Here is a 461373-nt window from a genome sequence, read left to right on the forward strand (position 1 = left end):
CTGCGGATGGAGTCATCAATTCAGGCAAGCCAGACATTTTCTCCCACGCTCTCCGGAAACGGAACGATCGGAAGCTATGGCGCGAAAGTGTCCATCGAAGATGGCACGATTTCGCCGGGCAACATCACCACTGGCGTTGCGCCCTTCTTCGGGACGCTGAATATCAAAGGCGATCTCGTTCTCACCGAGAAGTCGACTCTGACGCTGTCGCTTTCGACGCCCGATACAACGCAGAACGATATGATATCTGTGACCGGAAGCGTGAGGCAACTCCCAGGCACGATCAGGGTGCCGGGCATGCCCAGCCGTGGCATTTACAAGGTCATGGTCTTTCAGAATGAGGATTTCGTGCCCCTCGGCGCCACGAAGTTCATTCCGGATGAGGGAGACCCCAACGAGTATACGCTCCTTCCCGGAAAGGAAGAGCTCTATATCTGGGCGCACTGACCGCAGAGCGTCTTGATCTGGAGCGATGCCGATCAATGACAACAGCCCCACAACCGGCGCCTTGGCCGATCGTGGGGCTGGCTGGCATCTTAACGCGCTCTCAGTTCCCCGCCGCCATCTTCGCCTGCTTTGCCGCAAGCCGGGCCCGGATGTGGTCAACATCGGCGCGGGGGGTCGCCTTGAACAGGGTCTGCGTATAGTCGTGCTGCGGGTCGGTGAACACCTGATCGCGGCTGCCGCGTTCGACGACCTCGCCGAAATACATCACCATGATCTCGTCGCAGATATAGCGCACTACCGAAAGGTCGTGGGAGACGAAGATATAGGTGAGGTTGAATTCGTCCTGCAGGTCGGCGAGCAGGTTCAGGATCTGCGCCTGCACCGAGAGATCGAGCGCTGAGACCGGTTCATCGAGAACCAGCAGGCTCGGATTGAGGATCAGCGCGCGGGCGATCGCGATGCGCTGGCGCTGGCCGCCGGAGAACATGTGCGGGTAGCGCTCGAAATGCTCCGGCCCGAGACCCACCTTCTTCAACAGGTCATGCGCCTTGGCGCGCCGGTCCTCGGCGGTGTCGTCGGTATTGAGCAGCAGCGGCTCCATCAGCACGTCGCCGATCTTCTGGCGCGGGTTCAGCGAACCGTACGGGTTCTGGAACACGATCTGCACCTTGCGGCGCATCTCGGGCGTCGGGCGATGCTTCGAGATGTCGATCGCCTTGCCGCCGATCTGCAGTTCGCCCTCGGTCTGCGCGTCGATCATGGTGATGATGCGGGCAAGGGTGGACTTGCCGCAGCCCGATTCACCGACCAGCGCCAGCGTCTTGCCGCGCTCGACGGCAAAGTCGACGCCCTTCAGCGCCCTGACTGTGCGGGGCTTGCCGAACATGCCGCCCGGCACGATGTAGTCGCGGACGATGTTCTTTCCCTCAGCGACGATCTCGCTCATGCGGCACCTCCCGTAAAGTCGGCCGAATAGTCGATGGTCGGCAGCCGGTCGCCGGTGGCGTTTTCCGGCAGGGCCGAAAGCAGCGCCCTGGTATAGGCATGCTTCGGGTTTTCGAAGAGGGTCAGGACGTCGGATTCTTCCATCTTGCGGCCCTTGTACTGCACCACCACACGGTCGGCTGTCTCGGCGACCACGCCCATGTCGTGGGTGATCATGATCATCGCCATGCCGGTCTCTTCCTGGAGCTTGGCCAGCAGTTCGAGGATCTGTTTCTGGATCGTCACGTCGAGCGCCGTGGTCGGCTCGTCGGCGATCAGCAGCTTCGGCGAGCAGGCCATGGCGATCGCGATCATGATGCGCTGGCACTGGCCGCCCGACATCTGGTGCGGATAGGCCTTCAGTCGGTCTTCCGGATTCGGCAGGCCGACGGCCTGAAGCAGTTCGACGGCGCGGGCGTGGCGGGCCTTGCGGTCGAGGTTGGTGTGCTGCTTCAGCACTTCCTCGATCTGGAAGCCGGCGGTGAAGCACGGATTGAGGCTGGCGATCGGCTCCTGGAAGATCATCGAGATGTCCTTGCCGATGATCCTGCGGCGCGCCTTCGGCGAGAGGCTGGCGATATCGCGGCCCTCGAAGGTGATGCTGTCGGCGGTCACCGTTGCCGTTGGCGGCAGAAGCCCCATCACGGCGAGCATGGCGACCGACTTGCCCGAACCGCTCTCGCCGACAATGGCGAGCACCTCACCGCGGTGAATGCGGTAGGAGGCGTTGTAGAGCACGGTCGACTGGCCGGCGGCGGTCGGAAACGAGACCGAAAGGTTCTGGACGTCGAGGAGCGGTTCCATCTGCTTTTCCATGGGCTCAGCTCCGCTTCAGCTTGGGATCGAGCGCATCGCGCAACCCGTCGCCGACGAGATTGATCGCCAGCACGGTGATCAGGATGGCAAGACCGGGGAAGGTGACGACCCACCAGGCCGACAGGATGAACTCGCGGGCCTCCGCCAGCATCGTGCCCCATTCCGGTGTCGGCGGCTGGGCGCCCATGCCGAGGAAGCCGAGCGCCGCGGCGTTCAGGATCGCATCCGAGAAGGACAGCGTACCCTGAACGATCAGCGGCGACAGGCAGTTCGGCAGGATGGTCTTGAACATCAGCCGTCCGTTGCGCGCACCGGCGACGCGGGCCGAAATCACATATTCGCGGCGGGATTCGCCCATCACCGCGGCACGGGTCAGCCGCGCGAAATGCGGCTGCAGCACCAGTGCGATGGCGAGCATGGCGTTGACGAGGCCGGGACCGAGCACGGCCACCAGCACCAGCGCCAGAAGCAGCGGCGGGAAGGCGAGGATGACGTCCATGACGCGCATGATCGCGACATCCACCCAGCCGCGGAAGTAGCCGGCGAGCAGGCCGAGCACGATGCCGAAGACCAGTGCGATGGTGACGACGACGAGGCCGATCAGCAGCGAATAGCGCGAGCCGTAGATCAACCGCGAGAGCATGTCGCGGCCGACGGCATCGGTGCCGAGCAGATAGGTGGCCGTGCCTTTCGCCTCCCAGACCGGCGGGGTGAGCCGCATGGCGACGTTCTGGGCATTGGGGTCATGCGGCGCGAGGAAGGGCGCGAAAATCGCGATCAGCACGAGCACGACGATGATAGCAAGGCCGATGACGGCGCCCTTGCTCCGGCTGAAATAGTGCCAGAACTCGGCGATCATCTGCAGGCGGACCCGTTTGCGCTGGGCCGCGGCGACGGAGACTTGGTCGGTCATGGCGGTCCTCCTATTGGTGGCGAATGCGCGGGTTGATGAGGCCATAGGCCAGGTCGACCAGAAGGTTGACCAGCATGACGAGGCCGGCGATCAGCACCAGACCGCCCTGGACCACGGGATAGTCGCGGCGCGAGATCGAATCGATCATCCACTTGCCGATGCCCGGCCAGGAAAAGATCGTCTCCGTCAGGATCGCGCCCGCCATCAGCATGCCGACCTGAAGGCCGATCGTGGTAATGACCGGGATCAGCGCATTGCGGAGCGCATGAAGCCCGATAACCCGGCCGCCGGAAAGCCCCTTGGCACGGGCAGTGCGGACATAGTCCTCGCCCATCACCTCGAGCATCGCCGAGCGCGTCTGCCGCGCGATCACGGCAAGCGGAATGGTGGCGAGCACGACCGATGGCAGGATGAGATGCGACAGCGCCGAGGAGAACGCGCCCTTCTGCCCCGACAGCAGCGAATCGATGGTCATGAAGCCGGTGACGGAGGGGAAATAATAGAGCAGCGAGATGCGGCCCGAGACCGGCGTCCAACCAAGAATGCCGGAAAACAGGATGATGAGCAGCAGGCCCCACCAGAAGATCGGCATCGAATAGCCGGTCAGCGCCACGCCCATGGCGGCCTGATCGAACCACGAGCCACGTTTGACGGCGGCGAGCACGCCCGCGGGCAGGCCGATGACGATCGCGATGATCATCGCGCAGATCGACAGTTCCGCCGTCGCGGGGAACCGCGCCAGGAACTCGGTCAGAACGGGCTGCTTGGTGGAGAGCGAAATGCCGAAATCGCCGTGCAGCAGATCCCAGACATAGGAGAGATACTGGACGACGAGCGGCTTGTCGTAGCCGAACTGGTGCACCAGTTCCTGATATCGCTCGGGGCTGATGCCGTGTTCGCCGGCCATGAGGAGGATCGGATCACCCGGCAGCACGCGGACAAAGCCGAAGGCGACGATGGTGATACCGATAAAGGTCGGCACGATCAGCAGGAGCTTGCCGAGAACAAATTTGATCATGAAGATGTCCTGGAATGGAAGAGGGCCGCATTTCCGGCCCTCTTCTCTGTCTCAAGCCTTATTCGGCGATGTCGACACCGTCGAAGCGGTGGTAGCCGAGCGGGTCGATGACGAAGTTCTCGACCTTGGTCGACATCGGCACGAATACCGTCGAGTGGGCGATGGTGGCCCACGGCGCCTGTTCCTTGAAGATGACCTGGGCCTCTTCGTAGAGCTTGGTGCGCTCCGCCTGATCGGAGGTGATCTTTGCCTTCTGGATCAGGTCCTCATAGGGCTGATAGCAGAATTCCGCGACGTTGGAAGAGGTGCCGACGGCATCGCAGCCAAGCAGCGTGGCAAGGAAGTTGTCCGGATCGCCGTTGTCGCCGGTCCAGCCAAGCAGGACGGCGCCGTCGTGGTCCTTTTCACCCGAACGGGCAAGATATTCGCCCCATTCGTAGGAGACGATCTCGACCTTGACGCCGATCTTGGCGAGGTCGGACTGCATCAGCTCGGCCATGCGGCGGGCGTTCGGGTTATACGGACGCTGCACCGGCATTGCCCAGATCTTCATCGAAAGATCGGTGACGCCAGCGTCTTCCAGCATCTTCTTGGCCGCTTCCGGATCGTAGGGGTCGTCCTGGACCGCGTCGTTATACGACCACATCGTCGGCGGGATCGGGTTCTTGGCGACCTGGCCGGTGCCCTGGAACACGGCGTCGATGATGGCCTGCTTGTCGATCGCCATGTTGAGGGCCTTGCGGACCTCGACCTTGTCGAAGGGCGGCTGGATCGTGTTGTAGGCGAGATAGCCGATGTTCAGGCCGGCGCTTTCCTCGACCTTCAGGCTGTCGTTGGCCTTCAGCGATTCGACATCAGCCGGCGACGGGTACGGCATGATCTGGCATTCGCCGGCCTGCAGCTTCTGCACGCGCACCGAGGCATCGGTGGTGATGGCGAAGACGAGGTCGTCGATCGGCTGCTTGCCGTTCCAGTAGTCGGCGAAGGCCTTGTAGCGGATCACGGCGTCCTGCTGGTAGGCGACGAACTGGAACGGGCCGGTGCCGACGGGCTTCTGGTTGAACTGTTCCTTGGTGCCGGCTTCGGCGAGCTGGTCGGCATATTCCTTGGAAACGATCGAGGCGAAGTCCATGGCGAGGTCGGCGATGAACGGCGCTTCCGGATGGGTCAGGGTGAACTTGACGGTCATGTCGTCCACCTTCTCGACGCTCGAGATGAGGCTCGGGAAGCTCATCGCGTCGAAATATTCCCAGGAAATGCCGGGCGCGTAGGCGTACCACTCATTGTCCTTGTCGAGCTGGCGCTCGAACGAGAACACGACGTCGTCAGCGTTCAGTTCACGCGTCGGCGTGAAGAAATCGGTGGTCTGGAACTTGACGCCCGGACGCAGATGGAAGGTGTATTCCAGGCCGTCATCGGAAACGTCGTAGCTCTCGGCAAGGCCGGGCTCGGTTTCGGTCGAGCCGTGCTTGAATTCGACCAGGCGGTTGAAGACGGTACGCGAAGATGCGTCGAAGGTGGTGCCGCTGGTATAGGCGGACGGATCGAAGCCTTCCGGCGAACCTTCGGAGCAGTAAACCAGCGTCTTGGCGCTGGCCGCACCGCCAAGCGCGACGAAGAAGCTCGTGGCAAGAGCCAAAGCCTTCAGTTTTTTCATCATTTTCCCCTTGTTGAAAATCCGGGCCGGCCGGCACTCGCTCCGACCGATGACTTACCCGGGTGTTGCGGCGGCAGCCCGGCCTCGAAGCACGGATCACCGTCGCGTAACAACCATGCCATGACGCGCGCGATCCTCTTCGAGTTCGCAGAACGTCGATTGGTACCTTTCATGCACGCCTGCTCCCAACCGCAGGTGCCACACTTTGGGCGAGACTATCGTTTTTTTTTGACCGCGCAATCAAAAAGCGCTTGTGCGACCAAATTGAACAGGCAGCAAGACCCTGAATTATCAGCCTAAATCTACCAAACATATGAAATTGCAAAAAAACTGACCGACGTCACGCAATTCTGTTTCGAAAACCATGGGCCGGGCTTTAGGATGATTGCTTTCCACAGCTGCGACGCGGTCGGCCTCAGGATACCGCAAACATGCGTTGCATCAATTCAAGAGGGCAGGCGCATGCAGCGTTCAACCGATATCAAGACGCTGATTGTAACCTATGACGCCCGATATGGAACCCGCTACGCCGATTTCGTCGCATCGCCGCGAGACTACACCAGCCGCCACACCTATCCCGTTCATGTGACGGCTTCGCTGTTTCCGTTTTCGGCGGATCTCCTCGAGACGGTCTTCATCCATCACCGGGCAACCGGCAGGTGGTTCCAGCCGGGCGGCCATGTCGATGCCGGCGAGACGTTGCAGCAGGCCGCCCGCCGCGAATGTCTGGAGGAGACGGGGCTCGTTGCAGCCCTTGCCGATGACGCGGCGCCCGTCAGCATCGATCTTCATCGTATTCCGGAAAACCCGCGGAAGGGTGAGCCGGAGCATTACCATCTCGACATCCGTTTCGCAGCGGTGGTTTCCGGCGCGCTGTCGCCCGATCTTGCCGAGGTGCATGCGGCGCGCTGGTTGCCGGCGGCAGAGGTCGACATGATTGACGAGCGGGTGCGGCCGCGGCTGGCCTCGGTGCTCGGCTGAACTTGGCGATCCGCGCAATTGATGCTACCGCGCTTGTCAGTGACCACGCGGGACAACATTCTTGGCCGAGTCTCTCGCCCATGCCGAACTGATTGCCGTGCTGACGGCGCTGACCGATGACGCGCCGCGGGTGATGACCGTGCGCATGGGGGCAGCGCTGCCTTCCGGCCCGTTCGAAAGCGGCCATCCGACCTTGCAGACTGGGCTGCGCTCCTGGGTCGAGAGCCAGACCGGCCATCCGGTCGGCTATCTCGAGCAGCTCTATACCTTTGCCGACCGCGATCGCGGCATCGACACCCGCACCATCTCGATCAGCTATCTCGGTCTTGTGCGCGAGCAGTCGCCGCCGGGATCGGGCGGGCCGCTCTGGAAGGACTGGTACACCTATTTCCCATGGGAGGATCTGCGCGCCGGACGGCCGGAAATCCTCGATCAGGTCACCGACATGCTGACCCAATGGGCGATGAGCGAGCGTCCCGGCCGGGCCGAGCGCCGCCACCGTCTCGACTTCGCCTTCGGGCTCAATGGGATGGTGTGGAACGAGGAGCTTGTGCTGCAGCGCTTCGAGCTGATGCACGAAGCGGGGCTGATTGCCGAGGCAGGGCTGGCGCCGGCCTTCTGGTTCGGTCGGCCGATGGCGGCGGACCATCGCCGCATCCTTGCGACCGGCATTGCCAGGCTGCGGTCCAAGATCAAGTATCGTCCGGTGCTCTTCGAGCTGATGCCCGAAAGCTTCACGCTGCTGCAGCTGCAAAAGGGTGTCGAGGCGCTGGCCGGGCTGAGGCTGCACAAGCCCAACTTCCGCCGCCAGATCGACCAGCAGCAACTGATCGAGGAGACCGGCGAGACCTCCGCCAAGGCCGGCGGCCGCCCGGCCAAGCTGTTCCGCTATCGCCACGCGATTGTCGAAGAGCGGGCGTTGTCGGGGTCACGGTTCCCGGTGGCGCGGACTTAGGGGCGCGCGACCTAGGCATCGGTGGATGTGGGTGGGCCAGCGCCTTTGGCCCGCCGCAAGGCCTCCACCTTCTCGCCCCGGAGGGGAGAGATGCCCCGAAAGGGGCAGTGAGGGGCGAGTCTTTCCAGGCGAGCGCCCTCGACAAAGGAAATAATGCATCACTGTCACTGTCACTGTGGCTGTCGCGGCCTCTTTCCCGCTATTGGGTCGGAGTAGATAGAGCACTTCGCGATGTCGCATGCGACCTCTCCGCTGTGCCATTTGACATCGGGCAAGAACGGGAATAAGACTCGCCTCCGAAATATACTCGTTTTGAGTATTACATTGCGACGGTCGGTCGACCGTTGCCAGGAGGTCCCGCCGATGAACGCGCCGCTTTCCGCAGACGCCCTTTACGACCGCGTTGCCCATGTGATCCCGAAGGCCGAATGGCTGAGTTTCGAGGATGACATCGAAGCCATTCTCCGCCTGAAGCGGGAGCGCAATGCCGTCATTCTCGCGCATAACTATCAGACGCCGGAAATCTTCCATGGCGTTGCCGATATCGTCGGCGACAGCCTGGCTCTGGCGCGTGAGGCGACCAAGGTCGATGCCGATGTGATCGTGCTTGCCGGCGTTCATTTCATGGCCGAGACGGCCAAGCTGCTCAATCCGCAGAAAACCGTTCTGATCCCCGATATGGGCGCCGGTTGCTCGCTGGCGGATTCGATTACGCCGGAAGACATCGCGCTGATGCGTCAGGCCCATCCCGGCGTGCCGGTGGTCACCTACGTGAACACCTCGGCCGCGGTGAAGGCGGCCTCCGACATCTGCTGCACCTCGGGCAATGCGAAGAAGGTGGTGGAATCGCTGGGCGTGCCGAAGGTTCTGATGCTGCCCGACGAATATCTCGCCAGGAACATCGCCCGCGAGACCGATGTCGAGCTGATCGCCTGGCATGGCCATTGCGAGGTCCACGAACTGTTCACGGCAGAAGATGTGCGCGAGATGCGCGAGGCCTTTCCGGGTGTCACCATCATCGCCCATCCGGAATGTCCGCCGGATGTCGTGGCGGAGGCCGATTTCTCCGGCTCGACCGCCGGCATGTCCGACTATGTCGGCAACACCAAACCCGGTCGTGTCGTGCTTCTGACCGAATGTTCGATGAGCGACAATGTCGCCGTCAACCATCCGGATGTGAACTTCGTCCGCCCCTGCAACCTCTGCCCGCACATGAAGCGCATCACGCTTGGCAATATCCGCGAGGCACTGGAAGGCATGCGCCATGAGGTGACGGTCGATCCGGCGATCGCCGATGATGCCCGCCGCGCCGTCGAACGGATGCTGCTCGTATGAGCGCGCCGGTCGTCGTTGTCGGATCGGGCATTGGCGGGCTGGTGACGGCGCTGTCGCTTTCGCCGATGCCGATCGTGCTGGTGACGAAGGCGGCGCTTGGCGACGAAAGCTCCACCGGCTGGGCGCAGGGTGGCATTGCCGCAGCCCTCGGCGATGACGACAGCGCCGCTCTTCACCTTGCCGATACGCTCGCGGCCGGTGCCGGCCTTTGCGATCCGGTCGCTGCCGAACGCATTCTTTCCGCCGCACCGCAGGCGATCGCCTTTCTCGAACGCCAGGGCGTCGTCTTCGATCGCGATGCGGAGGGCCGACTTGCCTTCGGGCTTGAGGCGGCCCATGCCCGCCGCCGCATTCTCCATGCCGGCGGCGATGCCTCGGGCGCGGCGGTTGTTGCCGCGCTCAAGAGGGCCGTTTTGAACACGCCCTCCATCGAGGTCTTTACCGGCGTCGAGGTTCGCCGCCTGCTGGTGGAAGACAATGCGGTGCGGGGTCTTCTCTGCATCAAGGACGGCCACCCGCTGCGGCTTGCCGCATCCCGTGTGGTGCTGGCCACCGGCGGCATTGGCGGGCTTTACGATACGTCTACAAATCCGGCCGGCAATTTCGGCCAGGGGGTCATGCTCGCCGCCCGCGCCGGTGCGGTGCTCGCCGATATGGAATTCGTGCAGTTCCACCCGACCGCGCTTGCGACCGATCTCCGGCCGCTGCCGCTGATCAGCGAGGCCGTGCGCGGCGAGGGCGCGCTGCTTCTCAACGAGAGGGGCGAGCGCTTCATGGCCTCGACGCCCGGCGCAGAGCTTGCGCCGCGCGATGTCGTTGCCCGCGCCATTGCCGGAGAGATCGCGCGGGGCGGCCGGGTGTTTCTCGACGCCCGCTCGGCGCTTGGCAGCCGGTTTGCGACACGTTTTCCGGAGATTTTTGCGATCTGCGCCCGCGCCGGCATCGACCCCGCGACCGATCTCGTTCCGGTGCGCCCGGCCGAGCACTACCATATGGGCGGCATCGAGACCGATGAGGACAGCCTGACCTCGGTGAACGGACTTTATGCCGTCGGCGAGTGCGCTGCGACGGGCCTCCACGGCGCCAACCGGCTTGCCAGCAATTCGCTGCTCGAAGGTGCCGTCACCGGCCTTGCCGCCGCTTCCGCCATCGCGGCTTCGCCGTTGCCGCGCACGCGCAACATGCCGACTGCCGCGCTGCTGCCCGCTCCCCGGCTCGAGACCGTGCGCACCATCGTCTCGCGCGCGCTTGGCGTCACCCGCGACGGGCCGCGCCTTGTGGAGGCAATCGCCGCCCTGTTGCCGCTTGCCGAGCATGGTGGCGCGGATGCCGATCCGGCCGTGGTCGCGCTTTCCATCGCGGTCTTTGCGGCCATGCGGCAGGAATCGCGCGGCGGTCACGCCCGTATCGATTTTCCCGAAACGCTTTCCGACGGCCAGCGCCGGTCGATGACGCTCGACGCCGTCGTCGCCATGGCCCGTGAACTTTCCGCATCGGGGCAGGCACGCCCCGTTCTCGCCTGGAGTGCCTGACATGATACTGCCCCGCCTGATCATCGAACCCGCCGTGCGCCGTGCGCTTGAGGAAGACCTCGGCCTTGCCGGCGATATCACCGCCAATGCCGTCATTCCGGCCGGCCATCGCTCCACCGTGGTGATGGCGGTGCGCAAGCCGGGTGTCATTGCCGGGCTCGACGCCGCCGAACTCGCCTTCACCCTGGTCGACCCGACCATCGTGATGACGCGGCATGTGGAGGATGGCGCGGCGGTGAAGGCTGGCGATGTGGTCGCCACCGTCACCGGCCCGTCGCGCGGGCTTCTGACCGGCGAACGCACTGCGCTCAACTTTCTCAGTCACCTCTCCGGCATCGCCACGGTAACGGCGGGCGTGGTGGACGCTGTCTCAGGCACGGGCGCCGCCATCGTCTGCACCCGCAAGACCACGCCCGGCATCCGCGCACTGGAGAAATACGCGGTCAAGGCCGGCGGCGGCGGCAATCACCGCTTCTCGCTCGCCGATGCGGTGCTGATCAAGGACAACCACATCGCCATTGCCGGCGGCATCAAACCGGCGCTTCAGGCGGCCAGGAAGAATGCCGGTCATATGGTGAAGATCGAGATTGAGGTCGACACGCTCGACCAGCTCCGCGCGGTGATGGAGGAGGGCGCCGACGCTGTGCTGCTCGACAACATGTCGCCGGAGACGCTGCGTGAGGCCGTCGCGATCGTCGCCGGCCGTGCCGTCACCGAGGCCTCGGGTGGCATTACCCCCGAAACGGCTGGCGTAGTGGCTGCGGCCGGCGTCGATCTGATCTCGATCGGCTGGCTCACCCATTCCGCCCCAGTGCTCGATATCGGCCTCGATTACCAATCCGCCGCGGCCTGACTGCACGACATTTTCGATCCGATTGCCCGTCTTCCACGTTCTTCAGGAAAAGAGCGAGGGAAATGACATGACAAAATCCTGGATTGCATTGGCCTGCGCGGCCTTCGCCGTCACGGCCCCTGCCGTCGATGCCGCGGAACTGACGGGGCTCTGGGCACGGGGCGACGGCAAGGCGCAGGTGAAGGTAGAGCGCTGTGGCGACAGCTTTTGCGCCACCAATGTCTGGATCCGTCCAGGCACCGCCCATGAGCGCGTCGGCGACCAGCTGATCATGGACGTGGCTCCGGTCGAGCCGGGGCGCTACGAGGGCGAGGCCGAGGACGTGCGCCGGGGTATGACCTACAGCATGACGATCACGCTCGGCGACAACGCCATGCGCACGCGCGGCTGCGTGCTGGGGCAGCTGCTCTGCAAATCGGCGCGCTGGACCAGCGTCCAGTGAGAACGCGCTACGATGCGATCGGCGCAAAAGCGTAGTGCAGCCTGACACAGCCCTTATCGAGCGGCTTCGCTGAGATCAGGCGCGGGCTTGCGGCGAAACCTGTTACCGGGAAGAGCGGTGTTCCGCCGCCAATCAGCTCGGGAATCACATAGATCTCGATCTCATCGAGGGCGGAGCGTTCGAGGAAGGCCATCTGCAGCTGTCCGCCTCCCAGCATCCACACGTCGCCGTCATCGAGAGCCCGGAGCTCCGCGATCAGCGCGTCGACATCGGTTCGCGTCTCGATTGGCCCCTTGGGGTTGGCGATCGGGCGGGAGGTGACGACGATTACCCGCTTGCCGTCATAGGGCCATGGCCCCTGGTCCGCTTCCAGGAAATCGTAGGTGCCCCGGCCCATTACCAGCGTACCGATCGTCTCCAGAAAACGGTCATAACCATGTTCGCCGAGATCCATGTCGTCATACCGAAACAGCCAGGCGAGATCGTCATTCCTGGCCGCGATGAAGCCATCGAGGCTGGTCGCTATATAACCCAGTATCCTGGCCATGATTTTCCTCTTGTTTATAAATGAACATTCATTTATAAATTACGGATGCCAAGACGCAAGTCAATCTCCGAGCCGGACCTGCTTGCCCTTCTTCTCGATGCCATGATGGCGGTCGGGCCGGACAACCTCACCTTTGCCAGAGCGGCAGCGTCCACCGGGCTTTCCGCTCCGACGCTCGTGCAACGCTTCGGCGCGCGCGACAGGATGATCGAGGCTGTGCTTCTCTATTCATGGGACCGGCTTGATGAAGCCACGGAGGCCGCCGATGTCGGCTACCCGGTCTCGCCGCGGGGAGCGATCGACCTGCTCCTGCATCTCACGCACGACCCGGGCCAGGGCCTTGATGGCGGTTTGCGCTTGCTCCAGGAAGATATGAGAAACCCGGCACTGAGGGCGCGCGGCAGCGCCTGGGGCGACAGGCTTTCGGTTGCACTGAACCGCAGGTTGGCGAAGAAGGGTGCCACGGATCTCGGCTGGCAGATGGCGCAGGTCTGGCAGGGCGCCATCATCTGGTGGGGCTTCTGCCGCAATGGCGACCCGGCGCAGGCCATCCGGTCTGCGCTCGAAGCCTGGTGCGAGACGGCAGGGCTCGACTACAGCCCGTAATACCAAGGCGCCAGCACCGCGAAGGCGATGGTCAGCAGGATGATCAGCGGAATGCCGGCGCGCATGAAATCCTGGAAGCCGTAGTGTCCGGGCCCCATCACCATCAGATTGGTCTGGTAGGCGATCGGCGTGGCGAAGGAGCAGTTGGCGGCGTAGATCACGGCGGCGACGAATACCGCCGGCGGCGCATCGATCTGGTTCGCCATGTCGATCGCGATCGGGACGAACAGCGCGGCGGCGGCGTTGTTGGAAAGCACATTGGTCAGCAGTGCCACGCTGACGAAGAGCAGCGCGATGATCACCGGCGCCGATGAGCCGCCGCCAAGCCCGACAATGGTCTCGGCGATCAGCCTTGCCCCACCTGTCGCCTGAAGGGCAGTCGACATCGCGATCGAGGCGCCGACAAGGAGAAAGATCTGCCGGTCGAAGGCGCGTGCGGCCTGCTGCATCGTCAGGCAGCCGAACAGCAGCATCAGCACCACGCCCGCCACCGAATTCACCGCGATCGGGGAAAGCCCGCTGGCCGAAAACAGCACGATACCGGCAAAGATCACGCTTGCGATCAGCGCCTTGTCGCGCGGCGGCACGCTTTCGGCGGAATGCTCCAGCAGCAGGATATCGTGATTGCCGCGCATCGACAGGATGTCATCTTCGTCACCGCCGACCAGCAGCGTGTCGCCAGCTTCAAGGCGAAGCTGCGCCAGCGGCGAGCGTGCCATCCGGTTCTTGCGGCGCACGCCGAAGATGGTGACGTTGAAGCGATGCTGGATACCGCTGAAACGCACCGTGCGGCCCTCGAACAGGGAGCCGGGCGCGATCACCGCCTCGGCAAGGTGATAATGCGGGCCCGGCTTGCGCTCGCCGGCTGGTGCCGAGCCATCCGGCGGGGCGGCAAGGTCGATCTCGCCGGCGGCGATCAGGTCCATGAATGCCTTGCGGGTTCCTGTGAGCTGCAGCCGGTCGCCGGGCGCCAGCGTCAGCTCGTCGTCATAGGGCGGCAGGGTGACGGCGCCGTTGCGGATCATGGCATGCAGCGAGAGCGGCGCCAGATTGGGAAAGAAACCGGAACGCGCCGTATCGCCGGCAAACCGGCTCGTCGGCAGGACCACGACTTCGCCCAGAAACTGGGTGCCGGCGCGCGCGATGTTTTCGAGCCCAGCCGAACGCTTCGGCGAGAGGATGCGCGGCAACACCAGAACCACATAGAGAAAGCCGATCACGGCGAGGATGGTGCCCATGCCGGTGATGTCGAAGAAACCGACCTCGATGCCCTGTTCGGCGGCGACGCCGGCCGCGATCATATTGGTCGAGGAGCCGATCAGCGTCGTCATGCCGCCGAGAATGGAGACGAAGGAGAGCGGCATGAAGATACGGTAGGCCCTGAGCCGAAAGCGAGCGGCAAGCGCGATCAGCACTGGGATGAAGATCACCACCACGGGCGTATTGTTGAGGAAGGCGGAGGTAACGCCCGCCACCACCAGGATGACGGTGATGGCGCGGCGCGGATTGCTGCCACGGCCGATCCAGTTGATGATACCTTCCAGCGCATCCGTGGCGAACAGCCCCTTGCCGACGATCAGCAGCGCCAGCACCGTGACGAGTGCGGGAGAGGAGAAGCCGGCGAGAAGGGCCGCGACTGTCACCTCTTCGCCTTCCGCCGGCTGATAGGGAAAGGCCCCGAACAGTACCAGGAGCAGCGTCAGCGATGTGAGCGCAACCGCTTCGACGGGATAGCGGTCGAGCGTGTAGAGGACGATCGACCCGGCAATGATTGCCAGCGTGGCAATGAGGTGGACGTGTTCCAGCAAGCTTGAGGCCTCATCAGGGGCTTGGGCGACAGGCGGGGGCCGCCCGGGCGCGAACCAGCATACTGGCAGACGCTGCCGCGTTTCGGCAAGCCTCTGCTAACATCTTGTGCGTAAATCTTTTTCTCGGCTGCGGACGAGCCTTTCGCACCCGCCCGCAACGGTATCGGCAAAGCCCTAGAGGCCGAAGGTCACATGGCCGGCATCGTCTATCGTCCAGGCCGGATTGTAGGCAATCTCCCAGGCATGGCCGTCCGGATCGGCGACATAGCCCCGATAGCCGCCATGGGGTGGTGCATCGGCCGGGCGCAGCAGCGTTCCGCCGGCGGCGACCAGTTTCGCGATCAGCGTCTCGACGGCGTCAGGGCTCTCGACATTGTGGGCCAGTGCATAGGCGCCATTGCCGGGCTGCTGGGCGCGCCCGGCATCCTCCGCCAGCTGATTGGCCAGCCAGAGGCCGAGCACCAGCCCGTTCATCTGGTAGAAGGCGATGTCGGCATTTTCGAAAACCGGCGTCCAGCCGAAGCCGTCCGCGTAGAACCGTCTGGCGCGCTCCGGGTCCTTAATGCCGAGGGTGATAACTGAGATCTGCTGTTGCATGACGCACTCCTTCCGTTCGCGACCGCACCATGCGGTGGCGTGACGTCAGGGGACGAGGCGCAATGCCAGTCGGAATTTCCCGATGGGGAAACGGGCGGGCAAACCAAACCACCCTAACCATTTTAGACCGGCAAAAGATATCATGCGCGCACATAGGTGAACAAGAGAGCCGCCGCCGCCGATTTTTTTTCGCGCGGGGCGCGTCAAGCCGGCTTCCGGAATTTCGCCTTGAAAAAGAGAAATTTAGTTAACGTGGCATGGATGGCCCCGCAGCCGACGCGGGTTTCTCGTGCCCGAGACGGCGCGATTCTCCATATCTTGGCCCCATTTTGCCCGTTTTAGAAAATCACAACTGGTGTTCCACGCCGCGGCGTGGCGGGCATTGCATGAAATTGCCATCACTGCTGTCGCCTGCCGGCTGGCACGACGAAAGAAACCGACGTTTACGTCAAGGCTCCATTCAGGAAGGAAACGACAATCGCATGAAAGCGGTCGCCCTTGATCTCGGCACTGATTTGTCGAAAAATGAAACGCGCAGTTTAAGCGCATTGTTCCTTAAAAAAATCGAGGGCCCTTTCGCCCGCTTCTTCAGGGTGTTTGCGTCATCGGATCTGGGGGGCGCCATTTGGCGTAAGGAAAAATTTACCCTGTTCCTCATATTCTTCTCCTCGGCAACAACCACACCGTCTTTGAGTAATGCGTAGGAAGTGTGCGCCGTGACGTTGAAGAAAGTTCAGAATCCACGCCGCAAGCGTGAAGGCAGAGGCGTGCTCCTTCGCCTCATCGCCGCCGCGACCGTCTGTGTCGCAGCAGGTGGTGCCATCGTGTCGATTGCGGCCTCGCCGATCATCTCGACCTCGGTGACACGGCCATCGCTGTCAGCGACATCGGGGCTCAGCCTGAGCGTCAATCCCGCCTTCAGGCAACCGCAGCGCGCCCAGAGCGCCAAGGGCGAACGCCTTCTGGCGGCAAGCGCCGGCACCGGCCGTGCGCTGCCGATGGAACCCGACGAAATCCGTCTTTCCTACCTGAAGCCGAAGCTTGAAAAGGCCGGGGCCCAGGTGCTTGCCGTGTGGCAGCGCGGCCTCGTCCACAAGCAGATCGAGGAGAATGCCGCAGCGGAGATCGCGCTTGCCGGTCCGCCGCCTGCGCTGGCCGAGAAGCCGGCCAAGCCCGCGGCCTCTCCGTCGATCCCGGCCGCGACGGCGCTCGCGGCCGTCGCTCCCGGCAAGGATACGACCCAGGATGCCGGCAATGCCTTCGAACTGGTGCTGCAGGGGGCGGATTCGTCCCGTCTGGCCGATGGCGAGGTCCCGGTTCCCGAGCAACGGCCGGGCGGCAGCAAGATGCTTGCCTATGCCGCACCTGGTCATGATGACTACGACCAGCTCTTTGGCGAGGTGCCGGAGCGGACCAAGAAGGTCGCCGTCTATGACATTTCGGCCGGCAAGGTCTACATGCCCGATGGCGAGGTCATGGAAGCCCATTCCGGCATCGGCAAGTATCGCGACAATCCCAAATACACGCATGTGAAGATGGCAGGCGCCGTTCCGGCGGCAACCTACAAGCTGACACCGCGCGAAGCGCTGTTCCACGGCGTGCCCGCCTTGCGCATGACCTCCGTCGACGGCACCAATCCGCTCGGCCGTACGGGCCTGCTCGCGCACACCTACATGCTGCGCACGCCGGGTGATTCGCACGGCTGCCTGGTGTTCAAGGACTACTACAAGTTCCTGAAGGCCTATCGGGCGGGGAGGGTCGATTACATCGTCGCGGTCTCAAGTCTCGGCGCTGGCGCAACCTTGGCGCTGGCGAACCGGACAAGCTGATGCAAGAAAAGGCGGCCCATGGCCGCCTTTTTCGTCGGTGGCGTCCGCAAACCGTGTTGGTGCGCTTCGGCTGGCATGAAGCAACCCGATCCGTCAGGCATTCTCTCCGGCCTTCAGACGCGCAATAATCTTGTCCAGATTTGCGGCGGCCTCTTCGCGGGTGACGGCATAGCCGTAGGGTTCGCCGACTTCCACGCCCCATGGCACGAGCACGTCGAAATCAACCGCCTTCAGCAGCGCGAGACTGTCGAGATATGCCGCGCGATCGCTGTCGCCGAGGAGAACGGCCTTCCATTCGCTGCCCTGCACCCAGAGGCTGTCGCCGGAAAAGAGGAAGCGGTGCGCGCCGTTGTCCCAGAGGAACATCGTTGCACCGGGCGTATGGCCGGGTGTCGGGATGACCTCCAGATCATCGTCGATCATATGGCGCTCGGAAAACGTCCCGGCGATCGGAAGATCGACCCCCGCCCGATCCGCCTCGTGGATGAAGACGGGCACATCGAGGCTCGGGGCCCCATACATCGCTTCATGATGGTGGTTCAGCAACAGCCGCTCGGGCCGACCCAACCCGCGGATTTCATCCGCAGCTTCGCTGATCCCCGGAGCGTTGTAGACGATCGTGTTGCCCTGCGGCCGTTGCAACACGAACGCGCGCACCACCACCCCGCCGAGAAACGGCAGCGGGGCGGTCGGCGTTCCTGACAAGCCGCTGACAGTGGATTGCAGTCCTTTGGTATCGTCCGTGAAGGTGAGATCATCCGGCATCGGCTGGTTTCCTTTTCATGGATCGTCGTGGAAATGAGGCGCGTTGGTGCTGCGGGCATCCACTGTCGACGGATGCGCGAGATGCGCCTCGATGCGGCGAAGCGCCTGCGTCACCGTTGCGATCGTATCGGGGTCCAATGCAGCGCCGCCCAGCGCCGCGCTCCAGGCATCTCGCATGCGAAGACTGTTCTTCATCGCGCGCTCGGTCGGGTGGAGATGGGCGATGCGCGCGTCCTTGGGATCGGCCAGCCGCTCCAGCAGGCCCTTTGCCACCAGCCCCTTCAGCACCCGGCTGAAATTGCTGGTCGGCAGTCCGCAGGCATCGGCGGCGCGGCGCGCGGACACACCCGGGTTTCGCCCCACGAACCGCATCACGCTGATTTCGATCGGCGTGCACGGCCCCGGTTCGAGGTTGGACGGAGCGGGAAGCTGCCGGGCCACCGCGTGGACGAGGTCGGCCAGTTCATAAAGCGCAGCGTCATGCTCCTTGCCCATGTGTCGGCCCTTTTGCTATCGTCTGATAGCTATCATGTAATAGTATTTTATGAAACGTCAAGGGAGTCCGCTATGCGAAAGGCTGAAGGAGATAGTCGTTCCGAAAAGCGAACGGGGCCCGAAGAGGCCCCGTTGCAGATTGGTCAGGAAGGAACAGGCTTCCTTAAAAATCCCAGTCGTCGTCTTCCGTCGCGACTGCCTTGCCGATGACGTAGGAGGAGCCGGAGCCGGAGAAGAAGTCGTGGTTCTCGTCGGCGTTCGGCGACAGCGCCGAAAGGATCGCCGGGTTGACCTTGCAGGCCTCCGCCGGGAACAGCGCCTCGTAGCCGAGGTTCATCAGCGCCTTGTTGGCGTTGTAATGCAGGAAGGCCTTGACGTCTTCGGTCAGACCGACGGCGTCATAAAGCGACTCGGTGTACTTCGCCTCGATCTCGTAGAGTTCGAACAGCAGGCCGAATGCAAAATCCTTGATCGCCTCGCGCTCGGCTTCGGAAACCTTCTTCAGACCTTGCTGGAACTTGTAGCCGATGTAGTAACCGTGCACCGCCTCGTCGCGGATGATCAGGCGGATCAGGTCGGCGGTGTTGGTGAGCTTGGCGCGGCTCGACCAGTACATCGGCAGATAGAAGCCCGAATAGAACAGGAAGCTTTCGAGGAAGACGCTGGCGACCTTCTTCCGAAGCGGATCGGTGGCGCGGTACTCCTGCAGCACGAGCTGCGACTTCTCCTGCAGGAAGGCGTTTTCCTCCGACCAGCGATAGGCGTCGTCGACTTCCGCCATCGAGCAGAGGGTGGAGAAGATCGAGGAATAGGAGCGGGCGTGAACGGCTTCCATGAAGGAGATGTTCGACAGCACGGCTTCCTCATGCGGGGTGACGGCATCCGGCATCAGCGTCACGGCGCCGATGGTGTTCTGGATGGTATCGAGCAGCGTCAGCCCGGTGAAGACGCGGATGGTGAGCTGCTGCTCGCTTTCCTTCAGCGTCGACCAGGACGGGATATCGTTCGACAGCGGCACTTTCTCGGGCAGCCAGAAATTGCCGGTCAGACGGTTCCAGACCTCGAGGTCCTTGTCGTCGACAATGCGGTTCCAGTTGACCGCACGCGGCACGGTGATAGCGGGCTTCTTTGTCTGAATGTTCATGGTTTTTCCCCCGCGCATTACAGGCTGCACGAAACGCAGCCTTCGACCTCGGTGCCCGAAAGCGCCATCTGCCGAAGACGGATGTAATAGATGGTCTTGATGCCCTTCTTCCAGGCGTAGATCTGCGCCTTGTTGACATCGCGGGTGGTGGCGGTGTCGCGGAAGAACAGCGTCAGCGAAAGGCCCTGGTCGACGTGCTGGGTCGCCGCCGCATAGGTGTCGATGATCTTGTCCGGCCCGATTTCATAGGCATCCTGGTAGTATTCCAGGTTGTCGTTGTTCATGAACGGCGCCGGATAGTAGACGCGGCCGATCTTGCCTTCCTTGCGGATCTCGATCTTGGAGACGATCGGATGGATCGAGGCCGTGGCATTGTTGATGTAGGAGATCGAGCCGGTCGGCGGCACGGCCTGCAGGTTGCGGTTATAAAGACCGCCCTTCATCACCGCTTCCTTCAGCGCCAGCCAGTCTTCGCGCGTCGGCAGCTCGATGCCGGCCTTTTCGAACAGGTCGCGCACGCGTTCGGTCGCCGGAACCCAGTCCTTCTCGGTGTACTTGTCGAAATATTCACCGCTTGCGTATTTCGACTTCTCGAAGTCGGCGAAGGTGACGCCGCGCTCGACGGCGATACGGTTCGAGGCCTTCAGCGCGTGATAGGTCACGGCGTAGAAATACATGTTGGTGAAGTCGACGCCCTCTTCCGAGCCGTAGAAGATGTGCTCGCGGGCGAGATAGCCGTGCAGGTTCATCTGGCCAAGGCCGATGGCGTGGCTCTCGTCATTGCCCTTCTCGACGGAGGGAACCGACGAGATGTGGCTCATGTCGGAAACGGCCGTCAGCGCGCGGATCGCGGTATCGACGGTGCGGCCGAAATCGGCCGAATCCATCGCCATGGCGATATTCATCGAGCCGAGATTGCAGGAAATGTCCTTGCCCATGTGCTTGTAGGACAGATCCTCGTCGAATTCGCTGGCTTCCGAGACCTGCAGGATTTCCGAGCAGAGATTGCTCATGGAAATGCGGCCGGCCACCGGGTTGGCGCGGTTCGCCGTGTCCTCGAACAGGATATAGGGGTAGCCGCTCTCGAACTGAAGCTCGGCCAGCGTCTGGAAGAAGGCGCGGGCGTTGATCTTCTTCTTGCGGATTTCCGGGTTGTCGACCATGTCGCGATAGTGCTCGGTGATCGACACCTCGGTCATCGCCTTGCCGTAGACGCGTTCCACGTCATAGGGCGAGAACAGGTACATGTCCTCGTTGTTGCGGGCGAGTTCGAAGGTGATGTCCGGGATCACCACGCCGAGCGACAGCGTCTTGATGCGGATCTTTTCATCCGCATTTTCGCGCTTGGTGTCGAGGAAGCGCATGATGTCGGGGTGGTGGGCGTTGAGATAGACAGCACCTGCGCCCTGGCGTGCGCCGAGCTGGTTGGCATAGGAGAAGCTGTCCTCGAGCAGCTTCATCACCGGGATGACGCCGGAGGACTGGTTCTCGATCTTTTTGATCGGCGCGCCGGATTCACGGATGTTGGTCAGCGACAGGGCCACGCCGCCGCCGCGCTTGGAAAGCTGCAGCGCCGAATTGATCGAACGTCCGATGCTTTCCATGTTGTCTTCGATGCGCAGCAGGAAGCAGGAGACCAGCTCGCCGCGGCTCTTCTTGCCGGCATTGAGGAAGGTGGGCGTCGCGGGCTGGAAACGGCCGGCGATGATCTCGTCGACGAGCGCGGTCGCAAGCTCTTCATTGCCGTTGGCAAGCGCCAGCGCCACCATGCAGACACGGTCCTCGTAACGCTCCAGATAGCGTTTGCCGTCAAACGTCTTCAGCGTATAGGCAGTGTAGTACTTGAAGGCGCCGAGGAAGGTCTGGAAACGGAACTTCTTGTCGAAGGCATGGTCCCAGAGGTCGCGCACGAAATTGAACGAATACTGGTCGAGCACTTCCTGCTCGTAATAGCCTTCGTCGACCAGATAATCGAGCTTCTCCCGCAGGTTATGGAAGAACACGGTGTTCTGGTTGACGTGCTGCAGGAAATACTGCTTCGCCGCCATCCGGTCCTTGTCGAACTGGATGTGCCCGTTCTCGTCGTAGAGATTGAGCATCGCGTTCAGCGCATGATAGTCGAGCGTCGCCGGCTTGGCCTTGGCGGCACCCTTTTCCACGCTCTTGTCAGCACCCGTTTCGGCGCTCAGAACGGTTTCGTCCTCGGCGCTTGTGGCCATCCTCAATTCTGCCGTTTCCAAAACTCTTCCAGCCCTTGTTTGACGTTGTTGACATCCTCTGCCGTGCCGAGAAGTTCGAAACGGTAGAGGTACGGTACCTTGCACTTCGCCGATATGATGTCGCCGGCGATGCCGTATGTACTGCCGAAATTGGTGTTTCCGGAGGCAATCACGCCACGGATGAGGGCGCGGTTGTCCGGATTGTTGAGAAACTTGATCACAGGCTTGGGGACAGCGCCGCTACCGTCGCCGCCGGCATAGGTCGGCACCACCAGCACATAAGGCTCCTCCACCGTTTCGGTATCACCCTGCGGGCCGAGGCGCTTTGCCGGGAGGCCCGTCTTGGAGACGAAACGATGGGTGTTGCCTGTCGCACTGGAATAATAGACGAGCATGCCCCTTGCCCTTCACAAAAGCGGCGCGCCAGCAGCGCGCCGTCACATCTTCAAGGCGTTATGTCGCCTTGTCTTGCCCCCGCGCCTGCTGATTTCGCGCAGGCGTCTTTATCTCAGGCGAGGGCGCCGATCATGTCCGGGCGGAAGCCGGACCAGTGCTGCTCACCGGCGACCACGACCGGAACCTGGCGATAACCCATGCCGACGACATGGTCATAGGCCGCGTTGTCGACCGAGACATCGACAATCTCGTAGTCGAGGCCCTTGCGCTCAAGCGCGCGGGTCGTGGCATTGCACTGCACGCAGGCCGGTTTGGAATAGACGGTGATCTTCATTTCTTCCTCGCATGATCATTCTTGTCAAAAAGCGCCGCCGACACTCGCCGCCGGCCTCTTTTTCGTTCCGCAGACCGGCTCTTCGCTTGCCACTGCGCCATCCGGCGCGGACCCGTTCACGAAAAAGACCGGCACGAACCGGTTGCAGCCGATGCGTTGCGGTCCGTTCTCAGCGACGCCGCCGAACTCGCTGATCCGGCTTCGTTTCCGGCTTTCCGGCGGCGAGAAAATCCGTCTTCGCCAAGCGAAGCACCGAACCCATATCCGCACCAGAGAACCGACTCAGAAACCGGACCCGACCGAGCGTTTCAGGGCGAATCGCCCCTGCCGTCGAGAACACTATATATGCTACCTGAAACACTCAGACCGTCAATATATAGTTTGCCGGGGGCGGCATTTCCACATCCATTATGGTCAATGATTGGTGAAGAAACGGCCTTGACATCGAGGCCCGGAGCAGGCGCGCCGCCGGAAAAAAATGCCGCTGCGCAACAGCGTGGAAAAGTGATTCCCGTCTTGAGGTGAGGATGCGGGTTTCGGGGGGTATTGTGCCACCAACCGCAGGTAGAAGTTGCCCGGCAGGCTTCATTCGTCCTCGCTTTCCACAGATGCGTCAAAGACACAAGGGTGAGCGCGCGAGATGACGTAATGACAATAACGTAAAAGTAATCTTGACAGGCGAAAGTCGCCGCTATTCATTCAAGGAGATACTAAATTAATGCATTCGCCCGGGACATTTCCCCGGAGCAATGGCGTCCGCTGCCGATTTGGGCCGGGCGAGGGAGGAAACGGCGGACCCGAACCCGCTCAGCACAGGCGCCGCGCCGTATTGACCCGGCTCCAGCCTGCCGGCGGGAGGACTGAATGCCTTTCAAACAAAAAAATTGAGCAATTTATGATTAATCACAGCAGCCCTCCCGTGTTTGACGGACACAACGACCTGCTCTTCAGGCTTCATCACCAGCAGATCGCGATCGAAGACGTGGTCAGCGGTCTGGCGAGCGGTCATCTCGATCTGCCGCGGGCGAAAGCTGCCGGTTTCGCCGGTGGATTCTTCGCGCTCTGGGTGCCGTCCACCCGCACCGGCTCAGCCGCCGAAGACAGCGATGACGCGCTGATGGCCGACATCCGTTACAACGTGCCGTTGCCCGGCATGGTGACCTGGGAAGAGGCGATCAGGGTGGTGGTCGAAGAGGTTGCCATCTTTCGCAAGCTCGCCGGATGCGGCGTTCTGACCCCCTGCACAAGCGTTGCCGAGATCGAGGCGGCCATGACCGGAGAGACGCTCGCCGCCGTCCTGCACATGGAGGGCGCGGAAGCCATCGATCCCGAATTTGCGGCGCTCGAGGTGCTCTATGCCGCGGGGCTCCGGTCGCTCGGGCCGGTGTGGAGCCGGCCGACGATCTTCGGCCACGGCGTGCCCTTCCGCTTTCCCTCGACCGGCGACATCGGGCCCGGCCTCACCGATCTCGGCAAGGCGCTGGTGCGCGAGTGCAACCGGCTGAAGATCATGCTCGACGTCTCGCATCTCAACGAAAAGGGCTTTGACGACGTCGCGGCGGTCACGGATGCGCCGATCGTTGCCACGCATTCCAATGCCCATGCGCTGAGCTCGCATGCTCGCAATCTCACCGATCGCCAGCTTGCCGTGATCGCCGAGAGCGACGGAATGGTGGGCCTCAACTTCGCCACCGCCTTCCTGCGGGCCGACGGACGAATGGCGCCGAACATGTCGATCGCGGTGATGATCCGCCATCTCGACCACCTTATTTCCGTGCTCGGCGAAGACCGGGTCGGGCTCGGTTCCGATTTCGACGGTGCCATCGTGGCGGACGGCATCGCCGACGTGACAGGGCTGATAGCGCTAAGGCAGGCGATGCGCGATCACGGTTTTGGCGAGCCGCTGATTGCAAAGCTTTGCAACGGCAACTGGATGCGCGTGCTGAGGCGGACCTGGGGCGAATAGAGCGCGCGTGGTGCTCACTCGTCCTCGTCGATACGAAGCGGCTTGCCCCAGACGCCCTCGACCCGCAGCATGAAGGCGTAGAGCGCCAGCGTCCCGAGCGCCATCGCAAACCAGGTCAGGGCATAGGAGAGATGGGCATTGCGGAACTTGACCACGGTCAGCCCGCCGATCGGATAGCCGCCGGGATTGGGCGTGCTGTCGGCGTCGATGAAATAGGGCGCCGACGGTTCGAGCCCCTTGGTCTCCATGATCGACTGGACATCGCGGCGATACCATTGCCCGTCCTCGGGATCGTTGGCGCGGGAAAACAGCCAGCCTCTTTCTTCCGACATCCTGAGCAGGCCGGTGATCGTCACCTCGCCCTCGGGCGCCGTGCGGGTCGCCGGGTCGCGCTGCTTTTCCGGCACGAAGCCGCGGTTGATCAGCACATAGCTGCCGTCCTGCCGCTTGAGCGGCGTCATCACGAAATAGCCGGGCCCGAGCTCGGTCGGGTAGTAGATCTGCACTTCCTCGTCGTTGAGGAGTTCGCCCGTCACGGTCACGTGGCGATAGGCGTCCTTGTCGCGGGTGATGTCCGGCCATTCGGCCGGCCCCGGCGCCGGCACGGCGGGCGCCTCGACGCGGGCATCGACCGCGGCAATCAGATCGAGCTTCCACTGCAGCCTGTAGACCTGCCATATGCCGAGCGCCATGAACCCTGCAAACAGCACCGCCGCAATGGCGGTGATCACAACGAGACGTTTCCGGGAAACTGCGGCCATGTCGGATACCCTTTTGCAGCCGGCATCGGGCCGGCGGTGGCGCGCCTTGCGCCGCCACTGGATATAGACTGTGCGCGTCTGTCGCAACGGGGAAGGCGAGGCTGTGACGGAAGGACGCGTCTGACCATCGCCCGGTCAGGACACGCATCCCGACCGATTGCCGGGATGCGGGGAGGGCTTTACGGGCCTTACTTCGCAGCCTTCAGCAGGACGGAAACCAGGCCTGCCGTCGAAGAATCATGGCCATCCGCGCTCTCCTTGCCGGAGACGACCGGCAGCAGGCCGGTGGCGAGTTCCTTGCCAAGCTCGACGCCCCACTGGTCGAAGGAGTTGATGCCGAACAGCACGCCCTCGACGAAGACGCGGTGCTCATAGAGCGCGATCATGCGGCCGAGCGCGTAGGGCGTCAGGCTGTCATAGACGAAGGTGATCGACGGGCGGTTGCCGGAAAACACCCGGTGCGGGCCGATCTTGGCGGCGGTCGCCTCGTCGGCACCCTTGGCCAGAAGCTGGGCCTTCGCCTCGTCGAGCGTGCGGCCTTTCATCAGCGCTTCGGACTGGGCGAGGCAGTTTGCCATCAGCAGCTGGTGCTGGTGGCGCAGCTCCGGCTCGAAGCCATTGGCGGCGATCATGAACTCGATCGGAATGATGTTGGTGCCCTGGTGCAGGAGCTGGAAGAAGGCATGCTGGCCGTTGGTGCCGGGCTCGCCCCACACGATCGGGCCGGTCGGCGTGGTGACGTCTTCGGATTCGATCGTCACCGACTTGCCGTTGCTCTCCATGTCGAGCTGCTGCAGGTAGGCGGCAAAGCGCGACATGCGCTGGTCATAGGGAATGACCGCGCGGGAGGGATAACCCAGTACCACCCGCTGGTAATAGCCGAGAAGGCCGAGCATGAAGGGCAGGTTCCCGGTCACCGGCGCCTCGCGGAAATGATTGTCCATCGCATGGGCGCCGTCGAGGAAGCGGCCGAAGTCGTCGGCGCCGATGGCGATCATCAGCGGCAGGCCGATCGCCGACCAGATCGAGTAGCGTCCGCCGACCCAGTCCCAGAAGCCAAAGACGCGCTCTTCCTCGATGCCGAAGGCGGCGACCTTGTCGAGCGCCGTCGAAACCGCGCAGAAATGGTGGCCGACGGCCTCCTCGCCAAGCGCATCTGCAATGAACGTGCGTGCGGTCTTGGCGTTGGTCATCGTCTCGATGGTGGTGAAGGTCTTCGAGGCGACGATGAACAGCGTCGTCGCCGGATCGAGGTCCTTGATGGTGTCGGCGATATGGGCGCCGTCAACATTGGAGACATAATGAAGCTTCGGGCCGTCATGGAAGGGGGCCAGCGCCAGCGTCGTCATCGCCGGACCGAGATCCGAGCCGCCGATACCGATATTGACGACGTCGGTGAAGGCCTTGCCGGTCGCGCCCTTGATGGTGCCCGAGCGGATGCCTTCGGCAAAGGTGCCCATGGCGGCAAGCACGGCATTGACGTCCGGCATCACATCGGCGCCATCGACCATCACCGGTGTGTTCGACCGGTTGCGCAGTGCCGTGTGCAGCACGGCGCGGTCTTCGGTGATGTTGATCTTCTCGCCGGAGAACATGGCCGCGCGCTTGTCCTCGACGCCGGTCTCGGCTGCAAGTTTCACCAGCAACGAAAGGATCTCGTCATTGATCGCGGTCTTCGAGAAATCCATCAGCAGATCTTCGAAGCTGATGCTGAACTTCGCAAACCGGTCGGGATCGGCGGCAAAGGCGGCGCGCAGATCGGTGGCGGCGGAATTCTTGGCCGCCTCGGTCAGGCTTTTGAGAAGGGCGTTCATGTGGGGGCTCCCTGCAATGTCATGGATGGCGCGATCATAACCGCTTCTTAAAACGATTGAATGCGATTCGGTAACTGGTTGCCGGAAACGTATTCCGTTTTCATGTCATTCAAAGCGTCGCGGGCGCGAAAATCAACCGCCGAAAGCAGGGCGGCAAGGGAAACCACGGTCGGGACAAACGAAAGCCGCGTGCCCTGAAGCACGCGGCCCCGCCTCCTCGTTCATTTGGCTCAGGCGTGGGTCGGCCTGGCCGGCGTGTTGTGGTGCTTGTGCGCCACCAGCATGAAATACAGGAACACGAAGGGGATGGCGCTCCAGTAGGCGACCGACTTGTCGTGGCCCATGTTGCGGGCGCGGAAGGCGGTGAACCGGCCGAAGGCGAGGCCCGGCACGACCGCATAGATCGAAAGGCCCATGTAATAGGCCGTCGACAGCGCAATGCCGGTTCCGGCCTCGCGCGGGAAGGCGAATTCGAGCAGATAGGAAATCACCAGATTGATCACGAAAATGAAGCAGGCGCGCAGGAAATAGTCCATGCGGTCGTATTCACGCTTTTCGCGAGTGAGGTAGACCCCGAGCAGAACGCCGATGGCGCTTGTCGCATACGGGAAAAAGAAAAGGCCTGTCATATCGTTTCCTCCTCGAAACGGACGCTGCGCGAAACGGTGCGCATTTTGTCGCATGTGGCAGATTGTCGCATAGAAGGGAGGCCGCTTGCAACTGCCAATCGTGAAACGGTGTCCCATAGGAATGATGACGACGCCGATAAGGTTCCGACGCGACGGCCGAACTTGCGTTTTGGAAGTTTTTCGAGAAGGGGCAGCGGCGTCACGGAAACGTCGGCGAAGACCGACGGATTGGCGAAAAAGTGGCAATTTTCACGCAGCGCCGGCGAAAAAGTCGTCGGTGAGGTGACGGAATTGAGGCCTTGTGCCAAAATGCCACAGGTCGGAGGCAGTTTATTTTTGGCAATTTTGCGATATTAGACCCGCCATGTGCGAGCCGCGCCCTTGGTCCGGCCGCGCGATTCCGGCGTATCTAGAGACCGGCATCGTTCCGGAACCTTCCGGAATTGACCGGAAAGCCGAAGCCTGGCACCTGCCGGCTTCTGCAAAACGGCGAACACATTTCGCCGGTACAACCGGAATACCAGCGTCTACAGACGGCCGCCGCGGGCCCGAAGGCGCCGGACAGTCATCGACAAACCAGTCCCGGTTCATCCGCGCGGTCCGGGCGTCACGGCAGAGAATGAAAACGATAGTGAACCTTCTCAAGCTCTTGAAACCGGCGCTTCTGCTGCCGTTCGTGCTGATGCTTTCGGGCTGTCAGCTCATCCTTCTCGACCCGGCAGGCTGGGTTGCCAATCAGGAACGTGACCTTCTGGTCATCTCCACCCTGCTGATGCTGATCATCATCGTTCCGGTGCTGGTCATGGCGGTCTACATCCCCTGGCGCTACCGCGATTCGCGCAAGGCCACGGATGATTACGATCCCGAATTCGAGCATTCCTCGCTGTTCGAGGCGTTCATCTGGGGCGTACCGGTGATGATCGTCATCGCGCTCGGCGCGGTCACGGCAATCTACACCCACAAGCTCGATCCCTATAAGCCGCTCGACCATATCGCCGCCGAGCCGCTTGAGATCGATGTGGTGTCGATGGACTGGAAATGGCTGTTCATCTATCCCGAACAGAACATTGCGGTCGTCAACGAGCTGGTGCTGCCGACCGATCGTCCGGTCAACCTGCGGTTGACCTCGAGCTCGGTGATGAACACCTTCTCGGTGCCCGCGCTCGCCGGCATGATCTACACCATGGCCGGCATGGAGACGAAGCTGCATCTGGTGGCCGATGACGCCGGCAAATACTACGGTCGCTCCGCCAATTATTCCGGCCCCGGCTACGCCCACATGGACTTCGAGACCTACGCGGTGTCGGAAGACGAGTTCACCAAATGGGTCGATAACGCCAAGTCGTCCGGTACCGAACTGTCCGTCGATGCCTATCAGACGCTCGACAAGCCGTCGGCCGCCGATGGCGTGTACTATTACAACGGCGTTGCCGAAAACCTGTTCGACAAGGTCGTCGGTCTCTGCGTCGAGCCTGGCAAGGTCTGCATCGGCGACATGATGATGCAGGACATGATGGGCGGCGGCGGCCTGAAGGGCATCGAGACCAAGAAGAACTACGTCTATGACGAATTCGCCCCTGGCGAAGGTTTCGACCAGCATGAATTCGAAGGCGAGATTCACGCCAATCCCGACGAACCCCGCAAGGGCCCGGTCAACGTCAAGAATCCCGACCAGACCGTGATGAACCTTGATGGCGGTGTGTCGACCGCTTCCGAAACGGCGAGGCAGTAATGAGATCTGATTTCTGGAACTTCATCTTCGGACGGCTAACATGGTCCGACATCCCCTATGATGTGCTGATCCTTGACGTCACCTTCGCCGCGGTTGTGCTCGCCGGCCTGACCGTGTTCGGCCTGATCACCTACCATCGCAAGTGGGCCTATCTCTGGAACGAGTGGTTCACCTCGGTCGACCACAAGAAGATCGGCGTGATGTACATCGTGCTGGCGCTTGTCATGCTGTTCCGCGGCTTTACCGATGCCTTCATGATGCGCACCCAGCAGGCGCTTGCCGCCGGTGGCGCCCAGGGCTATCTGCCGCCGCACCACTTCGACCAGATCTTCACCGCCCACGGCACGGTCATGATCTTCTTCTTCGCCATGGCCTTCCTGGTCGGCGTGATGAATATCGCGATGCCGCTGCAGATCGGCGCGCGTGACGTTGCCTTCCCGTGGTTGAACAACTTCTCGTTCTGGATGACCGTCTCGGGCGCCATCCTGCTCAACGTGTCGCTGTTCATCGGCCTTCTGGGCCGCACCGGCTGGCTTGCCATGCCGCCGCTTTCGGGAATCGCATACTCGCCCGATGTGGGCGTCGACTATTACATATGGTCATTGCAGATCGCGGGTATCGGGACGACGCTGTCCGGCGTCAACATGATCGCCACGATCCTGAAGATGCGCGCGCCGGGCATGACCATGATGCGCATGCCCGTGTTCACCTGGACGACGCTCTGCGCCAACGTGCTGATCGTCGCAGCCTTCCCGGTGCTGACGGCAACGCTCGCCATGCTGGCGCTTGACCGCTATTTCGGCATGCACTTCTTCACCAACGACATGGGCGGCAACCCCATGATGTATGTGAACCTGATCTGGATCTGGGGTCACCCGGAAGTCTACATCCTGATCCTGCCCTGCTTCGGCATCTTCTCGGAAGTCGTGTCGACCTTCTCCGGCAAGCCGCTGTTCGGCTATCGCTCGATGGTCTACGCCACGGCCTGCATCATGGTGCTGTCCTTCATCGTGTGGCTGCACCACTTCTTCACCATGGGCTCCGGCGCCAGCGTGAACACCTTCTTCGGCATCTCGACGATGATCATCGCGATCCCGACGGGTGCGAAGATCTTCAACTGGCTGTTCACGATGTATCGCGGCCGTATTCGCTTCGAAACGCCGATGTACTGGACGGTGGGCTTCCTGATCACCTTCACCATCGGCGGCATGACCGGTGTCATGCTCGCGGTTCCGCCGGCGGACTTCCAGCTGCACAACTCGCTGTTCCTGGTCGCCCACTTCCACAACGTCATCATTGGCGGCGTGGTGTTCGGCCTGATGGCGGGCTACCAGTACTGGTGGCCTAAGGTGTTCGGCTTCAAGCTCGATGATACCTGGGGCCGCCGTTCGTTCTGGTTCTGGTGCATCGGCTTCTACTTTGCCTTCATGCCGCTCTACGTGCTTGGCCTGATGGGCGTGACCCGTCGCCTGCAGAGCTACACCGACACCGGCTGGCAGATCTACTTCGTCATCGCCTGCTTCGGCATGCTGCTGATCGGCGCCGGCATCGCCTGCACCGTCATCCAGCTCGTCGTCACCATCAAGAACCGCGACAAGCTGAAATGCGGTCCCGATCCGTGGAATGCCCGCACGCTGGAATGGGCCACGACCTCGCCGGTGGCGCCCTACAACTTCCCGCAGGACATCGTCGTAACCGGTCGTGACGCGTGGTGGCGGATGAAGAAGGAAGGCTTCAAGTGGTCGACCGACTATCAGCCGATCCACATGCCGAAGAACACCTGGGCCGGTATCGTCCCAGCCTTCCTGGCGCTTGTGCTCGGTTTCGCGCTGGTCTGGCACATGTGGTGGCTGGTGGTTCTGAGCTTCGTCCTCGCGGTCGGCTCGATCATCTACCACACCTTCGATATGGACCGTGACTACTACATCCCGGCTGAACAGGTCGCCAGCGACCAGGAAAAGGCCAAGGAGGCTTATGCATGACGACCGCTGATATGACGGGCGAAACGCATCACGAAGAACACGCCCATCACGACAGCCCGACGCCGCTTGGCTTCTGGATCTATCTGATGAGCGACTGCCTGATCTTCGGCACGCTGTTCGCAACCTATGCCGTGCTCGGCCGCTCCTATGCGGGCGGGCCGGCCCCGGCCAACCTGTTCGAGCTCGACTTCGCGCTGATCGAAACCGCGCTGCTGCTGTTTTCCTCGGTCACCTTCGGCATGGGCATGCTGCGGATGGACAAGGGCGACAAGGCAGGCGTGATGAAGTGGCTGGTGGTTGCCGGTCTCTTCGCCATCGGCTTCCTGGCGATGGAACTCTACGAATTTCATCACTTCATCGAGATCGGCGCGACGCCGGACCGTTCGGCCTTCCTGTCGGCCTATTTCACACTGGTCGGCACCCACGGCCTGCACGTCACCTTCGGCACGATCTGGCTGATCGTCCTGCTCGTGCAGATCTCCAAGTACGGCCTCAACGAAGCCATGCGCCGCCGGACAACGACGCTGTCGATGTTCTGGCACTTCCTTGACCTGGTCTGGATCGGCGTGTTCTCGCTTGTCTATCTCACGGGAGTTGTTCTATGAGCACAGCCCACGAACATACCGCCCATGCCGAAAGCCACGGTCACGGCAGCTTCAAGTCGCTAATGACGGGCTTCGTGCTCGCCATCATCCTCACCATCATCCCGTTCGGGCTGGTGATGGCGGATGTGATTTCCAGCAAGATCTTCGTGCTGGCCGTGGTGATGATCTGTGCCGCGGCGCAGATCCTCGTGCACCTGAAATATTTCCTGCTGCTTTCGAGCCACCAGGAACAGGGTTGGACGATGGCCTCCGCGCTGCTCGCCCTCATCCTGCTGCTGATCGTGCTCGCCGGCTCGCTCTGGGTCATGCACAACATGAACGAGTACATGATGCCCCTGCCGGAAAGCGGCTACACCATCATGGACGACGGCACCATCGTCTGCGCCACGCCGGAGATCGCCCAGCAGCTCCGCGACGCCGGCGTCACCGGCGAGATCATCGTGCAGGGCCAGCAATAGGCTCTGACAGAACGGCCCGCCCAGCGCGGGCCGTTTGCTTTTCAGGGGGCGCTATTTGTCCGCGCGCCTTCCCTCCGCCAGCATGCCCTTTGCGTTGCGGCGAGCCGGTCGATCCAAGGTTCGGCTAATTACTTGCAGCCCCATCGCCAGGCTTTCCAGCTTCGCCAGCGCCAGCGACCACGACATCGGTCTTCCAGGTTCGGCATTTGGCCGAAAGCGCCGGAGCCAGCGGTGCGTCGGTGAAAAAGCTGTCGATGTCGGCGAGCGAGGCGATGCGGGCGGGGGCCGAGCGGGCGAATTTCGAGTGGTCGGCCACGAGCAGCGTCTTGCGGGTGCGGGTCAGCGCCGTCTGGCTGACGCCCACCTCCATGATGTCGAAATCGAGCAGGTCGCCATCGGCATCGATCGCCGAGCAGCCGATCACGGCGAAATCGAACTTGAACTGTTCGACGATCCTGTTTGCCAGCGCGCCGACGAGCCCGCCATCGGTGCGCCGCAGTTGGCCGCCGGCGACGACGATCTCGCAATCCGGATTGGCGACCAGGATATTGGCGACGTTCATGTTGTTGGTGACGACGAGAATGTTCTTGTGGCCGAGCAGTGCCCGGGCCACGGCTTCGGTCGTCGTGCCGATATTCATGAAGATCGCCGCATTGTCGGGGATTGCCGCGGCGCAGGCAGCGGCGATGGCCGCCTTCTCCGCCGACAGCAGGCCGCGGCGGTCGTCATAGCCGATATTGGCGGTGCCGGACGGCAGCACCGCGCCGCCATGAACGCGCGTCAGCCGGCCTGTCTCGGCAAGCTTCAGAAGGTCGCGCCGGATCGTCTGCACCGTGACGCCAAGCCGGGCGGCCGCGTCCTCAGCCACAATCCGGCCCTCTTCGCGGGCCATCTGCATCAGATCATCAAGGCGGAATCTTTGCGCCAACTCGGTTTTCCCGTTTGCTTCGGTTGTCGTCAAGGGAGGCATTTTTTGCAGGTCTTTGCAATGGCCTCGCCGCCCTGCGAGCACCTGCGCTGGGTAAGGCCAAACAACTATTTTGCCTTGATATGGAGACTGAAACCCTTCAATAGCGTTATGCCTCGGTAAAAAATGTATCAGGACGGGACGAGATCGTGAGCGGATTGGAACAGGCCATCAGAAAGGCGCTTGAGAACGCCGACCGCGAGGACGCCAATCAGCGCGCGCGCATCTATCAGTCGGCACGCCAGGCGCTGGAAGGCGGGCTTGCCAAGCAGAACGTCACCGATCCGAAGGTGATCGCCCGCCAGCGCCGCCGCCTCGACGACATCATCACCACGATCGAGCGTGAAGAGGCCGAGGCTGTCCGCCAGGCGCGCGAGGCCCGCAAGCCGCGCCCACCGGTCTTCGATGATCCCTTCGCCGTCGGACGGGTTCCGGATAAGCCCACCCCGAATGGACCGACCATCGATACGCCGACCATTGATGGCCCGACGCTCGACGAGCCGGTTCTTGACGATGACGACGGCCTCATCGCCACCGGCCCCGGCGCCGATTTCGTGGTCCTGCCGGAACTTTCCAGCGCCGATCCAGACATGCGCGGTTTCACCGAGACCGGCTTCGCTCCGGAGCCGGAGCGGCAGTCGCCGGGCCTTGCCGATGACGCCTTTGCCGCTGACGCGATCGAGACCGGCCACCTTTCCTCCCGGCGCGGTGCTTTCGACGACATCACGGTTGACGACGATGCCCGCGCCCCGGCCGGCCATGCCATACGCTCGGAGCCCCGCAAGGCGAAGAAACCGAAGAAGGGCAGGAAGGCGAAGGCTGCGCCCGGCGAGAAGCCGAAACGGCGCGGTGTGTTCGCCACGCTGTTCATGATCCTGATCCTGATGGCCTTCCTGCTGTTCGGCGTGTGGTGGGTGCTGCGGTCCGATTTCACGCTCGATCCGGAATCGCGCGATACCGCCGTTCCGAACCCGCCGGTGCGGATCGAGGCCGAGGATTTCGAAGGCTCGTCGACCTGGACGCCGATCTTCACGCCCGGCTCGGCGGCCGGCCTGACCGCGGGCAGCGCCGCAAACCTTCAGAATGTCACGCTCGACGGCGTTCCGGCCGTCACCCTGACCTCGACCGCCACGGGCGATGCCGGCGCGGCAACGGTCACTCTGCCGCCTGCGGTCATCGAGCTTTTGCAGAGCGGGCCGGTGCTGATCGAGGCGACGGTGCTCGCGCCCGAGGGCGGCGGCCAGCCCGTCGGCATCTATTGCGCCGACGGAACCATCGACGGCTGTCAGCGCCATCGCTTCACCGCGCCGGCGCACCGGGAGGATTTCGTGATCCGGCTGACGCCGAACGGCGGCGATCTGCCAACGCGGCTGATGATTTCCGGTGACCTCAATGGTGGCGGCGAACCGCTCGATATCTTCGCCATCCGTGCCAGCGCTGCGAATTGAGTGCACGATATCGGGGGATTTGCCATCAGGCGAATATGGCTGTCATAAAACCGGTGTATCGAGCAGATTCCAGGGCATAAGGAGCAGCGGTTGAACCGGTTCGGACAGGTGGCAGGCAATCTGGCGGCGCGCGCGGCGGCGGCGCGCATCGTGCTGTTTGCCGCGACGCTGGTGGCGCTCTTTGCCACCCTTTTCGAAATCGCCGAACCCTCCGTGATCGCTCTTGGCTGGGCGGTGATCGTGCTGGCCGCGCTTGCCGGTGCCGGGCCTGTGGTCGAGCGACCGGCCGATGCCGGGCCGGCGGCGGAGGAGGGCGACAGCGTTCAGAGTTTCGGCGAGCTGACCCGGTTTCTCGACGAAATCGATCTCGGCATCTATCTGCTCGGACCGGATGGGGCGGTGCTGTTTCAGAACAGATCGGCCGGCGTGACCTTTGGCGCCTTTCCGGTCGGCTCGCATATCTCGGCGCGGATGCGGGCCCCCGGCGTGCTTGACATCGTCCGCGACACGCTTTCGAGCGGACGCGCCAACCAGATCGAATATTCCGAGCGGCTGCCGTCGGAGCGCGTCTATCACGTGCGCTCCGCGCCGGTCGCGACCGCCGAAGGTGAACGGCCGGTGTTCATGCTGGTCTTCCGCGATGTTTCGGAAGGCCGGCGCATCGATCGCATGCGTTCCGATTTCGTGGCCAATGCCAGCCACGAGCTGCGCACGCCGCTCGCCTCGTTGCGCGGCTATATCGAGACGCTGCAGGGGCCGGCGAAGAACGACACCAAGGCGCAGGAGCGTTTCCTGCCGATCATGCTCGATCAGGCGACGCGGATGAGCCGGCTTGTCGACGACCTGATGTCGCTGTCCAGGCTGGAGGTGCGCGCCCATCTGCCGCCCGACCAGACCGTGTCGCTCGGCCCGCTTCTCGAGCATGTTCGCGACAGCCTGCTGCCGCTCGCCGGCGATCTCGACGTTTCAATCGAACTGCACCTGCCGCAGGAACCGGTGGACGTGATCGGCGATCATGACGAGCTCGTCGAGGTCTTCGAGAACCTTATCGAGAATGCCTGCAAATATGGCGCCGAGGGCAAGGTCGTCGATGTCTGGCTGAAGCCGGTCGCGCCAAGGGGCGCGGAAGTTTCCGTCGTTGACCACGGTCCGGGCATTCCGGCGGAGCATGTGCCGCGCCTGACCGAACGCTTCTACCGCGTCTCCGTCGCCGACAGCCGCTCGAAAAAGGGCACCGGCCTTGGCCTTGCCATCGTCAAGCATATCCTGACCCGCCACCGGGCCCGGCTGATCGTCAAATCCGAGGTGGGAAAGGGCACGACCTTTACCGTCCGGTTCTAGGCCATTTCCGAGAGGATCTCGGAGGCCTGACTTTAATGCTTTTTGAATCAAGGGTTTAGTCTGTCATAAAACCTTTGCAAAAATGACATAAAACCGGGGCGACCGCGGCACCCGGCTCCACGGTCCAAATGCAAACCCGAGGCAATGCGCCATGAAGCTCTTCAGCCTTTCAGCAGCGACCCTTCTCACCGTCCTCCTCGGTGCGGTGCCGTCGCTTGCGCGCGACCAGATCCAGATTGCCGGTTCCTCCACCGTGCTGCCCTATGCCAAGATCGTCGCCGAGACCTTCGGAGAAATCTATCCGAACTACAAGACGCCGGTGGTCGAATCGGGCGGCTCCTCGGCGGGCCTGAAGGAATTCTGCCGCGGTGTCGGGCCGCGCACGATCGACATTGCCAATGCCTCGCGTCCGATCCGTGGAGGCGAGATCGAGAACTGCGTCGAAAACGGCGTCAGCGGCATTTTCGAAATCCCGTTCGGCTACGATGGCATCGTCTTCGCCACCGACGCCTCCATGCCCGAGATCGACCTGACCCCGCTTGAGCTCTACAAGGCGCTCGCCGCCGAACTGGTGATGGACGGCGTTGTCGTGGCCAATCCCTACCGACGCTGGTCGGAAGTCGACCCCTCCCTGCCGGACGTCGAGATCACCGCCTATATCCCCGGCGAAAAGCACGGGACCCGCGAAGTATTCGAGGAAAAGGTGCTCAAGGTCGGCTGCGAGGCCGCCGGTGCCGCCGAATTCCTGGTGTCGAACTTCGGCAAGGTCGAGGGCGGCCAGAAATGCATTGCTGTGCGCAAGGACGGCCGCGCCCCGGCGATCGACGGCGACTATTCGGAAACGCTGGCCCGCGTCATCGCAAGCCGCACCGGCATCGGCGTCTTCGGCCTATCCTTCTACGAAAACAATGCCGACAAGCTGAATGTCGCGACGATTTCGGACGTTGTGCCCTCGGCTGAAACGGTTGCCTCCGGCGAATATCCGGTATCGCGACCGCTCTATTTCTACGTCAAGAAGCCGCATGTCGGTGTCATCGCCGGGCTGAAGGAATATGTCGATTTCTTCCTGTCCGACGACATGGCTGGCCCCGACGGGCCGCTTGCCGAATATGGCCTCGTGCCGTCGTCAAGCGCCGAGCGGGCAAAGATCCGCGCCGATTTCGACGCCGGCGTGACGATGACGCAGTGAATTCCAACGGGCGGCGCGCCGCCCGGGCAAATGAAACCCGGTGCCGCAATTGGCGTCGCCGGAACATGGCCGGCTCAAACCGGCGGTCTGGAACGGACATATGCATGTCTTTTTGATCATCGTGGCTCTGGTCGCCCTTTTCGGCGCAGGCGGTTTCTTCGCGGCAAGGGCCCGGGCGCTGGCACTGGCGCGACAGGGCTCGACCCGGCTCAATTCGCGGCCTGTCCATCATGCAAGCTTCGTGGCGATTGTAACGGTCGTGCCGGCCGCGCTGGTGATGGCGGTCTGGATGATTGCGAGCCCGCTCCTCATCGGTGCGGAAATCCGCAAGGATTTTCCCGAGAGCGTGCGCCTGGAGCCGGTGTCGCAGCAGAGCCTCACCTTCAACACCGTCACCTCGGTTGCCTATGGCCTGCGCCAGCTGTCGCCGGAAGCTAGGGCGCAGGTCAGCGCCGATACCGATCAGCTCCGTCAGGTGCTGGCGAGAAACGGCATACCGCTCGCCGCCAATCCACCGGCCTTCGTGCTGCAATCGGCCGAGCGCATGAACGCGCTTTCGGCGAAGAGCAGCTATGCCATGGCGGCGATCGTGCTTGCCGTCTCTCTGGTCTCGCTTGCGCTTGCCTATCGCGCTGTCCGTCCCGCCTTCAAGGCGCGCAACAGCGTCGAGCGGGTGGTGCTGGCCACGCTTCTGATCGCCTCGTCGATCGCGATCATCACCACGGTCGGCATCGTGCTATCGATGCTGTCGGAGACCCTGCGCTTCTTCTCACAGGTCTCGCCGATCGATTTCTTCTTCGGCACGGTCTGGGATCCGCGTTTCGCCGCAGCGGGCGAGGCGGGCTCTGCCGGCCAGTTCGGCCTGATCCCGCTGCTCGCCGGCACCATCTACATCTCGCTGGTGGCGATGGCCGTGGCGGTGCCGATCGGGCTCTACGCGGCAATCTACATGTCCGAATATGCAAGCTCGCGGCTGAGGGCCATCGCCAAGCCGCTGCTCGAAGTGCTGGCCGGCATCCCGACCATCGTCTACGGCTTCTTCGCGCTGGTGACCGTCGGTCCGCTTCTGCGTGATCTCTCCGCCGAGCTGAACAATCTTCTGACGGGCAATTATCGCAACTTCATCGAGGCGCAGTCAGTGCTGACGGCGGGCATCGTCATGGGCATCATGCTCATCCCCTTCGTTTCGTCGCTGTCGGATGATATCATCAACGCCGTGCCGGACAGTCTGCGCAAGGGCTCGCTCGGCCTCGGTGCCACGCAGTCGGAAACGATCAAGCGGGTGGTGATGCCGGCCGCCCTTCCGGGCATTGTCGGGGCGCTGCTCTTGACGGCCTCGCGCGCCATCGGTGAGACCATGATCGTCGTGCTCGCCGCCGGTGTGGCCGCCAATCTGCAGCTCAACCCGTTCGAGCCGATGACGACGGTGACGGTCAAGATCGTCAATCAGCTGACCGGCGACCTCGAGTTCAACACGCCGCAGACGCTGGTGGCCTTCGCGCTCGGTCTGACGCTGTTCGTCATCACGCTCTGCCTTAACGTTTACGCGCTCTACGTCGTGCGCAAGTACCGGGAGCAGTATCAATGAGTTTGCCGACCGGAAACGATGCCGCGGAAGTCCGTGCCAAGCTCGCCGAGCGCCGCCGCAGCGGGCTGAAGCGCCGCCATGCCGCTGAAAGACGCTTTCGCGTCTTCGGCAGGCTTGCGATTGCGATCGGCCTGTTCTTCCTCGTCGCACTGCTCTATTCGGTCGCGGGCAAGGGCTTCACGGCCTTCCAGCAGACCACGATCACGCTGCCGATCACCTTCAGCGCCGATGTCATCGATCCGGACAATCAGCGCCGGTCGGATCAGAACCTGCTTCTGACCGCCAACTATCCGCTGCTGGTGCAGGACGCGCTGGCGAAGACGCTCGGCATCGACCTCGCCAACAAGGCGGAGATGCGGGAAGCGATGCGGATGATTTCCCGCAGCTCCCGCGTCGAACTGCGCGATGTCGTGCTGAAGGATCCGGGCGTGATCGGCAAGACGCAGGATGTGCGGCTGCTGGCCGCTGCCGATATCGACTCGGCCAACAAGGGACAGATCGATCTTTCGGTTCCGGAAACCAGCCGCAGGGTATCCGATCAGCAGCTCGCCTGGATGAACGAACTGAAGGCCGATGGCCGGCTGAAGACGAGCTTCAACACCGGCTTCTTCACCCATGGCGCTTCCTCCCGTCCGGAATCGGCCGGCATCGGCGTCGCCTTCGTCGGCACGCTCTACATGATGGGCATCGTGCTCGTCCTGTCGCTGCCGCTCGGCGTCGCCTCGGCCATCTATCTGGAGGAATTCGCGCCGAAGAATCGGTTGACGGATGTCATCGAGGTCAACATCAACAATCTGGCGGCGGTGCCCTCCATTGTCTTCGGCCTACTCGGCCTTGCCGTCTTCATCGGCTTCCTCGGCCTGCCACGCTCGGCCTCGCTGGTCGGTGGGCTGGTGCTGACGCTGATGACGCTGCCGACGATCATCATCGCCACCCGCGCGGCGCTGAAGGCGGTACCGCCCTCGATCCGTTCGGCGGCACTCGGCGTCGGCGCCTCGAAGATGCAGGCGGTGTTCCACCACGTGCTGCCGCTTGCCATGCCCGGCATCCTCACCGGCACGATCATCGGCCTTGCCCGCGCGCTCGGCGAGACCGCGCCGCTGCTCTTGATCGGCATGGTCGCCTTCGTTGCCGACTATCCGGCAACCCCGCTCGATCCGGCAACCGCGCTGCCGGTGCAGATCTACATGTGGGCCGGCGAGGCGGAACGCGCCTTCGTCGAGCGCACCTCCGCCGCCATCATCGTGCTGCTGGTGTTCCTGATCCTGATGAACCTGACGGCCGTGATCCTTCGGCGTCGCTTCGAGCGACGGTGGTAGGAGAAAACCATGAATGCGATGACCGGACCCGACGCGAAAAAGGCTTTGAACGACAAAATGAACGCTAATACCCACAAGATGGCCGGCAGCAAGGTCTCCGTTTACTACGGCGAGAAGCGCGCCCTGTTCGATGTCGACCTCAATATCCGCGAAAACGCCGTCACCGCGCTGATCGGCCCGTCCGGCTGCGGCAAGTCGACCTTCCTGCGCACGCTGAACCGGATGAACGACACCATCGACAACTGCCGCGTCACCGGCGAGATCACGCTCGATGGCGAGGACATCTACAAGTCCGGCATCGACGTCGTGGAGCTGCGCGCCCGTGTCGGCATGGTGTTCCAGAACCCGAACCCGTTTCCGAAGTCGATCTACGAGAACGTCGCTTACGGCCCGCGCATCCACGGACTGGCTCGCCACCGCGCCGATTTCGACCAGATCGTCGAGACCAGCCTGCAGAAGGCGGGGCTCTTCAACGAGGTCAAGGATCGCTTGCACGAGCCCGGCACCAGCCTCTCCGGCGGTCAACAGCAGCGGCTCTGCATCGCCCGCGCCATCGCCGTCAGCCCGGAGGTGATCCTGATGGACGAACCCTGCTCGGCGCTCGACCCGATCGCCACGGCGCGCGTCGAGGAGCTGATCAGCGAGTTGAAGCAGAACTACACGATCGTGATGGTGACCCACTCGATGCAGCAGGCCGCCCGCGTTTCCGAGCGCACGGCCATGTTCCATCTCGGCCATATGGTCGAGGAAAACGACACCGACACGATCTTCACCAATCCGGCCGACAGCCGCACCCAGGATTACATCATGGGACGCTTCGGTTGAGCGCCTGCATTTACTGAGGGAAGGAACGACAATGGCCCCTTCGCATATTCTGACAGCCTTTGATGAAGAGCTGAAATACCTGCAGCGCCGCATTTCGGAAATGGGCGGACTTGCCGAGGAGATGGTGAGCGAATCGGTCGAGGCGCTGGTCAACACCGACAGCGCCCTTGCCCAGAAGGTGATTTCCGACGACCTGGTTCTCGACGAGGCCGAGCGCGAGATCGGCGACAAGGCGGTGGTGATCATCGCAAGACGCCAGCCGGTCGCCTCGGACCTGCGCGAAATCATGGGCGCGATCCGCATCGCCGCCGATCTCGAGCGCGTCGGCGACATGGCCAAGAACACCGCCAAGCGGGTGATCTCGGTGCAGGGCACCGGCGTGCCGCGCAAGCTCGCCCACGGCATCGAGCATCTGTCCGAACTGGCGCTGCTGCAGCTCAAGGAAGTGCTCGACGCCTACAATTCGCGCCAGGCCGACAAGGCCAATTCGATCCGCGAGCGCGACGAGGAGATCGACGCGATCTACACCTCGCTGTTCCGCGAGCTTCTGACCTACATGATGGAAGATCCGCGCAACATCACCACCTGCACGCATCTTCTGTTCTGCGCCAAGAACATCGAGCGTATCGGCGACCATGCGACCAACATTGCCGAGATGATCTACTACATCGCCACCGGCGCCCAGCCGCAGGGAGAGCGTCCGAAGGACGACAATACCGCGGCCGTCGGCTCCAGTGATACCTGAACGACAAGCCACGATAACGGAGTTTGAGATCCATGGTGCCGAAGATTGCCGTCGTTGAAGACGAAGAGGCCCTGAGCGTTCTGCTGCGATACAATCTGGAAGCCGAAGGCTATGAGGTCGAGACCATCCTGCGCGGGGACGAGGCCGAAATCCGCCTGCAGGAATGGGTGCCCGACCTGCTGCTGCTCGACTGGATGCTGCCCGGCGTCTCCGGCATCGAGCTCTGCCGGCGCCTGAGGATGCGTCCCGAGACCGAACGTCTGCCGATCATCATGCTGACCGCGCGCGGCGAGGAAAGCGAGCGGGTGAGGGGCCTTGCCATCGGCGCCGACGATTATGTGGTGAAACCGTTCTCGACACCGGAACTGATGGCCCGTGTCAGGGCGATCCTGCGCAGGGCCCGGCCGGAAGTGCTTTCCACCGTGCTCAAATGCGGCGATATCGAGCTCGACCGGGAGACCCACCGCGTCCACCGCAAGAGCCGTGAGGTCCGCCTCGGCCCGACCGAGTTCCGCCTGCTCGAATTCCTGATGAGTTCGCCCGGCCGCGTCTTCTCCCGCGCTCAGCTTCTCGATGGCGTCTGGGGCCACGACATCTATGTCGACGAACGCACGGTCGACGTCCATGTCGGCCGGCTGCGCAAGGCGCTGAACTTCTCCCAGATGCCCGACGTCATCCGCACCGTGCGCGGCGCGGGTTATGCGATGGAAGTCTGAGGGCTAGCGCATCGCCCCCAACCGATCTTCGCCCCTCAAGGGAGGGCTATCTCAGATGGCCTTGGATCTCGCTCCATATACTCTCTCCCGCTTGCGGGAGAGATGCCCCGAAAGGGGCAGTGAGGGTGAAGCAGCATGTCCGTTCTTGAGGACGTCAGCTTGGATAACGTCCCCCCTCACTGTCGCTGTCGCGACATCTCTCCCCTCCGGGGCGAGAAGACTTGAGGCTTTGCGGTGAAGCCATATGCGATAGCACCTCCTCAAGGAGGAGGGCAATGAAACGCAATTCCTTCTGCGAAGATGGTTTCCGTCATTGCGGCGGCCCAATGTTTCGTTATCTTCGGGGCGCCGGAGCGGGCGGTTGACCGCTCTTTCCGTATCGGGCGATTGATTTTTCCGCCTGAAAAGGGCACGGACAGAACCGAAGCCGCCGCGCGGCGCCACCCGAAGCCTTCCCCGGTTGCTCCTCCCGCAGCCGGCGCGCGAAGCCGGGCGAGATGAAAGGGACCGAAATGACAAGAGCGAGTTTTGCCGACCCGGCGGTGATGGGTGAATTGATGGCCCGGATGCTGTGGGAAATCGAGGCGGTGCATTTCGCCCCCGACGAGCCCTACAAGCTCTCCTCCGGTCTCGTCAGCCCAGTCTATATCGATTGCCGCAAGCTGCTCTCCTATCCGCGCGTGCGCTCCACGCTGATGGATTTCGCGGCGGCAACCGTGCTGAAGCAAGCCGGTTTCGAGCGCTTCGATTGCGTTGCCGGTGGCGAGACGGCGGGTATTCCCTTCGCCGCCCTTCTGGCCGACCGGCTGGAACTACCGATGATCTACGTGCGCAAGAAGCCGAAGGGCTACGGCCGCAACGCCCAGATCGAGGGCACGCTGCCCAAGGGCGCCCGGGTGCTGATGGTCGAGGATCTGACGACGGCCGGCGGCTCGATGTTCCACTTCATCAACGCCGTGCGCGAGGCCGGCGGCGTCGTCGAGCATGGGCTGGCGCTGTTCTACTACGATATCTTCGAACAGGCCGAGAAGCGCTTCACCGAAGGCGGCGTCGACCTCCATTACATCGCCACCTGGAAAGAGGTTCTGGCGGTTGCGCGCGAGGAGCAGCGCTCTGACCCGAAGACGCTCGACAGCGTCGCCGAATTCCTCGACAGGCCGATGGAATGGTCGCGGGCCCGTGGCGGCCTGGAAGAACTGCTCGTATAACAGCAACAGACAAAAGACCGGGAGAGAAGAATGATTGTGTGCTGCGGCGAATCGCTGATCGACATGTTGCCCCGCGAAAGCAAGGCCGGGGAGCCTGCCTTTGCCCCCTATGCCGGTGGCGCCGTCTGCAACACGGCGGTCGCGCTTGCCCGGCTCGGGCGGCCGACCGGCTTCTTCTCCGGCATCTCCTCCGACCTGATGGGCGACATCATCCGCGAGAAGCTCGATGCCTCCAAGGTCGACTACAGCTATGCGGCAGTCTCCGACCGTCCGACGACGCTTGCCTTCGTCAAGCTCGTCAACGGTTCGGCGAGCTATGCCTTCTATGACGAAAACACCGCCGGCCGGATGATCACCGAGGCCGACCTGCCGACGCTCGGCGACGACTGCAAGGCCATGCATTTCGGCGCGATCAGCCTCATTCCCGAGCCCTGCGGCTCCACCTACGAGGCGCTTTTGATGCGCGAGGCGGATCACCGGGTGATCTCGCTCGACCCGAACATCCGCCCGACCTTCATCACCGACGCCGACAAGCATCGCGCCCGCATCGAGCGGATGGCGGCAAAGTCCGACATCATCAAGTTCTCCGACGAGGATCTCGACTGGTTCGGCCTTGAAGGCTCGCTCGACGACAAGGCCCGCCACTGGATTGCGGCCGGCGCCAGCCTCGTCGTCATCACCCGCGGTGGCGAAAGCGCGATCGGGTATACCGCGACGGAAAAGGTGGAAGTGCCGAGCGAAAAGGTCGAGGTGGTCGACACGGTCGGTGCCGGCGACACCTTCGATGCCGGCATTCTCGCCTCGCTCGACATGGCGGGGCTCCTGACCAAGGCGAAGGTGAAGGCGCTTTCGGCCGATGCCATCCGCGACGCGCTGGCGCTCGGCGCCAAGGCAGCTGCCGTCACCGTGTCGCGCGCAGGCGCCAATCCGCCCTTTGCGCATGAGATCGGCCTCTGAGCGGCCTTTACTTCACCTTAAGCATAACCGCGTAAGGTCCCGGGCACTTTGAACGGCATATTGGTTGGTCGTCCCCATGCGCGCATCTGGTGAAATTCCCATGCATAGAGAATATGGCCGCAGCCGCGCCAAATGGCGGGGCATCGGCCTTGCCGCGGCGCTGATGCTGCTGTCGGCCTGCTCGATCCTGCCCGGCCGGTCGGACCCGATCCCGACGCCGATTGCCGCCAATCCGGCCTCGCTCCGCATCGCGCTGCTTGCCCCCGAGCCCTTCCATATGCTGAAGGACGAGGTGAAGCTCACCGTCTATCAGCGCGGTGGCGGAAACGATATCTCGCGGGACTACATGCTGGTTGCCGCCGACAATGAGGCCGCCGAGGCCGCGGTCGCCAGGCTGCGCAAGCCCGGCCAGGTGCTGCAGGTCTATCGGCTGACGCCCGCCGATGCGCTGGCGCTTCACGATCAGCAGCAGGAGATGGCCGCAGCCCGCACGGGCAGTGCCAAACCCGGATTCTCGGTCGATCTCGATACCTCCTGCTGGAATGCGGCGATGATCGATCCGGCGGTGCCGCTCGATGTTCTGATCGAGGCCGGCGACGGAACCGGGTTCCACCCGCTGCTGTCCGACATCAACATCTTTTCGCTGATGAACCGGCCGGAAGGTTCGCGGCTGAAGAGCTGCTCCGAGAAATAGCGTCTGGTGCGACGCGGCTTGCCGGGTCGTGCTCTGTGCGCTTTGACAGGGTTTACCCCTCTCCGCCCTATAGGGGCATCTCCCCCTTTGAGGGGGAGATCGTCTATCGAGCGGCTTTTTCTACAGGATATACCGCGACAGGTCCGTATCCTGCGCCATGTCGCCGACATGCTTGCGGACGTATTCGCTGTCGATCAGCAGTTCCTGACCGGACTGGTCCGGGGCGGTGAAGGAGACTTCGTCCAGCACCCGTTCCATCACCGTCTGCAGTCGCCGTGCGCCGATGTTTTCGACGGAGGCATTGAGGTGCACCGCGACATCGGCAAGCGCGTCGATCGCATCCTCGGTGAAGTCGAGCGAGACTTCCTCGGTATTGAGCAGCGCCTTGTACTGGCGGATCAGGCTCGCCTCGGTTTCCGTCAGGATGCGGCGGAAGTCTTCCTTGGTCAGCGCCTGCAGTTCGACGCGGATCGGCAGGCGGCCCTGAAGCTCCGGCAGCAGGTCCGAGGGCTTGGAGACGTGGAATGCGCCGGACGCGATGAACAGGATGTGGTCGGTCTTGATCGGGCCGTACTTGGTGGCAACCGTCGTGCCTTCGACCAGCGGCAGCAGGTCGCGCTGCACGCCCTCGCGGGAAACGCCAGCCCCCATGCGGCCGTCGCCGGCGGCGATCTTGTCGATCTCGTCGAGGAACACGATGCCATCTTCCTGCACCAGGCGCACGGCCTCGCGCTGGATCACCTCGTCGTCGAGCAGCTTGTCGCTTTCGTCACGGATCAGATCCTCATAAGAGGCCTTGACGGTGGTGCGGACCTTCTTGGTCTTCTGGCCCATGCCCTTGCCGAACATTTCCGATAGGTTCAGAACGCCGATATTGGCCCCCGGCATGCCCGGAATTTCAAGGCCCGGCATGCCGGAGCTGTTATCGTTGATCTCGATGTCGATTTCCTTGTCATCGAGTTCGCCGGAGCGAAGCTTCTTGCGGAAACTGTCGCGGGTCGCCGGCGAGGCCGTCTTGCCGACCAGCGCGTCGAGAACGCGTTCCTCGGCATTGGCATGCGCCTTTGCCTGGACTTCCTGGCGCTTCTTCTCGCGCACCAGCACGAGGCCGATCTCGACCAGGTCGCGGATGATCTGCTCGACATCGCGACCGACATAGCCGACCTCGGTGAACTTGGTGGCTTCGACCTTGATGAAGGGCGCGCCGGCAAGCTTGGCGAGGCGCCGCGAAATCTCGGTCTTGCCGACGCCGGTCGGGCCGATCATCAGGATGTTCTTCGGCATCACCTCGTCGCGCAGATCGTCGGGAAGCTGCTGGCGGCGCCAGCGGTTTCTGAGCGCAATCGCGACGGCGCGTTTGGCGTCGTGCTGGCCGATGATGTGGCGGTCGAGCTCGGAAACGATCTCGCGGGGGGAAAAATTGGTCATCTGTTACTGCTCCTCAAGCGTCGCGGGCCATCAGAAGTGCCGGACCGCCTGTCATGCTGAATGTACCGAGCCGGACGAAACCGGCCTTCTCATAGGCGCGGATCGCAGCCGCGTTTTCGGGATGCGGGTCTACGAGGACGCGCATCGCGCCGTTATTCAGTGCCCGCTCCGCCATGGCGGAGACGAGCCTTGTACCGAGCCCCTTGCCGATCATGTCGGCCGGCCCGATGAACTGGTCGATGCCGAAGGTGCCGGCGGGCTGGCTCGCGAGCGCGGATTCCCTGTCGCGCTCGCCATCGAGATCGCAGAGCTGGATATAGCCGAACGGCACCTCATCCAGCGTTACGACGAAGGGCGATACCGTCGGATCGTTGAGGTGAGCGCGCATTTGCTCCACCTGCTTTTCCGCCCGGTCCCACCATGCCGCGACATGGGGCGCCCGGAGCCAGCGGGCCATCAGTTCCAGATCGCTTTCTTCAAGCGGCCTGAAATCTATGGTCCCGTCATGCGGCATCCAGCGTTTCCACGATGACATTGTCGTTGGTGTAGACGCAGATCTCGGCAGCGATCGCCATTGCCTTGCGGGCAACATCCTCGGCGGACCTGTCGCTGTCCATCAGCGCCCGCGCCGCCGAATAGGCGAAGTTGCCGCCCGAGCCGATCGCCATGACGCCGTGTTCTGGTTCCAGAACGTCGCCATTGCCGGTGATCGCCAATGTAATGTCCTTGTCGGCGACGAGCATCATCGCTTCCAGATTGCGCAGATACTTGTCGGTGCGCCAGTCCTTGGCAAGCTCGACGGCGGCGCGCATCAGCTGGTCGGGATATTGCTCCAGCTTGCGTTCCAGCCGCTCCAGCAGGGTGAAGGCATCGGCGGTCGCGCCGGCGAAGCCGGCAATGACATTGCCCTTGCCGATGCGGCGAACCTTGCGGGCATTGCCCTTCATCACCGTCTGGCCGAGCGAGACCTGGCCATCGCCGGCCATTACCACCATGCCGTCCTTGCGCACGGTGATGATGGTCGTTGCGTGCATGGTGCCGAAGGGATTGTGTTCGCTCATAGTCCAATACTCCTCGGCAATTCCGCTTTCGGAATTGCTTGTACAAAGATTTGGCCCTTCAGATCAGGGCCTTTCCGGCTTCCTATGTAGGCAGCCTTGCCACAATTGCAATCCGTTCACGCCCGCCGACCCTGTGCCAGCAGCATGCCGACCAGAATGAGCGCGAGGCCGCTGAAACGCAGCAGGGGTGCGGCGGTGACGCCTTCGGCAAGATCCATCGCCGCGCCGGTGATCATCTGGCCGCCGATGATCAGCACCGCGGTGTTGACTGCGCCGATCCGGGTGATGGCGAGCGAACCGGCTGCGACGAAGATCACGCCGAACGGCCCCGCCAGATAGGCATAATAGGGAATGTCCCTGATGGTCGGCGGAATGAGCCCGCCGACAATGACCGCGACCACGCACATCACCGCGAAACCGACAATGTGGTTGAAGAAGGACGACACCATCGGCGAGGTGGAGAGGCTCAGCCGCCCGTTGACCTGGCGGCTGATGCCGACGAGAACGCCGGCGGTGACGGCAAAGAGGATCGCCTGGATCATGCCTGCGCTCCCGCGAGAATGACCAGAAGACTGCCCGCCAGAATGAAGGCGACCGTCAATAGATCCCGGCGGTCGAGCTTCCTTGCGGCAAGGCCGAAGAAGCCCCACTGGTCGGCGGCAAGCGAAAACAGCACCTGGCCGCCGAGGCCAAGCGCGATCGCGCCGGAGAGCGCCAGGGGCGAATTGACCGCGAGCGAGGCGGTGATCACGGTGGCCGCACCCGAAACGCCACCGAGATAGGCCCACCAGGGCGCCCGCGGCTTGGGCTCGGACGCCGTGTCCTTCGGCCTTATTAGATAGAGCACGGCCAGAATGATGATCGCCGCGATCGTCCCGGCGCCGTGTCCCACCCAGGAGGCGAACATCGGGCTGCCATAGAACGCCGTCACGGCATTGAGATGGGTCATGACCGCCATCAGGCAGCCGGCAGCAAAGGCAACGAAGAAATAGGGAAGCGAGCGGGACATGCGGAGGACTTTCGGACGAGACTTCTCGCTTTTCCTTAAAGGAGAAATGACCACCGGGAAAGCGGCGGCTCCTCCGAAGCTGCGTCCCGTCAATTCCGGGTATCAGGTTTTCGCGATCCAGCAGACGGCGAACGCTGGATGCGGGACGCTGGAAGGAGAACTATCGCGCCCGCTTTTCTTTTGCGCTTCACCGGCCTGCCTGTTAAAGACACGGGGCATCATCCATGGAGGCATCAGGCATATGGCCGCTGAGAACGAAGCCCGCCGCGCGGAGATTGCGCGCGAGACCAAGGAAACCGCGATTTCCGTGTCCGTCAATGTCGACGGAACCGGCGAGGCGCGGATTTCGACCGGTGTCGGCTTCTTCGACCATATGCTCGACCAGCTCTCCCGCCATTCCCTGATCGACATGACGATCGAGGCGAAGGGCGACCTGCATATCGATGATCACCATACGGTGGAAGACGTCGGCATCGCGATCGGCCAGGCGCTGGCCAAGGCGCTCGGCAACCGCGCCGGCGTGACCCGCTATGCCTCGATCGACCTCGCCATGGACGAGACCATGACGAAAGCGGCGCTCGACCTTTCCGGCCGGCCCTATCTCGTCTGGAACGTCACCTTCCCGACCGAGAAGATCGGCACGTTCGATACCGAGCTGGTGCGCGAGTTCTTCAATGCCTTTGCCCAGAATGCCGGCATCACGCTGCATGTGCTCAATCATTACGGCGCCAACAGTCACCATATCGCCGAGACCTGCTTCAAGGCGGTGGCCCGCGCGTTGCGCACCGCTGCCGAGATCGATCCGCGTCAGCAGGGTCGCGTTCCCTCGACCAAGGGCATGCTCGCCTGAGGAGGCAGAATGGCAAGCTTTCTCGTGCTGGAGCCTGCAGGCGACGACGCCCCGGAAAGGGTCCGCTTCATCCGCGACGGGTTTTCCTGGGCCGGGCTGATCTTCGGGCCGTTCTACCTTCTGGCAAGCCGGGCATGGATTGCCGGATTTTCGACGCTCGTCATCTCGATCCTGTTGTCCGTTGCCGGGTTCTACGAGGGCCTTTCCTTTGCCGCAGGCGCGGCCTCGCTGGCGCTCAACCTGTTCATTGCGCTCGAAGGGCGCGAGTGGAAGGCTGCGGCGATGGAACGGCGCGGTTTCAGGCTCAGGGATGTCATTGTCGCAAGCGACATCGAGACGGCGGAAGAGATTTATTTCAGCGGGCGTGAGAGCGTCTCGCCGTTTTCAGCCATTCGCGCGACCGATCCCTGGCCGGCTGGCGGCATCGGGTTGATGGACGCCTATTCGAAGAAGTGAAGACCATGAAAGTTGCGATTATCGATTACGGCTCGGGAAACCTGCGCTCGGCGACCAAGGCCTTCGAGCGGGCCGCCCGCGAAAGCGGCAGCGATGCCGAGATCATCCTGACCGACAAGGCCGATATCGTCGCCGGTGCCGACCGCATCGTGCTGCCGGGCGTCGGCGCCTATGCCGATTGCCGCGCCGGCCTTGCCACCGTTGACGGCATGGTGGAGGCGGTGCGCGAGGCGGTCGAGGCGAAGGCGCGCCCTTTCCTCGGCATCTGCGTCGGCATGCAGCTGATGTCGGAGCGCGGCCTGGAAAAGACCGTGTCCGAAGGGTTCGGTTGGATTGCCGGCGATGTCACCGAGATCACGCCGTCCGATCCGACGCTGAAGATCCCGCAGATCGGCTGGAACACGCTGACCCTCAACACGCCGCACCCGCTGTTCGATGGCATCCCGACGGGCGATACCGGTCTGCACGCCTATTTCGTGCACTCCTATCACCTCGCCGCGAAGAAACCGGAACAGGTGATCGCCACCACCGATTACGGCGGCCCGGTTACCGCCTTCGTCGCCGACGGTAACAAGGCCGGCAGCCAGTTCCACCCGGAAAAGAGCCAGACGCTCGGCCTGAAGCTGATCGCCAATTTTCTGACGTGGGCGCCCTGAGGCTGCCCTCCATTTCGAAAGACTGAATCCAGATGATACTCTTCCCCGCAATCGACCTGAAAGACGGCCAGTGCGTTCGCCTGAAGCTTGGCGACATGGAGCAGGCGACGATCTACAATCCCGATCCGGGCGCCCAGGCAAAGGCCTTCGAGGATCAGGGGTTTTCGTGGCTGCATGTGGTCGATCTCAACGGCGCCTTTGCCGGCAAGACGGTGAACGGCGACGCTGTCGACGCGATCCTGAAGGCGACGAAGAACCCGGTTCAGCTCGGTGGCGGCATCCGCTCGCTCGCGCATATCGAGAACTGGCTGTCGCGCGGTCTTGCCCGCGTCATCCTCGGCACGGTCGCGGTGCGTGATCCCGAGCTGGTGAAGGCGGCCTGCAAGGCGTTTCCAGGCAAGGTTGCCGTCGGCATCGATGCGCGCGGCGGCAAGGTGGCTGTCGAGGGCTGGGCGGAAGCCTCGGAGCTCGAGGTCGTCGAGCTGGCGAAACGCTTCGAAGGCGCCGGCGTTGCCGCGATCATCTACACCGACATCGACCGCGACGGCATCCTTTCCGGCATCAACTGGGATGCGACGCTGGGCCTCGCCCGCGCCGTCAATATCCCGGTGATCGCCTCGGGCGGTCTCGCCTCGATGGACGACATCGCCCGGATGACAAAGCCGGACGCGCAAATCCTCGAAGGTGCAATCTCCGGCCGCGCGCTCTATGATGGCCGGATCGATCCGGCCGAAGCGCTGGCGCTGCTGAAAGGCTGAACCCATGACCCTGAAAGCCCGTGTCATTCCCTGCCTCGACGTCAAGGACGGCCGTGTCGTCAAGGGCGTCAATTTCGTCGACCTGATCGACGCCGGCGACCCGGTGGAGGCTGCAAAGGCCTATGATGCGGCGGGTGCCGACGAACTCTGCTTCCTCGACATCACCGCCACCTCCGACAATCGCGAGACGATCTTCGACGTCATCACCCGCACCGCCGAGCACTGCTTCATGCCGCTCACCGTCGGCGGCGGCGTGCGCACCGTGGCCGATATCCGCAAGCTTCTGCTCTGCGGCGCCGACAAGGTGTCGATCAACTCGGCTGCGGTGAAGAATTCCGATTTCGTCGCAGAAGCCGCCGACAAGTTCGGCAATCAGTGCATCGTCGTCGCAATAGACGCCAAGCGTCGCCCCGAAGGCCCCCATGGCGGCGAAAGCGACTGGGAGATCTACACCCATGGCGGCCGTCAGTCGACCGGCATTGACGCGGTGGAATTTGCCCGCACCGTGGTGGAGCGCGGCGCCGGTGAAATCCTGCTGACCTCGATGGATCGTGATGGCACCAAGGCTGGCTTCGATATCGAGCTGACGCGGGCGATTGCGGATGCCGTTTCCGTGCCGGTGATTGCCTCCGGCGGCGTCGGCACGCTCGATCATCTGGTCGATGGCATCCGCGAGGGCCATGCCACCGCCGTGCTCGCCGCCTCGATCTTCCATTTCGGGATCTATTCCATCGGCGAGGCGAAACATTATATGGCGGATGCGGGCATCGCCATGCGGCTCGACTGAGGGGGAACACAATGTCTGACTTCACGCTTGCCGATCTGGAACAGATCGTCGCGACGCGGGCCAAGGCCTCGCCGGATGAAAGCTGGACCGCAAAGCTGGTTTCGAAGGGCCAGGAGCGCGCAGCCAAGAAGCTGGGCGAAGAGGCCGTCGAAACCGTGATTGCCGCGATCGCCGACCAGCGCACGGAACTTGTCGCCGAAAGCGCCGATCTGCTCTACCACCTTCTCGTGGTGCTGAAGATTGCCGATATTCCGCTTGTCGAGGTGATGGACGAACTCGCCCGGCGCACCGGCCAGTCCGGCCTTGCGGAAAAGGCGGGGCGCGCGTCTTCATGATTGCAGAGTTCCGGGAAGCCCTCGCCAGCGATGGTGTCGCGGCCGACGGCACGCGGCTCGATCAGGTCTCGCCATATCGCTTCTTCTCCGCGGAGGAATGGTCGCATTTCCGCGCCGACACGCCGCTGACGCTGACGGCCGAGGAAGTGCGCCAGCTCCGCTCGCTGAACGACCCGATCGAACTCGAAGAGGTGCGGCGCATCTACCTGTCGTTGTCGCGGCTCCTGTCGAGCCATGTCGAAAGCTCGCAGATGCTGTTCCGCCAGCGCGCCGAGTTCCTGAATTTTGGCGAGGAAGACGCCAAGACGCCGTTCATCATTGGCGTTGCGGGGCCGGTCGCGGTCGGCAAGTCGACCACGGCGCGCCTCTTGAAACAGCTCCTCGCCCGCTGGCCCTCAAGCCCCAAGGTCGATCTCGTCACCTCGGACGGATTTCTATATCCGAATGCTGTCCTCGAGATGGAAGGGCTGATGCGGCGCAAGGGCTTCCCCGAGAGTTTCGATACCGGGGCGATCCTGCGCTTTCTCTCGGCCATCAAGGCCGGCATGCCGAATGTGAAGGCACCGGTCTACTCGCATCTGAGCTATGACGTGCAGCCGGACCAGTTCGTCACCGTCGACCGCCCGGACATCCTGATCTTCGAGGGCATCAATGTGCTGCAGGCGCGCGATCTGCCGAAGGCCGGGCAGATGGTGCCGATGGTCTCGGACTTCTTCGATTTCTCCGTCTATATCGACGCCGATCTCGACCTCATCCATCACTGGTATATCGAACGCTTCAAGAAGCTGCGCCAGACCGCCTTCCGCGACCCTGCTTCCTATTTCCATCGCTATGCTCAGCTGACGGAGAAGGACGCCCTGTCGACGGCGGAAGATCTCTGGAACAATATCAACATGAAAAACTTCGTCGAAAACATCCTGCCCACCCGCCCCCGCGCCGATCTCATCCTCCGCAAGGGACGCGATCACCTGGTGGAAACGGTGGCGCTTCGGAAGCTTTGAGGCGAGTTCTCTGGACTGGCCGGGAATTGAGCAAAAAGCTATGCCATAGCATTCTCCCGCTAGAGGGCAGGACAATTGCATATGGCACACCGCACAGCCCCCAACCGTCTCGCCCCGGAGGGGAGAGATCCCCCGAAAGGGGGAGTGAGGGGCGAGTGTTTCCACGCGGGCGCCCTTAATAGCGGAAATGCTGCATCCCCTCACTGTCGCTATCGCGACATCTCTCCCGCAAGCGGGAGAGAGGAATGGGAGCAAGCGGCGAGACTCATGCGATAGCACCCAAGGTGTAGCTTGGTATGTGCCGCGCCGTCCTCAGGCGGCGTCCTTTGCCTTGCGCTCCAGCCGGCGGGCATGCAGCACCGGTTCGGTGTAGCCGTTCGGTTGTTCGCGGCCCTTCAGCACGAGGTCTAGGGCGGCCTGGAAGGCAACGGAGGTGTCGAAATGGCCGGCCATCGGGTGATAGAGCGGATCGCCCTCGTTCTGGCGGTCAACGACGGCGGCCATCTTCCTCATCGTCGCGACGATCTGCTCTTCGCCGACAACGCCGTGATGGAGCCAGTTCGCCATGTGCTGTGAGGAGATACGCAGCGTCGCGCGGTCTTCCATCAGACCGACATCGTTGATGTCCGGCACCTTGGAGCAGCCGACACCCTGATCGATCCAGCGCACGACGTAGCCGAGAATGCCCTGGGCGTTGTTGTCGAGTTCGGCCTGGATTTCTTCCGGGCTCCAGTTCGGCCGCACCGCGACCGGCACGGAGAGGATGTTGGTGAGGCTCGCGCGCGGACGGCTCTTCAGGCTCTCCTGAACCCTGGCGACGTTGACAGCGTGATAATGCGTCGCATGCAGCGTGGCGGCCGTCGGCGAGGGCACCCAGGCGGTGTTGGCGCCGGCCTTCGGCTGGCCGATCTTGGCCTCCAGCATGGCCGCCATCAGGTCCGGCATCGCCCACATGCCCTTGCCGATCTGGGCATGGCCGGAAAGGCCGCATTCGAGACCGATATCGACGTTCCAGTCCTCATAGGCGGAAATCCACGGCGCGGCCTTCATGTCGCCCTTGCGGATCATCGGGCCGGCTTCCATCGAGGTGTGGATCTCGTCGCCGGTGCGATCGAGGAAGCCGGTGTTGATGAACACCACGCGGTCCTTCGCCGCGCGGATGCATTCCTTGAGGTTGACCGTGGTGCGGCGCTCCTCGTCCATGATACCCATCTTCATCGTGTTCGACGCCATGCCGGTGATCTGCTCGACGCGGCCGAAGAGTTCGGTGGCAAAGGCGACCTCTTCCGGTCCGTGCATCTTCGGCTTGACCACATACATCGAGCCGGCGCGCGAATTCATGTGGCGCCCGTCCTTGCCGATGTCATAGAGCGCGATCAGCGCGGTGATGGCGGCATCCATGATGCCTTCGGGAACCTCGCGGCCGTCACGGTCGAGGATCGCCGGATTGGTCATCAGGTGGCCGACATTGCGGACCAGCATCAGCGAGCGGCCGGGCAGGCTCTTTGCCTCGCCTTCGGGGCTGACGAATTCCACGTCGCCGGCGAGCTTGCGGGTGAAGGTCCTGCCGCCCTTGTTGACCTCTTCCGTCAGGTCGCCCTTCATCAGGCCGAGCCAGTTGGAATAGGCCAGCACCTTGTCCTCGGCGTCGACGGCCGCGACGGAATCCTCGCAGTCCATGATCGTGGTGATCGCCGATTCGAGCGCGACATCGTTGATCCCGGCGGGATCCGTCTTGCCGATCATGCCGTCGGGGTTCACCGAGACAATGGCGTGCAGACCGTTATTGGAAAGCACGAGGCGGAAGGCGGTGTCGCTTTCGCGGCTGAAACCGGAATATTGGGCCGGATCGGCAAGGCCGGTCTCACCGGATGCCGTCTTCACGATCAGCGCGCCGCCGTCATAGCCAAAGCCGGTGACATCGGCCCATTTGCCGCCGGCCAGCGGAAAGTTCTGGTCGAGAAAACTCTTGGCCCAGGCGATGACCTTCGCGCCGCGCTTCGGATTGTAGCCCTTGCCCTTTTCGGCGCCGTCATCCTCGGAGATCGCATCCGTGCCGTAAAGCGCATCATAAAGCGAACCCCAGCGGGCATTGGCTGCGTTCAGCGCGTAGCGGGCGTTCATCACCGGGACGACGAGCTGCGGGCCGGCGATGATGGCAATTTCCGGGTCGACATTGTCGGTGGCAACGGAGAAATCCTCGCCTTCGGGCAGGATGTAGCCGATCTCGCGGAGGAATGCCTCATAGGCGGCCATATCGGCAGGCGCGCCGTTTTCCTTGTACCATGCGTCAAGCTTCTCCTGCATCGCGTCACGCGTCTTCAGAAGAGCCCGGTTCTTCGGCGCAAGCGTATGGACGATCTCGGCAAAGCCCGCAAACCAGGCCTCCGCATCGACATCGGTACCGGGCAGGACGGCCTCGGTCAGGAAATCGTAAAGCGCCTTGTCGAAGGCAAGGCCGTGTTTTTCGATGCGGGCCATGAAGCGGTCATCCCTGTGGCTGGAATCTGTTTGTCATCAATCTAGCGGCAAAGCCGCTGCGGTCAATTCGGCATGAATTTGAAATATTGTTGCCAAACTGGAATAAGTTGTGTTCTTGCGAACTGGAGGCAGCGGCGTTTTCGGTGCTAGCGCCGAAAGCGCTGTTTTCTCAATTGCGTCATGCTCGGGCTTGACCCGAGCATCCATCAACGGCTTCCGCCGCCGGGTTTGCCTGGATCCTCGGGTCAAGCCCGAGGATGACGCCGGACGTGGTGGCTGAAGTGTGGACGCGACGCGGGGGCGATGGATACCAGCGAGCGTGGCCGGGATGCGGTTGCCCGTCATGGCGGGCCACGCCCCAAGCCCCGCTTACGTCTCCAAATACGGTCCCAGCAGGCTGAGGTCGGCTTCGGTCAGGCGGTCGCTGGCGGTGTTGCGCTGGTGCCAGTAGGGGTACTGCAGCCAGGGCTGGCTGACGGCGTCGAGCTTGCTGCGTTCCTCATCCGAAAGCTTCAGATCGGCGGCGGCGAGGTTGTCGCGGAACTGTTCTTCCGTGCGGCCGCCGGCGATGACCGAGGTGATTCCCTTGCGGCCGATGGTCCAGGCGAGCGCTACCTGGGCGGCGGAGGCGCCGCGGCCGTCGGCGATCTCGACCAGCGTGTCGATGATGGACCAGAGCCGCTCCTCGTCGCGGATCGGCGGTTCGGTCCAGCCCGAAAACTGGCGCGTACCTTCCGGGGCCTTCTGGTTGCGGCGGTGTTTGCCCGAAAGCAGCCCACCGGCGATCGGACTCCAGACCAGCACGCCGAGGCCCTGGTCGATGCTGATCGGCAGCAGTTCGTTCTCGGCATCGCGGCTTTCCAGCGTGTAGTGGATCTGCTGGCTGACGAAGCGCTGGTAATGCTCGCGCTCGGAAACACCGAGCGCCTTCATGATGTGCCAGCCGGAAAAGTTCGAGCAGCCGATATAGCGGACCTTGCCCTGGCGCACGAGCGTGTCGAGCGCCTCCATGGTTTCCTCCAGCGGCGTCAGCCCGTCCCATTCGTGCACCTGGTAGAGATCGATGACGTCGGTCTTCAGACGTTTCAGGCTGGCTTCGCAGGCGGAAATCAGGTGGTGGCGGGAGAGGCCGCTGTCGTTCGGCCCGTCGCCCATGGCAAACCGCGCCTTGGTGGCGATCAGCATGTTTTTGCGACGGGGCCCATCGAGCACCTCACCGATGATCTCCTCGCACACGCCCTGCGAATAGGCGTTGGCGGTATCGAGAATGTTGACGCCGGCATCGATGCAGATGTCGACGAGATGGGCGGCCTCCTTGACGCCGAGATCGCCGACCATCTTCGCCCAGCCGACCCCGCCGAACGTCATCGTACCCATGGTGATGGTCGAGATCTTCAGGCCCGAGCGGCCGAGCGTGCGGTATTCCATTGTGTTCCTCCGGGAAAGTTCGGCGCAGCCAGTGCCGCGCCTTCAGAAATCTGTGCCGTGAGCAAATGGTAGGCAGCAGGGTAGCCGAAATCAATCGCCCGAGGTGCAACAATGTCGCCGATTTCCATTCGGAGATGCCGTCTGGGCCGCGCACCGTTGCAAAAGAGCATCCCGCGCACAGTTTTGCGGGCATTGTTAAGCGGCGGGACTCGACAAGCGGACAGAAATTCTGCAGGGTTGCTTAAACGATTAATCAGGCCCCTTGATGAAGCAGCGCCCGCCAAAACTGACGGAAATTGCTGACCGGCTGGATATTTCCGCCGCCACGGTCTCCAACGCGCTCTCCGGCAAGGGGCGGGTGTCGGCAGAGCTTGCCGAACGGATCCGCCAGGTGGCCGAGGAACTTGGCTATGTGCCGAGCGTTTCGGCGCGCGCGCTCAGAACCGGGCTTTCCGGCGTCATCGGTCTGGTCCTGCCCGATATCGGCAATCCGTTGTTTCCGCAGATCGCGCAGGCCATCGAGAATGCGGCGACCGATGCCGGGCTCGGCGTGCTGATCGCGGATTCGCGCGGCAGCATCCAGGCCCAGACGGAGGCGATCCAGCATCTGCGCGACCATGGCGTCGACGGCATGATCGTGGTGCCCCGCCGTGGCTCGCGGGTGGCGGATGTCGGCTGCCCGGTGGCAATGATCGATTCCCCCTCGACCCCCGGCAACACGGTTTCGGCGGATCACTGGTGCGGCGGCTTTCTTCTCGGCGAGCATCTGCGATCGCTTGGCCATCGTAAGGTACTGCTGATCGGCAATCACCGCGATTCCATCGTCCAGACAGATCGTCTTGGCGGCGTGCGTGCGGCGCTTCAGGGCACCGAGGTCGAGCGTGTCTGGCTCGACAGCCTGCCCGGCGACCAGCCGATCGGCGCGCTCGATCCGGTGCGCTGGTATAGCGAGGGCTTCACCGCCTTCGTTACCGTTTCCGATCTGCAGGCGCTCCGGGTTCTGACGGCGCTGCAGAGTGCCGGCATTGCGGTGCCATCCATGGCGTCCGTAACCGGCTTCGACGATCTCGTCTTCGCCAGCAGCGTCATTCCGGCGCTGACGACGGTGCGCATGGATATGCCGAAGGTCGCGGAAATCGCGATTTCGGCTCTGAAGCGGGCCATCGAGGCGAAGTCCGGCGATGGTGCCGAAACCGTCAGGGCAGATCCCGACAGGGTGCCCATGACCCTTGTCATCCGCCGGTCCACCGGACCGGTCCATGAAGAAGCGGGGGCCAAACCCCGCTTGCCCCACCCCCAGCAGGAGAACTGAAACCGTGAAGACCCTTCTCTCATCGGTGGCTCTCGCCACGTTTGCACTTTCCGCCGGCGCCGCGTCGGCAGCCGACAAGACGCTGACGATTTCCGTCTATGCCTTCGCGCAGGACGAGTTCAAGGAGATCGTCTACGATCCCTTCAAGGAAATCTGCGGCTGCGACATCGTGGTCGAGACCGGCAACAGCGTCGAGCGCCTCGCCAAGATGGAAGCCAACAAGGCAAGCCCGGTCATCGCCATGGCCGTGATGTCGATGGCGGATGCGCTGCAGGCCTCGCGCCAGGACCTGATCGACGACATCGATTTCTCCAAGCTTACGAACTACGACAAGCTTTACGACATCGCCAAGGACCCGAACAAGGACGGCAAGAGCGTCGGCTACACCTTCTACGCCACGTCGATCGCCTATCGTCCGGACAAGGTCACGATCGAGTCCTGGGCCGACCTCCTGAAGCCGGAGCTTGCCGGCCGCGTCGCCTTCCCGAACGTCACCACCAATCAGGGCCCACCGGCTCTCTACATGCTTGGCAAGGCGCTCGGTGATGACGGCGCCGACCTGACGACGCCGATCGATGCCGTTGCCGAACACCGCGACGACTTCGTCACCTTCTACGTCCGCTCCTCGCAGCTGACCCAGCTGATGCAGCAGGAAGAAATCTGGGCCGCGCCGATCGGCCGCTTCGCCTGGGCCGGCTTCACCGACATGGGCTTCCCGGTCGAGTGGGCGACGCCGAAGGAAGGCCAGACCGGCGGCCTCAATGTCATGGTGCTGACCAAGGGCAGCGAGAACCAGGAACTGGCCATGCAGTTCATGGATTTCTGGCTCTCGACCGATGTTCAGACCAAGCTCGCAGAGGCACTGGTGGACAGCCCCGCCAACAAGGATGTCGTCGTCTCCGACGAGGTCGCCAACAACCTCACCTATGGCGCGGAAACCGCCGACAGCCTCAGCCTGATCCCCTCCGATGTGATGCTCGACAAGCGTGATGCCTGGCTCGAGCAGTGGAACGAGAAGGTCGGGCAGTAATCAGGGCCGGCAGGCGGGCTCCTTCAATCTCCCCCTCAAGGGGGGAGATTGATTGGGGGCTTTGCGGCAAAAAGAGTGGTTCGGGCGGTAGCCTTCTGACCGCCTGAACTTCAAACCCAAAGACCTGCGGCGGCTTCGGTCGCCGCGGCCTGAACAACAGAAAGCAAACTCAATGTTTCAAAGCCGCGTCGAGGCCATGGCGCTGGTGCTGCCGGCGGCCCTGTTTGCGGGGCTGGTGTTCCTGCTGCCGGTGGTCGTGCTGCTCGCTCAGGGCATTCATATCGACGGCCAATGGACGCTTTCGGCCTATGTCGATTTCTTTGCCAAACCGCTGAACCGCACCGTGTTCCTGCGCACGCTGAAGCTCGCCGCGCTGGTGACCCTGATTGCCGCGATCATCGGCTATGCCGCCGCCTATGCCACGGTCAGCCTGCCGCCGCGCAGCAAGGGCCGGATCATCGGCCTCATCGTTCTGCCGCTGATGATCTCGCCGGTGGCGCGCACCTATGCGTGGATTGTGCTGCTTGGCCGCACCGGCATCATCAACGAGGCGCTGGTCGCGATCGGCCTGACGGACGAACCGTTCCGCTTTCTGTTCACCGAGACGGCCGTGACCATCGGCCTGTTGCAGCTGTTCCTGCCGCTGATGATCATTGCTCTGATCTCCGCGCTGGAGAACATGCCGCGCGATGCCGTGACGGCCGCCCGCGTGCTCGGCGCCAACTGGTTCCAGGTATTCTGGAAGGTGATCCTGCCGCTGACGCGCGAAGGCCTGATCATCGGCGGCACGCTGGTGTTCACCGGCTCGATGACCGCTTACATCACCCCCGCCATCCTCGGCGGTTCCAAGGTTCTGATGCTCGAGACCCTGCTTTACCAGCGGGTGACGGTCGCAAACGACCTCGTCTCTGCAAGCGTCATCGCCTTCATCCTGATGGCCATGGCCTTTTCCGCCAATTTCCTGCTGAAGAAGATCGCATCCGCGCGAGGTGGCAAATGAAAACCCGCGTCCTCACCTTCCTGCCGCTGGCGCTCACGCTGATCTTCCTCATCGGTCCCTTCATCGTCATCGTCATGGCGGGGCTTTCGTCAGGCAACAATCTTGCCTTCCCGCCGCCCGGACTGTCGCTGAAATGGGTCATCAAGGTCTTCAGCATCGAAAGCTTCCGAGCAAGCTTCGCGATGTCGATGTTCCTCGCGATCTTCGGCACGCTAGCGGCGCTGATCCTCGGCATTCCGGCCTCCTATGCCATGTCGCGCTACAAGGTGCCGGGCTCGGAGACGGTGCGGCTCATCGTGTCCTCGCCGATCATCGTACCGGGCATCATCGTCGGCCTGGCGCTACTGCGCTATTTCGTCGTGCCGCTGTCGCTGTCGATCACGCTGGCGCTGTTTGCCGCCCATACGGCGCTGATCCTGCCCTATGCGGTCCGTGTCGTCTCGGCGAGCCTCAACAATCTGCGCTCGGATATCGAAGAAGCGGCCGTGCTGCTCGGCGCAAGCCGGTCGGGCGCCTTCTTCCGCGTGATCCTGCCGAATATCCGCGGCGGCGTGCTGTCGGCCTTCATTCTTGGCTTCGTCACCAGTTTCAATCAGGTGCCGGTGTCGCTGTTTCTGTCGGGGCCGGGTGTCAGAACGCTGCCCATCGACATGATCGGCTACATGGAGACCACCTACGATCCTTCCGTCGCGGCGCTCGCGGCACTTCTCGCTTTCCTGTCGATCGGCATTGTCTTCATCGCCGAACGCTTCCTGGGCTTTACCCGCTATGTCTGATTTCCTCGTCCTCGATAACCTCTCGCTCTCCTATGGTCGTACCACGGTCGTCGACCAGCTCAATCTTGGCGTCAGAAAGGGCGAGCTGATCGCGCTGCTCGGCCCCTCGGGCTGCGGCAAGACCACCACCATGCGCGCCGTCGCCGGCCTGCTGACGCCGTCTGCCGGAAAGATCGTGCTCGATGGCAAGGATGTCACCCGCGTACCGCCGAACAAGCGGCAGGTCGGGCTGATGTTCCAGTCCTATGCGCTGTTCCCGCATCTCTCGGTGTTCGAGAACGTCGCCTTCGGACTGCGGCTGAAGGGCATGCGCGGCGACGCCCTGTCGTCAAAGGTCAATGAGGGGCTCGCATCGGTCGGTCTTGCCCAATATGGCGACCGCCGTCCCGCCGATCTTTCCGGCGGTCAGCAGCAGCGCGTGGCACTTGCCCGCTCGCTGGTGATGGATCCGAAGATCCTGCTGCTCGACGAGCCGCTTTCCAATCTCGATGCCCGTCTGCGCCTCGAGATGCGCACCGAGCTGCAGCGGGTTCAGAAGGAAAGCGGGCTGACGATGATCTTCGTCACCCACGACCAGTCGGAAGCCCTGTCGCTCGCCGATCGCATCGTCGTCATGCGCGATGGCGAGATCGAACAGCTTGGCACGCCGGAGGATATCTACAATCGTCCGGTTTCCGCCTTCGTCGCCGATTTTGTCGGCTTCGAAAACATCTTCGCCATCGAAGGCGGCGAGTTGAAGGGCAAGGGAGAGGCCTTCACCCTTGCCTCTCCGCTGCCGGAAGGCGCAACCGGGCTTGCCTGGCGGCCTGAGGCCGTGTGGCTTGGCGAAGGCGCTTTCGAGGGCACCGTCATCGGTGCCGCCTTTGTCGGCCAGATGCGCGAATATGTTCTCGAAAGCGCGATCGGCCGCATCAAGGTCAATGTTGACGCCAATCTGCCGGCCCATCCGCTCGACACAAGGCTCGCCTTCGACCTGCGCGTTGAAGACGCCGTCGTGCTGAGGCGATAGGTGACGGGCATGGGTATCTGGATCGACACCGACATGGGCTTCGATGATATCGCGGCCATTCTCACCGTTGCGGCGGCCGGGTTCGAGATTGACGGCATGTCGCTGGTCTTCGGCAACGCCGTCCTGGCGCAGGTGGAGCGCAATGCCGCCGGTGCGGCAAAGGCCTTTTGCTGGTCGATGCCGATCCACTCCGGCGCCGACCGCGCCGTGATCGGTACGACGGAGACGGCCTCATCCATCCTCAGCGAGGCTGGCATGCCGACGGCGGGGCTCTCGCTTCCCGAAGCGGGCCTGCCGCCGACCGCCCCGGCGCTTGAAGCTCTGTGTGGATGGCTCGGTGATGGCGCTGGCGAAAAACGGATCCTTGCGCTTGGGCCGCTCACCAATATCGCGATCCTCTGCCTTGCCCGCCCGGACCTTGCGAAAAACATCACCGAGATCGTCTGGATGGGTGGCGGCGTTTCGCTCGGCAACCACACGGCGTCCGCCGAGTTCAACGCGCTTGCCGATCCGGAGGCGGCGGCGATCGTTCTCTCCCGAGCCGTGCCGCTGACCATGGCTGACCTCGACTTCTGCCGCAAGGTGAGGCTCAGGGCCGATGACATCCGAACACTCCGGCTAAGGGCCGGCCGCAATGCGGCTCTGCTTGCCGATCTGACCGAGGGCTTCCTGTCGATCGCGCTGAAGCGTGGTGCCAGCGAAATGCCTTTCTTCGATCCGGCGGCTGCAATTGCCTTCTGCCATCCGACCCTCGTCAGCCTTCAGCCGGTGCGCATCGACATCGAGACAGCCGGCACGCTGACGCGCGGCCGCACAGTGGTCGAGACGCGGCCGCACAAGGCTAAGTTCAATGCCCGCATCATCAGCGATGTCGACGCCGATACCGCTCATGACCTGATCATGATCGCACTTGCCAGCGAGGCTGCCCGATGACCGCGTCTCTTAACGATCCGGATCTTCGCGCCCGCGCCGTCGCCGCTGCGCGGGGGGATGAGCCGTTCGACATGCTGATTGCGGGAGGCACTCTGGTCGATGTGGTGACGGGCGAGTTGCGCAAGGCCGATATCGGTCTTGTCGGGCCGTTGATTGCCGCAGTCCTGGCGCCCGGCAGCCGCCGGGATGCCGCCAGAATGGTCGATGCCTCCGGTGCCTTCGTGGCACCGGGCCTGATCGACATGCACATGCATGTCGAGAGCTCAATGGTAACGCCGGCGACCTATGCCGGTGCGGTGCTGAAGCGCGGTGTGACCACGGTCGTCTGGGATCCGCACGAATTCGCCAATGTGGCAGGCCGCGGCGCTGTGGACTGGGCGGTTGCCGCCACGCGCGACCTGCCGCTTGAAGCCATCGTGCTGGCGCCGTCCTGCGTGCCCTCGGCCCCCGGCCTCGAGCGGGCCGGCGCGGACTTTGGCCCGGTCGCCGTTCAGGACATGCTCGCAGCATCCGAAATCGGCGGCATCGGCGAAGTGATGAACATGGAAGGCGTGATCGCCGGCGACGAACGCATGAGCGGCATCGTCCAGGCCGGGCTTGCCGCCGGCAAGCCGGTGTTCGGCCATGCCCGCGGCCTTTCGGGCGAACGGCTGCAGGCCTTCATGGCCGCCGGCGTATCCTCCGATCACGAACTGACGTCGGGAGACGATCTCATCGAGAAGCTGCGCGCCGGGCTGACGGTCGAACTGCGCGGCTCTCATCCCTATCTCTTCGCGGAATTCGTCCGGGCTCTGAAGGCGCTTCCGATCTGGCCGCAGACGCTGACGCTTTGCACCGACGACGTTTTCCCGGATGATCTGGATGAAAAGGGCGGGCTTGACGCGCTGGTTCGGGCGCTGGTCGGGCTCGGTGTGCCGCCGGTGCAGGTGCTGCAGGCGGCAACGCTGAACGCGGCCATGCGGCTCGAACGCCCCGATCTCGGCCTCGTTGCCGCCGGTCGGCGCGCCAACCTGGTGGTTTTCGAGGATCTGGCGCAGTTTGCAACGCGCCGGGTGATCGTCGATGGCGCGATCGTTGCGGCCGACGGCGGCATGACCGTCGCTCTTCCGGCGCATCCTTCGGGCGCGCTGAAGAACACGATGAAGGTGAAGCCGCTCTCCGCCGAGGACTTCCGGGTGAGAGCCGAAGGCCGCAAGGTCGAGGTGGCCACGATCGACCAGCCACGCTTCACCCGCTGGGGAAAGACCGTCGCCGACGTTCAGGACGGTTTCGTCGTGCCGCCTGCCGGGACCACGCTGATCAGCGTGGTGCACCGCCACGGCCACGCGCCGGCCGTGCCGCAAATGGGGTTTCTCACCGGCTGGGGTAACTGGCGCGGGGCGATCGCCACCACTGTCTCGCATGACAGCCACAATCTGACGGTGTTCGGCGGCAATGCGGAGGATATGGCGTTGGCAGCGAATGCGCTGATTGCGGCCGGCGGCGGCATGGCCGTCGCTTCAGGTGGCAAGGTCGAGGCGCTCTTGGCGCTGCCGCTGCTCGGGCTGGTCAGCGACCGATCGCTTGCGGAGATCGCCGCCGAATTCGAGAGGCTGAAGGAGGCAGCCGGCGCCATCGTCGATTGGCAGCCGCCCTACCTCACCTTCAAGGCGCTCGTCGGCGCAACGCTTGCCTGCAATGCCGGCCCGCACCAGACCGACATGGGCATTGCCGATGTCGAGACCGGCAGCGTTCTGAAAAGCCCGGTTCTGAGCGTCATTGACTGACGGCGCTCAGGCGTCCGTGCCGGGCAGTTCGGTTTCCACGACGCGCGCCCACCAGGCCGCGCCATAGCCGATGGCGTCATCGTTGAAATCATAGGCGGTGTTGTGATGCAGGGCGCCGTCGCGTGCGGGGCCGTTGCCGAGCCAGACATAGCAGCCCGGGACCTCGTTTCCGAGGTAGGAAAAATCGTCTCCGGCGGTCGAGGGCGGGAAGCTTGTGCGGGCCTTTTCGCCGAACACGCCTGTCGCGGCCGCAAGCGCCTGTGCCGTCGGTTCCGGTGCGTTGACCACCGGCGGAATGCGGCGGATGAAGCGGTATTCGGCGGCGATACCGAAGGAGGCCGCCATGCCATGCGCCAGCCGTCCGATCTCCTCTTCAAGCTGGTCGCGGGTCTCGGGCGAATAGGCCCGCGCGGTGCCGCCGATCTCCACGTGATCCGGGATGACATTCAGTGCCTTCGGATCGCCCGCCTGCAGCGAGCAGGCGCTGACGACGGCGGGCTGTAACGGATCGACCACACGGCCGACAATCGTCTGCAGCGCCGCAATGAAATGGCCGGCGGCGGTCACCGGATCGCGTCCGAGATGCGGCTTGGCGCCGTGGGTGCCGGTGCCCCTGAAGGTCACCATCCAGCTGTCGGACGAAGCAAGCTGCGGACCTTCGACCACGGCCATCTCGTCAACGGCAAGCCCCGGCATGTTGTGCAGGCCGTAGACCGCATCACACGGGAAAAGCCGGAAAAGCCCGTCCTCGACCATCTTCTTCGCGCCGCCGCGGCCTTCCTCGGCGGGCTGGAAGATGAAGTGGACCGTCCCGGAAAAGCCGCCGTTGCGGGCGAGATGACGGGCGGCAGCAAGCAGCATCACGGTATGTCCGTCATGGCCGCAGGCATGCATCTTTCCGGGCACCGTGCTCTTGTAGGGTCTCTCCGCCGTTTCCGGCATGGCGAGCGCGTCCATATCGGCGCGAAGGCCGATGGCGCGGTTTCCGTCGCCGCGCTTCAGCGTGCCGACCACGCCGGTGCCACCCAGCCCGCGATGGACAGCGATGCCCTCGGCTTCCAGCAATTGCGCGACAATGGCGCTGGTCCGTGTCTCCTCGAAGCCCAGTTCCGGATGGGCATGCAGATCGCGGCGAAGCTCCGTCCAGAACGGGAGATCGCCGGCGATCGCATCCGGTATCGGGTTTCGGGAAACGTCATCCATGGTGCGGGCCTTCTCTTGGGATCGTCGATGCTCCGGCTATAAAGCAAAGCCGACCCGCGCCCAAGCCCTGCGCTCAGATGGCGTTGGCGCGCCGGTCAGCGATATAGAGCTCGCGCAGCTTCATCGTCAGCGCGCCGGGCTTGCCATCGCCGATCGCCTTGCCGTCAATGGAAACCACCGGCGTGATGAAATTGCTGGCGGAGGTATAGAAGGCTTCCTTGGCGGCAAGCGCCTCTTCGACGGTAAAGGCCCGCTCTTCCACCTTCATGCCGTTGCGCGCGGCAATCTGCAGCGCACTGGCGCGGGTGATGCCGGGCAGGACGACATGGCTCAGCGGCCGGGTGATGACGACATCGTCGGCGGTGACGATATAGGCGGTGGCGGACGTCTGCTCGGTGATCTCGCCGTCGCGCACCAGCCAGGCATCGTCGGCGCCCTTGTCATGGGCTTCCATCTTGGCGAGGCTCGGGTAGAGAAGCTGCACGGTCTTGATATCGCAGCGGCCCCAGCGGAGGTCTTCCATGGTGACCACGGCGATGCCGTTCTTCGCAGACTTGGTTTCGGTGACCTGCTTCTTCTGGGTGAACATGGAGAAGGTCGGCGTCATGTCCTTTTCGAACATGAAGTCGCGATCGCCGGGATTGCCGCGCGAGACCTGCAGGTAGATCAGGCCCTCGGTCATGTCGTTGCGGGCGGCAATTTCGCGGTGGAGCGAAAGCAGCGTCTCGTCATCGACGGGCATGTTGATGCCGATCGCGCCGGTGGAGCGTTTCAGCCGCGCCGCGTGGCCATCATAATCGAGCAGCTTGCCGTCGAGAACGCAGGTCACTTCATAGATGGCATCGGCAAAGACATAGCCGCGATCGAAGATCGAGACCTTCGCCTCTTCCTCAGCCAGCCATTCCCCGTTCAGATAGACAATCCGGCTCATTCCCGCTCTCCGTCTCTGGTCGTTTCGCCTGTGTTTCGGTGATAATGGCAAGTAGTCTTCGATACAAGATGTAATCAGTCGATGTTTGTTGCGTATTTCTGCTCTTTTGTCGCATCAATCTGAGCGGAAGGGGTCAGCCGCTTGAGCAGGTGCAGCATGAATGCGGTGGCGAACAGCGGCGTTGCCAGATTGACGATCGGGATGGCCACGAAACCGGCAATCACCAGGCCACCGAGGAACACCGTCAGCGCACGCTTTCGCCGCATCGCCCGCGCCGCTTCAGGAGACATGAAGCGCATGGCCGCGAATTCGAAGAACTCCCGGCCGAGAAGATAGCCATTGACGAGGAAGAAGGCGATCAGGTTGACGCCGGGTACGAGCAATAGCAGCAGGGCGAAGATGTTGCCGATGATCACCACGCCGAGAAACTTGAGCGAGGCCAGGAGGGCGGCAAGGGCCGGCATGGCCGTGCCCGGCGGATCGTCCGGATAGTGAAGCGCCTCGATATGGTCTGCCGCGTCATCAAGAAAGATGCCGGCGACGAGGGCGGAGACGGGCGCCATCAGGAGGGCAAGGCCGAGCGCCAGCCCAACGGCTGCGAGCAGGAGCAGCACGAAGGAAATCCATCCGGCCCAATCCGGCATGGTTGGAAACAGGCTCTCGATCCAGGGGAAGGCGAGCCAGAGGAAAACGGCCCGCACCGCAAACCAGAGGCCGATGAGGCATAGCAGCGAAAGCCCGAGGACCTTCCACAGGATGCCGCGCATCTTGGGGTCGAGGATGTCGTAAATTGCCCGGCGGGCGGCATCGATCAGCATGTCGTCCTTGGCCCCACATCACGAAAAGGGTGTCATCGCGATGTAGGGCCGATAGGGGCTGTCTGCAAGCAGCCGTCAGTCATGGGTGTCCAGCCAGTCGAGGCTCTGGCGGAAGCCGCTGAGATCGGCCTCGGCAAATTCGCTCACCTCCGGTCCGTCATAGGCGACGGTGATCTTCGTCTTGCCTGCCTTCGCGGCATCGAGCACCGGGTCAACGACCGACGGATCGGCCGTGACATAGCCGCCCTCGGCGGTATCACGCTTCAGCTCGGCAACGGTGACCGCGGCGACGACCTTGTCATCGACGCTGATCGTGTAGGTGCCGTCGGGGCTTAGCAAATCGTAACCCTCGGGCGAGGGCAGCACCATGGAAAACGGGCTCCCGGCCTTGGCGTCGCGGATGAAGGCGGGGATGGCGAGGCCGCCGTCCTCGGGCGGCAAGCGATCGCTGGTGAGCCGGCAGGACATCGCGCTCGTGCAGGCCGCCATCCAGGTGTCGCCGACACTTTTCGCGCCGGCGTCGGCGGCATTCGCCTGGAGGGCAAGAAGGCCGATCGTCGATATCAGGGCACCAGTATAGAAGAGTGAACGCAGTTTCATGAACATCTTCCTTTCTGTCCATCACGCGCTGCGCGCGGACCTCGCCGGGGCACAGCGGGTCGTGAGGAAGCGCTCCGAAACGGCCGAAACTGTGACCTGACGGGCATCGGATGATGGCCGTTGTGAGGGATTTTTCGGACGCCAAACGAGAAAAAAATAAAATTTTCCGTACGGAAATTGCTCACAACCGGGACGATAAGCCATCAAAATCAGCGCCGCAGCTGCCAATGCGGCCCGATTTGCGAGGAGCGATTTAAGCCTCTGTTTTCAGGATGATTTCGCCCCCAAAATGCGGCGATCGCCATGCCGAATAGGCGTTTGCGCAGAATCTTCAAGGGCAATTGCCGTCAACGTTTTGAAGACAGAGCGGTACTCAAAAAGGTCTCTTGTTGGTCGGGTGATTAAACTTATATCCCGGCTCATCAAACGCAACACTGAACGTTTTCAGGAGAGACTAACATGAACAAGATTTTCGCATCCGCAGCCCTCGTAACCGTCCTGGCCGCCCCTGCCGCTTTTGCGGTTCAGCCGACCGCCATTCCGGACACCGGCAAGCTGACCAAGGCTCCCGTCGGTTCCGCCGTCGAAATCCGCGCCAAGGACCAGTTCGGTAACGAATACCAGAACATCTTCCAGGTTGCCGAAGACGGCTCGCTGGAATTTGTCCATCAGCTGCCAGAAAGCAACTGATGACGAACCGGAGTTAATGGGGTCCGCTGCACGACCTGATGGTCATCAAAAAAATTGCATCAGACCCCTTTTCTCCTCTTGTTAATCATCTGATTAAACCTATATCTGTCTTACCAGAGCAAAGAGCGCTCCGACCCATTCACGAGCCGGCACCCGAAGCTCTGAGGATTGAAATCGCGCATGATTGGCATGACTGTCCCTTCCTCCCGGGACGACGGCCAGATGCGCAGTTTATTTCTCTGAAGGAGAGAGTGTCATGAACAAGATTTTTGCATCCGCAGCCCTCGTAACCGTCCTGGCCGCCCCTGCCGCATTTGCGATCCAGCCGTCTGCCATTCCGGATACCGGCAAGCTCACCAATGCGCCCGTTGGCTCCGCGGTCGAAATCCGCGCCAAGGACCAGTTCGGTAACGAATACCAGAACATTTTCCAGGTGAAGGAAGACGGCTCGCTGAAGCTCGTCGACCAGGTTCGCCAGAGCGACTAATCGCGAAATCATAACAGATCATGGGACGGGGCCGTTCGCGGCCTCCGATCCCGAATGACATCAAAGGAAGAAACACCATGAAGAAGATTCTTGCATCCGCAGCCCTGCTGTCCGTCCTCGCCGCCCCGGCCGCCTTTGCCCTGCAGCCGACCGCTGTTCCGGACACCGGCAAGCTGACCAAGTCGCCGGCCGGCAGCACCGTGCAGATCCGCGCGAATGATCAGTTCGGCACCGAATACAACAACTATTACGTTGTGCAGCAGGACGGTACGCTGAAGCTGGTAGACCAGGTTCGCCAGAGCGACGACTGAACTGCGTTCCCTCGGGACAGTCGAAAGAAGGGCGACCGCCAAGGCGGTCGCCCTTAATTTTTGTCCGGATTTCCGGAAGGCCTGAACGACGAGCTATTTGCTCAGATAATACTTGTCATCGTAATGGGCGGCATAGCCATACCCGTAGCCATAGCTGTAGCCGTAGCGCTTGAAGCCATTGGGGTCGATCTGGTTGAGCACGACGCCGCCGATGACCTTGTCCTCGAACAGCCGGATCGCTTCTTCAACCTGCTGCTGATGGGTCGAATCCCACTTCACCACGAACAGCACCATGTCGACGAACTGGCTGACGACGCGGGCATCGGGCACGATCAAGGCGGGCGGCGTGTCGATGACGATGACATCGTAGCGTGCGCGAGCCTCGTCAAGCAGGGTGCGCATTCGCTCCGACGAAAGCACGTCGGCCGCGTTGGCTTCGGACTTCTCGCCGAACAGGACATCGAGGCCGTGTTCCTCGCTGTGCCAGACCGCCTCTTCCAGCGCTACGCGCCCGGTGAGCACCGATATCACGCCGGCGAGGGTCTTCGGACGCGAGAAATACTGATCGAGCGAAAGGCGACGGAGGTCGCCCTCGATCAGCAGCACCTTCTTGCCCATGCCGACGAAATTGAGCGCCAGCGCCGCGCCGGTCGTCGTCTTGCCCTCGCCGGGGATGGCCGAGGTGGTGACGAGCACCTGCGGCGGCTTGTCGATATTGCCGAGCAGGACGGAGGTTCTGAGATTGCGGACGGATTCGGTGACCGGCGACGTCGGATTGTCGCGAATGAAGGTCAGCACGTCGCGGCGCCCCTTGCCGGCTATCAGCGGGATCTGTCCGAGCACCGGCAGTCCGGTGGCCTCTTCGATCTCCTGCGATGAACGGAAGGTCTTGTGGCGCATCTCCATCAGCAGAACCAGGCCGCTGCCGGCGCCGAAGCCGAGCATGGCGGAAAGCAGCACGATCAGCTTCTTGTTCGGCTTGGCCGGAAAGACCGGCTGCACCGAATAGGAAATGATCCGGCTGTCGGCCTGCTGAATGCCCTGCTGGGCGGAAGTTTCCTTCAGCCGCGCCAGGAAATATTCGTAAAGCGTGCGGTTGGCCTCGGCTTCGCGGGTCAGCTGTTCAAGCTCGACGGAGGCGTCGCTTTCGGTCTTGATGCGCGTTTCAAGCGCCTGTTCCGAGGTTTCGAGCACATTCAGCTGTTCCTGGCTGCGCTGCACCGTGCTGCGGGCGTCGGTAAGGATGGTCTGGAACCGCGTTTCGAACTGCGCAGCCGCCGCCGGATCGCGCGGGGCGCGGCGGGCGAGGTCGGAAAGGAGGGCATCGCCTGCGGCCTCGGCCCTGCCGTCATAGCCCTCGGCCGAAGCGAGCCTCTCCAGGAGGGCGGTTGATTCCGCGAGGTTCCGCTTGTTTTCCGCAACCCTGTCGCGGACCGACTTCAACTGGCGCTCGAGCCCGGTCAGGACCTCGGGCGAGATCATCGGCGTTTCGGTCTTGAAGTTCTTGACCGCGTTTTCGGAGTTCTCGAGGCTGATTTTCAGCTCGCTGACCTGATCGGTGAGCCAGTTGATCGCCTGCACTGTCGCATCGCGCTTCACATCGATCTGGCTCTGCACATATTGCTTGGCAATCGTATCGGCGATCTCGGCTGCCTTTGCGGCATCCTCGGACAGCACCGTGATCCTGAAGGCGGTGGTATTGGGTACGACGGAAACACTGTAGGCGTTCAGGAGCGAATCGACGACGCGGTCGTGTGTTGCCGCGTCAGAGGGCACTGGCGCATCCGACTGCGGTCGGGCTCCGATAGAGCCCAGTATCGCGGCCTTCATCCTCGAAATGAGGCTGACCTCGCGAAGAGAGGAGTTGAACTCAGGGTCGGCTGTCAGGTCGAGGGTATCGACGACGTTGCCGGCGAGGATGCGCGAGCGCATCACCTGGATCTCGGTCTGGATGACGGTGTCATCGCTTGTCAGCTGGCTGATCACGCTCGGCAGGTCGATCACCTGCTCGGCCTGACTGTTCAGCATGACCACGGAAGACGCGCTGTAGATCGGTTTCGTGACGAAGAACGCGTAGTAGAAGCCGACAGCCGCGAAACACAAGGTCACGGCAAGGATGATGAATTTTCCCCGCCAGAACAGCGAGAACAGCTTCCCGAGGTCGATTTCGTCATTTTCGATGTATTCTTGACGGTCTCTCATCTCACCCAGATTCTAAAATTGAAGTAAGTCGCTGAAAATAAATTAAAAAATCACAACCGCCCTGACGCACGCCGTTTCGCAATTCGCGTTGCCAATCGCCTCCTCCGTCCGTTGTGTTGGCAACATAGCGGAACAGAGACGCGGAGGCATCAGATTTATCGAGAATAATTCAGAAAATTAGCAGATTCCGAATTTCAGGGGGAAGCGCGTTCCGGCCACTAGGGGCCGAGGGCGAGCCCCAAAGGCCCTTGTCGCATTGTGTGCAGACAAAAGAAAACGCCCACCGGGGGAGGAGGATCCGGTGGGCGTCATCGGTTCGGCCGGCGACTGGGAGGAGGAGTATCGCTGGCCGAGATCGGAGGCGCCGGGAGGAGGAGAGCGCAACTCCGATATTCATGTTGATCCGGGCAAACCCGGATCAGAAATCTTTGTTAGAACGAGGCCTTGCGGGCGACGCGACGGATGTCCTGACGGTCGATGCCGAGGTCATGCAGTTCGCGGTTGCTCATGCGGCCAAGTTCGGTAACCGTTTCGCGGTACTTGAGCCAGTTGCTGAAGGAACGGGTCATGCTCATTGTCCGGTCTCCTGTGTTGGTCATTGCTTCGCTCTTGTTGACCTACATATACGCGGACGATCCGGAGTGAGGCAGTGGGGCAAGAGCAATGCCCCTATGCAAAAAACGCAGAGCTCGAAAATCCGGCCGCTCAGAAAATGAGCATAGCCGTGCACCTCATCCGTTCTGCTTCAGCCAGCCGATGACGGCTTCGGTGGCGCGGCGGGCGTGGGCATTCAGCCCTTCCTCGGAGGTATCGAAACCGAAAACCTCTGCAAGCGTAAAACGGTTGGACACCGGGAAATAGCAGAGCGAGGCGATCAGCAGATAGACATCGACGGGCCGCGCCTCGCGCAGGAAAACCCCGTCACGGCGACCGCGTTCGAGAACGTCGGCGAGTTTGACCAGCAGTTTGGACTGGATTTCGCGGCGGTCGCCAATGCTGCCGACCGAGGACCCCTTCCTCAGGTTCTCGGTGTTGAGCATGGTGATGAACCAGGGCCGGGTGCGGAAATGAGTCATGGTGAACATCACCAGTGCCGCCACCGCGTCTTCCGGCGTCAGTTCGTCGAGGTGAAGTTTTTCCTCGCCGGCGCGGATCTGCACATAGGCTTCGCGCAGCGCGGCCTTGTAGAGCTCGTCCTTGTCGCCGAAATAATCGTAGAGCAGCGGCTTCGACAGGCCGGCTTCGGCGGCGATGCGGTCGACGCGGGCGCCGTCGTAGCCGACGGAGGAGAACTCGTCGAGCGCCGCCTGCAGGATCGCCGCGCGCGAAGCCTCCGCATCGCGCGTGCCCCGTTTCGTCTTTACCGCTGTCCGCCTTGCCACGCCGATCTCTCCTTAATTCGCACTCATATCTTCCCCGTTAGCATCGCCACGCCGCCGTTTGAAGCTTGCAAACCGGCGAACGGCCGGAATCGAGAACAGGATGGTGAGTGTGATCAGCACCGCGAAGCCGGCGGAAACCGGCCTTGTGAAGAAGGCGGTGATGTCGCCATTGGAGAGGATCAGCCCGCGCCGGAGGCTCTTGTCGAGCAGGCTGCCGAGGATGATGCCGAGCACCAGCGGCGCCATCGGGTAGTTGAGACGCCTGAGGACATAGCCGCCGACACCGAAGGCGAACATCACCCAGATATCGAAGATCCGCTGGGAGAGCGCATAGGGGCCGATGACGCAGAGCGTGAACACCATCGGCATCAGGATCGTGCGCGGCACCTGCAGCACCTTGACGAAAAGCGGCGTCAGCGCCATGCCGAACAGACCCATGGCGATGGTCGCGAAGATCAGCATGACGGCGATGAGATAGATCATGTCCGGCTGGTCGAACATGATCATCGGGCCGGGGCGGACGCCATGCAGGAACAGCGCCGCAATCAGCACCGCAGCCGAAGCCGAACCCGGCACGCCGAGCGTCAGCGTCGGGATCAGCGAGCCGGGAACGACGGCGGAATTGCCGGTCTCGGCCGCGATCAGCCCTTCCTGGCTGCCCTTGCCGAACTCTTCACGCTCCTTCGAGTGGCGCTTGGCGGCGGCATAGGATCCCCAGGCGCCGATATCCTCGCCGACACCCGGAATGATGCCGACCAGCGTGCCGATGATGCCGGATTCGAGCACAGTGCGCTTGTAGCGCCAGACGCTCCCGAAAAGCTCCTTCAACGGCGCGGGCACCGATTTTGCCCTGGCCATCTCCGCGGCCGGAAGCGTCATCGCGAACAGCACCTCGGCAAAACCGAAAGCGCCGACCATGGCCGGGATCAGCTCGATACCGCCATTCATCTGCTGGACGCCGAAATTGAAGCGGACGAAGGAGTGAATGCCTTCCGAGCCGATCATCGCCACTGACAGGCCGATCAGTCCGGCCATATAGCCCTTCAGCGGTTCGCCGGAATGGGTGAGCTGACCGGAAATGATGATGCCGAACAGCGCCAGCCAGAAGAATTCGTAGGAGCCGAAGCCGAATGCGGCTTCCGCCAGCGGCGGCGCGATCATCACCAGCATGGCGATGCCGACCAGCGTGCCGAGCATGGAACCGAGGGTGGCGATCGCCATGGCGAGGCTACCCTTGCCCTTGCGCACCAGCGGGAAGCCGTCGAGCGCGGTGGCGGCACTCGCCGGCGTGCCGGGAATATTGAGCAGGATGGCGCTGCGCGAGCCGCCATAGATTGCCCCGACATACATGCAGATCAGCACCATGATCGCGGTGTTGCGGTCAAGCGAATAGGTCAGCGTCGTCAGAAGCGCGACGCCCATCGTCGCCGTCAGGCCGGGCAGCGCGCCGACGAAGATGCCGAGCAGCGTCGCCCAGGCGACGTTGAACAGCATCATCGGCGTTGTAAGTTCGGCAAAGGCGCTTGAGAGCGCGTCGATGACAGGGGTCATGGCAGGCGCACCAGAAACAGATCTTCAAAAAGGTATGACACCGCGCCGCCGAAGAGGATCGCAATCACCAGCGCGCGAACGATGGTGATGATCATGGCGCGTCGCGGCATGCCGGGCGAGAGCTCGAAGACGAGCATGAAGGTGGCGACGAAGAGGCTGCTGGCCACCCAGAAATGGATGCGACCGACAAGCACAATGGCATAGAGCGCACAAAGCGCGATCAGGCCGGAAAGCCGCAAAAGCTCCTCGCGGGTCACTAAGCCGCTTGCCCGGCGCTCGTCTTCACCATCGCGGCTGCGCAGGATGCCGACAAGCTGAAGGCTCGCGACGATGGTCATGGCGATGCCGAGCACGATCGGCAGCAGGCCCGGGAAGCTTGCCGGCGGGATATGACGCACTTCCAGCCGGTCCATGGTGTAACCGCCAATAAGCTGCGCGATCCCGACAGCCAGCAGGATGGTCGCGACGGCAATGTCGACGGAGCGGATTTTCAGCATGAAGCCTCCGAGGAAATTGGATGAGACGGCAGCGAAGCCGCCCCGGTTTTGTGGTGCTGGAAGACGGCCTCGACGTCTTCCGCAGGCCCCTCCACCAGAGATCTCCCCCTCAAGGGGGGAGATCGAGTGGAGCAAGCGGCCGACGTTACTCCGGGCAGGTGAGACCGACTTCCGACGGGTCCTTCACCGCTTCGCCACGGGCCTTCATGGCGCAGGCCTCGTTGGTGGCCACCGGAATGGCGCGGGCGCGAGCCTCGTCGCCATAGCTCGGCGCGAAGCTTGCGCCGCGCTGATTGGCATAGTGCTTGAGCTCTTCCGAGTTCATCACCTTGTCGGCCCAGATCTGGTCGACCGTGTCGTAGACTTCCTGCGGCGCGCCCTTCGGGATGAAGACGCCGAAGTAATCCGGTGCGACATCGAGATCGAGCCATTCGGTGACCGGCGGGATCGGGTCAATGCCTTCGATCTCGAGCGGCGTGTCGGAAAGCACGGCGAGCGGACGCAGGCGTCCGGCCTTGATCATTTCCGTCTGCTCGACGGCAAGCTGCGTGGTCATGTCGACTTCGCCGGAAGCGGCCGCGATGACGGCCGGATTGCCGCCGTCATAGGCGACCATGCGCGCGGTCATGTTGCCGCCTGCGGCATCGTTGAGCGTGGCATAGGCGGTACCGCCCGACGAGGTAACGCCGGCGGTGCCGACCGTGACGTCGCCGGTCTTCATGGCTTCCAGCAATTCGCCGAAATCCTTGTAGGGGGCGTCGGCGTTGACCGATATCAGCGGCGCGTTGGCGACGTGCAGATAGATCCGGTAATCGTCGATGTTGGAGTCTTCGAGCAGGCCGGAAACCGCATAGGTGGCGTTGTTGGCGATCGCGTTCGCGGTCCAGGTGTAGCCGTCATGCGGGGCGTCCATCGCCGCCTTGGTGCCGATCGAGCCGGATGCGCCGGGCTGGTTGACGACGACCACCTCGGTGCCGAGCGCCTCGGCCAGGATCGGGGCCACGACACGGGTCACCTGGTCGGTGGAGCCGCCAGCGGACCACGGCACGATGATGTTGATCGGCCGGTCTGGCTGCCAGGTTTCGGCAGAAGCCGCGCCGGCGGCGAATACAGCAAAAAGCGCCGCGGAAGCGGCCAGTTTCGTGAATGTCATAGTCATGTCTCCTCCCTTGACTACTAGCTGGTAGGTTACGGTCACATGACGACCTGTCAAGTCACCGCAAGCGCAGTGTCCGGCCCGATGCTCCTCCCGTGGAGCCCGTATGGGCCGCCTGCCTGCGCGGCAGGCAATGTGGTCAGCAGCAGGTGGCGGCGCGTTCGATGATGATTTCCATCACCTCGTCGGCATCGCGCTTCCACCAGTTCCCCGCCGAAAAGATCTCCACCTCGTTCAGTCCCGAAAAGCCCTCAGCCTCCACGGCGGCGCGAAGGCCCGGAATGTCGATGACGCCATCGCCCATCATGCCGCGGTCGTTCAGCATGTCGGTGGTCGGCACCAGCCAATCGCAGAGATGGAAGGCATAAAGCCGCTCCTTGCCGGCACGGGCGATTTCGGCCTTCACCGCCGGATCCCACCAGATGTGGTAGACGTCGGCGGCAACGCCGATGCCGTCACCAAGTCGGTCGCAGATATCAAGTGCCTGCGCCAACGTGTTCACCGCCGCACGGTCGGCCGCATACATCGGATGCAGCGGCTCGATAGCGATCTTCACGCCGACGGTGAGGGCATATTCAAGCGTCTTCGCCAGGCCGTCCTCGATCATGGCACGGGCGCCGTCGATATCGCGGCTCCCCTTCGGAAGGCCACCGACCACCATGACGAGGCATGCCGCCCCGATGGTCGCGGCCTCATCGACGGCAAGGCGATTGTCGGCGAGCACGGCATCGGTCAGCGCGCCCTCCTCCGTGAACCAGCCGCCACGGCAAAGTCCGGAGACGGCAAGGCCCGCATCGCGGATCTGGCGGGCGGCCTTCTCGGCACCAAGCGCCTGCAACTGGTCACGCCATGGCGACAGACCGCCAAAGCCATGGCGGGCACAGCCTTCGATCGCCTGATCGAGCTTCCACTGTGCCCGCGTGGTGGCGGTGTTGAGAGACAGCCTTTCGGGTGTGATCACAGCCATGCCATCAGACCCCGATGCCGTGGGTGGCCATCACCAGCGCGGTGCGGGTTGCGGCCATCTCGGTATCCGCGATCAGCCCGGCGGCATCGGCAAGGCGCACGATATCGGCCAGATGCTGCGCCGAGCGGGCGCTCTGCTGGCCACCGAGCATGGTGAAGTGGTCCTGATGGCCCATCAGATAGGCTAGGAACACGACGCCGGTCTTGTAGTAGCGGGTCGGCGCCTTGAAGATGTGGCGCGACAGCGGCACGGTCGGCTCCATCACCGCGCCCCAGCGCTGCATGTCGCCTTTCGCCAACGCCGCAAGCCCGGTCGCGGCAACCGGCGCGATCGGATCGAAGATGCCGAGAAGCGCGTGGCTATAGCCGTGATCGTCGCCGGCGATGAGTTCGGGATAGTTGAAATCGTCGCCGGTATACATCTTCACGCCATCCGGCAGCCGGCGGCGCATGGCGATTTCCTTTTCCGCCGAAAGCAGCGAGATCTTGATGCCGTCGACCTTCGCGGCATTATCCTCGATCACCTTCAGGCAGGTGTCCATTGCCACCATATGATCGGTGCTCGCCCAGTAGCCCTCAAGCGCCGGGTCGAACATCTCGCCGAGCCAGTGCAGCACGGCCGGTTGCTTCAGGCCGGAAAGAATGCGGCCATAGACGAGGGCATAGTCGTCGGCGCTTTTGGCAACCTTGCAGAGCGCGCGCGAGGCCATCAGGATCACCTGACCGCCGGTCGCCTCGACCGCTTCGCACTGCATTTCATAGGCCGCGATCACATCGTCGATGGTCTTGGCATCGGCCGGGTCGAGGTGGTCGGTGCCTGCGCCGCAGGCGATCGAATGACCGCCGGCCTTCGCCTCCTTGACGGAGCGCTGGATCAGCTCGAGCGAGGTCGGCCAGTCTATGCCCATGCCGCGCTGGGCGGTGTCCATGGCTTCCGCAACGCCGAAGCCGAGTGACCAGAGATGGCGGCGGAATGCCATCGTCTTCTCCCAGTCGACATTGCAGTCGGACCAGGGATTGTTATCGGCGAGGGGGTCGACCACGACATGCGCGGCGGCAAACACCTTGCGGTTCCAGTCGCCGCCATCGGGCGCTACGCTCGTGCCGGAAAAGGCGAATTTCTCGATGCCGCCGGCGGCGGTCGGAAGGCTGACGGTGCTCATATGCCGAGATCCTCCAGATCGACCCAGCGGCGTTCGCGGGCGCTCTTGTAGCCAGCTTCGGCAAGTTGCACGCCCTTGGCGCCTTCGGTCAGCGTGTAGGCCCAGGGACCGTCTTCCAGTACATGGCGCAGGAACTGTTCCCACTGCACCTTGAAGCCGTTGTCGAACACGGTGTTGTCCGGCACTTCCTGCCAGTCTTCGAAGAAGTTCATCTTCTGCGGTTCGTCCGGGTTCCATACCGGCTTCGGCGTGTTGGCGCGGTGCTGGCTCACGCACTTGTGCAGGCCGGCAACGGCGGAACCATGGGTGCCGTCGATCTGGAAGGTCACGAGATCATCACGGCGGACACGGGTGCACCAGCTCGAATTGATGTGGGCGACGATATCGCCTTCGAGCTGGAAGGTGGCATAGGCCGCGTCATCGGCGGTCGCCTTGTATTCCTTGCCCTCTTCGTCGAAACGGGTCGGGATATGGGTTGCAGTGGTGCAGGAGACCGATTTCACCGGGGCGACGACATTGTCGAGCACATAGCGCCAGTGGCAGAGCATGTCGGACACCATGCCGCCGCCATCTGCGGCGCGGTAGTTCCAGCTCGGGCGTTGCGCCGGCTGGTCCTCGCCGGTGAAAACCCAGTAGCCGAACTCGCCCTTCACGGACAGGATCTTGCCGAAGAAGCCGTTATCGCGCAGCCGCTTCAGCTTGACGAGGCCGGGAAGGTCGAGCTTGTCGTGGACGATGCCGTTCTTGACGCCCTTCGCCTTGGCATAGCGGGCGATCTCAACGGCCTCTTCGAGACCCTCGGAAACTGGCTTCTCGGAATAGACATGCTTGCCGGCATCGATCGCCTTCTTCAGAAGCGTCGGGCGCAGCTTGGTGGAGGCGGCATCGAAGAAGATAACATTGTAGGGGTCGGCAAGAGCCGCATCGAGATCGGTGGTGACGCGCTCGACACCGTGGCGCTTCGCCAGTTCCTCGATCTTGGCGGCATTGCGGCCGACGATGATCGGGTCCGGCATCACCTTGCGGCCGTCCTTCAGCCTGATGCCGCCTTCAGCGCGAATGGCAAGCACCGAGCGGATAAGGTGCTGGTTCATCCCCATGCGGCCGGTGACGCCGTGCATGATGATCCCGATCGTATCTGTCATGAAGTCCTCCCTTTAGTGGTTGTTACCTACCAGTTAGTAATAAATGCGTCAAGCAGCCGCGCTAAGGGAATATTATGACGGCTGGACGGCTTGGGTAACTCTTGAAGTGGTGTCAGCCTGAGTCGGACGAAGATGCGCTGGCGGGCCTCAGATCGGCGTCACGCGCCGTAGCGTCAGATTGATGCGGCCGCCGTTCTTCAGAAGCGTTGACGTGCCGGGATAGGTGCGGGTGACACCGTGATAGGCGAGGCGGCTCTTGCCGGCCAAAAGCACGATATCGCCGCTGGCAAGCTTCAGCGACTGCGCCTTGTCGCTGCGCTCGGTCCCGCCGATGCGGAACAGGCACGTGTCGCCGAGCGAGATCGAGAGCACGGGGGCGGCGAATTCGGCCTCGTCGCTGTCCTGATGCATGCCCATCTTGGCCGTATCGTCGTAGAAATTGACGAGGCAGGCCTCGGGCGGGGCTTCGAAGCCGGCAAGCTCCTGCCAGAGTGCCAGCAGGCGTTCGGGGATCGGCGGCCAGGGCTTTCCGGTGGCCGGATGGGTCTCCTGATAGCGGTAGCCGCGCGCCTTGTCCGTCACCCAGCCGAGCCTGCCGCAATTGGTCATCCTGACCGACATCGGTTTGCCGGTGCGCGGCATGGTCGGCACATAGAGCGGGGCTGCGGCCACGACGGCGCGGATCTCGCCGACGAGGACCTCCTGCGCGGCGCGATCGAGATGGTCGGGTAGATACCGGAAGCCGTCCGGCAATGCCTGTTTCTCGGTTGCCATCGCCTCAATCCTCCCGGGTCGGCTTGGCGCGGGCCTTCTTGATGTTGGCACGGCCGGCCTTTGCCTTCAGGCGCCGTTCGATGGAGCCCTTTGTCGGCCGCGTCTTGCGCCTTGCCGGCGGCGGCGGGGCCGCTGCCTCCAGAACCATTTCCTTCAGCCGCTCGCGTGCATCCTCGCGGTTGCGCTCCTGGCTGCGGAAGCGATTGGCCTCGACCAGCAGCACGCCGTCCTTTGACACCTTGCGGCCACCGATGCGCAGGAGATTGCGCTTTACCCGCTCGGGCAGCGAGGGCGACGACAGCACCGGAAAGAACAGCTGAACGGCGGTTGCGACCTTGTTGACATTCTGCCCGCCCGGTCCGCCGGCGAGCACGAACTGCTCGGTCAGCTCCCAGCCGAAAATGGTGATGTTGTCATTGATGAAGAGATCGCTTGAGGCCATGGCGCGTTATCACATGGCCGCACCCCGCCCCGCAAGACGGAAATGGCCCGGCGCCTTGCGGCGGCCGGGCCTGCTCCTCCTCAGGAACGCTTGGTTCAGGCGGCCACCAGCATATGCGGGGCTGCCGCGGCAACACCGGCATCCACATGCGCCTCGAACTTGGCGAAGTTCGCCACGAACATGTCGACCAGCTTCGCCGCCTGCGCATCATAGGCGGCCGCATCGGCCCAGGTGCCACGCGGGTTCAGGATCGCGGTATCGACACCGGGGACCGCCACGGGTACGGCAAAGCCGAAATATGGGTCGGCGCGGAATTCGGCATCATTCAGGCGGCCGGAGAGGGCCTCGGCAAGCATCGCTCTTGTCTGGCGGATCGGCATGCGTTTGCCAACGCCATAGGCGCCGCCGGTCCAGCCGGTGTTGACCAACCAGCAGGTGACGCCGTGGCGGGCTATCAACGCCTTCAGCAGATTGCCGTATTCCGCCGGATGACGCGGCATGAAGGGGGCGCCGAAACAGGTGGAGAAGGTCGCCTCAGGCTCGGTCACGCCCTTTTCGGTGCCGGCCACTTTCGCGGTGTAGCCCGACAGGAAGTGGTACATCGCCTGGTCCGGTGTCAGCCGCGCGATCGGCGGCAGCACGCCGAAAGCGTCCGCCGTCAGCATGATGATCGTCTTCGGATGCGGCGCGAGGCCGGTGGCCGAGGCATTCGGAATGAAATCCAGCGGATAGGCGCAGCGCGTGTTCTCGGTGAGCGAACCGTCATCGAAATCCGGAACGCGATCTCCGTCGAGAACAACGTTTTCGAGCACGGTCCCGAAGCGCTTCGTGGTGGCGAAGATTTCCGGTTCAGCCTCGGCCGAGAGGCGGATGGTCTTGGCGTAGCAGCCGCCCTCGAAATTGAAGAGGCCGTTTTCGCCCCAGCCGTGCTCGTCGTCGCCGATGAGCGTGCGGGCCGGGTCGGCGGACAGCGTCGTCTTGCCGGTGCCCGACAGACCGAAGAACACGGCCGCGTCGCCATCTGGCCCGACATTGGCCGAGCAGTGCATCGGCATCACGCCTGCCGGCGGCAGCGCGTAGTTGAGCGCAGTGAACACCGACTTCTTCATCTCGCCGGCATAGGAGGTGCCGGCAATCAGCACCAGCCCGGCCTCGAGATCGCAGGCAATCACCGTCTCCGTGCGGCAGCCATGGCGGCGCGGATCGGCGGCAAAGCTCGGCAGGTTGATGATGGTGAGCTTCGGAATGAAGCTCTCGAGCGCCGGGCGTTCGGGCCGCAGCAGCAGGTTGCGGATGAACAGCGCATGCCAGGCGTATTCGGTGATCACGCGCACCGGCAGCCGGCTCTCTGCATCTGCGCCGCCGGCGAGATCCTGCACGTAGAGTTCGCGGCCATCGGCGTGGGCCAGCATGTCGGCCCTCAGCAGGGCGAAATGCTCGGGCGTCATCGCCTTGTTGTTGTCCCACCAGATATCGTCGCGCGTGGCATCGTCGATCACGATGAACTTGTCCTTGGCGGAGCGGCCGGTGTGCTGGCCGGTCAGCGCCCTGAGCGCCCCGTCGGCGGTCAGCACCGCCTCGCCGCGGGCAAGCGATGCCTCGCACAGTGCCGCCGGCAGAAGGTTGTAGAACACCGAAGCCGGGGCGTTGAGGCCCTGGGCTGCGACTGGACATGCGAGATTGTAGATGCCGTGCTCCGCCACGCTTTCACTCCTCTTGACGAATTCAATATTTTAAATTGGTATTAAATTATTTCGCATGAGGCAAGAGTAAAATTAAAAATATGTAATAGTATCAGTTATTTAATCGTTTTAACGAGTTGTATTTTGATCACCTAAAAAGCGAAATCCACTGCCGATACAGCGCCTTAAGTGCCTCTTGAAGATTTTGCATTCCGAACGATTTGAAGGGGAGAACCGCCCGTGCCGGTTGGCTTTGCCACAATTTGTTCCAGTTTCTTTCCAAGAAATGCTAGAAACGAAGAGACGGGTCTTTCGAAAGAAACACACGCAAGGAGTTCTCAAGCATGCAGACGATTGCTCTGGTGGATGACGACCGGAACATTCTGACCTCGGTTTCGATTGCACTCGAATCCGAAGGTTACCGGGTCGACACCTATACGGACGGCGCCACGGCGCTGACCGGGCTTCAGGCCAATCCGCCGCAGCTCGCCATTTTCGACATCAAGATGCCGCGCATGGACGGGATGGAACTTCTGCGGCGTTTGCGCCAGAAATCCGACATTCCGGTGATCTTCCTCACCTCCAAGGACGAGGAGATCGACGAATTGTTCGGGCTGAAGATGGGCGCGGACGACTTCATCACCAAGCCGTTCTCACAGCGGCTTCTGGTCGAGCGCGTGCGCGCCGTGCTGCGCCGCTCCGCCGCCCGCGAGGCGGCCGCCGTCGGCGGTGCCAAGCCGAGCGAGAACGAGGCCAACCGGCCGCTGGAGCGTGGACCTCTGGTCATGGACCGCGAGCGCCACACCTGCACCTGGAAGGGTGACGCCGTGACGCTGACGGTGACCGAGTTCCTGATCCTCCAGTCGCTTGCCCAGCGTCCCGGCGTGGTCAAGAGCCGCGATGCCCTGATGGATGCGGCCTATGACGACCAGGTCTATGTCGACGACCGCACCATCGACAGCCACATCAAGCGGCTGCGCAAGAAGTTCAAGCTGGTTGACACCGATTTCGACATGATCGAAACCCTCTACGGCGTTGGCTATCGCTTCCGCGAAGCGGCCTAGCTTAGGAAAGGCGCGGACTCAGGTCCGGCCGCCACCATGGTCAGACAGGGTCAGGCTTGACAGAGACGAGCGAAAAACCGGCGGCAGCCAAACCGGCACGGCGCTGGCGCAAACCCTTTTCGGTGATGCGCTGGCTTCTGGCCTCGACGGTTTTTTCGAGCCTCAACTGGCGCATCCTGTTCTTCAACCTGCTGGCGCTGTTCTTCCTCGTCGGCGGCATTCTCTACCTCAACCAGTTCCGCGAGGGCCTGATCGATGCCCGCGTTGAAAGCCTGTTGACGCAGGGCGAGATCATTGCCGGCGCCATCGCCTCCTCCGCCTCCGTCGAAACCGATACGATGACGATCGACCCGCAGAAGCTTCTCGAGCTGCAGGCGGGCGAAAGCGCGCGGCCGACCTCCAGCGACGAGGACCTCAGGTTTCCGCTCAATCCGGAAAAGGTGGCGCCGATCCTCAGACGGCTGATCTCGCCGACGCGTACCCGCGCCCGCATCTTCGACCCCGATGCCAACCTGATCCTCGATTCGCGATTCCTCTATTCGCGCGGCCAGGTGTTGCGCTACGACCTGCCGCCGTCTTCGGAATCGACCGCCGAGACGATCGGCGATCGGCTCGGCAACCTGATGAACCGGCTGCTGCAGCCGGGCAACCTGCCGCGTTATGAGGAGGCGCCCGGCGGTGACGGCTCGATCTATCCGGAAGTGGAAAAGGCGCTCGATGCGCAGCGCTCCGCCGTCGTGCGCGTCACCGACAAGGGCAAGCTGATCGTCTCCGTCGCCGTGCCGATCCAGCGTTTCCGCGCCGTGCTCGGCGTGCTGCTGCTCTCCACCCAGGCCGGTGACATCGACAAGATCGTCCACGCCGAACGCATTGCCATCATCCGCGTGTTCGGCGTGACGGCGCTGGTCACCATGATCCTTTCCTTCATGCTGTCCTCGACGATTGCGAGCCCGCTCCGCCGGCTCTCCGAGGCCGCCGTCAGGGTGCGTCGCGGCGGTCCGCGCGAGCGTGAGGAGATCCCGGACTTTTCGGCGCGTCAGGATGAGATCGGCCATCTGTCGACGGCGCTTCGGGAAATGACCACTGCGCTTTACGACCGGATCGACGCGATCGACAGCTTCGCCGCCGACGTCGCCCACGAGCTGAAAAACCCGCTGACTTCGCTTCGAAGCGCGGTCGAGACCCTGCCGCTTGCCAAGACGGAAGAGAGCAAGGCGCGCCTCACCGATATCATCCAGCATGACGTGCGCCGCCTCGACAGGCTGATCAGCGACATTTCCGATGCCTCGCGCCTCGATGCCGAACTCGCCCGTGAGGACGCCAAGCGCTTTGACGCGCAGGTCCTTCTGAACGACCTGATCACCATTTCGCGCGAGACAGGGCGCCGGCACAAGAAGGTGAAGATCGGATTCACCGTCCAGGCCGGCCATCACGGCAAGGGCGCCTTCGATGTCTTCGGCCACGATCTGAGGATCGGCCAGATCGTCACCAACCTGATCGAGAACGCCCGTTCCTTCGTTCCGGAGACCGGCGGCGAGATCAATGTGACGCTCACCCGCACCCGCAACCACATTGTCGTCACCGTCGATGACAATGGTCCCGGCATCCGCGCCGATGCGATCGAGCGGATCTTCGAGCGCTTCTACACCGACCGGCCGGACAGCGAGGCCTTCGGCCAGAATTCCGGCCTCGGCCTTTCGATCTCGCGCCAGATCGCCGAAGCCCATGGCGGCACGCTGACGGCGGGCAATGTCACCGACGAGGAAACCGGCGAGGTCAAGGGCGCCCGCTTCACGCTGCGCCTGCCGGCGGCCAGCGGCAAGAGCGCATGAGCACCCGCCTCAACATGCACGGCACGGCGATCGTCCTCGGCGCGACCGGCATCCTCATCGCCGGCGCCTCCGGTGCGGGCAAGAGCGCGCTGGCGCTATCGCTGATTTCGGCGGCTCGCCTCAGGGGGCTCTTTGCCGCGCTCGTCGCCGATGACCAGGTCTTCGTCACCGCGGCAAATGGCCGCCTCGTTGCCGAGGCCCCGCCTGCGATCGCCGGTCTCATCGAGTTGCGCGGCACGGGTCTCGCCCGGCTGGAACGTTGCAATCAGCTGGATGCCGCCTGCCTCGATTTCGCGGTCTACCCGCTTGCGCCGGGCGCGGGGGAAAGGCTGCCGGAAGCCGCTGCAACGCTTGCGCTTGCGCCGGGCCTGGCCCTGCCGGCGATCAATCTTTCCTGGCCTTCGCCCGATCCGTTTTCGTTTCTCGCGGCGGCCTGTCCGGGGCTGGAATCCGGGCTTGTTGCCCGCCCGCGGCTGGTGGAGGGCTGAGTGGCAACGGTGTGCCCACCCTGCATCAGGGCCGGTCCGGCGGGCGGAATTGTCGACACAATTTTGCCGTTTTGGCTTGCACTTCGCGCGCGCTTCGACAAGATGTCCGGCAGTATGCCCTGCTTTGTGGGCGAGCCTTCCGGCGCTGCGCCGGAAGGTTGGAATGAAACCGCTTTCCGGCCATGCCGCCGGGTGAAGGGAGCGTGGCGATCATGATCGGACTGGTGCTTGTGACTCATGGTGGGCTTGCCGAGCAGTTTCGGCTGGCTGTCGAACATGTCGTCGGGCCTCAGGAAGCGATCGAGACGATTTCCATCGGTCCCGAGGACGATATGGATCGGCGCCGCGACGACATTCTCGCCGCCGTCGGAAAGGTCGACAGCGGCAACGGCGTCATCATCCTCACCGACATGTTCGGCGGAACGCCCTCCAATCTCGCGATCTCGGTGATGAATAGCGGCACCACCGAAGTGATTGCCGGCGTGAACCTGCCGATGCTGATCAAGCTTGTGGCGGTGCGCACCGAGAACGACATGACCAAGGCGTTGGCCGAGGCGGAGGATGCCGGCCGCCGCTATATCAACGTCGCAAGCCGCGTCCTCTCGGGCAAATAGCAGGACCGGATGGATAAAGTTTCCCGTGACCTCGTCATCGTCAACCGTCGGGGCTTGCACGCGCGGGCATCCGCGAAATTCGTCCAGACCGTCGAGCGCTTCTCCGCGACCGTCACCGTCACCAAGGATGGCATGAGCGTCGGCGGCACGTCGATCATGGGTCTCATGATGCTCGCCGCCGGGATCAACAGCACGATCAACGTCTGCGCCACCGGCGCCGAGGCGGAGGCAGCGCTTTCGGCGATCGAGGCACTGGTTGCCGACAGGTTCGGCGAAGAGATCTAGGCGCCGATCAAGATATAAAGATTTCTTTATGTCTTTCTTGTCAGCGGCGGGGCTTGCTGATAGTAAGGCTCGCAGAGCTGCGGGCCGAGGCTGCCCGTCATTTCAAGTTCCAGTTTCCGGAGTGATTGATGAGCACCTACGACTATCATGTCGCCGATATCGCGCTTGCCGATTTCGGCCGCAAGGAAATCGACATCGCCGAAACCGAAATGCCGGGCCTGATGGCGTCGCGCGCCGAGTTCGGCGAGAGCCAGCCGCTGAAGGGCGCGCGCATTTCCGGCTCGCTGCACATGACCATCCAGACGGCGGTGCTGATCGAGACGCTGAAGGCGCTTGGCGCCGATGTTCGCTGGGCATCGTGCAATATCTTCTCGACCCAGGACCATGCCGCAGCAGCGATCGCTGCCGCCGGCATCCCGGTCTATGCGGTGAAGGGCGAGAGCCTCGAGGAATATTGGACCTATACCGACCAGATCTTCCAGTGGACCGATGGCGGTCAGTCGAACATGATCCTCGATGATGGCGGCGATGCCACCATGTACATCCTGATCGGCGCCCGTGCCGAGGCCGGCGAGGACGTTCTCTCCAAGCCCGGCTCGGAAGAAGAGGAAGTGCTGTTCGCGCAGATCAGGAAGCGCATGGCGGCAACGCCCGGCTTCTTCACCAAGCAGCGCGCCGCCCTCCTCGGCGTGACGGAAGAAACCACCACCGGCGTCAACCGTCTCTACCAGCTTGCCCGTGCCGGCCAGCTTCCCTTCCCGGCGATCAACGTCAACGACTCGGTCACCAAGTCGAAGTTCGACAACAAGTATGGCTGCAAGGAATCGCTGGTCGACGGCATCCGCCGCGCCACCGACGTGATGATGGCCGGCAAGGTCGCCGTCGTCTGCGGTTACGGCGATGTCGGCAAGGGCTCGGCCGCCTCGCTTTCCGGCGCCGGCGCCCGCGTCAAGGTCACCGAAGCCGATCCGATCTGCGCACTGCAGGCCGCGATGGATGGCTACGAGGTCGTGGTTCTGGAAGACGTCGTCGACAGTGCCGACATCTTCGTCACCACCACCGGCAACAAGGACATCATCCGCATCGAGCACATGCGCGCGATGAAGGACATGGCGATCGTCGGCAATATCGGCCACTTCGACAACGAGATCCAGGTCTCGTCGCTTCGCAATTACAAGTGGACCAACATCAAGCCGCAGGTCGACATGATCGGCTTCCCCGATGGCAAGCGGATCATCCTCTTGTCCGAAGGCCGTCTGCTGAACCTCGGCAATGCGACTGGCCACCCGTCCTTCGTGATGTCGGCATCGTTCACCAACCAGGTGCTGGCGCAGATGGAAATCTTCCAGCATCACGACAAGTACGAGAACGCCGTCCACGTTCTGCCGAAGCATCTCGACGAAAAGGTTGCCCGCCTGCATCTCGAAAAGCTCGGCGCCAAGCTGACCGTGCTGTCGGAAGAACAGGCCGCCTATATCGGCGTCACGCCTGAGGGCCCGTTCAAGCCGGAACATTACCGCTACTGACGGGTTTCTTCCGCCCGAAACCGGGCGGTATTAACCCCACGGTAAACATGACCGCATTAATCTGGCCGCGTCCTTCACAAAGGGCGCGGCCGCTTTATTTCCGCCGGACTCTTTTCGCGGATTCGCCAAGCGTCTATGTTTTGGGAAGGGCGATTCGGCGGAAATCGACCGGATCTTCATCGACATGACAAGCCCGAAAACCGGCAGACGGGCGCTTATGCGGCGATTTTTGAGCGCAGCCTGCCAGATGATTGAATGCGGAAGACCGATATGGAGCTTTGCCGGGGCGGCAAGAACAACGAGGGCCTGAACACGAAGCGTCTGCTGGGCGGTGCCACGCGCCTGCTCGCGACCTCGACGGCGCTGACGCTTTCGGCCGGCTATGCCATGGCCCAGAGCCTGGATGTGGCAGCGCCGACGCTGTCCTCGCGCGAGGTCATGGTGCTCTCCGCCTTCGGTGGCATCCTGGCTGCCACCGTGCTCTCGACGCTCTGGTTCATGCGCCTGCGCGGCCGCACCGAGATCGAGAACCAGACGCTGAAGGCAGAGCTTGATGAACAGCGCGAGCGCATCTCCAATCTCAAGGCGCTGAATGCGGAAAAGAACCGCCGCATCATCTTCTGGGACGGCCCGGACAGTGCGCCGGAATTCCTCGGCGCGCTTCCGGAAGAAGCCGGTGCCCCCGAGGACGAGCACGCTTTCCTCGCCTTCTCCGACTGGCTTTCGCCCGGCAGCACCAAACAGCTGCAGACCGCGGTTTCATCGCTGCGCGCCAAGGCCAAGGCCTTCGAAATGCTCGCGGAGACGAAGAACGGCTATGTTCTGGAAGTGATCGGCAGCACCACCGGCGGGCGCGCCCATGTGCGCTTCGGCGCGCTGGAATCGATCCGCGCCGAGCTTGCCGAGCTGAAGGTCCAGCACAAGCGGCGCAACGCCGTGCTCGCCCGCTTCGAGGCCTTGTTTGAGACTACCGACATGCCCTGCTGGCAGCGCGATGGCGAAGGCCGGCTGATCTGGGCGAACCGTGCCTATCTGAAGGCGGTCGAGGCCGACAGCCTTGAAGACGCGATTGCCGAAAACCGCATGCTGCTCGCGCCAGCCAACCGCCAGAAGCTCGACGAGGCGATCAAGGCCGGCAAGCCGTTCTCGGGCCGCCAGCCGGTGGTGACGGCTGGAAGCCGCACCTTCTTCGATATCCGCGAAGTGCCGAACGGCGAGGGTTCAGCCGGTATCGCGGCCGACGTTTCCGCGCTCGAGACGATCGAGAACACGCTGGAACAGACGCTCGAAAGCCATGCCGAGACGCTGAACCATCTGAATACGGCCGTCGCCATCTTCGACGAGAACCGGCGGATGAAATTCTACAACGAGGCCTTCGAGAAACTCTGGAAGCTCGACATGGGCTTCCTCGAAAGCCATCCGGACAATGGCGAGCTGTTCGAGCGCCTGCGCGCCGATGGCAAGCTGCCGGAACCGCATCAGTGGCGCGAATGGAAGGACAAGGCTCTGTCCGTCTATCGCGCCGTCGAGCCCTATTCCGACCTCTGGTATCTGCCGAGCGGCGAGACGCTTTCGGTCTATGCCTCGGCCCATCCGGGCGGTGGCACGACCTGGGTTTTCGAGAACCATACCGAGCAGGTGGCGCTGAAGACCCGCTACAATACGCTGGTGAAGGTGCAGGGCGAAACCATCGACCACCTTTCCGAAGGTGTCGCCGTGTTCGGGCCGGATGGCCGGCTGAAGCTTTCCAACCCCGCCTTTGCCAATCTCTGGCGCATCAAGGATGCCGAGACCGGCACCCATATCCGCACGCTGATGCAGGCCTGCGAGGCCGATCCCGGCGCGCGCGACGGCTGGCGCCTGTTTGCGCGGATGATCACCTCCTTCGACGATGAGCGGGTCTCGCGTCAGGGCCGGCTCGAGCTCTCCGCGGGCCTCGTGCTCGACTATGCGGTGACGCCGCTGCCGAATGCCCAAACGATGCTGACCTTCGTCAACAAGACGGATTCGGTGCAGGTCGAGCGCGCGCTGACGGAAAAGAACGATGCGCTGCGCAAGGCGGAAGAGTTGAAGAACGCCTTCCTCGAACATGTCAGCCACGAACTGCGCACGCCGCTCACCTCGATCATGGGCTTCGCCGAACTGCTGAAATCACCGGAAATCGGACCGCTTTCGGCGCGGCAGAGCAATTACGTCGATCACATCGCCAATTCCTCGTCGGTTCTGATGACCATCGTCAACGACATGATCGATCTGAAATCGGCCGATGCCGGTATCCTGCAGCTCGAACTCGATGCAATGTCGCTCGATGACCTGATCGACAGCGTCGCTGACGATATTTCGAGCCGCCTGCAGGAAATGGGTGTGACCCTCGAAATCACCGCGCCGCCGGCGCTCGGGCCGATCACCGCGGACTTCCAGCGGCTGAAGCAGGTTCTGCTGAAGATCCTCGGCAACGCCATCAAATATGCGCCGCGCGGCTCGATCGTCGCGCTGTCCTGCTGGCGCGAGAATGGCGATTTCGTCTTCACCGTCACCGACAATGGCCCCGGCATCGCGGAGGATGCACTGGAAAGCGTGTTCTCGCGCTTCGAATCCGGTGGCCGTCAGGCCCAGTATGCAGGCGCGGGTCTCGGCCTTGCGATCGTCGAGAGCTTCGTCGGCCTGCATCACGGCAAGGTGTTCATCGACAGCGAACCCGGCGCCGGCACCACCGTTTCCTGCCGCATTCCCGATGCTGCGGAAGCCAAGGGCGGGCCGGAAATCATCGCCGCCGAATGACGGAGCGTTTCCTTCCAGACGAGGCCGCCACCATCGCCTTTGCCGGTGTGCTCGCACCGCTGATGCGCAAGGGCGATTGCCTGCTTCTGGAAGGCGATCTCGGCATGGGAAAATCGACGCTTGCCCGCGCCCTGATCCGGGCCCGGCTGTCTGACCCCGACATGGAAGTGCCAAGCCCGACCTTCACCCTGGTGCAGGTCTATGACGGCGCCCCGCCGCTCTACCACTTCGACCTCTACCGCCTCGGCGATCCCGGCGAACTGATCGAACTCGGTCTCGACGAGGCTCTGGAAGAGGGCATCAGCCTGATCGAATGGCCGGAGCGGGGCGAAGGCTATCTTCCCGAGGATGCGCTGTGGCTCATCTTTGCGGAAGAAGGCGCCGGCCGCAGGGTGAGGCTTTCAGGACCTGCGGCGCGGGTTGCGGCGCTGAACGCAGCATTCTGATCCGAAGCTCCGGCAGCCTTTTCCTTTTTTGTTTCGGTAGAGATGTCGCGACAGCGACAGAGGTGTAATCCGCGGCCGGCCCCTTTGTCGCCGGGATCAGCGATCGGCATCCACGACCGAATCGAGTTGCCGCTCCAGGCCCGGGCGGATGGCGACGGCGAGGGTGGCGCGGCCTTCCTCGGTCGGCCAGAAGCGCTCGGCAAGGGCCGCGGGCGCTGCGGCGTCGGCGCGGGTAACGGTAATGTTCGGGTCGGCGAGGTTCCACTCCGTCAGCCGCACGAGCAGCTGTTCGCCGATCGCGTGATCGGCCATGTCCGGCCTTTCGAAGATCTGCCAGATCGTTGCCTCGCCGCGGAAGACAGGCTGGATCGCCGCGGCAAGCAGGCGGTCGTTCTGGCGCAGCGAGTGAATGCGCAGCCAGTCGCGCCGGGCCAGCATGCGGGCGGCCGGCACGGTCGCCGCCAGCCGGCTTTCATGTTCGGCAAGGTCGGAAAGCTGGTGCAGCCGCTCCAGCGCGGTGCTGATCTCGGCCGGGTTGCGGGCGACGGAATAGCTGAGCCGCCCCTTGGTTTGCAGGGCCTGCCATTTGCCGAGATAATCCTGCCAGGCGGCGCGTTCGGCCTCCGAAAGCGCGGTGGTCGGATCGATACGGCCGGTCAGCGCCCGGCGTCGGCCGGTCGCCTTCACCCGGAAGGGCAGGCCGCGTGCGGCGGCGACGGCACGTGCGGCGCGCATGAAAGGGCCGTCGGCGAGCAACTGCGGAAACACCACCACGCCCGGCAGGTTGACGAGCGAGCCGGCGAGCGCCTCGAAGAGCTGGTCCAGTGTGGCCATCGGCCGGTGGCGGGAAACCAGCGGCGCGTGATAGCCGCCGCCGTCTCGGGTGAGCGCGCGTGCCACGACATGCGAACCCTGCTGGTTGCCATGGCCTTCGACGCTGAACGCCATCAGCGCCGCAAGGTTGTCCTCCGAAGCCGCGTTGGTCGCATCCTCGATGACGGCAAGCCGCAGCTGGCCGCCGCTATGGCGCAGCGCCGGCAGGAAGAAGGGCGCGGTCTGAAACACATTGGTTTCGATCGCCTGGAAGGCGAGCCGGTCCATGGCCTTTTCGAGTTCGTCTGGCGCATGAGAGTAAATGGAGAATTCGCCGCCGCTCTTCAGCTCCAGCCGCACATCGGGCACGGCATGGCCGGGACGGACGACGGAGAGCTTCGACTTCAGGCGGGCGGGAGGGCGGACACCCAGATCCTTGCGGATGATGCTCATCGCCGACCCCCGGCCAAAGACGGACCGCGGGGCGGTACCGGCAGGGACGGCGTGCCGGACGCAAGCGGTTGTGGGGAGCCTGAAGTCATCAAAACGCACTACTGACTTGGGGTAAAACGCACCTGAAAACCACTACCCGACCAAGGTTAACAAAGCGTTGGCCCCTGCCATTGTGTGGCCGCAAAAAGGCAGAGCCCGGCCTTGCAATTTTGGTCGATCCGGGCAGACTGTCTTGTAATTGTCATCTTGATGCGAGGAAGCGATGGCCCGGAAGTCGGAATCGCAACGCGATGGAAATGCCTCTGGCGAGAATGTGGTGGAACTCGCGCAGTTCCGCTCCGGCCAGAAAGCCGAACCTCTCCCGATCACCTTTCACCGCCGCGAACTCGATGCCATCCTGTGGATCTACGGACGCATGGTGGGGGAGGGCGAGTGGCGCGACTATGCCCTCGACCACATGAAGGACAGAGCGGTGTTCTCGGTGTTCAAGCGGGCGGGCGAGATGCCGCTCTACCGGATCGAGAAAAACCCGAAACTTGCCGCAAAGCAGGGCGCCTTCTCCGTCACCAATACCGCCGGCTTGGTGCTGAAGCGCGGCCATGACCTGCGCCAAGTGCTGAAGGTTTTCGACCGCAACCTCAAGCTGGTCGAGAAGTAGCGGCATTCGTTGGGTAGGCTGCTGAGCGCGCCTCGAACGCGCGCGACCTCACGGTGGGTCGTCCTTTCCAAGGGCGTCATCCTCGGGTTTGACCCGAGGATGTGATCATCGCAATCCCGCTTGGCGTCAGCCGAACATCTGCTGTCCGATATAGTGGCCTTCTTCCGGAGCCGGCGGTACGAAGAAGATCGCCGAGCCGATGTGGGAGATGTATTCGTTGAGCCGGTCGGCCGCGCCAAGGCGCTGCTGCAGGCGCTCGAAATGGGCCGGGTCGTTCTGATAGCTGATGAACAGCAGGCCGGCACTCAACAGCCCCACCTCGTTGATGCCCTCGGTATAGTTATAGGATCGGCGCAGGATCTTGATGCCGTCGTTGTTCTCGTGGGCTGCAAGGCTGATATGGGATGTACGCGGGATGACGTGATTGCCCTCGGCGTCCGTCTTCCCGAAATCCGGCGTGTCGAATTCATCGGTGCCCGTCAACGGCGCGCCGGAAACCTTGAACCGGCCGAAAACATTGTTCTGGTCGCTGACCCGGTCGACGTCCCAGTTCTCGATATGCATCTTGATCTTGCGGGCAACCTGATAGCTGCCCATGCCGCCCCAGACGGGATCGTCACGGGTCCACACGAACCTGTCGAAATCCTCTGGCTCGGCGATGTTGCGGGTGCCGTCCTTGTAGCCGAGCAGATTGCGCGGCGTCGCCTGGTTCCTGCCGGCGGAAGCGCGGCCGAAACCCATCACCGTCCAGCGGGTGGAGGCGGCTCCGGTATCCTTGGCAATGCGGGCGAGATCGCGGATCGCGTGATAGGCGACCTGCGGATCGTCGGCGCAGGCCTGCAGCGAAAGATCGCCGCCGGTAAACTGCGGCAGGAAGGCATCGCTGGGCAGATGCTCGAGCTCCCTCAGAAACTGCGGCTTCATCGCGGCAAGGCCGAGACGCTCGGAAAACACTTCCGGGCCGAGGCCAACTGTCACCGTCAGCGAGGCCGGCCCGAGGTCCAGCGCCTCGCCTGTGTCGAAGCCGATGCCGTGTTCGCGGGCGGGTTCCACCTGGCCGATGGTCTCGCCCTTCGCCATCTGCGCGATCGCCGCCGACCAGCGCGCCAGCAGCACCTGCAGGTCGCGCGGATTGACGGTGGTGAGGTCGAAGGTCATGAAATGGATGTAGCGCTGCGGCGGCGTCTCCACGCCAGCCTGGCCTCCCGAACCGTAAAACGGCACTTCCATGTTGAGATTGACATGGTCGACCGGCTCGCTCGGCCTGGTCTCGGCGGCCGCCGGCAGGGCGATCGCGGCGAGCGGGCTTGCCGCAGCACCGACCAGCAGGCCGCGACGCGACAGTTTCGCTGACGTGGAGGCTCTATCCTTGCTCATCTTCATGTCCTTCGAGCAGTTGCCTGCATGACGGCAGGCGCGAAGGTCCCGGCGGAAAACCGCCGGGATCACGGTTCATGCGCTTACTGCGCGGTCGCCACCTTTTCGGCGATCGTCGACAGCGGCTCTTGCAGCGACTGGATCGCACGCGAAAGCTTGGCGGCATCGCTGGCCCGCAGTTCGGCGGTGTAGATCACATAGCCGCCGGGTGCGTTCGGGTCCCGGTAGTCTTCCAGCAGAACCTTGACCTTGGCAAACTGGTCGTTGACCTGCTTGGTCAGCTCCGGATCGATTTCTTCCATGCCGGGCTGAAGGAAGGCGAAGGCCTGCTCGGCGCCTTCGACATTGCCGGCGAAGTCAACAAGGTCGTAATGGCTGAAGGCTTCTTCCTCGCCGGAAATCTTGCCGCTCTGCACTTCTTCCAGAAGCGATGCCGCGCCGTTGGCGAGGTCTTCCGGCATGAAGTCGAGGCCCTTGGCGACTTCGGCGAGATGGGTGACGTTGGTCTGCAGCTCGGCCGCCATGTCCTTTGTCTCGTCGGTGATTTCGCCCTTGCCGAACAGATCGCGCTCGATGGCGTGGAAACCGTGCCAGCCGACCGCCGGGTCGAGGTTCGATTCACGCATGTCGATCAGGTAGTCGAGATTGCCTTCGTTCGAGGTGACGTCGAAGCCGGGCATGATGAAGCCCTCGACATCGGATTCGATGCGCTCGTAGAACGGGCGGGCGGCGGCGTAGTCTTCCTTGGCCTTGTCGAGGTCGCCGGCATCGATGTCGGCCTTCAGGCGATCAACAGCGGTGACCATGGCGTCGACCATGCCGTCGACATAGTTGCCGTAGCCTTCGGTGCCTTCCGCGAGAATGGCCGTGACGCCACCGGTCGGCTTCGGCGCCGGCGCGCCGGTCACGGCGAAGGCAACCTGTTCGGTGCCGGCACCCGGGCAATAGACCTGATAGTCTCCGCCGCCGAGCGTGACCGTGAAGGAGACCGTCGGAAGACCCGGTGCGAGGTTTTCCTTCTCGCCGAGAATGCGGTTTTCGTTGAGCAGCTCGACCTCGGTGAGTGCGGTTGCCGTTTCGTTGGTAACGCTGAAGGTTACCGGGCCGGCCTTGGCGCTGTCGTAGTCGAGGACGCAGCTACCGCCGTCATCGCCGGTCAGCGTGATGGCGACCTGCGAGGCGCCGTTTTCAACCGGGGCTTCTTCGGCAAGGGCTGCACCCGCGCCAAGAAAGCCGGCAAGGGCGACTGCCAGCGGAAGCGGCATTTTCGAAGTGAGCGTGCGTGTCATAAAGCGGTTCCTTTCGCGCTCTGGATTGATGGGGCGCCGCGCCCGGCCGGATTTCGCGAGGTGCCGGCGGACGCGGGGCGACAGAGGGAGACAAGGGCGAAAATCGCGGCGACAAGCAGCAGCGCGGGCACCAGCCGCGCCCAGAAATGCTGCTCATGCGTCGCCGCCTCGTAGCGATAGATCGCCGATTTGACGGTGTTGCGATAATCGGGCTGCACCTGCCATTCGCCGCCCGCATCGTCGCGCACGGTGATCGAACGCGGCGTCTGCAGGCCGCCACCGGAAAGAGTGAGGATGGTCGCGTCGCGGCCGCTGCCGTCGAGCAGCAGGCCGTCGGCCGTCCAGATCTTTACGGCGCTGTGCACGGACCATTCCGCGTCGAACGGGCCCGGATTGCGGGCCGGCGAGACCCCGGTCGGCAGCCGGCCGCCGGCAAGCGTGACGAGGTCGTTGAGCGACAATTCGGCCGGGCGGTCGCTATCGGCATCCGACCGGCTGATGTCGTAGCTCACCGTCTGAAGACCGTCATAGGCCTCGCTGGTCGCTGTCGCTGCGTCGATCGGCAGGGTTGTCGTGTTCCCACCGATGGTGAGCTGGAGCGTCTCCGGCTTGTCGGCCGTGTCCGTTTCGAGCGCAATATGACCGATGGGCGCGCTGTCACCACTTGCGGTGATGTCGGCGGTTGCTGGGGTGAAAAGCTCGGGCTTCGGATAGAGCGCGGCGAGCAGCACGGCGGCGAGCGCCAGACCCGATGCTGCCGCAAGTTTGAGCCGGCGTGCGGCCTGCGGGCCCGGACGATGGCTGCGCGGCCAGTAGACCAGAAGCGAGACCGGAACGAGATAGGCGAACCAGCCGACGACCTCGACAAGCCGCGGGTCTGCCGGAATGCCGAGAACGCCGGTGATCAGCGCCGAGCGGATGGTGCCGGGCGCGACCAGCCAGGCGAGGCTCACCGTTGTTTCCTGACCGGCATTGAGCCAGCCGGCCTCATGCGCGGTGCGCAGTGACGTTACCACGAGACCGGCGGCGACGAGGATGAGGAAGGCGCCGGTGAACTGGAAGAATTTCGACAGGTTGAAGCGGATGCCGCCGGCATAGATGCCCCAGCCGACGATGACGGAGGCGGCAAGGCCGATCACCGCGCCGGCAGCGGCATAGCCCGCAGACTGGGCGGCCGAGAAGGTCGCGAGCAGGAACACGCTGGTCTCGAAACCTTCCTTCAGCACGGCAAGGAAGGCCATGCCGGCGAGCGCGAATGTGCCGGAGCGGCCGAGCGCTTCTTCGGTTTCCGCCTCGATCTGCCGCTTCATGTCGCGGGCATGGGCGTTCATCCAGAAGATCATGCCGGTGACGAAGATGATGGCGATGGCGCCGATCACGGCCTCCATGCCCTCCTGCGCCGCCTGCGGCAGGGCGCGCTCCACCAGGCTGAGCCCGACGCCGACCGCGATCGACAGCAGCACGGCCAGAACGACGCCGATCCACATGCCGGCCAGGCTCTTGCCATTGTTCTTCAGGAATGCGGCGATGATGCCGACGATGAGTGCGGCTTCCAGACCCTCGCGCAGACCGATGATGAATGTTGCAAGCATTGCCGACGACCTCGCGAGCGACCCTGGGTTTCAGTCCGGGCTCCATGCGAAAGTCCTGTGGCAGGTCGGCCGCCAGAGGCGACGAGCGTCGTCTGGGGCGGGAGAAGAGCAAGGGCTTTGAGCACCGGATGATGGCCCGCCAAGGCGGACCGTGATGATCAAGCTTATGGGCCGAGCTTTAGAAAAAAGACAAATCCCGCGCAATACCAATGAATTAGAGTAATTCTAGACTGGAGCCCGCAGGTCTTCAAAGTGGTGTGTGAAAATCAAGTTTAGTCATTGTTTTCATTATTGAAGCCCACCCGATTGGAAGCGGTGCGACAAATTCGCACGCGCGCTCGTTTTTCTTCGCGCCTCAGCGGAATGTCAAAAACCGTTGTCGCATGAAGCGTCTCTCTCGGGCACGAGCGATGCGAACGATGATAGATGAATCTCCAAGACTCTCGGCAAGACTTGAATTACCATTCGTGAGCATGGGGCTGGGCACGCAGCGGGCCGGCCGTTTGGCGAGGGGATCATGGTGGCGATGAGGGGTGTGATGGCCTGGGGCATGGCTCTGGGCCTGTCGCTGATGGGTTTTCAGGCGGCGGCGGACGAGGGCTGGCCGGATTATGCGGACGGAGCGGCATCTTACACGATCAAACCGTCAAACCTCAGCACCGATAGTGTGCTGAAATTCGACCTCCGGATCGCGGCACTTCAGGGCACGTCCAACGCCTTTACCAGCAACCCGATCGATTTTCAGATGGATACCGGCTCGACCGGCATCGTCGTCGAGTGGAGCCTTTTGACCGACAACCAGGACCTGCTCGTCTCCGATCAGCGCGGCTGGGCCTTCTACAATTCGACGGGTCTTCTTGCCACCGGCTATGTCGTCAATGCCAGCGTCACCTATGTGGAGACGCTGTCGGGCGCGCCGGTGGTCGCCAATGTTCCGATCCTGGTGGTGATGGAGAAGTTCTGTCTCGGGACCGGCGCCAATTCGGCGAATTGCGAGAACGACAGGCAGAACAACATCACCATGATGGGCGTCGGTTTCGGTCGCAATACGTTGGGCGAGGATACCGCCGCCTTACCGGTCTATACGATGGCGACGAATGATGCCGGCAATTACGGCTCGCTGATCAGCGGGCTCGACAATGCCGGCCAGACATCGCTCAGCTTCAATCCCTTCCTGCATATCGCCGCTTCTGACGGCAATCTCCATCAGGGCTATATCATCCAGTGGGACGAGAAGGCCGGTTCGACGGTGAAGGATCAGGTTTCGGTCGTCGTCGGTTTGACGGCGGGCAACACCTCCGGCTTTGCCTACAGCCAGCTTCAGCCGGCAACCGATGCTCTGGGGGCTTCCAGCTGGTCGCAGGCGATCATGGGTGTCGAACTCACCAATCCGGCCGGCAAACCGACCGGCGTGATGACCGGCATCTTCCTGCCGGACACCGGCGTGACGGATTCCTTCGTCCATATCGATGGCGCCGACTACAAGGCCTATTCCTTCGTCAATTCGGAGGGCGGCAACCAGATCTACGAGGGCTCGACGCTGCTCGTGCAGGTGATCGATGCCGGCGACCTCGTGACACTGACCTATCCGGTCGACAATGCCTGCAAGGTCGATCCGCCGCCGGCGGGCTGCGTCAGGGCGACGCCGAGCAACCTGCTCTGGGTCTCGAATGTCAACGGCCAGTCCTATCTCAACACCGGCCTGAATTTCTATCGCAATTTCCACTACATGTTCGATCCGCAGAACGGTTTCGTCGGCGTTGTGCCGGCTGACGGACTGAACAGCGACGGCATCGTATTCACGCCGGTGGTCGCCGCCTCCGGGCAGATCAGCTTTTCCGATGACATGACGACGGCAATGCCGGTCTGGTTGCGGGCGAGCGCTGCAAGCACGCCGGCGATTGCCGCGGCAAGCGGAACGACGGCAACCTTCAACGGGCCGCTTTCGGGGCCGGGCGGACTGGTCCTGAACGGGGCGGGCACAGTCGTGCTCAATGGCATCAACACCTATAGCGGCGCGACGACGGTGCAATCTGGCAGCTTCTCGGTGACCCAGGCGCTGGCAAGCCCGGTGACGGTCGATGCCGGCGGCACCTTCAGCCTCTCCGGCACGTTGACGGGCAATGTCACCAATGCCGGCATGACGACGGTGACCGGCACGGTTGACGGCGACGCCACCAATAGCGGCACCTTCGTGCAGAACGGCACGGTGACCGGAACGCTCACCACCAGCGGCCGGCTTTCCGGCTCCGGCAGCATCGGCAATCTCGTGGTCGCGGCCGGCGGCACGGTTGCGACCGGCAATTCGGTCGGCACGATGACGGTTTCCGGCGACTATCTTTTCGGGCCGGGCGCAAGCCGCGAGGTCGAAGTCGGGGCCGACGGCACGGTCGATCTGCTGACGGTCGGCGGCGTCGCGATGCTGGCCGGCGGAACGGTCGTGGTCATTCCGGAGGCCGATTATGTCCCTGTTCTTGGCAATTCCTACGTCTTCCTGCAGGCCGATGGCGGCATTGCCGGCAGGCATGACACGCTGGTCGGCGGGCTTGCCGAAGACTATCCGTTCCTCGCCACCGACATTGCCTATGGCCGCAATGATGCGTTGCTGGTGGTGATCCGCAGCGGACTTTCCTTCGAGGATGCCGGCATGACGCCGAATGCGCGCGCTGTCGGGGCGGCGCTCGACACCTTCGTTCCCGGCAGCGCGCTGGACCTGCCGCTCACCCATCTGACCACGGCGGGCTATGCCAGCGCCGCGGGCCAGCTCTCCGGTGAAATCTACGCCTCGGCGCTGACGGCGCTGCAGAATGAGGCGGACGGCGTGCGCGATGCGATCCATGCCCGGCTCGGCGCTTCGTTTGACGATGGCGCACCGGCCGCAAACGGCGTCGGCGGCGCGCCGGTTGCCGGCATGACGGCGTGGATCTCCGGCTACGGCAACTGGGGCAACACCTTCTCGACATCGAACACGGCGAGCATGTCGACGAGCCTCGGCGGCACGATCGGCGGCCTCGACGCACCGATCGGCGACAGCGGTCGGCTCGGCCTTGCCGTCGGTTTCGGTTCGCAGCGGTTCAAGTCATCGGCGCTCAACGCCTCCGGCCAGGCGGGATCGACGTCGGTTGCCCTTTATGGCGGTGGTGCGTTCGGTGCGTTCAAGGCAATAATGGGCGGAAGCTGGACCTGGCACGATCTCGATGTGGACCGCTCTGTGAGCCTGCCGGGCTATGCCGAAAGCCACAGCGTCGATTATTCGGCAACCACCGGCCAGGTTTTTGGCGAAATCGCCTATGATCTCGGTTTCGCGCCGCTCGAAGCCTTCGGCGGTCTCGCCTATGTCGAGAGCGCGACGGACGGGTTTTCGGAAGGCACCGGCCTTGCCGCCCTTTCCGGCGGCAGCGGCAGCCAGGCGAACACGCTGACGACGCTCGGCTTTCGTTTCGCCAAGGATTTCGCCGTTGGTGGCGGTGTCTTGAGGCCGCATGCGACGCTTGGCTGGCAGCATGCCTTCGGCGAGGTCGATCCGACGCTCGGCCTTGCCTTCACGAGCAATGGCGCTGCCTTCACCATCACCGGTGCGCCGGTTGCCGAAGACGTGGCCGTCATCGGCGCCGGCATCGATTTCGCGATCACCGACCGGGCCAGCGTTTCGCTCGGCTATAATGGCCGCATCGGCAGCGCCGCTGCGAGCCACGCCGCCTATGGCGCACTCTCGCTCCGCTTCTGACGATCACGGGCTCTATTGGGCCGCAGCCTTGCGGGCGGCGCGGCGCTGCAGCACTTCGAGCCGCTCCGAGGGGATCGAGGCTGCCGGTTTGTTGGTGATCTCGTAGAGCTTTTCGAGCGGCAGCTTCGGCTCGCGCGCGGCCGTCAGCAGGCCGTTGGTCTCCTGCTCGGTATCGGTCACCTGGGTGTAGCAGTAGCCGGCGATCAGAGGGCTTTCAGCGATTGCCTCGAACAGGTCATCGAGGCGCGCGGCATATTCTTCAGGGCTTTCGACCGTCGAATAGCCGAACCAGTGATCGCCGGCCTTCGGCGTATAGCTGAGGCCGCCGAACTCGGTCAGCATCACCGGCCGTCCGCCGATATCGCCGTCATCGAGCAGGATGCGCCGGCGCGACGGGCCGCGGCCGTAGAGCATGGCCTCGAGCGCCTCGCCGTCGCCGAAGCTCATCGCGATGCCCTCGCCGTCCGGCGAATAGTCGTGGACGGAGATGATATCCGTCTCGGCGAGCTCCCAGCCGTCGTTGGAAATCGCCGGCCGGCTCGGATCGAGCGCCTTGGTGAGGTGGTAGAGCGCGTTGGCGAAATGCTTCTCGTCGGCCTTGTCGGCAATATATTGCACGCCCCAGCTTTCATTGAGCGGCACCCAGGCGACGATGCAGGGATGGCTCTTGTCGCGGCGGATCGCCTCCGACCATTCGGCCGTCAGCCGGCGGGCCATGGAATTGGAGAAGATGTAGGCGGAGGGCATTTCCTCCCAGACGAGCAGGCCCAGCACGTCGCACCAGTAGAGAAAGCGCGGATCCTCGATCTTCTGGTGGATGCGCACGCCGTTGAAGCCCATCGCCTTGATCAGCTCGACTTCCTTCTTCAGCGTCTCGGCGCTGGCGGCGAGATGGCTCTCCGGCCAGTAGTTCTGGCCGAGCGCGAAGCGCAGGAAATAGGGCAGGTCGTTCAGCAGGAAATGGCCGTCGGAAACGCCCACGGTCCTGAGGCCGAGATAGCTTGTGACCCTGTCCGGCGTCTCGCCTTCAAGCGTGATCTCGGCATCGACGAGGGTGGGCCGCTCCGGCGACCACAGCAGATGATCGCGGTGGACGCCGTGTTCGAGCTGTGGCAGGGCGACATCGAAGCGCATTTCCTGACCGGTCATCGTGACGCTCTGCTCGGCGAGGAATTCGCCCTTGCAGGAGAGCCCGATCGTCAGCCGCACTGGCTTCTCCGGCGCCGCGCTCAGCCGCGTCTCGCAACGCACCCGGGCATGGGTGAGGTCGGCCACGAAATGGCATTCCTCGATTGAAAGCGCCGGCACCACGGTGAGCCAGACCGGCTGCCAGATGCCGCTGGTGCGGTAGTACCATATGACGTGCGGCTCCTCGAGCCAGTCCTGCTTGCCGCGCGGAATGCCGGCATCCTTCGGCGGGTCCTCGGCGCGCACGACCACGACCTGTTCACCGCTATCGACAAGCGCATCGGTGATGTCGGCGGAAAACGGCACATGGCCGCCCTCGTGGGTCGCGACCCTTTCGCCGTTGACCCAGACACTTGCGGCATAGTCGACGGCGCCGAAGGTGATGGTCAGTCGTTCGCCTTCGGAAAGCGAAGGCTTCTCGAAGGTCCGGCGATACCAGATGACGGGGTGGTAGCCGGTTTCGTGAACCCCGGAAGCCTTCGATTCCGGCGGATAGGGCACGGTGATCTCGCGACCGAAGGCATCGGCGCTTTTCCACCATTTTGCGGCAAGCCCGACCTTGGCATCGTCATGGGCAAAGCCCCACGTGCCGCAAAGGTCGATGGTCTTCTCGCGGGCAAATTGCGGATTGGGGGCGATTTCTGCGGCTGAACTGGCTGTCATGTTTTCCTCCCTGTTCCCGATGCGGCAAGGATCGGCGATCCAAACCGCGATTGGGCGCCCGCTGACCGGGCTGCTAAACTTGTTTATCATATTGGCGTGCGCCGTGAAAACTGTCAAGCGGACGAGGGCGCTCGCGCCGTGACGGAGGTGGCAGGCTTCAAATGGCCCAAAACCGCGACAAAACAGAATTCATTTTCTGCAGTGCCGCCGTTGCGGGGAATTGTTTTCTTGGGTGTCGCGCTCCGGTTTTATATCTTGCCGCAAGATTACAAAACCGAAAGAAATGGTTCCTTCATGCGAAAGATACTCGCCGCCGCGCTTTCCGCTGCCCTGCTCTTTGCCGCCGGCGCTCCCGCCCGCGCCCAGGAGCCGGTGGAAATCCTCAATGTTTCCTATGATATCGCGCGCGAACTCTACGCGACGATCAACCCGGCCTTTGCCGAATACTGGAAGGACCAGACCGGCCAGGATGTGACCATCAAGCAGTCGCATGCCGGTTCCTCCAAACAGGCCCGCGCCATCATGCAGGGGCTGAAGGCCGACCTCGTCACCTTCAATCAGGTGCTCGACGTGCAGGTGCTTGCCGATAACGGTTTCGTTGCCGAGGACTGGCAGCAGGCGCTGCCGAACAATGCCTCGCCCTACTATTCGCTGCCGGCCTTCCTTGTGCGCGAGGGCAATCCGAAGGGCATCAAGGACTGGAACGATCTTGTCCGTGACGACGTCCAGCTTGTCTTCCCGAACCCCAAGACCTCTGGCAATGCGCGCTACACCTATCTGGCCGCCTATGCCTATGCGCTGGAACAGAACGGTGGCGATGAGGCAAAGGCCCAGGAATTCGTGGGCAAGCTGCTCAAGAACGTCGCCGTCTTCGATACCGGCGGCCGTGGCGCCACCACCACCTTTGTCGAGCGTGGCATCGGCGATGTGCTGATCACCTTCGAGGCGGAAGTCGAGAACATCCGCAAGGAATATGGCGAAGACGAGTATTCGCGCGTCGTGCCGTCGATGTCGCTGCTCGCCGAATTCCCGGTCGCGGTGGTCGACAAGGTCGCCGAGGAGCGCGGCACGGAAGAAATTTCCAAGGCCTATCTCGAATATCTCTACAGCGAGCCCGGCCAGGAAATCATCGCCTCGTTCAACAACCGCGTTCATAACCCGGAAGTCGTCGCCAAATACGCCGACAAGTTCCCGGAAGTTAAGCTCGTGACCGTCGAGGATGTGTTCGGCGGCTGGGAACAGGCCAACGAGACCCACTTCGCCGATGGCGGCGTGCTCGATCAGCTGCTGGCGCGGTAACCAGGCCGCTTGCGCCCACCGATCTCCCCCGTGAGGGGGAGATGCCCCGACAGGGGCAGAGAAGGGGGCCGCGACAACCGCGAATTCTGAACTGGCTGGAGAGGGTTCAACCCTCTCTGTCGCTGTCGCGACATCTCTCCCTCAAGGGGAGAGATTGAAGGGAGCAAGCGTCATCGCTTCGCTCCTCTTGCCGTTTCCGCCCCGATGTGGTCTTGCTCAGCGCGCGGACGCATCAACACCAAGGGTCTTCATGAGTTTCATCACGCCGACAGTTTCGCGACGCGCGAGCCGCAGCGTCATGCCGGGTTTCGGGCTGACGCTCGGGATCACGCTGCTGTTTGTCGCGCTGATCATCCTGCTGCCGCTGAGCGCCCTGTTCTTCCAGCTCGGCCAGCTCGGCTTTGCCGATTACTGGCGGATCATTTCCAACGACCGCACGCTTGCGGCGTTTCGGGTGACGATTTCGGCGGCGGCGGTGGCGACGGTGTTCAATGCCTGCTTTGGCCTGCTGCTTGCCTATGTCCTGGTGCGCTACAGGTTTCCCGGCAAGCGGCTGCTCGACGCGCTGATCGACCTGCCCTTCGCCCTGCCGACGGCCGTCGCCGGCATCGCGCTGGTGGCGCTCTACGATCGCAATGGCTGGATGGGCATGCTGCTGTCGGAATTCGGCCTGAAGGTTGCCTACACATGGTGGGGGATTGTTATCGCGATGACCTTCACCTCCGTTCCATTTGGTGTGCGCACCGTGCAGCCGGTGCTCGAAAGCCTCAACGCCGACCGCGAGGAGGCCGCGCGCACCCTCGGCGCAACGGACCTCCAGGTGTTCCGCAACATCATCTTTCCGCAGGTGTTCCCGAGCTTCATCATGGGTGCCTCGCTGGCCTTTGCCCGTTCGCTCGGCGAGTTCGGTGCGGTGATCTTCATCGCCGGCAACATGCCCTACAAGACCGAGATTGCCTCGCTTCTGATCATGATCCGCCTCGATGAATATGATTTCCCTGCCGCAAGCGCGATTGCCGGTACGATCCTCGCATTGGCGCTTGTCGTGCTGATCCTCGCCAACATCGCCCAGAGCCGTGCCGCACGGCACCTGAACCGGGGGGCATGATCATGAGCGTCGAAACCACCATGCATCCCCAGGTGAAAGCGCTGATGCGGCGACGCAGGATGAAGCGTCTGGCGCTCGTCCTTGTCGCCGTGCTGTTTGCGTCCCTGGTCATGGGGCTGCCGAGCCTGGCGATCTTCGTGCGTGCCTTTTCCGAAGGCGTTGCGGCCTATGCCGCCAATATCTCCGAGCCCGAGACGCTGCACGCGATCAAGCTGACCGTGATCACGGCGCTCATCGCGCTGCCGGTTAACATCGTCTTCGGCATTTGCGCCGCCTGGGCCGTGACCCGCTTCCGTTTTCCGGGGCGGCGGGTGCTGATCACCATCATCGAACTGCCGTTCTCGATCTCGCCGATCGTCGCCGGCCTTTGCTATCTGCTGGTCTATGGCGCGACCGGGCTCGTCGGCAGCTATGCCGATCAGTACGGCATCCAGCTGATGTTCAACCTGACCGGCATCGTGCTGGTGTCGCTGTTCGTCACCTGCCCCTTCGTCGCCCGTGAGGTCATCCCGCTGATGGAGATCACCGGTCAGGAACAGGAAGAGGCGGCCCTCACGCTCGGTGCCACCGGCTGGCAGACCTTCTTCTTCGTCACCCTGCCGAATATCCGTTGGGCACTGCTTTATGGCGCGATCCTGGCGAACGCCCGCGTCATCGGCGAGTTCGGCGCCGTCAGCGTCGTTTCCGGCAATATCCGCGGCGAGACGATGACGCTGCCGCTGCAGGTGCAGCTTCTCTATGATGATTACAATGTCACCGGCGCCTTTGCGGCCGCGACGATCCTGACGGTGATTGCCGTCATCACCCTTATCCTGCGTTCGGTGATCGAATCGCGGCATCCGCAGACCCACTGACGCACTGGAGACCGATATGGCCCTGCAGATCGAAAACATCTCGAAGTCCTATGGCGGCAGTCTGGTGCTGAACGGGGTCGACCTCGAAATCGCACCGGGCGAGTTCGTGGCGCTTCTCGGGCCCTCGGGCTCCGGCAAGACGACGCTGCTCAGGATCATCGCCGGCCTGCAGTTTGCAGAACAGGGGCGGCTGGTGTTTGACGGCGAGGACATTACCGGGCTCGATGCCCGTCTCAGGCGCTTCGGCATGGTGTTCCAGAGCTATGCCCTGTTCGAGCACATGACGGTGGAGGCCAATGTCGCCTTCGGCCTGCGCATGCGGCCGCGCTCGACAAGGCCGCCGCGCGACGAGATCGCCAAGAAGGTCCGCGAACTGCTGGAGCTTGCCGAAATAGGCCATCTCGCCAAACGCTATCCTTCTCAGCTTTCCGGCGGTCAGCGCCAGCGCGTGGCGCTGACGCGGGCGCTCGCCATCGAGCCGCGCATGCTGCTGCTCGACGAGCCCTTCAGCGCCCTCGACACCCAGATCCGCAAGGGCCTGCGTTCGGCACTGCGCGATCTCCAGCGTCGCGTCGGCATTTCCGCCATCCTCGTCACCCACGATCAGGAGGAAGCCTTCGAGATTGCCGACCGGGTGGCGGTGATGTCGGAGGGCCGCATCGAACAGTTCGGCACGGCGGAAGAACTGGTGCGCCGGCCCGCGACCCCCTTCGTCGCCTCGTTCCTCGAGGGCATGGAGAACTATCTCAACCAGGGTGCGGGGATTTAGCGCGCCGGCTGCAGCATCACCGATTTCAGCCTGTCGCCCGCATGGTGGAAGAAGGCCATGTTGGATTCGCAGAAATAGTTGTGTCCCGGCTCGCCGTCGCGCGAGACGAGGAAGCGGTGCTTCGGACAGCCGCCATTGCAGGCGAAGCGATAGCTGCAGGCGCGGCACTGGGCGGTGAGGCCATCGCGCTTGTCGAGGCCGAACTGCTCCATGCGTTCGCTCGCGGCCATCTCGGCCATCGGCGTTTCCATGATGTTGCCGAGGCGGTATTCCGGGTAGACGTAGTGGTCGCAGGTGTAAAGGTCGCCATTGTGCTCCAGCGCCAGTCCCGTGCCGCAGGTCTCGGAGAAGATGCAGAGCGAAGCCGGGTAGCCGTACCACATGGCGACCTGGTTCTCGATGAACTGCACGAAGATGCGGCCGACATCGCGGCGGTACCAGCTGTCGAACACCTCGCACAGGAACTTGCCGTAGACGCGCGGCGTCACGCTCCATTCGGTGACGACATTGTCCGGGTTGTCGTCGACCTGCGGGGCCGACGCCAGCGGCCCGTTGCCGGCGCGGCGCTCGACAATGGGGATGAACTGCAGGTGTTGGGTGCCAAGACCGCTCAGGAACCGGTAGATCTCCTTGCCGTGGATGGCGTTTTCGCGATGCACGGTGGTCAGGATGTTGAACTCGACCTTGTGGCGCTTCAGCACCTCCAGCCCGGCCATCACCTTGTCGAAAGTCGGTCGGCCGGCGCGATCGCGGCGATAGGCATTGTGAATGCGCGCGGGACCGTCGATGCTGATGCCGATGAGGAAGCGCTCGCGGGCGAGGAATGCGCCCCAGTCGTCATCGAGTAGCATGCCGTTGGTCTGGAACGCGTTCTCGATCGTGACACCCTTCGGACAGTGCTTCTTCTGCAGCGCCACAGCCTTTTCAAAGAAGTCCAGTCCCAGCATGGTCGGTTCGCCGCCCTGCCAGGCAAACAGCACATTGCGCATGCCGGTCGCGGTCTGCGAGCCGATGTAATCCCGAACGTAGCGTTCCAGCACCGCGTCGGACATGCGAAACCGTTTCTCGTCCGGATAAAGCGTCTCCTTCTCGAGATAATAGCAATAGCTGCAGTTGATGTTGCAGCGGGGCCCGATGGGCTTTGTCATCACATGAAATGGGTGCGCACTCATGCACATCATTCTGTTGCCGGAAGTGACGGCATGCAACAGCGCCAAATGCCGCAGACAGCAATCAAAACGGGTTATCGGAGCGGGTGCTTTTCCTATTGGCTGGCGGCTTGATAAAGAGCAGGAGCGGGGTGTAACACAGGGCTTCAGATGGGAGTGGACCGGATGAGCGAACAGGACAAACCCGGCGGCGGATGCTGCTCTGCATCGCGCAATGCTGAAACGCCGTTGCCGGTGGCCGATGTCGCGATTGCCGCGGGCGTGGGCGCGCGCGCCTTTCCGATCGCCATTCCCGGCGGGCGCTCGCATGTCGGCGCAAACCGGCCGGATATCCCGCTCGATGGCGAGGGACCGCTGCGCGAGGTGAAGCTCAAGCCCTATGCGCTCGAAGCCCAGACGGTGACGATCGCCCGGTTCCGGGAGTTCGTCGAGACCACCGGCTATGTGACCGAGGCCGAGCGTTTCGGCTGGTCGGCGGTGTTCGCCGGCCTTCTGCCCGAGGGGGCCGAGGTTTCCGGCAACGCCTCCGGCACGCCCTGGTGGGTGCGCATCGACGGCGCTGACTGGCGCCATCCGGAAGGGCCGCTTTCCTCGATCGCGGACCGCCTCGACCATCCGGTCACACAGGTCTCCCTCGCCGATGCCAAGGCGTTTGCGGCCTATGTCGGCGGGCGGCTGCCGAACGAGGCGGAGTGGGAGCGCGCCGCCCATGGTGGTCACCGCGATCGCAAGTTTCCTTGGGGCAATGAGGAGCCGACCGACGAGAAGATCTTCTGCAATATCTGGCAGGGCCGGTTTCCGACGCAGAATACCGTGGTCGACGGCTATTTCGGCACGGCGCCGGCGCGCGCCTTCACCCCCAATGATGGCGGCTTCTACAACATGTCCGGCAATGTCTGGGAGTGGACGAGCGACAGCTATCGCATCCGTTCGCTGTCGAAACACGCCAAGCAGCGCAACGCCCAGGCGGTCGAGCAGAACGAACAGCTCCTCAAGGGCGGTTCCTTCCTCTGCCACATCTCCTATTGCTACCGTTACCGCATCGTCGCGCGCATGGCGCTGACCCCGGACAGCGCCGCCAGCAATGTCGGCTTTCGCATTGCCTACAACGCGGCATGAATCCATATCTTGACTTCTGATGCAGACCGGAAAAAATGGTTTGAACTTTCGGGAGGAAAGACATGGCACAAATCAGTCTCGACAGCGTGTCGAAGAGCTTCGGCAGCGTGAATGTCATCAACGATATCTCGCTGACGGTGAATTCGGGGGAATTCGTCGTCTTTCTCGGACCGTCCGGGTCCGGCAAGTCGACGCTGCTGAGGATGATCGCGGGCCTGGAGACCATCGACACCGGCGGTCTGACGATCGGTGAGGTGCGCAGCGAACGGCTGGCGCCCGGCCAGCGCAATGTCGCCATGGTGTTTCAGAACTACGCGCTCTATCCGCACATGACGGTCAAGGAAAACATGGCCTTCGGCCTGCGCAATATCGGCATGTCCGCCGCCGATGTCGATCAGCGGGTCAAGGAGGCGGCGCGCATGCTGGAGATGGAGGAGCTGCTCGACCGGCGGCCCGCGCAGCTTTCCGGCGGCCAGCGCCAGCGTGTCGCGATCGGGCGCGCCATCGTCAAGGAGCCGAAGGCCTTCCTGTTCGACGAGCCCTTGTCGAACCTTGATGCCGCGCTCAGGGTGCGCACCCGCGTCGAGCTTGCCGAGCTCCACAATCGCATGAAATCGACGATGATCTATGTGACTCACGACCAGACGGAGGCGATGACGCTTGCCGACCGGATCGTGGTGCTCAACAATTGCCGGATCGAGCAGATCGGCACACCGATGGATGTCTATCTGAAGCCGGCCAGCCGCTTCGTCGCCGGTTTCGTCGGTTCGCCGGGAATGAACTTCATCAAGGTCGCTGTGGCCGATGGCGAGGCGACGCTGTCCGACGGCGCGAAGGTCCCGGTCAATATCGCCGGTATTGAAGCCGGTTCCTACGAACTTGGCATCCGCCCGGAATCGGTACATGTCGCCGCCGGCGGCGATACCGCGACCACGCGCGCGACAGTCGGCGTTGTCGAACGCCTCGGCGAGCGCACGCTGGTTTATTGCACGCTGTCCGATGGCACCGAACTCATCGCCCAGGATAGCGGCCGCTCCGAGGCCCGCTCCGGCGACACGGTGTCGCTGGTCTTCGACCCGACGGCGGTGCATCTCTTCGACGAGAAGGGCACGGCCTGGCACGCCGGGTGAGGGCCGCCCTGCGTGGCTTCGATGGGATGAGAAAGCCTCTCAGCCTATAATCTCCCCCCTCGAGGGGGGAGATCGAAGGGGGCGCTGTGTCGGTGCTACCCCTTGATCCCCGCCGACAGCGTGATCGCCTCGGTGACGCGGCGCTGGAAGATCAGGTAGGCGACGGCGACGGGCAGGCCGGCGAGGACTGCGGCGGAGAGCTGGCGGGCGTAGTAGACGCCGAAGGCGTCGTTGACCTGGGTGATGCCGACGGTGATCGTCATCATCTCTGTCTTGGTCACCGCCAGGAACGGCCACAGGAACGAATTCCACGACCAGATGAAGGTGACGATCGCAAGCGCCGTTGTCACGCCCCAGTTCATCGGCATGTAGATGCGGGTCAGGATCCGCCATTCCGAGGCATTGTCCATCACCGCCGCCTCGCGGAAATCCTTCGGCACATTGTCGAAGAACTGCTTGTAGACGATGACGACGACCGGCTGGATGAGCTGCGGCAGGATGATGCCCGCCCAGGTGTTGATCAGCCCGAAACCCGCCATCAGCTGGAAGTGGTTGATGATCAGCACCTGCATCGGCACCATGAAGCTCGCCAGGATCATCCACCACAGCGGTCGGCGCAGCGGAAAATCGAGCTGCGAGATCGCATAGCCGCAGAACATCGACGATGCCACCGTCAGAAAGGTGATGGCGATGGCGGTGACGATCGAGTTCAGGTACCAGATGCCGATCTGTGTCTGCGTCAGGGCGAAGACGTAGTGGCCGAAGGTCAGGTGCTCGGGCCACAATTCGATATTGGTCCGGATCACCTCGTCCTCTGGCTTCAGCGACGAGACCACGCCCCAGTAGAGCGGAAAGGCCCAGATGACGGCGATGATGACCGTGAACAGGGTGACGATGAGACCGGCGACATTCAGCCGGCGTGCGGTCGTGGCCTGCATCATCCGCGTCCTTTCGAAAGCCGTGTAAGCTGGAAGTTCAACACCGAGACGATGATGACGATGAGGAACAGCACGACGGCCGCAGCACCCGCCCGTCCACCCTGGTCATACTGGAAGGCGCGCTGGAAGACGTAGTAGACGAGCACGAGATTGTCGTTCGGCCGGCCGCCGATCGAAAACAGGTAGACCTGATCGAAAATCTTGAGCTGCAGGATGAGCTGGATCATCAGAACCAGCGCGGTGATCGGCCACATCAGCGGCCAGGTGAGCTTGCGGAAGGTCGTCCAGACCGAAGAATTGTCGAGTGCGGCGGCCTCGTAGATCTCGGCGGGGATCGCTCTCAACCCGGCAAGAAATAGCAGGATCGAAAACCCGCATGTCCACCAGATGGTGACGAAGGCGACGGCGGGCATGAACCAGGTGGTGTTCTTGAAGATCGACACACGTTCGAGGCCGAGCAGGTCGAACAGATGCATGGCGATGCCGAACTGGAAGTTCAGCGTCCAGTCCCAGATGAGATAGACCACCGAAACCGGCAGGATATAAGGCAGGAAGAACAGCGCCAGCACCAGAGCCTGCAGCCGGCCCTTCAGCCGGTTGATGCCGAGCGCGATCGCGAAGGCGACCAGCGTGCCCGGGATGACGGTGAGCGCGACGAAATAGGCGGTGTTCCAGAAGGCCGTGTTGAAGCGGCGATCGCCCCAGAGCCGTGTATAGTTCTCGAAGCCGACAAACGGCCCGTTGCCGATGATCGGCGCGTCCTGGAACGAGACGATGAACAGCTTGATCGTCGGATAGATGAAGATCAACCCGTAAATGGCAACGAACGGAGCGACCAGCAGCAGGGCGACGAGCGCTTCATTGCTTTTGTTGCGGAGCATAACGGTTCCCCGGGATCAGGTGCGACTGAGGGAAAAGGCCGCCGGTTGCCCGGCGGCCTTCGCGGCGATCACTGCAGATCGTTCAGTTCGTACTTGATTTCCTCGACCGCCTCGGCCGGCTCCATCTCGCCGTTCAGTGTCGGCACGAAATAGGTCGACATCACGTCGTAGATCGGACCGGCGACGCCGGCGAGCGTCGACTTCGGGTCAAAAACCAGATTGTCGGTCACCGAAGCATAGGCGGCATTCGGTTCCATCTGCTTGAACTCATCCGACTGGGTGACCGGGCCATAGGCCGGGATGTGGCCGGCGGTTGCCCAGAACAGCGAATTCTTCGCCATCCAGGAGATGACTTCCAGCACGGCGGCGTGCTTCTCGGGCGTCATTTCCTTGCCGGCATTGGCCGGGATAGCGAAGGTGTGGCTGTCGGCATAGGTGGCCGGATGATCGAAGATCACCGGGATCTCGACAGCGCCCCATTCGAAGAGCTTGCCCTGGTCCTTGAGGTCGATCATCGTCGGCACTTCCCAGACACCGTTGATCAGCAGCGGCGACTTGCCGGAGGTGAACAGCGCAACCGCGGCCGGATAGTCGGTATAGGTCGTCTGCAGGCCGTCATTGGTCCAGCCGGCAAGAACCTCGAGCGAGTTCTGCAGCTTTTCGGCATTGTCGCCGGCGAGGAACTCGTCGCCGGTCATCAGCTCGCCATCCTGCTGGGCCATGAACGAGTAGATGGTGCGGAACATGAAGGTGCCGTCGGCCGTGGTGGAGGCCAGCGGATAGTCCACGCCCGCATCCTTCAGGCCCTTGAGCGTTGCCTCGAAGCCCTCGCGGCTGTCGAGCCCCTTCGGCTTGCCATCCTCGGTCAGGAGATCATTCGCGGCAAGCACGTCCTTGTTGTAGTAAAGCACGATCGGGTGGGTGTCGAACGGCACGGCATACTGCTTGTCGTCGATCGTCACCGCGTCCCAGGTGGCCGGGGCGTAATCGTCCTGCGAAAGCCCCATCGCCTGCCAGTCGTCCGGCGTGATCTCGCTCAGAATGCCCTGGCTGACGGCGAGCGGAATGCGGCTCGCGTGGTAGGTCATCATGTCGGGCGCCTCGCCGATGGCGGCGGAGGTGCGGACCTTCGAATAGAAGGGCGTGCCCCATTCCAGCGTGGTGGCGTCGATCGTGATCTCGCCGGCATGCTGTTCGTTGAAGTCGGAAATCAGCTGCTTCATGCGCACGCCGTCGCCGCCGCTGAGGAAGTCCCACCAGATGACGGTTTCCTCGGCATGGGCCGCGTTCGAAACTGCCCCGGCGGCGATCATGGCCCCCATGGCGATGCCCAGTATCTTTCGCATTTCCATTCTCCTCTCCATTGAATGCGGCCTCCCGCCGCATCGTCAAAGTGCAGTTTTGGTCCGGACGTGGCCGGAAACGGGATCATGCAACCCTTTGCGCAACGGATCGGGCCCGTGGCCGCATCCGGTGCGCAACGTCATCGCGTGAGAGCTAGAGCGTTACGCGGATCATCGAATAGGAGTAGGGCGGGACCGTCACGGTAATCTTGCCTCCAGCAAGGTTCGCCCCTTCCTTCCGCTCCGGCTTCACGTTGTCCGGGTTGTCCCGACTGTTCACCGCTTCCAGATCGTCATGCTTGATCAGCGTATGTTCGACCGATTTTGCCTCGCCGAAGCGCTCCAACGCAAGGTCGATCGTGATTGCTTCGCTCTCGTGACGGTTGACGGCGAAGAAGGTCACGGTTCCGGCATCGCCGTCGTGAACACCCGCGACGTCGAGATAGGAGACGTTCGCGGCGATATCGGCATTGTAGCTCGGGCAATCGACGTCGAGCTGCAGCGCGGTGCCGCGGCCGTAACGCGAGGCGAACTGGAAGGGATAGTAGATCGTCTGCTTCCAGGATGCGCCGCCGGGCTCGGTCATGATCGGGGCGATGACGTTGACGAGCTGGGCAATGCAGGCGATGCCGACGACGTCGGAGCGGCGGATGAAGGTATTGAGGATGCAGCCGACCTGCAGCACGTCCTCGAAATTGTAGATGTCCTCCAGAAGAACCGGCGCATGCGGCCAGTCCCATTCCTTGACGCGCTTCTCGTCCTGCTTGCGCTCGTGATACCAGACGTTCCACTCGTCGAAGGAAATCTTGACGTCGTGCTTGGCGCGCTTCTTCGCCTTCACATAGTCGATGACGCCGCTGACGGTGCCGATATAGCGGTCGAGCTTTTCGGGAAGCGCAAGATATTCGCGCGTGTTCTTCTCGTAGTTCATGAAATACATGTGCAGCGAGATGAAATCGACCTGTTCGTAGGTCTCTTCCAGCACTGTCGCCTCCCACTGCGGATAGGTCGGCATTTCGGCGGAGGAGGAGCCGCAGACGATGAGCTGCAGCTTGTCGTCGAAGGCGCGCAACGCCTTGGCTGTCTCATTGGCGAGATGCCCGTATTCATGGGCGGACTTGTGGCCGACCTGCCAGGGCCCGTCCATCTCGTTACCGAGGCACCAGACCTTGACGTCCCAGGGATCGGCGCGGCCGTTCTTCTTCCTGAGGTCCGACCAGTAGCTGCCGCCCGGATGATTGACGTATTCGACGAAGTTGCGGGCATCATCGAGCCCGCGCGAGCCGAGATTGACGGCCAGCATCATCTCGGTATTGGCCGATTTTGCCCATTCCGCGAATTCGTGGATGCCGACCTGATTCGATTCCGAGGTGCGCCAGGCGAGATCGAGGCGCGTCGGGCGATCTTCCTTCGGGCCGATGCCGTCTTCCCAGTTATAGGCGGAGACGAAATTGCCGCCGGGATAGCGGCAGATCGGCGTATCGAGCTCGCGTACGAGGTCGATGACATCACGGCGCATGCCGTGCTCGTCTGCCGTCGGATGACCCGGTTCGTAGATGCCGGTGTAGACCGCACGCCCGAGATGCTCGAGGAATGAACCGTATACCCGCTTGTCGATGTCCGCGATGGTGAAGCGCGCGTGCGCTGTAACCTTAGCTTCCATGGTCCTCCCCCGTGAAGCACTAAATCCATTTTTTCGGTTTAAATCCGATTGGCTGAATAATAAGCCCTTCCTGACGCCATCCGTCAAGTGGTCTTGGGCGGCATTTTCCGACGGCGGACCTAAAGGCCGACGACCTCATAGTCCGGCGTGCCCCGCCAGACGAGGTCCCAGTTGGCGCCGGGGCGGACATTCTGGACGGCGGCGGGCTGGAAGGCGACGAGGCAGCGCCCGCCCCGATGGCGCACGGAGGGATAGATCAGCCCGCGATGGCCGCGCCCCATCAGTTGGCGGGCAAGCGCCTGCCCTTCCGGATAGCCTTCGGCCGGCTCCGGCGTTAGCGCCGGATGGTCGGGCTCGTCGGTGATATCGGGAAAATCGCCGATGAAATCGCTCAGGATTTCGACATAGCGGGCGCTGTCCTCGAACCTTCCGATATAGGAGAGCTCGCGGGTCCGGTGGAAGGCGACCTCCTCGACCGAGGTGAGGAATTCCCAGCTGCAATACCAGGCGCCGCGGCTCTCGTCGTTGAAGCGGTTGCCGCCCGCGCGCGTATAGGAAAAGGCGGCGTTGACGTGGCCCTCGCCATAAAGCCTCAGATCGTTCTCGCGGCGCGCCCAGGCCAGTTCGCGGCGATCGAGATGCAGGTTGCGGCCGCGCTCGCTCGTCAGGCGGGCGCTCGTCAGCCCCTCGATTTCGGCGAGTGCCGCCATCTCGGCGTCGCTGTCGACCAGTCCGCCGAGCGCCGGCGGCTTGTGATAGGTCGCGGGGATGAGCCGGACCAGCGCGCGATCGGTCAGAGTGGTAATCTTCACGCGCCGCCCCTCAGCGCATCGAGATAGTTGCGCACGCGCAGGAATTGCGGCAGGCCGTCCTCGATCATCGTGTCGATTGGCCGGGCGCCGTGAAACAGCGGCCCCTGATTGGCAAGCCTGATCCAGTCGCGGGAAATCTCCGGGCCGAAATAGAGTTCGAGCGCCTTGTAGATACCGATGACCGCGGATAGGCGCAGCATCTGATCGCGGGTCAGTTCGCCGCGGAAATCGGGCTTCTTCGCCCGCTTCCAGGTGCTCTCCGACATGTCGGCAAGGGCGGCGGCTTCGGCCTGCGGGATACGCCAGGCCTCGATGATGCGCGAGAAGGCCTTCAGCGCGACAATCGCGCGTGCGGGGTTCGATTGGCTTTCGGCAAGTTGCGCCATGGTTAATCCTCGAGCTCAACCCAAAATAAGACCATATGAACTTTAAATCAAGGCTAAATGAACCTGAAAGCCGCCATCACGGTCGACGGACGCGGCCAAACCTGGCTGACCGACGAAAAGAAGCCTTACAGGTCCGGAATTGGCGCCGAATTGGCGTCGCTCGGGCTGTTTCCCGCCTTGCAGAGCCATTTCGTGCTTATTATATAGCCATCACAACGGCGTTATCGCCGCCTGCGAAATCAAAGAAAGACCATAGCTCAAGGGGCCGTCATGGAATGCCTGAAGGGTTCGGATGGCCTGCTTAAAAGGAGAGAATCGAAAATGGCAAAAGTAATTGGTATTGACCTCGGTACGACGAACTCCTGCATCGCCATCATGGATGGCAAGGATGCCAAGGTGATCGAAAACGCCGAAGGCGCACGCACGACTCCGTCGATGGTGGCCTTCACCGACGATGGCGAGCGCCTTGTCGGTCAGCCAGCCAAGCGTCAGGCTGTCACCAACCCGACGAATACCCTGTTTGCCGTCAAGCGCCTGATCGGCCGCCGCTACGAAGACCCGACCGTCACCAAGGACAAGGGCCTCGTCCCCTTCGAAATCGTCAAGGGCGACAATGGCGATGCCTGGGTAAAGGCAAGCGGCAAGTCCTATTCCCCGTCGCAGGTCTCGGCGATGGTTCTTCAGAAGATGAAGGAAACCGCCGAAGCCTATCTCGGCGAAAAGGTCGAGCAGGCCGTCATCACGGTTCCCGCCTACTTCAACGACGCCCAGCGTCAGGCAACCAAGGACGCCGGCAAGATCGCTGGCCTCGAAGTCCTGCGCATCATCAACGAGCCGACGGCTGCCGCGCTCGCTTATGGTCTCGACAAGAACGAAGGCAAGACCATTGCCGTCTACGACCTTGGCGGTGGTACCTTTGACGTCTCGATCCTCGAAATCGGCGACGGCGTCTTCGAAGTGAAGTCGACGAACGGCGATACCTTCCTCGGTGGTGAAGACTTCGACATGCGTCTCGTCGAATACCTCGCCGACGAGTTCAAGAAGGAAAACGGCATCGACCTGAAGGCCGACAAGCTCGCCCTGCAGCGCCTGAAGGAAGCCGCTGAAAAGGCCAAGATCGAGCTGTCGTCCTCGCAGCAGACCGAAATCAACCTGCCGTTCATCACGGCCGATGCTTCCGGTCCGAAGCACCTGACGCTGAAGCTGACGCGTGCCAAGTTCGAAAGCCTGGTCGATGACCTGGTCAAGCGTACGGTTGGTCCGTGCAAGGCTGCGCTGAAGGATGCCGGCGTTTCGGCCAGCGAGATCGATGAAGTCGTTCTCGTCGGCGGCATGAGCCGCATGCCGAAGGTTCAGGAAACCGTCAAGCAGCTGTTCGGCAAGGACCCGCACAAGGGCGTCAACCCGGATGAAGTCGTGGCCCTTGGCGCGGCGATCCAGGGCGGCGTTCTGCAGGGCGACGTCAAGGACGTTCTGCTGCTCGACGTGACCCCGCTGTCGCTCGGCATTGAAACGCTCGGCGGCGTGTTCACCCGCCTGATCGACCGCAACACCACGATCCCGACGAAGAAGAGCCAGACCTTCTCGACGGCTGAGGACAACCAGTCTGCCGTGACCATCCGCGTTGCCCAGGGCGAGCGCGAAATGGCGGCCGACAACAAGATGCTCGGCCAGTTCGACCTCGTCGGCATTCCGCCGGCCCCGCGCGGCGTACCGCAGATCGAAGTCACCTTCGACATCGACGCCAATGGTATCGTCAACGTGTCGGCCAAGGACAAGGGTACCGGCAAGGAGCACCAGATCCGCATCCAGGCATCGGGTGGTCTGTCCGACGCCGACATCGATCAGATGGTCAAGGACGCCGAAAGCCATGCCGAGGAAGACAAGAAGCGCCGTGCGGCCGTCGAGGCCAGGAACCAGGCCGAAAGCCTGATCCACTCCTCCGAGCAGTCGCTCAAGGAGCATGGTGACAAGGTCTCCGAGGACGATCGCAACGCCATCCAGACGGCGATCGACGAACTGAAGACCGCCGTGGCGGCCGAAGAGCCGAATGCCGAGGATATCCAGGCGAAGACCCAGACGCTGATGGAAACCTCGATGAAGCTCGGCCAGGCGATCTATGAAGCCCAGCAGGCTGAAGAAGGCGCACAGGCCTCTGCAGACGCTGCGAAGGATGCCGGCCAGGACGATGTTGTTGATGCCGATTTCGAAGACGTCAGCGATGACGACGACAAGAAGAAATCCGCTTGATTTAGTCATCAGGCAGCATCAACACTAACGAAAATCCGGCCGTCGCAAACGACGGCCGGACAACTCTTTTGAAGAGGTTGGCAAAACTCCATGGCAAAAGCGGACTATTACGAGACACTCGGCGTCGGCCGTTCGGCGGACGAGAAGGAGCTCAAGAGCGCTTTCCGCAAGCTTGCGATGAAGTATCACCCGGACAGAAATCCGGACAATGCCGAGTCGGAAAAGAAGTTCAAGGAAATCAACGAAGCCTACGAGACGCTGAAGGACCCGCAGAAGCGGGCGGCCTATGACCGCTTCGGCCATGCCGCCTTCGAAAACGGTGGTCCGGGCGCTGGCGGCTTCGGCGGCGGCGCGGCTGGCTTCGGCGGTGCCGGCGGTTTCTCCGATATCTTCGAGGATATCTTCGGCGAGATGATGGGCGGCGCCCGTGGCCGCCGTTCCTCCGGCGGGCGCGAACGCGGCGCGGATCTGCGTTACAACATGGAAATCACCCTCGAGGAAGCCTTTGAAGGCAAGACGGCGCAGATCCGCGTGCCGACCTCGATCGTGTGCGACGAGTGCTCCGGCTCGGGCGCCAAGCCCGGTTCCTCGCCGACGAGCTGCCCCACCTGTCACGGTGCCGGCCGCGTGCGCGCTGCCCAGGGCTTCTTCTCCGTCGAACGCACCTGCCCGACCTGTCACGGCCGCGGCGAGATCATATCTGATCCCTGCCCCAAGTGCCACGGCGATGGCCGCGTGGTGCAGGAGCGCTCGCTTTCGGTCAACATTCCCGCCGGCATCGAGGATGGCACCCGCATCCGCCTTCAGGGCGAGGGCGAGGCCGGTCTGCGCGGCGGACCTTCGGGCGATCTCTACATCTTCCTGTCGGTCAAGCCGCACCCGTTCTTCCAGCGCGATGGCGCCGACCTGCATTGCTCGGTACCGATCTCGATGACCCAGGCAACGCTGGGCGGCAAGTTCGAGGTCACCACGCTCGACGGCGCCAAATCCCGCGTCGCCGTGCCGGAAGGCACCCAGACCGGCAAGCAGTTCCGCCTGAAGGGCAAGGGCATGCCGGTGCTGCGGTCCTCGCACAAGGGCGACCTCTATATCCAGGTCCGCGTCGAAACCCCGCAGAAACTCACCAAGCGCCAGCGCGAACTGCTGCAGGAATTCGAGGAGCTGTCGTCCAACGAAAACAACCCGGAATCGAACGGCTTCTTTGCCAAGATGAAGGACTTCTTCGGGACGGAATAATGTCCGCTTGATGATCAAAAGAAAGAGCCGGGCCATTGCCCGGCTTTTTCATGTCCGGACGGGCCTGAGGATAAACCGGGCAAAAACGCGGTGAACGGCTGGCATCACGAAATAGACCATCAGCAGTACCATGATCGGAGTGACGATCAGCGTGCGCTGCCAGAGCGGCCAGCTCCTGGTGAAGGTCGCCACGCCGTATAGGAGTGCGGTGATGACGGGATAGACCGCCAGAATGAGAAACAGGGCGAGCCGTGCTTTTGAGGGAAGATGCGTGTGCTGATGCGCTGGATGCGTCTTGGCCAACATGGAAACTCTATAGAAACGATACGTTTCGTTTATATATGTCTGCGAGGTTTCTTGCAAGTCCGAATTGTGTTAGGTCTCCCAGGCAAATCGACGTCCTGTGAAAGGGGTTGGCGCCAGGCCTGCCATGTCCCAAGCGACAAAAGAGAAAAAGAGACGCGCTTCCATTGGTGCGAGCAGAAACCCGGAAAGCCAGGAAGCAATCCTTCAGGCTGCCGAAGCGATCCTGCTCGAGGCCGGTCTGCACGGATTCTCGATCGAGGCGGTGGCGCGCCGCGCCCATGCAGGCAAGCCAACGATCTATCGCTGGTGGCCGAACAAGACGGCACTGCTGCTGGACGTCTATCTCCGTCAGAAATCGGATAATATCTTCGCGGATACAGGCGATGTAGAAGAGGACGTCTTCCTGTTTTTGAAGCGGCTTATCGGATACTGGCGCGAGACGCCGGGCGGGGCGTTGTTCCGCAGCGTTATTGCAGCCATTCAGGGCGACCCTGATATGGCGTCGACCCTTCGTGCCTTTGCGCATGAGCGTCACCAGCGGACAGCGGAGATCTTCCGCAGGGGGCAGGAACGCGGAGAAATTGCAGCTTGGGTCGATCCCAAACTTTCGGCAGAGATTACCTCCTACTATGCCTGGGGCCGGCTGTTGCGCGACGAGCTTGATGTTGCCGACGAAATCTTGCGGCAGGTGGCGCGCCAGATTGTCGAGGGGTTGCGTTCGCGCTGAAGCGGGCTTGCTCGAACATCCGTTTCGTCGTAGCCAGCTTGCATGCTGCCCTCGATCTTTCTCACCGCGCTGAAGCTCACGGATTTCCGCAATTACGGAAAGGCCGCGCTTGCCTTTGACGGGCGGCATGTGGTGCTGACCGGCGACAATGGCTCGGGCAAGACCAATCTGATGGAGGCGGTATCCTTTCTGTCGCCGGGGCGTGGCATGCGTCGGGCGGCCTATGGGCAGGTGGTGCGCAAGGAGGCCGATGCCGGCTTCACCGTGTTCGCCGAGCTTGAGGGCATGGAGGGGGCCGTGTCGATCGGGACCGGCACGGATGGTGCCGAGGGCACGGGGCGCAGGGTGCGCATCAACGGCACCCAGGCCCAGACCGGCGATGAGCTTCTCGACCATGCCCGCGTGATCTGGCTGACACCGTCGATGGACGGGCTATTCACCGGCTCGGCTTCGGATCGTCGCCGCTTTCTCGACCGCATGGTGCTCTCCATCGACCCGGCGCATGGTCGCCGCGTGGCCGATTTCGAGCGCGCCATGCGTTCGCGCAACCGCCTCTTGTCGGAACGCCGGCTGGAGCCGGTCTGGCTTTCGGGCCTCGAAGAGCAGATGGCGGGGCTTGGCGTCGCCATGGCGTTGGCGCGGCGCGAGCTGATTTCGCTGCTCGTGGCGCTGATCGCCGAGACCGCTGGCGGCTCGCCCTTTCCCGCCCCCGAAATCGCGCTTACCGGTTTTTTCGCCGATCACGCCGAAGCGCCGGCCATCGATCTTGAGGATCGCTACCGCGCCATGCTGGAAGAGGAGCGCTACCGCGATGCCGGGGCAGGGCGCACGCTGGAGGGGCCGCATCGCAGCGACATGGAGGTGCGCCACGCAGCGAAGGCAATGGATGCCGCACTCTGTTCCACCGGCGAGCAGAAGGCGCTGCTGATCGGACTGGTGCTCGCCCATGCGCGGCTGACACGCCGCATCAGCGGCCATCCGCCGATCATGCTGTTCGATGAGGTGGCCGCCCATCTCGATGCCGGCCGCCGCGCCGCTCTCTTCGAGCGCATCGACGATATCGGTGGCCAGGCCTTCATGACCGGCACGGACCGGGCGCTGTTCGAAGCGCTTGGCGAGCGTGGGCAGTTCTTCACCGTCGCCGCCGGCACGGTCACGCCGGAATGATCGGCTCAGTAATGCGGAGGCTTGGTGATGGCGGGGCGTTCGCCGGCGCTTTCCTCAAGTTCCAGAAACCGGTCGGCAAGGACCTCGAACTGCTTCTTCAGCCGGTCGATTTCCTTCCACTGTGCCGCCAGCTGCTCCGACAATTCGTCGATCGTCTTCGCCTGATAGGCGACGGTTTCTTCCAGCTGCACGATACGGTCTTCACTCATGCTCGGTTTCCCATCACGTTTTCAGGAACGGCCGTTTCCGTCGGTTTCCTCCCTGCTATAGTGCGCCCATGACAGACAGTGAACCCTTTTCTGCCGAAGAAATCGAACGTTATGCCCGCCACATCGTGTTGCCCGAGATCGGCGGCGCGGGGCAGCAGGCGCTGAAACGGGCGCGGGTGCTGGTGATCGGCGCAGGCGGGCTCGGCAGTCCGGTGCTTGCCTATCTGGCCGCCGCCGGTATCGGTACGCTCGGCATTGCCGATGATGATGGCGTCAGCCTGTCGAACCTGCAGCGGCAGGTGATCCACGACAGCGAGACGCTGGGTGCGGCCAAGACGGAAAGTGCCGCTCGCGCCATCGCCCGCATCAATCCGCATGTCGTCAGCCGGCGATATAATGAGCGGCTGAAAGCTGATAATATCGGCGACATTCTCGCAAGCTTCGATCTGCTGATCGATGGCTCCGACAATTTCGACACGCGCTATCTGGCCGCCGATGCGGCCGAACATGCCGAAATCCCGCTGGTTACCGGTGCGGTCGGCCGCTTCGATGGTTCGCTGACGGTGCTGAAACCCTATGCCATGGATGACAGCGGCAAACCCAATCCACGCTACCGCGATCTTTATCCCAAGGCGCCGCCGGCAGGCCTTGTGCCCTCCTGCGCCGAAGCCGGGGTCATCGGCCCCGTCACCGGTGTCATCGGCACGCTGATGGCAATGGAGGCGGTAAAACTCATCACCGGCGCCGGCGCGCCGCTCATCGGCCGCCTGTTGCTCTATGACGGGCTTGGAGCCCGCTTCGACACAATCGCCTACGCCCGCAAGGTCTGAGCCTCGGCTTGCTGGAAAACCCGGCCCCCACCGGTGTCATCCTCGGGCTTGACCCGAGGATCCAGGCTGCCGTGACGTGCGTGTGAACAAGGTTATGCCTGATCAACGGCTTAAGCAGCATAGCCCCAGCGTCTTCGGCTTTGTGAGCAGGCTGGGGCTGATCGATCATCCGGCCTGGAGTGCGAGCTGGTAGAGGTTGGCGCAGCGTCCGCCCGATGCGCAGAAGGCGAGCACCGGCCCTTCCGTTTCCTTCAGGATCTGCTTCAGTTTCGGCGCCTGGGTGATCGGCGAATGATTGCCGCCAACGGGCAGGTAGTGACACCCCAACCCCGCAGCCTTCGCGGCTTGCTCGATATCGCCGAACTTCGGCTGGAAGAAGCCTTCGCCGTCAGGCCGCATGCAGATCACGGCCTTGTAGCCGGCGCTGGCGACCTCCGCCATATCCTGCGGCTTGAGCTGGCCGGTCACATGATAGTGCTCGGTAACGGGGCGTGCGTGCATGACATTTCCTCTTGTCAGAGTGCGTTGAGCGGGACCTTGAGCACCGGGCGGCCATCCTTGTCCTTGGGGATGTCGCCGGCGCGCATGTTGACCTGAAGCGATGGCAGGATCAGGCGCGGCATCGAAAGCGTCGCGTCACGCGCCTCGCGCATGGCGACGAACTCACCTTCGCTGATGCCGTCCCTGAGGTGGATATTGTGCTTGCGCTCGTCGCCGACGGTCGTCTCGAACCGGATCTCGCGGCCGTTCGGCCCATAGTCGTGGCACATGAACAGCCGGGTATCGTCTGGCAGCTGCAGCACGCGTTTCGTCGAGCGGTAGAGCGTGCGGGCATCGCCGCCGGGAAAGTCCGCCCGCGCCGAGCCGCCGTCCGGCATGAACAGCGTATCGCCGACAAAGGCGGCATCGCCGATGACATGGGTCATGCAGGCGGGCGTATGGCCGGGCGTGTGCATCACATGGGCCGTCAGTCCGCCGATCGTGTAGCTGTCGCCATCGGCAAACAACCGGTCGAACTGCGAGCCGTCGCGTTGGAACTCGGTGCCCTCATTGAACACCTTGCCGAAGGTGTCCTGCACGATGGTGATGTTTTCGCCGATGCCCAGCCGACCGCCAAGCGCATCCTGGATATAGGGCGCAGCGGAGAGATGGTCGGCGTGAACATGGGTCTCGATGATCCACTCGAGCTGCCAGTCCTTCGCGCGGATGATGTCGATCATCCGGTCGGCGCTCTCGTGGGAAAGCCGGCCGGCCGCATAGTCGATGTCCATGACGCTGTCGATGACGGCGCAGGAGGGCGAGGCCGGATCGCGCACGATGTAGGAAATCGTGTTGGTTTGCGGATCGAAGAAGCCCAGCACCTCGGGCTTGACGCCGGGTTCGGGTGTGAAGGGCAGGGATGGAACCATGGTCTTTCTCCTCGCAGACTGCAAAGCTCATAGCGTACAATACGTATATACGTAAATATGAAATTAGTATGACCTGCGGTTTGCCGCTGTTTCAATCGGCCATACACGGGATTTTGGGGAAAAGAACGCCTGAACCGGGGTCAGGGCCTGCGGCCCTGTCTCCGGTCTGATCAGCAATCGCGGGCGAGGTCGGCGGCGGCGGCCGCAATCGCATCCCGCATGGTGGCCGTACCCGCATTGTGGCCGGCGCCGCCAATGGTCGCAAGCCGGCTTTCCGGCCAGGCCCGGTGCAACGCATGGGCGGTTTCAAGCGGGGCGGAGATATCCAGCGCACCATGGATCAGCCGGGCCGGGATCGCGCCGTTCATCCGGGCCGCCGCAAGCAGCGCGCCATCAGGCAGAAAACCGTGATGGCCGAAATAATGGGTCACCAGCCGGGCAAAGCCAAGGCGGAACGCCGGATCGTCATAGCGTGGATCCGGCTTGCCGCCGCTCTCGCCGCTGACCAGCGCCATCTCCCAATCGCACCATCGTCGCGCCGTCGCATCCGCAGTTGTCGGGTCCATCAGCAGCCGATGATAGCCACGGACCCGTGCGGTCGCGTCCGTCGCCTCCGGCACGGCTTCGGCAAAGCGGATAAAGGCATCCGGAAAGAAGCGGCCAGCGCCTTCGGCAAACCACGCGATCTCGCGCCGCGTCGTCATCGTCACCAGGTAGAGCAGGGCGGCCGTCACCTGCGGGCGGTGTCGGGCAATATAGGCCTGCGCCAGCGTCGCGCCCCATGATCCGCCGGCGACGGTCCACCGCTCGATGCCGAGCGCGCGCCGCAGGCTCTCGATATCGCCGATCAGATGATCGGTCGTGTTGACCGAGAGATCGATCTCCGGTGCGCTGGCATGCGGCGTGCTTTGGCCGGCGCCGCGCTGGTCAAACTGGACGATCAGCCAGTCGGAAGCATCAAAGCAGTCACGGATCGACCGCGACATGCCCGAGCCTGGCCCGCCGTGAAGAACGACCACCGGCCGCCCCTTCGGATTGCCGGAGAGCGCAAAGAAAAGCCGCTGACCATCACCGACATCCAGCATGCCGGTTTCGAACGGTTCCACACTCACGCCCGGTTCGAGATCCAGCGGCACTGATAGGGTGCGAAGGTGATCTTGTTGCCGCCGGCGACAACCGGTTCGCCGGTGATCAGGTCGGTCCAGCTCTCGCCGCCGATCAGATTGAGCGACATGGCCGGGATTTCGAGCGTCTCGTCGGTGACATTGTTGATCGCGAAGATGCTTTGCGAGCGGTCGACGCTCTGGCGCCAGAAGCCGAACAGCTTTTCACCAAGATGCAGCGTGAACTGTGTCGCGTTCGGATGGAAGGCCGGCTGAGCCGTGCGGGTGGTGATCCGCTCACACATGGCGTTGAACACCTGCGCATGCTGGCTGGTCTCGTCGGCCAGCGCCTGCTGCAGCTTATCATAGTTCCAGCGGTGGCGGTTGATGGCGCGGTTATGGCCGGACTTCTCGACGCCTTCGGCATCGTTGCTCGTGGCCAGCAGCGAATGGATGTAGAAGGCCGGAATGCCCTCCAGCGCCATGGCGATCGTCTGGCTGCAGAGAAAGCGGGCGATGTTGTGCTCGTCTTCGCCCTTCACCGTGCCCTTCAGCGCATCGAACAGCGACACGTTCATCTCGTAGGGCCGCATCGAGCCATCGGAAAGCTGGCGCATCGAAACCCGACCGCCGAACTGCTGGATGGTCTCGACCATGCCGGTGATCGCGTCCTCCGACAGCAGGCTTTCGGCCGGGCGAAGCCCAATGCCGTCATGGGAGGCGGTGAAGTTGAAATAGGCGCAGCCCATCTGCGCCGGCGGCATCGCCATCTGCCAGGCGTTGAGGAATTGCGAGGTCCCGTTCAAAAGCGCATGCACGATCAGCGGCGGCAACGAAAAATTGTAGATCATGTGCGCTTCGTTGCGATTGCCGAAATAGCTGAGGTTCTCGATGTTCGGCACGTTGGTCTCGGTGATGAGAACGACGCTTTCCTCGCTGAAATCGGCCAGCACCCGCATCAGCCGGATGATCTCGTGGGTCTCGGGCAGGTGGATGCAGGAGGTGCCGACCTCCTTCCAGATGAAGGCGCAGGCATCGAGCCTTATCGTGCGCACACCGCGATTGATGTGGAAGCGCATGATCCTCAGGAATTCCATCAGCACTTCAGGGTTGGAAAAGTCGAAATCCACCTGATCGTGGCTGAAGGTGCACCAGACATATTTGTCGCCGTCGGCGGTCTCGACCTTGCGCAACAGGGGATGTGCGCGCGGGCGCACGACATCGGAGAGATCGTCTTCCGGCGACGCCGTAAAGAAAAAATCCTTGTAGGGCTCGTGGCCCATGCGGAATTCGTTGAACCAGCTGCTCTGGCTCGAACAGTGGTTGAGAACGAGGTCCGACATCAGCCGGAATTCGCGGCCGATCCGTTCGATATCCTCCCAGCCGCCGAGGCCGCTGTCGACGGCGCGATAGTCGGTGATCGCGAATCCGTCATCGGATGTGTAGGGGAAATAGGGCAGGATGTGCACGCCCTTGATCACGCCCTTCAGGTTCTCGGTCAGGAAATCCTGCAACAGCGAAAGCGGCTTGTGCTCGCCGTCGATGATCGAATTGCCGTAGGTGATCACATAGGCGTTGTCCGAACTCCACATGCTGTTGCCGGCAATCCTGCCGCGCTTGCGGGGCACCGTGCCGTCGCCCCAGTAGGATTCGAGAACCTGCCGCGTCAACGCGCGTGAATCACGGTCCGGATAGATGTTTTCGAGATGGAGGCGAATGCTTTCGCGTAACCGCCTGGAAACGACCATGGCTTTCTGAGGCGGTTCCGGTGTCTCTGCAAGTGTCGTCATTCTTGTCCTTCTTTCCCCTGATGCCAAGGTTATCATGTCACTACCAATTGGCAATTGCCTATCGGAGATTGCATCGGGTAGAGGCTGTTTTTGTTGCGCTGCCGCATCGGCTGTTGGCTCTTTTCATCGCGTCCGATCGGCGATATTGTTGGCGCCGGCTGGAAGCGCCGGCCGTCCGCACCCGAAAGGGCATGGTGAAGCTTCCATTGTTGCCATTGGCTTGTTTCCCATGACGCCAGGGCTCAGGGCAATGCGGAAACCCCGATGGCAGACCGGCGTCGACGGAAAGAACGTCGCCATGACAACAACGAACCTTCCCACCCTCGATCTTCTGAAGGGCCAGGCGCGGCGCCTGCGCGAAAGCCTTTCTGCAACCGGACGCCCCGTCACCCACGGCAAGGCGCTGGAGCTGATCGCGGGTCAATACGGCTTCAGGGACTGGAACACGCTCTGCGCCCGCGCGGCCGCCCAAGCATCGGCGGCCCGGCCGGAGCTCAGGCTCGATATGCAAGTGAGCGGCCATTATCTCGGCGTGCCCTTCACAGGCCGCATCGCTGCGCTCGGCCGCAGGGGTGGCCGCTTCCTGCGGCTTACCGTGGTTTTCGATGCGCCTGTCGATGTCTCCCGGTTTTCGAGCTTTGCCGTGAAACGCCGCCGTATCAGCGCGACGATCGACCTTGAAACCGGTGAGACCGTCGAGAAGACGTCGGACGGCAGGCCGCAACTGGTCGTTCATTTGGCCGCGTAGGATACGCAAAGGATCTGCCGCAACGCGCGCGAGTCGCAGCTCGTGCGCGTTGCAATTTAAAGGCGTCCGAGTTATAATATTTCCAGACTTTTTCTGGTAAACCCGACTGTCCGGTCATGATCCGGCTTCGCGCTTCATGTTTCCGCATGCACAATATGCGTATTGCCCGGAACTGCAATATTTTGTCCATTTTCACTGACGCTTTCGACAGGCGGATTTCCGATGACGATCTCGAAGGTGACGCACGGCTGCGGCGTAGCGGCTGACGCGGCGCGACTTGCCTATATATCCGATATGCTGGCCGCGCTCGCAAGCGGCCACTGCCTTGTCGTCGCCGCCGCGCTCGCCGCTCGGCCGCAGACCGTTCAGCAGCTCCGCCTCTCCACCGGCCTGTCGCTGATGCTGATCGCCGCAAGTCTCGCCCGCCTCACAGGCGCCGGTATCGTCGCCGTCCGTCGCGACGGCGATGGCCTCACCTATGCACTGTCAGATGAGCGCTTTGCGGACGTGATCGCTCTCGCTGAACACCTTCATGAAGATGTCTCGCTCTGCGTGGTGTTTTGAGGCTTGCCGTGCGGTCGCGGAGGAGGCGAATGCCGCCCGGCGGAAGGACGGGAGCCCTCTTTGCCGGACCTGATTTTTCTCCGCAATTCGGCAATTTGACGCTGGACTTGAAAAAACAAGATGCTATAAACGCGCTCACTTGAGGGGCTGAGCCCTTCAAGACTGCCGCCCCGGCGGTATGCCCAGATAGCTCAGTTGGTAGAGCAGCGGATTGAAAATCCGCGTGTCCGTGGTTCGAATCCGCGTCTGGGCACCATTTTTCTATAAAAGTGTATATTTTTCAGACGATTAAACCTTGGTTTTGTCCCACCTTAATTGTCTTTGCGAAAAAGTGGGACACTTTTGTCCTTGCTGTGTTCTCCCGAAATGCGCTTGAGGGCGCTCTCAGCCCGCGTTTTCTGACTCGCTGCCCGGGTGTATCTCGTCACCTCTTTGGAGGTCGTATGGCCTGTAATGGCCATGATTTCGAATTCCGTGCAACCGAGTTGTCAATCAGCGTTGTAATGGGACCCCATTTAGGCGTCCAAAAGGAACCCCTCCCTTGGGTTGCACTCGGCGATCAGCGCGCGCAGGCCCGGAGCCATCAATTTAGCGTAGAGGCTTGCGGGCGCGGGTTGTTTGGCTTCTTCGGCTTTAGCTTTGAGAACGGTTTCTGAAGCGCCAGGATTCGTTTCCGGTTTCGATGATCTCGCAGTGGTGCGTGAGCCGGTCGAGGAGCGCAGCGGTCATCTTTGCGTCGCCAAACACGGCTGGCCACTCGCCGAATGCAAGATTGGTGGTGACGGATGATTGATGTGCGCTCGTAGAGCCTGCTGACCAGATGGAAGAGAAGCTGGCCACCAGCCTGGGCAAACGGAAGATACCCCAGTTCATCCATGATAACGAAGTCGAGTCTGGTGATGAAGTCGGCGAGCCGCCCTTGTTTGCCATTTCGTGCTTCTGTCTCGAGCTGATTGACGAGGTCGACAACATTGAAGAACCGTCCTCTTGCCCCGTTGCGGATCAGGGCGCGGGCAAGTGCGATCGACAAATGCGACTTTCCTGTTCCCGTTCCGCCGACCAGAACCAGGTTATGTTGCGGAGAGAGGAAGTCGCCTGTGGCGAGCTGGCGGACCAATCCTTCGTTGACCGGCGTATCCGAGAAGTCGAAGTCATCAATGTCCTTAGCCAGCGGCAACTTGGCGACGGTGAGCTGGTATTTGATGGAGCGCGCCTGCTTCTCGGCGATCTCAGACTGCAGCAGGTTACCCACGATGCGCGGCGGCTCATGCTGCCGCTTGATACCGGAGGCCATGATCTCGTCGTAGGCGCCACGCATACCGAACAGCTTCAGCGCACCCATCATGTCGAGGATTTGGGATCGTTCCATATCAGCTTGCCCTCCGGAGGCTATCGTAACGTGCGCAATCTGCCAGAGGCTCATGGGTCAGACGAAGGGCGTCGGGAATGGAGAGAATGGCGGGTGGCTGCGGATCACGATTGCGAGCCAGGATATTGATGATGATGGCGGCCGAGAACACGCCTTGATCGAGCGCTTCCTGGCAGGCCGCCTCGACAGCGGGAAGTCCGTCCAGCCCTACACATTCCAGGATCGACACCATCTGACGATCACCGTCAGCCATGGCCTTTAGCCGACGGCGCACCTTCTCCATGGCAGCCGGCAGAACCCAGTCATGGAAGGGCGCGCCGTTTCTGAGTGCTCCCGGCTTGCGGGTCAGGACCGGTACATAATGCCAGGGATTATAGATCGTCTCGCCGCGGCCGAAGCAGCGCTCATGCTGACCGATCTCGACGCCATCCTGGCGAATGACGATGTGCTCAGCGTATGCGTGGATCTCGGCCGGACGGCCCACAGCGGTCGACAGTACGGAATACTTGTTGTTGTCGAAGCGGACGAGGCAAGTCTTGCCGATCGCGGCCTGAACAGCATGGAAGCCATCGAACTTGCCCGGGTATCCGATCAGATTGGATCGCTCTTCCTCGAAGACGTCCCAGACCGTGCGCTGTGGCTGATCGACATGTTTGTGGGCACGGGCGTAATTGATGCATTTGTCCAGCAGCCACCCGTTCAGCTCCCCATAGGACTTGAAGCGTAGTCTTGGTGTGAAGAAGCGCTCCCTGACCAGGTTAACCTGGTTCTCGACCTGTCCCTTCTCCCAGCCGGACGCCGGCGTACAGGCCACTGGCTCGACAAGGAAATGACTGCACATCTGTGAGACAAACGGCGGTTGTATTGCCTTTCCTTGCCGACAAAGACCGTCTCCACCGCGGTCTTCATGTTGTCATAGATCCCGCGCGTACAAGCCCCGCCGAAGAAGGCGAATGCCCGGTCATGGGCGTCGAAGACCATCTCCTGTGTCTCTCGCGGATAGGCCCTTACATACATCATCCGGCTGTGGCAGAGCCGGACATGCGCCACCTTGATGGTTGTCGTCACGCCGTTCAGCACGACAATCTCGTGGCTCCAGTCGAACTGGTAGGCCTCACCGGGTGCGTAATAGAGCGGCACATAGGCTTCTGTCGAAACAGAACCGCGCTCCTTAGACCATTTGCGGGCATAACGCCGGACGGCATCGTAGCCGCCTTCGTAACCTTGATCGCGCAGATCTTCATATATCCGGATGAGCGTCAGCCGTTCGCGCGACGGCTTGGCATCATTGGCGAGCAGTATTCCATCGAGCTGGTCCTGCCACGGTCCAAGCTTCGGGCGAGGCTGCGTCGTGCGCTCATAGGAGAACGCTGTYWYASSACSKMRYARMMYCKTMYRKMMYACWTTAYRCGAAATGCCCAATTCCCGGCAGATCGCTTTGATCGGCATGCCTTGCGTCAGGGCAAGCCGGCGTATCTTCGCAATTGTTTCCACAACAAGCATCCAAATAAAAAGCCTCCGAGATAAACCGGAGGCTGTTGTAACCCCTGTGCCAGAAGGGGTCCCTTTTGGAAGCCGATCACCCCTCTAACGGGGTCCTTATTCCACGCCTAATCACAGACGACAAGGTGAAGGCCTTCCTCGATCGGCCCATCGAGGGCGAGTGGCCCTATTTGTGGATCGATGCCACCTATCTGAAGGTTCGGCGCGGTGGCCGCATTGTCTCCGTCGCCGTCATCATCGCCGTCGGCGTCAACACCGACGGCCGGCGTGAAGTGCTCGGCATGGAGATCGGCACGTCCGAGGCCGAGGCGATCTGGACCGAGTTTCTTCGAAAGCTGACCAGGCGAGGCTTCAGCGGCGTCAAGCTCGTCGTCTCCGATGGCCATGAGGGCATCAAGGCCGCAGTATCGAAGGTGCTTTCCGCGACCTGGCAGCGCTGCAGGGTGCACTTCATGCGCAATGCGCTCGCCCATGCCGGGAAAAGCGGACGCCGTGTCGTCTCAGCCTTCATCGCCACGGCCTTTGCCCAGGACACGCCGGAGGCGGCGAGCGCCCAGTGGCGCAATGTCGCCGACCAGATCAGGCCGAAGGTCCCGAAGCTTGCCAATCTCATGGACAGCGCCGAGCAAGACGTACTCGCCTACATGACCTTTCCCAAGCAGCATTGGGCGAAACTTCACTCGACCAACCCGATCGAACGATTGAACGGCGAGATCAAGCGGCGGACAGAGGTCGTCGGCATCTTCCCCAACGACGACGCCATCGTGCGCCTCGTCGGTGCGCTCCTGCTCGAACAGAATGATGAATGGGCCGTTCAGCGATCTCGCTCTATGACCCTTGAGACAATCGCCAAGATGAGCGAGATCCGCTCATCAGCCTGCCAGCAGCAAGCTGACACTCATCCGCCCCTCTGGGATGAGCCGTGGCCGTCTAAGATACACCACGTCTCGGGACACGATCCTCCGCGATAAACGCCATCTTCTACCTGCTGCAATCGGGTTGCCAATGGGCTTTGCTGCCGCACGACTTTCCGCCGAAAAGCACGGTCCATCACTATTTCAAAAGGTTCTGCCGGGACTGGACATGGCGACGTATTCATGACGCGCTCTATTGCCGGACCCGGCGGTTGGAGGGGCGCGAGGAACAGCCGTCGTTTGCCATCATTGACAGCCAGTCGGTGAAGTCTGGCCCGGATGTACACCGCGATGTCGGCTATGATGCAGGCAAGAAGGTCAAGGGCCGCAAACGGCACATTCTGGTCGACACGCTCGGCATGCATTCAGGATCGCGACGGAGCAGCGCTCGTGTTCAACAAAATCGCCGATCGTTTTCCTTTCATTGAAAAAATCTGCGGTGACGGCGGCTATCAAGACCAAAGGGTCGAAGAGGCAAGCCCGAGACCGATGGAGATCGTCAAGCGCAATCAAGCAGGCTTTCAGGTTCTGCCGAAGCGCTGGATTGTCGAACGAACATTGGCGTGGCTCGGGATAAACCGCCGTTTGGCAAAGGATTTCGAGCGGTTCTCAGCAACAAGCCTCGCCTTCATTCAGACCGCTATGATCAAGCTCATGACAAAGCGGCTCGCTCGATATCCGCTTTCTTGAACAGACTCTGAGAGTCGGACTCGAAAAGCTCTCAATAGTGGGCTTGATTTTGCAGAGTACAAGAGGATGCACACCAGTGTTCCCGACGATCATGGTTTCCGCCATTTGCCAGCCTCGTGTATCAAAAGCTGTTTGCAAGCCAAGTTGGAGCCTTTTATTTACCTGCGTATTCCATTAACCGCTCATTGAAAATGGCTCTCAAGTCATCAAGTTTTTCTTGGGCCGCCAACCCACTTTTCTGGTCTGTGACTAGAAAAAGCGATTCATGGACCGCCATGGCAATATCAAACAACTCTCCGGAGGGAGCGGCGCCGTCACCTGCATGATGGCGTAATTTGCGATCGAGAAATGCGTCCACCTTTTCCGATCGCTCCTGCGTCTTAGAAAGAACGATATCGAGACTTCCGCTTATATCACTGACGGTTCTGCGCCAGTCGGAGAGCAAATTGTCGTAGGAAACAAAAGCCCGGCGACGACGTCGCGTTGCTTTTTCGGCGTCTAATTGATTTCTGATATAATACATAAGACCTTGCTCCAGCGAAGAGCCGTCTCTGGCTCTTAGTGACCCGGCAATTTCAGCCGGATTTCTAGAAATGAAGCAGAACACCGGGTCGGCATCCAGCTTTTGGAATATGATATCCCATAGGTCGAGCATACGGCACATGCGCGGCTCCTTGAGTACGCAGAGCGCGGCGTCGCCGTAATTCTGCTGGAAGGCGCACGCAATTCGCTGCGTGTAATCCTCGACCTGACTCGCGTCTAGCCTCTCGAAAGGGAAGGGACGACAGTCACTCCATTCGCTGTCAACAGCTTCTAGGATTTCATCGTGGAGATTAGCCAGATCCTGAGGCTCAAAATACCCCTTCTCATTTGCCATGTTTGCTGACATCAGGTTCTTGGGAAGCGTGCATCCGAGAATGCCCAATGTCCCGGTAAGGGCCGAAGTGCCGCTGCGCGCTCCGATAACAGTCACCACCGTACGTCGAGTGGTGCGCTTGTAGCGGAAGAATCTACCGATGTCTTTGAACTTGCTGATCATGCTCTATCATTTCCTCAGTGTCTGTCTTGAATGTCGCTGAACCGCTCCGAGTTTGCCGGCGACACCATGCTGATGCAAGCGAACACACGACGAGTCGATCACCTGAATATCGCCGCCGAAGGCCGAACAAATCGCCTTGGCGATCTCAGTCACCAGCCTGCCGCCAGTGGACAAAGTGATTATAACAGAGGGTGTACAGGTCAGACCCATTTCGGTTTGGCGACAGAACTGGATCACAAATCTCTGAAACTGCTCAACTCTTTTCGAGCTGCGCGCTGAGGGACTTCTCGCCGGGCAACAAAACGCCGATCGAAGTGCGGCGAGAAACGGGAATTTTCGATGCCGGCGCCACTCAAACACTTGCCTAGGAATACCAACCGAACTATCAGTCACCCGCGAACTCTCGATTTAAGTGTGTGACGCATGCGTGCAGACCAACAGACAATGCGTTTTTACTGGCGTTGATTTGACGGAGAGTGCTGCGTGTTCCGTAGGCGGCGCATGGAGATGATATGCCAAAGACAAGTCGTTGCGGCTTCTGACATATGGCTATGCTCGCTTCCGACAAGTGTCTGATCTGTACGGTCGATATATTGGGGATCTCGAATGCATTCATTGGGTAGCGATCACACCAAATTTGCTTCAAAATATCTGAACACCACGATTTGCTTTATAATAGTTCAGTTTTTTTTCTGGGTTGGCCATTTGCATGACGCCGCCCTGCCTGGATTGTATATGGATGCTGTCAATCCAGATTACTTAGCCGGCAAAACCTTGAACCCAGAGTTGAGAAACGCAACTTGGTTCCCTCCCACGGAAATTTTTCCACTTTTAGGGAACCTCTATCATGGGGTCCAGAATTACTATGTAGGTTTGCCGGTTTTCGAACTTCTTGGTTTTAACATGCTATCCCTAAGGGTTTCCCAAGGGGTATTTGCTTCAGGTATACTTATATTATATCAGATTATAATTATGAAGGCGACGGGATCGAGGTCGGTTTCTTTAGTCGGTTCTTTGTGCTTGGCAATTGATATGGCTTTTCTCGCCTCATTCCGAACACAGATGTATATTGTTATATCAGGCGTATTCTGGTTGTTTATGTCTCTCTATTTTATATTCAAGATGGACTCCTATAGAATTTCGAAGAACAATCCGAATTCAGGCATAACTCGAGGGTTATTGAGGTCTGATTGGATAATTCCAGGAGTATTCTCAGGCTTATCTATATACAGCTATTTTGTGTTCTCTTTTTTTGTTCCGGCATTGCTTATTATAGTTTATCTGAGCGCAAGGAACATCGCATGCGTGTTCCGGTTTTGTGCCGGCCTTTGTATAGGGGTGCTGCCTTATGTTGTGGGATACATCTCTTTGGCAGCTGCGTTAGGGGGGGTGACGCCCGCCTTGGATTGGCTCAAGAATGCGCTCGGCGGCCTAGACCCCATGTCTGACCATCAAGGCCTGTGGCAGAGATTGGAATACTCTTGGTCTCTAGTTTATCTAGCCTTAAGTAATTATGGAAATAATATTCTTATTTTTGGTTCTGCAGATAAGCCTATTTTTGCTTGTGCGAAAATATATACTATGGCTATCTCATTTATTATCCTGTTTTTGTATTTCATTTTTGACGTTATAAAACGAAAACGCGGAAACGACTATGATATAAGAATGTATTCTTCTGTAGTTCTTCTTCCGATATCCTTCATTGTAATTTCATCCGTTTTTGGATCTCGTCTATGGGCTCATCATTTTTCGGCGCTTATTCCTTTATGTTATCTGATTTTATTTTTAGCTATATCGAGGGTTTTGCACGGGGGACTTGGTGGGGGTAAGGTGTGGCGTGTGTCGTTTTCCGTGGCTCTGTGCCTCCTCTTTTTGATCGGCAACACTTTGCAACAGCGCGCGTTCTTTCTAAAGCTGGAGGAGACCGGCGGGGTCGGGAAGTTCTCAGACGCGATTAACCGAATGGCAGATAATGCTATGAGCCTGCCCGAGCAGGTTGTGCACGTGTTCCCGGAATGGGGCTTTATGATGCCTTTCGCTTTCTTGACTGGGAATCGGCGTTTGTATGAGACGGATTTGTCGGTAGAGATTCTGGGGCGCCTGGCGAGGGAGGGGAAAATCGTCAGGATCTATTATTGGGATGCTGCTGATACCGGAAAATACAAGAAAATCGTGGCTGAATCCGGATTTAAGGTTACAACTGATGGGCAGTATATGCAGCGTGATCACAATGTCGCGTTTAATTGGATGGAGGCCGCCTCAAGTGATCAGAGTGGCAAAGATTGGTGACGCATGCAATTCGAGAAAGATATGACTGAAGATAAAACCATCGCTATCCTTGTGCCATGCTACAATGAGGAGGTTACCATCAGCAAGGTGGTTTCCGATTTCAGGGCGGCTCTGCCGGAGGCGACGATCTTTGTTTATGACAATAATTCCACAGATCGCTCGCGTGAGTTTGCAGCGGAGGCCGGTGCTGTGGTTCGCCTGGAGCGGCGTCAGGGTAAGGGCAATGTCATGCGGCGGATGTTCGCTGACATCGAGGCGGATGTCTATGTCCTGGTCGATGGCGACGATACCTATGACGCAGCCTCTGCGCCGAAGTTGGTTGACGTTCTGTGCGCAGAGGGGCTCGATATGGTCAATGGTCGTCGTGACGGTGGATCGATGGAGGCCTATCGACGTGGTCACCGTTTTGGCAACAGGTTGTTGACCGGGCTTGTCTCGACGATATTCGGGAACGAGTTCAGCGATATGCTTTCCGGGTATCGGGTCTTCTCCCGTCGTTTCGTGAAGAGCTTTCCGGCGCTAGCGACCGGCTTTGAAATCGAGACTGAGCTCACCGTCCATGCCCTGGAACTGCGGATGCCAACTGCCGAGATCGGGACGCCTTACAAGGAAAGGCCGGAGGGATCGACCAGCAAGCTGCGTACGTTCAGTGATGGCTTCAGGATCTTGAGGACGATAATGCTGCTTGTGCGCGACGAGCGCCCATTTCAGTTTTTCTCCGGCGTCGCCCTGCTGCTCCTTCTATTTTCGCTTGCCATCATGATACCGGTATTCCTGACCTATTTCCAAACTGGTCTAGTACCACGCCTGCCGACGGTTCTGATGGCCACCGCCTGTAGTATTCTCGGGGCACTTTCTTTTTTCTGCGGGCTGATTTTGGATACGGTGACGTTGAGCAGGCGTGAGGCCAAGCGTATGTGTTATCTTTCGATTCCGAGCCCCTCCGCCTAGACATGAGTATGTTTGGGAGGTTTGCGATTGTCGGCGTGATTGCGTTCTGTGTTGACTGGGCGATCATCACAGTATTGCTGCATATTGGGATTTTATTTCCGTTGGCACGGGCTGGGAGTTATTTCTGTGCGGCGAGTGCTGCATGGATTTTAAATAGAAAATGGACATTTGAGAACAAAAATAATAGCATTATTCGGCAATGGGGAGCTTACTTAATAGCGAATTTATCGGGCGGCATGGTGAATTACATTGTGTCGATCTTTATATCCTACATGATTTCTGAAAGAAGTGAGTTCTCGACGCTGTTATCGCTTGTGTGCGGTACACTTTGCGGAATGCTTATTAATTTTACACTCTCTAAAAGATATGTCTTTAAGAGCTGAGAGTCTTCTCTGATTGGGGTCGTTGTGGTCAAGGTGAACTGATGCGCTGGATGCCCCCACCCAGCGGCATCGGGTATACCAAGACGTGTGTGGATGCCCCTGTTTGGCAAGCTTGCTCTGCCCCATGAAAACTGGATCGTTTGCTGTTGGAGTGTTCCGCGGTATTTTCCTGGCTGGGAGAAGGAGTGGAAGCGATGAAGGCATCGAAGTTTTCGGACGCCCAGAAGGCGTTTATTCTGAAGCAGGGGGATGACGGTGTGCCTGTGGCGGAGATCTGCCGCAAGGCCGGGATCAGCCAGGCGACCTATTTCAACTGGAAGAAAAAATACGCAGGTCTGCTGCCTGACGAGATGCGCCGGCTGAAGGCTTTGGAAGATGAGAATGCGAAACTGAAGCGGATCGTGGCGGACCTGACGCTGGACCGCGAGATGCTTCAGGATGTCATCCGCCGAAAGCTCTGAGGCCTGCCCGAACGCGCAAGCTATCGCGGTGAGGATGTGGTGCAAACCCTTGAGCGGATCTGCCAGAAAGGCGGCTACCCGAAGACGATACGGGTGGATAATGGCAGCGAATTTATCTCCCGTGACCTCGATCTCTGGGCCTATGTGAACAAGGTTACGCTAGACTTCTCGCGGCCTGGCAAACCGACCGACAACGGCTGTCAATGCCGCGTGAAATTTCCCCAGAAGTGCCGAAGTAAAAATTACCCCACGTTATGCCGCTGTCGACGACATGGCTTGAGGATTTTTCGGGGGTTCGGGCCTCGCGGCTTTTGAGGTGGTGTGAATGCGGGCGGCGCGATCAGCGCTTTCGAGCGGACATGTTCCGGCATGAGTTCAGCGTGCTGCCGCAGCCGGTAGCTGGAGCCTTCGATCTGTATGACGACGGCATGATGGAGGCAATCTGTCGAGCAGTGCCGTTGCGACGACGGGATCGCCGAAGACATCGCCCCATTCTGCAAAGCCGCGGTTTGACGTCAGGATCATGGCGCCGCGTTCATAGCGGGCGTTGACAAGCTGGAAGAACAGATTGCCGCCGCCCTGGACGACCGGCAGATAGCCGATCTCGTCGACGATGAGCAGGCTCGGCCTGCAGAAGAAGCGAATGCGCTCCTGCAGCCTGCCTTCCCGTTCAGATTTGGCAAGCGAAGCGATCAGGTCTGCGAGTGTGGTAAAGTAAACGCTCTTTCCGGCCTTCACGGCTTCGACGCCGAGCGCTGTGGCGAGATGGCTCTTGCCCGTTCCCGGAGGGCCGAGGAAATGCACCGCTTCGTGACGGTCGACGAAGCCGAGCTGGGCCAGGGTCAGAATGCGATCGCGGTCGAGTGAAGGCTGGAATGTGAAATCGAAGCCGGCGAGCGTCTTGATGGTTGCAAGTCTGCCCATGCGCAGAGCCGTCTTGATGCGGCTGTTCTCGCGCAGCGTCAGTTCCTCCGACAAGAGGATATCGATGGCCTCAAGTGCCGACAGCTCGCCGTGTTCGAGGCGACGCACGACATGGTCGAGCGCTTCCAGTGCGCGCGGCATCTTCAGTCCGACGAGATCATGACGGATACGGTCGATCATCGACGGAACAGGATCGAGGGTCGCGCTCATGGCCGGTTCTCCTGTGCCAGCACCTTGCCAACGGCATCATAGAAGGCGAGCGACCGCTGGAGCACGATGTCGCCGGCGGGTTTGACAATATGGGATTCCTGCCGTGCCCCCGGCCGGAGTTGCGGGTGAATGGATCGCCGATGATCCGGATGAACCCGGCGCTGCTTACGGCCCTCCAAGACGGGATGAGCTGCGATCAGGGTGCCGTTCTCGAAGATCCGGACCTCGTCGGCGAACGAATGGACCTCAACCGTCCGACTGCGCGTGGCATCAGGGACGCTATAGGCATTGCCACCAACGCTGACCATGCCTTCCCGCGACACGCGGCGCTCAAGCTTGAGAACGGATTTGAACGGTGCCAGCGGTAACGGCCGCAGGTGCGGCCGCTCTTCGGCAAAGGCTTCGTTGACGACGCGAAGGGTCGTGGCATGCTTTCTCGGATTGGCAACAGTGTCCAGCCAGTGCCGCAACTGGGCATTCAGGTCATCGAGATTGCGAAACGAGCGGGCCAGGAAGAAGTCCTCTCGGATATAACGGAACGGCCGCTCGACCTTGCCCTTCGTCTTGGCACGATAAGGTTTGCATGCCTTGGGATGGAAACCGTAGTGGCGTGCCAGATCGATGAGCGCACGATTGTAGATGATGCCCTCCGTCTGCCCTTCGCCGATAACGGCAGTCTTCATCCGATCATAAAGCACCTCCCTTGGAGCGCCGCCAAGGGCTTCGAACGCAGCGATATGGCAGCGCAGGACGGTCGGCAGGTTCTGATGCATGACGAAGCGCGCCCAGATGAGGCGGCTATGCCCCAGCACCATCGAGAACAGCCACACAATCCTCGGCGTCATTGGTTCGTCGGTGAATATGACATGAAATTGGGCGAAATCGACCTGGGCCTGCTCGCCGGGCGGCGTCTCAAAGCGCACTTCGAAACCCTGGCTGGCCGGAGGCCGCGCATCGCGAAGAAAATCCGTCACGGCGGTGTAGCCGCCCTTATAGCCTCGCTCGCGCAGTTCTCGAAATAACCGGCTCCCGGTCAGGCCGGGGTAGGCCTTCACGCGCTCCCGCAGATAAGAAGCAAACGGATCGATCACCGTTGCCCGAGGCTTTCTGGGGCCATAGGCTGGAGCCTCAAGGCCGCGCTCTATGTATTTGCGCACCGTCTTGCGGTCGATGCCCGTTTCTCTGGAAATGGCCGACACCGTCAGCCCCTGTTGATGCAGATCCAGTATCATAATTGTCTCCCTCAGCTTGATCACCAAAATCCCCCTTCCGACCATCGGAAGAAGTATCGGCGATGACGCGCCGCCGGTCTTCCGGGGCTCGCCCCGGAAGACCGGCGGCAGCAGCGCATGGGGAAGATTCAAACGGCACTATTGGGGAGTATTGCTCCGGCGATGACAACGGCTTCATCGAAGCCTTTAACAGCAAGCTGCGTTCGGAATGCCTGAACGCGAACTGGTTCATGACCCTTGCGGATGCGCGCGAAAAGTTGGAGGATTGGCGTAGACACTACAATGAGGATCGCCCTCATTCAGCGATCGGATACAATGTCCCGATCGCGTTGCACAATCCCGGTGGCGCCGCCAGCCCGCCATCGTGATCAGAGCCGGAAAAATCTAACATCCGGCGGTCCAATAAATGGGCGCACTGCAAAAAAACCAAGACTCTCCGGAAAAATGGAGGGAAGTCGGGTCTCAGGTCACCAGAAGCGTGGTCAACCGGTTCCGAGACAGTGCCCGATTATAAAGAACCGTCTCGTCAGATCCGACCGCACAAACCTGAAAGCTGCCTTTTGCCAAATCGATTGCCAGAATGCTGATCTTCGATGTCATTGATGCGCCCTCCGCTCGGTGAATATAGAACCGTCTTGGTATACCCGATGCCGCTGGGGTGGGGCATCCACCGCATCAGTTCAATTCTGACACATTTCTTTCATGCTTTGCGAAAGTAACTTTCGAACGGCCGAGGTGGAGTACCATTCCTTCATAAAGTTCAAGCCGTTTGAGGCACGCTCTGCAGCAGAATTTCTGTCACAGTAGACCGAGGATATAGCCTCGGCGAATTCCGAAGGCGTGTCAGCAATGAGCGTCATCGCCTGCGGATTTAGTATCCCCTGCACGCCAACAGAAGTTGTCACAACAGGAATGCATTTCGCAAGAGCCTCAATTACCTTGCCTTTGACACCTCCTCCATAACGGAGAGGTACAACTGAAAGATCCGCAATTTGATAAAGCTTTTCCAGCTCGGCATCGCTCACCCAGCCTCGTACGTCAATATCAGCGCCCGCAAGCATATGAATTGAATCCGGTGCGTTAGAGCCAACGATCGTCAGGTGGAATTTGACGCCTGATTGGCGAAGAATCGGCAAAACCTCCCGCGCTAACCAAAGCGCCCCATCTATATTAGGTGTGTGGGTAAATCCGCCGACAAACAGCAACTTAATTTCATCTGCTGAATCCAAAGAACGTTCTCTATTCCCCCATTTTGCGAGGTCTTCGTCTTCATAAACATACACTGGTATTTGTACAGCGTGAACGTGCGGAGCCGTCTGCCTTACATACTCAACTTCTTTGTCACCAGGGTAAAAAACGACGTCACAATTCTTGAATACAGACTCCTCCAGTGTTTTCATCTTCTTAATTTTGGGCAGCATCGAGCTGTCCTTGGTTACTTCATGCTCGAGCTCCATGCGCATGAAATGAAGATCGTGACCATAATAAAGCTTTTTTATATGCTTATACTTTCCAATTGGTTCAAGGTAATTAACGGAAATATGAGGCCGACTTAGAAAAGCATACTTTATTTTCTCTGCTCTTTCCGCAAGAAATTCTTCAAATTTGTTGTTATATAAATTTCCATAGATGACTTCAATTCCAAGCTCCTGCAATTCTTCAGTGTAGATCCGGTCGTAGAAGAGGTTATCAGGCCAGAAAGAAACTTGAAATCCGCTCTCTTTCATGAGTTTCATATACATGAACATCGAACGTGACCCGGCGTCACGATCTCTTTGAGGAACATAATGATCAATAATCAGGACATGGGGCTTTTCAGCACTTCGGTCACGTGCCTCAAACACATTACTGCCATTTGGGAAGTGCTCCGTTTCTAGCTTGCTTCTCCAACGGTTGAAGAGCTTCTCCTGGTTGATCACCTGATAGGCTTTCACGCCGGAGCTTGTATCTCGTCCATGAGATTGCCCCTCATGATGAAAAACTTCTGAAAATGGCTGATAGACGACTCGGAGGCCGCGCTCTCTGATGCGGAATGCAATATCAGCATCTTCACAATATGCGGGCGAAAAAAGTTCATCGAATCCACCAAGCTCCTCCCAAAGGTTGGTTGGGATAGCGATGGATGCACCTGATATGTAGTCTACATCTCTAAGGTAATTAAATTCAGGAAGAGCAGGGTTTTGGTTTCGTCCAAAATTCCATGCGGATCCATCCCTCCAGAAAATACCACCAGCCTCCTGAAGTGTACCATCGCCATTCAGCAATTTAGAACCCACCAGGCCGACCGACGGGTCCGCTTTCAATACGCGCTCAAGGGCGTCAAGCCAGTTCGGCAAAACCAAAGTATCGTTATTCAGGAAAACGACAAAGCGACCCGCGGCTTGAGAGGCTGTCGCATTACAGTTTCGAACAAAACCAAGGTTCTTTTCGTGTTTAACGACGCGTACAACGCTGCCGATTCGCGAAAGTACTTCCGAAGTGCCGTCTGTCGATCGATCATCCCCAACTAGTATCTCATAGCAGCGATCCGCTTGCGTCGCCAAAATCGAAACAATGCAAGTTAATGTCAGATGTAGATTGTTATAGACAGGAATAACAATAGATGCTTCTGGTCGGCCAAGCGACAATGCAGCGGCCAGATCACGGGCTTCATCCAAAAGAGCGGCACAGTCAGAACTTTGACCGAAGCCATCGCGGTTATCTGAATAGCGATCCACGACTTCAAAGAGATTTCTATAAAGCGGCATATGCTCGGGGCCGTATCGACCACTTACGTAGCTGATTGCTGTGCCATCACCCGTCAACAAAACAGGATCATGCTCAGGTCCAATGCCCTTGAACGTATAAAAGCGATCATTTCGATATTTACGGCGCTTTTCTCTCTTAAACGGATGACGCCAAGCAGCGGCGCAGCGAATATTAAACCTCTCTATGCGGCCAGCAATGGAATGACGCTTTAACTCCTTCATCTCGTGGGTGATTTTCAGATGCTGCTTTCTGACATTATCCAGCTCCATTTTACTCTTTTCACGCTCCGCTTGCAGCTCACGTTTCAATTCTTTTATATGTGATTTGTATTCAGATTCTTTGGTTCTAAATTCTTCTGTTTTAGATTCAATTTCTGAATCTTTGGCTCTCAAATCTTCGACTTGCAATTTATTCTGACGTTGCATCTCTTTCAATTCATTAATTTTATGAGCGAAGTTTGATCGAAGTCGAGGCAACTCGACAAAAATATCGTCTAATGATCCTATTTCAAAGTAAAAACTATCGAAACCACTCGGTAGCTCCTCGTTAGATGCGATTGCTATCCAATAAATAACTTGGCTTAAGCCTCTATTTTCTTCAAAAGTATTCTCATGGCGTCGATCAAAGCTGACTGCTTCTTCAGGAGCTTCGTTTCCATCGTGTATGACAACTGATCCCACAGACGGTCGCTGTCCAAAAAGCTTCACATTAGCGAAACGACGCGCAAGAAGGTCAACAAATTCTTCTTTCGTTAATTCTCGAACATGATGCGGGTTTGGCTTCCGCCCTGGAGGGGAATATATGTCCCTGTTCGGAGAACTCATCAGCAAGAACCCGCCTGGCCGCAACACACGCCGGATTTCGCTCACGAACAAATCCTGTTCGTAAAAATGCTCTACAGTCTCGAAGGAGACGACACAATCGACGGATTGATCTGGAAGGGGTATCGCCTGCGCTCGACCGTGTTTAAAGCGCAAATTATCCGCGACATAAGACTGCTGCGCGTGCTCAACAGAAGCGATATCTACCTCGACACCAACTACAGATTTCGCAGACTGCGCTATAAATGCACTACCATACCCTTCGCCTGCGGCGATATCAAGAACATCAAGCCCACGGCACATTTTCCTTGCGATAAAATATCGGTGAAAATGTTCTATTTCTACCTGACCCTGCACTCCTGTAGTCAGGCGCTCGCCGGTCCATTCCAAAGTAGATTTAGGTTCAGGTTTTTGAAACAGCTCACCCACAGACGATACTCCGATATCATTGTCATAACTATTTAGAACGAAAGTTATATTGCATGTATTTCTAATTTATAAATCTCTTATTTTTAGCGGCGTAATCAGAAACACTAGACATAAATAGTCGCATCATATTCCCTTATTTTTCGGCCCCGAAAAATTTCTTCACGGCAACTCTTCCTACCTATATACAGCCTACTCTCTTTGAGAGGCAATGGTATTCCCGTTCTGAACGGTTTGAACCGCACCGGCAGAAGCTGAGGCAGACTTCTACGCAGCACTGGAAACTGAAATCAACAAAGCAATAGCTCTGCAGAGCCAACCCGAAATCAGCCATCAGTGCGTGAAAACAATGATGCGCAGGACGGGCGCGAGTGAACGGACTAAACGCTGGTTCGCCAGCACCAACACTGTACACCGACCAAAGGGATACGCCGCCGATCGGCACGATAAGCGTCTGAAACGTTTAAAGAGTGCGGGCTACCGTGCCGCGTCGAATAGCACCGAAGACACTGGAGTTGATAATCACAGTACCGTGCCATTTCGAGGGCTGGGCAAATGGATAAAGCGGTGGGACATTCATGTCTGAAAGCGCTGAAGCTTGCTGACAGAACGCCGAGTCCCACTACTCTTTAAGTAGCTGTTTTAATAGGAAATATCCACTCCGCGTCTGGGCACCACTTAACTCTCTTGTTTTCCCTAGTCTTTTTAGTCTGTTTTCAGCCCGAAGGCTCGCGGCGGCTGTAGAGGTCGTTTCTGTCAGGTTTCCGTCTACCTCGTTCCAGTCTTTGATCAGAAGACTGTAGCTGGTCGCCGCAGGCCAGGTTCCCCCGGCTTCACGGCAGGCGCCGGGCCATGATGATTGATGGCAGGCGAGCAATCTCCGTGAAGCCGAGCTTGCGGTAGAAGTCTGTTACCGGCTCGTTGAGGTGGTTCACGCCGAGGTGGACGCCTTTGGCTCCCGATTGCGCAAGCAGGGCGAGCAGCTGCTGCAGCAGCAGCGAGCCATTGCCGCCACCTTGTGCCGCAGGAAGCAGGTTGATGTGCAGATGCGCGGGGTAGGGCTCCGTTATCTCCGCTGGAATGGTCTCGGGTCGCCGCGCATAATCGAAGACGTAGCGATCATCAGCTGTCTCCGGCTCGCGGCTCGCCAGAGACCGGCGCACATCCGGCCACCAGTCCTGCTCCAGCCTGCGAGCGAATGCCGGCGTATCCGGCGTTCCCACGGCATACCCCATCGCCTTGTCGTTCCTTGCCAGGACCAGGGCATGCTGGGGTTCCAGTGTGAAATAGGGAAGGGCCCAGAGCAGGGCGGGGTATTCGGGCCGGCTGAAGCAGTGGCGGCCATCCTTGCCCTTGTCTGCGGTCCTGACGCAGATGTCGATGATGGCATCCCGGTCTTCGGGACGCGCCGGCCTGATGCTGAAATCGCTCATGCCGTCAATGTCCGGACGGCGTCATGCGCAGCGCCTCATCGAAGCCGTTCCATATCTCGGCAAGCTCGATGGTTTTGCGTGTGCGTCGAGCCTCGTCGATCTTGATGGCGGTCAGGCCGGCCTCCAGAGCGTCCAGGATACCCACCGGAAGCGGCTCTCCCTCCCGCAGGTTGCGGGTGATGTCGAACGCCATCTGATCGTCGGCACCATAGTGATCGTCCTCGACGCCGGCGTAGCGTTTTTCCACCAGCTTCTCGCCTGACGCGGCATCATGGACCGCGAAGTTGTTCCTGACGAAGTCGCCTTCCGCCATACCCTTCGCGCCGATGACACAGAAGCGGCGAAACTGGTTGGGCACATTGAGATTGGCGTGGAAGGCCATCGTGGCGCCGGTTTCATATTCGATGAGCGCTGTCTGGTAGTCGATGATGTCAGCATCGCTGTCGAACACGTGCTCGGTGGAATTCCAGCCGCTTGGCTTGCGGTAATACTGCTCCCGCTCGACATTCGACATCACCGCGGGGGCATTGTCCGGGACGAACGACTTGCGCCCGCCAAAGCTCGATACCGCGCTCGCCCGCGCGCCCACGACGCTGGCGTAAAGATCAATGTCATGGCAGCATTTTTCCAGGATGTATGGGCCCGCATATTGCTGATAGCGGCGCCAGTCGCGCATAAAGAAGGCACCGTGATAGGGAGCGATATGCTCGGAGGCCTCGATCGAGACCACATTGCCGATCTGTCCCTGCGCCTGGGCGTTGCGCAGGTCGCGGTAGAGATCCGAATAGCGCAGAACCAGGCCGACCAGTACCCGGTCGATACCGAACTCGCCAAGCAGCCTTGCCATTTCGAGCGTCTGCTGCTCATCGATCACCACCGGCTTTTCGGTGAAGACCTTCACGCCGTGTTGCAGGCCGCTTCTGATGTGGTCGAGGTGAAGCGCGTTCGGCGAGCCCACCGTCAGCAGATCGGGTTTCACCTGCTTCAGCATTCCGTCGACGCTCTCGAAGCGCGGACCGACTTTGAGGCCATCCTGTTCGACCTGCTCGAGCCCCGCGGGCACCGGGTCCACAAGGCCGACGATCGTCAGATCGTCATTCGCCTTGTGGAAGGACTTCAATACATTGGCCATCCTGTAGCCAAGGCCGGCAACCGCAACTCTCATGGAAAAAACCTTCGTACTCTCGAATTTGCTTGGAAATTGAAACGGGCCAGCGCCGGCAATCCTGTCGCCCGAGGCCTGCGCTCTAGCCCGCAACCCTGTCAAAACGGGTCTCTGGATCGACCGCATCCTTTCGTCCGCGCATCAGCGACAGGCGGCGGAAATCCGGGCTTCCGTGAGCGATGATCGGCAGCATTGCGGCACCCACCGCGGAAGCACTCGCACCAAGCCCTGCAAGCCTCAGGCGCGCGCCCTCGCGGTTCTTTCGCGCGGCGACGGAAGCGAGCAGCGGGTAGGCCCGGTCGACAAGGGATGACAACAAAACGGCAGGGAAGCTGCCACCGACGAATATCGCTTCGGGATCGAACATGTTCTCGATCATCGCGGCCAGCAGACGAAGCCGCGCGCTGCTCAGCTCCAGCCATCGCATAAGCCCGCTATCGCGACCATGATAAAGGCGCTCGAGCGTGCCTGGCTCTTCCAGCGTCGAGGCGTCGCAGCCGACCATGGCGGCGACCTCGTCCAGGGAGAACGGCGTGGCATTGCCGGTCTCCGCCGGCTTGAGGGCCTCGGGCCAGCTCAGCAGGCCGATCTCACCCGCGTTGTTGAAGGCGCCCTGAAAAGGCAGTCCGTCGATGATGATCCCCGCGCCGAGACCATGCCCTATGAAGACATAGACGAAATGGGAAAGTTCTCCGGCTTCTCCGGCCTGCAGCTCGGCGATGGCGGCCGCCGTCGCGTCATTTTCGACGATCACCGGCAGCGCACAGGCCGCCTCAAGCGCGTCAGCGACATCGACATGGCTCCATTCCTGCCATCCCGGTGAGCCGACATATTGCTCATAATCCTCTTCCTGCAGCGTCGGCATGGCGATGCCGATGCCCCAGGCGGGATTGTCGCCACTTTCGGCGATCAGTCGGGATACCAGTTGAGCCATACCGGCAACGCTCGCATTCGGATCGCGCCAGTTAAGCCGTGTGGAGCTGCGCGTGATTTCGCGTGCGGTCAGGTCGCAGGCAACGCCGAGCAGCAGGTCCCGATCGAGATGCAGGCCTATCGAGCACCCGGCAGCGCCGTTGATCGCAAGAATTTTCTGGGGCGCACCGCGGCTGCCGTCGGGTCGGCTCTCCTCGCGAAGGAGGCCTCGGTCCTGAAGTTCGCGGGTGATGTTGGATATCGTCTGGGGTTGCAGGCCGGTGAGCGCGACAAGCTCGCTGCGGCTCGTTTCGCCCTTCGTGCGAACGAGGTCGAAAACGAGGCGGCGATTATACCGGCCTGAATAGGCATGATTATTCCCCGTGGCTGACAAGGCTGCCCCCCATTTATTCCATCTAATTTAATATATAAGGGTTGAAGATTCATGTCCAGTGCTCGGATAATGACACAAGGGCGAAAAATGCAGCAAAAATGGCGGTTGCCAACCAGATATTTTTGCCATTTAATAGATTTTATCAGCATCCAACAATGGGGAACAATGAATGATCAAACATCTTGCAGCAGTTGCGATGGGCGCGGTGATGCTCACCGCTGCAACGGCGTCGGCCGCCGATCTCGTCGTCTACACCTCTCACGGAGAAACCACTTCCGGCCCGATCCTCGACGCCTTCAAGACGGCGCATCCCGACATCAACGTCACCATCGTCCGTGGCGGTACCGGTGAAGTGGTCGAGCGCCTGCGCGCCGAGGCCGGCAATCCGACGGCTGACATTCTCTGGGGCGGTCCGACCCAGACCTTCGAGGAAAACGCATCGCTTTTCCAGCCGTATGAAAGCGCCTCGGACGCCGATATGGTGACCCTTGATCCCAACCACATCTGGCATCCTTATACCGTCTTGCTGCAGCCGATCATCGTCAGCACAAAGCGCGTCTCCGCAGACGACATGCCGGCGACCCAGGCGGATCTGGTCTCTGCAAAGTGGAAGGATCTCGGCGGGCTGATCATCCCCGATCCGGCCAAGTCGGGCACCGGCTACACGATCCTATCAGCGCTGGCCGGTGAAAATGGCTGGGATTTTATCGGTGATCTCGCCACGGATGCCCGCATCGCCCCCGGCTCCGACGATGCCTTCAACGCCGTTCGCGACGGCGAGGCCGCGGTGGGCTGGATCAACGAAGACCTTGGCGCCAAATGGAAGGCCGAGGGCCTGCCGATCGAGGTGATCTATCCGGAAGATGCCGTCACCGGCCAGGTCGACGCTCAGGCCATCGTCGCCGGCGCACCGCATCTCGATGAAGCCAAGGCGTTCATCGATTTCCTCGGCTCCGAGCAGTCGCACGAGATCGTCCGCGATGCCACCATCCGCCGATCCGCCCGCGTCGATGTGACGCCGCCGGACGTTCTGCCCGATCTCGGCACCCTGAACATCGTGTCGCCCGTTGACCCACGTCCGGTCGTGGTTGCGCGCTTCCAGGAAGCCCTGAATAAATGAGGGTCCTGCGCGATAATTGGCTGGTTTTCACGATTGTCGCGCTGCTCCTCTGCGTAGCGACGATCCTGTTGCCCCAGCTTCGCCTGCTCAGCGCGTCCGTCATCGGAGATGGCGGACGCTTTTCGGTGGTCCACCGCAATGCCGGCCTTGAACCCGTTCCGGAAATGTCGGAGCAGTTCCAGACGGATGTCGTGGATCCGGGCAAAGCTCTGAGCTTCGGCAAGGCTGGAAAAACCGATCTCGAGGTGAGCGTCGCCGGCCCGCTTTCGGTGCGGCTGAGCGCACCTCAGCCGATCGAGCCATCGGTCGATGAGGGTGGCAAGCTCTCCCTGCAAACCGGCAAAGAGAAACTGGTTGTCAGCCAGCAGGCTCCGCGCGGGCTGTTCAACAAGACGGCGCCCGCCCCTCTGACGGCGGAAACGACGTCCGACGGAAGCGTTATCCTCCACCATGCCGCCAATGCCTACATCACCTTCGATGACACCGGCCGCCGGCTGACGCTGTCCAACTATGTCGCCTTCTTCACCGGCAACGAGACGGTCAAGGCAACGATCAACTCGCTCTTCATCTCGATCACGGCGACCGCACTCGCAGCCCTGATCGGCGTGACGCTGGCTTACGTTCTCGCGCGTTTCGAGGTTCCCGCAACCAACGAAATCGTATTCTTCGCGACCATGGCATCTGTCTCGCCGCCCTTCCTTGGCGCCTATTCCTGGCGCCTGCTGCTCGGGCGCAACGGCGTCATCACCAATGCACTGGGTGTCGATTTCTCGATTGTCGGCATCCACGGCGTCATCTGGGTGATTGCATGGCTCGTGTTTCCGGTCATCTTTCTCCTGAGCTACAGCGCCTTCAGGGGGCTTGATGCCTCCCATGTCGAGGCCGCCGAGAGCCTGGGTGCCAATCCGGCAAAGGCGAGGTTTTCCATCGAAATCCCGCTCGCGATGCCCGGCATCATCACCGGGCTTTATCTCGCGACGATGGCGGCACTGTCAGACTTCGGAACGCCGCGGATCATCGGCCTCGATATCAGCGTCCTGCCGGTGCTGATCTACACCTCCTTCCTTAGCGAAGCCGGGCGCAATCCAGCTCTCGCTGCGACCGGCTCCGTCGTTCTGGTCGCGATCTCCAGCCTGTTCCTGATGGCGCAGCAGATCTATCTGGCAAAACGCGGCTTTTCGGTGGTTTCGTCGCGCGCTCTGGGGCGCAGGCCGCTCAGCCGGACAGGCCAGATATGCGCATTGGGATTTGTGGGCCTCGTCCTGTTTTTTGCCTTCGTTCCCCACATGACCGTGCTTGTCACGAGCTTCATGGAATGGCGCGTCGGCTTGCCGCGTTTCGCCTTCACGCTGTCCAACTACACCACCATGCTGGCGAGCGGCCTCGGCCCCGCCTGGGTCACGCTTTCGCTTGGCATCGCCGGTACCGCCGTCGCCTTCGCGGCAGGCCTCGGCATAGCCTTCGTTCTGGTGCGCAAGCGCTACCCGGTGATCGCGCCGGTGCTGAGCATCACCGTGATGATGCCCTATGTCATTCCGGGAACGGTTCTGGGTATCGGGTTGATCATGATGTTCAACAAGGCCCCGCTGCTGCTCACGGGCACATGGTTCATCTTGGCGCTCGCCTACGTGATCCGTAACCTGCCCTTCACGGTCAAGGCCTCCGAGGCGGCACTCAGACAGGTGCATCCGGCACTTGACGAGGCGGCGATCAGCCTCGGCGCAAAGCCGCTGCGCGTATTCGTCACGATTACCGCACCACTGATGCTGGCGGGTGCCGTGACCGGAGCCACGCTGACATTCCTGCACATCGTCACCGAACTGTCTTCGACGATCGTGCTCTATCGTCCGCCGTGGAAGCCGATGACCGCCGTGATTTTCGAGAACACGCTTGTTGATGCCGACTTCGGGGTATCAGCCGCCCAGACAATCCTGCTCATGATGATCATTTACATACCGCTTTACCTGGTCGTCCGTTACGGCCAGTCCAGAAGGATCGAACATGCCTGAGACCCCGACACAATCCGACCAGCATCACGGCTGTGAGGTGAAAATCGACGCGGTGTCGAAGGCCTATGGTCACGTGCCCGTCCTGCGCGACGTCAACATGACAGTTGAGCCCGGTGAGTTTTTCACGCTGCTCGGCCCATCCGGATGCGGCAAGACCACGCTTCTGCGGGCGATCGCCGGCTTTCATCCGATCAATAGCGGCCGCATCACCTTTGATGGCGCGGATGTCTCGCGCCTTGCTCCCTGGGACCGCAATATCGGCTTTGTCTTCCAGAACTACGCACTCTGGCCGAACAAGACCATTTTCGACAACGTCGCCTACGGTCTGAAGCTCAGGAAGATTTCCAGGTCCGAGGTTGCCCGGCGGGTCCAGAACGCGTTGCAGCAGGTGCAGCTCAAGGACGTCGAAAACCGCTATCCCTCCGAAATGAGCGGCGGCATGCAGCAGCGCATTGCCATGGCCCGCGCGCTGGTCATCGACCCACCGCTGCTGCTTCTCGACGAGCCGATGTCCAACCTCGACGCACGGCTCAGAGTGTCGCTTCGTCAGGAACTGCGCGAGCTGCAGAAGCGTATCGGCGTGACGGCGATCTATGTCACCCACGATCAGGAGGAGGCCCTTGAACTCTCCGACCGGATCGCGGTGATGAACGGCGGCGTTGTCGAGCAGCTGTCGCGCCCCGAAGACATCTACGCCCGGCCGCAGACCCGTTTCGTCGCAGAATTCGTCGGCGATGCGAACTTCCTCGAAGGGCATGTGGAAGACGGCAGCTTCCGGCTCGCGGATGGCCGCTTGCTGTCGGTCAAGGACGCTGGCGAGCCGGGACCTGCCACACTGTTCATCCGCCCGGAGCGGGTGCGCCTGACGGAAGCCGGGCAAGGCCAGCTCGACGCGACGGTTTCGGATATCCGTTATGTCGGACGCTCATGGGTTCACAAGCTGACGCTTGCCGAAGACCTCCATGTCTGGGCCGATGCACACACGAGGCTGGACAGGGGCGCAACATTCGGCCTCGACTTCGAAGCCGCGTCTCTTCTGCGAGCCGGATCATGACGGAACTGGTTAGCGAGCCCGATGCGCTGCTGCGCCTCGCCGAAAAGGCAGCGCGGACCGGCGGCGATGCGTTGATGGAGCGCTTCCGCGCTCTTGCTGCTGGCGCCGTGAGCAAGAAGGGGCAGGCTGACTATGTCTCCGAAGCGGATACGGCAGCCGAGGCCGCAATTGCGGCTGTGCTTGGCGAAGATCCGAATAGCTTCGGCTTCCTCGGAGAGGAAACCGGGTTCAGCGCCGGCGCCCGACCGGAGATGTGGGTCGTCGATCCGCTCGACGGTACGAGCAATTTCGTCTGGGGCATCCCCTATTTCGCAGTCAGCATTGCGCTCTGCGATGCCGAAGGTGAAATTCTCGGCGTGGTTTACGATCCCGTTCGCAACGACATGCATTCGGCAATCCGCGGCAAGGGCGCATGGCTGAACGGCGAGCCGGTTTCGAAGCTTGCGCCGAAGTCACCATCCGAAGCGATGATCTCGGTGTCCATGCCCGTGCCGGGCCAGCTCAGAGCCATCAGCCGTGGTCGCTTTCTGGAAGGGCTTCAGGCGTGTCTCGATGGCACTGCCGGCATCCGTCGTCTCGGTTCCGCCGCTCTGGACCTCGCCTATGTCGGATGCGGACGCCTTGATGGCTATTTCGAGGATGGCCTCAGCTATTACGACCTGGCGGCGGGCAAACTGTTTGCCCTTGAAGCCGGTGCACAGGTGACCGACGAAACCGGAGCCCCCGCCCGCGAAGGAGCCGTCTTCGCAGGCGAGGCCGGCATGCACGCCTGGCTGACGCGAACGTTCCTTCAGGAATAAGCCTGCAATAAAATCGTCCGCTATCTGGATTGAAAGGGCTGGTCATCGCGATGACCGGCTTTTTTCTGGGATCTCGGATCGCCGCTCAAAGATCGCTTCGATTACGAGCGTCCCTTTGCCTTCTTCTTGTCCTTTTGGCCGGACCGAAGCCGGCTTTCGAACAGCAGGCCTTGCTCGTCAAGGATCGGATAGGCGACTGATACGGCGTGCGCGTTGATGCGTTTCAGGTCTCTCAGTATGTCGAGATGCAGGGAGGACGTCTGATGACTTTCCTGATCGCCTTCCCATAGCCGCATCAGATGCCGCTGGGATGACTGGCGCTCGAAGCTGCGGATATCGACCTTCAGCTCCACCAGTCGGCGCGCCATGCTGCGGTCGCCGGTCATGAACAGCGACTGGGCCATGCGCAGGTTTTCCTGGGTCATCAGGAACATTCTGTCGAGCTCGTTATAACCCTCATCCGAGAAACGCAGCTTCAGCCCGACCTTCTTGCGCACCTCCGGCCCAAGTCCCTTGTCGATGATGTCGCCGATATGCTCGATGTTGATGACATAATCGAGAATGTTGATCGTGCGCCGCCGTTCGGCCTCCGTCGTCTCATTGCCCAGCCTCGAGAGATAGCTCTTGACGTCGTGCTGGCGCCGGTCGATGCGCTCTTCAAGCTCCGCGACGGCGGCGAGATGGCTGGTGTCGTTGCTGGCAAAGGCAGCGCGGGTCAAATCCAGCATCCGTTCCGCCATGTCCCCGATGGCGAGAACCTCGCGGCTTGCGCCCGGCAGGGCGAGAGCGGGCTGATCCAGAACGGTATCGTCCAGCCAGCCGCCGATATCGAGAAGCGGCGCTTCCTCATCGGGGATCAACCATGCGACGAACCGCGTCACGCTGCCGACGAAGGGCCAGACAAGCGCGGCGAGAACGAGATTGAAGATCACGTGCGTTTCGACGGCGAGCAGGGCGTCGCCGAACGGCAGCAGGGACAGCCGATCGGCTATGAACCCGACAAAGGGAAGCGCGATCACACAGCCTGCGCCGCGCACGATCAGGTTGCCGATCGTCAGGCGACGGGCGGAGACCTCATCTTTTGCCGTGGCGATGACGGCGGGCAGCGCGCCGCCGAGATTTGCGCCCAGAACCATGGCAACCGTCAGCGCCGGCGGCATGGGAAACGACAGGACGAGGAGCACCGCCGCAAGCGATGATGAGCATAGAAGGGCGAGCCCGGCCGCCAGCACGAGCGCCACGGGCAGAGCGCCGCCCAGCATTGCCATGAAGCCGGCCAGAGCCTCGGAGTGGCGTATCGGCGCGGTGGCGCTCTCCAGAATGGTCAACGAGATCAGCAGCAGGCCGATCCCGATCAGCGCGTTGCCGGTGCCAATGCTGACATTGCCTGTCCTGCGGCGCATCACATAGCCGATCAGGACCAGCACCGGCGCGATCACGCCGCTTCCCGTCGAAACGGCAAGCGCGGTCAGCGCGGTGCCGACATTGGCGCCAAGCAGCACGATCTGGGCCCTGCGCCCGTCGATGAGCGATCTGCCGACGAAGGACGCTGTCAGAAGGGCCGTTGCGGTTGATGATTGCAGACCGAGCGTCACCAGAAGTCCGGAAAAGAGAGCCCTCAGCTTCGTCTGCGTCCCAAAGCCGATCATCATCTTCAGGCGCACGCCAAGTGCCTCTTCCATCCCCGCCCGGACCAGCGAGAGACCGAAGAGCAGGAGGGCTATGGAACCGGCAATCTGAAGGGCCACTTCTATCGACGTCAAAGAGCTCAGGCCTTTCTCTCAGGTTTCTGGATGGCAATGGCTGGATTTACAGCATCATGAGTTCGCGATGAAACCGCGACGCCGAAACATCACTGAACAGATGATTGCGAACTCAATGGTCAATTGAGCCAATGTTCCGCCTTTTTGAACGCGCGTGCAAGGGCGCATCGCCCAGAAAACGCAGCAACATGAAAGTCATTGCTTCCATCGGCTGCGGAAATTGCTCTGCAGAAAGAAGGCGCGTCGGAGGTCATGCAATCGTGGGGACGATCGTTTTATGGAGTGTGCATGCTGAACAGCGAACGCTTGCAGGCTGGAAACCGGGGCATAAGGTGCCAGAAGGCCAGATAAGAAGGGACTTTTGCTCCACTAACCTTGTGATCGGGCTGGCATTTTTATAAACAACTGGATATTGACCGCTCCTGAACGGTGTCCCGATGTTCGCAAGGATCTGGAATAGCTATCTCGCCCCCCTTCTTGGCCGGCCTGCGCATGTGCAGATCGCCGCGCTCTGCTATCGACCGACAGAGGCCGGACCGGAGGTCCTGCTGATCACGTCGCGCACGACCAAACGCTGGATCATTCCGAAGGGATGGCCCGTAGCCGGCACGGATGGAACGGGCACGGCGCTGGAAGAGGCATGGGAAGAGGCAGGCGTGCATCGCGGCGCGGAAGCAAAACGCATCGGACGCTATCGCTACAAGAAGATCGTCGACGGAGGATTGCCGATGACCACGGATGTGCATGTCTATGCGATCAAGGTGGTCAAGCTTGCCGACAGTTTTCCGGAGATGGGAGAGCGCGAGCGCAAATGGATGAGCCACGATGACGCGGCCCGGGTGGTGGGAGAGCCGCAACTGAAGGCGATCCTGAAGGATCTCCCGGCTCTTCTCGAACAGGCGCGGTGACATTGAGAGCCGAGCCACAAGCCGGCGGTTTTCAGGACTTCAAGGAATTTCATATTGACCGATGATGCCACCCGGCAGTGGAAGACGCTCGACAAGGACCTGAACCGTCTGTCGCGTCTCGAAGAAGCCTCCATGTACGCATCGCGCCCCTTGGTGGGTGTCGGCGTCAGCCTTGTCTTCGTTTCATTTGCAGCCGTGGCCGCAGCGATTTTCGCCGGCGGCGAGCCGCAGAGCCTGGCACTGATCGTCGCCGCCGCCTTCGGCGCCTATATGGCCCTCAATATCGGCGCGAATGACGTGGCGAACAATATGGGGCCGGCGGTCGGGGCAAAGGCCTTGTCGCTGCTGGGCGCGATCGCCATCGCGGCCGTTTTCGAAAGTGCCGGAGCGCTGCTGGCGGGCGGCGATGTGGTATCCACGATTTCCAAGGGGATCATCGATCCCTCGGCGCTTTCCGACACGGCGGTATTCGTGCGCGCGATGATGGCGGCACTGCTGGCCGCATCGATCTGGGTCAACATTGCGACCTGGATCGGCGCTCCGGTCTCGACCACGCATTCCGTCGTGGGTGGCGTCATGGGCGCGGGCATCGTCGCGGCAGGGCTTGGCGCCGTCAATTGGTCGACGATGGGCGAGATTGCCGCAAGCTGGGTGATCTCGCCGCTGCTCGGCGGCATTTTCGCCGCTGCGATGCTCGCCTTCATCAAATGGCGGGTCATCTATGTCGATGACAAGATCGCCGCCGCCCGAACCTGGGTGCCGGTGCTGATCGGCGTGATGAGCGCGGCCTTCGCCACCTATCTCGCGCTCAAGGGCCTGAAACATGTGATGGTCATCGATCTGCCCGCCGCGCTGCTGATTGGCGCGGTCGTCGGGCTGGCGCTCGGCCTGCTGTCCGTGCCGCTTATCCGGCGCCAGTCGGAGGGGCTTGAAAACCGGAACCGGTCCCTGAAATCGCTGTTCAGCGCGCCGCTCGTCGTTTCTGCGGCGCTGCTTTCCTTCGCCCACGGCGCCAATGACGTTGCCAATGCTGTCGGGCCTCTTGCCGCGATCGCCTATGTGCATCAGTCCTCCAGCGTGGCCGGCGAGGTGTCGATACCGCTCTGGGTCATGCTGATTGGCGCGCTTGGCATTTCGTTTGGCCTGGTGCTGTTCGGCCCCAAGCTGATCGGCATGGTCGGCAGTCAGATCACCAAGCTCAATCCGATGCGGGCCTATTGCGTGGCGCTCTCGGCCGCAGTCACCGTGATCGCCGCATCCTGGCTGGGATTGCCGGTGAGCTCCACCCACATCGCGGTCGGCGGCGTCTTCGGTGTCGGCTTCTTTCGCGAGTGGTACACGGAAAGGCGCGCCCGTCGGCTTTCGCAGGAGCGGCCGGCCCATCGCAGGCTGCCGGGGCAGGAACGCGCCCGTCGCAAGCTCGTCCGCCGCTCCCATTTCATGACGATCATCGCCGCATGGGTGATCACGGTGCCCGCCGCCGCACTTTTATCGGCTGCATGCTTCCTGCTGCTGCGGGCAATCGGGTTCTAATGAAGTCCACGAGGCCCGATTGCGGTTCGATGCAGCAGGAATGTGCTGGTTGAAAGTCAGCTGCCGGGCGACAGTAGGGACTCGCTTTTCGGGCCGATGAAAAGACAACGCATGCGACGCTCTACCTTAACCAGGATGCTGCCTCGCTGCTGGAACGCTGGTTTCGGTAGCGGTGTCTATGGGGTAAAAAGCATGAAGGTGCAGCAAGGCAATGCTGCACCTTCAAGATTGCTGCGCCACCGCCCGACGGGGAGATTGAGCATCGACCCGGAAATGGCGCCTAATAGCGCCAGCGACGTTGCTTTTTCATTGATCAGAAGACCGGGACGACCGCGCCGCCATAGGTGGTTTCGATGAAGCTGCGGATTTCATCGGACTGATAGATCTCGACGAACTGCTTGACCCAGTCGGCGTCGGCATCTTCCGTGCGGGCGACGATCACATTGGCGTAGGGGCTGTCGGGGCTTTCGATGGCGATCGAGTCCTCGATCGGGTTGAAACCGGCATCAAGCGCATAATTGGTGTTGATCGCGGCCACCGAAACATCGTTGAGAACACGCGGCAGCTGGGCTGCATCCAACTCGAGAATGTCGATATTCTTGGGGTTTTCGACGATGTCCAGCGGCGTTGCCTTCAGGCCGATGCCATCGGCAAGCTTGATGACGCCCTTGTCCTGCAGCAATAGCAACGCGCGGCCGCCATTGGTCGGGTCGTTCGGGATCGCCACGCGGGCGTTTTCCGGAATGTCATCGACGCTTTCGACCTTGTTGGAATAGATGCCCATCGGCGTGATGATCGTCTTGCCGACGGCCGTCAGTTCATATCCGCGATCGGCAACCTGGTTGTCGAGGTAGGGGACGTGCTGGAAGCTGTTGAGATCGAGGTCGCCGTCGTTCAGCGCCTGGTTGGGCACGACGTAATCGCTGAAGGTCGCGATCTCGACATCAAACCCCTGCTCCTTGGCCAGCTTCTGGACCTGTTCGAGGATTTCCTCATGCGCGCCGGGCGTGACGCCGACTATGATCTTGTCCTTGGCGAGTGCGGAACCTGCAGCAAGGCCGGCCGCGATGGTGAGAGCGGCGAATATCGATACGCGTTTCATTTCGTGTCCTTAGGGCGCGGTCACTCCGGGTTTGCCGGCCACGCTCGGTTTCCTGTGATGTTTTGATTGTTTAGCGGCCGGACGGGTGTCTCTGAAGAAATCCGGTTTCCAAAGTGCGTCCACTGACGCAATTTCTTGCCAAAGAACTGGCGCGCCCGGCTGACGGTCTGGCAGGCGCGCCAATAGGTCTTACCAGGTCGGCGTGATGGCGCCCTTGAACTGCTCTTCGATGTAGGCCTTGACTTCCGGGCTGTGGTAGCTCTCGACGAAGGTCTTCACCCAGTCGGCATCCTTGTCTTCGGCGCGCACCGCAATGACGCCGACATAGGGAGCCTTGGCGCCTTCGCGGAAGAGCGAATCGTTGACCGGGTTGAGGCCGGCATCGAGCGCGTAATTGGTGGTGATCAGCGCCACGTCAACATCGCCGAGCGCGCGCGGGAGTTGGGCGGCATCGAGCTCAACAAACTTGTAGTCGTGCGGATTGTCGACGACATCTAGCACGGTCGCGCGCACGCCGACCCCTTCGGTCAGGCCGATCATGCCCTGATCTTCAAGCATCAGAAGGGCGCGGGCGCCATTGCTCGGATCGTTGGGAAGCGCAAAGGTCGCTCCGTCCGGAATACCTTCCTTGCTGTCGATCTTGCTGGAATAGCCGGCCATCGGGAAGTTCACCGACTGGGCGACGCTGACGAGATCGAACCCGCGATCGGCGACCTGATTGTCGAGATAGGGCTGATGCTGGAACGAGTTGATATCGAGGTCGCCATCGGCCAGGGCCTGATTGGGCACGACGTAGTCGGAGAATTCGATCACGTCGAGGTCGAGGCCCTTCTCGGCGGCCACTTCCTTGACCTTCTCGACGATCTGGGCATGCGGGCCGGGCGTGACGCCGACCTTCTTGGTCTCGGCGTGCGCCAGACCGGCGGAGAGGAGGGCCGCCAATACCGCGGTGGTCATCAGTTTCTTCATGACAGTTCCTGTTTTCTCGGGAGGGGAATTTGCATCGGGCTTCGCTTTGACGAAGGCCTTACTGGCTCCGGTTTTTCTTGTCAAAGCCGCGCGCCAGCCGGTCGCCGGCACTCTGGATGGCCTGCACCAGCACGATCAGCACGACGACAACCGCCAGCATGACACCGGGCATGAAGCGCTGATAGCCATAGCGGATACCGAGGTCGCCGAGACCGCCGCCGCCGACGGCGCCGACCATGGCGGAATAGCCGATCAGGCTGACGATGGTGAGCGTGAAGGCAAGCGTGATGGCGGGCTTCGATTCCGCCAGCAGCACCTTGATGACGATCTGCATCGGCGTCGCGCCCATGGCGCGCGCGGCCTCGATCAGCCCCTTGTCGACCTCCCGGATCGCGCTTTCCACAAGGCGCGCGAAGAACGGGATGGTGGCAACCGTCAGCGGCACGATCGCGGCCTGGGTGCCGATCGACGTGCCCGCGATCAGCCGCGTGAACGGAATGATCGCGACCACGAGGATGATGAAGGGGGTGGACCGCGTCGCATTGACGATCAGGCCGACAATGCGGTTGAGCATCGGCGCCTGCAGCAGTTCGCCCTTGCCGCTCGTGGCAAGGAAAATGCCGATCGGCAGGCCGAGCGCGGTTCCGATCAGGCCGGAAACGATGACCATCTGCAGCGTCTGCAGCGTTCCCCTGGTCAGAAGAGAGATGAGCATATCAGGCGACATAGCCGACGACCTCCGCGTTCAGACCGGTTTGGGCATAGAATTGATCCGCCTTCTGCATCACCGCCGGATCTGCCGAATAGGCGACATAGAGCGTGCCGTAAGGTTCTCCCGCGATCTCGTCGACAGTGCCGGCGATGATATTGACCGGGCTTTCAAGCACCGTCATCAGCTGAGAGACCAGCGGCTGATCGGCGGTCTCTCCGAAGAAGCGCAGGCGCAGCAGCGCGTTCGATCCGGGTTTCGGCGCGGCGATCACCTGCCGGCCGATCCAGTCCGGGAGACTGCCGCCCGGCAGGGCCGCCAGCATCGAGCGGGTGGTTTCGTGCTCAGGCGCGGTGAAGACATTGAAGGTGCGGCCGCTTTCGACGATCTGGCCCTTGTCCATCACCGCGACCCGCGAGGTGACGGCCTTGACCACTTCCATTTCGTGCGTGATCAGCAGCACGGTCAGGCCGAGATCGCGGTTGATCGTCTTCAGGAGGCCGAGAATCTGCTGGGTCGTTTCCGGGTCGAGCGCCGATGTCGCCTCGTCCGACAGAAGCAGCTTCGGCTCGGAGGCCAGCGCGCGGGCGATGCCGACCCGCTGCTTCTGTCCGCCGGAAAGCTGGGCCGGGTAATGGCGCGTGCGCTCCGACAGGCCGACGAGATCGATCAGCGGCTCGATCCGCTTCTTGATATCCTGCTTTGCCACGCCCGCGATCTCGAGCGGCATGGCGACGTTGTCGTAGACCGTGCGTGATGACAGCAGGTTGAAGTGCTGGAAAATCATGCCGATCGAGCGCCGGACGGAGCGAAGCGCCACCTCGTCAAGCGCCGCGACATCCGTGCCATCAACGATGACGCGGCCTTCGCTCGGACGCTCGAGACCGTTGACCAGGCGCACAAGCGTCGACTTGCCGGCGCCCGAGCGCCCGATAATGCCGGTGATTGCGCCACGCGGGACACTGTAGCTGATATTGTCGAGCGCTCTGAAAGCCTTCCTGCCGGTTTCCCGGCTGTTGAAGGACTTGGTCACATTTTCAAAGCTGACCATCGGCGAGCCGGTTTCAACAACCGACTGCTCGGCCAGGCCGGAGACATGTTCTGCCATCGGATTCTCTTCTGCTGCGCTGGAAACCGGCGAGAAAACCTGCAGGAAACCGCTTGGAAAAGGTTGGCAATCCGTTAGCACTCCGGACCCGATGTTTTCAAATCGAAAATGTCAGCGGGCCGACATGGCGGAGGAATAGGAGGTGTTTTGCGCGAGACGAGACAGTAATGAACAAAAGGCTGCCGCCCGGCGACCGCGTCCGAATGGCGTATCATCTTGAGCGGGAGCGTGCCCGGAGCAGCCATGGTTGGCAGACCGCGCCAATCATAAGCGTCGGCATTGCCACATTTTTACCTTGGTCTGTTTTCGGAACGGCTGGCGGGGACATGCGTTTATCCGGCAGAAGCGAATGCAACTTCGCTATCACGCCTGAGAAAACCAAGGAGGTTAAGATGCCTGCCATCGATAAATCCAAAATTCTCATCATGGCGACCAATGGCTACGAGCGCTCGGAACTGCGCGTTCCGCTCGACGAATTGAAGAAGCGCGGTGCCGCAGTCACCATAGCATCCTTCGAAAAGGGCCCGATCAAGAGCTGGGACGAGAAGGACTGGGGCGACAGCGTCGACGCGGACATCACGCTCGATGACGTTGATGTCAACGACTATGACGCGCTTGTCCTGCCGGGCGGTCAGATCAACCCGGACGTGTTGCGCACCAGCGACGCTGCCGTCGGCATCGTCAAGGCTTTCGCAGCCTCCGGCCGCATCATCGCCGCCATCTGCCACGGCCCGTGGATGCTGGTCGAGGCCGGGATCGTGAAGGGCCGCGACGTGACCTCGTATCACTCGATCCAGACCGACCTGAAGAATGCAGGTGCCAACTGGCACGATCATGAAGTGGTGACCGACAACGGCATCATTACCTCGCGTTCGCCGAAGGACCTCGAAGCCTTCGTCGACAAGATCGTCGAGGAGGTTGAGGAAGGCCGCCACGAACGCCGCGCCGCCTGACGCTACGCGCTGACCGACTGGTTTTGACCGCCGTCTCCCGAAAGGAGGCGGCGGTCTTGCGTTCTGACAACGCTTCGTGCGGAAGTTCCTACCGGATGGTAACAAAGTCGTTGCGCCGCTGCCCCGGACATGTTCATCTCCGGGCGTCGCGTGCCGGTGGCGCGCGTCGAAGGATCAAGCGGGCACGGGCCCGTGCCGGGACAAAGGGTTGGGAGGCTGCGATGGACCCGCTTCTGCGCCGCAGGGAGCATTTCATTTCGCGCGACGATGTCTGCGCGCTGATCGAGAAACTCGCCGACAATCTCATCAACATCAGGGATGAGACCGGGGAATTCCTGCTCCGGCTTGAGGACGGCCGGGTGATCGACACCAAGGGCTGGGCCGGCTGGGAGTGGACCCACGGCATCGGTCTCTACGGGCTGTGGAAATACCGGGAAATGACCGGCAGCGACAAGGCGCTTGCCATCATCGAGCAATGGTTCGCCGACCGTCTTGCCGAGGGGACGCCGACCAGGAACGTCAACACGGTCGCGCCGTTCCTGACGCTTGCCCATCTCTACGAGACGACCCGCAACCCGGTGTGGCGGCCTTATCTTCAGGCCTGGGCGGAATGGGTGATGCATGAGATGCCGCGTACCGAAGAGGGTGGCCTGCAGCATATCGTCTACAATTCGGTCAACCACCAGCAGATGTGGGACGACACGCTGATGATGAGCGTGCTGCCGCTGGCCAAGATCGGGCTCGTGCTTGATCGGCCGGACTATGTCGAGGAGGCGAAATACCAGTTCCTCGTCCACACCCAGTATCTCGCCGATCGCCGGAGCGGGTTGTGGTTCCACGGCTGGACCTTCGACGGCAACCACAATTTCGCCGATGCGCTGTGGGCGCGCGGCAATAGCTGGGTGACGATCGCGATCCCGGAATTCTTTGACATTCTCGGGCTTTCGGAAAAGGACCCGATCGGCCGCCATCTGCTCTCCACCTTCCGCCGACAGGCGAAAACGCTGAAGGAGACGCAGGCGGCATCGGGGCTCTGGCACACGCTGATCGACGATCCGGCAAGCTATGAGGAGGCCTCGGCCACGGCGGGTTTTGCCTATGGCCTGCTGAAGGGCAGCCGGATGCGGCTGCTCGACAGCGACTATCGCGATATGGCGGGGCGGGCGGTGCGTGGCGTCGTCGACAACATCAATGCCGATGGGGAACTCGTCCAGGTCTCCTTCGGCACGGCGATCGGCCACGACCTCGACCACTATCGCAACATCAAGCTGACCTCGATGCCCTATGGCCAGGCAATGGCGATGTTCTGCCTCACCGAATATCTGTGGCAGTATCTCTGAGCGCGCCGCGATAGCCGAGCGCCTCGGAGGCCTCCAGCGTTGCCGCCTTGAGCAGGCCCACATAATCCGGCCTCCGGGTCTCGTCGAAGCGGAACAGCGGAAACGACACGCTGATGGCGGCGACGGCGACACCGATATGGTTGAGAATGGGGGCGGCGAGGCAGCGCACGCCGGCCTCGCTTTCCTCGATCTCCTCGGCAAAGCCCTCGTCGCGCACCCTTTCGATCTGGGCAATCAGGGCGGCCTTGTCGGTTAGCGTCCTCGGCGTCGACACCTCCATGGCCATCGCGGCCACCCGCGCCCGCATCTCCTCCTCGTCGCGAAAGGCAAGCAGCGCCTTGCCGAGCGCGGTCGAATGCAGCGGATTGCGCTTGCCGAGCGTCGAGTTCATCGAGAGGCTGTGGTGTGATGCATATTGGTGGATATAGACGACGCGCTGCTCGCCACCGTCGAGAATGCCGAGATTGATGGATTCGCCGGTTGCCCGCGACAGGCGGCTCATCGCCCGGTCCGCGATCCTCAGCATGTCGCTCTGGCTGTTCAGCGTCTGGGCGGCAAGGCTGAAAAGGCGTGGCGTCAGGGCGTAGCGCTCCGTCTCGGTGTCCTGCGCCGCGTAGCCGAGCTCCACCATGGTCTGCAGCAGGCGATGCGTCGTGCTTTTCGAGGTCATGGCGCTGTGGGCGATGTCGGCAAGGCCGGCACTGCGCTTGTCCGCCAGTGTTTCCAGCACAGCGAACACCTTCATCACCGCCGCCACGTTTTCGGTCTTCGGCCTGCCAGTGTTCATGCCAGTCCCCGTCCTCTGCCGGGCTCCCGACTTATCGCCGGAGCCCGGGACGCGTCCGCATTCGCGGGGACGCGCCGGCGGGCCGGGCCCGCCGCCCGCTTTCGCCTCATGCGCTTGCCTCCTCCCGGGTCTCGATGCGCTTGCCCGCCTCGTCGAAGAAATGCTGGTCGGCGGGGTCGAAGCCGATCTCGACGGTCTCGCCCACCCGGTGACGGGCCTTGTCATGGGTCTGGAAGATCAGCGCGGCGCCGGAGGGAAGATCGAGGTGGACGATGGTTTCCGAGCCCAGATATTCGACAAGCCGCACGCGGCCCGTGGCGCGGATCGCGCCATGGCCGGGGCGGATCGCCTCCGGCCGCACGCAGACCGTCACCCGGCCGCCGCTCTCGGCAAGCTGCGGTTCGGCATAGCTACCGAAATCCGGGATCGTCACCTGCCGGGCACTGCCGCTGCCTTCGACTGTGCCTTCGAACATGTTGATCTTCGGCGAGCCGATGAAGCCGGCGACGAAGAGATTGGCGGGCCTCGTGTAGAGCTCCTCCGGCGTGCCCACCTGCTCGATCTTTCCGGCGCGCAGCACGACGATGCGGCTTGCAAGCGTCATCGCCTCGACCTGGTCGTGGGTCACGTAGATCATCGTCGTCTTGAGGCGTTCGTAGAGGCCGGCGAGTTCGACCCGCATCTGCACGCGCAGTTCGGCATCGAGGTTGGAGAGCGGCTCGTCGAACAGGAAGAGCTGCGGCTCACGCACGATCGAGCGGCCGATCGCCACCCGTTGTTTCTGGCCGCCGGAAAGCTGGCGCGGCTTGCGGTCGAGCAGCGGCTCGATCTGCAGCACGCGCGCGGCCTCGGCCACCCGGCGGTCGATCTCGGCCCGGTCCATCTTCAGGTTCTGCAGGCCGAAGGCGAGGTTCTTGCGCACCGACATATGCGGGTAGAGCGCATAGGACTGGAACACCATGGAGAGCTCGCGCTTGGAGGCGGGCAGGTCGTTGACCACCCTGCCATTGATAGCGATCGTGCCGTCGGTGATTTCCTCGAGCCCGGCGATCATCCTGAGAAGCGTTGATTTCCCGCAGCCGGAAGGCCCGACGAGCACGAGGAATTCGCCGTCATGGATCGCCAGGTTGAGGTGCTCCATGACGGAGAGCGAACCGTAGGATTTGCCGACATCAGTCAGTCTGAGTTCTGCCATTCTCTTGGTCCTATTTCATGCCGGAGGTCGCGATGCCGCGAACGATGAGTTTCTGGAAGGCGACGAAGAAGATCACCACCGGGACGAGCGAGAGCACCGACATGGCGAACATCTGCCCGAAGGCGCTCTCCGCCTCGTGGTCGACGAACAGCCGGAGCGCCAGCGGCACGGTGTAGTTCTTGATGTCGTTCAGATAGATGAGCGGTGCCAGGAAGTCCTCCCAGACCCAGATCATCGAGAAGATCGCCGAGGTCGCGAGCGCCGGCAGCGACAGGGGCAGGATCACCGCCCAGTAGATCTTGAAGGTCGAACAGCCGTCGATCATCGCCGCCTCGTCGAGTTCGCGCGGGATCTGGCGGAAGAACTGGACCATCAGGAAGATGAAGAATCCGTCCGATGCAAGGAAGCGCGGCACCACCAGCGGCAGATAGGTGTCGACCCAGCCGAGCTTCAGGAACATCACATATTGCGGGATGAGCACGACGTGATAGGGGATCATCAGCGTCATCATCATCAGGCCGAAGAACAGCCGCCGTCCGGTGAATTCGAGCCGTGCGAAGGCATAGGCCGCAAACGAGCAGGAAAACAGGTTGCCGAGCACCGACAGGATCGTGACGATCGCCGAATTGCGGTAGAACACGGTGAAGGACACCGGCAGCGCCTCCCAGCCCTTCGTGTAGTTCGACCACTGGAAGTCGGACGGCCAAAGGCCGAGCGTGCCGAAGATCTGGTTCTCCGGCTTCAGCGAAGCCGCCACCAGCCAGAGCAGCGGATAGAGCATGATGAAGGAGAAGATGACCAGGAAGGCGTGCTTGTAGAGCCGCGCCCGCCTATCCCGCTTCTGTCGCGCCAGGCGATATTCATGCGCGACCTTCAGCGCTTCCTGGCGCTCGGTCTCGATATCGGCGAGCGCTGCCTCAGTCGCGTTCATTTTCATAGTGCACCCAATATTTCGAGGTCGCGAAGGCAATCGCGGTGAAGGTTCCGATGATCACCAGCAGCACCCAGGCAAGCCCGGAGGCATAGCCCATGCGGAAGAACTTGAAGGCCTCGTTGAACAGATAGACGGTGTAGACCAGCATGCTGTCGGCCGGCCCGCCGGTGCCGTTGGAGATGATGAAGGCCGGCGAGAACACCTTGAAGGCCTCGATGATCTGCAGCACCAGGTTGAAGAAGATGACGGGCGCCAGCATCGGCAGGGTGATGGCGTAGAACTTGCGGAAGGCCGACGTGCCGTCGATGTCCGCTGCCTCATAGAGGTCGCGCGGAATACCGCGCAGGCCGGCGAGGAAGATCAGCATCGGCGCACCGAACTGCCAGATCGCCAGCACCACCAGCGTGTAGATCGATGTGGAAGGGTTGGTGATCCAGCCTATGCCTTCTATGCCGAAGACGGCGAGCACCTGATTGACGACGCCATCGATTGCGAAGAGCTGCCGCCAGAGGATCGCGATCGCGATCGAAGCACCGAGCAGCGAGGGCAGATAGAAGATGGCACGGTAAAGCCCGATCGTCTTCAGCCCCTTGTCGAGCAGCATCGCCACGCCGAGCGCCATGATCAGCCTCAGCGGCACGGCGAAGATGACGTAGTGGAAGGTGACTTCGAGCGCCTTCCAGAAGCGCCGGTCGCGGGTGAACATGTAGACGTAGTTGTCGAAGCCGACCCAGCGGGGATCACCGACCATGTCGTAGCGGGTGAACGACAGGTAGAGGGAGACCAGGATCGGGCCGATCGCCAGCAGGAAGAAGCCGAGCAGCCATGGCGTCAGGAACATGTAGCCCGAGGCATTGCGCGCGCTAAGTCGTTTCATCGGATTACTCTTTCAGTGTCGGCCGGCGGGAGATGACCGCCTTGTGGCGATCATCTCCGCGTCGTCTCTGGCGCGTCAGCGGGCGCGGTCGATGATCGCTTGGGCGTCGTCGATGAACAGCTCGGCCGCCTGCTGCGGCTCCGCATTGCCGAGGACGACGTCGGTGCCGGCACGGATGAAGGCATCACGGACCTCGCCGGCACCCTTCGGCTCGGGCGGCGGCAGCGGGCCGACCTTGTCCTGGATGGCGTTGAAGTAATCCACCGAGACCTTTTCAGCCGGGGTAAAGTCCGGTGCCAGGGCCTTGCGCACTTCCGGATTGGCCGGGATGCCGCGTTCCAGGCCGAGGATCTTGGTTTCTTCCGGATCGTTGATCCAGTCGTTCATGTACATGATCGCCGCTTCCGGATCCTTGCTGTCGCGGCTGAGACTCATGAACATCGATGGCTTGATGAACTGGCCGGGTTCGCCATCAGGCTTGTGCGGAACCATGGCGGCGCCGACCGTGTCCTGCATCAGCGCCTGCACGCCGACGATCTGGTTCGACCAGAAGTTCGAGATCGCCGTATCGCCGGAAACGACGCCGACATCGGACATCGGCAGGTTGGCGTCGAGCGACTTGTCCTTTTCGCGAAGCGCACCGGCATTGCGCAGGTCGAGCCAGAACTGCCAGTAGCCGGCAATGTCTTCCGGCGTGGCGATCACGTCACCCTCTTCACCGAAGAAGGTGCGGCCGTTCTGGCGGATCCAGCATTCGCAGGTTTCAAGCACGACCGAGCAGTCGTCCGAGCCCTTGATCTTGCCGCCGGTCTTTTCGGTGATCGTCTTGCAGACGTTTGCGAAGTCATCCCACGTCCAGTTGATCACGTCGGTGGTGATGCCGGCGTCCTCGAAGACCTTGGTGTTGTAGACGAAGACCTGGCTGTTGGAGCCGATGTTGAGCGCATAGAGCTTGCCGTCGACCATGCCGCCGGAGAGCGGGCCCTTGTCGAAATTGGACAGGTCGAGGCCATTGCCGATGAAGGGATCGAGTTCCTGCAGTGCGCCGCGACGGACGTATTCGAACAGGAAGCGATAGTCCATCTGCACCAGGTCGGCCATGTTGCGGCCGGCGGTCTGGGTCGCCATCTTGGTCCAGTAGTCGCCCCAGCCGATGGTTTCGCCGGAAACGGAGATGCCCTCGTGGTTCTTCTCGAACACCTCGATGACGTCGAAGGTCCGGCGGTCGCGGTCGGGATTGCCCCACCAGAAATGGCGAATGGAGCGGTCCTGCGCCAAAGCGGGCAGTGACGGCAGGCCAGCGGCCAGCGCCACGCCACCCGTTGTGGCCAAGAATTTTCTGCGTGAAATAGCCATAGAATTCCTCCTCCTCATGGCTCTGCGTTATGTGGTGTGGCCCCTTCGGGGTTCACCGCTGCGCACGTTCGCGGATTTCCACGCATCGGCGACAGGCCGGGCGCTCCCTTCCTCCAGGGAGATGGAAACCAGAACGAAATCCGTGCCGATGCGTTGGGCATCGTGCACTCTGCCGCGCCCTTCGGCGCGGAATCCTGAAATGGAAAAGATTTGCCGACCCTGAATGTCTCTGGAAAAGGGGCCGGGGCGAAGAGCCGCCGCGCCGACACCCATCGCGGCAACGGCAACCGGCAGGGCCCACGACCCCGTTCGCTGGTTTGAAGCTGCGCAGGCAATGGCCATGAATTCTCCTCCCGACTTCATGGTGCCGACCGGGCCGCACGAACGGCCCTGAAGCCGCCTCCGTCGTCCTGTCCGGTCGCAATCGCAATGTTAGCGGTACCGGCTCAGCCGGCCCAGTCTCCTCAGTCGTCATCGGCGTGATGGCTGGCGCAAGCGCGCGACGATCCACCTTTGTCCGACAACATTCCTCCCGGCGCGAAACGCGGCCACAGATCCCTCCAGATCAGGTCAACGTTTCGAGAATTTCACTTTCCCACGGCGTTCCGTAAAAAATGAAATCACATTCCGTTTTTTGATTTAGCCACAGCGTCCGGCCTATTGCAAGCCGCCACCCGCAACTTTCCGACCGGCTGGTAGGTTAGCGCCGGTCAGCCCATCGGATGTTCGGGCGAGGCCGAAAGCAGTTCCGACAGATAGGTGCCGTATGCGGTCTTGCGGAAGGTGTCGGCGTGCTGGCGCAACCGGTCAGCATCAATCCAGCCGCTGCGATAGGCGATCTCCTCCGGACAGCCGGACTGCATGCCCTGGCGGACCGAGAGCGTGCGCACGAAATTGCCGGCGTCGAGCAGGCTGCCATGGGTGCCGGTGTCGAGCCAGGCATAGCCGCGGCCCATGCGCTCCACCGAAAGCGTGCCGTCGTGGAGATAGGTCTCAAGCAGGGTGACGATCTCAAGCTCGCCGCGGGGCGATGGCTTGACCGCCCTTGCCCGCGCCGGGGCCTCGCCGTCCAGGAAATAGAGGCCGGTCACCGCATAGTTCGACGGCGGCGTTTCGGGCTTCTCGATGATCTCGCGCACACGGCCTTCCCGGTCGAAGGCAACGACGCCGTAGCGCTCCGGGTCGGCAACGTGATAGCCAAACACCGTTCCGCCGGCGGGTTTTGCATCGGCGGCCGAAAGAAGCTCCGGCAGGCCGTGGCCGAAGAAGATGTTGTCGCCGAGGATCATCGCCGACGGCGCTCCATCGAGAAAATCCTCCGCCAGCAGGTAGGCCTGCGCCAGCCCGTCCGGCGAGGGCTGGGTGATGTAGGTGAGGCTCACACCCCACTGGCTGCCGTCGCCGAGAAGCTTGCGGAACTGGGCCTGATCGTCGGGCGTGGTGATGATCGCGATTTCGCGGATGCCGCTCAGCATCAGCACAGACAGCGGATAATAGATCATCGGCTTGTCGTAGACCGGCATCAGCTGCTTGGAGATGGCGAGCGTCAGCGGATAGAGCCTGGTGCCCGAGCCGCCGGCGAGAATGATGCCCTTGCGTGCTGTCATGATGTTGCTCCCAGTTCCTTCAGGACGTCGTCGAGGCCCGCCTGCCAGTCCGGCCGCTCAAGGCCGAAGGCTGCCAGCGACGCGCAGTCGAGGCGCGAATTCAGCGGACGCTTTGCCGGCGTCGGATATTCGGCGGTCGGTATGTCGTTGACGGTGACGTTGCGGCCGGCCCGGCGGAAAATCGCGCGGGCGAAATCGGCCCAGCTGACATCCGGTGCGCCGGAGAAGTGATAGATGCCGGATTTCTCCGGGGCCGCGACAAGCCCTTCAGCCATGGCCTTGCAGGCGGCGGCGATCGCGCGTGCCGGCGTCGGCCCGCCGATCTGGTCGCCAACGACGTTCAGCGTGTCGCGGGTTTCCGAAAGCCGCAGCATGGTCTTGACGAAATTGCCGCCATGGGCGGAGAAGACCCAGCTCGTGCGCATGATCGCATGGGGCGCGCCGGAAGCGGCAACGGCCTCTTCGCCGGCAAGCTTGGTGCGCCCATAGGCGCCGATCGGCGCCGTCGGTGCATCGGTGGCGAAAGCCGTGTCACCGCTGCCATCAAACACATAATCAGTCGAAATGTGGATGAAGGGAATGCCGCGGGCGGCGGCCGCGCGGGCCATGGCCCCGGGCGCCTCGCCATTGATGATTTGGGCCGTCACCTCGTCATCTTCAGCCTTGTCGACGGCGGTGTAGGCTGCGGCATTGATCACCGCATCGGGTCTGGCATCGGCAATGGCGGCGGCGCAGGCTTCCGGATCGGCAAGATCCGCCTCCGCCCGCGACAGGAACCGCGCCTCGGGCAGGATCGACTGCAGCTCCAGCGCGACCTGGCCGGTCTTTCCGAAGACCAGGATCATGCCTTCACCCCGAGGCGTTCGCCGACGCCCTTGCGGCTCTGAAGCGCCTTCCACCAGGCCTCGTTGTCGAGATACCACTGGACGGTCTGCTCAAGTCCCTGCTCGACCGTGACCGACGGGCGCCAGCCAAGCTCGGTGCGGATGCGGGTCGGATCGATGGCATAGCGCATGTCGTGGCCAGGGCGGTCGGTGACGAAGGCGATGAGGTCGGAATAGGAGCCTTCCGCGCGCGGCCGCTTCTCGTCGAGAATGGCGCAGATCGTCTTGACCAGATCGAGATTGGTGCGCTCGTTCTCGCCGCCGATATTGTAGCTGCGGCCGACCTTGCCCTTTTCCAGAACGGTCAACAGCGCGTCGGCGTGGTCCTCGACGAAGAGCCAGTCGCGGATGTTCTCGCCCTTGCCGTAGACCGGGATCGACTTGCCGGCGAGCGCATTGAGGATGACGACCGGGATCAGCTTTTCGGGGAAGTGGAAGGGGCCGTAATTGTTCGAGCAGTTGGTCACCAGCACCGGCAGGCCGTAAGTCTCGTGCCAGGCGCGGACCAGATGATCGGAGGCGGCCTTCGAAGCCGAATAGGGCGAGCGCGGATCGTAGGGCGTATCCTCGGTAAACTGCCCTTCGGTGCCCAGCGAGCCGAACACCTCGTCGGTGGAGATATGATGGAAGCGGAAGGTCTCCGGCTTGCCCTTGTTCACCCAATAGGCGCGGGCGGCTTCCAGCATGTTGTAGGTGCCATTGATATTGGTCTCGACGAAATCGCCGGGCCCATCAATCGAACGGTCGACATGGCTTTCGGCAGCCAGATGCATCACCGCGTCCGGCGCGTGCTTTTCAAACACCCGGTCAAGCGCCGCCCGGTCGCGGATATCGGCCTGTTCGAAGGCATAGAGCGGGCTCTTGTCCACCGAAGCGACGTTGTCGAGGCAGGCGGCATAGGTCAGCGCATCGAGATTGACGATGGCATGGCCCCGGGCGATGGCGTGTCGCACCACGGCCGATCCAATAAAGCCGGCGCCGCCGGTAACGAGAAGCTTCATGCGTAGACCTCAGTAGACGAAGGGATTGTCGAACGCAGCAAAGGACGGGGCGTCACGATCCTTGGCCGAAACAGTGAAATCGATGTCTTTCAGCGGCCATTCGATACCGATCTCCGGATCGTCAAAGCGCACGCCGCCATCGCATTCGGGCGCATAATAATCCGAGCACTTGTAGATGATCTCGGTATCCGGTTCCAACGTCATGAAGCCGTGCAGAAACCCTTCCGGGATCAGCAGTTGCTTGCCGTTTTCGAAGGTGAGCTCGACGCCGAACCATTTGCCGAAGGTCGGCGAGCCCTTGCGCGCATCGACCGCCACATCGAACAGTCGCCCACGGCCACACCGCACCAGCTTCGCCTGCGCATGCGGCGGTGCCTGAAAATGCAGGCCCCGCACCGTGCCAACCGTCCGCGACAGCGAATGATTGTCCTGCACGAAATCGATATCGATACCGTGATCGGCAAACGTCTTGCGGTTCCAGCTCTCAGAGAAGAACCCACGCTCGTCGCCGAAACGCTTTGGCGTCAGCAGAACAAGACCCGGAATATCAGTTTTCTCAATGTTCACGGCATGCCTTTTCGGTTGAAACAGAGGTGGTCTATCAAATTCAAACAGCTCAAGAAAGCAACTTGCCGCAGCTTTGTGGCAGCGCTGCGCTTGCGCTATCTTTTGCACAAATACCGCATTTGTGCGAAGGCATGTATGACGGCTTTGGGCGGCACGAGGGTCGTCGCCGACCGACTACAAGCCAGGCGTCTTTGAAAGAACCTCATGATATCGCAGGAAACCTTCATCTCCGTCGTCTACTTCAAGGACGCCCCGCGCATTGCCACGAAGATACTGACGCCCGTTCAGGCCGGGCGGGCGCTGGGGCGGTTTTCGATGGAGGGGGTGATCGGGGACGATACCGGGGAAAACATCTCCGAAAAGAACATCGCTTGGAACGAGCTGACAGCGCTGTACTGGATGCGGCACAATGTCGATGCCGAATATTACGGGCAGATGCATTACCGGCGGCTGCTGGCCTTTTCCGAGAAGGCGCCGAAGCGGCTGTCGTTCGAAGAGATCGGGCCGCGCGAATATGACCAGTTCGGTTGGGATGACCGTCTGATCGAGAAGGCCTGCCGGAGTGCGGATATCCTGACGCCGAACATGCGCGACATCTTTCTGCCGGGCATGCCGGAGGTGCCGATGACCGCCTCTGAATTCTATTCCCACCAACATCACGGCGGCGACATGGATATCGTCGAGGAGATCGTGAAGTCGCGGTTTCCCGAAATCTATCCCTATTTCGTGCAGGTGCTGACCGGGCGGCGGATCTTCTTCAACAGCATCACGGTGATGCGAAAGCCGCTGTTTCACGAATATTGCGACTTCCTGTTCGCGACGCTGGAAGCGGCCGAGGCGCGGATCGATACCAGCACTTACGACCCCTACCAGAAGCGCATCTGGGGCTTCCTCGCGGAATACCTGACCAATGCCTATGTCCACTATGCCAAGGCCGTCCATGATGCCAAGGTGCGCGAGTTGCCGCTGACATGGGGCATGCGGCCGCGGCCACCGGTCCTGCCGGAGCAGGTGCTGGCGGAGGCCCGTGCCAGGCGCGATGCGATCACGGTACGCGACGGTACGGGAGCGGAGGATATCAACGTCGTTCTTTCGGTCGATGACCGCTACGCACCGCATGCTGCCGTCACCATCCTCTCGGCCCTTCGCACGACCGAGACACCCGGTCGGCTGCGCTTCTTCATCCTGAACGGCGGCAATGTCTCGCCCGCCAACCGCAAGACGCTTGAACAGGTGGTCACAGGTGCCGGCGGGCGTATCGAATTCATCGATATCGACGATCACGACCTGCGCTTCCTGCCGCTCAACCGCGATTATGTGTCAATTGCCACCTATTACCGGCTGGTGATGCACCAGTATCTGCCGGGCGATGTCGACAAGGCGATCTATATCGACGCCGATACCATCGTCGTCGAACCGCTCGAAAAGCTCTGGGATATCGATCTCGAGGGCCATCCCGTCGCCGGCGCGCCGGACGATGCCGGCTTCCAGCAGGCGCGCCGGATACAGCTTTCGGCCGAGCACCGCTATTTCAATGCCGGCGTGATGGTCTTCGACGTTGCGAAATTCCGGACGATGGAGATCGCTTCCGACGTGTTGGCCGTCTACCGCGAGAAAGGCCCCTATATCATCGCTCAGGATCAGGACATCCTGAACATCCTGTTCGAGCGCGACACCAAGGTTCTGCCGCTCTGCTGGAACGTCGGTACGCGGCTTTACCGGGCCAATCCGCTCGAGCCTTCCTATTCGGAGGAGGAGGCTTTCGAGGCGGCGCGGGCGCCGGCGATCGTGCATTTCACCGACAAGAAGAAGCCCTGGCACATCAAGTGCACGCATCCCTTCACCGAGCTCTACTGGGATTATCGCAACGAGACACCCTGGGCGGAGACCGCCTTCGCAGGGCGCAAGCGGCGGCTGCTGCAGATGTTGCGGCGCAGGCTGAGAGCCCGCGACAAACGGTTCGAGCGCAAGGTGGTCGCGGCAGGCGGAAAGGGCTGAAGGCGTTCAGCCGCCGCCCAGAAGCTGCATCAAGGTGCGACGCTTGTGCTGTTTGGGCTGACTTTCGCCGACATTGGCGGGCGGGGTTTCGTTGCCGAGCCGGCCGAGAAGCTCCACCAACGTATCCGGAGTGTTGCCATTGGCCGCAGGCGCCGGCTGTGGGTCGATGATGCGGCCGCCGCCATAAAGCGGCTCCGACTTCACGCCCTTGTGCGCCTTCACCATGAAATCATGCCAGATCTCGGCCGGCAGCTTGCCGCCGGTTACGGATTTCATCGGCGAGTTGTCGTCATTGCCGACCCAGACCCCCGCCGTCAGGTTGGCGGTGAAGCCGACGAACAGCGCGTCGCGGGAGGATTGTGTCGTGCCGGTCTTGCCGGCGACCTGCCAGCCGGGAATCTGCGCCGCGCGGCCTGTGCCGTCGGTCACGACATGCATCAGCATGCCATTCATGTTGGCAGCAACCTGCGATGAAAGCACACGCTGCGGGTTGGCGCGGTCGTTGCGGTAAAGCGGCTTGCCGGCGTCGGTTTCGACGGTTTCGATCAGATAGGGCGTCACCTTGAAGCCGCCGTTCATGAAGGCGGTATAGGCGCCGGTCAGTTCCAGCAGAGAGACTTCGGAGGTGCCGAGCGCAAGCGAGGCGTTGGGGGTGATGTCCGAGCTGATGCCGAGCCGGTGGGCAAGGTCGACGACATAGCCCGGGCTTGCCTCCATCACCAGCTGGGCGGCGATGGTGTTGACCGAATGGGCCAGCGCATTGGTCAGCGTCATCGGGCCCGAATAGGTCTTTTCGTAATTTTCCGGCGTCCAGTTGTCGATGGTGATCGGCGCATCGTTGCGCACCGAGCCCGGCCGGTCGCCGATCTCGAGCGCTGCGGCATAGACGAAAGGCTTGAAGGCCGAGCCGGGCTGCCGTCTGGCGGTGGCGGCGCGGTTATACTGGCTTTCGGCATAGTCGCGCCCGCCCACCAGCGCGCGAATGGCGCCGGTGGCATCGATGGCGACGACGGCGCCCTGTTCGACACGGTCCTTCGCGCCGTTCTTGTCGAGCGCCGCCTGCAGGGTGGTTTCGGCGTCGCGTTCAAGGCCGGGGTCGAGCGTCGTGTAGACGACGAGATCCTGGTCGACCTCGCCGACGAGCGGCTTCAACTGCCGCATCACCATGTCGGCGACGTAGTTTTCGGCGCCCGACCAGTAGCTCGGCGCCCGGGTCGGCTCGCGCGCCATGGCGGTTGCCATGTCGCTGTCGCCGATCATGCCCTGGTCGTGCATGGCGGAAAGTACGACCTGTGCGCGCTCTTCCGCTGCTTCCGGGTCCCGTGCCGGCGAAAGCCTTGAAGGGGCCTTCAGCAGGCCGGCCAGCAGCGCCGCCTCGCCGAGCGTCACATCCCGGGCGGACTTGTTGAAATAGCGCTGGGAGGCGGCCTCGACACCATAGGCGCCGGAGCCGAAATAGACGCGGTTCAGATACATCGCAAGGATCTGGTCCTTGGTGTATTTGTGCTCCAGCCAGATCGCCATCAGCGCTTCCTGCACCTTGCGTTCCAGCGTCTGTGCATGGGAGAGCAGCACGTTCTTGGCGAGCTGCTGGGTGAGCGTCGAGCCGCCCTGCACGACGCCGCCATGGGCGATATTGGTCGCCATGGCACGGGCAAGGCCGATCGGGTCGACACCGAAATGGGAATAGAAGCGGCGGTCTTCGATCGCGACGACGGCCATCGGGATATAGGGCGACATCTCGTCGAGGGAGAGTGCCTCGCCGCCGGTGGAGCCGCGATTGGCGATCAGCGAGCCGTCGGTGGCAACGATCTTGACGTTGGGCGCGCGCTCCGGCACGGCCCATTCATCGACCGGCGGCAGCTTGGCGCCGTAGTAGATGACGATGCCGGCAACGGCTATGGTGCCCCAGACGGCGGCGACGCAGCCCCAGTAGGACAGGAAGCGCAGCACCCGAAACAGCGGGTTGCCCGCGGAAGACCGGGACTTCTTCCTGCCGCCACCCTTCTTCTTTTTAGAAGGCTTCGCCGTAGCTCCGCCGCCGAAGAGCGAGGGTTCCGTCCTGCTGCGCTGGTTCTTCTTTTTCGCCATGGCGGGGTCGTCGGCACCTTCCGTTTCGCGTTCCGTTTTAGCCCGTCGTCTTTAAGGTCTTATTAAGGCGCGGGCATGCCCGCCCCGGCCGGGCGCCAGAAGATGACATCGAAGGTTAATGCAAGCTGAACGGGGCGGCGCGGCCGCCCCGCAAAGGCTGCTGTGCCGGATCAGGCAAGCGCGTCGAGGATGCGGATCCAGGAGCGGATGCCCTTGTGATAGGACGAGAGCTCGTATTTCTCGTTCGGCGAATGGATGCGGTCGTCGTTGAGGCCGAAGCCGACGAGCAGCGAATCCATGCCGAGCTTCTTCTGGAAATCGCCGACAATCGGGATCGAGCCGCCCATGCCGATGACCACGGCCGGCTTCGGCCATTCGTCGGAAAGGGCTGCCTGGGCCTTCTTCAGGAAGGGCGCGTTGTAATCCAGATGGATCGCCGGCGAGCCGCCATGGGGATGGAAGTCGACCTTGCAGTCGGCCGGGATCTTCGAGCGCACGTAAGCGCGGAAACTGTCGCGGATCTTTGCCGGGTCTTGCGTTCCGACGAGGCGGAAGGAGACCTTTGCCGAGGCTTTCGCAGCGATCACGGTCTTGAAGCCCTCACCGGTGTAGCCGCCGGTGATACCGTTGACTTCGGCGGTCGGCCGGGTCCAGGTGAGCTCCAGCACGGAACGGCCCTTTTCGCCGGAGGGAACCGAAAGGCCGATGCTGCCGAGGAAGCGCTCGTCGGTTTCTCCGAGCTGTTCCCAGCCCTTCTTCACATCTTCCGGGGTTTCCTCGACACCGTCATAGAAGCCATCGAGTGTCACCCGGCCGGTCTCGTCGTGGAGGCCGGCGAGGATGCCGGAAAGAATGTGGATCGGATTGGCGGCAGCGCCGCCGAAGAAGCCGGAGTGCAGATCGCGGTCGGCGGCGGTGATCACCACCTCATCGCCGACGAGGCCGCGCAGCGTTGCGGCGATTGCCGGCGTCTCGCGGTCCCACATGCCGGTGTCGCAGACGAGTGCGAAGTCCGCCTTGATCAGGTCGCCATGTTCTTCGATGAAGGCTGGAAGCGATGGCGAGCCGGATTCCTCCTCGCCCTCGAACATCACAGTCACCTTTACCGGCAGCGCACCGTTCTCCTCACGGTAGGCGCGGCAGGCCTGCAGGAAGGTCATCAGCTGACCCTTGTCGTCGCTGGTGCCTCGGCCGGTGAGGATCTTGCGGCCGGGTTCGACCTCCTTGACGGCCGGCGAAAACGGATCGCTCTCCCAGAGCTCGATCGGGTCCACGGGTTGCACATCATAGTGGCCGTAAAACAGCACGTGCGGGGCGCCCTCAGGCGCGTTCTCGCTGGTGCCGACAACCATCGGATGGCCCTTGGTCGGATAGGCGGTGGCGGAAAAGCCGAGCGTCTTCAGTTCGCCCACCAGCCACTCGGCGGCTTCGGCGCATTTTTCCTTGTAGGCCGGATCGGTCGAGATCGAGGGGATGCGCAGGAGCTCGAACAACTTGTCGAGACTGGAGGGGAGGTTGTCGTCGGCGCGCTTCAGCAGCGCTTCAAGTTCGGTCATGTGCAGAACCTCGGGTTGGCGCGAAAAAGATGGGGCGACCATAGGCCATGGGAGGGTGATTTGAAAACATGCGATTGGCAGCATCAGGGCATGAAAAAGCCGCCATGGCCTGGAGGGGGGCGGACCATGGCGGCTGCTTTTTGGGACAAGGGCCGGAGAGGGGGGATGGAGCCCTTGTCCTTACTGTCTGAAGAGGCGGGGGACGAGCCTCTGTCAGGCACCGGCGTTTTGAGGCGCCGTTGAGTTCTAAATGTACTTCGAAATGTGTCGATTCAAGGGACACGGTCGGCCGTTTCGTTACAAATCGGTAATATTGCTGCATCGTGCAGCTGTTTTTCGCGTTTTGCTGTGCATCAAGTTTCAGGCGTGCATCCTGGGATTGCGGGTGAGGCTTTCGGATGGACCTTTCAGGCTGTCCACGGTATGGATTCGCCATGAAAAAAGACGACCACCTTTTCCTGATCGATGGCTCCGGCTTCATCTTCCGCGCCTTTCACGCGCTGCCGCCGCTGACCCGCAAATCCGATGGCCTGCCGGTCGGCGCGGTCTCGGGCTTTTGCAACATGCTGTGGAAGCTTCTGACGCAGGCGCGCGACACCTCCGTGGGCGTCACGCCGACGCATCTGGCGGTGATCTTCGACTTTTCGTCGCAGACCTTCCGCAAGGAAATCTACCCGGACTACAAGGCCCACCGGCCGCCGCCGCCGGAAGATCTGGTGCCGCAGTTCTCGCTGATTCGCGAGGCGACACGCGCCTTCAACCTGCCCTGCATCGAAATGGAGGGTTATGAGGCCGACGACATCATCGCCACCTATGCCCGCCTGGCGGTCGAAGCCGGCGGCGATGCGACCATCATCTCGTCCGACAAGGACCTGATGCAGCTCGTTGGCCCGCGCGTGCATATGTATGACGGCATGAAGGATCGCCAGATCGGCGTACCGGAGGTGATCGAGAAATGGGGCGTTCCGCCGGAAAAGATGATCGACCTGCAGGCGCTCACCGGTGATTCGGTCGATAACGTTCCGGGCGTGCCCGGCATCGGCCCGAAGACGGCGGCGACGCTGCTTGAGGAGTTCGGCGATCTCGACAACCTTCTGGCCAACGCCGAGACCATCAAGCAGAACAAGCGCCGCGAAAACATCATCGCCAGCCGCGAACTGGTGCAGATTTCAAGGCAGCTGGTGACGCTGAAGCAGGATTGCCCGGTGGAACTGCCGCTCGAGGCGCTGTCGCTGGAACCGCAGGACGGGCCGAAGCTCGTTTCCTTCCTGAAGGCGATGGAGTTCAATTCGCTGACCCGGCGCGTCGCCGAGGCGACGGGGGCAGAGGCGCAGGCGATCGATGCCGCGCCCGTCGATGTCGAGTGGGGCACCTCCGCCCACGGGCCGGATCTCGATCCGGGTGCGGGCACGGCACCTGCGGCGAAGCAAGCGGGATCGGCCGATGTCGGCCAGGGCACGCGCCCTGCAGACCTTGCCGCCGCGCGGGCGGCGCGTTTTGCGGCGCTTCCGATCGATCGCGACGGCTACGAGACCATCCGCGACCTGACCTCGCTTCAGGGCTGGATCGAGGCGGCGCGCGAGCGCGGCCTGGTCGCCTTCGACACGGAGACCACCTCGCTCGATGCGATGCAGGCCGAACTCGTCGGCTTTTCGCTGGCGCTTTACGACGAGGACGCCAAGGACAAACCAGTCCGCGCGGCCTATGTGCCGCTCACCCACAAGTCCGGCCACGACGATCTCCTCGGCGGCGGCCTTGCCGAGGGGCAGATACGCTTCGATGACGCGCTTGCGGCGCTGAAGGGGTTGCTCGAGGACGAAGCGGTCAAGAAGATCGCCCAGAACCTCAAATACGACTACCTGGTGATGCGTCGCCATGGCATCACGGTGAAGAATTTCGATGACACCATGCTGATTTCCTATGTGCTCGATTCGGGTATGGGCGGGCACGGCATGGATGCGCTTTCGGAAAAATGGCTCGGCCACCAGCCCATCCCCTACAAGGAGGTTGCCGGCTCCGGCCGCAACATGGTGACCTTCGATCATGTCGATATCGCCCGCGCGACCGCCTATGCCGCCGAGGATGCCGATGTGACGCTCCGCCTCTGGCTGGTGCTGAAGCCGCGGCTTGCCGCCGAAAAGGTGACAAGCGTCTATGAGCGCCTGGAACGGCCGCTGCTGCCGGTGCTGGCCGCGATGGAAGAGCGCGGCATTTCCGTCGACCGACAGATTCTGTCGCGGCTTTCCGGTGAACTGGCGCAGAAGGCGGCGGCGCTCGAAGACGAGATCTACGAGCTTGCCGGCGAACGCTTCAACATCGGCTCGCCCAAGCAGCTTGGCGATATTCTGTTCGGCAAGATGGGGTTGCCCGGCGGCAAGAAGACCAAGAGCGGACAGTGGTCGACGGCCGTACAGGTGCTCGACGATCTTGCCGCCGAAGGCCTGCCGCTGCCGAGCCGCATCGTCGACTGGCGGCAGATGACCAAGCTGAAATCGACCTATACCGACGCGCTGCCGGGCTACATCCATCCCGAGACGAGGCGGGTCCACACCTCCTATTCGCTGGCCTCGACCACCACCGGGCGGCTGTCCTCGTCGGAACCCAACCTGCAGAACATTCCGGTCAGGACGGCGGAGGGCCGCAAGATCCGCACGGCCTTCATCGCCACGCCCGGCCACAAGCTGCTCTCGGCCGACTACAGCCAGATCGAGTTGCGCGTGCTTGCCCATGTCGCCGATATCGCCCAGCTCAAGCAGGCCTTTGCCGATGGCATCGACATTCACGCGATGACGGCATCGGAAATGTTCGGGGTGCCGGTGGAAGGCATGCCGGGCGAGGTACGCCGGCGCGCGAAGGCGATCAATTTCGGCATCATCTACGGTATCTCCGCCTTCGGTCTTGCCAACCAGCTCGCCATCGAGCGTTCCGAAGCCGGCGACTACATCAAGCGCTATTTCGAGCGCTTTCCCGGCATCCGCGATTACATGGAAAAGACCAAGGCCGAGGCCCGCGACAGGGGATACGTCGAAACCATTTTCGGCCGGCGCATCCACTATCCGGAAATCAAATCGTCGAACCATCAGGTCCGGAGCTTCAACGAGCGTGCGGCGATCAATGCGCCGATCCAGGGCTCGGCGGCCGATATCATCCGCCGCGCCATGGTCCGCATCGAGCCGGAACTCGCCGCAGCAGGCCTTGGCGACAGCACGAAAATGCTGCTGCAGGTCCACGACGAACTAATCTTCGAGGTCGAGGACGCGGCTGCCGAGAAGGCGCAGGCCATGATCGTCGATGTCATGGAAAACGCGGCAATGCCGGCCGTTTCGATGGCCGTACCGCTCAAGGTCGATGCCCGCGCCGCCCAGAACTGGGACGAAGCCCACTGAGTTTCCGGAAAGAGGAACCGCAATGAACCCTGCGCTCGCCGCCTATGGCGCCCTCGGTATCGCGATCGTCTGCGAGGTGATCGGCTCGACGCTGCTGCAGAAGTCCTACGGCTTCACCCGGCTGCTGCCGACCATCGGCGTGGCGGTGTTCTATATCGTCGCCTTCTTCTGCCTGTCACAGGCGCTGAAGACCATTCCGCTGGGCGTCGCCTATGCGATATGGGCCGGACTTGGGATCGTGCTGACGGCGGCCGTCAGCACGCTCGTGCTGCGGCAGAACCTTGACCTCGCCGCCTGGGTCGGCATCGCCATGATCGTCGGCGGCGTCCTGGTGATGAACCTGTTCTCGAGTGCCACGGGGCACTGAAGGCGCTGCCGCTGCACGGTGTGCCGCTCGCTCCATATACTCTCTCCCGCTTGCGGGAGAGATGCCCCGAAAGGGGCAGTGAGGGTGAAGCAGCATGTCCGTTCGTGAGAGCGTTCGTGTGGATACGTTCCCCCCTCACTGTCGCTGTCGTGACATCTCCCCCCCTTCTGGGGCGAGATGGTTGGGGGCAATGCGGTAAGGACGTCGCGAGAAAAGCGATCTTGAGGACAGCCGAGAGGCGCCTGTTTCACCCCTTCACGCATCCGCCGATCACCTGCGCCAGCCGTGCTCCCGCCTCTTCCAACGCGCCGGAATTGTCGATGGTAATCACATCGAAGGGGCCGTCGACGTTCATGGTGGAGCGGGCGAGGCGGCGCAGGATGTCGTCGCGGGTCTCGCGGCCGCGCGCTTCGAGACGCGCTGCAAGGATTTCCGGCCGCGCGGTGACGTTGACGACGGTGAGGTGATCGAAAGCGGCGGAAAACAGCGGCAGCGCCGAGCGCGAACCGTTGCAGACGGCGATGCCGCCGGCCCTGACGAAAGCCTGGGTCTCGGCCGGAATGCCGTAGAACAGCCTGTGCGCTTCCCATGACACGACGAAGCCGCCGGCCATCGCAGCGGCCGTGAACGCTTCCTTCGTCATCGTCGCGTGGTCTTCGGTCGCACCATCGGCCGGGCGGGTGATCACCCGGCGGACGAAACGGACCGAAGGATGATCCCGGTAGAGGGCGGCTGCGTGGTTGATCAGGCTGTCCTTGCCGGCCCCGCTCGGGCCGACCACGACGATGATGCGGCCGGCCGGCTTTGCGTCCATGGCTTCAGGCCACCCGCTGCCCGGCGCGCCAGACGGCACGGGTCACGGGGACGCCCTCCGGCCGGCGCACACGCACGAGATCGGCGCGAAGCCCCTCTGCGATACGGCCGCGATCATCAAGGCCCACCGATTTCGCAGGTGTTGCGGTGACCATCTTCAGCGCCTTCGGCAGCGAGATCTCCTCAACCTCATCGGCAAGAATAAAGGGGGCGTAGATCAGGCTGAGCGGCACGTAGTCCGACGACAGCACATCCAGCACCCCGGCCTTGGCCAGATCGCGGGCGGCGATGTTGCCGGAGTGGGACTTGCCGCGCACCACATTCGGCGCGCCCATCAAGACCGAAAGCCCGGCCTTGTGCGAGGCGCTTGCGGCATCGAAGGTGGTCGGAAACTCGGCGACCCGAACGCCTTGCTCTATCGCCTCGTCGACATGCGCGATGGTGGCGTCGTCATGGCTGGCAATGGTGATGCCGCGTGCCTTGCAGTGATCGGAGATCATCTTGCGATGCTTGTCGGAGTATTTCGCCGAGGAGGCCTGCCGTCCCTTGACGAAGGCATCGAAGGCTTCATCGGAAAGGCCGCGCTTGGTCTTGTAGTAGAGGATGTACTGGTCGAGATTGGTGAACTGGCGCTGGCCGGGCGCATGGTCCATCAGCGATGCCAGCCTGACATGCGGGTCATCCTCGAAATCGGTGAAATGGTCGATGACGTCGGCGGCCGAGACTTCGCAGCGAAGGTGGATCAGGTGCTGCGCCCGCAGCCGATCCTCGCGCTCGGCCTGCTGGATGGCATTGGCCATGTCGCGCATCTCGCCGTGCCGGAAGCCGCCATCCTCATCCGACCCCATGCGCAGGCAGTCGAAGACGGTGGTGATGCCGGAGGTGACGACCTGGGCGTCGTGCGCCTGCACGGCTGCGATCTGGTTCCAGCGCACGCCGGGGCGCGGCGAATAGTGGCTTTCGAGATGGTCTGTGTGCAGCTCGATGAGGCCGGGGATCAGGAAGTCGCCCTCGAAATTCTCGCCCTTCGACATCCTGCCCTCGGAGATATCGGCAATCTTGCCGTCGCGGATGAGCACCGAGCCTTCGAGGATATCGTCCTCCAGCACGATGCGGGCATTGGTGAAGATGGTTTCTGCGGTCATAGCTCTCTGTCTTTCAATTGCGGCCCCCGGTCAGCGGTTGCCAGCGGCGTATCGTGAACGGCGCGCCGCGGCTTTCCTCGACAAACAGGCCAAGACCGGTGACGGCAAGCGGCTTGTCGATAAAGGGAGCGAAGTAGGTCTCCACCGCGCCGCCGACGACGGAGGCGTCCGTGCCGGCAACGGGGCCGGTCAGTGTCATGTGGAAGCGGAACTCGTCGAAAACGTAAGGGTAGCCCCAGCGCATCATGTTCTCGCGCTGGACTTCGGAGAGCGTTTCCGGCTTGCGGCGGGCGATCTCGTCATTGAGGAGGGGCGCGCGCATCGGCTCGAAATGCTCGACGACATCGGCGGCGAAGGCCTGCAGCGTGTCATAGTTTTCGGCGGGAACGAGGGCGTAGAACTTGCCGATCTGGCCGAGCACGATCTTCGGTATGTTGAATGTCGCGGTGTTGCGGCAGTAGACGTCGAAGGCGGCTTCAAGGGCCGACGGCGTGATGTTTTCGGCAAGCCGGAACGGCGCCTTCAGCGTGGCGTGGAAGCCGTAGCGCGCTGCGGCTGCGGTCACCGTGCTCATCCGGCCCGGCGGCAGGCCGACGGTGTCGGGGAAGGGGCGTTCAGCGCCTTCGAAGGCGTCATAGCCGAGCCAGCGGCTTGCGGCTTCTGTCAGCGGATCGTCGGCGGGCGGGGTAAAGTAGATCGCATATCGCAAAGCAGGTGTCCTCGAAATCGCATTCTGGCGCGGCGAAGGGGCGCATGGCGCTCTTGGGAACGAATCCTGCGCGGATTCGCCAAGAGACACAATGCCCTCACCACTCAATGCCGGTCCGTCCTGTGGGTTCCCATCAGGCGCGAACGGAGCGCATTCGAGATGTTATCGAAGACAAAGACAACAATGAGGATGAGCACCACCATATAGGCAACATTTTCCCAATCGGAATTGGTGCGCATCGCTTCCCAGAGTTTGAGGCCGATACCGCCGGCGCCGACGGCACCGATGACGGTGGCCGAACGGGTGTTCGATTCCCAGAAATAGAGGGCCTGCGAGCAGAACACCGGCAGCACCTGCGGCAGCACGCCGAAGCGTTGAACGACGATCGGCGGCGCGCCGACCGATTTCACGCCCTCGCGCTGCTTGTCATCAATGTTCTCCAGCGCCTCGGAATAGAGTTTGCCGAGCGTGCCGGTGTCGGTGAAGAAGATTGCAGAGATGCCGGCCAGCGGCCCGGGGCCGAAGGCGCGGGTGAAAAACAGCGCCCAGATGAACATGTCGACCGAGCGCAGAAAGTCGAAGAAGCGCTTGGTCAGCTGGTTGACCGGCCTGTTGCGCATGATGTTGCGCGCGGCGATGAAGGCAAGCGGAAAGGCGACGAGGCTCGCAAACAGCGTACCGACGAAGGCCATGACGATCGTCTGGAGAAGCTTGGTCCAGACGTCGAGATGCTGCCAGGAGGGATTGTAGAGGAAGTCGTTGACGGCAAGCTTCCAGTTGCTGGTCGACGGTTCGAGCCGGTCGGCCGAGAAGACATGGTCGACGACCTGGCCAAACGACATGCCGAAATAGGCCGAGTTGGTGTCGAAGAAGAAATTCTCCCAGCCTAGGAAGCGGCGGTGGATGATTACCTTGTCGTCGCGGATTTCGACATAGCCGGCAAAGCCGAGCCAGGCATAGACCTTGGCGCCGGGTCGGTCCTGTTCGGCCCAGGCCGGCAGCGGGCCGTCGGGATAGACGCCCTGATCGTGGGCGAGATCGAGCTTCAGCGTGTCGGCGCCATAGGTGACGGTCACGACGTCGGGGCGGATCGCGACCAGGCGACCCTTGCCCATGACGATATCGGCGGAGGTGACGACCTCTTCGGTGACGGATTTCGTCTGCGCTGCGGCGCTTTCGGCGGTCTCACCCTGGGCGCCTGCGTTTTCCGGGGCGACGAACATGAACGACATCGATGACGCGGCCGGTTTTTCGGCGGAATTGGCCGCAGCCTCGGTCTCCACCGTGCGGGTCATGGTTGCGGTGGTGGTGGTCACCCAGTCGGGGTCGGGATGCTCGCCGAGCGGGGAAAACCGCGGATACTCCACCGACATGGCGCCGTCGGCCTCGATCTCGATCGTCGGCCGCGCTTCCCAGGAGATCCAGTCCGCCAGATAATTGCCGGCAAGCCCCCAGTTGGCCGAGCCGAGCACGGCGCCGACGGAGAAGAACCACCAGCAGAAGGCAAGGTAAAGGGCCGCGCCCGCGATGATGCCAAGAGAGCGGATCCGCGATTTCACGGAACCGTGGAGGAGTTCGGGGTGGCGGGCGGCAATGGCATCCATTTCAGATGCGTCGATCACGGTCATCGTCTTCTCCCTCACATCGCCGGCTGGAAGGCGTCGCTGCCGACGAGGCGGCGGCGCAGCCATGCGGAAAACTGGTCGACGGCAACGATGGTGCAGAACAGCAGCAGCACGATCGCTAGCGTCTTGGCGGCATGGCCGCGGCTGATCGACAGCCTGAGCAGTTCGCCGATGCCGCCGCCGCCGACGGCGCCGATGATGGTCGAGGCGCGCACGTTGATTTCGAGGCGGAGCAGGAAGTAGCTCATGAAGTTCGGCAGCACCTGCGGGACGATCGCGAACCAGACGCGCTCGATCCAGTTGGCGCCGGCGGCTTTCAAACCTTCATCCGCCCTCATGTCGGCGTTCTCGACCACTTCGAAGAACAGCTTTCCGAGCGCGCCGATGGTGTGGATCGTCACGGCGATCATGGCCGGGATCGGGCCGATCGACAGGATGGCGAGGAAGAAGCCGGCGAGCACGATTTCCGGAAAGGCCCGCAGCACTTCCATGAAGCGGCGCACGGTGCCGCGCAGCCAGACATTCTTTGTCAGGTTCTTCGCGGCGAAGAAACAGAGGCTGAAGGCGAAGAAGAAGCCGATGATGGTCGAGGCGATCGCGATGTTGAGCGTCTGCAGCATCGCGTAGAAATATTCCGGCATGTAGAGGCCGGTGTCGCCGAGATAGTAGCGCCCGTCCGGGTAATCATACTGGAACGAGCCGTCGTAATAGGGCGACGGCCGATCAAACAGCGCGCGAAAGATCTCGAAGGGATCGCGCGGGATCAGTTCGCCGACGAAGTCGAAGAAATGCGGCAGGCGATCGAAGAACTTGCCGGCATTGGTCTCGTTGGCGAACCAGAGCGAGGCGGCAAGGCAGACGGCGAGCACGGCCAGCGTCATGAAGGTGTAGAGCCGCTTTTGCGCGGCGAGCTGACGCCAGTGTTCCTCGACGCGTCTGCCGCTCTCGCTCAGGTCTTGATTCATGTTTGTGCCGGCCATGTTCAGGATATCGATAGATGAAAAGGCCCGCACCGCCTCCCCTGGGGAAGGCGGTGCGGAACCGGTTCTATGTCAGCAATCAGCCGCCGATGGTGGCCTTGCGGGCGTCGATGATCGGCTTGTAGAAGTCGACATTGACTTCGGCGAAGCCGGTGTAGTCGCCGCCCTGGATGGCGGAGAAGCATTCCGGATCGCTTTCCGGCAGGTTCATCATGAATTCCTTGAACGTCGCCTTGGTGTCGTCGCTCATGGAGGTGCGGACAACGATCGGGCCGTTCGGGATCAGCGGGCTTTCCCAGAGCTCGACGAGGTCGTCCATGTTGAGGATGCCCTTGTCGACCATCTTGCGCAGGTTGCCGGAGGTGTAGCCGTCTTCGAAATCGCCAACGCCCGAAGCCCAGGTCGTGCCGGCATCGAACGTGCCCTTGACGACTTCGAGAACGAGATTCTCGTGGCCGCCGCCGAAGCCGGTTTCGCCGAAGAATTCGTCAACTGGGGCGCCGGTCGCTTCCGGAAGCGTCACGGTCGGGATCAGGAAGCCGGAGGTGGAGTCCGGATCGGCGAAGCCGAGCTTCTTGCCCTTCATGTCTTCCAGCGAAGTCATGCCCGAATCCTTGCGGGCGACCATGACGGAGTGATAGCCCATCGAGCCGTCGGTCTGGACCGTCGTCAGGATCGGCTCGACGGCGTTCGGATCGGCAAGGTAGGCCTTGGCGTAGCCGGAAGCGCCGAGTTCGGCGTAATCGAGCGTGCCGCCGAGCAGGCCCTGGATGACGCCGTCATAATCGGCGGCCGGGAACAGCGAGACCTTCTCGACGCCGAGAACGTCCGGCAGCTTGTCGACCAGGCACTGGAAGTTGCGCAGGCGGTCGGCTTCGTTTTCGCCGCCGAGGATACCGATGCGGAATTCATTCATATCCTGGGCGTAGGCCGAGGTGGCGAGAGCGGCAAAGGCCGCCGTGGCCAGAAGGGTTTTCTTGAACATGACTTTCTCTCTCCTAGGTGTCCGGCCGCGCCGGAGGGGGATAAACGCTGCCTTTGACGCGGGCGGGCGATCTTTGAGACCTCAGGGCGTCGCCGCTTCGGCCTCTACCAGCGGAGCGATGCCGGCTGGCTTTCTGCCGGGGTTGCCGGCGAGCTTCCCGGTGTTGATGCTGGTCGACGTCATCGTTTCGTCGATGCCGGCACCATCCTTGTCCGAGCCGTAGATTTCCTGGACGGCCGCGGCCGTCAGTTCGCGCGGATTGCCGTCGAACACGACGCGGCCGTGGGCCATGCCGATGATGCGCTCGCAATAGGTCCGCGCGGTATCGAGGGTGTGCAGGTTGGTGATGACGGTGATGCCCTCGCGCTCGTTGATGTCGCGCAGCGCGTCCATCACCACCTTGGCATTCAGCGGGTCGAGCGAGGCGATTGGCTCGTCGGCGAGCACCATCTTCGGGTCCTGCATCAGGGCGCGGGCGATGGCCACGCGCTGCTGCTGGCCACCTGAAAGCGTGCCGGCCTTCTGCAGCGCCGTCTGCTCGATGCCGAGGCGCTCGAGTGCGGCGATCGCCATGATGCGTTCCTCGCGGGTGAAGACATTCATCAGGCTCTTGACGGTGGAACGGTGATTGAGCCGGCCGAGAAGCACATTGGTCAGCACGTCGAGGCGGGGCACGAGATTGAACTGCTGGAAGATCATTGCGCAGTCACGCTGCCAGTCGCGCAGCGCCTTGCCCTTGAGCTTCGAGACATCGGTGTCACCGAACAGGATCGCGCCCTCGGAAGGGTCGATCAGCCGGTTGATCATCCGCAGCATGGTCGACTTGCCAGCACCCGAGCGGCCGATGACGCCGACCATCTGGCCCTGCGGGATCGCGATGTTCACGGTGTCGACGGCAACATTTCTGCCGAAACGCCGCGTCACATTCTGCAGTTCAAACTTCATGCACTCTCTTTCAGATCATCGACGGTGCTTTTCAGCGGCCGCGCCGGCCGAAGCCGGTCGGGCGACCGACTTGCTCTGACAAGATGAATAGAGGTGCTGCTTGACGGTGGAATGTCAGTTTTGTTTCAGATTTCTGACAAAACAGACATGGTGGTGGATGGCCCGAGCCGGCGCTCAGTTCTCGTGGCGAAGAAGGAATTCCTCGGCAGACAGGGAGCGGAAATCGGCAAGGGCGTCGCGCAGCCGCGTGTGCTCCCAGTCCCACCAGGAAAGCGCATCCATGCGGAGGCCGATCTCTTCGGGAAAGCGGCGGCGGATCGTTTTCGCCGGCACGCCGCCGACGATGGTATAGGGGGCGACGTCCTTCGACACGACAGCGCCGGCGCCGACGACGGCGCCATTGCCGACCGTGACGCCCGGCAGGATGGTGACGCCATGGCCGATCCAGGTGTCGTGGCCGATCACCACTTTGCGGTCGCGGCGGCGGGCGAAGAAGTCGGCATCGTGCTCGCCATCCGGCCAGTAGTCGGCGGAGCGATAGGTGAAGTGGTGCAGCGTCGCCCGCTCGACCGGATGGTTGGTGGCATTGATGCGAACGGAAGCCGCGATATTGGCGAACTTGCCGATCTCGGCGCACCAGACGGCGCCATCCTGCATGATGTAGGAGTAGTCGCCCATCACCGTCTCGGCGATCCGGCAACGCTCGGAGACTTCGGTATAGCGGCCGAGCGTCGAGTCGGTGACGGAGGCGGTTTCGTGGATCAGCGGCGTTTCGGAAAGCTTTGTCATGCGGCGGTCCTTCGCGGTGAGAACGCGGAAACGTCGATGATATGATCGGCGATCGCGTTACGCACCTCCTCATCGTGGAAAATGCCGAGCAGGCCGATGCCGGCCTTCTTCTTCTCCTCGATCATCGCGACCACGACCTTGCGGTTTTCCGCATCGAGCGAAGCCGTTGGCTCGTCGAGCAGCAGGAAGGGATGATCGGTGATGAAGCCGCGGGCGATGTTGACGCGCTGCTGCTCGCCGCCGGAAAAGGTCGCGGGCGGCAGCTCCCAGAGCGCCTCCGGCAGGTTCAGCCGGGCGAGCAGTTCCCGTGCCTTGCCTTGCGCCGCCTTCTGGCTTTCGCCGCGCGAGAGCAGCGGTTCGGCGGCGACATCGATGGCGGAGACGCGCGGCACGGCGCGCAGGAATTGGCTGACATAGCCGAGCGTGTCGCGCCTGACGGCGAGCACCAGCCGGGGATCGGCACTGGCGAGGTCAACGATCTCGCCATGATGCTCGATCAGGATCTGGCCGGCATCGACGCCGTAATTGCCGTAGATCATCTTCAAAATCGAGCTCTTGCCGACGCCGGAGGGCCCGCCGAGCACGGCGCAGGTGCCGCTCCTCACCGCAAACGAGGCATTGTCGATGACCGGCAGCTTCAGTCCTCCGCGCAGGTGCATGGTGAAAGATTTTGTGAGTTCGGAGACGACGAGCGGGGTAGCCATGGCGGTCAGACCTGCAGGATCGAGGAAACGAGAAGCTGGGTGTAGGGTTCGCGCGGATCGTCGAGCACCCGGTCGGTGAGGCCCTGCTCGATGACGCGCCCCTCCTTCATCACCATCATCCGGTGCGACAGCAGACGGGCGACGGCGAGGTCATGGGTGACGACGATGGCCGCAAGCCCGAGGTCATTGACGAGGCCGCGCACCAGATCGAGCAGGCGGGCCTGCACCGAGACGTCGAGCCCCCCGGTCGGCTCGTCCATGAAGACGAGGCGCGGGCTGGTGACGAGGTTGCGGGCGATCTGCAGCCGCTGGCGCATGCCGCCGGAAAAGGCGCGCGGCTGGTCGTCGATCCGGTCATCCGGAATTTCGACACGTTCCAGCCAGCCGGCGGCCGTCTCGCGGATATTGCCATAGTGGCGCTCGCCAATCGCCATCAGCCGCTCGCCGACATTGGCGCCGGCCGAAACCGTCATCCGCAGGCCATCAGCCGGGTTCTGGTGAACGAAGCCCCAGTCGGTGCGCATCAGCACCCGGCGCTCGGCCTCCGACATCCGGTAGAGATCGCCGCGCCTGCCGTCGCGCATGCGGTATTCTACGGTGCCGGTGGTCGGCGCCAGCCGTGTCGAGATGCAGTTCAGCAGCGTCGTCTTGCCCGAGCCCGATTCGCCGACGATCGCCAGAACCTCGCCCGGATAGACGGAGAAGGACACGTCCAGGCAACCGGGGCGGCGACCGTAGAATTTCGAGACGCCGCTGACCTTGAGAAGCGGCTGGTCGTTGTCGACGCTCATGCGGAAGCTCCCCGGCGATCTATTGAGGACTTATCGGCAATCAATCTCCCCCCTTGAGGGGGAGATGCCCCGACAGGGGCAGAGGGGGGTGAACCCTCTCTGCGAATTCGGAGCTTGTGGCCTATAGGGCTTGCGCCCTTTACCCCTCTCTGTCGCTCTCGCGACATCCCCCCCTCAAGGGGGGAGATCGATTGGTGGCAACCTTTCGCAAAAGCAGCGCTTTCAAGGCGGAAAAACATCACCGCACCTCCTCCGCAAACAGCCCATCCTGCTCGCCGGTGTGGCCATCCGCACGGCGGGTTTCGCAGTGGTCGGTGTCGGAGCAAACGAACATGCGCCCGCCCCTGTCGTCGAGCACGACTTCGTCGAGATAGACGCCTTCCGCGCCGCACAGCGCGCAAGGCTTTTCGAAGTGCTGGATTTCGAAGGGATGGTCCTCGAAGTCGAGGCTGACGACGTCGGTGTGCGGCGGGATGGCGTAGATGCGCTTCTCGCGGCCGGCGCCGAAAAGCTGCAGCGCCTCGGAGCGATGCATTTTCGGATTGTCGAACTTGGGCGTCGGAGAGGGATCCATGACGTAGCGTCCGTCAACCTTGACCGGATAGGCATAGGTCGTGGCGATATGGCCGTTGTGGGCGATATCCTCGTAGAGCTTCACATGCATCAGCCCATATTCCTCGAGCGCGTGCATCTTGCGGGTCTCGGTCTCGCGCGGCTCGAGGAAGCGCAGAGGCTCGGGGATCGGCACCTGGAAGACGATCACCTGACCGGGCCTCAGCGGCGCCTCGGGAATGCGGTGGCGGGTCTGGATGATGGTGGCGTCGGCCGTATGCGTTGTCGTCTGGACGCCCGCGACCGTCTGGAAGAATTTGCGGATCGACACCGCATTGGTGGTGTCGTCGGCGCCCTGGTCGATGACCTTGAGGCGGTCTTCGGGACCGATGATCGCGGCCGTGACCTGCACACCGCCCGTACCCCAGCCATAGGGCATCGGCATTTCGCGCGAGGCGAACGGCACCTGATAGCCGGGGATGGCGATCGCCTTCAGGATGGCGCGGCGGATCATCCGCTTGGTCTGCTCGTCGAGATAGGCGAAATTGTAGGTGGCGAGATTCCTGGCTTGGGTCATTCTGCGGCCTCCCGTTCCTCGCGGCGCTCGAAGGCGCGGCGCATGCGGCGCACGAGGTCGAGTTCGGCCTGGAAATCGACGTAGTGCGGCAGTTTCAAATGCTCGACGAAGCCGGTCGCCTGCACGTTGTCGCAATGGGAAATCACGAATTCCTCGTCCTGCGCCGGGTGATTGACGTCCTCGCCGAGTTCGCCGGCCCTCAGAGAGCGATCGACCAGCGACATCGCCATGGCTTTGCGTTCCGACTGGCCGAAGACGAGGCCATAGCCGCGGGTGAACTGCGGCGGCGCCTTGGCCGAGCCCTTGAACTGGTTGACCATCTGGCATTCGGTGAGGCGAACCTCGCCGAGCGAAACCGCAAAGCCCATTTCCGGCACGTCGATTTCGACCTCCGCCATGCCGATGCGGATTTCACCGGCAAACGGATGGCTGCGGCCATAGCCGCGCTGGGTGGAATAGGCGAGCGCCAGCAGAAAGCCCTCGTCGCCGCGGGCAAGTGCCTGAAGGCGGAGGTCTCGCGACAAGGGAAAGTCGAGCGGTTCGCGGGTGAGGTCGCCGGCGCGGTGGTCTTCGGGCAGGCTGCCGTCTTCCTCGATCAGGCCCTCGCCGGCGAGAATGTCGGCGACCCGCATCGCCTTTTCGCCTCCGCCTTCGCGACGGATGGGCTCGTCGACCGGCTCGTCGGTCGCAAGCGCCGGATCGAGCAGGCGGTGGGTATAGTCGAAGGTGGGGCCGAGAAGCTGGCCGCCGGGCAGGTCCTTGTAGGTCGCCGAGACGCGGCGTTCGATCCGCATCTTGCCGGTGTCGAGCGGCAGCGACGAACCGAAGCGCGGCAGCGTGGTGCGGTAGGCCCTGAGCAGGAAGACGGCCTCGATGACATCGCCGCGCGCCTGTTTCAGCGAGAGCGCCGCAAGCTCGGTGTCGTAAAGCGAGGCCTCCGCCATCACCCGGTCGACGGCGAGCGCCATCTGGGCGACGATCTGGTCGAGCGTGATGGCGGGCAGGTTCCGGTCGCCGCGGCGCCGGTCGGCGAGAAGCCGGTGGGCGTTCTCGATGGCGGCCTCGCCGCCCTTGACGGCTACATACATCGCGTCAGGCCCCCTTCTTCATCACGGTGGTTGAGCGCGGCAGGCAAAGAAGCTCCGTCCCGCAGGTGAAGACGATGTCGATGCCGCGCGGAAAGGATGCGCGGTTGCCGGCCCAGCGAGCAATGAAGTGCGGTGGCAGGCCGGCAGGCGCAATCTCGCGACTGCCCTTGACGCCGGGGCCGGTGAGCACCAGCGGTTCGCCCCCTGTCAGCGATGGCAGCTCCACGATCAGCGTCGTCGAACGATCCGGATATTCCTGCGTGCCGGTCGAAAACAGTTCGAAGGCGGGCATGGTCGCGCCGTTCTCGATCACGGCGAAGGCGGCCTCGGCCTTTTCATCCGTCTCCTGCGCGCCGCAATGGAAGGAGAGCCAGCTCGCAAGCGCGCTTTCTGCCAGCGACGCCGTCAGCCAGAACGGCGTATCGGCATCGAGCAGCGCCAGCAGCACGGCGCTCATCGCCGGACCGATCGGCTCGGGTGCCTGGGCGGACGCGTCGAGCCTGTGGATCGTGCCCGGTTCGGCCATGGCATTCATCACGGCGGAGAAGACGCTCTGGGCATTGAAGACGGGATTTTCGAAGCCGCCGTGGAGAATGGCGGCGCGATTGTCTGTTTCGGGCATCAATTGTCTCCCCGCACCATGGTGAAGAAGTCGACGCGGGTGGCTGCGGTTTCTTCCGCGCGTGTTTCGGCTTCCGCTGCGACCCGTTTTCTGACGGGGGTGAGCAGTTGCGTTTCGATGGGCCCGGCAAGGCCCGGGCGCTGGAAAAGCGCGTCGAGGATGGCGATCAGTTGCGCCTTGTCGCGATCGGTGCCGAGGCACTGGCCGTGGCCGACAAGCCCGTCGGAGAGCCGCACGCTTGCGCGGCTCATCGTTGCCTCGCCGAGATTGAATGCGGCGCCACCGCCACCGATGCGGCCGCGCAGCATCACCAGCCCGGTTTCAGGGCCCTTCAGTGCGGTCACGCTCTCCTCGGCTGCGAGCGCGGCGAGTGCGTCCTTCAACTCGTCCGTCTTCGCGCGGGCAAGAAGGCCGGCAGCCTCCGCGCGGGCGGCCTGTTCCGGGCTCATCTTGCTCCTTGCGCCGGGGCGCTCGGTCTCTTTGGTTTTCCGCCTTGCGATCATTGTCAAACTCGCTAATGTCTAATAATATAGACAACTATACATAATGGCTATCGTATACGCGGCGCGTGTGACAACACAATGAAGGGGCGGACAGAATTATGACGAGGCAGGAGATGGCGGCGCTGGAGCGCGTCAATGGCGTGGCGCTGTGGCGCCAGATCGCCGACAGCATCCGCCAGTCGATTGCAAGCGGGGAATATAGCGGCACGATCCCGCCGGAAACGCTGCTCGCCGAACGTTTCGGCGTCAATCGCCATACCGTGCGTGCCGCCGTTTCCGCCCTGTCGCGCGAAGGCGTGCTGCGCTCGGAGCGCGGCCGCGGCACCTTCATCATCCGCCAGGACAGCTACGTCTTTCCGATCTCCCGGCGAACCCGCTTCTCCGAGGGGTTGAGCGAACAGGCCCGCGTGTTCGATGGTGCGCTTCTGGGAGCGGATCAAGAGATGGCCGATGCCGCACTCGCCCGGAGGCTTTCGCTTGAGGCCGGTGCTCCGGTGATCAGGCTGGAGACGCTGCGCCGCGCCGATGGCATTGCGCTGTCGCGGGCAACAAGCTGGTTTCCGGCCGGGCGCTTTGCCGGCATCGCCGATGCCTATCGCGAGGAGGGGTCGATCACCCGCGCCTTCCGCCGTCTCGGACTGGCCGATTATGTCCGCCGCGAAACCGAGGTGACGGCCAGTCATGCAAGTCCCGACGATTGCCTTGCACTCGGGCTCTCGGCCGGCGCCATCGTGCTGGTCGCGCAGTCGCTCAACACCGATCTCGATGGCGTGCCGGTGCAGTATGCCGTCACCCGCTTCGCCGCCGATCGGGTGCGGCTGGCGATGGATACGGGCTGATGTCCGCTGCTTCATCCTGATTGTCTGCGGCCGCCGCGGCTGCTAGACAGAACCCATGCGCATCATCGACATGGCGACCTTCGTCTCGCTTGCCCGCAACCGGCATTTCGGGCGGACGGCGCGGGAGCTGAACACCACACAGCCGGCCATTTCCTCGCGGCTCGCCATTCTCGAGCGCGAATATGGCTGCCGGCTGATCGAACGCGGCGACCGCGATTTCCGTCTGACGCCGGCCGGCGAGGAGGCGCTTCGGGTGTTCCAGGACGTGCTGGAGCAGCTTCGTATGCTGAAATCGGAACTTAAGGAGGGCGGAAGCGATGCGGCCTATGTGGTGCGCATCGGTGCCATCGATTCGGTCGTCGCCACCTGGATGCCCGACTTCATCGAGGCGCTCAGCCATGTCATGCCGAACCTGCGCGTCGAGCTCACCATCGAAGGTACGCGGGATCTGGTCGCCGGCCTCGCCCATGGCGAGTTCGATCTCATCTTCGGCATCGAGCCGGCGATCGGCGACAATTTCCGCTCCTTCATCATCTGCTACTATGAAATGGTCTGGGCCGCGGCGCCCGCCGTCATCAACGAGCAGCAGGTCTACGGCGTCGACGAACTGTCGCAGATGCCGATTATCACCTTTCCGAAGGGCACGCCGCCCTACGCCTATGTCGCGCCCTATTTCCAGGACGAACGGGTGCTGGCCTCCAAGCTCACCAGCTCCAATTCGCTGTTCGCGATGATCAACCTGCTGATCGGCGGCTTCGGCGTCGCGGCCATTCCCTCGGTCGCGATCGCGCGTGAGCTGCAAAACCGGCTGCTCTGCCGGGTCAGCGTCGCAAAACCCTTTCCGCCGATGCCGATCGTGGCGAGTTACCAGACGACCGTCGGCCAGAATATCCTGCGCAATGTCGCCGATCAGGCGCGCAAGAGTGCGGCCGCCTTTTGCGAAACCGTCTCCTCCGAAGGCGCCTGGGTCCCTCCGGCCTGACACGGGTGCCGGCCGGAGGGGTGACGTCAGCCGCGCATCGCTCTTGCGGCTTCAACCATGTGCACGAGGGCCGGCTTTACCTCCGCCCAGCCACGCGTCTTCAGGCCGCAATCCGGGTTGACCCAGAGCTTGCCCTTGTCGAGGCGGTCGGCGGCAAGGCCCAGCAGTTCGGTCATCTCGCCGCTTGCCGGAATGCGCGGCGAATGGATGTCATAGACGCCGGGGCCGATCTCGTTCGGATAATCGAAGGCGGTGAAAGCGTCGAGCAGCTCCATCTTCGAGCGCGAGGTCTCGATGGAAATGACGTCGGCATCCATTGCGGCAATGGCCTCGATGATGTCATTGAACTCCGAATAGCACATATGGGTGTGGATCTGGGTTTCGTCGGCGACACCGGAGGCCGTCAGCCGGAAGGCATCAACCGCCCAGCCGAGATAGGTCTTCCATTCAGCCTGCCGCAACGGCAGTCCTTCGCGCAGGGCCGCCTCGTCGATCTGGATGATCGCGGCACCCGCCTTTTCGAGATCGATCACTTCGTCACGAATGGCGAGCGCGATCTGAGCGCAGGTCTCGGCGCGGGTAGTGTCATCGCGCACGAACGACCAGTTGAGGATGGTGACCGGGCCGGTCAGCATGCCCTTCACCGGCTTTTCGGTCTTCGACTGGGCGAACTGCCACCATTTCACCGTCATCGGCGCCCGGCGTTCGACATCGCCGAAAATGATCGGCGGGCGGACATAACGCGAGCCGTAGCTCTGCACCCAGCCGTGCCTTGTGAAGGCGAAGCCGGAAAGCTGCTCGCCGAAATACTGCACCATGTCGTTGCGCTCGAATTCGCCGTGGACCAGCACGTCGAGACCGATCTCCTCCTGCAGGCGGATGGCGTTTTCCGTCTCGCCCTGAAGGAAGCTGTCATAGTCGCCCGCCGAGAGATCGCCGCGATTGAAGGCGGCGCGGTTCTTGCGGACATCGGCCGTCTGCGGGAAGGAGCCGATGGTGGTCGTCGGATAAAGCGGCAGGCCGAGGCGGTCGCGCTGGAGCGCGATGCGTTCGGCAAAATCGCTCTTGCGGCTGCGATCGGCCTCGGTCACGGCGGCAAGCCGTGCCGAGACTGCGGCGTTGTGAACCCGGGCGGATGCGGCGCGCGAGGCGATGGCGGCGTCGGTGGCGGCGAAGGCTTCGCCATCGGGCGAGCCCGACAGGGCCGAAAGCTCGCCGAGCTTCTGGGTGGCGAAGGAAAGCCAGCTCTTCAGCTCCTCGTCGAGCCCGGTCTCGAGCTCGACATCGATCGGCACATGCAGCAGCGAGCAGGACGGCGCGATCTGGATCTTGTCGGCGCCGCGGGCAGCGATGACCGGCGCAAGTCTTCCGGCAATTCGCGTCAGGTCGGCACGCCAGATGTTGCGGCCGTCGAGAACGCCGAGCGAGAGCACCAGCGCCGCCGGGGCCGCGGACAGAATGGCGTCCAGTGCTTCGGGGGCGCGCACCAGATCGGCGTGGAAGCCCGCGACGGGAAGCGCAAGCGCGGTGTCGAGGTTATCGCCGAGACCGCCAAAATAGGTGGCAAGCATCAGCTTCGGGGCGACAGGTGCCAGAACCTCGTAGGCTTCTGCGAAAGCCTGCCGTTCACTGCCGGACAGATCGAGCACCAGCGCCGGCTCGTCGATCTGCACCCATTCGGCGCCGGCCTGCTTCAGTTTCGAAAGCAGCTCGGCATAGACCGGCAGCAGGCGGGGGAGCAGCGACAGCGGTTCGAAATCGCCGCCGCGCGCCTTGGCGAGCTTCAGGAAGGTGACCGGACCGAGGATGACGGGACGGGTCTCGATGCCCAGCGCCTTTGCTTCCAGATAGTGGTCGAGCGGTTTGGTGCCGGTCAGCGTGAAGGTCTGGTCTGCGCCAACCTCAGGGACGATGTAGTGGTAATTGGTGTCGAACCACTTGGTCATCTCCAGCGCGCGGACATCGCCGCCATGATGCTGGTGGCCCGGATGGCCGCAGTCTGCGGTCTGGCTGCCGCGGGCCATGGCGAAATAGGTCGCAAGCGAGACGTCGCCGTCCGTCCAGCCATATTCGGCCGGAATGGCGCCGACCATCACGGCCGTATCGAGAACATGGTCGTACAGCGAAAAGTCGTTGGAGGGGATGATGTCGATCCCCTTTTCCTTCTGCAAAAGCCAGTTCTTGCGACGCAGATGCTCGGCGGTGTCGTTGAGTTCCGCGGCGCCGGACTTTCCGGCCCAATGCGATTCGAGCGCGAATTTCAGTTCGCGCCTGGCGCCGATGCGCGGAAAGCCGAGGCTCGCGACGGCAGGTCTTGCGTTTGACATATCATACCCCATTGGCGGCCGGTGACCGCCTCTTTGCGTTTCATGGGGGCATGGGTTGGCGGAAGGCGCGCTTGAAACCCGCGCGGACGAAGTCCGAACGGCTGGCGCCGACCCACCGGGACACCCCGCCCGTGGTCTATGGTCCCGAGGTGGCTTGCGGCCGGCCTTCGAGGACACGCTTTGCTCGGGCAGGTCTCCTGGCTTGCGGGTCAAAGCCCCTTTTCCGTCTTCCCGGTTTTCACCAGTGACGTCGTGGAAAAGGCGCTCACCGCCGACAGTTGCGGGGGCAGCTCCGGACTTGCCGCAAAAAGACGGTGCACCGGATTCCCTCTTAGCGCTGACACGGCAAGCCGGGCAGCGACCCAGAGCTTGGTCACTGTCGCGCAGGCTGGTGAAACTGTCAATATGATATAAAGATATATTTATATGCTTAATCGATTATGTCGTCAGGCGGGCGCACATACTGGTGCCAGTCGCCGGTCCGTGGTCTCAGCATTCTCGGAAGTGTCATCGAAATGGCGTGCACACCTTCGGCGTCTGCAACGACAAGCGAGACACGCATCAGCGCGCCTCGCAGCGGCAAACGGACAGCAGCTCAGAAAAAGGTAAGGTCAGAAACGCAGGCGGGCGCTGACGCCGAAGCGCGCATCATCCTGCGCCATCAACGTCCCGACACCGGTCATGCCTGTGGCATTGGTGGCGAAGGCATCGAAGCTGAGCGGCGTGCCCTCGGGCGAATAGCGCGCGCCCGCCGCCCAGACAGCATCGCTGTCATCCAGCACATAGGTATATTCGCCGATCAGCTCGAGATCGCGAGCGGCCCGAGCGTTGACGCCGAAGCCGATGCCCTTGACCCGTTCGTCATGATAGAAGGCCATGCGTGGATCGAGCGTGAGGGTCAGCGGCTCGCTGAGCGAATAGCTGATCGGAAGTGACGCATAGAGCACGCCAGTGGTCGGCTTTTCGAAATCGCGCCCGGCAAGCACCTGGCCCGAAACCGAAACGATGTCACCATAATTCTGGTCGAGAAGACGCAGCTTTCCGCCGAACATATAGGCCCATTCGCCGTCCCACGGATCCGGCGCATTACCAGCCGAACCGCCGGTCCCATATTTGGAGAAGATCGCGTCGAACTGGATATCCTGGTCGGGCGCATAGGAGAACCGCGCCCGTTCCGTGCCGCCGGTCATCGCGCTGCCCTCGACCACGAAGGTCTTCGGCGAATAGGTCGCGGCCGATGTCAGGGTGAAGCCGTCGGTCTGAAGCTGTTCGGCGCGGCGCGTCACCGGTATCAGCTGAGAGGCGCGGTAGCTGTCGAAATAGACGTCGCGGCGGGCGGTGCCGACGAAGGGGGTGTAGTCGAAGCGTACGCCGAAAGCGATATCGGAGCGGTCTGAAGAGAGAGCCAGAACGCCGGTCGCCGGCGTTGCGCCGAACGAATTGGTGGCGAAGATATCGACGGCGCTCTTCGGCGTGATGCCGACGCGCACGCCCGCCGTCCAGACCGGGACATTCTTGAATTCGCCGGTATTGGCGATGACGTTGCCGTTCTGTGCGAACGGCATGGTCACGGTCGCATAGCCTTGCAGCCCGGTGAAGGGAATAATGGTGATGCCGGCGCCGAGCCAGGGTATCGTGCCGAAATAGTCGTATCCGTTGACCTGGTCCGGCAGGAACGAGACGCCGGGAACGAGATGCAGGCGGATCGAATCATCCAGGCTGTAGCTGAGCGGGGCCTGCACCGAACCGACGACATCGATCGTCGCGTCATCGTCATTGCCGTAGAGATCGCCGGCGAGATAGAGCCCCTCGACGGAACCCGCAAGCGAGATCGAGGTGAACGGCGTTTCGAACATCCGGTATTTGCCGGTGACGCCGCCGCCAAGCATGGTCAGGTTCGAGCTGCAGCCCGGCGCATCGCAAAGCAGCGGGTCATCGAAGACCGAGCCGAAAGCGCCGATCTGAATGCGATCGGTGATCGCCCAGTCGGCGCGTCCCTCGTAGATTTCGGTGCCTGTGGCTGCACCTTCGAGGCTCTGGTGGGATCCGAACTGAAGCAAGACCGAGCCCTTCGGCTGGGTGTAGCCGGTCTCGAAGGTCTGGTAGTTCGACGCCATCATCTCGATCGGCGTCTGATCCTGGAAAAGTGCTGCGCGGCCCGTCAGTTCCTGCGCGTTCGGGGCGGTTCCCGGCCGCAGCAGAGCGATGCCGAGAAGCATGAGCGCGGCCGCGCCTGCGCCGTTCGTTGTTCTCATTGGAAAAGCTGCTCTCGGGCCACGGGGTTCAACACTATGAATTTAAGTATGTGCTTGAACATAGCCGCTTCCCGGAACACGGACAAGGCCCGCACTTGGCAACATGGTTAAGATCCCGGCCGCAAATTGACGTCCGCGGCCTTGAAACCGGCGACGAACGGATTAAACCTTGCCGCCGGGAAAGACGGCCGGAAACAGGCCGCCAGGCAAGCGAGGACATCACCATGACGGCAGCAGCGGAACATCTCAACCTCAATGACGGATGGACGGTGGTTGCCGAGGGGGCAAGCGAGCCCATTGCGCTTTCCGTGCCCGGCGACGTCCATTCCGCGCTGCTCGCCGCCGGCAAGATCAGCGATCCCTACTGGCGCGACACGGAAACCGCGCTCGACTGGGTGCATCAAACGGTCTGGATCGCGAAGAAGGCCTTTTCTTTGGATGCGGTCGGTGAGGGGCGCTACACGCTGCGCTTCGAGAGCATCGACTGCCTTGCCGAGGTGAGCGTCAACGGCCGGTCGGCTGGCTTCTGCGAAAGCCAGTTTCTCCGTCAGGACCTCGATGTCACCGATCTGCTGCAGGCCGGTGAAAACCGCGTTACCGTGCGTTTCCTTTCCAACACCGAGGAAGGGCGCAAGCGCGCCGAAGCCTCCGCCATATCGATGCCCTACATGGCGGCCAACAGCCGCATCGGCCACCTGAACTTCCTGCGCAAGACCCAGTGCCATGGCGGCTGGGACTGGAATATCGCGCTGTCGCCGCTCGGTTTTTATGGTGATATCAGCCTGGTCAGGACCGGAAACCTGCGGCTCGACGATGTCGCCATCCGCCAGCGCCACGGCGACGGCACGGTCGGCCTCGACGTCACCCTCCATGCGCATGCCTTTGCACCGTTCAATGCGGAGGCAGTTGTGGAAATCGACGGCAAGCGTGTGACCGGCGCGATGCGGGCCTTCCCCGGCGACAACCGGGTGACGCTTTCCGTGCGCGTCGACAATCCCCGGCTCTGGTGGCCGGCCGGGCAGGGGGCGCAGGAATTCTACGATCTGTCCGTCTCGCTTGCAGGCGAAACCCGGCACTTCCGTATCGGCCTCAGGAAAGTCGAACTTCTCACCGGCGCCGACGAGATCGGCAACCGCTTTGCCTTCCGCATCAACGGCCGCGAGATCTTCATGAAGGGCGCCAACTGGATCCCCGGCGACGCACTGCCCGAGCGCGCGACGCCCGACCAGATACGCGACCTGCTGCAGTCCGCTGTCGATGCCAATATGAACATGATCCGCGTTTGGGGCGGCGGCCAGTACGAGGCCGACTGGTTCTATGAGCTTTGCGACGAGCTCGGCCTGATGGTCTGGCACGACTTCATGTTCGCCTGCAATCTCTACCCCGCCCATGATCGCCACTGGCTGGATCTGGTGCGCAGGGAGGCCCGCCAGCAGCTTCGCCGGCTGTCGCGTTTTGCCGCGATGGCGCTCTGGTGTGGTGACAACGAACTGGTCGGCGCGCTCAAATGGTATGACGAGACGCGCTCCAATCGCGACCGTTACCTCGCGATTTACGACCGGCTCAACCATGCCATCGAGGAAGCCGTCGAAGACGAGGATATCGGCATTCCCTTCTGGCCGTCATCACCGTCGGTCGGCCGGCTCGATTTCGGCGATGGCTGGCATGTGGACACGTCCGGCGACATGCATTTCTGGGACGTCTGGCACTCGGCGAAGGACTTTGAGCACTACCGCAGTGTCCGGCCGCGCTTCTGCTCCGAATTCGGCTTCCAGTCCTTCCCCTCGATGCGGGTGATCGAGAGCTTTACCGAGCCGCAGGATCGCAACGTCTCATCAGCCGTCATGGATGTCCACCAGCGCAACCAGGGCGGCAACAGCCGCATCGTCGAGACCATCGCCCGCTATTTCCGCTTTCCGGACGGCTTCGAGGATATGGTCTATCTGAGCCAGCTTTCTCACGGGCTGGCGATGAAGACGGCGATCGAATTCTGGCGCGCCAACAAACCGCGAACCATGGGCACGCTCTACTGGCAGCTCAACGACACCTGGCCTGTGGCAAGCTGGGCGAGCCTCGAATATGGCGGTGGCTGGAAGGCCACGCACTATCTCGCCCGGCGTTTCTTCGCCGACATTCTGGTGACCGCGCAGCCGGATCCCGATACCGGCGATATTGTACTGCTTGCCGTTTCCGACCTTTCCGAAGACCGCCGGATTGCGGTTCGTCTTCGCGGCGTTGATGTCGCGACCAACGCCGTCTGGGAGATCGGCCGCAATGATGTGGTCACGACGCCCGGTCGGGTGGTAGAGGTGGCGCGCGTTGCGGCCGGCGATCTAGCCGATAGCGCCTTCCTGGTCTTCGACTGGAAGGATGAGACCGGTGCCATTTCGGGCGCAAATGAGTATCTTCCGTTGCGGCCAAAGGCCTATGGCTTCGGGGCCCCGGAAATCACGGTCACCCGTGAGGATGGGCGCATCACGCTTTCCACCGACAGGCCGGCGCTTTTCGTGACCTATGATCACGGCGGCGACGACATCTACAGCGAAAACTGCTTCACACTGTTGCCGAATGAACCCAGGACGATCGAAATCGCACGTGCGCGGCAATCGCATATCAGCCGTCAAAACGACATAAAACTCTGTTTTCTAAAGGGATAACCCACTTTTTCAGGAGGCGATGAAAGTGACCTTTCGGTCGGTGTGTCTTGCTCTCGCAAGTCGATTGGCCTATCTGTCAGCCCAACAACCCGAGAAACAGGGTGCGCATGAACGCGCAAAGTTTTGTTTTTGAAAAGCGCCAAACCTGACATGTTGATGCAAACGCCGACCAGCAAGTCTGGTCCGTTCCAGCGGCTATGGAATGCCATACTGGCCCGGTTTCTGCCGAGAGCCAACCGCAGCCTGCTCTACCGCCTCCTGTCCGAAAATCTGCGCGCCCAGGCGCCATGGTACGGCATCGCAACCGTTGCGATGTTCATCATCGCGGGCATGACATCGCTGTCCGCCTGGATCATGAAGGACATCGTCAACGAGACGGTGGTTTCGCAGAATCTCGAGCGTGTCCTGATGCTCGCCGGCGGCGTTGCCTTGATCTTTACCGTCAAGGGCCTTGCCACCTATGTGCAGATGGTGATCCTCAGCAAGGCTGGCAATTCGATTATTGCCACCACGCAGAACCGCATCTTCGACCGTATCCTCCAGCAGGATCTGAACTTCTTCATGAAGTATCCGTCCTCGGAACTGGTGATGCGGCTGACGAACAATGCTCAGGCTGCGCGCACTGTCATGGACCTCGTCCTGACCTCGGCGATCCGCGACCTGTTCTCGCTTATCGGCCTGATGGCGGTCATGATCATCCAGCAGCCGATCCTGACGCTGGTTTCCTTTGTCATCGGTCCGGCGGCCTTCATTGGTGTGCGTTATCTCACGCTGAAGGTCCGCGAGATCATGCAGCAGGAACTTGCCTCCCTCGGCATGATCATCCAGAACGTTCAGGAAATGACCACCGGTGTCCGCATCATCAAGGCTTTCGGCCTTGAGAACTACATGCGTGCGCGCATGGAGAAATACGTTGGTCAGGTCGAACAACGTGCCAACAGCATCGCGCGGCTCTCGGCTGCGTCCAGCCCGATCATGGAAACGCTTTCGGGGCTCGCCATCGCCGGCGTGATCGCGCTCAGCGGCTTCTGGGTCGTTGACGGTGGCAAGACGCCGGGCGAACTGATGTCATTCATCACCGCGCTGCTTCTCGCCTACGAGCCTGCCAAGCGGCTGGCGCGGATGCGCATCAACCTTGAAGCCGGCATGGTCGGTGTCAAGATGATGTACGAGATCAAGGATCATCCGATCCGGCTCGAGGAAAGCGACAACCCCAAGGATGTTCCGCCCGGCCGTGGCGAGATTGTCTTTGATAATGTCGGCTTCTCCTACGACGCATCGAACCGGCTGTTTGAAAACCTCAACCTCAGCTTCCCGGCGGGCAAGACGACCGCGCTGGTCGGTGCTTCGGGCGGCGGCAAGTCGACGATCATTAACCTCGTCATGCGGCTCTTCGATCCCGATGAGGGCGTGATCACCGTCAATGGCATGGATCTGAGGGAGATTTCCTTCGCTTCGCTTCGCTCGCACATGTCTTACGTCGGGCAGGATACCTTCCTGTTCAACGGCACGGTGCGCGAGAACCTGATGGTCGGCCGCGAAAATTCAACCGAAGAAGAGATGATCGAGGCGGCGAAGTCCGCGCATGCGCATGATTTCATCATGAACATGCCGAACGGCTACGATTCGGCGGTCGGCGAAAACGGCGGAAGCCTTTCAGGCGGGCAGAAGCAGCGCCTTGCCATTGCCCGCGCCATGCTGCGCAATGCCGATATCCTGATCCTTGACGAGGCGACGAGCGCGCTCGATTCGCATGCCGAGGCGCAGGTGCAGGATGCGTTGAAGCGCCTGACCAAGGACCGCACCACGATCGTCATCGCCCACAGACTTGCGACGATCGCATCGGCCGACAACATCGTCGTGCTCGATTCCGGCCGGATTCTGGAGCAGGGTCCGCAGAAGGAACTGCTGTCGCATAACGGTCCCTATCGCCGGCTCTACGAACTGCAGATCCTGCCGCAGCTTGAGGAAGCCTGAGGCTCCTTGCCGAAAAGACATCGCGCCTTCTTGCCAGCGAGGGGCTTTTCCTGAAAGACTGACGCATGCCGGCCGCAGGCCGGCCTTCGTCAATGTCAGGAGCGCCCGATGACGACACGCTGCGGCCCTTTCGTCACCCGTTTCGAAACACCGATCGCCGGTCCGGCCCAGGATGGCCCGCTTGCCGGGCTCTCCGTCGCGGTCAAGGACAATTGCGATGTCGCGGGTTATGTCACCGGCGGCGGCAATCCGGAATGGGCGGAGGAGCAGAGTCCGGCCGAGGCAAATGCCACGGTGGTCGAAAGGCTTCTTGATGCCGGTGCGACGCTCGTCGGCAAGACGCAGATGGATGAGCTCGCCTATTCGCTGATGGGCATCAATGCTCGCTATGGCACGCCGGAAAACCCGGTCGCGCCGTCGCGTGTGCCCGGCGGTTCCTCATCCGGCTCGGTCTCGGCGGTGGCCGCAAATCTGGTGGACATCGGGCTCGGCACGGATACCGGCGGCTCGGTGCGTCTGCCATCCGCCTTCTGCGGCCTGTTCGGCTGGCGCCCGACCCACGGGCTGATCCCCGCTGACGGCATCCTGCCACTTGCGCCGAGCTACGATGTGCCGGGCTTCATGACCCGCGATCTCGAAACGATGGAAAGCCTCGCCGATGTCTTTTGCGACGGACAGGAGGCCGGCGATGATCTCCGCTTCGTCTACCCGGCCGATCTTTGGCGGCTGGCCGATGGCGAGGCCGCAGCCGCGCTCAAGGAGGCCCTGCCGCGCGGCGATCGCAACGACGGGCAGCTTCTCGATGCCGCGATGCGCGCCGATTTGCTCCCGGTCTTCCGCCTCCATCAGGGATGGGAGGCGTGGCAGACCTTCGGTGCCTTCATCGAGCGGCGCAACCCCGATTTCGGTCCGGGGATACTTGAGCGCTTCGCACTTGCCGCTGATCTCACCGACCAGGATTTCGCCACCGCCAGGGCCAAGCGGTCGGCGCTGAGCGAGCATCTCGATGCGGTGCTGAAGCCAGGTGTCGTGCTCGTTTACCCGACGGCGCCGGGACCGGCTCCCTTGCTGACGGACACGGACGGCGCCCTCGAGCAATTCCGCAGCAAGGCGCTGACATTGCTGTCGATTGCCGGCCATGGAGGTCTGCCGCAGCTCACCCTGCCTTTTGCGGTCATGTCCGGGGCACCGCTTGGTCTTTCGCTCGTTGCCAGAGCGGGTTCTGATCGCCTGCTGATCGAGGCGGCGCGGCATTTTCTCTGAGCTGCTGAGGCCGCCCTTGTCCCAGCGGTTTGCAACACTCTGTCGGGCATGATAGTGCAGTTGAAGTATTTCGCATGCCGCGCGGCTGAATAGAGCTGGGGAACTTTATCCCGTGTGGCGCCATTCCACAGAAAGGAAATATTCGGGTGCCCAAGCCCGGATCCGGATAGGGGCCGGAATTCAGTATGTTCAAAAAGATTATGGTGCCCGTCGATCTGGCGCACGCCGATAAACTGCAGCGAGCGCTTACAGCCGCGGCGGATATTTCGAAATTGTATAATGCGCCGCTTGTCTATGTCGGCGTTACATCCTCCTTGCCCGGAGCGCTCGGGCACAATCCCAGGGAATACGAGGCAAAGCTCAAGGCTTTTGCCGAAGGCGAGATGGCCAAGCACGGCGTTTCCGCCGAAATCCATGCGGTGATCTCGCATGATCCGGCGACCGACCTGAACCAATCGCTCGCCCGCGCCGTAGACGAAATCGGTGCCGATCTTGTCGTCATGGCCACGCATGTGCCCAATCTGGCGGATCACTTCATGCATTCGCATGGCGGCCAGCTCGCGACGCATACGCGCGCATCGGTCTATCTGGTCCGGGGCTGAGACTGCCCGTTCGGGGCGGCGACATGGCGTCAGGCAGACGATCTGAAACGAGACAGTGCATCCGGGCCGGCATCTGGCCGGAGGATGCGTTATTGAACAACAGGAGAGGACTTCATGAGCGATACGGGGATCCCCCAGCCGGAAGGCGAAACCGACCTGATCGAGACCGATTATGAGATCGGCCAGGACAATATCACCACCAATATCGGCCCGTTCGGGCTCGACGTTCACAATCCGGTCTTTCTGATCTCTGGGCTTTTGGTGGTTGCCTTCGTGCTGGTGACGCTGGCATTTCAGGAACAGGCTGGCACTGTCTTCAACGGCCTGCGTGATTGGCTGACATCGACGTTCGACTGGTTCTTCCTGCTGGCCGGCAACGTCTTCGTTCTGCTCGGCATCGTTCTTATCTTCTCCCCCTACGGCAAGATCCGGCTCGGCGGCTCCGACGCCACTCCCGATTATTCCTATTCCGGCTGGTTTGCGATGCTGTTTGCCGCCGGCATGGGTATCGGCCTGATGTTCTACGGTGTCTCGGAGCCGATTTCGCATTATACGACATCGATCGCGCAGGATGCCGGAACTCCGGAAAGCTGGGCCCCGCTCGGCGGTGCGCCGGGCGATGAGGCGGCGGCGAAGAGCCTTGCCATGGCGGCAACCATCTTCCACTGGGCGCTGCATCCCTGGGCGATTTACGCCATCGTCGCGCTGGCACTGGCGCTGTTTTCCTACAACAAGGGCCTTCCGCTCTCGGTTCGCTCGGTTTTCTATCCGATCTTTGGCGAACGGGTCTGGGGCTGGATCGGCCACATCATCGATATTCTGGCGGTCCTGGCAACGCTCTTTGGCCTTGCGACATCGCTCGGCATCGGCGCCGAGCAGGCCAATGCCGGCCTCAACCACATCTTCGGCCTGCCGGTCAACGAGGTGTCGAAGGTCATCCTGATTGTCTGCATCACCGGCGTGGCGCTCACCTCCGTGGTCGCCGGCATGGATGCGGGCGTTCAGCGCCTGTCGCAGCTCAACATGATCCTTGCCGCATTGCTGCTCGGCTTCGTGATCCTGGTCGGACCGACCACCTATATTCTCAGCGGTCTGGTTTCGAACTTCGTCGATTATGCCCGCTACCTGCCGGAGCTCGCCAACCCGTTCGGCCGCACCGACACGAACTTCATGGATGGCTGGACGTCGTTCTACTGGGCCTGGTGGATTTCCTGGTCGCCCTTCGTCGGCATGTTCATCGCCCGCGTTTCGCGCGGCCGCACCGTGCGCGAATTCCTGACCTGCGTGCTGATCATCCCGTCGCTGGTGTCGATCGTCTGGATGACCGTATTCGGCGATACCGCGATCCACGAGATCATCGTCAACAACTATCAGGATCTTGCTGATGCACCGCTGGACCTGAAGCTGTTCGTGATGCTGGAGCAACTGCCGCTGCAGCAGATCACCTCGTTCATCGGCATCGTGCTGGTCATCGTGTTCTTCGTCACCTCGTCGGACTCCGGCTCGATCGTCATCGACACGATCACCGCCGGCGGCAAGGTCGATGCGCCGGTTCCCCAGCGCGTGTTCTGGGCAAGCTTCGAGGGTCTGGTGGCAATTGCGCTGCTTCTCGGCGGTGGCCTGACGGCGTTGCAGGCGATGGCGGTCTCGACCGGCTTCCCCTTCACAATCATCTTGCTGCTGGCGTGCTTCGCCATCATCAAGGGCTTGCACAGCGAGCCGCGATAGGCCGTCCGCAATCTTGCAAACAAAAGGCCCGCCGGAGCGATCTGGCGGGCCTTTTTGCTATCTTTTCGTCAGGCGAGCCACTCGGCAACGTCCGGTTCCGCGAGGAAGGCAGCGAGCCGCTTCTCCGCATCGGCCGCCTTCAGAAGCATCGGCGCACGTGATGGGCCGGCATCAATGCCGCGCAGCCTGAGTGCCACCTTCATGCCCGGCATGACCCCGGTCTCGACAAGAATTTCGACGAAACGCTGCGAGATTGTCTGCAGCCGCTGCGCTGTGGCGATATCGGAGGCGAGAAGCGCTGCGTCGATCGCGACATAGAGGCGGCCGAAAAGATTGTAGGTCGTGCCGATGCCGCCATCCGTACCGAGCGCCGCGGCCGCGCCGTAAGCCTCGTCATAGCCGAAGTAGAACACCTTGTCGGGACGGGCACGGCGCAGCGTGCAGAACTTGAACAGGTCCATCGACGAGAACTTGAGGCCCGCGACATTCGGCAGGTCGAGAATTTCGAGCAGAAGCGGCGTCGGCAGCGGCCGGCCGGTGCGCGCGGGAATTTCGTAGACGATCAGCGGCAGCGAGGTCGCCCGGCAGAGTTCGCGATAGTAGGCGAGGATCTCGCCGTCCGAGAACGGGTAGCTGTGCGGCGGCAGGGCCGAAAGCGCGTGATAGCCGCGCTTCTCCGCTTCCTTCGCCAGCATGGTGGAGGCGCGCAGCGAGGGCAGGCCGACATGGGCGATCAGTGTCGCGTCGCTGCCCTTCGCGTCCTCGGCGACAACGGCCATGACCTCGGCAAGCTCGCCGCTTTCCAGCATGCCGGATTCGCCACTGCTGCCCGCGACATAAAGGCCCTTTTGTCCCTGGCGCAGGACATAGGCATCGAGTGCGCGCTGCCGCTCGGGTGAGAACCCGCCCGTGTCATCCATGGCGGTCAGAAGGGCGGCGTAAATTCCGGAGAGCGATTTCATGGCGGCATGTCCTGATTTGGTTTCGCATATCTATGCCGCATCTTCATATGGATTGACAATAAAAAAATATGGTATTACCAAAACTAAGAAATTGTAACGAGAAGAGCGAGAAAGCCGAGCTATGGCAGAGATCGAGCCCCATCAGGAAACCGAAAGGATGCCCGCAAACCGGCAATCCGCGCAGGACATCGCCGATGTGCTGGTGCGCGAAATCCGTCGCGGCGAGATCGGCGAGGACGATGTCCTGCCGACCGAACGGGACCTCTGCCTGCGGTTCGACGCCTCGCGGCCGACCATTCGCGAGGCGCTGGCGCTGATCCAGCACCGCGGCTATCTCGATGCCGGCGGCGGCAGGCGCCCACGTGCACGCCGTCCGCTGATCTCCGACGTGCTGCGCAATGCTGGCGGTATCATCCGCGACATTCTCGGCGATGTGGAATCGAACGCGCATCTCGAGCAGATGCGAAGCTTCATCGAGGTCGGCGCCGTCCGGGAGGCGGCGGTGAGGGCCCGCAAGCTCGACATTGCCCGCATCCGTGCCGCACTCGATGCGAACCAGGAGGCGATCGGCACGCCGCGCTTTGCGAGCACCGACATCATGTTTCACCGCGCCATCGTCGAGGTGGCGGCGAACCCGGTGATCTTGACCCTGCACGACATGTTCGTTTCCGAAATGCTTGCGGCCCGCCCGGCCGAGCGCGACCCGGTTACCCATGACCGGATCGTCTGGGACGAGCATCACGCGATCTTCGACGCCCTGATCAGGGGCGACGCCAATACCGCAACGGACGAGATGGACCGCCATCTGGCCCGCTCGTTCCGGGACCGGCTGATCCTGAAGAAGCCCACAGGGGACAACTGACGGGCAAAACGACGTTTACGGAGGAGTTGAAATGCTGAAGACACTATTGGCCGCAACGGCCATCCTGGCCATGGTGGCGGGCGCTGCTGAAGCCCGCGAAATCACCTTCGGGTCACAGGAAAACGAGAATTCGAACGTCTACAAGGGGATGGAGGCCTTCAAGGAAAAGCTGGAGACGCTGTCGGGCGGTGACATGACCGTCAAACTTTTCCCGGCGTCCCAGCTTGGCGACTTCAAGGCCATGGTGGCGATGCTGCAGGCCGGCGAACTCGACATGACGACGACCGGCTATCCGGATATGTCCTATGTCATTCCGGAACTTTCCCTGATCGGCGCGCCTTACGTGGTGCCGGACTTCCCCGCGCTCGAAAAGGTCGTCGCCGGCCCGTGGGGGCAGAAGATGGAAGCGAAGTTCGAGGAGCAAGGCGTCAAGATCGTCGACCTCTGGTATCTTGGAACCCGCCAGACCACGGCCAACAAGACCATCAATTCGATCGAGGACCTGAAGGGCCTGCGCATGCGCACGCCCAACGTGCCCTTCCTGATCGCCTACGCCGATGCCGTCGGCGCGACACCGGCGCCGGTCGCCTTCGCGGAAGTCTATCTCGCGCTGCAGACCAATCAGGTCGATGCCGAGGAAAACCCGCTGCCGACCATCGAGGCGATGAAATTCTACGAAGTACAGAAGGCGATCGCGATCACCAACCACTTCATCGCCTCGCAGGCGATCCAGGTTTCGCTGAAGACCTGGGAAAGCCTCAGCGAGGAGGAGCAGAACTGGCTGGTCGAGGCGGCCAAGGCCGGTGGCGAAGTCACGGATGCTGCCAACTTCGCGGCGGAGGAAGCTTTGCTCACCAAGTTCGAGGAAGCCGGTTTGACGATCACGCGTCCCGATCTCGAGCCTTTCCGTACTGCAATGCAGGGTTACTACGATGAGCTCGAGGAGAAGTTCGGCAAGGGCTCGATCGCCGAGATCACGGCCTCCGAATAAGGCTTCTGCCTCAGCCGGCCGCCGCACCTCTCTCCCGCGGCGGCCGCGATGGTCATCTCGAAACAGCCTGGACATTTCCCATGTCGGATCTACGCAGATATTCGCTTGAGGGCACGCTTGCGGCGCTGATCTTCATCGCACTCATCGTCGTCCTCGCAATCCAGATCTTCGGTCGGACGCCGCTCTTCAGGGGGCCGGTCTGGACGGAGGAACTGGCCCGCTGGCTCTGGGTGTGGATGGCCTTCATCGGCATTGGCGAGGTCGAGCGGACCGACAGCCAGCTCCGGATGGACCTGCTCACCGGGTTTCTCGGCCCGAAGGCCAAGGCCTGGCTCTTCACGCTCATCGACCTCGTCTATCTCGGGATCGTCGCCCATCTCGTCTGGATTGGCTTCAAGACGGTGATGCGCACCTGGGCCAATGCCTCGGTGACGCTGCCGGTGTCGGATGGCATGCTCTATCTCGCAGCGCTCGTCGGCCTCGTCTTCGTGCTGATCCGCATTGTCCTGAGGCTGATCGGCATTGGCAGCCGGCAGGGTGAAGGGGTTGTGCTGTGATCCTGACCACCGTCGCCCTTGGCTGGCTGCTGCTCGTTCTCATTGGCGTGCCGGTCGGCGTCGCCATGATCTTCGTGTCGATGGGCTATTTCTATTATTCCGGTATGGGGATCACCTTTGCCGCGCAGCGCATGGTGGATGGTCTCAATTCCTTCCCGCTTTTGGCTGTGCCGCTGTTTATTCTCGCCGCCGCGATCCTCAATTCGGCCGGTATCGCCAAGCAGCTCTTCGGATTTGCCCGGGCGCTGATCGGCCACGTGCCGGGCGGGCTCGGCCATGTGAACGTGCTTGCCTCGCTATTCTTCTCCGGCATGTCCGGTTCGGCGATGGCCGATGCTGGCGGCCTCGGCAAGATGGAAATCCAGGCGATGCGGGAAGCGGGCTACGACGACGAGTTCGCAGGCGCCGTCACCGCCGCCTCCTCGATGATCGGCCCGCTGGTGCCGCCGTCGATCACCATGGTACTCTACGGCGTGATTTCCGGCACTTCCATCGGCGCGCTGTTCCTCGGTGGTGTGGTGCCGGGCGTGATGTGCGCGATCGCGCTAATGGTCATGGTCTTCATTCTTGCCCGCCGCAGGAACTATCCGGTCGACGAGCGTGCCACCATGGGTGAAATCGGCCGTCGCTTCATCGGCTCGCTGCCGGCGCTGCTGACGCCTGTTGTCATCGTTGGGGGCATTTTCTCCGGCTATTTCTCGCCGACCGAATCGGCTGCCGTCACGGTGCTCTATGCGATCGCGATCGATCTTCTGTTCTATCGCGAGCTGACGTTGCGCAAGCTCTGGGATGCGATCTACGACACGGCCGCGACATCGTCCGCGATCGCCACCATCGTCGCCGGCGTCAGTCTGATGGGCTTCGTGCTTGCCCGCGAACAGGCCCCGCAGCAGATTGCCCAGCTGTTCCTGTCGATTGCTGACGGGCCCGTGATGTTCCTGATTGCCGTCAATCTGATGATCTTCGTCCTTGGCGCCTTCATCGAAAGCCTGGTGATCTTGCTGATCGTGGTGCCGATCCTGATCCCGATCGCGGCCGGCTTCGGCATCGATCCGGTCCATTTCGGCATTATCGTGGTGCTGAACCTGATGATCTCGATCCTGACGCCGCCCATGGGCATGGCGCTGTTCATCGTCGCCCAGGTCGGCAACATCAAGTTCCAGCGACTGGCGGTGGCAATCCTGCCCTGGCTCATTCCGCCGCTGGTCGTTCTGGTGCTGGTTTGCGCCTTCCCGGTGCTATCGACCGGCCTGCCGTCGTTAATGTACTAGGACAATTTCGGCATTTAGAAACCTGCTGCCCCACCCGTCGAGAACCGGCGGGTGATCAGCGTCGCGAGAGCCGGAACGGTCAGCGTCACCAGGATGGCGACGGAGCTCATCGCCATGCCGAGGCCGACCGATCCCTGCTCGAACTGGCCCCAGATGAAGGTGGCGATCGTCGAGGTGCCGAGCGGCGCCAGCAGCACGGTCGCCACCAGTTCGCGCGAGGCGACGGCGAAGACCAGCAGCATGGCGGCGACCATGCTCGGCAGGATCAGCGGAATGACGATGCGGAACAGGACGGCGAATGGCCGGGCGCCGCTGACGCGGGCGGCATTCTCGAGGCCGGTGCCGAGCTGGCGCACCGCCGTCGTCGCATAGCGCACGGTATAGGGCAGAAGCAGGCAGCAATAGGCGAAGACCAGCACCCAGGGCGTGTTGTAGACGGTCACCGGCAGCCAGGGCTGAGACCATGCGAGGATCAGCCCGACGGCGATGACGATGCCGGGAATGGTGTTCGGCACGAGACTGAGGAAATCCAGAAAGCGCGCCATCGGCGTCTTCCGTCGCACCGTCACCAGCGCCGTCAGCACGCCGAGCATGCCGGTGATCAGCGCCGTGCCGATGCCGAGCGTGAAGCTCGTCGTCAGCGCCTCCAGCGCGCCGCTCGATTGGTCGGCGAGGTCGCGGAAATGCTTGAGCGACAGGTTGTCGACCGCAAGTCCGCCGGAGATCGTCCGGGTCGAGGCGGTGGCGAGCACGCTGGCGATCGGCGCGAAGGTTCCGGCAAGCGCGACGGCGAAGAAGAAGGCGAGCACCAGCGGTGCGTAGCGGCCGAGCGGTTTCAGCTCCTGGCGCGAAGGCTTGCCCGACATCGAGCCGAAATCCTTGCGGTTGACCAGCCAGTGCTGGCCGACAAAGGCCGAAAGCGCCAGCAGAACGAGGATGATCGAGAGGATCGAGGCGCCCGGCAGGTCGATCGGATAATCGGAAAGCCGCTGCTCGACGCCGGTCACCAGCACCAGGAAGCCGGAACGTGCTGCCAGCACCGCCGGCGTGCCGAACTCCTCGATCGACATGGCGAAGACCAGTAGCAGGCCTGCCGCGATCGCGGGCAATGACAGCGGCAGGAGAATGCGGAAGAAGCTGACGCGGGCGGAGGCGCCGCTGACGCGGGCCGCCTCGAGATATCGTCCGGAGACGGCGGCGACGCTGCGCGAGACCGCGAAATAGACCACCGGGAACACGTTCAGCGTCATGACGAAGACGACGCCCCAGTAGGAAAACAGCATGTGACCGAGATTGAAGCCGAACAGCTGGTCGACATAGCCGCGGCGCTGCAGCGCGAAGATCCAGCCAAGGGCTGCGATATAGGGCGGTATGGTGAAGGGCACCAGGAACAGAAGGTCCCAGACCGCCGCGAACGGCACCTTGAAGAGCCCGCGCAAGAGGCCGAGCGGTACGCCGATGAGGGCGGCGCCACAGACCACGCCGGCGCCAAGCTTCAGCGTGTTGAGCGTCCATTCGACAAGGCGCGGATCGGCAAGCGTCTTGCCGAAAAGCGAGAACGGTGCGTCGAGGGCTCCCCGCCCGATATGCGGGAAGATGGCCTGCAGGATGATGAACAGCAGCGGCCATGCAATCAGGATGAGGAGCGCAGGAATGACGAGGGCGGCAATGCCGCCGCCCCCGGTTTCATCCGCATTGTGTCGACGCCGGAACATCATCCGCTTACTTGAACAGACCGGAGAACTGGTCGAGCGTCGCCTGGCGGTCGGCCGAGGCGTCGGCGTCGAGCAGCTTCAGGTCGGAGATCAGCGGACGGTCGGCGCCGATATCGGCGCGCGCCGGCATCAGGTGGGTCGAGGCGACGATCGCCTGGCCGTCTTCGGAAAGCACGTAGTCGATGAACGCCTTGGCGGCGTCCTGATGCTCCGAGGACTTCAGGATCATCATCGGACGCGGGGCAATGACGGTGCCGGTCGTCGGGAAGATGACCTTGATGCTCTCGCCATTGTCGATCTGGTCGAAGGACTGGTAGTCGACAGCGCCGAAGACGACGGCCTTGGCGCCCTGCAGAACCGGGTTCAGCGCTTCGGCGTTGGCGCCGGGGACGATCATGTCGTTTTCGGCGAGGCCTTCGAAGAGCTCCCAGCCGATGCCGGGCGCGGCCGTCAGGGCAGAGACGAGCTCATAGGCCGAACCGGAGCTTGCCGGATCGGGCATGGTGACGAGGTCCTTGTATTCCGGCTTGGCGAGATCGGACCAGTCGGAAGGCTCGGGCGTGCCGCTGTTGGTGTTCCAGGCGATGGCGAGCGCGGAAATGCCCTGGGCGACGTAGTCGTCGGCCTTCAGGAAATCCGGAACGGTCGCGGCGTTGGGGCTGGTGTAGTCGAGCAGCAGGCCTTCGCTGTCGAACTGGGTCGCGGTGTCCCACGAAGCGGAGATGACGACGTCGGCGATCGGGTTGGCGGCTTCGGCGGCCAGACGCGCCATGACCTTGCCGGTGGTGGCTTGGAAGACTTCGACATCGTTGCCCGTGGTTTCGGTGTAACCGGCGGCAAGCTTCTTGATCAGGCTGCCGGGGCCGGCGGTGTAGACCGTCAGCGTTTCGGCATGGGCGGCGCCGGCGAGCGCAAGGCCGATGGCGGTGGCGGAAAGCAGGCGAATGACATTGCTCATGGAAAAGTCCTCGGGTTGGGGATCATGGACGGGTGGGCGCGGGAAACCATGTTGCCGCGTCGAAGGGAAAGGTGATGCCGACCCTGGCGCCGTCGGCAAGGCGGGTTGGGCCTGCAAGATCGAGATCGAGGCCGTTCGAAAGGCGAATGCGGGTGGTGTAGTCCTCGCCACGGAACATGGCGTGGACGGCGGTGCCATGAAGAAGGCCCGCTTCCGGCTCGGTGAGCGCGAGTGCGCGGCGCGGCACGAAGAGATGGCCCGGACCATCGGCGCCGGCGAAGCCATGCGGCGCGTTCAGCCGTTCACCACCGGTTTCAAGCACGACGCTGCTGCCATTCTTCTCCGACGGCAGCAGAAGTCCGAGCTTCAAAAATGCAGCGACGTCGGCATTGGCGGGCGCGGCGACAAGCTCTTCGGGCGGTGCGACCTGAATGAGCCGGCCATTGGCCATCACCGCGACACGGTCGGCCATGGCGAAGGCCTCGGCATGGTCATGGGTGACGTAGATGCCGGTCAGGCCCAGAGAGCGGATGAGGGCTGCGATATCGACCACGAGCTGTTCGCGCAGCTCACGGTCGAGATTGGAGAGCGGCTCGTCGAACAGCACCACGGAGGGACGCGAGACGATGGCGCGGGCAAGTGCCACCCGCTGCTGCTGGCCGCCCGAAAGCGTTGCCGGCGGGCGCTCGCCATAGGCCTCAAGCCCGACGAGGCTCAGCGCATCGGCAACGCGGGCCTTGCGTTCGGCCGCGGGTACGCGCTTCATTTCAAGCGGAAAGGCGACATTGCCTGCAACCGTCATGTGCGGCCACAGCGCGTAATCCTGGAACACCATTCCGATGGAGCGTTTTTCAGGCGGGACCTGCCGGCCGGAGGCGGCATCGGCGACGATATCGCTACCAATGGCGATACGGCCCGACGTCGGTCCCGACAGTCCGGCGATCATCCTGAGCAGCGTGGTCTTGCCGCAGCCTGAAGGTCCGAGCAGCGCAATCACCTCACCGGGTTCGATCGCAAGGTCGATCGATTGCAGGACAACGGTCTCGCCGAAGCGCTTGCCGACGCCGTCCGCGACCACGCGCGCACCGGCAACAGACCGGTGTTTCGATAGTGTGTCGGCAGCCGTCAGCATGTTCCCCCTGCGAGCGCTCGTTTTCACCGGGTTTCGCAGTAGTCACTTTACATGACAGTTTGATGAAGCCTGGATGACGACGAGGCCGCGGGCGGCTCAGCTGGCCGAGAGCCTGCCGGTGAAGATGCGCTTCAGCAGCACGGCGAGCGTGAGCACCATGATGACGCGGACGAGATGGAAGGCGACGACGAGCACCGTATCGCCACCGACCTGTGCCGAGACCAGTGACATCTCGGCGATGCCGCCCGGCGCCAGCGCCAGCACCAGCGAGACGATATCGATGTGGAACACGGTGCCGATGAGCGTGGCGGCGAGTGTCGCAAAGCCGATCAGCGTGAGGGTGCCGATCACGTTTGCCGGTAGCGTCCGGTAGCCGTCGCGGAATACCGCGCGGGTGCAGCGGGCACCGAGCGACATGCCGACGACGATCTGCGCGATCTCGAGGCCGGTGACTGGCACGCTGGTGCGCTGCCATTCGGTGATGGCGAGCACCGCGCCGGCAATGATGCCGGACAGGAGCCAGGCATTCGGCACTTTAAGCCTCGAAAGACCGAGCGCCAGCGGCAGCGCGACGAGGCAGATACCGACCAGCGGCAGCCACTGGACCGGCACGGCGGCGGTGACAGGGGCCGCCACGGTGAGGTCGCTGTTCTTCAGGGCGATCACGATCTGCGGCACGGCGAGCGTCACCAGGAGGATGCGCAGGAACTGGCCGATGGAGACGAGGCCTGGATTGCCGCCATAGCGCTCGGAGAGCACCGCCATCTCGGCGATGCCGCCGGGCAGGCTGGAAAAGAAGGCCGTATCGGCGTCAAGCCGCGTCAGCTTTGCGATCGCAACGGAAATCAGGCAGGCGCAGAGGATGACGGATAATGCAGCGCCGATCATGACGGGCAGCAGTCCGACGAGCCGTTCGGCGACCTCCGGCGTCATGCGGAGCCCGGCGCCGATGCCGATCAGGCCCTGCGCCGCCTGCCTGCCATTCGGAATGACGGCGACCGGGAGGTTCATGAGCGAGAGTGCTGCCACCGCGAACATCGCGCCGATGAGGAAGCCGAGCGGCAGGCCGAGCGCATCGGCGACGAGGCCGCCGATCGCCGCGGCAATGGTCGTGGCGAACATCCGCAGAACTATTGGCCGGGCAAGGGTCACTCTGCGTGACCCTCAAGGGGCGGCGGGGCCAGCGGCAGGCCACGGGCCGCCTCGAAGGCGCGACCAGCCTTGACCAGCAACGGCTCTTCGAAGGCGCGTGCGGCGATCTGCAGGCCGATGGGCAGGCTTTCGTGCGACAGCCCTGCCATCACCGACATCGCCGGGTGGCCGGTGACGCTGAACGGCGTGCGGGCCTGGCGGGTGTAGGTGCGGGCGGTCTCTGCAGGGTCGTCAAGTCTTGCGGCAGCTTCCATGGAGCTTGCCGATATCAGGATGTCGCAGTCCCTGAAAGCGGTTTCGACGGCAGCGATCAGGCGCTTGCGCTCCTTCTGCGCCCGCACGTAGTCCTCGGCCGACAGGAAGGCGCCGGCAAGCAGCGCCCGCCGCGTCAGCCGGCCGTAATCCTCGTGGCGCGTGCGCAGATGATCGGCGTGGATGGCAAAACCTTCCGCCGACAGGATGATGCGGTTGACGGCGAAAAAGGCGGAAAGCGGCGGCAGCCGGATTTCGCGGACCTCGGCGCCCAGCGTCTCGAAGGTCGCTGCGGCCGCATCGAGCAGCACGGCCGTATCCTCGGGCGCGACCATGTCTTCGGTGTGGAAGTGCCGGATATAGCCCACACGCAGGCCCTTCAGCGACAGGTCTCCGGCGCCGAGGCAGCTCTGCCACGGCATGGCGACGGTGGAGGGCTCTTCAGCGTCGATGCCGGCGATGGTGTCGATGAGAAGGGCGGCATCGGCGGTGGTGCGGGCAAGCGCACCGACGCAGTCGAGAGTCTGGGCCAGCGGAAACACGCCGCGGCGGGAGACGGCGCCATAGGTCGGCTTGAAGCCGACGATGCCGCAGGCGCTTGCCGGATGGCGGACCGAGCCGCCGGTGTCGGTGCCGAGCGCCAGCGGAAACAGGCCAGCCGCAACGCCGGCGCCGGAACCGGAGGACGAACCGCCCGGATGATGGTCAAGGTTCCACGGATTGCGCGCGGGCGGCGCCGGAAGGTCGAAGCTCGGCCGGCCGCAGGCGAATTCATGGGTATTGGTCTTGCCGAAGATGATGGCACCCGCCGCGCGCAAGCGTGAGACGACATGGGCATCGCGCTCGGCCACGGCATCGAGCCTGCTAGCCGAGGCGCAGGTGGTCGGCACGCCGGCAACATCGATGATATCCTTCAGCGCCACCGGAATACCGTGGAGCGGGCCACGGTCCTTGCCTTGACGCAACTCTTCAGTGGCCCGCGCCGCCTCTGCCTTCACCTCATCCGCGTCGAAGCGGATGAAGGCGGAAAGCAGCGGGTCGAGCCGTTCGATCCCGGCCGCAAGATGGGCGACATATTCAAAGGGCGAGAGGCTTCCGGCACGAAAGCCCGCGCCGATCTCGGAAACCGAGGCGAATTCAGGTGCGGCCATCGTCGCCTCCGTCTTTCGGGAGAGCGGTGCGCATCGGCGGCCAGGGCTCGTCGGCCGGATGGTCCATGGTGGTCAGCGCGGCGCGGAAGGCGAGGGCACTTTCGGCCGCGTTCAGAATATCGGCCTCGTCCATCGCCACCACCCGTTCGAGGCCTGCTGCGAGCGCCAGCGCGATTGCGTGTTCCTTCGTCGCCATGGGCTCAGGCCCTTTCGCGTGCTGCTTCGGCCGTCAGCGCCATGAACCAGCTCGCGACGTCTCCCGGTTGGGCGAAGGTCACGTCGGGATGGGCCGCCAGCACCTCGGCCATTTCCACCAGTTCGGTGATCCGATGCGGCACGCCCATCAGATGCGGATGCAGGGCAACGGTCATGATCGTGGTGCCCGCGCTTTCCTCGCGGTCGAAGGCGGCAAGCGTACGCTTGACGCGGTTGAGGAATTCGCCGGTCCGGTGCTTTTCGACGGCATAGACCGTGCTGTCGTTGAGCTCGAGCGTGTAGGGCACGGAAATGAGCGGGCCGCCCGTGGTCTCCATGTGGCAGGGCCGATCGTCCAGCACCCAGTCGAGGATATAGTCGATGCCGAGGCTCTTCAGGATGTCGGGGGTCTTGATGCTTTCGCCGAGGCCCGGTCCAAGCCAGCCGCGGGTGGCGACGCCGGTAAAGGCCTTCAGGCGGTCGAGGCTGCGGGCAATGATGTCGGCCTCGTCCGGCTCTGTGTGGACGGCCTGCTGGTAGAGGCCGTGGCCGATGAATTCCCAACCGAGCGCCAGCGATTTCTCCGCGCACTCCGGATAGACGTCGATGACATTGGCGTTGAGGCTTGCCGAGGCCGAGATGTTCATGCCCTCGAACAGATCGAAGAACCGCTTCATGCCGACGCGCATGCCGTATTCGGCCCAGGCAAAGTTCGGGATATCCGGAACGGCGGCGCGGCCTTGCGGCGGCGTGCTGATGCCGCGCGGCATCGGATGATCGAAGCGCCAGTGCTCCATGTTGACCACGAACTGCACAACGATGCGGCGGCCGTCATAGGCGGGAAGGGCGTCCTTGTCGTCAGCCAATCGATAGGGGATGCGCGGATTGGAGGCGATCATGGACTGTTCCCTTCTCGTAGGCGGCAGCCCGACCACGGCGGCTGCGAGAATTCGCTACTCTCTCGGTCAAACTGGCGCAAAATTTGCATATGTCATTTCAGCGGGAGAGAAACCGTGCCCTGGAGCAGGTTCTCCATGCCGCTGAACTTATTATGGGCAATTCGCCTTGTGAGCCGATCTCGCCGGCCTAACAGCTATGCCCGAAGGAGCATTCATGGAAATGAAGCAGCTTGAATATTTCTGTGCGGTCGCCCGCGCGGGAAGTTTCTCGAAGGCCTCGAGCGACCTGATGGTAGTGCAGCCGGCGCTGAGCCGCCAGGTCGGCCGCCTCGAGAGCGAGCTTGCGACCAAGCTGTTTTATCGCAATGGCCGCGGCGTGGCGCTGACGGATGCCGGCCGCCGTTTCCTGAGTGTCGCCGATGGCGTGCTGCACGATCTCGACAAGATCCGCGCCGAGCTTTCCGAAGACAACGACGCGCCGACGGGCACGGTGACGGTCGGCATGCCGCCCTCCGTCAGCGCGATGATCACGACCTCGCTTCTGATCGGCATTCGCCGCAAGTTTCCGGGCATCAAGCTGCACATCATCGACGGCCTTTCCGGTCATATCTGCGAGTGGATGACCGCCGGCAAGATCGATATCGGCATCATCCATGAGTCCCGCCAGACGGCGGGCCTGCTGCTCGAGCCGCTGATGTCGGAGCCGCTCTATCTGGTCGGCAAGCCCTCTGCGGCAAACGGGCTGCCGGACCCGGCCGGGCGGATCGGCAAGATATCGTTCGAGGATGCCGCCCGCCTGCCACTGATCCTCCAGGGCGACAGCCATGGCCTGCGCCGCCTCATCGACCGCACTGCCCGCGAACTGCACGTGCCGGTCAATATCGAGATGGAGATCGATGCGATCGCGGCGATCACCAAGCTCGTCCAGGTCGAGCCCTTCTTCAGCGTGCTGCCGATCGGCTGTGTCGGCCGTCAGCTCGCCGATGGCGACTTTTCGGCCTGGCGCATCGCCAGCCCCGAGCTTTTGAACGTGATGCTGATGGCAAGCGTGCCGAACCGGCCGTTCACCGCAGCCATGCGCGAAGTGCGCCGCGCCATCCAGACGGAGATCGCCGCCGCTTCCGCCATCGCCGAACGGGCGGAAACGGCCACCGAGCCCGCGTGAAGTCCGTCCCTCTCGCCCCCGAAGAAGCGCGTTCCGGCATAGCTGCTAGAGCGGCCGCGCCATGGACGGCTCCGCCACCTGCGATGTTTAGTTTACGGACCGCGAAAGAAACGCAGGCGTCGCCGAACCGGCGTGGGCTGAGAACAGCACCGGTCGCCGGCGGGGCAATAATAAACTCCAGAGGTGATTGATGAAATTTTTCCCGAATATCTTTGCCATGGCCGCGCTGTCGGCGGGCCTTTCCGCCGTGCCGATGTTTAACGCCGAAGCCGCCGATCCGGCGCCGCTCGATGCGCCGGTGACGCTGACCGTCGGTTACCAGAAGGTTGGCCATCTGGCGCCGCTGGAACTCGTTCAGCAGTATCTCGATCCGCTCAACGTCAAACTCGAAATGGCCGAGTTTGCCCGCTATGCCGATACCCGCACGGCACTGATCGCCGGCTCGCTCGATATCGCGACCGTCGGCCCTGCGGACCTGCCGATCGCACTTTCCCAGGGCTCCGACAGTGTCGTCGGTATCATGGGTGTCGGCTCGTCGGCGAAATATCCGATCGTGCGCAACGGCGTGGAGCTCTCGAGCTGGGAAGATCTCGAAGGCAAGAAGATCGGCATTGCGCCGGGTTCGGCCGTCTGGTTCCAGTTCGCCGCGACGCTGATCGAGGCGGGCGTTCCCTATGACAGCTTCGAATCCGTCAACATCCAGGGCGGCGGCGCCGCCTTCGACCAGGCGCTGCAGCGCGGCGATGTCGATGCGATCATCACCTGGGAGCCCTTCGAATCGATCCCCGTGCTTGAAGGCTACGGCCACTTCGCCACCGATCTCGATTACTCGAAGTCTGAATCTGTCGGCGCCGAGCTCGGCATGATGGTCGCGTCCAAGGACGCACTGGAGACCAAGCGTGATGCCGTCGTCCGTTTCGTCTGGGCCTATCTGAAGGCGCAGCAGGAACTTTCCGATGATCCGGAAGCCTTTGCCGAGGCCTATGCCGAACTCACCGGCCTTGATCTCGATCTCGCCAAGGAAGCCTCCAAGGCGATCACGCTCGGCTCGGTCGTCACGCCGGAACAGGCCGCTCGCCAGGCGAAGGCCTTTGCCGATCTCGGCGTCATCCAGGAAGACGTCTCCGGCGACATTCCGGACCATTTCGACGAGACCATCGTCGAGGAAGCAAAGTCCTACTGATCCCGAGCTGCGGCGGCGGGTTCGCCCGCCCCGCCTTTTGAATGGAAAGCAGAGAATGGAACAGACAGGCGCAATCCCCCGCAACGTCAGCGCGGGCGAACCGGCAGCACGGCGTTCTGCGCTGGGCTGGCTGCGTGGCAAGAGCGCGCGGCAAACCCTGATTGCACTGGTCCTGCCGGTCGTCGTGCTGGTCATCTGGCAGCTTGGCGGCACCAATGGCAGCCTGTTCGGCGGCGTCCTGCCGACGCCTGCCAAGGTGTTGAAAGGCTGGGAAACCTGGGCCTTCGGCTCGAAGGGTATGGGCCTCAACCCCTATAGTGGCACGTGGTGGGCAAGCCTCCGCTTCTCGACCATTCGCGTGGCCGAAGGTTTCGCCGTCGCCATCGTGATCGCGGTGCCGACCGGGATCATCATCGGCTGGAACCGGCTTGCCGCGCAGGCGGTGGACCCGACCATCCAGCTGCTGAGGCCCGTACCGATCACCGCCTGGCTGCCGTTTTCGATTGCCGTCTTCGGCATCAGCAGCTTCGGCGCGATCTTCCTCATTGCGCTCGGCGCCTTCTACCCGATCGTCATCAACACCACGCAGGGTGCGCGCGATGTCGACAAGAACCTCGTCCGCGCCGCCCGCATGCTCGGCGCCAGCCGGCAGGGCGTGCTGATGCGCGTCGTCGTGCCCTCGGCGCTGCCGTCGATCTTCACCGGCCTCAGGATCGGCCTCGGGATCGGCTGGACGGCCGTGATCGTGGCCGAAATGGTCGCGGTCAAATCCGGCCTCGGCTATGTGCTGTGGGACGCCTACTACGTCGGCCGCATGGACATCGTCATCGCCGACATGGCGACCATCGGCCTGATGGGGCTCCTCAGCGACCGTATCATCCTCTTCGTCGAATACCGGCTTCTCAACTGGCGCGCTGTCGCCGGCGCACGCTGAAAGAACGTCTGATGGCCAATATCGAAATCCGCGACGTCGCCAAGACCTATCCCGGAACGCCGCCTGTGCGTGCGCTCGACAATGTCGATCTCTCGATCGCGGAAGGCGAATTTGTCGCGCTTCTGGGGCCGTCGGGCTGCGGCAAGTCGACCCTTCTCAACATTCTCGCCGGCTTCGAGAGCAATACCGAGGGTACCGTCAGCTTTGACGGCGGACCGATCGCCAAACCCGGGCCGGAGCGCGCCGTGGTGTTTCAGGAGGCGGCATTGTTTCCCTGGTTGACCGTGTTCGACAATGTCGCCTTCGGCCGGCGGATCGCCGGTTCGGTGCGCAGCAATTTCGAGCCCGAGGTCAATGCCATGCTCGAAATGGTCGGCCTCACGGACTTCCGTAATGCCTATCCCTCGCAGCTCTCCGGCGGCATGCGCCAGCGCGTCGGCATCGCCCGCGCGCTGATCATGCAGCCGCGCGCGCTGCTGATGGACGAGCCCTTCGGCGCGCTCGATGCGCAGACCCGGCTCACCATGCAGGAACTGCTGCTGTCGATCTGGCAAAAGCACAAGATCACCGTGGTCTTCGTCACCCACGATATCGACGAGGCAATCCTGCTGGCTGACCGGATCTGCGTGATGTCGGCACGTCCGGCGCATATCGCCCGTGAGATTGCGATCACCCTGCCGCGTCCGCGCAGCATCGACGACCTGACGTCGCCGGAATTCGTCGCCTACAAGGCCGAGATCATGCACGAGATGCGGCATGCTCACCAGCAGGCCCGGCGCAAGGCGGATGCTGCCTGATGGACCTCAAGCTTCAGGGCAGCACCGTCCTCATCACCGGTGGCTCGAAGGGAATAGGCTTCGCCGCAGCGGAAGCCTTCGCCCGCGAGGGTTGCCGGCTGATCCTCACCGCCCGCTCCGCCGACACGCTGGCAGAGGCCCGTGAAAGGCTTGCCGGCTTCGACGTCAAGGTGATTGCCGCCGACCTCTCCGAAGTATCGGAGCGCGTGCGGCTTGTCGAGGAAGCCGGCCCGGTCGATATCCTCGTCAACAATGCCGGCGCCATCCCCGGCGGCGATATCTTCAACCTCGATATCGCGACGATCGAACAGGGTTTTAAGCTCAAGGTGTTCGGCTATATCCATCTGACACAGCTCGTTCTGGAGGCGATGAAGGCGCGGCAGTCGGGCACCATCGTCAACATCATCGGCGATCTCGGCCGCGCGCCGCGCTACGACTACATCGCCGGCACGACGGCCAATGCCGGCCTCATCGCCTTTACCGAGGCGCTCGGCGCCCGCTCGACAGACTGGAACGTCCGCGTCTTCGGCATCAATCCGGCGGGCACCGGCACGGAACGCGTCGAGAAGGTCGCGCGCGGCCGGGCGAAGAGCATGTACGGGGATGAAGAACGTTGGCGCGAGGTGCTGGCCAACCTGCCGTTCAACCGCCTCGCCGCACCGGAAGAAGTCGCCCGTCTGATCGTCTCACTGGCCTCGCCGGCGCTCGGTTATATGTCGGGTAATGTTGTCGACTTCGACGGCGGCCTGCGCAACCGGCGCTGAGGGCAGCGCTTTCACCGCCTGCATTCCTGAAACTGAACCCTTTCCGCAAAGCCTCGATCAATCTCCCCCCTTGAGGGGGAGATGTCGCGAAAGCGACAGAGAGGGGTAAGGGGGTAAGCTGCAATCGCGTGCTCTCGGAAAGGTTTCACCCCCCTCTGCCCCCTGTCGGGGCATCTCCCCCTCAAGGGGGGAGATTGTGGTGTCGCAACCTTCAACCTCACTCCACCGCCGCAGCCGCGCGAACGCTTGCGAACATCGCGGTGTTCATCAGGTGGGCGCGGGATTTGTCCCTATCGGCGGCGGTGGCGCGCATTTCGGCGAGCATGGCGTTGCGGCGGCCGAGGTCCTTTTCCTCCAGCGTCTTCTTGTTGCGGATGGTCATCGCCTGCAGGAAGTGCTCGGCGACATGGCGGCGCTGGCGGTCGTAGAGGTCCATCAGGCTGTCATCGGCGCCATCGAGAACCGCGACGAGCTTTTCCGACAGGTTGACGGCATCGTGGATGCCGAAGTTCATGCCCATGCCGCCGAGCGGATTGTTGACGTGGGAGGCGTCGCCGGCGAGCAGCACCCGGCCCTTGCGGAAGCGGGTCGCGACCCGCTGGTGGACGGTATAGAGATTGGTGTGGAGCACCGGATAGGGATCGGCACTGGGCAGGAAGCGCTGCAGCTTGGCCTGAGCGTTCTCGAAGCTCAAGAGCATCTCAGGGTCCGCCTCCGGCACGGTCGCCGACGTCATCCGCCAGCGGCCCTTGCCATCGGGTCCCGGCACCTTGAACACAGCCGCCCACTCTTCCGGGTCCGAGATATAGCTCGAATAGGCAAAGCCGTCGGTTTCGAAATCGTGGCTGGTGGTGATCACCAGAAAGCGCTCCTGAAAGGTGAAGCCCTCGAAGCCGATGCCGCTCGATTTGCGCACGACAGAGCGCCCGCCATCCGTGCCGATGACCCACGAAGCGTGGAAATCACCGGCGGAGGTCGCAATCGTGACGCCCTCGGCATCTTCGTTCAGCCCCGAGACCTCGACGCCGCGCAGCACGGTGACGTTATCCATCGAAGCCAGCCTTTCCTCCAGTACGGCGACCAGCTTGTGCTGTTCGCACTGCATGCGGAAGGGATAGGGGGTGATGTCATCGAGCAGTGCCAGGTCGAACTCGGCGATGATGCCTTCCTGCTTGTCGCGGAACTGCCAGTGCGGCGTCGGGATGCCGAGCGCCAGCAGCTGGTCGGTGACGCCGCTTTCGGAGAACATTTCCAGCGTCGGCGGATGAAAGGTCGCCGCGCGCGGATCGTCATAGGGTTCGACGAGCTTTTCGAGGACCGTAACCTCGATGCCGGCGCGGCCGAGAAAGAAGGCCGCCGTCATGCCGACGGGACCACCGCCGACGATTACGACCGGATCGGCCATCAGAATTCCTCCAGAATGCGGCCGAAGCCCGGCTTGCGGTCTTCGATGCCGACGGCGCGCAACGCGTGCCAGTAGCTGACGACGTTGATCGAGAGCACAGGCTTTTCAAGCCAGCGTTCGGCCTCGGCGCAGACGGCGCCGCCTGCGAGATTGGTGCCGACCTGAACCAGCGCGTCGATATTTTCGCCATCGACCTCGCGCAGACCGGCGCGGATTTCAGCGGCGGTGGTGTGGGCGATCAGGCGCGGCGACTGGCACTTCAGGCCCTTGAGATTGATGACCTCGAAACCGGCCTCCTCGAAATAGAGACGCACCATTGCATCGCCGCGCGGCTGGTGCGGGGTGAGAACGCCGATGCGCTTGGCACCGAAGGCGGTCAGCGCCGCCGACATGGCATTGGAACCCATCGAGACGCCGACACCGGACCGCTCCTCAAGCTCCCTGATCAGGGATTCGGCCTGCTTCACGCCGCCCCAGAAGGCTTCGAGCGCCACGCCCATGATCAGGTGGTCGGGGCCGCAGGTCATCACCCGGTCGATCGCTTCGCCGATCCCCGCCTTCATCGAGGCGACGTGTTCCATGAAGGCCTGCTCGCTGGAAAGCGGCCTTTCCTGGATGGCGATGCGGGCGACGTGATTGGTGACGCCGGGCACGCGCAGATCATCCGATTCCGGCTGCACCGATGTGTTGGTCGAGGGCATGACGATGCCGATTTTCTTGCGGTAACCGAGAGCGTCCATGGAAGTCTCCTTGAAGGTCAAAGTCCGGGGATCAAAAGCGCGATGGCGGGAAAGACGAGCACCAGCCCGACGCGCACGAGGTCGGACAGGAAGAAGGGAAACACCCCGCGGAAGATCGTCGTCATCGGCACATCGCGGGCAAGGCCATGAATGATGAAGACGTTGAGGCCGAAGGGCGGGGTGATGAGGCCGATCTCGCAGGTCATCAGCGCCAGAATGCCGAACCAGACGCCGATCGCGGTCTCGCTCATGCCGAGGTCGAGCCCGATGACGATCGGGAAGAACACCGGCACGGTGAGCAGGATGGTCGACATGCTGTCCATCACGCATCCGAGCGCCAGGTAAATCAGCAGCATGGCAGCGACGACGCCGAGCGGCGGCAGGGCGAGCGACTGGGTGAGACCGGCAAGTTCCATCGGCAGGCGGCTCAGCGCCAGGAAGGAATTGAAGAGCTCGGCCGAGATCAGGATGAGGAAGCACATCGCCGTGGTGGCGCCGGTGTTGAGGATCGCCTGTTTCAGCCCCGCCCAGCGCATGCCGAAGGCGAAGGACAAAAAGCCGACCGCGACGGAGCCGACGGCGGCGGCCTCGGTGGGCGTGAACAGGCCCGCATACATGCCGGTCATGATGAAGACGAAGACGCCGAGCATCGGTAGCACGCCGAGCGTTTCCTTCAGCCGGACGCGAAGCGGCAGCGGTTCGCTGCGGGCCACGCTGCCGTCCTGGCGCCGTGCGACGATGGCGACGACGGCGAGATAGAGCAGCGTCGCCAGAACGCCGGGCAGAAGGGCCGCGGCGAAAAGGTCGGAAACCGATTGCTCGGTCAGGAGCGCATAGATCACCAGCACGATCGACGGCGGGATCAGGATGCCGAGCGTGCCGCCACCGGCAAGCGCCCCGGTGGCAAGGCCCGGGGGATAGTTGTAACGGCGCATTTCCGGCAGCGCGATGCGGGTCATGGTCGCGACCGTGGCAAGCGAGGAGCCGCAGATGGCGCCGAAACCGGCGCTTCCGGCAATCGAGGCCATTGCGAGCCCGCCCTTGCGATGGCCGACCCAGGCGTTGGCGCCGCGGAAGAACTTTTGTCCAAGGCCCGACTGCGTCGCAAGCTCGCCCATCAGCACGAACAGGGTGATGACGGAGAGGTCGTAATTGGCGACGCGGCCGACGACGGAGGATTTCAGGAATGAGATCAGCGCGTTGAAGCTGGTCATCTCCATATAGCCGAGACCGCCGACGACGAGCATGGCGATACCGACCGGGATCCTGATAGCGATCGCGCAGAACAGCACGAACAGCATCAGGCCGGCGAACAGAAGATCACTCATGATGCACGTCCTTTACGCCGGGCACGAAAACCTGGAGGCAGGCGATCACGGCGAAACCGGCCCAGCCGAAAATCGCAGGCACATACATGATCCAGATCGGCATGCGCAGCATCATCGTCATTTCCTGGTGCTCGCGCGCGTCGACGAGGCCGGCGCATATCCGCCAGGTGATGAACGCCGCCGTGGCCGCGACCAGAAGGTCGACAAGCTTCTGCAGCACCGCACCGAAGGCTTCCGGAAACCGGTTGGTGACGAAATCGACGGCGATATGCTGGCGGACATGCTGGGCATAGGGAAAGAACAGGAACACCGACCAGGCCGACAGCAATTCGATGATCTCGAAATCGCCGCGCACACCGTGGCGCGTCAGGGAGCGCCAGAAGATGTCGAAGGCCGTGAAGAAGGCCATGCCGATGACGATCATGCCGCCGGCAAGGCAGAGCGCCGCCGAGATTTTCCCGGCGCGGCGCTCCGCTTCCTGCAGCCTCTGCTGCAGCGTGTTCATTCGGCTGCGTACTTTTTCACGAGGTCGACGGCGTCCTGATAGAGCGTGCCGGTATCGCCTTCGGGAAGCGTCGTGTTGGCAATCCAGTCGTCGATGGCCGGCTTGGCCAGGGTTTCGAAGGCAGTCATCGACGCGGCGTCCGGGGTGATGACCTCACCGCCGGCGGCCACCATTGCTTCCTTGGCGGGCACTTCGTCCTCATCCCAGATCTTGCCGAGCTTCTTCGACCAGTCGAGGCCGCTATTGGCGTCGATGGAGGCCTTTGCCTCGGCCGGCAGGGCTTCATAGACCTTCTCGTTGATCATCAGCATGAAGACCACGGTCGTGAGCGGCAGGTCGGTGTGATATTTGGTGACATCGCCGATCTTCAGGATATTGGCGATGGCGTAGGCCATCGGCGTGCCGTCGATCAGGCCGCGGTCGATGCTCTGGGTCAGGTCCGGCACGGCGACGTTGACGACACCGGCGCCGGCGGCGGCCAGCACGTCGCCCACCACGCGGTTCGGCGCGCGCAGCCTGAGGCCTTCGAGGTCCTCCGGCTTTTCAACCTTCTTCGTCGTGTGCAGCGCCGTCGAGATCGAGGTGTGGAACACTAGCGGCCGGTAACCCTTCTCGAGGCTATCAGCCATATATTTCTCGTAATATTCCTGCACCGCAGGCGCGGTTGCGGCATTGGTGGTGGCGACGAAGGGCAGCTCGAAGACTTCAAGCGCCGGCAGTTCGCCGGGGGTGAAGCCGGGGGAGGTGTAGGCGAGGTCGACGACGCCGTCGCGAACCTGGCTGAACAGGTCGCGCTGCTTGCCGCCGAGCTGCATCGACGGGTAGATCTGGATTTCGAGCGTGCCGTTGGAGGCTTCGGTCACGGCCTTGGCCCAGGGCTCCAGAAACTTCACCTGCGCGGCCGAGCGCGGTGAGTTGAAGTGGTGGAGCCTCAGGACTTCCTGAGCCATTGCGGGCGTGATGGCGGAGGCGGCGAACGCCGAAGCTGCGGCGAACGCCAGCAGTGCCCGACGGGATATGTTGGAGATGTTGCGCATGTTTCCCTCTGGATTGTTGGCGCCGGCCTGGTGCCGGGCTTCAGGTCGCCGGGGTCTTTGCCCCGTGCCCGAAAGGCTGGCATGGAAGGCGAGGGTGAACCAGTCGCATGCCCGCGAATACAGCTATGCCGCTTCGCTATGAGAGAGCCGGGAAAACAGGCCTATTCCGAAATATCCGAGGGATGGGCCGCCGTCAGCATGCCACGGTAGATGCCGGGATCGGAATCCGCGATCGGGATGGCGCCGACGCTCTTCTGGTAGAAGCCGGTTGGTCCCGCGCCGCCGATGACCCCATAGCCGTAGCCGACATTGCGCATGGCAAGCAGCGTTTCGATGAGCAACGCATGGCCGATGCCCTTGCCGCGCTCGGTCTCGTCCACCCCGGTCGGGCCGAAGAAGCCGCGGGCGGTGGCGTCATAGCAGGCGAAGCCCAGCAGTTCGCCCTCGCGCACGGCGATCAGGCAGGAGACGGGCTGACGCGCCATCGACACCTGCATCTCGCTGACCCAGCCAGCGCCGAAACGCGGTTCGATCCATGCGGCAATCGCGGCCATTTCCGGGGCCAGCGCTGGACGGATGGTGACGTTTTCGGCCGCCATCTTCGCTGCGACGGACGCATCGGGCTCAAGCTCATAGAGTTTGACGAGCATGTCGGTTGCCATGGTTTACCCCTTGATGGCGCCAGCGGTCAGGCCGGCGACGATGCGGCGCTGGAAGATCAGCACGATGATGATGAGCGGCAGCGTCACGGTGACGGACGCCGCCATGATCTGGCCGAACGGATATTCGAACCGGCTGTTGCCGGCAATCAGGCCGATGGCGACAGGAACGGTCTTGTTGTTGTCGGTCAGCATGAAGGTGAGGGCGAACAGGAACTCGTTCCACGACAGGATGAAGGCAAGGATGCCGGTGGAGGCGAGCGAGGGGCCGAGAAGCGGCAGCAGGATCTTCGTCAGGATGCGGAAATGCGAGCAGCCGTCGATGATCGCCGCCTCTTCGAGTTCTCGCGGGAACTCGCGCATGAAGGTGGTCAGGATCCAGGTGGTGAACGGCACGGTCGAGATCAGATAGGTGAAGATCAGCGCCGTCGGATTGTTGAACAGACCCATCCAGTTGATCAGCTCGAACATGCCGGAAAGCACCGCCACTTGCGGAAAGATCGAGACCATCAGCACCAGGATCATCACCAGCCGCTTCTGCGGAAAGTCGATGCGGCCGAGGGCGTAAGCGGCGGTGACGCCGAGGACCAGCGACACAGCGGTGGTGCAGACGGCGACATAGGTGGAGTTCACCAGCGAGCCCATGAACACCGGATTGTGGATCAGGTCGATATAGGCGCTGAAATCAAGCGCCGGCAGCAACGTGCTGGTGTAGAGCTCGGCGCCCTGCTTGGTCGAGGAGACGATCGCCCAGTAATAGGGAAACAGCGTATAGGCCAGCACGATCAGCAGCACGAAGGCCATGGCAGCCTTCTTCAGCCGTCGTTGCAGGCGGTAGGTGGCGGCCGAGCGGCGCCTGGGTTTTGTCGCAACGCTTGTTGTCATGGTCTATCTCCCGGCGGCCCTGTCGATGCGAAGCACGCCGATCAGGACGATGGCGACGAAGGCGACCAGCAGGAACACCCAGGTCGAGGCGGCCGAGCCGACGCCGAGCTCCTGCCAGTTGATCAGTCGGTCGCGGGCATAGATCGACACCGTCATGATGTCGCGGTTGCTGCCGGCGAGCACATAGGACAGGTCGAACATCCTGAGCGCATCGAGCGTGCGGAACAGCACGGCGACGCCGATGGCAGGCCTGAGGAGCGGCAGGGTGATCGACCAGAGCCGCTTCCAGGCCGGCACGTCATCGATCTCGGCGGCCTCGATCAGGTCGGCGGGGATGGTCTGCAGGCCGGCGAGGATGAGCAGCACCATGAACGGCGTCGTCATCCACACATCGATGAAGATCGCGACGCCCATGATCAGGCTGCTGTCGGCGGTCCAGGCGATGCCCTTGGTGGTCAGCCCGAGCGCGATCAGCATGTGGTTGATCACGCCGAACTGGTCGTTGAGCATCCAGTCCCAGATCTTGGTGGAAACCACCACCGGAATGGCCCAGGGGATGAGGATCGCGGCGCGCAGGATGCCGCGGCCGGGGATTGCCTCGTTCAGGAGCAGCGCGATGACGAGGCCAAGCAGGGTTTCGATCGCGACCGAGACGACAGCAAAGACGAAGGTGTTCTTCACCGCCGTCCACCAATCGGGATCGCGCAAAATTTCGAGGAAATTGTCGAAGCCGACAAGCGCGTAAAAGCTCGGATCGTCGAGATAGGCATCGGTGAAACCGAAGAAGAAAGTCCGGCCGAGCGGCCAGACGGCGACGGCCAGCATCGCCACGATCAGCGGCAGCAGGAAGATCCATGCCGCCCGGCGCTGGCTGCGTTCGAGCTTGGCGCTCATGCCAGCGCCTCCGTGGTGAAGACGAGGCGGCGCTCCTCTCCGTCGAAGACGAAGACGTCTTCATCGGCAAAGTCGAGACCGACCGTGCCGTGGCGGGATTCATAGGGCGGCCGGCCGGCGATGCGGACCACGAAAGTGATCTCGTCGTCGATGCGCACATAGGCGAAATGTTCGTGGCCGAGGTCCTCGATGCGCTCGAGAAGCCCGGTCATGCGGCCGCTCTCGGCCGGCACGACGGACAATGCCTCGGGGCGGATGCCGATCGATGCCGGCTTCGGCAGGACGTCGCGGAAATGCGGTGCGAGGCGGAAGCCGCCGGGGCCGGCAATGCCGGCTTCATGGCGTGTCATTGCGGCAAAGTTCATCCGTGGCGAACCGATGAAGCCGGCGACGAAGCGGTTCTTGGGGTTCTGGTAGAGTTCGAGCGGCGCGCCGATCTGCTCGACCCGGCCCTGGTTCAGCACCACGATCCGGTCGGCGAGCGTCATCGCCTCGGACTGGTCGTGGGTCACGTAGATCATCGTGTTCGACAGCGTTTCGTGCAGCCTTGCGATTTCGATACGCATTTCCATGCGCAGGTCGGAATCGAGGTTCGACAGCGGTTCGTCGAACATGAAGACTTCCGGCTCGCGCACCAATGCACGGCCGATCGCGACGCGCTGGCGCTGGCCGCCGGAGAGCTGGCGCGGGAATCGGTCGAGCAGATGGTCGACCTTGAGCATCTTCGCGACACCATCGACTTTCGCCCGGATTGCGTCGCGGCCGATGCGCGCTGTCTCCAGCGAAAAGCCGATATTGCGGCTGACATTCATGTGCGGATAGAGCGCGTAGGACTGGAAGACGAAGGCGATGCCGCGCTTGGAGGCGGGCACGTCGGTCACCGTCTCGCCGTCGATCCCGACGTCGCCTTTTGATGGCGAAACCAGGCCGGCGATGATCCTCAGAAGCGTGGACTTGCCGCAGCCGGAGGGGCCGACGAAGACGATGAATTCGCCATCGCGAATGTCGAGATCGACATCGGTGATGACATTGTGGTGTCCATAGGACTTTGAAACGCCGTTCAGTGAAACGGAGGCCATGGCAGAGTGATCCGCTTGTCATGTGCATGGGAAAGGTGCGGGCCGCATGCGGCGGCAGACGCCGCCGGGGTTAGCCGGCGGCGCAGTCAGGCCTCAGCGGCTTTCTTTCAGCTTTTCCAGTCGGCCGGCAAGCTGGTGCAGCGCATCCTCGGCATCGGCCTGGCCGGCCAGGATGTCGTGGACGGTGCGGTAGAATGCCTGCGACACGCGGTTGTAGCTGGTGCCGGTATAGCCGGAGGGGCGAACGGCGCTGTCGGCGAAGGCATCGACCGTGTCCTTCAGGAACGGCAGGACCTCAAGCACTTCCTCGTCCTCGTAGAGCGCCGGGATGGACGGGTTGTAGGCCGCCTCGATCGCCCGCATCTTCTGCATTTCCTCGCCGGTGATGAAGTCGACGAAGTCGGCGGCGACCTCGGGGTTTTCCGAATATTTGGTGACGCCGTAATACATCGGGCCGAGGCAACCGGACGACTTCTCGCCGGCCTTGCCAACTGGCAGCGGCATCATACCGACCTTGTCGATGATCTTGCTGCCCTCTTCATGCGAGGTGCCCCAGACATAGGGCCAGTTGCGGTGGAATACCGAATTGCCGGCCTCGAAGACGGCGCGGCTCGCCTCTTCGTCGTAGTTCAGAACGCCCTCCGGGCTGATCGTGCCGATCCAGCCCTTGGCCATGTTCAGCGCCTCGACGGCGTCCGGATTGTCGACGGTGACGGTGCCGTCATCGGCAATGATGGTGCCGCCGCCGTTGGAAGCGATGAGCTCGATCGCGTCGCAGGTCAGACCCTCATAGCTCTTGGCCTGCCAGGTATAGCCCCACATGTCGGAATTGCCATCGGCACGCTCGGCGTCCTGGATTTCCTTGGCGGTCGCTTCCATCTCGGCCCAGGTCTTCGGCGGCTCCTTGCCATATTTCTCGAGCAGGTCCTTGCGGTAGTACATCAGCCCGACATCCATATAGGACGGCATGGCGACCAGCTTGCCGTCGAGCTTGGCGGCGCCGAGGGTGGACTCGAACTGGGCGTCCTGGTCTTCCTGCGGGATCAGCGTCGAAAGGTCGAGCAGGTTGTTCTTGAACATGCCGAGCCAGATGACATCGAGGAAGAGAATGTCGACATCGGTCGATTTGGCGGCAAGAAGCTGCTGGTAGAGCGGGATCGCGTCGTCGAGCAGCGCCGGCATCTTGTTGATGGTGACGGTATTGCCGGTCTTTTCTTCCCAGGCTGTCGCCGCCGTCATGCACAATTCGTATTCGGTCGGCGCGCAGAAGGCCGATATCGATTCGGCACGGGCCGAGTCTGCTGCACTCATGGAAATGCCGATGGCGGCAAGGGCGGTCAGCCCCAAAATTGATTTGGTCATATTGTCGTTCCCCTTGTTGGATGGCAGCGTGTGTTTTTGGCTTTTTGTCGCTGATCGGAGGTCATGAGACTGGATATAACCAGTTATGTCAATAGACGACCGCCAATCCGGTCGCTATGACTAAGGGGCAACAGAGGGAGACAGGGATTGGACGAGGGCGACGGCAGTGGCATGCGGTTCAGTATTCGTGATCGCAATGCGGGGACACTGCATGCACAGGTCGAGGCCGAACTGCGCGCCGCCATGGCCGACGGCCGCCTGCCGGTGCAGGCAAAGCTGCCCTCGGAGCGCGAACTCGTCTCGCTGTTCGGCGTCAGCCGCATCACCATCCGCCATGCCATCCGGGCGCTGACCCAGGAGGGGCTTCTGAGAAGCCATCCGGGCAAGGGCGTGTTCGTCGCAACGCCGGGGCGCGGCTACGAGCTGCAGGTTTTCGAGAGTTTCACGGAAACGGCGAAGGCCAATGGAAGGCGGCCGGGGAGCCGGCTGATTGCGCTGCGCAAGTACCGGCCCGGCCTCGAAATCAGCCGGCCGCTGATGCTGCGTCCCGGCGCCGAGGTCGTGCTGCTGCACCGGCTGCGGCTGATCGACGACGAGCCGGTGGCGCTGCAGATCGACTGGCTGCCCGCCGCCGATGTGCCGGACCTTCATCAGCTCGACTGGGACCGGGACGACTGTTCGCTCTATGCCGAGCTCATCGGCCGCTACGGCATCACCCCCGGCAAGGGCAATTCGACGCTCTCGGCCCGGCTTGCCGAGGAGGACGAGGCGGAACTGCTGAACCTGACGCGTCCCGCTGCCGTGCTGACGGTCGACCAGATCGTCTTCGATCAGCACGACCGGCCGGTGAACATGACGCTGCTGATCCAGCACCCGCAGCGCTGCCCGCTGACGCTCGCCCAGACGGCGCCGACCTCGTTTCACCGCGAGGCCTGAGTCAGGCCACGCCTTCCTCCATCGCCTTCAGTTCCTGCAGCGGCGGGATCGTTGCCAGCATATGCGGGTCGAGGCGGTCCCACAGGATGCCGCAGGTGGGTTTGTGCGGGTTGTCGACGGCAATCGTGCGGGTCGGTGTGAAGATCACGTCGGCAACGGTGTCGTAGACGTCCGGCGTCAGTTCTTCCTCCAGCACCTGGCAGTCGTGGACGACCGCGGCGGCCGGGGTGTCGGCTGTAATGCGGCCGAGCTTGTAGAGCATACCCCATTCGGCATCGAAGAAGCCGTGGCCCTTGCCGAAGCGGATGCCTTCGGTGTTGATCGCCCCCGTGCCGGTGACCATGTAGTCGACCATCGGCATGGTTTCGATCTCGGCCAGCGTCAGCGGTTTGCCGACGCGCTCCATCCCGTCCAGCGTCGAGGCGTAGAGATAGATCTCCTCGGGGATTTCGGCCGGGTCGAGCAGCCAGAAACCACGCTTGATCGAATAGGTGGTCATCAGCACAGTCTTGCCGTCCTGCAGCGCCTTCAGGCGCAGCCGATCGAGGCAGTTATCCGGGGTGATGAAGATGTAGCGGGCGCTCTGGTAATAGGGATGGTCCACAAGCCGCTCGACGGCCGCCTCGCCGCCTTCGAAATCGGCGATGAATTCGCCAAAATCATAGTGAAAGCGGCTGTCCGGCACGGCAACCTTGCGCAATTCGCTCCAGACGCGTTCGCGAACGGCGGATTTGTGGGCATCAATCGACATCTAACTTCCTTCTTTTTATTGCGCCGGCGCCATGCCGCGTCTGGTGAACACCCGTCCCTCGATGAAGACGACAAGCTGATAGAAAATGACGGAGAGCAGGACCGAGGCGACGGCCACCGCCCAGATCATTCCGTAGTCGAGATAGCCGCGCGACTGGTTGAGGAGGTTGCCGAGCCCCTTGCCGGTCGCCAGCCATTCCGCGATCATCACGCCGAGCAGCGCGCGCGGCACGGCAAGCCGCGTTGCGGCAAACAGGAAGGGCAGCGAGGCGGGGATCGAAACCAGCCGGAGCTGCTTGAACGGCCCCGCGCCATAGGCCTTCGGCACGTCGATCGCGGCGCGCGGCACCATGGAAAGCCCCTGCGCCATGGTGACGAAGGCCGGGAAGAAGGTCACCGAGATCGTGATCCACAGGATGACCGCGTGGCCGCGGCCGAGCATCAGCACCAGCAGCGGCGTCAGCGCCACCAGCGGCATGGTCTGCGTTACCAGCGCAACGGGCATGAAGCCGCGCACGATCGCCGGATAGAGCACCGCGCCGAGTGCCAGCAGAAAGGCGAAGCCGAGGCCAAGCGCCATGCCGAGCACGGTCATCGGCAGGGTCTGGGCGAGCGCGGTGCCAAGCGTTGCGAGCCGCTGGCCGCTCATCGGTTCGAGAAACAGATATTTGAACAGGTCCGGCGGCGTCTTGGCGATCATCGCCGGCGTACCCATCAGCCAGAGCACCAGCCACCAGAGCAGGAAGGGCAGCACGATGGCGGTGGCGATGATGACGGTTTCGCGCCAGACATTGGTGTCATGGGCAAGTCGCGGCGGACTTGCCGGCACGGTGACGGCCATGGACCGGCCGGTGAGCTTTTTCGCCAGCAGCGAGAACAGACCGTAGGCAAGGCCGGCAATCAGGGTGGCAGAAAGACCGATGCCCCAGAGCCGCTCCGGGTCACCGCGTCCGAGCGAGCCGATCAGATAGGCACCGAGCCCGAACCGGCCGCCGCCGCCGAATTCGGCAAGGATCGAGCCGAGCACGGCGTTCGGCGCTGCGATCCGAAGACCTGCGAGGATCGAGGGGATGGCGCTTTGAAACTGGGCATAGCGCAGCACCTGCCACCGATGTCCGCCATAGGCTTTGACGATATCGATACTGCGGGCATCGGTTTGTGAGATGCCGGTGACGGTGGCGCTCATCGTCACGAAATAGCAGCCGATCGCCGCCAGGATGATGCGCGGCGCCATGCCGGAGAAGGTCAGAACCAGGATCGGCGAGATCGCGATCGGCGGCAGCGCGAACAGCGCCACGTTGACCCCGCGCGAGAGCCTCGCGAAAAGCGGATAGAGGGCGAACAGGATGCCGGCGGCAACGGCGATCAGGTTGCCGATGACGAAGCCGGCGCCGGCGCCCTGAAGCGTCGCCAGGATGTGGGCCGGATAGTCGGCCCGGTCGAGCCAGAAGCGGTGGAGAACCCCGGAAGGCGCGGGCAGCGCGCCGCCGGCGACAAGCTTCAGCCGCCCGACGATTTCCCAGACGATGATGAGCACCACCCAGTTGATGATCGCGGTGCGGTGCCGGGTGAAGAAGCCGGGCGCATCCTTGGCTGCAGCGGGGGTGGCGACCGCCTCAGTGGCCATCAAGCGCCTCCGCGATTTCGCTTTCGAGACGATGGAAGGCGGGGTCGGCGAAGAGTTCGGGCTTGCGCGGCCGAGCGAAGGGAATGTCGACGATCCGGCCGATGCGCCCCGGCCGGCTCTGCATCACCACGACCCGGTCGGCGAGGAAGATCGCTTCGTCGATGCCGTGGGTGACGAGCAGCGTGGTCGCGCCGCTTTCCATCCAGATGCGCTGCAACTCGGTATTCATCTGTCGTCTGAGAATCTGGTCGAGCGCGCCGAAGGGCTCGTCGAGGAAGAGCACACGCGGGGTCGTCACCAGCGCCCGGGCGATGGCGCAGCGCTGGCGCATGCCGCCTGAGAGTTCCCCCGGCAGCGCCTTTTCGAAGCCGGCAAGGCCGACGAGCGCGATCAGTTCGGCCACCTTTTCGCGGTAGTTCGCGCGCTTGCGGCCGAGCACGTCGAGCGGCAGCATGATGTTGTCCTCGACGTTACGCCACGGCATCAGCGCCGCGTCCTGGAACGCGACGCCGGTGGCGCCGCCCTTCGCCGCATCGAAGGGGGCGACACCATCGACGAAAATGCGGCCGTCATTCGGGCTGTCGAGCCCGAGGGCGAGGCGCAGCATCGTCGATTTTCCGCATCCCGACGGCCCGATCAGCGCTGTGAACGAGCCCGGCGGACAGTCGAGCGAGACGTCGTCAAGCGCACGGACCTCCGCGCCGCGGGCCGAAAAGGTCCGCGACACGTGATCGACGAGAATGCCGGCTTCCGAATGCATCAGAGCTCTTCCAGAACGCTGGTGTCGAAGTATTCGGGCTTGGCGGTGATGCCGACGGCGGCGAGCGCCTCGATATTGGCGGCGATCGACTCCTCGCTCATGGCGAAGATGCCGGCGGTGTTTTCGATCAGCGGCTTCTGGGCGGTGTTGAAGTAGACCTCGTTCTCGATCGAGCGACCAGTGCCCTTGAAGAAAGTGTCGGCGAACGCTGGCGGATAGACGGCGGGATCCTTGAGGTTTTCGTCCCAGCCCTTGCGGCTTGCCTTCAGGAAGGCGACGATGTCCTTGCGCTTTTCCTTCAGCGTGTCTTCCGTGACGACGACGGTGTCGTTGAAGATGGTATAGCCGTAATCGTAGAGCAGGAAGGAGACGGCTTCCTCGCCGGCCTGCTGGATGGTGTAGGGCACGTTGGTGGTGAAATCGACGGAGGCGTCGATCTCGCCCTTGATCAGCGGCGTCGGATCGTAGGCGTAGGGCACGATGTTGACCTTGTCGCGGTCGACGCCGGAGATCTTCAGCATTGCCTCGACCGAGATCACGTTGACCGGCGGCACGGCGAGCGTCTTGCCGATCAGGTCCTTCGGCTCGTTGATCGGGTTCTTGGCGAGCGAGACGACGCCGAGCGGGTTCTTCTGGTACTGGGCGCCGATGATCTTGAACGGGGCACCCTGTTCGGCGATCGCCTTGATCGTGGTGTCGGGCGTGGTCAGCGTCAGGTCGGCCTTTCCGGCGATCAGCGTGCTTTCCGGGATGACGTCCGGGCCGCCGGAGAGATAGGTGAGGTCGAGGTCTTCATCGCCGTACCAGCCCTTTTCGGCGGCAACGAAATAGCCGGTGAACTCGGCATCGTTGATCCAGGACGCCTGGAAGGTAAACGGCGTGGCAGCGGAAGCGTATCGCGACATCAGCGGCAATGTGGCGCTGGCGCCCATCAGGCTGAGGAAGTGACGGCGGGGCAGGGTGAAGGGCATCGGCTGTTCCTTTGTTGGGGTTATCGGGATGTCATGCAATTCCGCGCAGCCGGGCGAGTTCGCGCAGCGACGGTATCTCTTCGATCTCACGCGGCGTTATCCGATCCCAGCGCACACCGCGGGGGCGTTTCGCGCTGCGATCGACGCGGATCATGCGCGTGGGTGTTGCGATCAGGTCGATGGCGAATTCGGTCTCGCCGACGCTCAGCCGATCCTCGACCACCTGGTAGTCATGGACGATCGCGGCGACCGGCGTGGTCTCTTGCATCAGACCCATATCGGTGAACATTGCCCATTCGAGGTCGAGGAAGAAATGGCCCTTGCCGAAGCGCAGCCCATCGGTCGAAACGGCCGAAGCCCCGGTGACGAGCACGTCGAACTTGCCGAGATCGGCGAGTTCGGCAAGCGTTATGGGTTTGGCGAAATGCTCCATGCCGTCGAGCCAGGAGGCGTAGCGCTCCGCACCCTTCGGCACGCTGCCGGGCGCAAGGTAGAGAAAGCCGCGCCGCATGTTGTAGCTCGCCATGACGAAGGGAATGCCGGCCTCGATCATGCACTGGCGGAATTCGGTGGTGGAATTGTCCGGCGTGACGAAGGCAAGGCCGCTATGCCAGATGCTGCGCTCGCCGATGATGCGCGCGGTCGCCTGTGCCGAACCCTTGAAGTCCGGAATGAACTCGGAAAAATCGAGGTGCAGCCGCGTGTCCGGTACGGCCACTTCCTTCATCTTCTCCCAGATGCGCTGTCGGTTGACGGGCTGTTGCACCGCTTATCCCCTGTTTCATCGTTTCACAATCATGAAACTGTTGTTTCTTTTTTGCAAGTCGTTTATGACTGAAATAATCGGAATGATTGCACGTGGACGAAAACCTTGGCGTCACATCTGGTCTTGAGAATTGAGGAGCGGTATTCGAAGCTCACAGCGGGCGAGCAGAAGCTTGCCCGGCTCATTCTCGACCGGCAGGACGATATCCTCACCTATTCCGCAACCGAAATCGCGGAGATGGCAGGTGTTTCGAAGGCGACTGCAGCGCGCTTCTTCCGCCATCTGGGCTATGCAGATTTTAACGACGTCAAGCTTCAGGCGCGTGACGAACGCAACCGCGTCGAACCCTATGAACGGGCGGAGGCCACTGGCGAAAACGTCGCGCTTGGTCGCGCCATCAGCGCGCATCTCGATGTCGAGCTGAAGAACCTGACCCGGACTTTCGAGGAACTGCGTTCTGACAAGGTGCGCAAGGCTGCCGAAATGATCGGCCGGGCCGAGCGGCTCTGGGTGCTGGGTCTCGGCGAGGATGAGGGCTTTGCGCGCTATGCCCGGCTTGTGTTCTCGCGGCTGCGCCACAGCGTCATGATCCTCGGCATCAACCAGGGCTCCTGGGCCGAGGACCTTGCCATGGCGGGGCCCAACGATGTGCTGCTGCTGGTCTCCGTGGCGCCGCGGCCGAAAACGCTCAACACCATTCTGGGCTACGCCGAAACCAGCCGGCTGAAGCTCGTCACCATCTGCGACCGTTCATCGACGCTTGAATTACAGCGCTATTCGGAAGTGCTGCTGCCCTGTCATGTCGCAAGCTTCGGGCTTGGTGCCTCCTACACCGCGATCGGTAGTGCCATCCGCCTTCTGGCGCTCACCTACGCCACCCACGCCGGCAAGACCGCCCGCCAGCGTGCGGCGATCGTCGAATCGATCCGGTTGGAGCTGGACGATCTGGGGTAGGGGTGGCGCGGTGCTCAGCCTTTGGCCGCACCCTCGCGAACGACGACCCGATAGGTGTGGCCGGCTTCGACGCTGGCGAGACGGTTGCCGTCGATCAGCGCCCCGTCAACCTCGATCGTGCGGCCTTTCAGTGCAGGATCGCGCTCAAAGCTTACCTCGAAATGCGCGCCGCGGAAGGTACGGGTGAAGCTGCAGCTGGGCCACTCCGCTGGGATTTGCGGTGCGATGACGACGCCCTCTCCGTCACCCTTGAGGCCGAACAGCCGCTCGATCACCAGCCGGTAGTACCAGGAGGCCGTGCCGGTGTTGAACAGGTTGCTGGAGCGACCGGCGGTGCGGGGGAACTGGTAGTAGGCGCCGCGGTAGTAGTTCGGGACGTAAAGCGGGATCTGCCCGCGCCGGGCGATATCGGCTTCGTTTGAACCCGTCAGCATCCGGCGCAGCACCGAAAACGCCCGCTCGCCCTCATTGCGATGGTAGAGCGCTGCGGCGTAGAAGGCGGCGGCGTGGTTGTAGACCGCGCCGTTTTCGGCACTGCCCGGCCATTTCTGCGTCACCCGGCCGACATCATCGCGCATGGCGGTGTAGGCGGGGGCAAACATCATCGTGCCATAGGGCGTGTCGAGTTCGCCGGAGATCGCGGCGAGCAGCTTCTGTTTCCGGTCTTCATCGGCTGCGCCCGAAAGCAGAGCCCAGCTCTGGGCATTCAGGAAGATGCGGCCTTCCTTGTCGGAGCCGATGCCGAAGAGAACGTCATCATCGGTGATGCCGCGGCCGTAGCGGTCTTCCTTCCAGAAGAAGGTGTTGATGCGCTCGTTCAGCGACTTCGCCTCGGCTTCCAGCCGTTCGGCCGTTGCTTCATCGCCGGAGGCGCGGCAGATGCCGGCCCAGACGGTCATGGCATAGCTCGAAGCTTCGGCCAGCCAGCCGGAAACGCCCTTGCCCTTGTAGCCGACCATGTTCATCGGGTCGCACCAGTCGCCCTGCTCGATGAAGGGCAGGCCACGATGATCGACAGCGCCCGCAAGGAAATCGAGCGCGCGGGTGATGTGATCGGCGACGCTTGCCTGTTCATCGCTGTCGGCAAAGCCTGCCATTTCAGAGAGGATCGCGCGGTCGCCTGTCTCGTCGAGATAGACCTCCATCGCCACTGCCAGCCAGACGCCGTGATCGGTGTGCGGCACCTGGTTGATGTATTTGAGCTCGGCCTCCTCCGACAGGAGAATGCCGTCCGGCATCTTGCCGCTTGCAAACTGCTGGCTGACCGAGCGCAGGATCGCCTCGCGGGTCTTCTCCGGATGGATGAAGGTCATGCCGAGCGCGTCCTGCAGATAGTTGCGGGTCTGCGGATCGGTGGTCAGTCGGTTGGTGTCGCCGTGGTAGAAGACCTGACGCGGCAGCCAGTTGTTGACGAAGGTATCGAACTCGGGGTCGGGCGTCTTGATGCGCAAGCTGCCGGCGCCGTCGGCGATGTAATCGTCATAGGCCCTGGTCAGCGCGGCTTCATCCGTGTCCAGATAATCCCGCTTCAGCCGGGCGATTTCGGCTTCGTCCTTCGCCGGGCCGAAGACCAGACGCAGCTTGTCGGTAGCACCCGCCTCAAGCTTCAGGTTCCACTGCATGATGGCGGCCGGAACCTCATAGATCGCATCGCCATCGGCAAGGTCGGCGCGATCCTGCAGGGCGGAGGGATTGTGCAGCCCGCCTTCACCCTCGAAGGCCTGCTGGCAGATCTCGAAGTGGTCCGGCTTGCGGTCGGCGGACAGGAAGGTGATGTCCTTCAGGTGCCGGTTTTTGAAATACTGCTCGACCTTCTGGTACGGCGTCACCGAAGTGCAGACGATGGCATTCAGGCCGGCATCGAAATGGCCGCCCATATTCATCCATGACATGTAGCCGACCGGGAAATAGGGCACGAGCGAGATGTCGCGGGCACGACCGCTGACATTGGTGATGCTGACCGACCAGAGCTCGAGCACATCATCGACGGGAAGGCGCAAGGTCGTTTCGATGCGGATGCCGTCCTTTTCCACGACCCAGCGGACATCGGAGAGGCCCGGCTCGAAGGCATACGTGTCTGCTCCCGCGCGCACCGGCTCGTAAGGTGCCGAAAACAGCGTGCCCGCCTCATTGTCGCGCACATAGAAGAAGCGCCCCGGATGATGGGTGAAATACCCCTGTTCCGGCTGCATGAAGGTCTGGCCGGCGATCGTCGGCACGTGGGCGTATTTGCGCGGTTCCGGGTCCATGTACTGCGCGACGGCGTAACCCCTGCAGTTGACCTGCACCATCATCTTCTTGTTCCAGAGATAGCCGGCGGCATTGGGCGCAATGGTGGGGTCGGTGAGGCGGAAACGGGTCCCGTTGTCGATGAAGGCAGTCATGATCAGTCCTGTGGTGTTTCGCCCCAGCGGCGGGCAAGTCCGCTGTCTATGCCGAAGAGATCAAGCGCGCGGACCACGGTCTGGGTTACCATGTCATCGAGCGTCTCGGGCTTGGCATAGAATGCTGGAACGGGGGGCATAATGATGGCGCCGGCCTCGGTGGCGGCGGTCATGGCGCGCAAATGGCCAAGGTGAAGGGGCGTTTCGCGCACCATCAGCACCAGACGGCGACGCTCCTTCAACATCACGTCTGCGGCGCGCGTGAGAAGGTTGGAGCTCGTCGAATGGGCAATCTCGGAAAGGGTGTGAATTGAGCACGGCGCAACCAGCATGCCTTCGGTGCGGAAGGAACCGGATGCGATCGAGGCTCCGATGTCATCGGCTGCGTGGACCACATCGGCGCGTGCATGCGCATCAGCCAGCGTCAGCGTGGTTTCATGGGCAAGCGTGCGCTCTGCGGCCTTGCTCATCACCAGATGAGTTTCGATATCGATGCCCTTCAGAATCTCCAGTGCGCGAAGACCGTAAACGTTTCCGGAAGCGCCGCTGATGGCAACGATGAGGCGTTTGCGGGGGGAGGCGGGCATGGGGATTGTCCTTCGGCGGCGTCGATAGCGACGGGGATGAGGAAAATCCCCTGACGACAAGCCATAGCCCATTTGATGGCCGAAACAAGTCCCGCGCACGGATTTTCCGCCACGGAAGGGTGGCCGAGGTTGCAGATTTGATGTTTGTCGGGAGCCGTACGCCCCCGTTAGTCATTTCAGCTTTCGAGCGCTCGGCGGAGGTTGCCCTTGGCCGCCGCCAGCTTTGCCTCGGCGGCGCCGCGGTCGAGATCGCGGTTCAGCATCACGATCGCCGTCTTGATGACGTTGTCGCAGGCCGAAAGCGTCCTTGCCGCTGTCTCGATATCGGTATCGGCGAGTTCGGCGACCATTTCCTTGGCGCGCTGGTGCAGCTTGGCGTTGGTCGGCTTCATCTCCACCATGCGGCCCTGATAGACATAGCCGAGGCGGATCATCACGGCGGTGGAAAGCGTGTTGAGCGCCACCTTCTGGGCGGTACCGGCCTTCATCCGCGTCGAGCCGGCGACGAACTCGGCGCCAGTCGAAAGCAGCACCGCGAAATCGGCATGGCCAGCGACGCTGCCCTGCGGATTGTTGAAGACGGCGACGGTGAGCGCGCGGAGCGCGCGGGCATGGGCGAGGCCGGAAACGACATAGGGCGTGTTGCCGCTCGCAGCGACGCCGACCAGCACATCCTTTTGCGAAAAGTCGACGCTTTCGAGATCGGTGACGGCGGCCGCCTCGTCATCCTCGGCGCCCTCCTTGGCGACCAGGAAGGCTTCCGGTCCGCCGGCCATCAGGCTCAGTGCCCGGTCACGCGGAAAATTGTAGGTCGGCGGCAGTTCGGCCGCGTCGAGCGTCGCAAGGCGTCCCGACGTGCCGGCGCCCATATAGATCAGCCGGCCGCCGTTTTCGAGGCGCTCGCAGATCGCGTCGGCGGCGGCGGCGATGATGGGGGAAGCCTCGCTCACGGCGGCGATCGCCGCGAACTGGCCTTCGACGATGCCGTCTACCAGATCGGCGGCCGGCCATTTGTCGATGGTGGCATAGCGTTTCGAGGCGGCTTCGGTCGTCGAATTCATGGGTTTGATCCTGATTTCGCGGGATTGTCGGAGAAAAGTGAAAGCGCCAGTCGGGCTGCCCCTTCGGCCTGATCGAGCACCGGAAACAGCGCTTCGCCGGCAAGCTCCCGGCGGATGGTGTCGGCGATGACGGGGTCGAGCTTCAGCACGCCGCCGATGAAGGCAACGGGGTGAGGACCTGCACGCTGGATGAGGATATTGCCCAGCCGGGCGAGTGCATGGCCCGCTTCGACAAGCAGGTTCTGCGCAAAGATGTCACCCGCGCGCGCAGCCTCGGCGACCGGCCTTGCGAGCGCGCCGATACGGCCGCGATCGCCGCCATAGATGAAGGAACGCATGTCGGACCAGTCGTCGGCGCCGATTGCGGCATAGAGGGCGTTTGCCAGTGTCTGCATGTCACCGGGGCTGCCGGTTTCGTCGATGCGGCGGTAGAGCGCCCTGACGGCGGCGAGCGCGATCCAGGCGCCGGCGCCGGCATCATCGATCAGGATGCCGCGGCCGCCGATGCGGAAAATGCTGCCGTCTTCCCTCAGGTGCACGGCAATCGAGCCGGTGCCGGCGGAGACGAGGTGGCCCTTGCCGGGCTGAAACAGCGCCCGAAAGGCGAGTTCGATATCGTCGGAGACGAAGATCCTCTCCGGTACGACGCCGAGGTGATGGCCGATGATTGCCTCGATGTCGCTGCGCGCACGCGGTCCGTAGCCGGTGAGGCCGAGCACGGCGGCATCGACGGGGCGCGTCAGGCTGGCCGCGATCTGCTCGATGCTGCGGACGAGTTCGGCACGGGCGGTGGCGTTGAAGGTATGGCCGGTGGCGCCGGGGGCGACGCCGCGCTCGACGATCGCACCGGTGCCGTCCGCCACCGCGAAGCGCGAAGCCGTGCCGCCGATATCGCCGCCGAGGAAAAAGCCCGCCATCGCCTCAGCCCTCGACAATGCTGACGAAGCCGCGGGTGATCTCGCGGGGATTGGTGATCGCCGTGCCGACGACGACGGCATGGGCGCCGCAATCCAGCGCACGCCTGGCGCGTTCCGGCGTCGAGAACCGGCCCTCGGCAATGACAGGGACATCCAGCCTCGTGGCAAGCGCCTCGATCAGCGCGTAGTCCGGCGCGTCGTCTTCGCGCTTTGTATAGTCGGTGTAGCCCGAAAGCGTTGTCGCGACATAGGTTGCGCCCATGTCGGCGGCCGCCAGGCCCTCCTCCAGCGTGGAAATGTCGCAGAAGGCCTCGAGGCGCAGCGTTTCGGTGATGTGGCGGATCAATGCGGCCGGCGCATCGCCGATGCGTTCGCGCGGTGTCGCGTCGAGAGCGATGACGTCGGCGCCCGCCTCGGCCAGCCCGTCGCAGGCGGCAAAGGTCGGCGTGATATAGACCGGAACGCGCTCGTCGAACACCTTGTCGATGCCGATCACCGGCAGGCCAGCGGCCTTGACCGCCTTCACGTCATCGACGCCATTGGCGCGGATCGCGGTAGCACCGCCATCGCGGGCGGCAAGCGCCATGGCGCCCATAAACAGCGGGCCATGGAGGGGATTGTCCTTGCGGGCCTGGCAGGAGACGATCAGGCGCCCTTTCTTCAGCATCGGGCTCATTTGATCGCGCCCGAGGTCATGCCGGAGATGAACTGACGCGACAGCACGATATAGAGGATCGTGATCGGGGCGGCGGCAAAGGTGAGGCCGGCGAAGAGCACGCCCCAGTTGGTGGTGTATTCGCCCATGAAGCCGGTCAGTCCCTGCGGCAGGGTTTTCAGGTCGTCATTCTGCAGGAAGATCAGCGGGAAGAAGAAGTCGTTCCAGATCGGCACCAGATTGTTGATCGCCGCGATCACCATGGCGGGGCGGGTGAGCGGCAGCATGATCTTCCACATGATGCGCAGCTCCGAGGCGCCGTCCATGCGTGCGGCATCTTCCAGTTCCCCCGGCAGCGAACGGATGAAGCCCGTCATGATGAACACGGCCGACGGCAGCCCCATCGCCACATAGATCAGGATCAGCGACAGCTGGGTGTCGAGCAGGCCGAGATCGCGCATCAGCACGAACAGCGGAATGACGGCGAGTTTCAGCGGCAGTGTCAGCCCGGCCAGGAAGAACAGCAGGATGAAGCTCGATCCCTTGAACGCGTAGCGCCCGAGCGCATAGGCGGCGAGCGTGCCCAGCACCAGGATCGCGAAAATCGCCGAGCCGGTGATCAGCACCGAATTGAAGAAATAGCGGACGAAATTGGTATCGGTCCAGATCGCGACGAAGTTCGAAAGATCGGTGAAATCCGGGATCGTGAACGGATGACGGAAGATCTCCATCGTCGGCTTGAAGGCCGAGAACACCATGATCACGATCGGCGCGATCATGATGAAGGAATTGGCGATCAAAAAGATCTGCAACAGGCCGTCGCGGCCGAAGGTGCGCATCAGGCCGGTCTTGTCGGAAGAATTCGTCACAGCTCAATCTCCCGGCGACGCAGGAACACGGTCATGGTGGCGGCAAACGCGGTGATGAACACGAAGACCAGCACGGCCACGGCGCTGCCATGGCCGAAATCGGCGACGCCGGTCGAGGGGCCGCCGAAGGCAAGGCGGTAGAAATAAAGTGCCAGAACGTCCGAATGGCCATAGGGCGAGCCGAGGATGTCCTCCATCACATAGGGCAGCTCGAACCAGTTGAACGAGCCGATGAACTGCAGCACGAAGACGATGGTTGCCGCCGGTGCCACCAGCGGCCAGATGATCTTGCGGATCTTCACCCACTCGCTTTCGGTCTCCATGCGCGCGGCGTCATAGATTTCGCCGGGAATGCGCTGCATGGCGGCAAGGAAGATCAGCGTCGGAAAGCCGACCCAGTGCCAGGCATTGACGAGGATGAGGGCGGGAAGCGCCGTCTCCGGCTGGCCGAGCCAGGGCTGCGCAAGGCTGGTCAGGCCTATCGATTTCAAGAGGTTGTTGACGAGGCCGAACACCGGATTGAGGAACAGTTTCCACAGATAGCCGACGATGACCGTCGACAGCACCACCGGCAGGAACACGGCGATGCGGTGGAAGCGGGCGAGCGGAAATTCGCGCCAGAGCGCATAGGCAAGCAGAAAGGCGGCGCCGTTCTGGATCACCATCAGCGAGAAGAAGACGATGACGTTGTTCATGAAGGCGTTCTGGATGTCGCTCTTGTAGGGCTCGCGCAGCAGAACGTCGGAGAAATTCTTGAAACCCACGAATTCGCCGCGCGCCAGGCCGTTCCAGTCATAGAAGGCATAGGCGAGCGCGGAAATGATCGGATAGGCGACGAAGAGGATCATGACCAGCAGGCCGGGGGCGATCAGGCTGGTGATCCACAGGCCGCGGCGCGTGGGTTTGAACGATGGCATCGAAACGTCTCCGGTGGGGAGGATTGCCTCTTCGGCATGCTCTCCGGGGCAGATGGCCGGGCCGGCTCGAAAACCGGCCCGGTTCCTGGTGTTACTTCTGGAACGGCTCGTAGTAGGTGGCGATGCCATCGGTGATGATCTTGCCGGCCTCTTCGGGCGTTTCGTCACCGGCCATCATCTTCTGCACGTTTTCCTGAACCAACGTCGAGCCCGACGGCTGTTCGAAGCGGAAATGCACCAGCATCATGTAGGGGATCGAGTTCTGGTTGAGATCTGCGACTGCCTGCAGGTCCGGGTTCGAGAACTTGACGCCGGGGATCGGCGAGATGTTGGAGAGCTCGTCGGCAAAGGCCTGGCCGAATTCCTGCGAGGCGAGGAAGTTGAGGAACTTCGTCACGGCTTCCTTGTGCTCGCTCGCGGCGTTGCCGGCATAGCCGCCGTCGTAATAGACGGCAACCAGACCCTCGTCGTCCGGATTGACGGTCGGGGCGGGCGCCACGCCGACTTCGATATCCGGGTTCATCGACTTCATCGCGGCGATTTCATACGAGCCGCCGACGAACATGCCGGCCATGCCGGAGGCGAAGAGCTGCTGCGAGGACGGATAGTCGAGGCCGACGAAGCCATCCGGGAAATACTGGCTCGCATTCTGGATGCGGGTCAGCGCATCAACGAAGCGCGGGTCGGTGAAGTCGGCCTCGCCGGCCATCACGTCTTCATAAAAGCCCTTGCCCATGGTCGAGGCGCCCATGCCGAACGTCAGAACCTCGTTCTGCCAGGCCGCGGCCGTGCCGTTGGCGAAGGGGAAGATGCCGGCTTCCTGGAGCGCCTGCGCGGCGGCGTCGATGTCGTCCCAGGTCTTCGGCGCGGCAAGCCCCATATCGTCGAACATCCCCTTGTTGTAGAGCATCATCATGGTCTGCGAAGCGAAGGGAATAGCGTAGACGGTCTCATCCGAGCGCAGCGTCTCCGCCATCAGCGCGGCTTCCGGAAAATCCTTGAGCGCGGGCACGACGTCATCGGTCAGCGGCATCAGGTAGCCGCCGGAGGCGAGGTCCTCGAACGAGCCATAGGCGCGGACCATCATCACGTCCGGACCGGCTTCGCCCGCAAGCGCCGTCTTCAGGATCGTGCCGTAACTGACGGCCTCGACCATGCGCAGCTTGACGGTGATGTCCGGGTTTTCCTTCTCGAACATGGCGATGAAGTCCTCGTACTGGGCGACGTCTTCCGTGCGCCAGCCCCAGAACGAGATCTCTTCGGAAAATGCGGGTGCGGCGAGGCCGGCAAAGGCGGCGGCCGCAAGGATGGTCTTGACGAAGGGTTTCATCCGGTTGTTCCTTTCTTCGGTTCCCCTGGTAGTCTCGCGGGCGGCCCCGCCTGATCTGAAGATCAGGCGACGCGCTGGCCGCTCGCCTTTTCGAAGAGGTGCAGAGCCTGCGCCTTCGCCGTCACCGTCACGCGCTGATCGGCATCGAAATATTCGCTCGGCGGCACGCGCACCGTCACCTGCTCGCCATTGGCGAGGCGGACATAGACGTAGCTGTCGTCGCCGAGATATTCGGTGTAGATGACCTCGCCGGCAAAGCCCTCGGCCGCACCGGGCGTGATTGCCAGCGCATCCGGCCGGGCGCCGATGGTGAGCGCTGTGGCCGGCGCGGCCTCGGGGGCGACGATCGCGCCCGTTCCGGCGATGCCAAGCTTTCCGCCGGCACTCTCGACATCGAGCAGCGACATCTTCGGCGAACCGATGAAGGTCGCAACGAAGGTATTGGCGGGGGTCTCGAACAGTTCGCGCGGCGTGCCGACCTGCTCGATATAGCCGTTGTTCATGACGACGATCCGGTCGGCGAGCGTCATCGCCTCGACCTGGTCGTGTGTCACGTAGATCATCGTGCCGCCGATATCGTGATGCAGACGGGCGATCTCGAGGCGGACATCGGCGCGCAGCGCTGCGTCAAGGTTCGACAGCGGCTCGTCGAGCAGGAACACATCCGGCTTGCGCACGACAGCGCGGGCGATGGCGACGCGCTGGCGCTGGCCGCCGGAAAGTTCGCGGGGCTTGCGCTTCAGATATTGTTCGAGCCGCAGCATCCGCGCGGCTTCGGCGATGCGACTTTCGACCTCGGCCTTGGAAAGCCCCATCAGCCGGGCGCCGAAAGCCATGTTCTCGTAGACGTCCATGTGCGGATAAAGCGCGTAGGACTGGAACACCATCGCCGCACCGCGCTTCGACGGCGCGACATCGTTCATCACCTTGTCGTTGATCGAAAGCGTGCCGCCCGAGATCGGGTCGAGGCCGGCGATCAGGCGCAGCAATGTCGACTTTCCGCAGCCCGAGGGGCCGACGAAGATGATGAGCTCGCGGTCGCCGATCTCCAGATCGATGCCGTGCAGCACTTCCGTTTCCTTGAAGCGCTTGACGATGCCCTTGAGTGATAGACGTGCCAAAAAGCGTCCCTCGAACAATACCATTCAAATACCAATTGAAACATGACCGCTTTTTCGGAAACTGTAAAGGGTCAATTGCCGAGCGGGGTCGAAATCGTCATCGGGCGCTATCGGTCCTATTTGGGGCCGGTAGTTCGCGAAAGGGGCCCTCATCGTTGCCCGGCCTTCCGACTTGCCGGCCGATCGGCGCCACCAGACAAAGGAGACGTGGTCGGCTTGCCCTTTGGTATTTTATTGGTATTATTGGTCTCCATCAGCAAAGGGATGCTTCCGGGCGCCCGATCACGAGCAGAACGCCAGGGCGGAATGGACGCATTTTTTCAGAAACTCGATCTTGATGGCGACGGCCCGCTTTACCTTCGCCTGAAGGCTGCGCTGGCCGAGGCCATTGCGTCTGGCCGGCTGAAGCCCGGAGCGGCGCTGCCGGCCGAGCGCGACATGGCCGCGGCTCTTGGCATCAGCCGCGTGACCGTGCGGCGCGCCATCGAGGAGTTGACCCGCGAGGAGCGGATCGAGCGCCGCCAGGGCGCCGGCACCTTCGTCGCCGAACCGCTCACCCGCATCGAGCAGTCGCTGAGCCGTCTGACCTCGTTTTCCGATGACATGGCGCGGCGCGGGCTGAAGCCCGGTTCGCGCTGGATCACCCGCGGCCTGTTCAAGCCTTCGACCGAGGAGGTCATGGCGCTCGGCCTTTCGCCCGGTGCCCGGGTCGCCCGCCTTGTGAGGGTTCGGCTTGCCGATGACCGGGCGATGGCGCTGGAGCGCTCGAGCCTGCCGGAAGATATTCTTGCGGCGCCGGAAATCGTCGAGACCTCGCTTTACGACGTCCTGGCCGATGCCGGCGTGCAGCCGGCCCGTGCAATCGAGCGCATTTCCGCCTGCTGCCTGAGCGAGGCGGAGAGCCTGCTGCTCGGTATGGCGATCGGGGCTCCTGCGCTGACTGTCGAGCGGTTGGCCTATAACGGCGCCGGTCGGGTCATCGAGGTAACCCGCACGCTCTACCGGGCGGATGTCTTCGACATGGTGGCGGAGATGACGTTCTAGCGCAATTTCAGGTGACGTGCGAACCGGCTCATCGACCGGAATGGCGCGCTACCGACGCAAGGCCCGGTCAGGGCTTCACGGCATGCAGGCGCGCCATGTGGCGCAAGCGTTCGTCGCGCAGCAGGTTGCGGTAGCGTTCGAGGCTGCCCTTGAGGTGATCGCGCATCGCGTCGCGCGCGCCCTGTTCGTCGCCGCTCGAAATGGCAATGATGATCCGCTCATGCTCCTTGATCAGCAGGCTGCGATAGGCGACTTCGCCGCCCTCGTCGGTCTCGACGATCTGTCCCGTCTGCGGAATGATCGCCTTGCCCTGCATCTCCAGGAAGGTCGCAAACAGCGGATTGTTGGTGGCGCGGGCAATGGCGGTGTGGAGCCCGATATCGGCCTCGCTCCAGGCCTTGCCGTCGTGCCGGCCGGCAATGCCGGCGGCGTGGCGCTCGAAGATTTCCTCTTCCTGTGCCGGCGAACGGCGCAGCGCCGCAAGCCCGGCAGCCTCGATTTCGAGCGGCGTGCGGGCCTCGAGGATTTCGAGCGAAGTATAAATCCGTTCCTGGTCGACGCTCGGATGGGTGCGCTTGAAGGCAAAGCCGATCGGATCGAGCACGAAGACGCCGGCGCCCTGGCGCGGCTCGACGAGGCCATCGGACCTCAAAGCCGCCACTGCCTCGCGCACCACCGTGCGGGAAACGCCATGGTCCTGGGTCAGTTGCGCCTCGCTCGGCAGCTTGTCGCCGGGCTGGAAGGTGCCGTCGAGTATGGAGCGCCTCAGGGCCTCGCTAACCTTCGAGACCAGCGTTCCCGTCGAATTGCGGCTGGCTGTCTGCGTTGCCACGTTTCATCCCCTTGCCCATCAGACCATTGCGGCCACCGGCGCGTTTACCGCGCTGCGTCGAAAAATTGTATGATAAGTTGGGCTGAAATGCAATACAAGGTTCAGTATTCCCCATACAGGCGTTCTATGCCTCCTGGCCCCAGACCTCTATTTGCGTCAGCGCCGGGAAGGGGGAAGGGTCGTCGGCCTTGATGAGCCTTTCGAGCCGCAGCCACTCGATCGTGCGGGGGGCAAAGGCGAAGCGCTGGGCCGCCCCGGTCTTCGTCAGCGGCAGGGTTTCCCTCGTTCCGTCACTGAAGGCAATGTCCGCCGCCGTCCACCAGGCGTCGTGGGGAAAGTCGGCGCGGGTGACGAGTGCGACGGCCCCGACGGTCACGGGTCGGCCGAAGGTCAGCGTGAAGGTCGCCTCCGGATCGGAGTTGATGCCCCAGCTGGTATAGGGCCAGAAGCCGTGATTGTCGTTGGCGCTCTCGCCGTCAATGGCGTTGCGGGCGGCAAAGGCTGCCTCGCCACGGGTCTCGACGCTGGCCGAGGCGTGCGGAAACAGGGCCTGGTTCTCGTTGTGGTCGAACGGGTTGAGGGCCAGGTTTCGGGTCGCCCCAATACTGTCGGGAAGCGCCGCGCAGGCTGCGAGGCGGTGTCGCTCGCCGGCAAAGGCGGTGGGCGCGTAGACGGTCCTGGCGTCGCCTTGCGGCACGGGCAGACAGAACCGTCCCTCCTTCATGTAAAGCGTCGCCGGTGGCAGGGCATTGTCGAGGCTGAGCGTCAGGAACGCGCCCGGCATATCGGTTTCGACGACGATGCTGTCGCCCGCTTCATAGGCCGCATCGAAGACCAGCGACAGGGCGTCGCGGCCTTGCTTGCGGGCCCGGACCGCTCCGGTCTTGTCCAGAACCGAAAGGGCAATTTCCATCAGTGTCTCCCGTCAGTTAATCGTGAGCCTGAGCGTGTCGCCGCCCAGGGGGATGAGAACGCGGTAAAGGGTGTCCGGCCATGCGGCCCGAAGGCGCGGGTCGGCAATCGGCGCGGCTTCCATGGTGAGTGGGCCTGCGCCGTCGATTGCGATGGCGCCGGTGCCTTCGACCACGATGCGGTCTGGCTCCAGCGCCGGCATTTCGGCAAACATCAGCGACAGCGTCGCCGGCTTTTTGCCGGAGAAGCTGTCGGTGATTTCGATGCCCTTGCCCTTGATGAAGACGACGGCGCGACGGTAGGTTTCGACCTCCGCCTCGGCCGGATAGGCGCCGGCGAGCTCCATCGAGATCGACGCTGCTTCCGGGGTGAGCGCAACGGCGACATCGCTTGCCGCAAAGGTCGCCCCATCCTTCTGCATCACGCCGCCGAAGGTCGGCAGGTTGTGCCAGGCTGATTGCATGGTCCAGATTTCATAGCGTCGGGCAGAGAAGGTCTTGGCCGTATAGCTCTCGACGCCGACATCGACGACGAAGGGCTTGCCGTTCCTGTAGAGCGTGAAGCTGCCGGTATCGTTGTGGTTATGGCTGTCGCCATTGTCGCCGGCCTTCACCGCCAGCGCATACTGCCCGTCGCGGGCGACCATCAGTCCGATGCTCGGAAAGAAATGGTCGTCCGGGACGGGGCGCGGTCTGCCCTGGGAGGCGAGTTCGGCGGCGCTCATGGCGCCCTGCAGGCGGTAGAAAAGGTTGATCTCGTCCGGCTGATCGGGGGCGGGATCGGCGCGCCAGTCGGCGGCCGCGAAATCGGCGAGCAGATCGGAGCCGACCGCCTTGCCGAACAGATATTCGCGGGCGCCGCAGAAGCCGGCGCGAGCGGAGGAATCGGCGAAATTGAAATAGCGGTCGCCGGCAACATGCATGTAGGGAATGAACTCCGCGATGTTGCGAATCTTGTCTTCCTTCCACAGCGGCGCGAAGGCGTCCGGCGCCACATCCGCCAGGATATTCAAAGCGTTGAATAGGCAGAGGCCGGCGTGGCGATAGTAGAGCACGCCCTCCTCGCAGGCGCCGTCCTCGCCGTAATCCTTGAGGAAGCAATCGAGGCTGCCGGCGGCCTTTTCGACCACGGCGCGGCGGGTTTTGGCGTCGAAGGGGCGGAGGAAGACGGTGAGCAGCACATTCTGCGTGCACCAGGCCGTCCAGTTGTTCATCGGCTCGTCGCCATTGCCCATCCACCAGAAGTGTTCGGTGAGGTAGGGCGTGATGATGCGGTGGTGGATCTCGTCGTCGAGCCGTTCCGCGATCATCGGCGTGACCGCATTCATCCGGTCTTCGAAAAGGTAGAGAAGGGCTGCGAGTTGCGCACCGGTCTCGGCGGCGAAAAGGTCGACAACCGGGCGCTTCGGGTCCGGCAGCGGCAGCACCGGTGTGTCGCGGATATAGGTGTTGTGGGCGGGAAGCTGCCAGCCGCTCTCCTCGGCAAGCAGCAGCGCGCCGTCAATGATGCGGGTGATATAGCGGCCGTTGCCCTCGACGCACTCGCCGAGCGCCAGCGCATTCAGCATCCGGCGGCGCTGCATGTAGAGCGCCTCGAAGCCTACACGGTCGCCCCTTTTGGTAAAGGCGAGGTAGTCGGAAGCTGTCATCACGGGCCAGGTGGCAGGGCATTCCTGCACCCCCCTGGTCAGGCGCGCTGCAAAATCCGCCGGCAGCGACGTCCAGCGCTCGCGATCGCGCCATGGCGGCGTGAAGTCGCCGAGAGCAGCAGGCAGAGCCTTGAGACGCTCGCGAAACATTTTCTCCTCCCTGACGCAACGCTTGTTGAAAAGCATATGACAACGTTGCGACCATGCAGCAAATCACTGTGCTGAGCGGGGCTCTCGGTCGCAGTCGTGCTCGCCTGCAGCGCCAAAATCACTCCACTCGAGCCATCACCTAGCATATATGTCGGATGAATTTTAGTGGAAAAAATACATTTTATGAGACTTGTATTATATGTCGACCGACGATAGGATGCCCAAAAATCGCGGAAGGTCTGCCTTTCCGTGGGTGAGCATTCCCGGGTTGTCGCCAAGGGCGGCCCGATGGACTGGGAGGATAATGTGGCAGTGAGTAGCCTGGAGCTCGAAGGCAAGCCGAGGAAGAAGCGTCGCGTGCTGTCCAAAAGGCAGCAGAAGCTGCGCGCCAATCTCGTCGCCTATTCGTTCATCGCTCCCAATTTTCTCGGCTTCGCAGTGTTCACGCTGGGGCCCATCATCTTCGCTTTCGCTCTTGCCTTCATGCATTGGGATGGCTCGAACCCGATCGAATTCGCCGGGCTCGACAATTTCTTCGAGCTGTTCCGGGATCGCCCCTTCCAGGCGGCGTTCTGGAACACCATCGTCTACACCCTGTTCTCCGTGCCGTTGACCATGGCCTGCTCGCTCGGGCTCGCCATGCTGCTGAACAAGAAGCTGTTCGGCCGCAATTTCTTCCGCGCGGCGATGTTCTTTCCCTATGTCGCCTCGCTGGTCGCGGCCGCGGTCGTCTGGAACATGCTGTTCAACCCGGAAATGGGTCCGGTCAACATGATCCTCTACACCATGGGGGTCGATCCGAAGAACCTGCCTGGCTGGGCGGCCGACAAGGACTGGGCGATGGTCACCATCATCCTGTTCGGTATCTGGAAGCAGGCCGGTTATTTCATGGTCATCTATCTGGCGGGCCTTCAGGGTGTGAACCGCGAGCTCTATGAAGCCGCCGATCTCGATGGTGCCAATGCCTGGCAGAAATTCTGGAACGTGACGCTGCCGCAGCTCGCGCCCACCACCTTCTTCGTCTCGGTGATGCTGACGATCAACTCCTTCAAGGTGTTCGATCAGGTCTACATGATCACGCAAGGCGGTCCCGGAACCTCGACGCTGGTGCTGGTCTACCACATCTACAACGAGGCCTTCATCTCCTGGGATCTCGGTTATTCCAGCATGGTGGCGCTGGTTCTCTTCGTGCTGGTTCTGGCGGTCACGCTTGTCCAGTTCCGCTATTCGCGCAGCCTGGACTAAGGGGAGGACGACATGCGTATTCTCGGCCGCAAGGTAAAGCCCGGCACCATCGCCACCTATGTCCTCGTCATCGCCCTGACGGTGATCATGCTGCTGCCCTTCGTATGGATGCTGTCGGCGTCGCTGAAGCTCAACCGCGAAGTGTTCGAATTCCCGATCCACTGGATCCCGCAACATCCGCGCTGGCAGAACTATGCCGATATCTGGACGAAGATCCCGCTCGGCCTGTTCGTTTTCAATACCGCGAAGATCACGATCATGGTGACGCTGCTGCAGCTCTTCACCTCGTCGTTCGCGGCCTATGCCTTCGCCAAGCTTAAGTTCCCCTATCGCGACGTGCTGTTCCTCGGCTACATCGCCACCATCGCCATGCCCTGGCAGGTCTACATGGTGCCGCAGTTCATCCTGATGCGGGAATTCGGGCTCTATAACACCCATTGGGCGCTGATCGCGCTGCAGGCCTTCACCGCCTTCGGTGTGTTCCTGATGAAGCAGTTCTACATGTCGATCCCGGATGAACTGTGTGAGGCGGCGCGCGTCGACGGCATGAATGAATACCAGATCTGGTGGAAGATCATGCTGCCGCTGTCGAAGCCGGCGCTGTCGACGCTGACGATCTTCACCTTCGTCTTCGCCTGGAACGACTTCCTCGGCCCGATGATCTATCTCACCAAGACCGACCTCAAGACGATCCAGATCGGCCTGCGCATGTTCATCAGCCAGTACTCGGCCGAATATGGCCTGATCATGGCCGCCTCGGTGGTCGCGATCATCCCTGTTCTGCTTGTCTTCCTTGCCCTGCAGCGTTTCTTCGTCGAAGGCGTTGCCAATGCCGGACTGAAAGGCTGATCCCCATGACCGTCCACGACACCAGTTTTCCCGTCGCGCCGATCACGGATGCCGAAGTCGGCGCCGCTATCGAAGTCGCCGTGGCGCAGGTGCGCCGCAACCTGCCGGACTTCACCTACCGCCAGCAGAACCATTCGAGCGTCGGCAATTTCTATCCGGCAATCGACAATGTGCAATGGACCTGCGGCTTCTGGCCGGGCGAGATCTGGCTCTCCTACGAGCTGACCGGCGACAAGGTCTTCCAGTATGCCGCGCAGATCCAGGTGCAGAGCTTTCTCCACCGCATCGAAAACCGCATCGAGACCGACCACCACGACATGGGCTTCCTCTATTCGCCGACCTGTGTCGCGGCCTGGAAGCTCGTCGGTGACGCGGACGGGCGTAAGGCTGCCATTCTTGCTGCCGATCAGCTTATTGCCCGTTTCCACGAGGTCGGTGGCTTCATCCAGGCCTGGGGTGCGATGGGGGCTCAGGAAAACTATCGCTACATCATCGATTGCCTCCTGAACCTGCCGCTGCTCTATTGGGCCAGCCGCGAGACCGGCGATGACAAATATCGCGATATCGCCCGTATCCATGCGGCGACGACGCTTGCCAATTCCTTCCGCGAAGATGGCTCGACCTATCACACCTTCTTCATGGACCCGAAGACCGGCGGCCCGGTCAAGGGCGTGACCGTGCAGGGCTATCGCGATGATAGCGACTGGGCCCGCGGCCAGGCATGGTCGATCTACGGTCTGGCGCTCTCCTATCGCTACGACCCGAAGCCGGAATATGCGGCGATGTTCAAGCGCGCGCTCGACTTCTTCATGGCCCGCCTGCCGGCCGACATGGTTCCCTACTGGGACATGATCTTTTCCGATGGCGATGACGAACCGCGCGACAGCTCGTCCGCATCGATCGTCGCCTGCGGACTTCTGGAAATGGCCGAAATCGTCGGCGGCGAGGATGCGGAAAAATACCGCGACATCGCCCGACGGTTCGTGAAGAGCCTTGCCGAGAACTACGCCGTGAAGGATCCGGCCGTCGCCAACGGCCTCGTGCTGCACGGCACCTATTCGAAGAAGACGCCCTTTAACACCTGCACGCCGGAAGGCGTCGATGAATGCGTGTCATGGGGTGATTATTATTATCTGGAAGCGCTGACGCGGCTTTCGCGCAATTGGTCGTCCTACTGGTGACGCGCCTCGGGAGGAATGGATAATGTCCGGTATCTCGCTCAAGAAGCTTAGAAAAACCTACGGCGCGCTGACGGTCGTCCACGACATCGACCTGGAGATCGCCGACAAGGAATTCATCATCCTCGTCGGCCCGTCGGGTTGCGGCAAGTCGACGACGCTCAGGATGATCGCGGGTCTGGAGGAAATCTCCGCCGGCGAACTCTATATCGGTGACGATCTCGTCAATGACGTGCCCTCGAAAGAGCGCGACATCGCCATGGTGTTCCAGAACTATGCGCTTTACCCGCATATGACGGTCTACAAGAACATGGCTTTCGGTCTGCAGCTCAGGAAGGCGCCTGAAGCGGAGATCGAAAAGAAGGTGCGCGAGACGGCGAAGACGCTCGACATCGAGCATCTGCTGAACCGCAAGCCGAAGCAGCTTTCCGGCGGTCAGCGCCAGCGCGTGGCGCTTGGCCGCGCCATGGTGCGCAATCCGGAGGTCTTCCTGCTCGACGAGCCGCTGTCGAACCTCGATGCCAAGCTGCGCGGTTCGATGCGCACGGCGATCACCAAGCTGCACCGCCAGCTCGACTCAACCTTCATCTACGTGACCCACGATCAGGTCGAGGCCATGACCATGGCCGACCGCATTGTGGTGATGAAGGACGGCTATATCCAGCAGGTCGACACGCCGCAGGCGCTCTACGACCATCCGATCAACATGTTCGTGGCCGGCTTCATCGGCGCGCCGCAGATGAACATGCTGCCGGTGAGGGTCAAGCGCGCCGGCGACAGCTGGGTCGGTGTGTTCCACGAGACCGCGTTTCCGCTGGTGCTCGGCGACAAGGCCGATCGGCTCGTTCCCTATGAAGGCCGCGAGATCATCCTCGGCATCCGCCCGGAGAATTTCCACGAATCGCAGCCGCATGATATCGCGCCGGAATATACCTGCCCGTTCACGGCGCTGGTGGATCTGGCCGAGCCGATGGGCGCTGAAATCCATCTCAACATGACGGCGCACGGCACGGAGATGATTGCCCGGGTCTCGCCGCGCTGCACGGCCGAGGATGGCAAGTCGGTTGATCTGATCGCCGATCTCGTCAATCCGCACCTGTTCGACAAGGAAACGGAGACATCGATCCTCTACTGAGGAAACAACGACCATCGGGCGCGGGAGGCGTCTTGATATGAACTGGCTGACCAACTGGATGATGCGTGAGGGACCGGGCATTCCGAAGAATGCGCCGAAGAAGAAGGGGCTTGCCCTCTTCGCCTTCATTCTCGTCCGCGAGGCCTGGGACCTGTTCAAGCTCAACCTGCTGATCCTGGTCTTCTCCATTCCCGTGATCACCGCGCCGGCGGCCCTTGTTGCCGGCATGAGTGTCACCCGGCTGATGATCGATGACGAGAATGTCTGGCTCTGGCGCGATTTCCAGCGCGCCTTCCGCCGCCACTTCTGGGCGGCAACGCTCTGGGGGCTTGGCTTTGCCGTGGTGCTCGGGCTTTCGACCTATGCCGTCTACATCTACGGCCAGCTGGCGCGTCACGCCTTCCTCTATGTGATGCCGGTCGCCGTTGCCGTCTGCGTCATGACCTTCATTGCGATGACGGCGATCTGCCTGTTTTCGGCGATGGCCGGTTACGGGCTTTCGGGCGGGCGGCTGTTCAGAGTGGCGCTGCTTGCAGCACTCGCAAAGCCGCTGCCGGTGCTGGCGGGTCTCGCCTTCACGCTGGCGCTCTGGCTGCTGCATGTCGCCTTCTACCCGGTCACCGTCTTCATGCCGGTCATCTTCAACTTTTCCCTTGGCGCGCTGGCGATGGCCTTTGGCGCGCACAAGGCAACCGCTTTCGCTTTCGAACGTGCCGCCGGCCGTCCGGATTCGAAGATCCTGAGAACGGCGCAGATGCGCCCATAACGGAGGAGTGAACATGAAATCTGCAATCAAACTCGCGCTTCTTGCGACTGTCGGTCTGATGCCGATCGCCGCCCACGCGGAAGAAACCATCAACTGGGCGCTCTGGGACTGGGATAAGACCCCCTACTACCAGCCGCTCATCGAAGCCTTTGAAGCCAAGTATCCGGATATCAAGGTCGAGCATACTGACCTTGGCTCGAACGACTATTCGACCATGTTGATGACCCAGCTGTCCGGCGGCGGTTCCGATCTCGATGTCGTCACCATCAAGGACACGCCCGGATACGCCAACCTGATCAAGTCCAACACGCTGGTCGATCTTTCCCAGGATATTGCGGACAACGGCATCGACACGGCAGCCTATGGCGGTGTCGTGGAAGCCCTGACCGTCGATGGCAAGGTCTATGCCATGCCGTTCCGTTCCGACATCTGGATCCTGTACTACAACAAGGACATCTTCGATGCGGCCGGCGTCGACTATCCGACCAACGACATGACCTGGGACCAGTTCGCCGAAACCGCCGAGAAGATCACCTCGGGCTTCGGCGCCAACAAGAACTACGGTGCGCTGCTGCACACATGGCGTTCGGCGGTTGAAATGCCCTGCATCATGGACGGCGAGCATACGCTGATCGATGGCACCTATGAATTCCTGAAGCCGTGCTACGATCGCGCACTGAAGTTGCAGGAAGACGGCGCCATCCCGTCCTATGCCCAGCTCAAGACCTCGAATACCCATTATTCGGGTCCGTTCTTCAATGGTACCGTCGGCATGATGCCGATGGGGAGCTGGTTCGTCGCGACCCAGATCGACAAGCTGAAGTCGGGCGAGTCGCTGTCGAAGAACTGGGGTATCGCCAAGTACCCGCATATGGAAGGCGTCGAGCCCGGCACGACGGCTGCCACCATCACCGCGCTTTCCGTCGCCGCCAATTCGCAGCATCAGGATGCCGCGGAGAAGTTCGTAAACTTCGTCGCAGGTCCGGAAGGTGCCGCCATCGTTGCCCAGACCGGTTCGCTGCCGGCACTGAAGAACGATGACGTGATGGCGATCGTCACCGCCAAGGATGGCTTCCCGTCCGACGACACCAGCAAGGAGGCGCTCATTTCGCCGAAATCCTATCTCGAACTGCCGGTTGACCTCAGGGCTGCCGACATCGAGGTCGTGCTCAACCGCGCCCACGACGAGATCATGACCGACAATATCTCGGTCGAGGACGGTCTGAAGCAGATGGACGAAGGCGTTCAGCAGATCCTCAACAAGTAAACTTTTTAGCAAATGCCCCGGCCCTTGCTGGCCGGGGCACTCTCTGACTGTCGCTTAGGCGGCTTCTGCTCTTTGCCACGATGCAAAAAAATCGCTCCTTTTCTGCCAATCTTCCTTGACCTCGAGAGGCTTTCGGCCTCACATGCGCGCGTCTTTCATGAGGAGGCGTTGATATGTCTGACACCGTTCCACTGCGCGACCAGTTCATTCAGAAATTCGGCGTGGCGCCGCGGCTTTTCCGCGCGCCGGGACGTGTCAACCTTATCGGCGAGCACACCGACTACAATGACGGCTTCGTCATGCCGGCCGCGCTTGAATTCGAGGCGGAGGCGGCTGCCACCCGTCGCGACGATCGCATCATCCGCATCCATTCGCTGAACAATGGCGAGACCGCCGAATTCGATCTCGACGCGGCCGACAATGAACCGCGCCGCAATTGGACCGACTACGCCTTCGGCGTAGCGGTGATGCTGGAAGGTGCGGGAAAGAAGCTGCCGGGTGCGGAAATCATGATTTCCTCATCGGTTCCTGTGGGGTCCGGCCTGTCGTCTTCCGCCGCGCTTGAAGTGGTGGTCGGCTATACGCTGCTGTCGCTCGCCGGCGAAACCGAGATCGATACGGTCGAACTCGCCAAGCTCTGTCAGAAGGCGGAGAACGAATATGTCGGCATGCGCTGCGGCATCATGGACCAGTTCATTTCCTGCAACGGCGTTCACGACCACGCGCTGATGATCGACTGCCGCTCGCTCGAAAAGCGGCCTGTGCCCATCGATCCGAAGGCACGCATCGTTGTCGCCAATTCCATGGTGCACCACGCGCTCGCAGACGGTGAATACAACAAGCGGCGCGACAGCTGTGAAGAGGGCGTGCGGCTCCTGAAACCCGCACTCGGCGAGATTGCCGCACTGCGGGATGTCTCCTTCGAGGAGCTTGAGGAAAACCGCGATTTCCTCTCCGATGTCACCTATCGCCGCTGCCGCCATATCGTCACCGAGAACGAACGGGTCGAGCAGGCCGCCGATGCGCTCGACCGTGGCGATCTTGAGACCTTCGGGCTGCTGATGAATGCCTCCCACGCCTCGATGCGCGATGACTACGAAATCTCCTGCGAGGAAGTCGACATTCTGGTCGATATCGCCCAGGGGCAGAAGGGTGTCTTCGGCGCGCGCATGACCGGCGGCGGGTTCGGTGGTTGTATCGTGGCGCTCGTCGCCGTTGATGACGTTGATGCCTTCATTGAGAATGTGCGCGCCGCCTACAAGGAGGCGACCGGCTTCACCTCCGACATCTTCGCCTGTGCGCCGCAGGCCGGCGTCGGACCGCTTGCCTGAACGAGGAAAATGCGATGAACAGCTTTACCGACCACCCGCACCGCCGCTTCAATCCTCTCACCGGCGAATGGGTGCTGGTCTCCCCGCATCGCGCCAAGCGCCCGTGGCAGGGGCAGGTCGAGGACGATGTGCTGCCGCAGATGCTGGAGCATGATCCGGACTGCTATCTCTGCGCCCGCAACACCCGCATCAATGGTGCGGTCAATCCCGACTACAAGCACACATTCGTGTTCGAGAACGACTTCGCGGCGCTGACGCCGGATGCACCGGCTGAAAGCTTCGAGGATGGGCTGCTGAAGGCCGAGGGCGAAAGCGGCGTCTGCCGGGTCATCTGCTTCTCGCCGCGCCACGATCTGACGCTGGCGCGCATGGCGGTCGATGATATCGCCAAGGTGGTCGATACCTGGGTCGAGCAATATCAGGACCTCGGCGCCATGCCGGACATCAACCACGTCCAGATCTTCGAAAATCGCGGTGCAATGATGGGCTGTTCCAATCCCCATCCCCACGGCCAGATCTGGGCAAGCCGCAGCGTGCCGAACGAGCCCGCCAAGGAGACCGAAAACCAGCGCGCCTACTACGAAAAGAATGGCAAGCCGCTGCTGATGGCCTATCTTGAGCAGGAACTGGCACATCGTGAACGCATCCTGTTCGAGAACGCAAGCTTCGTGGTGCTGGTGCCTTACTGGGCAGTCTGGCCCTTCGAGACCATGGTTCTGCCGAAGCGCCATATCCGCTCGATGGAAGAAATGACGGCGTCCGAGCGGATGGACCTTGCCGAGGCGATGTCGAAGACGACGATCCGCTACGACAACCTGTTCCGCACCTCCTTCCCCTATTCGATGGGCTTCCACCAGCGTCCGACGGATGGCGAGGCCCATGACGAGTGGGTGATGCACGCCCATTTCTATCCGCCGCTCCTGCGCTCTGCGACGGTGAAGAAATTCATGGTTGGCTTCGAACTGCTCGGCGGCCCGCAGCGCGACCTGACAGCGGAGCAGGCAGCCGACCGGCTGCGCGGGCTTGCGGATACCCACTACCTCGCCGGCTGACCGCCGCAGGCCAGAGACATTTGGCGGACGGCGGGAGATGAGGCCGGCCGTTCGCGCAGACGCGCCAAGGGCGCAGGAGGACTTTCATGACGCCCGACATCGCCTGGCTTGCCGACTCGCGCACCTTCGCCGTCAACCGGCTTCCCGCCGTTTCCGACCATGTTGCGCGGCCGGCCGGCGATGGATCGTTGCGCCAGAGCCTCGACGGTGCCTGGGCCTTCGCGCTTGCCGAAGACGTTGCGAGCCGACCGCAGGGGTTCGAGGCCCGCGGCTTCGATGCCTCCGGCTGGGCGACGATCGAGGTGCCGGGCTACATGCAGCTTCAGGGGTTTGGCCCCAACCAGTATGTCAACACCCAGTATCCCTGGGACGGCATCGAGCATCTGCGCCCGCCGGAAGTGCCCGAGGCCAATCTGGTCGGCTCCTACATCCGCGACTTCACCTTCGCCGGCAAGAAGAGCCGCGTCATTCTCACCTTTGACGGCGTCGAGACGGCCTTCTTCGTCTGGCTGAACGGCACCTTCGTCGGCTATGCCGAGGACAGTTTTACGCCTTCGCGTTTCGATGTCACTGATCTGATCGAGGAAGGCGACAATCGCTTGGCCGTGCAGGTGTTCCAGCGCTCGTCGGCGAGCTGGATCGAGGACCAGGATTTCTGGCGGCTCACCGGCATCTCCCGCAGCGTATGGCTCGAAAACCAGCCGGCGCTGCATCTCGATGACCTGTTCGTCACCACCGATCTCAATGACGATTTCTCCTCCGCCAGCCTGCGTCTGCGGCTGAAGCTCAGCCTGCCGGGTGAGGGCGGCAAGGTGGAGGTTGCGCTTTCGGGCAGCGACGGTCTGGTGCTGGAGCCGTGGCAGTGCGAGGCCAGCGCCGAGATGGACCTCGCCTTCGATGTCGCAGGACCAGAACTCTGGAGCGCCGAGGCGCCGAACCTCTATGACCTGTCGCTGACGCTGATCGGCGCTGATGGCGAGGACTCCGAGACCGTCACCGAACGCATCGGCTTCCGTCGTTTCGAGATGATCGACAAGGTGATGCATCTGAACGGCAAGCGCATTATCTTCAACGGCGTCAACCGTCATGATTTCGATGCCAGGCGCGGCCGCGCCGTCACCTATGAGCAGATGCTCTGGGATGTGAAATTCTTCAAGCAGAACAACATCAATGCGGTGCGCACCTGCCATTATCCCAACCAGACCGTGTTCTACCGACTGTGCGACGAATACGGCATCTACCTCATCGACGAGGCCAATCTGGAAAGCCATGGTTCCTGGCAGAAGGACGGCAAGGTCGAGCCGAGCTGGGTGGTGCCGGGCGACCGCGAGGACTGGCAGGATTGCGTCACCGACCGCGCCCGCTCGATGCTGGAGCGTGACAAGAACCACCCGTCCATCCTGATCTGGTCCTGCGGCAACGAGAGCTTCGGCGGCAAGGTGATCTACGAGATGTCGCAGTTCTTCCGCGATCGCGACCCCTCGCGTCTGGTGCACTACGAAGGCGTGTTCCACGACCGGCGCTATGACGACACCTCCGACATGGAAAGCCGGATGTATGCCAAGCCGGCCGATGTCGAGACCTATCTCAACGACAATCCGCAAAAGCCCTTCATCCTGTGCGAATACATGCACGCCATGGGCAATTCCTGCGGCGGCATGCATCTCTACACCGATCTCGTCGACCAATACCGCCTCTATCAGGGCGGCTTCATCTGGGATTATATCGACCAGGCAATGGACGATGGCGACGGCAGGCTGCGGCTTGGCGGCGATTTCAGCGACCGTCCGTCCGACTATGAATTCTGCGCCGATGGCATCGTCACGGCCCGGCGCGAGCCTTCGCCCAAGGTGCAGGAGGTCAAGGCGCTCTATCAGTCATTCGACATCGCACCGTCGGCCGCGGAAGTCATCATCCGCAACAAGAACCTGTTCGTTTCAACCGCCGGCCTCTCACTCGCCGTCACGCTGCTGAAGGATGGCGCCGTGGTGTTCGAGACGGTCATGACGCCCGAGATCGCCGCCGGCGAGACCGCGACACTGCCGCTCGCGCTGCCGGAGGCGGCAGAACCCGGCGAATATGCCGTGCAGTGTGCGCTGAAGCTCGATGAAGCGACGCTCTGGGCCGAGGCGGGCCACGAGGTGGCTTTTGGCGAGCATATGTTCACGGTCGAGGGCGAGAAGCCGGCGCCGGCTCCGGTTGCGCTCACCACATCGCGTGGCGATATCAATTTCGGTGTGCGCAGTCCGGACATGTTCGCATTGTTCTCCGAACCCTTCGGCGGTCCGGTTTCGCTGAAGAAGGGCGGCCTCGAATTCCTGGCGCGACCGCCGCGCCTCACCTTCTGGCGGGCGATGACCGACAACGACCGCGGCCGCCAGCACGGTTTCGAGCATGCCGTCTGGCAGACCGCGCATCTTTACTACAAGCGCGGGCCGGTGGTGATCGCCGATGGCGATGAGCCTGTCATCCGCTACCGCTTTACGCTGCCCGGCATCACCGTTGAGCCGGAGGTGACCTATCGCGTCGGTCGCGATGGCCGCATCCACGTGACGGCCGACTTTCCCGGCGCCGAAGGCCTGCCGGAACTGCCGATCTTCGGCCTGCAGTTCTTCATGGATGCCGCTTTCGATCGCTTCCGTTACTATGGCCTCGGCCCGGACGAGAACTACCGCGATCGCCTGCGCGGCGCCCGGCTGGGCATTTTCGAGCGCACGGTCGCCGAAAACCTGTCGCCCTACGTTGTGCCGCAGGAATGCGGTAACCGCGTCGGCACTCGCTTTGCCGAGGTGACCGACGGGGAGGGCCGTGGCCTGCGGTTCGAGGCCGAGGGCGCGCCGTTCGAATTCAACGCGCTGCCGCATGGCACGATGGAGCTCGAAACCGCGACGCGTCCCTGGGAATTGCCGCCTGTCACCCGAACCGTCGTGACGATTGCGGCGAAGCAGATGGGCGTCGGCGGCGATGACAGCTGGGGTGCACCCGTGCATCCGCAATATCGGGTGGCTTCCCATCGCCCGCTTTCTCTTGCATTCTCGTTCGCGCCGGTCGGCGTCTGAAGCTTTAGGAGATTTTGAAATGGCAATACTCGTAACCGGAGGCGCTGGCTATGTCGGCAGCCACATGGCCCATGCGCTGGTCGATCGCGGCGAAAAGGTCGTGGTCCTCGATGATCTCTCCACTGGCCACCGCGAACTCGTTCCGGAAGCCGCAAAGCTCGTCCAGGGCGATATCGCCGATACCAAGATGGTGACGAAGCTGATCACCGAGGAGGGCATCAACGCGATCGCCCATTTTGCCGGTTCCATCGTCGTGTCGGACTCGGTCTCCGATCCGTTGACCTATTACGACAACAACACGGTCAAATCCCGCGCGCTCATCGCAGCCGCCGTCGAGGCCAAGATCGAGGCCTTCCTGTTCTCCTCCACCGCTGCCGTCTATGGCGAGCCGGGCGTCGATCTGCTCGACGAGGAGCAGAACCTGCAGCCCGTCTCGCCCTATGGCTGGTCGAAGCTGATGACCGAGGTGATGCTGCGCGACAGTGCCCGCGCCTATGGCCTGAAATATGCAGCGCTGCGTTATTTCAACGTTGCCGGCGCTGATCCTCAGGGCCGCACGGGCGAAACCCGCGAGCATGCCACCCACCTGATCGAGATCGCCGCCCAGGCCGCCACCGGCCGTCGCAATCGCATGCAGATCTTCGGCACGGATTACCCGACGCCGGATGGCACCTGCCTGCGCGACTATATCCACGTCACCGATCTGATCGATGCCCATGTGAAGGCGCTAATGCACCTCCTGAACGGCGGTGACAACTTCGTCGCCAACTGCGGCTACGGCCACGGCTTCTCGGTGCTGGAAGTGGTTGACGCGATCAAGCGCGTCTCCGGTGTCGATTTCCGCGTCGACCTGGCGGAGCGCCGCCCCGGCGATCCGCCGGCGCTCGTCGCCGACAATGCCCGCGTGCGCGACATTCTTGGCTGGGAGCCGAAATACGACGATCTCGATACGATCGTGAAGCATGCGCTCGCCTGGGAAGACCAACTCGTCAAGGGTCGGGTCAAGCTCTGAGCGTCGCCGCGAGCCGCAATCAATTTCCCCCCTTTTGTGGGGGGAGATGCCCCGGATGGGTAAAAGGGAGCGAACCCGTTCAGCAAGCGCGGCGTCCGCGGTTTATTCCGTCTACCGCACCTCTGCCGCTTCCGCGAAATTTCCTCCCTCGGGCGTGACATAAGCCGCGGGCGACCGATAAGGCGCTGACGGATTGTGGTCATTCCGGAAGCGATGAAATTGTCCGGTAAAAAAGAGGTGGCGGGGGCCCTTCCGTCGCACAAGGCTTTGCCCGTGCGTGTCGGTCATGCCGTGTCATCCTCCCCATGACAGGCAAAGGGCCGCCCGCGGTGTCCCTTTCGCAAGGAACACAACCTGAGATGCAAGACCTGTTAGCATGGATCGCGGATCGGATTCAACCGCCCTCGACGGGAAAAGCCGCGACCTGGCCAAATCGCGGCTTTTCATGAGGTTTTTGGCCGGAAACAAGCTTGATTCCGGAAACCGGAACGGTTGCTGCTTTTGCGCGTGGCCTATTTGAAACCCGCCACGCGGTGCGGAATATACGGGTCTTCCAGACGGGCAATCTCGTCATCGGAGAGTTTCAGCGCCAGAGCCGCCTCGGCGTCGTCGAGATGATGCGGCTTCGACGCGCCGATGATGGGGGCGGAGACGACCGGCTTGGACAGCACCCAGGCGAGCGCCACCCGCGCCATCGGCACACCGCGCTCGTTGGCAACTTCGGCGACGGCATCGACAACCTTGCGATCGGCCTCGGCGGTGTCGACGTAGAGCGTCTTGCCGAACTCGTCGGTCTCGGAACGTCCGGTGCTGGTGTCCCAGGGCCGTGTCAGCCGGCCGCGCGCCATCGGGCTCCACGGAATGACGCCGATGCCTTCGGCGGCGCAAAGCGGCAGCATTTCGCGCTCTTCCTCGCGGTAGAGCAGGTTGACGTAGTTCTGCATGGTCACGAATTTCGCCCAGCCATTGGCCTTCTGCGTGGCGAGCATGGTGGCGAACTGCCAGGCATGCATGGATGAGGCGCCGATATAGCGCGCCTTGCCGGCCTTCACCACGTCGTGGAGCGCTTCCAGCGTTTCCTCGATCGGGGTGTTATAGTCGAAACGGTGGATCTGGTAGAGGTCGACATAATCGGTACCGAGCCGGCGAAGCGAGTTGTCGATCTCCTGCATGATCGCCTTGCGCGACAGGCCGGCGCCGTTCGGCCCTTCATGCATGCGGTTCATCACCTTGGTGGCGAGAACGATCTCGTCGCGGCGGGCAAATTCCTTCAGCGCCCGGCCGACGATCTCCTCCGAAGAACCGGCGGAATAGACATTGGCGGTATCGAAGAAATTGATGCCGTCCTCCACCGCCTTGCGGATAAAGGGACGGCTTTGCTCCTCCGGCAGCGACCAGGGGTGGGTGCCGCGGTCGGGAGTGCCATAGGTCATGCAGCCAAGGCAGAGGCGGGAGACATCGAGGCCGGTGCGGCCAAGCTTGACGTATTCCATTGGGTTTCGTCCTGAATGTGAGCGTCAATGAAAAAAGCCGCCGGATGACCCGGCGGCTTCTGGTATCAGGCAGCCTTGGCGAAGGCCTTCTTGCCCTCGGCGTCAAGCGCGGCGAACTCTTCATCCGACAGCGTGATGTTGGCTGCCGCGACGTTTTCCTCCAGATGCTTGACCTTGGATGTGCCGGGGATCGGCAGCATTACCGGGCTGCGTTTCAGCACCCAGGCCAGCGCGATCTGGCTTGGTGCGGCATCGTGCTTCCTGGCGATCTCATCGAGCAGCGAACCCGGATTGGCGAGCTCGCCGGCAGCCAGCGGGAACCACGGAATGAAGCCGATATCGTTTTCAGCGCAATAGTCGAGAACGTCCTCGCTGGTGCGATCGACCAGATTGTAGCGGTTCTGAACGGTCGAAACCGGGAAGATCTTCTGTGCAGCCTTGATGTCTGCGACCGAAACCTCCGAAAGCCCTGCGTGCGAAATCAGGCCCTCGTCGAGGAACTCCTTGATCGCGCCGAACTGCTCGTCCGCCGGCACCTTGCTGTCGATGCGGTGCAGCTGCCAGAGGTCGATCTTTTCCACACCGAGATTGCGCAGGCTCTTGTGAACCTGCTGGCGCAGATATTCCGGCCGCCCGACCGGAAGCCAGACGCCGGGACCGGTGCGGGTAAGCCCGCCCTTGGTGGCGATCTTGACGGAGGGATAGGGATGCAGTGCTTCCTTGATCAGCCATTCGGAAACGTCTGGTCCATAACTGTCGGCGGTGTCGATGAAATCGACGCCGAGTTCCGGCAGCCGCTTCAGCATCGCGATCGCGCCGGCATGGTCATCCGGTTCGCCCCAGATGCCCTTGCCGGTCACCCGCATTGCGCCGAAGCCAAGCCGGTTGACGGTCAGCATGCCGCCAATGGAAAAGGTGCCCGCCTTGTCAGCCAGTTTATCAGCCATGAAGGCCTCCCATGTTTGGTGATGAAACGAGAATGCGACACGCAAAGCGCAGGCTCATGCCGGCTTTCCGTGCGCGGGAATTTTATGAATACCCTTCTGACATGGGCGGGCCGGAGGCCGGTTTCAATGCGGGGCATGGAAAATCTTTCACGACTGAAGGTCGAGCGCGTGCGGGGTTTCCCGCCCGCTCCGGTGGTGGCATAGTCACCGCGAAGCAGGAAGGAGCCACGGATGTCCAGATTTCTCGCAGCCAGCGCGTTGTTCGCGCTCATTGCCGTTTCGGCCACGGCGCAGGATGCCGCCGACAGCGTGGCGCCGGAAGCGGGAACCGCGACGGTCTTTGCCGCCGAAACCCCGGACGTGAAGGCGGCACTGGCCGCAAAGGCCGCGGGCGAGCCGGTGGAGGCCGGGCAATGGATGGTCGCGGCCGCCAATCCGCTGGCGGTCAAGGCCGGCGCGGATGTGCTGGCCGAAGGCGGCAGCGCTGCCGATGCCATGGTCGCGGTGCAGGCGGTACTGGGGCTGGTCGAGGCGCAGTCCTCGGGGCTCGGCGGCGGCGCGTTTCTGGTCTGGTATGATGCCGCAACCGACAGGCTGACGACGCTTGACGGTCGCGAGACCGCTCCGCGCGATGCCACGCCCAAGCTCTTCCTCGATGAAAACGGCGAGCCGCTGCAGTTCTACGAAGCCGTGGTCGGTGGCCGCTCCGTCGGCACGCCCGGCACGCCGCGGCTGATGGAAGCGGCCTATGCGCGCTGGGGAAAATTACCCTGGGCCGGGCTTTTCGACGATGCCATTGCCCTTGCCGAAGGCGGGTTCACCGTCTCGCCGCGCCTTGCAGGATTGATTGCAGAGGACGGCGACAGGCTCGGCCGGTTCCAGCCGACCCGCGACTATTTCTTTCCGAACGGCAAGGCGCTTGCCGCCGGCGACACGCTGACCAATGCCGCCTATGGCGCGACGCTGAGAGCGATGGCCGCCGACGGCGCGAATGCCATCTATACCGGCGACATCGCCGCCGATATCGTTGACACCGTGAAAGGGGCCGAGGGCAATCCCGGCCGCCTCTCGCTGGCCGATCTTGCCGCCTATCGCGTCATCGAGCGCGCGCCGGTCTGCGTCACCTATCACGCCTATGATGTCTGCGGCATGGGGCCGCCGTCTTCGGGCGCGCTGACTGTCGGGCAGATCCTCGGCATGGTGGCGGAAAAAGACATTGCCGGTCTCGGGCCGGACAATCCGGAAAGCTGGCGGCTGATCGGCGATGCATCGCGCCTCGCCTTTGCCGATCGCGGCCGCTACATGGCCGATATCGATTTCGTGCCGATGCCGCTGAAGGGCCTCGTCGCGCCGGAATACCTGGAGATGCGGGCAAAGCTTCTCGATGGCGAAAAGGCGCTTGAGAGCGTTGCGCCGGGCGCGCCGGGCTGGGATCATGCCATGATCGAATATGGCGATGGCACGGCGATCGAACTGCCCTCGACCACCCAGATCGTCATTGTCGATTCCGACGGCAACGCCCTGTCGATGACCTCGACCATCGAGAACGGCTTCGGCAGCCGGCTGATGACCAAGAGCGGCTTCCTGCTCAACAACGAGCTGACGGATTTCTCCTTCGAGACTCACGATGCCGATGGATATCCGATTGCCAATCGCGTCGAGCCCGGCAAGCGGCCGCGCTCGTCGATGGCGCCGACCATCGTGATGAAGGATGGCAAGCCGGTGCTGGTCATCGGTTCGCCGGGCGGCAGCAGCATCATCGGCTATGTCGCGCAGGCGGTGATAGCCTATCTTGACTGGGGCATGAATGTGCAGGAGGCGGTCTCCATGCCACATCTCCTGAATCGCTTCGGCACCTATGATGTCGAGGCGGGGACGAGCGCCGAGGACATGGTCGCGCCGCTCGAGGCGATGGGCTTCAAGGTCAAGGTCGGCGACCAGACCTCCGGCCTGCAGGCAATCGCCATCGAGGATGGCAGGCTTTACGGCGCGGCCGACCCGCGCCGCGAAGGCATCGCGCTCGGCGAATGAGGCCTCAGGGCAGGTGAAACATCTTCGTCAGCGGGACCTCGACCGGTGAATTGTCGGGCGTGGTCTCCATGACGTCGGCCATGAAATCCCACCAGCGGCGGACGACCTCGTTCTTCGGGAGGCCCTCCATCGTGTGGTCGTCATTGCGCTTCAGCACCGCGAACAGATGGTGGGTCTCCTCATCGAGCCAGATCGAATAATCGGAGACGCCGGCCTGCTTCAGAACAGTGGCAAGCTCCGGCCAGATTTCGTCATGCCGTCGCTTGTATTCCTCCGCCTGTCCGCGATTGAGGTTCATGCGGAATGCGATGGTTTCCATGGGATTTCCTCCGCCGCCACTCACACGATGCCGCCGCCGGCGCCCGTGACGGCCGGGCGTTCGCCCGCGACCTTCTGCCGGTAACCCGCCGCGCGGTAGGTCGCGATCGGATCGATGGCGCCGCCGGCATTTTTGCGGGCCATGGCGAGGATCGGGGCGACGTCGGTGCGGAAGGCATCCTTCAGCGTCTCGGACGCCATCATCGCGTCATTGTCTTCCTGGTAGCCGGTGAGCGTGGTGCGATCGACCAGAAGCGCCTGCGCATAGGCGCGGCGGACTTCGATGGCTGAGCGCATCAGGCTCTCGATCGGATCGGTGACATTGTGCGACTGGTCGAGCATATGGGCCGGGTTGAAGCCTTCCACGCCCTCGGCATCGACCAGTTCGTTGAAGACGAGGAACAGCCGGAACGGGTCGATCGAGCCGGTGTCGAGGTCGTCATCGCCATATTTGCTGTCATTGAAATGGAAGCCGCCGAGCTTGCCGAACTGGATCAGGCGGGCGACGATCATCTCGATATTGACGTTTGGCGCGTGGTGGCCGAGGTCAACGAGGCAGAAAGCCTTCGGCCCGAGTTCCTTGGCGATCAGGTAGTTCGTGCCCCAGTCCTGCACGACCGTCGAATAGAAGGCCGGTTCGAAGATCTTGTGCTCGGAAAAGATCCGCCAGTCGTCGGGAAGCGCCGCATAGACGCTCTTCATCGCGTCGAGATAGCGCTCGAACTGTCTGGTGAAATGGCTCTGGCCGGGAAAGTTGGAGCCGTCGCCGATCCACACCGTCAGCGCCTTCGAGCCGAGCGCCTTGCCGATCTCGATGCACTCGATGTTGTGGTCGATCGCCTGCTGGCGGGTTGCCGCGTCGGTGTGTGAGAGCGAGCCGTATTTGTAGGAATGGTCCTGGCCCGGCTGGTCCTGAAACGTATTGGAATTCATCGCGTCGAAGCCGAGGCCGAGGCTCTCGCCCTTCTGGCGGAGTTCGGAAAGGTCATCGACCTTGTCCCACGGAATGTGCAGCGAGACGGTTGGCGTCGCGCGGGTCAGCTGATGGATCACGGCGCAGTCCTCAAGCTTGTCGAAGATGCCGCGCGGCTCGCCGCCGCCGGGGAACCGGGCAAAGCGGGTGCCGCCGGTGCCGACGCCCCAGGAGGGCACGGCGACGCCATAGGCCGCGACCTTGGCCGTGACGTCGTCAATGGCGACACCCTGGCGGGCAAGCCGCTCGCCGAGCGTGTTGTAATCCTGCTCAAGCGCCGTCGCCCGCTTCTCGTTCTCCGCGGCCAGCACGCCGCCATCGATCATCTCTTCCATGTCTTCCTCCCGTTGCAGGCTGGGCCTGCTGAATTCGTTTCCCCAAGGTGTCTCAGTCATCAATCTCCCCCTCAAGGGGGGAGATTGGCCGTGTGGCAAGGTACGGAGGGCACACCGCTCTGCCTCTCTCTTCCGTCATGCTCGGGCTTGTCCCGAGCATCTAACCACATAGGCCGCGAGCGGAGTTTGCGGTTTGCGCCTCTAGAGCCCGCCCCTCCTGTCGTGGTGAAACGGGCTTGGATCCTCGGGTCAAGCCCGAGGATGACGCAGAGGGGGAGGGCTGTCGTACCCGATGGGCCGGCGGCGGCACTCCGCCTGACCGTGCCCCTTCTACCTCTAACGCGGAAACGACACCGCGTTGCCTGCATCCACGTTGATGATATTCCCCGTCGACTTCGCCGACATGTCGGAGGCGAGGAAGTAGATGGCTTCGGCGATATCTTCCGGGAATACCGAACGCTTCAGCATCGAGCGCTCGCGGTAGTGCGCTTCCAGTTCATCCGTCGACATCTTGTAGGCGGCGGCGCGCTGTTCCTTCCACTCGCCGGTCCAGATCTTCGAGCCGCGCAGCACGGCATCCGGATTGACGGTGTTGACCCGGATCTGTGCGGCGGCTCCTTCCAGCGCCAGGCAGCGGGCCAGATGGATTTCGGCGGCCTTTGCGGTGCAATAGGCGGACGCGCCAGGGGAGGCGGCGAGACCGTTCTTGGACGAGACGAAGACGACGTTGCCGCCGGCATTCTGGTAGCGGAACAGCCGGAAGGCCTCGCGCGAAACGAGGAAGTAGCCGGTCGCCAGAATGGCGATATTCTTGTCCCAGAGATCGAGCGTCGTTTCCTCGATCGGCGCCGAGGAGGCGAGGCCTGCATTGGAGACCAGAATATCGAGCCCGCCGAATTCGACCACCGCATCGGAAAAGCCCTTTGCCACCTCGTTCTCGCTGGTGACGTTCAGGTGCACGCCGCGGACGATGTCCTTGCTGAAGGCCTTGGAAAGCTCGCCCTTCGCCGTTTCCAGCGCTGCGTCGTCGATATCGGCCAGCACCACGCAGGCGCCTTCGCTGGCAAGTCGGAAGGCAGTCGCCTTGCCGATGCCGCCGGCACCGCCGGTCACAAGCGCGATCTTGCCGGCAAGCGGCTTCGGCTTGGGCATGCGCTGCAGCTTCGCCTCTTCCAGAAGCCAGTATTCGATATCGAAGGCCTCCTGCTCCGAAAGGCCCTGATAGGTCGAGACAGACGATGCGCCACGCATGACATTGATGGCGTTGACGTAGAACTCCGCCGAGATGCGGGCGGTCGCCTTGTCCTTGGCAAACGAGATCATGCCGACGCCGGGAACGAGATAGATGACGGCGTTGGAGTCGCGCATGCCCGGCGAATTGTCGTGCTTGCAGCGCTCGTAATAGGCGGCGTAGTCGTCGCGGTAGGCGGCGATTGCGTCAGGCAGGCCCTCGACCGTCTTGTCGATGTCCGGATTTTCCGGGTCGAAATTGACCACGAGCGGACGGATCTTGGTGCGGAGAAAATGGTCCGGGCAGGAGGTGCCGAGTGCGGCCAGCTCTTCCAGACGATTGGAGCCGACGAATTCGAGCACGGCCGGCTGATCGTCGAAATGGCCGAGCTTGCCTTCCGTTTCCGAAATCATGCCACGGATCTTCGGCATCAGCTTTTCGGCGATCGCGCGGCGCTCTTCTGCCGGCAACGTTTTCACCCTCACGCCACCGAAGACCTCGCCATCGATTTTGGCATCAAGCCAGGCCATCGCCTTGTTGATGATCTCCAGCGTGGTCTCGTAGCTTTCCTTCGCCGTATCGCCCCAGGTGAAAAGCCCGTGGCTTTCGAGGATCACGCCGCGCGAGCCCGGATTTTCCTCGCAATATTTGCCGAGCCAGAGACCCAGTTCATAACCCGGACGTTTCCAGGGCAGCCAGCCGATCTCTCCGCCGAAGATTTCCTGCGTCAGCGCCTTGGAATCGGACGAGGCGGCAATGGCGATGATCGCGTCGGGATGCATGTGGTCGACATGTTTCTTCGGCACATAGGCATGGAGCGGCGTGTCGATGGAGGCGGCGCGATTGTTCAGGTTGAAGGTGCAGTGGGGGAGGTAGCCCACCATCTCGTCCTCATGCTCAAGCCCGCGGTACAGGCCCCTCAGCGCGTTGAGCTTGTCCATGTAGAGCGTGGCGAAGCCATCCATCTTGATGGTGCCGACATCGCCGCCGGAGCCCTTGACCCAGAGCACCTCGACCTCGTCACCCGTGAGCGGATCCTTTTCCATCACCTTGGCAGAGGTGTTGCCGCCGCCATAATTGGTGATGCGCTTGTCGGAGCCGAGCAGGTTGGAGCGGTAGAGCAGCAGTTCCGGCTCGCTCATCCCGGCCGCCTTGCCGTCATCCCATAGGTTATCGAGCCGGCCGGCCCGGTTTTCATTGAGCATGGTTTCCTCCTTCGCCGGCCAGTCTGGCCTTCGTTCTTCCCCGGCAAAATCCATCCGAAAGTCGGGCTTGTCAATCAGAAACAATCAAAAACAGTCAGTAATGTGCCGTATTGCAGTGCGGTATGATTATTTTTGATTGACACTGATGGAAATTCGCTGAACTCTGTCAAAAGGGAGGCCCCATGCACGAAAAAGAGCGTCATCGCATCATCCTGTCCGCCGTACAGGAAAAGCCGGTCGTGACCGTGGCGGAGCTCGTCGACCTGACGGAAAGCTCCGAGGCGACGATCAGGCGCGATATCGCCGCCCTGCATGTGGCCAAGCGTCTGCGCCGGGTGCGCGGCGGTGCGGAGGCGCTGAGCCCACCGCAATTCGTCGGCCTTGCCGGCAGGCCCTTTTCCGTCAACCAGACGATGAATGCCCGCCAGAAACAGGCGATCGCGAAAGCCGCCGTCGCGCTTTGCAGCGATGGCGATTCGGTGATCATCAATGGCGGCACGACGACGTTCCAGATGGTCCATCATCTGGCAAACCGTCGGCTGCAGGTGTTCACCAACTCGTTCCCGATCGCCGAGCATCTGCTGAAGCACTCGAAGAACACGGTGATGCTGTCGGGCGGGGTCATCTACCGGGAGCAGAACGTCATACTGAGCCCGTTTGAGAACGATGTGACCCGGAATTTCTGGGCGAAGCGGATGTTCATGGGCGCGCAAGGCGTCGGGCCGCTGGGGCTGATGGAAGCCGATCCGCTGCTGATCCAGGCGGAGCAGAAGCTGATCGACCAGGCCGAGGAACTGGTGGTTCTGGTTGATTCCTCGAAGTTTGCGCAGCGTTCGAGCCTGATTTTGTGCGGTCTGAAGCGGATTTCGACCGTGATTACGGATTCCGGCCTGCAGGCGTCCGACGCCCGCATGTTGGAGGAGGCCGGCATATCGGTGATCATCGCCGATGCCGAGGCCATGGAGGAAACCGGTTCGGTCTGAAGCTTTGGAGGAAGCGAAGCCGGACCCTGTTCATCAAATGGAGGAGTAGGATGAGCATTTTGAAGAAAGTACTCGTCGGGGCGCTGATCTCGACCGCGCTGATTGCGCAAGGCGCCAATGCCGCCGACAAGAAGATTGCGCTTGTCGTCAAGGCGCTGGGTATCGGCTTTTTCGAGGCCGCTGCGGATGGTGCTGAGGAAGCCGCCAAGGAGATCGGCGATGTCGAGCTGATCTATACCGGGCCGACCGATACGACCGCAGAAGGCCAGATCGAGGTCATCAACGCGCTGATCGCCCAGAAGGTCGATGCCATCGCGATTTCGGCCAATGATCCGGATGCCGTCGTGCCGGCGCTGAAGAAGGCGATGGACCGCGGTATCAAGGTTATCTCGTGGGATTCCGGCGTGGCCCCTGAGGGGCGAATGGTTCACCTCAACCCGTCTTCCAACCCGCTGATCGGCAACATGATCATCAAGCTTGCCGCCGACAACCTGCCGGATGGCGGCAAGGTCGCGGTGCTGTCGGCTTCGGCGACGGCCACGAACCAGAACATCTGGATCGAGGAGATGAACAAGGTCAAGGACAACTATCCGGGCATCGAAGTGGTCACCACCGTCTATGGCGACGACATCTTCGACAAGTCCTATCGTGAGACGCAGGGCCTGATCCAGACCTATCCGGACCTGAAGGCGATCATCGCGCCGACCTCCGTCGGCGTCGTCGCGGCCGCGCAGGCGGTGACGGACGAGGGCAAGATCGGCGAGATCAATGTGACCGGCCTCGGCCTGCCCTCCGAAATGGCGGCCTATGTCGACAACGGCGCATCGAAATCCTTCGCCATCTGGAACCCGATCGACCTCGGCTATGCCGCCGTCATGCTGTCGAACGACCTGATCGACGGTGCCGAAGCCAAGCCCGGCGCGACGCTCTCCATGGGGCGCCTCGGCGAGTTGACGCTCGACGACGACAATGCCGGCGCCATGGCCGATCCCTTCGTCTACGACAAGTCGAACATCGACAAGTTCAAGGACATTTTCTGAGGCCTCTTCTTATCGATCTCCCCCCTTGAGGGGGAGATGCCCCGACAGGGGCAGAGGGGGGTGAACCCTATCCGAGAGCACAGAGACCGCGTCTTTAGGGCTTAGCCCTTTACCCCTCTCTGTCGCTTTCGCGACATCTCCCCCTCAAGGGGGGAGATTGGTGGCGGCAGAGTCTGAGCAACCATCCCTCCGAAAGCGATCCGGCCCGCCCTCAACTACAGCGGGCCGGCACTCCAGAGAAAACATGGCAGGCCATGATGCCCGATACCGATAAAAACGCCGCCATCGCGCTGGACGGCATCACCAAGACCTTTCCCGGCGTGCGCGCGCTGTCGGATGTCTCGCTCCGCCTCTATCCGGGCGAGGTAACGGCGCTTGTCGGCGAGAATGGTGCCGGCAAGTCGACACTGGTGAAGATTCTGACGGGCATCTACCAGCCGGATTCCGGCGAAATCACCATGGACGGTGAGCTCGTCACCTTCCCGACGGCCGATGCCGCAAGTGAACACGGCGTCACCGCCATCCACCAGGAAACCGTGCTGTTCGATGCGCTGACGGTGGCCGAGAACATCTTCATCGGCCATGCGCCGAAGAACCGGCTCGGTCTCATCGACTGGAAGAAAATCCGCGCCGAGGCCCGCGATATCCTCGACAGCATCGGCGCGCGTATCGATCCGCGCCATCGCCTCTCCGATCTCGGCATCGCCAACCGCCACATGGTCGCCGTCGCCCGCGCGCTTTCGGTCGATGCCAGCGTCGTCATCATGGACGAGCCGACGGCGGCGTTGTCGCAGAAGGAGATCGAGGAGCTTTATGAACTGGTCGAAAAGCTCAAGCGCGACGGCAAGGCGATCCTGTTCATTTCCCACAAGTTCGACGAGATCTTCCGCATCGCCGATCGCTACACCGTCTTCCGCGATGGCGAGATGGTGGGCGAGGGGAAGATCGCCGAGACCGATGAAAACACGCTGGTCGAACTCATGGTCGGCCGCCCGGTCGATCAGGTGTTTCCCAAGCAGGAGGTCGAAATCGGCGGCCCGGTGCTCACCGTTGCCGGCTATCGCCATCCGACTGAGTTCGAGGACATCAATTTTACCCTCCGCAAAGGTGAAATTCTCGGCTTTTACGGGCTTGTCGGCGCGGGGCGTTCGGAATTCATGCAATCGCTGTTCGGCATCACGAAGCCCTCGGCCGGCGCCGTGCGCATCGATGACGAGATCGCCGTCATTCGCTCGCCGTCCGAAGCGGTCAGGCAGGGCATTGTCTATGTGCCGGAAGAGCGCGGGACGCAGGGGACGATCACGGCCATGCCGATCTTTGCCAACGTCACCCTGCCGTCGCTCACCAAAACCTCGAAGAGCGGCTTCATCCGCTTGGCGGAGGAGTTCGCGCTCGCCCGCGAGTTTACCGAACGGCTCGACTTGCGCGCGGCAAGCCTCGATCAGCCGGTCGGCAATCTCTCCGGCGGCAACCAGCAGAAGGTGGTGATCGCCAAATGGCTGGCGACAGAACCCAAGGTCATCATTCTCGATGAACCGACCAAGGGCATCGATATCGGTTCCAAGTCCGCCGTCCACGCCTTCATGAGCGAACTTGCGGGCAGGGGACTTTCGATCATCATGGTGTCGTCCGAAATCCCGGAGATTCTTGGCATGTCCGACCGTGTCATCGTCATGCGTGAAGGGCGGATGGCCGCCGAATTTTCCCGTGAAGAAATGACGGCGGAGAGGCTGGTGCGCGCGGCGGCCGGCATTGGGGAGGCGGCTTGATGGCGGGGCTGTTCAAACACCGCGAGGCGCTGCTTCTGGTCGCCATTGTACTTCTGGTCGGCGCGATCGAGCTGCGCTTTCCGGGCTTCATCGCCCCGCGCAATCTCGTCTCGATCTACAACGACACGGCCATCCTGATCATCCTTGCGCTCGGTCAGGCGGCGGTGATCCTGTCGCGCGGCATCGATCTTTCGATTGCTGCCAATCTGGCGCTTTCCGGCACCATCGCCGCCCTTCTCAATGTCGCCTTTCCGGATCTGCCGGTCATCCTGCTGCTCGCCGCTTCGGTCGCGAGCGGCACGCTGCTCGGCGCCATCAACGGTCTTCTGGTCTGGCGTCTGTCGATCCCGCCGATCGTCGTCACCCTCGGCACGATGACGATCTATCGCGGCACGATCTTTCTTCTGACCGATGGCGCCTGGGTGAACGCCCACGAGATGACGGCGGCCTTCAAGGCGGTGCCGCGTGCGACATTCCTCGATCTGCCGGTGCTGTCATGGGTGTCGCTTGCGGCCATCGCCGCCATGGTGGTGGTGTTCGTTTACACCCGCCTCGGCCGCGCCTTCTATGCTGTCGGCGGCAACCCGCACGCCGCCGTCTACACCGGCATCTCGGTGGGACGGACGCATTTCTTCGCCTACCTGATTGCCGGGAGCCTCGCCGGCCTTGCCGGCTATCTCTGGGTCGCGCGCTATGCCGTCGCCTATGTCGATATCGCCAGCGGCTTCGAGCTCGATGTCGTCGCCGCCTGCGTTATCGGCGGCATCTCGATTGCCGGCGGGGCAGGCACGGCGATCGGCGCCGTGCTCGGCGCGCTCTTCCTCGGCATCATCAAGAACGCCCTGCCGGTGATCAATATCTCGCCCTTCTGGCAGATGGCGATTTCCGGCGCGGTGATCATCATTGCCGTGATCGTCAACGCCCGCGGGTCTAGGGTAAAGGGGCGGGTCATCCTGAAGAAGGCGGAGCACGCGCTATGAGCATGACTGAGACCCGTCACGTTCCCGACAGGCTGCACAGCCGTGGTCATCGCGCCCTTCGAAGCTGGGAAAGCCTGCTGCTCGTCGTCGCCGTTGCGATCTTCATCGCCAACAGCTTCGCCTCGCCCTATTTCCTCGATGCCTGGAACCTGTCGGACGCGACCTTCAACTTCACCGAAAAGGCGCTGATCGCCTTTGCCATGGCGCTGGTCATCATCTCCGGCGAAATCGACCTTTCCGTCGCCTCGATCATCGCGCTTGCCTCCACCGCGATGGGTTACGCGCTGCAATATGGCGCCGGCACACCGGAACTGGTGGCGATCGGCCTTGGCGTCGGCCTTCTTTGCGGCGCCTTCAACGGGCTTTTGATCACCGGCCTCGGCCTCCCCTCCATCGTCGTCACCATCGGTACGATGAGCCTGTTTCGCGGGCTTTCCTATGTGGTTCTCGGGGACAAGGCGTTTACCGGCTATCCGCCAGGCTTTGCCTATTTCGGCCAGGGCTATGTGTTTTGGGTGATCTCCTTCGAACTGGTGCTGTTCGTGGTCACGGCCATCCTGTTCGGCATTCTTCTGCATCTCACGAGCTTCGGCCGCATGGTCTATGCCGTCGGCAACAATGCCACCGCCGCGCGCTTTTCCGGCATCCGCGTCGGCCGGGTGAAATTCCTGCTGTTCCTGATGACCGGCGTGATGTCCGGACTTGCCGCCATCTGCCTGACCTCGCGGCTCGGCTCGACGCGGCCGTCGATCGCCTTCGGCTGGGAGCTGGAAGTGGTCACCATGGCCGTACTCGGCGGCATCAACATTCTTGGCGGGTCCGGCACCATTCCCGGCGTCGTTCTCGCCGCGATCATCATGGGGCTTGTGACTTTCGGCTTCGGGCTGATGAATGTTCCGGGTATCGTGATGTCGATCTTCATCGGCCTGCTGCTGATTGGCGTCATCGCGCTGCCGGTGCTTTATACCCGCCTCGCACGGCGCATGAAAAAGAGTGAAACCGCATGAATGTCGCCGTCATCGATATCGGAAAGACCAACGCCAAGGTCATTCTCTATGATCTTGAAGCGGCAGCGGAAAAGGATGTCCGCTCGACACGCAATGCGGTAACCGGCAGCGATCCCTATCCGCATTTCGAGGTCGACGACCTGTTCGCCTTCATTCTGGGCGCCCTTGCGGAGCTGCACAAGGCGTACGGCGTCGATGCCATCTCGGTCACCACCCACGGGGCGACAGCGACGCTTCTGAAAAAGGATGGGAGCCTGGCGCTTCCGGTGCTCGACTACGAGCATGACGGACCGGATGAGACCCGCGAAGCCTATGAGAGCGTGCGTCCGCCCTTTGCCATCACCGGCTCGCCGCATCTGGCCGTCGGGCTCAATATCGGCGCCCAGCTTTTCTGGCAGAAGACACGGTTTCCTGAAGCTTTTTCCGACATTGCCACTGTATTGCCCTATCCGCAGTACTGGGGCTTTCGCCTTACGGGCAGACTTGCGAGCGAAGTGACGAGCTGGGGGTGCCACTCCGATCTCTGGTCGCCGCGCGCGAAGACGTTTTCGCCGCTGGTGGAGGCCCTCGGGCTTGAGGGGAAGATGGCGCCGCTGGTGCGCGCGGATGAGGAGCTCGGAGCCATCCTGCCGGAGATTGCAGAGAAAACTGGGCTTTCGTCGGATACACCGGTCTATGCCGGCATTCACGATTCCAACGCCTCGCTGCTGCCGCATCTCTGGTCGCGCAAAAGCCCGTTCGCCGTGGTCTCGACTGGCACGTGGGTGGTGGTGATGGCTGTCGGCGGCCATCCGCCGATGCTGGACGAGACCCGCGACACGCTGATCAACGTCAACGCCTTCGGCGATCCGGTGCCGTCTGCCCGGTTCATGGGCGGTCGCGTCTTCGAGGTCGCGGCGCCGAAGGGCGATGTCGCGGTCACCGATGAGGATCGCACTGCGATGCTGAAACGCGGCGTCATGCTGATGCCCTCCGTGCTCGGCGATACCGGTCCTTTCCAGGGCATCATTGGCGGCTGGACGATTGACGAGGCGAAGCTCACCCCCGGCATGCGGCTTCTCGGCGTGTGCTGGTATCTGGCGCTGATGACCGGCGTCTGCCTCGAGCTGACCGGCGCTTCCGGCCCGGTCATCGTCGAGGGACCGTTTTCCGAGAACCGCGATTTCCTCGCCATGCTCGCCGCCGCCACCGGCCGCCCTGTCGAAAAGAGCCCGGGTAGCGGCACGTCGACAGGCACGGCGGGCCTCGTCACCGGCGGCCCGAAGCTGAAAGCCTTCGCGCCGCATCCGGAGCCGCTGCACGATCTCGATGCGCTCAACCGCTACGCCGAAGCCTGGCGCGAGAACCTGCCGGCCGTGTGAGCCGTGGCCTTTCAAAATCCGCCTGTTTCGGCTAAAGCCTGCCGCATCGTCAAAGACCGCTCAGCGGGGAAGCAGGCTTGAAAACCGCAACGGCAAATGATGTGGCCCGGCTTGCCGGCGTTTCGCGCTCCGCGGTGTCGCGCACGTTTTCGGGCAATGGCTTCGTTTCCGCCGAGAAGCGCGAGAAGATCCTCTCCGCCGCCGCGCAGCTGAACTACCGGCCAAACGCGCTTGCCAGCAGTCTCGCCTCCAGCCAAAGCAATCTCGTCGCGCTGATCCTGAACCGTCGCGAGGAATACCGCTCGCCCTATTTCTACAACGCGCTGGTCAATGCCGTGCAGGAGGCAGGCTTCTTCCCGCTCGTCGTCGTCATGGATCCGGCCGAGGATGGCACGCGGACCATTGCCCGCGCCTTCTCCTATCCTGTCCACGGCATCATCGTCATGGCCGACAGCGTCCATCCCGGCTCCACCCGCGGTCTCGTCTCGGCAACCCGCCCGATCGTGCTTAACAGCAACTGGACCGGCGACGATGCTGTCGACGCCATGGTTGTCGATCACCGCGGCGGTATCTTTGCCATGGTCGCTGCACTCGAGCGCTCGGGCCACAAGACCGTCGCCTTCATCGATGGCCGGTCGACCTCCACCGAATCGACCACGCGGCGCTCGAATTTCATCAATGCCGTCGCCGCAAGCGGCCTGACGCTGATCGCCGAAGGCAACGGCGACTACAGCTATGACACCGCCGCCCGGGAGGCGATCCGCATCATTGAGAGCGGCGCTGCGCCAGATGCCTTCTTCTGCGCCAACGACCAGATGGCGTTCGGAGTCATGGATGCGCTGCGGCTGACGCTTGGCAGGCGGGTGCCGGAGGATGTCAGCGTGATCGGTTATGATGGCAGTCCGGAGGCGCGCTGGGCCTCCTATGGGCTTGCGACGATCCGGCAGCGCAACGAGGAAATGGTCTCGAAAGTCGTCTCGCTGCTGACCGAGCCGCTCGACCATCCGCGGCAGTTTCTGATCACCACCGAGTTTATCCCCCGCGCCTCGATCCGCGGCGGTGGCTGATTACTGCACGCGATTTCATAAAAGCTTCAATGCCCTGCACAAAAACTGTGATCCGCATTGCCTAGCCTGATGGCGAAGCGCGGCTGGGTCTACCACACGGTGTCCACCTGAATGAAGTTGTGCACGCGCGTGCATACGGGAACGACCTTCAACAAACCTTCATAAACCGTTCATCGTTCTTATAAGAACCAGTCCTATGAACGCGTGTGCAGTTTCCCGGTCGCGTCATGCGCCGCCCATCCGGCATCCAGAAGGACACCGTCATGAGTATTCTCCGTCATCGCATCGCAATCCTTGCCAGCGCCGCCACTCTCAGCGCGCTGGCCGGCACCGCTTCCGCTCAGAATGCCTGCGACGCCTATCAGCAGGCGCCACAGCTTGACGCTCAGGTCGAAGACGGCGCGCTGCCGCCGGTGGCCGAACGTCTTCCCGAACAGCCGCTCGTCGTCGACGTCGCCGAACAGATCGGCGTTTATGGTGGCAATCTTATCGATACCCAGAACGGCACCCGCGTTTCCGATATGCGCCACTATGGCTATGAGCCGCTGGTCCGCTGGTCGGTCGACGGCAGCGAGATCGTTCCCAATGTCGCCGAAAGCTGGGACATCTCCGACGACGCCACCACCTACACCTTCCATCTGCGCAAGGGGATGAAATGGTCCGACGGCGAGCCCTTCACGGCCGACGACATTGTATTCTGGTGGGACCGCGTCGAAAACAACACCAAGATCAACGCCAAGCCGCGCGCTTTTCTGGTCGTCGATGGCGAGGCGGCCAAGGTCGAAGCACTCGACGACGAGACCGTGAAGTTCTCCTGGACCAAGCCGAACGGTCTTTTCCTGATCAACCTCGCAACCCCTTACGGCCAGCGCGTCGTTCAGTTTCCCGAACATTACATCAAGCAGTTCGACATCGACCTCAATCCCGATGGCGTGAAGCAGATGATGGCGGATGCCAACGCCACCGACTATAACAGCTGGTGGTGGGATGTCGTCGGCTCCTACAGCTCCCCGTCGCAGTACAACGATCCGGCCCGTCCGCGGATCCAGGCCTGGCTGCCGGTTGCGCCCTATCTTGGCGAACAGCGCTTCACCTTCGAGCGCAACCCCTATTATTTCAAGGTCGACACCGCCTGCAATCAGCTGCCCTACATCGATGGTCGCACCTTCGTCATGGTGCAGGATCCCGAGGTTGAACTCGGCAAGACGCTTGCCGGCGAGATCGATATCTCGCGCGTAAGCATCTCCAATCCGTCCAACCGCGCGATCTTCTTCGAAAACCAGGAGAAGGGCGACTATCGCCTGATGAGCGCTTCGAGCGCCGACATGAACACCGCCTTCTTCATGTTCGCGATGAACAATCCCGATCCTTTCAAGGCGAAGGTCTATCAGGACAAGAACTTCCGCATCGGTCTCTCCTACGCGATCAACCGTCCGGAAATCATTGACGTCGTCTATCTCGGTCAGGGGGAGCCGAGCCAGGTCGGACCGCGTCCGGGCTCGCCGTTCTACAGCGAGAAGATGGCCAAGCAGTACGCCGAGTATGATCCGGAAAAGGCCAATGAATATCTCGACAAGGTTCTGCCCAACAAGGATGCCGAAGGTTACCGCCTGAACGACAAGGGCGAGCGCTTCCGCATGACCGTCTCGGTCAACCAGGACTTCCGTTCGGACTGGGTCGATGCCGCGCTCCTGATCGCCAAATACTGGAAGGCCGTCGGCATCGATCTCAATGTCGACGTTGTCGGCGGCGATGTCTTCAAGGAACGCGAGTTCGCGCCGAACCGCGACGTCAATCTGTGGATTGCGGAGAACGGTTCCGGCCGGCTGCCGCTGGTTTCGACCTTCGTCATGGTCGGCGGTCCGGGCATGGCCGGCAACTGGGATGCCTGGGAGCGTGGCTATGCCCGGGACACCGGCGGCAATGCCAATTTCGGCTCTGATGTCGCGGCTGAAGTCGAACCGGTCTCCCCGCCTCAGGAAATCGCCGACATGTTCCGGATGATGGAAGAGATCCCGGCAACGGCTGGCGACAAACAGGACGAGCTGATGAACCAGTTCCTCGATGCGGTCACCGACTATTTCCCGACGATTGGCATCGCCCTGCCCATGGGCAATTACCGCGCGGTCAAGAACCGCCTGCACAACGTGCCGGACACGCTGATCGAAGGCTGGCTCTATCCGGGTATCGCCCCGGCCAACTTCGAGACCTTCTACATCGACAAGGACAAGCAGTAAGTCCTCTCCAAGCTGAATACGGGTGCGGGCCGGGCGTCCGCACCCCTTCCTTTACGAAAGTTTTCCGATGCTGGAGTTTCTGGCCCGTCGCGCCGTGCTGATGGTGTTCACGGTGCTTGCGATCACCGTGGTTTCCTTTGCCGTCATCACCCTTCCGCCCGGCGACTATGTCGACAAGCTTGCCCTCGATGCGCGCATGACCGGCGATGTCATGCCGGCGGAGCAGCAGGCCCAGCTGCGCCACCGCTTCGGCTTGGACAAGAGCCTGCCCGAACAATATTACGACTGGGTCTCCAACATCGTCCGATACGGCGATTTCGGCCGGTCATTCACCTATGAGCGTCCCGTCACCGAGCTGATCTGGGAGCGGCTCGGGCTGACCTCGCTGTTGTCGGTGCTGACGCTGATGTTTATCTGGGTGATCGCCATTCCCATCGGCATCTACTCTGCCGTCCGCAAATATTCGCTCGGCGACTATCTCTTCACCTTCATCGGCTTCATCGGGCTCGCCATCCCCAATTTCCTGCTGGCGCTGGTGCTGATGTACGTCTCGTTCAAATATATGGATCAGAGCGTTGGCGGATTGTTTTCGCCGCAATATCTCGATGCGCCCTGGTCGTTTGCCCGCATCGGCGACCTGCTGTCGCATCTGTGGATCCCGATGGTCGTGCTCGGCACGGCGGGTACAGCCAGCGTCATCCGCACCATCCGCGCCAATTTGCTGGATGAGCTGCACCGGCCCTATGTGTTGACAGCACGGGCAAAGGGGCTTTCCGAGCACCGGCTGATCGTCAAGTACCCGGTGCGCTACTCGCTCAATCCCTTCGTTTCCGGGCTCAACGAAATCTTCGTCACCATCGTTTCCGGCGAAACCATCGTCGCGGTCGTTCTCGGTCTGCAGACCACCGGCCCGCTTCTGCTCGATGCGCTGCGAAATCAGGACATGTATCTGGCGGCGACGCTGATCATGTTCCTGAGCTTCCTTGCCGTCGTGGGTACCCTCTTTTCCGACATGCTGCTGATGATCCTCGATCCCCGTATCCGCCGGCAGGCCCGTGAAGGAGAGCTGTTGTGAAGGCATCCTCCGATCAGGTCAGCTATCAGGCACTCATCTGGCGCCGGTTCCGCCGCCACAGGCTCGGCGTCCTCGGTGCCGTGGTGACCGGCTTCATCTATTTTGTGGCGCTTTTCGTGGAGTTCCTGGCGCCGTTCAATCCGCAGGATTTCTCGCCCCGCGCGCTCTATTCGCCGCCGCAGATGGTCCATCTCATCCGCACCGATGATACCGGCGCCATGCATTTCGGTCCCTATGCGATCGGCTTCAAATCGACGGTCGACTACAATACCGGACATCGCATCTTCAAACCGGATCCGGAGCGGGTCATTCCGCTCGGCTTCTTCGTGAAGGGCGATGCCTACAAGATGTGGGGTTTCCTGCCCTGGGACCGGCATTTCTTCGGCCCGACCGATCCTGAAGACAAGGTCTATTTCTTCGGCGCCGATCGGCTTGGCCGCGATGTGTTCAGCAGAACGATCTATGCGACGCGGGTTTCGATGACGATCGGGCTTATCGGCGTGGCGCTGAGCCTCGTGCTCGGTCTCATCATCGGCGGCGCCTCCGGCTATTTCGGCGGCTGGATCGATGTCGCCATCCAGCGCGTCATCGAATTCCTGCAGTCGCTTCCGTCGATCCCGCTGTGGATCGGGCTGGCGGCGGCCATTCCGCCGACCATGCCGCCGATCCAGACCTACTTCCTGATCACCGTCATCCTCTCGGTGCTTGGCTGGACAGGGCTGGCCCGGGTCGTGCGCGGCCGGTTCATGGCGCTGAAGAAGGAGGAGTTCGTGGTGGCCGCGCGTCTCGACGGCTGTCGCCCGCCGCGCATCATCCTGCGCCACATGGCGCCGAATTTCCTCAGCCACATCATCGCCGTCGTCACGCTTGCCATTCCCGGCATGATCATTGCCGAGACGTCGCTCAGCTTCCTCGGCATCGGCCTCAGGCAGCCGGTGGTGAGCTGGGGCGTTCTGTTGCAGGAGGCGCAGAATTTTCGCTCGATCGCTGCTGCCCCCTGGCTGTTCGCGCCCGGTGGCGCGGTCGTGATTGCGGTGCTCGCGCTCAATTTCCTCGGCGACGGCCTTCGCGACGCGGGAGATCCCCATGCAAACTGAGACCCTGCTCGAAATCGACGGCCTTTCCGTTTCTTTCAAGGATGATGACAATTCGCTGGCTGCCCTCAAGGATGTCTCTTTCGATATTCCGACCGGCAAGACCGTCTGCCTGGTGGGTGAATCCGGCTGCGGCAAGTCACTGACGGCGCGCAGCCTGTTACGCATCCTTGATCCGAACGCCGACATCGTGGGGGGCCGGATGCGCTTTCGCGAGCGTGATGGTGCCGTCACAGATCTTGCGGCGGAAACGCCGAAATCGGCGCCCCTGCGTCAGGTCCGCGGCAACGAGATCACCATGATCTTCCAGGAACCGATGACCGCGCTTTCCGTGTTTCACACCATTGGCGACCAGATCATCGAGGCGATCCGTGTCCATGAGCGCATGTCGAAGAAGGCAGCGCGGGCACGGGCGCTGGAGGCGCTCGAGGCGGTCGGCATGCCCGATGCCGCGGCGCGGCTTGATGCTTATACGTTCGAGCTTTCGGGCGGGCAGCGCCAGCGCGCGATGATCGCCATGGCGCTGGTCACCAATCCCCGTCTGCTGATCGCCGACGAACCGACGACCGCGCTCGATGTCACCACCCAGGCGGTGATCCTCGAATTGCTGCAGGACCTCAAGGCGCGCTTCGGCATGTCGTTCCTGTTCATCACCCACGATCTCGGCGTGGTTGCCGAAATGGCCGACGAGGTGGTGGTGATGTATCTCGGCGAGGTGGTGGAACGTGGTCCCGTGGAGCGCATCTTCAATGCTCCGCGCCACCCCTATACGCGGGCGCTGCTTGCCGCCGCACCGCATTATTCGACGGGCAACAACACGCGGCTCCCTGTCATTCCGGGCACCGTGCCGAGCCTTTCCAAACGGCCGGAGGGCTGCGCCTTCGTGACGCGCTGCGCCTTTGCCGAAGCCGGCCGATGCGATGTCGAGCGGCCGCCGATGGTGCCGGGTGAGACCGAGGCACGCTGCTTCTTTGCCGGCGATGAGCGGCTGGCGGGGCCGGTTCCGAACGAAGAACTTGCGTCTCCGGCGGTGACTGACGCGGTGACGAAAGAGCGGCGCCCGATCATTCTGGCGGCCGATCGCGTGTCGCGCCATTTTGAAAAGAAGCGCGGCCTGTTTCGTGGCGGTGAGTGCGTGACCCGCGCGGTGAACGATGTTTCACTGGAGCTGGCGGAAGGCGAGACGCTCGGCCTCGTCGGCGAGTCCGGTTGCGGCAAGTCGACGCTCGGCAGCACGCTGGCGGCGCTGCTCGATCCGACCGGCGGTTCGGTTCGGCTCGGCATCAATGGCGAGAGCCGCGTGATCTCCGGGCTGTCAGAGCCGGAGCGCCGTGCGGTCTGGCGTGACCTCCGCGTGGTGTTCCAGGACCCCTACAGTTCCCTCAATCCGCGCATGAGCGTGTTCGATATCGTTGCCGAGCCGCTCAGGGCCGGCGCCGGACGGACGATGAAGCCGGCGGCGCTCAAGGCGCGGGTCGACGACGTTCTGGCCCGTGTCGGGCTCGATCCGTCATTGTCCGGTCGCTATCCACATGCCTTTTCGGGTGGTCAGCGGCAGCGCATCGGCATTGCCCGTGCGCTCGCCCCATCGCCGCGCATCATCATTGCCGATGAGCCGGCGTCCGCGCTCGACGTTTCGGTGCAGGCGCAGATCCTCAATCTGTTCCGTGACCTGCAGAAGACACTGGGGCTGACCTACCTCTTCATCTCGCACGATCTCAACGTTGTTTCCAACATCGCCGGGCGGGTTGCGGTCATGTATGCGGGGCGCATCGTCGAAATGGCAGACACGGCCGACATCTACCACCGTCCCCGCCATCCCTATTCGGCGGCACTTCTGAATGCGGTGTTGACCCCCGAATACCATCCGACGAAGCCTGTGCGGGAGCGGCTTTCGGGCGCACCGCCCAATCCGGCCAATCTGCCCGTCGGCTGCGCCTTCTCGCCACGTTGTCCCTTCGCGACCGATCTTTGCCGCAGCGCCGCACCGCCGCTGGAGCATGATGGTAATGGGCGGTTGACAGCCTGTCATCGTCGCGATGATCTGCAACTGACGGGGCTGGGAGAGGCGTGATGCAGATTATCGACACGGGACTGAGCCTTGCCGGAACGCGTGAGACGACGTTCAGGGTGGAGCGCGATGACCAGGCGCGAAGTCCCTATCTTTACGTCGCGGTCGATGTGCCGTCCGGGCTTTCGTCGTTGTCGGTGACGCTGGCTTATGAAAAGGGCGAAGACTGCATCATCGATCTCGGCCTCCTCGATCCGCGCGCGAGCGCCTATCCGACCCGCGAAGGCTTTCGCGGCTGGAGCGGCGGCGCCCGCAACGCCGTCTTCGTCGGCGAGAAGACGGCGACGCCCGGCTATGTTCCGGGGGCCATCATGGCAGGGCGCTGGCTGGTCATGCTCGGCCTCTATCGCTTGCCGGAGGCGGGGGCGGAGATTTCGCTGACTGTGGGTGACACGCCAATCGGGCCCGCGGCGTCAGCGGTTCCGGAAGCCACCCGCTGGACGCCAAAAGGCCCCGGCTGGTATCGCGGCGACACCCACAGCCATACCTTCCACTCCGATGCGAAGGGCGCGCCCGAGACCCTGCATAGGATGGCGCGCGAACGTGGACTCGATTTCCTGTTCGTCACCGATCACAACACGCTGACGGGATGGACCGCCTATTTCCGCAACGTCACCGGTTCTGACCTCGTCTTTCTTCCGGGCGTCGAAATCACCACGGCCGACGGCCACGCCAATATTCTAGGGCTTGAGACCTGGGTCGATTTCCGGCTTGAACGGGATGAGGACATCGCGGTGCTGGAGGCGTCCGCCAGGAGCGCCGGCGGCATCCTCTCGGTCAATCACCACAAGCCGCCGATCCCCTGGCGGCACGCATGGCCGGAGGTGAAATGCATGGAGGCGTGGCATGAATGTTGGGATCGCGACAACGCGCTGCTGCTCTCGCGCTATGATGCGCTTTTGAAATCCGGCAGGCGCATCACCGGCATCGGTGGCAGCGATTACCACCAGCCGGCGGCGCTGACGCATGAAGGCGCCTGGCTGCTCGGCAATCCGACGACCGTGGTTCATGCCGAAACGCTCGACAGGACCGGTGTCGTGGAAGCAATCCGCCGGGGCCGGGTCTTCATCACCGAAAGTCCGGACGGCCCGCATCTCGAGCTTGAAGCAGACGGCCAGCCGATGGGGGGCGTGGTTGCCGCCTCAAAAGGCGTGGTTCTGAACGTGCTGACCGAAGGTGCAAAGGGTGACGGCCTGCATCTCGTCAGCGATCGCGGTCTCCTCGCGACCCTGCCTGTCGGCTCCGGGCGGTGGCAGGCCGAGATGCGCCTTCCTTCCGGCCTTCTTTATGTGCGCGCCGAAATCCGCCGTGGCAAGGCGGTGCGGGCGCTTTCCAATCCGATCTATTTCGACAGGCAAATGCGATGACGCTTCTCTTCGAAGGCCGGCTGACGCTCGACCAGATGTCCTCCCACATTCCCTTTCGGTTCGAACTGCCGGAAGGCGTCGGTACGCTCCGTATCGATTTCAGTCATACGCCGCACCATCCGGGCGTCGGCGACATTCCGCATCAGCTCAGCATTTCGGTTTATGGCCCGAACGGCGCGCGCGGCACGCGGCACAACAATGCTGACCAGAGCCCGGTCATCTCGACGCGCCATGCCTCGCCCGGCTACCTCCCCGGCCCGATCGAGCCGGGAGAGTGGTGCGTCGAAATCGATTGCCACCGCATCCTGCCGCCGGGCGGGGTCAGTTACCGGCTTGCGATCGACTGGCAGGATCAGGAAACCGAGCCGCCAACTGCCGAGCCCCTGCCTTCCGCAGCACCCCGCCGGCGCGGCAAGGGCTGGTATCGTGGCGATCTGCACGGCCATACGCTGCATTCCGATGGCCGGATGAGCATCGCCGAATATCTCGCCTACGCGCAGGAACGCGGCCTCGATTTCGTGGCGCTCACCGACCACAACACCGTCTCCGCCATTTCCGAGCTCGAACGGCTGGCGGGCGAGGGGATCACCATCCTGCCGGGAACGGAACTCACCACCTATCACGGCCACGCATTGGTGCTTGGCAGCCGGCAATGGCAGGAATGGCGGGTGAAGGACGGCTCCACCATGAGTGCGATCGCTGATGCCGCATCCGAGCAAGGCCAGCTCTTCGTCATCGCCCATCCCCAGCATGAGGGGCATCCGTTCTGCACCGGCTGCCACTGGGCCTGGGCTGACATGATGCCCGGTCCGGCGCGCCATGTGGAGGTCTGGAACGGTCCGCGTGACAACGGCGATCACAACGACCGCTCGCTGGCACTGTTCTATCATTTCCTCAACCAGGGCTACCGTATGATCGCGACCAGCGGCACGGACACCCATCGCCGCGCCGCGCCCGAACACCGTATCCCGGTGCTGATGGTCGAGGCCGAGGATAACACCGTTTCCGCACTTCTGTCGGCGATCAGGCGCGGCCGCTCATACATCACCGGCGGCCCGCTGCTCGAGGTGGGCGCCACCGACGAGAGCGGTCGACGGATCGAGATGGGCGAAACGGCAGAACCGGGGCAGCTTTCGCTTTCCTGCCGCTGGACCGCCGACGATGGCACGCTCACCGCACGTCTGATCCGCCGTGGCGATGTGATGGAGACGGCAACTGCAACCGGCGAGCTGACGGTCGAAACCGAAGCGCGATCGAACGACTGGTTCGTCATTGAACTCCGCGACGCCCTTGCCCGCCTCCACGCCGTCACCAACCCGATCTTCCTCGGCGGCGACGGCGCCGTGTGGTATTGAGGCGCCTTCACGTCGATCTTCAGGCGCCCCGCAAGGACGCCCAATGTCAGGATGATGATGCGGAGAGAGGGGTTTTGACGCTCTACGCCTTGCGGCCGCGCATCAGCAGTACGAGGAATGGGGCGCCGAGGAGTGAGGCGGCGAGGCCGGCGGGGATTTCATAGGGGAAGATCGCGGTGCGGCCAGCCCAGTCGGCAAGCGTCATCAGACCGCCGCCGAGAAGGGCCGCGGCGAGGAGGGTTTCGGCCGGACGCCGGAAGCCCAGAAGCCGGGCGGCATGCGGTGCCATCAGTCCCACGAAGGTCAGGGGCCCGACGCAAAGCGTTGCCGCTGCGCTGAGAATGCCGGCAAGCAGCAGCAACAGGCTGCGCGCCCGCGCCACGGGGACGCCGCGGGCGGAGGCGACGGCCTCGCCGAGCGGCAGCACGGCAAGCCAGCGCCGTGTCATCAGGGCGGCCGGCAGCAGCACGGCAAGCGTGAGCGCTGCAAGGCCGGCGAGCGGAAAGCCGGCATTGTAGGTCGAACCGCTCAGCCAACGCATCAGGAACAGGGCACGCGGATCGCCGCTTGCGGCGAGGAAGCCGATCACCGCATCGGCGAGCGCGGTGAGCGCGATGCCGCCGAGCAAAACCCGCTCCGGCGCCAGGCCCGATCGGACTGCGAGGAGGAAAATCACTGCGATCACCGCCATCGCCCCGAGCGCCGCCACCGCGAATTGCCCCACGAGCGATAGTGACGCGAAGATCAGCACACCCGCCGTCACCCCAAGCGTGGCGCCGGCGCCGATGCCGAGAATTTCAGGGCTCGCCATCTCGTTGCCGGTCAGCCGCTGCAGGATGACACCGGCAAGCGAAAGCATGGCGCCGGCGAGGAAGGCGACCATCACCCGTGGCGCGCGCAGTCCGCCGACCGAGGCCAGCAGGTCGGGGCCAAGCAGGGCGAAGTCTCCCGTTCCGGTGCGTCCGACGAAAATGGCGAGACAGGCCGCAGCAAGGGCGAGGGCGGCGGCGATGGCCAGCCGCAGGCGGATGTGGCCATGATTGGGGGCACCGGCCATGGTGGTTTCGGGCCGGCGGTGACGCGTCTTCAGCCGGGGCAGCAGCGCGATCAGGAGCGGAGCGCCGAAAACCGCGGTCACGGCACCCGTCGGCACCAGCCCGATGTCGCCGGTGCTCAGCATCATGACGGCATTGTCGGTGAGAAACAGCAGGGCCGCGCCGATCACCGACGACCAGATGAGGATCTGCGAGGGCCTGCGCGCGCCGGTCAGTCGAGCAAGCGTCGGGGCCACGAGACCGACAAAGCCGATCACCCCGACAGCACTTGTGACGATCGCTGCAAGGCCGACGGCCACCGCAATGGCGACCACGCGCAGCAGGTGGATATTGATGCCGAGCGCGCGCGCGCCTTCATCGCCAAGTTCGATGAGGGCGAGCGGTCGGATCAGCAGAGCTGACAGGCCGCCAAGGACAGCGAGTTTTGCCGCAAGCCAGGCCGGCACCGACCAGCTTTGCTGGGCAAGCGACCCCGCGCCCCAGATGAACAGGCCGGCCAGATAGCGATCGTTGAGAAGCACGAGCACCGCCGAGAGCGCGCCGCACCAGAGCCCGACAATCAGGCCAGCAATGACCAGCGAGAAGGGCGAGAAGTTCTGCCGGGCGCCGATGGCGAGCACCAGTCCGGCGGCTGCCGCGGAACCGGCAAGGGTCACGAGGTCGCGGCCGAAACCGAGCAGCGCCGGCGCAAACAGCATGGCGAGCGCCAGCGCCAGCCCGCCGCCGGCGGAAACGCCGAGCGTCGTCGGCGAGGCCAGCGGATTGCGCAGCACCTGCTGGAACACGGCTCCGGACAGCGCCAACGCCGCGCCGCAGAGAAGCGCGGTGGCCATGCGGGGCAGGGTTGCATAGAAGAGCAGCATGCGGCCGATATCATAGGCTTCTCCGGCATGGCCAGTGGCGGATGCCGTGATCACAAAGGCGGCGGCAAGGCTGCCGAGACCACCAAGGACAAGGGCGAGCCCGATCGGCCCGCGCGTTTCTGCCGCGATCCTCATGCGCGTTCTGCCATCGCCGTGGTGAAAAGCCTGGCAAAGCGCGTCGCCTCGTTGACCATGCCGAAGAGAAGCACCGGCGGGATCACCACGAGACGCTCTCTTGCGGTGAAGGGCAGGGCCCGCCACAGCGGACTGCGTTCGAGGCTTGGCAGGATATCGGCGGCCAGCGGTTCGATGACGACAAGCGCGGTCTTTGGATCGGCGATGCGTGCGAGATCGGCGATGGCGATGGTTTCGTAGCCCCAGACATTGGCGGCACCCGGCCAGGCATTGGCCACACCCAGCCGCTCAAGCACGCTGTCGTAGAGCCCGGGTGCCGAATAGATGCGGACGTGACGTTCGTCGAGGAAGCTGATGATCGCGACCGGCGGCGTTTCGCTGCCTCCGAGCGTCGCCGCGCAATCTTCGAACATGCGATCGGCCTGCTGCAGGAATGCGGTTGCGGCCTCCTCGCGGCCGATCGCCTGGCCCAGCCTTCGCGTTGCGGCGATCGCCCGCGTCAGGACGGGGCCGTCTTCGGCGGTATAGACGTCGAGGCTGAGGACGGGCGCATAATGTTCGAGGCGGGGAGTGAGATGGGCGAGGAACGGCGAGGTCAGGATCAGATCGGGCTGGAGTGCTGCCAGAACCTCGAAGCTGATTTCCCACGAGGAGCCGAGGTCGGCAACGCCTTCGGGCATTTGCGGCTTTCCGACCCACTTGGCCCAGCCGTCGAGGGAGGCGACGGCGATCGGCGTGATGCCGAGCGCCAGGAGGGTGGATGCGCCGGCATAGTCGAGGCAGGCGATCCTTTTCGGCGCCGCGGCCCGTGCTGGCACCGCCCCCAGGAGAGGCGCCGTCGCCAAGCCGGCGAGAAAACGGCGTCGGCCTATTTCGGGTTCAGCGGACATAGGCAAGCGGCATGGCCGAGTCAGGATGCGGGATGACGCCCATTTCGACGCCATAGATCGCGCGCAGCGTCTCGGCATTGAGGAAGGTGTCCGGCCGGCCGTCGGCGACAAGCTTTCCACCCTTCAAAGCATAAATGTGATCGCAGAACCGTGCCGCCATGTTGATGTCGTGCAGCACGACGATCACCGAAAGTCCGTTGTCGTGCGACAGTCGGCGGATCAGGCTCAGCACCTCGATCTGATGGGCGATGTCGAGCGCCGAGGTCGGTTCGTCCAGAAGCAGGCAGCGGCTGTCCTGCGCGATCAGCATGGCGATCCAGGCGCGCTGGCGCTCGCCTCCCGACAGCGTATCCACCATGCGCTCCGCCATCGCTTCAAGTCCCGCCATCGCCAGCGCGGTTTCGACCTTTTCGCGGTCATTGTCGCTGAAGCGGCCGACTGCCCCGTGCCAGGGATAGCGGCCGCAGGCGACCAGTTCGCGCACGCTCATGCCGGTGGCGGAGCTGGTATCCTGGGCGAGATAGGCAACCCTGCGGGCGAAGTCGCGGGCACCGATCGCCTGCAGCGGCTCGCCGTCGAAGACGATGCTGCCCCCGCTCGGCTGCTGCTGGCGGGCAAGGAGCTTCAGCAGTGTCGATTTACCCGAGCCATTGTGGCCGACGAGCGCAGATACGACGCCCTGCGGAAAATCGATCGAAATGCCGGAAAGGAGCGGCCGCGCCTCGACCGAAAAGCAAAGGTCCCGTGTCGTAAAACCGGTCGCCTGCAGTGTCTGCGGCGCTGATATGGAGGCAAAACCCATTGGACGATCCCGAATTCCCGGCAAGCGGCTTGAAGCCTGCTTATTAAAGATGATAATTGCTTTCAAGTTTTTTCAGGCTTTGCAGTTCCCGAATGTGGGTGGTCCTCCGGTGCAGCATTTTCCGCGGATGGAAATCGAGATCGAAGGTTTTTGCGTGACCGGCAGCCGGCATCACCGCTTCGGCGGGGATCTGGTCGCCGATCTGTGGGACGTCGATTGCAGCGAGGAGGCCGGCGGCTATTATGTGAGCCGCGATCCGCGCCTTTTCGTTCTGCTCGAGACGCGTGCCCGCCCGGAGGCTGTGTTCACCATGTCGGAGATCGGCGGACGAACGCTGCCGGACTGCGGCGTGCGGGCGATGCACTTCATACCCGCCGGCATGGAAATGCGCACAAGGCTGACGGCCATGCAGGGGCTGCGTCACCTCGACCTCCACTTCGACGCCGGCACGCTTGCCCGCAGGCTCGGAAACCGCTTCGATCCGGCGGTGCTGAACGAGCCCCGCTTCATGCTGAATGATGACCGGCTCAATCAGATCGCCGCGCTTCTGGCCGCCGAACTTTCCGCCGACAATCCGCTTCACGATCTTTACGGCGACGGCCTGGTCAATGCGCTGCTGGTCGGGCTTCTGGGGTTGCGTCCCGATGAGGCGCGGCCGCGCAGCAAGCTTGCGGACTGGCAGGTCCGCCAGGTCACCGGCTATATCGCCGACCATGCGGCGAAACGCATTCCGCTGGAGGAACTCGCCGCGCTTCTCGGCCTTTCCGCTTCCTATTTCAGCCATGCATTCAAGGCCAGCACCGGGCTTTCGCCGCAGCAATGGCAGATGAACCACAGGATCGACCGGATCAAGGACGAGCTGAAGAATCCGGCGATTCCGATCACGGCCATTGCCGCGCAGGCGGGCTTTGCCGATACGGCACATTTTTCGCGCAGCTTCCGCCGGATCACCGGCATGACGCCGTCCGGCTGGCGCACGGTCAACGGTGGCAGCGACTGAACGCGGCCACATTTTTGACCAAATTCATTCAACTGCGAGCGGATTTGTGCAAGCGCCGTGCATATACTTGAGTTAATTACTCAGATTAAATTCCGCTCACTCAGTTACCGGCTCCGATCATGTCCACAGTTCTTCGTCCCGCAATCTTCCGTTCCCTGCTCAAGGCAAGTGCCGCGCTCGCCTTGCTGAGCGTGGCCGTCCCCGTTTTTGCCCAGGACGCCACGACTCAGCTCGATCCGGTCAACGTCACCGTCGGTTCCGAAAACGGAACCGGCCCGGTCGACGGCTATGTCGCCAGGGACACGCAGACCGGCGTGAAGACCGACACGCCGATCGCCGAAATTCCGCAATTCGTCTCGGTCATCGGCCGTGACGAGCTTGAGGATCGGGGCGCCTCCGGCAAGGTCGACGAGGCATTGCGCTATACGGCAGGTGTCTTTGCCCAGCCCTTCGGCGTCGATCAGGATACGGACTGGATCTATGTCCGTGGCTTCGACGCGACCCAGACCGGCGTCTATCTCGACGGCCTCAATCTCTGGTCCTACGGTTTCGGCGGCTTCCAGATCGACTCGGATTTCCTCGAGCGCGTGGAAGTGCTGCAGGGACCGGCTTCGGTGCTTTATGGCGGCTCCAATCCCGGCGGCATCGTCAATCTGGTATCGAAACGTCCGCAGCCGGAGAATTTCGGCTCGAGCGAAATCGGTATCAACAATTTCGGCAATGCCTATCTCAATCTCGACGTGAACGGCACGACCGATGATCAGGGCGTCTCCTGGCGGTTTACCGGCAAGATCGCCGGTGGCGACGAATATGCCGATCAGTCGCAGGATTTCCGCGGCGTCGTCATGCCGCAGATCGCCTGGACGCCGGACGACGAGACCTCGTTGAACCTCTACGCCTATTATTCCTACCTTGACCAGAACACCGGCTCGAACGGTTTCCTGCCGTATTATGGCACGGTCGAGCCGCAATATTTCGGACGGATTCCGCGCGACGCCAATTACGGCGAGCCGTCGACGGACTACAGCAAGATCGGGCAGACCTTCGTCGGCTACGAGTTCGAGCACACTTTCGACAGTGCCTGGACCTTCACCTCGAATGCGCGCTACGGCCACCTCGACCGCAAGGAAAACCAGCCTTATCCCTACGGCTACTACGATCCGGCAACCGGCTATGGCTTCCTGACCGAACCGGCCGCCGACGGCGCCTATCTCACCCGCCTCGGCTTCGACCACAAGACCACAGTCGACAGCTTCGCCGTCGACAACCGGCTCGATGGCAATGTCACCACCGGCATTTTCGATCACGAGATCCTGGTGGGCCTCGACTACAAGTACTACCAGCTGGATAGCGTGCAGGCTTCGTCGACGGCAACGCCGATTAGCGTGACGGACCCCGTCTACGGAACGCCGCAGCCCGCCAACAGCGTCTATCTCGACCAGACGCTGACGCAGCAGCAGCTGGGGCTCTATGCCCAGGACCAGATCCGCTTCGGCGACGGCTTCATCGCGACGTTCAACGGCCGCTACGATTATGTGCACACCGATCTCGACGACCATCTCGGCAGCGTTTCCTACATCTCCGACGACAATGCCGTCAGCGGCCGTGCCGGCCTGGCCTACGAGTTCGACAACGGCATCACGCCCTATGTCAGCGCGTCGACCTTCTTCAATCCGCTGATCGGCAACAGCGCCGATGGTCCGCTTGAGCCGGAGGATGGCTACCAGTTCGAAGGCGGACTTAAGTACCAGCCCTTCGCCTTCGACGGCCTGTTCACGGCTTCGGTCTTCCACATCACCAAGAACAACTGGAACGTGACCGATCCGCTGACCTTCCTCGACAGCCAGGTTGGCCAGGTCGATGCCAACGGCATCGAGTTCGAAGGCAAGGTCAACCTCAACGAGGACTGGAAGCTTCTCGGTTCGTTCACCTGGCAGAAGCAGGAAATCAAGGAACATGCCGATCCGTCGCTGATCGGCAACGAGCCTTATATGGTGCCCGATGTCATGGCCGCGGCCTGGCTGACCTATACGGTGCCCGAGGGTGTGCTCGAAGGCCTCAGCCTCGGTGGCGGCATCCGCTATCAGGGCGAGAGCTGGGCCGATATGGAAAACACCGCGAAGGTGCCAGCCGCGACCGTCTTCGATGCGAGCATCTCCTACGAGAAGAACGACTGGACCGCCGCGCTCAACGTCGACAACCTGTTCGACAAGGACTATGTCGCCGGTTGCCGGGGACTGAATGTCTGCGGCTACGGCCAGAGCCGCACCATCACGGCAAGCCTCAGCAAGAAGTGGTAGGGCCTCGCCCGCATTAGCGCACCAATGCGCCGGCCAAGAGGCCTGCGCCGGTAAACCTGCCGGCGAGGCCGGCGGACCCGTGGATGGCACCATCTCTGTTGCCATCCACGTTTGGCTGCGTCCGGCAGCCGCCTGACGGTTTTCCGGCTACGATTTGCAACAAAACTGAAACGATCGGGCAAAACGCCCTGGCTATGTCTGGCAGCGATCTGTCCTCCAGCCTGCAAGCGACCGGCTTGCGGAGCAGGGACTCCGCTTTCGAAGGCCATCGCTAAGACATGTTCCAGACGAGATATTCGATGCCGGCGGCACTGCGGGCCGGCACGACATTCCTGCTTTTTTCATTGCTCTTGAGCGGTTGCGGCCGCGATGAGGCAAAGGATCCCTCCACCGTTTATGTCACCGATACGGTGGTCGAGCGCGAGACGGTTTCGGCTGCCTCGACCTTTACCGGCGAAGTCGAGCCGGTGCAGCAATCGGATCTTTCCTTCAAGGTGGCGGGCCAGATTGTGGCGATCCGTGTCGACGTCGGTGACAGGGTCAGGCCCGGCCAGGTGCTCGCCGAGATCGATGATCGCCAGCAGACAGCCGACCTCGAGATCGCCGAAGCGGGCCTGCATTCGGCGGAGGCGGAACTGGCGCAGGCCGAGGCCAGTGCTGCCCGCCAGAGAAGTCTTGTCGAGAAGGGTGCCGTGCCCCAGTCCTCGCTGGAGCAGGCCGAGCAACAGCTGACCTCGGCGCAGAACAGTGTCGTCACCGCCAAGAGCGAACGCGCCTCGGCGAGGAAGGACCTTGCCGACACGCGGATCATTGCCGGCGTCGCCGGCCTCGTCCTCGACCGGCAAAGCGATGTCGGCGCGGTCGTTTCCGCCGGCCAGGCCGTGTTGACGCTTGCCCGCGGCGACGAGAAGCAGGCGATCTTCGAGGTTCCCGAGGTCGTCATGATGGTGCCGGACCCGCTGGCGATCGCCGTCGAGGTCGCGCTTCTGCAGGATGGCGAGCGTTCCGTCACGGGCCGGATCACCGATGTCTCGCCGGCCGTCGACCTCGAAACGGGCACGGTGACAGTCAAGGTCAGCCTTCCGGGCGAGGCTGCGGAATTTCCCCTGGGCGCGCCCGTTTCCGGCCGTTTCGGCCGCCACCAGCAGGTGGGCGTCATCCTGCCGTGGACCGCGCTGACCCAGACCACAGACGGTCCGGCCGTCTGGGTGGTCGACAAGGACACGTGCGAGGTCGCAACCCGGCCGGTGACGCTCGGCGATTACGAAGACAGGACATTCCAGGTGCTTTCCGGCCTTGAGGTCGGCGATACGGTCGTCACCAAGGGCGGTAAGCTGTTGCGGCCGGGCCTGAAGGTGGCCGAGGCGGAGGATGCCCGATGAAAAGCCGTATCCTGCTCGTTTCACTCATCGCCCTGACGCTTGCCGCCTGCGGCCAGGAGGAGCCGGAAACGGAAACCGTCCGTCCGGTCCTTTCGCTTGTCGTCGATCCCTCGCATGGCAAGGTGCAGTCCTTCACCGGTGTTGTTGCGGCCCGCACCGAAACCGATCACGCCTTTCGCGTTCTCGGTCAGATGACCGCGCGAAATGTCGATATCGGCGATCGCGTGCAGCAGGGCGACCTGCTTGCAAGCCTCGATCCGACATCCTTCGCGCTGTCGGTGGAAAGCGCCAGGGCCGGCGTCGCCAGTGCCGAGGCGGCGCGCGAAACGGCCTCGAGCAATCTCGTCCGCCAGAAGAAACTCTATTCCGCCAATGCGGCCAGCAAGGCGAGCCTGGAGGAAGCCAGCCAGGCACACGAGGGTGCCACGGCATCGCTCAAGCAGGCGCAGGCCAATCTCGCCAAGGCCGAAGAGCAATTGTCCTATACCCGGCTGGTGGCCGCCTTCGACGGTGTGGTCACCGATGTCTCGGCCGAGGTCGGGCAGACGGTTTCTGCCGGCGAGCCGGTCGTGACCCTCGCCAAGCTCGGGGAACAGGACGTGATCCTCGATGTGCCCGAGGCGGATCTGGCGACGGTTGCACCGGGGCAGCGGTTCGAGACGGCGCTGCTGCTGGGGCCGGACTTCACGGCCCTTGGACGGGTTCGTGAAATCGCGCCGGCTGCTGACCCGATCACCCGGACGTGGCGGGTGAAGCTGACGCTGGAGGATCCGCCCGCCGCCTACCGCCTCGGCTCGACGGTTGCGGCAACTGCGATGCCTTTGCCGGATCAGCGGCTGGCGATCCCGGCGAAGGCAGTGCTTTCGGAAAAGGACGGACAGCGCGTCTGGGTGGTCGATCCGCAATCCTCGACCGTCCGCAGCAAGGCGGTGCAGACCGCACCGATCCCCGGAAGCGACAGCGTCGCCATCCTGTCCGGCATCGCGCCCGGCACGCGGATCGTCACCGCCGGCATCCACAGCCTCGACGAAGGCCAGCACGTGAAAATCGCCGAGGGCGCAGATCATGGATAACAAGTTCAACCTCTCCACCTGGGCGCTCGAACACCGTTCGCTCGTCTGGTATCTGATGGCCGTCTTCATGGCCGCGGGGCTGCTCTCCTACATTAATCTCGGACGTGAGGAGGATCCCTCCTTCACCATCCGCACGATGACCGTTCAGGTCGGGTGGCCAGGTGCATCCGCCGAGGAGATGACCCGGCAGGTAACCGACCGGATCGAGAAGAAGCTTGAAGAACTCGATGAACTGGACCGGACCCGCAGCATGACCACCGCCGGTCAGGCGATTGTCTATGTCGACCTTCAGGACAATGTCGATGGCGCCGATGTGCAGGCGATCTGGCAACAGGTTCGCAACATGATCGGCGACATCAAGCAGGACTTCCCGCAAGGGGTAAACGGCCCGTTCTTCAATGACCGCTTCGGCGACGTCTACGGCAATATCTACGCCTTCACCGCCGATGGGCTGACCGAGCGACAGTTGCGCGACTATGTCGACGAAGCCCGCAACGCCATCCTGACACTGGACAATGTCGGTGATGTCGACGTCATTGGCGAGCAGGATGAGGTCATCTACATCGAGTTCTCGCCGCGCAAGCTGGCGGCGCTCGGCCTCGACACCCAGTCGGTGCTGAATGCGCTGAAGGAGCAGAACGCGGTCACCGCCTCCGGCGTCATCGAAACCGGCGAGGAGCGGATTGCACTTCGCGTCGGCGGCGCCTTCTCGTCCGAGGAAAGCCTCCGGGCCGTCAACCTGCGCGTCAATGATCGGTTCTTTCCGCTCGGCGACGTGGCCGAGATCAAGCGCGGCTATGTCGACCCGCCGCAGGCGCTGTTCCGGGTCAATGGCGAGCCGGCGATCGGGCTTGCAATCGGCATGCGCGCCGGCGCCAATCTCCTGAAGTTCGGCGCGGCGTTGGATCAGGAGATCGACGCCGTCGTCGCCCAGCTGCCGGCCGGCGTCAACGTCTTCCATGTCGCCGACCAGCCGGAGGTTGTCGACGAGGCGGTTTCAGGCTTCACCCGGGCGCTGTTCGAGGCGGTTGCCATCGTGCTGGTCATCAGCTTCATCAGCCTCGGCGTCCGTGCCGGGCTGGTGGTGGCGATTGCCATTCCGCTGGTGCTCGCGATCACCTTCGCCGTCATGTATTACAGCGGCATCTCGCTGCAGCGCATTTCGCTCGGCGGGCTGATCATTGCGCTCGGTCTTCTGGTGGACGATGCCATGATCGCGGTGGAGATGATGGTCCATCGGCTTGAGAAGGGCGACAGCCTCGACAAGGCCGCGACCCATGTCTACACCTCGACGGCCTTTCCGATGCTGACCGGCACGCTGGTGACCGTTGCCGGCTTCATGCCGGTCGGTCTCAACAGCTCCAATGCCGGCGAGTTCATCTTTACCCTGTTCGTCGTGATCGCGGTTTCGCTGATCGTCTCGTGGATCGTCGCGGTGTTCTTTACCCCGCTGATCGGCGTGACGGTGATGCCGAAGACGATGAAACAGACGGGCGAGCATCGCGGTTTCGTGATGCGGACCTTCCGGCGGCTGCTTCTGCTCTGCCTGCGATTCCGCTGGGTGACCATTGTGGTGACCCTTCTGGCGTTTGCGGCCTCGGTCTATGGCTATGGCTTTGTCCAGCACCAGTTCTTCCCGGATTCCGACCGCGTCGAGCTGATCGTCGACTGGAACCTGCCGCAGAATTCCTCGATCGAGGAGACCAACCGCCAGATAGCACAGTTCGAGGAGGAAGCCCTGAAGGGCAATGCCCTTGTCGACCACTGGAGCAGCTATATCGGCGAAGGCGCGCCGCGTTTCATCCTGTCCTTCGATGTCCAGCCGCCGGGGCGCTATTTCGGCCAGACGGTGATCGTGACCCGCAATCTCGATGACCGGGACGAACTCCAGGGCGAATTGCAGACCTATCTCGACAGGACCTTCCCCGGCACGGACGCATTCGTGAAACTTCTGGCCATCGGCCCACCCGTCGGCAAGCCCGTCGCCTACCGCATCAGCGGTCCGGATATCCAGAAGACGCGCGAATATGCGCAGGAAATCGCCGTGGCGATCGGCAAGAATCCCAATCTGGGTCGGCTGACCATGGACTGGTACGAGCCCTCCCGGATGATCAAGGTCGATGTGCTGCAGGACCAGGCCCGCAAGCTCGGCATCAGTTCCGAGGATATCGCCACGGCACTGAACGGCATGACCGACGGCACCACCGCCACTCAGGTGCGCGACGACATCTATCTCGTCGACGTCGTCGCCCGTGCCAACGATCGCGAACGCGGTTCGATCGATACGCTGGAAAACCTCGAACTGACATCGGCGAACGGCGAATCCGTGCCGCTCGGCGCCGTCGCGAAATTCCGCTACGAGCTCGAACAGCCGGTGATCTGGCGGCGCGACCGTATCCCGACGATCTCCGTCGAGGCGGCGATCGTCTCCTCGCTGCAGGCCGCCACCGTCGTCGAGCAGCTGGATCCGACCATCGAAGAGCTCAAAAGCGAGCTGCCGCCGGGCTACAGGATCGAACTGGGCGGGACCGAGGAGAAGAGCGCCGAGGCCAATGCGCCGATCATCGCGGTGGTACCGCTGATGCTGTTCGTGATGGCGACGGTGCTGATGATCCAGTTGCAGAGCGTCTCACGGATGCTGCTGGTCTTCTCGGTGGCGCCGCTGGCGCTGATCGGCGTGGTCATGGCGCTGTTCATCACCGGCGCGCCGATGGGCTTCGTCGCCATTCTCGGCGTGCTGGCGCTGATCGGCATCCTGATCCGCAACTCGGTCATTCTGATCGTGCAGATCGAGGATCATCGCAAGGAAGGCATGAAAGCCTGGGAAGCGGTCGTCGAGGCCACCGAAAACAGGATGCGACCGATCATGCTCACCGCCGCGGCGGCGACACTGGCGCTGATCCCGATCGCCCGGGAGATCTTCTGGGGGCCGATGGCCGTGGCGATGATGGGTGGCATCATCGTCGGAACGCTGCTCACCCTGCTGTTCCTTCCCGCGCTCTACGTGACCTGGTTCGGCATCCGCCCCGAAAGGGACGCGAGCTGACGCCTCTATCGGGAAGGCGAGGATTGCAGGTGGCTATTCGGCGGGACCGGTTTGCCGCATCGGCGCGAAGGGCAGCAGCACGATGACCCTTACCCCGCGCCGGTCCCGCCTGTTTTCCAGCGTTATGCTGCCGCCATATGTCTCGAGGATCTGCCGGACGATGGAGAGCCCGAGACCCGTTCCCCCGAGGCCGCGGTTGCGTGACGGTTCGCCGCGAAAGAACGGCTCGAAGACCTGTGTCAGTTCCTCTTCCGGAATGCCGGGGCCATCGTCCTCGATCGTCAGACGCGCAAACCGTCCAGCGCTTCCCGTCGAGAGCCTGGCATGAGAGGCATAGCGAAGCGCGTTCGAGAGGAGATTGTCGATCACGCGACGCAGCGGCTGTTGCGGCAGGCTGACATCGAGGCGGCCCGGAGACGTCATCACCTCGATCCTGGTCTTCTCCAGATGCAGCTCCTCGACACAGCCCGAAACGAGGGCGTTGAGATCGACGGACTGGTTTGTCTGAACCGGCGAGGCGTCGCCGGCAAACAGAAGCGAGTCGTTCAGGAGTTGCTCCATCTGCTCGACGTCGACGATTGCACGTTCGCGATGCGGGCTTGCCGGCATCATCTCCAGGCGGAGGCGGAAGCGGGTGAGGTAGGTCTTCAGATCGTGCGAAATCGCGCCGATGAACAGCGTCCGGCTCGAAATCAGCCGGAGGATGCGATCCTGCATGTTGTTGATCGCCTTGATCAGCATGCGCAGTTCCCGCGCACCCCGCTCCTCCAGCCGGATCGGCTCGACGCGATTGCCGAGCCTGTCGACGCTTCGCGCAAGCCGGGTGATCGGCCGCGCCACCAACGATACGGCGATGACGGCGCCAAGCGAGATGGCAAGCGCGAAGATGGCGGCCATGAAGCCGATCGGCTTGTTCCAGACCCGGAGCGTGGCATCGTCGGCGATATGGAACACCGCGTAGTCGCCGCTCGTAAGCGGTATCGCCAGATCGACCACATAGGCCTTGCTCTCGCGGCCGCCCGGCACGATGGCGATGATCTGGCGGTCCGGCGCGTAGCCGTCGAGCGCCTTCTGGATGAGAGTGTACATGCCATCGAGACGATGATTGCCTTCGGAGGGCCTCGGCCTCACGGCGGCCACATCGACTGCAAAGCCGCTGACATTCGCCACGGCAAGTGCGCTGTCCCGGCGCTCCGGCGGCGTGCCGTCAAGCAGGCGGACGACGGCGACGACGTGCTCGGCGATCAGCAATCCCGGAGGCGCGAGCGAGCGGCTCTGGCCAAGATAGGCGACGAAGAAGGCGAGCTGCATCAGGAACATCGCAGCGGTGACGATCAGAGCAATCCGGGTGACAATGCCGAAATGCCGCATCTATCCGTCCCGGACGGTCGCGTTGAACAAATAGCCGGCATTGCGGACCGTCGTGATCAGCTGCACATCGTCCGGCAGGCAGGCAGCGAGCTTGTTGCGCAGGCGCGACACGGTGACGTCGATGGCCCGGTCATAGCTGCCCGATATCGTGCCGCGGGTGAAGTCGAGAAGCTGGTCGCGGCTCAGAACGCGTTTCGGGCGCTCGAGGAAGCAGGCCAGTAGATCGAATTCGGCAGTCGTCAACGGCACGATGTCTCCGTCCTCCGTCGCAATCGTGCGGGCGTCGATATCGACGACAAGGCCGGCGAAACGCTTGCTGGAAGACGGCCGGTTTGCAGGCTCCGTCCCCGTCCGCCGCAGGATGGCGCGGATACGGGCCAGCAATTCGCGGGGATTGAAGGGCTTGCCCAGGTAATCGTCGGCGCCGATTTCGAGGCCGATGATCCGGTCGATATCGCTGGTGCGGGCAGTGAGCATGATGATCGGCACCGAGGATTGCGCGCGCACGCGGCGACAGAAGGAAAGCCCGTCCTCATGCGGCATCATGATGTCGAGAATGATGATGTCCGGCCATTTGCGCGCGACGAACCGATCGGCGGCGGTGGCGCCGTCGGCCACGCGAACGTCGAAACCCTCGCCGTCCAGAAATTCGTCCAGCAGGTCCCGGATTTCCGGATCGTCCTCGATAACCAGGACCTTGACCGCCTGTTCCATTGCTGCGTTTTCCTTCCAGCGGCCTCTTGCCACTATGGTGACCTCGGCGGCGCTGCCTTCAGCGGCTGAAGCGCCGCCGAGGTCACCATAGTGGCAAGAGCGGCGGAAAGGCCAGTGCTTCCACTCTATCCCAGCAGCGCCTTGAGGCTTTCGGCGGCTTTCGATGCCCCGCGGTCGATGCCGGCCTTGGCCGCATCCAGAGGCCGGATACTGGCCGGGATGTTCAGCGCGCTCGGATATTGTCGCGTGACGAATGCGTAAACGAGCTTGTCCGTCCTGGAATCGAAGAATTCGACCGCATAGATGACCGAGCCGGAGAAATTGCTCTCCCTGTCGAGCCCGGCCTGGACGCCGGAAAGCACCAGGCCGACCGGCAGGACCTTGGTCACGGTGTTGACGACCGGCACACTCTGTTCCACGCCTGTGATCGTCAGGCGCATCTTCAGCACGCCCGGGCCGGTGGCAGGGGCGAGGATGCCCTGTTCGCCGAGTTCTTCGGTGAAGCGCTTGCGTGCGTAATTCGCAAGCGCGGTCCTGTCTTCTTCGGAAATGTTGCCGAACTGATTGTCGGCGCCGCGATAGACCTGCGCCGGCTCGAGCATGATCTTCGAATAGGGCGCAAAGGTCTCGGCCGTGATTTCGGTGCGGTAGGGGACGTGCCCGTCGGCATCGGTGGTATTGGGCTGAAGGCGTGCCGACGAGGCGAGGTCGCCATACTGAGTCGGCTCCGTCGCGCAGCCTGCAAGCAGCGCAAGCGAACCCAGCATCAGCATTGCGCGTGACGTCTTCGTCAGGCCCCGGCCTTTGCGGCGCGACACTGCCGGGGCAAGGCCGGGGGCAGCCTGGGTGTTGGCCCTTGATCGTCTGAAACGCCTCTCCTGGGCACGTATCATGCTTTTCCGTTCCTGCTGTTGCTGTGGCATCCGGGCAGCGTCGATCGACGCGTGGAGCGGTCATTGAAGGCCAGCCGTTTTGCCCGGCAATTGCAAACATGTTGCAGAATGTTGCAGCTTTCCCGGCCTGCCATGGCCGCAGCGTAGGCGAGCGATGAGCCGGAAACGGCGGTAAAGCCGGAACAGGAGAAGATCGGGACAGGCGGCGCCGCACCAGCTTGGTGGCGGCAAATAAGCCTGCCGGTGAGGCCTGAATGAAAGGCGACGAAACCCATCAACAGAAACATCGGCACTGCCGACATGGTGCAACTGGCGACGAAGGAATAGGGCATGTTCGACGGGATGCCGAAGGCCGGCGTGATCGGGCTTCAGCCTTCCTGCGCTGCGCCGGTGGATTGCCGGGAAATGAGGCGGACACCCATATTGATGCGCTCGACAGCGGCATTGGGCTGCGCCCAGCGTTCCATCAGCATGCGCACCGCCTTGCGGCCAAGCTGTTGGCGGTCGATATGGACGGTGGTCAGCGGCGGGGTGGAGTGCGCGCCGATGGAAAGATCGTCGAAGCCGACGACCGAAACATCCCCCGGAACCGAGAGACCGCTGGCTTTCAGCGCCTGGACCGTGGCGAGCGCGACGATGTCGGCGACGCAGAAGAAGGCGGTGGGCACGCTGTCGCGCGCCTTCAGAAAGCGCTCGACGCTCGCGCGCGCCTCGATGCTGACAAGGTTCGGGTCGCCGAGGTCGAGGACATGGCGCTCCGGATCGAACTCGATCCCGGCCTCCTCCAGCGCATCGCGGAAGCCGTCGAGCCGGCGCTTGATCGATTCGCGATGCGGATGCGTGACGTGGACGATGTCGCGGTGTCCGAGGTCGATGAGCATGCTGGTCGCCGCCCAGCCACCGAAGTGATAATCGGGTGAAACGCTGGAGATATGCATGTTGCGATCCATGCCGTTGATGATCACGGCAGGCGTTTCGGAGCGATGTACGGCTTCGGTGATGTCGCGGCGGTCGATGCCGATCAGCACCAGCGCGCTCGGCTCTTCGCCAAGAAGCTGGTCGATGTCGGCAACGGAAAGGGTGGCAGAGGCGATGACCCTGACATCGGTCGCCACCAGTTCGTTCGCCGCCTCCTGCAGCACGCCATCGACAATCTCGTTGTAGAATGTGTTGTTGGTAACGAACCGATCAAGCATCACGATCGTCAACCGGTCGGGCGTTGCGGCCTTGGCGCCGCGGCCCTGGTAACCCATCTCCGCAGCAAGCTTCAGTACCCGTTCCCGGTTGGCCGCACTGGCGCCGTCGCGATTGTTGAGCACTTTCGAGACCGTCGCGACCGAGAGCCCGGAGGCTTCTGCAAGGTCCTTCAGCGTCGGACCCTGTTTGATATCCATGATCTATTCCTCGCAACGCAGAGCAGCAAGTTTCCTTTGACAGGAAACTATCGCAGATGGCTACGTCTTTGCCAGCTTTGTTACGCGAGCTTCCGGTGCAAAACTACCAGAAGAAGCGCGTGTGGCCGAGCGAGCGCATCAGCGCTTCCATGAAATAGTAGTCGCCATAGGGCAGCATGGCATCGGTCTGGCCGGCGCGGACATGGGCCGCGCCATGGGCGAGAAGTCCCTGCGCGTCCGGGACCGTGGTCAGGTCGCATTGATCCAGCAATCCGTCGAGGAGGCGATCGGCGAGCCTGCGCCAGCGTTGGGCTTCCGCGCCCTCCAGGGCTGCGGCAAGGATGTAGAGGCCGGCCGACATGATGGCGCCGGCAGAGCTGTCGAGCGGACGCGGCTCATTGTCCGGGACGCTGAAATCCCAGACCGGCACGGTGGCATCGCCCATCAGCCGCTCCGTGGCTGCCGCCAGCGCACGGGCGGTTTCGAGATAGGCCGCGTTGCCGGTCGCCGCATGACACTGGGCAAAGCCGTGCAGCAGCCAGGCCTGGCCGCGCGACCAGCAGGAGCCATCGCGGTAGCCCTGATGGGTCTGGCCTTTCAGCGGTGCACCAGAGGCCGGATCGAAGAGGTAGGTGTGGAAGCTGGTGCCGTCTTCACGGACAAGATACCGCCGGCTGGTCTCGGCATGTGCGTCGGCGACGATGCGAAAGTCCTCGATCGCCGTTTCGCGATGGGCCCAGTAGAGCAGCGCCAGGTTCTGGATGCAGTCGGCGATCATGCGGCCGTTCACATAGGCGGCACGGTCGCGGTCGACCGTGCCGGTCGGGTTCCACGCCTGGATATAGCCGCCTTCCTCGCGAAAACGGGCGAGCAGCAGGCCGGCGGCTTCCAGGGCCATGGCGCGGGCTTCGCGATCGCCGGTCATCTGCCAGTCGGCCACCGAATGCAGCGAGAACTGGAAGCCGAGGTCGTGGTCGCGGACCTTGCGGTGCTCGAGGATGTAGCGGAAATCCGGCCGCCGCGCCTGGGCCGCATTGCGGAAGGCCACATCGCCGGTGAGCTGGTAGGCCAGCCATAGCTGCCCGGAGTGAAAGCTGATCACCCAGTCGCCGGGATTGCAGAAATGCCAGCGATCGCCTTCTCCGCCGATCTTCGGGTTGCGCAGCCCGATCGTCGGCATCGTGTCAGCGAGCCTGGCAACGACGCGCTCAAGCGCTTTTTGATGTTCGATCCTGGCGCGTGGAACGGCACGGCTGGCGAAATAGGGATTGGCGGGAGCGTTCATGGCGAATGTCCGTTCACGGTCAGTTGAATGTGACGCTTTTCTATCACGGGCGCAAATTTCTTCAATGAGAAAAATTTCGTTTATTTAGAAAGTTTCTGTGGCGCCGCTGAAATGATCATGCTATCCGCTTTGGACATTGATCGGCCTCGGTGCTTGTTTGCTGGGAGGGCCGCACCGAAGCACGTTGCGTTGCAATGTGTGCCGGACGGCCTCAAACAACGAGGGCAATGTTCGAGATAGCGCCGAACCGATCAGTGGCGGCGGGCCATCCGTTTGAACGATTGACACCTCAGGAGGAATTCCATGAACCTTTTCAAGAAAGCTCTGCTGATCGCAGGCGCTGTTGTCGCGCTCAGCGCGAATGCACAGGCAGCAACCTACAAATTCGCCGTCAACATCGCCGACAACGGCTCGACTGCGGAAGCCCTCCACGATTTCGCCGATGGCGTGGAAGAGCGCACCGATGGCCGCGTCAAGATCAAGTTCTTCTGGAACGGCGTGCTCGGCAGCCAGGACAGCTATCTGCAGCAGATCCAGAAGGGCGTCGTCGATCTCGGCCTCGTCAACAGCGCGACGCTCGAGAACCTGATCCCCACCTTCGGCGCTATCAACCTGCCTTATGTCTTCCGCACGGCTGACGAATACGGCAAGGTCATGGACGATCCTGCGGTCAAGGAGGTGCTGTTCACCTCTGCTGCCGAACATCGCTTCGCACCGCTTGGCTATCTGAGCTCGGGCTTCCGTTCGCTCTACGTCACCAAGCCGGTCGAAGACATCTCGGGCCTGGCTGGTCTCAAGATCCGCACCATGTCGAGCGCGACCTATATCGAGATGCTGCGCCGTTTCGGTGCCGTGCCGACGCCACTTGCCCGCTCCGAACTCTTCGCCGGCATGCAGCAGGGCGTGGTTGACGGCGCCGAGGGTGGCCTCGCAGGTCTTTACGATGGCAAGCTCGGCGAAGTCGCCAAGTGGGCACTGAAGACCGATCAGACCCGTCTCACCGACTTCACCGTCACCAGCCTGCAGTTCCGCGAAAAGCTCGAGCCCGAAGACCTGACGATCGTCGAGGAAGAGTTTGCGCGCGTCAGTGCCGACACGCTGGCGGTTGCCGACAAGCACCAGAACGAAGCTGCGGAGATGGCTGCCAAGGAATATGGCGTCACCATCGTCGACATCGACACGGCACCGCTGATGGAAGCCGTCGAGCCGATGTATGAGGAAGCTCGCAAGGACGAAGGCAAGCGTCAGCTGCTCGATACGATCTTCGAGATCGAAGGCCGCAACTGATCCCCGGCACTCCAGAAGGCGGCCTGATGGCCGCCTTCCTTCCAGGCACAACAAGATTTCGTATCGCCGTTGGCTGTGGCCATCGGCTCGGGTGGAAAGAATCCTGACATGACGCAGGAAAGTACAGGGGCCGCCCAGGGCGGCAGCGGCTGGAAAATGCTGCTCGCCCTTTCGCGGGCCGTCGCTCTGGTCCTCAAATATATCCTCCTCCTGTTCCTCGCCCTGATGAGCGTGCTCATCATCTACCAGGTCGTGGCGCGGTTCATCTTCAACAATCCCAGCGCCTATACGGAGGAGCTGCTGAGCTTCCTGCTCATCTGGCTCGGCATACTCGGCGGCGCCTTCTGCTTCATGGAGGGCCGGCACCTCAACCTGCCGCTTCTCATCGACATGCTTGGCGAGCGTGGCCAGCACCGGCTGCGGGCCATCAATGCACTGCTGACGCTCGGCTTCGGCGTGGTGATGTGCATCGGCGGATATCATTCGATCGTCGATGGCATGATGACCGTTTCGCCCATGCTCCGGCTGCCGATGGGCTGGCTGCAGAGCGTGCTGCTGGTCACCGGCGTGGCGATCGTGCTGTCGCAGCTGCTCGAGCTTGCCACGCTCATTCATGAAGACCGTCGGAATCTTCGCAGCGTCGCCATCATTGCCGGTGTCATGGTGCTGCTGATCGTGGCGGTGGCCTTCGCCCGCCAGACGGCGACCTATGAATATCTCGTCGACGAATATCTGATGACCTTTTCGATGGTCGTTCTGTTCGGCGCCTTCTTCACCTTCCTTATTCTCGGCACGTCGATTTCGGCGGGACTTGCGCTTGCCGGTATTTTCACGCTCAGCCTGCAGATCGACTTCGGCTCGCTGTCGTCGACCATCGGCGAGCAGATCTTCGGCGGGCTCGATCACTTCGGCTTCCTGGCGCTGCCGTTCTTCGTGCTTGCCGGCGCAATCATGAACCAGTGCGGCATTGCCCATCGGCTGATCGACTTCGCCATGCTGATCGGCCGGCGCATCCCCGGTTCGCTGTGGCAGACGAACGTGCTGGCCAACATGCTGTTCGGTTGCCTTTCGGGCTCCGGCATTGCGGCGGCCACCGCTATCGGCAACATCATCGCCCCGATCGCCCGCGAGAACAAATACGACATGCCGATGACGACCGCCGTCAACGCGGCCTCCGCGCCAACCGGAATGCTGATCCCGCCCACCGGCGCCTTCATCGTCTATTCGCTGATCACCGGCGGTTCGGCCTCCATCGTCGCGCTCTTCCTTGCCGGTTATTTCCCGGGCATCGTCATGGGGCTTGCGGTCATGGTCGTCGCCTATGTCTATGCCCGCAGGCGCGGCTATGCTTCCGACAAGAGCCCCTTCCGTCTGGCCGAGGTCGCCGGCGTTCTCTGGCGGGCGATCCCGAGCCTCGGGCTCGTCGTGCTGGTCATCGGCGGCATTGTCGGCGGTGCCTTCACCGCGACGGAAGGTGCAGGCGTGGCCGTGCTTTACAGTCTGGTTCTGGCCATCTGCTATCGCAAGCTGACGCTGGAGAAGTTGATCCGGGTCGGCATGGAAACGATCTATGCCTCCGGCGTCATCCTGTTCCTGATCGCCTGTTCCGGCCTGATGAGCTGGAGCATGACCTTCGCCAGCATTCCCGACCAGATCGGCGAGATTCTGACGAGCATTTCCAGCAACAAATACGTGATCCTGCTGATGATCAACGTGGCGCTGCTGATCGTCGGTACCTTCATGGACATGTCGCCGGCGATGCTGATCTTCACGCCGATCCTGTTTCCGGTCGTCACCGATCTCGGCGTCGATCCGGTCCATTTCGGTGTCATTATCGTCTACAACCTGTGCATGGGCATCGTCACCCCGCCGGTCGGAACCGTGCTGTTCATCTCCGCCTCGATCACCGGCGAGAAGATCACCCGCGTCATCCCGCCGCTTTTGCCGATCTTCACGGTGCAGTTCATCGGCCTGCTGGTCGTCACCTATCTGCCGGCCTTCAGTCTCGCGCTGCCACGCCTGTTTGGCGTGATGTAAGGCCCACAAGAGAGACGCAGGGCCGCCGACATTCAGTGCGGCGGCCTTTTCATTCCGGGACAGTTTCCATGGCCTATTACGAAAAATTCCAGAACAATCCGATGCGCAGCCGCGCGGACTTCCAGCGGTGCGTCTGCGACCTGTTCGAGCCTCTGGTGGCCCGACTGGAGACGCAGGGCGCGGCGCTTGATCTTCATGAGGGCGGCGCCCACTACGACATGAAGTCGAGTTCGCTCGAAGGTATTGCCCGCCCGCTCTGGGGCATCGTGCCGCTGACCCGCGGCGGCGGTCATTTTGCACACTGGCCGCTGGTGCGGAGGGTGATCGCCGAGGGCACCGATCCGGAAAATCCGCACTTCTGGGGCGATCCCGGCGATATCGACCAGCGCTCCGTCGAAATGGCTGCCTTCGGCCTGATGCTGCTGATGGTGCCAGGGGAGGGGTGGCATCCCTTCAGCGAGAGCGAAAAGAACAATCTCGCCCGATGGCTTTCGCGCATCCAGTATCAGAGGATGCCGAACAACAACTGGCTGTTCTTCACCGTCATCGTCCAGGAGGCGTTGAAATCCGTCGGCCGGGTCGATCTCGTGGAGGCGGCCCGCGAGGCCGAATGCCTCAATCGTCTTGCCGGCTGGTATCGCGAAGGCGGCTGGTATGGCGATGGCGACGGGCAGGGGGTCGATCACTATGGCGGCTTCGCCATGCATTTCTACGGTCTGCTCTACGCGCTCTATGCCGACAAGCCGGACGAGAGGCTCGCTGCCCTGTTCCGCGAGCGTGCCGATATCTTCGCCGAACCCTTCGCGCACTGGTTTGCCGACACCGGCGAAACGCTCGCCGTCGGTCGATCGCTGTCCTATCGCTTCGCAACCTCCGCTTTCTGGGGTGCGCTCGCCGTCTCCGGCCAGACGCCGCTATCGGTGGCCACGATCAAGGGATTGTGGGCGCGGCAGATCCGCATCTGGCGCGACAAGCCGATCTTTTCCGCCGATGGCATCCTGTCGCGCGGCTATGACTATCCAAGCCTTTTCGTCTGCGAGGAATACAATTCCCCGACCTCTCCCTATTGGGCCATGAAGGCGTTCCTGCCGCTGGCGCTTCCGGAGGATTCGCCGTTCTGGACCGCCGACGAGGCGCCGCTGGCGCTTGGCGACGATGTCGTCGAAATGCCCGGCGGACCGATGATCGCCCAGCGCGTTGAGGGCCATGCTATCGTTCACTACGCGGCCCCCGTCCATCGCAAGGTGCAGGCGGACAAATACAACAAGTTCGCCTACTCGACCCGCTTCGGCATGGAAGTGAACGCGTTGCAATATGCCGAGATGGGTAAATTCGGCGACAATATTCTCGCCTTCTCCTTCGACGACGGCGCCAACTGGCAGATGCGGCTTGAAAACAAGGCGGCGGAAATCCGTGACGGCAAGCTGATCGCGCGATGGCGATCGGGTGACCAGTGTGTTGAAACGGAGATCGCGGTCATCGGCGGCGGTGTTTTCTCCCGAACCCACCGTTTCATCCTCGATCGGCCTGCTCTGGTCGTGGAAACGGGCTTTGCGGTGGACCGCTGGTATCGCGAATTCACCCTCATCGAACCGCCGCTCGAGCGCCTCGGCAAGTCGCCGATAGCTGGTGCGGAAGTCGCAATTCAGGGCCAGAACGGGATTTCGGGGATTCGCAGTCTCGATGGATATTCCAAGACGCCATCTGTTGCGCTGCGTACGCACATGAACGTCGTTTCGCCCCGAACGGCGATACCGTATCTGCTTGCCGCTCTTCCGGCCGGAGAACACACGATCGTCGACGCGTTCGCGGTATCGCCCGAAGCGAGACCCGTAGTCTGGCCAGAGGCCGTTCTCCACGCGAGCGTCTGATCGTTCGACGCTTCCGGCAGCAAGCGCAGACGCCGGTCTGGCGCATGTCAGATGATCGCGTTCGCGCCCCTCAGCAAAAAAGAGGCCCGGCCGGAAACGCCCTTGCCGAAATGGCAGGGACGTCTCCGGCCGGGCCGAAGCGTCTAGCGGTCAGCCAATCAGGGCTGCTTGCCGATATAGGCGAGGATGCCGCCGTCGACATAGAGCACGTGGCCGTTGACGAAATCGGAGGCTGCCGAGGCGAGGAAGATGGCCGGGCCCTTCAGGTCCTGCGTCGTGCCCCAGCGGTTGGCAGGGGTCTTGGCAAGGATGAAGGAGTTGAAGGGGTGGCCGGGCTCGCGCAGCGGTGCGGTCTGCGGCGTTTCGATATAGCCGGGGCCGATGCCGTTGCACTGGATGTTGTAGGAACCATATTCCGACGCGATATTGCGGGTCAGCATCTTCAGACCGCCCTTGGCAGCGGCATAGGCCGATACCGTCTCGCGGCCGAGTTCGCTCATCATCGAGCAGATGTTGATGATCTTGCCGGAGCGGCGTTCCATCATCGACGGCAGCACGGCCTTGGCCATGATGAAGGGGGCCGTCAGGTCGATGTCGATGACCTTGCGGAAATCCTTGGCTTCCATCTCGTGCATCGGCGTGCGGGCGATGATGCCGGCATTGTTGACGAGAATGTCGACCGGGCCGACATCTTCGGCGATCTGGGCGACCATTTTCTGAACCGAAGGTTCATCGGTGACGTCGCAGATATAGCCCTTGGCATCGATGCCGGCTTCCTTGTAGGCGGCAACGCCCTTGGCCAGGAAGTCTTCGTTGATGTCGTTGAAGACGATGGTCGCACCGGCTTCGGCCAGTGCCGAAGCGATCGAGAAGCCAATGCCGTAGGAGGCGCCGGTGATCAGCGCGACCTTGCCAGTGAGGGAGAAATTGTCTGCAAAACTCATGGATCGGTTCTTTCCGTTCTAGAGGTTCATTGGAGTGAGGACGACGATCAACGCAGTTCGTTGATCGGGATCTGGTCCATGTCGTTGAAGGTCAGGTTCTCGCCACCCATCGCCCAGATGAAGGTGTAGTTGGTCGTTCCGCAGCCGGCGTGGATGCTCCAGGACGGGCTGATGACGGCCTGTTCGTTCTGAACGAGGATGTGGCGGGTCTGCTTGCCTTCGCCCATCATGTGGAACACCGACTGATCTTCGGGCAGGTTGAAATAGGTGTAGATTTCCATGCGACGCTCATGGGTGTGCGCCGGCATGGTGTTCCAGACATTGCCGGGTTCCAGCTGGGTCAGGCCCATGGAAAGCTGGCAGGTTTCCAGAACGTCGGGGTGGATGAACTGGTTGATGACGCGCTTGTTGGCGGTCTTGTTGTCGCCCATCGGCACCTTCTTGGCGTCAGCCATCTTCAGGAAGGTGGTCTTGCAGGATTTGTGGGCCGGAGCCGAAACCATGTAGAACTTGGCAGGCTTGGCCGGATCGGCGCTCTTGAAGGTCACCGTCTTGGTGCCGCGGGTGATGTAGAGGCAATCCTGGTAATCGAGATTGAAGGTCTCGCCATCAGCTTCGATCGAACCGGCGCCACCGATGTTGAAGATACCGATTTCGCGGCGTTCCAGAATGTAGTTGGTGCCGAAGGTCTTCATGCACTCGATACCCTTGTCGAGCGACACGGTTTCGGAAACCGGCATGCAGCCAAAGGTGACCATGCGGTCGATATGCGAATAGACGGCAACCACCGCGTCGGCGACATAGAGGTTTTCGATCAGGAATTCGTCGCGCACTTCCTCGGTGTTGTAGCGCTGGAAGTCCTTCTGATTGACGGAATAGCGAATATCCATGGTTCAAGTCTCCTTCTTTCGTTTTGAAGCGCTCCGCCGCGAGCGGCACGCGCTTCCTGAATTTGAAAAGTCATTGGCCAAGCTGCGTCAGTGCGCCTTGATTTGCATTGACTTAAGCCAGCCGCCGCGCGGTTTTCACGGGGTCGCCTCAACCCGGACCTTCACAACCACCTTGCGGACGGCCTTGCCCGGTTCAGCCACCGCGCAGCCGGGACGATGCACATCCCAGGGGTAGAACACGGCGTAGCTTCCTGCCGGCATCATCAGCGATGTCTCGCCGGCAACCGTGTCGTAGAAGAGAATGTCGCGTTCTTCGGCGTGGTCTTCCACGGCGCGCATTCCGGCGTTAAGGGGCGCAAAGCCGATGGCTTCCTCACCGGAAACGACATACTGGATGTCGAAATAGCGGATATGGGATTCCGGTCTGTTGGCTTCGGCGGGACGGGTGTCATAGTCCTGCACGGAGGCGAAGATCCGGTCCCCGTCGATCTCGATCCTGCCTTCCGGCGCATTTTCGAGATTGGTTTCCTTCAGGAAGCGGAGTCCTTCCAGAACCGCTTCCGGCAGCGTCGCCTGTTCGAGATCGACATTATCGAGGCGTCCGTAGATCACAGTCTTATCTCCTTGGAACCCCGCCGGTCCGGGGCGGATGGCGACGGCACTTGCGTCGTGCCACCCTTCAATTATCGGCAACTCTCACGCGGTCCGGCATCTGCGTGGAGCCGTTCCGGCGGCCCCTTGGCGGGGTCGCCGGCTTGCGGTTTTTACTGGATCAGGCCGGCTGCGCGCGGCAGCGCCAGCGAGAGTTCCGGTACGAAGGTCACCAGCATCAGCATGGCGACGAGGATGACGAAGAACGGAAGCAGAGGCTTCACGACCTGTTCGATCTTCAGATCGGCGATGCGGCAACCGACGAACATGATCGGACCGACCGGCGGGGTGATGGTGCCGATGCAGAGGTTGAAGACCATCAGCACACCGAAGTGGACCGGATCGATGCCGAGCGAGATGGCGATCGGCAGGAAGATCGGTGCGAAGATCAGGATCGCAGGCGTCGGGTCCATCACGCAGCCGAGCAGCAGCAGGACCACGTTCATGATGATCATGATCAGGATCGGGTTGTCGGTGATCGACAGCAGCGACGAGGCGATGATGTTCGGGATCTGCGCATAGGCCATGATCCAGCCCATGATCGACGACACACCGATCATGAAGATGATCATTGAAGTCGTCTTGACCGTTCCGAGCAGCAGCTCCGGGAGCATCTTGATCGACAGCGTGCGGTAGGCGAACGACAGTACCGTGACGTAGACAACCGCGATCGCGCTGGCTTCCGTCGGCGTGAAGATGCCGGAGATGATGCCGCCGACGACGATGACGATCATCGCAAGTGCCGGGATGGCTTCGATCGTGGTCTTGAAGTTGGTCCTGAAGTTGGCGACGCGTTCGGCCTTGTAGCCGGCCCGGCGGGCAAAGAAGATCACCGGCACCATGCAGGCCAGCCCCCAGAGAATGCCCGGCAGATAGCCGGCCATGAACAGGGCGGCCACAGAAGAACCACCGCTTGCGAGCGAGTAGATGATGAAGGTGTTGCTTGGCGGGATCAGCATGCCGGCTGGCGCCGAGGCGATGTTGGCAGCGGCTGCAAACTTCGGATCGTAACCATCGGCCTTCTGCTGCGGCCCCATGGCGCCACCGATGGCGGCAGCGGCTGCAACACCCGAACCGCTGATCGCGCCGAAGAGCATGTTGGCAACGATGTTGGTCTGGATCAGCGCACCGGGAACGAAGCAGATCAGCGCCTTTGCGAAGTTGATCAGCCTCCGCGCTATCCCTCCTGTCGTCATGATATTGCCGGCCAGGATGAAGAACGGGATCGCCAGAAGCGAGAATGAGTTGATGCCGGCGAAGATGCGCTGTGCGGAGGTGATTGCCATGCGGTCGAAGCTGAAGATGGTGGCCATCGCCAGCACGGAACCGATGCCCATGCTGACACTGATCGGCACGCCGATCATCAGCAGGATCGGGATGGAAATGAGTAGGATAAGACCTATGTCGGCTGCGTTTGCCATTTTATTTGGCCTCCCCTTCGGCGCTCTGTGCATTCACAGGGCGGAGAAATGCGAGAATGTCGTTCCAGATGTTGTAGAGGCAGTAGAAGGCGGAGAAGGCACCACAAAGCGGCAGCGCGATATAGATCTGGCCGGTTCTCAGGAACGGCATGGCTGCGTTGGTCTGGCGCATCGTCCTGTCGACGGCATCAAGACCGCCAATCAGAAGAATGCCGACGACAAAGAGCAGGATCAGAACATCTGTTGCGATCTGGAAGCTTGCCTTCCAGCGTGGTGACGAAAAGGCTTCGACAAAGAGCCCGATATTCATGTGTCCTCTCTCTCCGAACAGGAGAGCGGCGCCCAGAAGGACCAGCCAGACAAACATGATCTTCGCCAGCTCTTCCGACATCGCGCCGGCGCCGCTGAACACATAGCGGTTTACCACCTGCCAGGTCACGACAACCGTCAGAAGACCACACAATGTGATGCAGATCGTTGCCAGAAGCCGGTCGACCCAAAGCTTGATCGTATGCATAGCAAGTTACTTTCTCATCCCGGACGGCCCCGGAAATCCCGGGACCGCCACCAGGCTGTTGGTGTTTTGATTATTGAGCTTCGCCGTGCATCTGGGCGTAGATCTTCTTGGTGACGTCGCTGGTGAGCTTCTGCTCGGTCAGCGGACGGACGGCGTCGCGGAAGGGCTGAAGGTCAACCTCGTTGAACGTCGCGCCGGCTTCTTCGGCGAGAGCACGGGACTTGGCCGCATCTTCGGCAAAGACGTCGAATTCGTAGTCGGCGGCCTTCTGCAGTTCTTCCGTGAAGATCTGCTTCACGTCGTCGGGAAGGTCTTCATACATGTCGACATTCATCACCAGATAGTCAGGGATCATCAGGTGCTGCGTGTAGGAGAAGTACGGAGCGATTTCCGAGTGCTTCAGCGACCAATAGGTGACTTCGTTGTTTTCGCCGCCATCGAGAACGCCGGTCTGGATCGCGGTGTAGACTTCGCCCTGACCCATTGCGATGCCGTTGCCGCCCATCATGTTCATCATGTCGATGTTGGTCTGCGACTGCATCACGCGGATCTTTTCGCCGGACAGATCGGCAGGCGTTTCGACCGGACGATCCTTCAGGTAGACGTTGCGCGAACCGGCCGTGAAGGCGGCGACGACGACGATGCCCTGATCGGCAACCGAGTTGTAGAGATCGCCGACGATTTCAGGATTGTTCACGACCGACTTCTGGTGCTCCATGCTGTCGAATACGTAGGGCAGGTTGAAGACGACGAAATCGGGGTTCCAGCTTTCCAGGAGGCTGGCGGCGGCGAGCGACATGGCGATCGTGCCCGTCTGCGCCATTTCGACGGTTTCCTTCTGGGCGCCGAGCAGTTCGTTCGGGAAGATCTTGACGGTGTATTCGCCGTTGGTGCGCTCGGCGAGCGCTTCACCGAAGCGTTCCATCGCCTTGTACTGCGGATGGGTTTCCGGCTGGTTGAACGCGATTTCGAACACGGTCTCCGAGAAAGCCGGGCTTGCGCCAAAGACGGCGCCGAGAGCGATGGCGCTGACACCTGCCAGCTTGAGGGTATTTTGTACGGTCTTCATGATTGCCTCCCATGAGGATAGTGACTTCAGATTTGCCGGCCGGATCAGATTAGCGGGGCCGACTTTCGCTTTGAGAGGCGATGTTCGCATCGCCCCACTTCTCGTAGACGTTGTTGATGTCTCCGATGAAATAGTCAGGGTTGAGATCGCGGATCGGACGCAGGTCCTCCGCGCTCAGGCCCTCGAGATGATGGGTCATCGCCGCAACGGCGCGCTCCGCATCCTTGTCCGCCAGCGCGTCGACGATTTCGGCGTGCTCGACGATGACGCGCTCCATGCGGTTGATCTGCGGCAGCGTCATGCGGCGGTAGCGGTCGACCTGCAGCTTGACCTGTTCGATGATCTTCCAGATGCCGGGATAGCCGCCGGCAACCGCGATCGCCCGATGCAGCGCCTCGTCGGCGGCATGGAACTGCTCGCTGTCGCCCGCATCCGTGCGCTCGCGCTGCAGCACCAGAAGCGCCCGCATGTTGGCGATCTCGCTGCCCTGAACGCGGGCGGCGGCGGCGCGGACATTCACCTGCTCCAGCGCGGTGCGGGCGACCTGGGCTTCGAGAAGCGAGGCGACCGGGATCTTCGAAACGGTGGTGCCCGATTTCGGAACGATATCGACCAGCTGCTCTTCAGCCAGCCGCAGCAAGGCTTCGCGGACCGGCGTGCGGCTCAGACCGCTCTCGGCGGCGATTTCCTTTTCGCTGATCGGGGCACCGGGCAGGCGCTGAAGCGACACGATCTCGTAGCGCAGGCGGCGATGAACAATCTGAGTGGCCGTCGCGCCGCGGCTTGCACTTCCTGTGATGTCTATCATGCTGTCAGATGAGTATCCCATCTGCGCCTCCATCGTTTGTTGTATATCTTATATACCAGTTATATAAGCTCGACAAGATCCCGCAAAATAAAGGTAAATATTTGAATTTTAACAAGAAAGATTAGCGCTCTTGGCGTTCGTCAAGTCTGGCGGTGAAAAATCTCAATCAGGGACTAATCGGCGACAAGCCTGATCTCTCCTGCTGCAATCAGCTCACCCGCAAGCCGGGATGCAGGTGTGAGACGAGTCTGCGGGCCGATCATCGCTGCGCGGGTCTCCGCTTTGGCCGCCAGATCGCGCAAGGTGCGCGCTTGGGGCAGAGCAATGCCCGGTAAACCAATCGCACGCGTGTCTCGCATATTTCCTTGATCCGTCGTTCAACAGCGGCCTGACCGACGCGGCGAATGACATGCCTCGAAACATCCCGTCAGGCGGCAGGCCCGCGTATTTTTTCTTTCAGGTGAAATAGGTCGCCTGACTGGTCCCGGCAGAGCACGAAGTCGGGCACTGGTCGGCAACACGCCTTGTCTGTCCTGTCGCCCTGTGAGGGAAGCGTTGCGCTGATCAGGCGAATTTCCGTCTGCGCCTGAAGAGCTCGGTTGGAATCGCGCTGGCGACTCATCGCGGTGCGTTAACCGCCGTCAATGCACCAACGCCTAAAATCGGATTAGGTCTTTCTCCTCACGCCCGGTTTCTATGCAAATCGGGGTTGCTTTTTTTGCAGCTGGAGAAAGCATCATGACCGATCAAATCAAGCCGCAGGCCGATCCGGCGCCAGAGCTTACGTCCCGTTTTCCGACAGCCTACACGATCCTGTTTCTTTTGATCGTGCTGGTGGCCGCGCTGACCTGGATCATTCCGGCCGGCCAGTATGACCGGGTGATGAATGCGGACGTCGGCCGCGAAATCGCCGTCGCCGGCACCTATCACGAGGTCGCTCCGAACCCGCAGGGCTTCGTCGATGTGATGCTGGCGCCGATTGCCGGGTTCTACAATCCCGACAGCTATGTGGCCAACGCCATCGACGTGGCGCTCTTCGTCCTGTTTCTCGGCGGCTTCCTTGGCGTGGTGAATGCCACGGGCGCGATCGACAGCGGGATCAGGGCAGCGATGTCGGCGATGAAGGGGCATCAGATATGGATCATCCCGATCATGATGGGCCTGTTCGCCGTCGGAGGCACCACCTATGGCATGGCCGAGGAGACGCTGGCCTTCTACGCCATTTTGATCCCGGTCATGATCGCCGCCGGCTATGATACCGTGACCGGGGTCGCGATCATTCTGATCGGCGCGGGCATCGGCGTGCTCGGATCGACGATCAACCCCTTCGCCACCGTGATTGCCTCCAACGCGGCGAGCATTCCCTTCACCGACGGCTTGATCCTGCGTCTGGTGCTGCTGCTCGGCGGTCTGGCGATCTGCGCGGCCTATGTCATGCGCTACGCCCATCGGGTCCGGACCGATCCAGCGCGCTCGGTCGTCGCCAAACAGCTCGAAGCGCATAAGAAAATCTTCCTGCAGAAAAGCACAGGCGAAGCGGCCGAGGCGCGGATGAGCGGTATCCAGAAATGCGTTCTGGTGATTTTCGCGGCAACCTTCGCGGTAATGATCTGGGGCGTTTCCAGTCAGGGCTGGTGGATGGCGCGGATGAGCGCGCTGTTCCTCGGCTCGGCGATTGTCATCGGGCTTGTCTCGCGGCAGGGCGAGAAGCAGTTGACCGGCAATTTCGTCGACGGCGCGCGCGATCTTCTGGGCGTGGCGCTCGTGGTCGGGCTGGCGCGCGGCATCGTCGTCATCATGGAACAAGGGCTGATCGCCGATACGATCCTGCACGGCGCGGAACAGTCGCTCGGCGGTCTCGGGCATCTCACTTTCATCAATCTGATGTTCTGGATCGAACTCGGCATGAGCTTCTTCGTGCCATCCTCGTCGGGGCTTGCCGTGCTGTCGATGCCGATCCTGGCGCCGCTTTCCGACTTCGCCGGCGTCGGCCGCGACCTGGTGGTTACGGCCTATCAGTCCGCCAACGGGCTGGTGAACCTGATCAACCCGACCTTCGCGGTGGTCATCGGCGGGCTCGCCATCGGGCGGGTGTCCTATGACCGCTGGATCGTCTTCATCTGGCCGCTGATGCTGATCCTCCTGGTCTTCATCTCGGTCGTGCTGAGCATCGGCGCATTGTTTTGAAAGAGAGGTCGCTCATGACCAGTCATGAACTTGGCGTTCATTCCGAAAGCGGCAAATTGCGGCAGGTCATCATCTGCCGGCCTGGCCTCGCGCACCGGCGGCTGACGCCCGACAATTGCGAGGCACTGCTTTTCGACGACGTGTTCTGGGTCAAGCAGGCGCAGAAGGATCACGACGCCTTTGCCGAGGCGATGCGCAATGAAGGCGTCGAGGTGCTGGAGACCGGCGCGATGCTGGCGGAGGTTCTGGACAGCCCGGAGGCTCGCAAATGGGTGCTCGGCAACCGCATTTCGGCCACTCATGTCGGCATCGGCATGCAGAAGGAGTTGCGGGACTGGATGGATACGCTGCCCGGCGCCACGCTTTCCGAATATCTGATCGGCGGGCTGACGGTCGCCGACCTGCCGTTTGCCGCCGATGGCATGTTCGGCAGCTATCTCGGCTATCATGGCTTCATCCTGCCGCCGCTGCCGAATTTCCTGTTCACCCGCGACAACTCGGCCTGGATCTATGGCGGCGTCACGCTGAACCCGATGTACTGGCAGGCGCGCCGCCCGGAAACCCTGCTGACCGCGGCGATCTACCGGTACCATCCGAAATTCGCGGGCAAGGTCGAGGTCATCTGGGGCGATCCGCTGGCCGATCACGGGCTTGCCACGCTGGAAGGCGGCGACCAGATGCCGGTCGGCAACGGTCTGGTGCTGATCGGCATGGGCGAGCGCACCTCGCCGCAGGCCGTGGGGCTTCTGGCCGAGGCGCTGTTCAGACAGGGCCGCGCCGAACGGGTGATGGCCTGCCAGATGCCGAAGGAGCGCTCCGCGATGCATCTCGACACTGTCTTCACCTTCTGCGGCGGCGATGTCGTGACCAGCTTCAAGGAAGTTGCGGAAGAAATGACCTGCTACGATCTGCACCCCGGCGAGAACGGCAAGCCGATCGACATGCGCCACGATAGCCGACCGCTGTTCGAGGTCGTGGCCGATGCGATGGGCTTCAGGCGGCTGAAGGTCATTCCCACCGGCGGCAGCGATCCATTCGAACAGTCGCGCGAACAATGGAACGACGGCAACAATGTGCTGGCGCTGAGACCCGGCGTGGTCATGGGCTATGACCGCAACGACGACACCAATGCGGCGCTGCGCGCCGAAGGCATAGAGGTGATCGAGCTGCCGGGCGCGGAACTCGGACGCGGGCGTGGCGGCAGCCGCTGCATGTCCTGCCCGACAATGCGCGATCCGGCCTGAGGAGAATAGAGCCATGGCTTACAATCTGAAGAACCGTCATTTCCTGACCCTGCGTGATTTCACCCCGCGGGAGATCGCCTTCCTGCTCAAGCTCGCGGCCGATCTGAAGTCGGCGAAATATGCAGGCACCGAGGTGCCGACGCTCACGGGCAAGGAGATCGCGCTGATCTTCGAGAAGGACAGCACCCGTACCCGCGTCGGCTTCGAGGTGGCGGCCCATGATCAGGGCGCGACCGTCACCTATCTCGGGCCCTCGGGCAATCACATGGGCCACAAGGAAACCGTCAAGGACACCGCGCGCGTGCTGGGCCGGGTCTATGATGCGATCGAGTATCGCGGCTTCGGTCAGGAGGTTGTGCTAACACTCGCCGAATGGTCGGGCGTGCCGGTCTATAACGGGCTGACGGACGCGTTCCACCCGACGCAGATCCTTGCTGATTTCCTGACCATGCAGGAACATTGCGACAAGCCCTTGCGCGAGATCGCCTATTGCTTCATGGGCGACGCCGGCAACAATATGGGTGACAGCCTGCTGATCGGCGGGGCCAAGATGGGCATGGACGTACGGCTCTGCGCGCCGGAAAGCCTTTGGCCGACGGTTGAAATCCGCGCGGAGGCTGAAGCGATCGCGGCGGAAACCGGCGCGCGGATCATGCTGACGGAGAATGTGGACGCGGCGGTGAAGGGCGCAGATTTCCTCTACACCGATGTCTGGGTCTCCATGGGCGAAGCTAAGGAGAAATGGGCCGAGCGCATAGACCGTCTCAAGCCCTATCAGGTCACGCGCGCGGTGATGGAGAAGACCGGCAATCCGCGCACGAAATTCATGCATTGCCTGCCCGCCTTCCACAACACCGAGACCAGCATCGGCCGGGAAATTTTCGAACATTTCGGCCTCGATGCGATGGAAGTGACCGACGAGGTGTTCGAAAGCACCGCCTCGATCGTTTTCGATCAGGCGGAAAACCGGATGCACACCATCAAGGCGGTTCTGGTCGCCACGCTGGGAGGCTGATCATGCTTGTCGTGGCGGCGCTTGGCGGCAATGCGCTCCTGAAACGGGGCGAACCGCTGACGGCGGAAAACCAGCGCGCCAATGTCCGTGAGGCCGCGCATGCGCTGGCCGGCATCGTCAAGGCGGGGCACCGGCTGGTCATCACCCACGGCAACGGCCCGCAGGTAGGGCTTCTGGCGCTGCAGGGCGCGGCCTACAAGCCGGACGAGGCCTATCCGCTGGATGTGCTCGGGGCCGAGACCGGCGGCATGATCGGCTACATGATCGAGCAGGAGCTGGAAAACGCGCTCGATCATGCGCAGCCGGTCGCCACGCTCTTAACGCAGGTTGTCGTGGACGGGCGTGACCCGGCCTTCGGCAATCCGACAAAATTCATCGGGCCGGTCTATGAGCGCGAAGAGGCCGAGGCGCGCGCCAAGGCGGCCGGCTGGTTCATCGCCGCGGATGGCGACAAGTGGCGGCGGGTGGTGCCCTCGCCCGCGCCGAAGGAAATCCCGGATATCCGGGTGCTGAGGCTTCTGCTGGATCAGGGCGTGATCGTGATCTGCACGGGCGGCGGCGGCATTCCCGTGCTGCGCCTGCCCGATGGCAGCATGATCGGCATCGAGGCGGTGATCGACAAGGACGCCGCCAGCGCCCTTCTGGCGCAACAGCTCAAGGCCGATGCCCTGCTGCTTTTGACCGACGTGGACGCGGTCTATCGGAGTTTCGGTACGCCAGACGAGGCGGCGATTGCCGAACTTTCGCCCGGGGAGGCCCGTGCGCTCGACCTCCCGGCCGGGTCGATGGGGCCGAAGATCAGGGCCGCCGCGGATTTTGCCAGCCATGGCGGCCTGGCCGGGATTGGCCGGCTCGATCAGGCCATCGCCATTCTGGAGAAGCGGGCCGGCACCCGCATCGATTGATCTTGTCGGAATATGTCCTGTGCTCAGGTGTGTAACAGGCATGCCGGAGGGTTGGCGGTCTCCCAAAAGCCCTCTTTCGACAAAGGGGTAAAACAGCCAGCCGTTCAGTCTGGAGGCTTTTTGCAGGCTTGCCTGCCAGCAGGAATCGATACGCTGCACCGTCGCCGGACGGATATTACTTCGGCATCCAAAGAGCGCGGAAACATTGATAGCCGTCAATGCGTGTGGCGGTACCTCCGCGATCATAGAAGATCGGCCGACGCCGCGCGCGCAGCCCGTTAAGGCATAACGTGCAGTCCCGGCTCAAATGGTTAGCTGAGGAGAATGATGATGAACGACAAATCCAAATCCGTTTCGGTATCGAAATCGTCCGAGGCAGGCAATGCCGTAAGGCAGAATAGTCCGGCAGTACATCAGCTGCGCAACGAGATTGATCGCCTTTTCGACAACTTCGGCCTTTTCGACTGGGGAGGGCCCTTTACCCGCAGCCGTCGTTCCCGGTTGTCGGGCCGGGAGGGAAGCTGGAATTATGTCCCCGCCGTTGACATTGTCGAAACTGGAAAGGCATTCAAGCTGACTGCGGAGCTACCCGGCATGGATGCCGACGATATCGATATCAAGCTTTCCAATGGCTCGATCATCATACGGGGCGAGAAGGAAGATAAATCGGAAACCAGGGACGAGAACTTCTTCTTTTCCGAACGGCAATACGGCTCATTCCGCCGCACCTTCTCCCTGCCGGAGGGCATTGATCGCGACAAGATCGAGGCCAAGTTTGCCAAAGGTGTGCTGACGGTCACGCTTCCGAAGCTGCCGGAAGCCATAAAGGCGGACAAGAATATCACCGTCAAAGCGGACTGATCTCGAAATCGAATTTCAGTACAGATCAAAGCGCCGTTTCGGTAACACGGAGCGCCGTGCGTCCGATTGGAGCAGGTTCAGCTGAAGTCGGTGCCGGTTCATTGTCCGCAATTGCGCAAAAACCATGAGAAAGCGTGTTTCCGCATTTCGAAGAAGCGCGAAAACACGCTTCGACCCTTCGGATTGTGTGCCCGGTCCTTCGGACAAGCCTGAAGCTGGCGCAGCTTACGGAGCGAATTTTCAGAAAACCGACAAACCCGCGCTTTCAGGACATTAAACCCGCCACTCCCAAACGAAATTCGCCTCAAGCAGAGATGTTCGTCATCGACGTATCGATGCAACAGCTTTTTTGTTACTTGGCCATATTGTTACCCATGATAGAATTTATTGCGCATAAACGCCTTGCGAGCATGTAAGGCGGGGTATTCGGTTGCTGTGATCTTCGCAAAAGATTGCAGAGGAGTGTGCAACATGTCGATGGTAGCCATTCGCAATGCGCAGCTTAGATGTGCGGCCTGCCCGGCCCGAGAAGGCGGTATCTGCGGTGCTGCAGGGCCGTTTGCTCAGTCCTTGCTGTTCCTGAATTCGTTCTCTGTCAGCTATGACAAGGGAGAGACAATTCTCCCGCAGGGGGACGTCGCAGAACGGATCGGGATTATCCTGGGCGGGACTGTCAAGTTGGTCAATATGGCCGCGGATGGTCGGCAAACGATCATTGCGCTTCTCGGAAGGACCGATCTCATCGGAAACCCAGCGGGTGCCTGCACCCGGTTTTCCTATGAGGCGGCTTCACCCGTCAGGGTTTGCATGATGACGCGCACGGCCCTTGTTCAGGGAATGCGCGAGGACAGCGACATCGCCGTCCGGCTGGTCGAACTGATTTCCAGACAGGCGGAGGAGGTGGAGGAATGGCTGACGCTGTTCAACTGCCGGACAACCCTGCAGCGGCTTGCGGGCTATCTGCATGCACTGGCGCAGGTGGCGTCGCGCCGAAAGTCTGCGCCAGACGGCATCGTTCTCGACATTCCGGTCTGCCGAAAGGATCTCGCAACCTTTCTGGGAACCACGCCGGAAACGCTGTCACGGAATTTTCAGCGGCTTGCGCGACAGCATATCCTGACGCTGGTGAGCGGCAGTCGTGTTATCGTGACAAACGTCGGCGCGCTCGGAAGGGTCGCTGGCAGCAGCGGCGACGAGCTGCAATCGATTTTATGCCTGCCGACCTTGCCCGCGAGCGAAACGGGCGGTGCCTTCGCAGACGCAAGGTCAGAAAACATAGTGACACGAAGACCGGCTGGTGTAGATCATCGCCGTGCATCGGGAAACCGGGTCTGATTTTGCCAGGCCCCGGCGAAGGAAGGGCCCCGCAGTATTCCGAGTTCGGTGAGCGGTGCAGGCGCGGGCGCACGTATCAGGACGTCAGCTTGCGGACGATCTCATCTACGGGAAAATTGACCAGGTCCTTGCTGACGGTCATCACGATGCGCGCACTGTCTTCAGTGGCGGCAAGTTCTTCGCGCAAGGCGGCGAGCGACCGCGGCGGAGCGACCAGAACCAGCCGGTCGGCTCCTTCCTTCGCGGCGATCCCGTGGACGTGTCGGGCAACCTCCCCAATGAAGCGGCGTCCTTCGACTTCATGGTAATTGGTTATTTCAACCGCGCTTTTATGCGTGCCCCAGACAACACGTCCCGGAGCGTCCGCTCCCTGTTCATGGGCGGCAGGGTTGGGGTCCGCCTCCAGATGTTTCAGCATGATCAGTTTCGGCGATTGACCTGTCGCGGCATTTATCAGGATCAGCGCCTTGCTGAAATCTGCGACAACGACAATAGCGCCATTGGGAATTAGGTCACCCTTTTCCATTCTGACCTCCAAACGAGACTGACGGATATTGGTGCCGATCAAGACACGAAACCCGTCTCACCTCGTTGACGCCTGTCAATCCCGGACCGCGTCAGCCGGTACAATTCTTTGGTGAGCGCATGTCTCCGTGGAATGTCCCGAGTATCGCCAGCACCTCGCCGTCTCCAAGCTGCCTGAAGTCCGAATAATGACAGCTGATTGCGTCATCCGCGCCCAGTTCTTCAAGGCAGATAAATGCGTCCGCCAGTGCGCTTAACTTCGGCGCGGCATCTGCCGGGGCGACGGGAACGGCAACAATGACCTTTTCCGGCTTCAGCAGTTTCAGACCCTTGAGGGCAGCGAGCATCGTGGCCCCCGTGGCGATGCCGTCGTCAACCACAATGACCGTCCTGCCGGTAAGGTCGATGGCTGCTTTTCCACGGCGATAGACACGCTCGCGGCACATGAGTTCCTTCAGTTCCTGGTCCCTGACCCGATCAAACATCGTATTTGAAATGCCTGCGCGCCGAATGATGTCTTCGTTGCGCGCAACCACCATATCGGGCATCAGAAAGAGCGCGCCCATGGCGACTTCCGGTGCGAATGGCACACCTATCTTCCGCACGAGTAAAACATCGAGCGATGTGTCGAGACGTTCGGCGATCTGCGCCGCGACGGGGACGCCGCCGCGCGGCAAGGCAAGAACGACAGGGGTCTCATTTTTCAGATAGGCTAGCGCGGCGGCAAGCCGTCTGCCGGCGTCAATCCTGTTTGCAAAGGTCAATTGTCGGATACTCCCTGGCTTCGGGCCAACGCGCAATTGCAGCGATCGTTGCAGCCCGGTCAGCAGGGCACGATTCAGTCGTGCGTTTCCGCCTCCATCATTGATGGCCGTCAATGATCCGCATCCCTATCGCGACCACGATTTCGGTCCCAGCAATCTACGGAACCCCTCATGGAGGTTGTCATGCAGGACAAGACATTGCGCCAGAACATCATCGATGAGCTGGAATTCGAACCCAGTATCGATGCTGCGGATATCGGCGTGGCGGTTGAAAACGGCATCGTCACCCTGTCCGGCCATGTTCCGGCCTACACGCAGAAGACGACGGTCGAAGCGGTCGTCAGGCGGATCAGGGGCGTTCGCGGCATCGCCGAAGAGATCGAGGTTCGGCCGCGGGGCGCCAACGTTACCGCCGATGATGAGATTGCCCGGCGGGCGGTTATCGCGCTGAAATGGAATGATCTCGTTCCTGACGAAAAGCTTCAGGTCACGGTCAGCAAAGGCTGGCTGACGCTGACGGGAGCGGTGGAGTGGCAGTATCAGCGCGAAGCGGCAATGCGCGCGATCAAGGGGCTTGCCGGCATAATCGGCATCAGCAACCTTATCGATGTCGTGCCGAAGGTTTCTGCCCCGGACGTCAAGAAACGCATCGAGGACGCGTTCAAGCGAGATGCCGAGATCGAAGCCGATGCCATCAAGGTTCGCGTCCAGGACGGCAAGGTCACGCTCGAAGGCAAGGTAAAAGCCTATCGCGAGCGCCAGGCCGCGGAGCGCGCGGCATGGGCAGCGCCTGGCGTCCGACACGTGGATGACCGGATCACCGTTGTTTGAAACGTGGCGGGCTGGCACAAATGCCAGCCCGTTCTCGGAGCGATGAAATGAAGGCTATGGTCCTGCGGGCGTCGGGAACGCCCCTCGTTTTCGAAGAAAGGCCTGACCCTGTGCCCGGCGAGGGTGAGGTGAGGGTGATGATCGAAGCCTGCGCCGTCTGCAGGACCGACCTGCATGTCGTTGACGGTGACCTACCTCAGGCGAAGCTGCCTGTCATTCCCGGCCATGAGATTGTCGGGATTGTCGAACAGCGCGGCGACGGCGTGGCGTCGCTCGCCATCGGACAGAGGGTCGGCGTTCCCTGGCTCGGGCACACATGCGGCCATTGCGCCTATTGCCTGGAAGGTAGCGAAAACCTCTGTGACCATCCTCAGTTTACCGGCTGCACCAGGGATGGCGGTTTCGCCACGCATGTGATTGCCAATGCGGATTTTGCCTTTCCCATGGACGGGTTCGACGATCCGGTGGCCGCCGCCCCGCTCATGTGCGCTGGTCTGATCGGATGGCGGTCGCTGAAGATGGCGGGTGAGGGAAAGCGCATCGGGCTTTATGGCTTCGGCGCGGCAGCGCATATTCTCGCGCAGGTGCTCGTCTGGCAGGGTCGCGAAGTCTATGCATTCACGCGCGCCGGCGACCGCGCGAGCCAGGATCATGCGATGCGCCTCGGTGCCACCTGGGCCGGGGCATCGGAAGACAAGCCGCCGCACGCGCTCGACGCCGCCATCATCTTTGCGCCGGTGGGCGAACTCGTGCCTTTGGCGCTCCGCGCCACCCGAAAGGGCGGAAGGGTGGTCTGCGGCGGCATTCACATGAGCGATATTCCGGCCTTTCCCTATCGCCTGCTCTGGGAGGAAAGGCATATCCTGTCAGTGGCCAATCTCACCCGTCAGGACGGACATGCGTTTTTAAAGATCGCGCAGGCCGCCCGCGTTTCGACCACTGTTACCCGATATCCGCTTGAAGCTGCCAACCGTGCTCTCGATGATCTCAGGAACGGTCGCTTTCAAGGTGCCGCGGTTCTCGTTCCCTGACAGCGCGCGGCCTGAACATATGGTTTTGTTGATAGCTGTCAACGCCGTTGCTACCGGACTGTGGTCGACTGGCGGTGATCGATGCATTGAATGGAGGCCGACATGATCAAGGATTTGTGTGTTCACCTCGATGGAAGCACTGGAGATAAGGAGCGTCTTGAAGCGGCGCGTCAGATTGCGATGATGTTCGATGCCCACCTTTCCGGCGTCTTCGTCAATCGTTTGCCCGACTTGCCGGCAGCGGAGGTCTACAGCTATTCGGCTTCCGCTCTCGATGACATGCAAAGACAGGCGCGCGAGAAGGGCGACAGGATTGCCGCTACGCTGGAAGACATGCTGTCCGGCCTCGGTGTCCGGCACGAACTGCGGCGTTTCGACGTGCTCTCGTCCCAGTGGCTGCACACCTTCCTGGCCGAGGCGAGGCTATACGATCTGTTTGTCTCGACGCTGCCGCAGGAAGACGATCATGAGACTGTTACGCTCGCGGAATCGGTGCTTTTCGGCGCCGGACATTCGGTGTTGCTCGTGCCTCCGAAATGCGTCTCTTCCCTTGATTTTTCGACCATCGTGCTCGGCTGGCGCAATACGCGGGAGGCCGCGCGGGCGGTGGGCGAAGCCCTGCCATTCCTCAAACGGGCAGATCGCGTTTCGGTCTGCATGATCGGCGATGATGAGCTCGGGCGGATCGAGCGGGTCACCCAGGGCAATGACATCGCGCGCCATCTCGATCGCCACGGGGTTTCGGTCGAGCTCAATCCACTGCCGGAGGGAAAGGGCGTGGGCGCGACCTTGCTCGACGAGGCCGAACTGCTCAACGCCGGCCTGATCGTCATGGGCGGCTATGGCCATACGCGTCTGCGCGAGTGGGTGCTTGGCGGCGCCACGCGGGAGGTCCTGAGGAGATCCGAAGTCCCTGTTTTGATGGGACACTGACACAGCCCGTGAACGGGTCGCGTTCGGGCCTCTATCAATGGAGCCGGCAGTGTCGCGGGGGGCGGTATTTGCCGGATAGTTCGCGAGGCATTCCATGACAGGCCCTGAGGGCGCTTTTCCTTCCTTTGCCGGTGGTTCGCTTCCGGCTGACCCACATGCCAGTTCTGTCGTGGGCGTGTTGCAGGAGCTATCGGTTTCTGTGGCCGGCCTCTCCGAAGAGGAAGCCAGGGATCGCGCCCTGGTCTTCGGACCCAACGTCATCGCCGTCCATGACACAGTGCCCATTTTCTGGACTGTTCTCCACCAGTTCCAGAGCCCGGTCGTCTACCTTCTGATGGCGGCTTCGGCCATGGCTGGCCTCCTCGGTCAGTGGAAGGAGGCCGCCGCCATTCTGGTCGTGCTTGCGATCAGCGCCCTGATCGGCTTCATCACGGAAAGCAGGGCATTGCGCTCCATCGAAAGCCTTCGCGATCTTGGAACCCACAATGCGCGGGTTCGTCGCGGCGGGGAGGTGCGTCTGGTGCCCGCAGAGACCCTGGTGCCCGGCGACATCCTTCTGGTGGAGGCCGGTGACAGGCTGTCGGCGGATGTGCGGCTGATCGAGGCCATAAACCTGACGGCGGACGAGGCCGCCCTGACCGGTGAATCCCTCCCGACGGAAAAGGACGTGATGCCGGTTGATCGCGAAGCGCGGATCGGTGACCGCCATTCAATGCTCTACAAGGGCACCGTCGTTGCGTCCGGCAGTGGCGTCGGCCTTGTCGTCGGGACGGGGCTCTCCACCGAACTGGGGCGTATATCGCAACTGGTCGCCAAGGCCGAAACCGGTCGTTCCCCGCTGGAAAAGCGGCTTGCGCGCCTGTCCGGTCAGCTGATCTGGGTCACCCTGGCGATCGCCGCACTTGTGGCGGCGGCCGGCATTTTCTCGGGCAAGGAGCCCATGCTGATGATCGAAGCCGCGATCGCCCTGGCCGTGGCTGCCATCCCGGAAGGGCTGCCGATCGTCGCAACATTGGTGCTGGCGCGCGGAATGTGGCGCATGGCCCGCGAGAATGCGCTGGTCGAGCGGCTTTCGGCGGTGGAGACCCTCGGCGCCACCACGGTGATCCTGACCGACAAGACCGGCACGCTGACCGAAAACCGCATGGCCGTGCGCGCTGTCCTCGCCCCGGACGCCGATTGGGGCGTTGTTGAGAGCGGGCCGGGAAAAGCGGTTCCGGGCCAACCCGCCAGCGCTGCCGCCGCTGCCCTTCTGAAGGCGGCCGTCCTTTGCAATGACGCAACGCTCGCGGAGATCCAGAGTGAAGATTCCGGCGATCCGATGGAGCTCGCCCTCCTGCGGGCCGGGGCGGATGCCGGTTTGGCGCGATCGGCGCTCATCGGGGAATATCCGGTCCTGCGCAAGGTGCCGTTCGATACGGATGTGCGGATGATGGCGACGCTGCACGGGTCGGAAGACGGCGCCTTCTGGATGGTCAAGGGCGCCCCGGAGGCCGTTCTTCAGGCATCGGACCGGGTCGCTTCCGCAGACGACAGTCTGCCGATGGACAGGACGGTCCGCGCGGACTGGCATGGCAGGGTCGAGCAACTCGGCCGCCGCGGCCTGCGTGTCCTGGCCTTCGCCATGAAGGGTGCGGACATGCCGGACGGCGAACCGTTCGAGAACCTGGTTTTCCTCGGCATTATCGGCCTGGAAGACCCCGTAAGGCCCGATGTGCCGGACGCGATTGCCACCTGCCAGGCGGCGGGAATTCGCGTCGTCATGGTCACCGGCGACCATCTGGTGACGGCGAAAAGCATCGGTGAAACTGTCGGTCTCTTCGAACAGGGAACCGCGACTGCCGAAGGCACGGATCGTGCCGGGCTGGGTAATGGCGATGACAGCGGCTTCAGGGATTTCGGCATCTTCGCGCGCGTCAGTCCTGCCGAAAAACTGGCGCTGGTTCGCGCCTATCAGGAAGCCGGCGAAGTCGTCGCGATGACAGGGGATGGCGTCAATGACGCTCCGGCGCTGCGGCAGGCCGATATCGGCGTTGCCATGGGCCGGCGCGGCACGGATGTCGCCCGCGAGGCGGCGGCGATGATCCTGCTGGATGATGCGTTCCCGACGATCGTGCGCGCGATCCGCGAGGGTCGCATCATCTTCGACAACATCCGCCGTTTTGTCGTCTACCTGCTGTCATGCAATCTGGCCGAAGTCCTGATCGTCGGTCTGGCCGTGCTTGCGACGCTGCCATTGCCGCTGCTACCGCTGCAGATCCTCTATCTGAACCTCGTAACGGATGTTTTTCCGGCTTTTGCCCTGGCCATGTGCAAGGGCGATCACGCCGTCTTGAAGCGTCCGCCGCGCAGGCCCGACGAACCTATTCTGGGGCGGGCGCAATGGTCGGTCATCATCGTTCAAAGCGTGCTGATGACATTTGGTGTGTTCCTGGCTCTGGTCATTGCCCGGCTTGTGCTTCATCTCGATCATCAGGCCACGTTGACCGTGACATTTCTGACGCTCGGTTTCGTTCAGCTCTGGCATGTCTTCGACATGGCCGGCACGTCGGCCGGCATGCTGAACAATGAAGTGACCCGAAACCCCTGGGTCTGGGGCGCCATTCTGCTGTGTTCGGGACTGCTGATCGGCCCCACTCTGGCGCCGCCACATGCCGACGTTCTCGGTTTGACGTCACCGACGGCGTTGATGTGGTGCCTGATTGCCGCGGCAAGCCTGCTTCCCGTTCTCGCGGGTCGGATCGGCGTGCTGCTCCTCGCGGCGCTGCGAGGGAAGGGCACTCGATGACGCGCTCGCTCGAGCCGGCCAGACTGGTGAGATTGACCTATTGCCAAGAATTGCTGTCAGACATCATCGACCATACCGTAACGAAAACGCCACGATCAGCGGGCCGATGACGAAGCCGGTAGCAGCTCATCTCGGAGCGCGACCTGTTGCCGAGGCGCGAGAACGCGACAACTGCCGAACGAAGAGGACGAAGGTTTAATTCCCGTCAGGACTCATGCTGTCCGGCAGCATGAATCATGTCCTTCAAGCTCAGTTGACATCAGTATTGCAGATTCGAGCCCGGAAATCGGCATAGGCGTTCGACGCTAACCGGCCCAATATGTCTCTGGAGAGCTTAAAGCATGTGGGGCCGGTAACGGCGACGAGTGAGGAATGATGATGAAGAATTGCCTCCGCGATATAGGCATGCGGATGCTCTACCCGATTTTCTGAAAAGCACCCCGTGAAATCAAACGATTGAAAGGGATGTGGTTGACGGACCAGTGCCCGTCAGCCCGCGCTGGCGGATATTAGCCATACCCACCTATGAGTGAGAACTGTTGCGGCTTTGCAACTATTATCCTCCTCGCTTTGTCAAACGTTAGCAACTGCTGTCGAACTCCCTTGTATTTTTACGCGCTTAATGTCATCGCACTAAATTAAGGGTTGTTTTATTAGCATTGCTTTGGGGGGATCAGATGACATTTTTGGGGTCGAAGCTGCGCGGCGGGCGCATGACCAAGGTCGCGGGTAACGCAGCGAGCTACGCGCCGCGCTCAACCGCATCGGTGCTTGCGCTGAGCATGCTAGCGCTCTCTTCCGGAGCCGCTTATTTCGGCACGGGCGCTTCTTCGGCATTTGCGGCGAATGAGTGCGGCCCGGCGGGCGGCGCCAATGCGGTGATCAATTGTACCGACAATGAGCCGAACGGTATCACCTACAATAATCTGCAGGGCGCGACGGTTAATCTCAATTCCTCCAGCATGAACATCGGCGGCGGCGCGTTCAACTTTGGTGGTACAGGGATAACGCTCGCCTCGACCGGCGGCAATGCGCTGACCCTGAATGCCAACAGCTATGACACCATATATGGCCCTGTGAGAGTAAGCGGGGACGGAACTGTCGCCGCTAACTTTAGTGGTGGTGAGCTAACCGACTCGCTCTACGGGGGAGGCAGGATCGCGGTTACGCTTACGGCAGGCGGTGCTGCTGATCATAGTGGTACGGTGACGCTTGACGGTACAACCGTCGATCTCGGCAGCTTTCTGTCCTCCGGCGTCACTGCTGTCGGCATTGATGGCAATGCCGACGGTTCGGCCATGGAGGCCGTTATCACAGGCGGCTCTAGCATTGAACTTCAGAGCAACAATTCCTTTGGCGTTAGATTGAGAGGCAGTGGGTCCGGAAATACCGGGACTGTTCTCGTGGACGGGAACAGCAGCATTGATGCCTATCTCAATGTGTCGGTTAACAGCACGGTAACGGCTATCAGCGTCGAAACTTCCGGCGCTTCGAGCATGGGTTATGTGTCCCTGTCCGGCGATTCTGATATCAGCGCATCCTCTACCAATTCGGGCTTAAGCTCGCTGTCGAGGGGCGTCTTTAATAGGGCCGGTGACGGCGGCGTCAATACCATTGTCGACGACGCAACACTTTCGTCTACCGCGACTTCTCTGTTGACCTCGACGGCCTTCGGTATCGACAATCAGAGTACCGGTGGCACGGCAGAAACCAGCGTCACGCGCGAGGGATCTGTTTCCGCAACGGCTAAAAGCGTTGTTTCGTCTAGCGACTCGGACAGTGCTTCCTCAACGGCAATCCGGAATGTTTCCGATGTCCAGAATGCGGCCGTCTTTATTACCGAAGACGGAACCGTGGCCTCCGGAGCCGCCATTACCTTTGGCAACGCGAGTGCATCCGGCGTGATCAACAGCGCCGGCCTTGAAGCGGCCGTTGTTCTCGATGAAGGCACGATTACCGCGACGGCAAGTGCGACTACCCTTGGTACCGCTACGGCCTCAGGCGTAACCAACAGCGGAGGCGTTGAAGCGGCCGTTATTCTGGAAGACAGTGTGATCACTGCGACGGCAGGCGGAACCGGTCTTACTACAGCCACAGCGGTCAGCAACACGGCTGCTGACGGGCTCGCTGGTGTTGGCATTGGCGGCAGCACGTTGACAGTTTCCGCTACCAGCTCTCTTGGTCAGGCAACAGCGATCGCCGTCGATAACGTCGCCGTGCTGGGCGACGCTGCTATCGCTTTCGAGGATGCGAGCGAGGTCAACACCCTCGCCGATGGCGTGACCGATACACAGGCCGTTGCCCTCAACAACGACTCGCAACAGGGCAATGGCTCCGTGCGTGTGGAAGGCGCTAGCGCAGTGCACGCCGAGGCTATCGGCGTCGGCGAAACGAGCGCCTCCGGCGTCATCAACAGTGCCGGCCTTGAGGCTACTGTAATTCTGAATGAAGGCACGGTCACCGCCACGGGCAACGCCGCCGGCCAGACTGCGGCCACAGCGGTGATCAACACCGCTGCCGATGGACTTGCAGGTGCCGGCGGCAACGCCAGCACGATTACGGCTTCCGCCACCAGCACCGCTGGTCAGGCTTTGGCCATGGCCGTGGATAACCTCGCCGTTCTGGGTAATGCCGAGGTCCTCTTTGAGGAAGCCAGCGCGGTCAGCGCCACTGCGAATGGCTCGAGCAATGCTCAGGCCTTCGCCATCATCAATGATTCCGAGCAGGGCGAAGCCGCTGTGCATGTAGACACCGCCAGCACGGTGACTGCAGAAGCAACCAGCACTAACAGCTACGCCGTTGCTTCCGCCATCGAAAACCGGGCGGAAACCGAGGCGCGTATTCGCATTCGCGGCGGCAGCACGATCACCAGCACGGCGACGGGTGCGGCAAGTGCCGGTCTTGGCGGATTTGCCGCGCGCTCGACCGGCGTGCTCAACGCTTCTGCGGCCGGCGATGCCTCCACCGTCATCGACGATATGTCGGGCGTTTCCGCCGAGGCCTACAGCACCACGCGGAACACGAGCGCCCTTGCGATCAACAACTTCACCGCGATCGGAGAGGCGCGCACCGTTCTCGATAACGGCTCCAAGGCGGATGCCCTGGCCCAGAGCGAACTTGATGCCACTGCCGTAGGCGTTCGCAACCGTTCCGACAGTGGCGACGGCCGGGTGGTGCTCGACAATGGCAGCAGCATCACCGCCAGTGCCGACAGCGCTGCCGGCAGCGCCTCGGCAACCGGCATCACGGCCAGCGCGGTTGATGGCGACGCCATCGTCCGCCTGCTGGGCGCAAGCACGGTTTCCGCCGATGTCAGCGGCAGCGATGTTTATGCCTATGGTGTGACCAACAGCCTGAACGGCGCCGGCACGGCCGGTGTTGAAATCGGTGCGGGCAGCGTGGTCGATGTCGGCACCTTCGATCAGGCAGCGACGACCGCCTACATCACCGGTGTCAGCAATACTGCCAAGGACCCGCTTGGCCTGGCCTACACTTCGATCATGGGTCTGGTTTCGAGTACGGCTGAGGCCTTCGGCGCTTCGGAAGTCTTCGGCGTCGTCAACGCTGCCGCGGGCGGCGAGGCCGTGATCGAGCTTTCGCAAACGGCAGAGGTAATCGCGGAGAGCGTCAGCGAAACTGACATCGCCACGGCCGTCGCGGTGGACAACACCAATTCCGCCGGTCTGGCGCGGGGTGTGGTCATGGGGGCGGGCAGGATCACTGCTTATGCCGAAGGCTCGCTTGATACCAACGCGACCGGTTTCAACAACGCTTCGGCCTCCGGCAATGCCGCGCTTTACCTTGCCGATACGGCAAGCGTCAGCGCGACGGGTATCAGCGATCTGGGTTCGACCGAGGTCAAGGCGCTCAACAACCTTGCCAATGACGGCGATGCCTATGTCGAACTGCTCGATGCGAGCCTTGCTTCGGCCGAGGCCGACGGCGAGAACGCCACGGCGCGCGCTATCGCCAACGAGGTGCATGGCGCCGGAGAGGCCTTCCTGAACCTTGGAGCAGAGAGCACGCTCCTCGCCAGCGCAACCGCAAGCGATGACGCAACGGCAGTGAGCGCGACCAACTTTGCCAATGAAGCCGGCGGAATGGCGACCGCCATGGTGGGCGGCATGATTTCGGTTGGGGCCGACGGTGGCGACGAGGTCGAGGCTGTAGGCGTCTGGAGCAGTGCCCGCTTTGGCGATGCTCAGATGGGCGTTCTCGGGACAAGCGTCATCAAGGTCGATGTTCTTGACGCCCTCGACGGCGAAGCAACGGGCCTGCGCAACGCGACCGGTGAGGGGAAAACCCTCCTGGTCGTTGATGCGGGCGCTTCGATTGATGTCGCTTCCACCGGTACGTATTCTGCGGAAGCGATCGGCGCCGAAAATATCGCCGTGGAAGGCGGGTCTGCCCGCTCGACGTTCGGCGGCAAGGTAACGGCATCGGTCACCAGCGCCAATGGCGTAGCCAAAGCAACCGGCCTTAGAACCGTAACGGAAGATGGGGGCAACACCGCCGCCGAACTGTTGTCCACTAGTTCCGTCACGGCAACGGCAACTGCAACCGGCAACTCTGCAAGCGCGATTGGCGTTGGCAGCGAAGCCCAGGGGACCGGGGATGCTTATTCCTCATCCGAGGTCGGCTCCTATATCAGGTCCAGCGCAACCGGCAACTCCAACGGCGCTACGTCCATCGGCATCGGCGCGCTTGCTGAAAACGGCAATGCGACCGTCGTAACCGCAAGCGACATCGTCGTGGACGGCAGTTCGACCGGCGATCTTAACATCATCGGGGCGCTCGCTGAGGTGAACAACGGCGGTATGGCTAGCGTGACGATGGCCGGCGGTTCGATTTCCTCGACTGCTTCGGTTGCCGACACGGCGATCGGTCTCGGCACCTACACCCGCGGTGCGGGCGCGACATACGCCGTCAATGCCACCGGTGGTTCCGTGACGGCTGCTATCGGCATCAAGACCGACTCCGAAGCCGGCCAGACCGGCACGGTGATGATCGGCTCCGATGCCTCGATCACTGCTGCCGGCGGCCATGACGGCATGGCGCTTGTCGATCTGGATGGCGCGGTCACCGTGACCACGACCGGTACGGTTGTCGGTACGGCATGGCTTGGCGCCGGCGATGACGCCTTCAACCTTGCAGGCGGCTCCTGGACTGGAGACATTCAGGGCGAAGACGGCAATGACGCCTTCAACTGGACCGGCGGCGCGCTCAACAGCGGCTTCTACGGCGGTGCAGGAAACGACACCGCCTATGTCGGTGGCGGCGCGATCTATGATGGCACCGAAGTGTTTGATGGCGGTGACGGCGTCGATGCGCTGACCTTCGACGGCGTTTCGGCGACGACGGCGGGCTCGCTCATTGCCAATTGGGAAACCTTCAGCCTCGACAACACGATGCTGACGCTGACAGGCGGCGCGATCACAGTCGGTTCGACCGCGGTCGCTTCGCAGGGGATCTACCTCAACGGTTCGACGCTTCAGGTCAATGAGAGCACCGTCTTCAACGGCAACATGTTCCTGAACTCCGGTTCGACGCTTTCGTCGGTTGACGGGGCAACGGGCGATGCCATGACGGTGACGGGCAACCTCACCGGCGGCGGTACGCTGGCGATCGATGTCGATCTGGCCAATGCGCTGGGCGATTCGCTCACGGTCAACGGCGCCTATCTTGGCGGCGTCACCACGCTTTCGCTCAACGAGCTGTCGACGGGTTACGCCACCGGCGCTCCGATCCAGATCATCACGCTGGATGGCGGCGAAACCGGGGCCTTCGTCCTGCCCGGCTACAACGTCTCAGGCGCTTATGCCTATGATCTGATCGAGCAGGGCAACCAGTACGTCCTGGTCGGCGACTTCTCCAATGCGACGCCGGTCTATGAGGTTCTGCCCGAGCTGATGCTCACGCTGAACCGCCCCGACTCGCTGCAGGATCGCGTCGGCGAGCGCTACTGGAACCTCGGCGATGTTGCCGATCCGGGCTATGTCTGGGCCGATTTTACCGGCGGCCGCGAGCACTATGACAGCACCGAAGGCACGCTGAACGCTTCCTACAACGCCGATATCATCCGGCTTCGCATGGGGGTGGATGCGCAATTCAGCGAAACCGAAAGCGGCCTTGCCGTCGGCGGTCTGGTCTTCCAGTTTGCCAACGCCGAGGCTGATGTCAGCTCTCGCGTTGGAGGCGGCGATCTCACAACCCAGGTCTTCGGCATAGGTGCGACGATGACCTGGTACGGCAATAACGGCTTCTATGTCGATGGTCAGGCTTTCGGCAATCTCATCAACAACAGCATCACGATCGCCGGCACACCGGGGCTCGACTTGCAGCAGTCCTATGGCTACGCGCTGTCTGCCGAGACGGGCTTCCGCTTCGACGTGGCACCCGGCTGGGCCGTCACGCCGCAGGCCCAGCTCACCTGGGGTTCGGTGGACTTCGATGATTTCACCGGCGTCTACGATGAAGACGTGTCGCTGGTGCATGGCGACGACCTGGCGGTTCGCATGGGGCTGCAGACCGATCATCGCACCAGCTGGACCACGGCAACGGGAGAGGCGCGCAGCGCTTCGTTCCACGGCATCGCCAATGTCTACTATGATTTGACGAATGATCCGAGCGAAGTCCGGGTTTCGGGCGTCAACATGTCGACCGACGATGGCGACTGGACCGGCGAGATCGGTATCGGCGGCAGCTATACCTGGCTCGACGGCAAGCTCGGCATCAATGGCGACTTGACGGCGTCGACCGGGCTGGAAGATTTCGGCGACAGCTACGGCCTGACCGGCAAGGTTCGCTTCCAGATGCACTGGTAAGCCGGCCTTTCAATTCCCCCGGAACCTTGCGGTTTCGGGGGATGTTTTTCTCAAGGAGTACGCTTTGTGCTGGCCCAGCCGCAAGTAAGCGTGTCTCTTTTGGGGGAGCGATCGGCGGTCCTCGCTCAACCATCAACTGCAATGTGACTGGCGCTGCTGGTTAGAAGTGTCGATGGCCTTCAACTTGCCCCGTTGCTCTGTCCGATTTTTTCAGCTCAATGAAGTCAAGCAATTAGGTCGTCTTGCCACAAGACGGACTTTTGAGTTCGGCACCCGAAGTCCGTGTTCCGACGTCTGAAAACCGTGCTGGAATTTTAGGCTATTCCTCCGGCCCAAACAACGCACGAAAAAGAGCTGCTCCCCGCAAACGGTAACAGAGCTTGTTAACAAAGTGCGATTGCGGCGTCTGGTTGTCAGCTATCACAAAAGCGGGTTCCAAGCTCCTACACAGCAAGTGTGACACTCGCTTTTGGTGACGCCCATCATCCGCTGACGACTGTACCCATCATTGCTGGACGCCTGACGACGCAACCTAAACGCGGCCGGTAGCTATGTCTTCAGTTCATAGCTGTCACGGCGTCCAGGCCTGTTGCCAGAATATAGAAATCGATATAATTGGTATTTTAAATGCCAATTATATCGAGGCAGGATCATGCGACTGACGAGTTTCACGGATTATGGGCTTCGTGCCCTCATGCGGATGGCGAGTGCGCCGGAGCAGGTGTTCTCGACGGCTGAGATCGCTGATGAATTCAAGGTCTCGCGCAATCACCTCAACAAGATCATGCAGCGGCTTGCCCATCACGGCATTGTCGAAACACGCAAGGGAATGGGCGGAGGGGCGGTGCTTGCGCGTCCGGCCGCCGAAATCGGGCTCGGCGAAATCGTGCGGCTCCTGGAGCAGGATCAGGTTCTCGTCGAGTGCTTCTCTCCGTCCGGTGACTGCGCGGTCACCCCGGTCTGTCGCCTGAAGCACAAACTTCGTGCCGCGGAAGCGGCGTTTCTGGCCGAGTGTGATCGCACCACGCTCGCCGATATTGCCTTGCCGGCCCGTGCGCCGGCAATTGCCTGACAAAAGGAGGGCATCTGATGTTTTCTTTCAATCGCCAAAAGGTCGCCTGGGCAGCGGTTGCGGGCTCGCTCGCCGCACTGGCGCCGGCCTCGGCCTTCGCACATGTGAAGTGGTTCGCGCCCTATATCGTCAATGCGGCGCCGTCGCCGATCGCGCGGACGCTGAGCGATCCGTTTTTCTGGACCGGCCTTGCTCTGGTTCTCGTGTTTTTCCTGGCCACGCGCCTCGTCGAACGCAGCGCTCTCGGCGACACGACCCTTGACGTGATGGACCGGATTTCCGAGCCGCTGTGGCTCCGGCTCGATGGTTTCGTCAGGATCGTGATCGCCGCCTTCTTCGTTGCGATCTTTGCCGTTGGCGGCGTTTACCTGACGCCCGATCTCAAGACCTCGGCGGAATGGGTGAGCTGGCTCCAGCTGCTGATCGCGGCCGGTATCGTCTCGCGCCGGACCATGCCGCTGTCGGCGGCGGGTATCATCTTCCTCTGGGTACTGGCGCTGCGCGACTACCAGCTGTTCCACCTGCTGGACTATCTGGCGCTCGGCGTCGCCGTCGCCGCCTATCTGGTCCTTGAGGCGTCCAACCGGCCGGAATGGCGCAAGCATCGCTTCGAGGTCCTGCGCTGGGGCGTTGCCATCGCCCTGATGTGGTCGAGTCTGGAAAAGTTCGCCTATCCGGAATGGTTCTATCCGCTGGTCATCGAGCGGCCGTTCCTGACCTTCGGCATGCCGCGCGACATGTTCATTCCGATGGCCGGCGTTGCCGAATTCACCATGGGCTTCGGCCTGCTCGCGACCCCTCTGGTCCGCAGGCTCTCGGCCATCGCACTCTTCGTGATCTTCAACGCCGCCGTCTTTCCCTTCGGCCGGATCGACCTGATCGGGCATGCGCTGATCATGGCGATCATCGTGGCGATTGCCGCCGACCATAACCGCGAACTGCACTTCTGGAGCTGGATCAGGCGCGCGCTTGTCGGTGTCCCGGTCGGCCTTGCCTCGGCACTGATCATCTTCGCCACCGCCTATTGGGGGCTGCATGCCGCCTTTTATGGCGCGAATGCGCAAACCATGTCGGAACTGAACGCCGGCCAGATGGATATGGCGACGCATTCCTTCTCGACGGAGCATCCGCATGGACCATTGGTCCCGGCAGGCGACGGCGGCCAGGGCGGCGCACTTTCGGTTACCGAAGCCTACGAGCAGTCGATGATGGGCATGCATGAGGAGATGATGGAGGGGCTGCGCAATGACGATCCCGATGTCGCCTTCGTGCGCGGCATGATCCCGCATCACCAGGGTGCGATCGACATGGCGCGCATTCAGCTCGAAGCCGGCTCCGATCCGGTGAACATGGCGCTCGCGCGGCATATCATCGCCGATCAGCAGCAGGAGATCGATGCCATGCATGCCTGGCTGCGTGAGCGCGGCCTGGAAGACGAGTGAGACGGCTGCCGGTGGTCTGCGTTGCGATCGCCGACCGCCGGAACCTCGTTCTCAACCATTCGGCAGCGGGGCGGGCATCTGATAGCCCGGCCCGAATGCATCGGGATCGAGGACGAGATCGGCAAGCGTGTAGCGGTCGAAAACCGCCACGAAAGCGGCAAGCGCCTCGTTCAGGACGCGCGGCAATTTGCATCTCCCGGTGATGATGCAGCGGTTGTCGGTGGCGAAGCATTCGACCAGGGCGAAGTCTGCCTCCGTCGCCCGAAGCACCGCGCCCAGATTGATCCGCTCCGGCGGCCGGGCCAGCCGGAACCCGCCCGAACGGCCCCGAACGCTCACCAGACAGCCATGTCTGGTGAGCGTGTTGACGACCTTCATCAGATGCGCGCGCGAGATCGAATAGGCAGAAGAGGTCTCCTCGATGGTCACCAGCCGGTCGCCGGCGGAAGCGGCATAGATCAGAACGCGAAGCGCATAGTCGGAGAAGGTCGTCAGCCGCATTGCATTTTCCCTTTGAGCCGCTGTCGCGGAAAGCCGGACCAGCCTGTTTTCCAGCTTATCATACAGCGCAGATATATCTTATTCATCCAGCCTGTTCTGGACTTCGAGGTCAGATGACGAACTTTTTCCTTTCCATTCTGGCGTTCCTGCTGGCGCATGTGGTGCCGCCGGCGCCGCCGGTCCGCAACAGGCTGATCGCGCTTCTCGGCCGCCGGGCCTATCTCACTGGCTATTCGTTTCTCTCGACGGTGCTGCTTGGCTGGATCATCGTTTCGGCACGCTCCGCGCCGGTGGTTTATCTCTGGTATCCGGCGCCCTGGCAGGCGCTGGTGCCGGTCGTGGCGATGCCTTTCGCCTTCTGGCTGGTTGCCGCCGGGCTTGCGGCGGACAATCCGGCGTCGGTGACCTTGCGTCGCCGCAACGGCCGGCAGGGCGCCATCGTCGCCATCACCCGCCATCCCGTCCTCTGGGGCTTCCTGATCTGGGCGCTGGCGCATGTTCCGCCCAACGGCGATCTCGTGTCTCTGATCCTGTTCGGCGCGATGGCGCTTCTGGCCCTGTCGGGCATGGCGGTCCTTGACCGACGGGCGCGGCGGCGACTTGGGGAGCCGGCATGGCAGACCGTGCTGGCCGAGACGTCTGTCTTTCCCTTCGCAGCGCTCAGTGCGGGACGGGCGCGGTTCAGGCCGGATCGACCCTTTATCGTCTGGTCGCTGGCGGGCTTTGCCGCCTGTTTCTGGTTTCTCTTCCAGGGACACCGGATGTTGATCGGCGTCGATCCGCTGGCATGGTTCTGACGGAACTTCGCCTTTCGCAAGCTACAGCATCGGCCCGAAAATCGGAATCGGTTTTCGAAAGGAACGATGCGCAGATTCAATAAGATAGAGCGCCGTGTATCCGAATGGATGCACGGCGCTCTATCTGCGCGCGCTGAACAGCATTGGCCCATAGGCGAGGCAGAACCCGGCAAAGGCAAGCGTCCAGCCGAGGCCGGCAACGGGGATCATGGTGAAGGTCCAGGCCGGCTGGAAGGCGGCGGCCAGGCGTGCTGCGAGCGCGAGCATGATCATGGCGTAGATGAACACGGTCGCGGGCGGCGCGGTCAGCGGCCGTCCGGTGTGGCCGCGACTGGCCCGCGTCATGATGGCGAGTGTCATGCCGCCGATCGCGCCGACCGTCCAGCAATGGATCGCGGCGCTCTCGGCGCCCGAAAGCCCGGTCGCAGAAACGAGGCCGGCGAAAATGAAGCCGAGGCCGACCGGCAGGAAAGAAAGGTGCAGGATCAGAACCAGAGGCTCGCCAAATGTCTTCAAAGGCCGCCAGCGCCATTGCCGGATCAGGTTCAGGGCGCCCGTCAGGATCAGGACGGCGCCCGCGGCCGGCGTGTGCATCGGCAGCGCCGGAAGGATGATCCAGATGATAAGGGCGATGGCGCTCAGCACCATGACCAGGCGGTCGTAGCGGCCGAAGGGGAGAGGCAGTGCCTCGCTTTTCCGTTTCCTGAGCCAGTTGCCGGTGAAACTGGGAACGACGCGCCCGCCGATGATCTGGATCAGCATGATCACGAGCGCGATGCCGGCGCGTTCGGCGTAAAGCGATGAACCATAGCGACTGTTCTCATAGTAGAAGAATATCTGTGCGGCCGTGAACAGCGACAGGACGACAATCACTTTCAGGTTTCGCCAGTTGCGGCCGGCAATCACTTCGCGGGCAAACAGAGCCGTCAGCGCCAGGGGAAACAGAAGCCCGACGCCGTAAACGAGGGCGGGAGAAACGCCCGCCGAGAAGGCGATGACGAGGCGGGCGAGAAGCCAGAGCGAAAACAGGCCGGCAAGCGGCCAGCCAACCACGGGCAGCCGGCCGGTCCAGTTCGGCACAGCCGTGAGCATGAACCCTGCAATGATCGCCGGAACATAGCCGAACAGCAGTTCGTGCACATGCCAGGAGACCGGCGCGAACATGCTCGGTATCGCGATGATGCCGAGATACCAGGGCACCCAGAGCGCGATCATCAGCGCCGCATCCAGCGCGCCGAAGAAGAAGAAGGGACGAAAGCCGAAGCTGAAGATCGGCCAGCCGCGCCAGGCACGCATCTGGTTCATCGTTGTTGTTGTAGCCATTGTTCGTCTCGATATGCCGGCCATGTTCCGGCGTTTGACCAAAGGGCGTTGAGATAGGTTTCGAAGCGTTGTCGTGCGCGTGGGGGAACGCGTTTGCCGATGAAGTCGGCGGTTTGTGCGGCATCCCCAACCGCGATGATCATGACCATGCCCATGGCGTAGTGCGGCTTGCATCGGATCGCATAGAGCCCGTCGGTCTCGGGCGAAACCACGAGTTCCTCGTTCAGCCTGCCTTCGAAGGGCGCTGCGCCTTCCGGGATCATTCCCGCGATGGTCTCGGCATTGTGTCCACGGTCGACCGGCATGAAGCGCACCGTGTCGCCCGGCGCGATATGAAGGAGGCCGGGCTCGAACACCATGATCCCGTCGACACCTTTGTTGAGCATCCGCACGATATGTTCTTCTGCATGCGCAGGTACCGTCCATGCGATTGCAGCCAGTGCTGCTGCTGCCATCAAGCGAAACATTGGCAAGTCCTTGTCTGTTGCAAGCCGGTGAGTTTGCCCATTAAAAGATATATTTCATATCTATCTTTTAATGGGCACTGGTCAATCGCCCTCATCCGGCCGGGACAACATGTCGCGCTTCCAGCGCTGCGGGGTCCACCAAGCCACAGGCCAAAAGCGGAAAGGCGAGCTGCAGCTTTGGTAGGAATTTCCCGGTTATTTCCGTAACGGATGTCACATCCTGCTGGACCATCTCGTCAACGCGGTGTCAGATAACCAAGGAGTTTGCCATGACATCCCGTATGACCGACCATATGAAACGCGCCAAGGGCGGCTTTGAGCCGCTTTTTGCAGCCGAAGCCGCTATTCAGGGCAGCACGCTGGAGCCGCTTCTCATCCACCTCGTCAAGCTGCGGGCAAGCCAGATCAATGGCTGCGCCTTCTGCATCCAGATGCATGTCGCCGAGGCCCTGACGGACGGCGAGACGCCGCTTCGCCTGCACATGCTGCCGGCCTGGCGCGAAAGCCCGCTTTATTCCGAACGCGAGCGTGCGGCGCTTGCCTGGACCGAAGCGCTGACGAAGCTTCCCGAAACCGGTGCGCCGGATGCGGACTGGGCGAAGGTCGAGGCGGCCTTTGATGTTGACGAGCGGGCCTGGCTGACGCTGTCGATCGGCGCCATCAACCTGTGGAACCGGGTTCAGGCCGGGCTGAGGGTGCCGCATGGCACCAGGCTTCCAGAGGCGCGGGCCAATGCAGCCTGAGGCCGCCGAAATCTTTGAAGCGCAGCGGCCCCGGCTGCTGCGCCTAGCTTACCGTATGCTCGGCAGCAATGCCGAGGCCGAGGACATGGTGCAGGAAGCCTTCCTGCGCTGGCACGGGGCGGAAGGCATCGACAATCCCGCCGCCTGGCTCACCCGCACGGTGTCGCGGCTTTGCCTGGACCAGATGAAATCGGCCCGTTCCCGGCGCGAGACCTATCCCGGCACATGGTTGCCGGAACCGCTGATCGAGGCCGAGGACGATGCGCTTCGTCCCGACAATCTCACGCTCTCGCTGATGATGGCGCTGGAACGGCTGTCACCCCTGGAGCGGGCGGCCTTCCTGCTGCACGATGTCTTCGGGCAGCCGCTGGACGAGGTGGCGGCGACCATCGATCGCTCTCCGGCCGCGACCCGCCAGCTTGCAAGCCGCGCCCGTGCCCATGTGCAGGTCGACCGGCCGCGCTACGAGATCCCGCGCGATGCCGGCGCCGAGCTGGCGCGCGCCTTCTTCGAAGCCTGCAAGTCTGGCGACGCCTCCGCGCTTGGAGCGATGCTTGCCGAGGGCGCGACGCTGCATTCCGATGGCGGCGGCAAGGTTCACGCCTATCCCAATGTCATCAGGGGCGCCGACAATCTCATCCGGCTGCTACTCGGCCTGCAGCGCAAGTTCGGGGACCAGATGAGGTTTCTGGAGGCAACCATGATCGACGGCCTGCCGGGTTTCGTCAGCCGCCTTGACGGCAACCTGCAGACGACGGCGATCGAGATCACCGACGGGCGCATCACCGCGCTCTACGTCACCCGCAATCCCGACAAGCTGTCGAGGGTTGTGCCGCACTAGCAAAACCAATGCGAAGCGCGGGACCCGGCGCCCTCTCGGGCGAACGATCCCGCATGTCTGGAGATATCCTCATGAAATCCGTCCTTCTTCTGAATGCCAGCCCCTTCGGCGAAAATGCCCGCGGCTATCAGCTCGCCCTGCAGGCGATTTCAAACCTGCAGGCGGCCCATCCCGGCATCGATGTCATCGAGCGGGATCTTGCGCCCGCGGACTTCGGCCGTGTCACACCGGATTACGCCCGGGCGATCATCAGCCGGGTCGCGCATGACAGTCCGGCATTTTTCCAGTCCGAACGGTTGATCCGCGAGCTTGAAGAGACCGATGCACTGATCATCTCGACGCCGATGCACAACTATACGGTTCCGGCCGTTCTGAAACTGTGGATCGATCTTGTGCTGCGAGCGGGGCGGAGCTTCGGCTTTCGCGACGGCCGCAAGGTCGGGCTGCTGGACGATCGCCCGACGGTGGTGATTGTCGCTTCGGGCGGAACGGTCACGGGCAAGGCGACCCAGCCGGATCATCTGACGGGATATCTCACCGATGTGCTGGCAACGATCGGCATCACGAATCTGCGCTTCATTCATGTCCAGGGACTTGCCGAGGATAGCAACGCCGCGCACTCCCTGTCGCAAGGGCAGCGCGCGCTCGATGCCGATCCACGTTTCGGCCGGGGACTAAAATCCGATGTCAGCGTCGGCTGATATCTCCTGTGTTACAGCCGCCGGCGGACATGCGGCGCGGCGCGGGCTTGTGCCCATGACGCGCCGGAAGGCCGCGCCGAATGCGCTCTCCGAAGCATAGCCCAGTTCCTCGGCGACCTTTGCCACCGTCATGCCGGGCCGCGTGAGCGCCTGGCGCGCCAGCGTCATGCGCCAGTGCAGGACGTAATCCATCGGCGCCTGCCCGACCGCCGCCCGGAACCGCGCCGAAAACTGCGACCGCGACAGGTGCGCAAGGCCTGCAAGCGTTTCGATCCGCCAGGGATGAGCCGGATCGGTATGGATCGCATGGAGCGCCGGGCCGATGCGGGGATCATCGAGGGCCGCAAGCCAGCCGCGCGGCCTTTCTTCCGGAAGCGCCCGGATCAGTTCGACGAAGATCATCTGCATCGCGGCGCCGGCGATCGCCGAAGCCCCGGCGCGCTCAGCGGCCTGCTCTTCCTCCAGCCTGTCCATCAGCCAGCCGATGCGCTTGCTGGCGGCTTTCTCGGCAGTCAGGATCACCAGCGGCGGCAGTGCATCCGCGATCAGGCCCGTCACCGGCCCGAGTTCCATCCGCCCGCCGGTTGCCCGGAACGGAGAACCTTCGCCGCCATCGAGATGTGCATAGGGACGCTTGTCCGTTCCCGCAAAGACCTCTGCCGCCGGGCGCGGATGCGCGAAATCCGTGCCGATCACGAACGGCCGGTCCGGCGCCACCAGAAAGCAATCGCCCACGGACAATTGCCGGCGCTCGCTCCCAACCGCCAGCACGCATTCGCCTTCGCGGATCACATTGCATTTCAGCGCCTGCGTTGCCGGAACTGCGACCGCCCAGCGGCCGCTGGCCACAAGCCCGGTCGACAGCATTGCCTCGGCTCCGGCGAGGCGGAGAATTTGGGAAAGCGGATCCATCGGATGATCTCGATATTATTCAGGTAAATGAAATATAGATTGTCTTATCTGTGCGCGCTAGTGACGTCGCAAAAGGAGACGCTACATGCAAACACCACTCAACACGCCCTACGGCCCCGCGACAACGGCGGACGATGTCGCCGGCACGATTGATCTCACCGGCAAGACCGCCGTTATCACCGGAGGAGCCTCCGGGCTCGGGCTGGAAACCGTGCGGGTTCTTGCCGCGCGTGGTGCCCGCGTCATCGTGCCGGCCCGCGATGTGGTCGCCGCACGTGAGGCCCTTGGCGATCTGGCTGATGTTCGGGCCATGGACCTCATGGACCCGCCATCGATCAGCGCCTTCGCTGGGCAGTTGCGGGCCGAGGGCATCCGTCTCGATCTGCTGATCCTCAGCGCCGGCGTCATGGCCACCCCGCTGTTTCGCGATGCCGATGGCCATGAGGGACAGTTTGCCACCAATCATCTCGGGCACTTCCGACTGACGTCAGCCCTGTGGCCGGTCATCAACCGCGGTGCCCGCGTCGTGGTCCTGTCGTCGCGCGGTCATCAGATACCGGGGTTTGACCTGACCGACCTCGACTTCACGCGGCGGCCCTATGACAAGTGGCTCGCCTATGGACAGGCGAAAACCGCCAATGCGCTGTTTGCCGTGGCACTTGATCGTCGCGGTGCGCCGGATGTGCGGGTCTATACCGTTCATCCCGGATCGGTTCTGGGGCCGCTGGCGCGGCATCTGAGCGAGGAAGAGCTGGCGCCGTTTGATGCGGTGAACCCCGATGGCAGCCCGCGCATCGATCCCGCGCGCGACATGAAGTCGCCGCAACAGGGTGCCGCGACGATGGTATGGTGTGCCACCGCGCCCGAACTTGCGGGTATTGGCGGCGTCTATTGCGAGGATTGCGATATCGCTGCCGTCGAAACCGAGCGCAGAGCCGGCGTTCGTCCGTTTGCGATCGATCCCGAAATGGCAGAGGCGCTCTGGAAGGCGAGCGTCGAAATGACGGGCTGCGACATCTGACGCAGCCCGCCGTTCATTTCTGGCGCGCTCAAGCCTTTGCGAAGGCGAGGAGCTCGGGGTTTATGATGTCCGGGTTGGTCGCGAACAGACCGTGCGGCAGGCCCGGATAGGTCTTCAGCGTGCCGTTTTGCAGCAGGTCGATGGACTTCAGCGCCGAATCGGCAATCGGAACGACCTGGTCGTCTTCGCCATGCAGCACCAGAACCGGAACGGTGATCGCCTTCAGGTCTTCGGTGAAATCGGTCTCCGAGAAGGCGGCGATGCAATCATACTGCGCCTTGGCGCCACCGGCCATGCCCTGCCGCCACCAGTTGTCGATCAACCCCTGGCTGATTTCGGCACCCTCGCGGTTGAAGCCGTAGAAAGGGCCGGTCGGGATGTCGATGTAGAACTGGGCGCGGTTTGCGGCAAGCGCGGACCGGAAGCCGTCGAACACCTCGATCGGAAGACCTTCGGGGTTCTTCTCCGAGCGCACCATGACCGGGGGAACGGCCGCCATCAGCACGGCCTTGGCGACGCGGCCCTTCTCGGCGCGGGCAACATAGCGGGCCACTTCGCCGCCACCGGTGGAGTGGCCGATATGGATGGCGTTCTTCAGGTCGAGGGCGCTCGCAAGTTCGGCGACATCGGCGGCGTAGGTGTCCATGTCGTTGCCGGTGTCCGTCTGGTCCGAACGACCGTGGCCGCGCCGGTCATGGGCAATGACGCGGTAGCCATTGGCGAGGAAGAACAGCATCTGGTTGTCCCAGTCGTCGCCCGAAAGCGGCCAGCCGTGATGGAAGACAACCGGCTGGGCGTCCTTCGGACCCCAGTCCTTGTAGAAGATGTTGGTGCCGTCTCTGGTGGTAATCGTAGCCATGGTAAATTCTCCTTGTGTTTGTGCAAAGGTGAGGCGGGGCAGAGCCGAAAGGGCGGCGACAGTTGCCGCCGTCTTCAGCATCGCGCGCCGGGTCATTTCGGTGTGCATTTCGTGTCCTCTTGATTTCGACATGGACAAGATAGGTCGTCGGGCGCATATACGGACGTGGCGAAACGGACACTTGTCGAGGCAAAACGGACAATGGCGCAGAAAGCGGAACAGGTTGCTGAAATCGGGCTGCTGATCTATCCCGGTTGCCAGCTCGCGGCGATCTATGGCCTGACCGATCTCTTCCGCGTGGCGGCCGAATGGACCGGCGACAACGCGCGCTATATCCGCGTATCGCACTGGGAGGCGACGGCAGATGACGTCATTTGCATATGGGACAGCCATCCCGGTTCGCCGCATCGCCTGAGCCACGCGATCGCGCCGCCGAGCATCATCATGCCGGAGCGCATGGCGCCAGCGCCGGCGGCTGCTGCATGGCTGCGAAACCAGCACGATCAAGGCACCGTGCTCTGCTCCGTCTGCGCCGGTGCCTTCGTGCTGGCCGAAACCGGGCTGATCGACGGGCGGCGCGCGACCACACACTGGGCCTTTGCCGAACAGCTTGCGAAGCGCTTCCCCTCCGTACGGCTGGCCGAGGAACATATGGTGCTGGACGAGGGGGATATCGTGACGGCGGGCGGCATCCTCGCCTGGGCCGATCTGGGGCTGACGCTGGTTGAGCGGCTGCTCGGGCCGGCAACGATGCTCTCGACGGCCCGTTTCCTGCTCATCGATCCGCCGCGCGGCAGCCAGCGCCCCTTTGCACAGTTCATCCCCCGCTTCGATCATGGCGATGACGCCATCCGCAAGGCGCAGCATTTCATCCATGCCCACGCGCACGAGCCGGTCAGCATGGCCGATCTGCATGACGTCGCCGGCATGACCGAGCGCACATTGCTGCGCCGTTTCAAGGCGGCGACCCATCACCGCCCGAACGAATATCTGCAGCTGGTGCGCATCGCCAAGGCGCGCGAACTGCTGGAGCGCACGCTGCTGCCGGTCGACCGGATCGCCTGGGACGTCGGCTATTCGGATCCGGCGGCTTTCAGGAAGACGTTCCAGAAACTGGTCGGCATCCGCCCGGCGGAGTACCGCGCGCGCTTCGGGACGGCTTCGGTTCCGCACGTTGAGGCAGGTTGACGACGTTTGCGGGCGGCGTGCCGCCGCCCGATTTTTTGGCTATCGCGCTTCCGCGAGCATGGCTTCGGCCATGGCCCAGAGCCGGTCGGCATTCTGAGGATCGACCGCATAGGGCGGAACGGCGCCTGCTGGCTGCTCACTTCGCTCAGCGACGACTTCTGCTTCGTTGCAATTGTCGAAATACCGGCCCGAGATGCCGTCAAGAAGTGGCGAGGCGGCCAGAAGAACCGAGTTCGCTGCACCTTGTTCCGGTGTCTTGCGGAAAGGTTCGGGGGTTTTCAGCCCGCCGGTGTGGCGCTGCAGATTGGTGGCGATCGCGCCGGGGTTCAGGGCATTCGACGTGATCCCGTCTTCCGCCCACTTCCGCGCTATCCCAACCGAAAGCAGGATGCAGGCCGTCTTGGACTGACCGTAGGCGACGATCGGATGATAGGGCATAAAGCGGAAGTCCATATCGTCCCACAGCACGGGGCTCCAGAGAGTGCCGCTCGAGGCGACGGAAACGATACGGGCCTTGCCCGCCGCCTTCAGCCATGGGTACAGGCCGAGCGTCAGCGCGAAATGGCCAAGGTAGTTGGTCGCAAATTGCATCTCGCGACCTTCGCCGGTGCGTTGAAGCTCGGGAAGCGCCATGATCCCTGCATTGTTGATCAACGCATCGACCGGCCTGTTCCATGCCGTCACGAAGCGACGGACGGAAGACAGATCGGCCACGTCGAGAGGCTCGACCGTGATCGCCGCGTTGCCGGTCGCCTTTCGCAAATCTGCCGCGGCAGCTTCGGCCGCATCCGGCCGGCGCGCTGCGATGGTCACGGCAGCGCCGGCTGCCGCCAGGGCGCGCACCGTCTCGATGCCGATGCCACTCGCGCCGCCGGTGACGATCATCGTCTTGCCTTCAAGATTGATGCCCTGAAGCACGTCCGCAGCCGTGGTGGAAAAATCGAAACCCGTCTTAAGCCTGCTCATGAGATTTTCCTTTCCTGTTTGCCTACAGGAGGTAGCAAGCCTTCGCTGTTTGATTTAGTAGGTGAACATGGAACGCAATGATGAGCTATTTCGGACAGTCGCCAATCTGCCGCCATCGGAGCTGGCTGCATTCATGGCTGTGGCAGAACATGGCGGTTTTCGTTCGGCCGCGCGCGCCAGCGGCGCCAGCGCGTCGGCGCTGAGCCACGCCGTCGCCGGGCTCGAGGCGCGTCTCAAGGCACAGCTGTTCATCCGCACAACGCGGCGCGTCGCGTTGACGGAAGCAGGCGAACGCTTCGCCGAAGCGCTGCGTCCCGCGCTCAGGCAGTTGAGCCGAGCGGTTGAGGCTCTGGATGGCTTGAGCGATCAGCCGCGGGGCACGATCCGCATCAATGCTTCTGCGCGGGCGGCGGAGCTCGTGCTGGAGCCGCTCATCCTGGAGTTCCTGCGGCGCTACCCCGACATGACGGTCGACGTCCGCTCGGACGACAATTTGCTGGATCTTGGCAGCGGCGCCTTTGATTGCGGACTAAGGCTGATCGAGATGGTGCCGGAGGATATGGTGGCCATTCCGGTCGGCGGCGAACAACAGCACGTCGTCGTCGCAGCACCCTCCTATCTGCGCGATGTCTCCGCACCCTCGACGCCGGCTGACCTGACGGCGCATGACTGCATCCAGTGGCGGTTGGCGGGAGCGGCGCGTTATCGCTGGGAGTTCGAACGCCATGGCGAGCGGCTCACCATCGAAACGCAAGGGCGACTCATTCTGGACGATGCCCGGCTGATTGCAATTGCGGCCCGAGCCGGCGCGGGTATCGGCTATGTCGCCAAAGCGGCGATCGCGGAGGATCTCGTGGATGGAACGCTGGTCCAACTGCTCCACGAATGGACGCCGCCCTATCCGGGCCTGGCTCTCTACTACCCGAAAAACCGACACATGAGCGCCGGAATGCGTGCCTTGATCGCATTCGTTCGGGAATTGAACAGGCGGGATGGTAGGCCCGAACACTAAGCCCGAAAATGCCTGTCAGAGCGTTTCGCGGTGCTCAGGAGACAACGCAGTCTTTGCGGCTTGCTCAGGTGCGACGGTGCCATCGGCCTGCTCACGGTTCTCAAGCGCCTCCTGAAAAGACGTAAGGCGTTCGATTACGGCCGCGCGTTTCGCGTCGAGCTCCGCTTTCAGCCGATCGATATGTTCAAGCTTGGTGAGAAGCTGGGCGACGCCGCCCGTGCAAGGCCCCGCGCCTTCGTCCGAAAGGCAGGCCGCCATCGCCTGGACCTCACGCGTCGAAAAGCCGGTCGCGATGAAATCCCGGATCCGGCCGGCGCGCCGCAGATCGGCTTCACTGTAGTCGCGATAGCCATTTTCCAGCCGCCGGGCCGCAATCAGGCCCGAACGTTCATAGTGGCGCAGCATACGCTCCGTAATGCCGAGCCGTTCGGCTGCTTCCTTGATCTGCATGTCGGGACCTTTCGGCAAGTCTTCGTTGACGATCATGTCAGATGACGCGCCCGCCTTTTCAAGGCCCAAAATACAGGAAGGCAGCAACCTCCGGGCAGGGGTGCCGGGGCCGCTCTGCCCGGAGGCAACGCCTTATGAGCGCCTCAGCGTCGCTGCGACCATCCGCCGTCAATGGCTATGACCTGACCGGTCAGCCATTCATTGGTGGTGCTGCCGAGCCGCAATATCCATGGCACGAGGTCGGTGGTTATCCCACGACGGCCGAGCGGGATTTCAGCGGCTTCGGCCTCTTCGATCGCGCCCGCCATTTCCGGGGTAAGCCCCATCATTCCCGTCAATGCACCGCTCTTCACCGGCCCGGGCGCGACGGCATTCACGCGGATGCCATCGCCAGCAAGCTCGATGGCCCAGGATCGCGTCAGGTGTTCGAGGGCGGCCTTGGTCGCCGCATAATGCGAAAGCCCCGGTGCGGCATTCTGCGAGACGGCCGTGCCGATGTTGACGACTGCGCCTCTGGTTTCCCTAAGCGCCGGAAGCGCCTCCTTCAAAAGAAGCGATGGCCCGGTGATGTTCACCGCGCAGATTGCGGCGATCGCTTCGCCGTCATAGGCGTCGATCGGAAGCGGCCTGCCGGCCCCGGCATTGTTGACGACCAGATCGAGCCGACCCCAACGGCTGAGCGCGGCCTCGACAATGCGCCGGCTGCCCGTGGGGTCGGCGGCATCGGCCCTGACGGTCGCGACGGCTTGGCTTTTTTCGGCGACGCCGGCCAGCTTCGCTTCATTGCGACCGGTGATAATCACATGGGCGCCCTGCGCTGCGAGAGCCAATGCCGTGGCCTCTCCGATGCCCGAACTTCCGCCCGTCACGATGGCAACCTTGCCCTGCCAGTCTTCATTCATCTTGATTGTCCTTTCCAGTGAACGTGCGCGTTCTAGCGCTTCGCACCGTTCCTAGCGGGTTGACGTTAGTGTCAGGGTCAAGGGCAATCTGACGAGCCTTCGCTTGCCCATCCTCGCAAGCCGCCGGCGATTGCGTAGCTCGGCCGGATGTTGATTTATTGCAAATTTTCTAGATTTTCCTATATTTTCGTCATTGTCATAGGAACAGTGATGAAAGATATCCTGACGACGGCGAATGCCGCAGAATTGCTTGGCGTTTCCATCCGCACCGTGCAGCTTTGGGTGGAAAGCGGCCAGCTCCCCTCTTGGAAGACACCTGGCGGTCACCGCCGAATACCGCGTCAGGCCGTGCTAGATCTTGTCGAGGACGCCGCGCAGGCGCCAGTGGATCTCACTGCGAACGCCGTCATCCTCGCCGGAAAGGGACGGGGTGCGCAATGGGCCGATGTCGGCCTGCCGGGCTCTGGGCTTATGGTTGATGTCGCCGAGGATGTGCAGGCGCTGCGGCAGTTCCTCGAGCCCAACCCGCCGACACTGCTGATCGTGGAGAACGCCGAGGCCGCGGAGCGTAAGAAATTCGTCACTGCCGTTGCCAGCAATCCGCGTTACAGGCAGACGCTAATCTTCACCATTACGGACAAGGTTGCGGCGACGCCTGCCACCCGCGGCGCCAACCGCGTCCAGATGCAGAAACGCGCCAGCGTCTCGGAGATGAGTGCTGCCGTCATAGACTATCTGAAGGTGCGCATGTCCGATGAGGCCCAAACGCCTTCCTTCGCCTTGCCGCTGAATGAAAAGGCGCGTCTGGAGGCCGTCCGGCGTTCGGAGCTGGTCGGCTCGGGCGTGGATAGCCGGTTTGATCGGCTTGTGCGTCTTGCGGCTTTCGTCACCCGTGCTCCGATCGCCATGTTCACGCTGATTACCCGGGACCAGCAGTGGTTCAAGTCGCGCGTGGGTTTCGACGGCGAGAGCACGCCACGCGACTGGGCGTTCTGCAACGAAACACTTGTCGCCAATGAGTTGACCGTCATCGAGGACATGACGCAGAGGGAGAGCCTCCAGAGCAATCCCACCCTTTCCGAACCCTATGGCTTCCGCTTCTATGCCGGGGCGCCCGTTCGCGATCCGCGCGGCTTCGTTCTCGGATCGGTCTGTGTCATCGACACCGTACCGCGCACCCTGAAGCGCGAGGAGCGTGACGCCCTGATCACGATTGCAGAAGCGATCTCCACATTGATCCGGCTCACCTTGATGGAGAGAACCGAGGATCAGCCACGGACATCGGCTGAATCGGCCTTCGCTTCCCTTGGCGGCTGAGCCGGCGTCGGTCGCCGTCACGAACGGCCCCAGAGGTATGGATCGGTTTCATTTGTAACAATTTGTGCCGGCTTTGAAATCAAGCTGGCATCTTGTCCCGCTAGGGCGGGTGAAGCGTTCATTCAGCGAAAGGCTTCTCCCCCATGATCATCTCCCGATGGCGCGCAGCGCCGGCTCAAGTCTCCGGTACGTTCACGCGCGCATGCTCTCCCGTTTCAGGGATTATATCGACTGTGCCGTTTACCGGTACGCGTTTCGCCAACACGCACTGACGGTGGCCAGCGCGCCGGACATCCCGCCGCCTTTCAAGCAGCGCGTGAGCGCTCGCTGTGGCGGTTCCCTTTTCCCGATTTCAGGACCCTTCAGATGCAAACAATCAGTCAGGAAGTATGGACGTCTCATGCCCTCATGGCCGTTGAAATCACTCCGGGCGATGGCCCCGATGTCGTGTTCATCCATGGCAATTCCTCGTCGCGGCAGGTGTTTCATCGGCAGTTCAACAGTGAGGTCTTCAAGAATTACAGGTTGATCAGCTTTGACCTGCCCGGACATGGCCAATCAAGCGATGCTTTCGACAAGACCCGAACCTATCCGTTGCCCGGGCTGGCGGAAGCGGTGACCGAGCTTCTCGATCAGTTGCAGGTCAGCAGGCCGGTGCTCGTTGGCTGGTCGCTCGGCGGTCACGTCGCCATGGAGATGCTGTCAAAGTCCTACAATGCATCGGGACTTTTCATCACCGGCGCGCCGCCGGTCGGCCCCGAGATCTCCGAGGGCTTTCGCGGCAACCTGATGAGCGGGCTGGCCGGCAAGGGGCGCATGTCAGCCAAAGACGCGGCCAACTTTGTCCGCAATGTCTTCGCGACGGCGGCGGAGCCGTTTATGGAGCAGGCCGCCGCGCGAACCGACGAGGCGTTCCGCAGCACGCTCTTCTCCAGGTATCGCTTCGAGGAGAAAAGCAACCAGCGTGAGGTCGTCAGCCACACCGAGGTCATCACCGCCGTTGTCAATGGCCGTGACGACCGGATCGTGAACCTGGACTACATTGATGGCGTTCCGTTTTCCCGGCTCTGGGGCGGCACATGTTTTCGCGTTGCCGATGCGGGCCACGCGCCCTTCCTTCAGGCGCCGATCGCCTTCAACGGTTTGCTTTCCGCCTTTCTTGCAGATGTCGCCTAGGCGACGGCTCGCATGCGGTCAGCTCAAAGACGTGATCATGGAAGTTGACGAGCACTGGTGTCCAAAGGAGCGAGCTCGCGGTGACGCGAGGGACGACCATGTCGTTGTTTACCTGTCGACCCGACCCGCAGGGCCAGACGACCGTCGTTCCGGGGGCGAAACGGCGCGCGTCGTCCCTGACGGCGATGTGGGCAGGGTCTTGCGCCTCAAGGCGGTGGAGCTGGTTGCCGCTGCGCGAGAGCGTGAACCAGACTTGCTCCAGGCCGGCTTGGTTGCCCTCGTCGTCTTCGTATCGTTCCTGATCCTTCTCCGGATATTCGCCGGTATCTTCGGCGCGGCTATTATTCGCGCCGCTTTTCCTCTCTGAGGCAAGCAGCCGGATTCTGACGGCCTGTAACGTGATGCGCTGTGCCCCGGAGGCCTGGCTTGCTCACGGCTGTCACCCCTCATTTTCCTTAACGAACTTGCGTCTCTGAATAATCCGCGAGGAACGCTCACGACGACGTGAACTCGTAAAAATGATAAATTTGATAAAAACGTTGATATTTGATATTTTTGCAGATAACGATTTGATCGTCACCAATCTGCAAGAGGTAAGTCCCATGCGGCCCACTCCGCACGAAACAGATCATCATGAAGAAGACACCCCGTTTGCACGAGGTGGGGGAGAGTACGATTTCATCGTTTGCGGTGCTGGATCCAGCGGATCGGTCGTGGCCGCCCGGTTGGCCGAGCGCGGAGATGCCCGGGTCCTGCTGCTGGAGGCCGGCGGGGACGATGCGGTCGAGAGCGTTCGCGAGCCGGCGCAGTGGCCACTCAATCTCGGATCTTCGCGGGACTGGGGTTTTGTCGGGCAGCCTTCTTCCACCCTTGAAGGCCGCCAGCTGCCCCTCAGCATGGGGAAGGGGCTTGGGGGTGGCTCCAGCATCAACGTCATGGTCTGGGCTCGGGGGCACCGGGAAGACTGGAACCATTTTGCAGCCGAAGCCGGCGACGATGCCTGGGGTTACAAGTCGGTTCTGGACTACTACCGCCGTATCGAGGACTGGCGCGGCGCGCCCGATCCGAGCCGCCGCGGTGTGGGCGGCCCGGCGCATGTCGCCCAGCCCGACGCGCCGCAGCCTGTCGCCCATGCCATGCTCGCCTCGGCTTCGGCGCTCGGGATACCGGTCTTCGAGAGTCCGAATGGCGCGATGATGGAAAGCGATGGTGGCGCCGCGATTGCTGAGCTCCGGATCCTGAACGGCAAGCGCCAGTCGGTCTATCAGTCCTATGTTGCGCCGCTTACCGGCAGGCACAACCTGACCGTCGTCACCGGCGCGCTGGTGTCACGCCTCATCTTTGATGGCAAGCGGGTGGTTGGGGTCGATGTCCTCATCGACGGACGGCCAGCGCGGTTCAAGGCCCGCTTCGAGACCATCCTTTCGCTCGGGGCCGTGAATACGCCGAAAGTCCTGATGCAGTCCGGCATCGGCCCGGAGGATGAGCTTGCGACACACGCCATTCCGGTGGTCCAGCATCTGCCGGGCGTCGGGCGCAATCATCAGGATCATATCGCCTTCGGCTGCACATGGGCCTATCGCAAGCCCGAAGGCGTGGGCGGTGGCGGCTGTGAGGCAACGCTCTACTGGAAGAGCGATTCCAGGCTGGAAAAGCCCGATATCCTGCAATGCCAGCTCGAATTCCCAGTTCCCTCGCCAGCAGAGACGGGTCTTGCAACACCTGAGCATGGCTGGACCATGTTTGCGGGACTGGCACAGCCGAAAAGCCGGGGACGATTGAGGCTTTCCGGAGCGAATGTGCATGATGCCGTGCTGATCGAGCCGAATGCGCTGAGCGAACCGGAAGACATGGCGACGGCCATCACCGCCGTGGAGCTTTGCCGAGAAATCGGCAATGGTGTGGCGTTCGATCCGCTGGTGAGTGCCGAGACCGCGCCTGGCCTGCGTGACCGCAACGGCCTTGTCGATTTCATCCGCCGTTCCGCCGTCACCTACTGGCACCAGTCCTGCACGGCAAAGATGGGGCGAGACGGCATGTCGGTCGTGGATCACCAGCTCAAGGTCTATGGCGTCGAGGGCCTGCGTATCGCCGATGCCTCGATCATGCCGCGGATCACGACCGGCAACACCATGGCACCTTGCGTCGTCATCGGCGAAAGGGCGGCAGACATGATCCGCGCGGAACATCGGTTCTGACAGACCTTGGCGCAGCCGGCTTCCGCCGGGTGCGCCGCTCCAATCCTACATCCTGATCTTTTTCAGAAAGGAATGCCTATGTTCAGCAGCAGCATAAATGTGCCCGTCGTTGCCGCGTGCGACCTGGAGGCGGACGCTCATGAGACATTCGCCTGGTATCGCCGGTCGTTTCCCTTCATCGCGCTCGACACGGGCGGATATGTTGTGCTGCGGCACGGCGATGTCGCGCGGCTGATGCACGATCCGCGCCTGCAGGCGACCGAGATTGCGATGCCAGCGCAGGCCGGGATCACGCAGGGCGCACTCTTCGATATTTTCGCGCACGGTATGCTGACCGCCAATGGCGAGGCGCATGCGCGCCGTAGATCGGCCGTCTCAAGGGCGCTCGCAGGCCAGGTATCGGAGCAGTTCCGGCAGCATATGAGGCGGGCAGCGCAGGGACTGATCGAAGACTGCTACGCCAGGGGCCGGCTGGAGCTGGTATCCGGCTATGCCGAAAAGCTGCCGGTGATGGCCCTTGCCAGCCTCCTGGGCGTCGGCGATGCCGATCTCCTTGCCTTCATGCAGTACGTCTATGCCATGAACGCGTTCTTCCGGCCAAAGCCGACTGCGGACCAAGTTGCGGCGGCGGAAGCCGCTGGCTCGTGGATCAGGGATTATCTCGACGGGCTTCTTGCCGACGCGGAGCGTGGCCGATCGCACGGCTTTCTCGCCCGATACGCTGAATTTGCCGGTCAGGAGAGGCTGAGCCGGCTTGAGGCGCTGGTCCAGATCGTCCAGCTGATCATTGGCGGAACGGAATCCGTGCGAACCGCGCTGGTTGCCCAGATCGCGCACCTGATGACGAACCGTGACCAATGGCGGGCGGTCTGCGTCGACCCGACGCTTGTCGGAAAGGCCGTCTCGGAGGGCTTGCGTTTCGAACCCGGGATTGCGGGCGCCATCCGCGTTTCCGTCGCGGAAATCGAGATCGACGGCCTGACCCTGCCGGCAGGCCAGCTGGTCCTGCTGTCATCGCTGTCGGCGCTCAGGGATGAAACGGTCTTCGACCGGCCGAACGTATTCGACATATCGCGGCCAAATCTCGAATTGTCGCGCTTGGTGTTTGGCGGCGGGGCGCACAGATGCGTTGCAGACGTGATGGGACGGATCGAGCTCGAGGAAGCGCTCCTGGCGCTCGTCGAACGCCTTCCCTGGCTTCGCATCGATGGACTGCCGGCGTTTCATGGGCACATGTTCGTGAGATCGGTCGGCGAATGCTGGGTGTGTTGGGAGTGATGGCGCCATGCGTATCCTGATCGTCGGCGCTGGCATTGCGGGGCTCGCCGCCCGCCGGGCTTTGGTCCGGCGCGGTTTCTCAGTCAAAATTGTCGAACGCAACCCCTCCGCCGGTCTTGGCGGGGCGGGGCTCTTCCTGCCGGGCAATGGCGTCAGGGCACTTTGCCGCCTCGGCCTCGGCGCAGAGCTTTTCAGGTTGTCGCACGCCGTCAATGCCCAGCGCTTTCACGATGAGCGCGGGCGGCTGCTGACATCCGTTGACACCAATCGGTACTGGCGTGATGTCGCGCCATGCCGCGCAATCAGAAGGTCCGACCTCTGGCAGTTGCTCGATGACGGCATGGAGCCTGCCGAGTGCGGTCAGGTCATCGATCTCTCGAACACCGGCCTCGGATGCCGCGTTACTTATGCGGACGGTCGCACCGAGAATGTCGATCTGGTAATCGGCGCAGACGGCATTCATTCCTCGGTGCGGGCGCTCGCCTTTCCGCAGGCGCCGGATCCGGAATATGTTGGCAATGTCTGCTGGCGCTTCATCGTCCCCAAGACCTGCTCCGTCGATGAGTGGTCCGTGATGCTCGGCGAAGATCGCAGTCTTCTGGCGAAGCCGATTTCGAAGTCCGAACTCTATATCTACGCCGATATGTCCGCCGCCCGAACGGCGATTGGCAATTACTCCGATGAGACTCCGCTGCTGCCACTGTTCGGGAGCATTGCGGGCCCGCTGCGGCACGCGCTGGAGCTCTCCCGAGATACCGTCGTCCATTTCGCCGCGCTCGAGCGTCTGAAGCTGTCGCGGTGGGTGGAAAACCGCGTGGTCCTGATCGGTGACGCCGCGCATGCTTCTCCGCCCAGCATGGCCCAGGGGGCGTGCCTGGCAATCGAGGACGCCCTGGTGCTCGCCGATGAGCTTTCCGCCAGAGCGCGCGTGGATCTTGCCCTTTCCTTCTACGAGCAACGACAGAAGGTCAGGGCGGATTGGGTTCATAGGCAATGCGCCGCGCGCGACAAGATGCGTCGTCTGCCACCGGCCGTCAGAAATGCGCTTCTGCGGTTTGGCGGCGGAGCGATCTATCGCAGGAATTACAGCCTGCTGAGGAAGCCGCTCTGACCGGCGCGGTCTCGCCATCGGGATAGGGCCACCGCAGCCAGGAGGCATTGCGCACGGCGTCCGATCCCTCCCTTTCCGCCATCATGGATTTTCTGCCATGTTCCGAGTGATCGCGCAGGCCGTCAGCCTGATTTTCATCCCTTTTCGAAGGCTCGCCGAGATCGACTACCAACGCTTTGCTTCCGAGCTGTTTCTGGCTTTCGGGACCGTAGCGGCAGCATCCGTCCATCATTTTCCCGACCGCTTCTTGTCGAAGGACGATGTTCCGGAAGAACAGGGTTCGCCGGATGACGATGAGGCTCGGTCGTGATGTGCCGCACCACCGCAGCCTTGATCGACCCGGATCGTCGGCTTCCGGTCTCCGCACTGATCGGCCGGCATGCGCAGTGCGGACCGTTGTCGTGAAGCACGTTCTGGTCATCGATGACGATTCGGCCATTCGCGATCTGCTGACGGAATATCTTTCGCAGCATGCCCTCAGAGTAACTGGCCTCAGCGACAGTCATGGCCTGCAAAGGGTGTTGAGCACGGATGAGGTCGACCTCTTCATCATCGATCTCAACCTCGGGCGCGAAGATGGGCTGGACATCGTGAGACATCTATCAAGCACCTCGGATCGCCCGATCATCATCATCAGCGGCGACCGGCTGGAAGAGGCAGACAAGGTCATCGGCCTCGAGCTCGGTGCCGTCGACTATATCGCAAAGCCTTTCGGGATACGGGAATTGCTGGCGCGCGTGCGCGTATCGCTGCGCAGCCGGCCCGCATTGCAGACAGGAAAAGACAGGACCATCTTTCGTTTTGAAGGCTGGGAACTCGACGTCGGGCTTCGAAGGCTCGTCCACGGTGGCGTGGAGAGGAGGTTGACGGCCGCCGAGTTCAACCTGCTGACCGCCTTTCTTCGCGCCCCGCGACAGGTGCTTTCGCGCGAGCAGCTTCTATTGGCAAGCCGCGTGCACAACCAAGAGGTTTTTGACCGCAGTATCGACGTCCTTGTCCTGCGCCTGCGACGGAAACTGGAGGCCGACCCCGCCAGGCCGAGGCTGATCAGGACCGAGCGGGGAGTAGGTTATATGCTTGCGGCCGATGTCGAGGTCGTTCGTCGTCACAAGGTTTGATGATGGGGTATGAAAACCAACATCGCTGGCTATGAACGATGATCCCCGCAGGCGGAGCGGCAAGGCTCCAGACTGCGGGGAACGATGCGGGCGTCCAGTGCTCAGTTGCGGACGCCGTTTGCGGCTCGGTCAATGACCTCGGCGACGGCCTGCGGCTGGGTCATGAAGATCGAATGGCTTGCATCGACCGTGGTGATGTCGGCGCCGATGCGCTCGGCCATCGCTGGCAGCATGCCTTCGCCGAAAGCCTTGTCCTGCAGGCCGTAGATGGCCCAGCTCGGCTTGATACGCCATGCGGCATTTTCAAGCTTGGTTTCGAAGACGGACATGTTGATCGGAACCTGCGAATCCCGCATGAACGCGGCATCGGCTTCCGTGGTATCGCCGGCAAAGCCAGCCTTGAAATTCTCGCTCTTCACGAAGCCGAAGCCATCATCCTGGATGTCGAGCACGAATTCCGTGGCGGCGGGAAAGCCTTCATACTGCTGGCCGGTGCTCTCGCCGGCATCCGGTGAAAGGGCTGCGACATAAACGAGGCCGGTCACGTTCGGGTGGACGCCCGCCTCGGTTATGACGGTGCCGCCCCAGGAGTGGCCAACGAGAATGGTGGGGCCGTCCTGACGATCGAGAACCCGGTTTGTGGCGGCAACATCGTCGGCCAGCGAGGTCAGCGGGTTCTGCACGATGCTGACCTTGTAGCCGCGCTGGGTCAGGTCTTCGTAGACACCGCGCCAGCCTGAACCATCGGCGAATGCGCCGTGGACGAGAACGATGTTCTTGACCTGCTCCTGTGCCGAGGCTGTGCTCGAGGAAGCGATGGCAGCGCCGGTGATGGCGGCACCCGCTGCGGCGGCGGCGATGGACTTGCGAATGCGATTTGTCATTGTCTTTCTCCTTGTTTCCCGGCCTTGACCGGCTCGATTGAAGTGATGAACTGCGCGGCACCTGCTGAAGCGCCAATTATGTTATCGCAATAATGTTTATCGCAATAATTATTTGCTAACCCGGATTTCGTCGGTTGTCTACGTAATATTTATTGCGATAACGAAAACGTGTTCGACCGGGTCTCTCCTGCGATTGCTGGTGCTACGGCAGGAGAGGCCTGAAGTCAGGCCGTGGGCACCGTGCCGCCGTCGATCACGTATTCCGTGCCGGTGATGGTGCCCGCGCGATCTGACGCGATGAAAGCGATCAGACTTGCGATCTCTTCGGGTTTGGATGGCCGGCCGATGGGCACGCCGCCAAGCGAACGCATGATCATCTGCTTGCCTTCCTCCACATCGACGTGGTGTTCCGCAGCCAGACGCCTTGCGAGCTCGATCGCTGATTCCGTCTCGATCCAGCCGGGCGAGACCCGCGCGACGCGCACGCCTTTCGGCGAGACCTGTTTCGAAAGGCTCTTGCTATAGGTCGACAGCGCGGCCTTTGCGGCTGCATAGGCCGTCGTCGCCTCCGGCAGCGGCAATTGTCGCTGGATCGAAGTGACGTGTATCACCACGCCGGAGCCCTGCGCTTCCATCAGCGGAAGCAGCGCCCGGTCGAGGCGGACGGCGGCCATGAGATTGAGGTCGAGTTCGCGCCGCCACTCTTCATCGTCAAGCGCCAGGTAACCGCCGGCCGGAGCCGACGACCCGCCAAGCATGTGGACGATGATATCAACACTGCCGAGGCGCTCATGCACGGCCGCCGCCAGGGTCTTGCAGCCTTCCGGCCGCATGAGATCGGCGGCAACGAACTCGGCTTCCGGCATTTCCGGCGGCTTGTTGCGCGCTGTTGTCAGGACCCGCGCGCCCAGTTCCTTGAACAGGGCCACGGTGGCGGCTCCGGCACCACGCGTGCCGGAGGTGATGAGAGCCCGTTTCCCTTCCAGGGTAACGAATGCCGTCATGGGACAATCTCCAGTTCGGCAACCTTGTCGCCGCTGAGGACGAAGAAGTAGCGCAGATCGACCGGACTGCCGGGAAAATTGCCGACGAGGTGGCTGGTAATGACGATGCGCCCATCTTCTTCGGTCATCGAGAAAGGCTCGACGGTGTAGGTGTATTTCGTGGAGGCATTGGCCATCCACTGACGGATGGCATCGCGGCCCGTGTAGGTGTTGCCTTCATCGATGACGGTGGCGTCTTCCGTGAAGCATTCCGAAATCGCCTGCGCATTGCCCTTCTTGTCGGCCGAAAAATAGGTTTCGATGACCTTCGGTAGTTCGATACTCATGATGGTTCTCCTTTTACGTGGTTGGAGCGTCTTGCCGGGAGGCTTCTCCCGGCCGCACGTGGGTTGAAACAAAGGCGCAGGATCAGCGCCGGCTGCCGACGTCGCCGCTGGAGCTCTTGGTCCTGGCGGAAATCTGGGCCTTCGGTACGAAAGTGAGAGCGGCCACCGCGTCGACGGGGTCGGGATCGGCGAGTTCGCCGCGTCCCTCGAAAGAGGCATCGAGCAGGTTGCGAAGCGACCTGTTGGTCTCCATCGGCAGGAAGGAGATCATGCACACTTCTTCGAGCGAGGCGCTCTCCGCCACCTCGATGAGCTCTTCCTTCAGATCCTCGCGGGTGTAGCTGATGATGTAGTTGTAATCCTGATCGAGGGTGTAAAGCTTGGGCTCACGCATGCTCGCGGGCACGTCGCTGTCCTTGAAGTTCCAGAGGAACTTGGCTGGCCCACCAACCACCGGGCCGCCGAAGATCAATTGCTTGGCGATCAGCGCATCAAGGATGCGGTAAGCCTGCGCGGTTTGTTCGGCACTGATGAAAACCTGATAATACTGCATTTTTTCCACTCCGTTGCTGTTCGACCTCAATGTATGGCTTTGACGGCGTACGGATAAGCGGGATAAAGTGAGACGAGGAATTGCGGGTTTCGGGATAATGGCGATCTACAAGCTGAGTGATTTCGATGCTGTTCTGGCCGTCAGCCGCAGGGGCTCGTTTCGCGCCGCAGCCCTTGATCTCGGCATGTCGACGAGCGCGCTCAGCAACGCGATTGCAAAGCTGGAAGAGCAACTGGGCGTGCGCCTGTTCAACCGCACGACGCGCAGCGTTTCGCTGACGGATGCCGGGCGGAAGTTTGTCGATCAGATGAGCCCGGCGCTCAGGGACATGCACCAGGCGCTCGATACCGTGCGCTCGCAACAGGAGACGCCGACGGGCGTGTTGCGCGTCAATACCTTCGCGACCGCCGGCCGCGAGATCCTGTCGCCGCTGATCCTGGAATTCATGCGACGGTTTCCGGAAGTCCGGATCGATCTTGTAACCGAGGGCAATCTTGTCGACATCGTCGCCGACGGATTCGATTTCGGGGTGCGCAGCGAGCCGCTGGTGCCGACCGACATGATCGCCATTCCGCTTGGCCCGCCCCGGCGCTACGCGGTTGTCGGCGCGCCGGCCTATTTTGAGAGCCGCTCGCTGCCGCTGCATCCATCGGACCTGATGGCGCATGATTGCATCCGCACGCGGCTGCCCAACGGCGCCATGCTGCGCTGGCAGTTCGAATCTGAGGGGCAGCCGGTGCATGTCGATGTGCATGGCCCGATCACCCTGGATGAGGCCAGTCTCGCGCGGCTGGCGGTTCTGGAAGGGGTGGGGATCGGCTTTTTCATGGAATCGGATGTGCGCGAAGACATCGAGGCCGGCCGGCTGGTGCGGGTGCTCGACAAGTGGACGCCGCCACTTTCGCCGCTCTGCCTCTATTATCCGAGCCGGCGCAATCCGCCGGCGGCCTTCAAGGTGTTCGTCGATCTCGCGCGCGAACTGGCGCGTTCGGCGCGCGGCCGGTGATACTCCGGCCGCGCGCGGTTTTCTGTAGTGCTGGCCTGTTTCGCCTTAAACGACACTCAGGCGGACTTCCGCGCCGTCCCGCGTGAGGTGCGAATATGGGCAGGTAGCGTGCGCGTCTTCGACCAACTTGCGGGCTGTCACCTCATCGAGGCCAGGCAGTTTCGCCGTCAGGGCGATATCGAGGCCGAAGCCCTTCCCGTCGGCACGTGGACCGATGCCGACGGAAACCGTCACGCTGCTTTCTTCCATCAGCGCGAGCTTCTGGCGGCCGGCGATGAAACTGAGAGCGCTCAGGAAGCAGGCTGCATAGCCGCTGGCAAAAAGCTGCTCCGGGTTCGTGCCGGGGCCACCGGAACCGCCGAGTTCCTTTGGCGTGGCCAGCGAAAGGGTCAGGGATCCGTCATCCACGGTGGCTGTGCCGGTGCGGCCACCGGTGGCGGTGGCGCTGGTCTTGTAGAGAATGTTCATGGCTACCTCTCGATCTTCAACTGTTGATGGGGACGATCCTTTTCGTCGAAGATCGTTTTACCGGCAGCTCGTCGCTTCGATAATCAGGATAAACCGGCATGCGGTGTCTTGTTTTTCCGGACAATAGACGGGTGGCGATCTTTGCCGCGAGGGCGCTTCTGATCGGCAGCGCGCCATGAAATACCTTGCGCGGCGCCGGCATTCTTACATCTGCCCGTATCATCCAGGGATAATGGTTGTAAAACGTAAGTGTTATTGCGATATTTAAAAGGTGGGCAGACAGAGAGCCCGATTTGCGAGCAGCGCATGGTCGATGCGCCAACACGTCATCTGCCCTGCAAGGAGCCTGGAATGAATGCACCCAAGAGCAATCCGCCGGTGGCGCTGGACAAACAGGTCTGTTTCGCCGTCCACACCGCGAGCATGGCGATCCAGCGTCTCTACAAGCCTCTGCTTGATGAGCTTGAGCTGACCTATCCGCAATATCTGGTACTGAATGTGCTTTGGCTCGAAAGCCCGTTGACCGTCGGCGCCATTGCAAGCCGGCTGGCGCTGGAATCGAGCACAGTCACACCCCTGCTGAAGCGCCTTGAAGCCGCAGAACTCCTGCACCGGGTCCGCAATCCCGATAATGAGCGTCAGGTGCTGATCAAGTTGACCGACCGCGGCCGCGCCCTGCGGGGCCGGGCGGGCTGTCTCGGCGACGCTCTTCTCGAAGCCTCAGGAAAATCGGCTGAGGAACTGGCGCGGCTGAACAGCGAGATTACCGAACTGCGCAACCGGATCTATGAGCGGATCGGAACATGGGAGCAGAGGCTCTGAAACCGAGATGATGGAGGTGAGAAGCGTCGCAGATGGCCCCATGTCCCTCAAGGCGTTCACAGTCTCTTCCCTTCGGTAAGCAACTTTTCGCGAAACTCCACCATTGACCTGCACCCCTTGCGTCCCTCGTTCAATTTGAGAGTCTGCGGGTTAGTGCAGTGCGCCCATTTATTGGACCGCCGGATGTTAGATTTTTCCGGCTCTGATCACGATGGCGGGCTGGCAGCGCCACCGGGATTATGCAACGCGATCGGGACGTTGTATCCGATCGCCGAATGAGGACGATCCTCATTATAGTGCTTACGCCAATCCTCCAACTTTTCGCGCGCATCCGCAAGGGTCATGAACCAGTTCGCGTTCAGGCATTCCGAACGCAGCTTGCTGTTAAAGGCTTCGATGAAGCCGTTGTCAGTCGGTTTGCCAGGCCGCGAGAAGTCCAGCGTGACCTTTTTCACATAGGCCCAGAGATCGAGGTCACGGGAGATAAATTCGCTGCCATTGTCGACCCGTATCGTCTTCGGGTAGCCGCCTTTCCTGCAAATCCGTTCCAGCGTTTGCACCACATCCTGTATGCCACAAATACAAACGGCATTGCTCGAACGGGCCTACGCGCGCGTCGTCTATCCATCCTCAAAGCACCGAAAACAGCATCTGCCGAACTGAAATTGCATGGACAATCGGCACCGTACGCAAGACGGCATAAAGTCAAAAAAACCGATCAGTCGCCTTGGCCTTAACCGGGACAACCTTTTGAAGCTCCACACCTACATACACGAAAGCCTCAAACATGAGTCGCTATCGGCCAAGCGGCTCCGGGCAGTGTCGTGACTCGCATTTCGATGCCGTATATGCTTTGGAGAATTTCAGGCTGCAATATCTCGTCCGGCGTCCCCCTCACAAGAAGCCTGCCGCTGTGCAGCGCGATGATGTCGTCACAGAAGCGGGCCGCCATGTTGATGTCGTGGAGGACGACGATGACGCCGAGATCGTGGTTGCGGGCAAGATCGCCGACGAGTTTCAGAATTTCGATCTGATAGGCGATATCGAGGGCGGAAATCGGCTCGTCCAGAAGCAGGCATTGCGGCTTCTGGGCAACCAGCATGGCAAGCCATGCCCTCTGCCGCTCTCCGCCAGACAGCGTGTCGACCAGCCGGTCGGCCATGGCCGTCACCCGCGTCAGCGTCATCGCCTCGTCCACTGCGTCACGGTCGGCTCTTGAAAACCGGCCGAGCGCGCCGTGCCAGGGATAGCGCCCGAGCGCTACCAGATTGCGCACAGTCATGCCGGCGGCAGGCGGCGGGTTTTGCGGCAGATAGGCAAGCTGGCGGGCCAATGCCCGGTCCTTCAGTTTTTCAAGCGGTTCGCCATTGAGCTGGATCGCGCCGTCCAGCGGCGACAATTGCCGCGCCAGCAGTTTCAATAATGTCGATTTTCCCGAGCCGTTATGGCCGATCAGACCCGCCACCTGGCCCTTCAGCGAGAGATCGAGGGTCAGCGGTTGCAGGATCGTCTGGTCGCCAATGCCGAAAGACACGTCGCGGAGCGAAAACGTCAATTGGTCGTCATGCATGAAGCTTCTCTTATCTTACTGTCCGGGCAAAGCGTGCCGCAGCCTTCAATGCCGGGAACGCGATAGCGCAGGCAGCAGACCTTGCGGCGGCGGACTATCCGTCCCGCCTCTTCGATATAGTGGATCGCATCCTTCAATGGATTGGTCTTGTCGGTGCCAAGCTGCGGCCGCGCCAGAAAGGCCAGCGCGTCGGCCGCCGCCTGCCGGTCAACGGCCGGATGCCTTTCCATCTGGCGGATGGTCCATTCCAGATAATGCGCGGCATTGCCCCACAGTGCCTTTTCGGAAAGGCGGCTTGCCTGTTTCAGCCGTGCAATGGCGGGTTCGAGATGGGCGGAATAAAGAGTCGGCACGATGTCTTCCGCCTGCCCTTCAGTGAAGGTCAACTTGCCCTTCGGGGGACGAAGCGCCACCGGCTCGCCTATCGCATCGAGCACGAAGGCGGCCTCGTCCATGCCGATGCGCAAGGGACGCCCGGCAAGCAGGGACAGCGCGATATAGGGAATGATCGCCACCGCCAGATATTTCTGCGACCAGAGCGACAGCAGGAAGGCCTCCGGCGCCACGCCGTGATGACTACCGTGGCGCGCGAGAACGGCGGACAGGCGTTTTTCGTCCAGAAGCTCCGTGGCCGTTTCAGCCGGGCGCGGGTCGGGGTGAAGCGAGAGTTTGGCGCGCACCAGCGCAAGCGGGCCGTCAAGCATCGCCATCAGTCGGTCGGCATCGTCGCTCATGCCGGCCTCCGATAAAGCAGCCAGAGGAAATAGGGGCCGCCGACAAAGGCCGCCAGAACGCCCGCCGGGATTTCATAGGGAAAATCGACGCTGCGGCCGAGCCAGTCGGCTGTGACCATCAACAGCGCGCCGAGCATGACTGCGCAGAAGGCGCGCGCCAGCGGACGCCCCGGCACCAGCATCGCCGCCATATGCGGGGCCATCAGCCCGACGAAGCTGAGAGGCCCGACCACCAGCGTCGCGGCGGCCGTGAGAAAGGCGGAAAATGTCAGCATCACCGCGCGGGCCCGGCCCGGAGAGACGCCAAGCGCGCGGGCGCTTTCATTGCCGAGCGGCAGGATTTCCAGCCAGCGCGCAAACAGCGGCACAAACGGCAGCGACAACAGGGAGAGCACCAGCGCGATCAGCCCGGTGATCGCTGTCGCGCGGAATGTCGGGCCGACGCTCCAGGCGAGAATATAGGCCGCGCGCGGGTCGCCGCTGGCGAGAACCAGCGAGATCAGCGCCGCGGCAAATGTGCCGACGGCCACGCCCGCCAGCAACACCGGCCCCGGCGACCAGGCACAGGCGCGCGCGACGGCGAGAATGAAGGCAAAGGTTACCGCCGCCCCGGCCACGCCGCCAACCAGCATCACCGGCGGCGAGAACGACCCGGCCAGAAACACTGCGCCGATGAGGCCAAGCCCTGCACCGGCGCTGACGCCGAGGCTTTCCGGGCTGGCAAGCGGATTGCCGGTCATCGCCTGCATGACGACGCCCGCCAGCGCCAGCATGGCCCCAGCGCCAAAGGATGCGGCAATGCGCGGCCAGCGCCCGGCGGCCAGTTCGGAAACGGGGAGCCCATCGATGAAGATTGTCTCGCTCAGCGAAAAGGCGATAATGCCTGCAAGCACAAGCAGGTTGATGATCAGCACCACGGAAGCGGGAAACCGGCGGCTTTGCACGATCTGCGGCGCGCTGGCCTGCGGGGCGGCAGCGGGCAGTCGCTTCAGCAGGATGAGCAGCAGGACAGCACCGGAAATCGCCGTCAGCGTGCCTGTCGGCACCTCGCCGATAAAGCGCGCCATCGTCAGCACCGCGCCATCGGCAAAGGCCAGAAGCAGCGCGCCGAAAAGCGGCGCAAGCAGCAGACGCCGGGCAAAATGCTGCGCGCCGAAACGGCTGGCGAAATGCGGCGCGGCTAGTCCGACAAAGGCAATCACGCCGACGCGCGCCACCACGACGGCGGAGATGGCCGAGGCCAGCAACAGGGCGGCAAGGCGAATGGTCTTCACCGGCAGGCCGAGGCTTTTCGCGCTGGCATCGTCAAGCCCCGCAATCGTCAGCGGCCGCACCAGAAGCAGGACCAGCGGCACAAGAATGATGAGCCGGAGCGCCAATGCGGGAACGGCGGAAAAGTCGTTCTGTAACAGCGAGCCGCTGGCCCAGATGAAGACCGCGCGCAGATATTCATGATGAAACAGCGACAGCACGACAATGGTTGCGCCCGCGAGGAAGCTGATGACCATGCCCGCCAGCAACAGCGTGACCGGCGAGAAATTCCGGCTCGAAGCCAGCGCCACGACCAGCCCGAGGGCGGCAAACGCGCCGACAAGCGCGGCAAGTTCCCGCGCCCACAGGCCGCCGGCACCGGCTGATGCCAGCGAGACGATGATGATGGCCAGTTGCGCGCCGGAGAGAAGCCCGAGCGTTGCCGGTTCGGCCAGCGGGTTTTTCAGCACCTGCTGGAAGATCACCCCGGCAAGACCCAGCGCAGCGCCACAAATGAGCGCCACGAACAGCCGCGGAAACAGGCCGTAATGCAGATAGACCTCGCCGAAGATCTCCGGGTCGGGCGCCATCAGCGCCGACAGGAGCCGGCCCGGCGCGACATGTCCGGCATAGCCGAAGACTGTCAGCGCCAGCGCGAAAACGATCAGGATCGAAAGCGCGGCGACGGGTGCTAGGGCAGAATTTCTCATGCGGGCGTCAGTGCCTCCGTCAGAATACGGCCGAACCTCAGGGCCGATGGCAGGCCGCCGAACACCCAGGTCGGTGGAATGGTGAAGACCCGCCCGGCGCCGACGGAGGGTATCGTGTTCCACAGGCGGCTTTGCGCAAGGCTTGGCGGCGGGCCCGGTTCGATGATCACCAGCCGGGCATCGCGGTGGCGGGCAATGGCATCCAGGCCTGCGGTGGAGAAGCCCCAGCGATTGCCGACCTCCTGCCAGGCGTTCTCAAGCCCGAGCCGTTGCAGCACATCGTCGAACAGACTGCCTCGCCCGTAAATATCGACCAGTCTTTCACCGGCGAATTTGACGATCAGAACCGGCCTTCCGTCATCCCCTGCAAGCGTGTCGCGCATCTTTGAAAGGGCTTCGTCAAAGCGTGCGATATAAGCATCGCCCTCTGCCTTGCGGTCCAGCCGTTCGGCAATCGCGCTCATGCCGCTTTCGGCAAGGGCGAGCGGCGTTCTGTCCTCGGTGAAAAGCGGTAGCGCCATGGTCGGGGCGATGGTCTCGAGCCGGCTTTCAGGAACGCCGTAACCGGCCTGCGTGATGATGAGGCCGGGATGCAGCGATTTCAGCAGTTCCATATTCGGCCATGACCTGAGGCCGAGATCGATGGTGGTGGCCGGCAATGCGGGCGACACCACCCGTTCGTTGTAAAGCGGCGCCTCGGCGACGGCATAAGGTTCTGCACCTAGCGCCAGAACAGTTTCCGCCCAGGCCCAGTCGAGCACGGCAAGACGCGGCCCTTGCTGAGATGCAAAGGCCGCGTTTCCCATCAACAGGACCGGCAGTGACGCGGCAACGAATTGCCGCCGCGTCAGGGCATGTTTTGCAGATGATGGCATCAACGACTACCAGCGGTATTTCAGCGTGCCGTAGATCGTCCGCCCGTCGCCCCAATTGCAGCCCGTGGCCGCGATGCAGGTCGAGACATATTTCTTGTCAAACAGGTTGGAAACGTTGAGCGACCCCGTCAGTCCGTCATACTTCTGATCGATCGCCCCGAAATCATACCGGAGAGCGGCATCGAACAGCGTGTAGTCGGGAATGTCGTAGACATTGGCATTGTCGCCATAGGTTTGGCCCATGTAACGCGCGCCGCCGCCGAAGCTCAGGCCGCCCCAGGCGGTGTCGGACTGAACCGTATAGTCGAGCCACAGCGAGGCCTGATGGCGCGGCACGAAGGCCAGCCGGTTGCCAACATCGCTGAGGCCTGCGGCATCAGGATTATCCTCGGTGATCTTGCTGTCGGTATAGGCGTAGGAAGCGATAAGCGAGAGACCGTCGCTCAGCTCCGCCTTGCCCTCAACCTCGATGCCGCGCAGGCGCACTTCGCCGGTCTGGGTGTTGTAGTTGATATTGACCGGATCGGGCGTCAGCACGTCCTTCTGCGTCAATTGATAGGCCGAAACGCTGATCGAGATGTCCTCGGTAAACGGCATATAACGCAGGCCGACTTCGAACTGCTCGCCAGTGGTCGGGTCGAAGGGTTTGCCGTCCCGGTCGGTTCCGCTTTGCGGATTGAACGAGGTGGAGTAGCCTGCATAGGGGGAGATGCCATTGTCGAAATTATACACAAGGCCGGTCCGCCAGGTGAACTTTCCGTCGTTCTGGTCGATCGTTGCATCGCTGGTCGCAGTGCGGGTGTTTGTCTTGGTGTCAGCCCAGTCATACCGGCCGCCAAGCGTCCAGACGAAATTGTCCCACTCGATCTGGTCCTGAGCGTAAAGGCCAAGCTGCGAGCGCTCCTGATCGACCCACATGGCAGTGGGGGGACGGGAGATCGGCGTTGCGCCGTAGACGGGATCATAGGCGTCGAACGGCGTCGTTATGATCGTCAGCTGTGATTCTTCAAAATGGCTGGTCTCGTAGGAATAGTCGAGGCCAAGCAACAGCGAATGCTCGGTTTCGCCAAGCGCGAAGGTGCCGATCGCCTGATTGTCGATGGTGAACAGGTTTGATCGCTCCGGAAACGCCCAGGCATAACGGTAAAGGGCGGCGGGATCGCAAACCATGCCGGCAAGGCATACCGGCGCCACGCGCTGGGTGTCGGCGTTCACATAGGCGTAACGCAGGTTTTGCTTGACGGCCCAGGTGTCGTTGAACTCGTGGTCAAGCTCATAGCCGGCCCAGGTCTGCACCAGTTCGAACTTGTCGTAATCCGGCTCGCCGACAAAAGTGTTGCGCGGCAATTCCGGATAGACGTCGGTGTAGAGCGTACCATTGGCAGTCAGAGCCGGAAACCCGCCGCCGCCATTGGAATCGACCTTCTGATACTGGCCGTAAAGCGTAAGCGACGTCGCGTCATTGGGCGCGAAAGTCAGCGACGGCGCGAAGAACCCCTTCTTTTCATCCACGTAGTTATATTGCGTGTCGGAAATCCGCCCGAGCCCGGTCAGGCGGTACAGGATCGTACCTTCATCATTGAGACGTCCGCCGAAATCGAACGCGGTCTGGAAGCGGTCGTAACTGCCCGCCTGCAGTTCGACCTCGCGGATCTCCTCGTCGCGCGGGCGCTTGCTGACCATGTTGATCAGGCCACCCGGCAGGTTCTGGCCGTAGAGCACCGATGTCGGCCCCTTCAGCACCTCGGCGCTTTCCAGACCGTAGGGTTCGATTTTTGGCTGGGCGTAACCGCGCGCGCCGAACGGCAATCGCAGCCCGTCGAGATAGCGCCCCGGCCGGAACCCACGCACGGAGAACCAATCCACCCGCGCATCGGAATCACCATATTGCGCCACGACGCCAGGCGTATAACGCAGCGCCTGCACCACCGTTTCCGCGCCCTGAATATCCATCTGGTCGCGGGTCACGACATTGACGGCCTGCGGCGTGTCCTTGATCGGAAGGCCGGATTTCGCTCCGGTCCCGCTCGCTGTTGCGACGATGCCGACATTGCCCCCGGCACTGGTTGTCACATTGACTGGCTCCAGAAGCGTCAGGTCACCCGCATCACCGCCGCCAGCGCCAAAGGAAACTGGTTCGGGCGCCGAAATGGCCACGGTTCTGTTGTTGGTAAAGGTGTAGACCAGACCCGATCCCTGCAGGATCGCAACAAGCGCCTGTTGCGGGCTGGCGGTTCCGCTGAAGCCGGGAGAGGCTTTTCCGGCCACGACCGATGCAAGATAGGTCACCTGCAGGTCGGCCTGGCGACCGAACGTCGTCAGCGCCGCACTCAGCGATCCGTCCGGAATGGTAAAACCGGTTTGCGCCTGCACCTGCGCCGCGGCCGGGCTGGGCGCGCTCACATGCAGCAGACCACCTGCGGCCAAGACCAGAGCTACTGCTGCAGTTCCGTTCTTCAACCTGTTGAATGTCATATTTTTTTCGTTGATGCGCCCCATGCGTCAACCACTCCGTTGCATTGAATTTCGCGGCAACGGGCAGCGATCCGACCCATTGTCCTCAAAGCTAGTACAAACGGGCCGACAAAATATTCCCCGTTTACTCAACTTTTTTTCAGACAGGCGAAACGATGGTCAGAAGCGAGGAGATACGCCGAACCTTTGCATTGGCCGGATGGACTGCGGCTTCCAGCGCGCTGAAAGGCCTGTCGAGATCGAAAACGCCGCTGACATAACGGCTGCCGATAAAGGGATCGGCAATCACGATCCGCCCAGGTATCCAGCGCCCGATGCGCAGCGCCAGCGCCGAGACCGGTTCGTTTTCGGCAATGATGAGATTGTCGCGCCACGATCCGATCATGGCGCGCTCCCGTCTGCCGCGCCCGATGGCGCCGGAGGATGCGTCAAAACTGAGCCAGTCTCCCTGCCGGAGTTGTTCGTCATCGGAAAACTGCCGACGTTGGGAAGAGAGGTTTACTCGGCCGTCATCGACACCCACCGTCACATAGTCGCCATCGTTGCTGATATCAAAAGCGCCACTGGACGATGCGGCACGCAACGGCCCGGCCATGACGAACAGCGGTGCGCCCGGCAACGGCGCAACCCACAGGAAGGTCATGCCCGCCAGCAGCCTGATCGTCCGCTGCTGTTCGCCGAAATCCACGGCCAAAGCGCTTTGCGGACCGAGGATCGCGACGCTGCCGTCTGCCAATTCGATACGCCGGAACTCGCCCTTTCCCGTCAGATAGTCGGCACGGGCCTCAAGAAGAAGCCCGGGCCCGAACAGATAGGCCGTCGCCCCTGTCCCGACGGTCGCCGCCGCGCCGATCATGAAATTCCGCCGGGACGTTTGCAGGGCATCACGCCGTTCAATCCGCTTCTTTTCGGAAAGAATGCGCCCGGACGCCCCGTGAATTTTCGCGACACGGTTCCATATCCGCTCGTGCGCATCGCTCATCGCGCGCCATGCCACGATCCTGTCAATAATCCCGGCATTGTCCGGATCGCTCTGATGGCTGATCATCAGGTCGATGGCTTCGTCCAGCAGGCGCTCCTCATCCGGCGCGGCGTCGTTCATCTCATATCCCTCGGCGCGGCAACGGCCTGCGCATATTTCCTGCCTCTAGTACAATCGGGAGCGCAGAATTTTCCCTTCAGGATCGGCAAAAAACTCATTCTTCTTCCGTCGCGCTGAGGAGATGACGGTAGGCCTGATGGATCAGCGTCCACGCCCGGGTCGTGGAAATGCCCAGCTCTTCCCCCACTTCGGCAATCGTGCGTTCGCCGAGGCGATGCATTTCAAAGGCTGTGCGGGTTCTCGCCGGCAATTGCTCTAGCGCCCGGAAGGTTTGCAGGAGGCATTGCCGCGAATAGACGATATGCTCGGGAGACGGAGAAGGATCGGGCTGCTCCCGCGCCTCCTCACTGTCGAGGTCTACCGTTCGGATCAGCGCATCACGGCGAATCTGATTGATACCGAGATTGCGAGAAACCCGATAGAGATAGGCTTTGGGATTATGATTGGTAGCTCCCTCCAACGTCGATTGTCTCACGAGAACACGCTCGAAAGTGTCCTGCGTAATATCCGCCGCAGCCTCGCCGGACATTCCCCTTCGCATCAAAGACCGCGCGATACCTTTGGCGTGGAGCCGGAAAAGCCCCTGAATATCCCAACTCATCGACATGACGTTTTGACTACCCGTCCGTTCATCGCGAACACTCTGGAGGCTCTTTCCCGCAATCATCTTCATCGCAGTCTCCGCGGGGCGCCCACCTCGGAGGCTCCTCAGAAGCCTTAAACCTTCCTTTAAAAGTCATGTTTAAACGATGTCAATATGCCGCCATTTTGAGACAGCCAAACAAAGACTCCCGTATTGTACCCATGGCTGTAGAGTCCCGGCTGTAATTCGGCATGGGCGTTCGACGCTGATCGTCGCTTTAAGTCTTTCAAAGATGTAAAGCGTGTCAGTCCCGGTACCACGCCGAATGACACCTGGAAGCTGTGACGTTTTGCGCGCTTAGTCTCTATCGTAACGCCATGAGATGGAGCGCTCATCTCGGCAGACGCGCTTCAGTTCTCCAATGTCGGTTTTGTCCCCATCTTGCCCTTTTGTTTGTCACTCACCGAATGTCCGGCTTTGGATTCCGGACACGAACCACTCAATGGCTGAAATGGGGGCGCATTCCTGACCTTCCGATTTCTCCTTGCATGATAGCAAAGGCGTCGTTCGAGTGATATCAGGTAGCTTTAGCCACAAAGTCGGATCTATTCTGAAGCAAAGCAAGCTTGATGCGAATACTCGTCACAGCCGATTGGCACCTGGACTTATGGTGGCGAAGCTATCGCGATCCTTTTGCGACGTTCAGGTCGATTCTCGATGGGCTTGATGCCCTTGTGCTGGCGGGTGATCTCGCGAACAACCCATTGCTGAACTGGCCGAGAGGCCTGGAGCAGCTGGCACGCCTGATTGATCCGGCAAAGGTATTTATCCTGCCGGGCAACCACGACTATTATCAGTGGCAACTCGACGGCGACGAGCAGCTGAAGTCATTGGTGGAAGATGCCGGTATGCGCTTTATCCAGAAGGAGGCGCTGGAACTCGGTGGTATCCGGTTCCTTTGCTGCACGCTTTGGACCGATCTCTGTCTGACCGGGGATCGTGGAGCTGCTACCCGGCAGGCAAGCTATCGTATGACCGATTATGATCGGATCCGAGTCGACGGGAGAATGGTGTGCCCCGATGATTCGATCCGAGTTCATGCGGGCCATCTCGAATGGTTGACGCGAAAAGTCCAGGAACCTTTTGACGGGCGGACCGTCATCGTCAGCCATCATGCGCCCAGTCCATGTGTGGCGGGACCTGTCGATGATCTGACGCCTTGTTTCGCTTCCGATCTGGATGAATGGATTTTGCAGCATAGTCCCGACCTATGGCTGTTTGGGCATACGCACCGACACCTGAGCGGAAAAGTCGGAAGGACGCCGATCGTGAACGTTTCTTTCGGGTATCCGGAAAACGTCAGAGCTGGTGCGGAAGCGCATGTGTTGCTGCGGGGGCAGATTGACACAGACAAGGCCGGTCTCTTGGCGCGGGCAGCTTAGCACCGGCTGGGCGGCGTTGCGCGGCATCTATTTTTCAATTCATGGGTAAGGGGCGAAATCAGCAGGCGCCCGATTGGGCAGGCCGCGAGGGCTTCAAGGCATCGCCGCAAGCGGCGAATCGAAAAACCGACTTTTGTCGCAAAGTCGGCGTTTCCGTGTCGGACGACAACAACAACTGTACAAATTCAGAGGTGGTGGGCCTGGAGGGACTCGAACCCCCAACCAAGCGGTTATGAGCCGCCGGCTCTAACCATTGAGCTACAGGCCCTTCCGGCGGCAGGCGTCGGCCGGCGCGGGCAATGGCTCCCGGCGCGGACTTTCGAACTAAACCAAATCGAGGGATGCGGCAAGTCTTGCCGTATTGGCTTCACAATTGCCATGATAACTGCCGGTTCACATCAGAAAAGGGAGACACCATGGCTTATCTTACTGGGGCGTATTCACCGGCCCGTATTCTCGCAGCGGGCATCCTCGTGGCGGCGCCGCTCTTTGCCACCGCCAGCCTCGCCCAGCAGCCGCCGCAACAGGCGGCCATCAATGTTTCTGCCGAGGGCGATGCCACGCTGGTGCCGGACATGGCGACCGTCTCGCTCTCCGTCGTCAGCCAGGCGGATGACACGGCAACCGCGCTTTCCGACAATTCGGCGGCGATGACCAAGGTGATCGATGCGCTGAAGGCGAGCGGCATCGCCGAGACCGACATCCAGACCACCGATTTCTCGGTGAGCCCGCGCTACGACCAGGTGAAGGCGGATGACGGCACCACGCAAAGCCGGATCACCGGCTACGAGGTGCATAACGGCCTTGCCGTGAAGATCCGCGATCTCTCCAAGCTCGGCAGCGTGCTCGACCAGTCGGTCAAGCTCGGGGTGAATTCCGGCGGTGGCATCAGCTTCTCCAACAGCGATCCCTCCAAGGCTGAAGACGAAGCCCGTCGTGAGGCGGTCGCCAACGCGCTCGCCAAGGCCAAGACACTGGCCGAGGCCGCAGGCGTGACGCTCGGCGACGTGCTGTCGATTTCGGAGCAGAGTTCAAGCCCGCAGCCGGTGATGTTCCGGGCCATGGCAATGGCGAAGGCAGACAGCGCCGTTCCTGTTGCCGCTGGCGAAAACACCTACAGCGTCAACGTCAACATGACGTTCGGCATCGGCCAGTAATGTCGTCCGGCCAGGCAGAGGCTGTCTGGTGCGCAAACAAAACGCAGCCCCTTGCCGCCGGCCGGTCTGGCCGGCGGACCCTTCCTCCGTTCCCAGCGCTTCCTGTCATCCGGTCTGTGTCGGTCATTCGATCCTTGAACCGTGTCCGGCAGGGCCGATGCCGCGCCAGCGGTCGCCGGCCGCGACGAGCTGCGGGCGAGCCTTCGGCCGAAATTCAGGGGCACCGCTGATTAGCGGGAGATTGCCGTCGGGAAACCGCGGCGCTTGCCGCAGTCCTGTTCAGTCTCGTCACGGCGAAAGGTGCAGCACGATCTCGCGGCGGTGGGAACGGTCGCGGTGTTCGAAGAGATAGAGACCCTGCCAGGTGCCGAGCGCCAGTCGGCCGGCGGAAACCGGCACGCCGAGCGAAACCTGGGTGAGGGCGGACTTGATATGGGCGGGCATATCGTCCGGGCCTTCCAGCCGGTGGACGAGGTAGTCCATCGACGGGTCGTCCGCCGGTGGCGCCAGCCGGGCGAAATAGGCTGAAAGGTCGCGTTTGACGTCCGGATCGGCGTTTTCCTGGATCAGCAGCGAGCAGGACGTGTGGCGCACGAAGGCGGTGAGGAGACCTTCCTCCATGCCTGCCGTGCGAACGAAGCGGGCGGCCTCATCGGTGAATTCGTAGAGGCCCTGGCCACGGGTCGATATCGTCAGGCGGGTCTGGGGCATGGCTTGGTCCTTGTCCGGTCGGGCGTCGTCATCCGGGGCGTTTTTGCAAAGTTTTGCCCCAGTGGGCGGGGCAATCGCATGCAACGCGCCGCCCAACCCTCAAAACTTTCTCGCCCCGGAGGCGAGAGAGTATTGGGAGCGAGCTGCCACGCCATTTGCGATCGTCCTCCGCAAGCGGAGAACGGAATCGGGGCAAGCGGCGAACCGCGTCAAAGCGCCTTTTCAAGCTCCGGCAGGATCTCGAACAGGTCGCCGACGAGGCCGTAATCGGCCACCTGGAAGATCGGTGCCTCCTCGTCCTTGTTGATCGCGACGATCACCTTGGAATCCTTCATGCCGGCCAGATGCTGGATGGCGCCGGAAATGCCGCAGGCAATGTAGAGGTCTGGGGCGACAACCTTGCCGGTCTGGCCGACCTGCCAGTCGTTCGGCGCGTAGCCGGCATCGACGGCGGCACGCGAGGCGCCGACGGCAGCGCCAAGCTTGTCGGCAACGGGCAGGATTACCTCACGGAATTTCTCAGACGAGCCGAGCGCGCGGCCGCCGGAGATGATGATCTTGGCCGACGTCAGTTCGGGACGCTCGGACTTGGCGATCTCGTTCTTGACGAAGGTCGAAAGGCCCGGTTCGGCAGCGGCGGAAACGGCTTCCACCGGGGCGCTGCCGGTCATCGCGGCGGCCTCGAAGCTTGCGGTGCGCACTGTGATCACCTTCTTGGCGTCGTGCGATTTCACCGTCTCGATGGCGTTGCCGGCATAGGTCGGGCGCTTGAAGGTGTCCGGCGCGATCACCTCGGTGATTTCGGAAATCTGCATCACGTCGCAAAGGGCGGCAACGCGCGGCAGCACGTTCTTGCCGGTCGAGGTGGCCGCCGCCATGATCACGTCATAGCCATCGGCGAGCGCCAGGATGGTGGCGGAAAGCGGCTCGGCGCGGTCTTCGGCAAGGCTAGCGTCATCGGCAACAAGCACCTTGGCAACACCGGCGATCTTTGCGGCACTTTCGGCGGCAGCGGAAACGCCGCTGCCGGTGACGAGCACATGAATGTCGCTGCCGATCCGGGAGGCGGCGGTCGCGGCCTTGGCGGTCTGGTCGGAGATGGTGGCGCCGTCATGTTCGGCGAGAAGAAGAATGGTCATCGATCGGTCTCCTTACAGCACGCCGGCTTCGTTTTTCAGCTTGTCCACCAGTTCGGCGGCGGATGAAACCTTGATGCCGGCCTTGCGGGCTTCCGGCTCCTCGGTCTTCAGCACGTCCAGCCGGCGGGCGGTATCGACGCCGTAATCGGCGGGCGTCTTCTTGTCGACCGGCTTCTTTTTCGCCTTCATGATGTTCGGCAGCGAGGCATAGCGCGGCTCGTTGAGGCGCAGATCCGTGGTGACGATCGCCGGCAGCTTGACGGTGATGGTCTGCAGCCCGCCGTCGATCTCCCGGGTGACAGTGGCAAGGCCATCGCCGATCTCGAGCTTCGAGGCATAGGTGGCCTGGCCCCAGCCGAGAAGGGCTGAAAGCATCTGCCCGGTCTGGTTGCTATCGTCGTCGATCGCCTGCTTGCCGAGAATGACGAGGCCAGGTTCTTCCTCTTCAGCAACCTTCTTCAGAAGCTTGGCGACGGCGAGCGGCTCGACGGTGCCTTCGGCCTCGATCAGGATGCCGCGGTCGGCGCCCATGGCGAGCGCGGTGCGGATGGTCTCCTCGGCCTTGGCCGGGCCGATGGAAACGGCGACAACCTCGGAAGCGATGCCCGCTTCCTTCAGTCGCAGCGCCTCTTCAACGGCGATCTCGTCGAAGGGATTCATCGACATCTTCACATTCGCGAGCTCCACACCGGTGCCATCCGGCTTGACGCGAATCTTGACGTTGTAGTCGACAACCCGTTTGACCGGGACCAGAACCTTCATACTCAACCTCCTGGATTGCGGCCCGGAAGGGCCCGGCCGGAACCGGCCGTGATTTCATGCAACGATGCGGCCTTTGCGGCGCGATCACTTGCCAATGGGCGACATGAATAATTTCATTTGCCGCCATGCGCAAAGAATCATTGCCCAAAGGGCGCAGATTTTGCGCAAATCATCGGTTCTTGCCGGGCACCCAGAGAATGTCCGCCGCGCCGTTGTCATTGGCGTGACGGGCCGCGACGAACAGGAAATCGGAGAGCCGGTTGATATAGGAAAGCGCCGGCGTGCTGACGGCCTCGCGTTCGCCGAGCGCCACCATGGCGCGCTCGGCGCGGCGGCAGATGGTGCGGGCCATGTGAAGATGTGTGGCGAGCGGACTGCCGCCGGGCAGGATGAAGGAGTTGAGCGGTGCGAGCTTCCCGTTCAGCCGGTCGATCTCCCCTTCGATCCATGTGACCTGGGCGCTAACGATGCGCAGCGGCTGGTAGCCAAGGTTCTCGCCGGTCTCCGGCGTGGCGAGATCGGCGCCGAGGTCGAAGAGGTCGTTCTGGATGCGCTCGATGGCGCCGGCGAGGCCATCGGTCGTTGCAAGCCGTACCAGCCCGAGCGCTGCATTGGTCTCGTCGACATCGCCGATGGCGGCAAGCCTCAGATCGGATTTCTTGCGGCGGGGGCCGGCGGCGAGCCCGGTCGTCCCGTCGTCGCCGGTGCGGGTATAGATCTTGTTCAGTTTGACCATTTCAATGTCCGGATTGGGCAAGCCACAGCGTCAGCATGATGAGGATGATGGCGAGTGCCTGGAAGGCGATGCGGGCCTGCATCATCTTGTTGGAAAAGCGCGGATTGCCGCCGAGCATCATGTTGACGAGGCCGCGGCCGAGGAAGAACACGACCAGCAGCATGACGATGACGGTCACGAATGTCAGAAATGTCGACATGGCTTTTCCTCCGCGTTTGGGCGCGCATCTGACGACAATTTGCCGGGGCATGCAAGGGCAAGGCGGCTCGGACCTCAGCTCATCCGGCCCATCAGGCGATAGAACCAGTCGGCCGGCATCAGCCGCTTCAGGATCATGCCCTGTTTGGCCGGCGTGGTGACAGGGTAGTGCGGGCGCGGCCGCTTTTCTGTCAGTGCTCTTGTCAGAACGGCATAGACGACATCGGGTTCGAGCTTGTGGCGGTTCGGCGGCCCGGAACCGTCGAGCCGGGCGAGCTGGCGGCGATAATCCTCGGCATGGACCGAGCCTTCGATGTCGATATTGGCGCGGATGTGCTTCAGCGCATTGGCGGTGAATTTCGAGGCGATCGGTCCCGGCTCGATCAGGCTGACGAAGATGCCGCTGCCTTCGAGTTCCATGCGCAGCGTCAGCGACAGCGCTTCGAGCGCGTATTTGGAGGCTGAATAGGGGCCGCGAAAACGATAGGGCAGCAGGCCGAGGATCGAGGAGCACTGGACGATGCGGCCATGGCGCTGAGCCCGCATGATCGGAACCACCTGACGCGTCAGCTCGTGAACGCCGAAGACATTGGCTTCGAACTGGGCGCGTAGCACATCGGTGGAGACGTCCTCGACGGCGCCGGTCTGGCCGTACGCGCCGTTGTTGAACACCGCGTCAAGGCCACCGCCGGTCCGCGCCCTGACGGCCTCGACAAGGGCGGTAATCGAGGTGGTGTCGGTATAATCCATGTAGAAGGCCTCAAGGCCATTGGCCTCAAGCGCCGCGATATCCTCCGGCCGCCTGGCGGTGGCGAATACCCGCCAGCCATTCTGGGCGAGCGCGCGGGCGCAGTAGGCGCCGATGCCGCTCGAACAGCCGGTGACGATTATCGTGGATTTCTTTTCCAATGGCTTCCTCCGGTACACGAATACATTGTTGTTCCTATATAAGATCGAAAGGACCGCGATAAACGTGACGCCTGTCCGCCGCCGCCAGAATGCCTCTTGGAGACAGAATGAAAAAGCCGATCCGGACAACCCTGCGTGTGGCCTATGATGCGCTTTACCATTTCAGCGAGGATGACGGCTGGGCGATGGCAAGTCATGTGGCGCTGTCGACGCTGCTGGCGCTGTTTCCATTCCTGATCTTCGGCACCACGCTTGCCGGCTTTCTCGGCGCCGACCAGTTCGCCGAAGTCGCCATCAACTTCATCGTCGGCGCCTGGCCCCAGGAGATTGCCGAACCAGTGGCAAACCAGATCCGACAGGTGCTGACCGTGCCGCGCGGCGGGCTGCTGACGGTCTCGGTCATGGCGGCGGCCTACTTCGCCTCGAACGGCGTGGAGGCCGTGCGGCTTTCGCTTAACCGGGCCTACCGGGTGGAGGAAAACCGCAGTTGGTGGTGGCTTCGCATCCGCAGCCTCGGCTTTGTCCTGCTGGCCTCGATCATCTTCGCCTTTCTCAGCATCATGTTCGTGGCCGTGCCGATCGCTCTGCATTTCGCCGAACGCTGGTTCCCATGGCTGACGGCCGCGTTGCAGCAGCTTTCCAAGCTCAGGCTGCTGGGCACTTTCCTGCTGCTGCTTGTCGGGCTGACCATCGCCCATCTCTACCTCGCTGCCGGCAAGCGCCGGCTTGTCGATGTGCTGCCGGGCGTGATCCTGACGCTCATCGTCTGGTCGATCTTCGCCTCGGGCTTTGCCTATTACCTCGGCACCTTCGCGCAATATAGCGCCACTTATGCCGGCCTTGCGACACCGATGATCCTGCTGGTCTTCCTCTATTCGATCGGCGTGATCCTGCTTCTCGGCGCTGAAGTGAATGCCGGGCTCCTGAAGTACAAGGTGATCAAGCATGCGCCCTGGAGCCGCCACCGCGGCCGCAAGGCGCATATCTCAGATGCCGCAAAGGACCCGAATGTCCGCAACTGAGCGGCCTTCGGCGCGCAATTGCCTGAGCGCCGTATCGTTGTTCGATTTTGACAGCTTGCGGCCATCCGGGCCCAGAAGCAGGCGGTGATGGTGGTAGAGCGGTTGCGGTAGGCCGAGAAGCACCTGCAACACGCGGTGGACGGCGGTGGCGTGATAAAGATCGCGCCCGCGCACGACATGGGTGATGCCCTGCGCGGCATCGTCGACGACCACCGAGAGATGGTAGCTCGAGGGCGCATCGGAGCGCGACAGCACGACGTCCCCCCAATCTGCCGGCGAAGCTGCAATCTCCACTGTGCGGTCCCCGGTCCCCTCCTGCCAGGAAAGCGGCGCACCGATGCGCGCGAGCGCCGCCGCCATGTCGAGGCGCCATGCGTGGCGATGGCCGGCGGCCATCAGCGCCCGCCGCTCGTCTGCGGGCCGTGCTCGATCGCGCGCCGGATAAAGCGGCGCACCGTCCGGATCGCGCGGCCAGCGCGCGCCCGCCGCCTCGTGATCCGCCACCATCTGGCGAACGGTGCCGCGGGTCATGAAGGCGGGGTAGGCGAGGCCTTCTGCAACCAGCCGGTCGAGCGCGGCCTGGTATTCGGCAAAGTGCTCCGACTGGCGAAACACCGGGCCGTCGAAGCCGATGCCGAGCCAGGCGAGATCCTCAATGGCCGCGGCCTCGTTTTCCGGCGTGCAGCGGGCCCTGTCGATATCCTCCATGCGCAGCAGCAGCCGGCCACCCATGGCATCCGCGCGCCGGCGGTTCTCGAAGGCCGAGAGCGCATGGCCGAGATGAAGCAGGCCGTTCGGGCTCGGCGCGAAGCGGAAAGTGGGTCGCCCGGAAGTTTCAGACATGCCATGAAGGTTCCCTGATCATCTTGAGACGTTCAGGGGTAGAACCGATGCAGCGCATGTGCAACGCCGATGACCTCAAAATCGCGACGGAAGCCCTGCTTCGGCAGGCGCCCGATCTTGCCGCAATCGCGACGGCGTGCGGCCCGCCGCCGCTGAGGCTGATGCCGGCGGGCTTTGCCGGCCTTGCCGAGGTGGTCGCTGGCCAACTCATTTCAAAGCAGGCCGCGGCGGCAATCTATGCGCGGCTTGAACAGGAGGCCCGGCCGATTTCGCCACAGACCTATCTGGCGCTTTCCCCGGAGACGCATGCCGCAATCGGCCTGACGCGCGCCAAGCAGGCGGCCCTTGCCGGCATAGCCGAGGCGATCCTTTCCGGTGAGCTTGATCTCGCCGCACTCGGCACGATGGACAGCGCCGAAGCGACAAGGGCCCTGACCCGCTATCGCGGCATCGGCGTCTGGACGGCGGAAGTCTATCTGATGTTCTGCGAAGGTCACGCGGATATATTTCCAGCGGGCGATCTTGCTTTGCGCGCTGCCGCCGCCCATGCCTTCGCCATGGAGAAAAGGCCGGAGATTGCCGCGCTCAGGGCGCGCGCCGAGACCTGGCGGCCGTGGCGTTCGGTCGCCGCGCGGCTGCTCTGGGCCTATTATGCGAATGTGATGAAGCGGAATGTTCTGCCCGTCGGCTGAAGTCTTTCGACATGTCTGCCGCAACTTTGCAAAGCCGAATTAATCAGGCTTCACAATACTGTAACAACGGGCCTAATATACAGGAGGAAGATGCCGAATCGATCAGGAGAGTCACTTGACGATTGCAGTCTCGCCTCAGGCCTTGCCGGCGCTCGTGCTGAATGCCGACTTTCGGCCCCTGAGCTACTACCCCTTGTCGTTATGGTCCTGGCAGGACGCGATCAAGGCGGTTTTTCTCGACCGTGTGAACATCATCGCCGAGTACGATCAGGCCGTGTCGTCGCCAAGTTTCTCGATGCGGCTGCCAAGCGTCGTCTGCCTGAAGACCTACATCAAGCCCTCGCGCAACCCCGCCTTCACCCGCTTCAACGTGTTCCTGCGCGACCGTTTCCAGTGCCAGTATTGCGGCACCCGGGAAGAGCTGACCTTCGACCACGTCATCCCGCGCTGCAAGGGCGGCGAGACGACCTGGGACAATGTCGTTGCCGCCTGTTCGCCGTGCAACCTGAAGAAGGGGTCGAAGCTGCCGAGACAGGCTGGCATGATCCCGTTCCAGAAGCCCTACCAGCCGACCGTCCAGGACCTCCACAACAACGGCCGCCTGTTCCCGCCGAACTACCTGCACGAAAGCTGGCTCGATTATCTCTACTGGGACAGCGAACTGGAACCGTAATCCGCTTCAGACGACGTGCGATGGCCTGAGGTGGCAATTCTCGGCAGCTTCGGCCGTTTCGATCTGCAATGTCGTGTGGCCGATGCCGAAGTCGTGCTTCAGCTCTTCGGGCAGGCTGGCCAGCAGATGCTTCGGGTCAGTGTTGCGGCATACCAGATGGGCGGTCAACGCGGTCTCGGTGGTGCTCAGCGCCCAGATATGCAGGTCGTGGACTTCCTCGACGCCATCGGCACTTTCCAGATGCTTGCGCACGGCGGTGATGTCGATGCCGCTCGGCACGGCGTCGATCGCCATCATCACCGAATCGCGCAGCAGACCCCAGGTGCCGATCAGGATGACGGCGGAAATGATCAAGCTGACGGCGGGGTCGATCCAGTCGAAGCCTGTCCACATGATGAGCAGCGCTGCGAAGATGACGCCGATCGTCACCAGGGCGTCGATTGCCATGTGCAGGAAGGCGCCGCGGATGTTGAGGTCGTCCTTGCTGCCGGAGGCGAAAAGCCAGGCGGTGAAACCGTTGACCAGCACGCCCGCGGCCGCCACCCAGATGACGGTGACAGAGGCGATCGGTTCCGGCTGGAAGAAGCGGCCGATCGCCTCCCAGCTGATCGCACCGACGGCGATGAGCAGGATGATGGCATTGGCGAGCGAGGCCAGGATCGGCGCCCGCTTGAAGCCATAGGTGCGCACACTGGTTGGCGGCTTGGCCGCAAGCCACATCGCGCCCCAGGCGATCAGCAGGCCGAAAACGTCGGAGAGATTGTGGCCGGCATCGGCGATGAGAGCGAGTGAGCCGCTCATGACCCCGAATATCGCTTCGAGCACGACATAGACGATGTTGAGGCTGATGCCGATGGCAAAAGCCCGGCCGAAATTGGCCGGCGCATGGCTATGTCCATGCGCGCCGTGCGCATGGGCGCTATGGTCGTGGCCTCCATGGTCGTGCGAACCGTGGTGGTGATCGGCCATGTCTGCGCTCCCCTTTGCTGCCCCGCCCAGTCTGGACGGGAGCAGCCTGTCACAATCAAGGGGCGCCGTCGAGATTTGTCGGCCAGGATTGCTCAGTTCTTGCGGAAGCCCCAGAGCGCGATTGCGGCGAGGATGATGCTGACGACGACGTTCCAGCCGGCAAAGGAGAGGCCGAGGACACGCAGCGCGGCCTCATCGCATTTCGGCCCGGTCACCGTGTTGAGGTCGGAAAGCAGCGTGTTGACGTTGTTGGTGACGCTGTCGAGCGCGCCCGAACAATCGGTCGGGCCGGCCCACCATTTCCATTCCACGCCGGAGTGGTAGATACCCATCACCATGCCCCAGACCATCAGCCCGGCAATCACCAGAAGCGCCAGCCGGCCGACGAAGCGCGGCAGGCCGAAGCGTACGGCCAGAAGCCCGAGCACGCCGACGGGGATACCGGTATAATAGGGAATGCGCTCGAGCAGGCAGAGGTGGCACGGGATGTAGCCGCCGATATGCTCGAAGCCGAGGGCGGAACCGACGGAGACGGCCATGCCGAGCGTGGTGAGCGCGAGGCCGATCTGAAGGCGTTGGCGGGTGATGGCGTGAGGCAGCATGCTTCGTCCTAGAACACGTATTTGACCAGATAGAATCCGCCGCCCAGAAGCACGACGAACAGGGTGAAAAGAAGACCGAGATATTTCTCGATGAAGTCACGGATCGGCGCGCCGTAGCGGCTGAGCAGCCAGGCGATCAGGAAGAACCGGAACGACCGGCCGATGACGCTGACGAGCAGGAATATGCCGAAGTTCAGCCCGGTCGCGCCGGAGAAGATCGTCAGCACCTTGTAGGGAAACGGCGTGATTGCGGCAAACAGCACACCCCAGCCGCCCCAGCTGTTATACCAGGCGGCGATCTTGTCGTAGGAATCGAGCTTGCCGTAGAACGACAGGATCGGCTCGGCGACCTGATCGAACAGGAACATGCCGATGAAATAGCCGGCGATCGCGCCGAGCACCGAGGCGAGCGTGCAGATGACGCCGATGCGCACCCATTTTGCGGGCTTGGCGATCACCATCGGGATCAGCAGCACGTCGGGCGGGATCGGAAAGAACGAGCTTTCGGCGAAGGAAACGCCGAAGAGCACGCGTTCTGCGTTGCGGGTCGCGGCGAGGGAGAGGGTCCATTCGTAGAGGCGGCGCAGCATGTTGGTTCCGGAAATGATTGGGTGATGGAAAACGGTCCGTTGCGCCGGAGGATGGTCAATCCCACCCGCCTTGTCCATTCAACAGTGAGGGAACACAGCAAAAATTCCATGACCTCGGTCAAAACGTGTTGACGGTCAGCGCCCTGTCCCTGTATTTCCAGCCACAAGGGCCCCTTTGGCGGAATTGGTAGACGCGCCTGACTCAAAATCAGGTTCCGAGAGGAGTGCCGGTTCGATTCCGGCAGGGGGCACCAAATTTCTTACCGTCGCTCTTCATTAAGCTTTTGTTTTTCAACTGAAAATTAGGAAATCCCTTCCCTGGATATTGCGCTCAATGCCTTTTGCGTGCAACAAAGTGTGCAGCAAATTGGGTAACGAGCGCTATGCGAACCACGTCCAAAGGAAAGAATCCTGACCGCTTTCTGACCACGCGACAAGGTATTTACATGTACGTTCGGCGGGTGCCGAAACTTGCGATAGACCTTGATCCCCGAGCGCCGGCTATTCGAATTTCGCTCGGGACTCGTGATCTTGCGATGGCTCGGATTAAACGTGACGCCTACGAAGAGGCTGACAACGCATTGTGGGGCGCATATTTAGGGGGGGATGATCGCAGTAATGCGGACGCACGCTACCGCGCAGCCGTGGCGCGAGCGCGTGCTCTGGATTTCACCTATCGTCCGGCAGCCGATGTGATGGCAAGTGAGACCGGCGATCAGATCATGTTGCGACTGGATGCATTGTCGACTTCACCGCCAAAGAGCATGGACGCCACGGCGGTTTTGGGGCTTGAACCTCGGCCGCGCGTTCGATTGTCCGAAGCCTTCGAGCTATATCTGACAGAAATTGCCGCACCGGAAGTTGCAGGCAAGAGCGCTACACAGAGGCGCAACTGGACTAAGGTGCGGCGCCGGGCTGTTTCAAATTTCATTGCGGTTGCCGGAGATAAGTATTTCGATGAAATCGATCGCCAGGATGCTCTGAAACTCTACCGATACTGGCGGGAGAAGATTGCACCGGCTGACGGCCCCGCCCAAAGAAGCGCTTCGTCCGGCAATAAGGATATCGGCTGCCTTCGCAACATCTGGCGATCCTATCAACGCTATCAGGGTGTATCGTCGGACAATAATCCGTTTGCTAACCTATCATTCCGCGACAAGAACAGCGCCCAGCGGCCTCCATTCTCTGCTGAATGGCTTGAGAGGTGTGTATTGGCACCGGGCGCGCTATCAGGCTTGAACGAAGAAGCACGTCATATCGTACAGATTCTGATCGAAACGGGCGCTAGGCCGTCTGAGATCTGTAATCTGGTGACTGAACAGATTCACCTTGATCACGAAGTTCCCCACATAGCGATAGCGCCCCGGGCTGATCGGGCCGATCCGCGAGAAATCAAAACGACCTCGTCGATCCGGCTTGTGCCGCTTACGGGTGTCGCACTGGCAGCCATGCGATTTCATCCGGACGGCTTTCCCAGGTACAAGAACCGCGAGGAAACACTCTCCCAGACGCTGAACAAGTATTTTCGAGCCCGTTCCCTGTTTCCGACATCAAAGCACAAGATCTATTCAATCCGCCATGCGTTTGAGGATCGTATGAAGGAAGCGGGGCTGGATACAGAGCTGCGTATGATGGTCATGGGGCATGCGATTGACAGGCCGAAGTATGGTTCTGGTGGGTCGCTGGAATGGAGGCGTCAGGAGCTTGAGAGGATCACGCTCAGCTTCGATGAAAGCTGTCTCTGAATGGGGGGCAGCGAGCATGTTTGCATGACTTGGCGAATTTTCTGGGCCAGCCGCTTTATTGATGTGCTCTTTTTTCAGCCCGGGCGCGCACTGATGCCATCACAGCTCGGTTTTGTTCCCGCTTCTCCAATTGACCTTCTAGCCAAGAATACATTGGCAGCAGGACCTGTCCTTTTTCGCCGCGTGCTATGATCTCTTCTGCCAGACGACTGAGTGCCTGTTCGATCTGTTCGATGCTCCATTTCTCGGATATATCTGAGGGCTGAACCGTCAAACTCTTCGCCTCCAAGCCTCAAATTCTCTCACCATTTCCCGCCAGTGGGCTGCTGCCGCAGGGTCGATGTTCAACGCGCTGCGGCTTGCGATCGCGAGAACAGACCGTACCCGTGTTGCAGCCGTCTTTTCTGTCGCCGGTTGCGCAAGGTCGTGCCGTTCGATGAGAAACCGCACGAAGGCCGGCTCGGCACATTTCATGGCGCATTCGGCAGAATAGTCCTTCGCTGGCCTTCCGCCCTTGGCTTCAAGCTCTCGCCGCAGTTGCTCGATCTCGCGTCGTCGTTCGGCATCACGGCGCGCTGCTGCATCCAACATGCCGATCAGGTCGGCTGGAATCTCGATATGCCTTCGGATCAGTTCGCGGTTGTCTGCCGGACAGGAGACCGGAAGCGAGCAGATGATCTCCGGTTCGCCCGGTCCGGATATTTCCAGATGCATGCCCTCCGTGTCGGCCATGACGTCGGAAGGCGGTGTGGCGCTCGTTATCAGCGCGCGATAGCATTCCAAACGCTCCCTTGCGGGCAATCTGTCATGCATGGTGCACCTCGCACCGAAGCAACTCAGCCGCCGCGGGGGAGTGCGCTTCCGTTGGGCTCGCGGCGTCACGCGCTCCTGTCATGGTGTCAGACCCCGGATACCGCAGCGAGGGCGCTTTCGAAGGCGATGATTGCCCGCACTGTGAGCATGAGAAGAAGCGCACTGCCGATGACGACTGTCGGGAGTGCGATACGGCGCAGCAAGTTGCAGTCATCTTGCGTAAGGGGGTGACGGTGAGCTATCAGGCGCGTGTTCATACTTCAGCGCCTTTTTCAGCATTCATGTTCGCAACGATCCGCGAAACCATGCCATGCTTGCCGAGCGTATCGTCGAAGCGCCTCCAACGCAGACTATCTGGGTCGAACAGCGCGTCGAAAGTTCGCTCGGATGGCTCCATATCTGCGGGGAGGAAACCGCCGTTGGCGAGGGGCGTTTGGGTGGTGCAGTCGGTTTCGTTCGTTTTCGCAGGCTCTATCCCGGAGGGCGAAAGCAGGCCGCCTGGCTTGAGTTTTGCGTATTCGAAGAACTCCGGTTGGTCCATCTCGTCCAGGGCGTCCCATATCTGATCGAGATTACCCCAGACGATGCCATGCAGCATTTTGGTTTCTGCGGCCCGGACCAGATAGACACTCATCACATTCTCCATGCGTCGTGCCTGAGGTGAGCGTCATAATCGGTGCTGCATCCTCGGGCAGATTGTTTAGTATGAAAAATGTGCCATATGGCAATATTGTTGGCAAGGGGTAATGTGCCAAATGGCATATTGGTGTTATCGACACAAAAAAAGCCCGCTGGAGCAGGCTTCTTGAATTATGCTGAAAACGAATTTCTCAGGGGCTGAGACCGTGGTTCATACCCCGGCTTTCGGCAAGCGCCGTTATCCGCGCCATTGGAACCAGGCCACAATGCGCCCATAAACGCGAACATCCCGGCGAGAGAGGCGGTCGGGTTCGCCATACCGCTCCTTGTTATCCGAGATGACAAGTATGTCGTCAGTTCTAGGAACAAGCTTCAAGCGCTTGATAACGAGACCATCCCCGTAATCGCAGGCATATATGTCTTCCGGACTCGGAAAAACATGATCTGTATCGACAAAGACGGTGGAGCCTTTTTTAACAGTGGGCTCCATGCTGTCACCGATTACGGGCACCGCCTTGATACGGTTGAGGTTGGGCCATCCAGCCTTAATTGTTTCAGGAAATGACCAGAAGCCATCAGACATTGACGGGTCGAGCAATTCCCCGTCATCGGTGTATTCGACGCTCAAAAGACCACCTCCGCCGGCTCCTGACACGATGTTGAGATTTTCAACATCTCCCGTCTTTCGGGCGGGCTTTAGAAGAGACGGCATATCGCCAGCGAGAGACAGGGCTTCATGATCAAACTCGTCTGTCAGTTCGATTGGTTCGACCTCAAGACCTCTCGCGATCTTGATTACATTTTCGAGTGTAAGTCCACGCTTTCCGCTTTCCATGCGCGAAAGATGGGTATGGGAGATACCTGTCCGTTCGGACAGCTCCTCTAAAGTTACAGATTTGGATTTGCGGAGTTCGCGAACTCTGTTTGCCATGGGTTAGGTATTTTGCCAATTGGAACAAGTTTCAACCGCCAAATGGCAATGTGCCTATTGACAAAATAGCGCCATATGACACATTGCGCACATGAAGCTGGATCCGTACGTCAAATATTCAGGTCTAGGGTGCGGTCTGTCGGTTGCCCCGACGCCTCTCTCCCCATCCCCCCAATCCGCGTGTGTCCAGAGATCCGCGCGGACACCTTGCCGGTTTCGTTCCGGTGAAGCCGTGCCAGTGTCTTTGCGTCAGGCACGGCCTTTTTCTTTTCCTGACATCCCACTTCGCGCGCGCCGAGCCACACCTCCCGTGGCCCGTTGCAGCGCGCGACGCACGGCCGGCCTTATGGCTGGCTTGTGCCGGGTGCGCCGGGGCAGGGCTTGTGGGAGCCTGCTCCGGCGCTGCGGTGATCTACGGTCGCAGGCTGCGGCCCTTCCTTCATCCTGTCCTTCCCGACTGCGCCCGCCCTAGCGGCTCTGTTCGACTGATCCGACCCTAAATCGCCATCCACCGTCCCGCCATGGGAAACGACGCCGGGCCTTTCCCGGCGCGAGTGTCTTTTTGTGTCTTAGAAAGGGAGAGACATGGCCGAAGAACCTGCAATCGATCCGTTCATCCTCGCCATTCGCTGTGCCCAGCGTGACCTGATCCGCCGGGCCGGCGGGATTGAGCGCGTGGCCCTGATCACCAGCCGTTCAACCAGTGCCGTCGGCCGCTGGAACGGCAGGCGCGAAACCGACATCATGCCGATCCCGGTGGTGCGGATCCTGGAAGAGGATACGGATGCACCGCTGGTGACAGCGGCAATGGCCTCTGTGACCGGCCGCAGGCTTTCCGGTTCGGGAGAGCGACGAGAACGCGCGCTTTCGCTGATCCAATGCCTTGCCGGTGATCAGGCGAGTGAAAGCGATCTGACCGGCACCATTCTGGAGGCGCTTTCGGATGGCCATGTGACGCCGACGGAAGCCAGGCTTTGCCTTGAGAAGCTTTCCGACAAGGAGATCAGCCATGACCGGCTGAAGCGCTGCCTGATCGATGCGATTGCCGGCGGCGGTCTGGATGTTCTCAGTGGGAGGGCAGCACGATGAAGGGCGCCTTTCCCTTTGCCGAAGCACTCTCACACCGGGTGATGCCAGGCGAGACCAGACTGCGGCCGGATGCATGGCAGCCAGTCCGTGATTCTCAGACCATCCGGATCCTCCAGACCATCGATCCCGATCAACTGAGCGAAGACGAGATGGATGCGCTGTGCATGGAGGCTGTCGAGGCGGCGGTCGACTGGCGGCGAAAGCCGCGGTTCAGCTGATCGTTCCGCTCGGGTGTCCCGCCGCTTGTTTTGGCAAAGGGGCGGGCATCCCGAACGGAATGGAGAGGCTGGATGACACGCTGGAACCCTGAAGCGCTCGATCGGATGGCGAAGATGTATCGCGGAGGCGAGACCCTTGCGGTGATTGCTGCTGCCTTTGATGTCTCGCGTGGTGTGATTGCCGGTCTTGTCTCGCGCAATCCCGAACGCTTTCCCAAGGGGGCGGTCCCCCGAAAGCCGGGTCCGCCGAAGAAGCCGTTGAGCGAGAAGGCAAAGGCAGCAAAGAAAGCAAAGAGCGGGAAAACAGGGCGAGGGAGGGTCAAAGCGCCAACCCATAAACAGCCTGCCTACCCGACTGCAGAGGAAGAGGAGCAGGCAGCCGCGCGCCGGATTGAGGAACGCCGGCGTGCGGCCATCCGCGCCTATGACACCCGGCACATGCAGATTGCCGGATCCAAGACGGTTCCGTTCATCGACTGCGGCGAATTCCAGTGCCGTGTGATCATCACCGCTGGCGAGGATGCGCTTGGTCCCGACGCACCATGCTGCGGGAGACCGGTAGCAGAAGGCTCTGCCTACTGCCCGCAGCATCTGAAGCTGATGTACCGGACACCGGGGAGGGCGGCATGAACGGGATGGCGAAGACTGACAGCGCCAGTGCAGCAACTGCCGTGATCGCGGCAGATCATCCGATGCGGATCCTGATCGGCTGCGAGACATCCGGCGTGGTGCGTCGTGCCTTTGCCGCACGCGGCCATGATGTCTGGTCATGTGACCTTCTTCCGGCCGAAGACGGCAGCAACCGGCATATCGTTTGCGACATCCGGGATATCCTTGATGATGGCTGGGACCTTCTGGCGGTCATGCATCCGCCCTGTACGCGCCTTTGCAACAGCGGGGTGCGCTGGCTTTCCGGACCGCCGACCAATCCGCCAAACGAGGCAACGGCAGAAGAGCGGCAGGCATGGCCGGTCCTTTCGACAGAAGAGCGCCGCACCATCATGTGGCGGCTCCTGGATGAAGGGGCCGATCTCTTTGCGGCCTGCTGGAATGCGAAGATCGAGAGGGTTGCCGTCGAGAACCCTGTCATGCACCGCCATGCCAAAGCCCGCATTGCCGGCTATGCGCCTCCGGCCCAGACGGTCCAGCCCTGGTGGTTCGGCGACAGGGCCTTCAAGGCCACCTCGCTCTATCTGCGCGGCCTGCCGAAGCTGTCACCGACAAACAGGCTGACACCGCCGAAACCGGGAACGGATGATCACAGGCGCTGGTCGATCGTGCACCGCGCGCCACCCGGAACGGACCGCTGGCGTCTGCGCTCGAGAACATATCCGGGCATTGCCGATGCCATGGCAGAGCAATGGGGCGGTCATGCCGGCAAAGCCATGCAGGAGGCCTCCGCATGAGCCAGCTGTCAGAACAAACAAAACCAGCACAAGCGGTCCCTCGGCACATCCGCCACTTCGAACGCACCGGCATTGCCAGTGGCAGCGGCCAGGTGTCGGCACTGCGCATTGTCTGCGGCTGCTGTGAGGCGGCGGGCTATGTGCCGGCCACGGCAGCACTGCGGCAGGGAGAGCCGGCGGCGACCATTGCGGCCTTTGGCGCCCATGGCTGGCAGGTCGGTGCGACACCGGCCGAAGACCGCTGTCCGGCCTGTAGCCGCAAATCTTCTTCAGACAGGAAACAGACGACGAAAGGAGCCGGCAACATGGCGGCAGGACCGCGCAAGACAACGGCAAAGGTGGCAACGGCAAAGGGGGCGGCAAAGACGTCAGTGATCACTGCTTCGCCAACCCCGACCGAGGCTCCAGGTATCCAGGCTGACCTCCCGCCGCAGATGGGCCGGGATGATCGCCGGATCATCATGGAGAAGCTGGATGACGTCTATGGCGACAATGCCTATGGCGGCTCATGGACGGATACGACGGTGGCCCGTGACCTCAATGTCCCCCGGGCATGGGTGAGCGAGGTGCGAGAGGCCTTCTTCGGGCCTGAGGGCAGCAATCCGCTGCTGGATCGCTATGGGCAGGAAAGGGAAGAATTCGAGCGTCTTCATGCCGGCTTCATGGCCGCCCGCAAGCGCCATTGCGAGGCGCATGATCAGCTGGTGAAGATGGCGATGGACATCTCGAAGAAGGCCGACGAGATCAATCGTCTCGGCAAGCGGGTTGAACGGGAACTCGGCTGATGTCTGAGGTTGCCGCACTCATTGCCGATATGGTGCGTGCCGGGGTCGATGCCGATCTGATCGGCCGCACGGCGCAGGCACTGGCCGAGCGCGAACCTGTGTTTGTCGGATCCGACGACAGCACCGGAACGGGTATCGATGACGCTGGCAGCTCCTGCGGAGAGGCCGGCGCATCACGGCGTGCGCGCAACCGTCGCTACTATGAACGGCGCAAGGCGTCTGAACAGCGTCTTAAAACCACGGGTTCAGACACCGTTAAGACGCTTTCAGACGGGATTAAGACGCCAGACGGGCAGATTAAGACGGCATCAGACAGTTTTAAGACGCCTGCGTCTGAATTTAAGACGGTGACAGGTTTTGCTGGCGAACCGGCAAAAGAGAACACCCCCCACACCCCCCAAGAGAAAAATTCCCCCCTTAAAGAAAAGGCCCCTAAAGGGGCCCAAAAGAAAGTTCCCCCCGAACCGGCGGACAAGGGTCTGTTCGAGACAGAACCCGAGGCCGATCTCAGCGCCAAGCCGGACAGGGCAGGGGCTTTCGAGGCATTCGATGCAGACGAGGCAACCGATGCCAACCAACAAACCGGGTCATCCTCAGCCTCGACAGGCACAGACCGCAAACGCCGCTCGCGCCGTCATGGCGGTGACATCACCGGCCTGACAGCCGAGTTCGACACCCATGTCTGGCCGCTCTACCCGCAGAAGGTCGCCCGCAAGACAGCGGCAAAGGCCTGGGCCTCTGCACGTCAGCGCGCCGACTTCGACACGATCATGGACGGATTGAAGCGCTACGTCGCCAAACGCGATGACAGGCCGTGGTGCAATCTCTCGACATGGCTCAATCAGGACCGCTGGACCGACAGGCCGGCAGCAGCACCAGCCAGAGCGCCGCCATCACCCTCCGGCAGGCAATCACGCTCCGAACAGATCCGGGACCACAACAGGCGGGTCAGCGAAGCCCTCCACAAGCGCATGAGGCAGGACAATGGCAACGCAACTGCAGACATCATCGACATCGACAGATCAGACTGGACGGTTGAAGGCAGCGCTTGAACCGGCTGCAAGCTACCAGTCAGACCTGATGCTGACCAAGCTGATCGAACGCGGCTTCGTGGTTCCAGACAGTATCGATCCGGATATGGCGCCGGAGCTTTATGCCGAAGTGCTGTGCGGCAAGCCGATTGCCGCCATGCGCCGTGTATTCGAGAACCTCAGGCTTGGACGCTATGAGCGCTATCGCTCCTTCCTGCCCAAACCGGCAGAGCTTTCCGCCATGATCGATGAGGCCGCCCGGCATGACCGCGAGATGCTGGTGCTGGAGCGGGAACGACAGAAGGCCATGGAAGAGCGCAGGCGTCTCACCAGACAGATGAGCGAGGAGGAACGCGAACGCCGCCGGAAGAAGGCAGCAGCCGTCAGGGCGATGCTGGCCAATGCTGCAGCGGCCCGCATGGTGAAGGAGGAAGCCGATGAGCACTGAGAGCGATGCACCAGGCCGGAAGACTGTCAGAAAGGCCTTCCTCAAATTCTACCGGCAATGGCCGACCTTTGGCGATGACAGTGATGAACGCGCCTTTGCCGAATGGCAGGCGCTTCAACATTCAGAGCGTGAAGCGGCTGCCTCCCTGCTGCCCGCCTTTCTCAGCTTCTCGGCGATGAAGGGACAGACGGTGAAGTTTGCTGCCAGCACCTATCTGAAGGAACGGCGCTGGCAGGAGGTGCCGGAGGGGATGGAGGCAACAACAGGCCCTTCCATCGCCGCCACCTTCGGCAAGGCATGGATGGCCGAACGCTTCATCCGGCTTGCTGATCCCTGCGCCCGTCTTCCACCGCTGACCCGCTTCCAGGAAAGCGAGATTGCCGGTGGCAGGGCAGACCGCAAGGCACTCTGGCGCGAGCGCATGCAGAAGATGGGCTGGCCTGCCGTCAATGCCATGCATGAACAGGCCGTCCGCTATCCCGGACGCGGTGTCAGGGTCTCCCCGCAAACCGTGCTGCTTTCGGCAGACTTCGAGCAGGTGAGGGTGGATGGCAATCTGTGGCGGGCATGGGAGGCGGAACATCATGCCCATGGCTATCCATGGCTTCCCGATACGGGACGGGTGGAATGGGTCTACTTCCCGCCCATCTCAGATGAGGACGGACCAAAGGCAGCGCTTGCCGCCTTCTTCGACAGGCTGGAACGGATCGGACGGACAAGCGGGGCAGCAGCACAATGACACGGGATATGACGAGCCTTGAGGCCGAACTCGGCAAGGACAGCCTTCGGCGTCTGGAACGGGATGCAGCCCTCAGACGCATGCGCCTTGATGAGCAGCATGCCCTGACGGAAGCCCATGACCAGGCGACATGGTATGTGGCAGCGGTTCATCCGGGCCATGAGCAACAGGTGGAGATGGTTCTGAAGGATATTGGTGCCGAGGCACTTGTGCCGATGCGCAAGGGCAAACAGAGGCGCAGGCGCGGGCGGATGCTGCCGGTCAGGGACGAGGTGCTGATGACCGGCTATGTGCTTGTCCGCTTTGTCAGCACGGCGCGGGCTCTCAGGGGACTGCTGAGGCTTGATCATGTCATCGCCATTCTCGGTGGCTGGGAGACGCCTTACCCTGTGTCAGACGACAAGGTGGATCAGATCATGCGCAAGGCTGACAATGGCGAATTCGACTATGAGCGCCACAGCGATGTCGAAGTCGCAGCCGGCGATCGGGTGATCATTGGCGACGGGATCTTCGAGGGACAGGTCGGCACGGTGGTCACGGCCAACAGCAAGGGCAAGGGTGATGTCGTGGTCGAGGTTGATCTGTTCGGCCGGCTGACGCCGATGGTCGTGCCGCTTGCCGTGATCGCCAAGGTGTGAGCCAATACGTCTGACGATCGAAGATGATCCATCAGGATCTCGGCACGATCGCAGCGTATCAGCGGGACGGGTGCTCCGCATGAGACTGATGAGAGCGGGTTGCTTCGGTGGCCCGCTCTTTGTCGTCAGGGCAGGGGTCAAGCGTTCCGCGGGTCCTTCCTACAGCCCCTTGCCCTGCGGGTATTTGGCACCGCGCGGGTTGTCCAGTCTGAGCCTAAATTCGAAGCCTAAAGTCGGGGCTAAAGTTTAGGGTAGGGGTAAAGTGCGGCGTGGAGGCTTACGTGCGCCGATGTAGAGAACGGGGCATGTTGTCTATACGTTGTTGGATTTCTGAAAGTCCGGAATGGGGCAGCAACCGGACTGGCCGGTCCTGGAACTGGAAGAAGAAGTAGCTGCCATAAACCGTGAGTGGCCCCCATGACCGCTTCGCGACCCAATTCGATCGTTCGCAATGCTTCTGGCGCTGCCCGAGATCTGCGATTTGTTCAAGCTTCGCCAAATGGCAAAGTTGGGGGCGAAGTCACCGCCGAGTAAACCTTTCGGCGGCGACCTGAAGGCATTTCATGGCGAGGTTGATGTGACGTCGAGAAGGAGATTGTCCGGCCGCAGGTGCCGGGCTGCCAATCAATGCGCTAGCTTCATCCCACGCGAGAACCGAACGTCGGTCTCCGCCGGCATGCACGCATCCGGCCTTCCTTTCGGGGCTCAGTTCGTCGGGCCTTCGCGACCGGAGGTCTTGCTGCTGAATCTGGGCCAGGCGATGGCGATGATCACGGGAGGGCTGCCTGGCGTCGCTCGATCGAATGGGTAAACGCCCGGATTGCCGGTCTTTCGACCCAGGCTTGAGCCGTTTAGCAGAGCGGGTTGAATCGGTTTCGTTCAAGAGCAACGAAGAACAAGGAAATACATCATACTGGTGAAACCTGCCCACTCTCTCGTAACCTTCGGGTTTGTCCCGAAGGTCAACAAACTCGGCACCTCACCGTTTTGCGCCAGCGCCCGCAGCGCTCAGAATCGATGCGACGACCGTTCTCATACGCTGACCGGTTTCGTCGAGACTTGTCATGTAGTCGGCATCTTCGGCTGAAGGAAAGTCGTTTTCAGACAGGGATCGACGCGCGACCATATGCAGTTGATGGTGGATTTCCTCCAATATCTGCGCTTGCGGATAGGCTTTGCAAAGCTCCTGGCCGGCATCCGAATGCAGCCAGACGCCAAACCGGCACAAGGTATGATCAAGCTCTGGCGGCTCAAGCGAGCGATCGCTGATCGAAGCCTTGAGGCGGCGCATCCATGCGCGATGATAGGTGCAGGCGACCAGAAGCTGCACCATGTCTCGCGATATTGCTCCCTGCGCGCGCCATGCTTCAGGCGGCGACCAGTTCTTCACCCAATCGGGGACGAGATCCGCCGGCATCGGGCGTGCAAGAAAATACCCCTGAAAGGTTTCGCAGCCAAGTTGCCTGAGAACAATCCCTTGCTCCAGGGTCTCGACGCCCTCGGCGACAACCTTGCATTGCATGGCCTCCGCCAAACTCATGATGGCAATCAGGATCGAGAGAATGTCGGGATCGTCCGTCACCTCGGCGATCAGGCTTCGATCGATCTTCAGCGTCGAGATCGACAACCGCTTCAGTTGGGCAAGGGATGAATAGCCGGTGCCAAAATCATCAATGGCGAATCCAACCCCAAGCTTGGTCGCGCGGAAAATCGTCTCCACCACGTCCGGGTTTTCAACGAAGTCGCTGGTCTCGAGCAGTTCCAGCTCGACTTGCCCGGCCGAGACATGCGGGTTGTCCGCAAGGGCTGCCTCCAGGTTCGAGACGAAACGCTCGTCGAGCAACACCGGCAATGACACATTGATCGATATAGAGAGCGTCCTGCCGTTTCGGGTCCACTCATCAAGTTGTCCGATCGCGGTCCGGATGACCCATTTCGCCAGATCAAGGGAAACCGGATGCTGCTCGATCTGCGGCAGAAAAACGCCTGGCAGAAGAAGCCCGTTGGTCGGGTGGTTCCAGCGCAGCAGCGCCTCTAAACCTTCGACCGTGCCGGTTCTGGCGTTGACCTTCGGCTGATAGAAGAGTTCGAATTGCTCCTGCTCAAGAGCATGCCGGATCGCTCCGGCGTCGTACTCGTCTCCTTCCGAAATCTGCCCATCGTTCCCGCCGGCGACGTGGTAGCGGTTCTTCCCTTGGATTTTCGCCTGGTACATGGCGTGGTCGGCCCGCCTGAGCAGCGTCTCGGCATCCGCATACTCGTCCTGCCTGAGCAAAGCTATTCCGATGCTCGCCGAAACGCCATGACTACCCTGCGGTGCGTCAACCGGTTTGCTTGCAGCATTCAGAAAGCGTTCAGCGGCGGAAGTGCAGTCCTCAACACTTGTAATATTCACTAGAAGGGCTGCGAACTCGTCCCCGCCGATCCGCGCCACGGTATCCTGCGGCCTGACGCATTCAGCAAACCTTTCCGCGATCGTGATCAGCAGATGATCGCCCGCCGCATGGCCGAACTGATCGTTGATCTGCTTGAAGCCGTCGAGGTCGATGAACAGCACGGCGATCATCGTTCCGGTACCGGCCGCAGTCTCGATCGCTGCGGTGAGGCGTTCGTTCAGTAGCATTCGGTTGGGTATATTTGTTAGTACGTCATAATAAGCTGAACGCTGCAACTCTCCGAGATGGATCTTCTCATCCGTGATATTGCGCATGAAGGCGAAAACATTGTCGGTCTGATAGAGGTAAACGAGGTTCATCTCCACGAAGAGTTCTTGGCCGCTGGTGATTTTCAGGCCGGCTTCGACCCTGTTCTGTCCACGATGACTGATCTTGGCAAGCAGACTGTGCAAGTCGGCATCGACCTCTTCAAAACCTAGCTCCGAAATATTGCGGCCGATAATCTGTTGCGCGCGCCGGCCGATCAGGGAACAGAAGGCCTCGTTCGCCTCTTTGATACGCCCCTCGCGATCGAGAAGGATGAAGCTTTCGACGGAATTTCTCAGGATTGCGCGATATAGCTCGACGGACGACTGAAGCTCTTTCTCGGCCGCCGTTCGCAATTCCACCTCTTGCTGCAACGCTTCGGTCTTTTCGCTCAGGCTGGCATTTCTCTGCGCCAGGGCAGAGGCGGTCTGCTCCTCGCGAATGTGCGAGCGCGCCAGTCTCCAGCTGACGATTGCGAGCAGGCCGAGAACAAGCGCCGTGGCCATACCGCCCCGGCGCCAGGACGCACGCGCGATGTCGGCATAGTCCGCTCTTGGCAGAAAGTGGACGAGATACCATTGCTGCCCCTCATTCAGTTCTAGGCGAGCGAGATGACCCGCTCCGCCGGCATCCGCGCTTGCGCCCGATGGTGCGAACGGATCGACGGTCTTGAACGTCCATATTCCCTCCGCCGTCTCGATCTGTCCCTCTGCTTCACTCTGGATCGTGGCCCACATATCGGGATACTCGGCGCCAAGGCTCATGGCGGGCAGCCCGTACATAAATCCCCATTCGACAGCCAGGTTCGGCCCCGTCAGCCAGTAGCCATCCTTGTTCACCAGCCACAGGTTTCGCTCTCCCAGGGCCTGGAGTTCCGTCAACAGGGGGCGCGCCAAGTAGTTCAATACGATAACGCCGCGGCGAACGCCGGCCTCGTCGAAGACCGGCGTGGCAAAACGGATGACGGGTTTTTCTGGCGCCTCAACGATTCCGATCTCGATGTTGAGATCGAGCGGCGAAACGTAGATCCTGCCGCGATCCAGTTGTTCCGAATTCTGGAAGTAGTAGCGATTTGCCTTGTCCTGCAGGAGTTGACGATCGAGGGCTACGGTTTCGCCCCTTACATGGTCTATCCTCACCTGCTCCATGCCGGTTTCGTCAATCCACCTGATCTGGTCATATCGACCTTCCTCGCGCGCGAATGCGATCCAGTCGCGCTCCAGTTCGCTCCTCGTGGTTTCATTGTCATTCTCGAGCAGGCGGTTCAAAACGCCATTATTGGCCAAATAGGCAATATCCCTGATCGGCGCCTCGATATTGTTTTCGATAACCACTTCGCCGCGCGACACTGTTTCGTTGTTCTGGACGAGAAGGATTTCGATCTTGCTTGAGATGCTGGCTGTGATGGCCAGAAGAAGCGCCGCAATCACGATTATCGCCGGCGGCGCGAAGAAGACCAGAAGACGAAAAGCAAAACCCTTGCGTTGGAACACGATGCCATCCTCCCATGTGGTAGCCTTCTGATCCGCACACCAATCTAAGACCTTAGTGCGAGCCTCCGCATTGCTACCTTGCGCCGAGCCTAACACGTTGCGAACCCGGCAGGAATCCGATTCGTTCGTGCATTTTCTGGACAGACTGCAGGGAATTCTGCGGTTTGGCAAATGTCGCCGGGAAGGAGGCGACAGTAGCGGCAGGACCGCTGGACGCTTGTTTGTGGGGAATGGGCAACGATGCGAGAGCAAGATGCGCGCGTTAGCGAACTTTCTCAGATCTTGGGCTGTGCCCATCGGTTGACCTTCATCGCTGTGCGACGGACGCGACTTCAAAAAGTCCGATCCCGGCGCGCTGCGTACAAATAGCTTTCATTTTTTGCCGCAACGGTTTGCGACCGGATGAGGCCGCGCTGCGGCGGTCCAGCTCGACGGACGAAGTCCCGTTGGAAGCGGGCAGCGGATTGGTACGAAAATGCGCTGGAGATGGGCGTTATATTTGACAACCTGCTCAAAGCATAAGATCGGAGTCCTCGGTCTGTCCGGCTTGCGCGTCATAGATGGGTTTAGCCCGGGGAATCGTCAGCACAATCTCGAGGCCCAGGTCGCTCAAATTCCGCTCAAAACGACTGTCCAGTGCCGCGACCGTCGCGCGAGCCAGACGGCTGCCGAAACCATCGCCGGATGAGCCCTCGCGTTGCTGGCTCACTCCAGCCTTGCGCCATATGACATGTACGTCGTTGCCGACAGAGGATTCGTCCACCAGCACCTCGCCATCCGGGTCCCCAAGAGCGCCATATTTGAGGGCATTCGTTGCGAATTCGTGAAACAGCAGTGCGACGCTCGTTACGGCCGTGCGTCCAAGCGGGAAATCCTCCCCCTCCACTCTTACACGGGAAACACAGTCTTCCCCACGATAGGGTTCGGTTACGTCGTCGATAAGCTTATGCAGCGTCGCGGTGCGGTCGGAATCGTTTCCTGTCCTCGAAAGTGTCAGCGCGTGCGTCCGTGCGAGTGCTCTGAACTTGCTCTGCAGATCGGACACCAGGTCACCTACGGATGCCCCACCGCCCGCGCTAACTTTGACCAGGCCGCTAGCGAGCGCGAAGAGGTTCTTCACACGGTGGTCCATCTCGCGCAGAGGAAGGTCCTTCTGCTCTTCGGCCCGTCGCCGCACGGAGATACCCCTTGCGATCTTCGAGGCCCCGATCACCTTGCCAGTGCCATCGAAAATCGGCGACACGGACAGCGAGACATGGACCAGGCTGCCGTCCTTTCTCTGCCGCACGGTTTCTTAGTGCTTGAGCCCTTCGCCGCTGCGGATGCGAGCAAGAATCCGCAGCTCCTAATCCGGCCTGTCGAGCGGGATGAGAAGAGTGACTGGCCGTCCGAGTTCTTCGTCTTCGCGGTAGGCATAAAGGTGTTCGGCGCCACGGTTCGAGCTCGTGATGATGCCGTTCACATCCTTGGACAGGATCGCATGGTCCGACGATTCGACGATCGCTGCCAGGCGCTGGCTAGCGACCTCCGCGATCTTGCGGCCGCTGATGTCGACAAGCATGTTCACTGCACCGACGAGCGCACCGGATTTATCGAACAGCGGCGTAGGGTAGGCCAGAAAAGGAATGCGCGTGCCGTCGGGTCGCTCAACCTCCGCTTCTTCACCGCTGATCGCCCTTTGTTCTATCATTGCTACCACCATAGGGCACTGATCAAGCGGCAATGGCGTGCCGTCCGGACGGAAAAGCTTCCATGAGCCACAGAATTCGCTGCGGCCAATTCCGGGGCGCACCCCCCACATATTGGTCGCTGCTTGGTTGTAAAACGTGATCTTACCGTCGGCGTTGGTGAAGTAGATCGCCGCGGGCAGAGCCTGCAGCGTCTGAACGAGCGATACATTCCCCGGAAGTTCTCGCGCGGTAACTTGAGCGGGGGCTACCCGAAGCTTCAATCTCTAAGCTGGGTGAGAAATTCGGTTTGGTTCACATACCCGAGAAATATCACCTGCAATCCGAACGTCGCGCCAACCAAGATTCTGAAGAAGAACCGTTTGAAGAACAAGTCGACAATGGCCGCTCAGAACCGGCCAACGAAGCTGAGATTAAAGCGGTTGGCCTGTCCGTCGGCATTGCTGGCGCCGTGCGCGTATTCCAGCGTCAGGCTGCCGGTATAGGGGCTGTCGATTTCGGCGGCGGCAAAGCGGATGCCGAGACCGACGGCACCCGCGCGGGTGCTCTCGTCCTCTAGCGCAGTCGGCTGTTCGAGCTTGGCTATACCGCCGGCGGCGAACACATAAGGCGCTGCCGAGACCGCAAAGCCGACACGGCTTTCAAAAGGGCGGAACGTGGTCGGATAGCTGAGCTCGGCGCGCATGGCGGCGCCGGTATCGGCCTCGATCTCGCTCACCACATAGGCCGAGACCCAGTTGAGACCGCCCAGGCCCATCTGTTCCGACGAAGCCAGCGGCTTGCCGAACGAGGTCTGAGCCTTGGCCGTCAGCGACAGATTGAACATTTCGCCAAGCGGTTGAAGATAGCTGCCCTCGGCCTTCAGTTTCTGGAAATTCGGCTCCGCGCCGTCGCGCGACATCGGCAGCGAAACCGTCGGCTCGTAGGCGCCGAGCCCGTCGAGACCGAGAGACAGGGTCGCTGCACCCGAAACCCTTGCGCCGGATGTGAAGAAATAATCGCCGGACTGGGTCAGTCGGATCACCCTGAGCCGGTCGAGCGTGAACGGCGTGGTAAGCCCAGGCGACCTGAATGTCTGCTCCTCGTCGACAATATCGAAGCTGATGGTGGTCGACGCATTAGCGGCGCGGCTTCTCAGCCAGTCATAGCCGAGATTGGCGGAAAGCCGCTGGTAATGATCGGGCAGATCATAGCCGAGACCGGTATCCGAGCGCGTCCGGCTGTCGACGCCCTCGACATTGAGCCAGACGCCATCCGTGCCGAGCGGCACGGTGAAACCGGCCACGATCTGGCGGTTGCGCGGATCGTCTGAGAAGAAATTACCCTCCGAGAAGCCCGGCCAGCCGCCAATCTGCAGGTAGCCGACCTCGCCGAGGCCCAAGAGATTGTTGAAATTGACGCCGGCGCTGATCGAATAATCGCCGAGCTCTTCCGTCAGGTCGTTTGCCACGCCGATAAAGCCTGTCACCGGATCGTAACGGCCGGCAAGCTCCAGCAGTGTACCGCCGGGCGTATCGCCGCGCTTGAGGGTCGACTTCATGTCATAGCCGGGCGTATCGCCGGCGAGCAGCAGACGGCGTTCAATTTCCGCCTCGCTCGGGTTCTCGGCATCGACCAGCGGCGCCATGACGGCATCTACCCGGCGCCCTACGGTCTCGGGCAAAGCCGCGGTGTCGACGCCCTCGACATAGCCGGAACTGACCACCAGTTTCAATTCCTGCCCGTCCTCGATCGTCTGCGGCGGCAGCGACACGCGCACCAGAGGATAACCGGCGCGGATATAGGCAAGCTCCAGCTCGTTTGCGGCCCTGAACAGGTCGGCGGCGCTGACCCGCTTGTCGGTGAACTCCGCCTCGATGCGCTCGGTCTCGCCGGCAAGGGCTGGCAGCCCGCCTTCGATATCGAGACCCGAGGGCGTGACAAACAGCTGATCCGCCCCTTCCGGCGCTTCCTGGCCGACGACTTTCGGCAGCGTCAGCGCGCCGCCTTGCTGGCGGATCACCGGCGGCGCATAGGACGGCTCGACCACCTGACCGGCGGTCTGGGCAAACACTGTGCTCGGCTGGAGCGCGCCGAGCAGGAACGTACCGGTCAACAAAGCGGCGGCACTGGAAAATCGCATTGGAAGTCACTCCGGCATTCTTGGCTTGCCCCCAGATCAGGGCTGTTGAAATTTAAGCTCGGCGACGTCTATCGGCATATGAACAGGACTTGCGGCCCTGCATCGCAGGCGGCATTGGAAACGGGGCTTTGATCGGTGTCGATCAGCGTTCCAGGCGGATTGCTGTTGTCGGCAAAGAGCGCCTCCTGAAGCGACCCGCCGGCAACCGTGAACGGATCGAATTGCTGGCTGGGAAGCGGAACGCCGCCAGCAGGAGCCGACGGCGCCAGAACCGGCAGCACCTCCAACTTGCCCGGCAGAAATGTGATGGCATAGTTGGGATTTTCGGCGTCTGTGAGACTGCCTGCGGTAATAGCGTAGGTGCCGACCGTCGCGGAGGACGGTGCGCCGCGGCTTGCGGGATTGCCGTTCAGCGATGCGCCGCCATCGACGAGATTGCCTGCCGTGACCTGCCAGCCCAGGACGCCTGCCTGCGTGCCAAGCTGCTTGACGGCATCGACGGCAGTCAGGGTGATCGGCCGCGGCGTGACGGCGAGCGTATTTGCACGATAGCTGATTGCATAATTGCGGTTGAAGGCGTCTGTCACCGAACCCTGGGTGACGGCATAAGAACCGACATTCGCCAGCATGGCTTGGCCGTCGCTCTCCAGCTTGCCTGAAAGCCTGTCGCCATTGGCAAGACCCATCCCGCCGACCGTGTAGGTCAACAGGCCGAGATCGCCATAGGTCTTGGCACCAGCATTGGCCGCAACCGTGATCGCACGGCGCTCGACTGTCATCGACCCGTCCTGATAGCTGATGTCGTAATTGCCCGCCGCGGCACCCAAAAGCGCGCCCCGGGAAGCGGCGGTGCTATAGCCGGTCCCGACATCGGAAGACGATGTCGCATCCGTCGTCACGACAACCCCGGAAAGAAGCGATCCATTCTGGCCGTTCTTCCAGCCCGAAACCGCGTAACCGATCATGGGCACGGCATCGCCGTAGATCATCGAGCCGTTATCGGCCGTGACCGTCAGCGCCGCCTTGTCGACCGTCAGCGTGCCCATGCCGTAGCTGATGTCGTAGTTCGAAAGACCCGTGCCCGTCGCGGCGCTGGCAATGATGTCGTAGACGCCGGCATCAGCCTCTGCGTCCGCGCCCAGGCTCTTTTCGGAAACGGCGGCGACGCTGTCGCCATTGACGAGCCCGGTGGTGGTGAAGCCGGTCAGGCTAGCCGTATCGCCATAGGTCTTGACCGCATCCGATGCCGTCACTGTCAGGGCCCGCGGGGTCACAGCGAAACTGCCGTTCACATGTTCCAACGTGTAATTGCCCGAAGCCGCGCCGGTCAGATTCCCGCTAGCGGCCATCGTGGCATAAGCGTTGCCGACATTGGAGGTCGAGGTCGCATCCGTGGCAACGTTCACCCCGGTCAAAAGCGCATCGCCCTGTCCGTTCTTCCAGCCGCTGACTGAATAGCCGATTGTCGGCACAACATCGCCGTAGATCATCGCGCCATTATCGGCCGTTACTGTCAGCTTGGCCTTTGCGACCGTCAGCGTGCCGTCGACATAGTTGATCGCATAGTTGGAAAGGCCCGAGCCCGTGGCGTTGGCGGCGATAATGTCATAGCTGCCGGCATTGGCGACGACCGCAGCGCCCGCGCTTGTCAGCGTGACCGCATCCACCTGGTCGCCATTGACGAGGCCGGTGACGGCGAACTGCGTCGGCGTGAAGGCATCGCCGTAGGTCTTCGATGCGTCCGAAGCCGTTACGACGAGCGCCCGCGGGGTCACCGCGAAACTGCCATTCACATAATCGAACGCGTAATTGCCCGCCGCATCGCCTGAAAGCATGCCGCCCGATGCGATGGTGATATAGCCGGCGCCGACATCCGACGTGCCGGTCGCATCGCTGCCGACCGTCACGCCGGAAAGAAGCGCGCTCGTCTGGTCGTTTTTCCAGCCGCCTGTCGTGTAACCGAGATCGTTCGGAACGGCGTTGCCATAGACCATCGATCCGCCATTGGCTGTAATCGTCAATATGGCCTTGTCGACCTGCAGATTGCCGTTCACGAACGATATCGCATAATTGCTGTTGGCCAGCGTGCCTCTGGTGATGAGGTAGTCCGCGGCGTCGGCGGTTGCCGCCGCGCCATCGCTGGCAAGCGCGCCGGAAAGCGTATCGCCGTTGACGAGCGTGCCCGACGTCACCTTGTAGCTGAGGCTGGCCGTATCGCCATAGATCTTGGACGTGTCGTCGGCCGTGACCGTGATCGCGCGCGGGCTGATCTCGATTTCGCCGGGCCCGTAGACGGTTCGGTATATGATCCCGTCATCGCCGACAAAGCTCGACTGGCCGGAGATGGCGTAGCTGCCGACATTGGATGTCGCCGTGGCATCCGTTGTCAGCGTCGGCGCGAAAACGCCCGCGCCGCTGTGACCACCGTAAACGCCGGAATAGGTGAGCGCGGCCGGCGCGTCGCCATAGGTGATCGTCTGGCCATCGGTCTTGACGAAGACCACGTCGGAAAGCGCGTAAAGCTCAGGATAATAGCCCTCGCTCGGCGGCGCCCAGACCGTCTCGAAATTCCAACCGGCGGCCAAAGCCCGTGCGTAGAACTCGGCCGTATCCTGAAACTCTTCGGTGGTCAGCCCAGTCACGTCGCCGTCGCCATCGCCAACGCCATTCGACTGGTTCGTCGTGTCCGTATCAAAATAGGATGCTGTGATCGTGCCAGAATTGTTGAACCCGACCAGCCCGCCAACAAATTCGCTACCTGCAACGCTGCCGGTCGCATAGGCATTGCTGATCGTGCCAGAAGTGTTGTACCCGACCAACCCGCCGACACGGGAGCCGCCCGTAAGGCTGCCGGTCGCATAGGCATTGCTGATCGTGCTAGAATTGTTGAACCCGACCAGCCCGCCAACAAATTCGCTACCTGCAACGCTGCCGGTCGCATAGGCATTGCTGATCGTGCCAGAAGTGTTGTACCCGACCAGCCCGCCGACAAATTCGCTACCCGCAACGCTGCCGCTCGCATAGGCATTGCTGATCGTGCCAGAATGACTGTACCCGACCAGCCCGCCGACATCGTAGCCGCCCCTAACGCTGCCGGTCGCATAGGCATTGCTGATTGTGCTAGAATTGTTGAACCCGACCAGCCCGCCGACATAGTCGCTACCCGCAACGCTGCCGCTCGCATAGGCATTGCTGATCGTGCCAGAAGCATTGTACCCGACCAGCCCGCCGACACCGTCGAGGCCCGTGACGCTGCCGCTCGCATAGGCATTGCTGATCGTGCCAGAATGACTGTACCCGACCAGCCCGCCGACTCTGTGTCTGCCCGTAACGCTGCCGGTCGCATAGGCATTGCCGATCGTGCCATCATAATTGTACCCGACCAGCCCGCCGACATAAAAGCTGCCCGTGACGCTGCCACCATCAAGGCCGACATTGCGCAGGATCGAGCCGGAATCGGTATATCCGAACAGGCCGATATAATCCGCGCTGGTACGATTGATCGTCAACCCGGTGATCACATGCCCGTCGCCATCAAATGTGCCGGTGAAAGCGGAACCGTTATTGCCGATCGGCACGAAGCCGCCCGCGCTCCAAATGCCGGAAGCGTCAGATGCATCGGTGGCGCTGGCATCGATATCGCCGGAAAGCCGGTAGCTTGCGGAAAGGTCGGCGCCCATCAGCGCCAACTGGTGCAGGTTGGAAACCGTGATCACCCCATCCACGGACGCGGCCGCTTCGGAGCGCAGGATCGGCCGCATATCGCCGGCCTGATACCAGGTGTTGTCGAAATCGAAGCCTGTGTAGCCGGCTTGCGTGCGTGCCTCGGCGGTCGTCAAGCCGGTCACGCCGGCAGCGGAGCCTCCGCCGACGCCATTCGACTGTTTCGTCGTGTCCGTATCGAAATAGGATGCTGTGATCGTGCCAGAATCAATGAACCCGACCAGTCCACCTACATATTTGTCGCCCGAAACGCTGCCGGTCGCATAGGCATTGCTGATCGTGCCATCATCATTGAACCCGACCAGCCCGCCTACATAGTAGCTGCCGCCCGAAACGCTGCCGGTCGCATAGGCATTGCTGATCTTGCCATAATTGTACCCGGCCAGCCCACCAACATAGCCGCTGCCCGAAAACGCTGCCACCCACAAGGCCGACATTGCGCAGGATCGAACCGGAACCGGCAGATCCGAACAGGCCGACATAATCCGTATCGGAGCGATTGATCGTCAGCCCGGTGATCACATGCCCCTCCCCGTCAAATGTGCCTGTGAACTGCGAACTTCCATTTCCGATCGGCTCGAAACCTGCGCCGCCATTCCAGCCGGCGGTCGCGCTGGCGTCGATATCCGTTCCGAGCGCATAGGTGCCGGCGAGACTGCTGGTGGTGGCGTTGATCGCCTGGAGATTGTCGAGCGTGTTGACCAGCATGTAAGCCGTCAGCGTCGTGCCGACGCCCGCATTGGCCGAATAATCGACCGGTGCGCTGTAAGACGCTGGATTGTAGTAGAGGGAAACGCCGCCGTCGGCGGTTGCCGTGATGCCGGAACCGAAACTGACCGTACCGCTGCCGGTGGCGCCGCTATCGGCGCGCAGCACGATCTTGGATCCCGCGCCGCCTGCAAGATTGGCCTTGACGGCGATATTGCGGTAGGCCGACAGCGTCAGCGTGGAGCCCGAGTTCCACGTCACGGCATCGGCCACGGTGATATCGCCGTCCTGGCTGCCGCCCGCGCCGGTCGAGACCGTGACATTGGCGCTGGCAAGCGCATCCTGCAGCGTGGTCACATTGATAACACTGTCATTCCCCGAAGCGGTGAAGCCGGAGGCGTTCTGGTCCGCGCCGTTGGAAATGGTCACATTATAGGGATCGAGCAACAGCGAGCCGAAGCCTGCAGCACCCGTCAGATCGGCAAAACCGGTATAGGAAAGCAGCGCCTTGCCGGAAACCTCGGCATCGCCGCCGGTTCCGGTCGCGCCGGTGGCGCTGATCCGGCCGGCGAAATCGGTGCGATGATCCGACCACAGCACAACCGAGCCGCCATTGCCCTGATGGACCGCATCGGCGCTGATCACCGTGCCCGCGCTCACCGTCAGGATATCGGCATGCGGGATATCGCCCGTGCCCTGCCAGTCGCCGCCGATACGCACCTTGCCGCCCGCGCCATAGCCGGAGGCGTCGATCACGGCGGCATCCAGATTGATCTCGAGCCCGGTGATTTCGATCGCGCCGCCCCTGGTCGTCTTTGGCTGGGCCTGCTTGGCGCGAGTCGAGACCTTGCCCGTGACCGTCACCTTGCCGCCATCGCCGCCGCCAAGCGTGATCTTGCCGTTGCGGCCCGAAACCGAGCGCGCCTCGGCAACGCCGGAAAGATTGACGGCGTGGCGCGCTGCTGCCCGCGCCGTCGCCGCCTTCATCACGATCACGCCGCCTTCGGCCGTCACCGTGCCGGAGTTTTCAACCAGCGCCTCGCCGTCATCAATCAGCGACGAGGGAACCGCCACCTGCATGAAGCCGTCACCGGAGAGATCGAGCGTGATCTCCTCGCCCGCGCCGAGCCCCGCCTTGCCATAGGGAACCGCGATCAGCCCGCTGTTCTTCACCTTGCCGCCCATCAGCGCGGCATAACCGCCGCGCCCGATCGTGACCACGCCTTCGTTGGAAACTGTGCTTGATGCGCCATTGCCGCGGAACACCATGTTGCCGGACATGAAGTCGTCATTGGTGATATCGAGTGTAGAAGCAACGAAACCGCCGCCGGCCTTGACCGTCCCGGTCGGCGTGATTGCAATGCCATTGGGGTTGACGAGGAAGACCTGACCATTGCCGGTCATCGCGCCGGCAATCGAGGACCGGGTGTTGCCAGTGACGCGGTTGAGGATCGCCGAATGCACATCCGGCTGCACGAAATCGATTCTGTTGCCCTGGCCGATGCTGAAGTCGTTCCAGTTGACGATGGCGCGTTCGGAACCCTGCCTGACGGTCATGGCCGATCCCGTCGTTTCAATGCTGGCCGCTCCGGACACCACGCTGGGGCCACCCGGCAACCCGCCTTCGGCAAAGGCCGGACTTGCGCCAAGCGCCGAAACTGCGGCAGTCGCGAGAAGAACGGCTTGCAACCGCCTGGGCCGAAAAGCATGCCGCTCGACCCCGGCAAAAGGCGCAAGCGCAAGATGGTGATCGGCAATGGATGGCATTGGCATATCGAAATTCCCCGAACCCAGAATGGCGCCCTTCCAAAGGCAAGACTGGAAGACATTGCGGGTGCAGTCGAAAAGCCCGGGCAAACCCCGCCAAACACGCGTCAGAGATCACACACACAATCGTCCCGCTTCAGGCTTTTCCGCCGGAAAAGCGGAACCTTGACCGCCGCACCCGCATTCAGGTCTATTAGAATCAAAAAATATTAGCCTGCCATTTCACGACAGAGTTCCGTTATGCCTCGATTGGAAACTTCAATCGCCATGACCTCGGTTCGGGGCATCGGCCCGCTTCCCGCGCTGATCGACAGACGCGAAGGCCGTTATGCCGCCGATCATGTTTTTTCCGAAGTGGGCCTGCCAGTCGATGTGGCGCGGGAAGCCGACCGGATGTTGCCGCTCAATAGCCTGATCGCGCTTTACGAGGCCGCCGCCGCTATGACCGGCGATCCGCTGTTCGGACTGAAGGCGGGACAGGAAATGATCGACGACTATGGCACCTGGGTCGACTATTCGCGCACGGCCCCCACACTGCGCGCATGTCTGGCGCGTGCTTCTAAGGCAATAGAATACCATCAGACCGGCACTGAGCTGGCGCTGTCGACCAACGGTGGGCAGACGCTTTATTCCTATCGCATCTTTGGAAAGCGACCTGCCGATCGTCTGCAGCATCTGCAACACACGATCCCCGCCTTGCTCAAGACGTTTCAGGTTTATACCGGCGACGACTGGAGGCCGGACTGGATCGAACTGGATGTCGACTATGATCAACGCGTCGAGGAAGTTGCGAAAATGCTCCGTGTCCCAATCCGCCATGGCAGTGCGGCCATGTCGTTCGCCTTCTCTCCGGCACTTCTTGATCGGCCGCAGCAGTGCCAGAATGCAAGTACGTCTCTAATCCGGCGCCATCATTTGAAATACATGGTGACAAAGGGTCCGCCCAGAACGTTTTCGTCACTCGTGCGCGAGACGATCCATATCGATCTTTTAGTAGGTGCAGCGCAAATCGATACAGTGGCATATCGTCTTGGTCTTGGACCAAGAACCCTGCAGCGCAGGTTACGGGCAGAATCCAGCACCTATCGGCAGCTTGTTACCGAAGTACGGATAGAGCGGGCCAAGGCGCTGCTCGTCAACACTGACATGCCGGTGACCGAGATCGCCCATCTACTCGGATATAGCGATTCCACACATCTGACGCGCGCATTTTCGCAGCGCGTGGGCTTGCCCCCCAGCACCTTCCGAAAGGTGTCTACCAACGAATGAAAATTCGAGGACGCATTGACGGCGACCAGCTTGTGACAGTCAAGAGGCTCGCTAAGTTTTACCTTCGCAAGATCTCGGCACCCCGCTGCAGACAGAGCATGGAAATTGAGGCCGTAGACAAAGAAACAATATGGATTCGATGTACACAGTATTCGGCTACATTATGAGAAATTTCGAGAAACTCAGTCCAAGACGCTAACTTTCAAGCATCTTCAGCGAAACACCAAAGACAACTGTCTCCGAAATGGCACGGAGATGATCAGTATGGCTATCCTCAAATGGTGTCCGAAGATTGACCTGCCACTGAATTTTCATCCGGCTGCGATTAGAGCCTGGGCGGTTTTTGATACGCCAAATGGCGCGGTGTAAGCAACCGGTGGAAACGCGGAGCTTTCATTTTGCGTAGCGTTGGTGCCGGCTGCGGTGATGGTTTCGGCATAGCCTGCCGGGGTCTGGCATCCGAGCAATGAGTGCGGTTGGAAATGGTTGAAATCATCTACCCATTCAGCAATGACGCTTCGGGCATGATCGAGGCCGAAGAACAGGCTTTTATTGAGTAGTTCGTCGCGCATGCGACCATTGAAACTCTCGATATAACTGTTTTGCATTGGCTTTCCCGGTGCGATGTAGTGCCACTCAACCTTGTGATCCTTGGACCAGGCGAGGATGGCATTCGAGGTGAATTCCGTGCCGTAGCACGTCGGGAAGAAGTGCTGTCGATAGGTTATGGCCAGCCGCGGAGCCCCAAATAGCGTAGTGGGTGGCCATAACCGGTCCCAGGTCTCAACAGTGGTTTTGCTGAACCACACCGCTGAGGAGACAGGCTATGACCATCCACCATACTACATCCGCGACCTTGCTGGTCGCCATCGACATTTCCAAGCATCGCCACGAGGTGCTGATCGGAATTCCGGGCAAGAAGCGCCGCCGGCGCATGACGGTCACCAATACACTCGAGGACTTCAGAAGACTGTCTGCGGCCCTAGCCAGCTACGATCTGCCGGTGCGGATCGGGTTCGAGGCGACCGGTAACTATCACCGGCCGCTGGCGCACCATCTCGGCCAGTATGGGTTTGAGCTGAAGCTCGTCTCTTCTGTCGGCCTTGCCCGGACGCGGGAGGCCCTGCACAACAGCTGGGACAAGAATGACCCGAAGGATGCTCAGGTTATCCTGCATATGCTCGAGATCGGAGCAGTGCAGTTTTTCCATGATCCCCTGGTCGTCGGGACAGCAGACATTCAGGAGCTCTCGAAGACCCACGAGATCATCTCACGCTCGAAGACCGAGCTTTGGCACCGCATTCTGACGCATTACCTGCCACTCTACTTCCCCGAGGCTGAGCGGTTTCATCGAAGCTCTCGGACCGACTGGTTCCTGGCGTTCCTCGAGAAGTATCCGACACCGACGATGATTACGGCCATGAACAGGGACGCCTTCATCGCAGATGCCTGGCAGGTGGTTGGCAAGAAGGTCTCCAAAGAGCGCTTGCTTTCAGACATTTATGCCACGGCCGTCGATTCCGTGGGACTGCCCGTGCATCCGGATTCCGACGCCGTTCGCATGTTCCGCCTTGTCCTTGCCGAAGGCAGAAGCCTTGTCCGCCAACGCAACGAGATCGAGTCCAGGGCAGTCGAGCTGCTCTCCGAGTTGCCGGACTATCAGTTGCTGACAACCATTCCCGGTATCGGTCCGATCAACGCCATGACCATTCTGGCCGAGGCAGGTGACCTGCGCCGGTTCCGACATCACCGGCAATTCCTGAAGTTCTGCGGCATGGACCTCGCCACTGTGCAGTCTGGCATGTTCCGCGGTCAAAGCCGCATATCGAAGTACGGCAACGCCCGCCTGCGTCGTACGCTCTGGATGGCCGGCCAGACTGCCGTTCTCAAGCGGACCAACAGCTTTCGTGACAAGTTCGAACGCTACATCTCGAAAGATCGACACAACGCTCATCTGCGTCGCAAGGCCTACACCGCGATCGCGGCAAAGATGGCGCGCACCGTACACGCCGTAGTTAAACACGGCGAACCCTATCGCCCCTTCTTCGAGGGGGTGAGCCCAGGCGGAAGGACCTCTCTCTGACACGAGCCGTGGAGGCAGGCATCTGACCTCGTAGATAATGTTCGGGCCTTCTGCTTGGGAATTGGGATCTCGTATTAAGGACGGTGAGGGCCGCCATCGCGCGTACCCTGTGTTTGCTATGGAAGAGATCATTTCTTGACGGCAGAGCCCGTCTGGGCAATCTTGACAAGGCACCCGGGACACCGGATGCCCTATGACCTGCTGACCTAAGCAGCCAGATTTTCTCGACATAGGACGTTGTCTGAGACAATCATGCGGGGCTTGCCGCGCCGCTCGATCAGCGTTGTCAATTCTCGTGCGACACGGCGACCAGAGATCGACGTATCAGGAATTGCTGCCAGGCATTCGCGCGTCACGTCATCGACGATGTTGAGCACGCGGAAGCGTCTGCCGCACGCGAACTGATCGTGGACAAAATCCAGCGACCAGCGGGCATCTACCTTTGCTTCGACGAGGACCGGCGCACGCGTTCCGACAGCACGCCTCCTGGCTTTGCGCTTGCGCACGAAAAGGCGTTCCTCCCGATACAGTCGGTAGATGCGATTGACGCCGGACGGCTCTCCATCAAGCCGAAGCAAAATGAACAGCCGTCGGTATCCGAAACGCCGCCGCTCATTTGCCAGATCGCGCAGCTTCGTTCGCAGTTCGACCTCCGGCGGTCGGCAAAACCGATACCGAACCGTGAACCGCGCCAGGTTTGCCGGAGACCCCAACTCGTGAGAAGTAGGGTCTATGACAAGCAAGACGACCAATAAATATTCGCCAGAGGTCCGCACCCGGGCTGTTCGGATGGTGATGGAACACGAAGCCGAACATCCTTCGCGGTGGGAAGCTATTTCCTCGATAGCTGCAAAGATCGGTTGCTCGGCACATACGCTCAATGAGTGGGGGAGGTTGAGGTGGATAGCGGCAAGCGAGCCGGTTTACCGAGCGATGTCGCGGAGAAGATGAAGGCTTTGGAACGCGAGAACCGGGAGCTTCGTCAGGCGAACGAGATCTTGCGCAAGGCGTCTGCTTATTTTGCCCAGGCGGAGCTCGACCGCCCACTGAAGCGATGGTTACCTTCATCGATGAACATCGTTCCGTACTTGGGCCAATGTCGGATATTGGGCCGATCTGCAGGCTTCTGCCGATTGCCCCATCCACCTACTACGATGCCGTTGCTAAGCGCACTGACGTGGATCGCCTGTCGGTCCGCGCTCGCCGTGACATGGCCATGAAGATCGAGATACGCCGCGTGTTCCACGAGAACTTCCGGGTTTATGGCGTGCGCAAGGTCTGGCGGCAGTTAAAGCGCGAGGGCTTCGATATTGCCCGATGCACTGTCGCCCGGCTCATGAGGACGATGGAGCTGCAAGGCGCGATCCGAGGCAGGCCCGCCAGAACAACGACGGCGGACAAAAACGCGCCATGTCCGCTCGATCGGAGCCGGGTCTCAGGTCATCAGCTCCGTATATCTCCCAGTCGTGTACTCACCTCTCAGCGAAGGTCAACTTTCAGGATTTGCATTGGACGCCTGGAACGTGCCGATAGGGGCGCCTTCCGGGCAGGCTTAAAAGGCCCGCAAAGTGATCTTGAGTAGACCTATAAATTCTAGACATTTCCCTGCCCAAAATAAGAAAGGGAAGTGGCGTTAGTAGGAAAAAGACCGTTCGCTAGTTGCGGATCTGGCCTGATGCGGCGTGCATAAGCTGCGAGTCTGCGAAGCTGGAGATCGTGGGCGGCACGCCAGTCACCTCGCTCGCGCGGCCGCCTCCGAATAAAATTTCCTGCTGTCACAGAGTCATCGGTTGATTTGCAGCTGCACCTGTTATTGCCGCTTCAGACCGATGCAATATCTCCTGCTTCTATTCGTCTTTCACGCCTTTCAGAATTGCCGACATCCGGTCGACCAGTTCTTCCGGCACGTCGGACATCGGGCTTTTCGAGAAGCCGCAATCGCGCCCAAGAAGCCCGGCTGCCGCCTTCATGCGGGCGGGAAATTGCGGTCCGCGCACGATCTTCCAGAGGGGATAGAGGCGATTTTGGATCTTGAGCGCCTCGTCGTATTTTCCGGCTCGCGTCAGATCCCACATGCGAACCGAAAGCCGGGGGAAAAGAGCCAGAATAGCAGAGATCGCGCCATCGGCGCCGAGTGCGAAACAGGAATGGAGCATTTCGTCGGTTGCGGCATAAACCATGCCGCGATCGCCGCAGGCGATCCGCATGTCGTACATGGCCATGATGCCGCCAACGCTCTGCTTGACGCCGATTACATGTTCGATGTCGAGCAGCTCGGAAAAGAGTTCGGACGAGATCTCGTTTTGCGGCACGACGTTGTAGATGATGATCGGCAGGCCAACCGCCTCGGAAATTGCGCCGTAAAAGCGCTTGTTGCCGGCCGCGTCCGGCACCAGGACATTGTAGAATGTCGGCGTGACCATAAGCGCATCCGCGCCGGCCTTCTTGGCTGCCATCGCGGTCTCGATTGCTGCTGCGGTGGAGCAGCGGGCGACGCCGGCGACGATGGGAACGCCCGCACGGTTTTCCGATTTGATGATATCGATCATCTGCACCAGCTCGGCATTCGTGAGCGCCGCGCCCTCGCCGGTGCTTCCGCCGGGCGAAATGCCATGGACGCCTGCATCCAGCAGGTAGCGAACCTCGCGACGATAGAGTGCTTTATCGATCTCCTCGTCTTTGGTGAAGGTCGAGACGACGGGTGGAATGATCCCGTGGAATGATGTACCTTTTTTCATGATCTGTTGTCCTGTGGCCTTGCATCTGGCTGTGTCAAATCGGTTCGGGGCTCCAGAAGAGGACGCCCGCCAGCGTCCTCTCCCGGTGGTTGCGTCAGAGGATGCCGAAGTCGGAAAGGGCTTTTCGAACAGCTTCGACTTCTTCTGGCGTGCCCGGGGTCAGGGGCAGGCGCGGCAGGCCTGCATCCCCGCCGGTCAGGCGGATGGCATCCTTCCAGAGGCATACCGGGTTTGTGCGACCGTTGATTCCCATGACCTTCAGCAATGGATAGAGCTTGCGCTGCATCGCCGCGGCCTCGGCAATATTGCCTGCCAGAAAAGTGTCGATCATCTTGCGAATATAGTCGCCGACTACGTGGGAAGCGCCGGATACGACACCGCCGATCCGCTTTTCGCCGCCTTGCGTGAAGGCTTCGAGAACCATGGTGTCGTCGCCATTGTAAACGATGAAGTCTTCCGGGGTGGCGTTGAGGAAAGCGGTCATTTGTTTGGGATTGAGTTCTGCCTCCTCCTTGATTGCCACGATATTGTCGAGCGCTGCAAGCTTGCCGACCGTATCGGGGTCAATGTTGACACCGGTGAAGATCGGAATGTTGTAGAGCATGATGTTGAGGTCCGAAAGCGCTTCGGCGACATTGACGAAGTGGTTGTGGATCTCCTGCTGTGCCGGCTTGGTGTAGTAGGGCGCTACGACCATGACCGTGTCGAAGCCTAGCTTCTCTGCCTCCTTGCCGAGCGCGATCGTTTCGATCGTCGAGGTGCAGCCGACGCCGGCGATCAGCGGAACGCGGCCGCCGACCGCCTTCTTGACCGTTTCGAGAATGGCGACCCGTTCGGCGAATGTCTGTGTGTGAAACTCGCCGGTCGTGCCTGACAGGATGAGCGAGTCGGCAAAGCCGTTGTCGACCAGATGGGTTGCGAGTGCCGCGAGTTTGCCGTGATCGACGCTCTGGTCTTCGCCGTAAGGGGTGACGAGCGGGATGAGAACGCGGCCGTAAGTGTCCTTGTTATACATTTCAGTCTCTTTCTGGAGTTTTCCAAACGATGGTTGTCCCGGTACGGGTGTGTCGTCGGTATTGCTTTTCCGTCATGTCCTTTCTGTTGGAGTTGCCGGTTCCTCGCGCCTTACTGCGAGCCCCGGTCGGTATCGGCGATCCCGCCGGTCGCGCCGGCAAGCTTGCGGGTTTGGCTGACGCCTCTGACGATCAGGGGCAGCACCCAGATGGCGATCGTGAAGAGGCCCAGTCCGGCGGCGATCGGGCGTTCGAAGAAGCCCAGAAAGTTTCCGTCGGCGATGATCATCGATGTGAGAAAGTTCTTCTCGACGAGCGGGCCGATCACGATGCCCAGGATGATCGGCGCGATCGGGAACCCCTTGCTCTCGAGAATGAAGGCGATCACGCCCATGACCAGCATCACGCCGACACCGAAAACCGAGTTGTTGACCGCGTAGGAGCCGACGATGCAGAAGGCGAGAATGGAGGCGTTGAGATAGGTGCGCGACAGGCGGAAGATCGAGCGTGAAAAACGCACTGCAAGCCATCCGAGGGGGATGATCAGCAGGTTCGCCAGCGCGAAGACGATCATGACCGCGTAGAAGTTCTGGGGATTGTTGATGAAGATTGTCGGGCCCGGATTCATGCCCTTCATCACCAGAACACCCACGGCAATGGCCGTGACCGCATCGCCGGGAATGCCGAAGACCATGGCCGGTATCCATGCCGAACTCAGCGCGGCATTGTTGGTCGCGGAGGCCTCCACCAGCCCTTCGGAATGTCCGGTCCCGAATTTTTCCGGCGTTTTGGACAACTTCTTCGAGATCGCATAGGCGATCCAGGCGCCGAGATCGCCGCCGGCGCCGGGCAAGGCGCCAATCACCGTGCCGAAAGCGCTCCCGCGCAGGACATTGAGCTTATGGTGCCAGAGAGTGCGTGCCATTCCGGCCAGCGGATTCCCGATCTTCATGACCGGTTCGCGCTCGCCGGCCTCATTCGTCTTGTGCCGGAGGATTTCGGACAGGGCAAACATGCCGATCATGGCCGGTATGAAGCTGATGCCGCCCATCAGTTCCGTCCAGCCGAAGGAAAAGCGGGGCGTGGCAGTCAGCGGGTCGAGGCCGACGGTCGCGATGAACAGGCCGAGAAGCAGCGAAAGCGTTCCCTTGATCTTGCTTCCCGAACTGATCAGCGCCGCGCATGACAGCCCCAGCATGGCCAGCCAGAAATATTCGAAACTCGAGAACTGCAGTGCGATCTTGCCGAGGGCCGGCGCGATGAAGAGCAGGGCGACAAAGCCGATCATGCCGCCGACCGATGACGAGCAGATGGAAATGCCCAGCGCCTTCGCCGGCCGCCCGGCCTTGGTCATGGCATAGGCCTCGTCGACATAGGCAGCGGAGGCCGGGGTGCCGGGAATGCGCATCAGCGCTCCGGGGATGTCGCCCGCAATGATGGCCATCGTGGTGCAGGCCACGATTGCTGCGATGGCGGGAACCGGATCCATGTAGAAGGAGAAAGGCACAAGCAGCGCCGTCGCCATCGTGGCGGTGAGGCCGGGAATGGCCCCGACGAAAAGGCCGAAAGTCGCTGCGGCGCAGATCACCAGCAATGTATAGGGCGTGATGACAAGTTCGATTGCTTCGAGAAAGACATGCATGGTCGTTTCTCCTCACCCGAGAATGCCGACCGGCAACGGAACGCGAAGTCCGTTGACGAAAAGGAAGTAGATGAACACCGTTAGAAATGCTGCATAGAGGCCGCCGCGCACCAGGCCGCCGCCGCCGATGCGGATCATCAGCAGGATGAACAGGAAGGTAAGCGGCAGGAAGCCGACGGATTCCAGAAGCAGGATGTAGAGGCCAAGGCTCACCAGCACTGTGACCGGAAACCAGGTGAAATCCTCGCGTTTGAACAGCACAGCTGCATGACGGCGCAGCATCGCGATTTCCGCGCGTCCCTGAAACGCCAGGATGCCGCCCGCCAGAACGAAGGCGCAGCCGATGATGATGGGCAGGGTTCCCCCGCCGATCGTCATGCCGCCGAGCCCCTCCATCCGCGTTCCGGTGACAGCCAGAACCACGCCGCCGATCACGAAAAGCAATCCGAGGACGGTGTCCGGAACGCCGGTGGCGACGCGATCTGCATTGTCGTCTTCTGGTGAGGTGTCACTCATGGCCTCACTCCTTTCCGTTGGTGTCGCGAGCAGACGGCCGAAGGCACTCCGACCGGGATACGGCCGAAAAGAACCGAGTTTCAGATGTTGAATGGAGTGCCTTCGGCGGCGCGGTTCGGTCCGTCAGTCCTTGACGAGACCGGCGGCGTTCATGGCCTTGCCGAAGGCCTCGTCACGCTGGGCGAGGTAGTCGACGAAGGCGTCGCCGCCTTCCCACACGACCCCGTAGGAGCGCTTGGCCATCAGGTCGGCGAATGCGGGGCTGCTGACGACATCGGCCATGACCTCAATCAGCGTCGCGCTGACGTTGTCGGGGAGGTCGCTTGGCCCGCCGAGGCCACGCCAGCCATTGATCGGAAAGTCGATACCGGTGCTTTCCTTGATGGTCGGCAGGTCCGGATGTGCCGGATCGCGCTCGGTGCCGAGGATCGACAGCGCCTTGAGTTCGCCGGCATCGATCAATCCCTGAGCCTCGGGAAGCTGGACGACGCCGACATCGATCGCTCCGGATGCCAGCAATTGCAGGGCAGGAGCGGCGCCTTCGGTCGGCACCCAGAATGCCCTGTTGCCGTCAAGCTCGTTCACCAGCGTGACATAGGCCAGGTGATTGACGCCGCCCTGATTGGCGCCGCCGGCCCGGATCGCCGCGGCATTTTCCTCGATCGCGGCGGTAAGCGCGTCCATGCTGTCGAACGGGCCGTCCGTTCTGACGACCACGGCGGACGGGTCGGCATTATAAAGGCCGAGCGGCGTGAAATCCTTGTAGGTCAGCTCGGATGTGCCGAGCCAATGGAACATCGACAGTTCCGTGGTGATGATGCCTAGCGTGTAACCATCGGGATCGGCGTCGGCGATTGCCTTGTGGCCGATGACGCTGCCGCCGCCGGTGCGGTTGACGACATTGATCGGCTGACCCAGCTCTTCTTCCATCAGCGTTGCCAGGATTCGTCCGGTGGCATCCGTTCCGCCGCCTGCGCCCCAGGGCACGATCAGCGTGATCGGCCGCTCCGGGTATTCGGCGCACGCTGCCGAAAAACCACCGACGACGATCACGGTCGTCGCCAGAAGCGTCTTCAGAATATTCATTGAATTCTCCTCCCAATCTTCCTTTTGGGTTCCGAAAAGAGCCGACAAGGCCCTGCGGTCCAGAATCCCCCTTTGTTTGACGCGGGCAGGAAAGCCGATGCCCTTTGTGTTCAGAAACGGCGCCGCCGCATCGCAATGGCGTTGAACGTCAAATCAAACCTCCCGGTAGCAATACCGCATAATGGAACGCTGTACCGCGAAATAATGCTCTCACCAGAGACCGAGTGTGTCAACCTAAATCCCAAAAAAAAGAATAGCGTTCCGAATAGTGGGATTTACGGCACGGTGAAGATCGGTTATGGTGTCTCTTGATCAATTCGTTTCAGAAACTATCTTGAGACTGAAACGATTTAGATGTTCCGTATAGCAGGATTGAATTCCTTATTATGGCAAGCGGGTTCACGGAACGCTTTTGGGGGTAATAATGAAAGACGATCAGACCGCACGGGGGAAAAGCAGAGGCGACGAGGGGTTGAAGTCGCTGTCGAAGGTGGTGCGCATCCTGGAGTGCTTTTCGGTCAACGACCGTGCATTATCGCTTGCGACGATATGCCAGCGGACTGGGTTTCCCAAGAGCACGACGCACAGGCTGGTGGCTTCCATGCGGGAGGTCGGGTTTCTGGATCAGGACAGGGAGCGCGATAGCTATCGCCTGGGGCTCCGGCTGTTCGAGTTCGGCGATATTGTGCTCGCCAATCTCGATGTGCGCCGGGAAGCCCGGCCGATGATGGAATCTCTTCAGCACATGACCGGCCAGACCGTTCATCTGGCTGTTTTCGACGGGATGCAGGCCGTTGTCATCCATCGTGTGGGTACCGGAAACGAAAGCCATACCAAAGCGGGCATGATCGAGAACGCGCCGGTGCATTGCACGAGCATCGGCAAGGCGATCCTCGCTTTTCAGACGGAAGACGCCGTCGAGCGTGTGATTGCGGCGGGCCTGTCGCGCTACACCGACCAGACCATGACCGATCCCGATGATCTGCGAAGGGCTCTGGCCGAAATTCGCGAGAAGGGCTATGCCGTGGACAATGAGGAGCATCAGCCAGGACTGCGATGTCTCGGCGCTCCGATCCACGATCAGAACGGCCGCGTATTCGCCGGCATCAGCGTCAACGGCCCGGCCTGGCAGATTCCCGAAAACGAAATCCCGGATCTGGCCAAGATCGTTGTCTATCAGGCGCGCGTGATCTCCCAGCGCCTTGGCTGGCACGACTGAGCGGCCGGCCGGAGCTTCGGCGTCTGCGGAATTCCGACATCTCCGCTCACGGTCTTTGCCGTGTCAGAGCCTGGGGCTCGATCATCACCCGTTATGCAGAGCGAGCACGCTGGAGCGCGCTATCAGGCTCGGTTGAACAAAGGTGCGAACGGGCCAAGGGCCTTTACGACCCGCGCCGATCTGTCGGATGAGCAATTCCGCAGCATGGCGGCCCATCTCTTCGACATGCTGGCTGACGGCGCTGATGGTCGGGGCCACCATCGTCATCCAGAGCGCATCGTCATAGGCCACCACCGAGACATCTTCTGGAACGCGCACACCGTGCTTGCCAAGCGCCACGTAAAGGCGTTGCGAGACGACGCTGTTGGCCGAGAAGATCGCGGTGATCGACCTTGATTTCAGCGCGCCAACAAAACGGTCAAGACCGGAGGCGATTTCCGCGTCGGAGGATCCGAGCTTGAAAATGAGGTCTTCCGGCACGGCAAGTCCGCGCTCCGTGAAGGCTTCGCGCCAGCCCTCGATGCGCGCCCGTCCTGTCGTCCACTGGTCGTGATCGATGAGGAGGGCGATCCGTTCATGACCGAAGCCGATCAGATGTTCGGTCGCCATCTTGCCGCCGGCTCGGTTGTCGCCTGCGACAAGGGCGTTGTCGTCGCTGACGGAGCGGTCGACCTGCAGGACCGGTCGGCCGAAATCGCGCACGCTTGCCACCGCTTCTGCGGAGACCGGCGTGATCGCGATTGCCGAAACACCCATGGCGATCAGCGACTTCACTGCCGCCCTTTGCTCCTTCGGATCGGCGCGGTCTATGATCAGGATGACCTCGTATCCTTCCGCCCGCGCGACCTCCTGAAAACCGGTGGCAAGCTCGGCATAGAAGGGGTCCAGAATGCTTGAGACCACGAGGCCGATCTGTGTGCTGGAGCCCTGCCTGAGATTGCGGGCATTGAGGTCGGGCACATAGCCGATCTTCTGCGCCGCTGCGACGACGCGCGCCTTGACGTCTGCCGCGACATAGCCCTTGCCGCTGAGTGCGCGCGAGACGGTCGATGTCGAAAGACCGACCGCCTCCGCAATATCGCCGATCGTGACGCGCTTATCTGCCATGGAGTACGTGCCTCATCAAAAATGCTCTTTTAGCGCGTTTTCTGGTATCTGTTGAAGTATTCATCAAGAGCGAAAAGACCGGTGCAGTCGCTGCGCGTCGTCAGCCGCCCCAAAACGCGTGAGAAACTGGTCAGGCCGACCCCATAATTTTCGCTGAGCAGTGCCTTGGCAGATCCGGGATAGCTCTGCTCCAGCGCCATATCCCCGGCGGTCAGCAGCAGTGAGAGCGCATCAGTCTCCTCGGTCGCCGCCCGCTCAAGCATGTCCGGAAAGACATTGGCCATGAGACCGCAGAATCCGTCCGCACCGGCCTTGAACGAGGCCCGAAATGTTGCCACTTCGGCGTTCATAAGCTTCAGCCGGCTGCCGCCGACAATGTCGATCCGGCGCTTGATTCGCGCAAGATCGCAGCATGTATCCTTCAAAAAGGTGAAGCGTCCGCTCTCAGCCGCACAGGCAAGAGCCTTGTCCGAGATCAGGCGCTTATAGGGGCGGGGCGCCTCGTAGAGACCTAGATCGCCGCTGCTATCGGCGATGATCGTCTCAAGACATTGGAGAAAACGCTCGTCGCTTTCACCCTCTTCGACGAGGTGTCCGGTCAAAAGCACGGCGCAATCGACGCCGCCGATTGCCCTTACGCGCGCAATTGCCTCAGGCCAGGCTTCGTTTTCCTTGCAGAACACCGAAGCGGCAATGGGAACGCGCCCCGCCACGGCGCGGACTGAAGCAGCGACGATCTCGGCGCGCTCAACATCATTCATCGAAAGCGGTTCGGCAGAAAGTCCTGTGACCAGCAGGCCGGCAACGCCGCGCGCGAGATAGAAGTCGACAAGACCCTGGATGGCCCCATAGTCGATCTCCCCGTTTTCCAGAAACGGCGTGAGGAGGGGCGGCCAGATTTCGGGTTGGCGGGCCATGGTCAGATCCCTTCGGACAGGAGGTGAAATTGGCGGTCGGGCTCGAACTCGAGAAGATCGAGGGTGACGATCTTGCCGGAAGGCGTGACGGCGAGCGTACGGATTTCGAAAGGTTCGAGGTCGAGCGAAAGCAGATGGCCGCCGGCAAAGTCAAGCCCAAGCCGGGCCGCAATCGGGCCGGACGTGTCATTGACGAAACGCATAACGGTTGCCGCAGGATCGTCTTCCCAGGGTTTGAGCGCCGTCAGCCGCAGTCCGGACGTTTCCTCAAGGCCGGAAATCAGCCCGCGCGCGGCGGGCACGTCGCCGGGATGGAAGCTTTCCATCATCACCCGGGGCGGCATGACCATCATTTCGGCAAGCCGGCTTGCCTCTCCCATATCGTCGCCCGTCTGGGGCAAAAGCCGCACGATGAAGCGCTGCAGGCCTTGATCCTGATAGTGATAATGCTCGTTGTCGCGCAGCTCGCGCGGATCATGCCAGGCAAAGACAGGGCTTCTCGCGGCGGTGATGCCGATATCGCCATCGACGCAGTCATAGGCGTATTTGGCGTTGTTGATCACGCTGATCCGCTTGCCATCCGAACTGGCGACGCTGACCCAGCGCTGGCCGGGATATTCGAGACCGTCCGCAGGCCGCTCCACATAGCCATATTGCATCTGGTAGCGCGCCTCACTGGACGAAACCGCCGTCGGATAGCGCAGTTTCAGAAGGTGAAGCTCTTCCTGCCAGTCGATTTCGGTCCGGATTTCAAGCGAGCGGGCATTGCTGTCGAGCACGAAGAGTTCGCTCAGGCGCGAGCGTCCGAGGCGGGCATTGACGCGGATGGCGGCGCGAACCGGGCCGGCATCCTCGATGTGGATGCTCTCGACTTCGAACTGGCGGCCCTGGCCCACATAGGTCTCGACCCGGTGGCCCCAGGTGTCGGAACCATCGGGCGATACGACGGTATGGACAGCGCCTTTGGCAGGGGCGAGATCCTGCCCGTCGGCAAGAGTGACGAATTCGTCAAGCCAGCCGGTCTGCGGGTTGATCGTCACCCGCAGATGCGCGTTCTCGATGGTGGTGCCGTGAGCGCGTGCCTGGACCTGCGGTGTGGTTTGCGGCGTATCGGTCCTACGCACGCGATAGAGCCTGTGGCCGAAGGCCGGCACCTTGGCGGGAAAGGCAATGCGGGCGCGATAGCGGTCGCGGAAGATGTCTTCCTCGCGGATCGTCGCATCGGCCCTGATCTTCTGCCAGGGCGTCTCCTCGCCATCCTCGGCGCTGACGATCCAGTTTCCCGGCAGGAAGGAGAGCTCCAGCTCGGCCGTGATCTCGGTTTCGAACGGATGCGGGTTGAAGACGATGACCGGCTGTGTTTCCTCGTCTGCCGGTATGGCGATGTCGCGGGCGGCGATCTGCAGGGCGCGGTTGGTGACCCTGTCTGCCGTCGCGATCACGCCGCCAAGGGCATGGACCGCGTCTTCGCAGGCGGGAAGGATCGAGCTTCCTGGCAGGATGTCGTGGAACTGGTTGAAGAGCAGCGTCTTCCATGCCTCGTCGAGCTTTTCGTTGGGATAGGAGAGCCCCTGTGTGGCTGCGGAAAGCGTGGCATAGCGCTCCGCCTCCAGAAGTGCGGCTTCTGCCTTCAGATTCATCTGCTTGATCTTCGCAAAGGCCGCGTAGCACCCGGCGGCGTGGCGCTGAAGCTCGCCCTCGTGAACCGGCATGGGCTTGCCGTTCTTCCGGCGCGCCTCGAAATAGCGGTCGGGGCCGGACATGACCAGTCTTCCGAACCGGCCGTCCGCATCAAGCGCCTCGATGCTCTTCAGGTTTCGCCGGGTCGGGCCGCCGCCATGATTGCCGACGCCATAGAAGACCATGGCCTCGTCCTCAAGTGCCGCGCCGATCTTGCTGATGGCTGCCTCCATGTGGCGATCGACGTCTTCCGCGGTCGTGCAGTATTCATGCGGGATGCGGTAGGCATCAACGGAGGCGCCGCCAAGGCCCTGCCATTCAAACAGCGTATGCGGCATGTCGATTTCGTGCGGGCCGGGGCGCAGGAAGCAGTAGGAGGCGATGCGGTGGCCGGCAAGCACCTGCGGCAGGGCCGCGGAGTGGCCGAAGGGGTCGGCATTGAGGCCGACATTGGCGATGCCGCCGAAATGCTCCAGCAGATAGCGTTGGCCGATCAGGCCCTGGCGCACGAAGGATTCGAGGTTCGGCAGATTGCAGTCCGGCTCGACCCACCAGCCGCCGACCATGGCGATGCGCCCGGACATGACGAGGTCGCGAAGCCGGGAGAACAGCTTTGGGTCGCTCTCGCGGATCCAGTCGACGACGGCGACCTGTTCGAAGGTGAAGACGTAATCCTCGAACTCCTCCAGAAGGGCGACGGCTGCGGCAAGCGTCGCGCGGGCCTCCTGATAGCCTTCCGTCCAGCGCCACAGCCAGACGGGATCGAGATGGGCATGGCCGACCATGTGAATGGTGGCAAAACGCGATTTCTGCTCATACATTTTCGCTCTCCGCGACGAGTGTTTCCAGACGGGCGCAGATCAGGTGCATGGCAAGCTGGTGCATTTCCTGAATGCGGGCGGTCATCGTGTGGGGTGAAATGAAGGCGAGGCTGCAATCCTTCGCGATTTCGGCACCGTTCTGGCCGGTGAAGAGAACGGTTTTGGCGCCTTTTGCCCAGGCGGCGGCGATCCCCGAGCGGATATTTTCCGACCGTCCGCTCGTGGAAAAGGCAATGACGATATCCTGCGGCCCGGCAAGAGCCGTGACCTGGCGGGCGAAAACGGCATCGAAAGAGAAGTCGTTGCCGATGCAGGTGAGCGCCGAGACATCGGCGGAGAGGCATGTGGCGGGCAGGGGGCGGCGGTTGGACTTGTAGCGCCCAATCAGTTCGCCGCTGAAATGCAGCGCTTCTGCGGCCGAACCGCCATTGCCGAACAGATAGACGCAACCGCCCGCACAGACGTTCTGCCAGATCGCGTCAGCGATGGCGATGATATCGGGAAGGCGAGCCCGCATTTCCGCGTTCATGGCAAAATGGGCCGCCATCTCTTCTTCCAGGCTTGCCGTCATTCTCTGATCCTCACCTTGACGCCCGTGGCGCTGCCGATTTCGTTCCATGCGACGGCGGCCGCAGAGGCGACGCCCGAATTGCGGCCGAAGCCCGTCTTGCGCACCGTCAGGCGTTGACCGACGCCGGCGGCCATGCTGCTGCCGACGAGCGCCATCGCGGGCGCGAAGAGCTCCCCATCGGCCTCGGTCACGCCGCCGCCGATCACCAGCAGGGCGGGATCGAACAGATCGGCGGCCGCGCGCACCGCACGGGCAAGCATGCTCATCGAACTCTCCCAGAAGGCACGGGCCTCCCCGTCGCCGGCAAGCGCCGCTTCGGCGACGTCGCGCGCGGAAAAGGACCGCGGCGTCGCCATGCACGTGGTCTTGGCCTCGGTGTAGCGCTTGCCGATCGATGTTCCCGAGACATAGGCTTCAAAACATCCCGTCAGGCCGCAGTTACAGGCGCGGCCATCGTAAATCAGCGGGATGTGGCCGAGCTCCGACCCGTTGCCGGTATGGCCGGTATAAAGAAAGCCATCGGTGATGACGCCGCAGCCAATCCCCGAAGAGACGGTGATATAGGTCACGTCCCTCACCGCGTCGGGATTGTCCCAGAGCGCCGTGGCGATTGCGCCCGCAGCCGCGTCATTCTGCAGATAGGCCTTCGCGCCGAAGCTGGTTTCCATCTGCCTTGTCAGCGGTATGCGATCCCAGTCCGGCAGGTTGGGCGGAGACAGGACCAGGCCTTTTTCGAGGTCGAGCGGTCCGCCGCAGGCAATGCCCGTTCCCTTTATGGTGAGCCCGTTCTTTCTGGCGTGGGCCTCTGCTGTCCGGCCGAGCCGCTCGATCAGCGCCAGGCTCGGCTCCGCCCTGACGGGCGAGCGCTCGCGAGACTGAAAGGCGATTGCGCCATCGGCATGCACGAGGCCGACGGCGATCTTGGTGGCCCCGATATCCACCGCCAGGACGACGGGCGTCATAGTGTCTCTTTGTTCTGCCATATCACTTATCTGGTAACGATTGCATGTCTGTATCATTGGCATGCGCCTTAAATTTAGTCAATACATCAAAGAGAAGTCCCGAAAAAGGCTATTTTTAGGGGCAGAATTCGCGTATTGAGCGTGAAATTTGGTGCGAGGCTTTGTTGACCAGCGAAAAATATGTGATATCGTTTGCAGGTCTTTTAGGGAGGAAACAACATGAATTTGCGTGCTCAATTGAAGCTGTCAACGCTGCTGGCCGCTGGCTTTGCCTGTGGTCTACCTGCCCTGGCGCAGGCGGAGGAATTGTCCGTTGTCTATCGCGAATCGCCCTATGTGTCGGCGGTGATGGAGGCGGCCAAGGCCGAATTCGAGGCCGAACACCCCGGCGACACGATCGAGCTCAACGCGATCAGTTCGTCGGCGCGCGACTACTACACCAAGGTTTCGCTGATGAACCAGTCGGCATCGACGGCGCCTGACATCATCTATGAGGATGGTTTCCAGATCACCGCGGATGCCGCCGCGGGCTATCTCGAGCCGCTGGACGAGCGGCTTTCCGGCTGGGACGAGTGGGGTCAGTTCTCCCAGATCGCGGTCCAGAACGGCAAGTCTTTCGTCGATGGCAAGGTTTACGGCATTCCGCTCGGCACCGACACCCAAGCCATCTGGTACAACAAGGACCTTCTCGAAAAGGCCGGAGTGGGGGCTGACTGGCAGCCGAAGACCTGGCAGGACATTCTCGATGCCGCGGCCAAGGTGAAGGAAAACCTCCCCGGCGTCGATCCGATCAATATCTATGTGACGAAGGCCGGCAACGAGGCGAGCACGATGCGCGGTCTCATGAACCTGATCTCCGGCACGCCGGGTGGGCTCTCGGCAACGCTTTTCGATCCGGAAACGCAGAAATGGATCGTTGGATCCAAAGGCTTCCGCGATGCGCTGGCCTTCCTGAAAACCGCCTATGACAACGGCTATCTCGTGTCTGATACCGATCTTCAGGATTCGAGCTTCCAGAACGTTCTGGTCGAACAGCGCGTGCCCGAGGGCAAGGTTGCCATGTTCATTGACGGCAACTGGATCTGGGCGCGCTGGATCGAGGGCGGCACCGCGCCCTGGGCGGCGTGGAACGAGACGCTCGGCATGGCCAAAATCCCGACGCAGAATGGCCAGGGCAACGGCTTCACCTCCATGTCCGGCGGCTGGACCATCGCCATGAGCCCGAATACCGAGGACAAGGATCTCGCCTTCGATTTCATGACCACGGTCGCCAATTTCGAAAACAGCCTGACCTATGCCATTCGCGCCGGATCAATCGGCGTGCGCAAGGACGTCATCGCGGACGAGACCTATCTCGAGACTAATCCGACCGCCGGCTTCTTCTCCTCTCTGGTTGAGGTGACCAATTTCCGGCCGGCGCTGGAAATCTATCCGCAGGTTTCCTCGCTCATCCAGGAGACGATGGAGGCCGTAACGGTCGGCGGAGACAGCGTCGAAGACGCCGCCGGCCGCTTCGACCGCCAGCTCACCCGCCTTGCTGGCTCGTCGAACGTCGAAAAAGCGAACTGACATGGCGCAAGGGGCAAGCGGAACGGGCCAAGGGCCGGCAGCAGTGCTGATGCGCATTGTGCCGCTTGCCCCGGCCACCCTGATGATCGTCGCCTTCTTTCTGGTGCCGATCATCTGGGCCATCTACACATCCATGACCAATCTCGGATTGTCGGGCTATGCAGCCCGCAATCCAAGCTTTATCGGTTTTGAGAACTACTACTACCTGTTCACCGATCCGCGCACCTGGGCGGCGCTCGGGCGGACGGCAGTTTTCGTCGGCCTCTCCGTTGCCGGGCAGAACATTGTCGGCTTCTGCATTGCCTATGTGCGGCAGATGGCGACGCCCGCCATTCAGAGCCTGGCCTCGGTCATCGTCATCACCGCCTGGGTTGTGCCGGAAGTTGTCGCGGGCTTCCTGTGGTACACATTCCTGCGCGGCGACGAATCCGGCATGAACCAGATTTTCGATATTTTCGGCTTTGCCCACCAGCAATGGCTTCTGACGGCGCCGCTCGCCGCCGTGATCGTCATCAACATCTGGCGCGGCTGTGCTTTCTCCATGCTTGTCTACTCCGCGGCGCTTCAGGATGTCTCGAGCGAAGTGCTTGAAGCCGCCGAGATCGACGGGGCAGGGCGCATGCAATCGATCTTCGGTGTCATCCTGCCGATCATCCGTCCGGTGATCGCCATCAATGTGGTTTTGACCACGCTCAACACGCTCGGCGTGTTCGGTATCATCTGGATCACCACGGCGGGCGGGCCCGGCACGCGCTCGGAAACGCTGCCGCTCCTGATGTACAATCAGGCCTATGATTTCGGCCTTATCGGCTACGGCTCGTCAATCGCCGTCCTGCTGCTTGGCTTCGGCGTCATCGCCTCCCTCATCTATGTCCGTCTGTTCAAAGTGGGAGAAGCGCGCAATGGCTAATCTTGCCAAGGCCAAGACCCGCGACCGGCTGGCCGCCGATATCGCGCTCACCTTCGTTGCCATCGCCTTCGTCGTACCGATGGTGTGGATGGTGCTGGCGGCCTTCGATGCCAAGGCGACGCTTGCCATCCAACTGCCGGCCCGCTGGAGCCTGACGAATTTCGGCGCGATCCTGACGGAGGATGTCGCGATCCGCCCCTTCATGAACAGCGTCATCATTTCGGCCGGGACGTCGTGCCTGGTGGTCATCCTCGCGCTCTTCGCCGGCTATCCGTTGTCGCGCTACAGGCTGCGCTACGGAAAGCAGTATATCTACACCATCGTCTTTGCCAGCGCGCTGCCGATCACCGCCATCATGGTGCCGATCTATGTGATGTTCGTCCATATCGGCCTCGTCGATACGCTTGCGGGCGTCATCGTCTTCCGCACGGCCGCAGAGCTTCCCTTTGCGGTCTGGCTGATGAAGGGCTTCATGGATGCCATTCCGACCGATCTGGAAGAGGCGGCGTGGACGGAAGGGGCATCCCGCATGGAAGGCGTCGCCTATATCGTCGTGCCGCTCCTGGCGCCGGGGATCGCGACCATCTTCATCCTCTCCTTCATCGAGAACTGGGGCAATTTCTTCGTACCCTTCATCCTGCTGCAAAGCCGCGACAATTATCCGATGGCCGTCTCGCTCTACAGCTTCTTCGGAGAATATGGCGAGGCCATGTATGGCCAACTTGCCGCCTTTGCGCTGCTGTACACGGCGCCCACGCTGCTCGTCTATTTCCTGATCCAGAAGCCGCTGCAGAAGGGTGGTCTTCGGCTTGGCGGCGCGGTCAAGGCCTGAGGAAGAGATCATGAAAAAGAAGCCTAATATTCTGTTCCTGTTTTCCGACCAGCACAGCGTGCGTGCGATGGGTGATTGTGCGGACACGCCGGTGGAAACACCGTCGCTCGACCGCCTGGCCGCGGGCGGCATGCGTTTCGACAATGCCTATTGCCAGAACCCGCTTTGCGTGCCCAGCCGGGCGAGCCTTCTGACCGGAAAATACTGCCGCACGACCGGCATTTACGACAATCGCCACATCCTCCCCGCCAACGGCCCAACGCTGGCGCGCGCGCTCGGCAGCGCCGGATACCGCACCGCGCTTGTGGGCAAGACGCATTTCAACGGCGAGCAGTTCCAGGGCTTTCAGGAACGCCCCTATGGTGATCTCTACGGCCAGGCGCACCAGCCGGATCCCGCCCGCCACGCCAACGAATCCGGTCTTGGCGATATCCTGGGCGATGCCGGCCCTTCAGGCATTCCTCTTGCCATGACGCAAACGGAGATCTGCGTCAGCGAGGCGGCCAAATGGCTGCAGGGCCATGCGGGACGACCGGTAGATTCGCCGTTCTTTCTGGCCGTCCATTTCGACAAACCGCATTTTCCGATCAACCCGCCGCGTCGCTTCTTCGAGCGCTTCGCGGGCAGGGTGGAACTGCCAGACTATGATCCCGACTGGCTTTCCCATGCGCCCGCCTTTGTGCGGAAAGCGGCGGCGGCGAGCGGCACGGCGCATCACCGAGGCGATGATGCGGTGAATGCCCGGGCACTGGCTGCCTATTACGGCTGCGTCGAATGGGTCGACGATGCCGTCGGCCGGCTTCTGGATGTGATCGACTATCTCGGTCTCTTCGAGGATACGATCGTCATCTACGCCTCCGATCACGGTGAGATGGCGGCGCGGCGGGGGCTCTGGCAGAAGACCGTCTTCTATGAGGATTCCGCCCGTGTTCCGCTGATCATCCGCTGGCCCGGTGTAGCAGAGGCGGGTAGCCGGACGAATGCGCTTGCCGGACTGATCGACCTTTACCCGACCCTTTGCGCCGCGGCGGGGATTTCTCCGCCAGAGGGTTTAGAAGGCTTGGACCTCGCGCCGGTTCTTGCCGGGGGCGGGCCGCCGGACCGAAACCTTTTCTGCGAGAGCGCCGTGCTGAAGCAGCCGGACCACGCTGGCTGCATGCTGCGCCGGGGTGACTGGAAATACTGCCTCTACCTGGACGGCGCCGAGGAACTCTACAACCTCGCCGATGATCCTGACGAGTGGAACGATCTCTCCCGGGCGCCGGGAGAGGCGGCGCTGAAGGCGGAACTGCGGGCGGCGACCGAGGCCTTCTTCAGGTCGGAGGAGTTTGCCGTGCGCTATGCCGCCACCCCGCGCATGCCCTTCGAGAAGCATTTCTACCCTTATTCGAACCAGTTCATCACCGGCAATGGCGTCGTCTTCGACGCGCGGCCCTGACAGACGCGAAACAGCCGTGGAGGAAATCAATGGCCGGCTTTACCCTGAAAAATCTGAGCAAGTCCTACGGTGCGCTGGAAGTCATCAAGGGCATTGACCTTGAGGTGCGCGACGGCGAGTTCATCGTTTTTGTCGGCCCTTCCGGCTGCGGTAAATCCACGCTGCTGCGCATGATTGCCGGGCTGGAGGAGGTCAGCGGCGGCGATCTGTTGATCGGGGAAAAGCGCTGCAATGATATTCCGGCCAAGGCGCGCGGCATTGCCATGGTGTTTCAGTCCTATGCGCTCTATCCGCACAAAACCGTCTACGAAAACATGTCGTTCGGCCTCAAGCTCGCCAAGCGCCCGAAGGACGAGATCGACCGCAAGGTGCGCGCGGCGGCCGGCATTCTGCACATCGAGCATCTGCTGGAGCGGCGTCCCAGTCAGCTTTCGGGCGGTCAGCGCCAGCGCGTCGCCATTGGCCGGGCGATCGTCCGGGACCCGCAGGTGTTTCTCTTCGACGAACCGTTGTCGAACCTTGACGCGGCGCTGCGCGTCCATATGCGGCTCGAACTCGCGAAACTGCATGGCGACCTCGGCACCACCATGGCCTATGTCACCCACGACCAGATCGAGGCGATGACCCTTGCCGACCGGATCGTGGTGCTTGACCATGGCGATGTGCAGCAGGTGGGCACCCCGCTGGAGCTCTATCACTTGCCGCAAAACCTGTTCGTTGCGGGCTTCATAGGTTCGCCGAAGATGAACTTTCTCGAAGGGGCCATCGACGCCGTGGAAGCCGACGCGATTATTGTGGAGGTTCCCGGGTTTGCTCGGGTTTCGGTGCCGGTTCGCCCTGCTTCTGATACGCGCAGCGGCGACACGGTGACGATCGGCATTCGCCCGGAACATATCGACCCCGCTGGCGATGCTGGTGGTTTTGCCTGCGCCATCGAGGTTGCCGAGAACATTGGCGATCATGCCATGCTACAGTTGCAGGGGGCAGGTGGCCAGTCGCTTATGGTGAAAGCAAGCGGTGATACGTTCTGGAGCCGCGGGGGCGCATACCCTGTTACCTTTCAGCCGGACGCTTTGCATCTCTTTGATGATAGAGGTACGGCGTTTTCCAGGGTCAGACGTCCGAAAGTGCTGGGCGGCGTGGATGGATTTCGGTCAGCTTGAACGCGAAGCCTCTATTGCGTTTGGCTGACGGGAAGTCTCTTTTACAGTGCGGTACGATCTTTTCAAAGCGCAGGAAAAGCGGCCTGACGGCGGTGTGGACCCCGCATGGGACCAATGCGTACTGCTGTCGAGTGCTTGTGCGCAGTCATTGGCATGCCGATATGAATCGAACATGTCACGCCGTTCCCAGTCCGCTTCGCTATCTATGTGTTGCAAATTGAGTAACATTATGTGTAGCATAATAAGCTCGCGTTAGAGAAAATAAAGCAAAAACAATAATCGTGTAGGTGCTATCAATCCGGCAGGGGGCACCAACATCTGCGTCAATTTGCGTGCAACAAAGTGTGTAGCAAATGAAGCAACAAGCGGTATGCGAGCGTCCTCTCACGGCAAAAATCCTGACCGTTTTCTGACTTCGCGCAAAGACATAAACATGTATGTCCGGCGCGTTCCGAAGCTTGCCCTTGATCTTGACGCTCGTGCACCAGCAATTCGTATTTCTCTGAGAACGCGCGATCTGGCGATGGCCCGGATCAAGCGGGATGCTTACGAAGAAGCGGGCAACGAGCTGTGGGGCGCTTTTCTAAGAGGAGACGATCGCGGTCGGGCGGGTGCGCGTTATCGCGCCGCGGTGGCACGTGCGCGTGCCCTGGGCTTCACCTATCGTTCGGCGGCTGATCTAGTGGCGAGCGAAACGGGGGACCAAATCATGGCGCGTCTCGATGCTTTATCGATGTCGCCGCCTAAAAGCATGGACGCCACGGCGCTCATGGGGCTTGAGGTCCGGCCGCGTGCTCGGTTTTCGGAGGCGTTCGAGCTCTATCTGGCGTTGCTATCAGCGCTATCAAGGCGTATCAACAACAACAATCCCTTCGATAACCTTATCCTTCCGCGACAAGATAATTTTGCAGCGACCGCCGTTTTCCGCCGAATGGCTTGAAAAGCACATTCTGGCGAAAGGCGCGCTTGCGAATTTAAATGATGAAGCCAGGCGCATTATATACGTGTTGATTGAGACTGGTGCGCGGCCCTAGGAAGTTTGCAACCTTGTCGCAGACCAGATCAAGCTTGATCATGAGGTTCCGCATATTGCTATCGCTCCACGGGTGGAGCGCGATGATCCTCGGGAGATCAAGACGACATCTTCGATCCGCCATGCCTTTGAAGATCGGATGAAAAATGCGGGTCTGGATACAGAATTGCGAATGATGATCATGGGACATTCGATAGACAGACCCAAGTACGGGTCAGGTGGATCTCTCGATTGGAAACGCCAAGAACTGGAAAAAATTGCGCTCAATTCCGACCGCGCGGACTTATGAACAGGGCAGACTAATTATATAGCCTCTTTGCGGCGCTGAGCCCGTGCGCGAACCGACGCCTTAATAGCGCGATTCTGTTCTCGTTTTTCAAGTTGATCCTCCAGCCACGAATATAAGGGAAGCATGACTTCGCCTTTTTCGCTTCGTGCCATGATCTCTTCGGTAAGGAGGCGTATCCAGCAACCGATATTCCTGCAGAGCAGCCAGACGCTCTTCTTCATTGTCGGGAAGTGGGTACTGGGCGGAATTGTTCTCCTGTTGCAAAAAAAAAACCTTCCTTAAACGCGTCTGTCTGGATGGCAACATCCTTTCTCGATCATAGATGCAGGTTGTGCCATTCAGAACGAGCTTATCTCTAAGCCTGTACTTCCGACAGCCTGTTTTCAACGGCGAGAGCTGAATTCATGCAAAGGCCTAACCCGCGTTCTAGTCGGGTTTTGTAGCGCAAATGGCAAACCGTTCCTGAACCATGCGGTCGAGACCGCGTAGGAAGGGCATACGGCGGGCTTGGGCCCAATGGATGTCGGAAAGCTTGCGATCGATCACGATATTCTCGAAACCGGCTTGCGCCAGAAGATCGGCGACGGCTTGGGCCGGCATTTCGCCTGAGAAGTAAACCCGTTCGCGGATTTTCTGAAGCCGCATGACCATATCGGGGCTCACGGGGTCAGAAGCCTGTTTGCTTGCTACGCGCGCCCACAATTTTTGCAGGCTCTTGACCCAGGTCTCCTTGCCCATGTTGCCGTCAACAATGAGGACCTTTCCCCCCGGTTTCAGCAGCGAAAACCATTCGCCGAATGCGGCGGGCGGATCCACCAATGTCCAGACCAGATGGCGATTGGTGATCGCGTCATAGCTTTCCGGCGGCTCCAGCGTGTTTTCCGCGTCGCCGGCGATAAAGCGAATATCCGCGCCGCGGGTCTGCGCCTTGGCCCGTGCGCGGGCAAGCATGGCATCGGACCAGTCGAGGCCGGTCACCGAAAAGCCGACATCGTGCAACAGGTGCGAAATGACCGCCGTGCCGCAGGCGAGATCGAGCGCGCTGCGCCCATCTCCCTCTCCGAGATGCTTTTTGATCAGCCTTTGCCAGCCCTGCCGCTCCGCCTCGGAAAAAATCTCGTGGCCGACGCTCTGATCGAATGTTTCGGCGCGATCGGACCAGTAGTCGCGGATTTCGTCGCGAATGGAATAATTGCTGTTCGCAGTCGTCATATGGATCCCAGATCGGTGCTATCTCTTTGGAAAGGCTCTAAAACATAAAACTTGATTCATCAAGTCATGTTTTATATGCGTCGGTTCATTCCACGAAATGAGGGAGTTTCAGAATGAGTCTCGCAAAGACATTTGCCACATCGACGCTTGCTGTCGTGAGCCTGTTGCCGTTGTCTGCATGGGCGCAGCCGTTCACGGTTGAAGATGTTGCAGGCCGGGAAGTCAGCTTCGACGGTCCCGTGGAGCGTGTGATCCTCGGGGAAGGGCGCATGATCTACGGACTGGCACCGATCGAAAGGGAAAATCCCTTTGAGAAAGTGGTTGGCTGGCGCAACGACCTCTACATGAACGACAAGGGCGGTTATAACGCTTATGTCGCCAAATTTCCGGAGGCCGCGGATATCCCGTTCCTCGGAAGGCTTTCGAATGGCACTCTTTCGGTCGAAACGGTGGTCGATCTCGACGCTGACGTTCTGCTTCTGCCGATCGGCGACAAGGAAGCCGCCGACGAAATCAATCTCGAGCAGACCCTCGAAGGCACCGGCACCAAAATCGTCTATATCGATTTCCGAGAGCACATTCTCGAAAACACCGAGCCGAGCCTCGACGCGCTCGGAAGGCTGTTTGGCCATGAAGATCGTGCCGAGGCCGTAGCCAGCTACTGGAACGAGCAAATGGCGCGTGTGACCGACACGCTGGAAGAGGCCCAGCCGGAAGAGCCTGACGTGTTCATGTATCGCGCGGCCGGCCTGGTGGAGTGCTGCGGCACGTTCGGACCGAACAATTTCGGCCTGATGGTGGATTGGGCCGGCGGCCACAATATCGGCTCCGACTTCCTGCCGGGCTATACAGGTACGATCAATGCCGAGCAGGTGCTTGCCTCCAATCCGGATGTGATCGTGATCACCGGTGCCAATTGGTCGAATACCGAAAACGCCAGTGATTTCGTCAATGTCGGCCCGGGCGCTGCCACCGTTTCCGATGAGAGCGGCGAGGCGCTTGCCGCCCTCATGGAGCATCCTGCCTTTACCGGCTCCACTGCCGTGGCGAATGACGACGTTCATGCCATCTGGCACCAGTTCTACACCAGCCCATATCAGTTCGTGGCCGTGCAGCAGCTTGCCAAGTGGTTCCACCCGGACCTGTTCGCAGATCTTGACCCCGATGCCACCTTCGCGGACTTCCATGAGAAGTTCCTGCCGATTGCCTATGAGCCCGGCTATTGGGTTGACATCAAGGCTTCGAAGTAAATCGTCATGATGGACGTTTCGACAACAGCGTTCGAGGCCGAAGCAGGGGGAGTGCGCTATCGCGCGCTCGCCCGCCGCAAGATCATGATCCTGATCGGCCTGACGGTGCTGCTTTGTCTGTCCTTCGCCGTCGATCTCGCCTGGGGGCCAGCTCGTTACGGTCTGGGCGAGGTGGTCGCGGCCCTTTTCAACCCATCCTCGGTATCGCCTCAGGTCCGAACAGTGGTCTGGGACATCCGCATGCCAGTCGCCGTCATGGCGATCGTGGTGGGGGCGGCCTTGTCTGTCGCCGGCGCGCAGATGCAGACCATCCTCGCCAATCCGCTGGCGAGCCCGTTCACACTGGGAATATCGGCGGCCGCCAGTTTCGGCGCTGCCCTTGGCATCGTCACGAGCATCGCACTAGTTCCGGTTGCTGCCGGCATGCTGGTTCCCGTCAATGCCTTCATCGTTGCCCTTGCCGCCACGCTCTTCATCCATTTCGTCTCCCAGCTTCGCGGCGTATCCGTTCAGACCGTCGTCCTGCTCGGGATTGCGCTGGTGTTCTCGTTTAATGCGCTTCTGGCGTTTCTTCAGTATCTGGCGTCCGAGCAGGCGCTTTCCGCCGTGGTGTTCTGGACCATGGGCAGCCTGACCAAGGCGACCTGGCCGAAGATCTGGGTGACGCTTGCCGTGCTCGTCCTCGCGCTTCCGCTCTTTGCCCGCAATGCCTGGGCGCTGACGGCCATCAGGCTCGGTGAGGACAAGGCCGCCAGTTTCGGCATCAATGTCCGGCGCATTCGCCTCGAGACCATGCTGATCATATCGCTGCTTTCGGCCGTGCCGGTCAGTTTCGTCGGCACGATCGGTTTCGTCGGCCTTGTCGGACCGCATATCGCGCGCATGATCCTCGGCGAGGACCAGCGGTTCTTCCTTCCAGGCTCCATCCTGTCCGGCGCGCTGCTGCTCTCGGTCACATCGATCGTATCGAAATCCATCGTTCCCGGCGTGGTTTTTCCGATTGGCATCATCACAGCCCTGGTGGGCGTCCCGTTCTTCTTTTCGCTCATCATCTCGAACAGGAGCCGGTCATGGTAGCCCTGCAGCTTCAGTCGGTCGGGGCGTATCATGGCAGAAAGCTCTTCGTCGAGGAGGTGACGACGCCTGTGATGAAGGCGGGTGAGCTTATAGCTGTGATCGGCCCCAATGCCGCCGGAAAATCGACCCTGTTCAAACGGATTACAGGAATCCTCAAGGGGCCGGGCAATGTGCACATCGAAGGCGCGAGGGCGAAAAGCCCAATTGCCTATATGCCGCAGGATACATCCGCCAATGCCGTACTGACGGTGTATGAATCGATCCTGCTAGCCCGCAAGCAGGGCAAATCCTGGACAGTCAGCGACGAGGATACAAGGCTGATCGACACGATCCTGCAGGCGCTGAACATCGCGCCGATTGCCTTCCGGGACCTTGGCGCGCTCTCGGGTGGCCAGCGCCAGCTTGTTTCGATCGCCCAGGCCCTGTCGCGCCAGCCTGACATCATGCTGATGGACGAGCCGACCAGCGCGCTTGATCTTCACCGGCAGATCGAAGTCCTTGCCCTAATGAAAAATCAGGCCCGTCAGAACGGGATGATCGTGATGATTGCCATCCACGACCTCAACCAGGCCTTACGTTTTGCCGACAAGGTGCTGGTGATCGCGCATGGGCGCTTGCGCGCCTGTGGCCTTCCGCGGGACGTGGTGACGGTCGACATGCTGCGCGAAGTCTACAGGATTGAAGCGCGCATCGAACAATGCTCGATGGACTATGACCATGTCATCGTGGACGGAACGACCAGAGTGGAGGCGGTTTCGAAATACTCTGCGGGTGTCAGCCAGCCGAGACCAGAATGTGGTCTGTAATCGTTATAATCGCTACACCAGTTTGAAAATGCTGGTCACGGGAGCTATTAAGAGCGACTTGACGGTACACTGCAAACCGACTGGAAAGTGCCGTAACCTGTCAGGCAGGTTTCCGAATGGCCAGACGGCAAAGCGGACATCGTCCTACATTGCGTGCTGCTACGCTTGCTGACATTTACCTGATAATATGACGCTACGGCGCAAGCCGCCGTAGCCGCCGCTTGTTGCATCTGCGAAGACGGGTGATCTCCAGAGGCCAGCGAGCGAACAAATCGGCCATTAGCGCGGTGTAAAATCAAGCGGCTCGACGCACTCGTGACGGGACTCAGAGTGGACTTCTTTGCTGGGTTTAGGAAAACCTGGTTCACCGAACGAACCAACGCCAATTGCGACCATGTCCGGTTTTCGTGACGGAGGAACGCTGATAACTCTTGTAACTCCCACTGACTTTGATGCTTCCTTTTGGGAAAAAGGCTGCAATTCCATAAGGGGCGCCAGTACGTCCTTAGCAGGCAATGCAGTGGCAAAGCGAGACGAGTTCCAGTTCACCAGCACTTTCAGGCTACGACACGAACAGGTTGCTTCTCGCGTCAAACCGGACTCCCAAAGAACACTCCAAGTATCATTGAAAATCGTAATCGTGAAATAGGGGGCGTTCCGTAGGGGACACAGCGGGCTCGAGGTGGTCCTGCGGCCGGGCGCGGCAATGATCGTGGTGACCAGGCTCGTGCCCGCGTCATTCACGGCCCATTGCGGTCGTTCATTCTTTCCGCAGCGAACTTCCGCTTCCCCGCCCTATCCGGACCTTTTAGCAGAGCGCAGCGAATGGCTACTTGCGGCATCTGGGGCCACAATCGCGAACGACTGTCATCGCCGGAGCAATACTCCCCAATAGTGCCGTTTGAATCTTCCCCATGCGCTGCTGCCGCCGGTCTTCCGGGGCGAGCCCCGGAAGACCGGCGGCGCGTCATCGCCGATACTTCTTCCGATGGTCGGAAGGGGGATTTTGGTGATCAAGCTGAGGGAGACAATTATGATACTGGATCTGCATCAACAGGGGCTGACGGTGTCGGCCATTTCCAGAGAAACGGGCATCGACCGCAAGACGGTGCGCAAATACATAGAGCGCGGCCTTGAGGCTCCAGCCTATGGCCCCAGAAAGCCTCGGGCAACGGTGATCGATCCGTTTGCTTCTTATCTGCGGGAGCGCGTGAAGGCCTACCCCGGGCCTGACCGGGAGCCGGTTATTTCGAGAACTGCGCGAGCGAGGCTATAAGGGCGGCTACACCGCCGTGACGGATTTTCTTCGCGATGCGCGGCCTCCGGCCAGCCAGGGTTTCGAAGTGCGCTTTGAGACGCCGCCCGGCGAGCAGGCCCAGGTCGATTTCGCCCAATTTCATGTCATATTCACCGACGAACCAATGACGCCGAGGATTGTGTGGCTGTTCTCGATGGTGCTGGGGCATAGCCGCCTCATCTGGGCGCGCTTCGTCATGCATCAGAACCTGCCGACCGTCCTGCGCTGCCATATCGCTGCGTTCGAAGCCCTTGGCGGCGCTCCAAGGGAGGTGCTTTATGATCGGATGAAGACTGCCGTTATCGGCGAAGGGCAGACGGAGGGCATCATCTACAATCGTGCGCTCATCGATCTGGCACGCCACTACGGTTTCCATCCCAAGGCATGCAAACCTTATCGTGCCAAGACGAAGGGCAAGGTCGAGCGGCCGTTCCGTTATATCCGAGAGGACTTCTTCCTGGCCCGCTCGTTTCGCAATCTCGATGACCTGAATGCCCAGTTGCGGCACTGGCTGGACACTGTTGCCAATCCGAGAAAGCATGCCACGACCCTTCGCGTCGTCAACGAAGCCTTTGCCGAAGAGCGGCCGCACCTGCGGCCGTTACCGCTGGCACCGTTCAAATCCGTTCTCAAGCTTGAGCGCCGCGTGTCGCGGGAAGGCATGGTCAGCGTTGGTGGCAATGCCTATAGCGTCCCTGATGCCACGCGCAGTCGGACGGTTGAGGTCCATTCGTTCGCCGACGAGGTCCGGATCTTCGAGAACGGCACCCTGATCGCAGCTCATCCCGTCTTGGAGGGCCGTAAGCAGCGCCGGGTTCATCCGGATCATCGGCGATCCATTCACCCGCAACTCCGGCCGGGGGCACGGCAGGAATCCCATATTGTCAAACCCGCCGGCGACATCGTGCTCCAGCGGTCGCTCGCCTTCTATGATGCCGTTGGCAAGGTGCTGGCACAGGAGAACCGGCCATGAGCGCGACCCTCGATCCTGTTCCGTCGATGATCGACCGTATCCGTCATGATCTCGTCGGACTGAAGATGCCGCGCGCACTGGAAGCGCTCGACCATGTCGTGCGTCGCCTCGAACACGGCGAGCTGTCGGCACTTGAGGCCATCGATATCCTCTTGTCGGAGGAACTGACGCTGCGCGAGAACAGCCGCATCAAGACGGCTCTGCGCATGGGCAGACTTGCAACCATCAAGACGCTCGCCGGCTTCGATTTCACATTCCAGCCTTCACTCGACCGCGATCGCATTCTGACCCTGGCCCAGCTCGGCTTCGTCGACCGTCACGAAGCGGTGCATTTCCTCGGCCCTCCGGGAACGGGCAAGAGCCATCTCGCCACAGCGCTCGGCGTCGAAGCCGTGAAGGCCGGAAAGAGCGTTTACTTTACCACACTCGCAGACCTGATCGCTTCGCTTGCCAAATCTGAACGGGAAGGCAGGCTGCAGGAGCGCATTCGCTTCTTCTGCAGGCCGAGCCTGCTCATCGTCGACGAGATCGGCTATCTGCCGGTCGTCCAGGGCGGCGGCAATCTGTTCTTCCAGCTTGTCAACGCCCGCTATGAACGCGGCGCCATGATCCTGACGTCAAACCGCGGCTTTGCAGAATGGGGCGATGTCTTCGGCGATCCCGTCGTCGCAACGGCACTGCTCGACAGATTGCTCCATCATGCCGTCGTCATACAGATCGAAGGCTCCAGCTACCGGCTGCGGCAGCACGCTGAACTCATGCCGGAACATGTCCGCTCGAAAGCGCTGATCGCGCCGCCCGCATTCACACCACCTCAAAAGCCGCGAGGCCGACCCCCGAAAAATCCTCAAGCCATGTCGTCGACAGCGGCATAACTGGGGAATTTTACTTCGGCACTTCTGGGGAAATTTCACGCGGCATTGACAACGACCAGCTTGGAGGCGAAAAGAAGCCTTTCGCGCGTCCGCTGTGCTCCAGGTATATGGTCATTCTGATGAGCTGCTTCAGGTGTTGAAAGGTTTGATTCCAAAAAGCGTTGAGCCGCTCAGCCTTGACGCGTTACGTTTGCCGGGCAAAAATTCTGTTTTGATCAAGACGCTCCGATAGCTCCAACAAAGGGCTTCGCGCCTTCAGCCCTTGCCTCGGAATCTTGCTTCCTGTAGTCGCCGGAAGAATTTTGCAATTTGGCTCCGTCTCATAAAAGTCGACATATCCGGCCTTGACCTTCCAGTTGCTGGAATCTCCATATGTTGGAAAACGCACTTATCAGGAGGCCTCGAATGCAGCATTCGCACATGAGCCACGGGGGCGTTTCCGGCCATAGCGGAAATACTACGGGTGAGACCGTGACGCGCGACCCGGTCTGCGGCATGTCGGTCGACCGCGCCAGCACCAGCCATGTGGTCAAACACGGCGGCGAAAACTATTACTTCTGCTCCAACGGTTGCAAGGCGAAGTTCGAAGCCGATCCGGAGCACTACACCGCCGAGCACGCAGAGGCCGAAGCGCAGCCGGAGGGTACGCTCTATACCTGCCCGATGCATCCTGAGGTCGTGGAGGATCACCCCGGCAATTGCCCGAAATGCGGCATGGCACTGGAGCCGATGACGCCTTCCGCCGATACAGGCCCCAATCCCGAATATATCGATTTCAAGCGCAGATTGATGATCGCCGCGCCGCTGGCGCTCGCCGTCTTCATTCTCGAGATGGGCAGTCATCTGGGCCTGCCCTTCGAGGATTGGTTCGGTCACACGCTGTTCGGCTGGCTGCAATTCGCTCTGGCGACGCCAGTGCTGATGATCTGCTGGCCGTTCTTCGAGCGAGGCTTGGCCTCGATCGAAAACAAAAGCCCAAACATGTGGACTCTGATCGCGCTTGGAACCGGGGCGGCTTATGTCTTCTCCGTCGTCTCGCTTGTCGCGCCCGGCCTGTTTCCGGCGGCAATGCGCGATTCGATGGGCATGGCCCCGGTCTATTTCGAAGCCGCAGCCGTCATTCTGGTGCTGGTGCTGATCGGCCAGGTGATGGAACTTGCCGCGCGCGAACGGACGGGCGACGCAATCCGGGCGCTTCTGGATCTCGCGCCGAAGACCGCGCGCAAGGTCACCGACAGCGGCGAGGAGGATGTGCCCGTCGAAACGCTGCAGGCGGGCGATGTGCTGCGCGTGCGGCCCGGCGAGAGCGTGCCGGTCGACGGCATCGTCACCGAAGGCCGCTCGTCGGTCGACGAAAGCATGATTACCGGCGAGCCTGTGCCGGTTGAAAAGAGCGAGGGCGAGCCGGTGACCGGCGGCACGCTCAACAAGAATGGCAGCTTCCTGATGCGCGCCGAAAGCGTCGGCGCAGAGACGACGCTCTCCCGGATCGTCGACATGGTCTCCAAGGCCCAGCGATCGCGCGCGCCGATCCAGGCGATGGCGGACCGGGTGGCATCCTATTTCGTGCCGGCCGTCGTCGCGGTGGCGGTGATCGCCTTTCTGGCCTGGCTGGCGTTCGGCCCCTCGCCCGCCCTTTCCTATGCCTTCGTCGCGGCGGTTTCGGTGCTGATCATCGCCTGCCCCTGTGCGCTGGGCCTTGCAACGCCGATGTCGATCATGGTCGCGACCGGGCGCGGCGCAAATGCGGGCGTGCTGATCCGCGATGCGGAAGCGCTGGAGCGCTTCTCGAAGGTCGACGTGCTGGTGGTCGACAAGACGGGCACGCTGACTGAAGGCAAACCTGCGCTCACAGATGCCGAGCCGCTGGACGGGTTCGACCGTCTAGACCTGCTTTCGCTTGCGGGAGCGCTTGAGCGCGGCTCCGAGCATCCGCTCGCCGAAGCGATCGTCGCCGGTGCCCGCGAGGCGGAAGCGCCCGAACGCGAAAGCCGCGATTTCGATGCCGTCACCGGCCAGGGCGTGACCGGAACGGTTGGTGGACGCAAGGCGGCGCTCGGAAACGCTGCGCTGATGGAGGCTGAAGGCATCGATGTCAGCACCTTGCGGGAACGCGTCACCATGCTTCAGGGCGAAGGCAAGACCGCGATGTTCGTCGCCGTCGACGGCACGGCGGCCGGGATTGTTGCCGTAGCAGACCGCATCAAGGACACCACCCCGGATGCGATCCGCGCGCTGCACGAGGCGGGCCTGCGCATCGTGATGGCGACCGGAGATGCCGAGGCGACCGCGAAAGCCGTGGCGCTAACGCTCGGGATCGACGAGGTCCATGCCGGGGTGAGCCCGCAGGACAAGCACGACCTGATCGAGCGCCTTCGCCGCGACGGCCGCGCGGTCGCCATGGCGGGCGACGGTGTCAACGACGCGCCGGCGCTTGCGGCGGCCGATGTCGGGATCGCGATGGGCACCGGCGCGGATGTCGCGGTCGAAAGCGCCGGCATCACCCTGGTCAAGGGCGACCTGAAAGGGATCGTGCGCGCCCGTCACCTTGCCGAGGCGACGATGGCCAATATCCGCCAGAACCTGTTCTTCGCGTTCGTCTACAACACCGCGGGCGTGCCGCTCGCCGCCGGAATCCTCTACCCCTTCTTCGGCCTGCTGCTTTCGCCGATCATCGCGGCCGCGGCGATGAGCCTGTCCTCGGTCTCGGTCATCGGCAATGCGCTCAGGTTGCGGGTGACGAAGCTATAGGGCTGCCTTTGCTTCGAGACCTGCAGGACGCCGCAACAAGGCCCAAGATCAGCCATGATCGGCCTGCATTCTCTTCGGGCCACCGAAGCGCAGAAGGCTTCCGGAGAATGGATTGGACATGACGGTCATGCGGAAAATGAGGGCGGCGGTGAAGGTGCTGTGCATTGTCACGGCCATGCTTCTCGGCGTGCTTTCTCCCTCCGTGGGCAGCGCCGCCACGCATTGCGTAACCGCGCCTGAGCCCGCAATGCACCACGCGCAGCCCGCCGACGCCCTGCATGACATGGGCCACCGAACCGATCATTCCGGGGCAAAAGACTGCTGCCTCGCCATCTGCGGCCTGCCGGCCGGCATCGCGCCGGGGCAGCCTTCGGGCCTGCTGATGCGGATTGTCGGGAACCTCACCTTCCCAGATCCCTCCGCGCGCCTGAAAGACCATTCCGTTCCGCCCGATCTCGAGCCTCCCCGCTCCCTCGCATGAACTGCCGGATATGCCGGCCATCCTTCATGTGACAATGCCGGTCCGATGACCGGTCATCGGGAGACCAATCATGTATCGCAGACAATTCATGCAGAGGCTCGCGCTTGGCGCGGCAGCCCTGGGCTCCGGCCTGCCTCTTTCCTGGGCCAACCCCGCGCGGGCGCAACAGAGGCCTATCGACCTTCAGATCACCAACCGTACGATCGAGGTGAACGGGCGGTCCGCCAGCGTCTTCGGCCTTACCGGACCTGACGGCAAACCCGGCCTCACCCTTGAGGCGGAAAACCCATTCGATGTCAGCCTTGCAAACAACAGCAGCGAAGCGACACTCGTGCACTGGCATGGCCTGACACCGCCATGGGAGATGGACGGCGTGCCCGATAATCCGGCGCCGATGATCGCGCCGGGGGAAGAACGCCGCTACACTTTCCCGCTCGCCGCCGGCGGCACGCACTGGATGCATGCCCATACGCTTCAGGAACAGAACCTGCTGGCAGCGCCGCTGATTGTCCTTTCGGAAGAAGACAGAAAGGCGGATGTCCAGGATATCGTCGTCCTGCTCCACGACTTCTCGTTCCGCTCGCCCGAGGAACTGCTGGCCGACCTGACCAAAGGTGACGGCGGCCATGGAGCCATGATGGGCGGTCACACCATGATGATGCAGGGGCACAATATGTCTGGCATGGCGATGCCGGGAATGCAGATGGACCTGAACGACATCGATTATGATGCCTACCTGGCCAATGACCGGACGCTCGACGATCCGGAGGTGTTTGCCGTCGACAAGGGCGGCCGGGTGCGCGTGCGCATCATCAACGGCGCCACCGCCACCAATTTCACCATCGACACCGGCATGCTCCCCGGCCGCCTGGTGGCCGTCGATGGCCAGCCGGTCGAGCCCGTTTCCGGCGTCCGCTTCGGGATATCGATGGGGCAACGCATCGACATCGTGCTCGACGTTCCGGCCGAAGGCGGGGCCTTTCCGGTTCTGGCGTTGCGCGAAGGCGCGCGCGAGCGGACAGGCATCGTCCTGGCGACACGCGGGGCGGACGTCACCAGGGTTTCCGGCCTCGGGGAGGTAGACGGGCCGGTGCTGGACCTCTCGCTGGAGAGCCGGCTCCGCGGCCCCTCCGCCATGGAGACCGACCCCGCACCCCGTACCTATGACCTTGTCCTCTCCGGCAGCATGTCCGGCTATGACTGGCGGATCGGCGGCGCGGACCCGTTGCGCGCACGCCGGGGCGAACGCATACGGCTTGCCATGACCAACATGTCGATGATGGGGCACCCGATGCATCTGCACGGCCACCACTTCCAGGTCGTCGGCATCAATGGCCGGGCGATGGAGGGCGCGGTGCGCGACACCGTCTATGTGCCGCCGATGGCCAGGGTCGACATCGCCTTTGCCGCCGACAATTCCGGCCGCTGGCCCTTCCACTGCCATCACCTCTATCATATGGCAAGTGGCATGATGGCCTATCTCGACTACGAAGGGGCGAGCTGAAGCGGTT

Annotated in this window: 402 protein-coding genes, 3 tRNA genes, 16 pseudogenes, 1 riboswitch and 1 other annotated feature (1 of these 423 cut by a window edge); of the genes and pseudogenes, 203 read left to right on the forward strand and 218 right to left on the reverse strand. The window is 62.1% G+C overall.

Going from position 1 to position 461373, the window contains the following annotated elements; genetic code table 11:
* Window positions 1–447: the end of a hypothetical protein gene (locus TM49_RS05735; RefSeq protein ID WP_144409483.1), read on the forward strand. It extends 852 nt beyond the left edge of the window; the window shows 447 of its 1299 coding nt (coding positions 853–1299); the start codon falls outside the window, past its left edge; the stop codon is at window positions 445–447.
* A gap of 100 nt (window positions 448–547) precedes the next feature.
* Here TM49_RS05735 and TM49_RS05740 read toward each other — a convergent pair whose 3' ends face one another.
* The 5 genes from TM49_RS05740 to TM49_RS05760 are packed head-to-tail and all read right to left on the reverse strand — an operon-like array spanning window position 548 to window position 5835.
* Window positions 548–1393 carry a dipeptide ABC transporter ATP-binding protein gene (locus TM49_RS05740; RefSeq protein WP_045679920.1) on the reverse strand — a complete coding sequence of 282 codons (846 nt, stop codon included), beginning with the start codon at window positions 1391–1393 and terminating at the stop codon, window positions 548–550.
* Window positions 1390–2247: an ABC transporter ATP-binding protein gene (locus tag TM49_RS05745; RefSeq protein WP_052699724.1), complete on the reverse strand. Its 858-nt coding sequence runs from the start codon at window positions 2245–2247 to the stop codon at window positions 1390–1392. Before TM49_RS05745 ends, TM49_RS05740 begins: the two co-directional genes overlap by 4 nt.
* A gap of 4 nt (window positions 2248–2251) precedes the next feature.
* Entirely contained in the window at window positions 2252–3160 is a 909-nt protein-coding gene (locus TM49_RS05750) for an ABC transporter permease subunit (RefSeq protein WP_045679921.1), read from the reverse strand.
* A gap of 10 nt (window positions 3161–3170) precedes the next feature.
* Window positions 3171–4178, reverse strand: coding sequence for an ABC transporter permease subunit (locus TM49_RS05755; RefSeq protein WP_045679922.1), 1008 nt, complete (start codon window positions 4176–4178; stop codon window positions 3171–3173).
* 58 nt (window positions 4179–4236) lie between these two features.
* Window positions 4237–5835, reverse strand: a complete 1599-nt coding sequence (locus tag TM49_RS05760; protein ID WP_045684825.1) for an ABC transporter substrate-binding protein — start codon at window positions 5833–5835, stop codon at window positions 4237–4239.
* A 462-nt stretch (window positions 5836–6297) separates the two neighbouring features.
* Here TM49_RS05760 and TM49_RS05765 point away from each other — a divergent pair, with 462 nt between their 5' ends.
* From TM49_RS05765 to TM49_RS05790, 6 genes are all read left to right on the forward strand, one after another.
* Entirely contained in the window at window positions 6298–6816 is a 519-nt protein-coding gene (locus TM49_RS05765; protein ID WP_052699725.1) for an NUDIX hydrolase, read from the forward strand.
* A gap of 61 nt (window positions 6817–6877) precedes the next feature.
* Window positions 6878–7771: an NUDIX hydrolase gene (locus TM49_RS05770; protein WP_045679923.1), complete on the forward strand. Its 894-nt coding sequence runs from the start codon at window positions 6878–6880 to the stop codon at window positions 7769–7771.
* A gap of 363 nt (window positions 7772–8134) precedes the next feature.
* Window positions 8135–9106, forward strand: a complete 972-nt coding sequence (gene nadA / locus TM49_RS05775; protein WP_045679924.1) for a quinolinate synthase NadA — start codon at window positions 8135–8137, stop codon at window positions 9104–9106.
* Window positions 9103–10638, forward strand: coding sequence for an L-aspartate oxidase (locus TM49_RS05780; RefSeq protein WP_045679925.1), 1536 nt, complete (start codon window positions 9103–9105; stop codon window positions 10636–10638). The genes nadA and TM49_RS05780 overlap by 4 nt, the downstream gene beginning before the upstream one ends.
* A 1-nt stretch (window position 10639) precedes the next feature.
* Window positions 10640–11491 (forward strand): carboxylating nicotinate-nucleotide diphosphorylase, encoded by an 852-nt coding sequence (gene nadC, locus TM49_RS05785; RefSeq protein WP_045679926.1) that lies wholly within the window; start codon window positions 10640–10642, stop codon window positions 11489–11491.
* Window positions 11492–11558: 67 nt separating this feature from the next.
* On the forward strand, window positions 11559–11933 hold the full coding sequence (locus tag TM49_RS05790; protein WP_045684828.1) for a DUF2147 domain-containing protein: 375 nt from the start codon (window positions 11559–11561) through the stop codon (window positions 11931–11933).
* Between the two features lie 7 nt (window positions 11934–11940).
* On the opposite strand, the gene TM49_RS05795 is transcribed toward TM49_RS05790, so the two are convergent.
* On the reverse strand, window positions 11941–12480 hold the full coding sequence (locus TM49_RS05795) for a dihydrofolate reductase family protein (protein ID WP_045679927.1): 540 nt from the start codon (window positions 12478–12480) through the stop codon (window positions 11941–11943).
* A gap of 45 nt (window positions 12481–12525) precedes the next feature.
* Between TM49_RS05795 and TM49_RS05800 the strand changes: the two genes are divergently transcribed.
* Entirely contained in the window at window positions 12526–13086 is a 561-nt protein-coding gene (locus TM49_RS05800) for a TetR/AcrR family transcriptional regulator (RefSeq protein WP_045679928.1), read from the forward strand.
* Here TM49_RS05800 and TM49_RS05805 read toward each other — a convergent pair.
* Both TM49_RS05805 and TM49_RS05810 read right to left on the reverse strand, forming a co-directional pair.
* A complete protein-coding gene (locus tag TM49_RS05805; protein ID WP_082074631.1) occupies window positions 13074–14894 on the reverse strand; it encodes a sodium:proton antiporter in 1821 nt (606 codons plus the stop codon). The genes TM49_RS05800 and TM49_RS05805 overlap by 13 nt on opposite strands.
* 174 nt (window positions 14895–15068) lie before the next feature.
* Window positions 15069–15491, reverse strand: a complete 423-nt coding sequence (locus tag TM49_RS05810) for a VOC family protein (protein WP_045679929.1) — start codon at window positions 15489–15491, stop codon at window positions 15069–15071.
* Between the two features lie 386 nt (window positions 15492–15877).
* On the opposite strand from TM49_RS05810, the gene TM49_RS05815 reads away from it, so the two are divergent.
* Window positions 15878–16195: a hypothetical protein gene (locus TM49_RS05815; protein WP_144409484.1), complete on the forward strand. Its 318-nt coding sequence runs from the start codon at window positions 15878–15880 to the stop codon at window positions 16193–16195.
* 12 nt (window positions 16196–16207) lie between these two features.
* Window positions 16208–17320, forward strand: coding sequence for a DUF2778 domain-containing protein (locus TM49_RS23760; protein ID WP_244464804.1), 1113 nt, complete (start codon window positions 16208–16210; stop codon window positions 17318–17320).
* A 93-nt stretch (window positions 17321–17413) separates the two neighbouring features.
* On the opposite strand, the gene TM49_RS05825 is transcribed toward TM49_RS23760, so the two are convergent.
* From TM49_RS05825 to nrdH, 6 genes are all read right to left on the reverse strand, one after another.
* Window positions 17414–18085 (reverse strand): MBL fold metallo-hydrolase, encoded by a 672-nt coding sequence (locus TM49_RS05825; protein WP_045679931.1) that lies wholly within the window; start codon window positions 18083–18085, stop codon window positions 17414–17416.
* A 15-nt stretch (window positions 18086–18100) separates the two neighbouring features.
* Window positions 18101–18580: a MarR family winged helix-turn-helix transcriptional regulator gene (locus TM49_RS05830; RefSeq protein ID WP_045679932.1), complete on the reverse strand. Its 480-nt coding sequence runs from the start codon at window positions 18578–18580 to the stop codon at window positions 18101–18103.
* Between the two features lie 163 nt (window positions 18581–18743).
* Entirely contained in the window at window positions 18744–19724 is a 981-nt protein-coding gene (nrdF, locus tag TM49_RS05835; RefSeq protein WP_045679933.1) for a class 1b ribonucleoside-diphosphate reductase subunit beta, read from the reverse strand.
* 17 nt (window positions 19725–19741) lie between these two features.
* Window positions 19742–21943: a class 1b ribonucleoside-diphosphate reductase subunit alpha gene (gene nrdE, locus TM49_RS05840; protein WP_045679934.1), complete on the reverse strand. Its 2202-nt coding sequence runs from the start codon at window positions 21941–21943 to the stop codon at window positions 19742–19744.
* A 2-nt stretch (window positions 21944–21945) separates the two neighbouring features.
* Window positions 21946–22338, reverse strand: coding sequence for a class Ib ribonucleoside-diphosphate reductase assembly flavoprotein NrdI (nrdI, locus tag TM49_RS05845; protein ID WP_045679935.1), 393 nt, complete (start codon window positions 22336–22338; stop codon window positions 21946–21948).
* A gap of 113 nt (window positions 22339–22451) precedes the next feature.
* Complete coding sequence (gene nrdH, locus TM49_RS05850; protein WP_045679936.1) at window positions 22452–22673, reverse strand: glutaredoxin-like protein NrdH; 222 nt, start codon at window positions 22671–22673, stop codon at window positions 22452–22454.
* 895 nt (window positions 22674–23568) lie between these two features.
* On the opposite strand from nrdH, the gene TM49_RS05855 reads away from it, so the two are divergent.
* Window positions 23569–24639 carry a dipeptidase gene (locus TM49_RS05855; RefSeq protein ID WP_045679937.1) on the forward strand — a complete coding sequence of 357 codons (1071 nt, stop codon included), beginning with the start codon at window positions 23569–23571 and terminating at the stop codon, window positions 24637–24639.
* Between the two features lie 14 nt (window positions 24640–24653).
* Here the strand turns inward: TM49_RS05855 and TM49_RS05860 are convergent, their stop codons facing one another.
* The 4 genes from TM49_RS05860 to TM49_RS05870 all read right to left on the reverse strand — a co-directional run bounded on the left by TM49_RS05860 (window position 24654) and on the right by TM49_RS05870 (window position 27843).
* On the reverse strand, window positions 24654–25400 hold the full coding sequence (locus TM49_RS05860; RefSeq protein ID WP_045684838.1) for an SURF1 family protein: 747 nt from the start codon (window positions 25398–25400) through the stop codon (window positions 24654–24656).
* A 188-nt stretch (window positions 25401–25588) separates the two neighbouring features.
* Window positions 25589–27214, reverse strand: a complete 1626-nt coding sequence (pgi, locus tag TM49_RS05865; RefSeq protein WP_045679938.1) for a glucose-6-phosphate isomerase — start codon at window positions 27212–27214, stop codon at window positions 25589–25591.
* A gap of 47 nt (window positions 27215–27261) precedes the next feature.
* Window positions 27262–27417: a hypothetical protein gene (locus TM49_RS23605; RefSeq protein WP_158498608.1), complete on the reverse strand. Its 156-nt coding sequence runs from the start codon at window positions 27415–27417 to the stop codon at window positions 27262–27264.
* A gap of 27 nt (window positions 27418–27444) precedes the next feature.
* Window positions 27445–27843 carry a hypothetical protein gene (locus tag TM49_RS05870; RefSeq protein ID WP_045679939.1) on the reverse strand — a complete coding sequence of 133 codons (399 nt, stop codon included), beginning with the start codon at window positions 27841–27843 and terminating at the stop codon, window positions 27445–27447.
* A gap of 631 nt (window positions 27844–28474) precedes the next feature.
* Between TM49_RS05870 and cyoA the strand changes: the two genes are divergently transcribed.
* The 4 genes from cyoA to cyoD are packed head-to-tail and all read left to right on the forward strand — an operon-like array spanning window position 28475 to window position 32620.
* Window positions 28475–29575, forward strand: a complete 1101-nt coding sequence (gene cyoA / locus TM49_RS05875; RefSeq protein ID WP_244464805.1) for a ubiquinol oxidase subunit II — start codon at window positions 28475–28477, stop codon at window positions 29573–29575.
* Window positions 29575–31557: a cytochrome o ubiquinol oxidase subunit I gene (cyoB, locus tag TM49_RS05880; RefSeq protein ID WP_045679941.1), complete on the forward strand. Its 1983-nt coding sequence runs from the start codon at window positions 29575–29577 to the stop codon at window positions 31555–31557. The genes cyoA and cyoB overlap by 1 nt, the downstream gene beginning before the upstream one ends.
* Window positions 31554–32162 (forward strand): cytochrome o ubiquinol oxidase subunit III, encoded by a 609-nt coding sequence (gene cyoC, locus TM49_RS05885; RefSeq protein ID WP_045679942.1) that lies wholly within the window; start codon window positions 31554–31556, stop codon window positions 32160–32162. Before cyoB ends, cyoC begins: the two co-directional genes overlap by 4 nt.
* Window positions 32159–32620: a cytochrome o ubiquinol oxidase subunit IV gene (gene cyoD / locus TM49_RS05890; protein ID WP_082074632.1), complete on the forward strand. Its 462-nt coding sequence runs from the start codon at window positions 32159–32161 to the stop codon at window positions 32618–32620. The genes cyoC and cyoD overlap by 4 nt, the downstream gene beginning before the upstream one ends.
* 124 nt (window positions 32621–32744) lie before the next feature.
* Here the strand turns inward: cyoD and TM49_RS05895 are convergent, their stop codons facing one another.
* Window positions 32745–33548, reverse strand: coding sequence for a DeoR/GlpR family DNA-binding transcription regulator (locus TM49_RS05895; RefSeq protein ID WP_045684841.1), 804 nt, complete (start codon window positions 33546–33548; stop codon window positions 32745–32747).
* 188 nt (window positions 33549–33736) lie between these two features.
* Here TM49_RS05895 and TM49_RS05900 point away from each other — a divergent pair, with 188 nt between their 5' ends.
* The 11 genes from TM49_RS05900 to TM49_RS05950 all read left to right on the forward strand — a co-directional run bounded on the left by TM49_RS05900 (window position 33737) and on the right by TM49_RS05950 (window position 45617).
* The gene (locus TM49_RS05900; protein WP_144409486.1) at window positions 33737–35035 is read left to right on the forward strand and encodes a hypothetical protein; all 1299 of its coding nucleotides are present in this window, start codon (window positions 33737–33739) and stop codon (window positions 35033–35035) included.
* A gap of 90 nt (window positions 35036–35125) precedes the next feature.
* A complete protein-coding gene (phoR, locus tag TM49_RS05905; protein WP_244464806.1) occupies window positions 35126–36376 on the forward strand; it encodes a phosphate regulon sensor histidine kinase PhoR in 1251 nt (416 codons plus the stop codon).
* Window positions 36377–36527: 151 nt separating this feature from the next.
* Complete coding sequence (locus TM49_RS05910; protein WP_045679944.1) at window positions 36528–37565, forward strand: PstS family phosphate ABC transporter substrate-binding protein; 1038 nt, start codon at window positions 36528–36530, stop codon at window positions 37563–37565.
* 100 nt (window positions 37566–37665) lie between these two features.
* On the forward strand, window positions 37666–39153 hold the full coding sequence (gene pstC, locus TM49_RS05915; RefSeq protein ID WP_045679945.1) for a phosphate ABC transporter permease subunit PstC: 1488 nt from the start codon (window positions 37666–37668) through the stop codon (window positions 39151–39153).
* On the forward strand, window positions 39150–40472 hold the full coding sequence (pstA, locus tag TM49_RS05920; RefSeq protein WP_045679946.1) for a phosphate ABC transporter permease PstA: 1323 nt from the start codon (window positions 39150–39152) through the stop codon (window positions 40470–40472). The genes pstC and pstA overlap by 4 nt, the downstream gene beginning before the upstream one ends.
* A gap of 9 nt (window positions 40473–40481) precedes the next feature.
* A complete protein-coding gene (pstB, locus tag TM49_RS05925; RefSeq protein ID WP_045679947.1) occupies window positions 40482–41297 on the forward strand; it encodes a phosphate ABC transporter ATP-binding protein PstB in 816 nt (271 codons plus the stop codon).
* Window positions 41298–41328: 31 nt separating this feature from the next.
* Window positions 41329–42042 (forward strand): phosphate signaling complex protein PhoU, encoded by a 714-nt coding sequence (phoU, locus tag TM49_RS05930; protein WP_045679948.1) that lies wholly within the window; start codon window positions 41329–41331, stop codon window positions 42040–42042.
* A gap of 32 nt (window positions 42043–42074) precedes the next feature.
* Window positions 42075–42758: a phosphate regulon transcriptional regulator PhoB gene (phoB, locus tag TM49_RS05935; protein WP_045679949.1), complete on the forward strand. Its 684-nt coding sequence runs from the start codon at window positions 42075–42077 to the stop codon at window positions 42756–42758.
* Window positions 42759–43270: 512 nt separating this feature from the next.
* Entirely contained in the window at window positions 43271–43966 is a 696-nt protein-coding gene (locus TM49_RS05940; protein ID WP_045684844.1) for an orotate phosphoribosyltransferase, read from the forward strand.
* A 30-nt stretch (window positions 43967–43996) separates the two neighbouring features.
* Window positions 43997–44923, forward strand: a complete 927-nt coding sequence (locus TM49_RS05945; RefSeq protein ID WP_045679950.1) for a carbohydrate kinase family protein — start codon at window positions 43997–43999, stop codon at window positions 44921–44923.
* A gap of 100 nt (window positions 44924–45023) precedes the next feature.
* Window positions 45024–45617: a hypothetical protein gene (locus tag TM49_RS05950; protein ID WP_045679951.1), complete on the forward strand. Its 594-nt coding sequence runs from the start codon at window positions 45024–45026 to the stop codon at window positions 45615–45617.
* Between the two features lie 120 nt (window positions 45618–45737).
* Here the strand turns inward: TM49_RS05950 and hslU are convergent, their stop codons facing one another.
* The 5 genes from hslU to TM49_RS05975 all read right to left on the reverse strand — a co-directional run bounded on the left by hslU (window position 45738) and on the right by TM49_RS05975 (window position 49115).
* Window positions 45738–47045, reverse strand: a complete 1308-nt coding sequence (gene hslU, locus TM49_RS05955; RefSeq protein ID WP_045679952.1) for an ATP-dependent protease ATPase subunit HslU — start codon at window positions 47043–47045, stop codon at window positions 45738–45740.
* A gap of 13 nt (window positions 47046–47058) precedes the next feature.
* The gene (locus TM49_RS05960; RefSeq protein ID WP_045679953.1) at window positions 47059–47559 is read right to left on the reverse strand and encodes a GNAT family N-acetyltransferase; all 501 of its coding nucleotides are present in this window, start codon (window positions 47557–47559) and stop codon (window positions 47059–47061) included.
* Window positions 47549–48106, reverse strand: a complete 558-nt coding sequence (gene hslV / locus TM49_RS05965; RefSeq protein ID WP_045679954.1) for an ATP-dependent protease subunit HslV — start codon at window positions 48104–48106, stop codon at window positions 47549–47551. Before hslV ends, TM49_RS05960 begins: the two co-directional genes overlap by 11 nt.
* 116 nt (window positions 48107–48222) lie before the next feature.
* Window positions 48223–48648, reverse strand: coding sequence for a DMT family transporter (locus tag TM49_RS05970; protein WP_045679955.1), 426 nt, complete (start codon window positions 48646–48648; stop codon window positions 48223–48225).
* Complete coding sequence (locus TM49_RS05975) at window positions 48645–49115, reverse strand: DMT family transporter (protein ID WP_045679956.1); 471 nt, start codon at window positions 49113–49115, stop codon at window positions 48645–48647. Before TM49_RS05975 ends, TM49_RS05970 begins: the two co-directional genes overlap by 4 nt.
* A 241-nt stretch (window positions 49116–49356) precedes the next feature.
* On the opposite strand from TM49_RS05975, the gene hisB reads away from it, so the two are divergent.
* Genes hisB through coaA form a run of 7 tightly spaced genes read left to right on the forward strand, consistent with a single transcriptional unit; the run spans window position 49357 to window position 53958 of the window.
* Window positions 49357–49965, forward strand: coding sequence for an imidazoleglycerol-phosphate dehydratase HisB (gene hisB / locus TM49_RS05980; RefSeq protein ID WP_045679957.1), 609 nt, complete (start codon window positions 49357–49359; stop codon window positions 49963–49965).
* Between the two features lie 9 nt (window positions 49966–49974).
* Entirely contained in the window at window positions 49975–50421 is a 447-nt protein-coding gene (locus TM49_RS05985) for a DUF2628 domain-containing protein (RefSeq protein ID WP_045679958.1), read from the forward strand.
* A gap of 5 nt (window positions 50422–50426) precedes the next feature.
* Entirely contained in the window at window positions 50427–51077 is a 651-nt protein-coding gene (gene hisH / locus TM49_RS05990) for an imidazole glycerol phosphate synthase subunit HisH (RefSeq protein WP_045684846.1), read from the forward strand.
* Window positions 51078–51109: 32 nt separating this feature from the next.
* Window positions 51110–51835 carry a 1-(5-phosphoribosyl)-5-[(5-phosphoribosylamino)methylideneamino]imidazole-4-carboxamide isomerase gene (gene hisA / locus TM49_RS05995; protein WP_045679959.1) on the forward strand — a complete coding sequence of 242 codons (726 nt, stop codon included), beginning with the start codon at window positions 51110–51112 and terminating at the stop codon, window positions 51833–51835.
* A gap of 4 nt (window positions 51836–51839) precedes the next feature.
* Entirely contained in the window at window positions 51840–52622 is a 783-nt protein-coding gene (hisF, locus tag TM49_RS06000; protein WP_045679960.1) for an imidazole glycerol phosphate synthase subunit HisF, read from the forward strand.
* 11 nt (window positions 52623–52633) lie between these two features.
* Window positions 52634–52957, forward strand: a complete 324-nt coding sequence (locus TM49_RS06005) for a phosphoribosyl-ATP diphosphatase (protein ID WP_045679961.1) — start codon at window positions 52634–52636, stop codon at window positions 52955–52957.
* Window positions 52954–53958, forward strand: coding sequence for a type I pantothenate kinase (coaA, locus tag TM49_RS06010; RefSeq protein ID WP_045679962.1), 1005 nt, complete (start codon window positions 52954–52956; stop codon window positions 53956–53958). The genes TM49_RS06005 and coaA overlap by 4 nt, the downstream gene beginning before the upstream one ends.
* Window positions 53959–54270: 312 nt before the next feature.
* Here the strand turns inward: coaA and TM49_RS06015 are convergent, their stop codons facing one another.
* The 3 genes from TM49_RS06015 to TM49_RS06020 form a co-directional block, all read right to left on the reverse strand.
* Window positions 54271–56439, reverse strand: coding sequence for a malate synthase G (locus TM49_RS06015; RefSeq protein WP_045679963.1), 2169 nt, complete (start codon window positions 56437–56439; stop codon window positions 54271–54273).
* 36 nt (window positions 56440–56475) lie between these two features.
* On the reverse strand, window positions 56476–56646 hold the full coding sequence (locus tag TM49_RS23610; protein WP_158498609.1) for a hypothetical protein: 171 nt from the start codon (window positions 56644–56646) through the stop codon (window positions 56476–56478).
* A gap of 162 nt (window positions 56647–56808) precedes the next feature.
* Window positions 56809–57867, reverse strand: a complete 1059-nt coding sequence (locus TM49_RS06020) for an aldo/keto reductase (protein ID WP_045679964.1) — start codon at window positions 57865–57867, stop codon at window positions 56809–56811.
* 265 nt (window positions 57868–58132) lie between these two features.
* Between TM49_RS06020 and TM49_RS06025 the strand changes: the two genes are divergently transcribed.
* The 7 genes from TM49_RS06025 to TM49_RS06055 all read left to right on the forward strand — a co-directional run bounded on the left by TM49_RS06025 (window position 58133) and on the right by TM49_RS06055 (window position 65693).
* Entirely contained in the window at window positions 58133–59179 is a 1047-nt protein-coding gene (locus tag TM49_RS06025; RefSeq protein WP_045684848.1) for a LacI family DNA-binding transcriptional regulator, read from the forward strand.
* Window positions 59127–60209, forward strand: coding sequence for an ABC transporter substrate-binding protein (locus tag TM49_RS06030; protein ID WP_045679965.1), 1083 nt, complete (start codon window positions 59127–59129; stop codon window positions 60207–60209). Before TM49_RS06025 ends, TM49_RS06030 begins: the two co-directional genes overlap by 53 nt.
* Before the next feature lie 172 nt (window positions 60210–60381).
* A complete protein-coding gene (locus TM49_RS06035; protein WP_045679966.1) occupies window positions 60382–61209 on the forward strand; it encodes an ABC transporter permease in 828 nt (275 codons plus the stop codon).
* Complete coding sequence (locus tag TM49_RS06040) at window positions 61206–61985, forward strand: ABC transporter permease (protein WP_045679967.1); 780 nt, start codon at window positions 61206–61208, stop codon at window positions 61983–61985. The genes TM49_RS06035 and TM49_RS06040 overlap by 4 nt, the downstream gene beginning before the upstream one ends.
* The gene (locus TM49_RS06045) at window positions 61978–62994 is read left to right on the forward strand and encodes an ABC transporter ATP-binding protein (RefSeq protein WP_045679968.1); all 1017 of its coding nucleotides are present in this window, start codon (window positions 61978–61980) and stop codon (window positions 62992–62994) included. The genes TM49_RS06040 and TM49_RS06045 overlap by 8 nt, the downstream gene beginning before the upstream one ends.
* A gap of 9 nt (window positions 62995–63003) precedes the next feature.
* A complete protein-coding gene (locus TM49_RS06050; protein WP_045684850.1) occupies window positions 63004–63927 on the forward strand; it encodes a nucleoside hydrolase in 924 nt (307 codons plus the stop codon).
* Window positions 63924–65693: an adenine deaminase gene (locus TM49_RS06055; protein WP_045679969.1), complete on the forward strand. Its 1770-nt coding sequence runs from the start codon at window positions 63924–63926 to the stop codon at window positions 65691–65693. The genes TM49_RS06050 and TM49_RS06055 overlap by 4 nt, the downstream gene beginning before the upstream one ends.
* Window positions 65694–65699: 6 nt before the next feature.
* On the opposite strand, the gene TM49_RS06060 is transcribed toward TM49_RS06055, so the two are convergent.
* The 4 genes from TM49_RS06060 to TM49_RS06075 form a co-directional block, all read right to left on the reverse strand.
* On the reverse strand, window positions 65700–66896 hold the full coding sequence (locus TM49_RS06060; protein WP_045679970.1) for a M20 aminoacylase family protein: 1197 nt from the start codon (window positions 66894–66896) through the stop codon (window positions 65700–65702).
* Between the two features lie 73 nt (window positions 66897–66969).
* Entirely contained in the window at window positions 66970–67827 is an 858-nt protein-coding gene (locus tag TM49_RS06065) for a D-amino-acid transaminase (protein ID WP_045679971.1), read from the reverse strand.
* Window positions 67828–67901: 74 nt separating this feature from the next.
* Window positions 67902–68645, reverse strand: coding sequence for a sulfate transporter family protein (locus TM49_RS06070; RefSeq protein ID WP_045679972.1), 744 nt, complete (start codon window positions 68643–68645; stop codon window positions 67902–67904).
* 75 nt (window positions 68646–68720) lie between these two features.
* Entirely contained in the window at window positions 68721–69245 is a 525-nt protein-coding gene (locus tag TM49_RS06075; RefSeq protein WP_045679973.1) for a hypothetical protein, read from the reverse strand.
* A gap of 459 nt (window positions 69246–69704) precedes the next feature.
* Between TM49_RS06075 and TM49_RS06080 the strand changes: the two genes are divergently transcribed.
* From TM49_RS06080 to TM49_RS06090, 3 genes are all read left to right on the forward strand, one after another.
* A complete protein-coding gene (locus TM49_RS06080) occupies window positions 69705–69935 on the forward strand; it encodes a hypothetical protein (protein WP_045679974.1) in 231 nt (76 codons plus the stop codon).
* Between the two features lie 256 nt (window positions 69936–70191).
* The gene (locus TM49_RS06085; RefSeq protein ID WP_045679975.1) at window positions 70192–70422 is read left to right on the forward strand and encodes a hypothetical protein; all 231 of its coding nucleotides are present in this window, start codon (window positions 70192–70194) and stop codon (window positions 70420–70422) included.
* A gap of 77 nt (window positions 70423–70499) precedes the next feature.
* Window positions 70500–70733: a hypothetical protein gene (locus TM49_RS06090; protein ID WP_045679976.1), complete on the forward strand. Its 234-nt coding sequence runs from the start codon at window positions 70500–70502 to the stop codon at window positions 70731–70733.
* Between the two features lie 93 nt (window positions 70734–70826).
* On the opposite strand, the gene TM49_RS06095 is transcribed toward TM49_RS06090, so the two are convergent.
* From TM49_RS06095 to TM49_RS06145, 12 genes are all read right to left on the reverse strand, one after another.
* A complete protein-coding gene (locus TM49_RS06095; RefSeq protein ID WP_045679977.1) occupies window positions 70827–72935 on the reverse strand; it encodes a GumC family protein in 2109 nt (702 codons plus the stop codon).
* 431 nt (window positions 72936–73366) lie between these two features.
* Window positions 73367–73510: a DUF1127 domain-containing protein gene (locus TM49_RS22930; protein WP_082074633.1), complete on the reverse strand. Its 144-nt coding sequence runs from the start codon at window positions 73508–73510 to the stop codon at window positions 73367–73369.
* Window positions 73511–73666: 156 nt separating this feature from the next.
* Window positions 73667–74317 (reverse strand): TetR/AcrR family transcriptional regulator, encoded by a 651-nt coding sequence (locus tag TM49_RS06100; protein WP_045679978.1) that lies wholly within the window; start codon window positions 74315–74317, stop codon window positions 73667–73669.
* 12 nt (window positions 74318–74329) lie between these two features.
* Window positions 74330–75868 carry a tripartite tricarboxylate transporter permease gene (locus tag TM49_RS06105; RefSeq protein WP_045679979.1) on the reverse strand — a complete coding sequence of 513 codons (1539 nt, stop codon included), beginning with the start codon at window positions 75866–75868 and terminating at the stop codon, window positions 74330–74332.
* Window positions 75865–76365 carry a tripartite tricarboxylate transporter TctB family protein gene (locus tag TM49_RS06110; RefSeq protein WP_045679980.1) on the reverse strand — a complete coding sequence of 167 codons (501 nt, stop codon included), beginning with the start codon at window positions 76363–76365 and terminating at the stop codon, window positions 75865–75867. The genes TM49_RS06105 and TM49_RS06110 overlap by 4 nt, the downstream gene beginning before the upstream one ends.
* Window positions 76366–76510: 145 nt before the next feature.
* Window positions 76511–77518, reverse strand: a complete 1008-nt coding sequence (locus TM49_RS06115) for a tripartite tricarboxylate transporter substrate binding protein (protein WP_045679981.1) — start codon at window positions 77516–77518, stop codon at window positions 76511–76513.
* 142 nt (window positions 77519–77660) lie between these two features.
* Window positions 77661–78479 carry a sugar phosphate isomerase/epimerase family protein gene (locus tag TM49_RS06120; protein WP_169749073.1) on the reverse strand — a complete coding sequence of 273 codons (819 nt, stop codon included), beginning with the start codon at window positions 78477–78479 and terminating at the stop codon, window positions 77661–77663.
* A gap of 13 nt (window positions 78480–78492) precedes the next feature.
* Window positions 78493–79650, reverse strand: coding sequence for a dihydrodipicolinate synthase family protein (locus TM49_RS06125; protein ID WP_045679983.1), 1158 nt, complete (start codon window positions 79648–79650; stop codon window positions 78493–78495).
* On the reverse strand, window positions 79647–80795 hold the full coding sequence (locus TM49_RS06130) for a Gfo/Idh/MocA family protein (RefSeq protein ID WP_045679984.1): 1149 nt from the start codon (window positions 80793–80795) through the stop codon (window positions 79647–79649). Before TM49_RS06130 ends, TM49_RS06125 begins: the two co-directional genes overlap by 4 nt.
* 147 nt (window positions 80796–80942) lie before the next feature.
* On the reverse strand, window positions 80943–81569 hold the full coding sequence (locus tag TM49_RS06135; protein WP_045679985.1) for an alpha-ketoglutarate-dependent dioxygenase AlkB family protein: 627 nt from the start codon (window positions 81567–81569) through the stop codon (window positions 80943–80945).
* A 4-nt stretch (window positions 81570–81573) separates the two neighbouring features.
* On the reverse strand, window positions 81574–82011 hold the full coding sequence (gene arfB / locus TM49_RS06140; protein ID WP_045679986.1) for an alternative ribosome rescue aminoacyl-tRNA hydrolase ArfB: 438 nt from the start codon (window positions 82009–82011) through the stop codon (window positions 81574–81576).
* A 95-nt stretch (window positions 82012–82106) separates the two neighbouring features.
* A complete protein-coding gene (locus TM49_RS06145) occupies window positions 82107–83714 on the reverse strand; it encodes a phosphoenolpyruvate carboxykinase (protein WP_045679987.1) in 1608 nt (535 codons plus the stop codon).
* Window positions 83715–84037: 323 nt separating this feature from the next.
* Between TM49_RS06145 and TM49_RS06150 the strand changes: the two genes are divergently transcribed.
* The 8 genes from TM49_RS06150 (at window position 84038) to tsaE (ending at window position 92729) form a co-directional block, all read left to right on the forward strand.
* A complete protein-coding gene (locus TM49_RS06150; protein ID WP_045679988.1) occupies window positions 84038–84757 on the forward strand; it encodes a response regulator transcription factor in 720 nt (239 codons plus the stop codon).
* Between the two features lie 125 nt (window positions 84758–84882).
* Window positions 84883–86589, forward strand: a complete 1707-nt coding sequence (locus TM49_RS06155; RefSeq protein WP_244464852.1) for a sensor histidine kinase — start codon at window positions 84883–84885, stop codon at window positions 86587–86589.
* On the forward strand, window positions 86586–87077 hold the full coding sequence (locus TM49_RS06160) for an HPr kinase/phosphorylase (protein ID WP_045679990.1): 492 nt from the start codon (window positions 86586–86588) through the stop codon (window positions 87075–87077). Before TM49_RS06155 ends, TM49_RS06160 begins: the two co-directional genes overlap by 4 nt.
* 212 nt (window positions 87078–87289) lie before the next feature.
* Window positions 87290–87691, forward strand: coding sequence for a PTS sugar transporter subunit IIA (locus tag TM49_RS06165; protein WP_045684851.1), 402 nt, complete (start codon window positions 87290–87292; stop codon window positions 87689–87691).
* Window positions 87692–87700: 9 nt separating this feature from the next.
* The gene (locus tag TM49_RS06170) at window positions 87701–87976 is read left to right on the forward strand and encodes an HPr family phosphocarrier protein (RefSeq protein ID WP_045679991.1); all 276 of its coding nucleotides are present in this window, start codon (window positions 87701–87703) and stop codon (window positions 87974–87976) included.
* Window positions 87977–88104: 128 nt separating this feature from the next.
* Window positions 88105–89502, forward strand: a complete 1398-nt coding sequence (gene ahcY / locus TM49_RS06175) for an adenosylhomocysteinase (RefSeq protein ID WP_045679992.1) — start codon at window positions 88105–88107, stop codon at window positions 89500–89502.
* Between the two features lie 270 nt (window positions 89503–89772).
* Window positions 89773–92283: a PAS domain-containing sensor histidine kinase gene (locus TM49_RS06180; protein ID WP_045684852.1), complete on the forward strand. Its 2511-nt coding sequence runs from the start codon at window positions 89773–89775 to the stop codon at window positions 92281–92283.
* Window positions 92280–92729: a tRNA (adenosine(37)-N6)-threonylcarbamoyltransferase complex ATPase subunit type 1 TsaE gene (gene tsaE, locus TM49_RS06185; protein WP_045679993.1), complete on the forward strand. Its 450-nt coding sequence runs from the start codon at window positions 92280–92282 to the stop codon at window positions 92727–92729. Before TM49_RS06180 ends, tsaE begins: the two co-directional genes overlap by 4 nt.
* A gap of 96 nt (window positions 92730–92825) precedes the next feature.
* Here tsaE and TM49_RS06190 read toward each other — a convergent pair whose 3' ends face one another.
* Window positions 92826–93995, reverse strand: a complete 1170-nt coding sequence (locus tag TM49_RS06190; RefSeq protein WP_045679994.1) for a GNAT family N-acetyltransferase — start codon at window positions 93993–93995, stop codon at window positions 92826–92828.
* A 262-nt stretch (window positions 93996–94257) separates the two neighbouring features.
* Between TM49_RS06190 and TM49_RS06195 the strand changes: the two genes are divergently transcribed.
* Window positions 94258–94653 carry a DUF2794 domain-containing protein gene (locus TM49_RS06195; protein WP_045679995.1) on the forward strand — a complete coding sequence of 132 codons (396 nt, stop codon included), beginning with the start codon at window positions 94258–94260 and terminating at the stop codon, window positions 94651–94653.
* Window positions 94654–94779: 126 nt separating this feature from the next.
* Here the strand turns inward: TM49_RS06195 and TM49_RS06200 are convergent, their stop codons facing one another.
* The 3 genes from TM49_RS06200 to efeU form a co-directional block, all read right to left on the reverse strand.
* Window positions 94780–96030 carry a Dyp-type peroxidase gene (locus tag TM49_RS06200; RefSeq protein WP_201777031.1) on the reverse strand — a complete coding sequence of 417 codons (1251 nt, stop codon included), beginning with the start codon at window positions 96028–96030 and terminating at the stop codon, window positions 94780–94782.
* An 83-nt stretch (window positions 96031–96113) separates the two neighbouring features.
* Complete coding sequence (gene efeO, locus TM49_RS06205) at window positions 96114–97319, reverse strand: iron uptake system protein EfeO (protein WP_082074635.1); 1206 nt, start codon at window positions 97317–97319, stop codon at window positions 96114–96116.
* Entirely contained in the window at window positions 97316–98911 is a 1596-nt protein-coding gene (efeU, locus tag TM49_RS06210; RefSeq protein ID WP_045679997.1) for an iron uptake transporter permease EfeU, read from the reverse strand. Before efeU ends, efeO begins: the two co-directional genes overlap by 4 nt.
* 526 nt (window positions 98912–99437) lie before the next feature.
* Between efeU and TM49_RS06215 the strand changes: the two genes are divergently transcribed.
* A complete protein-coding gene (locus TM49_RS06215) occupies window positions 99438–102638 on the forward strand; it encodes an autotransporter family protein (protein WP_244464853.1) in 3201 nt (1066 codons plus the stop codon).
* Window positions 102639–102650: 12 nt separating this feature from the next.
* Here TM49_RS06215 and TM49_RS06220 read toward each other — a convergent pair whose 3' ends face one another.
* Window positions 102651–104489: a glycoside hydrolase family 2 protein gene (locus TM49_RS06220; protein WP_045679999.1), complete on the reverse strand. Its 1839-nt coding sequence runs from the start codon at window positions 104487–104489 to the stop codon at window positions 102651–102653.
* Between the two features lie 294 nt (window positions 104490–104783).
* Between TM49_RS06220 and cysP the strand changes: the two genes are divergently transcribed.
* The 4 genes from cysP (at window position 104784) to TM49_RS06240 (ending at window position 108519) form a co-directional block, all read left to right on the forward strand.
* Window positions 104784–105788: a thiosulfate ABC transporter substrate-binding protein CysP gene (gene cysP, locus TM49_RS06225; protein ID WP_045684855.1), complete on the forward strand. Its 1005-nt coding sequence runs from the start codon at window positions 104784–104786 to the stop codon at window positions 105786–105788.
* A gap of 250 nt (window positions 105789–106038) precedes the next feature.
* Window positions 106039–106896, forward strand: a complete 858-nt coding sequence (gene cysT, locus TM49_RS06230) for a sulfate ABC transporter permease subunit CysT (RefSeq protein ID WP_045680000.1) — start codon at window positions 106039–106041, stop codon at window positions 106894–106896.
* A 2-nt stretch (window positions 106897–106898) separates the two neighbouring features.
* Window positions 106899–107750, forward strand: a complete 852-nt coding sequence (gene cysW / locus TM49_RS06235; protein ID WP_280136246.1) for a sulfate ABC transporter permease subunit CysW — start codon at window positions 106899–106901, stop codon at window positions 107748–107750.
* Window positions 107751–107766: 16 nt separating this feature from the next.
* A complete protein-coding gene (locus TM49_RS06240) occupies window positions 107767–108519 on the forward strand; it encodes an ABC transporter ATP-binding protein (protein WP_052699727.1) in 753 nt (250 codons plus the stop codon).
* Here TM49_RS06240 and TM49_RS06245 read toward each other — a convergent pair.
* Window positions 108516–109691, reverse strand: coding sequence for an anaerobic sulfatase maturase (locus TM49_RS06245; protein ID WP_201777032.1), 1176 nt, complete (start codon window positions 109689–109691; stop codon window positions 108516–108518). The genes TM49_RS06240 and TM49_RS06245 overlap by 4 nt on opposite strands.
* A 162-nt stretch (window positions 109692–109853) precedes the next feature.
* On the opposite strand from TM49_RS06245, the gene TM49_RS06250 reads away from it, so the two are divergent.
* Entirely contained in the window at window positions 109854–110807 is a 954-nt protein-coding gene (locus tag TM49_RS06250; RefSeq protein ID WP_045680002.1) for a formylglycine-generating enzyme family protein, read from the forward strand.
* A gap of 62 nt (window positions 110808–110869) precedes the next feature.
* Window positions 110870–111937, forward strand: coding sequence for an ABC transporter ATP-binding protein (locus tag TM49_RS06255; protein ID WP_045680003.1), 1068 nt, complete (start codon window positions 110870–110872; stop codon window positions 111935–111937).
* A 95-nt stretch (window positions 111938–112032) separates the two neighbouring features.
* Here TM49_RS06255 and TM49_RS06260 read toward each other — a convergent pair whose 3' ends face one another.
* From TM49_RS06260 to TM49_RS06285, 6 genes are all read right to left on the reverse strand, one after another.
* On the reverse strand, window positions 112033–112875 hold the full coding sequence (locus TM49_RS06260; RefSeq protein ID WP_045684861.1) for a carbohydrate ABC transporter permease: 843 nt from the start codon (window positions 112873–112875) through the stop codon (window positions 112033–112035).
* Complete coding sequence (locus TM49_RS06265) at window positions 112875–113756, reverse strand: carbohydrate ABC transporter permease (protein ID WP_045680004.1); 882 nt, start codon at window positions 113754–113756, stop codon at window positions 112875–112877. The genes TM49_RS06260 and TM49_RS06265 overlap by 1 nt, the downstream gene beginning before the upstream one ends.
* A 68-nt stretch (window positions 113757–113824) precedes the next feature.
* Window positions 113825–115102, reverse strand: coding sequence for an extracellular solute-binding protein (locus TM49_RS06270; RefSeq protein ID WP_144409488.1), 1278 nt, complete (start codon window positions 115100–115102; stop codon window positions 113825–113827).
* Window positions 115103–115253: 151 nt separating this feature from the next.
* On the reverse strand, window positions 115254–116762 hold the full coding sequence (gene arfA / locus TM49_RS06275) for an arabinosylfuranosidase ArfA (RefSeq protein ID WP_045680006.1): 1509 nt from the start codon (window positions 116760–116762) through the stop codon (window positions 115254–115256).
* A 119-nt stretch (window positions 116763–116881) separates the two neighbouring features.
* Window positions 116882–117574, reverse strand: a complete 693-nt coding sequence (locus TM49_RS06280) for an RES family NAD+ phosphorylase (RefSeq protein WP_045680007.1) — start codon at window positions 117572–117574, stop codon at window positions 116882–116884.
* Window positions 117571–117960, reverse strand: a complete 390-nt coding sequence (locus TM49_RS06285; protein ID WP_045680008.1) for an MbcA/ParS/Xre antitoxin family protein — start codon at window positions 117958–117960, stop codon at window positions 117571–117573. The genes TM49_RS06280 and TM49_RS06285 overlap by 4 nt, the downstream gene beginning before the upstream one ends.
* 57 nt (window positions 117961–118017) lie before the next feature.
* On the opposite strand from TM49_RS06285, the gene TM49_RS23615 reads away from it, so the two are divergent.
* The 3 genes from TM49_RS23615 (at window position 118018) to dnaJ (ending at window position 121446) form a co-directional block, all read left to right on the forward strand.
* Window positions 118018–118167, forward strand: coding sequence for a hypothetical protein (locus tag TM49_RS23615; RefSeq protein ID WP_158498611.1), 150 nt, complete (start codon window positions 118018–118020; stop codon window positions 118165–118167).
* A gap of 114 nt (window positions 118168–118281) precedes the next feature.
* A complete protein-coding gene (dnaK, locus tag TM49_RS06290; RefSeq protein WP_045684862.1) occupies window positions 118282–120210 on the forward strand; it encodes a molecular chaperone DnaK in 1929 nt (642 codons plus the stop codon).
* A 90-nt stretch (window positions 120211–120300) separates the two neighbouring features.
* Window positions 120301–121446 carry a molecular chaperone DnaJ gene (dnaJ, locus tag TM49_RS06295; RefSeq protein ID WP_045680009.1) on the forward strand — a complete coding sequence of 382 codons (1146 nt, stop codon included), beginning with the start codon at window positions 120301–120303 and terminating at the stop codon, window positions 121444–121446.
* Window positions 121447–121494: 48 nt separating this feature from the next.
* Here dnaJ and TM49_RS06300 read toward each other — a convergent pair whose 3' ends face one another.
* On the reverse strand, window positions 121495–121752 hold the full coding sequence (locus tag TM49_RS06300; RefSeq protein ID WP_045680010.1) for a putative antibiotic biosynthesis monooxygenase: 258 nt from the start codon (window positions 121750–121752) through the stop codon (window positions 121495–121497).
* Between the two features lie 124 nt (window positions 121753–121876).
* Here TM49_RS06300 and TM49_RS06305 point away from each other — a divergent pair, with 124 nt between their 5' ends.
* On the forward strand, window positions 121877–122479 hold the full coding sequence (locus TM49_RS06305; RefSeq protein ID WP_045680011.1) for a TetR/AcrR family transcriptional regulator: 603 nt from the start codon (window positions 121877–121879) through the stop codon (window positions 122477–122479).
* Window positions 122480–122521: 42 nt separating this feature from the next.
* Complete coding sequence (gene recF, locus TM49_RS06310; RefSeq protein ID WP_045680012.1) at window positions 122522–123646, forward strand: DNA replication/repair protein RecF; 1125 nt, start codon at window positions 122522–122524, stop codon at window positions 123644–123646.
* Window positions 123647–123651: 5 nt separating this feature from the next.
* On the opposite strand, the gene TM49_RS06315 is transcribed toward recF, so the two are convergent.
* Window positions 123652–123855 (reverse strand): SlyX family protein, encoded by a 204-nt coding sequence (locus TM49_RS06315; protein ID WP_045680013.1) that lies wholly within the window; start codon window positions 123853–123855, stop codon window positions 123652–123654.
* Between the two features lie 68 nt (window positions 123856–123923).
* Here TM49_RS06315 and TM49_RS06320 point away from each other — a divergent pair, with 68 nt between their 5' ends.
* Entirely contained in the window at window positions 123924–124685 is a 762-nt protein-coding gene (locus TM49_RS06320; protein ID WP_045680014.1) for a molybdopterin-synthase adenylyltransferase MoeB, read from the forward strand.
* A gap of 165 nt (window positions 124686–124850) precedes the next feature.
* Here the strand turns inward: TM49_RS06320 and TM49_RS06325 are convergent, their stop codons facing one another.
* From TM49_RS06325 to TM49_RS06340, 4 genes are all read right to left on the reverse strand, one after another.
* Window positions 124851–125186, reverse strand: coding sequence for a protein tyrosine phosphatase family protein (locus tag TM49_RS06325; protein WP_045680015.1), 336 nt, complete (start codon window positions 125184–125186; stop codon window positions 124851–124853).
* A 14-nt stretch (window positions 125187–125200) separates the two neighbouring features.
* A complete protein-coding gene (locus TM49_RS06330; RefSeq protein ID WP_045680016.1) occupies window positions 125201–126094 on the reverse strand; it encodes an MBL fold metallo-hydrolase in 894 nt (297 codons plus the stop codon).
* Window positions 126095–126264: 170 nt separating this feature from the next.
* Window positions 126265–127200, reverse strand: coding sequence for an alpha/beta fold hydrolase (locus TM49_RS06335; protein WP_244464808.1), 936 nt, complete (start codon window positions 127198–127200; stop codon window positions 126265–126267).
* A gap of 2 nt (window positions 127201–127202) precedes the next feature.
* A complete protein-coding gene (locus tag TM49_RS06340; protein WP_082074637.1) occupies window positions 127203–128987 on the reverse strand; it encodes a sugar phosphorylase in 1785 nt (594 codons plus the stop codon).
* Between the two features lie 298 nt (window positions 128988–129285).
* Here TM49_RS06340 and TM49_RS06345 point away from each other — a divergent pair, with 298 nt between their 5' ends.
* From TM49_RS06345 to TM49_RS06355, 3 genes are all read left to right on the forward strand, one after another.
* Window positions 129286–129735 carry a glyoxalase superfamily protein gene (locus tag TM49_RS06345; protein ID WP_045684865.1) on the forward strand — a complete coding sequence of 150 codons (450 nt, stop codon included), beginning with the start codon at window positions 129286–129288 and terminating at the stop codon, window positions 129733–129735.
* A 222-nt stretch (window positions 129736–129957) separates the two neighbouring features.
* The gene (locus TM49_RS06350) at window positions 129958–130299 is read left to right on the forward strand and encodes an ArsR/SmtB family transcription factor (RefSeq protein WP_045680018.1); all 342 of its coding nucleotides are present in this window, start codon (window positions 129958–129960) and stop codon (window positions 130297–130299) included.
* A gap of 180 nt (window positions 130300–130479) precedes the next feature.
* Window positions 130480–130555, forward strand: a tRNA-Phe gene (locus TM49_RS06355).
* A 259-nt stretch (window positions 130556–130814) separates the two neighbouring features.
* Here TM49_RS06355 and istB (TM49_RS06360) read toward each other — a convergent pair.
* Together istB (TM49_RS06360) and istA (TM49_RS06365) are read right to left on the reverse strand one after the other, a co-directional pair.
* Window positions 130815–131668 (reverse strand): annotated as a pseudogene (istB, locus tag TM49_RS06360) (IS21-like element helper ATPase IstB).
* Window positions 131565–133171 (reverse strand): annotated as a pseudogene (gene istA / locus TM49_RS06365) (IS21 family transposase). The pseudogenes istB (TM49_RS06360) and istA (TM49_RS06365) overlap by 104 nt, the downstream one beginning before the upstream one ends.
* Before the next feature lie 116 nt (window positions 133172–133287).
* Here istA (TM49_RS06365) and TM49_RS06370 point away from each other — a divergent pair.
* Window positions 133288–134142 (forward strand): annotated as a pseudogene (locus tag TM49_RS06370) (IS256 family transposase); the annotation flags it as partial.
* A gap of 188 nt (window positions 134143–134330) precedes the next feature.
* A pseudogene (locus tag TM49_RS23785) lies at window positions 134331–134775 on the forward strand (transposase).
* A 154-nt stretch (window positions 134776–134929) separates the two neighbouring features.
* Here the strand turns inward: TM49_RS23785 and TM49_RS06380 are convergent.
* Window positions 134930–135814 carry a sulfotransferase family protein gene (locus TM49_RS06380; RefSeq protein WP_018064946.1) on the reverse strand — a complete coding sequence of 295 codons (885 nt, stop codon included), beginning with the start codon at window positions 135812–135814 and terminating at the stop codon, window positions 134930–134932.
* Between the two features lie 30 nt (window positions 135815–135844).
* Between TM49_RS06380 and TM49_RS24040 the strand changes: the two genes are divergently transcribed.
* The 5 genes and pseudogenes from TM49_RS24040 to TM49_RS23350 all read left to right on the forward strand — a co-directional run.
* A complete protein-coding gene (locus TM49_RS24040; RefSeq protein WP_144409489.1) occupies window positions 135845–136093 on the forward strand; it encodes a hypothetical protein in 249 nt (82 codons plus the stop codon).
* 327 nt (window positions 136094–136420) lie between these two features.
* On the forward strand, window positions 136421–138103 hold the full coding sequence (locus TM49_RS23340; protein WP_144409490.1) for a glycosyltransferase family protein: 1683 nt from the start codon (window positions 136421–136423) through the stop codon (window positions 138101–138103).
* 3 nt (window positions 138104–138106) lie between these two features.
* On the forward strand, window positions 138107–139054 hold the full coding sequence (locus TM49_RS06390) for a glycosyltransferase family 2 protein (protein ID WP_045680020.1): 948 nt from the start codon (window positions 138107–138109) through the stop codon (window positions 139052–139054).
* A gap of 8 nt (window positions 139055–139062) precedes the next feature.
* A complete protein-coding gene (locus tag TM49_RS24045; protein WP_158498612.1) occupies window positions 139063–139437 on the forward strand; it encodes a GtrA family protein in 375 nt (124 codons plus the stop codon).
* Window positions 139438–139631: 194 nt separating this feature from the next.
* Window positions 139632–140093 (forward strand): annotated as a pseudogene (locus TM49_RS23350) (transposase); the annotation flags it as partial.
* A gap of 57 nt (window positions 140094–140150) precedes the next feature.
* Here the strand turns inward: TM49_RS23350 and istB (TM49_RS06405) are convergent.
* Together istB (TM49_RS06405) and istA (TM49_RS06410) are read right to left on the reverse strand one after the other, a co-directional pair.
* A pseudogene (gene istB / locus TM49_RS06405) lies at window positions 140151–141032 on the reverse strand (IS21-like element ISRel3 family helper ATPase IstB).
* Window positions 141029–142288 carry an IS21 family transposase gene (gene istA / locus TM49_RS06410; RefSeq protein WP_045684868.1) on the reverse strand — a complete coding sequence of 420 codons (1260 nt, stop codon included), beginning with the start codon at window positions 142286–142288 and terminating at the stop codon, window positions 141029–141031. The pseudogene istB (TM49_RS06405) and the gene istA (TM49_RS06410) overlap by 4 nt, the downstream one beginning before the upstream one ends.
* Before the next feature lie 140 nt (window positions 142289–142428).
* Between istA (TM49_RS06410) and TM49_RS22945 the strand changes: the two are divergent.
* A pseudogene (locus TM49_RS22945) lies at window positions 142429–142632 on the forward strand (integrase core domain-containing protein); the annotation flags it as partial.
* Between the two features lie 94 nt (window positions 142633–142726).
* Here the strand turns inward: TM49_RS22945 and TM49_RS23355 are convergent.
* The 5 genes from TM49_RS23355 to TM49_RS06440 all read right to left on the reverse strand — a co-directional run bounded on the left by TM49_RS23355 (window position 142727) and on the right by TM49_RS06440 (window position 150163).
* On the reverse strand, window positions 142727–142864 hold the full coding sequence (locus TM49_RS23355; RefSeq protein WP_201777034.1) for a hypothetical protein: 138 nt from the start codon (window positions 142862–142864) through the stop codon (window positions 142727–142729).
* Window positions 142865–142944: 80 nt separating this feature from the next.
* Window positions 142945–146262, reverse strand: coding sequence for a glycosyltransferase (locus TM49_RS22950; protein WP_144409492.1), 3318 nt, complete (start codon window positions 146260–146262; stop codon window positions 142945–142947).
* A gap of 830 nt (window positions 146263–147092) precedes the next feature.
* Window positions 147093–147692, reverse strand: a complete 600-nt coding sequence (locus TM49_RS06430) for a GNAT family N-acetyltransferase (protein ID WP_045680024.1) — start codon at window positions 147690–147692, stop codon at window positions 147093–147095.
* Window positions 147693–147696: 4 nt separating this feature from the next.
* On the reverse strand, window positions 147697–148857 hold the full coding sequence (locus TM49_RS06435) for a Gfo/Idh/MocA family protein (RefSeq protein ID WP_045680026.1): 1161 nt from the start codon (window positions 148855–148857) through the stop codon (window positions 147697–147699).
* An 82-nt stretch (window positions 148858–148939) separates the two neighbouring features.
* Window positions 148940–150163: an ROK family transcriptional regulator gene (locus TM49_RS06440; protein ID WP_045680028.1), complete on the reverse strand. Its 1224-nt coding sequence runs from the start codon at window positions 150161–150163 to the stop codon at window positions 148940–148942.
* 169 nt (window positions 150164–150332) lie between these two features.
* On the opposite strand from TM49_RS06440, the gene TM49_RS06445 reads away from it, so the two are divergent.
* From TM49_RS06445 to TM49_RS06460, 4 genes are read left to right on the forward strand one after another with little or no spacing between them, the layout of a single operon-like run.
* On the forward strand, window positions 150333–151283 hold the full coding sequence (locus tag TM49_RS06445; protein ID WP_045680030.1) for an extracellular solute-binding protein: 951 nt from the start codon (window positions 150333–150335) through the stop codon (window positions 151281–151283).
* Window positions 151280–153292, forward strand: a complete 2013-nt coding sequence (locus tag TM49_RS06450) for an ABC transporter permease (RefSeq protein ID WP_045680033.1) — start codon at window positions 151280–151282, stop codon at window positions 153290–153292. Before TM49_RS06445 ends, TM49_RS06450 begins: the two co-directional genes overlap by 4 nt.
* Entirely contained in the window at window positions 153285–154346 is a 1062-nt protein-coding gene (locus TM49_RS06455; RefSeq protein WP_045680036.1) for an ABC transporter ATP-binding protein, read from the forward strand. The genes TM49_RS06450 and TM49_RS06455 overlap by 8 nt, the downstream gene beginning before the upstream one ends.
* Entirely contained in the window at window positions 154343–155146 is an 804-nt protein-coding gene (locus TM49_RS06460) for an inositol monophosphatase family protein (protein ID WP_045680038.1), read from the forward strand. Before TM49_RS06455 ends, TM49_RS06460 begins: the two co-directional genes overlap by 4 nt.
* Window positions 155147–155247: 101 nt before the next feature.
* On the opposite strand, the gene TM49_RS06465 is transcribed toward TM49_RS06460, so the two are convergent.
* Window positions 155248–156909 carry a Na/Pi cotransporter family protein gene (locus TM49_RS06465; RefSeq protein WP_045680039.1) on the reverse strand — a complete coding sequence of 554 codons (1662 nt, stop codon included), beginning with the start codon at window positions 156907–156909 and terminating at the stop codon, window positions 155248–155250.
* A 437-nt stretch (window positions 156910–157346) separates the two neighbouring features.
* On the opposite strand from TM49_RS06465, the gene TM49_RS06470 reads away from it, so the two are divergent.
* The gene (locus TM49_RS06470) at window positions 157347–157817 is read left to right on the forward strand and encodes an NUDIX hydrolase (RefSeq protein ID WP_045680041.1); all 471 of its coding nucleotides are present in this window, start codon (window positions 157347–157349) and stop codon (window positions 157815–157817) included.
* A 54-nt stretch (window positions 157818–157871) separates the two neighbouring features.
* Window positions 157872–159350, forward strand: a complete 1479-nt coding sequence (locus TM49_RS06475; protein ID WP_045680042.1) for an inorganic phosphate transporter — start codon at window positions 157872–157874, stop codon at window positions 159348–159350.
* A gap of 313 nt (window positions 159351–159663) precedes the next feature.
* On the opposite strand, the gene TM49_RS06480 is transcribed toward TM49_RS06475, so the two are convergent.
* The 4 genes from TM49_RS06480 to TM49_RS06495 form a co-directional block, all read right to left on the reverse strand.
* Window positions 159664–160452 (reverse strand): MetQ/NlpA family ABC transporter substrate-binding protein, encoded by a 789-nt coding sequence (locus tag TM49_RS06480; protein ID WP_045680043.1) that lies wholly within the window; start codon window positions 160450–160452, stop codon window positions 159664–159666.
* Window positions 160453–160641: 189 nt separating this feature from the next.
* Entirely contained in the window at window positions 160642–161421 is a 780-nt protein-coding gene (locus tag TM49_RS06485) for a MetQ/NlpA family ABC transporter substrate-binding protein (RefSeq protein ID WP_045680044.1), read from the reverse strand.
* Window positions 161422–161479: 58 nt separating this feature from the next.
* On the reverse strand, window positions 161480–162148 hold the full coding sequence (locus TM49_RS06490) for a methionine ABC transporter permease (protein WP_045680045.1): 669 nt from the start codon (window positions 162146–162148) through the stop codon (window positions 161480–161482).
* Complete coding sequence (locus TM49_RS06495) at window positions 162138–163238, reverse strand: methionine ABC transporter ATP-binding protein (protein ID WP_425283274.1); 1101 nt, start codon at window positions 163236–163238, stop codon at window positions 162138–162140. The genes TM49_RS06490 and TM49_RS06495 overlap by 11 nt, the downstream gene beginning before the upstream one ends.
* A gap of 392 nt (window positions 163239–163630) precedes the next feature.
* On the opposite strand from TM49_RS06495, the gene TM49_RS06500 reads away from it, so the two are divergent.
* Window positions 163631–164191 (forward strand): type 1 glutamine amidotransferase domain-containing protein, encoded by a 561-nt coding sequence (locus TM49_RS06500; RefSeq protein ID WP_045680046.1) that lies wholly within the window; start codon window positions 163631–163633, stop codon window positions 164189–164191.
* 221 nt (window positions 164192–164412) lie between these two features.
* Entirely contained in the window at window positions 164413–165531 is a 1119-nt protein-coding gene (gene bglB, locus TM49_RS06505) for a beta-galactosidase BglB (RefSeq protein WP_045680047.1), read from the forward strand.
* Here the strand turns inward: bglB and kdgR are convergent.
* The 10 genes from kdgR to rfbC all read right to left on the reverse strand — a co-directional run bounded on the left by kdgR (window position 165503) and on the right by rfbC (window position 174739).
* On the reverse strand, window positions 165503–166318 hold the full coding sequence (gene kdgR / locus TM49_RS06510) for a DNA-binding transcriptional regulator KdgR (RefSeq protein WP_045680048.1): 816 nt from the start codon (window positions 166316–166318) through the stop codon (window positions 165503–165505). The genes bglB and kdgR overlap by 29 nt on opposite strands.
* 106 nt (window positions 166319–166424) lie before the next feature.
* Window positions 166425–167513, reverse strand: a complete 1089-nt coding sequence (locus tag TM49_RS06515; protein WP_045680049.1) for an ABC transporter ATP-binding protein — start codon at window positions 167511–167513, stop codon at window positions 166425–166427.
* A 10-nt stretch (window positions 167514–167523) separates the two neighbouring features.
* Window positions 167524–168294, reverse strand: coding sequence for a carbohydrate ABC transporter permease (locus TM49_RS06520; protein WP_244464855.1), 771 nt, complete (start codon window positions 168292–168294; stop codon window positions 167524–167526).
* A gap of 136 nt (window positions 168295–168430) precedes the next feature.
* Complete coding sequence (locus TM49_RS06525; protein ID WP_045680051.1) at window positions 168431–169324, reverse strand: carbohydrate ABC transporter permease; 894 nt, start codon at window positions 169322–169324, stop codon at window positions 168431–168433.
* Window positions 169325–169399: 75 nt separating this feature from the next.
* Complete coding sequence (locus tag TM49_RS06530) at window positions 169400–170680, reverse strand: ABC transporter substrate-binding protein (RefSeq protein ID WP_045680054.1); 1281 nt, start codon at window positions 170678–170680, stop codon at window positions 169400–169402.
* 27 nt (window positions 170681–170707) lie between these two features.
* The gene (locus tag TM49_RS06535) at window positions 170708–171022 is read right to left on the reverse strand and encodes a hypothetical protein (RefSeq protein ID WP_144409493.1); all 315 of its coding nucleotides are present in this window, start codon (window positions 171020–171022) and stop codon (window positions 170708–170710) included.
* 368 nt (window positions 171023–171390) lie between these two features.
* Window positions 171391–172287, reverse strand: a complete 897-nt coding sequence (rfbA, locus tag TM49_RS06540; RefSeq protein ID WP_045680057.1) for a glucose-1-phosphate thymidylyltransferase RfbA — start codon at window positions 172285–172287, stop codon at window positions 171391–171393.
* Window positions 172284–173132, reverse strand: a complete 849-nt coding sequence (gene rfbD / locus TM49_RS06545) for a dTDP-4-dehydrorhamnose reductase (RefSeq protein WP_045680059.1) — start codon at window positions 173130–173132, stop codon at window positions 172284–172286. The genes rfbA and rfbD overlap by 4 nt, the downstream gene beginning before the upstream one ends.
* Window positions 173129–174172 carry a dTDP-glucose 4,6-dehydratase gene (gene rfbB, locus TM49_RS06550; protein WP_045680061.1) on the reverse strand — a complete coding sequence of 348 codons (1044 nt, stop codon included), beginning with the start codon at window positions 174170–174172 and terminating at the stop codon, window positions 173129–173131. The genes rfbD and rfbB overlap by 4 nt, the downstream gene beginning before the upstream one ends.
* A 9-nt stretch (window positions 174173–174181) precedes the next feature.
* Window positions 174182–174739, reverse strand: coding sequence for a dTDP-4-dehydrorhamnose 3,5-epimerase (rfbC, locus tag TM49_RS06555; RefSeq protein WP_045680063.1), 558 nt, complete (start codon window positions 174737–174739; stop codon window positions 174182–174184).
* Between the two features lie 204 nt (window positions 174740–174943).
* Between rfbC and TM49_RS06560 the strand changes: the two genes are divergently transcribed.
* Window positions 174944–176737, forward strand: coding sequence for a DUF4422 domain-containing protein (locus TM49_RS06560; RefSeq protein WP_045680064.1), 1794 nt, complete (start codon window positions 174944–174946; stop codon window positions 176735–176737).
* Window positions 176738–176743: 6 nt separating this feature from the next.
* Here TM49_RS06560 and TM49_RS06565 read toward each other — a convergent pair whose 3' ends face one another.
* A complete protein-coding gene (locus TM49_RS06565) occupies window positions 176744–178828 on the reverse strand; it encodes a transglycosylase domain-containing protein (protein ID WP_045680065.1) in 2085 nt (694 codons plus the stop codon).
* Between the two features lie 170 nt (window positions 178829–178998).
* Window positions 178999–180384 (reverse strand): M20/M25/M40 family metallo-hydrolase, encoded by a 1386-nt coding sequence (locus tag TM49_RS06570; RefSeq protein ID WP_045684872.1) that lies wholly within the window; start codon window positions 180382–180384, stop codon window positions 178999–179001.
* Between the two features lie 434 nt (window positions 180385–180818).
* Between TM49_RS06570 and polA the strand changes: the two genes are divergently transcribed.
* Together polA and TM49_RS06580 are read left to right on the forward strand one after the other, a co-directional pair.
* Complete coding sequence (gene polA / locus TM49_RS06575; RefSeq protein ID WP_045680066.1) at window positions 180819–183770, forward strand: DNA polymerase I; 2952 nt, start codon at window positions 180819–180821, stop codon at window positions 183768–183770.
* A gap of 22 nt (window positions 183771–183792) precedes the next feature.
* Complete coding sequence (locus TM49_RS06580) at window positions 183793–184137, forward strand: DMT family transporter (RefSeq protein WP_045680067.1); 345 nt, start codon at window positions 183793–183795, stop codon at window positions 184135–184137.
* 247 nt (window positions 184138–184384) lie between these two features.
* Here TM49_RS06580 and phnN read toward each other — a convergent pair whose 3' ends face one another.
* The 14 genes from phnN to phnG form a co-directional block, all read right to left on the reverse strand.
* Window positions 184385–184951 carry a phosphonate metabolism protein/1,5-bisphosphokinase (PRPP-forming) PhnN gene (gene phnN / locus TM49_RS06585; protein WP_045680068.1) on the reverse strand — a complete coding sequence of 189 codons (567 nt, stop codon included), beginning with the start codon at window positions 184949–184951 and terminating at the stop codon, window positions 184385–184387.
* A 4-nt stretch (window positions 184952–184955) separates the two neighbouring features.
* Entirely contained in the window at window positions 184956–186095 is a 1140-nt protein-coding gene (locus tag TM49_RS06590; RefSeq protein ID WP_045680069.1) for an alpha-D-ribose 1-methylphosphonate 5-triphosphate diphosphatase, read from the reverse strand.
* 13 nt (window positions 186096–186108) lie between these two features.
* Window positions 186109–186804: a DUF1045 domain-containing protein gene (locus tag TM49_RS06595; protein ID WP_045680071.1), complete on the reverse strand. Its 696-nt coding sequence runs from the start codon at window positions 186802–186804 to the stop codon at window positions 186109–186111.
* A 104-nt stretch (window positions 186805–186908) separates the two neighbouring features.
* Window positions 186909–188432 carry a phosphonate ABC transporter, permease protein PhnE gene (phnE, locus tag TM49_RS06600; RefSeq protein WP_045684874.1) on the reverse strand — a complete coding sequence of 508 codons (1524 nt, stop codon included), beginning with the start codon at window positions 188430–188432 and terminating at the stop codon, window positions 186909–186911.
* Between the two features lie 11 nt (window positions 188433–188443).
* Window positions 188444–189394: a phosphonate ABC transporter, permease protein PhnE gene (gene phnE / locus TM49_RS06605; RefSeq protein ID WP_425283275.1), complete on the reverse strand. Its 951-nt coding sequence runs from the start codon at window positions 189392–189394 to the stop codon at window positions 188444–188446.
* A gap of 94 nt (window positions 189395–189488) precedes the next feature.
* Complete coding sequence (gene phnD, locus TM49_RS06610) at window positions 189489–190394, reverse strand: phosphonate ABC transporter substrate-binding protein (protein WP_045680075.1); 906 nt, start codon at window positions 190392–190394, stop codon at window positions 189489–189491.
* A gap of 81 nt (window positions 190395–190475) precedes the next feature.
* Window positions 190476–191339, reverse strand: a complete 864-nt coding sequence (gene phnC, locus TM49_RS06615; protein ID WP_045680076.1) for a phosphonate ABC transporter ATP-binding protein — start codon at window positions 191337–191339, stop codon at window positions 190476–190478.
* 174 nt (window positions 191340–191513) lie between these two features.
* A complete protein-coding gene (locus tag TM49_RS06620) occupies window positions 191514–192128 on the reverse strand; it encodes a DapH/DapD/GlmU-related protein (RefSeq protein WP_045680077.1) in 615 nt (204 codons plus the stop codon).
* Window positions 192125–192832, reverse strand: a complete 708-nt coding sequence (gene phnL / locus TM49_RS06625; protein WP_045680079.1) for a phosphonate C-P lyase system protein PhnL — start codon at window positions 192830–192832, stop codon at window positions 192125–192127. The genes TM49_RS06620 and phnL overlap by 4 nt, the downstream gene beginning before the upstream one ends.
* Before the next feature lie 5 nt (window positions 192833–192837).
* Window positions 192838–193623: a phosphonate C-P lyase system protein PhnK gene (phnK, locus tag TM49_RS06630; protein WP_045680081.1), complete on the reverse strand. Its 786-nt coding sequence runs from the start codon at window positions 193621–193623 to the stop codon at window positions 192838–192840.
* 238 nt (window positions 193624–193861) lie between these two features.
* A complete protein-coding gene (locus TM49_RS06635) occupies window positions 193862–194752 on the reverse strand; it encodes an alpha-D-ribose 1-methylphosphonate 5-phosphate C-P-lyase PhnJ (RefSeq protein WP_045680082.1) in 891 nt (296 codons plus the stop codon).
* On the reverse strand, window positions 194749–195840 hold the full coding sequence (locus TM49_RS06640) for a carbon-phosphorus lyase complex subunit (protein WP_045680084.1): 1092 nt from the start codon (window positions 195838–195840) through the stop codon (window positions 194749–194751). Before TM49_RS06640 ends, TM49_RS06635 begins: the two co-directional genes overlap by 4 nt.
* A 4-nt stretch (window positions 195841–195844) precedes the next feature.
* Entirely contained in the window at window positions 195845–196462 is a 618-nt protein-coding gene (gene phnH, locus TM49_RS06645; RefSeq protein WP_045680086.1) for a phosphonate C-P lyase system protein PhnH, read from the reverse strand.
* Window positions 196462–196911, reverse strand: a complete 450-nt coding sequence (phnG, locus tag TM49_RS06650) for a phosphonate C-P lyase system protein PhnG (protein WP_045684876.1) — start codon at window positions 196909–196911, stop codon at window positions 196462–196464. The genes phnH and phnG overlap by 1 nt, the downstream gene beginning before the upstream one ends.
* Window positions 196912–197063: 152 nt before the next feature.
* On the opposite strand from phnG, the gene phnF reads away from it, so the two are divergent.
* Together phnF and TM49_RS06660 are read left to right on the forward strand one after the other, a co-directional pair.
* Window positions 197064–197804, forward strand: a complete 741-nt coding sequence (gene phnF / locus TM49_RS06655) for a phosphonate metabolism transcriptional regulator PhnF (protein ID WP_425283276.1) — start codon at window positions 197064–197066, stop codon at window positions 197802–197804.
* A 55-nt stretch (window positions 197805–197859) separates the two neighbouring features.
* Window positions 197860–198786: a LysR family transcriptional regulator gene (locus TM49_RS06660; RefSeq protein WP_045680089.1), complete on the forward strand. Its 927-nt coding sequence runs from the start codon at window positions 197860–197862 to the stop codon at window positions 198784–198786.
* Window positions 198787–198812: 26 nt separating this feature from the next.
* Here the strand turns inward: TM49_RS06660 and metE are convergent, their stop codons facing one another.
* Entirely contained in the window at window positions 198813–201113 is a 2301-nt protein-coding gene (gene metE, locus TM49_RS06665; protein ID WP_045680091.1) for a 5-methyltetrahydropteroyltriglutamate--homocysteine S-methyltransferase, read from the reverse strand.
* A 170-nt stretch (window positions 201114–201283) separates the two neighbouring features.
* Window positions 201284–201495: riboswitch (cobalamin riboswitch) on the reverse strand.
* A gap of 229 nt (window positions 201496–201724) precedes the next feature.
* Complete coding sequence (locus tag TM49_RS06670; protein WP_045680093.1) at window positions 201725–203368, reverse strand: hypothetical protein; 1644 nt, start codon at window positions 203366–203368, stop codon at window positions 201725–201727.
* Window positions 203369–203592: 224 nt separating this feature from the next.
* Here TM49_RS06670 and TM49_RS06675 point away from each other — a divergent pair, with 224 nt between their 5' ends.
* The 5 genes from TM49_RS06675 (at window position 203593) to TM49_RS06695 (ending at window position 211595) form a co-directional block, all read left to right on the forward strand.
* Window positions 203593–206025, forward strand: a complete 2433-nt coding sequence (locus TM49_RS06675) for a beta-mannosidase (protein WP_052699730.1) — start codon at window positions 203593–203595, stop codon at window positions 206023–206025.
* A 207-nt stretch (window positions 206026–206232) separates the two neighbouring features.
* On the forward strand, window positions 206233–208002 hold the full coding sequence (locus TM49_RS06680) for an ABC transporter ATP-binding protein (RefSeq protein ID WP_045684879.1): 1770 nt from the start codon (window positions 206233–206235) through the stop codon (window positions 208000–208002).
* Between the two features lie 108 nt (window positions 208003–208110).
* Window positions 208111–209265, forward strand: coding sequence for an amidase (locus TM49_RS06685; RefSeq protein WP_045680095.1), 1155 nt, complete (start codon window positions 208111–208113; stop codon window positions 209263–209265).
* Window positions 209266–209450: 185 nt separating this feature from the next.
* A complete protein-coding gene (locus TM49_RS06690) occupies window positions 209451–209867 on the forward strand; it encodes a universal stress protein (protein ID WP_045680097.1) in 417 nt (138 codons plus the stop codon).
* 114 nt (window positions 209868–209981) lie between these two features.
* Complete coding sequence (locus TM49_RS06695; RefSeq protein WP_045680098.1) at window positions 209982–211595, forward strand: BCCT family transporter; 1614 nt, start codon at window positions 209982–209984, stop codon at window positions 211593–211595.
* A 68-nt stretch (window positions 211596–211663) separates the two neighbouring features.
* Here the strand turns inward: TM49_RS06695 and TM49_RS06700 are convergent, their stop codons facing one another.
* Window positions 211664–212557, reverse strand: coding sequence for a dihydrodipicolinate synthase family protein (locus TM49_RS06700; protein WP_045680100.1), 894 nt, complete (start codon window positions 212555–212557; stop codon window positions 211664–211666).
* Window positions 212558–212678: 121 nt separating this feature from the next.
* Between TM49_RS06700 and TM49_RS06705 the strand changes: the two genes are divergently transcribed.
* The 4 genes from TM49_RS06705 (at window position 212679) to TM49_RS06720 (ending at window position 216238) form a co-directional block, all read left to right on the forward strand.
* Window positions 212679–213419, forward strand: a complete 741-nt coding sequence (locus tag TM49_RS06705; protein ID WP_082074642.1) for an FCD domain-containing protein — start codon at window positions 212679–212681, stop codon at window positions 213417–213419.
* Between the two features lie 31 nt (window positions 213420–213450).
* Window positions 213451–214410: a DctP family TRAP transporter solute-binding subunit gene (locus TM49_RS06710; RefSeq protein ID WP_045680102.1), complete on the forward strand. Its 960-nt coding sequence runs from the start codon at window positions 213451–213453 to the stop codon at window positions 214408–214410.
* Window positions 214411–214490: 80 nt separating this feature from the next.
* Window positions 214491–214967 (forward strand): TRAP transporter small permease, encoded by a 477-nt coding sequence (locus tag TM49_RS06715; RefSeq protein WP_045680104.1) that lies wholly within the window; start codon window positions 214491–214493, stop codon window positions 214965–214967.
* Window positions 214964–216238 (forward strand): TRAP transporter large permease, encoded by a 1275-nt coding sequence (locus TM49_RS06720; RefSeq protein ID WP_082074643.1) that lies wholly within the window; start codon window positions 214964–214966, stop codon window positions 216236–216238. Before TM49_RS06715 ends, TM49_RS06720 begins: the two co-directional genes overlap by 4 nt.
* 14 nt (window positions 216239–216252) lie before the next feature.
* Here TM49_RS06720 and TM49_RS06725 read toward each other — a convergent pair whose 3' ends face one another.
* The 7 genes from TM49_RS06725 to TM49_RS06755 form a co-directional block, all read right to left on the reverse strand.
* Entirely contained in the window at window positions 216253–217953 is a 1701-nt protein-coding gene (locus TM49_RS06725; protein WP_082074885.1) for an ABC transporter permease, read from the reverse strand.
* 7 nt (window positions 217954–217960) lie between these two features.
* On the reverse strand, window positions 217961–218911 hold the full coding sequence (locus tag TM49_RS06730) for an ABC transporter substrate-binding protein (RefSeq protein WP_045680106.1): 951 nt from the start codon (window positions 218909–218911) through the stop codon (window positions 217961–217963).
* Window positions 218912–218933: 22 nt separating this feature from the next.
* Window positions 218934–220043, reverse strand: coding sequence for an ABC transporter ATP-binding protein (locus tag TM49_RS06735; protein WP_052699731.1), 1110 nt, complete (start codon window positions 220041–220043; stop codon window positions 218934–218936).
* Window positions 220044–220139: 96 nt separating this feature from the next.
* Entirely contained in the window at window positions 220140–221165 is a 1026-nt protein-coding gene (locus TM49_RS06740; protein WP_045680110.1) for an AbrB family transcriptional regulator, read from the reverse strand.
* Window positions 221166–221191: 26 nt separating this feature from the next.
* Window positions 221192–222598 (reverse strand): amidase, encoded by a 1407-nt coding sequence (locus TM49_RS06745; protein WP_045680112.1) that lies wholly within the window; start codon window positions 222596–222598, stop codon window positions 221192–221194.
* Window positions 222585–222794: a hypothetical protein gene (locus TM49_RS06750; RefSeq protein ID WP_045680114.1), complete on the reverse strand. Its 210-nt coding sequence runs from the start codon at window positions 222792–222794 to the stop codon at window positions 222585–222587. The genes TM49_RS06745 and TM49_RS06750 overlap by 14 nt, the downstream gene beginning before the upstream one ends.
* Before the next feature lie 4 nt (window positions 222795–222798).
* On the reverse strand, window positions 222799–223692 hold the full coding sequence (locus tag TM49_RS06755) for a polysaccharide deacetylase family protein (protein ID WP_045680116.1): 894 nt from the start codon (window positions 223690–223692) through the stop codon (window positions 222799–222801).
* Window positions 223693–223906: 214 nt separating this feature from the next.
* Between TM49_RS06755 and TM49_RS06760 the strand changes: the two genes are divergently transcribed.
* The 5 genes from TM49_RS06760 to TM49_RS06780 all read left to right on the forward strand — a co-directional run bounded on the left by TM49_RS06760 (window position 223907) and on the right by TM49_RS06780 (window position 228535).
* Entirely contained in the window at window positions 223907–224857 is a 951-nt protein-coding gene (locus TM49_RS06760; RefSeq protein WP_158498613.1) for a LysR family transcriptional regulator, read from the forward strand.
* Window positions 224858–225047: 190 nt separating this feature from the next.
* Window positions 225048–226040 carry an ABC transporter substrate-binding protein gene (locus TM49_RS06765; RefSeq protein ID WP_045680118.1) on the forward strand — a complete coding sequence of 331 codons (993 nt, stop codon included), beginning with the start codon at window positions 225048–225050 and terminating at the stop codon, window positions 226038–226040.
* Between the two features lie 55 nt (window positions 226041–226095).
* On the forward strand, window positions 226096–226974 hold the full coding sequence (locus TM49_RS06770; RefSeq protein WP_082074644.1) for an ABC transporter permease: 879 nt from the start codon (window positions 226096–226098) through the stop codon (window positions 226972–226974).
* 11 nt (window positions 226975–226985) lie between these two features.
* Complete coding sequence (locus TM49_RS06775) at window positions 226986–227771, forward strand: ABC transporter ATP-binding protein (protein WP_045680119.1); 786 nt, start codon at window positions 226986–226988, stop codon at window positions 227769–227771.
* Entirely contained in the window at window positions 227771–228535 is a 765-nt protein-coding gene (locus TM49_RS06780) for a short-chain dehydrogenase/reductase (RefSeq protein ID WP_045680120.1), read from the forward strand. Before TM49_RS06775 ends, TM49_RS06780 begins: the two co-directional genes overlap by 1 nt.
* A gap of 217 nt (window positions 228536–228752) precedes the next feature.
* On the opposite strand, the gene TM49_RS06785 is transcribed toward TM49_RS06780, so the two are convergent.
* The 10 genes from TM49_RS06785 to TM49_RS06830 all read right to left on the reverse strand — a co-directional run bounded on the left by TM49_RS06785 (window position 228753) and on the right by TM49_RS06830 (window position 238378).
* On the reverse strand, window positions 228753–229940 hold the full coding sequence (locus tag TM49_RS06785) for an FAD-dependent monooxygenase (RefSeq protein ID WP_045680121.1): 1188 nt from the start codon (window positions 229938–229940) through the stop codon (window positions 228753–228755).
* On the reverse strand, window positions 229940–230680 hold the full coding sequence (locus TM49_RS06790) for a maleate cis-trans isomerase family protein (protein WP_045684889.1): 741 nt from the start codon (window positions 230678–230680) through the stop codon (window positions 229940–229942). Before TM49_RS06790 ends, TM49_RS06785 begins: the two co-directional genes overlap by 1 nt.
* Before the next feature lie 17 nt (window positions 230681–230697).
* Window positions 230698–232008 carry a TRAP transporter large permease gene (locus TM49_RS06795; RefSeq protein ID WP_045680123.1) on the reverse strand — a complete coding sequence of 437 codons (1311 nt, stop codon included), beginning with the start codon at window positions 232006–232008 and terminating at the stop codon, window positions 230698–230700.
* On the reverse strand, window positions 232001–232513 hold the full coding sequence (locus tag TM49_RS06800) for a TRAP transporter small permease (protein ID WP_052699733.1): 513 nt from the start codon (window positions 232511–232513) through the stop codon (window positions 232001–232003). Before TM49_RS06800 ends, TM49_RS06795 begins: the two co-directional genes overlap by 8 nt.
* Window positions 232510–233550: a TRAP transporter substrate-binding protein gene (locus TM49_RS06805; protein ID WP_052699734.1), complete on the reverse strand. Its 1041-nt coding sequence runs from the start codon at window positions 233548–233550 to the stop codon at window positions 232510–232512. Before TM49_RS06805 ends, TM49_RS06800 begins: the two co-directional genes overlap by 4 nt.
* A 161-nt stretch (window positions 233551–233711) precedes the next feature.
* Window positions 233712–234212 carry a GNAT family N-acetyltransferase gene (locus tag TM49_RS06810; protein ID WP_045680125.1) on the reverse strand — a complete coding sequence of 167 codons (501 nt, stop codon included), beginning with the start codon at window positions 234210–234212 and terminating at the stop codon, window positions 233712–233714.
* A gap of 3 nt (window positions 234213–234215) precedes the next feature.
* Window positions 234216–235094: a carbohydrate ABC transporter permease gene (locus TM49_RS06815; RefSeq protein WP_045680126.1), complete on the reverse strand. Its 879-nt coding sequence runs from the start codon at window positions 235092–235094 to the stop codon at window positions 234216–234218.
* Window positions 235095–235097: 3 nt separating this feature from the next.
* Window positions 235098–235988 (reverse strand): carbohydrate ABC transporter permease, encoded by an 891-nt coding sequence (locus TM49_RS06820; protein WP_045680127.1) that lies wholly within the window; start codon window positions 235986–235988, stop codon window positions 235098–235100.
* A complete protein-coding gene (locus TM49_RS06825; RefSeq protein ID WP_045680128.1) occupies window positions 235985–237067 on the reverse strand; it encodes an ABC transporter ATP-binding protein in 1083 nt (360 codons plus the stop codon). Before TM49_RS06825 ends, TM49_RS06820 begins: the two co-directional genes overlap by 4 nt.
* 93 nt (window positions 237068–237160) lie before the next feature.
* Entirely contained in the window at window positions 237161–238378 is a 1218-nt protein-coding gene (locus TM49_RS06830) for an ABC transporter substrate-binding protein (RefSeq protein WP_425283287.1), read from the reverse strand.
* 222 nt (window positions 238379–238600) lie between these two features.
* Between TM49_RS06830 and TM49_RS06835 the strand changes: the two genes are divergently transcribed.
* A complete protein-coding gene (locus TM49_RS06835) occupies window positions 238601–239365 on the forward strand; it encodes a GntR family transcriptional regulator (RefSeq protein WP_045684893.1) in 765 nt (254 codons plus the stop codon).
* A 1-nt stretch (window position 239366) separates the two neighbouring features.
* Here the strand turns inward: TM49_RS06835 and TM49_RS06840 are convergent, their stop codons facing one another.
* The 5 genes from TM49_RS06840 to TM49_RS06860 are packed head-to-tail and all read right to left on the reverse strand — an operon-like array spanning window position 239367 to window position 244239.
* Window positions 239367–240116 carry a 5-formyltetrahydrofolate cyclo-ligase gene (locus TM49_RS06840; RefSeq protein ID WP_045680131.1) on the reverse strand — a complete coding sequence of 250 codons (750 nt, stop codon included), beginning with the start codon at window positions 240114–240116 and terminating at the stop codon, window positions 239367–239369.
* 15 nt (window positions 240117–240131) lie between these two features.
* On the reverse strand, window positions 240132–241742 hold the full coding sequence (locus tag TM49_RS06845; protein ID WP_045680133.1) for an ABC transporter permease: 1611 nt from the start codon (window positions 241740–241742) through the stop codon (window positions 240132–240134).
* The gene (locus TM49_RS06850; protein WP_045680135.1) at window positions 241732–242502 is read right to left on the reverse strand and encodes an ABC transporter ATP-binding protein; all 771 of its coding nucleotides are present in this window, start codon (window positions 242500–242502) and stop codon (window positions 241732–241734) included. The genes TM49_RS06845 and TM49_RS06850 overlap by 11 nt, the downstream gene beginning before the upstream one ends.
* Complete coding sequence (locus tag TM49_RS06855; RefSeq protein ID WP_045680136.1) at window positions 242502–243473, reverse strand: ABC transporter substrate-binding protein; 972 nt, start codon at window positions 243471–243473, stop codon at window positions 242502–242504. The genes TM49_RS06850 and TM49_RS06855 overlap by 1 nt, the downstream gene beginning before the upstream one ends.
* A gap of 31 nt (window positions 243474–243504) precedes the next feature.
* Window positions 243505–244239: a 5-formyltetrahydrofolate cyclo-ligase gene (locus TM49_RS06860; RefSeq protein ID WP_244464809.1), complete on the reverse strand. Its 735-nt coding sequence runs from the start codon at window positions 244237–244239 to the stop codon at window positions 243505–243507.
* Between the two features lie 105 nt (window positions 244240–244344).
* On the opposite strand from TM49_RS06860, the gene TM49_RS06865 reads away from it, so the two are divergent.
* Window positions 244345–245193 (forward strand): MurR/RpiR family transcriptional regulator, encoded by an 849-nt coding sequence (locus tag TM49_RS06865; RefSeq protein ID WP_045680138.1) that lies wholly within the window; start codon window positions 244345–244347, stop codon window positions 245191–245193.
* A 14-nt stretch (window positions 245194–245207) separates the two neighbouring features.
* Here the strand turns inward: TM49_RS06865 and TM49_RS06870 are convergent, their stop codons facing one another.
* The 9 genes from TM49_RS06870 to TM49_RS06910 all read right to left on the reverse strand — a co-directional run bounded on the left by TM49_RS06870 (window position 245208) and on the right by TM49_RS06910 (window position 255034).
* Window positions 245208–247577 carry a GH36-type glycosyl hydrolase domain-containing protein gene (locus tag TM49_RS06870; RefSeq protein ID WP_045680140.1) on the reverse strand — a complete coding sequence of 790 codons (2370 nt, stop codon included), beginning with the start codon at window positions 247575–247577 and terminating at the stop codon, window positions 245208–245210.
* 2 nt (window positions 247578–247579) lie between these two features.
* On the reverse strand, window positions 247580–248164 hold the full coding sequence (locus tag TM49_RS06875) for a UbiX family flavin prenyltransferase (protein ID WP_045680142.1): 585 nt from the start codon (window positions 248162–248164) through the stop codon (window positions 247580–247582).
* 176 nt (window positions 248165–248340) lie between these two features.
* Entirely contained in the window at window positions 248341–249225 is an 885-nt protein-coding gene (gene murQ / locus TM49_RS06880) for an N-acetylmuramic acid 6-phosphate etherase (RefSeq protein ID WP_045680144.1), read from the reverse strand.
* Window positions 249222–250142, reverse strand: a complete 921-nt coding sequence (locus tag TM49_RS06885; RefSeq protein ID WP_045680146.1) for an N-acetylglucosamine kinase — start codon at window positions 250140–250142, stop codon at window positions 249222–249224. The genes murQ and TM49_RS06885 overlap by 4 nt, the downstream gene beginning before the upstream one ends.
* Window positions 250143–250146: 4 nt before the next feature.
* Window positions 250147–250809 carry an N-acetylmannosamine-6-phosphate 2-epimerase gene (locus tag TM49_RS06890; protein ID WP_045684897.1) on the reverse strand — a complete coding sequence of 221 codons (663 nt, stop codon included), beginning with the start codon at window positions 250807–250809 and terminating at the stop codon, window positions 250147–250149.
* A gap of 5 nt (window positions 250810–250814) precedes the next feature.
* The gene (locus TM49_RS06895; RefSeq protein WP_244464810.1) at window positions 250815–251666 is read right to left on the reverse strand and encodes a carbohydrate ABC transporter permease; all 852 of its coding nucleotides are present in this window, start codon (window positions 251664–251666) and stop codon (window positions 250815–250817) included.
* The gene (locus TM49_RS06900; protein WP_045680148.1) at window positions 251663–252583 is read right to left on the reverse strand and encodes a carbohydrate ABC transporter permease; all 921 of its coding nucleotides are present in this window, start codon (window positions 252581–252583) and stop codon (window positions 251663–251665) included. Before TM49_RS06900 ends, TM49_RS06895 begins: the two co-directional genes overlap by 4 nt.
* A 91-nt stretch (window positions 252584–252674) precedes the next feature.
* Entirely contained in the window at window positions 252675–253913 is a 1239-nt protein-coding gene (locus TM49_RS06905) for an extracellular solute-binding protein (protein ID WP_045680150.1), read from the reverse strand.
* A gap of 62 nt (window positions 253914–253975) precedes the next feature.
* Window positions 253976–255034 (reverse strand): ABC transporter ATP-binding protein, encoded by a 1059-nt coding sequence (locus TM49_RS06910; RefSeq protein WP_045684899.1) that lies wholly within the window; start codon window positions 255032–255034, stop codon window positions 253976–253978.
* 306 nt (window positions 255035–255340) lie between these two features.
* Between TM49_RS06910 and TM49_RS06915 the strand changes: the two genes are divergently transcribed.
* On the forward strand, window positions 255341–256078 hold the full coding sequence (locus tag TM49_RS06915) for a GntR family transcriptional regulator (RefSeq protein WP_045680151.1): 738 nt from the start codon (window positions 255341–255343) through the stop codon (window positions 256076–256078).
* Between the two features lie 67 nt (window positions 256079–256145).
* Here TM49_RS06915 and TM49_RS06920 read toward each other — a convergent pair whose 3' ends face one another.
* The 3 genes from TM49_RS06920 to TM49_RS06930 all read right to left on the reverse strand — a co-directional run bounded on the left by TM49_RS06920 (window position 256146) and on the right by TM49_RS06930 (window position 259620).
* Window positions 256146–256910: a FadR/GntR family transcriptional regulator gene (locus TM49_RS06920; protein WP_045680154.1), complete on the reverse strand. Its 765-nt coding sequence runs from the start codon at window positions 256908–256910 to the stop codon at window positions 256146–256148.
* 124 nt (window positions 256911–257034) lie between these two features.
* Complete coding sequence (locus TM49_RS06925; RefSeq protein ID WP_045680155.1) at window positions 257035–257823, reverse strand: DUF7402 domain-containing protein; 789 nt, start codon at window positions 257821–257823, stop codon at window positions 257035–257037.
* Between the two features lie 12 nt (window positions 257824–257835).
* Window positions 257836–259620 carry a heparinase II/III family protein gene (locus TM49_RS06930; protein WP_045684901.1) on the reverse strand — a complete coding sequence of 595 codons (1785 nt, stop codon included), beginning with the start codon at window positions 259618–259620 and terminating at the stop codon, window positions 257836–257838.
* Between the two features lie 306 nt (window positions 259621–259926).
* On the opposite strand from TM49_RS06930, the gene TM49_RS06935 reads away from it, so the two are divergent.
* The 10 genes from TM49_RS06935 to galE all read left to right on the forward strand — a co-directional run bounded on the left by TM49_RS06935 (window position 259927) and on the right by galE (window position 272514).
* Window positions 259927–260865, forward strand: a complete 939-nt coding sequence (locus TM49_RS06935; RefSeq protein ID WP_425283277.1) for a carbohydrate ABC transporter permease — start codon at window positions 259927–259929, stop codon at window positions 260863–260865.
* A 12-nt stretch (window positions 260866–260877) separates the two neighbouring features.
* Complete coding sequence (locus TM49_RS06940; protein ID WP_045680159.1) at window positions 260878–261714, forward strand: carbohydrate ABC transporter permease; 837 nt, start codon at window positions 260878–260880, stop codon at window positions 261712–261714.
* A gap of 5 nt (window positions 261715–261719) precedes the next feature.
* Complete coding sequence (locus TM49_RS06945) at window positions 261720–262895, forward strand: glycoside hydrolase family 88 protein (protein WP_045680160.1); 1176 nt, start codon at window positions 261720–261722, stop codon at window positions 262893–262895.
* 22 nt (window positions 262896–262917) lie between these two features.
* Window positions 262918–264027, forward strand: a complete 1110-nt coding sequence (locus tag TM49_RS06950) for an ABC transporter ATP-binding protein (protein ID WP_045680161.1) — start codon at window positions 262918–262920, stop codon at window positions 264025–264027.
* A gap of 37 nt (window positions 264028–264064) precedes the next feature.
* Window positions 264065–264793, forward strand: a complete 729-nt coding sequence (locus TM49_RS06955; RefSeq protein ID WP_052699735.1) for a DUF624 domain-containing protein — start codon at window positions 264065–264067, stop codon at window positions 264791–264793.
* Between the two features lie 13 nt (window positions 264794–264806).
* Window positions 264807–266060, forward strand: coding sequence for an ABC transporter substrate-binding protein (locus TM49_RS06960; RefSeq protein ID WP_052700021.1), 1254 nt, complete (start codon window positions 264807–264809; stop codon window positions 266058–266060).
* Window positions 266061–266233: 173 nt separating this feature from the next.
* On the forward strand, window positions 266234–267391 hold the full coding sequence (locus TM49_RS06965; RefSeq protein WP_045680163.1) for a galactokinase: 1158 nt from the start codon (window positions 266234–266236) through the stop codon (window positions 267389–267391).
* 14 nt (window positions 267392–267405) lie between these two features.
* Window positions 267406–268443, forward strand: a complete 1038-nt coding sequence (locus tag TM49_RS06970; protein ID WP_045680165.1) for a UDP-glucose--hexose-1-phosphate uridylyltransferase — start codon at window positions 267406–267408, stop codon at window positions 268441–268443.
* Window positions 268444–268529: 86 nt separating this feature from the next.
* Entirely contained in the window at window positions 268530–271502 is a 2973-nt protein-coding gene (lacZ, locus tag TM49_RS06975) for a beta-galactosidase, LacZ type (RefSeq protein WP_045680166.1), read from the forward strand.
* A 19-nt stretch (window positions 271503–271521) separates the two neighbouring features.
* Window positions 271522–272514 (forward strand): UDP-glucose 4-epimerase GalE, encoded by a 993-nt coding sequence (gene galE, locus TM49_RS06980; protein WP_045680167.1) that lies wholly within the window; start codon window positions 271522–271524, stop codon window positions 272512–272514.
* Window positions 272515–273026: 512 nt separating this feature from the next.
* Here the strand turns inward: galE and TM49_RS06985 are convergent.
* Window positions 273027–274007, reverse strand: a complete 981-nt coding sequence (locus TM49_RS06985) for an aldo/keto reductase (RefSeq protein ID WP_045680169.1) — start codon at window positions 274005–274007, stop codon at window positions 273027–273029.
* A gap of 65 nt (window positions 274008–274072) precedes the next feature.
* The gene (locus TM49_RS06990) at window positions 274073–274954 is read right to left on the reverse strand and encodes an aldo/keto reductase (RefSeq protein ID WP_045680172.1); all 882 of its coding nucleotides are present in this window, start codon (window positions 274952–274954) and stop codon (window positions 274073–274075) included.
* 231 nt (window positions 274955–275185) lie between these two features.
* Here TM49_RS06990 and ggt point away from each other — a divergent pair, with 231 nt between their 5' ends.
* A complete protein-coding gene (gene ggt / locus TM49_RS06995; RefSeq protein ID WP_045680174.1) occupies window positions 275186–276985 on the forward strand; it encodes a gamma-glutamyltransferase in 1800 nt (599 codons plus the stop codon).
* A 4-nt stretch (window positions 276986–276989) separates the two neighbouring features.
* Here ggt and rhaM read toward each other — a convergent pair whose 3' ends face one another.
* The 3 genes from rhaM to TM49_RS07010 form a co-directional block, all read right to left on the reverse strand.
* Window positions 276990–277304, reverse strand: coding sequence for an L-rhamnose mutarotase (gene rhaM, locus TM49_RS07000; RefSeq protein ID WP_045680176.1), 315 nt, complete (start codon window positions 277302–277304; stop codon window positions 276990–276992).
* A gap of 20 nt (window positions 277305–277324) precedes the next feature.
* Window positions 277325–278611: an L-rhamnose catabolism isomerase gene (gene rhaI / locus TM49_RS07005; protein ID WP_045680178.1), complete on the reverse strand. Its 1287-nt coding sequence runs from the start codon at window positions 278609–278611 to the stop codon at window positions 277325–277327.
* A gap of 336 nt (window positions 278612–278947) precedes the next feature.
* Window positions 278948–281047: a bifunctional rhamnulose-1-phosphate aldolase/short-chain dehydrogenase gene (locus TM49_RS07010; protein WP_045684905.1), complete on the reverse strand. Its 2100-nt coding sequence runs from the start codon at window positions 281045–281047 to the stop codon at window positions 278948–278950.
* Window positions 281048–281229: 182 nt separating this feature from the next.
* Here TM49_RS07010 and TM49_RS07015 point away from each other — a divergent pair, with 182 nt between their 5' ends.
* The 13 genes from TM49_RS07015 to TM49_RS07075 all read left to right on the forward strand — a co-directional run bounded on the left by TM49_RS07015 (window position 281230) and on the right by TM49_RS07075 (window position 298453).
* On the forward strand, window positions 281230–282030 hold the full coding sequence (locus tag TM49_RS07015; RefSeq protein WP_045680180.1) for a DeoR/GlpR family DNA-binding transcription regulator: 801 nt from the start codon (window positions 281230–281232) through the stop codon (window positions 282028–282030).
* A gap of 50 nt (window positions 282031–282080) precedes the next feature.
* Entirely contained in the window at window positions 282081–283070 is a 990-nt protein-coding gene (gene rhaS, locus TM49_RS07020) for a rhamnose ABC transporter substrate-binding protein (RefSeq protein WP_045680181.1), read from the forward strand.
* A gap of 257 nt (window positions 283071–283327) precedes the next feature.
* A complete protein-coding gene (locus tag TM49_RS07025; protein ID WP_045684907.1) occupies window positions 283328–284839 on the forward strand; it encodes a sugar ABC transporter ATP-binding protein in 1512 nt (503 codons plus the stop codon).
* The gene (locus TM49_RS07030; RefSeq protein WP_045680182.1) at window positions 284836–285819 is read left to right on the forward strand and encodes an ABC transporter permease; all 984 of its coding nucleotides are present in this window, start codon (window positions 284836–284838) and stop codon (window positions 285817–285819) included. The genes TM49_RS07025 and TM49_RS07030 overlap by 4 nt, the downstream gene beginning before the upstream one ends.
* Window positions 285816–286826, forward strand: coding sequence for an ABC transporter permease (locus tag TM49_RS07035; RefSeq protein ID WP_045680183.1), 1011 nt, complete (start codon window positions 285816–285818; stop codon window positions 286824–286826). Before TM49_RS07030 ends, TM49_RS07035 begins: the two co-directional genes overlap by 4 nt.
* Window positions 286823–288187 carry an FGGY-family carbohydrate kinase gene (locus TM49_RS07040; protein WP_045680184.1) on the forward strand — a complete coding sequence of 455 codons (1365 nt, stop codon included), beginning with the start codon at window positions 286823–286825 and terminating at the stop codon, window positions 288185–288187. Before TM49_RS07035 ends, TM49_RS07040 begins: the two co-directional genes overlap by 4 nt.
* A 77-nt stretch (window positions 288188–288264) precedes the next feature.
* Window positions 288265–289254, forward strand: a complete 990-nt coding sequence (locus TM49_RS07045) for a LacI family DNA-binding transcriptional regulator (RefSeq protein ID WP_045680185.1) — start codon at window positions 288265–288267, stop codon at window positions 289252–289254.
* A gap of 263 nt (window positions 289255–289517) precedes the next feature.
* Complete coding sequence (locus tag TM49_RS07050) at window positions 289518–291491, forward strand: ABC transporter substrate-binding protein (protein WP_045684908.1); 1974 nt, start codon at window positions 289518–289520, stop codon at window positions 291489–291491.
* A 67-nt stretch (window positions 291492–291558) separates the two neighbouring features.
* A complete protein-coding gene (locus TM49_RS07055; protein ID WP_045680186.1) occupies window positions 291559–292566 on the forward strand; it encodes an ABC transporter permease in 1008 nt (335 codons plus the stop codon).
* The gene (locus tag TM49_RS07060) at window positions 292563–293663 is read left to right on the forward strand and encodes an ABC transporter permease (RefSeq protein ID WP_045680188.1); all 1101 of its coding nucleotides are present in this window, start codon (window positions 292563–292565) and stop codon (window positions 293661–293663) included. Before TM49_RS07055 ends, TM49_RS07060 begins: the two co-directional genes overlap by 4 nt.
* A complete protein-coding gene (locus TM49_RS07065; protein WP_045680189.1) occupies window positions 293653–295734 on the forward strand; it encodes an ABC transporter ATP-binding protein in 2082 nt (693 codons plus the stop codon). The genes TM49_RS07060 and TM49_RS07065 overlap by 11 nt, the downstream gene beginning before the upstream one ends.
* Window positions 295734–297098, forward strand: a complete 1365-nt coding sequence (locus TM49_RS07070) for a CehA/McbA family metallohydrolase (protein WP_052699736.1) — start codon at window positions 295734–295736, stop codon at window positions 297096–297098. The genes TM49_RS07065 and TM49_RS07070 overlap by 1 nt, the downstream gene beginning before the upstream one ends.
* Window positions 297095–298453, forward strand: coding sequence for a CehA/McbA family metallohydrolase (locus tag TM49_RS07075; protein ID WP_045680190.1), 1359 nt, complete (start codon window positions 297095–297097; stop codon window positions 298451–298453). The genes TM49_RS07070 and TM49_RS07075 overlap by 4 nt, the downstream gene beginning before the upstream one ends.
* A gap of 82 nt (window positions 298454–298535) precedes the next feature.
* On the opposite strand, the gene fhuB (TM49_RS07080) is transcribed toward TM49_RS07075, so the two are convergent.
* The 3 genes from fhuB (TM49_RS07080) to TM49_RS07090 all read right to left on the reverse strand — a co-directional run bounded on the left by fhuB (TM49_RS07080) (window position 298536) and on the right by TM49_RS07090 (window position 302198).
* The gene (gene fhuB / locus TM49_RS07080; protein WP_045680191.1) at window positions 298536–300506 is read right to left on the reverse strand and encodes a Fe(3+)-hydroxamate ABC transporter permease FhuB; all 1971 of its coding nucleotides are present in this window, start codon (window positions 300504–300506) and stop codon (window positions 298536–298538) included.
* Complete coding sequence (locus tag TM49_RS07085; protein ID WP_244464811.1) at window positions 300503–301324, reverse strand: iron-siderophore ABC transporter substrate-binding protein; 822 nt, start codon at window positions 301322–301324, stop codon at window positions 300503–300505. The genes fhuB (TM49_RS07080) and TM49_RS07085 overlap by 4 nt, the downstream gene beginning before the upstream one ends.
* Before the next feature lie 61 nt (window positions 301325–301385).
* Window positions 301386–302198 (reverse strand): ATP-binding cassette domain-containing protein, encoded by an 813-nt coding sequence (locus TM49_RS07090; protein WP_045680193.1) that lies wholly within the window; start codon window positions 302196–302198, stop codon window positions 301386–301388.
* On the opposite strand from TM49_RS07090, the gene TM49_RS07095 reads away from it, so the two are divergent.
* From TM49_RS07095 to TM49_RS07115, 5 genes are all read left to right on the forward strand, one after another.
* A complete protein-coding gene (locus TM49_RS07095) occupies window positions 302182–303198 on the forward strand; it encodes a helix-turn-helix transcriptional regulator (RefSeq protein WP_244464812.1) in 1017 nt (338 codons plus the stop codon). The genes TM49_RS07090 and TM49_RS07095 overlap by 17 nt on opposite strands.
* Window positions 303199–303317: 119 nt before the next feature.
* A complete protein-coding gene (locus tag TM49_RS07100; RefSeq protein ID WP_045680197.1) occupies window positions 303318–305498 on the forward strand; it encodes a TonB-dependent siderophore receptor in 2181 nt (726 codons plus the stop codon).
* 278 nt (window positions 305499–305776) lie between these two features.
* The gene (locus TM49_RS07105) at window positions 305777–306880 is read left to right on the forward strand and encodes an efflux RND transporter periplasmic adaptor subunit (protein ID WP_052699737.1); all 1104 of its coding nucleotides are present in this window, start codon (window positions 305777–305779) and stop codon (window positions 306878–306880) included.
* Entirely contained in the window at window positions 306877–307953 is a 1077-nt protein-coding gene (locus TM49_RS07110) for an efflux RND transporter periplasmic adaptor subunit (RefSeq protein WP_045680199.1), read from the forward strand. The genes TM49_RS07105 and TM49_RS07110 overlap by 4 nt, the downstream gene beginning before the upstream one ends.
* On the forward strand, window positions 307946–310999 hold the full coding sequence (locus TM49_RS07115) for an efflux RND transporter permease subunit (protein WP_045680201.1): 3054 nt from the start codon (window positions 307946–307948) through the stop codon (window positions 310997–310999). Before TM49_RS07110 ends, TM49_RS07115 begins: the two co-directional genes overlap by 8 nt.
* 33 nt (window positions 311000–311032) lie before the next feature.
* Here TM49_RS07115 and TM49_RS07120 read toward each other — a convergent pair whose 3' ends face one another.
* From TM49_RS07120 to TM49_RS07140, 6 genes are all read right to left on the reverse strand, one after another.
* Window positions 311033–312370, reverse strand: a complete 1338-nt coding sequence (locus TM49_RS07120; RefSeq protein ID WP_045680203.1) for an ATP-binding protein — start codon at window positions 312368–312370, stop codon at window positions 311033–311035.
* Complete coding sequence (locus TM49_RS07125; RefSeq protein ID WP_045684913.1) at window positions 312371–313084, reverse strand: response regulator; 714 nt, start codon at window positions 313082–313084, stop codon at window positions 312371–312373.
* A gap of 125 nt (window positions 313085–313209) precedes the next feature.
* Complete coding sequence (locus TM49_RS07130; RefSeq protein WP_158498614.1) at window positions 313210–313977, reverse strand: DUF3313 domain-containing protein; 768 nt, start codon at window positions 313975–313977, stop codon at window positions 313210–313212.
* Entirely contained in the window at window positions 313974–314309 is a 336-nt protein-coding gene (locus TM49_RS23360) for a TRAP transporter large permease subunit (RefSeq protein WP_144409496.1), read from the reverse strand. Before TM49_RS23360 ends, TM49_RS07130 begins: the two co-directional genes overlap by 4 nt.
* 36 nt (window positions 314310–314345) lie before the next feature.
* Window positions 314346–315371 (reverse strand): LacI family DNA-binding transcriptional regulator, encoded by a 1026-nt coding sequence (locus tag TM49_RS07135; RefSeq protein ID WP_045680205.1) that lies wholly within the window; start codon window positions 315369–315371, stop codon window positions 314346–314348.
* A 103-nt stretch (window positions 315372–315474) separates the two neighbouring features.
* Complete coding sequence (locus tag TM49_RS07140) at window positions 315475–316656, reverse strand: glycoside hydrolase family 88 protein (RefSeq protein WP_052699739.1); 1182 nt, start codon at window positions 316654–316656, stop codon at window positions 315475–315477.
* 303 nt (window positions 316657–316959) lie between these two features.
* On the opposite strand from TM49_RS07140, the gene dctP reads away from it, so the two are divergent.
* From dctP to TM49_RS07155, 3 genes are all read left to right on the forward strand, one after another.
* Window positions 316960–317943, forward strand: a complete 984-nt coding sequence (gene dctP, locus TM49_RS07145; RefSeq protein ID WP_045680206.1) for a TRAP transporter substrate-binding protein DctP — start codon at window positions 316960–316962, stop codon at window positions 317941–317943.
* Window positions 317944–318051: 108 nt separating this feature from the next.
* Entirely contained in the window at window positions 318052–319980 is a 1929-nt protein-coding gene (locus tag TM49_RS07150; RefSeq protein ID WP_201777035.1) for a TRAP transporter large permease, read from the forward strand.
* Between the two features lie 68 nt (window positions 319981–320048).
* On the forward strand, window positions 320049–321851 hold the full coding sequence (locus TM49_RS07155) for a DUF2264 domain-containing protein (protein ID WP_045680208.1): 1803 nt from the start codon (window positions 320049–320051) through the stop codon (window positions 321849–321851).
* 158 nt (window positions 321852–322009) lie between these two features.
* Here the strand turns inward: TM49_RS07155 and TM49_RS07160 are convergent, their stop codons facing one another.
* The 7 genes from TM49_RS07160 to TM49_RS07190 all read right to left on the reverse strand — a co-directional run bounded on the left by TM49_RS07160 (window position 322010) and on the right by TM49_RS07190 (window position 328172).
* On the reverse strand, window positions 322010–322795 hold the full coding sequence (locus tag TM49_RS07160) for a gluconate 5-dehydrogenase (protein ID WP_045680209.1): 786 nt from the start codon (window positions 322793–322795) through the stop codon (window positions 322010–322012).
* Between the two features lie 47 nt (window positions 322796–322842).
* Entirely contained in the window at window positions 322843–323685 is an 843-nt protein-coding gene (gene kduI / locus TM49_RS07165; RefSeq protein WP_045680211.1) for a 5-dehydro-4-deoxy-D-glucuronate isomerase, read from the reverse strand.
* Between the two features lie 135 nt (window positions 323686–323820).
* Window positions 323821–324297 (reverse strand): NanQ anomerase/TabA/YiaL family protein, encoded by a 477-nt coding sequence (locus TM49_RS07170; RefSeq protein WP_045680213.1) that lies wholly within the window; start codon window positions 324295–324297, stop codon window positions 323821–323823.
* Window positions 324298–324449: 152 nt separating this feature from the next.
* A complete protein-coding gene (locus TM49_RS07175; protein ID WP_045680215.1) occupies window positions 324450–325757 on the reverse strand; it encodes a TRAP transporter large permease in 1308 nt (435 codons plus the stop codon).
* A 1-nt stretch (window position 325758) separates the two neighbouring features.
* Window positions 325759–326274: a TRAP transporter small permease gene (locus TM49_RS07180; RefSeq protein ID WP_045680216.1), complete on the reverse strand. Its 516-nt coding sequence runs from the start codon at window positions 326272–326274 to the stop codon at window positions 325759–325761.
* A 70-nt stretch (window positions 326275–326344) separates the two neighbouring features.
* Window positions 326345–327343 carry a TRAP transporter substrate-binding protein gene (locus TM49_RS07185; RefSeq protein ID WP_045680218.1) on the reverse strand — a complete coding sequence of 333 codons (999 nt, stop codon included), beginning with the start codon at window positions 327341–327343 and terminating at the stop codon, window positions 326345–326347.
* Between the two features lie 49 nt (window positions 327344–327392).
* Window positions 327393–328172: a GntR family transcriptional regulator gene (locus TM49_RS07190; protein ID WP_244464813.1), complete on the reverse strand. Its 780-nt coding sequence runs from the start codon at window positions 328170–328172 to the stop codon at window positions 327393–327395.
* Between the two features lie 717 nt (window positions 328173–328889).
* On the opposite strand from TM49_RS07190, the gene TM49_RS07195 reads away from it, so the two are divergent.
* The 6 genes from TM49_RS07195 (at window position 328890) to TM49_RS07220 (ending at window position 335698) form a co-directional block, all read left to right on the forward strand.
* Window positions 328890–330338, forward strand: coding sequence for a YfcC family protein (locus TM49_RS07195; RefSeq protein WP_045684920.1), 1449 nt, complete (start codon window positions 328890–328892; stop codon window positions 330336–330338).
* A 14-nt stretch (window positions 330339–330352) separates the two neighbouring features.
* Window positions 330353–331582, forward strand: coding sequence for an arginine deiminase (locus tag TM49_RS07200; protein ID WP_045680222.1), 1230 nt, complete (start codon window positions 330353–330355; stop codon window positions 331580–331582).
* 13 nt (window positions 331583–331595) lie between these two features.
* The gene (argF, locus tag TM49_RS07205; protein WP_045680223.1) at window positions 331596–332597 is read left to right on the forward strand and encodes an ornithine carbamoyltransferase; all 1002 of its coding nucleotides are present in this window, start codon (window positions 331596–331598) and stop codon (window positions 332595–332597) included.
* A 2-nt stretch (window positions 332598–332599) separates the two neighbouring features.
* The gene (gene arcC, locus TM49_RS07210; protein WP_045680224.1) at window positions 332600–333502 is read left to right on the forward strand and encodes a carbamate kinase; all 903 of its coding nucleotides are present in this window, start codon (window positions 332600–332602) and stop codon (window positions 333500–333502) included.
* 330 nt (window positions 333503–333832) lie between these two features.
* Window positions 333833–334363, forward strand: coding sequence for an Hsp20/alpha crystallin family protein (locus tag TM49_RS07215; protein WP_045684921.1), 531 nt, complete (start codon window positions 333833–333835; stop codon window positions 334361–334363).
* Between the two features lie 471 nt (window positions 334364–334834).
* Window positions 334835–335698, forward strand: coding sequence for a Crp/Fnr family transcriptional regulator (locus TM49_RS07220; RefSeq protein ID WP_082074647.1), 864 nt, complete (start codon window positions 334835–334837; stop codon window positions 335696–335698).
* A gap of 76 nt (window positions 335699–335774) precedes the next feature.
* Here the strand turns inward: TM49_RS07220 and TM49_RS07225 are convergent, their stop codons facing one another.
* Entirely contained in the window at window positions 335775–336224 is a 450-nt protein-coding gene (locus TM49_RS07225) for a host attachment protein (RefSeq protein ID WP_045680226.1), read from the reverse strand.
* A gap of 91 nt (window positions 336225–336315) precedes the next feature.
* Window positions 336316–337101: a phosphoribosyltransferase gene (locus tag TM49_RS07230; protein ID WP_342021359.1), complete on the reverse strand. Its 786-nt coding sequence runs from the start codon at window positions 337099–337101 to the stop codon at window positions 336316–336318.
* Window positions 337102–337170: 69 nt separating this feature from the next.
* Here TM49_RS07230 and TM49_RS07235 point away from each other — a divergent pair, with 69 nt between their 5' ends.
* The 7 genes from TM49_RS07235 (at window position 337171) to copM (ending at window position 351908) form a co-directional block, all read left to right on the forward strand.
* Window positions 337171–337818, forward strand: coding sequence for a BON domain-containing protein (locus TM49_RS07235; RefSeq protein ID WP_045684922.1), 648 nt, complete (start codon window positions 337171–337173; stop codon window positions 337816–337818).
* A 47-nt stretch (window positions 337819–337865) separates the two neighbouring features.
* A complete protein-coding gene (locus TM49_RS07240; RefSeq protein ID WP_045680228.1) occupies window positions 337866–338849 on the forward strand; it encodes a zinc-dependent alcohol dehydrogenase family protein in 984 nt (327 codons plus the stop codon).
* A 102-nt stretch (window positions 338850–338951) separates the two neighbouring features.
* A complete protein-coding gene (locus TM49_RS07245) occupies window positions 338952–339782 on the forward strand; it encodes a universal stress protein (RefSeq protein ID WP_045684928.1) in 831 nt (276 codons plus the stop codon).
* A gap of 94 nt (window positions 339783–339876) precedes the next feature.
* On the forward strand, window positions 339877–342570 hold the full coding sequence (locus TM49_RS07250; RefSeq protein WP_082074648.1) for a cation-translocating P-type ATPase: 2694 nt from the start codon (window positions 339877–339879) through the stop codon (window positions 342568–342570).
* A gap of 677 nt (window positions 342571–343247) precedes the next feature.
* Window positions 343248–349394 carry an autotransporter outer membrane beta-barrel domain-containing protein gene (locus TM49_RS07255; RefSeq protein ID WP_144409497.1) on the forward strand — a complete coding sequence of 2049 codons (6147 nt, stop codon included), beginning with the start codon at window positions 343248–343250 and terminating at the stop codon, window positions 349392–349394.
* A gap of 652 nt (window positions 349395–350046) precedes the next feature.
* Window positions 350047–350466 (forward strand): RrF2 family transcriptional regulator, encoded by a 420-nt coding sequence (locus TM49_RS07260; RefSeq protein WP_045680231.1) that lies wholly within the window; start codon window positions 350047–350049, stop codon window positions 350464–350466.
* A gap of 17 nt (window positions 350467–350483) precedes the next feature.
* A complete protein-coding gene (copM, locus tag TM49_RS07265) occupies window positions 350484–351908 on the forward strand; it encodes a CopM family metallochaperone (RefSeq protein ID WP_045680232.1) in 1425 nt (474 codons plus the stop codon).
* A 51-nt stretch (window positions 351909–351959) separates the two neighbouring features.
* Here copM and TM49_RS07270 read toward each other — a convergent pair whose 3' ends face one another.
* Window positions 351960–352409 (reverse strand): RrF2 family transcriptional regulator, encoded by a 450-nt coding sequence (locus TM49_RS07270; protein WP_045680233.1) that lies wholly within the window; start codon window positions 352407–352409, stop codon window positions 351960–351962.
* Window positions 352410–352522: 113 nt separating this feature from the next.
* Here TM49_RS07270 and TM49_RS07275 point away from each other — a divergent pair, with 113 nt between their 5' ends.
* Window positions 352523–353206, forward strand: a complete 684-nt coding sequence (locus TM49_RS07275) for an NnrU family protein (RefSeq protein WP_045680234.1) — start codon at window positions 352523–352525, stop codon at window positions 353204–353206.
* A 120-nt stretch (window positions 353207–353326) separates the two neighbouring features.
* On the opposite strand, the gene TM49_RS07280 is transcribed toward TM49_RS07275, so the two are convergent.
* Both TM49_RS07280 and TM49_RS07285 read right to left on the reverse strand, forming a co-directional pair.
* Complete coding sequence (locus tag TM49_RS07280) at window positions 353327–354529, reverse strand: NnrS family protein (RefSeq protein ID WP_045680235.1); 1203 nt, start codon at window positions 354527–354529, stop codon at window positions 353327–353329.
* The gene (locus tag TM49_RS07285; RefSeq protein WP_045680236.1) at window positions 354508–354996 is read right to left on the reverse strand and encodes a pseudoazurin; all 489 of its coding nucleotides are present in this window, start codon (window positions 354994–354996) and stop codon (window positions 354508–354510) included. The genes TM49_RS07280 and TM49_RS07285 overlap by 22 nt, the downstream gene beginning before the upstream one ends.
* Window positions 354997–355265: 269 nt before the next feature.
* Between TM49_RS07285 and TM49_RS07290 the strand changes: the two genes are divergently transcribed.
* From TM49_RS07290 to TM49_RS07300, 3 genes are all read left to right on the forward strand, one after another.
* Window positions 355266–355739 (forward strand): carboxymuconolactone decarboxylase family protein, encoded by a 474-nt coding sequence (locus TM49_RS07290; RefSeq protein WP_045680237.1) that lies wholly within the window; start codon window positions 355266–355268, stop codon window positions 355737–355739.
* Complete coding sequence (locus TM49_RS07295; RefSeq protein ID WP_045680238.1) at window positions 355729–356580, forward strand: sigma-70 family RNA polymerase sigma factor; 852 nt, start codon at window positions 355729–355731, stop codon at window positions 356578–356580. Before TM49_RS07290 ends, TM49_RS07295 begins: the two co-directional genes overlap by 11 nt.
* Before the next feature lie 71 nt (window positions 356581–356651).
* On the forward strand, window positions 356652–357281 hold the full coding sequence (locus TM49_RS07300) for an FMN-dependent NADH-azoreductase (RefSeq protein WP_045680239.1): 630 nt from the start codon (window positions 356652–356654) through the stop codon (window positions 357279–357281).
* On the opposite strand, the gene TM49_RS07305 is transcribed toward TM49_RS07300, so the two are convergent.
* Window positions 357255–358193 (reverse strand): helix-turn-helix transcriptional regulator, encoded by a 939-nt coding sequence (locus tag TM49_RS07305; protein WP_052699742.1) that lies wholly within the window; start codon window positions 358191–358193, stop codon window positions 357255–357257. The two genes, TM49_RS07300 and TM49_RS07305, sit on opposite strands and share 27 nt — an antisense overlap.
* Window positions 358194–358278: 85 nt before the next feature.
* On the opposite strand from TM49_RS07305, the gene TM49_RS07310 reads away from it, so the two are divergent.
* On the forward strand, window positions 358279–359214 hold the full coding sequence (locus tag TM49_RS07310) for an SDR family NAD(P)-dependent oxidoreductase (RefSeq protein ID WP_045680240.1): 936 nt from the start codon (window positions 358279–358281) through the stop codon (window positions 359212–359214).
* A 28-nt stretch (window positions 359215–359242) separates the two neighbouring features.
* Here TM49_RS07310 and TM49_RS07315 read toward each other — a convergent pair whose 3' ends face one another.
* Window positions 359243–360073: an alpha/beta fold hydrolase gene (locus tag TM49_RS07315; protein WP_045684931.1), complete on the reverse strand. Its 831-nt coding sequence runs from the start codon at window positions 360071–360073 to the stop codon at window positions 359243–359245.
* A gap of 201 nt (window positions 360074–360274) precedes the next feature.
* Between TM49_RS07315 and TM49_RS07320 the strand changes: the two genes are divergently transcribed.
* Window positions 360275–361261 carry a GlxA family transcriptional regulator gene (locus TM49_RS07320; RefSeq protein WP_045680241.1) on the forward strand — a complete coding sequence of 329 codons (987 nt, stop codon included), beginning with the start codon at window positions 360275–360277 and terminating at the stop codon, window positions 361259–361261.
* Between the two features lie 39 nt (window positions 361262–361300).
* Here TM49_RS07320 and TM49_RS07325 read toward each other — a convergent pair whose 3' ends face one another.
* Window positions 361301–362227, reverse strand: coding sequence for an SDR family NAD(P)-dependent oxidoreductase (locus TM49_RS07325; protein WP_045680242.1), 927 nt, complete (start codon window positions 362225–362227; stop codon window positions 361301–361303).
* A 67-nt stretch (window positions 362228–362294) separates the two neighbouring features.
* Here TM49_RS07325 and TM49_RS07330 point away from each other — a divergent pair, with 67 nt between their 5' ends.
* Window positions 362295–363239, forward strand: a complete 945-nt coding sequence (locus TM49_RS07330) for a LysR substrate-binding domain-containing protein (protein ID WP_045680243.1) — start codon at window positions 362295–362297, stop codon at window positions 363237–363239.
* Window positions 363240–363254: 15 nt separating this feature from the next.
* Here the strand turns inward: TM49_RS07330 and TM49_RS07335 are convergent, their stop codons facing one another.
* Window positions 363255–363725: a MerR family transcriptional regulator gene (locus TM49_RS07335; protein ID WP_045680244.1), complete on the reverse strand. Its 471-nt coding sequence runs from the start codon at window positions 363723–363725 to the stop codon at window positions 363255–363257.
* Window positions 363726–363832: 107 nt separating this feature from the next.
* Window positions 363833–364591: an SDR family NAD(P)-dependent oxidoreductase gene (locus TM49_RS07340; RefSeq protein WP_045680245.1), complete on the reverse strand. Its 759-nt coding sequence runs from the start codon at window positions 364589–364591 to the stop codon at window positions 363833–363835.
* Between the two features lie 210 nt (window positions 364592–364801).
* Here TM49_RS07340 and TM49_RS22530 point away from each other — a divergent pair, with 210 nt between their 5' ends.
* From TM49_RS22530 to TM49_RS07380, 8 genes are all read left to right on the forward strand, one after another.
* Window positions 364802–365908, forward strand: a complete 1107-nt coding sequence (locus TM49_RS22530; RefSeq protein WP_052699743.1) for an excisionase family DNA-binding protein — start codon at window positions 364802–364804, stop codon at window positions 365906–365908.
* A gap of 366 nt (window positions 365909–366274) precedes the next feature.
* Window positions 366275–367084, forward strand: a complete 810-nt coding sequence (locus TM49_RS07350; protein WP_045680246.1) for an alpha/beta fold hydrolase — start codon at window positions 366275–366277, stop codon at window positions 367082–367084.
* Between the two features lie 37 nt (window positions 367085–367121).
* On the forward strand, window positions 367122–367451 hold the full coding sequence (locus TM49_RS07355; protein ID WP_144409499.1) for a hypothetical protein: 330 nt from the start codon (window positions 367122–367124) through the stop codon (window positions 367449–367451).
* A gap of 235 nt (window positions 367452–367686) precedes the next feature.
* Complete coding sequence (locus TM49_RS07360; RefSeq protein WP_045680250.1) at window positions 367687–369282, forward strand: GMC family oxidoreductase; 1596 nt, start codon at window positions 367687–367689, stop codon at window positions 369280–369282.
* Between the two features lie 78 nt (window positions 369283–369360).
* Window positions 369361–370560 (forward strand): cytochrome P450, encoded by a 1200-nt coding sequence (locus TM49_RS07365; RefSeq protein ID WP_052699745.1) that lies wholly within the window; start codon window positions 369361–369363, stop codon window positions 370558–370560.
* A 7-nt stretch (window positions 370561–370567) separates the two neighbouring features.
* Window positions 370568–371671 (forward strand): FAD-dependent monooxygenase, encoded by a 1104-nt coding sequence (locus TM49_RS07370; protein WP_045680254.1) that lies wholly within the window; start codon window positions 370568–370570, stop codon window positions 371669–371671.
* Window positions 371672–371768: 97 nt separating this feature from the next.
* Window positions 371769–371981 carry a hypothetical protein gene (locus TM49_RS07375; protein ID WP_045680256.1) on the forward strand — a complete coding sequence of 71 codons (213 nt, stop codon included), beginning with the start codon at window positions 371769–371771 and terminating at the stop codon, window positions 371979–371981.
* Window positions 371982–372072: 91 nt separating this feature from the next.
* Complete coding sequence (locus TM49_RS07380) at window positions 372073–372789, forward strand: response regulator (RefSeq protein WP_045684934.1); 717 nt, start codon at window positions 372073–372075, stop codon at window positions 372787–372789.
* Between the two features lie 101 nt (window positions 372790–372890).
* On the opposite strand, the gene TM49_RS07385 is transcribed toward TM49_RS07380, so the two are convergent.
* From TM49_RS07385 to TM49_RS07400, 4 genes are all read right to left on the reverse strand, one after another.
* Entirely contained in the window at window positions 372891–373673 is a 783-nt protein-coding gene (locus TM49_RS07385; protein WP_045680258.1) for an alpha/beta fold hydrolase, read from the reverse strand.
* Window positions 373674–373897: 224 nt separating this feature from the next.
* Window positions 373898–374677, reverse strand: coding sequence for an SDR family oxidoreductase (locus TM49_RS07390; protein ID WP_045680260.1), 780 nt, complete (start codon window positions 374675–374677; stop codon window positions 373898–373900).
* Window positions 374674–375003: a nuclear transport factor 2 family protein gene (locus TM49_RS07395; protein ID WP_045680263.1), complete on the reverse strand. Its 330-nt coding sequence runs from the start codon at window positions 375001–375003 to the stop codon at window positions 374674–374676. Before TM49_RS07395 ends, TM49_RS07390 begins: the two co-directional genes overlap by 4 nt.
* 82 nt (window positions 375004–375085) lie before the next feature.
* On the reverse strand, window positions 375086–375556 hold the full coding sequence (locus TM49_RS07400; RefSeq protein WP_045680265.1) for a hypothetical protein: 471 nt from the start codon (window positions 375554–375556) through the stop codon (window positions 375086–375088).
* A 97-nt stretch (window positions 375557–375653) separates the two neighbouring features.
* On the opposite strand from TM49_RS07400, the gene TM49_RS07405 reads away from it, so the two are divergent.
* Window positions 375654–376562 carry a LysR family transcriptional regulator gene (locus tag TM49_RS07405; protein WP_045680267.1) on the forward strand — a complete coding sequence of 303 codons (909 nt, stop codon included), beginning with the start codon at window positions 375654–375656 and terminating at the stop codon, window positions 376560–376562.
* A 45-nt stretch (window positions 376563–376607) separates the two neighbouring features.
* Here the strand turns inward: TM49_RS07405 and TM49_RS07410 are convergent, their stop codons facing one another.
* Entirely contained in the window at window positions 376608–377030 is a 423-nt protein-coding gene (locus TM49_RS07410) for an organic hydroperoxide resistance protein (RefSeq protein ID WP_045680268.1), read from the reverse strand.
* A gap of 351 nt (window positions 377031–377381) precedes the next feature.
* Between TM49_RS07410 and TM49_RS07415 the strand changes: the two genes are divergently transcribed.
* Window positions 377382–377852, forward strand: a complete 471-nt coding sequence (locus tag TM49_RS07415; RefSeq protein ID WP_045684936.1) for a MarR family winged helix-turn-helix transcriptional regulator — start codon at window positions 377382–377384, stop codon at window positions 377850–377852.
* A gap of 206 nt (window positions 377853–378058) precedes the next feature.
* Here TM49_RS07415 and TM49_RS07420 read toward each other — a convergent pair.
* Window positions 378059–378421: pseudogene (locus tag TM49_RS07420) on the reverse strand (integrase core domain-containing protein); the annotation flags it as partial.
* Window positions 378422–378431: 10 nt separating this feature from the next.
* Here TM49_RS07420 and TM49_RS22955 point away from each other — a divergent pair.
* Window positions 378432–378614 (forward strand): annotated as a pseudogene (locus TM49_RS22955) (IS481 family transposase); the annotation flags it as partial.
* A gap of 19 nt (window positions 378615–378633) precedes the next feature.
* Here the strand turns inward: TM49_RS22955 and TM49_RS07425 are convergent.
* From TM49_RS07425 to TM49_RS07455, 7 genes are all read right to left on the reverse strand, one after another.
* On the reverse strand, window positions 378634–379422 hold the full coding sequence (locus TM49_RS07425) for an ABC transporter ATP-binding protein (protein ID WP_045680269.1): 789 nt from the start codon (window positions 379420–379422) through the stop codon (window positions 378634–378636).
* Window positions 379404–380156 carry a siderophore-iron reductase FhuF gene (gene fhuF / locus TM49_RS22535; RefSeq protein ID WP_052699746.1) on the reverse strand — a complete coding sequence of 251 codons (753 nt, stop codon included), beginning with the start codon at window positions 380154–380156 and terminating at the stop codon, window positions 379404–379406. Before fhuF ends, TM49_RS07425 begins: the two co-directional genes overlap by 19 nt.
* Window positions 380153–382117: a Fe(3+)-hydroxamate ABC transporter permease FhuB gene (fhuB, locus tag TM49_RS07435; protein WP_045680270.1), complete on the reverse strand. Its 1965-nt coding sequence runs from the start codon at window positions 382115–382117 to the stop codon at window positions 380153–380155. Before fhuB (TM49_RS07435) ends, fhuF begins: the two co-directional genes overlap by 4 nt.
* The gene (locus TM49_RS07440) at window positions 382114–382992 is read right to left on the reverse strand and encodes an ABC transporter substrate-binding protein (protein ID WP_052699747.1); all 879 of its coding nucleotides are present in this window, start codon (window positions 382990–382992) and stop codon (window positions 382114–382116) included. Before TM49_RS07440 ends, fhuB (TM49_RS07435) begins: the two co-directional genes overlap by 4 nt.
* A 6-nt stretch (window positions 382993–382998) precedes the next feature.
* A complete protein-coding gene (locus tag TM49_RS07445; RefSeq protein ID WP_244464814.1) occupies window positions 382999–385395 on the reverse strand; it encodes a TonB-dependent siderophore receptor in 2397 nt (798 codons plus the stop codon).
* Between the two features lie 211 nt (window positions 385396–385606).
* A complete protein-coding gene (locus tag TM49_RS07450; RefSeq protein ID WP_045680272.1) occupies window positions 385607–386569 on the reverse strand; it encodes a FecR family protein in 963 nt (320 codons plus the stop codon).
* 94 nt (window positions 386570–386663) lie between these two features.
* Entirely contained in the window at window positions 386664–387242 is a 579-nt protein-coding gene (locus TM49_RS07455; RefSeq protein WP_342021360.1) for an RNA polymerase sigma factor, read from the reverse strand.
* Between the two features lie 539 nt (window positions 387243–387781).
* On the opposite strand from TM49_RS07455, the gene TM49_RS07460 reads away from it, so the two are divergent.
* Window positions 387782–388594 carry a metallophosphoesterase family protein gene (locus TM49_RS07460; protein ID WP_045680273.1) on the forward strand — a complete coding sequence of 271 codons (813 nt, stop codon included), beginning with the start codon at window positions 387782–387784 and terminating at the stop codon, window positions 388592–388594.
* Between the two features lie 192 nt (window positions 388595–388786).
* Here TM49_RS07460 and TM49_RS07465 read toward each other — a convergent pair.
* Window positions 388787–388862: transfer RNA gene (locus TM49_RS07465), tRNA-Ile, on the reverse strand.
* 148 nt (window positions 388863–389010) lie between these two features.
* Between TM49_RS07465 and TM49_RS07470 the strand changes: the two genes are divergently transcribed.
* Complete coding sequence (locus TM49_RS07470; RefSeq protein WP_045680274.1) at window positions 389011–389751, forward strand: SIMPL domain-containing protein; 741 nt, start codon at window positions 389011–389013, stop codon at window positions 389749–389751.
* Window positions 389752–390039: 288 nt separating this feature from the next.
* On the opposite strand, the gene TM49_RS07475 is transcribed toward TM49_RS07470, so the two are convergent.
* The 6 genes from TM49_RS07475 to TM49_RS07500 form a co-directional block, all read right to left on the reverse strand.
* Complete coding sequence (locus tag TM49_RS07475; protein WP_045680275.1) at window positions 390040–390462, reverse strand: secondary thiamine-phosphate synthase enzyme YjbQ; 423 nt, start codon at window positions 390460–390462, stop codon at window positions 390040–390042.
* A 209-nt stretch (window positions 390463–390671) separates the two neighbouring features.
* On the reverse strand, window positions 390672–391601 hold the full coding sequence (locus TM49_RS07480; RefSeq protein WP_045680276.1) for an electron transfer flavoprotein subunit alpha/FixB family protein: 930 nt from the start codon (window positions 391599–391601) through the stop codon (window positions 390672–390674).
* A 12-nt stretch (window positions 391602–391613) separates the two neighbouring features.
* Window positions 391614–392363 carry an electron transfer flavoprotein subunit beta/FixA family protein gene (locus TM49_RS07485; protein WP_045680278.1) on the reverse strand — a complete coding sequence of 250 codons (750 nt, stop codon included), beginning with the start codon at window positions 392361–392363 and terminating at the stop codon, window positions 391614–391616.
* 169 nt (window positions 392364–392532) lie between these two features.
* A complete protein-coding gene (locus tag TM49_RS07490) occupies window positions 392533–393099 on the reverse strand; it encodes a cob(I)yrinic acid a,c-diamide adenosyltransferase (RefSeq protein ID WP_045680279.1) in 567 nt (188 codons plus the stop codon).
* Between the two features lies 1 nt (window position 393100).
* Window positions 393101–393298, reverse strand: coding sequence for a twin transmembrane helix small protein (locus TM49_RS07495; protein ID WP_045680280.1), 198 nt, complete (start codon window positions 393296–393298; stop codon window positions 393101–393103).
* A 74-nt stretch (window positions 393299–393372) separates the two neighbouring features.
* On the reverse strand, window positions 393373–394206 hold the full coding sequence (locus TM49_RS07500; RefSeq protein ID WP_045680281.1) for an SDR family oxidoreductase: 834 nt from the start codon (window positions 394204–394206) through the stop codon (window positions 393373–393375).
* 107 nt (window positions 394207–394313) lie between these two features.
* On the opposite strand from TM49_RS07500, the gene TM49_RS07505 reads away from it, so the two are divergent.
* Window positions 394314–395228, forward strand: a complete 915-nt coding sequence (locus TM49_RS07505) for a YihY/virulence factor BrkB family protein (RefSeq protein WP_045680282.1) — start codon at window positions 394314–394316, stop codon at window positions 395226–395228.
* Here the strand turns inward: TM49_RS07505 and gluQRS are convergent.
* The gene (gluQRS, locus tag TM49_RS07510) at window positions 395193–396071 is read right to left on the reverse strand and encodes a tRNA glutamyl-Q(34) synthetase GluQRS (protein WP_045680283.1); all 879 of its coding nucleotides are present in this window, start codon (window positions 396069–396071) and stop codon (window positions 395193–395195) included. The two genes, TM49_RS07505 and gluQRS, sit on opposite strands and share 36 nt — an antisense overlap.
* Window positions 396072–396118: 47 nt before the next feature.
* Here gluQRS and TM49_RS07515 point away from each other — a divergent pair, with 47 nt between their 5' ends.
* Both TM49_RS07515 and TM49_RS07520 read left to right on the forward strand, forming a co-directional pair.
* Window positions 396119–396763: a DNA-3-methyladenine glycosylase family protein gene (locus TM49_RS07515; protein ID WP_045680284.1), complete on the forward strand. Its 645-nt coding sequence runs from the start codon at window positions 396119–396121 to the stop codon at window positions 396761–396763.
* Window positions 396764–396878: 115 nt separating this feature from the next.
* On the forward strand, window positions 396879–397436 hold the full coding sequence (locus tag TM49_RS07520; protein WP_045680285.1) for an HNH endonuclease: 558 nt from the start codon (window positions 396879–396881) through the stop codon (window positions 397434–397436).
* A gap of 6 nt (window positions 397437–397442) precedes the next feature.
* On the opposite strand, the gene TM49_RS07525 is transcribed toward TM49_RS07520, so the two are convergent.
* From TM49_RS07525 to TM49_RS07535, 3 genes are all read right to left on the reverse strand, one after another.
* Window positions 397443–398405, reverse strand: a complete 963-nt coding sequence (locus tag TM49_RS07525; RefSeq protein ID WP_045680286.1) for a cation diffusion facilitator family transporter — start codon at window positions 398403–398405, stop codon at window positions 397443–397445.
* Window positions 398406–398497: 92 nt separating this feature from the next.
* The gene (locus TM49_RS07530) at window positions 398498–399007 is read right to left on the reverse strand and encodes a disulfide bond formation protein B (protein WP_082074652.1); all 510 of its coding nucleotides are present in this window, start codon (window positions 399005–399007) and stop codon (window positions 398498–398500) included.
* Between the two features lie 8 nt (window positions 399008–399015).
* Complete coding sequence (locus TM49_RS07535) at window positions 399016–399597, reverse strand: YqaA family protein (protein ID WP_045684946.1); 582 nt, start codon at window positions 399595–399597, stop codon at window positions 399016–399018.
* A gap of 169 nt (window positions 399598–399766) precedes the next feature.
* Here TM49_RS07535 and TM49_RS07540 point away from each other — a divergent pair.
* Window positions 399767–399851: transfer RNA gene (locus tag TM49_RS07540), tRNA-Leu, on the forward strand.
* A 129-nt stretch (window positions 399852–399980) separates the two neighbouring features.
* On the forward strand, window positions 399981–401342 hold the full coding sequence (locus TM49_RS07545) for a tyrosine-type recombinase/integrase (protein WP_045680287.1): 1362 nt from the start codon (window positions 399981–399983) through the stop codon (window positions 401340–401342).
* 55 nt (window positions 401343–401397) lie between these two features.
* On the opposite strand, the gene TM49_RS23365 is transcribed toward TM49_RS07545, so the two are convergent.
* The 4 genes from TM49_RS23365 to TM49_RS22540 form a co-directional block, all read right to left on the reverse strand.
* Entirely contained in the window at window positions 401398–401616 is a 219-nt protein-coding gene (locus tag TM49_RS23365) for a hypothetical protein (RefSeq protein ID WP_144409500.1), read from the reverse strand.
* A complete protein-coding gene (locus TM49_RS07550; RefSeq protein ID WP_144409501.1) occupies window positions 401613–402155 on the reverse strand; it encodes a hypothetical protein in 543 nt (180 codons plus the stop codon). The genes TM49_RS23365 and TM49_RS07550 overlap by 4 nt, the downstream gene beginning before the upstream one ends.
* 253 nt (window positions 402156–402408) lie before the next feature.
* Window positions 402409–402789, reverse strand: a complete 381-nt coding sequence (locus tag TM49_RS07555) for a hypothetical protein (RefSeq protein ID WP_144409502.1) — start codon at window positions 402787–402789, stop codon at window positions 402409–402411.
* A 243-nt stretch (window positions 402790–403032) separates the two neighbouring features.
* Entirely contained in the window at window positions 403033–403725 is a 693-nt protein-coding gene (locus TM49_RS22540) for an XRE family transcriptional regulator (RefSeq protein WP_024710193.1), read from the reverse strand.
* Between the two features lie 585 nt (window positions 403726–404310).
* Here TM49_RS22540 and TM49_RS22545 point away from each other — a divergent pair.
* From TM49_RS22545 to nusG, 9 genes are all read left to right on the forward strand, one after another.
* The gene (locus TM49_RS22545; protein ID WP_052699749.1) at window positions 404311–404814 is read left to right on the forward strand and encodes a hypothetical protein; all 504 of its coding nucleotides are present in this window, start codon (window positions 404311–404313) and stop codon (window positions 404812–404814) included.
* Window positions 404811–405032: a hypothetical protein gene (locus tag TM49_RS07570; RefSeq protein ID WP_045680289.1), complete on the forward strand. Its 222-nt coding sequence runs from the start codon at window positions 404811–404813 to the stop codon at window positions 405030–405032. The genes TM49_RS22545 and TM49_RS07570 overlap by 4 nt, the downstream gene beginning before the upstream one ends.
* Before the next feature lie 72 nt (window positions 405033–405104).
* Window positions 405105–405662, forward strand: coding sequence for a GcrA family cell cycle regulator (locus tag TM49_RS07575; protein ID WP_045680290.1), 558 nt, complete (start codon window positions 405105–405107; stop codon window positions 405660–405662).
* 5 nt (window positions 405663–405667) lie between these two features.
* Window positions 405668–406438, forward strand: coding sequence for a hypothetical protein (locus tag TM49_RS07580; protein WP_244464857.1), 771 nt, complete (start codon window positions 405668–405670; stop codon window positions 406436–406438).
* The gene (locus TM49_RS22550) at window positions 406435–407223 is read left to right on the forward strand and encodes a hypothetical protein (protein WP_144409503.1); all 789 of its coding nucleotides are present in this window, start codon (window positions 406435–406437) and stop codon (window positions 407221–407223) included. The genes TM49_RS07580 and TM49_RS22550 overlap by 4 nt, the downstream gene beginning before the upstream one ends.
* Window positions 407223–408275: a hypothetical protein gene (locus TM49_RS22555; RefSeq protein WP_052699751.1), complete on the forward strand. Its 1053-nt coding sequence runs from the start codon at window positions 407223–407225 to the stop codon at window positions 408273–408275. The genes TM49_RS22550 and TM49_RS22555 overlap by 1 nt, the downstream gene beginning before the upstream one ends.
* Window positions 408259–408702 carry a hypothetical protein gene (locus TM49_RS07595; protein WP_045680291.1) on the forward strand — a complete coding sequence of 148 codons (444 nt, stop codon included), beginning with the start codon at window positions 408259–408261 and terminating at the stop codon, window positions 408700–408702. The genes TM49_RS22555 and TM49_RS07595 overlap by 17 nt, the downstream gene beginning before the upstream one ends.
* Window positions 408692–409441, forward strand: a complete 750-nt coding sequence (locus tag TM49_RS07600; protein ID WP_045680292.1) for a hypothetical protein — start codon at window positions 408692–408694, stop codon at window positions 409439–409441. The genes TM49_RS07595 and TM49_RS07600 overlap by 11 nt, the downstream gene beginning before the upstream one ends.
* Before the next feature lie 8 nt (window positions 409442–409449).
* Window positions 409450–410079 carry a transcription termination/antitermination protein NusG gene (gene nusG / locus TM49_RS07605; RefSeq protein WP_052699752.1) on the forward strand — a complete coding sequence of 210 codons (630 nt, stop codon included), beginning with the start codon at window positions 409450–409452 and terminating at the stop codon, window positions 410077–410079.
* A 979-nt stretch (window positions 410080–411058) separates the two neighbouring features.
* Here nusG and TM49_RS22560 read toward each other — a convergent pair.
* The 6 genes and pseudogenes from TM49_RS22560 to TM49_RS24050 all read right to left on the reverse strand — a co-directional run bounded on the left by TM49_RS22560 (window position 411059) and on the right by TM49_RS24050 (window position 424072).
* On the reverse strand, window positions 411059–414274 hold the full coding sequence (locus TM49_RS22560; RefSeq protein ID WP_052699753.1) for an EAL domain-containing protein: 3216 nt from the start codon (window positions 414272–414274) through the stop codon (window positions 411059–411061).
* Between the two features lie 511 nt (window positions 414275–414785).
* A complete protein-coding gene (locus tag TM49_RS22565) occupies window positions 414786–415406 on the reverse strand; it encodes a sensor histidine kinase (protein WP_244464858.1) in 621 nt (206 codons plus the stop codon).
* A 33-nt stretch (window positions 415407–415439) separates the two neighbouring features.
* Window positions 415440–416225 (reverse strand): annotated as a pseudogene (locus tag TM49_RS22960) (PAS domain-containing protein); the annotation flags it as partial.
* A 125-nt stretch (window positions 416226–416350) separates the two neighbouring features.
* Window positions 416351–418084: a ShlB/FhaC/HecB family hemolysin secretion/activation protein gene (locus tag TM49_RS07625; protein ID WP_082074656.1), complete on the reverse strand. Its 1734-nt coding sequence runs from the start codon at window positions 418082–418084 to the stop codon at window positions 416351–416353.
* A 68-nt stretch (window positions 418085–418152) separates the two neighbouring features.
* Window positions 418153–422193, reverse strand: coding sequence for a beta strand repeat-containing protein (locus tag TM49_RS07630; protein WP_244464859.1), 4041 nt, complete (start codon window positions 422191–422193; stop codon window positions 418153–418155).
* Entirely contained in the window at window positions 422096–424072 is a 1977-nt protein-coding gene (locus tag TM49_RS24050; protein ID WP_158498615.1) for a two-partner secretion domain-containing protein, read from the reverse strand. The genes TM49_RS07630 and TM49_RS24050 overlap by 98 nt, the downstream gene beginning before the upstream one ends.
* Window positions 424073–424522: 450 nt before the next feature.
* On the opposite strand from TM49_RS24050, the gene TM49_RS07640 reads away from it, so the two are divergent.
* The gene (locus tag TM49_RS07640) at window positions 424523–425551 is read left to right on the forward strand and encodes an AraC family transcriptional regulator (RefSeq protein ID WP_082074659.1); all 1029 of its coding nucleotides are present in this window, start codon (window positions 424523–424525) and stop codon (window positions 425549–425551) included.
* A gap of 311 nt (window positions 425552–425862) precedes the next feature.
* Here the strand turns inward: TM49_RS07640 and TM49_RS07645 are convergent.
* Window positions 425863–426246, reverse strand: a pseudogene (locus TM49_RS07645) (integrase core domain-containing protein); the annotation flags it as partial.
* Window positions 426247–426377: 131 nt separating this feature from the next.
* On the opposite strand from TM49_RS07645, the gene TM49_RS07650 reads away from it, so the two are divergent.
* Window positions 426378–427634, forward strand: a complete 1257-nt coding sequence (locus TM49_RS07650) for an IS110 family RNA-guided transposase (protein WP_045680298.1) — start codon at window positions 426378–426380, stop codon at window positions 427632–427634.
* 236 nt (window positions 427635–427870) lie between these two features.
* Here the strand turns inward: TM49_RS07650 and TM49_RS07655 are convergent.
* Window positions 427871–428323 (reverse strand): annotated as a pseudogene (locus TM49_RS07655) (DDE-type integrase/transposase/recombinase); the annotation flags it as partial.
* A 43-nt stretch (window positions 428324–428366) separates the two neighbouring features.
* Here TM49_RS07655 and TM49_RS22970 point away from each other — a divergent pair.
* Window positions 428367–429060 (forward strand): annotated as a pseudogene (locus TM49_RS22970) (IS3 family transposase); the annotation flags it as partial.
* Window positions 428647–428775: a sequence feature (AL1L pseudoknot), on the forward strand. It overlaps the preceding pseudogene by 129 nt.
* Window positions 429061–429481: 421 nt before the next feature.
* On the opposite strand, the gene TM49_RS07665 reads toward TM49_RS22970, so the two are convergent.
* The 5 genes from TM49_RS07665 to TM49_RS07685 all read right to left on the reverse strand — a co-directional run bounded on the left by TM49_RS07665 (window position 429482) and on the right by TM49_RS07685 (window position 434629).
* Window positions 429482–430372: a dihydrodipicolinate synthase family protein gene (locus tag TM49_RS07665; protein ID WP_045680300.1), complete on the reverse strand. Its 891-nt coding sequence runs from the start codon at window positions 430370–430372 to the stop codon at window positions 429482–429484.
* Between the two features lie 94 nt (window positions 430373–430466).
* Window positions 430467–431387: a 4-hydroxy-tetrahydrodipicolinate synthase gene (dapA, locus tag TM49_RS07670; RefSeq protein WP_045680302.1), complete on the reverse strand. Its 921-nt coding sequence runs from the start codon at window positions 431385–431387 to the stop codon at window positions 430467–430469.
* A 110-nt stretch (window positions 431388–431497) separates the two neighbouring features.
* The gene (locus TM49_RS07675) at window positions 431498–433027 is read right to left on the reverse strand and encodes a tripartite tricarboxylate transporter permease (RefSeq protein ID WP_045680303.1); all 1530 of its coding nucleotides are present in this window, start codon (window positions 433025–433027) and stop codon (window positions 431498–431500) included.
* 12 nt (window positions 433028–433039) lie between these two features.
* On the reverse strand, window positions 433040–433543 hold the full coding sequence (locus tag TM49_RS22575) for a tripartite tricarboxylate transporter TctB family protein (RefSeq protein WP_052699757.1): 504 nt from the start codon (window positions 433541–433543) through the stop codon (window positions 433040–433042).
* 123 nt (window positions 433544–433666) lie between these two features.
* Window positions 433667–434629, reverse strand: coding sequence for a tripartite tricarboxylate transporter substrate binding protein (locus TM49_RS07685; protein WP_045680304.1), 963 nt, complete (start codon window positions 434627–434629; stop codon window positions 433667–433669).
* A 424-nt stretch (window positions 434630–435053) separates the two neighbouring features.
* Between TM49_RS07685 and TM49_RS07690 the strand changes: the two genes are divergently transcribed.
* Window positions 435054–435848 (forward strand): IclR family transcriptional regulator, encoded by a 795-nt coding sequence (locus TM49_RS07690; RefSeq protein ID WP_045680305.1) that lies wholly within the window; start codon window positions 435054–435056, stop codon window positions 435846–435848.
* A gap of 84 nt (window positions 435849–435932) precedes the next feature.
* On the opposite strand, the gene TM49_RS07695 is transcribed toward TM49_RS07690, so the two are convergent.
* The 5 genes from TM49_RS07695 to TM49_RS22580 are packed head-to-tail and all read right to left on the reverse strand — an operon-like array spanning window position 435933 to window position 441906.
* Window positions 435933–436955 carry a LacI family DNA-binding transcriptional regulator gene (locus TM49_RS07695; RefSeq protein ID WP_052699758.1) on the reverse strand — a complete coding sequence of 341 codons (1023 nt, stop codon included), beginning with the start codon at window positions 436953–436955 and terminating at the stop codon, window positions 435933–435935.
* A 29-nt stretch (window positions 436956–436984) separates the two neighbouring features.
* Window positions 436985–437872, reverse strand: a complete 888-nt coding sequence (locus TM49_RS07700) for a dihydrodipicolinate synthase family protein (protein ID WP_052699759.1) — start codon at window positions 437870–437872, stop codon at window positions 436985–436987.
* Between the two features lie 2 nt (window positions 437873–437874).
* Window positions 437875–440373, reverse strand: coding sequence for an alpha-mannosidase (locus TM49_RS07705; RefSeq protein WP_045680307.1), 2499 nt, complete (start codon window positions 440371–440373; stop codon window positions 437875–437877).
* Window positions 440366–440944: a D-sedoheptulose-7-phosphate isomerase gene (locus tag TM49_RS07710; RefSeq protein ID WP_045680309.1), complete on the reverse strand. Its 579-nt coding sequence runs from the start codon at window positions 440942–440944 to the stop codon at window positions 440366–440368. Before TM49_RS07710 ends, TM49_RS07705 begins: the two co-directional genes overlap by 8 nt.
* A complete protein-coding gene (locus TM49_RS22580) occupies window positions 440941–441906 on the reverse strand; it encodes an ROK family protein (RefSeq protein WP_052699761.1) in 966 nt (321 codons plus the stop codon). The genes TM49_RS07710 and TM49_RS22580 overlap by 4 nt, the downstream gene beginning before the upstream one ends.
* A 219-nt stretch (window positions 441907–442125) precedes the next feature.
* Here TM49_RS22580 and TM49_RS07720 point away from each other — a divergent pair, with 219 nt between their 5' ends.
* From TM49_RS07720 to TM49_RS23855, 6 genes are all read left to right on the forward strand, one after another.
* Complete coding sequence (locus TM49_RS07720) at window positions 442126–443475, forward strand: extracellular solute-binding protein (RefSeq protein ID WP_082074661.1); 1350 nt, start codon at window positions 442126–442128, stop codon at window positions 443473–443475.
* Between the two features lies 1 nt (window position 443476).
* Window positions 443477–444385, forward strand: coding sequence for a carbohydrate ABC transporter permease (locus tag TM49_RS07725; protein ID WP_045680313.1), 909 nt, complete (start codon window positions 443477–443479; stop codon window positions 444383–444385).
* On the forward strand, window positions 444378–445217 hold the full coding sequence (locus TM49_RS07730) for a carbohydrate ABC transporter permease (protein WP_045680315.1): 840 nt from the start codon (window positions 444378–444380) through the stop codon (window positions 445215–445217). Before TM49_RS07725 ends, TM49_RS07730 begins: the two co-directional genes overlap by 8 nt.
* A gap of 10 nt (window positions 445218–445227) precedes the next feature.
* A complete protein-coding gene (locus TM49_RS07735; protein WP_144409504.1) occupies window positions 445228–446655 on the forward strand; it encodes a sulfatase family protein in 1428 nt (475 codons plus the stop codon).
* Between the two features lie 29 nt (window positions 446656–446684).
* Window positions 446685–447818 carry an ABC transporter ATP-binding protein gene (locus TM49_RS07740; RefSeq protein ID WP_045680318.1) on the forward strand — a complete coding sequence of 378 codons (1134 nt, stop codon included), beginning with the start codon at window positions 446685–446687 and terminating at the stop codon, window positions 447816–447818.
* Between the two features lie 433 nt (window positions 447819–448251).
* Window positions 448252–448758 (forward strand): hypothetical protein, encoded by a 507-nt coding sequence (locus tag TM49_RS23855; protein WP_244464815.1) that lies wholly within the window; start codon window positions 448252–448254, stop codon window positions 448756–448758.
* An 808-nt stretch (window positions 448759–449566) separates the two neighbouring features.
* Here TM49_RS23855 and TM49_RS07755 read toward each other — a convergent pair.
* Window positions 449567–450352 carry a class I SAM-dependent methyltransferase gene (locus TM49_RS07755; RefSeq protein WP_045680324.1) on the reverse strand — a complete coding sequence of 262 codons (786 nt, stop codon included), beginning with the start codon at window positions 450350–450352 and terminating at the stop codon, window positions 449567–449569.
* Between the two features lie 113 nt (window positions 450353–450465).
* Between TM49_RS07755 and TM49_RS07760 the strand changes: the two genes are divergently transcribed.
* The 3 genes and pseudogenes from TM49_RS07760 to TM49_RS07770 form a co-directional block, all read left to right on the forward strand.
* Window positions 450466–451602: an ABC transporter substrate-binding protein gene (locus TM49_RS07760; protein WP_045680326.1), complete on the forward strand. Its 1137-nt coding sequence runs from the start codon at window positions 450466–450468 to the stop codon at window positions 451600–451602.
* Between the two features lie 6 nt (window positions 451603–451608).
* A complete protein-coding gene (locus TM49_RS07765; RefSeq protein WP_045680328.1) occupies window positions 451609–452679 on the forward strand; it encodes a FecCD family ABC transporter permease in 1071 nt (356 codons plus the stop codon).
* A pseudogene (locus tag TM49_RS07770) lies at window positions 452673–453416 on the forward strand (ABC transporter ATP-binding protein); the annotation flags it as partial. The gene TM49_RS07765 and the pseudogene TM49_RS07770, both read left to right, overlap by 7 nt.
* A 14-nt stretch (window positions 453417–453430) precedes the next feature.
* Here TM49_RS07770 and TM49_RS24055 read toward each other — a convergent pair.
* Window positions 453431–453517: pseudogene (locus tag TM49_RS24055) on the reverse strand (integrase core domain-containing protein); the annotation flags it as partial.
* A gap of 977 nt (window positions 453518–454494) precedes the next feature.
* Here TM49_RS24055 and istA (TM49_RS07775) point away from each other — a divergent pair.
* From istA (TM49_RS07775) to TM49_RS07795, 5 genes and pseudogenes are all read left to right on the forward strand, one after another.
* Window positions 454495–455755, forward strand: a pseudogene (gene istA, locus TM49_RS07775) (IS21 family transposase).
* A complete protein-coding gene (istB, locus tag TM49_RS07780) occupies window positions 455752–456630 on the forward strand; it encodes an IS21-like element ISRel3 family helper ATPase IstB (RefSeq protein WP_045680329.1) in 879 nt (292 codons plus the stop codon). Before istA (TM49_RS07775) ends, istB (TM49_RS07780) begins: the two are co-directional and overlap by 4 nt.
* Window positions 456631–457035: 405 nt before the next feature.
* Window positions 457036–459381 carry a heavy metal translocating P-type ATPase gene (locus tag TM49_RS07785; protein WP_045680330.1) on the forward strand — a complete coding sequence of 782 codons (2346 nt, stop codon included), beginning with the start codon at window positions 457036–457038 and terminating at the stop codon, window positions 459379–459381.
* Between the two features lie 112 nt (window positions 459382–459493).
* Window positions 459494–459862 (forward strand): hypothetical protein, encoded by a 369-nt coding sequence (locus TM49_RS23375; protein WP_144409505.1) that lies wholly within the window; start codon window positions 459494–459496, stop codon window positions 459860–459862.
* 70 nt (window positions 459863–459932) lie between these two features.
* Window positions 459933–461366 carry a multicopper oxidase family protein gene (locus TM49_RS07795; RefSeq protein ID WP_045680333.1) on the forward strand — a complete coding sequence of 478 codons (1434 nt, stop codon included), beginning with the start codon at window positions 459933–459935 and terminating at the stop codon, window positions 461364–461366.
* Window positions 461367–461373 lie beyond the last annotated feature (7 nt).

Source organism: Martelella endophytica (assembly GCF_000960975.1).
GTDB lineage: Bacteria > Pseudomonadota > Alphaproteobacteria > Rhizobiales > Rhizobiaceae > Martelella > Martelella endophytica.

Bases quoted from the DNA above. Each gene is read 5' to 3' on its own strand.
- TM49_RS05740 (WP_045679920.1), bottom strand. From the start codon at position 1,393: ATGAGCGAGATCGTCGCTGAGGGAAAGAACATCGTCCGCGACTACATC.
- TM49_RS05745 (WP_052699724.1), bottom strand. From the start codon at position 2,247: ATGGAAAAGCAGATGGAACCGCTCCTCGACGTCCAGAACCTTTCGGTC.
- TM49_RS05750 (WP_045679921.1), bottom strand. From the start codon at position 3,160: ATGACCGACCAAGTCTCCGTCGCCGCGGCCCAGCGCAAACGGGTCCGC.
- TM49_RS05755 (WP_045679922.1), bottom strand. From the start codon at position 4,178: ATGATCAAATTTGTTCTCGGCAAGCTCCTGCTGATCGTGCCGACCTTT.
- TM49_RS05760 (WP_045684825.1), bottom strand. From the start codon at position 5,835: ATGAAAAAACTGAAGGCTTTGGCTCTTGCCACGAGCTTCTTCGTCGCG.
- TM49_RS05765 (WP_052699725.1), top strand. From the start codon at position 6,298: ATGCAGCGTTCAACCGATATCAAGACGCTGATTGTAACCTATGACGCC.
- nadA (WP_045679924.1), top strand. From the start codon at position 8,135: ATGAACGCGCCGCTTTCCGCAGACGCCCTTTACGACCGCGTTGCCCAT.
- TM49_RS05780 (WP_045679925.1), top strand. From the start codon at position 9,103: ATGAGCGCGCCGGTCGTCGTTGTCGGATCGGGCATTGGCGGGCTGGTG.
- nadC (WP_045679926.1), top strand. From the start codon at position 10,640: ATGATACTGCCCCGCCTGATCATCGAACCCGCCGTGCGCCGTGCGCTT.
- TM49_RS05790 (WP_045684828.1), top strand. From the start codon at position 11,559: ATGACAAAATCCTGGATTGCATTGGCCTGCGCGGCCTTCGCCGTCACG.
- TM49_RS05795 (WP_045679927.1), bottom strand. From the start codon at position 12,480: ATGGCCAGGATACTGGGTTATATAGCGACCAGCCTCGATGGCTTCATC.
- TM49_RS05800 (WP_045679928.1), top strand. From the start codon at position 12,526: ATGCCAAGACGCAAGTCAATCTCCGAGCCGGACCTGCTTGCCCTTCTT.
- TM49_RS05810 (WP_045679929.1), bottom strand. From the start codon at position 15,491: ATGCAACAGCAGATCTCAGTTATCACCCTCGGCATTAAGGACCCGGAG.
- TM49_RS05815 (WP_144409484.1), top strand. From the start codon at position 15,878: ATGAAATTGCCATCACTGCTGTCGCCTGCCGGCTGGCACGACGAAAGA.
- TM49_RS05825 (WP_045679931.1), bottom strand. From the start codon at position 18,085: ATGCCGGATGATCTCACCTTCACGGACGATACCAAAGGACTGCAATCC.
- TM49_RS05830 (WP_045679932.1), bottom strand. From the start codon at position 18,580: ATGGGCAAGGAGCATGACGCTGCGCTTTATGAACTGGCCGACCTCGTC.
- nrdF (WP_045679933.1), bottom strand. From the start codon at position 19,724: ATGAACATTCAGACAAAGAAGCCCGCTATCACCGTGCCGCGTGCGGTC.
- nrdE (WP_045679934.1), bottom strand. From the start codon at position 21,943: ATGGCCACAAGCGCCGAGGACGAAACCGTTCTGAGCGCCGAAACGGGT.
- nrdI (WP_045679935.1), bottom strand. From the start codon at position 22,338: ATGCTCGTCTATTATTCCAGTGCGACAGGCAACACCCATCGTTTCGTC.
- nrdH (WP_045679936.1), bottom strand. From the start codon at position 22,673: ATGAAGATCACCGTCTATTCCAAACCGGCCTGCGTGCAGTGCAATGCC.
- TM49_RS05855 (WP_045679937.1), top strand. From the start codon at position 23,569: ATGATTAATCACAGCAGCCCTCCCGTGTTTGACGGACACAACGACCTG.
- TM49_RS05860 (WP_045684838.1), bottom strand. From the start codon at position 25,400: ATGGCCGCAGTTTCCCGGAAACGTCTCGTTGTGATCACCGCCATTGCG.
- pgi (WP_045679938.1), bottom strand. From the start codon at position 27,214: ATGAACGCCCTTCTCAAAAGCCTGACCGAGGCGGCCAAGAATTCCGCC.
- TM49_RS05870 (WP_045679939.1), bottom strand. From the start codon at position 27,843: ATGACAGGCCTTTTCTTTTTCCCGTATGCGACAAGCGCCATCGGCGTT.
- cyoB (WP_045679941.1), top strand. From the start codon at position 29,575: ATGAGATCTGATTTCTGGAACTTCATCTTCGGACGGCTAACATGGTCC.
- cyoC (WP_045679942.1), top strand. From the start codon at position 31,554: ATGACGACCGCTGATATGACGGGCGAAACGCATCACGAAGAACACGCC.
- cyoD (WP_082074632.1), top strand. From the start codon at position 32,159: ATGAGCACAGCCCACGAACATACCGCCCATGCCGAAAGCCACGGTCAC.
- TM49_RS05910 (WP_045679944.1), top strand. From the start codon at position 36,528: ATGAAGCTCTTCAGCCTTTCAGCAGCGACCCTTCTCACCGTCCTCCTC.
- pstC (WP_045679945.1), top strand. From the start codon at position 37,666: ATGCATGTCTTTTTGATCATCGTGGCTCTGGTCGCCCTTTTCGGCGCA.
- pstA (WP_045679946.1), top strand. From the start codon at position 39,150: ATGAGTTTGCCGACCGGAAACGATGCCGCGGAAGTCCGTGCCAAGCTC.
- pstB (WP_045679947.1), top strand. From the start codon at position 40,482: ATGAATGCGATGACCGGACCCGACGCGAAAAAGGCTTTGAACGACAAA.
- phoU (WP_045679948.1), top strand. From the start codon at position 41,329: ATGGCCCCTTCGCATATTCTGACAGCCTTTGATGAAGAGCTGAAATAC.
- phoB (WP_045679949.1), top strand. From the start codon at position 42,075: ATGGTGCCGAAGATTGCCGTCGTTGAAGACGAAGAGGCCCTGAGCGTT.
- TM49_RS05940 (WP_045684844.1), top strand. From the start codon at position 43,271: ATGACAAGAGCGAGTTTTGCCGACCCGGCGGTGATGGGTGAATTGATG.
- TM49_RS05945 (WP_045679950.1), top strand. From the start codon at position 43,997: ATGATTGTGTGCTGCGGCGAATCGCTGATCGACATGTTGCCCCGCGAA.
- TM49_RS05950 (WP_045679951.1), top strand. From the start codon at position 45,024: ATGCATAGAGAATATGGCCGCAGCCGCGCCAAATGGCGGGGCATCGGC.
- hslU (WP_045679952.1), bottom strand. From the start codon at position 47,045: ATGACCAATTTTTCCCCCCGCGAGATCGTTTCCGAGCTCGACCGCCAC.
- TM49_RS05960 (WP_045679953.1), bottom strand. From the start codon at position 47,559: ATGCCGCATGACGGGACCATAGATTTCAGGCCGCTTGAAGAAAGCGAT.
- hslV (WP_045679954.1), bottom strand. From the start codon at position 48,106: ATGAGCGAACACAATCCCTTCGGCACCATGCACGCAACGACCATCATC.
- TM49_RS05970 (WP_045679955.1), bottom strand. From the start codon at position 48,648: ATGATCCAGGCGATCCTCTTTGCCGTCACCGCCGGCGTTCTCGTCGGC.
- TM49_RS05975 (WP_045679956.1), bottom strand. From the start codon at position 49,115: ATGTCCCGCTCGCTTCCCTATTTCTTCGTTGCCTTTGCTGCCGGCTGC.
- hisB (WP_045679957.1), top strand. From the start codon at position 49,357: ATGGCCGCTGAGAACGAAGCCCGCCGCGCGGAGATTGCGCGCGAGACC.
- TM49_RS05985 (WP_045679958.1), top strand. From the start codon at position 49,975: ATGGCAAGCTTTCTCGTGCTGGAGCCTGCAGGCGACGACGCCCCGGAA.
- hisH (WP_045684846.1), top strand. From the start codon at position 50,427: ATGAAAGTTGCGATTATCGATTACGGCTCGGGAAACCTGCGCTCGGCG.
- hisA (WP_045679959.1), top strand. From the start codon at position 51,110: ATGATACTCTTCCCCGCAATCGACCTGAAAGACGGCCAGTGCGTTCGC.
- hisF (WP_045679960.1), top strand. From the start codon at position 51,840: ATGACCCTGAAAGCCCGTGTCATTCCCTGCCTCGACGTCAAGGACGGC.
- TM49_RS06005 (WP_045679961.1), top strand. From the start codon at position 52,634: ATGTCTGACTTCACGCTTGCCGATCTGGAACAGATCGTCGCGACGCGG.
- coaA (WP_045679962.1), top strand. From the start codon at position 52,954: ATGATTGCAGAGTTCCGGGAAGCCCTCGCCAGCGATGGTGTCGCGGCC.
- TM49_RS06015 (WP_045679963.1), bottom strand. From the start codon at position 56,439: ATGGCCCGCATCGAAAAACACGGCCTTGCCTTCGACAAGGCGCTTTAC.
- TM49_RS23610 (WP_158498609.1), bottom strand. From the start codon at position 56,646: ATGGATGCTCGGGTCAAGCCCGAGCATGACGCAATTGAGAAAACAGCG.
- TM49_RS06020 (WP_045679964.1), bottom strand. From the start codon at position 57,867: ATGGAATACCGCACGCTCGGCCGCTCGGGCCTGAAGATCTCGACCATC.
- TM49_RS06025 (WP_045684848.1), top strand. From the start codon at position 58,133: ATGAAGCAGCGCCCGCCAAAACTGACGGAAATTGCTGACCGGCTGGAT.
- TM49_RS06030 (WP_045679965.1), top strand. From the start codon at position 59,127: ATGAAGAAGCGGGGGCCAAACCCCGCTTGCCCCACCCCCAGCAGGAGA.
- TM49_RS06035 (WP_045679966.1), top strand. From the start codon at position 60,382: ATGTTTCAAAGCCGCGTCGAGGCCATGGCGCTGGTGCTGCCGGCGGCC.
- TM49_RS06040 (WP_045679967.1), top strand. From the start codon at position 61,206: ATGAAAACCCGCGTCCTCACCTTCCTGCCGCTGGCGCTCACGCTGATC.
- TM49_RS06045 (WP_045679968.1), top strand. From the start codon at position 61,978: ATGTCTGATTTCCTCGTCCTCGATAACCTCTCGCTCTCCTATGGTCGT.
- TM49_RS06050 (WP_045684850.1), top strand. From the start codon at position 63,004: ATGGGTATCTGGATCGACACCGACATGGGCTTCGATGATATCGCGGCC.
- TM49_RS06055 (WP_045679969.1), top strand. From the start codon at position 63,924: ATGACCGCGTCTCTTAACGATCCGGATCTTCGCGCCCGCGCCGTCGCC.
- TM49_RS06060 (WP_045679970.1), bottom strand. From the start codon at position 66,896: ATGGATGACGTTTCCCGAAACCCGATACCGGATGCGATCGCCGGCGAT.
- TM49_RS06065 (WP_045679971.1), bottom strand. From the start codon at position 67,827: ATGAGCCGGATTGTCTATCTGAACGGGGAATGGCTGGCTGAGGAAGAG.
- TM49_RS06070 (WP_045679972.1), bottom strand. From the start codon at position 68,645: ATGCTGATCGATGCCGCCCGCCGGGCAATTTACGACATCCTCGACCCC.
- TM49_RS06075 (WP_045679973.1), bottom strand. From the start codon at position 69,245: ATGAAACTGCGTTCACTCTTCTATACTGGTGCCCTGATATCGACGATC.
- TM49_RS06080 (WP_045679974.1), top strand. From the start codon at position 69,705: ATGAACAAGATTTTCGCATCCGCAGCCCTCGTAACCGTCCTGGCCGCC.
- TM49_RS06085 (WP_045679975.1), top strand. From the start codon at position 70,192: ATGAACAAGATTTTTGCATCCGCAGCCCTCGTAACCGTCCTGGCCGCC.
- TM49_RS06090 (WP_045679976.1), top strand. From the start codon at position 70,500: ATGAAGAAGATTCTTGCATCCGCAGCCCTGCTGTCCGTCCTCGCCGCC.
- TM49_RS06095 (WP_045679977.1), bottom strand. From the start codon at position 72,935: ATGAGAGACCGTCAAGAATACATCGAAAATGACGAAATCGACCTCGGG.
- TM49_RS22930 (WP_082074633.1), bottom strand. From the start codon at position 73,510: ATGAGCATGACCCGTTCCTTCAGCAACTGGCTCAAGTACCGCGAAACG.
- TM49_RS06105 (WP_045679979.1), bottom strand. From the start codon at position 75,868: ATGACCCCTGTCATCGACGCGCTCTCAAGCGCCTTTGCCGAACTTACA.
- TM49_RS06110 (WP_045679980.1), bottom strand. From the start codon at position 76,365: ATGCTGAAAATCCGCTCCGTCGACATTGCCGTCGCGACCATCCTGCTG.
- TM49_RS06115 (WP_045679981.1), bottom strand. From the start codon at position 77,518: ATGACATTCACGAAACTGGCCGCTTCCGCGGCGCTTTTTGCTGTATTC.
- TM49_RS06125 (WP_045679983.1), bottom strand. From the start codon at position 79,650: ATGAGCACCGTCAGCCTTCCGACCGCCGCCGGCGGCATCGAGAAATTC.
- TM49_RS06130 (WP_045679984.1), bottom strand. From the start codon at position 80,795: ATGACAGATACGATCGGGATCATCATGCACGGCGTCACCGGCCGCATG.
- TM49_RS06135 (WP_045679985.1), bottom strand. From the start codon at position 81,569: ATGGCAACCGAGAAACAGGCATTGCCGGACGGCTTCCGGTATCTACCC.
- arfB (WP_045679986.1), bottom strand. From the start codon at position 82,011: ATGGCCTCAAGCGATCTCTTCATCAATGACAACATCACCATTTTCGGC.
- TM49_RS06150 (WP_045679988.1), top strand. From the start codon at position 84,038: ATGCAGACGATTGCTCTGGTGGATGACGACCGGAACATTCTGACCTCG.
- TM49_RS06155 (WP_244464852.1), top strand. From the start codon at position 84,883: ATGCGCTGGCTTCTGGCCTCGACGGTTTTTTCGAGCCTCAACTGGCGC.
- TM49_RS06160 (WP_045679990.1), top strand. From the start codon at position 86,586: ATGAGCACCCGCCTCAACATGCACGGCACGGCGATCGTCCTCGGCGCG.
- TM49_RS06165 (WP_045684851.1), top strand. From the start codon at position 87,290: ATGATCGGACTGGTGCTTGTGACTCATGGTGGGCTTGCCGAGCAGTTT.
- TM49_RS06170 (WP_045679991.1), top strand. From the start codon at position 87,701: ATGGATAAAGTTTCCCGTGACCTCGTCATCGTCAACCGTCGGGGCTTG.
- ahcY (WP_045679992.1), top strand. From the start codon at position 88,105: ATGAGCACCTACGACTATCATGTCGCCGATATCGCGCTTGCCGATTTC.
- TM49_RS06180 (WP_045684852.1), top strand. From the start codon at position 89,773: ATGGAGCTTTGCCGGGGCGGCAAGAACAACGAGGGCCTGAACACGAAG.
- tsaE (WP_045679993.1), top strand. From the start codon at position 92,280: ATGACGGAGCGTTTCCTTCCAGACGAGGCCGCCACCATCGCCTTTGCC.
- TM49_RS06190 (WP_045679994.1), bottom strand. From the start codon at position 93,995: ATGAGCATCATCCGCAAGGATCTGGGTGTCCGCCCTCCCGCCCGCCTG.
- TM49_RS06195 (WP_045679995.1), top strand. From the start codon at position 94,258: ATGGCCCGGAAGTCGGAATCGCAACGCGATGGAAATGCCTCTGGCGAG.
- TM49_RS06200 (WP_201777031.1), bottom strand. From the start codon at position 96,030: ATGAGCAAGGATAGAGCCTCCACGTCAGCGAAACTGTCGCGTCGCGGC.
- efeO (WP_082074635.1), bottom strand. From the start codon at position 97,319: ATGACACGCACGCTCACTTCGAAAATGCCGCTTCCGCTGGCAGTCGCC.
- efeU (WP_045679997.1), bottom strand. From the start codon at position 98,911: ATGCTTGCAACATTCATCATCGGTCTGCGCGAGGGTCTGGAAGCCGCA.
- TM49_RS06215 (WP_244464853.1), top strand. From the start codon at position 99,438: ATGAGGGGTGTGATGGCCTGGGGCATGGCTCTGGGCCTGTCGCTGATG.
- TM49_RS06220 (WP_045679999.1), bottom strand. From the start codon at position 104,489: ATGACAGCCAGTTCAGCCGCAGAAATCGCCCCCAATCCGCAATTTGCC.
- cysP (WP_045684855.1), top strand. From the start codon at position 104,784: ATGCGAAAGATACTCGCCGCCGCGCTTTCCGCTGCCCTGCTCTTTGCC.
- cysT (WP_045680000.1), top strand. From the start codon at position 106,039: ATGAGTTTCATCACGCCGACAGTTTCGCGACGCGCGAGCCGCAGCGTC.
- cysW (WP_280136246.1), top strand. From the start codon at position 106,899: ATGAGCGTCGAAACCACCATGCATCCCCAGGTGAAAGCGCTGATGCGG.
- TM49_RS06240 (WP_052699727.1), top strand. From the start codon at position 107,767: ATGGCCCTGCAGATCGAAAACATCTCGAAGTCCTATGGCGGCAGTCTG.
- TM49_RS06245 (WP_201777032.1), bottom strand. From the start codon at position 109,691: ATGAGTGCGCACCCATTTCATGTGATGACAAAGCCCATCGGGCCCCGC.
- TM49_RS06250 (WP_045680002.1), top strand. From the start codon at position 109,854: ATGAGCGAACAGGACAAACCCGGCGGCGGATGCTGCTCTGCATCGCGC.
- TM49_RS06255 (WP_045680003.1), top strand. From the start codon at position 110,870: ATGGCACAAATCAGTCTCGACAGCGTGTCGAAGAGCTTCGGCAGCGTG.
- TM49_RS06260 (WP_045684861.1), bottom strand. From the start codon at position 112,875: ATGCAGGCCACGACCGCACGCCGGCTGAATGTCGCCGGTCTCATCGTC.
- TM49_RS06265 (WP_045680004.1), bottom strand. From the start codon at position 113,756: ATGCTCCGCAACAAAAGCAATGAAGCGCTCGTCGCCCTGCTGCTGGTC.
- TM49_RS06270 (WP_144409488.1), bottom strand. From the start codon at position 115,102: ATGCGAAAGATACTGGGCATCGCCATGGGGGCCATGATCGCCGCCGGG.
- arfA (WP_045680006.1), bottom strand. From the start codon at position 116,762: ATGGAAGCTAAGGTTACAGCGCACGCGCGCTTCACCATCGCGGACATC.
- TM49_RS06285 (WP_045680008.1), bottom strand. From the start codon at position 117,960: ATGGCGCAACTTGCCGAAAGCCAATCGAACCCCGCACGCGCGATTGTC.
- TM49_RS23615 (WP_158498611.1), top strand. From the start codon at position 118,018: ATGAACCTGAAAGCCGCCATCACGGTCGACGGACGCGGCCAAACCTGG.
- dnaK (WP_045684862.1), top strand. From the start codon at position 118,282: ATGGCAAAAGTAATTGGTATTGACCTCGGTACGACGAACTCCTGCATC.
- dnaJ (WP_045680009.1), top strand. From the start codon at position 120,301: ATGGCAAAAGCGGACTATTACGAGACACTCGGCGTCGGCCGTTCGGCG.
- TM49_RS06300 (WP_045680010.1), bottom strand. From the start codon at position 121,752: ATGTTGGCCAAGACGCATCCAGCGCATCAGCACACGCATCTTCCCTCA.
- TM49_RS06305 (WP_045680011.1), top strand. From the start codon at position 121,877: ATGTCCCAAGCGACAAAAGAGAAAAAGAGACGCGCTTCCATTGGTGCG.
- recF (WP_045680012.1), top strand. From the start codon at position 122,522: ATGCTGCCCTCGATCTTTCTCACCGCGCTGAAGCTCACGGATTTCCGC.
- TM49_RS06315 (WP_045680013.1), bottom strand. From the start codon at position 123,855: ATGAGTGAAGACCGTATCGTGCAGCTGGAAGAAACCGTCGCCTATCAG.
- TM49_RS06320 (WP_045680014.1), top strand. From the start codon at position 123,924: ATGACAGACAGTGAACCCTTTTCTGCCGAAGAAATCGAACGTTATGCC.
- TM49_RS06325 (WP_045680015.1), bottom strand. From the start codon at position 125,186: ATGCACGCACGCCCCGTTACCGAGCACTATCATGTGACCGGCCAGCTC.
- TM49_RS06330 (WP_045680016.1), bottom strand. From the start codon at position 126,094: ATGGTTCCATCCCTGCCCTTCACACCCGAACCCGGCGTCAAGCCCGAG.
- TM49_RS06340 (WP_082074637.1), bottom strand. From the start codon at position 128,987: ATGACGACACTTGCAGAGACACCGGAACCGCCTCAGAAAGCCATGGTC.
- TM49_RS06345 (WP_045684865.1), top strand. From the start codon at position 129,286: ATGACAACAACGAACCTTCCCACCCTCGATCTTCTGAAGGGCCAGGCG.
- TM49_RS06350 (WP_045680018.1), top strand. From the start codon at position 129,958: ATGACGATCTCGAAGGTGACGCACGGCTGCGGCGTAGCGGCTGACGCG.
- TM49_RS06380 (WP_018064946.1), bottom strand. From the start codon at position 135,814: ATGATCAGCAAGTTCAAAGACATCGGTAGATTCTTCCGCTACAAGCGC.
- TM49_RS24040 (WP_144409489.1), top strand. From the start codon at position 135,845: ATGTCGCTGAACCGCTCCGAGTTTGCCGGCGACACCATGCTGATGCAA.
- TM49_RS23340 (WP_144409490.1), top strand. From the start codon at position 136,421: ATGCATTCATTGGGTAGCGATCACACCAAATTTGCTTCAAAATATCTG.
- TM49_RS06390 (WP_045680020.1), top strand. From the start codon at position 138,107: ATGCAATTCGAGAAAGATATGACTGAAGATAAAACCATCGCTATCCTT.
- TM49_RS24045 (WP_158498612.1), top strand. From the start codon at position 139,063: ATGTTTGGGAGGTTTGCGATTGTCGGCGTGATTGCGTTCTGTGTTGAC.
- TM49_RS23355 (WP_201777034.1), bottom strand. From the start codon at position 142,864: ATGACATCGAAGATCAGCATTCTGGCAATCGATTTGGCAAAAGGCAGC.
- TM49_RS06430 (WP_045680024.1), bottom strand. From the start codon at position 147,692: ATGAGCGATTTCAGCATCAGGCCGGCGCGTCCCGAAGACCGGGATGCC.
- TM49_RS06435 (WP_045680026.1), bottom strand. From the start codon at position 148,857: ATGAGAGTTGCGGTTGCCGGCCTTGGCTACAGGATGGCCAATGTATTG.
- TM49_RS06445 (WP_045680030.1), top strand. From the start codon at position 150,333: ATGATCAAACATCTTGCAGCAGTTGCGATGGGCGCGGTGATGCTCACC.
- TM49_RS06450 (WP_045680033.1), top strand. From the start codon at position 151,280: ATGAGGGTCCTGCGCGATAATTGGCTGGTTTTCACGATTGTCGCGCTG.
- TM49_RS06455 (WP_045680036.1), top strand. From the start codon at position 153,285: ATGCCTGAGACCCCGACACAATCCGACCAGCATCACGGCTGTGAGGTG.
- TM49_RS06460 (WP_045680038.1), top strand. From the start codon at position 154,343: ATGACGGAACTGGTTAGCGAGCCCGATGCGCTGCTGCGCCTCGCCGAA.
- TM49_RS06470 (WP_045680041.1), top strand. From the start codon at position 157,347: ATGTTCGCAAGGATCTGGAATAGCTATCTCGCCCCCCTTCTTGGCCGG.
- TM49_RS06480 (WP_045680043.1), bottom strand. From the start codon at position 160,452: ATGAAACGCGTATCGATATTCGCCGCTCTCACCATCGCGGCCGGCCTT.
- TM49_RS06485 (WP_045680044.1), bottom strand. From the start codon at position 161,421: ATGAAGAAACTGATGACCACCGCGGTATTGGCGGCCCTCCTCTCCGCC.
- TM49_RS06490 (WP_045680045.1), bottom strand. From the start codon at position 162,148: ATGTCGCCTGATATGCTCATCTCTCTTCTGACCAGGGGAACGCTGCAG.
- TM49_RS06495 (WP_425283274.1), bottom strand. From the start codon at position 163,238: ATGGCAGAACATGTCTCCGGCCTGGCCGAGCAGTCGGTTGTTGAAACC.
- TM49_RS06500 (WP_045680046.1), top strand. From the start codon at position 163,631: ATGCCTGCCATCGATAAATCCAAAATTCTCATCATGGCGACCAATGGC.
- bglB (WP_045680047.1), top strand. From the start codon at position 164,413: ATGGACCCGCTTCTGCGCCGCAGGGAGCATTTCATTTCGCGCGACGAT.
- kdgR (WP_045680048.1), bottom strand. From the start codon at position 166,318: ATGAACACTGGCAGGCCGAAGACCGAAAACGTGGCGGCGGTGATGAAG.
- TM49_RS06515 (WP_045680049.1), bottom strand. From the start codon at position 167,513: ATGGCAGAACTCAGACTGACTGATGTCGGCAAATCCTACGGTTCGCTC.
- TM49_RS06520 (WP_244464855.1), bottom strand. From the start codon at position 168,294: ATGCTCTATCCGCTGCTCTGGCTGGTGGCGGCTTCGCTGAAGCCGGAG.
- TM49_RS06525 (WP_045680051.1), bottom strand. From the start codon at position 169,324: ATGAAACGACTTAGCGCGCGCAATGCCTCGGGCTACATGTTCCTGACG.
- TM49_RS06530 (WP_045680054.1), bottom strand. From the start codon at position 170,680: ATGGCTATTTCACGCAGAAAATTCTTGGCCACAACGGGTGGCGTGGCG.
- TM49_RS06535 (WP_144409493.1), bottom strand. From the start codon at position 171,022: ATGGCCATTGCCTGCGCAGCTTCAAACCAGCGAACGGGGTCGTGGGCC.
- rfbA (WP_045680057.1), bottom strand. From the start codon at position 172,287: ATGACAGCACGCAAGGGCATCATTCTCGCCGGCGGCTCGGGCACCAGG.
- rfbD (WP_045680059.1), bottom strand. From the start codon at position 173,132: ATGATCCTGGTCTTCGGAAAGACCGGCCAGGTCGCGCTGGAGCTGCAG.
- rfbB (WP_045680061.1), bottom strand. From the start codon at position 174,172: ATGAAGCTTCTCGTTACCGGCGGCGCCGGCTTTATTGGATCGGCCGTG.
- TM49_RS06560 (WP_045680064.1), top strand. From the start codon at position 174,944: ATGATATCGCAGGAAACCTTCATCTCCGTCGTCTACTTCAAGGACGCC.
- TM49_RS06565 (WP_045680065.1), bottom strand. From the start codon at position 178,828: ATGGCGAAAAAGAAGAACCAGCGCAGCAGGACGGAACCCTCGCTCTTC.
- TM49_RS06570 (WP_045684872.1), bottom strand. From the start codon at position 180,384: ATGACCGAACTTGAAGCGCTGCTGAAGCGCGCCGACGACAACCTCCCC.
- polA (WP_045680066.1), top strand. From the start codon at position 180,819: ATGAAAAAAGACGACCACCTTTTCCTGATCGATGGCTCCGGCTTCATC.
- TM49_RS06580 (WP_045680067.1), top strand. From the start codon at position 183,793: ATGAACCCTGCGCTCGCCGCCTATGGCGCCCTCGGTATCGCGATCGTC.
- phnN (WP_045680068.1), bottom strand. From the start codon at position 184,951: ATGGACGCAAAGCCGGCCGGCCGCATCATCGTCGTGGTCGGCCCGAGC.
- TM49_RS06590 (WP_045680069.1), bottom strand. From the start codon at position 186,095: ATGACCGCAGAAACCATCTTCACCAATGCCCGCATCGTGCTGGAGGAC.
- phnE (WP_045684874.1), bottom strand. From the start codon at position 188,432: ATGACCGTGATCGACGCATCTGAAATGGATGCCATTGCCGCCCGCCAC.
- phnE (WP_425283275.1), bottom strand. From the start codon at position 189,394: ATGAATCAAGACCTGAGCGAGAGCGGCAGACGCGTCGAGGAACACTGG.
- phnD (WP_045680075.1), bottom strand. From the start codon at position 190,394: ATGTTCAAGAAAACCCTTCTGGCCACGGCGGCCTTTGCCGCTCTCGCC.
- phnC (WP_045680076.1), bottom strand. From the start codon at position 191,339: ATGAAGTTTGAACTGCAGAATGTGACGCGGCGTTTCGGCAGAAATGTT.
- TM49_RS06620 (WP_045680077.1), bottom strand. From the start codon at position 192,128: ATGACAAAGCTTTCCGAAACGCCGCTGATCCACGAAACCGCCTCCGTC.
- phnL (WP_045680079.1), bottom strand. From the start codon at position 192,832: ATGGCTACCCCGCTCGTCGTCTCCGAACTCACAAAATCTTTCACCATG.
- phnK (WP_045680081.1), bottom strand. From the start codon at position 193,623: ATGAGCGTCGACAACGACCAGCCGCTTCTCAAGGTCAGCGGCGTCTCG.
- TM49_RS06635 (WP_045680082.1), bottom strand. From the start codon at position 194,752: ATGACCCAAGCCAGGAATCTCGCCACCTACAATTTCGCCTATCTCGAC.
- TM49_RS06640 (WP_045680084.1), bottom strand. From the start codon at position 195,840: ATGTATGTAGCCGTCAAGGGCGGCGAGGCCGCCATCGAGAACGCCCAC.
- phnH (WP_045680086.1), bottom strand. From the start codon at position 196,462: ATGCCCGAAACAGACAATCGCGCCGCCATTCTCCACGGCGGCTTCGAA.
- phnG (WP_045684876.1), bottom strand. From the start codon at position 196,911: ATGAGCCCGGAACAGGCCGCCCGCGCGGAGGCTGCCGGCCTTCTTGCC.
- phnF (WP_425283276.1), top strand. From the start codon at position 197,064: ATGACGAGGCAGGAGATGGCGGCGCTGGAGCGCGTCAATGGCGTGGCG.
- TM49_RS06660 (WP_045680089.1), top strand. From the start codon at position 197,860: ATGCGCATCATCGACATGGCGACCTTCGTCTCGCTTGCCCGCAACCGG.
- metE (WP_045680091.1), bottom strand. From the start codon at position 201,113: ATGTCAAACGCAAGACCTGCCGTCGCGAGCCTCGGCTTTCCGCGCATC.
- TM49_RS06670 (WP_045680093.1), bottom strand. From the start codon at position 203,368: ATGAGAACAACGAACGGCGCAGGCGCGGCCGCGCTCATGCTTCTCGGC.
- TM49_RS06675 (WP_052699730.1), top strand. From the start codon at position 203,593: ATGACGGCAGCAGCGGAACATCTCAACCTCAATGACGGATGGACGGTG.
- TM49_RS06685 (WP_045680095.1), top strand. From the start codon at position 208,111: ATGACGACACGCTGCGGCCCTTTCGTCACCCGTTTCGAAACACCGATC.
- TM49_RS06690 (WP_045680097.1), top strand. From the start codon at position 209,451: ATGTTCAAAAAGATTATGGTGCCCGTCGATCTGGCGCACGCCGATAAA.
- TM49_RS06695 (WP_045680098.1), top strand. From the start codon at position 209,982: ATGAGCGATACGGGGATCCCCCAGCCGGAAGGCGAAACCGACCTGATC.
- TM49_RS06700 (WP_045680100.1), bottom strand. From the start codon at position 212,557: ATGAAATCGCTCTCCGGAATTTACGCCGCCCTTCTGACCGCCATGGAT.
- TM49_RS06705 (WP_082074642.1), top strand. From the start codon at position 212,679: ATGGCAGAGATCGAGCCCCATCAGGAAACCGAAAGGATGCCCGCAAAC.
- TM49_RS06710 (WP_045680102.1), top strand. From the start codon at position 213,451: ATGCTGAAGACACTATTGGCCGCAACGGCCATCCTGGCCATGGTGGCG.
- TM49_RS06715 (WP_045680104.1), top strand. From the start codon at position 214,491: ATGTCGGATCTACGCAGATATTCGCTTGAGGGCACGCTTGCGGCGCTG.
- TM49_RS06725 (WP_082074885.1), bottom strand. From the start codon at position 217,953: ATGTTCCGGCGTCGACACAATGCGGATGAAACCGGGGGCGGCGGCATT.
- TM49_RS06730 (WP_045680106.1), bottom strand. From the start codon at position 218,911: ATGAGCAATGTCATTCGCCTGCTTTCCGCCACCGCCATCGGCCTTGCG.
- TM49_RS06735 (WP_052699731.1), bottom strand. From the start codon at position 220,043: ATGCTGACGGCTGCCGACACACTATCGAAACACCGGTCTGTTGCCGGT.
- TM49_RS06740 (WP_045680110.1), bottom strand. From the start codon at position 221,165: ATGTTCGCCACGACCATTGCCGCGGCGATCGGCGGCCTCGTCGCCGAT.
- TM49_RS06745 (WP_045680112.1), bottom strand. From the start codon at position 222,598: ATGGCCGCACCTGAATTCGCCTCGGTTTCCGAGATCGGCGCGGGCTTT.
- TM49_RS06750 (WP_045680114.1), bottom strand. From the start codon at position 222,794: ATGGCGACGAAGGAACACGCAATCGCGCTGGCGCTCGCAGCAGGCCTC.
- TM49_RS06755 (WP_045680116.1), bottom strand. From the start codon at position 223,692: ATGATCGCCTCCAATCCGCGCATCCCCTATCGATTGGCTGACGACAAG.
- TM49_RS06760 (WP_158498613.1), top strand. From the start codon at position 223,907: ATGGAAATGAAGCAGCTTGAATATTTCTGTGCGGTCGCCCGCGCGGGA.
- TM49_RS06765 (WP_045680118.1), top strand. From the start codon at position 225,048: ATGAAATTTTTCCCGAATATCTTTGCCATGGCCGCGCTGTCGGCGGGC.
- TM49_RS06770 (WP_082074644.1), top strand. From the start codon at position 226,096: ATGGAACAGACAGGCGCAATCCCCCGCAACGTCAGCGCGGGCGAACCG.
- TM49_RS06775 (WP_045680119.1), top strand. From the start codon at position 226,986: ATGGCCAATATCGAAATCCGCGACGTCGCCAAGACCTATCCCGGAACG.
- TM49_RS06780 (WP_045680120.1), top strand. From the start codon at position 227,771: ATGGACCTCAAGCTTCAGGGCAGCACCGTCCTCATCACCGGTGGCTCG.
- TM49_RS06785 (WP_045680121.1), bottom strand. From the start codon at position 229,940: ATGGCCGATCCGGTCGTAATCGTCGGCGGTGGTCCCGTCGGCATGACG.
- TM49_RS06790 (WP_045684889.1), bottom strand. From the start codon at position 230,680: ATGGACGCTCTCGGTTACCGCAAGAAAATCGGCATCGTCATGCCCTCG.
- TM49_RS06795 (WP_045680123.1), bottom strand. From the start codon at position 232,008: ATGAGTGATCTTCTGTTCGCCGGCCTGATGCTGTTCGTGCTGTTCTGC.
- TM49_RS06800 (WP_052699733.1), bottom strand. From the start codon at position 232,513: ATGAACACGCTGCAGCAGAGGCTGCAGGAAGCGGAGCGCCGCGCCGGG.
- TM49_RS06805 (WP_052699734.1), bottom strand. From the start codon at position 233,550: ATGCGCAACATCTCCAACATATCCCGTCGGGCACTGCTGGCGTTCGCC.
- TM49_RS06810 (WP_045680125.1), bottom strand. From the start codon at position 234,212: ATGGCAACCGACATGCTCGTCAAACTCTATGAGCTTGAGCCCGATGCG.
- TM49_RS06815 (WP_045680126.1), bottom strand. From the start codon at position 235,094: ATGACAACAAGCGTTGCGACAAAACCCAGGCGCCGCTCGGCCGCCACC.
- TM49_RS06820 (WP_045680127.1), bottom strand. From the start codon at position 235,988: ATGAGCGCCAAGCTCGAACGCAGCCAGCGCCGGGCGGCATGGATCTTC.
- TM49_RS06825 (WP_045680128.1), bottom strand. From the start codon at position 237,067: ATGGCCTCCGTTTCACTGAACGGCGTTTCAAAGTCCTATGGACACCAC.
- TM49_RS06830 (WP_425283287.1), bottom strand. From the start codon at position 238,378: ATGAGTGCAGCAGACTCGGCCCGTGCCGAATCGATATCGGCCTTCTGC.
- TM49_RS06835 (WP_045684893.1), top strand. From the start codon at position 238,601: ATGCGGTTCAGTATTCGTGATCGCAATGCGGGGACACTGCATGCACAG.
- TM49_RS06840 (WP_045680131.1), bottom strand. From the start codon at position 240,116: ATGTCGATTGATGCCCACAAATCCGCCGTTCGCGAACGCGTCTGGAGC.
- TM49_RS06845 (WP_045680133.1), bottom strand. From the start codon at position 241,742: ATGGCCACTGAGGCGGTCGCCACCCCCGCTGCAGCCAAGGATGCGCCC.
- TM49_RS06850 (WP_045680135.1), bottom strand. From the start codon at position 242,502: ATGCATTCGGAAGCCGGCATTCTCGTCGATCACGTGTCGCGGACCTTT.
- TM49_RS06855 (WP_045680136.1), bottom strand. From the start codon at position 243,473: ATGCCCTTCACCCTGCCCCGCCGTCACTTCCTCAGCCTGATGGGCGCC.
- TM49_RS06870 (WP_045680140.1), bottom strand. From the start codon at position 247,577: ATGACTGCCTTCATCGACAACGGGACCCGTTTCCGCCTCACCGACCCC.
- TM49_RS06875 (WP_045680142.1), bottom strand. From the start codon at position 248,164: ATGCCCGCCTCCCCCCGCAAACGCCTCATCGTTGCCATCAGCGGCGCT.
- murQ (WP_045680144.1), bottom strand. From the start codon at position 249,225: ATGAATTCGACGACCGAAGCCGCCTCGAAACGCTATGCCACCATCGAC.
- TM49_RS06885 (WP_045680146.1), bottom strand. From the start codon at position 250,142: ATGGCGGGCTTTTTCCTCGGCGGCGATATCGGCGGCACGGCTTCGCGC.
- TM49_RS06890 (WP_045684897.1), bottom strand. From the start codon at position 250,809: ATGCTGAAGAAAGGGCGCCTGATCGTCTCCTGCCAGGCCCGCAAGGAC.
- TM49_RS06900 (WP_045680148.1), bottom strand. From the start codon at position 252,583: ATGCCATCGTTCAAACCCACGCGCCGCGGCCTGTGGATCACCAGCCTG.
- TM49_RS06905 (WP_045680150.1), bottom strand. From the start codon at position 253,913: ATGAAACCCTTCGTCAAGACCATCCTTGCGGCCGCCGCCTTTGCCGGC.
- TM49_RS06915 (WP_045680151.1), top strand. From the start codon at position 255,341: ATGGACGCATTTTTTCAGAAACTCGATCTTGATGGCGACGGCCCGCTT.
- TM49_RS06925 (WP_045680155.1), bottom strand. From the start codon at position 257,823: ATGGAAATTGCCCTTTCGGTTCTGGACAAGACCGGAGCGGTCCGGGCC.
- TM49_RS06930 (WP_045684901.1), bottom strand. From the start codon at position 259,620: ATGTTTCGCGAGCGTCTCAAGGCTCTGCCTGCTGCTCTCGGCGACTTC.
- TM49_RS06940 (WP_045680159.1), top strand. From the start codon at position 260,878: ATGCGTATTCTCGGCCGCAAGGTAAAGCCCGGCACCATCGCCACCTAT.
- TM49_RS06945 (WP_045680160.1), top strand. From the start codon at position 261,720: ATGACCGTCCACGACACCAGTTTTCCCGTCGCGCCGATCACGGATGCC.
- TM49_RS06950 (WP_045680161.1), top strand. From the start codon at position 262,918: ATGTCCGGTATCTCGCTCAAGAAGCTTAGAAAAACCTACGGCGCGCTG.
- TM49_RS06955 (WP_052699735.1), top strand. From the start codon at position 264,065: ATGAACTGGCTGACCAACTGGATGATGCGTGAGGGACCGGGCATTCCG.
- TM49_RS06960 (WP_052700021.1), top strand. From the start codon at position 264,807: ATGAAATCTGCAATCAAACTCGCGCTTCTTGCGACTGTCGGTCTGATG.
- TM49_RS06965 (WP_045680163.1), top strand. From the start codon at position 266,234: ATGTCTGACACCGTTCCACTGCGCGACCAGTTCATTCAGAAATTCGGC.
- TM49_RS06970 (WP_045680165.1), top strand. From the start codon at position 267,406: ATGAACAGCTTTACCGACCACCCGCACCGCCGCTTCAATCCTCTCACC.
- lacZ (WP_045680166.1), top strand. From the start codon at position 268,530: ATGACGCCCGACATCGCCTGGCTTGCCGACTCGCGCACCTTCGCCGTC.
- galE (WP_045680167.1), top strand. From the start codon at position 271,522: ATGGCAATACTCGTAACCGGAGGCGCTGGCTATGTCGGCAGCCACATG.
- TM49_RS06985 (WP_045680169.1), bottom strand. From the start codon at position 274,007: ATGGAATACGTCAAGCTTGGCCGCACCGGCCTCGATGTCTCCCGCCTC.
- TM49_RS06990 (WP_045680172.1), bottom strand. From the start codon at position 274,954: ATGGCTGATAAACTGGCTGACAAGGCGGGCACCTTTTCCATTGGCGGC.
- ggt (WP_045680174.1), top strand. From the start codon at position 275,186: ATGTCCAGATTTCTCGCAGCCAGCGCGTTGTTCGCGCTCATTGCCGTT.
- rhaM (WP_045680176.1), bottom strand. From the start codon at position 277,304: ATGGAAACCATCGCATTCCGCATGAACCTCAATCGCGGACAGGCGGAG.
- rhaI (WP_045680178.1), bottom strand. From the start codon at position 278,611: ATGGAAGAGATGATCGATGGCGGCGTGCTGGCCGCGGAGAACGAGAAG.
- TM49_RS07010 (WP_045684905.1), bottom strand. From the start codon at position 281,047: ATGCTCAATGAAAACCGGGCCGGCCGGCTCGATAACCTATGGGATGAC.
- TM49_RS07015 (WP_045680180.1), top strand. From the start codon at position 281,230: ATGCACGAAAAAGAGCGTCATCGCATCATCCTGTCCGCCGTACAGGAA.
- rhaS (WP_045680181.1), top strand. From the start codon at position 282,081: ATGAGCATTTTGAAGAAAGTACTCGTCGGGGCGCTGATCTCGACCGCG.
- TM49_RS07025 (WP_045684907.1), top strand. From the start codon at position 283,328: ATGCCCGATACCGATAAAAACGCCGCCATCGCGCTGGACGGCATCACC.
- TM49_RS07035 (WP_045680183.1), top strand. From the start codon at position 285,816: ATGAGCATGACTGAGACCCGTCACGTTCCCGACAGGCTGCACAGCCGT.
- TM49_RS07040 (WP_045680184.1), top strand. From the start codon at position 286,823: ATGAATGTCGCCGTCATCGATATCGGAAAGACCAACGCCAAGGTCATT.
- TM49_RS07050 (WP_045684908.1), top strand. From the start codon at position 289,518: ATGAGTATTCTCCGTCATCGCATCGCAATCCTTGCCAGCGCCGCCACT.
- TM49_RS07055 (WP_045680186.1), top strand. From the start codon at position 291,559: ATGCTGGAGTTTCTGGCCCGTCGCGCCGTGCTGATGGTGTTCACGGTG.
- TM49_RS07065 (WP_045680189.1), top strand. From the start codon at position 293,653: ATGCAAACTGAGACCCTGCTCGAAATCGACGGCCTTTCCGTTTCTTTC.
- TM49_RS07070 (WP_052699736.1), top strand. From the start codon at position 295,734: ATGCAGATTATCGACACGGGACTGAGCCTTGCCGGAACGCGTGAGACG.
- TM49_RS07075 (WP_045680190.1), top strand. From the start codon at position 297,095: ATGACGCTTCTCTTCGAAGGCCGGCTGACGCTCGACCAGATGTCCTCC.
- fhuB (WP_045680191.1), bottom strand. From the start codon at position 300,506: ATGAGGATCGCGGCAGAAACGCGCGGGCCGATCGGGCTCGCCCTTGTC.
- TM49_RS07095 (WP_244464812.1), top strand. From the start codon at position 302,182: ATGGAGGCAAAACCCATTGGACGATCCCGAATTCCCGGCAAGCGGCTT.
- TM49_RS07090 (WP_045680193.1), bottom strand. From the start codon at position 302,198: ATGGGTTTTGCCTCCATATCAGCGCCGCAGACACTGCAGGCGACCGGT.
- TM49_RS07100 (WP_045680197.1), top strand. From the start codon at position 303,318: ATGTCCACAGTTCTTCGTCCCGCAATCTTCCGTTCCCTGCTCAAGGCA.
- TM49_RS07105 (WP_052699737.1), top strand. From the start codon at position 305,777: ATGTTCCAGACGAGATATTCGATGCCGGCGGCACTGCGGGCCGGCACG.
- TM49_RS07110 (WP_045680199.1), top strand. From the start codon at position 306,877: ATGAAAAGCCGTATCCTGCTCGTTTCACTCATCGCCCTGACGCTTGCC.
- TM49_RS07115 (WP_045680201.1), top strand. From the start codon at position 307,946: ATGGATAACAAGTTCAACCTCTCCACCTGGGCGCTCGAACACCGTTCG.
- TM49_RS07120 (WP_045680203.1), bottom strand. From the start codon at position 312,370: ATGCGGCATTTCGGCATTGTCACCCGGATTGCTCTGATCGTCACCGCT.
- TM49_RS07125 (WP_045684913.1), bottom strand. From the start codon at position 313,084: ATGGAACAGGCGGTCAAGGTCCTGGTTATCGAGGACGATCCGGAAATC.
- TM49_RS07130 (WP_158498614.1), bottom strand. From the start codon at position 313,977: ATGATACGTGCCCAGGAGAGGCGTTTCAGACGATCAAGGGCCAACACC.
- TM49_RS23360 (WP_144409496.1), bottom strand. From the start codon at position 314,309: ATGCCCTATTCCTTCGTCGCCAGTTGCACCATGTCGGCAGTGCCGATG.
- TM49_RS07135 (WP_045680205.1), bottom strand. From the start codon at position 315,371: ATGGATATCAAACAGGGTCCGACGCTGAAGGACCTTGCAGAAGCCTCC.
- TM49_RS07140 (WP_052699739.1), bottom strand. From the start codon at position 316,656: ATGAACGCTCCCGCCAATCCCTATTTCGCCAGCCGTGCCGTTCCACGC.
- dctP (WP_045680206.1), top strand. From the start codon at position 316,960: ATGAACCTTTTCAAGAAAGCTCTGCTGATCGCAGGCGCTGTTGTCGCG.
- TM49_RS07150 (WP_201777035.1), top strand. From the start codon at position 318,052: ATGACGCAGGAAAGTACAGGGGCCGCCCAGGGCGGCAGCGGCTGGAAA.
- TM49_RS07155 (WP_045680208.1), top strand. From the start codon at position 320,049: ATGGCCTATTACGAAAAATTCCAGAACAATCCGATGCGCAGCCGCGCG.
- TM49_RS07160 (WP_045680209.1), bottom strand. From the start codon at position 322,795: ATGAGTTTTGCAGACAATTTCTCCCTCACTGGCAAGGTCGCGCTGATC.
- kduI (WP_045680211.1), bottom strand. From the start codon at position 323,685: ATGGATATTCGCTATTCCGTCAATCAGAAGGACTTCCAGCGCTACAAC.
- TM49_RS07175 (WP_045680215.1), bottom strand. From the start codon at position 325,757: ATGGCAAACGCAGCCGACATAGGTCTTATCCTACTCATTTCCATCCCG.
- TM49_RS07180 (WP_045680216.1), bottom strand. From the start codon at position 326,274: ATGCATACGATCAAGCTTTGGGTCGACCGGCTTCTGGCAACGATCTGC.
- TM49_RS07185 (WP_045680218.1), bottom strand. From the start codon at position 327,343: ATGAAGACCGTACAAAATACCCTCAAGCTGGCAGGTGTCAGCGCCATC.
- TM49_RS07190 (WP_244464813.1), bottom strand. From the start codon at position 328,172: ATGGGATACTCATCTGACAGCATGATAGACATCACAGGAAGTGCAAGC.
- TM49_RS07195 (WP_045684920.1), top strand. From the start codon at position 328,890: ATGACCGATCAAATCAAGCCGCAGGCCGATCCGGCGCCAGAGCTTACG.
- TM49_RS07200 (WP_045680222.1), top strand. From the start codon at position 330,353: ATGACCAGTCATGAACTTGGCGTTCATTCCGAAAGCGGCAAATTGCGG.
- argF (WP_045680223.1), top strand. From the start codon at position 331,596: ATGGCTTACAATCTGAAGAACCGTCATTTCCTGACCCTGCGTGATTTC.
- arcC (WP_045680224.1), top strand. From the start codon at position 332,600: ATGCTTGTCGTGGCGGCGCTTGGCGGCAATGCGCTCCTGAAACGGGGC.
- TM49_RS07215 (WP_045684921.1), top strand. From the start codon at position 333,833: ATGAACGACAAATCCAAATCCGTTTCGGTATCGAAATCGTCCGAGGCA.
- TM49_RS07220 (WP_082074647.1), top strand. From the start codon at position 334,835: ATGTCGATGGTAGCCATTCGCAATGCGCAGCTTAGATGTGCGGCCTGC.
- TM49_RS07225 (WP_045680226.1), bottom strand. From the start codon at position 336,224: ATGGAAAAGGGTGACCTAATTCCCAATGGCGCTATTGTCGTTGTCGCA.
- TM49_RS07235 (WP_045684922.1), top strand. From the start codon at position 337,171: ATGCAGGACAAGACATTGCGCCAGAACATCATCGATGAGCTGGAATTC.
- TM49_RS07240 (WP_045680228.1), top strand. From the start codon at position 337,866: ATGAAGGCTATGGTCCTGCGGGCGTCGGGAACGCCCCTCGTTTTCGAA.
- TM49_RS07245 (WP_045684928.1), top strand. From the start codon at position 338,952: ATGATCAAGGATTTGTGTGTTCACCTCGATGGAAGCACTGGAGATAAG.
- TM49_RS07250 (WP_082074648.1), top strand. From the start codon at position 339,877: ATGACAGGCCCTGAGGGCGCTTTTCCTTCCTTTGCCGGTGGTTCGCTT.
- TM49_RS07255 (WP_144409497.1), top strand. From the start codon at position 343,248: ATGACATTTTTGGGGTCGAAGCTGCGCGGCGGGCGCATGACCAAGGTC.
- TM49_RS07260 (WP_045680231.1), top strand. From the start codon at position 350,047: ATGCGACTGACGAGTTTCACGGATTATGGGCTTCGTGCCCTCATGCGG.
- copM (WP_045680232.1), top strand. From the start codon at position 350,484: ATGTTTTCTTTCAATCGCCAAAAGGTCGCCTGGGCAGCGGTTGCGGGC.
- TM49_RS07270 (WP_045680233.1), bottom strand. From the start codon at position 352,409: ATGCGGCTGACGACCTTCTCCGACTATGCGCTTCGCGTTCTGATCTAT.
- TM49_RS07275 (WP_045680234.1), top strand. From the start codon at position 352,523: ATGACGAACTTTTTCCTTTCCATTCTGGCGTTCCTGCTGGCGCATGTG.
- TM49_RS07280 (WP_045680235.1), bottom strand. From the start codon at position 354,529: ATGGCTACAACAACAACGATGAACCAGATGCGTGCCTGGCGCGGCTGG.
- TM49_RS07285 (WP_045680236.1), bottom strand. From the start codon at position 354,996: ATGTTTCGCTTGATGGCAGCAGCAGCACTGGCTGCAATCGCATGGACG.
- TM49_RS07290 (WP_045680237.1), top strand. From the start codon at position 355,266: ATGACATCCCGTATGACCGACCATATGAAACGCGCCAAGGGCGGCTTT.
- TM49_RS07295 (WP_045680238.1), top strand. From the start codon at position 355,729: ATGCAGCCTGAGGCCGCCGAAATCTTTGAAGCGCAGCGGCCCCGGCTG.
- TM49_RS07300 (WP_045680239.1), top strand. From the start codon at position 356,652: ATGAAATCCGTCCTTCTTCTGAATGCCAGCCCCTTCGGCGAAAATGCC.
- TM49_RS07305 (WP_052699742.1), bottom strand. From the start codon at position 358,193: ATGGATCCGCTTTCCCAAATTCTCCGCCTCGCCGGAGCCGAGGCAATG.
- TM49_RS07310 (WP_045680240.1), top strand. From the start codon at position 358,279: ATGCAAACACCACTCAACACGCCCTACGGCCCCGCGACAACGGCGGAC.
- TM49_RS07315 (WP_045684931.1), bottom strand. From the start codon at position 360,073: ATGGCTACGATTACCACCAGAGACGGCACCAACATCTTCTACAAGGAC.
- TM49_RS07320 (WP_045680241.1), top strand. From the start codon at position 360,275: ATGGCGCAGAAAGCGGAACAGGTTGCTGAAATCGGGCTGCTGATCTAT.
- TM49_RS07325 (WP_045680242.1), bottom strand. From the start codon at position 362,227: ATGAGCAGGCTTAAGACGGGTTTCGATTTTTCCACCACGGCTGCGGAC.
- TM49_RS07330 (WP_045680243.1), top strand. From the start codon at position 362,295: ATGGAACGCAATGATGAGCTATTTCGGACAGTCGCCAATCTGCCGCCA.
- TM49_RS07335 (WP_045680244.1), bottom strand. From the start codon at position 363,725: ATGATCGTCAACGAAGACTTGCCGAAAGGTCCCGACATGCAGATCAAG.
- TM49_RS07340 (WP_045680245.1), bottom strand. From the start codon at position 364,591: ATGAATGAAGACTGGCAGGGCAAGGTTGCCATCGTGACGGGCGGAAGT.
- TM49_RS22530 (WP_052699743.1), top strand. From the start codon at position 364,802: ATGAAAGATATCCTGACGACGGCGAATGCCGCAGAATTGCTTGGCGTT.
- TM49_RS07350 (WP_045680246.1), top strand. From the start codon at position 366,275: ATGCAAACAATCAGTCAGGAAGTATGGACGTCTCATGCCCTCATGGCC.
- TM49_RS07355 (WP_144409499.1), top strand. From the start codon at position 367,122: ATGGAAGTTGACGAGCACTGGTGTCCAAAGGAGCGAGCTCGCGGTGAC.
- TM49_RS07360 (WP_045680250.1), top strand. From the start codon at position 367,687: ATGCGGCCCACTCCGCACGAAACAGATCATCATGAAGAAGACACCCCG.
- TM49_RS07365 (WP_052699745.1), top strand. From the start codon at position 369,361: ATGTTCAGCAGCAGCATAAATGTGCCCGTCGTTGCCGCGTGCGACCTG.
- TM49_RS07370 (WP_045680254.1), top strand. From the start codon at position 370,568: ATGCGTATCCTGATCGTCGGCGCTGGCATTGCGGGGCTCGCCGCCCGC.
- TM49_RS07375 (WP_045680256.1), top strand. From the start codon at position 371,769: ATGTTCCGAGTGATCGCGCAGGCCGTCAGCCTGATTTTCATCCCTTTT.
- TM49_RS07385 (WP_045680258.1), bottom strand. From the start codon at position 373,673: ATGACAAATCGCATTCGCAAGTCCATCGCCGCCGCCGCAGCGGGTGCC.
- TM49_RS07390 (WP_045680260.1), bottom strand. From the start codon at position 374,677: ATGACGGCATTCGTTACCCTGGAAGGGAAACGGGCTCTCATCACCTCC.
- TM49_RS07395 (WP_045680263.1), bottom strand. From the start codon at position 375,003: ATGAGTATCGAACTACCGAAGGTCATCGAAACCTATTTTTCGGCCGAC.
- TM49_RS07400 (WP_045680265.1), bottom strand. From the start codon at position 375,556: ATGCAGTATTATCAGGTTTTCATCAGTGCCGAACAAACCGCGCAGGCT.
- TM49_RS07405 (WP_045680267.1), top strand. From the start codon at position 375,654: ATGGCGATCTACAAGCTGAGTGATTTCGATGCTGTTCTGGCCGTCAGC.
- TM49_RS07410 (WP_045680268.1), bottom strand. From the start codon at position 377,030: ATGAACATTCTCTACAAGACCAGCGCCACCGCCACCGGTGGCCGCACC.
- TM49_RS07415 (WP_045684936.1), top strand. From the start codon at position 377,382: ATGAATGCACCCAAGAGCAATCCGCCGGTGGCGCTGGACAAACAGGTC.
- TM49_RS07425 (WP_045680269.1), bottom strand. From the start codon at position 379,422: ATGCATGACGACCAATTGACGTTTTCGCTCCGCGACGTGTCTTTCGGC.
- fhuF (WP_052699746.1), bottom strand. From the start codon at position 380,156: ATGAGCGACGATGCCGACCGACTGATGGCGATGCTTGACGGCCCGCTT.
- fhuB (WP_045680270.1), bottom strand. From the start codon at position 382,117: ATGAGAAATTCTGCCCTAGCACCCGTCGCCGCGCTTTCGATCCTGATC.
- TM49_RS07440 (WP_052699747.1), bottom strand. From the start codon at position 382,992: ATGCCATCATCTGCAAAACATGCCCTGACGCGGCGGCAATTCGTTGCC.
- TM49_RS07450 (WP_045680272.1), bottom strand. From the start codon at position 386,569: ATGAACGACGCCGCGCCGGATGAGGAGCGCCTGCTGGACGAAGCCATC.
- TM49_RS07455 (WP_342021360.1), bottom strand. From the start codon at position 387,242: ATGAAGATGATTGCGGGAAAGAGCCTCCAGAGTGTTCGCGATGAACGG.
- TM49_RS07460 (WP_045680273.1), top strand. From the start codon at position 387,782: ATGCGAATACTCGTCACAGCCGATTGGCACCTGGACTTATGGTGGCGA.
- TM49_RS07470 (WP_045680274.1), top strand. From the start codon at position 389,011: ATGGCTTATCTTACTGGGGCGTATTCACCGGCCCGTATTCTCGCAGCG.
- TM49_RS07475 (WP_045680275.1), bottom strand. From the start codon at position 390,462: ATGCCCCAGACCCGCCTGACGATATCGACCCGTGGCCAGGGCCTCTAC.
- TM49_RS07480 (WP_045680276.1), bottom strand. From the start codon at position 391,601: ATGACCATTCTTCTTCTCGCCGAACATGACGGCGCCACCATCTCCGAC.
- TM49_RS07485 (WP_045680278.1), bottom strand. From the start codon at position 392,363: ATGAAGGTTCTGGTCCCGGTCAAACGGGTTGTCGACTACAACGTCAAG.
- TM49_RS07490 (WP_045680279.1), bottom strand. From the start codon at position 393,099: ATGGTCAAACTGAACAAGATCTATACCCGCACCGGCGACGACGGGACG.
- TM49_RS07495 (WP_045680280.1), bottom strand. From the start codon at position 393,298: ATGTCGACATTTCTGACATTCGTGACCGTCATCGTCATGCTGCTGGTC.
- TM49_RS07505 (WP_045680282.1), top strand. From the start codon at position 394,314: ATGAAAAAGCCGATCCGGACAACCCTGCGTGTGGCCTATGATGCGCTT.
- gluQRS (WP_045680283.1), bottom strand. From the start codon at position 396,071: ATGTCTGAAACTTCCGGGCGACCCACTTTCCGCTTCGCGCCGAGCCCG.
- TM49_RS07515 (WP_045680284.1), top strand. From the start codon at position 396,119: ATGCAGCGCATGTGCAACGCCGATGACCTCAAAATCGCGACGGAAGCC.
- TM49_RS07525 (WP_045680286.1), bottom strand. From the start codon at position 398,405: ATGGCCGATCACCACCACGGTTCGCACGACCATGGAGGCCACGACCAT.
- TM49_RS07530 (WP_082074652.1), bottom strand. From the start codon at position 399,007: ATGCTGCCTCACGCCATCACCCGCCAACGCCTTCAGATCGGCCTCGCG.
- TM49_RS07535 (WP_045684946.1), bottom strand. From the start codon at position 399,597: ATGCTGCGCCGCCTCTACGAATGGACCCTCTCCCTCGCCGCGACCCGC.
- TM49_RS07545 (WP_045680287.1), top strand. From the start codon at position 399,981: ATGCGAACCACGTCCAAAGGAAAGAATCCTGACCGCTTTCTGACCACG.
- TM49_RS07550 (WP_144409501.1), bottom strand. From the start codon at position 402,155: ATGCATGACAGATTGCCCGCAAGGGAGCGTTTGGAATGCTATCGCGCG.
- TM49_RS07555 (WP_144409502.1), bottom strand. From the start codon at position 402,789: ATGAGTGTCTATCTGGTCCGGGCCGCAGAAACCAAAATGCTGCATGGC.
- TM49_RS22540 (WP_024710193.1), bottom strand. From the start codon at position 403,725: ATGGCAAACAGAGTTCGCGAACTCCGCAAATCCAAATCTGTAACTTTA.
- TM49_RS22545 (WP_052699749.1), top strand. From the start codon at position 404,311: ATGGCCGAAGAACCTGCAATCGATCCGTTCATCCTCGCCATTCGCTGT.
- TM49_RS07570 (WP_045680289.1), top strand. From the start codon at position 404,811: ATGAAGGGCGCCTTTCCCTTTGCCGAAGCACTCTCACACCGGGTGATG.
- TM49_RS07575 (WP_045680290.1), top strand. From the start codon at position 405,105: ATGACACGCTGGAACCCTGAAGCGCTCGATCGGATGGCGAAGATGTAT.
- TM49_RS07580 (WP_244464857.1), top strand. From the start codon at position 405,668: ATGGCGAAGACTGACAGCGCCAGTGCAGCAACTGCCGTGATCGCGGCA.
- TM49_RS22550 (WP_144409503.1), top strand. From the start codon at position 406,435: ATGAGCCAGCTGTCAGAACAAACAAAACCAGCACAAGCGGTCCCTCGG.
- TM49_RS22555 (WP_052699751.1), top strand. From the start codon at position 407,223: ATGTCTGAGGTTGCCGCACTCATTGCCGATATGGTGCGTGCCGGGGTC.
- TM49_RS07600 (WP_045680292.1), top strand. From the start codon at position 408,692: ATGAGCACTGAGAGCGATGCACCAGGCCGGAAGACTGTCAGAAAGGCC.
- nusG (WP_052699752.1), top strand. From the start codon at position 409,450: ATGACGAGCCTTGAGGCCGAACTCGGCAAGGACAGCCTTCGGCGTCTG.
- TM49_RS22565 (WP_244464858.1), bottom strand. From the start codon at position 415,406: ATGGACCACCGTGTGAAGAACCTCTTCGCGCTCGCTAGCGGCCTGGTC.
- TM49_RS07625 (WP_082074656.1), bottom strand. From the start codon at position 418,084: ATGCGATTTTCCAGTGCCGCCGCTTTGTTGACCGGTACGTTCCTGCTC.
- TM49_RS24050 (WP_158498615.1), bottom strand. From the start codon at position 424,072: ATGACCGTCAGGCAGGGTTCCGAACGCGCCATCGTCAACTGGAACGAC.
- TM49_RS07640 (WP_082074659.1), top strand. From the start codon at position 424,523: ATGCCTCGATTGGAAACTTCAATCGCCATGACCTCGGTTCGGGGCATC.
- TM49_RS07650 (WP_045680298.1), top strand. From the start codon at position 426,378: ATGACCATCCACCATACTACATCCGCGACCTTGCTGGTCGCCATCGAC.
- TM49_RS07665 (WP_045680300.1), bottom strand. From the start codon at position 430,372: ATGAAAAAAGGTACATCATTCCACGGGATCATTCCACCCGTCGTCTCG.
- dapA (WP_045680302.1), bottom strand. From the start codon at position 431,387: ATGTATAACAAGGACACTTACGGCCGCGTTCTCATCCCGCTCGTCACC.
- TM49_RS07675 (WP_045680303.1), bottom strand. From the start codon at position 433,027: ATGCATGTCTTTCTCGAAGCAATCGAACTTGTCATCACGCCCTATACA.
- TM49_RS22575 (WP_052699757.1), bottom strand. From the start codon at position 433,543: ATGAGTGACACCTCACCAGAAGACGACAATGCAGATCGCGTCGCCACC.
- TM49_RS07685 (WP_045680304.1), bottom strand. From the start codon at position 434,629: ATGAATATTCTGAAGACGCTTCTGGCGACGACCGTGATCGTCGTCGGT.
- TM49_RS07690 (WP_045680305.1), top strand. From the start codon at position 435,054: ATGAAAGACGATCAGACCGCACGGGGGAAAAGCAGAGGCGACGAGGGG.
- TM49_RS07695 (WP_052699758.1), bottom strand. From the start codon at position 436,955: ATGGCAGATAAGCGCGTCACGATCGGCGATATTGCGGAGGCGGTCGGT.
- TM49_RS07700 (WP_052699759.1), bottom strand. From the start codon at position 437,872: ATGGCCCGCCAACCCGAAATCTGGCCGCCCCTCCTCACGCCGTTTCTG.
- TM49_RS07705 (WP_045680307.1), bottom strand. From the start codon at position 440,373: ATGTATGAGCAGAAATCGCGTTTTGCCACCATTCACATGGTCGGCCAT.
- TM49_RS07710 (WP_045680309.1), bottom strand. From the start codon at position 440,944: ATGACGGCAAGCCTGGAAGAAGAGATGGCGGCCCATTTTGCCATGAAC.
- TM49_RS22580 (WP_052699761.1), bottom strand. From the start codon at position 441,906: ATGACGCCCGTCGTCCTGGCGGTGGATATCGGGGCCACCAAGATCGCC.
- TM49_RS07720 (WP_082074661.1), top strand. From the start codon at position 442,126: ATGAATTTGCGTGCTCAATTGAAGCTGTCAACGCTGCTGGCCGCTGGC.
- TM49_RS07725 (WP_045680313.1), top strand. From the start codon at position 443,477: ATGGCGCAAGGGGCAAGCGGAACGGGCCAAGGGCCGGCAGCAGTGCTG.
- TM49_RS07730 (WP_045680315.1), top strand. From the start codon at position 444,378: ATGGCTAATCTTGCCAAGGCCAAGACCCGCGACCGGCTGGCCGCCGAT.
- TM49_RS07735 (WP_144409504.1), top strand. From the start codon at position 445,228: ATGAAAAAGAAGCCTAATATTCTGTTCCTGTTTTCCGACCAGCACAGC.
- TM49_RS07740 (WP_045680318.1), top strand. From the start codon at position 446,685: ATGGCCGGCTTTACCCTGAAAAATCTGAGCAAGTCCTACGGTGCGCTG.
- TM49_RS23855 (WP_244464815.1), top strand. From the start codon at position 448,252: ATGTATGTCCGGCGCGTTCCGAAGCTTGCCCTTGATCTTGACGCTCGT.
- TM49_RS07755 (WP_045680324.1), bottom strand. From the start codon at position 450,352: ATGACGACTGCGAACAGCAATTATTCCATTCGCGACGAAATCCGCGAC.
- TM49_RS07760 (WP_045680326.1), top strand. From the start codon at position 450,466: ATGAGTCTCGCAAAGACATTTGCCACATCGACGCTTGCTGTCGTGAGC.
- TM49_RS07765 (WP_045680328.1), top strand. From the start codon at position 451,609: ATGATGGACGTTTCGACAACAGCGTTCGAGGCCGAAGCAGGGGGAGTG.
- istB (WP_045680329.1), top strand. From the start codon at position 455,752: ATGAGCGCGACCCTCGATCCTGTTCCGTCGATGATCGACCGTATCCGT.
- TM49_RS07785 (WP_045680330.1), top strand. From the start codon at position 457,036: ATGCAGCATTCGCACATGAGCCACGGGGGCGTTTCCGGCCATAGCGGA.
- TM49_RS07795 (WP_045680333.1), top strand. From the start codon at position 459,933: ATGTATCGCAGACAATTCATGCAGAGGCTCGCGCTTGGCGCGGCAGCC.